The sequence below is a fragment of the Mycolicibacterium setense genome (assembly GCF_000805385.1).
Taxonomy (GTDB): domain Bacteria; phylum Actinomycetota; class Actinomycetes; order Mycobacteriales; family Mycobacteriaceae; genus Mycobacterium; species Mycobacterium setense.
Genome location: NZ_JTJW01000005.1, coordinates 1 through 461,373, shown reverse-complemented (window position 1 = coordinate 461,373; position 461,373 = coordinate 1). Strand labels below are relative to the sequence as shown.

Sequence of the window (461,373 nt, the reverse complement as noted above, 5' to 3'; positions counted from 1 at the left end):
ATGCGCGCCACGGATGCGGCGTTGAGCACCGCGGAGCGGGTCACCTTGGCCGGGTCCACGATGCCCTCGGCGACCAGGTCACCGTAGGACAGGGTGGCGGCGTTGAAGCCCTGGCCGTTGGCCAGCTCGCTGACCTTGTTCACCACGACCGAGCCGTCCAGGCCGGCGTTGGTGGCGATCCAGTACAGCGGGGCCGACAGCGCCGAGGAGAACACCTCGACACCGAGGGCCTCGTCACCGTTGACCTCGCCGCGCAGCTTGTCGAGGGCAGAGCGAGCCTGCACGAGTGCGGAGCCACCACCGGTGACGATGCCCTCCTCGACGGCAGCCTTGGCCGCCGCGACGGCGTCCTCGACGGCTTCCTTGCGCTTCTTCAGGTCGGTCTCGGTGGCCGCGCCGACCTTGATCACCGCGACGCCGCCGGACAGCTTGGCCAGCCGCTCCTGCAGCTTCTCCCGATCCCAGTCCGAATCGGTGGTCTCGATCTCGGCCTTGAGCTGCTTGACCCGATCGGCGACCGCGTCGGCAGAACCGCCGCCGTCGACGAGCACGGTGCTGTCCTTGGTGACCACCACGCGCCGGGCGGAGCCCAGGATGTCCAGGCCGGCCTCACGCAGCACCAGGCCCACGTCGGGGTTGACGACCTGGCCACCGGTGACGATCGCCAGATCGTCGAGGAACGCCTTGCGGCGATCGCCGAAGAACGGCGCCTTGACGGCGACGGCCTTGAGCGTCTTACGGATGGCGTTGACCACCAGCGTGGACAGGGCCTCGCCTTCGACGTCCTCGGCGATGATCAGCAGCGGCTTGCCTGCCTCGGCGACCTTCTCCAGCAGCGGCAGCAGGTCGGGCAGGGAGCTGACCTTGTCGCGGTGCAGCAGCACCAGCGCGTCTTCGAGGACCGCTTCCTGAGAATCGAAGTCGGTGACGAAGTAGGCCGAGATGAAGCCCTTGTCGAAGCCGACGCCCTCGGTGACCTCGAGCTCGGTGTTCAGCGTCGAGGACTCCTCGATGGTGACCACACCGTCGTGACCGACCTTGGTCATGGCCTCGCCGACCAGCTCGCCGATCTGCTCGTCGCGCGAGGACACGGTGGCGACCTGGGCGATGGCCTTTTTGTCGTTGACCGGGATGGCCGCGGCCAGCAGGGCCTCGGACACCGCGTCGGCGGCCTTGCCGATACCCAGACCCAGCGCGATCGGGTTGGCACCGGCGGCGACGTTGCGCAGGCCGGCCTTGACCAGCGCCTGTGCCAGCACGGTGGCGGTGGTGGTGCCGTCGCCTGCGACGTCGTTGGTCTTGGTGGCCACCGACTTCACCAGCTGGGCGCCGAGGTTCTCGAACGGGTCTTCCAAGTCGATCTCGCGCGCGATGGTCACACCGTCATTGGTGACCTGCGGTCCACCGAAAGCCTTGGCGAGCACCACGTTCCGACCGCGCGGACCCAGAGTCACCTTGACCGCGTCGGCGAGCTTGTCGACACCGGATTCCATCGCCCGGCGCGCAGTCTCGTTGAACTCAATCTGCTTGCTCATAGATGTCTTTCTGCTTGAGAACGCATACCGCCCCGGATATCGCCCGCAATGAACACGGGGATCTCCGGGGCGGTTACACGAGGTCCTTTACGGAACTACTTGGCGACGACAGCCAGCACGTCGCGCGCGGAGAGGATCAGGTACTCCTCGCCGTTGTACTTGATCTCGGTGCCGCCGTACTTGCTGTAGATGACGGTGTCGCCCTCGGCAACGTCCAGGGGGATCCGCTTCTCGCCATCCTCATCCCAGCGGCCGGGGCCAACTGCGACGACGGTGCCTTCTTGCGGCTTTTCCTTGGCGGTGTCGGGGATGACCAGACCGGAAGCGGTCGTGGTCTCGGCCGCATTGGCCTGAACGAGGATCTTGTCCTCGAGTGGCTTGATGTTGACTGCCACGATGGAAGCCCTCCACTTGTTCGGGTATCGAGTCCCGGTGTGCTCCGGGGCCCTCGGGGTTAACCAGGTGTTCGGCATGCGTCCGTGCCCTCGCTCCGTCGTCGCGGGTGCCGGCGCTGGGGTAGGCCGCGTGCCACCTAGCACTCTATACATGCGAGTGCTAGCACTCAAGGGTGGGTTGTGCGCCGCCCGCGAACTCATCCGTGGGCTGAAACCCTGTCAAAAAGATGGAGTCAGTGAACGGTGCTATACTCGAACACATGTTCGAAGTTAGTTGGAACATCGACCCCGACGCCACGGAGGCGGCGTTGATCGACCAGCTAGCTGCGATGACCCGCGCGACCGCCGGCATTGCCGCGGCACAGGCCAGAGTGACGACGATGCTGGAAGCCAAGCGCCTCGCCCGTAAGGCCGCTGAGGGTGTGCCTGCCGCCAGACGCGCTCAAGGGCTGGCATCCGAGGTGGGGCTGGCCCGCAAGTCCTCCCCTTGGCACGGGGCCAAGTATCTGAAGATGTCCAGGATCCTGGTCGACGACATGCCCTACACGCTCGCGGCTCTGCAGTCCGGCGTGCTTACCGAAGACCGGGCGATGATCATCGCGGACCAGGCCGCCTGCCTCTCACCAGCAGATCGACAGGCGATGGACGCCGAACTGTGCGCGGATCCTGCCGTGCTCGATGGTCTGGGGGACAAAAAGGTTGAGGCTGAGGCCGGGCGGGTGGCTTTTCGGCTCGACCACGACGCGGTGATGGCGCGCATCAGCCGCCATCAGTGCGATCGCGCTGTCACGCTGCGTCCGGCCCCGCACGGCATGGCGTACGTGACGGCGCTGCTGACCTCCGCAGAAGGCGTTACGGCCTATCAAGCGCTGCAGGCGGAGGCCGCCGCCGCCGGGGCCGCCTCGATCGCCGCCGGAGGTGGATGCCAGGGGCGAGGCCCGTTGATGGCCGATGCCTTCTACCGACGGGTCACCGGGCGTGAGGTCGAAGCCGCGGTCCCGGTCGCGCTCAACCTGGTGGTCTCCGACGAGAGCTTGTTGGCCCAGGGTTCCGAATCGGCGGTGCTGCAGGGATACGGCCCCATCCCGGCAGAGGTGGCCCGACAGATGGCCTTGGCGGCGCTGCTGGACCCCCAGGCCGAGGCCGCGGTGCGCAAGCTCTACGCCGATCCGGCCACCGGCAACCTGGTCGCCATGGAGTCCACCGCCCGGGCGTTCCCCAAGGGGCTGCGCTGGCTGATCGCCATGCGTGACCAAAAGTGCCGCACGCCGTATTGCGACGCCCCCATCCGGCACATCGACCACATCACCCGGCACGCCGACGGTGGCGCGACCACCTCCGTCAACGGGCAAGGGCTTTGCGAACGCTGCAATTACGCAAAGGAAAGCCCCGGGTGGCAGACCGCGACCACCTACGACGGTTACGGCCGGCACACCACAGAACTCACCACGCCGACCGGCCGGACCTATCGAAGTACCGCCCCGCCGCTACCCACCGGCGCCCGGGTGTTCGCCAGCGACATCCACGTCGTGCGCATTCACGCTGCCGCCTGACCGGTCGACCCGGTCCAGCTCTTCATCCCGCGGCCGACCGCCCGGCATCCGCGCCGCCATGGCCACCAGCCCGTAGGCCACCGCGAACCGGTGCCCCAGCTGACCTGCCACATTTCCGCGTCCCACACTCACGTGGTGGCCTAGCTGTTCGCTGACCGCACGGACCAGCTCGTCGTCACTGGCGCCGCCTCCGACGAGCAGCACCCCGGTCACTCCGGGTGCCGCCTGCTCGATGCCCCGCATCACGTTGCCGCCGATCACCTGCCGTTTGGCGGCCAGGCGCCAACTGCGCCACTCGGCCCCCGACAGCCGGGACGTGAAGGGCAGCCAACCACTGGGGGCCGCCGTCAGCAGCCATCCGCTGCACCGCCCACTGACCGGAGTGTCCAAGAACTGCCGCCGGCCGTGTTCGTCCTCGATGAGCTGAACGGTGACGGCCGTGACCGCCTCGGCGCGTTTGGCGTATTCGGCGGCGCTTCGGGAGATGTCCAGTGCGGTGGCCGTCGCCGCCGTCAGCAGCTGTCCTGCCCCCGGCAACACGATGCGGGACCCGTCGGACACGACGTCGACGGTGCCACCGCCGACGTCCACAACGACGACGTCAGGGGTGATCCCGGGAGTGGTGAGGGCGCCGACGCGGGCTGCCGCGGCCTCCGAGTCGACGCGCGTCACCGGTACGCCCAGCGCCCCGGCCAGCTCGTCGGCTCCCGCCGGCGGCTCCTGCGCCCCGGCCATGTTCGCCACCACCAGACTGTCCACGGCGACCGATCCTCGGCGTGAATTGGCCTGCGCCGCGATATCGGCAAGGCGGACCACGTGGGCACGCTCCCCCGCCGGCTGGGCCACCGGCGCGGAAACCGCAGGCTCGGCATCGCCGAGAGTGACCACCGCGCACGCACTGTCGAAGAGCTGATCGGCGATCACCCGCGCATCCACCCGCTCGGCATCGCTGAGGCCGAACACGTCGGCGAGCCAGAAGGGATCGGTGAGCCGTTGCAGAGGCGCGACGCCCTGGCGCACTTCGACCGCGACGCGGGCTGCCGAGAGCAGTGCCGTGACGTCGACATCATCGACGACAGGCAGTGCCGCGCTCAGCCGATTCGACACCAGCACGGCCTCATCGTTGGCCGTCAGCACCGCCGTGACGTTGCACCCTTGGGCCACCGCGTCATTCACCCGCAGCGCGACCTCGCGGTAACCCCACTGCGCCGCCGCGCAGGCGACGACCGGGCAACCGGGCTCGACGTCATCGAGGCACTCGACCGGAACCGGCTGCCCCACACCGACCGCATCGCCTGCGGTGGTGGCAGCCGACCGGGTGACGATCGTGAGCCTGCCTGTCCGCTGCGTCTCCAGTTGGACCTGTTCGACCGTCGACCGAACGGGCGGGGTCGGAGCGAACGCGGCCTGCTCGATCACCAGCCCGTGCGCCTCGGCCAGCCGCCTCACCAGTTGAGCAGCGCCCTGCACCGCCCGCGGCGAACCTTTGCCACCACGGGTCGGGGTGCGGGCACTGGCCAGCACCACGAGTTCGTCGACCATCCGGCAGAGCACCACTTCGGTGGTGGAGTTGCCGATGTCGACACCGGCCCAGACGGTCACCGCAGCAGGCCGCGCCGCTGATAGGCCGTGGCCGCCTCCCGGACGAGTGCCGCACACGTCGGCGCGTCGCGGTCCGCGAGGCGCTGCGCCAATTCCTCGAGCTCGGCGAAGCTCGACCGGTGAGGCCGCAACGCCTCGTAGGCGGACAGCATCTCCTCAGAGGTGAGTGCGGTCATCTCAGCGGCCCGCCGCAGGTTCATCGCCAATTGCGCAGAGCCCGAGCGCTGCGCGGTATCCGCTTGTGCCAGCAAGGTTTCCCGGCTCACCCGAATGTCGTCGAGCACCAGGTCGCCGTTGCGGGCAGCCTCGACCGTCACCTCGGCGAGGCTGCGGCCCGAGTGGGCGGTGATCGTCATCGCTTGAGCTCCAATTCCATGTTCACGCCGCGATCGTCGCGATCGCATTCGGATCGCTCGATGGCCACCATCGAGACCACCCTGGTGTGGTACCGGGCGGTGATCGCCTCGTCGGTGTACGCGTTGCGCATCGGGGCAGGTGTCGCGCCCTTGGCGTGCCTGCCGGCGTTGATACCGATCAGCCGGTACATCTCCGGCGTGATCAGCGGTGCGACACTGAGCAATTCGAGATTGGCCAGCGGCGGAAGATCGCGACGGTGGATCAGCGTGGTGCCCTTGGCCTGCAGCCCGACACCGATTCCGGATCCGGACAGCCGGGCCGCGGATTTGCCGATCACCCCGAGATCCACGGAATCGGCGATCCGGACCAGGCGCGGCACGCACTGCTCCTCCTCCAGCCCGGCCAGGATCTGCTCCAGCGCGTCGTAGACGACCATGCCCGACAGGGTGCGAAACAGCTTGACCCCGAACGCCGGAGACACCCCGATGACGACCTCACGGGGATCGTCGCCCACCCCCGCGGGGCCGCGCACGACCAGCCGATCAGGATCGGCGAAGGTCGCCTGCTCCTTGACAAGGTCGGTCACCGACCGCGCCTGCCGCACCGCGTCGATCTGGGCCTGGCGCTCCGCCGTCGGCCGGTATCCGGTGCCGGGGCCGCGGTAGTCGTTCGGATCCTGCAGGGCCGAGAGCACATTCATCTGCTCGTCGAAGATCGCCGCGGTCTGCAGATAGTCGCCGGTCACACGGGCCTTGGCCATCCCCAGGACCCGCTCGGCGATATCGGTGAACCCCGTCTCGGCGAGCGCGGCGACGATGTCGAGCACCGTCAGGCCCGACTGCTCGATCATCCGGGCGGCGCTGAGCACCTTCACCCCGTCGGTGTCGGGTAGATCCTTGGAACCTTCCGCCCCGACAACGGCTTCCACATGGTCATCGTCGAAATCGGCGAGCCCCAGATATTCGAACACCGCCCGGGTGGCCTCGGCGGCCTGACGGCGCATGGCTTCCAGGGTGGTCGGGTCCACCGACCGCAGCCCGCCGTCGACACCCCAGTCGCGCTGCATCACCAGATAGTCGTCGAGGTCGGCGGCATTGAAGTTGGACGGGCCGAACATGTTGTCGTAGGCCACCACCGAGCCGAATCCGGAGAAGATGAAATCCGACCCCGACAGCAGCACCGGCAAGGTCCGGCTGGTTCGGCGCATCGTCGACTCGGACACCAGCGAGTCGTTTCCGCTGCAGGATTCGAGCCCGCGCAGCATGACCATCAGGTTCTCGGCGATGAGTTCGCGGACACCGCCCGGCACCGACGCGGTGATCGAGGCGCCGTCGATGCCGCCGTTCTGAACGCCCTGTGCCCCAATGCCTTTGGCCAGTGCGACGCAGCGCGACTCCAGGTAGTTCATCGACTTGCGCTCGGCCTGCCCCATCAGCACCTCTGAGCCCGCCCCGCTGGACAGCCGCATCTTGATACCGCGAGAGGCGTAGGACGAGGTGAGAAACGCCTTCGACCACGGGGTGTCGTCACCGTCGGTGAACACCTGCTCGGTGCCGTACACCGACACCGTCTCGGCATAGGACACCAGCCCGCGCACCCCGAGTTCCAGCTCGCGGGCCTCCTCGACGGAGCACTGCGTCAGCGCCCCAGGAGCGGGCACCTGGGAACCGATCAGCAGACCCACCGCGACGGCCGGGGCGTCGTCGAGCACCGGGACCGTGGCTTCCAGTTCGCGGAACCCGTAGACGACGGCGGTGGCGGCGTCGGCCGCGATGAGCAGGGGGTCGTCGAGGCGGTTGGTGACATGCGCCTGGTTCGCGGGCGTGCGGCGGGCACGCATCTTCATCATCGCCATCTGGATCTCGACGGGCTGGAGGATGGCGACCACCCGGGCCATCTTGGCCGGGGTCAGTCCACCGCAGACGCGCAGCACCTCCTCGCGCGGCACAGCCGAGTCGACGATCATCCGGGCCAACTCGACCTCGCTCATCGCCATCGACCGCGGTGCCTCCGCCGGGTCGACGGCGTAGCGGACGATGAACTCGTCGATGGTGTCGAAGTCGGCGGCGGCCTTCGAATCCATCTCCAGCACGGTGCCGTCGTCGGCCACCTTCCAGGACGGTTCCGGGTCGTGGGGCGACAGGTGCGAGATCATGCCCAGCTCGGGGTCCGCCTGGGCGAATCCGTCCAAGTTGACGCGCTGCTCATCCAGCAGCCGGATGCGCCCCAGCCGGTGATCCTGCTCGGTGTCGCTGCTGTCCGGGTTCATGGCGGTCGTCGTACCTCTCTGTCGCGTGACCGGCCAAGCATCAACTGAATGCCGCGGCGGAAACAACGTCCGCTCGGCACCTTCCAACAATGTGTGTGACACCGGCGGGGCCGATGTGAACTGGCTTACAACAAGGTGTTGGAAAGTGATCGACTGCGCTGGCGGAGCGGCCCGTGGTTCTCGCAAACTTGCCCCGGACTTCACCCGGCCGCCACCTGCGACCGGCAGTTAGGAGGAATCAACCCATGACCGAGGTTGTCAACGCGGACCACCAGCCCGCACCTGATACGTCATCGGCCGGCCGTCCGGCCAAACTGCGTGGGCACCTCGGCGTGCCCGCCATCGTGTTGATGGTCGTGGCCGCGTCGGCGCCGCTGTCGACCATCGGCGGCAACGTGCCGATCGCGATGGCGTTGGGCAACACCACCGGCATCCCGGTCGCCTTCATCGTCGCGGGCGTCATCTTCGGACTGTTCGCGGCCAGCTTCGTCGCGATGTCGAAGTACGTCACCGACGCCGGCGCCTTCTACGCCTACATCCGTGAGTCGCTGGGCCGGGCGGCCGGTACCGGTGCGGCCGTCCTCGCGCTCCCCGCCTACATGGCGACCCTGATCGCCGTGTCCGCCTACGACGGCGTCATCCTCAACGAGCTGATCACGCGCTTCGGTGGCCCCGATGTCCCATGGTGGCTGCTGACCGGGCTGGTGCTGGCGGCCGTCGCCTGGCTCGGCTACCGCGACATCGATCTGAGCGCCAAGGTGCTCGGTGTCTTCCTGGTGTCCGAGGTCGCGATCCTCATGGTGGTGGATCTGGTCATCGTGGTGCGCGGCGGTGAGCACGGCCTCACCGGCGACTCGTTCACGCCGCAGGGCATCGCCGGCGGCTTCGGCATCGCGCTGCTGTACGCGCTGTGGGGGTTCGTCGGTGTCGAGGCGACCGCGGTCTTCCGGGACGAGGCAAGGGATCCCGATCGCACGGTGCCCCGGGCCACCTACTGGGCGGTGGGTATCGTCGCCGTCTTCTACGCCTTCACCAGCTGGGCCCTCGTCGAGGGCAACGGCGGGCACGACGCCATCAAGCTGGCCACCGACGACCCCGACAACTTCATGGTGAACACCGCGGGCAAGTACCTCGGCATGGTCGGACGCGATCTGAACACCATCCTGTGGTCGGTCAGCGTCTTCGCGTGTGCCCTGGCCTTCCACAACATCGCGTCGCGGTACGCGTTCGTGCTGGGGCAGAGCGGTGTCTTCCCGAAGAAGGTCGGCGAGGTGCACGAGCGTCACGGCTCCCCGTCGAACGCCTCGCTGGTCATCACCGTGGCCTCGTTTGTGGTGATGGGTGTCTGCGCCGCGCTGCAGCTGGACCCGGTGTTGCAGATCTTCGGGCCGGGCGGTGGCCTGGGCATCCTGGCGCTGGCACTGCTGTGGCTGCTGACCACGATCTCGGTGGTGATCTTCTTCGTCCGGCGCGGCAACTCGACCGGGAAGGTGGTGCTGGCCTCGTTCGCCACGCTGGCCCTGGCGGCGGCCCTGGTGCTGGTGGTGTCCAACCTGACCCTGGTGGTCGGTGGCACGCCCACCCTGGCGGCGATCTTCGGTGTGATGCCGCTGGTGTTCTTCGGAGTCGGCATGCTGCTGAGCCGACGGTCCACCGGGGAGTTGGCCTCGATATCGTCGGTCGGCTGAACAAACCCCGGCGTCGGTGGCCACCTGCCGAGCGGGTGGTCACCGGCGCGACTGGTCGCTGATACCGTCGGCTTCGACGCACCGCCGAGCAGTTGATCAGAAGGGAAGCGGCATGTCCGAGGACTCGTCGCTGAACGTGGCGGCGGTCTTGACGATTCCACCCCTGGATCAGGGTTCGGTGGTCGCCGGGCACCGCGGGCTGTCCCGCGAGGTCCACTGGGTGGACATCATCCACGCACCGGCCGAGGACTTCGTCCGTCCCGGTGACCTGGTGCTGACCACGGGCGCCGACATCCACCAGCCGGGTGTGCGCGACTTCCTCGTCTCCTTGGTGTCCTCCCCGGCCGCCGGCATCGTGCTCAGCCCTCCCCCGGACGTGGACGCGCACGATCTCCTCGAGCTGCTGATCCCCCTCGCCGACAAGCATGGCTGCCCATTTGTCCTGCTGCCCTGGGAGATTGCCTTCGCCGACGTCCAGAAGACCCTGCTGCCGCTGGTCAGTCCGTCCCCGCCGGACACCCGGGTGCAGATGGTCATCGGGCGCCGCGTGCGCGACAATTTCCTGTGGAGCGAGGCCGCCGACAGGTTCGCCAAAGCGCTGCACGAATTGGCGCTCGCCGCAGGCCTTACGGTCACGTCGTCGGTCACCGACGACCTCGTGATGAGCCATTTCTCTTCGGCCCCAACGGAATCCACGGTATCCGGATTGGTCGATTCCGCGCGGCGGCTCAGCCGGCTTCCCGACGATCTGGTGGCCTGGGCGCTGCTGGCACCCGCACATGGCCACGCGGTCGCCGTCGCCGCACCGGTATCGCAGGCACTGCCCGAGAGCCCGGCCGGTCCGATGCAATTCGCCGAGGTGCTGCGGCAGCACCCCCGCAGCATGGCGACCATCCTGCAAACGCTGCAGCCACTCGTCGATTACGACAAGACCCGGCGTGGCCAACTCGTGCACACCTTGGAGATCCTGCTCGACGAGGCCACGAACACCAGTGCGGCGGCGCGGGCGCTGTTCCTGAACCGGCACTCGCTGCTGTATCGGATCAAACTCATCGAGGAACTCACCGGGCTGTCACTCAAGAACCCCGCCGACCGTTTCCAGCTGGAGGTCAGCGTGCGGGTTCACCAGATCAACGAAGCGCGCTGACTAGCGCTCGTACTGTCGCGGGTCGACGGCCAGATGCGCCGAAACGTCCCCGACCATCTCCACGTCCACCTTGCGTTCGGTGAAGAACCAACCATCCTCGTCACGGGCGAACACGTCGGCGTAGCGCCCCACCACGATGGGCTGCAGCGGCACGGTGTCGGTCTGTTGGACGACGCAGAAGGTCGAGCGGGCCGTTGCCCGCTCGCCATCGATGTCGACGATCGGGTTGAGCACCAGATGGCGAGTCCGGGTGCGGTTGCCATGGTCGGGAAACCGCCGGGTGGTGTGCGCGAAGAGCTTCGCGATGGCCTGGTCTCCAGCCACGCTGCCCGATGCGGGGCCGCCGAACGTGGCCCGGCCCAGCAACTGGCCCACCCCGTCGAAGTCGCCGGCGTCGATCAGCTCGGCATAGCGGTACAGCAGTTCGGTGACCTCAAGCTTGTCGGCGACGGTTGATGCGCTCATGCCACCTGCCCCTTGACCACCGGCAGGCCCGGATCGCTGGCCGCATCGAGTGGAGAGGGCGCCGCACCGGCCGCGATCAGGTGCGCCGCGAACGAGGCGATCATGGCGCCGTTGTCGGTGCACAAGCGCGGTCGGGGCACCCGCAGGGTCAGACCCGCTGCCGCGCAGCGTTCTTCGGCGAGTTCACGCAGCCGGGAGTTGGCGGCCACCCCACCCGCGATCAGCAAGGTCGAGACCCCGAGGTCGGTGGCCGCGCGTACGGCCTTGGCGGTCAGCACATCGGCGACGGCCTCCTGGAACCCGGCGGCCACATCGGCCTGCGCTGCTTCCGGGTTCGCCTCCACATAGCGGGCCACCGCGGTCTTGAGCCCCGAGAAGCTGAACACGTACGGATCGTCGCGCGGCCCGGTCATTCCGCGCGGGAAGACGATTGCGTCGCGGTCTCCGGTGCGGGCCAGTTCGTCGAGCACCCGCCCGCCCGGATAGCCGAGCCCGAGCAGCCGGGCCACCTTGTCGTAGGCCTCACCGGCGGCGTCGTCGACGGTGCTGCCCAGCTCGATGATCGGCTCCCCCAGTGATCGGACATGCAGCAGGTGGGTGTGCCCGCCGGAGACCAGCAGACCCACGCTCTCGGGCAGTGGCCCGTGGTCGTACACGTCGGCGGCCAAATGCCCGCCCAGGTGGTTGACGCCGTAGAACGGGACGTTCCAGCCGGCCGCGTAGGCCTTGGCGGCGGCCACCCCGACCAGCAGCGCCCCCGCCAGGCCGGGCCCGATGGTCGCGGCGACGACATCGGGCCGCTCGATGCCAGCGGCGTCCAGTGCCCTGCGCATCGTCGGCCCCAGCGCCTCCAGGTGTGCGCGCGACGCGATCTCGGGGACGACGCCGCCGTAGCGGGCGTGCTCGTCGACGCTGGAGGCGACCTCATCGGCCAACAGAGAAACCGTCGGCCGTCCGCTGTCGTCGATCGCGAGGTCGGCGATACCGACTCCGGTTTCGTCACAAGAACTTTCGATTGCCAGGATGATCACGTCGGGTTCCCTTGGGGAAGGCGTTGCATGGTGTAGGCATCGGCCCCGCTGGCGCGGTAATACCGCTTGCGCAGGCCGATGTTGACGAATCCGACGCTCTCGTACAGCGCGATGGCTGGTTCGTTGTCGGTGCGGACCTCCAGGAAAACCGTTCCGCCGGAGGCGAAATCGAGCAGGTCGCTCAGCAGCCGGCGCCCGATCCCCTGCCCCTGGAATTCGGGGTCGACGCCGATGGTGTGGATTTCGTACTCGTAGGGGCGCATGCGGCCCAGCCGGGAGATACCGGCATAGCCGACCAGCACTCCGTCGCTGCGGGCCGCGATGTAGCGATTGTGCTTCGCGTCGAGCTCGGCCAGGAATGCCCGGGCCGGCCACGGATCGTCACCGACGAACAGCTTGGCCTCCAGCTCCGCGCACCGCGCGGCATCGGCCGGGGTCAGCGCATCGAAAACTGTCATTTCCGCACCGCCGCAGAGGGTTTCGCATCAGGGCGGCGCAGATACAACGGCACCAGGGGTTGCGGATCATCCCAATCGGTGACGGCGCGCACCAGGCCCGCAGGCGTCGGATACACGACGTCGAGCCTGGGAAGGTCGAACAGCGCGGCGTGCTCGGGCGAACCGGCCACCGCCGCAACCGACGTCTGCAGTACCGCTGCCACATCGGCGGGTGCGTTGACAGCGGGGCCGTCCACCCGGATCCCGCCGCGGTAGTGCGCCCAGTACACCTCGCGGCGCCGTGCATCCGTGACCACCAAGACGTCGCCGTCGGTGTGAACGCCGATGCCATCCAGGCTGCACACCCCGTGCACCGGAACGCCAAGGGCATGACCGAATGCCGCGGCACTGGCCATCCCGACCCGCAGTCCCGTGAACGGGCCCGGTCCGCAACCGACGACGACCGCGTCGATATCGGCAATAGAGATCCCGGCCTCGGACACGGCGCCCAGCACGTTCGGCGTGAGCTGTTCGGCGTGAGCCCGGGCGTCCACGGTCACCCGCTCGGCGAGATCCTGCACCGTGCCGTCCTCGGCACGGCGGACCACACCGGCACTGACCGCAGGCGTCGCGGTGTCGATGGTCAATACGTTCATGGGGCGCTCCACTGCCAGATCACCGTGCGCGTCTCGGTTTCGGTGTCCCGCTCGATGCGGATGTCCAGGTGATGATCGGACAGCCGTTCAGCCAGGCCCTCGCCCCACTCGACCACCACCACGGCGTCGTCCAGGTCGGTGTCCAGATCGAGCGCGTCGAGTTCGCCCAGCAGGTCGACGCCGGGGTGATCCAGCAGGCGGTACATGTCGACATGCACCATCGACGGACGGCCGGCCTGCCGCGCGCGATGGACCCGAGCCAGCACGAACGTCGGCGAAACCACCGGCCCGTCCACATCCATGGCCGCCGCGATGCCCTTGGCCATCACGGTCTTGCCCGCACCCAAGGGACCTGACAGCACAACCACGTCACCGGCCTTGAGCCCGGCGCCCAGCGAGGCGCCCAGGGCGATGGTGTCCTCGGCGGTGGCCAGCTGGGCCGTGCCTGCGCTGCGCTCAGCCACGGAACATGACCCGATCGCGGACCCGGCGGCCGAGGCTGACCAGTTTGGAGGGGGTGGCCCGCTCCACCAGACGGACCAGTGCGTCATCGATCACCACGGGCTCCTCAAGCTGGACCAGATGGCCCGCTCCCCCGACGATCACCAGCTCGGAGCGGGGTAGCTGTGCGGCCATGGCCTTTGAGTATTCCATTGGCGTGAGCAGATCCCGGTCACCGCAGGCGATCAGAGTCGGCACTTTGGCCAGCACCCGCAGGGCCGCGGCCTCGTCGTGGACCTCGAGCGCATGGAGAAACTCGACCAGCGTGGTGATCGAGGTGCCGTGCATCATGCGCTGGGAGAACTCGACCACGCTCGGGCTGACCGCCTCGTCGCCATAGGACGCCGCACGCAGGACCGGCCCGATCACCGACCGGGCCGCGCCGCGGGTGTGATGCGCGGCGCCCGGCGCATAACGGGCCACGAACCGCACCGCTTCCAGCGCCGGGTTGCGCAAGATCTCCCCCAACGGTGAACGGGCCACACCCTCGACAGCCGAGGAGATCACCGCCGCACCCACGATCTGCTTCGGATAGCGGTCAGGGAACTGCCGCGCATGGGACAGCACCGTCATGCCGCCCATCGAATGACCGACCAGCACCACGGGTCCACGCGGGACAGTCACGGCCAGAACGGATTCCAGATCACGTCCGAGCTGTTCCACGGTGTAGGTGTCCGGTGATGCGGCGCCGGACTGGCCGTGGCCACGCTGGTCGTAGAACACCATCCGCACCTGCGGACCCCACTGTTCTGCCAGCCGGGTGCGCTGAAAGTAGAAGGCGCCCATGCGCAGACAGAAACCGTGGGCGAACACCACCGTCAACGGCGCGTCGTTGGGGCCGACCTCCCGCACCGCCAGTGGTACCCCGTCGACAGTGGTCACCACCGAGCTGCGGTCGGCATCGAGGCGTTCGAAATCCTCACCCAGGTAAGGGTCCTCGCCGGCTCTGCGTCGGGTCAGCGCCCGCGCCACCGACCTGCCCGCCACCGTGCCGACAGCGGTCACCCCGGCCGCGCCGGCGAGCCACTGAGCATTGCGACTCAACGCCCGCGACCTGCCTGCAGATAAGTGCGGGTGATCCGGCCGCGCGGGCTGGTCACCACTTCGTAGTTGATGGTGTCGAGCAGTTCGGCCCAATCCTGGGCGGTCTGTTCACCGTGGGTGCCAGGGCCGAACAGGATGGCGTCATCGCCCGCGGTGACGTCGGTGGCGTCGGGTCCGAGATCGACGACGAACTGGTCCATGCAGATCCGCCCGACCGCCGGACGGCGCCTGCCGTTGATCAGCACCTCGATCTTGCCGCTCAACGACCGGAAGATGCCGTCGGCGTAGCCCACGGGCAGCAGCGCCAGCGTGGTGTCCCGGTCGGCGATCCAACGGTGACCGTAGGACACCCCGTCCCCGGCGTGCACCGAACGCACCAGCGCGACAGGGCATTTCAATGTCATGGCGGGTATCAGCCCCATGTCGCCGCGTTCCGGGATCGGGCTCAGGCCGTACACCGCGATCCCGGGCCGCACCATGTCGAACGCCAGATCCGGACGGGTCATGGCCGCAGGCGAATTGGACAGGTGCGCCAGCTCGAACACGACGCCCTGGGCCGCGGCCTGTTCCCGCATCGCGGTGAGACGCTTGCCCTGTAGATCGTTGAACGGATTCTCGGGCTCGTCACCGTGCACCAGGTGGCTCATGATGCCGCGCGGCTGGACCGCCCCGTCGGCCTGGGCGCGGCCCAGCGCCGCGATCACGTCGGGGAAATCAGCCGGGCTGACGCCGTTGCGACTCAGCCCGGTGTCGACCTTCACCGTGACCGTCGCGCTGCGGCCGGTCTGGTGCACGGCCGCCACCAGATCATCGAGCTGACGGACCGATGACACCGCAACCTGCACATCGGCTTCGAGTGCCGGGGCGAAATCGGTGCCCGGCGGGTGTAGCCAGCACAGCACCGGGGCGGTGATCCCACCCGCCCGCAGTGCCACCGCCTCGGCGATCGTCACGACGCCGAGTTCGGCCGCCCCGGCGGCCAGCGCGGCCCGGCCCACCTCAACGGCACCGTGCCCGTACCCGTCGGCCTTGACCACGACCATCACCCGGGCGCTGCCGGCATGTTCACGCAGCAGGCGGACGTTGTGATCGATCGCGCCGAGATCGACCACCGCCTGCGGCGAGGCGTGCGGGGTCAGCGAGGTCTCGAGTTCGGTCGTCTGCATGTCATATCACCGCCGACCATTGTCCCAGAGACGCGCATCCAGGCAGATCACAGCCGGATGTGACGCGCGGTGACTGCCAGCCGGCGCATTCGGGCCCGGATTTCGCCGTCGGTGTTCGGCGCCAATGTCAGCCCGGCGGTGGCGGCGATCCGGTCGGCCACCTGGGGTATTCCGACGGTGTCGGTCCAGATATGTTCGGCGAACTCCGGCCTCGACAGACTCTCGAGACCACGGTCGAGCCGTTCGACCGCGAATGTGTCGCCCCATTGCGGCAGCTCCTTCGGTCCGCCGTGGCGCAGCAGTCGCCCGAGGCCCAGCCCGCGGTCGGCCAACCGCTGCACGACCGTTTCCCGCTGCGCCAACAGGGTGAAGTGGAAGACGTCGTGGCCCGCGTCGCGCAGACGGCCGACCGTCTCGGCAAAATAGCTCGGCTCGAAGACGGTCATCGGTGCGATGACCGGCCCGTCGTACCGTCGCAAGGTGTGGTCCAGCACCTCGAAAACACCTTGCCGCCAGGCCGGAAAGTCCTGAAAGTCCCTGCGCAGCTCACGCGGCATGGTGCGGTGCAGGCCGTACCCGACGAATTCAGGGTCGCAGACCACGCTGCCGGTCAGGCGACGGTTGAGTTCGTATGCGGTCTGGGTCTTTCCGACCCCGAACGGTCCATTGATCCACAGCAGCATGCCGTCGACGCTAGTGCGCGAACGGCTGCAGGTCGTCGAACGCCCCGCGTGGTTTGAGCTTGTCGAGCCGGCCGAGCACGGTGATCGTGTCCTCCTTGAGCGCCCGGGCCAGATCCGCCGAGAAACCCTCACGCACGACGACCCGCAGCACCACGACGTCGGTGGCGCCCTCGGGCATCGTGTACGCCGGCACCTGCCAGCCGAAGGAACGCAACCCCTCGGAGACGTCGAACTCGGTGTACCCCGGTTTTCCCTTGAGCCGGAAGCTGACGACGGGGATGGCCGAACCGTCGGTGATCAGCTCGAAGTGCTCACTGTCGCGCAACTCGTCGCCCAACCAGCGCGCCGTCTGCGACAGGCACTGCATCACCTGGGTGTACCCGGCCCGGCCCAGCCGCAGGAAGTTGTAGTACTGGCCCACCACCTGGTTGCCGGGCCGGGAGAAGTTCAGCGTGAACGTCGGCATGTCACCGCCCAGGTAGTTGACCCGGAACACCAGATCCTCGGGCAGGTGCTCCTTGCTGCGCCAGACCACGAACCCGATGCCCGGGTAGGTCAGCCCGTACTTGTGACCGCTGACGTTGATCGACACCACGCGCGGCAGCCGGAAATCCCACTCCAGGTCGGGATGGATGAACGGGACGACGAATCCGCCGCTGGCGGCATCGACGTGCACGGGGATGTCGAGGCCCTTATCTTGGGCGAGCGTGTCGAGCGCCGCGCAGATCTCGGCGATCGGCTCCAGCTCGCCGGTGTAGGTGGTGCCCAGGATGGCCACCACGCCGATGGTGTCCTCGTCGACCGCGTCGAGCACCTGCTCGGGGGTGATGACGTAGCGGCCCTCTTCCATCGGCAGGTACCGCGGCTCGACGTCGAAGTACCGGCAGAACTTCTCCCACACCACCTGGACGTTGGCGCCCATCACCAGGTTGGGTGTGCGTCCCTTCCAGTCTTTCCCGACCCTTTCGCGCCACCGCCACTTGAGCGCGAGCCCGCCCAGCATCACCGCCTCACTGGACCCGATCGTGGAGACGCCCACAGCACTGGACGGATCGTCGTCACGCAGATCTTCGGCGTGGAACAGGTCGGCGACCATGCTCACGCAGCGCGCCTCGATCGCGGCGGTGGCCGGGTACTCGTCCTTGTCGATCATGTTCTTGTCGAACGTCTCGGCCATCAGCTTCTCGGCCTCGGGATCCATCCACGTGGTGACGAACGTCGCCAGGTTCAACCGGGAGCTGCCGTCGAGCATCAGCTCGTCGTGGATGAACCGGTAGGCCGCCTGCGGATCCATCGCCTCGTCGGGCAAGCGCAGCGATGGCACCGGCGCCATCGCCAACCGGCCGGTGTAGGCCGGTGAGATGTGCGGGGCGCGATGGTGCTTGTGCGACATGGCAAGTCCTTTTCGTTGCGGCGAATTGTTTACAGCGAGGCGATGGCGGCGCGGACGTGGGCGAGGATGCGCGACGCCGAAGTAGGCGCCGGGCTCGGGCCAGGGTCGGCCGCCGACAGGTTGGCGGCGCGGGCATGGACGAAGGCTGCCGCGGCGGCAGCTTCCCCGGCGGGCAGTCCGGCGGCCAGCAGTGCGCCGATGATCCCCGTCAGCACATCGCCCGATCCGGCTGTGGCAGCCCAGGACTGGCCGGCCGGGTTGAGGTAGGTCGTGGCAGTGCCTGATCCCCCGGTCGCTCCGCTCCTGCCCGCCGAACCGGGCTCGGCGATGACAGTGACGTTGCCCTTGAGCAGCACGGTGACTCCGAGTCGGTGCGCCAGGTCTCGGGTGGCCGCCACCCGGTCCGCGCCCGGCGGATTGCCGGCCAGCCGTTCGAATTCGCCGGCATGCGGGGTCAGCACGGTCGGCGCGCTGCGTCCGGTGAGCGGGCCGGGATCGGCGGCGAGCATCGTCAGCCCGTCGGCGTCCACGATCACCGGCAGGTCGGATTCGAGAGCGAAATGCAATGCAGACCTTGCGGTTTCATCGGTGCCGAGCCCCGGCCCCACTGCCCAGGCCTGCACCCGGCCCGCGTCCTGCGGACTGGGAGCGGCGACCACCTCGGGCCAGTGCGAAAGCACCTGCGGTGCAGCACTTCCCGCATATCGGACCATGCCCGACGTGGCGGCCACGGCAGCGCCGGTACTCAGCACCGCCGCCCCGGGATAGGTCGACGATCCGGACAGCACGCCCGTCACGCCCTGGGTGTACTTGTCGTCATGCGGGCCGGGGATCGGCCACCGCGCCCGCACGTCGGCGACCTCGAATCCGGCAAGGTCACTGGGCGCCAGGTCCAGTCCGATGTCGACGAGTTCGACGCGACCGCACTCCCCCAGTGCGTGAACAGGTTTGAGACCGCCGAACGTGACGGTCAGGGCGGCACGCACATGTGGGCCGTCGGCAGCGCCGGTCTGCACGTCGAGGCCACTGGGGATGTCGACCGCCACCACGGGCGCCGTGTTGGCCTCGAATACCGCCGCGGCGTTGGGGCGCAACGCACCGCGTCCGGAGATGCCGACGACGCCATCGATCACCAGATCGGTTCCGGCCGAAATGCCGGACACCACCCGGCCGCCGGCCCGCCGGAATGCGGCCAGGCCCTTGGCGTGCGCCCGGTCCGGATCGAGCAACACCGCATCCGCCGCCACACCGCGGCGGCGCAGGAACGTCGCCGCCCACAGGGCATCGCCGCCGTTGTCGCCGGACCCCACCACCGCGCAGATACGCCGGCCCGCGACACCGCCGGTGCGCAACTTCAGTTCGGTACCGATCGCCGTCGCCAGCCCATAGGCGGCACGGCCCATCAGCACGCCGTCGGGCAGCGATGCCAGCAGTGGGGCCTCTGCGGCACGGATCGCATCGGCCGAGTAGTAGTACTGCATCAGCTCCCGCTCCACTCGAGGTGTGTTCGACTTTGCCGCGCGCCAACAGGTTACGTGTGTTTGCTCGACACGGTCAGAGATTCGCTGCCGACACGGGTCTGTGGTCTCAGGTTTTGTCGAACGTGACGCCACGGCTGATGAGGAACCGCCGCAGCAACCATGACGTCACGTTCGCGCAGTCTGGTCAGCTTCGTCGTCCGGCGATGTGCGCGATCGTGGACGCGGCGTCGCGCAACCGGTCCGGTGGGTGAGATGCGTATCCGAGAACCAATCCGGGCGGTCCGGGCAGCCGCCGGTGCCAGGAGACCGGATGCACGAGAACACCCGCGTCACGCAGATCGTCGGCCAGTGCGACGTCGTCGACGTCCTCGGGCAAGGTGACGAGCAGGTGCAGGCCGGCGGCGACACCCGTCACCGTCGCGGCGGGCATCGCGGTGGCAAGCACGTCCAGCAGGGCGTCGCGCCGGGCCCGGTGGCGCGCCCGGACCAGCCGGACATGCCGGTCGTACTCGCCGGATTCCAGTAGCCGCGCGAGCACCAGCTGCGGCACGGTCGGGCTGCCGAGGTCGGTGGCGTGCTTGGCTGTCACCAGGTCCGGACGACGCTGCGGGGGCGCAGTCAACCAGCCCAGTCGCAGGGCCGGCGCAAGGCTCTTCGAGGTGCTGCCGGCATACGCGATGCGATCGGGTGCCGACGGGTGCAACGCCGGCACCGGCGCCCGGTCATAGCGATACTCGGCGTCGTAGTCGTCTTCGATGATCAGCTCGCCGTTCCATTCGAGCAGCTCGCGCCGCCGCTGCGGGCTGAGCACCACGCCCGTCGGAAACTGATGCGCCGGGGTCAGGAAGACGGTGGGTGCACCGGTGGCACTCAGCTCACTGACGACGATGCCGTCGCCGTCGACCGGAACCGGCACCGGGCGCAGGCCCCAGTACTCGAGTTCGTCGACGGCCCCGCGCGAACCTGGATCTTCGACGGCGATGGTGTCGAGTCCTTCGTCGCGCAGCTGCTGGGCCAGTAGCGCCACCGCCTGGGCGACACCTGCGACCACCAGGATCTCGTCGGCATCGATCCGCAGCCCACGGGTCCGGCCCAGCCACGGGGCCAGTGCCGCTCGCAACCGGGGATGACCGCGGGGATCGCCGTAGCCGAGGTCTTCGGGTGCGGCCTCGGCCAGCACCGCCCGTTCGGCGCGCAGCCACGTACTGCGCGGAAATGCCGACAGATCGGGCACTCCCGGCGACAGGTCGATCCCTTCACCGACCGGCAGGCGGGGGCGGGGCAGACGAGACACCGAAGGCGCCGGCGTGGGCTCGGGCTGTGGTGGCCGGACCGGCCGCGTGAGCACGTGGCTGCCGCCCCCGGCCCGCCCGCCGATCAGTCCCTCGTCGGCCAGCCGCCGGTAGGCCTCGACGACCACGCCACGGGACACCGCGAGTTCGCCGGCCAGTACCCGGGTCGCGGGACACCGGGTCCCGGGAGCCAGCCGCCCGTCGGCGATCGCACTACGCAGCGCGTCCGCGAGCCAGTCGGTCAAGCCGCGTGCCGGTGCGGTCGCCGGATCGAGTTGCAGAAAGTCCGCGCCCACCGCGTCCCGCGCCACTTGGTCCATTAGAAGTATCCAAACTTGGTTCTGTTTGTTGGACCATGTTGGCCGCAGGATGGGCGCATGTCCAGCTCCGCCCGCGCCGGCCTGTCCGGCGCCCTCGGTATGACGTTCGTCGGCGGCAGCGTCGCGGTCTCGGGTGTGCTTGCCCATGCGCCACTGCACACCGCGCAGGCGTTGCGTTACGCGGTCGCCTGCGTGCTGCTGCTCGTCTGGGTCCGGCTCACCGGCCGCCCGTTGCGCCGCCCCCGCGGCAACGAGTGGTTCTGGCTACTCGGCGTCACCGCGACCGGCCTGGTGTTGTTCAACGTGGCGCTGGTGTACGGATCGCGCCATGCCGAACCGGCGGTGCTGGCCGTCGCCGTGGCGTGCGTACCGTTGGCGCTGGCGACGGTGGGACCACTGCTGGAGGGCCACCGGCCGGGGAGCCGGGTGCTCGCCGCGGCTGCCGTGGTCAGCATCGGCGCGGTCATCGTCGAAGGGCTGGGCCGTGCCGACGCCATCGGATTGCTCTGGGCCATGGTCGTTTTCGGCTGCGAAGCCGGCTTCACGCTGCTGGCGGTGCCGGTTCTCGGCGCACACGGTGCTTCCGGAGTATCCGTGCACACCACCTGGATGGCGGCAGTGATGTTCGGTGCGCTGGCGCTGGCCACCGAAGGCCCCCGAGCGGCAAGCACTTTCGATGCCGGTGAGCTCCTGGCGATCGGCTATCTGGCCGTCTGCGTGACGGCGGTCGCCTTCATCCTCTGGTACACCTGTGTGCGCACGCTGGGCGCCGGCCGGGCCGGGTTGCTCACGGGGGTCGCGCCCATCGCGGCCGGCGTGATCGGCATACCGGTGGTCGGGGCGATGCCCAGCGCGGCGGCGTGGGCGGGCGTCGCGCTGATCTCCTGCGGGCTGGCATTGGGCTTGGGCGGCAACGGCGCAGCGGGGCAGGCTCAGCGTTCGCCGGAACACATGCCCGAGATGAGCAGGTTCAGCCCGAAGTCGAATCGCGCATCGAAGTCGAGCAACTGCTCGACGGGGCTGGACGCGAGGTGTGGGTAGTCCCCGGCGTGAACCACCCCTTCGAGTGTCTCGGTTTCGCCGCCGGCGGCGCCCTGCTGCTCCAGGGCTTCACCGAGGACGTAGCAGAACAATGAACTGGCGGCCCACAAGGCGCGTTCGTGGGCCAAGCCGCCGGCCTGGATGCTGCCGACGAGCGTGTCGACGAAGGTCAGGTTGGCGCGCTTGGCGGCGTAGTTGCCGCCCACGATGCGGGCTCCGTCGCGCTGCGCCAGCAGAGCCGAACGCAGCCCCGCGGCAAGACTTTTGACGCGATCGGTCCATCGTGGTTCGTCGGTGTCGGAGTTTTCGAGCGCCTTGGCCAGAATCGTCTCGGCCATCTCGTCGATGAGCGCGTCCTTGCCGTCGACGAGTCGGTAGATCGTGGGGAGGTGGGCCCGCAGCCGGTCGGCCAGCCGGCGCATCGTCAGCGATTCCAGTCCGCCCTCGTTGACCAGCGCCAAAGCTTCTCCGACCACGCGGTCCACCGGCAGGTTCGCCAGCGCCACCCGATCGCGGCCAGTCGGGGCGGTTGACACGTTAACAACGTTATCACTACGCTCTGACCTGCGATTAACATTGTTAATCCAAAAGGAGGTATGGCGTGACAAGCGAACTGGCAGCCGGTGGGATCGGCGTCTCCGTACGACAGCTGCGCTGGGAGGCCGATGGCGTGGTGTCCGTGCAATTGCAGCCGCGATCCGGCGAGCTACTGCCGACCTGGAAGCCGGGCGCACACATCGATCTGGTCCTGCCGACCGGCATCCAACGCCAGTACTCGTTGTGCGGGCCCGTCGGCGAGCGCTCGTACTACCGCATCGGGGTGCGGCGGGAACGCACCAGCCGCGGCGGGTCCGAGTACGTACACGCGTTCCTGCGGCCGGGACAGCACCTCACGGTCGCGGGCCTACGCAACACCTTCGGGCTGCACCGGGCCACCTCATACACGTTTGTGGCCGGCGGCATCGGGATCACCCCGATCCTCCCGATGATCCGTCAGGCCGAAACGTGGGGCGCGGACTGGAAACTGCTCTACGGCGGGCACACCGCGACCTCGATGCCGTTCTCGGACGAACTCCGCGGATACGGAGCGCGCGTGAGCTTCTATGCCTCTGACGCCGACGGCCGCATCCCGCTCAGCGAGCACTTCGCTCAAGTTCAGCCTGGAGCCGAGATCTATGCGTGCGGCCCCTCGGCGCTGTTGTCGGCGCTGCAGGACGCCACCGCACACTGGCCGGCGGGCAGCCTGCATCTCGAGCGCTTCAAGCCGCGCAAACGGGCGCCCGCTGCCGACGACAAGCCGATCGAGGTGGTGTGCGAGAGATCGGGCAGAACCGTCAAAGTCGAAGCGGGCCAGAGCATTCTCGCCGCCCTCGATGGCGCCGGGGTCAACGTGCCGTCGTCGTGCCGATCGGGTATCTGCGGTGCCTGCGAGACCAGCGTCGTCGACGGAGTGCCCGACCATCGCGACGACATTCTCTCCGAGTCTGAGCGCGCCGCCAACGACCGCATGTTCATCTGTGTTTCCCGGGCACAAACTCCCCGACTCATTCTCGACGTGTGATGGAGGCGATGGTGAAAACGACAGGCACAGCAGCGGATTCGTACTCCCCTATCTCAATGGGGCGCATCAGGGAGATCGTCGGGCATCCAGAGCGGTTCATCGCGGAGAAGAAGGAGCCGAAACTCGGTGAATTCTCGGCCCGGTTCATCGCGCACAGCCCGTTCTACTGCATGGCCACGGTGGGCGCCGACGGCCAGTTGGACACCAGCCCACGAGGCGATCCGCCGGGTTCGGTGCGAATCCTCGACCCGTGGACGCTCGCCATCCCGGACCGGCCGGGAAACAAACTGGCCGATACTCACGAGAACATCACCAAGCATCCGGCGGTGGGGCTGGTCTTCTTCGTGCCGGGCATCCGCGAGGTGATCCGGGTGAACGGGGACGCGTTCGTCACCGACGACCCCGAGCTGCTCGAGATGCTCAGCGCCGACGGCAAACCCGCGGTGTTGGCCACCATCGTGCGCATTCGCGAAGTGTTCGGGCAGTGCGGCAAGGCCGTGATCCGGGCCAAGCTCTGGGAAGGCGACAGCCGGGGGCTGGCCGAAGCCGTGACGTTGGGCGGGGACTTCTACACCCTCACGATCACCGAGAGCGCGGCGAAGATGGCTGAGAAACTCGGCGACCTGGCCGGCTCGCTTCACTCGGTGATCGACGATCACTACGAGAACGAGCTGTACTGAACTCAGACCGATGCGGTCGCAGCGGCAGGCTCGACCGTCACCTTGATGGCCTCACCGTTCTGCACGATCGAGAACGCGTCGAGCACGTCGTCGAGCGGGATGTGGCGGGTGATGAGGTCCTTCACCGGCACCTGGCCGGTCGAGATGTACTGCAGCGCACGCTTGTTGTGCTCCGGCGCGGAACCGTTGGCACCGTGGATGTGCAACTGGCGGTAGTGCACGATGTTCGAATCGCACGTGATGGTCGGGTTGGTCTTGGGCAATCCACCGAAGAACGAGATGCGCCCGTTTCGGGCGGCCATCGCGATGGCCTGCTCCTGGGTGACGTTGGCCGCGGTGGCGGTGATGACGACGTCGGCGCCGCGGCCGCCGGTCAGTTCCATCACCTTCTCGACCACGTCGACCTCCGCCGCGTTGATCACCTCGTCGGGATGCACGGCGTCGGCCGACATCTTGAGCCGGCTTTCGTTCACGTCGACGAGATAGACCGGGCCGCAATTGTGTACCCCGCGCGCGATGCGGATGTGCATACAGCCGATGGGTCCGGCGCCGAACACCACGACGGTGTCGCCCTCTTCGATGCCGAGCAGGTCCTGCGCGTTGATCGCGCACGCGAACGGTTCGGCCGCCGACGCTTCGTCGTAGCTGACGTTGTCCGGGATCCGGTTCAGCCCATCGACTTTGAGCACCTGACGCGGAACGATCATGTACTCGGCGAACCCGCCGTCGTACTGGTACCCCATCGACGTCTGGTTCTGGCAGACGGCCATCCAGCCCTTGCGGCACTCGTGACATTCTCCGCACGGGACCGCCGCGATCACCTGAACCCGGTCACCCTCGGCCCAATCGGTGCCGTAGGTGGAATTCACGTCGGCCCCCACCTCCACGATGTCACCGGCGATCTCATGGCCGATGGTGCGCGGTGGGGTCAGGTTCTGGTGCCCGTTGTGCAGGATCTTGACATCGGTGCCGCAGGTGGAGCAGTTGCGGACCCGGATCTTCACCTCGCCGGGGCCGCACTGTGGCTCCGGTACATCCTCCAGCCGGACGTCCTCGGGGGCGTAGTAACGCAGGGCTTTCATGACGGTCCTCTCGACTCGCAGGGTACGGCGCTAACCGGGTCGGTATGAGCACCCTAACGCCGATCCGGTCATAAAACCACAATTTTCTTCGCCCATTTGCGCCCGATTGCTTGCGCAGATGCCCACTTATGCGATCTACTGAGCATGCATGTGACCGGCGTCACCCAGCAGGCCGGCAAGATCGGAGGTCGTCAGATGTCCACTGTCGAAGCGCCACGCCCCGGGGTCCGGGTGCACGTGCAGAAGCTGGGCACTTCGCTGTCGAACATGGTGATGCCGAACATCGGCGCCTTCATCGCCTGGGGCCTGATCACCGCCCTTTTCATCGAGCAGGGTTGGCTACAGGCCATCTTCTCCGGGCTCAAAGACCCTGACGGGTGGGTGGCCAAGATCGGCGGCTGGGGCAGTTACGACGGCGCCGGGATCGTCGGCCCGATGATCACCTACCTGCTCCCCGTCCTGATCGGATACACCGGTGGCCGGATGATCCACGGCAACCGCGGCGCCGTCGTCGGCGCGATCGCGACCATGGGGGTGGTGGCCGGCGCCGATGTCCCGATGTTCATGGGCGCGATGATCATGGGGCCACTGGGCGGCTGGGCGATGAAGAAGGCCGACGCGCTCTGGGAAGGCAAGATCCGGCCCGGGTTCGAAATGCTGGTCGACAACTTCTCCGCGGGCATCATGGGCATGCTGCTGGCCATCCTCGGCTTCTTCGGCGTCGGACCGATCGTGTCATCGTTCACCCGGGCCGCCGGAAACGCGGTGGACTTCCTGGTCAACAACGACCTGCTGCCCGCGACCTCATTGCTCATCGAACCAGCGAAGGTGCTGTTCCTCAACAACGCCATCAACCACGGGGTGCTGACACCGCTGGGCACCACCCAGGCGCTGGAGACCGGCAAATCGATTCTGTTCCTGCTCGAGACCAACCCCGGGCCCGGCCTGGGAGTCCTGTTGGCGTTCATGGTGTTCGGCCGCGGCGTTGCCCGCGCCTCGGCTCCGGGCGCCGCGATCATCCAGTTCTTCGGCGGTATCCACGAGATCTATTTCCCGTACGTGCTGATGAAGCCGAAGCTGATCGCCGCCACGATCCTCGGCGGCATGACGGGCGTCTTCATCAACGTGCTGTTCGGTTCCGGGCTGCGCGCCCCGGCCGCGCCCGGTTCGATCATCGCGATCTACGCGCAGACCGCCGGCGGCAGCTTTCTCGGTGTGACGCTGTCGGTGCTCGGTGCCACCGCCGTCTCGTTCGCCGTCGCGTCACTGCTGCTCAAGACCGACCGTGCCGATGACGAACCCGATCTGGCCGCAGCCACCGCGGAGATGGAGGCGCTCAAAGGCAAGAAGTCCAGCGTTGCGTCCGCCCTGGTCGGTGCGCAACGGGGTCCGGTGACCAGCATCGTCTTCGCCTGCGACGCCGGCATGGGGTCCTCGGCGATGGGCGCCTCGGTGCTGCGCAAGAAGATCCGTTCCGCGGGGTTCGGTGATATCGCAGTCACCAACCAATCGATCGCGAACCTCACCGACACATACGACATGGTGGTAACCCACCGCGACCTCACCGATCGGGCCCGCCTGAAAACCGCATCGGCCGTTCATGTCTCGGTGGAGGACTTCATGAGTAGCCCCCGCTATGACGAGATCGTCGAGATGCTGGGGAACACGAACTCCTCCGCCAGTGGGGTTGCCGAGGAGCAGCCCGATGACATGGCGGATGAGCGCTTGCGCGAAGACCCGAAGGCTGGGGCCGACGTGCTGCCGCTCGATTCGATCGTGCTGGCCGGCACCGCCACCTCAGCAGACGCGGCCATCGACGAGGCCGGCGCCCTGTTGGTCGCAGCGGACGCCGTCGATCCGGCGTACGTGGATGCCATGCACGAGCGCGAGAAGTCGGTGTCGACCTACATGGGCAACGGTCTGGCCATCCCGCACGGCACCAACGAGGCCAAGACCGCGATCCGCCGTACCGGGATCTCGTTCGTCCGCTACCCCGAACCCATCGACTGGAACGGCAAACCTGCCGAGTTCGTGGTCGGCATCGCCGGACTGGGCAACGACCACATGGCGCTGCTGACCAAGATCGCCCACGTCTTCCTCGACAAGGACGAAGTGGCCCGGCTGCGGGCGGCGACCAGCGCAGACGACGTGCGCGCGGTGCTGTCCGACAGCAAATAACCGACACCGCACCGGGGCTGCCCCAGAATGGCAAGCGTGGATTCAGATACCCGCCAGAGCCGCATCGTCGAGTTCGCGCGCAGCCGCGGCCGCGTCGATGTCCTGACGTTGGCCGACGAACTCGACGTCGCTGCCGAGACCATCCGCCGCGACCTCAAGGCACTGGCCGGGAGACGATTGCTCAAACGTGTACACGGCGGCGCGATTCCACTGGAGACCGCCGCGTTCGAATCCACCGTCGAATACCGCAGTCAGGTGGACCTGGCCCAGAAGCACCGCATCGCGGCCGCGGCGGCGCATCTGCTGCACGGCGCCGAAACCGTATACCTCGACGAGGGTTTCACGCCGCGGCTGATCGCCGAACAGCTCGCCGATCAGGAACTGACCGTTGTGACATCGTCGCTGCTGGCCGCCGAAGCACTGGCCCACAGCGAGACCGTCACCGTCCTGATGCTCGGTGGGCGAATGCGAGGGCGCACCCTGGCTACCGTCGACCACTGGGCGGTCGAACGATTGAGCAGCCTGGTAATCGATATCGCCTTCCTGGGCACCAACGGAATCACCGCCGAGCACGGCCTCACCACACCGGATCCCGCCGTGGCAGCGGTGAAGCAGACAGCGGTGAAGGTCGCACAGCGGTGCGTACTGGTGGCCGCGCATTCCAAGTTCGGCGAGACAAGCTTCTGCCGGTTCGCGGACGTCTCCGATTTCGAGTCGATCGTCACCGGCACCGAGTTGCCCGTGGAGGAAGCTCAGCGTTTCGAAGCACTCGGGACATCGGTGATCCGCGCCTGAGCATCAATCGGGCTACACGTCGCCCCAGAAGCGGCCAGCCCGCTGCGCGATTTCTTCCGGGTATTCACCGTTGATGGCGTGAGAAGCGTCGGACCAGAGTTCAATCTGACCGTTTACCAGTAACTCTCGTGCCCGCGCGACGGCGCGCGGCGGGTCGAGCATGACGCTGCGCCCGGCGATCAATGCCAGCACCGGTACGTCGATGCTCCGCAGCTGCTCGTCGGTGAACAGTTTCGGCATCGGGGTATGCAGCGTGAAATCCGTTGAACCCGCGGAGATCAGCGCGGCTTCGGTCTCGGCGGCATCGATATCTGCTCCCCCGGCTATCCAGCTCTGTACCCTCCGGCGCCACCTCTCCGGCACGCCCGGAGCGAACAGTGCCACCGAGGCCAATATCGCCTTGACCGGAACACCGGTGAAGGTGAACACCGGATCCAACAAGGTGAGCGACGCAATCCGTCCCGGGCGGTGCACCGCAGCGTTGGCGGCGGTCCAGCCGCCCATCGACACGCCGAGTAGGTGCGCCTTCTCCAACCCGAGGCCGGCCAACGTCTCGTCGAGCCACTGCGCCTGATCGGGGGCATCGCGAACAGCCTTGTGCTGCACCGAAAGGCCCGCCTCGCCGAGCAGGTCGATGCCATAGACCGTGCGGTGCTTCAGCAGGGGTTCGAGATTTGTTCGGTACATCGGCGTCGACGCGTTGCGGCCGGGCAACAGGATCGCCGGTGCGCCGGTGTCCGGCCCGGTGAAGCGGTAGGCCCGCACTGTCCCGAATGTTGTTGGCACGTCGAACAACTCGCAGGGCGGCAGCGTCGCCATTCCGGCCTCGTAGGTGCCCAGAAAATGGGCGAACGCCGCCTCGGAGATGAACGCGCCGAGCCCGTCACGGGCCCACCGCCCGGCGATGTTGACCGTGGGAACCCGCAGATCCATCAGTTCAACCCCACCGAGGGCCAGGACTACTCGACGGTGACCGACTTGGCCAGGTTGCGCGGCTTGTCGACGTCGTAACCCCGAGCGCGGGCCACCCCGGCCGCGAACACCTGTAGTGGAATGGTCGACAGCAGCGGCTGGAAAAGTGTTGACACCGCCGGGATCTCGATCAGGTGATCGGCGTAGGGCTGCACCGTGTCGTCGCCTTCCTCGGCGATGACGATGGTGACCGCACCACGCGCCTGGATCTCACGGATGTTCGAGAGCAGCTTGGCATGCAACATCTGCGCGTTCTTGGGCGACGGCATCACCACGATGACCGGCAGGTCCTCGTCGATCAGCGCGATCGGACCGTGCTTGAGTTCGCCGGCCGCGAAGCCCTCGGCGTGCATGTACGCCAGCTCCTTGAGCTTGAGCGCGCCCTCCAGCGCCACCGGATAGCCGACGTGTCGCCCGAGGAACAGGATCGTGGGCGACTTCGCGAACCGCTGGGCCAAGTGGAACACCGGTTCGATGCCGGCCAGCACCCGGCTGACCTGATCCGGCATGGCTTCCAGCTCGTGGTACTCGCGCTCCACCTCGTCGGGATATTTGGTGCCGCGGGCCTGCGCCAGGGCCAGCCCCACCAGGTAGTTGGCGGCGATCTGAGCCAGGAACGTCTTGGTGGCGGCCACGCCGATCTCCGGCCCGGCCCGGGTGTAGAGCACCGCGTCGGCCTCGCGGGGAATCTGGCTGCCGTTGGTGTTGCAGATCGCCAACACTTTGGCCTTCTGCGTCTTGGCGTGCCGTACCGCTTCCAGAGTGTCGGCGGTCTCGCCGGACTGCGAAATCGCGATCACCAGCGTGCTGCGGTCCAGCACCGGGTCGCGGTACCGGAACTCGCTCGCCAGCTCGACCTCGACCGGCAGCCGGGTCCAGTGCTCGATGGCGTACTTGGCCAGCAGCCCGGAGTGGTACGCGGTACCGCAGGCGACGATGAAGACCTTGTCGATCTCGCGCAGTTCCTGGTCGGAGAGGCGTTGCTCGTCGAGCACGATCCGGCCGTCGACGAAATGCCCCAGCAGTGTGTCGGCGACCGCGGCGGGCTGCTCGGCGATCTCCTTGAGCATGAAGTAGTCGTAGCCACCCTTTTCGGCGGCATCGAGATCCCAGTCGATGTGGAATTCGCGGAAGTCGCGGCCGGCCTGCAGATCGTCCCTGCCGAAGAAGTCGGTGATCCGGTAACCGTCGGCGGTCAGCACCACAGCTTGGTCCTGGCCGAGTTCCACGGCGTTGCGGGTGTGCTCGATGAATGCCGCCACGTCCGAGCCGACGAACATCTCGCCGTCGCCGATCCCGACCACCAGCGGGGTGGACCGGCGAGCGGCCACGATGGTGCCCGGATCGTCGGCGTTGGCGAACACCAGGGTGAAGTGGCCTTCGAGGCGCTGCAGCACGGCGAGCACCGACGCCGGGAAATCACCGGCGGTCGCGCCGTCGCGGTACTGCCGGGCCACCAGGTGCACGGCCACCTCGGAGTCGGTGTCGCTGGCGAACTCCACCCCGTCGGCTTCCAACTCGGCGCGCAGGACGGCGAAGTTCTCGATGATGCCGTTGTGGACGACGGCGATCTTGCCCGCCGCGTCGCGGTGCGGGTGCGCGTTGCGGTCGGTGGGTCGGCCATGGGTGGCCCAGCGGGTGTGGCCCAGGCCGGTGCTACCGATCAGCACGCCATCGTCGGTCTCGGCCAGAGTGGTCTCGAGGTTGGCCAGCCGACCGGCGCGGCGACGCACCGTCAACCCGCCGTTGCCGTCGAGCAGGGCGATACCCGAAGAGTCGTAACCTCGGTATTCCATCCGGCGCAGCGCGTCGACGACGATGCCGCGGGCCGGGCGCGCCCCGACGTAGCCGACGATTCCACACATAGGGTCCCAGGGTAGTGCAGTCGGGCCGCTGACCCGATTCTGCGCGACGGCGGTTGACGCAAATCACCGTCGTTCGCGCTACCGTCAACGCGTGGCCAGCACAAAGAAGCTCTTCGCAGGGTTGTCCCGCCGGGGGCCGCATCGCGTTCTGCGCGGCGACCTGGCTTTCGCCGGCATGCCGGGCGTGGTGTACACCCCGGAGTCCGGCATGAACCTGCCCGGTGTGGTCTTCGGCCATGACTGGATGGCCCAGGCCGCCAACTACACGGGCACGCTCGAGCATCTCGCCTCGTGGGGAATCGTGGCCGCGGCCCCCGACACCGAGAAAGGGCTGGCGCCGTCGGTGCTCAATTTGGCCTTCGACCTGGGTGCGGCGCTGGAGATCATCACCGGGGTGCGGCTGGGGCCGGGCAAGATCAGCGTGCATCCGGGCAAGCGGGGCGTGGTGGGGCACGGCTTCGGCGGATCGGCCGCGGTCTTCGCCGCCGCCGGGATGGCCGGTGACCCGCACCGTCCGAAGGCAGTGGTCTCGCTGTTCCCGACAGTGACCAAGCCTCGGGCCGAGGAACCCGCGTCGGCGTTGCAGGTGCCCGGCCTGATCCTCACCGACCCCGGCGACCCGATGACACTGCGCTCCAACGCCGTGGAGTTGACCCGGGCGTGGAAGGGCGCCACGTTGCGGACGGTCAGCAAGGCCAAGGCCGGTGGCCTGGTCGAAGGCCGTCGGCTGGCTCGCTTCATCGGACTTCCCGGTGCCGACCGCGAGACGCAGAAGATGGTGCGAGCCCTGCTCAGCGGGTACCTGCTGGCCACGCTGGCCGGGGACAAGACCTACCGCGATTTCGCCGATCCCGACGTCGACCTGCCGCACACCGAAGCGGCCGATCCGAACGCCGACCCGGTGGCGCTGGAGGACAAGGTCGTCGCGCTGCTCAAGCCGTGACCGCGCGTCACACCAAGCCCGATCAGACCAGCGTCGTGCCGCCGTCGACGGTCAGCACCACCCCGGTACCGAACTCCTGTTCCATCAGATAGGCGTACGCCAGTGCGGTGTCGGCCGGCACGCCGATGCGCCCCGCGGGGACGTTGCTCGCGAACTGCTCGTACACGGCGTCGCGATCCGCTGCCCCGAGCGCTGACCACAGGGGCGTCTCGATGGGCCCCGGGGAGACGGTGTTGACGCGCAACGGTGCGAGTTCGATGGCCAATGCCCGGGTCATGGCGTTGATCGCACCGCTGACGGCGGTGGGCAGCACACCGAGGCCGGGCTTCTCGGCGGCCGTACCGCTGGTGAGCGTGATCGACCCGCCCGGCGTGATGCGAGGAGCGAACTCCCGCACCGCCTGCAATTGGCCGATGAAGCGGGTGCCGAGGAACTCTGTGATCGCCTCGGCAGTCAGATCAGCCAGGCCGAGCATCGTGAGTGGCTCGCCTGCGCTGAACACGAGGTGCTCGATCTCCCCCACCTCATCGACGAGCCGAGCCAGCGACGCGGGATCACCGAGATCGACGGTCAGCCCGCGGGCGTGCTCGCCGAGTCCGGTCAGGGCCCGATCGACGTTGGCCTGGTTGCGCGACACCACGATTGGTACGCCGCCTCGGTCGGCGACTGCTTGCGCCACCCCCAGACCGATGCCGGAGGTGCCGCCGATGATCAGTACGCGCGCGTTCTTGAGGTTCATGAGTCCACTGTGAATTCGCGTCGGCTTCGTCGTCCAAGACTCTTTTCGTCGTCCGGCGATACCCTCAGGGCATGAGCACGCCGGACCTCGATCTGCGCAAGCTGCGGTACTTCGTCGCAGTCGCCGAGGAGCTCAATTTCGGGCGTGCCGCGCAGCGCCTGCACATCGCACAGCCCGTGCTGTCGCGGCAGATCCGGGCGTTCGAAGACGAGCTCGGCGCGCAGTTGTTCATCCGCGGCAGCAGCGGGACTCAGTTGACCACCGCGGGTTCCCAGCTGCTGCAGGACGCGAAAGTCCTGCTCGACGACGCGCAGGCTCTGCGGCAGCGATTGGCCCAGGCCGCCGGGCGCACAGTGACCGTGACGGTCGGGGTGATGGCCGGATTGCGTGCCACGGCAGCGGCCGCGGCGTTCGAGGCAGGCGACCCGCGCCGCCGCGCGGTGATACGCCAAATCCCGTGGCCCCAGCAGGCCGAGTTGGTCCGGACGGGCGAAGTGGACGTGGTCTACGCGCGTGAACCCGTCGACCACCGCGGGTTGGGCAGCGTCCCACTCCTGGAAGAGCCCATGGATGCGGTCCTGCCTGCCGACGATCCACTGGCAACGCGTGCATCGTTGCGTCTGGCCGACCTCGCGACCCTGGTGTTGTTGCTGCCGGACCCGGCGATGGTCCCGGGTTGGCAGGCCGCGGCTGTGGCCGGTCAGCGTTGGGCACCGCCGCGCGAGGCGTTCCGTTCCGTCGAGGACAAACTCGAACATGTCGCCGCGCGTGAGGGTTTCGTCATTCTGCCGCGATCCACGACTGCGTACTACCGCCGACCGGACGTACGGGCGGTGCCGATCGAAGATCTGGGGCCCGCCAGGGTCACGTTGATCTGGAACGCGGCCACGGACAACCCGGTACGGGACGAGTTCGTGGCGGCGGCGCTGGCGTGCCGGGACCAGACGATCTGATGACCGATGAAATCAGGTGGGTGCCGCCCGCGGAGCCCATCGCGCCCCCGACCCTATTGATCCAGAAGACCTCCGGTGTCCCGGATTTCGAAGTCCACCAATTGATGACGATGAAGTGGGGAATGATCCCGAAGCGGGTGATGATCGAATGGACGCTGCGGGAATACGGGGTCTCGCTCGACGACGCGGAACGGATCCATCAGCAGGTCGCCGGGCTGCTTGAGGATGAATCCTCTCGCTTCGAGAACCTGAAACAGGTTGTCGGCGTTGCGAAGAACGATTCGACGTCATTGATTTTCAGCAGTGTGTTGTGGCCGGGGTTCGAGTTCACCGCGCGCCGCGGAACCGACGGAACGCTGGAGTCGGCGCGGTACCGCCGCGCCGGGGGGCATGTGCGGCCCGCCGATTCGCCCGGCGAACAGCCCCCGTGGAGCATGGACACCAGCGAGTTCGTCGAACATTTCGGACCTGCCACCTTGACCCAGAGCTACTCCTGCACCGACGACGTCCTCCCCGCGCACGAGGTGTACGACTTCGAGTGGAACGGCAGGCGGTACGGAGCCGGCTTCAGCTGGGGCCTGTTCCTGCTCGCGGGCCAGTACTGGGAATGACCGCCTACCGCCCGCCCGCGTACCCAACCAACCAGTTGATCGTGATATAACTCCTGCATGCGGACAGGCATCTTCCTCAGTTATGCCGGCGGCTTCAAAGAAGCCGCCGACCAAGTCGTCGAACTGGAGAAGGTGGGCGTCGACATCGCCCTGGTCGCAGAGGCGTACTCCTACGACGCGATCAGCCAGCTCGGCTATTTGGCCGCCAAGACCTCGACGATGGAACTCGGCACCGGAGTGGTCCCGATCTACACCCGGACACCGGCCCTGATGGCCATGAGCGCCGCCGGCGTCGACTACGTGTCCGACGGCCGCTTCCGCCTCGGTATCGGCACTTCCGGCCCGCAGGTGATGGAGGGCTTCCACGGCGTGCCGTTCGACGCGCCGCTCGGCCGCACTCGCGAGGTGGTCGAGATCTGCCGCAAGGTGTGGCGGCGCGAGAACCTCGATTACGACGGCAAGTACTACCAGCTGCCGCTGCCGGCCGACCGCGGCACGGGCCTCGGCAAATCGCTGCACCTGATCAATCATCCTGTCCGCGAGCGCATTCCGATCACCATCGCGGCGCTCGGCCCCAAGAACGTCGAGCTGACCGCCGAGATCGCCGAGGGCTGGCAACCGGTGTTCTACCTCCCGGAGAAGGCCGACGACGTGTGGGGCGATGCGCTGCGGGCCGGGGCGGCCAAGCGTGATCCCGCGCTCGGACCGCTGGACGTCATGGTCAGTGCCAGCCTGGCCATCGGCGATGACGTCGAGGAGCGGCTTGCCTGGGCGAAACCCCAACTGGCGCTGTACATCGGCGGCATGGGCGCACGCGGCAAGAACTTCTACCACAGCCTGGCCACCCGCTACGGCTACGGCGACGTCGCCGACCACATCCAGGACCTCTTCCTGGCAGGCAAGAAGGCCGAGGCCATCGCGGCCGTGCCCGATGACCTGGTCCGCAACATATCGCTGATCGGGCCGAAGGGATTCGTCAAGGAGCGGCTCGCCGCGTACGCCGAGGCTGGGGTGACCACGATGCTGGTGCACCCGATGGCCACGGACACCGCGGAGACAGTGAAGTTCTGCGAAGAACTGGTGTCGCTCACCCGATAGATCGTCTCGCCGGGCCAGTAGTTTTGGGTCTGTCAGGCTGGAGTCGTAGCAACTGGACGCTTGCCGAGTGCGGCGTTCAGCAGCAGCGATTCGAACAACCGGTTCACGCCGTCCATCTCGGCTGGTTCGGTGACAGCCGCGGCATGCGCGAAACCGTCGACAATAGCTCCGATCACCCGCGCCACCTGTACCGGGTCGTATTCCGCGGCAATGAGCCCACCCTGCTGGCCCGCTGTGACCGAACGGGCGAGAGCATCCGTCATCCGCGCACCCTGCCGCGCGTAACCCGCGCTCAACTCTTGGTGCCGGCGGGCGTCGATCGGCGCGGTTGCAACGAAACCGGCCAGCTCGGGATACTCGCGGTTGATCCGGATCGATTCGGACAGGGCCGCACGCAGCAGTTCGTGCATCGAGTGCGGGCCTGCCATGGCCGGTGCGGCACTGGCCAGGATCTTGCCGTAGACATCGTCGCAAACGGCTTCGAACAACCTGTTTTTCGTGCCGAAGTGGTAGTAGACCGAGCCCGCGGTCACGCCGGCCATCTCGGCGATCAGGCTGTTGGTCGCGGGCCCGTAGCCGAATTGGGCAAAGCATCGACAGGCCGCATCAATGACCCGTTGACGGGTATCGCCGCTGTCGATGCCCGGGGGCCGTCCCGGCCCGGTTTTGACGGTCTTGGTCGCGCTCATCGGACCATCTTTACGCAGCGTTGAGAGATCCGGGTGACCACGTCAGTTGTCAACGGCGCACCCGGCGAACCCCTACGACTCCCGCTCGATCCACTCCCGGGCACGCGCGATGGTGCCCACCCGATCGAACGTGTCGTCCTCCCACGTGGTCGACCGCACGTCGCCTCGGTCTCGGTAGCGTCGCATGATGTCGACGTGATGCGGAAGAATGATGAACTGCTGCAACGCTTCTTGACTCGTCCACACCGAAATCGACCCACTGAGGCCCGAAGCGGGCAGGCTCCAAAGCCACAGCCCGACCGCGCCCGGCATGGCGTACCAGCCTTCCCGCATCCGCATCCCGCTGTAGGCGACGCCCGGCAGATGCCGGAGCGAATGCGCGGCATATTCGGTCACGCTGACGACGACCGGCCCGTCGCCGGCGGAGGCGGGCCCAGACATCCACGAGGTGACCAACGGTCGGACGCGGGCTGAGGAGAGGTTGTTGATCGAAGACATACCATCACGATCGCCCCTAGTATTGGTATATGTCAGGGTCCAATTCTGTAGATACTACGCAGACCAATTCTGTCGATCCCGGCTTTCCCCCGGACCTCCTGCTGGACCTGGACCGGACATCCCGCGACGGGCTCGCGATGCAGTTGCAACAACAACTTCGCGTGGAGATACAGCAGGGCCGGCTCGCAGCAGGCTCACTTCTGCCGCCGTCCCGGGTGCTGGCGACACAGCTCGGCGTGGCCCGCAGCGTTGTCGTCACCGCCTACGAACATCTGGTGGCTGACGGCTACCTGACCGGACGCCAGGGTTCCGGCACCAGGGTCAAACCGGTTGTTCCACAAGCATCTCCGCCTATACGTCGGCTTCACAATCCATCCGTTCCGCTGGGCGGCGGCCTGCCGGACGCCGCACTGTTTCCGCGCACGGAGTGGCTGCGCCACTACCGCAACGCTCTCACCGAGGTGCCCAACTCCAATCTCGGCTACCCCGGCCCGCTCGGAACTCGCCCCCTGCGCGAGGCCCTCGCCGATTACCTGGCCCGGGTGCGCGGTGTCGCAACCACACCCGATCGCATGATCGTCACGTCGGGCCTCACCCAGGGCATCGTGCTGCTGGCCCGGGCGCTGCGGGCGCGCGGATGCCCCGCTCTCGCGGTCGAGGACCCCTGTTTCGGATTTCATCGCGACGCCATCGCACGCGCTGGGCTCCGCGTGGTGCCGGTGCCGGTCGACGACAACGGGGTCGACGTCGCCAGACTGGCCGAACTCGACGTCGGCGCTGTGTTGGTGACCCCCGCCCACGCCTATCCGACCGGGGTCGTCCTCGCCGCGGACCGACGGACAGCGCTCGTCAACTGGGCCCACGACCGCAACACACTCATCATCGAAGATGACTACGACGCCGAATTCCGTTACGACAGAAGCCCCGTCGGTGCCCTGCAGGGACTCGCCCCGGATCACGTGGCCTACGCAGGCTGCGTGAGCAAGACGCTGACTCCCGCCCTGCGACTCGGGTGGATCGCGCTGCCCTCCTGGCTGGTCGAGTCCGTCGCCGCCGAAAAACTGTACGACGACATGGGCAACTCGGCACTCGAGCAACTCGCCCTGGCCCGCTTCATCGCTACCGGCGCGCTTACCCGCCACCTGCGGCAGGTGCGCCCGGTGTACCGCAGGCGGCGCGACGCGATGCTCGCGGCGATCAGCACGTCGCTGCCTCACGCGCAGCCGACCGGTATCGACGCCGGCCTGCACGTCTGCCTTCGGCTGCCGCGCAACTCACACGAGGACACCGTCGTCGCGACCGCCCGAGAGCAGGGACTGCACCTGGATGGCTCCCGCTGGAACTGGGCCGACCCGGATTCCGCGCCACCTGCCCTGGTCATCGGTTACGGCGCGCTCGGCGAAACGGCGATCCGCGACAGCATCTCTCGGCTCGCCTCGATCCTCGCCTGATCGACTGGGCGTCACACCCTGCGGGCTGCGATGTTGTCCTCGATCTCCTGATTCCACGCCTGCTGCGCGCCCGTGGTGTCGACCTCGTACTCGAACCGGTCGACCATGTCGGCGGCCACATTGGCGGCATCGACGTAGAACTGCTCGTACCACCGGCTCAGCTGGTACACCGGTCCGTCTTCCTCGCACAGCAGCGGGTTGTCGATGCGCGCCTTGGTCTTCCAGATCGCCACATCTTGTTCGAAGCCGATCTTGACCCAGTCGCCCAGCGCCATGGCGCTCTGCAAGGCCAGCTCGTCGGACACCCCTTCGGGTTTCTTGACGATGACGCCGTATTGCAGGACAAACGAATTCGCGTCGATCGGATAGTGACAGTTGATCAGCACGCTGTGATGATCGGCCTCTGTGTAGTGGTACGTCAGATCATCGATCATGAACGCCGGTCCGTAGTACGACGCCACCGATGTGGTGCCGAGCATCGTCGGTCCGCCGACATCTTGGCGGTCGGCACGGGTGTCGGAGTTCATGTACTGGGTCGGTCTAACACCGAGATGGCTCACTCACGCGAGGAATCCCACTGGCAGGGATCGATCCCTACCACGTGACTGCGTCGCTGATTACCCGCCCACCTGCGGCAGCTCGTCGGCGGCGATCTCACACGGTGTCCCGCCGCCCGGTGCCTCCACTGGATCGGCCGGCAGAACGGGGGCGGCGGCCGGCGCGGCGGCGGGCTCCGGTTCGACGGCGGTGTCAGCGGTGTCGTCGGCGGCAGCCTCTGCGAGCAACGGTGCGTCGACCGAATCCTCGTCAGCCGTCGGGTCATCGACGGCCGCGTCGGTCACCTCACCATCCTCGGCCGCCGCATCGTCGTCAGGGTCGTCCGGGTCGTCCGCATCGTCGTCAGGGTCGTCCGGGTCCTCGGGGTCGGAGTCCTCCGGTTCGTCCGGGTCCTCCAGCTCATCGAACGCATCGGAGGCGTCCGGTGGGTCGAGTTGCCCTGGCAGCGCCGTGTCGGCCCTCGTTCCCGCAGAGCCGTCACCAGCTGATCCGATCAACCCGCCGAAAAGATCCGCAAGCTGCTGACCGAGGCCAGACACCCCCGACCCCATCCCCGACAACCCGGCCCCGGGCAATCCACCGCTCAGCGGTGAACCAAATCCGGCCGCCGGATCCGCTGCGACGGGATTGGTGGCCGCCGGCACAGAGGGCACAGCCGGGCCGGCCGGATCGACCGGTGACGCGAGAGTTGGTGCAGCAGAAGCTATCTGAGGTATAGGCGACATGAGGGACGAGCCCGCTGGTGCCGGGCCGGAAACGCCCGGCGCTGGGCCTGCGCCGACCGACGGTGTGAATCCGGCGGGAACCGTCGCGGCGCTGCTCGTCGGCGGGTCCGTGCGAACCGCCGCGCCGATGCGCGGAATCCACGTCGGCCCCAGGTCGCCAGGGATCTCGAACACCGGAGCCGGGCCGTCGGCGAGGGCGGCCAGCGCCGCGGCGTACGCATCGGCCACCGCGGCGCTCGCCGCGCGCATCGCCGGTACCCAGTCGGCGCCGATGTCGTTGTCGACGAACGGTTTCACCTGCGCGTCGATCAGTTCACTGGCTGCGGCGCGATCTCCGAGCCCCGTCCGCACGGTACGGGCCGCCGCCAGCCAGTCCGGGCGCTGCGTTGCACACCGCGCCTCGATCCGCTCAGTGGCGGCCACCTTGCTGTCGATGGCCCGCCACAGTTGGTCACGCAGCGGCGCCAGCGTGTCGGCCGCCCGGCGCACGGCCGCGACCGCCTGCCGGGCCGCGCCACCGTGGCGGTCCAGAAGTTCGCCTGCGGCCTGTGCGCCGTGCCCGTGCCACGCCTGCTCGAGTGCGCTCAGCTGATCGTTCTGCAGCCGTAGCGCCTGCTCGGCCGAGTCCGCCGTCGCTGCCAGCGCCGCACAGTCGGCGTCCAGCGCCCGCAGATCAAGGCCGTCCTCCGCGGCGTACCAGTCCTGCACCTGACCGATGTGCGCAGTGAGGTCCGGATGCTGGTAGCCCAGTTGGGCGCACGCCCACACGAACTCGGCGAAAGTCTCGACCGCAGGCTGGCCCTGATCCAAACGTCTTGCTACATCACCGGTTTGGTCCATGCCTCAGCCCACCCGAGCTGCCGCGCCGGCATCGGCGACCAGGTACCGGTCGGTGGTGCTCGTCAGGACCGCGGCCACTTCGCCGGCGGCCCGGGCCCATTGGCGTAGGGGCATGATGATCTCGTCGAGCGCGGTCCGCAGCGAGTCGCCACACGCCGTGTGCGCCCGGCCGGCCGTCGCGCCGTCAAACCGCAACCGCACCTGGGCACCGGACTCGATGATGCCGGCGGCGGCGCCGTACTGTCGTGCCACCTGCAGCAGAGCCTCGGCGTCGACACGGGCGGCAGTTACATCTCCCATGCCCGGTTTAGACGCAGCCGGGCACCGCTCGGTTCCGTCAGGCCGACTGGCCGCTGACCGACTCGGCCACCCGTACCGCGACCAGTCGGGCCGTGTTCTCGTCGGCGGCCTCGACCATCACCCGGACCACCTGCTCGGTACCCGAGGGCCGCAACAGGATTCGGCCGGTGTCGCCGAGCTCGGCCTCGGCTTGGGCCACCGCGGACTGCACGGACGGCGCCTTGGCCACCGCGGCCTTGTCGTCGACCCGAACGTTGATCAGAACCTGCGGCAGGGTGCGCATCGGCTCGGCAAGGTCAGCCAAGGTGGCGCGGGTCTGGGCCATCCGCGACATCAGCCGCAGGCCGGTGACGATGCCGTCGCCGGTAGTACCCAGGCCCGGCAACACGATGTGGCCGGACTGCTCACCACCGAGCGAGAACTCGCCGGCCCGCAGCTCCTCCAGCACGTAGCGATCCCCGACACCGGTGGTGCGGACCTCGATACCGGCCGCCCGCATGGCCAGGTGCAGGCCAAGGTTGCTCATCACCGTGGCCACCAGCGTGTCGGAGGCCAACTCCCCGGCCTGCTGCATGGCCAGCGCCAGCACGACCATGATGGCGTCGCCGTCGACGACCCGTCCCGCTGCGTCCACCGCCAGGCACCGGTCGGCATCGCCGTCGTGGGCCAGCCCCAGATCGGCGCCGTGCTCGACGACGGCGGCCTGCAGCACATCCATATGGGTGGATCCACAGCCGTCGTTGATGTTGAGGCCATTGGGCTCGGCGTTGATCGCGATCACGTTGGCGCCGGCGGCCCGGTAAGCGCGCGGGGCGGCCGACGACGCCGCACCGTGCGCGCAGTCGACAACCACGGTGAGGCCTTCCAGCCGGGTGGTGACGGCCTTGGAGGCGTGGCGCAGGTAGCGGTCCAGGGCATCCTCTGCGTCGAGCACCCGACCGATACCTGCTCCCGTCGGACGCAGACCCGGGCCGGAGCTGACCAAATCCTCGATGCGGTCCTCGGCGGCGTCGTCGAGCTTGTGCCCGCCCGGGCCGAAGATCTTGATGCCGTTGTCGGGCATCGGATTGTGCGACGCGGAGATCATCACCCCGAAATCGGCGTCATACGCACTGGTCAGATAGGCCACCGCAGGTGTCGGCAACACGCCGACCCGCAGGGCGTCGACACCCTCGCTGGTGATACCGGCGATCACGGCGGCTTCCAGCATTTCGCCGCTCGCCCGCGGATCACGACCCACCACGGCGACCCGACGGCCACGTCCCGCAGAGTTGCCGAGACGCCGTGCCGCCGCCGAACCGAGTGCAACCGCCAGTTCAGCGGTCAGATCGCGATTGGCGACTCCGCGCACCCCATCGGTGCCGAACAGTCGACCCATGCCGTCAAACTTCTCATAATTGGCTGCCCGAAACACAACCGACGAGGTCAACAACCATCCCGGGGCTGAATTGATGCGTCATCGTGATACTCGGGCTGGTGATCACCGCCCCGCCCGCGGGCCGATTCGCGGGCGGGGATCGGCGATCAATCCCTAGCTACCGTCGGTGTCAGGCGACGAGTGGGTTCCTCCCGGCACCGTCGTGGGTGCCGTCGTCGGCGCCAGGCTCTGCGGGCCGGCCCCCTGAGGCGCGTTACCAGGCCGCTCGGCGGTGCCGTTCTGGCTGAACGAGATGGTCCCGAGGTTGTTGGTGCAGACGACATGGTCGGTGCCGTTCGCGTCAACGCCCTGGACGGCGGTGGTCAGTGAGGCGGTGTCGGTGTTCTCGCACACGCCTGCGGCGATCTGGGCGGCAGCGGCGTCGTCCACATTCTGCAGAACCGAGACGTTGCCGAGGGTGAGATTCACCTTGCCGTCACCGGCGGTGTCCGGTGCCGCCTGGGCAATGCCCAAGCCGACGGTAAACAGCAGCGACCCACCGAGCATCGCGCCCGCGGTCGCGGTCTTCACGAGGTTCCCCACAATTACTCCTTCCGATGGGAAAGCGGCACCCGGTCCCCCGACGTCGACACGACGTCTACCGGTGGCAGGAACTTCCTGCGGGCCTGGCCCTGCTGACACAAAGCGACCCCCAGCTCTCCACCCCGTGGGCTTCCACTCGATGAACGACCTCAAACCACAATCCGCGAGAAAATTTGACGGCGCCTCATCTGCCGAGGTCAACGCCCCGAAATTCGTCGGCCGACAAAAACAAACCCGCCGGGCGTGTACGTGACACACCCGGCGGGTTCGTTCGGCCGTAAGGCGACAGATCAGCGCTTGCTGTACTGAGGCGCCTTGCGGGCCTTCTTGAGGCCGTACTTCTTGCGCTCGATGGCACGCGGGTCACGCGTCAGGAACCCGGCCTTCTTCAGTGCGGGCCGGTCCTCCGGCTGCACCAGAATCAGCGCACGGGCGATCGCCAGGCGCAGCGCGCCGGCCTGACCCGAGGGGCCGCCACCATCGAGGTGGGCGTAGATGTCGAAGTGCTCGAGGCGGTCGACAGTCACCAGCGGGGCCTTGATCAGCTGCTGGTGCACCTTGTTGGGGAAGTAGTTCTCCAGGCTGCGGCCGTCCAGATCGAACTTGCCGGTGCCGGGAACCAGGCGCACCCGCACCACGGCCTCCTTGCGGCGGCCGACGGTCTGGATCGGGCGGTCGATGATGACCGGCTCGCGGTGCTCCTGCTCCACCTCGACGCTCTCGGTCACGGTTTCGACGACGTCGGTGTTCTCACTGCCGTTCTCAATCGTTTCGGTCACTGGGCCACCTGCTTGATCTCGTACGGAATCGGCTGCTGCGCGGCATGCGGATGATCCGGGCCGGCGTAGACCTTGAGCTTCTTCTGGATCTGCCGACCAAGCTTGGTGTGGGGCAGCATGCCGAGGATCGCGTTCTCGACGACGCGGGTCGGGTGCTTCTCCAGCAGCTGACCGATGGTGCGCTTGCGCAGACCGCCCGGGTAACCCGAGTGGCTGTAAGCGAACTTCTTGGTGAGCTTGTCGCCGCTGACGGCGATCTTCTCGGCGTTGATGACGATGACGAAATCGCCACCATCGACATTCGGCGTGAATGTCGGCTTGTGCTTGCCGCGGAGCAACTTGGCTGCTTCGACGGCGAGCCGGCCGAGCACCACGTCCTGGGCGTCGATGACGTACCACTGGTGTGTGGTGTCACCCGCCTTCGGCGTGTACGTAGGCACAGCGCTTACCTCTTCTTCTCGGGTTTGGTCCCAGGATGACCCGGGTGCCGGTCTGGTGAGCGCTACGACGTCCCGGCGACCGACGTTGACCCGGAACCGCATGCCCAAAAGGGCAGCACACACCAACGGGGCAGCTTACCTGTGGGCGTCCATGCAGGTCAAAACGCGACTTCTGGGCCGAGCGTTGGCTTGTGTACGAGTTCTTCGAGAAATCTCGCACACAAGCCAACACTCGGCGTAATGGGAACCGCTAACCCATCCGTTGACGTCCTATTCGCATGCCATTCCTGGGCACTGAGGCGCTGACTACCGGCAGGCTCAACCGCTACCAACTGAGCACACGCTATGAGGCGGTGTTCCGCAATGTCTACGTACCGAGGGGCGCCGAGCTGACGCCCGTGGACAAAGCCGTCGCGGCGTGGCTGTGGTCAGGACGGCAAGCCACGGTGGTGGGGCTGTCCGCAGCAGCTCTGTACGGCACGTTGTGGATCGACGCCAAGCACCCGGCCGAGATCAACCAGCCGAGCCGCTCTCAGCCGACCGGCATTCTCATCCACAGCGACAGGCTTGCCGGTGACGAGACCTGCCTGGTTCGGGGCATCCGCACGACCACGCCCGCGCGAACCGCGTTCGATCTGGGCCGCCGACGCGGACTCACTAGGGCCGTCATCCGTGTCGATGCACTCATCCAGGCAACTCGCCTCAAGATCCCCGATGTGACGGCACTCGTCGATCGCCACCGCGGTGTTCGGGGGCTCGTGCAACTTCGACAGGTACTCGATCTCGCCGACGACGGCGCCGAGTCACCGCAGGAGACGCGCCTGCGACTGCTGTTCACCGACGCGGGCATGCGTCCGTCGCACACCCAGATCGAGGTGTTCGACCATGGCCGGCAGGTGGGTCGGATCGATATGGGATGGCCCGAGTGGAAGGTGGGCGTCCAATATGACGGCATTCAGCACTGGACCGATCCGAGGCAACGTACGCGGGATATCGACCAGACCGTCGAATACGAGGACCTCGGCTGGCGCATCGTCCGCGTGGGCGCCGACCTGCTCAGGTATCGCCAGGGCACGATCATCGGCCGCACTCGCGCGGCCTTGCGATCCGCGGGCGGTCCCTTCTGACGAGCGTGGGCTTGTGTGCGAGTTCTTCGAGAAATATCGCACACAAGCCAACGCTCGACCACTAGGAAACCCGGTCCTCCTGATCGGGCACGACGCTGCCGTCGGCCCGGTGCAGCGGCGCTTCCTTGCCGCTCGGCTCGATGTAGCCCTCGGTCGTGCATTCGTAGGGCTCGCCCTGCTTCTTCTTCGGCTCGATGAACATCGGATTCACCAGCCAGCGCCCGTCCGAGTTGTCGTAGGCCGAGCACATCAACTCGGTCTTGTTGCGGTTGAGCACCAGGCGCAGAGCGGTGGCATCGGTGAGGAACGTGACGTCGGTGTCGGAGTCCCCGGCGCCGAAGGCCGCGCGTTTGGGCTCCGCCTGCTGCTCGAACGCGGCGGGCCCCTTGACGCCGAAGACTTCGTCGTTCACCCGGCACCGCTTGCCCTCGATGTATGGAATGGCCGTCTCGCCCCCGCACGGCACCAGTTTGGAGGTGAGCACGTCACCGTCACGTTCGGTCCGCACGCCCATCACCTTGTCGGGGGTGAATCCGAGGTCGGCCGCCCACACCCGAACCACCGGCTCCGCCGAAGCGGAGATGACACGAACGTCGAAACCGTTGGCGCGCAAGGTTTCCACCAGATCCCGCATCTGCGGGTAGTAGCGCACCCAGCCGGTCTCCTCACCGCTGCCGACCTTCTGCTCGGTGCCCTCGGGTGCGTCGAGGTTCTCCTTGCGGGCGGCCTCGGCAAAACCGGTCAGCTCGGATTCGTGCCAGCCGGCCAGCATCTGTGCGGCCCAGGCGTACGACGGCTCGAACCGGCGGGCGTTGAACCCGGCGAATGCCGGCTCATCCGCGCGCGTCTCCCCGTCGGTGTAGACCGACAGCAGTTCGTCGGCGCAGCCGAGGTCGGTGTTGGTCGGCATCGGCTGGCCGGGAGTGGCAGCGGCGCACGCCTTGGACAGTGCCGCCGCGGCCTGCGGGGTGAGGTACGGGCTCGTGGACGACCAGTCACCGCCTGCGGGCGCCCGCAGCTTGCCGTTGCGCACCATCCAGAAGAACGTCGCATCACCGATGTCGTTCTTGACCACGGTGTTGTCCCAGTCGAACAGCGCCAGCGGTGCGCCGTCGCCCACCGATCCGTTGGCCCCGCAGGTTCCCAGCTCGGCGAGCATCGCGTCGATCCGGTCCCGGTTGTCGCCGTACCAACCGGGGTTCTCCGCCAGCGTGCGACAGTCGGCGGCGGGCTTCTCGGAGCTGCCCGACGACTGCGTCGACTCGGCGCTCGAGCCGCACCCGGCGATGGTCAGCACCGCGGTCACCGCGGCGACGAGTAGGGACAACGGTGCACGTGAGGTCATCAAGGTTCCTGTCTGGTGGGTTCAGGTCAGTTCGGCGAGGCCCGGGGTGCCGAGCGCCGAGGTCCGTGACGTGTCCTTCAGGTCGACGCCGGAGCGGCCCAGCGCCAGCGCACCGTCGACCAGTCCGGCCGCCACCCGGGCGGCTTCGGCATAGCCGAGGCCGTCGGGCGGGTGGATGTTGGAGATGCAGTTGCGGTCGGCGTCGGTGCGCCCGGGCATCGGCAGGTGGGTGAGGTAGATGCCGAGGCTGTCCGCGACGCTCAGGCCGGGCCGCTCCCCGATCACGACGAGCACCGTCCGCATGTGCGCCCGTGCTCCTATGTGATCACCGAGCGCGACGCGGGCCTGCGTCGCGATCACCGGCGGGGCCAAGGTGTAGCGGTCCTTCAGTTGTTCCACCAACGCCGCGAGCAGGGTCGCGCCGTGACGGTCCAGTGCGGTCGGCGACAACCCGTCGGCGAGTACGAAACCGATGTCGGCCGGGGTGTCGGGCACGGCCATGTCCTCGGCGGGCTCGCGGCCCAGATCGGGCCGGCGCAGATACTCGTCGCGTGAGGTAGCCCGGCTGGTCACCACGGTCGGTTCACCGATACCCACGTTGCGGACAGCCGTCACCAGTTGATCGGTGTCCAACGGCACGTGCACGGCATCGCGGGCTGCGGCATGCGCCGCCGCCAGCTCGAGCACCCGGCGGGTCGGCAGCGCGTTGCCGGCCCGGCCCAGCCCGATCCTGGCCTGGGTCGTCTTGCGCAACTCGTCCCAGAACTCTTGAACTGCAACCTCATTGGGGCTCATGACGGCTCCGCGGAAGTCAGCGACCGCAGCACCGAACGCTCGAGGTCGAACGGGGTCAGCTTGCCCGAGTCGTCCACCATGCCGACGCTGCGCAGCCACACCTCGAACTCGGCGGCGGGCCGCAGGCCCAGCGTGCGCCGCGTGGTCAGCACGTCGTGGAACGACAGGCTCTGGTAGCCGAGCATCACGTCGTCGGCGCCCGGCACGGTGATGACGAATGCCACTCCCGCCGCGGCCAACAACGTCAGCAAAGTGTCCATGTCGTTCTGGTCGGCCTCGGCGTGATTGGTGTAGCAGACATCGACGCCCATCGGCAGACCGAGCAACTTGCCGCAGAAGTGATCTTCGAGACCGGCCCGGATGATCTGCTTGCCGTCGTAGAGGTACTCGGGCCCGATGAACCCGACGACGGTGTTGACCAGCAGGGGCTCAAGATCGCGGGCCACCGCGTAGGCCCTGGTCTCCAGGGTCTGCTGATCCACGGGTTTGCCGCCGACACCCAGGTGCGTGCCGGAACTGAGCACCGAGCCCTGCCCGGTCTCCAGGTACATGACGTTGTTGCCGACGGTGCCGCGGCCCAGGCTGCGCGCCGCCTCGTTGCCCTCCCGCAGCAATTGCAGGTTCACCCCGAACGCGGAGTTGGCGCCCTCGGTGCCCGCCACGGACTGGAACATCAGGTCCACCGGCGCCCCGGCCTCCACCAGCCCGATCGTGGTGGTGACGTGGGACAACACGCAGGACTGGGCGGGGATGTCGTAGCGCGTGCGGATCGAATCGAGCAGATAGAGCAGGTCCGCGGTGGCCTGCGGCGAATCGGTGGCCGGATTGATCCCGATCACCGCGTCACCGCAGCCCAGCAGCAGCCCGTCGAGCACCGCCGCGGCGATGCCTCGCGGATCGTCGGTCGGGTGGTTGGGCTGCAGCCGGGTGGCCAAGGTGCCGCGGGCGCCCACGGTGGTTCGGAACGCCGCGGTCACCTCGGCGGCCGCCGACACCGCGATCAGATCTTGGTTGCGCATGATCTTGCTGACCGCCGCAACCATTTCCGGGGTCAGCCCCGGGGCGACGGCGGCCAGCCGCTCAGCACTGTGGTCATGGGCCGCGGTGTCCATCAGCCAGTCCCGCAGCCCGCCGACGGTCAAGTGCGAGATCTCCGAAAAGGCTTGGCGGTCATGGCTGTCCATGATCAGCCGGGTGACCTCGTCGGTGTCGTAGGGCACCAGTTCCTCGTTGAGGAAGGTGTCCAACGGCAGGTCCGCGAGCACCCAGGCGGCCGCGGCGCGTTCACCATCGTGCTCGGCCGCGCAGCCGGCGAGTTGATCGCCGGAGCGCAGCGGGGTGGCCTTGGCCATCACCTCGACCAGACCGTCGAAGCTGTAGGTCACCCCCGAAACCTGCTGGTGGTACTTCATTTCAGGGCATCCTCCGCTGCCGCGAGCACCGCGAACTCTTCATCGGGCGAGTTGGCGACCAGACGGTGACGGCTGTAGACCGCGAAGTAGAGCATGAACACGGCGAACACAGCCAGACACAGACCGGCGGCCACGGGGTTGACCAGGAAGGTCGCGATGACCGCGAAAACCGCTATCACGAGCGCGATTCCGGTGGTGATCGCGCCTCCAGGGGTCCGGTACGGCCGCGGCATCTCGGGCTCGCGGATGCGCAGCACGATGTGGCTCGTCATCATCAGCACGTAGCTCACCGCGGCACCGAAGACCGCCATGTTCAAGAGCAGATCGCCCTTGCCGGTGAGCGACAGCAGGAAGCCGATGATGCCGGGGATGATCAGCGCCAGCGTCGGCGCCTTGCGGGCGTTGGTCACCGACAGTGCCTTGGGCAGATATCCGGCCCTCGACAGGGCGAACAATTGGCGCGAGTACGCGTAGATGATCGAGAAGAAGCTCGCGATCAGGCCGGCCAGCCCGATGTAGTTGACCAGCTTGGCCGCGGTGCCCTGCCCGAGCGCCTCGACCAGCGGATTACCCGACGCCGACATCTCCTCGGCGCCCCCGGCGCCGGTGGTCAGGATCAGAACGGTCGCGCAGGTGACCAGCAGGACGCCCATCCCGGCGATGATGCCGCGGGGGACGTTGCGTTCCGGGTTGGCGGTTTCCTCAGCGGCCAACGGCACGCCCTCGATCGCGAGGAAGAACCAGATGGCGAACGGGATCGCGGCCCAGATCCCCAGGTAGCCGTGCGGCAGCAGAGCCGACGCACCGGCCGCGCCTCCGTCGACCGCGATGTTGGTCAGGTTGGACAGGTCGAAATGCCCGACGGCGGCGATCGCGAACACCAGCAGGCCCAGCAGTGCGATGGCGGTGATCACGAACATGACCTTGAGCGCCTCACCGACGCCGGACAGGTGGATGCCGATGAACAGTGCATAGGCGGCGAGATAGACCCACCAGCCGTTGGTGATCCCGAACAATCCCAGCGATTCCACGTAGGCCCCGATGAATGTGGCGATGGCCGCGGGAGCGATCGAGTATTCGATGAGAATCGCTGTGCCGGTGGCGAACCCACCCCACGGGCCGAGCGCGCGGCGGGCGAAGGTATACCCGCCACCGGCCGCCGGCAGCGCCGAGGACAGCTCGGCCATGCCCAGCACCAGGGCCAGGTACATGCCGGCGATGATCACCGCCGCGATCGCCAGGCCGCCGAAGCCACCTTGGGCCAGGCCGAAATTCCACCCGGAGTAGTCGCCGGACACCACATAGCTGACACCCAAACCGGCCAGGAGTAACCACCCGGCACTTCCGGATTTGAGCTGACGCTTCTGCAGATAGTCAGCGCTCTCCAGGTGCTCTTCCACACCCGCCATGTCAAACTCCTTTATCGGCAATGCATTTACATTCGGCAGTGGCACATCTGGCCGGCCACGGGTTGACCCGACATGCGGTGGCTATTTCAGCTAGCACACCTAAAGGTCTGTTTCCCAACCTTTGCAGAGAAGTATCTCCGGAGATGGCCGCCCTGTCTACCCCAAACGCGGTATTGGAGTACGCGGACTCCGTGATTCGACTCGTTTCAGCGGCAGTCCGACGACGATGCGCGCGGCGTTATGGCCCAACGCCCGTGCCGTTTCGCCCCCGGTGGCGCTTCCCGACGTCAGATCCGCCAAGGGTCCGGTGAGCCGGGCGTGGTGCACGCAGACATCCCCGGACACCCCCAGCCCAACACCGACCTGCAGCGTTGAACGCTGCGCGGCCTCGATCGCCAGATCGGTTGCACAGAGCGCGCTTTCGGTATCACCGCTGGGTGCGGCGTGCACCGCGTACGGTACGCCTTCCTCTTCGATGCCCGCGACCACCTCGCGCTCGAGCGGCCCACCGGCACTGAGCACCACGATCACCGGCGGTTCGGGTTGTCCACCGTCACGCCCCAACGGAAGCTCCCGCCGGCGGGGCGGCCGCATGAGACGCCACCAGACCGGTGGCCACCGCGTTACGGGGCCCGTCGGTGCCGCGTACGTTCCCTGTGCCGCAGACGATTCCGTACGGAGCCAGGGCGTCGGCGATCAGCTCGGGAATCTCGAAATCCAGGGCGCAGCCGCCGAGCAGCACCACGAAACCGATCTGACGCAGATCACCGCCGGGTGCGATCGCCCTCAGCGCCCGCAGGGCGTTGACGACGAAGACCCGCTCTTTCGCGGCCCGACGTACGATCCGGATCCGGTCCATCGAATGCCGGGTGGGGATGGGGTTCATGGCGCACTCCCCGAGCGTGACGACTCTGGCGAACGCCGTTGTCGGCAACGGCTTCTCGAAGAACTGCACGGTTCCGTTCTCGAGCCGTACGTGAAAGAAACTCTCGGCCTTGCCCAGCGGAAACCGTTTGATCTCCTCGGCCAGCTCCACATTGCCCAGCCCCAGCTCCGCGTCGATCAGCCTGGTGACCAGATCACCGGCACCGGCCAGGTGCACCGCCTCGATGGATCCGTCGGCCTCGATCGTGGCCGCATCGGTGGATCCGCCGCCGAGATCGAGTACCACCAGAGGCTTGTCGGTACCCGGCGTGGTGAGGGCCCCGAGCACAGCCATCTCGGCCTCGACTCCTCCGACGACCACGTCGACGTGGTCCGCCCCTGCAGCGCGCAGCCTGCTCCGCACCGCGTCGGCGACCGCCCGCATGCCGCTCTCCCTGGTGCGCACCATCGCCGCCAGGGCGACCGCGTTCTCCAGCGCCACCTCCCCGGCGACGCCGCCCCGAACCTCCTGGGGCACAAAGGTGTCGACGGCGAGCAGATCCTGGATCCGGACATCGGCCAGCGCGTGCCCGGACAGGTCGGCCATGCTCTGTCGTACGTTGGCGATCATCCCGCCGGTATTGGTGCCGGCCTCACCGGAGACGTCGGCCAACGGGCTGACCCTCTCGACGGCGGCCATGATCTCGACGGCACCGCGGGACACGTCGACCGCGACCCGTTTCCGGTCACCCGTCAGCGCAAGGGAACCGACAGGAATGGTGCGGTCGGCGACGTCCCCTGCCGGGGTACGCACGACGACCGCGGACCGGTTGCCGGTCAGCGCCCGGGCCACAGGCGAAACCACCTTGGTCGCGGCGGCGTCGAGATCGAAGATCGTCGCCAGACCGTAGGCATTGGACAGGGTACGGATCGACTGGCCGGGGCCGGCGACCTCGACGGCCGCGAGCATGCCCACCGGGACCGCGTCGATTCGCGACACCTCGTCGATGATCGGGATGACGGCGGCCAGCCGATTCACCACCAGCACGGCATCGTCGTTGCCCAGGATGGCGCCCGTCACCTTCAGCCCGCGCTCACAGGCGGCATTGATGGCATGCGCGGCCAACTCGAAATCCACGCCCTTCGGGACCACCACGATGACGTCTGCACCGGACGGGGTCCGGGGCAGCTCCTCGAATGCCACGGTCACCCCGACGCCGAGACCACGGCCTCCCGGGGTGCGCGGATCATGGCCGATCATGGTCGACTCGGTGATGATGGTTTCGGTGATCGTTTCCATCGCCAGGCCACTGATGACCGGCGTGGCCTCGTTGAGAAGCACGACATCCAACTGCGCGAGCCGCAGTCCGGCGGCATCGAACGCCCGGGCCACCGCCTCGGCGACGCCGTCGGCGTTGTCCGTGGTGCCCTTGATTCCGGTGGTCGAGGTCAGCGCCGCACCGAGGAACCGCACCGTTCCGTCCGGTTCGATCGTCGCGGCGCTGGCCTCGGTCGTCGAATTACCGATGTCGACACCGACAACGGTCTGTGCCATCAGGTTCCCAGTGCCCCGGGAACAGTGGCGATCTGTCCGAAGTCCGGTACCACCTCGATGGGACGGGCGTTCTTGCGGATCTGCTCGGTCTCCTTCAGATGCAGCAGCGCGGCCTTGGCCTGCCAGCGCGGCCGGGCCATCTGATCATTGAGCGTCGGAACCGGCTCGGGCGACTCGCCTTTCGCGTATTGCGCGGCATTGGAACCGATGCTGCGGTAGGTCTCCAACGTCATCAGCGGGCTCTGCGGGAACAGCTCCAGGCTGGACAGTCGGGGCAGATCGCGCTGGTGGATCATCGCGGTGCCTCGCGACAGGATCCCGATGCCGATCCCCGATCCGGAAAGTTTGGCGCCGGTGTGCGCCACCACCGCCAGGTCACTGCTGTGCCGAATCCGGATGCAGCGCGCCGCAACCTCCTGCTCCTCGATCCCGGCCAGGATCTCGCGGATCACGTCGGCATGCGACAGTCCGACGATGGTCTGGCTGAAGAAGTCGGCGAATGCCGGCGAGATCGCCAGCACCACCTCATCGGACCGCGTGCCCGGTTCTGCGGCCGAGTCGCCGGTGAAAGTCAATGTGCGCTGGGCCATGTCACTGGACCTCCAGTTCCGGGTTCTCGGCACTCGTGACGTGACGCAACCGTTTCATCTCCTCCCACCGGGCACCCGATGGCCGGTACCCGGTGCCCGGACCCGCGTAGTCGTTGCGGTCGTTGACCGCCGACAGCGGCTGCAGATCGCGGGTCATGATCGCCGACGTCTGCAGCAGATCACCCGAAACCCGCTGCCGCAGAACGGTCAGCAGATTCTCGGCGACATCGGTGAACCCCGTCGACTCGAGTGCCTTCACCAGGTCCAGACCGGTCACATTGCGGTCCATCACCTGCTGGGCGCCCTTGAGATCCTCCAGCACGTCGCGCGGGATGAGTTCGCGGCTACCGTGGGCATAGACGGCGGCCTCGATCTCGGCGTCCGAGATCGACGGCAGGTCCAGGTAACGGAAGACGGCCTGCAATGCCTTGCCCGCGCGGTGGCGCACTGCGAGGATCTCGGCCTCGTTGACATGGCGCAGACCACCGTCGACCTGCAGGTCACGCTGAATCGTGTTGAAGTCGTCGAAATCCTCCGCGTCCACGTTGGATCCGGCGAACATGTTGTCGTAGTTCGGCGTTGCCGAATAGCCCGACGTGATGAAGTCGGTGCCCGGCATCAGCTGCGGCAGCAGCCGGGCCGTGCGCCGCATCGGCGAGTGGGAGAACGACTGGTCGTTGCCCGACGCGCACTCGAGATCCACCGCCGAGGCGACGAGGTTCTCGGCGGCCACCGCACGGATGCCGGCCGGCACCGCTCCGGGCACGCCGATACACGAGATCGAGCCGTTCTGCAGTCCTTGCACGCCTGCGCCTTTGGCCACCAGGATGCAGCGAATCTCCAGGTACAGCATGGACCGGCCCTCGGCGTTGCCCATCTGCACCTCGGAACCGGTGCCGGAGGTGAACCGCATCTTGATGCCACGCGAGGCGTAGGCCGCCGCCAGGAACGCCTTGGACCACGGGGTGTCATCGCCGTCGACGAACACCGACTCGGTGCCGTAGACCGAAATCGTCTCGGCGTACGCGGTGATGCCACGCATACCCAACTCGAGCTCGGTGGCCTCCTCCAGCGCGCACTGGGTAAGCCGCCCGCCGGTACCGACCTGGCTGCCGATCTGCAGCGCCATCGCGACCAGCGGGGCGTACCGCACCACGCCCAAAGTCGTTTCCACTTCCGAGAATCCGCGCAGCGACGCCTCGGCGGCCTCACATGCGACCTGAAGCGGGTTGTCGCGTGCGCTGGTGCAATGAGCCTGGTTCGCCGGGGTGCGGCGGGCCCTCATCTTCTGCATGCCCATCATGATCTCGACGATGTTCATCGTCTTCATGACTTCCAGCAGCTTGGCCGGCGTCAGCCCGCCCGTCACCGCGATCACCTCGTCGCGGGTGACGCGGGGATCGACCAGCATGCCGGCGATCTCCGCCGCGGGGATCGCCATGGACTGCTCGGTGGTGGCGACGTCGATCGCGTGATCGGCGATGAACTGGTCGATGAAGTCGAAATCGGCGCGCTCCCGGCCGTCCATCTCGACGATCGTCCCGTCGACGACCCGCACGCTGGGTGCCGGGTCGAATTCGCTGTCCAGCGCCACCATTCCGACCTCGGGCCACTCCTGCACGAAGCCGTCGAGATTGACCGGGCGGTCCTCCAGTACCTTCGTCCGCTCGGACTGCCGTCCGCTGTGGGCGCCGAGGTTTCTGGCTGTCGTCACAGGTGTCTCCTAATCGCTGGTGGCCAGAATGTCGCGGCGCTCGTACACGTCGGCTGCCTCACGCACCAGCCCGGCCAGCAACGTCGCGCCGTACTGCGTGTCGAGTTCGTCGGCGATCGAGTCGAGCTCAGCCTTGGTCGAGGCGTTGGGCCGCAACGCGTTGTAGATCTGCAGCACCCGCTCGTCACTGATCGCGGTCATCTCCGCGGCCCGTCGTAGGTTGCCGCCGAGCTGCTTGCGCCCCACCTTCTCCGCGATCTGCGCCTGTAGCCGCAGAGTCTGCGGGGTGATGCGCAGATCCGAGGCCTCCACGTCACCGGCCATCACCGCCTCCATCGTGATGGCGTCGATCGGCCTGCCGTTGGGTGTGAAGAGCAGGTCCTTGCGATTGCTGCTCAGCGGATAGTCCACCGAGGGATCGAGGATCGGTTCTGTCATGCATTGCTCCCAACTGGTGTGACTCGGCCAGTGTGTCTGTTTGATTGTGCGCTGCATCACGTTGCATGAGGGTTGCGCCGCAGGTCAGTGGCTCGATCAGGGTCGTCGCCGTCGGCAGCGGCTACCCTGTGCCGACGATGGACGTTCCCGGATTCGGCTCTCTGGCACCGCTTGGCGAGTTCTTCGTCCTGCCGGCCGCCGACGGCGATACGTGGATGCCGATCACCTCACTGCTGAGCGACGCCGCGACGGTACGCGACTACGCGGACCTGACCCGGACGGCGATCGCAGCGTCGATGGGTGTGGGCACAGCGGACGTACCGATCAAGGCTGCGGCATCCTCGGCGCACCTGTCGATCACGGCTCGGCTGTTGTCCCCGGTGGTGGGCGCCGCGGTGTGCCTGCACACCGTCCCGCTATTGGGCCCGGATTCGATTCGTTGGCAACGGGATTCATCACACCGGCCGATCCTGGGTGTGACGCACCTCGACTGGGTGGCGGTGACCGGCTCAGAGCAGGCGGCCGCGGCCATCATCGATTCGATCGTCGAGGGCGTGCTGTGTCCGCTCAACGAGACCATGCGATCTGCGACGGCCCTTTCCCCGCAAGTGCTTTGGGGAAACATCGCGTCGGCGGCCAACGGTGCGGTGACGGTGCTGTCGATGTCCAGGCCGCAGGATGAACCACGTGGCCGCGCGTTGATCGCGGCACTGCTCGCGGCGCATCCGCTGTCCGGTGCGGCCGAGTTCGTGGGTGGCCGGTTCATGCGTCGGAATTGCTGTCTGTACTACCGGATTCCCGGTGGCGGCTACTGCGGCGACTGCATTTTCACAGACTCATAGCACCGCGCCACCGGCCCCGGTCAAATTGCCGCGACGCCGGCCCCGGTCAAATTGCCGCGACACCGGCCTCCGCCACCGACACGTCCTGCTCGACGCTGCCCGCGCTGACACCGATCGCACCGACCACGGCCCCGTCGACCTCCAGAAGCAGCCCGCCACCGAACACCACGAGTCCGCCCGAAGTCTGCTCCAGGCCATAGAGTTCCGCGCCCGGCTGCACCGCGGCGGTCAGGGCGCTGGTGGGCAGGTTCATCATCACCGAGGTACGCGCCTTGCGGATCGAGATGTCGATGCTTGCCTTGATGGCGCCGTCCATCCGCGCGAACGCGACCAGATGGCCGCCGTCGTCAACGACGGCGATGTTCATCGGCTGGCCGATCTCCACCGCTTTGGCGATGGCGGCATCGATCACCTTGTGCGCGGTATCCAGGGGTAGAGACGTCATCGAAAGTCCTTTCGGGCGGACGAAAGTGAGCTTGTGTGCGAGTTCTGCGGGATTTTTCGCACACAAGCTCACGTTCGAGGGTGGATTTAGAAGAAGCCCTGCGCCTTGTTGGCGTAACTCACCAGCAGGTTCTTGGTCTGCTGGTAGTGATCGAGCATCATCTTGTGGTTTTCCCGTCCGATACCGGACTGCTTGTAGCCACCGAACGCCGCATGCGCGGGGTATGCGTGGTAGCAGTTGGTCCACACCCGGCCGGCCTTGATGTCACGTCCGGCGCGGTAGGCGGTGTTGCCGTTGCGGCTCCACACTCCGGCGCCAAGGCCGTAGAGGGTGTCGTTGGCGATCGAGATGGCGTCGTCGTAATCGGTGAACGACGTGACCGCCACGACCGGCCCGAAGATCTCCTCCTGGAACAGCCGCATCTTGTTGTGCCCGGTGAAGATCGTCGGCGCCACGTAGAAGCCGCCGGCCAGGTCGCCACCGAGGTCGGCCCGCTCACCACCGGTGATCAGTTGGGCGCCTTCGGATTTGCCGATCTCGATGTAGGACAGGATCTTCTCCAGCTGGTCGTTGGAGGCCTGCGCACCGATCATCGTCTCGGTGTCCAGCGGGTCACCCTGGCGCACGGCCTTGGTGCGGATGGCGGCCAACTCCAGGAACTCGTCGTAGATGTCGGCCTGGATCAGCGACCGCGACGGGCAGGTGCACACCTCACCCTGGTTGAGGGCGAACATGGTGAACCCTTCCAGGGCCTTGTCCTGGAAATCGTCGGCGGCGGCCAGCACATCGGAGAAGAAGATGTTCGGGCTCTTGCCACCCAGCTCGAGCGTCACGGGGATCAGGTTCTGGCTGGCGTACTGCATGATCAGCCGGCCCGTAGTGGTCTCACCGGTGAACGCGATCTTGGCGATCCGGTTGCTCGAGGCCAAAGGCTTGCCGCACTCGACACCGAACCCGTTGACCACGTTGATCACACCGGCGGGCAGCAGGTCACCGATCAACGACATCAAATAGAGCACCGAAACCGGGGTCTGCTCAGCAGGTTTGAGCACCACCGCGTTGCCGGCGGCCAGTGCCGGCGCCAGCTTCCACACCGCCATCAGGATCGGGAAGTTCCAGGGGATGATCTGACCGACCACGCCGAGCGGCTCATGGAAGTGGTAGGCGACGGTGTCCTCGTCGATCTGCGACAGCGAGCCTTCCTGGGCGCGTAGCACACCGGCGAAGTACCGGAAGTGGTCGACCGCGAGCGGGATGTCGGCGTTCAGCGTCTCGCGGATCGGCTTGCCGTTGTCCCACGACTCGGCCAGCGCCACGGATTCGAGGTTCTCCTCGATGCGGTCGGCGATCTTGTTGAGGATGACGGCGCGCTCGGCCGGCGAGGTCTTGCCCCAGGCCGGTGCGGCGGCGTGGGCGGCGTCCAGCGCCTTCTCGACGTCGGCCTCGCTGGAGCGGGCCACCTCGCAGAACACCTGGCCGGTGACCGGTGTCGGGTTCTCGAAGTAGCGGCCCTCGGCCGGGGCGACCCACTCTCCACCGATGTAGTTGTCATAGCGGGCATCGAACGACATCAGGGCGCCTTCGGTACCCGGACGTGCATAAACAGTCATGGCAATCTCCTGCTTTCGGACACCAGGTGTGTCGGTCGTCACTAAAGGTACTCAGCAGCAGGTTGCAGCACAGTTGCACACGTTGGACCCACCGTTGCAATGCGTCGGCGAGCCGACAATCCAGCCCGTCGGCGAGCCGACGATCCAGCTCAGCGGCCGGCTGTCAGCCCAGTTCGGAATCGATCCCGGCCAGGTGACCGCGGGCCTGTGCGCGGGCGACGGGATCGGCCTCGGCATGGTCGTGCAGCACCCGCCAACCCTGGCGATCGTCACGGCCGTCGGGCAGCGACAACCACCGCCGCAGCAGGCGCAGGTCCCCCGCCGCCAGCACCGCTTCGCGCAGGCTGGCGCTCAGCTCGGTGCGCAGCCGCGCGATGGCCGGCGAGACCGATTGCGGCAACAACGCCCCCGAGTAGGCGTCGAGGGCAGCCGAGAGGTTCCCCGCCTGCAGCGCGTCGAAGACATCGCCCATATCGCTGGCCACCGGTGCCAACAGCCGATAGGGCCTGGACTCGATGTAGGTGCTGCCGATGACCCGGCGCAGCCGCGACACCTCGGCTCGCACGGTGACAACGTCGAGGTCCTTGTCGTCGAGCAGCATGGCCAGGTGATCGGCGCTCAGCCCCTCGGGGTGCCGGAGCAGCAGCACCAGGATGTCGGCGTGGCGGCCGGTCAGCCCGCTCGACTGGGACCGGCCCGCGCCATCGGTCGTCTGCCAGCGCGGGCGGTCGGCGCCCAGCACCGTCAACCGGGCCCCCTCAGGCGCCGCCGGCGTGGCGGGTCCGGTGAGGCGCAGCAGGGCCAGCTGGTTCTCGACAGCGACCGCGGTGGCTCTGACCAGCGCCAATGTCTGCGGCGTCGCGACGGCCGAGCCACCGGTCAGATCGATGGCACCCAGCAGCACCCCGGTGGCCGGGTCATGCACCGGAACCGCCGAACAACTCCACGAGTGCATGATGCGAGAGAAGTGCTCGGTCCCCTGGATCTGCAGCTCACGGTCGAGCGCCAGCGCGGTGCCGGGTGCGTTCGTCCCGGCCGATCGCTCGCTCCAGTCCGATCCGGGCACGAAGTTCATCGCCTCCGCCTTGCGGCGAACGCCGGCGTCGCCCTCGACCCACAGCAGCGTGCCGTCGGCCGCGGTGATCGCGACCACCACCCCGGCGTCGACGGCATCGTCGACCAGCAGGCGGCGGATCAACGGCAGGGTGGGTGCGAGCGGATGGGTGTTGCGCAATTCGGTCAACGCGGCCGCCGCAGCGGCGGCGCGAGCGCCCAGGTCGGGGTCCACCCCGGTGGCCAGGCTGCGCTGCCAGCTCTCGGCGATGACGCGGCGGACCGGGGTGGAATCCAGATAATCGGCGTCCACCTGGCCTTCGATGAACAGGTCGTGGACAGCGCGCACCTTCGCGGGCAGCGCTCGGGTAGACACCCGGCCTCCCGCGTTCCTCGATGCGGCCACGGCGATCATCTCTCCCGGCGTCGGGCCATTGACATGGCATTCACGCGTAACCGCCAGGATAGTTGACCAGCCCGGCCTGTGATGGATACCACCAGCAGGTCCACCACCAGGAAGCGGGGAATCCACCCCGGGACCCGTATAGTTGGACAACAGCGGCATGCCTGTTCTGCCTTTGCCGCCTTCTCGATCGTCACACCGAGCGCCGCGAGATGTCACTCGCGCCGGGCAGGACGACCGCCCTCTATTTTCGGAGCTTTCATTTTGTCTGTCCAAGAGACCCCTGGCACCGCTGTGCCCACTTTCGCCGAACTCGGCCTGCCCGCCGAGATCGTCGCCACCCTCGCCGCGAGCGGGGTCCAGTCCCCGTTCCCGATCCAGGCCGCGACCCTGCCTGATTCACTGAAGGGGCGCGACGTGCTGGGCCGCGGCCGCACGGGGTCAGGCAAGACCTACGCATTCCTGTTGCCCCTGGTGGCACGGTTGGCGACCAGCGGCACCCGTCGCGCAGCCAACCGGCCGCGTGCGCTGATCCTGGCGCCCACCCGCGAACTGGTCACCCAGATCGAGGCCTCGCTGGCCCCGCTGGCCAAGGCCACAGGCCTGCGGTCGGTCAACATCTTCGGTGGTGTGGGCGCCAACCCGCAGATCTCCGCGCTCCGCGGCGGCGTCGACATCGTGATCGCCTGCCCGGGCCGGCTCGAAGACCACATGCGGTCCGGCCACGCGGACCTGTCCGCGGTCGAGGTCACCGTGCTCGACGAGGCCGACCACATGGCCGACCTCGGCTTCCTGCCCGGCGTGAAGCGGCTGCTGGACCGCACGCCGAAAAACTGCCAGCGCCTGCTGTTCTCGGCCACTCTCGACGCCGGGGTCGATGTGCTGGTCAAGCGCTACCTGCACGACCCCGTGGTGCACAGCGTCGATTCGGCACAGTCACCGGTCAGCGCGATGGTGCACCACGTGCTGCACGTGGACAACGCCGCACGGATCAACGTCGTTGCCGATCTGGCCGCCGCACCGGGCCGCACCATCGTGTTCGCCCGCACCAAGCACGGCGCGAAAAACCTGACCCGTCAATTGAATTCACGCGGTGTCTCGGCCGTTGAACTGCACGGCAACCTGTCCCAGAATGCCCGCACCCGCAACCTGACCGCGTTCTCCGACGGATCGGCCGCAGTCCTGGTGGCCACCGACATCGCCGCCCGTGGCATCCACGTCGACGATGTCAGCCTCGTCGTGCATGCCGACCCGCCGGTCGAGCACAAGGCCTACCTGCACCGGTCCGGGCGGACCGCCCGCGCCGGGAACGAGGGCACCGTGGTGACCCTGATGCATGATGCGCAGGTTTCCGACGTCCGCACCCTGACCAAGAAGGCCGGGGTCAAGCCGACGATCACCCGGGTGAACGGCATCGATCATCCGGTGCTTCGCGAGATCGCCCCCGGGGACCGGGTTTTCGGTGACCCCATCCGTTCCGAGCCGGTCACGCAGCACGCGCAGGCGCCGCGCCGTCAGTCCGCGCAGCCGGGCAAGTCGGGTCAGCAGCAGCGCCGCAGTCGCCCGAATGGGTCCTCCCGCAACGGCGGTGCCCCGGTGGCGCGGTCCGGTGCCGGTGGCGGCGGACAACAGCGCGGTGGACACCGCCGTCCGCGCAGGGCAGGCGAAACCAACTCGAGCCGCTAGATCGGAAGTGTGCGGTCCCGCTCGGTCCTCTCCACCGAACGGGACCGCACCGGCTCCTCGAGGCCTACTGCCTCAAATTCCCCACGCATTGGCGGCGCTGCGATCGGTGGCGGCCACCTCGTCGGCACCGTCGCGCACCGCATTGCCGAGTGAGACCAGGATGTCGTTGAGTGCCGCCGCCGCGCGGTTCCACCGGGCCTGTTCGACGGCATAGGCCTGCGCCGCCTCACGGGTCCAGACCTGTTGCAGAGGCGCGATCTGCGAACGCAATTCATCCAGAGCCGCGTTGAATCGGCTCGAGGTGGTGTGGATCTCCTGGCGGACGGAGTACTCGATCTCGCCGAAGTCGTAGGACAGCACGTGATCCATGTTCGCAGCCGCTCAGATGCCGTCGCCGACGGTGCCGAGACGCTGTGCGTGGACCTCCGCCGCAGCGCGCAACGTGCGCTCGTTGGTCCGGATGGTCTCGGCGATACGGCTCAGCGTGGAGTACAGCGTCAGCGATTCACCGTTCCAGCGGTCGACCACATCGCGAAAGCGCGCGGCCGCCACGCCACCCCAAACCGACGGGGGCACGCTGCTCATCTTCCCGATGAACATCTGCAGCATGGCCCGGACGTCGTCGTTGAGGACGTCGATCCGGTTGGCCACGCTCGTCATTACCTCGAAGTCGGTGCCCAACGGCCCCGTCGATCCTGGTGACATGTCCTCTGACCCTCCGGTCTTGTCTTGCGGGATATAACAATTCGACGCAGCGCGGGCCGTTTCGGTTCCATCCGATCTCAGGAGGTCGCGTGTGCCGACCGGGTGGCCGCCTCGCACGCCGACCGCACCGCCGCCGCGTGCCCGGGTGCGCTCTGGCACCCGATCGCGATCCGGACCGCCCTGTCGACGAACACCGCCCACCGAATCTCCCGGCCGGGGCGGACCTCCCGGTAACTGACCACCGGGCGCGCCGCGATGACCGCGGCCGGATCGAAGTCGACGAACACCCCCGCGGACTGCTCCTCAAGCGCTCGTCGCAGGGTGTCGGCCACGGCGCCTTCGCCTACGCCGGACTGGGTCACGTGGATCCTCACCTGCGGATCGCTTGGTGAAACCACCTCGACCCGAGCGGATCCCGGCCCGTCGGTGACGCGCTGAACGGACCATCCGGCAGGAATCTGCATACCTACCCGGCCCTCGACGAGGACCGTCATCGCGCCGTCGTCGCCGGGCCCGCCGGTGGCGGTGAAAGCGACCGCACCCAGCACCGCGGCCAAAGTCGTTGCCGCACCGATCACCAGCCGGCCCGCCCGCCCTCGCCTGCCGGCGGGACCGGCGACGGCCGGGGTGCCCGGGCCCACGAGCGCCTCGCGCCACGTCTGGGCGTCGGCCAGGCGGACATTCACGCCGCGGCGGCGCAGTCCGGCCATCACCGCGCTGCCCAGGGCCGCCGCGCCGGCAACCTGTGCCGGGGCATCGACGGCAACCTCGGCCGATGCGCCGGCGATCGCGATCACGGCGCGTACCACTGCCTCCGGATCCGGATCACCCTCGGCGTGGCGGGCCAGTGTCACGCCTGCGGCAGCGGCGGCCGATACCACAACGACCTCGTCGGCGATCTCGACCACTACCCAGAGCTCACTCGTCAGCGTCGCGCTGACCGCCTGAACCCGCTGCATCACAACAACTTCAGCACCGCTGCTGGCCGCCGCGGCCCGCACCCGGTCACGCTGAACGGCGGTCCACCAGGTGGGGCACACCAAGGTGAGTCGACAAGCCCCGGCGGCCGCGGCGTCGAGCACCTGGACCCACAGGTCCGCCACCGCAACCGGCTCGTCGTCGACGAGGGTGATCTCGTCATCTATCCCGGCCACCGCAATGGCGGCGAGGTCTGAGTCCGGACCGGGGCCACGCACGGTCACCGGACCCACCTCGACGATGGTCGAGGTCATCACCCGTCCGGCCCGGCGGGCAGCGCGACCTGAACCAGTTGATCCGCCGCCGCACGGGTGATCAGGGTGCCGCGTCCAGGCGGAAGCCGAACCGGCCGTACCGATCCCAGCAGCACACCGTCGTCGGGGCCCGCGCTCATCATCAGGCCCATACAGCCGAGGTCTCTGACGGTGCCCAAGACCGGATCGAACATCGCCCGCGCCGCTCCGCCCGAACGGCGAGCCAGCATCAGGTGCAGCCCGAGGTCACGGGCATGCGGCAGGTAAGGCAACACCGCCGACAGCGGGTTCGCCGCGCCACCGGCCACCAGGTCGTAATCGTCGACCACGACATACAGTTCCGGCCCGCTCCACCACGAGCGGTCCCGGAGCTGCCGTTGGCTGACCTCAGGCGTCGGCATCCTATCCCTCAGTGTCTCAAGCACTCTCGGCAAGATGACATCCAGCGCACCCGCCGAGGGTGCATAACCGGCCAGATGCTCCGATTCGACCGTTCCCAGCAGGGCCCGCCGGAAGTCCACGATCACCAGCTGCACGCTCGCCGGGTCGTTGCCGGCCACCAGCTCGCAGCACAGGGTGCGCAGCGCCGTGGACTTGCCACAGCCGGCGTCGCCGAGGATCAACAAATTGGTCTGGGCTGCGAAGTCGACCGACACCGGTGCCAGCTCACGCTCACCGACGCCCAGTGGCACTTCGGTGGCGGGCCGGTTCCGCGGCACCGGGCTGAGCTCGCGGGCATACACGCGGGCAGGCAACAGCCGGATCGCCGGCGCCGCAGCGGCACCGTACTGCAGGCGCAGGGTGTCCCCTATCCGTGCCAGCGCGTCGCCGATCCCGGTGTCTCCCGGTGTGCCGTCCAACCGTGGCAGCGCGATCAGCAGTTCGCGGCCATCACAGGTGAGCCCGCGCCCCGGCGCGCTCTGGGGCAGTTGCCTGGCACGTTTGCGGTCCACCTCGGATTCGGCCGGATCGCCGAGCCGCAACTCGATGCGAGTTCCCAACTGATCCTTGAGCGCCGGACGGAACTCCGCCCACCGCGAGGCCGTCACGACCACGTGGACACCGAGCGAAAGCCCCTGTAGTGCAAGCGCAGTGATCGGCTGTTCGAGGGATTCGAATTGCCCGCGGAACGTCGACCAGCCGTCGACGATCAGGAACACATCTCCGTACGGATCATCGATCTCGCCGGTACGGCGTCGTGCCCGGTACTCGGCCATGGAGCCGATGCCGAGGGCGGTGAAACGGGCTTCGCGGATGCTGACCAGGGCATGGAACTCGGCTACGGTACGCCGGACCAGGTCGGCGTCGGCCCGGCCGGCCACCGCACCCACGTGCGGCAACGCGTGTAGCGCACTCAACGCTCCACCACCGAAGTCCAGACAGTAGATCGCCACATCGCGCGGATGATGCGTCGCCGCCAGTGCAACTGCCACAGTCTTGGCGGCCGTGGACTTTCCGGATTGCGGCCCGCCGACGATCGCCATGTTGCCCCGGGCGGTGCCCAGCGACAGCATCAGCCGATCCCGACGCTGGTCGAAGGGACAGTCGATGAGCCCGACCGCCACAGACAACGGCTCGGAATCGGACAACAACACGTCGCTGAGCGGGACGGCGGGCGGCAGCGGCGGCAGCCAGACCTGATGGGCCGGGGTGCCGTAAGTGGCGAGCCGGTCGACCACCTGTTGCAGGACGGTGGTGGTGGCCGGTGCCGCAGGGCGGCGCTGGTTCTGTGTCCAGGAGCCGGTGAATCTCCCCGGCCGCGCTACCGCCGGCGCTACGTGTGGCGGCGGCTCGGGCCCTGAACATGCTTCTGAGACGAACGCGGTCTGGAATCTGGTGATCTCGCCGGACGGCGACTTGAGGTAGGCCGCGCCCGGGCTGTTGGGCAGGTCGTAGGCATCGGCGACACCGAGCACCGACCGGGATTCGCTGGGCGAGAACGTCTTGAGGCATATGCGGTATGACAGGTGGCTTTCCAGTCCGCGCAGCCTGCCTTCGTCGAGGCGCTGACTGGCCAGCAGCAGGTGCATGCCCAGCGATCTCCCGAGCCGGCCGATCGCCACGAACAGTTCGGCGAAATCCGGGTGCTGCTGCAGCAGTTCAGAGAACTCGTCCACCACGATCAGCAGGGCCGGCAGCGCCGGGAGATCGGCCCGGCTTCGGTACTCGGCGATGTTGGCCAGGTTCCCGGCCGCACGGAGCAACTCCTGGCGGCGCGTCATCTCCCCGGCCAGCGCGTCGGCCATGCGCGCCACCAACGGCGCCTCCTGTGCCAGGTTGGTGATCAGCGCGCTGATGTGACGTGCCTTGTGCAGTCCGAGAAACGTTGCACCGCCCTTGAAATCGACAAGGATGAGGTTGAGCGCCTCGGGCGGGTGCGTGGCGATCAGGCCGAGCACCAACGTACGCAGAAACTCGGATTTCCCCGATCCGGTGGCCCCCACGCACAACCCGTGGGGCCCCATGCCGTCGTGTGCGGCTTCCTTGAGGTCGAGGTGTAGCGGCGTGCCGTCGGCACACCGGCCTACCGGAACTCGAAGGAACCGTCGCGGATCCGTTGGTGTCCAACCGTTGAGCGGATCGAACACGGCAGGGTCGCCGATACCGATCAGTGCCGGCCACCCGGAGTCAGCGGAAGCCGGCGTGCTGCGGTAGCGCGCCAGTCTCCGGGCACACGTGACGGCCTGCCCGTGTGTCATCTGGTCGGGCCGAATCACGGCACCACCGCATGGCATTTCATCCAGGCCGACATCCAGATTCAGATCAGCGCCGGTCGTCTCGGTGCCGCCGGGGCCCGCGATCACCAGCTGGGTGACACCGGCACCGGACGCGGGCGTCCCGGCCGAAGCCGAGTCCACGATGACGACGGTGTGCACTCCCGGCGCCGCGGGCGGCAGGGCATCGAGCGTGCGCGACCGTAACATCGCGATGTCCGTTCCAGCAGCGGAATACCGATGGTGAGCAAGCCATTTCAGCCACTCCCAGTGACACACTGTCGCCGCGTCGACAATGGCCGCGATGCGGAGGTGTCGCGGGCTGTGCGCAGTGGCCAGCTGACAGATCATCGCCCGCAGCAGAGCTCGGGCCCTCTGGTGCGGCCCGAACACACCGATACGGCCGAAACTGGCCAGGTCCACCGTCCATGGCGCATCGGTGACCGTTGACCGGCGCCGGATCAGCTGGGCCAGAGCCGATGCCGTCACGGGATCGGTATCGCTTCCCCGGTCCGTGCCACCGGCGACCAGACGCGTGGTCAGCGACCGCTCCCCCACCCCGATCCGCACCACGCAGAACTCGGCGTCACCAGGGCGACGTTTCCACATCTGGTCGCCCCCGGCGAGCGTCCACAGGCATGCGGGCGCGGGATGCTCGCCATGCAGGCCCAACCACTGCGAACGGCCGGTTTCAGCGGCCACGGCGTCGATGCCGTCGAGGTAACGCAGATACTCGCAGCGGTCACGGTGGAGTTGCCGCGCCCGACCGTCGCTCCTGAAACTGTAGGCGGCCGCGCCGATCGCCGACATCACCATCATGATGGGGAACATCGCAGACGCCGGGCCGCGACCGGCAGCCGCGCCCGAAGTGACGTACACCGCGATCATTCCGGCCATCGCGACCACGAGCATCAGCGGCAACAATCTGGTCAGCACACCACCCGGGGTGTGGCGAGGCAGCGCGGGCGGCGCGTCGATCACCAACTCCCCGCTCGGTGGTTCCGCCGCAGGAAGCCCGCCCGGGGACTGCGGTGTGCTGATGGTTTCCATCGACATTTGGACGCCCGCCGAGGCCATCTGGTTCCCGAGTTCGCGCCGGAATTTTGGTGCACAAGGGTGCATGCCGGGTCGGTTAGCGTGACGTGTATCGGCGTCTACCGGGGGTGATGCGATGCCGGATTCCTTGCGCCATGTATCGATTCACTGCGGAACACCGCTGGAGGCCACAGCCGACGCCGCCGTCGACGTGTCACTGCCCGCTGCCATGACCGTGGGCGAACTGCTGCCGTGGATCGTCGATGCGCTCGGCGCCGGGGACGGCACACCGCGCCGGTGGCAGCTGGCCTTCCTCTGCGGTCGCAGCCTCGATGAGTCAGCGACCTTGATGCAGAACGATATTCACGACGGCGACCTTCTGATCCTGACCGGACCAGCTGACCGTCCGGTGCCCGATCGGGCGCCGATGAGTGCGCTGACCGTCGACTCGGCCGACGACGGCCTGCCCACCGGACTGCGGGTCGCCGCCTGCTTATGGGCCTGCGCGCTCGGGCTGGGAGCCCTGGCGTGGGCCGGGCTCGGCAGCGTCGGATTCGATCGCATCGCCGCTGCGGCAGCGGTGGCCGTCAGCGTCACCGCCATCGCGGTGTCCGCACCGCGCCTTGGACTGAGTTCGACCGCGACGGCCACGCTCAACGTCGTTGCCGTGGCTGTCGTGGGGATCCTCGGATTCCTCGTGGTTCCGGCCGGTCCGGCGCCCGCGAACGTGTTCCTGGCCACGACGGCAGCGGGTTCGTTGGGCATTGCGCTGATCCGGGCATCGGCGTGCGGCAGGCAGATTCTGCTCGCGGTCGTGACGCTCACCGGGGTGCTGGCCGTGGCGACGGGTCTCGCAGCGCTGTGGCCCTTGCCCACACCGGCTTTGGGCGCGGTGGTGAGCGCACTCGGGGTGGGCGTGCTGCCACTGAGCCCGCGGCTGTCCATCGCGCTGGCCGGCCTGACACCACCGGTGCCCGGATATCCCGACGCCGCGGAAGACACACTGAGCGATGACACATTCGACGACGACGCACGTGCGCGCCGGGGGCATCAGAACCTGGTGAGTCTGGTCGCCGGATGCACTGCCGCGGCCGCACTGGGAACCGTGGTGCTCGCCCTCTCCGGTCTGCAACGGGTCACGGTCATCGAGGTCGCATTCGCCGCTGCTGTGGGAGTGGCACTCCTGCAGCGCTCACGCACCTACGCATCCGGGCACTGCCGCACCGTGTCAGGGGTCTGCGGATTTCTTTCACTCTCTGCGACTTTCGTTCTCGTGGTCGCCTGGTGTCCCACGTATGGCAGTTGGACCGGCATCCTCCCCGTGGCCGCCGGCGTCGTGGTGATCTGGCCGGTCAGTGTGCAGAGTCCCGTGGCGGCGAGGATCGCCGACGTCGTCGAGTACGGCACGCTGGCCGCGGTGGTGCCGCTGGCATGCTGGCTGGCCGGCGCCTTCGACCTCGTCGGGGACCTGGCACTGCGGTGAACAGGTCGAGCCTGGTGGCCGCGACACTGATCATCGGCCTGGCGCTGCCCGCGAGCGCTCCCGCGGCCGCCGTCGTGCCGCCCGCGGTAGATGCCGGCTTACTGCCTCGTCCCGCTCCGCCTGCGCCCGTCGAACCCACGGAACAGCGTCAGCCCTGCTACCAATCCCCAACCGGTGCAACGGGTACGGCGCACAACGCACTGAATCTGGATACGGTGTGGCCGCTCACCCGCGGTGATGGTCAGAAGATCGCGGTGATCGACACCGGGGTCGCCCGGCACCGCTTGCTGCCGCGCCTCATCGGCGGCGGCGACTATGTGTCCCACGGTGACGGCACCGCCGATTGCGATGGCCACGGCACCATCGTCGCCGGAATTGCCGCTGCCGCACCGAGTGGCGGTTTCAGCGGGGTTGCTCCCGATGCGGCTGTCCTGGCCATCCGGCAGTCGAGCAACAAGTTCGCCGCGGCCGGCGGTGTGAGCGGTGTCGGAAACGTCGACACCCTCGCCATGGCGGTGCGCACCGCGGCCGACCTCGGCGCGACCGTGATCAACATCTCGTCGGTGGCCTGCGTGCCTGCCGACGCCGCCCCCGATGACCGCACCCTGGGCGCGGCACTGAGCTACGCCGTCGACGTGCGCAACGTCGTGGTGGTCGTCGCGGCCGGCAATGTGGGCGCGGGCTGTACTCAGCAAGACCGTCCCGTCGGACCGCCAGGCGAACCCGACTGGAACGGGGTGCGCTCGGTGTCGAGCCCAGGCTGGTACGACGACCTCGTGTTGTGTGTCGGATCGGTCGGGTCTGACGGCGCCGCGTCGGATTTCAGCCTGGCCGGCCCCTGGGTGGATGTGGCCGCTCCCGGCGAGCACCTCGTATCCCTACATCCCGACGGCGGACAGTTGATCGACACGATCGGACGGGACGCTCCGATCTCGGGTACCAGCTACGCCGCGCCGGTGGTGGCCGGAGTCGCCGCGCTGGTGCGTTCCCGATTCCCGCAGCTGAGCGCGCGCGAGGTGATGCGCCGCATCGAGAACACCGCCCATACCCCGGCCGACGGCTGGAATCCGGACGTCGGCCACGGCGTGGTCGACGCCCTGGCCGCCGTCAGCGGCAGCACTCCGTCGCCCAGGTCCCCCTCGACCGCCCAGGTATCGGCGGGCCCGAGTGTCGCCAACTCGGCCGATCCGCTGCCCCGGCGCATCGCTTTCGGCGGCGCAGCCGTGTGCGTCGCGCTGACCATCGTGACCGCTGTGACGCTGGCGGCCAACCGGTTACGCCGGCGCGGCGCGGACGCCGGGGACCACGTCGCGCGCGACTGAGGCCGCATCGCCATTGAGTTCGGGGCCACGCGGCAGCATGGCCAGCATGGGCCACGGCGCGGGCACGGCGCTGGTCCCCAGACCGAGATGTTCGGCAGTCGCGCCGTCCCGGACTCCGAACAGCACACCGAGATCGTTCAACATATACAGCGGCCCACCGACGGCCGCTCCGCGGACGACACCGCAGGCCTGCAGCAACACGCTCCGGCTGACCGGGACCTGTACGCGATCGATGTTCGGTCCTTCGCCGTCGGCCTGAGCCAGTTGCACACTGCCGCCCGGCACGGAATCGGCGAGGGCGACAGTGGTATTCGTGTCGGGCCCAGGCTGTTTCGGGTCCCAGCGCGCGCACACCACCGCACGTCCACGCGGCAGCACCCGTTCCGGGAACCGGGCCACGGCCAGGCTGCCCGCGACCGGTACGTCGGCCACCACGTCAGCGGGAACAACGGGAGGCGCGTCGTGTGCCTGCGGCACGCTGAAACGGATGACGTCGGCCGCCACCTGACCGATGCGTTGTAGCCCGTCGGCAAGCACGACATAGAACTCGGCAGGGCCGGCGCGCGCCACTCGTATCACGGTGCCCACGGCCAACCTTTCCAGGCCCGGCGGTCCGGGTGTCCCCACGCCCGCGATCAAGGGCGCCTGCAGAGCAGGAGCCTCGGGCACCGAGTCGAGCAGCGCCTGGGAAACCTGTTGGGCTGTAATGCCTTCCAGATGTAGCGCCCGCACGACGGCGATGTCACGGAGATCGACCCGGGCCCGCCACCCGTCGGCGAGCAGATACGTCGGTGCTCCCAATGCGCGCGCGGACACCAACAGCGCCTGACCGCCGCGCAGGGGCGACAACTCGCGGTCAGCCCCACCCGCCAGCAGCACCGTCTCGGCGGGCTCGGCAACATCGCAAGCGGCCCAGCCGGACTCGTCGAGGCTCAGCGCCTTCCCGATGTGGGCGGGGGCACCCGGTATACCGACCAGCGGCCCGCGCCGAAACTTCGCGATCGCAGCATCATTGACCGTCACCGGGTTGGCCGGGCTCCCGACGATGAGCCGGGCCGAGGCGAGGTTGGCCACCGGGTGCACGGCGTCGTCGATGCGTACATACAAGGCGCCGGTGTCGCGCGCCATCAGGATGCGCGCATCGCCGGCCGTCGAGCCGGGCCGCACGAGCATGAGCACCCCGCACACCGCGATCACAACGGCCGCCAGCACACAGCCCGCCCCATAGGCCGTCACTTGGGCGCGCAATGGATCGTCGAGCATGCGGGCGTCACCGCGAACCAGTGCGTGTGCCATACGCCGCAACAGAAATCGATGCCCGCTGAGCTGTAACCGAGTGGCCGGTCGCCGTGCCATATCTCCCCCGTGGGCAACCCTAACCCGGCACGAGGGGACGCGATGACGCCGATTCTCCGCAGGGGTCAGTCGGCGCGCCGACGCTGCCGGTAGGCCGCGACGTGCTGGCGGTTACCGCAATTGCCGGTATCGCAGAAGATCCGGGAGCGGTTCCGGGACAGGTCGGTCAGCACCGCCTGACAATCCGGTGCCGCACAGATCTTGAGACGGCGCAGTTCGCCACCGCGGATCAAGTCAGCCAGCGCCATCGCCATCTCGGCGCCCATTCGCTGCGCCAGCGGATCATCGACCGAGGCCAGATGCAGGTGCCATTCCGGCATCTCTTTGTGCCGCGTCAGCCACGGCGCCGCCTTGGTGTCGCTCAGCAGGGCGTTGACCTGGCGGACCGTTTCCTCCTCGTCCTCGGCCACCGCCCAGATCTCCCCGAGACGTCCGCGGAGCCTGCGCACGGCCTCCAGTTCGGCGTCGTCCCGGTCGCGTCGTCCCGTCCAGCCGAAATCATCCAGATAAGCGTTCAGGTCCACCTGATCGGCCAGTTGTTCGCCCTCTACCCGATCGGTGTTCACCAACACCATGGCGGCGCGGAGCGTGAGCTCCGTGTCATAGGTAAAAAGCATTTGACTCATGACCCCCTGTCGCCGTAGCGTCTGCCCTACCGTCATTACCATAGTCGACTTTACTCATGACACGCCCCAGGGAGGTGTACCCGATGACTGCCGAAGCCCAGCTCGACCGCACGACCGCCGACAACCACTTCCGGATCGGCCTGCTGTTCGCCGTCAGCTCCGCGCTCGCGTTCGGCTCGTCGGGCCCCTTCGCCAAAGCCCTGATGGAAGCCGGCTGGAGTCCCACCGCGGCCGTCACGGCCCGGCTCGCCGGTGGCGCGCTCATGATGGCCGCCTTCGCCTCCGTCGTCCGCCCCGGCTGGATCCGTGAGGTGCGCGCCCACGCCCGGACCGTCGTCGCCTACGGGGTGTTCCCGATCGCAGGCGCGCAACTCTGCTACTACAACGCGGTCGCGCACCTTTCCGTCGGCGTGGCTCTGCTCCTGGAGTACACCGCGCCGATCCTCGTCGTCGGCTGGGTGTGGGCCACCACCCGGAACCGCCCCAGCGCCATGACATTCGGCGGCGTGGCCGTTGCCGTCGCCGGCATCGTCCTGGTGCTCGACGTGTTCAGCGGCGCCCACATCAACCTGACCGGCGTCAGCTGGGGACTGGCCGCCGCCGTGTGCGCCGCCTGCTACTTCATGATGTCCAACAAGGCCAGCACCGATGGCGACGGGCTCAGCCCCATCAGCCTGGCCGCCGGCGGCTTGATCGTCGGAACCGCGGCCGTGACGCTCCTCGGCGTCACCGGCGTCATGCCGCTGACGTTCACCACCAACTCCGTCAGCATCGCCGGGCACACCACCGCGTGGCTGGTGCCGGTGATCGCACTGGGCCTCATTCCCACCGCGCTGGCCTACACCTTGGGCATCGTCGGCATCGCCAGACTCAAACCGCGCTTCGCCTCTCTGGTCGGCCTGTCAGAAGTGCTGTTCGCGGTCCTGATCGCGTGGATCATGCTCGGCGAGGCCATGTCGGTGAGCCAGGCCGTCGGCGGCGCAGTGGTGCTGGCCGGTTTGGCCGTCGCCCGCCAGGGCGACCGTAGCGAGCAGCCCGATCCGGAGGCCGTCAGCCAAGTCGAGCTCGCGACCTGGCCCGATATGGCCCTGCAGGAGACATCCGAACGGGCAAACGATTAGCCGCGGCTAACCATTTTGTGTGACTATGTCCCCCGTGAGTCTCCTCCGGAAGTCGGCCCGGGTGGCCGCGATCGTCTCAACCCTGGTCAGTGCGGCTTTCCCGCTGGCGCTGGCCGCGCCCGCCGCGGCCGAACCGTGCTCCGACATCGAGGTCATCTTCGCCCGCGGCACCAATGACGCACCGGGCCTCGGCCGCCCCGGACAGGCCTTCGCCGACGGGCTGAGCTCACGGCTCGGCGGCCGCACCGTCAGCACCTATGCGGTGAACTACCCGGCCAGCTACGACTTCCTGGCCGCAGCCGACGGCGCCACCGACGCCGCCAACCGCATCGCCACACTCGCATCCACCTGCCCGTCCACCCGGGTTGTGCTCGGCGGCTACTCGCAGGGCGCCGCGGTGGTGGACATGCTGGCCGGCATCCCGCCGCTGGGCAACAGGGTCGGCGAAATCGGATCGGCGCCCCCGCTCGCAGGCGATCTCGTGCCCCAGATCGCCGCCGTGGCCGTGTTCGGCAACCCGTCGGCCAAGTTCGGCCTTCCGATCACCTCGTCGGTGTTCGGAGGCAAGGCGATCGACCTCTGCAAGGACGGGGACCCGATCTGCTCGCGCGGCCGGAACCCGTTCGCGCACAGCGATTATGTGACCTCCGGCATGGCGGATCAGGCCGCCAACTTCGTCGCGGGAATCGTCTGACAGCAAAAGACGTTAGGATTCGGTGTGGCCATTGATCTTGTTCGTCGCTGCACCGTGTTCGCGGCGGCGGCGCTGACCGCTGCCTTCGCCGTCACCGCACCCGTCGTGTTACCGACGTCCTCGTCGGTACTGCCGGTGGCCTCGGCCGCCTGCTCCGACATCGAGGTGGTCTTCGCGCGTGGCACCAACGACACGCCTGGCCTCGGCCGGATCGGCAATGCGTTCGTCAATTCGCTGCGCAACAAGGTCGGCGGTCGTTCCGTCAGCGCCTATGCCGTGAACTATCCCGCCAGCTACGACTTCCTCGCGGCTGCGGGTGGCGCCAACGACGCCTCCGGCCACATCCAGTGGATGGTGGACAACTGCCCCGATACCCGACTGGTGCTGGGCGGTTACTCCCAGGGCGCCGCGGTGATCGACGTGATTGCCGCCGTCCCGTTCCCGGCCATCGGATTCACCGCGCCGCTGCCGCCGAACGTCCCCGAGCACGTCGCCGCGGTCGCCGTCTTCGGCAACCCGTCGGCCAAGCTCGGCCTGCCGCTGACCTCCAGCCCGGTGTACGGAGGCCGTGCCATCGACCTGTGCAACCCCGGCGATCCGGTCTGCGGCGACGGCGACAGTGTCCCGGCACACCGGGCGTACGAAGGGCCGGCCAACGATGCCGCGAACTTCGTTGCCGGTCTGTTGTAGCCCGCGTCCGCTACGATCGCTTAGGTGGTCGAACTTCCCATCCAAAGCCACGTAACCGGACTGCTTCGGCGTTGGATCGGTGTGGCTGCCATCTTCGCGGCGGCTGCTGCCGTCCTACCGGTCACGTCTGCCCTCCTGCCCGGAACTGTGGCGGTCGCCAACGCCGCCCCGTGCCCATCAGTCGAGGTGGTGTTCGCCCGGGGTCGAACCGAACCCGCAGGCGTCGGCACCCTCGGAAACGCGTTCGTCAACGCGCTGCGCGCCAAGACCGACAAGAACATCGGCGTCTACGCCGTCCGGTACCCGGCTGACAACGAAGTCGACATCGGCGCCAACGACATGAGCCAGCACATCCAGTACATGATGAACAACTGCCCGGACACCCGGTTGGTGGTCGGCGGGTACTCGCTGGGTGCGGCGGTCGCCGATGTGGTGCTGGCCGTTCCGTTCACCGGCTTCGGTTTCAAGACCCCACTCGCCGCAGGCGCCGACGGCCACATCGCCGCGGTCGCCCTGTTCGGCAACGGCGCCGCATGGGTCGGTCCCATCACCCGCTTCAGCCCGGTCTATGCCGACCGGACCATCGAGTTGTGCCACGGCGCCGATCCGATCTGCAATCCGGCCGACCCCGATACCTGGAAGAACAACTGGCCCGATCACCTGGCGGGCGCCTACATCGACGGCGGGATGGTCAACCAGGCCGCAGATTTCGTCGCCACGCGGGTCTGATCCAGAAGTAGTTCGACGCCGGATCGTTGCCGGACCGGCACCCATTCTCTACGGGCTCGTCAATACCATCTAATGCGTGATTGGCCGTCGGATGTCGGCCGCACTGATCACTGCCCTCAGTGCCGTTGTGGTACCAATGGCGGTGGCGCCCAGCATGATCGGCGCCGCGAAGGCCGCCACGTGCCCGCCGGCGGAGGTGGTGTTCGCCCGCGGCCGCATGGAGCCCCCAGGTCCCGGGCAGGTCGGTGCTGCGTTCGTCAACGCACTGCGGGCCCTGCGCGGCCCGAACGTCGCCCTCTATTCGGTGAAGTACCCGGCCGACACCCAGGCCGACGTGGCCGCCAATGACATGAGCCGCCACGTGCAGTGGATGACGCGCAACTGCCCCCGAACCCGGCTCATACTCGGCGGCTATTCGCTCGGCGCTGTCGCAACCGATCTGATTCTGGCGATGCCCATCTCGGCGTTCACCTTCAACAGCCCGCTACCCAAGGGCACCGACCGGCACGTCGCGGCTGTCGCACTGTTCGGCAACGGGGCCAACTGGGCCGCACCGATCACGCTGCTGAACCCCGCATATCAGAACCGCACCATCGACTTGTGCCACTCCGATGATCCGATCTGCAATCCGAGCAGCCCGTACAACTGGCGGGCCGGGTGGCAGGATCACCTGGCGCCCGGCTATATCCGGTCTGGGATGGTGGCCCAGGCGGCCAGGTTCGTCTCCGCCCGGCTCTGAGGGCTGTGGGCAATCGCCCTCGGCCAACTTCACTATGGACGATGTTGCGCCCTGCGCCGAACTTGCAGCCTGTTGCGGCAGAACGGCGAAATCGGCACCGGAACCTACAGGTTCGCCACAGGGTCTCGGACGAACTATCGTTGGCCGAGCCCTAGAGCACCTGTGGATAACTTCCGGGTGAGATGCGCGGATTGTCGGTCGCCGCGTTGATGCTGGGGCCGTGAACGCACGATCGCTTGGCGCATTTCCCGGCATGCCGGCCAGTCCCTTCCTGGGAAGTGTGGCCACACATGCGGGGCTGGTCACGGCCCATGAACTGCGGACGAATTACCGCGCCATCTACCGCAATGTCTATCTGCCGAACGATATCGCCCTCACGCCGATCTTGCGTGCCCAGGCAGCGTGGTTGTTCGCGGGGCCCGAGGCCGTGTTGTGCGGGGTATCCGCAGCGGCGGTGCACGGCATCGAGTGGTTGGACGTCCAAGCCCCGGCCGAGATAGTTCGAACAAACTGCCACTCCCCGGACCGCCTCCGCGTGCGCTCGTATTGTCTTGCACCAGATGATGTTTGCCAGGTCGATGGGATGCGCGTCACCACAGTTGCGCGGACAATTCTTGACCTGGGCCGCTTGTTGCCCCGGGACGAAGCAGTTCCCATCTTGGATGCGTTGTTGAACAAGTCTGGAATCGACCCCGATGAGGTGTGGAAATTGGCCGAGGCGAATCGGGGGATTCGGGGTATTGACCGTCTTCGGGTGTCGCTCGCACAGGCCGATGGGGGTGCCGAATCACCGCTAGAGACCCGAACCCGACTGCAGCTGTGGAACATGGGCATACCAGGACTGCGAACTCAGATCCCGTTCCATGACCAGTGGGGCCAGGTGTGGACTCGAGCGGCGATGGGCTGGCCTCGATTGAAAGTGGCCGTCGAGTGCGACGAGGAGAAGGATTCTGTTGGCTACCGAACGTGGGTGCACTCGCACACGGCCGAACTCGAATCGTATGGCTGGACCGTGGTTTGGGTTACCGAATCGATGGTCTCAGGCCCGGGCAGCTTCGTCGAACGAGTGCGGCGAAAGCTGCTGACCGCGCAACGCACACTAGATGGATCCGCGACCCTGTGACGAATGTGGCGTCTCTTGCGCCAGATCCGCGAATCCAGCACAACAACATACACATTCGTCACAGTGTCTGGATCAGTCAGCCGTCCGCACGTCTCTGGTGATCAAGTTGCGGGCTTCGAGCTCGTCATCAGCCGGGTAGTCGACCTGCACCAGGGTGAGCCCGCGGGCAGGGGCAGCGGCGAAATCACTGGACCGGTTGGTCTCGTTCAACAGGCCGGCGGTCCACTCAGGTGACCGTCTGCCCTCCCCCACGGCCAGCATCGCGCCGACCAACGAGCGAACCATGTTCCAGCAGAAGGCATCCGCGGTGACATACGCCGTGACGTAGAAACCGTCCCGTATCCACTCCAGCCGCTGCAGCTCACGGATGGTCGTGGCACCGGGACGGTGACGGCAGAACGCCGCGAAATCGTTGAGCCCCAACAGTTCCCGCGACGCCGCAGCCATCGCGTCGAGGTCGAGCGGTTTGGTCCACGGTGTGACGAACCGCGCTTCGGCCGGCTCGACCCCGTAGGGCGCGAGACTGAGCCGGTAGGTGTAGTGCCGGCGCAGTGCCGAGAACCTGGCATCGAAGCCAGCCGGCGCCCGCACGATGTCGCGGATCCGGACGTCGGTCGGCAGCAGCCGCGCCAAACGCCGTACCAGCGGGGTGAATTCGGCATCGCCAGAGCGGGTGGTCCGTGGGTACGCGTGTGGAAGTGCGTCGGCTGGGACGTCGACGTGGGCGACCTGACCCGTGGCGTGCACCCCGGTGTCGGTCCGCCCCGCGGTGCGGGTCACCACCGGCGTCCGGAACACCGTCGAGAGCGCCTCGTCGATCACCCCGGCAACGGTGCGCTGACCGGCCTGCACTGCCCAGCCGGCGAAATCAGTGCCTTCATAGGCAATGTCGAGCCGCAGGCGGATAGATGCGACATGCCCGCCACCGGAATCGATGGCGGGCATGTCGTTCACTGCCTGGTCAGGACTTGGCTTCGTCAGCCTCATCCTTGGCCTCGACCTCTTCGGTCGCCTCGGCCTCAGGAGCCTCGGTCGCTTCGACCTCGGGGGTCTCCTCAGCCTCGTCAGCCTTGGGAGCCTCTTCAGCCTTGGGAGCCTCAGCGGCCTTGGCCTGCGCGGCGGCGGCGCGACGAGCGCGGTCCGCCTCGGAGGTCACGGTCTTCTCCCGCACCAGCTCGATCACGGCCATGGGGGCGTTGTCACCCTTGCGGTTCTCGACCTTGATGATGCGGGTATAGCCGCCCTCGCGATCGGCGAAGAAAGGACCGATCTCGGCGAACAGGACGTGCACGACGTCCTTGTCGCGGATCTTCTTCATCACCTCACGCCGGTTGTGCAGTTCACCCTTCTTGGCGTGGGTGATCAGCTTCTCGGCGTACGGACGCAAAGCCCGGGCCTTCGGCTCAGTCGTCTTGATGCGGCCATGCTCGAACAGCGCCGTGGCCAGGTTGGCCAGGAGCGCCTTCTGGTGCGAGGACGACCCGCCGAGGCGAGGACCCTTTGTGGGTTTGGGCATTGCGACTATCTCCTAATTGGGGCCGGTCCCCGTATCAGGTAGGACCGGGACGGAATTGTTTAGAGCTGTTCGGTTTCGGCGTAGTCCTGGGTGTCGTCCAGGTCGTAGCTGCCGGCGTCCGCAGTCCAGGTGCCGGTCGCGGCGTCGTAGCCGGCAACCTCGGACGGGTCGAACGTCGCCGGGCTGTCCTTGAGCGAGAGACCCAGCTGGTGCAGCTTGATCTTCACCTCGTCGATGGACTTCTGGCCGAAGTTACGGATGTCCAGCAGATCGGACTCCGTGCGGGCGACGAGCTCGCCCACCGTGTGCACACCCTCGCGCTTGAGGCAGTTGTACGAGCGGACGGTCAGATCCAGATCGTCGATGGGCAGCGCGAACGAGGCGATGTGATCTGCCTCGGCCGGCGACGGCCCGATCTCGATGCCCTCGGCCTCGACGTTGAGTTCCCGTGCCAGACCGAACAATTCGACCAGGGTCTTGCCGGCCGACGCCAGGGCGTCACGCGGGCTGATCGAGTTCTTGGTCTCGACGTCGAGAATCAGCTTGTCGAAGTCGGTGCGCTGCTCGACACGCGTGGCCTCAACCTTGTAGGTCACCTTCAGCACGGGCGAGTAGATGGAATCGACCGGGATACGGCCGATCTCGGCACCCGATGCCTTGTTCTGCACGGCGGGGACGTAGCCACGACCGCGCTCGACGACGAGCTCGACCTCCAGCTTGCCCTTGTCGTTCAGGGTGGCGATGTGCATGTCCGGGTTGTGCACCGTCACACCGGCAGGCGGAACGATGTCGCCGGCGGTGACCGCACCGGGACCCTGCTTGCGCAGGTACATGGTGACCGGCTCGTCCTCCTCGGAGGACACGACCAGGCCCTTGAGGTTCAGGATGATGTCGGTGACGTCTTCCTTGACCCCGGGGACAGTGGTGAACTCGTGCAGCACACCGTCGATGCGGATGCTCGTGACCGCCGCGCCCGGGATGGACGACAGCAGCGTGCGCCGCAGCGAGTTACCCAGCGTGTAACCGAAACCGGGCTCCAGCGGCTCGATGACGAACTTGGACCGGTTTTCGGCGAGGGATTCCTCGGCCAGTGTGGGTCGCTGAGAGATCAGCATTGTGTTCTTCTCCTTCTCGGCACCCGCTATTTGATGCCGTCTGGGTACCTACCGGCCTGGTGACCGATAAGTCATTTACTTCGAGTAGAACTCGACGATGAGCTGTTCGGTGAGCGGCACCTGGATCTGCGCGCGCTCGGGCAGCTGGTGCACCAGGATGCGCTGGCGTTCGCCGACGACCTGCAGCCACGACGGGATCGGACGCTCACCAGCGGTCTGCCGAGAAAGCTCGAACGGCAGGGTGTTGAGCGACTTTTCCTTGATGTCGATGATGTCGTACTGCGACACCCGGTAGCTCGGGATGTTCACCTTGACACCGTTGACGGTGAAGTGGCCGTGGCTGACCAGCTGGCGGGCCATCCGACGGGTGCGCGCCAGGCCGGCGCGGTACACCACGTTGTCCAGGCGGCTCTCCAGGATCTGGAGCAGGTTCTCGCCGGTCTTACCCGACTGGCGATTGGCCTCTTCGTAGTACTTGCGGAACTGCTTCTCCAGCACGCCGTAGGTGAAGCGAGCCTTCTGCTTCTCCTGCAGCTGAGTGCGGTACTCGCTCTCCTTGATCCGCGCGCGGCCGTGCTGGCCGGGCGGGTAGGGGCGCTTCTCGAACGACTGATCTCCGCCGATCAGGTCGACGCCGAGACGGCGCGACTTGCGGGTGGCGGGGCCGGTATAACGAGCCATGAGTCTGTTTTCTCCTTCTCGACCTAGACCCGGCGCCGCTTGGGCGGACGGCAACCGTTGTGCGGCTGCGGGGTGACGTCGGAAATCGCGCCCACCTCCAGGCCTGCGGCCTGCAGCGAACGGATGGCGGTCTCGCGGCCCGAACCCGGGCCCTTGACGAACACGTCGACCTTCTTCACGCCGTGCTCCTGTGCCTTGCGGGCGGCGTTCTCGGCAGCCAGCTGCGCGGCGAACGGGGTCGACTTACGCGAACCCTTGAAGCCGACATGGCCCGACGATGCCCAGGCGATGACGTTGCCCTGGGGGTCGGTGATCGAGACGATCGTGTTGTTGAACGTGCTCTTGATGTGTGCGGCGCCGTGCGGGACGTTCTTCTTTTCCCTGCGGCGGGTGGTCTTACCGCGCTTGGCGCCCGCGGCCTTCTTCGGTGGTGCCATCGGGGGTTACCTAGCCTTCTTCTTGCCGGCGATGGTGCGCTTCGGGCCCTTACGGGTACGCGCGTTGGTCTTGGTCCGCTGGCCGCGCACCGGCAGGCCACGGCGGTGCCGCAGGCCCTGGTAGCAGCCGATCTCGATCTTGCGGCGAATGTCGGCCTGCACCTCGCGGCGCAGGTCACCCTCAACCTTGAGGTTGCCTTCGATGTAATCGCGCAGAACAGTCACCTGATCGTCGGTCAGGTCCTTCGTACGCATGTTCTTGTCAATGCCCGTCGCCGAGAGAATCTCGTTCGAACGGGTACGGCCGATGCCGTAGATGTAGGTCAGCGCGATCTCCATGCGCTTGTCGCGCGGAAGATCAACGCCCACGAGCCGTGCCATGTGGCGGTTTCCTTTTTCTCTGCGGAGGTCTGGTCCCAGCCCGTTCCCATCAGCCCCTAAGGACTCTCCGGGGTCCGGCCTCCGTGCCGGACGTGGACGAAGGCACTTGGCCTTCATCGCGCATGAGCGGCCTATCCGCTCAGTGGTGCTGGGGGTTCATCATTCAGTTGTGTTGCGATCCGTCCGTGGACGGATGCTCAGCCCTGCCGCTGCTTGTGGCGGGGATCGCTGCAGATCACCATGACCCGCCCATGCCGGCGGATCACCCTGCACTTATCGCAGATGGGCTTGACGCTCGGGTTCACCTTCACGGCTTCTTCGATCCTTCTGGCTCTGTAGGTGGCGTGCGCACCGGCACGTCACCGTTCTCGTCGTTACTGGTCGGGCTTCTATCGGGTCACTTGTACCGGTACACGATGCGACCCCGGGACAGGTCGTAGGGAGAGAGCTCCACCACTACCCGGTCCTCGGGCAGGATGCGGATGTAGTGCTGCCGCATCTTCCCGCTGATGTGGGCCAGGACCTTGTGTCCGTTCTCCAGCTCAATGCGGAACATCGCATTGGGCAGAGGTTCGACCACGCGACCCTCGACCTCGATGGCACCGTCTTTCTTGGCCATACTTTTCGGCGATCCTTGCTTTCGTTTCGTAGCTTCATCAGTCGCAATGCAGCCCGTCGTGATGCTGCCGGCGACCAACTTCAGCACGTGAGCCGGATCGAGAGAATTTGCAGAAATTCAGCAGTTCCAAGACGGGGCACGCAAAAAGTCGGCACGATAGCCGCACCGTTGGTCCACAATACCCGCTCCACGGCCTGTACCAAAATCACGGCTGATCAGCTCGGGCTGCCCGAAATCCCCGCCGCAGATTGGTGCGCGGCGCAGCCTCTGCACAGGTGAGAATGGTACGGACTGATCCGCACCCGGGAACGGAGACCACGAGCACGTGATGGCTGTGTACCTGGCCGCGTTCGTTGTCGGCGCCATCGCCGTGCTGGCCGCCCTGCTGCTCGCCGATGTCGGGCACGGGGACGGGATGCCGTTCCTGAGCCTGACCGGACTTTCGGTCGGCCTGCTCGGGGCCGGGACCGGAGGCCTGATCGGCACCTGGCTGGGGTTGGGCACGGTATGGAGCGCGGCGCTGGCGGCGGCATGCGCCATCGTCCTGGTGTTCGCCCTCAACGGGCTGCTGCTGCCCTACATGCGTCGCCAGCAGGCCAACTCGCACCGGGGCCGGTCCTCCTACGTCGGCCTGCTCGGCACGGTCACCCTCGAGGTCCCGCCCGGCGGCTGGGGCGAGGTCTCCTTCGTCGACGCCGACGGCAACCGGGTCTTCTCGCGCGCCAAGAGCGACGAACCCGACGCGCTGCCCAAGGCCACCCGCGTCTACATCGCCGATATCGATCCCGACTTCGTCCACGTCGTCGCTGTTCCCGAGACCTGATCCTCCGAGAAAGGCACAACCGTGTCCCTGCTGCTCATCGTCATCCTCGCCGCCATCGCCGCGATCCTCATCCTGGTGGTGCTGCCGATGGTCTACGTCAAGAACTACATCAAGGTCCCACCCAACGAGGTGGCCGTGTTCACCGGCCGCGGCACACCCAAGGTGGTCCGCGGCGGGGCGCGATTCCGGATGCCCGGCATCGAACGCGTGGACATCATGAGCCTGGAGCCGTTCAACGTCAGCATCAACCTGCAGAACGCCCTGTCCAACAACGGTGTGCCCGTCAACGTCGAGGCGGTCGGCCTGGTCCGGATCGGCTCGGCCGATGAGGCCGTACAGACCGCGGTGCAACGCTTCCTGACCTCCGACCTCAACGAGTTGCAGCGGCAGATCAACGAGATCCTGTCGGGCAGCCTGCGCGGTATCACCGCGACCATGACCGTCGAGGATCTCAACTCCAACCGCGACACCCTGGCCCGCAGTGTGGTCGAGGAGGCCGGCGGCGACCTGGCGCGGATCGGCATGGAGGTCGACGTCCTCAAGATCGCCGGCATCTCGGATGCCAACGACTACCTGAAGTCGCTCGGCCAGCGCCGCATCGCAGAGGTCAAGCGTGACGCCACGGTCGGCACCGCCGAGGCCGAGCGCGACGCGCAGATCCAGTCGGCCAAGGCCCGCCAGGAGGGGTCGATCGCGCAGGCCGAGGCGGACACCGCGATCGCCACCGCCAACCAGAAGCGCGATGTCGAGCTGGCGCGGCTGCGTGCGCAGACCGAAGCCGAGAACGCCCAGGCCGATCAGGCCGGCCCGCTGGCCAACGCCCGCGCCCAGAAGGACGTCGGCATCGCCACCGAACAGGCAGAGGCGGCCCGGGTGCAGGCCCGCATCGAGGTGGAGCAGCGTCGCGCCGAGCAGGCCCAGGCCGCCCTGCAGGCCGATGTGATCGCGCCCGCCGAGGCGAAACGACAGGCCGACATCGCGCTCGCCGAAGGCCAGCGTCAGTCCACGATCCTGGCCGCCGAGGCTGCGGCCGAAGCCGAGCGGCGCAAGGGACAGGCCGACGCCGACGCCCGCAAGGCGGCCGCCGACGCGCTGCGGGTCGAGAAGCAGGCCGAGGCGGACAGCCTCCAGGCCAAGTTGGTCGCCGAGGCCGCCGGTAAGAAGGAACTGGCCGACGCGCTGCGCGTCGAGCAGCAGGCCGAAGCCGCCGGTATCGAGGCCAAACTGCTGGCCGAGGCCAACGGCAAGAAAGAGATCGCGGCCGCCCTCAACGGCTATACCGCTGAGGCTGCCCGCCTGCTGATGCTGCCCGACGTGCTGGCCTCGGTGGTCAAGGCGACCGAGGCGGCCGCCTCACCGCTGGCCGAGATCGAGCGGCTTTCGATCATCGGCGGGTCGCGGGACACCCAGGACGCCATCGGCGGTCTGCTCGGCGTCAGCCCGCTGGCCGTGGCCAACATCCTGGAGGCGCTCAAGGCCTCGGGCATCGATGTGGCGGCCATGCTGAATCGAGACGGGCAACCCGCCGACAACTGAACGGTCAAACGGCCTCGGCGCTGAGTTTGATCGCCGCGAGGGTTTCGGGGATCCCGGCCAGTGCCGCCTCGCTGCGCGTCGCGATTTCCTCATCGGCCCGCTCACCGAAGCGGTCGCGGAAGCCGGCAATGCCCTTCGGCAAGAAGGTCCATGCCTGGGTGACCCTGGTACCGCCCTCAGCGGGTTCGAGATGGAAGCCCCACCGGACCCAACCGTCGTTGACCTCCCAGGTGAACTGACGACCGGGATCGGCGACGACCACCTGACTGCGGGTGTCCCAGGTGCGCTCCGGCGTGACGTTGCGGCCGGTGAACCAGGCGCCGACGATCGCACCCGCGGCGGGGTCGTCCCACCAGCACGACTTACAGACCGGACTCCACTCCCCCATTCGGGACACGTCGGAGAGCAGCGCGTAGGTCGAATCCGGATCAAGTGCAACAACAACCGAATCGGAGAATTCGAGAACAGTCACGAACCGGATTCTAGGAGCCCGGTCGGGGCGCGCCACGCCGTCACAGCGTCGGCGATTGGTCTGGTTCACGCCCCGCGGATCGGTCAACGCCAGAAGGCCGGCCGCGCTCCCGACGACCACGGCTGGAGATTCGCCCCGTTGATCCGGTGAAGACGTGGCAGAGGGTAGCGACCTGACCCGATAACCGCTGGACTGGCGGCGCATACTTGTTAGCGATGACTGGCCCCGCCTCCCAGCCCCGTAAACCCGTAATCCTGACGGTGGACGACGATCCCGCGGTCTCGCGTGCCGTCGCCCGCGACCTACGCCGCCACTACGGCGAGCGCTACCGCATCGTGCGCGCCGAATCCGGCCCGGACGCCCTGGAAACCCTCAATGAGTTGAAGCTGCGCGGCGACACGGTCGCGGTGTTCGTCGCCGACTACCGGATGCCGCAGATGAGCGGCATCGAGTTCCTCGAATCTGCGATGGACCTCTACCCGATGGCGCGGCGGGTGCTGTTGACGGCCTACGCCGACACCACCGCGGCGATCGACGCCATCAACGTCGTCGACCTCGACCACTATCTGCTGAAACCGTGGGATCCACCCGAGGAGAAGCTGTACCCGGTGGTCGACGGCCTGTTGGAGGCCTGGCACGCCGTCGGCGATCGAGCCATCCCGCACACCAAGGTGATCGGGCACCAGTGGAGTTCGCGGTCCTGGGAGGTGCGTCAGTTCCTGGCCCGCAATCAGCACACGTTCCGCGCGTTCACCACCGACGAGCCCGTCGGCCGTCAGCTGCTGGAAGCCGCCGGACTGGACGGTCTGCAACTGCCGGTGGTGATCACCGAGGGCGGCGAGACCCTGGTCGAACCCAGTGACGGCGAGCTCGCCGACATGCTGGGCCTGTCGACCACCCCGTCGTTGACCATGTACGACCTCGCAGTGATCGGCGGCGGCCCGGCGGGTCTGGCGGCCGCGGTGTACGGGGCGTCCGAAGGTCTCAAGACCGTGCTGATCGAGGGCACCACCACCGGCGGGCAGGCCGGCCGCAGCTCGCGGATCGAGAACTATCTGGGCTTCCCGACCGGGGTGTCGGGGGCCGAGTTGGCCACTTCGGCCCGCAGGCAGGCCGAGCGGTTCGGCGCCGAGGTGATCACCACCCGTGAGGCCGTCGCCCTGGACATCGCGGGCGCGGCGCGCACCATCACCTTCGCCGACGGCGAGACCATCGGTGCCCGCGCGGTCATCCTGGCCACCGGTGTCGAGTACCGCCAGCTCCCGGTGCCGGGTTGTTTCGCCGATCCCGATAACCCGAACAACTATGTCGGCCGCGGCGTCTACTACGGCGCCTCGGTGTCGGACGCCTCCGAGTGCCGCGGTGAGGACGTCTACATCGTCGGCGGCGCGAACTCGGCCGGGCAGGCCGCGATGTTCATGTCGCGCGAGGCCAAGTCGGTGACACTGCTGGTGCGCGGCCCCTCCCTGGAAGCGTCGATGTCGTACTACCTCATTCAGCAGATCGAGCAGACGCCCAACATCTTCGTGCGTACCTGTACCGAGGTGGTCGGCGCCATGGGCGAGGACGATCACCTGGTGGGGTTGGAGCTGCTGAACCGGCAGTCCGGCGAGCATGAGGAGGTGCGGGCGACGCGCCTGTGCTGCTTCATCGGCGCCACGCCGCGCACCGAGTGGTTGGACGGTGTGGTGGCCCGCGACGACCACGGGTTCATCCTGGCCGGACCGGACCTGCGCGACGTGTGCGGCTGGTCCCTGGAGCGCCCGCCGCATCACTTGGAAACAAGTGTGCCCGGTGTCTTTGTTGCAGGAGACGTGCGCGCTGAATCCGCCAAGCGGGTGGCTGCCGCCGTCGGCGAAGGGTCGATGGCCGTGATGCTCGTGCACCGCTACCTGGCAGAAGCGTGACGGCCGCGAGGCCCGAGGAGTTGAGGACGGATATGGGCGAGACCTGCGTACGGGACGAGTTGCGGACGCTGTTCCTGTTCGAGGACCTGTCCGACGAACAGCTCGACACGTTGTGCCAGGCGGGCAGCATCGAGAAGTTCCCGGCCGGCCCGATCGTCACCGAGGGTGATCCGGCCACGTGCTTCTACGTGATGCTCGACGGCGAGCTGGTGATGTCGAAGCGCTCCGGCGGCGTCGACATCCAGACCAACCGCACCTCGATGCGCGGTGTGTACTTCGGCGCATGGTCGGCCTACATCCCCGGTGAGGAGCACATCTACGAGGCGTCGGTGCGTCTGACGAAACCGTCGCGGGTGTTCGTCCTGGACGCCAACGCGTTCGCCGGTTTCATGCAGTCGCAGTTCCCGATGGCGGTGCACCTGCTCGAGGGCCACAAGGTGGGCGGCCGGCGGCAGAGCCAGATCATCGGGCAGCGCGAGAAGCTGCTGGCGCTCGGCAACATCACGGCCGGGCTGACCCATCAGCTCAACAATCCGGCCGCGGCCACCGCCAGGGCCGTGGCCGATCTGCGCGAGGGTGTCGGCAAGATGCGGCACAAGCTGGCGATGCTGGCCGACGGCAAGTTCACCCCCCAGGCGCTGCGGATGCTGGTGACCATCCAGGACGAGGTCGCCGAGCAGGTCGCCAAGAACAAGGGCCTGGAGCTCACCGCGCTGGAGACCTCGGACCGCGAGGACGAGATGGGCGATTGGCTCGAGGACCACGACATCGTGGGGGCCTGGGACTACGCGCCGACGTTCGTCGAGGCGGGGCTCGACATCGACTGGCTGGAACGCATCTCGGCCTCGGTCGACGACGCGCTGCGCGACGGCGAGGCCTCGGCCACCTTGCAGGCGGCTCTGGGCTGGCTGAAGTACACCATCGACACCGAGCTGCGGATGAACGAGATCGCCGAGGCGAGCAAGCGGATCTCGGCGCTGCTGGCCGGCGCCAAGCAGTACTCGCAGATGGATCGCGGCTCCTATCAGAGCGCCGACGTCCACGAAGGGCTACGCAGCACGCTGATGATGTTCGGCGACAAGATCGGCAAGGACAAGCCGGTGAGCCTGTGCAAGGACCTGGACAAGTCGCTGCCCCAATTGCATTGCTACCCGGGCGATCTCAATCAGGTGTGGACCAACATCATCGACAATGCGATCCAGGCGATGGGCGGCCACGGCACATTGACGCTGCGCACCTCGCGGGAGACCGACGAGATGATCCGGGTGGAGATCTGCGACGACGGGCCGGGCATCCCCGCCGAAGACATCAGCCGGATCTTCACGCCGTTCTTCACCACCAAACCGTTCGGTGAGGGCACCGGCCTCGGCCTCGATCTGGCGTGGCGCATCGTGGTGGAAAAGCACCATGGGGATCTGCGGGTGCAGTCCAAGCCGGGCGACACCCGCTTCATCGTGCTGTTGCCGTTGCAGGCTCCCGCGCCCGAAGCGTCGGATCCGTCGGAGACGTCGGCATCGGAGTGACTCTTGTGGTCTCGGCCAGATCCAGAATCAGTGTGATCGGTTCGGAATACCCGCCCGCGAGCGCCGAGTTGAGAGGTTCATGACCCAGACCCCAGCTGGACCCAAGCCCGATTTCGGCACGTTCGGTGCATTCGGTCACTATTCGCAGTTCCAGCAGCTGTCGCCGCAGCAGTTGCGGGACATCGAAGGCCTCGGCTACGGCGCTATCTGGGCCGGTGGATCGCCGCCCGCCGAGCTGGAGTGGATCGATCCGATCCTGGCCGCCACCTCCACTTTGCAGCTGGCCACCGGCATCGTGAACATCTGGAGCGCGGCCGCGGGCCCGGTCGCCGAGTCGTTCCATCGCATCGAGGCGGCCTACCCGGGCCGATTCCTGCTGGGCATCGGTGTGGGCCACCGGGAGGCGATCGGCGAATACCGCAAGCCGCTCGACGCCCTCACCGACTACCTCGACAAGCTCGACGAGTACGGCGTGCCGCGACACCGCCGGGTCGTCGCCGGGCTCGGCCCGAAGGTATTGCAACTGTCGGCGGCACGTTCGGCCGGCGCGCACCCGTACCTGACCACACCGGAACACACCGCGCAGGCCCGCGAGCTGATCGGTCCCGACGCGTTCCTGGCCCCCGAACACAAGGCCGTACTCACCACCGACGCGGACAAGGCGCGGGCCGTTGGCCGCAAGGCTCTCGACATCTACCTCGGTCTGACCAACTACCTCAACAACTTCAAGCGGCTGGGTTTCACCGACGAGGACCTGGCCAAACCGGGCAGCGACCGGTTCATCGACGCCGTCGTCGCGCATGGCACGGTGGATGAGGTGGCCGCGCGGCTGCGCCAGCATGTGGACGCGGGCGCCGACCATGTTCCTGTACAAGTACTGACCTCACCGGACAAACTGGTACCCGCACTGGCCGAACTCGCCGGGCCGCTCGGCCTGGCCTAGAAGCGTCGACAGGCCGCGATAGAAAAGGACTCGCAGATGACCGAATCACTCTCGCTCAAGCCGGATCTGGGTCGCTACGGCGTGTGGACGTTCGGAGCCGTGGAGCCTGATCAGGCCGCTGAGATCGAGAATCTGGGTTACGGCGCCCTGTGGGTGGGTGGATCGCCTGCCGCCGATCTGTCGTTCGCCGAACCGATCCTGGAACGCACGCAGACGCTTCAACTGGCCACCGGCATCGTGAACATCTGGACGGCCGACGCCGCCGCGGTCGCGGAGTCTTTTCACCGCATCGAGGCGGCACACCCGGGCCGGTTCCTGCTCGGGGTCGGGGTCGGGCATCCCGAGCACACCGACGAATACCGCAAGCCCTATGACGCGTTGGTGGAGTACCTCGATGCGCTGGACGCGGCCAAGGTACCGACCAGCCGGCTGGTGATCGCCGCACTGGGCGACAAGGTGCTGAAACTGTCGGCAAGCCGCAGCGCCGGGGCGCACCCGTACCTCACCACACCCGAACACACCGCCCATGCCCGTGACGTGTTGGGCGAGACGGTGTTCCTGGCGCCCGAACACAAGGTGGTGCTGAGCACCGACGGCGCGGCGGCCCGCGCGATCGGGCGCGAGACGGTCGATTTCTACCTGAACCTGAGCAACTACCTGAACAACTGGCGGCGGCTCGGTTTCACCGAAGACGACATCGCCAAGCCGGGGAGCGACAAGCTGATCGACGCGGTCGTCGCACACGGCACCGCCGAGAACATCGCCGCCCGTCTGAAACAACACGTCGCCAACGGGGCCGACCATGTCGCGATCCAGGTGCTCGGCGGGCCGGACAAGCTGATCCCGACCCTGACGGAATTGGCGGGCCCGCTGGGTCTGAAGGGCTGACACGCCCCGCCGGTTAGGGTTGGCGCATGCGGCTACTGGTCACCGGCGGCGCCGGGTTCATCGGCGCGAACTTCGTGCGCCTGGCGGTGCGGGAGGCGCGGACGACGTCGGTGACGGTGCTCGACGCGATGACGTACGCGGGTAGTCACGAATCGCTGGCACCGGTGGCCGATCAGGTCCGTCTGGTCCAAGGTGACGTCGCCGACGCCGACCTGGTGAACCGACTGACCGGCGAGGCGGACGCCGTCGTGCACTTCGCCGCCGAGACGCACGTCGACAACGCCCTGGCGGATCCGGAACCGTTCCTGCACAGCAATGTGATCGGCACATTCACCGTGCTCGAAGCCGTACGCAGGCATGGCGTGCGGCTCCACCACATCTCCACCGACGAGGTGTACGGCGATCTCGATCTCGACGACCCGGCCCGGTTCACCGAAGGCACGCCGTACAACCCGTCGAGCCCGTACTCGTCGACCAAGGCCGCCGCCGATCTGCTGGTGCGCGCCTGGGTCCGGTCCTACGGCGTGCGCGCGACGATCTCGAACTGCTCCAACAACTACGGGCCGTATCAGCATGTGGAGAAGTTCATCCCGCGCCAGATCACCAACGTCCTCACCGGCAGGCGTCCCAAGCTCTACGGCACGGGCACCAATGTGCGCGACTGGATCCACGTCGACGACCACAACCGTGCGGTCTGGCAGATCCTCTCCGACGGCCAGATCGGGCAGACCTATCTGATCGGCGCGGAATGCGAACGCAGCAACCTCACCGTGATGCGCACCCTGCTGCGGTTGATGGACCGCGACCCCGACGACTTCGACCATGTCACCGATCGGGAGGGCCACGACCTGCGTTATGCCATCGACCCGTCGACCCTGCACGACGAGCTCGGCTGGGCTCCCAAACACACCGATTTCGACGAGGGGCTGGCGGCCACCATCGACTGGTACCGCGACAACGAATCCTGGTGGGGCCCTTTGAAGGACTCCGTGGAGTCCAACTATGGGAAGCGCGGCCAGTGACCGCGCGGGAGCTGGCCATCCCCGGCGCCTGGGAGATCACCCCACGGCTGCACGGTGACCCACGCGGGCTGTTTTTCGAGTGGTTCACCGACAGCGGGTTCGCCGAGATGACCGGGCACCAGTTCGACCTGCGGCAGGCCAACTGCTCGGTGTCGGCGGCCGGGGTGCTGCGCGGTGTGCATTTCGCTCAACTACCGCCCAGCCAGGCCAAGTACGTGACCTGCGTCCGCGGAGCCGTGCTCGATGTGGTGGTGGACATCCGGGTGGGTTCGCCCACGTTCGGGCAGTGGGACTCGGTGCTGCTCGACGAGCACAGTCGGCGCTCGATCTACCTGTCGGAGGGTCTTGGCCACGCATTCTTGTCGCTGGAGGACAACTCGACGGTGATGTACCTGTGTTCGGCGCCCTACAGTCCGGACCGCGAGCACACCATCCTGGCCACCAGCCTCGGGATCGACTGGCCGATCGACGGCGAGCCGGTGCTCTCGGAGCGCGACGCGGCCGCCCCGACGCTCGAGCAGGTGCGCGCGGCGGGACTGCTGCCGACGTGGGACGAGGCCCGCGCGTTCGTCGATGAGCTGCGCGGTCGGGTCCGGGGCTGAAGCTCTGGGGCTTTATCTCCGGGGCTGAATTGAGGTAGCCCGCTACTCCATACATGCCGGCCACGTCGGGCCACGATGGCGCTATCGCAGACCAGAGCCTGGTCCCCGACGAGATGAGGTCACCATGAACCGAGCTTCGCGGTTGGCGACAGCACTGCTTGTATCCGGCGGTATGGGTCTGGCCGGTCTGGCCCTCGGTGCGGGCCTGGCCGCCGCGGGCGGGCCCTACCAGTGGTGTCCGGGCGACGACCCGGGCGGTTACGGCGGCGGTTTCAACACTCCTGCGGATGGCAGGCCCAACTGGGACTGGAACATCTGCCACAGCTACCACTACGTCAATGCGGGACAGGGCAACGTCTCGTCCACAGTCTGGGAGGGCGACAATCCCCCGCCGCCGTACCCTTGGCAGCCGCCCAACATGTGCTGGTCGCTGTTTCTGCCCCGGCCGTGCGGACCGGCCGATCTGGGTCAGTGACCTTCGAGCACCAGCGCCGAGTGCAGCAGCTTGTGGTCGAGCGCATGGGCGGTCAACCCGCCGCGGCCCGTCATGGTCTCGGCCGCCACCAACGCGTTGACGATGGCTTCCTCAGTGGCCTCGATGACCAGGTCGAACAGCCGGGTCATCAGCTGGGGTGCCACCATGCGCACGGCGATCTCCGGGCGGTTGGCGTCGGGGTTCTCGTCCCATCCGTACGGCGGGATTCCGCGGTTGCCCGTGGAGAACGCCACCATCAGGTCACCGCTGTACTGCTCCCCCGTTCCGCCGACCCGGCCGACGGCCAGGGCGGAACGCTGCGCGAGCCGGGTGCATTGATGCGGCAACAACGGCGCGTCGGTGGCGATCACGACGATGATCGAGCCGGACCCCGCCGGATAGGGCATCGGAAGATCCGGCGTCGGTACCAGTTCGGGGCCGACCATCTCACCGACAGGCACTCCGTTGACCCGAAGTCGTTCCCGCCGACCATGATTCGCCTGTACGAGGACGCCGACGGTGTACGGCCCGGCCACCGTCTCGGTGACTCTCGACGCCGTTCCCACGCCACCTTTGAAGCCATGGCAGATCATGCCCGTGCCGCCACCGACGTTGCCTTCGGCAACCGGACCGCCCGTGGCATCGGCCAGCGCAGCCGCCACGTGTTCGGGATGAACGTGGTAGCCGTTGATGTCGTTGAGCAGCCCGTCGTAGGTCTCCCCCACAACCGGGAGGGACCAGTAGAGCCCGTCACCGCGGGCCCGGACCTGGGCTTGGACCAGTGTGTCGCGGACGACGCCGACGCTGTGGGTGTTGGTGAGGCCGATGGGCGTGGTGAGCTCGCCGGACTCGCGGATCCATTCGAGTCCCGTGAGTTCGCCACTGCCGTTGAGCCGGTGCGCGCCTGCGAACACCGGCTCGGTGAAGATCCCGGGGTGCGGCACCACTACGGTGACGCCGGTGTTCACCGGAGTGGGTCCCGGCCGCTGGATCGTGGCGTGCCCGACGCGCACGCCGGCGACGTCGGTGATGGCGTTGTTCGGGCCTGTCGGGTGTTCACCGATGACAACGCCGATGTCGCGGGCGCGCGGACGCCGCGAAGAGCAGTCCAGCATGCGTCCTCCGGAAAGTTGTGGCGAAATTCTTTTCAAGATTGGAAAATAATGGCGGCGGGTAACCACCGGCGTCAACCGAAGTGGCGAATTCGTGAAGGATGGGACCGGTGGGACGGCCGAATCGACAGGCTCAACGACGCGAGGAAATCCTCGACGCTGCGATCACACTGATCGAACGCAACGATCTGACCACGCTGCGGATCGCCGATGTGGCCGCTGAGCTCCAGTTGACTCCCAACGCGGTCCGCTACTACTTCCGGGAGATGGATCAGCTGCTCTCGGCGCTCGCGCAGCGCTCGGACAGCAGGTTCTATGACGATCGGCTCGCCGTGGTGGAACGCACCGCGGATGCTCGGGATCAGATCGCGTTCATGATCGCCGCGGGCCTGCCGTCGGGACCCGAGGACGCCGAGTGGCGAGCCATCTGGCGTGCCGTGCTGGCCGCCGGGTTCGTGCTCGACGAGCGGCGCGACATCCAGCACATCTTTCACCGGCAGGTGGGGCTGTACGTCGATATCCTCGAAACAGGTTCAGCAGCAGGCGCTTTCAAACTAGCGGCGCCCGCACGCGATATCGCCATGACACTGATGACCATGGAGGACTACCTCGGGTATCGCATCGTGGCGCGGGATCCGGACCTGGACCGCGCCACTGCGCTACGGCTGATGCGGAACTATGCCGAACTTGCGACAGGGGCCCCACTTCCGGTGACGGTGTGACGCCCACGCGCGCCCCGCTCGGGGCTGCGCTGCTGGTGGTGATCGCCGCAGTCAGCCAGGAGGTGGGCGCGGCGTTCGCCGTCGGACTGTTCGCGGCGGTCGGCACCATGGGGGCGCTGTTCGCCCGTTTCGCAGTGGCCGGCGTCATCCTGTGCGCGGCTGTGCGCCCATCGGTGCGGGGACTGACCCGTCAGGCCTGGGGCGCGGCGACCGCACTGGCCGCGACCCTCGGTGTGATGAACTTCTGCTTCTATCTGGCCATCGAGCGGATTCCGCTCGGCATCGCGGTGACGATCGAAGCCCTTGGCCCGCTGATCCTTTCGGTCGTCACGAGTACGCGCCGCGTCGCGTGGCTGTGGGCCTTGCTGGCCTTCGCCGGGGTCGCGCTACTGGGCCTGCCACACGGGGGCGGCGGACATTTCGAAGCCACGGGGTTCGCCTTCGCGGCCGCCGCGGGCGTGGCCTGGGCCGGGTACATCCTGGCGTCTGCGCGTACCGCTGCGGAGTTCCGCCGTGTCGACGGCCTGGCACTGGCCACCGCCATGGGTGCGCTCGTCGTCGCCCCGTTCGCGGTGAGGTCGGTAGATCTTGCGGCGCTGAACTGGCAGGTGCTCGGGGTGGGCGCTGCCGTCGGCGTGCTGTCGTCGGTCATCCCCTATTCGTTGGAGCTGATTTCCCTGCGCCGGCTGCCGCCTGCCACCTTCGCCGTGCTGACCTGTCTGTCCCCGGTCACCGCTGCACTGGCCGGGCTCGTGGTCCTCGACCAGCAGATCGGCCTGCTCGGCTACCTGGGCGTCGCCTTGGTCACCGGCGCCAGCATCGGTGCTGTTCGTTCCGCGCATGCGAGCCCGGCCGAACCGCTCGGCTAGCTGTGCTGACCTGAGAGTTTGAGTACGCGGTCAGCCGCCGAGTTCGGTCACCGCCGCGTCGATCAGATCCGCGATCGCGGTCGGCTGCGAAGCCAGCGATGCGTGACTGGCCTCCAGTTCGATGACCTTGCGGGGGTTCATCCGCTGCGCCATCCGGCGTTCGTTGTCCGGATGGATCATGTGGTCCTGGGTCGACACCTGATACCAGACAGGCTTGCTCTTCCACGCCGGGCTGGTCACACTGTCGCCGAAAGTCGAACCGAGGGGCGCCTTTTGGGTCACCGCCATCACCAGCGTCTCGTCCGCGGGCAAGTCCTGCGCGAAGCTCTCGGCGAACTTGTCCTGCTTGATCCACAGATAACCATCGGAGTCCGGTGCGATGTTGTCGAACGCCGCGGGTGGCATCTGCTCACTGATCTGACCGGGGCTCTCCCCCGCGTCGGGTGCGAACGCCGCCACGTAGACGAGCCCGACGACGTTGGGCAGATCCCCGGCCTCGGTGATGACCGCACCACCGTAGGAATGGCCGACCAGCAGCACCGGGCCGTCGATCTGCTTGACCATCTGCTGCGTACGGTGCGCGTCCTCCCGCAGTGACGTGAGCGGGTTCTCCACGGCGTACAACTCGCCGTAACCGCGCTTGCGCAGTTCCACGATCACCTTCGCCCAATGGGCCGCTCCGCCCCAAAACCCATGCACCAGAACGATTGCCGGCTTGTCGGTCATCTTCGGACCCTCCTCGGTCTCGGAGCCCGGGTGTTGACCACCCGTGGCAATTCCACGATATTTGGAGGATGAGGCAACAGCCATGACCGATTCCCCGGAAAAATTGGCCGATCCTCTGAACCCGACACCGACGGGCCCCGCCAGTACGGACGCCCTGTCCGAGATCCTGCGCACCGTGCGGCTACGCGGCGATGCCGTGACGCGGTGGTCACCCGCCCCGCCGTTCCACGTGACCGTCCCGGCCGCGATCAGGGTCCTGCACATCGCCGAGACCGCCGGACTCACGCTGCACATCGACGACCGGGCCCTGTCGATGAATCCCGGCGATATGGTGCTGCTGGCCCGCGGCGACGCGCACAGCATCTCTGACGGTCACCGCACCGGGCCCCGTGGCCTGGCCGGAAGCGACCGGAATCTTGGTGTCATGCAGGGTGTTCCGTCCTCACCCCGCTGGCTCAGTGGAACCTTCGCAGTCGACAGCACTGTCGCCGACCCGCTGTTGTCCGTGTTGCCGCCCGCCATAATCATCCGGGCCGGCGCACCGGGCCACGAGTGGCTGCCTCTGAGCCTGCAGCTGCTCCTGGCCGAGACCACCGAACCGCGCCCGGGCGCGAGAGTGATGATCTCGCGCATTCTCGATCTGCTGTTCATCCACGCTCTGCGTGAGTGGTCGAGGTCGGCAGACACCGCGCCGGGCTGGCTCACCGCGGCGATGGATCCCCAGCTGGGTCCCGTTCTCACGGCTGTACACAATGATCCGGCACATCCGTGGACCGTCACCGAACTCGCCGATCTCGCGCGACACTCGCGGTCGACGTTCGCCGAACGGTTCACCCGGCTGTTCGGACAACCACCGGTCGCTTACGTCACCGAGCGCCGGCTCGACCGTGCCGCGGACCTGCTCCTGTCGACCACCGTCTCGGTCAGCAAGATCGGGCAAGCCGTCGGCTACACGTCCGATTCGGCATTCAGCCGCGCATTCCAGCGTCGCTACGGCGCCCCACCGCTGCGGTGGCGCAACCGGCGGGCCCCTTGACCCTCAGCTGTTCTTCGCCAGGAACCGCCGGAACAACGGCCAGGCGATGGCCACGTTGTAGAGCACCCCGCCGACCAGATACGGCCACCACGTGCCGTGAGCGTCGGCGACCCAGAACGCCTTGGCCGCCCAATACGGCGGCAGCACCCCGAAGGCCAGATTCCACGGCGAGTCGATGAACCAAGGCAGGCACGGCAGGCCGGCGATGAGCATGCCCAGCGCGCGCAGCATCGCGATGCCCTGAATCTTGTTTCCCGCCATGGCCAGTATCAGCAACAGCGTCACCACGGCCGACAACCCGGCGACCAACCCGATCGGTATCAGCGCCGGAATCAGCCCAGGGCCGAGAATGCCGCTGAACGACAACGTGGCGATCACATAGACGGTGGTCACCACCATGACGGTTCCCGCGCGATACCCGAAGAACGTCGACATCGGCACCGGGGTCACCCGCAGCGCGGCCATGGTGCCGGCATCGACCTCGTCGAGCACCAGGAACGCGCCCAGACCACCGGCGATGATGATGCTCGTCAGCAGCAGGAACGCGGTGAGCACCAGCGGGTAATACGGGACGAGGTCGAATTCGTAACGGCGCGCGAGCATCTCGGTGACCATCGGTGTCAGGATCGCCACACCGCTGGTCCAGATCACCGGAGCGAGCACCAGCATGACCAGCAGCGGATCCCGGTACGTGCCACGAATGTCGTTGCGGCCAAAGGCGGTCAGCGCCCTCCGGGTGGCAGGCGTGAGGATGCCGTTCACAGCACACCCGACCTTTCGACGACGTAGCGGCCGAAGAGCGCATGGGCGGCCCGCCACAAGACGGCCAGACACACCACGGGATACAGCACTGAATACAGCAGTTGCCAGCCCGTCAAGCTCAATTGGTCGAATGCCGCACCCAACAGCAGCAGCGGCCCTTGCGTCGGAACGACGTAGAGCACAGCGTGTGGCCACAATCCCGAGTAATAGATCAGCGGCGGGACGAGCATGATCGCCAGCGGGATGGTGGCGGTGAGAAACCAGTCGGTGACCGACGCGAATGGTAGCGAGGTGATGAATCCGACCAGCAGCATCAGCAGTGTCCCGAGTACCACGCCACCGATCAGAGGCACCGGACGATAGGAGAACCCATCGGCGACGGTTGACACCACGATTGCCACGAACAGCGAGATGGCCACCAGTACGAGAAGTTTGGCGACGAGATACTCCCAGAACCGCAGTGGGGTGGAGATGATGGCGCCGAGCGTGCGTTCCTGCTTCTCGAAGAACACCGAGCCGCCGACGAAGAAGAAGCCGATGATCGCGATGTCGCCGGAGAGCACATACGGTTCGGCCACCGGGCGCAGCTCCTGCGGCATGGGCAACAGCACCGCCAGCCAGATCAGGCCGGAGAACACACCGGCGTGCAGAAACTTCTGCCTGGCCGCAATAGTCAGTTCCAACCGGATCGCGGTGAGCAACCGGCTCATGACAGCTGCCGTCCGGTGACTTCTACGAAGACGTCATCGAGGCTGGCTTCGCGACTGTGGATCGTCTCGACGTGGTGATTGCGCAGAATCGCATGGAAATCGGGATCATCGGCCAGGCCGTCCATCCCGAACGCGGCCGTGGCGAGCCCGCCCGGCGTGCGGTACTGCACCCGGACCTGGCGTTGGCTGCGAGCGATTTTCAGTTCGGCCGGGGTGTCGAGTGCGACGATGGTGCCATCGACGACGAATGCCACGCGGTCGCACAGTTCGTCCGCGGTGGACATGTCGTGGGTGGTGAGAAAGACCGTGCGCCCACGTGACTTCAGATCCAGAATGATGTCTTTGACCTTGCGCGCGGTCACGGGATCCAACCCCGACGTCGGCTCGTCGAGGAACAGCAGATCCGGGTTGTTGATCAGCGACCGCGCGAACGTCAGCCGCATCTGCATTCCCTTGGAGTACTTGGAAACCCGGGTCGTGGCAGCATCGGCCAGACCGACCGCGTCCAGCAGCTCCATCGGGTCGGCGGTCGGCCCGTCGTAGAGGGACCCGAAGAACCGGAGGTTCTCCAGGCCGGTGAGTTTGTGATAGTGGTTGGGCAGCTCGAAGGACACGCCGACCCGCTGGTAATAGTCCGGCCCCCAGTCCACCGGGTCGCGGCCCCACACCGTGGCGTGGCCGCCGTGCCCGCGCAGAAGGCCGATCAGCAGCTTCTGCGTGGTGGATTTCCCGGCGCCGCTGGGGCCCAGGAATCCGAAGATCTCCCCGTTCCCCACCGTGAAGTCCATTCCCCGGACTGCCGGCTGAGATGACCGGGGATAGGTGAATGTCAAGCCCCGAACGTCGATGACATCGGTTGCTGTACGCATCAGTGCCCTTCCGTGCAGACGGAAATTCCATCTCCGACCAGACTTCCCGGAACACCGCCCATGACTGTACTAAACTTTCAGAAATAATTGAAGAGTATTCGCGGTGAGGAGGATTCGCGGTGGTGAAGTCCGCAGATATGCAGCAGGAGGCCGAGCAATTCGCCCTGGTGCTCAGCAGCCACGGTATGCAGCGGATGACGGCCCGCGTGCTCGCCACGCTGCTGTTCACCGAACGGTCCCAGGTCACCATGGCCGAGCTGGCCGACACGCTGCAGGCGAGTGCCGGATCCATCTCGGGTTCCCTCAAGATGCTGACGTCGGTCGGCCTGGCCGAGCGCGTGCCGGTCCCGGCCAGCCGGCGCGATCACTTTCGCTTGCGTGACGACGCCTGGGCAATTCTGTTCACCAATCAGAACGAGACGCTCGCGGCCATGCAAGCCGCGGCCGAAACCGGCATCGCCGCCACCGACCCCGCCGGCCCCGCGCACCGGCGGCTGACTCAGATGCGGGACTTCTACGCCTTTCTGATGGCCGAGATCCCCGCGGTGCTGGAACGCTGGCAGCAGCAGAACCGCGACGGTGCGAACATGCAAGCATGACCACGATTCAGCGGCCGGCCCACACCGCCCGCTCGATCTCCGATACCGGTTCACTGCGACCAGTCGGCGCCAGATACCGCTCGCGATACTCGGCCGGCCCCATCTGCTCCAGTACCTGCCAACCATATTCGGCGAGAAGGCTGTTCACTTCCGTCGGGTTCACACCAAATTTCCACAGCCCTTCTCGGACCGCGAACTTCTGGTGAGCACGGTCGGCACCGTAGAGCACAGTGCCGTCGACGAAGTCTTTCCGAAAATGGGTGAATGCCAGGCCACTGCCCGCGGCCGAGCCGCCCATACTCCTCAGCGTCCGCCGCACAACAGCCTCCGGTAGATACATCGTCACCGATTCCCAGACGAAGAACGTGCGCATACCGACATCGAATCCGTTGTCGGTCAGTCGCTCTAACACGTCGTCGGTCGCGAGGTCGATCGGTACCAGCGTGACGTTGTCGGGGATCGCCCCGAAACACCGGCGCAGCGACTCGGACTTGATGACGATGTTCGCCGGAAGATCGGCCTCCCATATCCGTACACCGGCTATCTCCGACACGCGATACGCGCGGGTGTCATAGCCCGCCCCGAGAATCACCACGGCGTCAAGACCACGCGTCACCGCGTCCCTCAGCAGGTCATCGATATAACGCTTGCGGCACAGCAGGCTGGCCCAGCCTCCATGTACCGACTTCTCGGTCCCGGCGATCATGGATCGCCGCACGGCATTCAATCGGGCGAGAGTTGTCAACGCCCGCCATCGACGGGGAAGAATCTGAGTGGCCCACGGATCGGGGACCAGTGGCGGATGGTCGTACTGGTCTACCGCCACGATCAGTGTCGGCCCGAGTGCGGTCCGCTCAACTCCAACGCTCATGTGTGCACCTCACCGTCGCAGATCTACCGTCTGCCGACCAGGCTTCCCGGCGCACCACGGCTGACGTTAGCAGCAGAACCTTCACGGCAGAAGACCCACTTGTCGGTAGAGCTTCCGCAGATAGCGGCGCATCTCATCGGTATCGGGAGGGTGGGGTTGTAGCACGCGGTAGGTGATCGCACCGACCATCATGTCGATGGCCACGTCGAAATCGGCGTCGGCGGAGACGGTTCCATGCTCACGCGCGCGTTCCAGCAGACGTGCCGCGAGTTCGCGCCGCGGCATGATGTAGCGATCCCAATAGACCGCCATGAGTGCCGGATGGCTGACCGCGGATCCGAGAACCCGCGCCACCAGGGCGCGATAGTGCGGTGTGGTGGTGGTGACGGCCGCGCTCTCGATCGCGGCTTCGACCAATTCGTAGGGGGACTCGATGTCGATCGCCTCCGGCGAGGCCCAGCTGACCTCCTCGGCGATCAGTGTCTCCATCGCAACGGCGATGAGTTCTTCTTTTGTCGCCCACCGCCGGTAGATGCTCGGCTTGCCCACCCCGGCGCGCTTGGCGATCTGCTCGATGCTCGATCCTTCGACACCGCGCTCGATGAACAGGTCCAGCGCCGCCTGCAAGATCGCGCGATCGGTCGCCGCGTCCCGTGGCCGGCCACGGCCGGGCGTCGTCACCGCACCGCCCCTGAGCCCAAAGCGGCTGCCAGCCAACGGTCCAGGCTTCCCGCGTCGTCCGGTTTACCCCGCCACGCCAGATGCGCGTCCGGGCGGATCAGCATCATGTCCTTGCCGTGATGGTGCAGGGTTGTGACGAAGTCGCCGAGGCGCTGCCGCACAGATTGGATGCGGTCGGGCGCCCCGTCGGGCAGCAGGAGCGCCCACCGCCCGCCGAGTTCCTGATGCAATCGGGTGGCGGTGCCGTCCGGACGGGTGCAGGGCAGGTTCTCAATTCGGTCTCCGGGCCGGGGCTTCCGGCCGCGTCCACCGAGCGGACCTTTGCGGTAACTCACCCAGAGTTGCGATGCGGTGTACGTCGTCCACCGCTGGATGAACGCCAAGCCGAACAACCGCGTGGCCACATGGTCGCGCAGAAACCGGCCGATCGGGTTGCTCGCCACGTTGACCCGCGTTACCGCGCTGGTACCGCGCAGCACTTCGGTGGCCAAGGGCCTGCGTTCAGCCTCGTAGGTGTCGATGAGCTTGTCCGAAGCAAGATTCCGGATTACCAGGGCGAGTTTGAACGCCAGGTTCTCGGCGTCCCCGATGCCGGTCAACATGCCCTGACCCCCGAAGGGCGCATGAACGTGCGCGGCGTCGCCGGCAATGAGAATCCGACCCTGCCGGTACTTGTCGGCGAGCCGGCGGTGCACGGTGAACACCGACAGCCACTCGGCGTCACCGATGACAACCGCACGGCCGGTGCGCTGCGGCACAAGCTCTTTCACCCTCCCCAGAATCTCAGTATCGCTTGGCTTTTGACCGAGCGCCGGGTCGTAGATGAACAGACGCCACAGATCCCCACGCGCATCGGGCATGGGCATCGCGCCGACCACTCCGTCGGGGTGGATCCAGCCGCTGGTCCCGCCACGGTCGACATCCCAGTCCAGGTGAATATCGGCCAGCAGGAAACGTTCGGAGAGCTTCACCCCGGGAAACGCGATGCCGACTTGCTGGCGCGTCACACTGGCTGAGCCGTCGCAGCCCACCATCCATTGTGCGCGGATCTGGGCACCGTCCCCGAGTTCGGCCACGACGGCGCCATCCTCCCGTCGCACACCGGCAAGCGCCCGGCCCCACTCCGGCTGCACACCGAGTTGAGCCAGCCGGTCCCGCAGCGCCGCCTCGACCTTGGCTTGCGACACCACCATCGGCGGCGCGGCCGTGCCCTTGCCAGGATCGCCGAACTCCAAGGTCATCACCGGGCGGTCGCCCAGATAGTTCGTGATACGCATGGCACGCAACGACTGGTTCGGCAGGTCACCCAGAGCACCTATCCGGCCCAGCACCTCAGATCCGCGGGCGTGCAGGAAGTTGGCCCGCGACGTGGTGGCAGGCCGCGGCGCCCGGTCGATGACGCGCACCGAAAGTCCGTGCAGTCGCAGGGAACAGGCCAGCGTCAGGCCCGTCGGCCCGGCGCCCACCACGAGGACGTCTGTATCGGGACCAGTCATGCCGAATATATTAACGAAACGGTTCCGTAATGGAAAGGGCTGGATCGACGCTCTCCGCGAACCGATCGAGCCTGCAGTCGCCGCGGCATTCTCCGGGGAACGATCCATCGGCAACTACAGGCTCGACATGTGGGCAGCGGCCCAGCTGTTAGTCGGTGTCCCCCGACGCGCCGGCTGAACCGGCGCTGCCGCCATCAGACTCGGCCGCCGACGCCTTCTTTTCAGGCTTTGCGAACGCCTTCTTGACGTCCCGATCGATCTTGTCGACGGTGGCCGAGATCTTCTCGCTCACTTCGGAAACCAGCTTTGCGGTCGGTCCGCTCGCCCCGTTCTTCAGCCCGCCCTTGCCGGGAGTGGCCATGAGACTGTCGCGGACCAGGGGTTTATTCGTCCTGGGCGCAGTCGTCACCGACTCCGTTGTCGTCACCTCGGATTCCGACGCTCCCGCCACGGCCGGGGCCTCGCCGGCACTCTCCTGCGCAGGCGCGACCGGCAGTGACAGCGTCGTCGCACCCGCGACAGCCGCAGTGCCAACCGGCGCGTCAGTCGCGGGCGGAGGCGGGTTGAGAATGTCACGGATCCTGCCGCGGCTGCGGTCGAGGTGCACCCTTACCCCGCCGGCAATGTTGAGCACTGCGCTTGCCGTATTGGCGATGCCGTGCTGGACAGCGTTGACCGCCCGGCCGGGATCACCTGCCGGAATCGCGTCGGCGAGCTCGTCGAGGGCGCCCGCTACCGCGTTCACGACGGTGAACACTCTCAACGCCTGCCCCATCGTGATCGACCAAGATACCCCCATGACCTCGCTCACCAATTGCCCCACGACGACGAACTGTTGCCGCACATAGGCTGGGACGAGCGGCCACTGCCCGAGTATCTGGAACATCGGCCCCGTGAAGACGGGGGTGAACTCGCCGACCGCACCGGTGAAGTCACCCGTGGCAGCCCTTTGGGCCGCTTTGCCCATGGCGACCGGAAAATTGGCCGCCACGGTGAAGACCTGCTGGCCGACCACGGTCGCGATCGCACCCAGGTGTTGACCATCCGCCGAAACCTTCCCGATCAAACCGTTGACGACCGGGAAGGGGTTGTCGAGCTGCGACTGAATAGCCTGCTGGACAAGGGTGTCCACCTTTTCGACGACCGGGCCGAAGACATCAATGGGGTTGTCGATGGCGGTGGCGCTGAGTTGCACCGCCTGGGTGTGGATTTCGGGCGGAGGGGCAGTCACCGGGGTTACGGCGATGACGCCGGCGCCGACCAAGGCGATGCCAGCCGTCACATAGGGCCGCAGAGCGAGTCTCAACTCGTTCTCCTTCTGTTCTACGAGATGCCAGCGACCGCTGACCGCGTGAACGTATCTGAGAAGACGCTGAGGAACATTCGCATTCTGTAACGCGTTCCAATTCTTGACGTGGCGAACTCCTGACCTCCGCCGAACGGCCCGGCCCAGCCGTCTCCGTCGACCACAAAACCGACTCCCTCACACAGGTCGGCGTCCGGCGGCTAAGCGACTAGGCGTCGAGAAATTCGATCCCCCACCGGTCGCGAAGATGATCCATGAAGTGGAGTCAGGCACCGGCACCGACCGATATTCCGCGCGGTCTTGCCAAGCCCTGGAGCAATTACTAGGATATGCAAGTATCTCGGGTATGCCCCGAGCCACTATCTGCGCATCTTCTTGGGACGGAACGCCATGACCACTCAGATTCCCCACTTCATCAACGGCCGGCGCACCACCGCCGAATCGACCCGCACCGCCGATGTACTGAACCCCAGCACCGGTGAGGTGCAGGCACAGGTGGTCCTGGCCTCGGCCACCGACGTCGACACCGCCGTGGCCGGTGCCGTCGAGGCGCAGAAGGAATGGGCTGCCTACAACCCGCAGCGCCGCGCCCGGATCCTGATGAAGTTCATCGAACTGGTGAACCAGCACGCGAACGAGTTGGCCGAGTTGCTCAGTTTGGAGCACGGCAAGACCGTCGCCGACTCCCTGGGCGACATCCAGCGCGGCCTTGAGGTCATCGAGTTCTCGGTCGGCATTCCGCACCTGCTCAAGGGAGAGTTCACCGAGGGCGCAGGCACCGGCATCGACGTATATTCGATCCGCCAGCCCCTGGGCGTGGTCGCCGGCATCACCCCGTTCAACTTCCCGGCGATGATCCCGCTGTGGAAGGCCGGCCCCGCACTGGCATGTGGAAATGCGTTCGTGCTCAAGCCTTCCGAGCGCGATCCCTCGGTTCCGCTGCGGCTGGCCGAGCTGTTCATCGAGGCCGGTCTGCCCACCGGTGTGTTCCAGGTCGTGCAGGGCGACAAAGAAGCCGTCGACGCGATCCTCGAGCACCCCGAGATCAAGGCCGTGGGCTTCGTCGGCAGCTCCGACATCGCGCAGTACATCTACTCGGGCGCCGCGGCGCACGGTAAGCGCGCGCAGTGCTTCGGCGGGGCCAAGAACCACATGATCGTGATGCCCGACGCCGATCTGGACCAGGCCGTCGACGCGTTGATCGGCGCCGGATACGGCAGTGCGGGTGAGCGTTGCATGGCCATCAGCGTCGCGGTCCCGGTGGGTGAAGACACTGCAAACCGGCTGCGCGCCAGGCTCGTTGAGCGGGTCAACCAGCTGCGCGTCGGACACAGCCTCGATCCCAAGGCCGATTACGGGCCGCTGGTCACCGGCGCGGCCCTGGAGCGGGTACGCGACTACATCGGCCAGGGCGTCGAGGCCGGGGCCGAGCTGGTGGTCGACGGTCGCGAGCGCGCCACCGACGAGCTGACGTTCGACGAGGCCAGCCTGGAGAAGGGCTTCTTCATCGGGCCGACGCTGTTCGACCACGTCACCACCGACATGTCGATCTACACCGACGAGATCTTCGGCCCGGTGCTGTGCATCGTCCGGGCCCACGATTACGAAGAAGCGCTGAAGCTGCCTTCTGAGCACGAATACGGAAACGGCGTGGCGATCTTCACTCGCGATGGCGACGCGGCCCGCGACTTCGTCTCACGTGTTCAGGTCGGGATGGTCGGAGTCAACGTGCCGATCCCGGTTCCGGTGGCCTACCACACCTTCGGTGGCTGGAAGCGGTCCGGATTCGGCGACCTCAACCAGCACGGACCGCATTCGATCCTGTTCTACACCAAGACCAAGACCGTCACCGAGCGGTGGCCGTCGGGCATCAAGGATGGCGCCGAATTCGTCATCCCGACGATGAAGTAGCACGGCCGGTGAATCTGCACGACCTGGACGAGGACGAACGCGTTATCGCCGAGACAGCGGCCGCGTTCGCCGAAAAGCGCATCGCACCATACGCATTGGAATGGGACGAGACTCATCACTTCCCCACCGACGTGTTGCGCGAAGCGGCCGAACTCGGAATGGGCGCCATCTATTGCGGCGAGGATGCCGGTGGCAGCGGGCTGCGCCGCCTCGATGCCGTCCGCATCTTCGAGGTTCTCGCCGCAGCCGACCCCACCCTGGCGGCGTTCCTGTCCATTCACAACATGTGTGCGTGGATGGTGGACAGCTTCGGCACCGAGGAGCAGCGCAAAACCTGGGTACCCAGGCTGGCCTCGATGGAGGCCATCGCCAGCTACTGCCTGACCGAACCGGGTGCCGGTTCGGACGCGGCGGCGTTGCGCACCAGGGCCGTACGGGACGGCACCGATTACGTCCTCGACGGGGTCAAGCAGTTCATCTCAGGAGCCGGCAGCTCCGATGTGTATGTGGTGATGACACGTACCGGAGCCGATGGACCCAAGGGAATCTCCGCCTTCGTTGTCGAAAAGGACGCGCCCGGACTGAGTTTCGGGGCGCAGGAGCAGAAGATGGGCTGGAACGCCCAGCCCACCGCACAGGTGATCTTCGAAGGTGTGCGGGTGCCGGCAGAGGCCCTGCTCGGCGGCGCCGAGGGTACCGGGTTCGGGATCGCCATGAACGGTCTGAACGGTGGACGGATCAACATCGCCGCCTGCTCGCTCGGCGGCGCCCAGGCGGCCTACGACAAGACGTTGAGCTACCTCGCCGACCGCCAGGCGTTCGGCGGGGCCCTGCTCGACGAGCCGACCATCCGGTTCACCCTGGCCGACATGGCCACCGGCCTGGAGACGTCGCGAAACATGTTGTGGCGGGCTGCCTCGGCGTTGGACGGCAACCATCCCGACAAAGTGACACTGTGTGCGATGGCCAAACTGTATGTCACCGACACCTGCTACGAGGTCGCCGATCAGGCGCTGCAGTTGCACGGCGGCTACGGCTATCTACATGAATACGGTCTGGAGAAAATCGTCCGGGATCTGCGGGTGCACCGCATCCTTGAGGGAACCAACGAAATCATGCGCGTGGTCATCGGGCGCTCTTGCGCGGGCGGAGCCCGCAATTCAGCAGAAGCGTCCAGGGCTCGCACCACCGGATAGGGAGACTTGAGTGAGCACGATCGCGTTCCTCGGTTTGGGTCACATGGGCGGCCCGATGGCGGCCAACCTGGCCGCGGCAGGCCATACAGTGCACGGCTTCGATCCGGTGCCGGCATCGAAGGCGGCCGCTGAAGCCAACGGCGCCAAGGTCTTCGACACCGGCGCCGAGGCCGTGGCCGGAGCGGAAGTGGTGATCACGTCACTGCCCAACGGCAACATCGTCAAAGCGTGCTATGCCGAGGTGCTGCCGGTTGCGGCGGCAGGCACGTTGTTCATCGACACCTCCACCATCTCAGTCGACGATGCCCGCGAGATTCACGCGAAGGCAGGCGAACACGGCCACGCCCAGCTCGACGCCCCGGTGTCCGGTGGTGTGAAGGGCGCGACCGCGGGCACGCTGGCGTTCATGGTCGGCGGTACCGATGACGCGGTCGAGCGCGCCCGCCCGGTGCTGGATCCCATGGCGGGCAAGATCATCCACTGCGGCGGATCGGGCACTGGCCAGGCCGCCAAGCTGTGCAACAACATGGTGCTCGCGGTGCAGCAGATCGCCGTCGGCGAGGCGTTCGTCCTGGCCGAGAAGTTGGGCCTGTCCGCGCAGGCACTGTTCGATGTGATCACCGGCGCGACCGGAAACTGCTGGGCCGTCCACACGAATTGCCCGGTGCCAGGCCCCGTTCCGACGTCTCCGGCCAACAACGACTTCAAGCCGGGGTTCGCCACCGCGCTGATGAACAAGGACCTGGGTTTGGCGATGGCGGCGGTGATGTCGACCGGCTCGTCGGCTCCGCTGGGAACCCACGCGGCCCAGATCTATGCCGCCTTCGCCGACGAGCACGCCGACGAGGATTTCAGCGCGGTGATCGAGACGCTGCGCGGCTGAGCTACGCCGCGGTCGGGCTGCGCTGAGCCCACCACTGGCTGTGCAGGCGTCGGCACATCGCCAGTCGCAGCGGGTCGGCACCGGAGAAATCGGGCCGCACCGCAATCGCTGAGGCAGATGAGCCGGCGTCAGGGTCGATCAGCACACTGGCCATCCCTGCCCCGTTCGCGGCACGCAGACCCGCGGCCGAGCCGACCATGGCCAAGGCGTCGTGACCGCCCACTCCCAGTTCGATCAGCGCATGCCGGTACAGCTCCGTCCCGGTCGCGCTCACGTCATCGGTGGTGACGACGGTTTCCACCAGTCCGTCACCGACCAGCTGGCGCACCAGTGGTTCGGCCCAGCGCCGACGGCCCGCGGCGACCACGCCGACCGGCAGGCCGGCCAGGAACGCGTCGTTCATCAGATCCTCCAAACCGGCCCGCGGCGTCAGGCCGGCCTCGAGGATCATCTCGTCGAACATCATGTCCTTGGTCATGCAGATCTCGTCGGCGAGCACTTCGGTGAGCACATCGCATTCCGGGCCCACGCACCGCTTGCGCAATTCGGCGGTGACCCGCTGGCGTTCGTCATGCAGCGCGAGAAGCTGCTGGTAACGGGCTACCCCCCACTGGATGGGCAGACCGTGCGCGGCGAATGCGGCGTTGAAGACGACGCGATGGCCGTCGATGTCGAGGTCTGCCAACGCGTCGAGGTCCAGGATCACCGCACGCATCGGATGGGCGCTCGTTTCGGCCCGGGCACAGTCCCACCAGAACCGCCCGGCACGCCATGACTTCTCTTGTGGTGTGGACACCCCATGAGAGTGGCCCACGTCACATCGGTGCCGCGTCCCCCCTAAGGGGGATTCGGGGAGTTGAAGTTGAGCCGCTCCTGCCCTCGGAAGGCGGTCGCCACCTCTAGGGTGATGCCATGGCGCCCTCCAGTCCGGTGCGCCTTGTGCTGGTCGATGACCATGAAATGGTCATCGAGGGTCTCAAGGCCATGCTTGCTGCGTTCAACGACCGGGTCGAGGTGGTCGGCCAGGCCGTCGGCGCCGAGCGCGCAGTCAACGTGATCGAGACGCTCGATCCCGACATCGTGTTGTGTGACGTACGCATGGAGGGTTCCAGCGGGCTGGACCTGTGCCGGGTGCTGCGCGAGCGGGATCCGGACCGCAAGGTGGTCATGCTCTCGGTCTACGACGACGAGCAGTACCTGTTCCAGGCGCTGCGGGTGGGCGCGGCCGGATACCTGCTCAAGAGCATCAGCAGTGACGAGCTGGTGCGGCAGATCGAATTCGCCCACGGCGGGCAGACCGCGATCGATCCGGGTATGGCTGCCCGCGCGGCCGGCACCGCGGCCCGCCTGCAGCGCGACGAGTTCTGGCCGGGGGTTCGGCAGGGGCTCACCCAGCGGGAGAGCGAGATTCTGTCGTTCGTCGTCGCAGGCCTGTCCAATCGCGGGATCGCCAACAAGCTGGTGATCGGCGAGGAAACCGTGAAGACCCATCTGCGCTCCATCTACCGCAAGCTCGGGGTGAGCGACCGAGCCGGCGCGGTGGCCACGGCTTTGCGCGAGGGCATCTACCAATGACCGCGGAGAAGCCCGGACGCGAGCTCGGCCCGGTCGACCTCACCGCCGACCGTGAGCTGGCCCTGCTGCGCGAGCTCATCCGGGCCGCATCGAGCGGTCCGGGCGTGGAGCCGCTGGCCGCCGCGGCGGCCCGGATGATCACCGAGGCCACCGCCACCGACGTCTGTTTCGTGCACGTGCTCGACGATTCGGAACGAGCGCTGACGCTGGCGGGGGCCACGCCGCCGTTCGATGCCGAGATCGGCAAGATCCGGCTGCCGCTCGGGCAGGGCATTTCCGGCTGGGTGGCCAGCCACCGCCAACCGGTGGTGATCGGTCACGACAAGGAATCCGATCCCCGCTACATGCCCTTCGAGTCGCTGCGAGGCCGTGACTTCACGTCGATGGTGTCGGTCCCGATGGAGACCGGGCCCGGCGGTTTGGTGGGCGTGCTCAACGTGCACACCGTCGACCGCCGCGAGTTCACGCCGCGCGACGTGGAGTTGCTGCTGGTCATCGGCCGGCTCATCGCCGGGGCGTTGCACCAGGCCCGGCTGCACCGCCAGCTGGTGGCACGTGAGCGGGCGCACGAGAATTTCGTCGAGCAGGTGATCCAGGCGCAGGAGATCGAGCGGCGCCGGTTGGCCGGAGACATTCACGACGGCATCTCCCAGCGATTGGTGACGCTGTCCTACCGGCTCGACGCCGCGGCCCGCGCTGTCGAACCGCAGACGGTGGCCGAACAGTTGGCCGCCGCACGCGAACTGGTGACTCTGACATTGCAGGAGGCGCGGGCCGCGATCAGCGGGTTGCGCCCGCCGGTCCTCGACGACCTCGGTTTGTCCGGTGGGCTGGCCAGCTTGGCGCGCTCGATCCCGCGGATCCCCATCGACGTCGATCTCGCCGAGACCCGGGTGCCCGACCACATCGAGCTGGCGCTGTACCGGATCGCCCAGGAATGCCTGCAGAACGTGGTCAAACACGCCGAGGCCGAGCGGGCCCGGCTCACCTTCACCGTCGAAGACGGCGTTGCCAGGCTCGAAATCGTCGATGACGGAAAGGGTTTCGACACCTTCGAGCACCCGCTGGGCAGTGACGAGATGGGCGGCTACGGGTTGTTGTCCATGGCCGAGCGGGCCGAGATCGTCGGCGGCCGGCTCAACATCCGGTCCCGGCCGGGCGCAGGCACCACCGTGATCGCGACCATCCCGCTACCTCCGGCGATCGACTCGTGAGGCAGTCGTCACCGCTCCTGGAGGTGCGCGGCGCACGGCGGACATCGCGGTAAAGTCGCCGCCGATGACCTTGATTCGCACGCTCGCCGCCGCCATCACCGTCCTCGTCACCAGCGCCGCGGTCGCCGGATGCCAGTCCACGAACGACAGTCCCGCCTACGGCGCCGAATTGCAGGGTTTCGACTATCCGCACCCGGTCCACCAGTTCACGTTCGCGTCCCAACAGAAGACGCTCCAGATGAGCTACATGGATGTGCAGCCGGCGCAGCCCAATGGCCGCACGGCCGTGCTGATGCATGGCAAGAACTTCTGCGCGGCAACGTGGGAGCAGACGATCGACGAACTCACCGCCGCCGGCTATCGCGTGATCGCGCCGGATCAGATCGGGTTCTGCAAATCCAGCAAGCCCGCGTCCTACCAGTTCAGCTTCCACCAGCTCGCACACAACACGCACGCGCTGCTCGAGTCGCTCGGCATCGACCGTGCGACGGTGATCGGCCATTCGACCGGCGGCATGCTCGCGGTGCGTTACGGGTTGATGTACCCGCAGGAGACCCAGCAGCTGGTGCTGGTGAACCCGATCGGACTCGAGGATTGGAAGGCCAAAGGCGTGCCGGCGCTGTCCGTCGACGACTGGTACGCCCGGGAACTGAAGACGACGGCCGACGGCATTCGCCGCTACGAGCAGGCCACCTATTACGCGGGGCAGTGGAGCCCGTCATACGAACCGTGGGTGCAGATGCTGGCCGGCATGTACCGGGGTCCGGGCAAGGCCCAGGTGGCGTGGAACTCGGCACTGCTCTACGACATGATCTACACGCAGCCGGTGCTGTACGAATTCGACCAGCTTCAGGTACCGACACTGCTGCTCATCGGCCTCAAGGACACCACCGCGATCGGCAAGGACGCCGCGCCGCCGAAGGTGCAGGCCGAGATCGGCCACTACCCGGAATTGGCCAAGGCCACCGAGAAGGCCATCCCGCGGGCGACGCTCGTCGAATTTCCCGATCTCGGGCACGCGCCGCAGATGCAGGATCCGGCGGCGTTCCATGCGGCGCTCCTCAAGGGCCTCGCCGCGTCGAGCTAGCCGCCGAGCTTTCCTGCGAGTTCCGGGCATTCGTACTTGAGTGCCACGTTCACGATCGTCATGAGCGCATCGGGCGGGAGCTTGCTGCCCATCTGGATCAGCACGTCCACGACATCCTGCCTGGTCTTGTTGAAGCTGCCACCGGCCATGATGCAGGCCATCATCAGCTGATTCCCGATCGCACGGTCGGAACCTTCGATGCCGGCGGCGCGTACCTCGGCGAACGCTTCCGGCGGCAACTCCGTCGAACCACGCGGAGCTCCTGCCGTCGGCTTGGGACTTTTGGTGGCAGTCGTCCTGGGCGCCTTCGATGACGACGTGAACGGCGTGACGTCGTCGGGCGCGGTGGCGACCCCGGTGGTGGTGGTACTGCAGGCCGCCATCAACATGACAGCGGCGGAGCCCAGCGCCGCGGCTACCCGCTTGGCTTGCATGATCGCTCCCCTCAACTACGTTCGAGGGTAGTGGCGTTCGCGGCCGGAAAGGCGCCTCAGAAATCTCCGGAGTGTCGGCGCAGCGTCTCGATCGAGGCCACCAACGCCTGAGATTCCTCGTCCGACATCCCGACGTCGGCGAACACCTGGCGGTTCAGCGTCACCGTGGCGTCCTCGACCGTCGACCGGCCCAGCTTCGTGATCTGCACCAGCGTCGTGCGCCCGTCGGTGGGGTGCGGGATGCGCTCCACCAGACCGTTGGCTTCCAGGCGCCGGATGGCGTGGGTGACGCTGGTGACGTGCACCTGCAGGCGATCGGAGGCCTTGGTGATCGGCAGCGCACCGGCCCGGCTGAACGCCAGCAGGCGCAGCAGCTCGAACCGCGAGAAGCTCAGATCGTAGGGCCGCAGCGCGGACTCCACCCGGGCCAGCAGGATTTGGTGGGCCCGCATCACCGACGTCACCGCGACCATGCCGCCTGCCACGTCGCCCCACCCGGCGGCCTCCCAGTTCGCGCGGGCCTGCGCGATGGGGTCGCGTTTGTCCGGTGGTGAGGGCACGCCTCTTCTTACCGCATCGCCGGGCGGGCCCGCGCAGCGATGCGCGCATTCAGGTGCGTCAGGCAGCGGCCGCCGTCACCGCACCCAGCACCGCCCGGGTGGACTGCCGCGATCCGATGGTGATCCGCACTCCGCCGTCGGCGTAATGACGAAGCTGAAGTCCGGTGCCGTCGAACACCTCCGGCCACGGCAGGGAACCTCCGGGTAGATACAGGAAGTTCGCGTGCGCGTCCGTGCTGTACACGCCGAGGGCCCGCAACCGCCGCTGCATATAGTGCCGTTCCGCAGCGATCATCCGGATACGTTGACGCAGTTGACTTTCCGCATCGTACGACGCTGCGACCGCCACCTGGGCGCTCAGCCCGATCCCGAACGGCAGCTGCATCCGCCACAGTTCGCGGGCGAGATCGGGGGCGCAGAACCCGTAGCCGATCCGTAGCCCGGCCAGGCCGTAGGCCTTCGAAAAGGTGCGCACCACCACGACATTGCCGAAGCGGGCGACCAGGCTCGGGCCGTCGATGCGCTGTTCGGCCGCCAGGAACTCCACATACGCCTCGTCCAGCAGCACCACGGTGTCCGTCGAAATCCGCTTCAGGAAGCGCTCGATCTGGACGGCCGACTCGATGGTGCCCGTCGGGTTGTGCGGCCGGCAGACGACCACGACCCTCGCGTTGCGGCCGGCCTCGGCCATCGCATCCAGATCATGACGACCGTGCGCGTCGAGCGGAATAGTCACTGTCCGCAGCCGCGCCATCTGCGCGAAGATCGGATACCCGTCGAAGGTCGGGTCCGCCGTCACCATGGTGTCGCCGGGACTGGTCACCGCGTGCAGCACCTGCATGATGACGCCGGTGGCACCGCCGCCGACGATCACCTGCTCCTCGGCCACTCCGTCGTGATCGGCGATCAGCGAACGCAACCGCTGCGGCAGGAATTCCGGATACCGGTTGGCGGCCTCGTCGCATGCGCGCAGTGCCGTGCGCACCGCCGGCAGCGGCGGAAACGGGCATTCGTTGAGCGACAGCGCCAGCGGGTTGACCGCCTGCGGCAGCGCTCCGACCACGTCGGACAGTGCGGTACGGGGAGCCACCATCACTCGTTCCCCAGATCGGCGCCGTTGCCGGGCCGGCCACCCCACCGCACCGCGGCGGCGCCGGCGAAGTCACCGGCGTGGGCGAAGGCGGCCATCAGCACGGTATCGCCTGCCTTCACCCGCCCGCCGGTGACGGCCCGGTCCAGATTGACGGGAATGCCTGCGGCAAAGAGGTTTCCACATTCATCGAAGGTGTCGACGTGATGTTCGGGCGACAGTTCCAGCGCCTCCCGCCAGTTGCGCAGGAAAACCCGATTGGGCTGATTGGTCACGAACAGGTCGATGTCCTTGGGCTGTACACCGATCCGGTCGCAGACGGTGTAGGACACCTCGGGCACCTGCCGGTTGCCCCGGGCCAGCACCTTGGTGATCTTGCTCTCGGTGAAGCCGATGCACGCTTCGCCGGGGCCGGCCTGCCACCATTTGCGCGGCGGGTCCATCACGACGGTCATGTCTCCGGCGTACTCGCCGTAGGTACGGCATTCGATGTCGAGGATGGGTGACTCGTCGGACAGTGTCACCAGCCCCACCGCGGCGCCGTCACCGGGCACCGCCGCCTGGGCCTTGCGCCGGATGGTCTGCTGATCGAAGACCTGGCCGGCGGAGTTCTGGGCGATTGCGATCACAGCGGTCCGGCCCTCCCCCGCCCTCAACAAGGTGCGAGCCACCTTGAGCCCCAGGATGAATGCGGCGCATCCGCCGTTGTGCAGGTCGATCACCCAGTTGGGTTTCATGCCGAGCCGGTGCGCCATGCCGCCACCGCCGCCGTAGAACGGCATGTCGGGCAGCTGAGTGTGGGTGATCAGCACGTCGGCTCCGGTGATGACATCGGCACCATAACGCTCGATCAGCCCCGCGGCGGCCCGCTCGACCATGTCGATCGCGGTTTCCTCGGGAGCCACATGATGACGGAACCGCGGCGCCCGGAACATCACGTTCTCGGCCAGCTCGTCGGTTTCGGCGAACCCGGCGTAGTAGTCGGCGCTGATCGGGTCACCGGGCAGATAGGTGGACACGTCGATGAGGCTGACGGTGTTCTCGGCGGACACATGCTCGGTCATGGCGTGCCTCACTTCATCCAGGCCGGGGTGACCGAAAGGCCGTTGTGGTGCCGGTATTCGGCGATTGCCTTGAGGTTTCGCAACTCCAGCAGATGGCCGGGACCGAACATGTCCCAGAAATCCCCCACCCAGACCGGCCGCGCGGGGGGTGCGGTCTCCGGGTAGGGATTCTCGTCGTAGAACGGGTGATGGCAATTCGTCCACAGCACAACCGATCCCGGCTTGTCCAAGACCACCTGCGCATCCACGACGCGCATCAGATAGATCATCCACAGGTGCTTTCCCTGATCCCAGGCGCAGTGGTAGTCGACGGTCAGCGCGTCACGGTTGGCCACGGTGCGGGTGTAGATCGCGCTGCCCGGTCCCGACGGCCCGGCACCGAGGCGGTCGTGGGCCAGCCACAGGCCAGGTTCCTCGGTCGGCGTGAAACCACGCAGACTGTAGGTCCACTCCTCCAGGCAGCGGGTGTCGGACAGGTAGTCGAACAACTCGTCCGGTGGGCACTCGATGTAGTCGTTGACGGTGCAGTATTGGCCGAAGACCTGGTCGTGCGGATAGACCGACCGCATCATGTCCATGATGATCGGTGTGGCCTGCTCCTTCGGTGAGGTCTCGATCCGGATGAGCCCGTCCAGCGGGTCTCGGGAACCTCGATGGGTCGTGATGTCGTCAAGCGCGGGCAGTGACATGAGTCTTGTTCTCCTCTGAGCCGGAAGGGGTGCTGTCGGTGGCCAGAAATGCTGCGAACGGCGGGATTTCGTCGGCTGAACACTCGACGCTGAGCACCGATGGACCGTCTGTGTCCAGTGCCATACCCAGCGCTCGGGGCAGTTGGCCGATGTCGGCGACGTCGTATGCGGGCAGGCCGGGGAACATCGCGGCCAGCCCGGCGCCGAGCCGGCTCGGGCCGAACCTGTTGTAGGAGTAGCGATCGTCGTAGAACAACTGCTCGCGGGTAACACACATGGCGTGGGCGTGGTTGTCGAACAGCACGAAGGTGATCGGCAGCCGGTACTGCAGCGCCGTGTGAATCTCCATGCCGTGCATGAAGAATGAGCCGTCGCCCGCGATCACCACAGTGCGCCTTGGGTCGCCTGATGCGGTCACGGCGGCAGATGCCCGGTGAAACGTCATTCCGATGCCTGCACCGAAGCTGTAGCCCATCCCGCCCATGCCCAGCGCCACCATGAACCGGCCGTCGCGCCGGGCCGGCAGATAGTGGATGGCCGACGCCCCGATGTTGCCCGCGTCGATGACGAGGTCGGTGCCGTCGGGCAGGGTTTGGTCGAGCACGGCCATCGCGTCGCGGTAGCGGATGCCCGGGCCGTCATGGGCCGGCGGTCGCAGTTCGGTCCGCGGCGCGACGTCCGGCACCCGAACCTGGGTGGGCCGGCCGGGCCCCGACAGCGCCGCGGACAACTGCGTCAGCGATACCCGCAGGTCGTCCGAGTGGATGTGGGTGCACGGCACATGGGGCACGTGGGCGCCGATCGAGTAGGTCGGTACCGATTCGAGCGCGCCGTCGAGCCCGGCCCTGGCGGTGACCGTCATGCGGGTGCCGACCACCACGCACAGCGCGCTCTGCGCTGCGGCAACGGACACCCCGGGGTGGCCCATCACACCGGCTACGCCCAATGCGGAGGAGGATCCGAAACCCGGCGTGCCCGCCACATCCTTGGCCTCGGGCACCGTGGCCACCCGCGCACGCAGGGTGGCCCGAAGTCGTTCGAGTTCGCCACGGGCATCGTCGCGGGCCACCTGTTCACCGGCGATGATCGTGATGGGGCCGTCGGCGTGGCGCAGGGCCTGCTCGAGCGCGCCGAGATCGGAGTGGCGAGCCCCGGTCCCGGTGGCGACGGCACGACCGTTGCGCGTGCCTGGATCCCCGAGTTCGGCCTGTTGAATGTCCTTGGGCAGCAACAACACCGCGGGTCCACCGGTACGTGCGGTGGCCAGCGCCTCCGGCAGCGCGGTGAGGATGTCCGCCGGCGCCAGCACCCTGCGGCAGTACACCGAGACCGCCGAGAACAAGGCGTGCCCGTCCAGGCTTCCATTGGCCCCGCTGGTGTCCTGGAAGGCGCCGCGGCCGTCGAGCGTGGTCGGCGCCTGACCGATCAGGGCCAGCACGGGAACCCGGCTGGCCAGCGATTCCGCCAGCCCGGGCACGGTGTTGAGACAGCCTCCGCCGGAGGTCGCCGCCACCACACCGATCCCGGCGCCGCTGCGGCTGTAGCCGTCCGCCATTGTGGCAGCGGAAAATTCGTGTTTGGCCAGCACCGCGGTGATGTCATCCCGGAAGTACGCCGCGTCGTAGAGGTCCTCGATGTTGGCACCGTCCACGCCGAAGAGGTGCGAAACCCCGTTCGCGGCCAGATGGCCGACGATGTAATCCACCACCCTGTGCGAACTGACCATGTGTCACCTACTTCCGTGCTCTGCCAGTGACACGACGCGTGGGTGGCGTCGGTTCACCGTGAGGACGGATTGGTGCGAACTCCGAGCGAACTCGCCGGCTCGCCACGATCAAGATCAGCTGGATCTGGGCATAGTGGAGGACGTGGATCCAGTGATCGGAGGCATCAGATGACACAGCCGTACATGGATTGGGACGCAGCGTATCGGCAGGACACCCCGCCGCCGTGGAGCATCGGCGCGCCGCAGCCCGAGCTCGCCCGCGTCATCGACGAGGGCAACGTGCGAGGAGAGGTCCTCGACTCGGGGTGTGGCCACGCCGCTCTCTCGTTGGCGCTGGCCGAGCAGGGGTATACCGTGGTCGGGCTCGATGCCAGCGCCACGGCGGTGGCAGAGGCGGCCGCCACGGCAGCCGAACGCGGCCTGACCACAGCCACTTTCGCGCGGGCAGACATGACCGATTTCGGTGGTTACGACGGCCGGTTCGACACCGTGCTGGACAGCGGTCTGCTCCACGCCCTGCCGGTCGACGGGCGGCAAGCGTACGTCCGGGCCATCCACCGCGCGGCGGCGCCCGGTGCGCGCCTGTTCATCCTGGCCTTCGCGACGCGGCCGTTCGGTGGCAGCACCCCCGGGCCGAACGGCTTCACCGCCGACGAATTGCGCGAGACCGTGGCCACCTGCTGGACAGTCGACGAGGTACGCCCGGCCAAGCTGTATGGCAACGACACCCCGGCCGCCGGCGGGCCATCGTCACTGCCCGGTGTGGAGCGGGACGGAGCCGGGCACATCACCATGCCCGGCTTCCTGCTGAGCGCCCACAAAGACGGCTGAAACCGACGCCGCTCAGAGCTGCTTTTCCAGCAGCACCTTTCCTTCGGGGGACGTAACCAGTTGCACCGCAGCGATTTCCGGCATCGGCATCTGGGTGTTGGCGCTGGGCAACGCGGTCGCGCCGGACAGTCCCAGCCATGTCGCGATCTCCTCGCGACTGCCGTCGCGGCCGATCACCACCATGCCCAGGTTCTGCGGAGGAGCATCCTGCTTGCCCCAGCTCCCATAGCTGCAGGCCATGTCGATCCGGGTACCCCAGGAATAACTGGTCATCGCGATACTGGCGTTGATCGGGGTATCGGCCATCTTGGACATCGTGAGCATCTGCGCGCTCTGCTGCTCGGTGCCGCGCTGCATGCCGAAGATCTCGGGACGGAGTCCGACCACCACACCCACGGCCAGCAGGGCAGCGGCCACGCCGACGGCCGCCGTCGTCACCCATCGCGAACGGCGGCGCCCCCAGCTGACCTTGGCCAGCACGGACTGCAGCACCTCGGGCCGCAACGGCGGATCGGGCTGTTCGGATTCGAGTGCGGTCACGTCGTCGAGGTCGAGCATGGCCAGCAGCGCTGGGATGCCACTCAACTCGGCCACCGCGGAACGGCACTGCGCACAGCCCTGAAGATGGGTCTCGTACTCGCGTCGCTCGCTACTGTCCAGCGATCCCAGCACATAGGACGCATCCCAGGTCCGGTAGCGGTCGGATTCGACCGGATCAGGAAGGTGGGGTACACCGAACTGTGTCATCGTGTCACCCCCATCTCTTGCAAGTTCAGTCTCAAGGCACGTACCGCGTAGTGCAGCCGCGATTTCACGGTGCCCTCGGGTATCTGCAGGTCTTCGGCGATCTGGTTCGTTGTCCAGCCCTGGTAGTACGCCCGGCGGACAACGGCCCGGTGTTCATCGGAAAGTTGGCTCAGCGCCGTGCTCAGCAGGATGCGATCCAAGGCGTTGTCCACTTGGTCGGGGGTGCCAGCCGTCCTGGCATGGTCTGCCACCTGTTCTGGGTCGGGCACGCCGGTTTCGTTGCGAAATCGGGCACTCCGGCGTTCGTCGATGATCATATTGCGCGCCACGGTGAACAACCAGGCTCTTGCCGATCGTTCGTTGTCAGGAGCGGCGTCGGTCGGATGAACGCTTGCGTGAAGACCATCAGGCCTGTGGCGCCACGCACGCAGCAACGTTTCCTGCACCACGTCCTCGGCGCGGGCGCGGTCACCCGTGAGCCGCAAGGCGTAGCGCCACAGCGCTGCAGCATGCTCGTCGTAGAGCACCCGCATCATGGCGGCCTCCGGATCATCCATTCCATACCTCCGTCAGTGATACGACGTTGGTGGCGATCCGGTTCAATTAGTACCTTTGCGCGCGGGGTTGCACCAGCGCAGGCGCGCGATTCAGGTAATGATTGCTGACGTCAATTACAGGGTGAGGATTCTGGGACCGTCGTCGGTGACGGCAACGGTGTGCTCCCAGTGCGCCGCCCGGGTCCCGTCGGCGGTGACGACGGTCCATTCGTCGTCGAGGATGACGGTCTCGGTGGTGCCGAGGGTGAGCATGGGTTCGATCGCCAGTACCGAGCCCGGCTCCAGGTACGGCCCGCGTCCGGGTGCGCCCTCGTTGGGCAGGAACGGGTCCATGTGCATCTGCCTGCCGATGCCGTGGCCGCCGTAGCCGTCGACGATGCCGTACTTGCGGTCGTGGCGAGCCTCGGCGGCGTGGGTCTCGACCTCGATCGCGTGCGAGACATCTGTCAGCCGATTACCGGGCAGCATCGCGGCGATGCCGGCCTCCATAGCGGATTTCGTTGCGGCAGAAAGGGCTTCGTCGGCGGGGATGAGCGCGCCGATCCCGAACGTGACGGCCGAGTCGCCGTGCCAGCCGTCGACGATCGCACCGCAGTCGATCGACACCAGGTCACCGGCGGCCAGCAGCTCACCGGCTGACGGAATGCCATGCACCACACGGTCGTTCACCGAGGCGCAGATGCTGGCCGGGAATCCGTGGTAACCCAGGAACGACGGAGTGCCACCGCCGTCGCGGATGACGCCTTCGGCGATCTGGTCCAGCTCCAGCGTGGAAACTCCGGGTGCCGCCGCGGCCCGCACCGCCCGTAGTGCCGATGCGACCAGCGCCCCGGCCACGGCCATCGCGTCCAACTCTCCGGCGCTGCGCTGCGCAACGACTTTGCGCTTGCGCAACCCCGGCATTCTGATCACTTACCCAGTGCGTGCAATGCGCGGGCGAACACCTCGTCGAGGCCGCCCACCGCATCCACGGTCTTCAGTTCGTCGCGGTAGTACTCGAGCAGCGGCTCGGTCTCGTCGCGGTAGACCTTCATGCGGTTGCGGATGACCTCATCGGTGTCGTCGGCGCGACCACGACCCTTGAGACGGGTCAGCAGCTCGTCCTCGGACACCTGGAACTCCACGACCGCGTCGAGCTTGGTGTTGCGGGCGGCGAGCATGTCCTTGAGCGCGCCGGCCTGCTCGACCGAGCGCGGGTAGCCGTCGAGGATGAATCCGTCAGCCGCGTCGGGCTGGTCGATGCGGTCCTCGACCAGACGGTTCGTCAGCTCGGCGGGCACCAGGTCGCCGGCGTCCAGGTAGCGCTTGGCCTCCAGGCCGAGCGGGGTGCCGTCACCGATGTTCTTGCGGAACAGGTCGCCGGTGGAGATTTGCGGGATGCCGAGCTTCTCGGACAGCTTCTCTGCCTGCGTGCCTTTGCCCGCACCGGGCGGTCCGAGTAGGACGACTCTCACTTCAGGAACCCTTCGTAGTTACGTTGCATGAGCTGGCTCTCGATTTGTTTGACGGTATCCAAGCCGACACCGATCATGATGAGAACCGCGGTACCGCCGAACGGCAGGTTCTGTACCGAGCCGGTGTTTCCGATCTCCAGGAACAGGTTGGGCAGAACGGCGATCACACCCAGGTAGATCGAGCCAGGCAGGGTGATCCGGCTGAGCACGTACCGCAGGTAGTCCGCGGTCGGCTTGCCCGGCCGGATGCCCGGGATGAATCCGCCGAACTTCTTCATCTCGTCGGCACGCTCGTCGGGGTTGAAGGTGATCGACACGTAGAAGTACGTGAAGAACACGATCAGGCCGAAGTAGATGATGATGTAAACGGGGTCAGCCGGATTCGTCAGGTAATCGGCGACGAACTTGTCCCACCAGCTGCTGCCCGGGTTGGCGCTGCCGCTCTGGATCAGCTGGGTGATCAGGTGCGGAATGTAGATCAGCGACGACGCGAAGATCACCGGGATGACGCCCGCCTGGTTGACCTTCAGCGGCAGGTAGGTCGACGTGCCGCCGTACATCTTGCGGCCCACCATGCGCTTGGCGTACTGGACCGGGATGCGGCGCTGACCCTGCTCGACGAACACCACGCCGACGATGATCAGCAGCGTCGCGGCAACCACCGCGGTGAACACCAGGCCGCCGCGGCTCTCGAGGATGGTCTGGCCTTCGGACGGGATCCGGGCCGCGATGCCGGCGAAGATCAGCAGCGACATGCCGTTGCCGATGCCGCGTTCGGTGACGAGCTCGCCCATCCACATCACCAGCGCCGAACCCGCGGTCATCACCAGCACGATGACGATCAGGCCGAAGACGGAGCTGTCCTGGATGATGTCGAGACTGCAGCCCTGCAGCAGCCCACCGTTGGCGGCGAGCGCCACGATGCTGGTGGCCTGCAGGACGGCCAGCGCGATCGACAGATAACGCGTGTACTGCGTCATCTTTGCCTGACCGGCCTGGCCCTCCTTCTGCAGCTGTTCGAACCGCGGGATCACCACGACCAGCAGCTGCACGATGATGCTGGCGGTGATGTAGGGCATGACGCCCACGGCGAAGACGGTCAGCTGTAGCAGTGCGCCGCCTGAGAACAGGTTGATCAATGAATAGATCTGCGCCGAATCTCCGCCGCTGACCTGCTCGATGCACTTCTGGACGTTCGGGTAGTTAACCCCCGGAGACGGGATCGACGCGCCGGCTCGGTACAGAATCACCAAGCCCAACGTGAACAGGATCTTGCGTCTGAGGTCGGCCGTCCGCAGCGATGAGATGAAAGCCGAAAGCACTCTTCCTCCTGCGCAGCCGACCTCTCAGCGCGGCGTGCCAAACGGGGCTGGTGGAGCCAGCGTCAATGGTCAAATCGTGTACGGCCGCCCTGCAGGCGCGCAGCCTGCGAACTCAGCCGTCAAATCAGTCTACGAGAGTAACAGTTGCCCCGGCGCGGACCCTCCATGCACCCACGTCGATCGGCCTCGATCGGTCGATGTGCGCCCGAAGATCCGTCCCGAGAGCGAGCGGAGCTTCCCTTCAGAATCGGAGCGTACAGTCGGCGGCAGCTCATTACACCACCTAACTAACACGTTGATATTCACTGAACAAAAGGGGGAATTCATGGCCCGCACGGCTGACGACACCTGGGATCTCGCCTCCAGTGTTGGCGCCACGGCGACGATGGTCGCGGCGGCGCGCGCGATGGCCACAAACGCCGATGATCCGGTGATCGACGACCCGTTCGCCGCTCCCCTGGTTCGCGCCGTCGGCATGGACTTTTTCACCACGCTGGCAGACGAGAACTTCAGCACCGAAGGCCTCGACGAGGAGGCCGCCACCGGCCTGATCCGCTTCGCCAACGGCATGGCCGCCCGCACCCGCTTCTTCGACGACTTCTTCCTCGATGCCTGCCGCGCCGGCATCCGCCAGGCCGTGATCCTGGCGGCCGGCCTGGACTCACGGGCCTATCGGCTGCCGTGGCCGAATGGGACCGTCGTCTACGAGATCGACCAGCCACAGGTCATCGAGTTCAAGACCGAAACCCTGGCGAAGCTCGGGGCCGTCCCGACGACCGACCGGCGCACCGTCGCCATCGATCTACGGTTCGACTGGCCCACCGCGCTGGCCGAGGCCGGCTTCGACCCGTCGGCGCCGACGGCATGGATCGCCGAGGGATTGCTGGGTTACCTGCCGGGAGACGCCCAGGACCGTTTGCTCGACCAGGTCACTGAGCTGAGCGCACCCGGTAGCCGTTTCGGCGTGGAGGGCGTGCCCGCCACCGAGAGCAACGACGAGGAGACCATCCGCGCCCGGATGCAGGAATTCACCGATCGCTGGCGGGCCCACGGCCTCGACATGGACCTGAATGAACTGATCTTCCTCGGTGATCGTGCTGATGTGACGACATACCTGGAAGGTCATGCCTGGCAGACCGTCGGCATCTCATCGAACGATCTGCTGATCCGCACGGGCCTGCCACCGATCGAGGACGAGGCCCACGCGGCCTCGGTGCTCTACATCACTGCCGGGAAATAACAGCCGAGAAGTCAGGGGAACTCGATGGCACGGTCCGACACGGACAGTTGGGATCTGGCCTCCAGCGTGGGTGCGACGGCGACGATGGTCGCCGCGGCCCGCGCGATCGCCAGTGCTGAACCGGATCCGCTGATCAACGACCCCTACGCCGCGGACCTGGTCCGTGCGGTCGGCGTGGAGTTCTTCACCAAGCTCGTCGACGGCGACATTGCCCTCGACGGCGAGCTGGCCGAAGGCGCCGCGCTGATGACCGGCATCATGGCGGTACGGACGAAGTTCTTCGACGACTTCTTTACTTCCTCCGTAGACGCCGGAATCCGCCAGGCGGTGATCCTGGCTTCGGGGCTGGACTCACGTGCGTACCGGCTGCCGTGGCCGGACGGAACGGTGGTCTACGAGATCGACCAGCCCGAGGTGATCGGCGCCAAGACGGCCACCATGACACAGATCGGGGCCACCCCCACGGCCGAACGCCGGGCCGTGGCCGTCGATCTGCGTGACGACTGGCCGGCGGCGCTTCAGGCCGCCGGATTGGATCCGGCTGCCCCGAGCGCGTGGAGCGCCGAGGGGCTGCTGGCCTATCTGCCGCCCGAGGCGCAGGATCGGTTGTTCGACAACATCAGCGCGCTCAGCGCCCCCGGCAGCCGACTGGCCACCGAGTTCCACCCAGACATCGCGGCGAACCTGCGCGAGCGAGGCAACGCGATGAGCGAGCAGTGGCGGCAGCACGGCCTCGACCTCGACCTGGCCAATCTCTGGTACGACGGCGAGCGCAATTCGGTGGTCGACTACCTCACCGACAGCGGATGGAAGGTGACCGCGCGCCGACGACCTGAGCTGTTCGCCGAGTACGGCCGCGCGTTCCCCACCGGAGAAGCCGCTGCACCGCAACGTAACTCGCAGGCTGTCATCGCGATACGAGATTAGGAGCACCATGACACGCACAGATGGCGACAGTTGGGATCTGGCCACCAGCGTCGGGGCGACCGCGACGGGTGTCGCGGCCTCCCGCGCTTTGGCCACCAAGCAGCCCGAGCCGCTGATCAACGATCCGTACGCCGACGCCCTGGTCCATGCTGTGGGCCTCGAACACAGCATCCGGATCGCCGACGGTGAGGCATGCATCGAGGGCGATCTGATGCTTGACCGGCAGCGGATGTGTGAGCAGATCGCGGTTCGTACAAGGTTTTTCGATGACTTCTTCACCTCCGCGTCGGCGTCCGGTATCCGGCAGGCGGTGATCCTGGCCTCCGGTCTGGACACCCGCAGTTACCGGCTGGCCTGGCCGGCGGGCAGCGTGGTGTTCGAGGTGGACCAGCCCGCGGTCCTGGAGTTCAAGACGCGCACGCTGACCGATCTCGGGGCCGAGCCGGCCGCCGAGCTTCGCTCCGTGCCGGTCGACCTGCGTGACGACTGGCCGAAGGCCCTGCGTGACAACGGCTTCGATCCACAAGCCCCGACCGCATGGATTGCCGAGGGTCTGCTGATCTACCTGCCGCCCGAAGCCCAGGACCGGTTGTTCGACAACATCACCGCGCTCAGCGCACCCGGTAGCCGGCTGGCCACCGAGCACATGGACACCGTCGCCATGTCCAAGGACTGGTCGGCTCGGGTCAGCGAATGGTCCAAGAAGGTCGGGTCCGACGTGGACCTGCTGGACCTGTTCTATTCCGGCGACCGTGCCTCGGCCCGCGATTACCTCTCCGCACAAGGCTGGGACGCCACGGTGCTCTCCACCCGGGCCGCCTACGAATCGCACGGGTTCGCCTATCCCGAGGAACTTGGCGAAATCGCCGGCGATTCTGGTTATCTGTCGGCAACGCGCACGACTTCGAACTAGACGACCGGGAGACGCACCATGGCACGTACCGAGGGTGACAGCTGGGATCTGGCCTCCAGCGTCGGCGCCACTGCAACGATGGTGGCGGCCGGACGGGCGATCGCCAGCCTGGATTCGCACGGACTGATCGACGATCCGTTCGCCGCGCCGCTGGTCCGCGCGGTGGGCATCGACGTGTTCACCAAGATGGTCGACGGCGAGCTGAGCCTGGAGGCGCTGGGCCAGTTCGCGCCCGACGCCGCCGAGCGGGCCCGCGCCAACATCGACGAAATGGCTGTGCGCACGCGGTTTTTCGATGACTACTTCATCGCCTCGGGCAAGGCGGGTATCCGGCAGGCGGTGATCCTGGCCTCAGGGCTGGACTCGCGTGCGTACCGGCTGCCCTGGTCCGAGGGCACCGTGGTCTACGAGATCGACCAGCCGGAGGTGATCGAGTTCAAGAGCCGCACACTCGCGGATCTGGGAGCGACACCGACCGCCGAACGGCGCACCGTACCGATTGACCTGCGTGACGATTGGCCGGCCGCCCTGCAGGCAGCGGGATTCGATCCGGCCAAACCGACCGCGTGGTGTGCCGAGGGTCTGTTGATCTACCTGCCGCCCGAGGCCCAGGACCGGTTGTTCGACAACATCGCCGCGCTGAGCGCCCCCGGTAGCGCGGTTGCCACTGAGTTCGTGCCAGGGCTCAAGGACTTCGACCCGGAGAAGGCGCGGGCTGCTACCGCGGCGTTCAGCCAGATGGGTTTGAACATGGACATGCCGTCGCTGATCTACCACGGCGAAAGGCACTCGGCCGCTGACTATCTGAGCGCCAAGGGCTGGCAGATGACCGGGGTGGTCCGATCGGAGCTGTTCGTCCGCCACGGCCTGCCGGTGCCGGCCCTCGACGAGGACGATCCGATGGGCGAGATCGTGTACGTCAGCGGCACTTCGAGCTGACGTAGCGAGGCCGGCGACACCAGCGGGCCGGTCCGACGACCAACCTGAATCACGACAACCGGGCGAAGCGCAACGTCTCGCCTCTCGCTCCGCCCATCCACAGGTCCTGACAGGCCGCGGCCATGTCCTCCAGGCCCTCCACGATCTGGCCGAACACGTTGCCGGGCACCCAACCCTGGTCTCCGTTGATCAGCAGGTTGTTGCGGCCGTAGAACAGCGCCAGGTCGACGATCGCACCCGTGGTCCCGGTGCCCGCGCTGTTCTCGTAACCGTAGGCGGGGTTGCCCAGATCATCGGAGTCGAACGAGAACCAGCACAGGTCTCCGGGGATCGGGGTGACCGTGGTGTTCTCCTTGCCGGGGTCGGCACCGAATGCCGGGAGCAGCGTGTAGATCTCGTTGCGGGCGTACTTGCCGTGATACACCTGCGCGGCCAGCGGCAGGGCATCCCACACGGCGGCACATGTGCGGGGCGCCTGGCCGTCGAGCAGGCGGGCAACGCAACTGACGCCGCGCTTGTCCAGCGATACGGTGATCAACCTGCTCATCCATCCTCCTTCGTGAGCATCGCCGGCACGCGGCGCTGCCAGTCCGTGGCGCTTTCGTAGGCGTCCCCCACACGCAGCACCACGGCATCCGCATGTCGGGGCCCGACGATCTGCAACCCGATGGGCAGACCGGTCGAACTGAACCCACACGGCACCGAAAGTGCGGGCTGCTGAGTCAGATTGAACGGATAGGTGTAGGGCGTCCAGCTCGTCCAGTCGGGTGAGAGCGAACCGGCGGGGACGTCGCGGCCGGTGGCGAAGGCGGTCAGCGGCACGGTCGGGGTGACCAGGACGTCGTAGGTCTGGTGAAACCGGCCCATCAGTTCTCCGAGCTTCATCCGGACGGCAGTAGCGTCCAGATAGTCCGACGCGGTGAACGTCGCCCCGATTTCGGCCGTGCGTCGCAGGCCGGGATCGACCCGACCGGCATCGGGTCCGTTCAGCTTGCCCTCCAACACCTTTGCCTCACCGGAGAACCACAGCACGTGGAAGGCATGGACCGGATCGGCGAAGCCCGGATCCACCTCTTCGACGCATGCCCCGGCCGCGGCGAGCACCTCCACCGCTGCCCGCACCGCGGTGTCCACCTCGGGATCATTGGCCCCGAAACCGCAATTCGGCGAGTAGGCCACCCGCAATCCTCTGATCGGCTGGCCGATGGCTGCCCTGAATGACGAACTCGGAGAAGGCATTGCCGACCAGTCACGCGCGTCGAACCCGGTGATGACGTCCAGCAGCGCGGCGACGTCGGCGACCGTGCGGGCCATGGGTCCGGCATGCGAGAGCGTGCCGAACGGGCTCGGTGGATACAGCGGGATGACACCGTAGGTGGGTTTGAAGGCTACCGTGCCGGTGAAGGCGGCCGGGATACGCACCGAACCTCCGCCGTCGGTGCCCACCGACCACGTCCCCATGCCGAGTGCCACGGCCGCAGCGCTGCCCCCGCTGGACCCCCCTGCCGTCACCGCGGGGTTCCACGGGTTGCCGGTCGCTCCATAGCGCGGCGAGTCGGTCACGCCCTTCCACGAGTACTCCGGCGTGGTGGTCTTGCCCAGCAGCACCGCTCCCGATTCACGCAGCCGGGCCACGCTGGGCGCATCCTCCTGCCACGGCCCCGCCTCGTCGATGAGCCAGCTGCCACGCAGGGTCGGCCAGCCCCTGGTCCACAGCGCATCCTTGATCGACGTCGGGATACCGTCGGCGGGCCCGAGCGGACACCCGTCATACCAACGCTTTTCCGATTCACGCGCAGCGGCTATCGCGCCGTCGGAGTCGACGAGCACAAACGCGTTCACCGCATCGTTGTGGCGATCGATGGCGTGCAGCGCCGCCTCGGTCGCCTCCACCGGCGAGATCGTCTTGGCGCGATAAGCCGCGATCAGATCGACCGCCCGCGCAATCACGCAGTGCCCGTCGACACGTAACCGAGCTTCTTGTCCACCACGTTGAGTAGCGGCTGCCCCAGCAGCCAGCGTCGCGCATTGTCGGCGAACTGAGCGGCCAAAGTGTCGCGGAACCCGACGACGTCACCGGACATGTGCGCCGTGATGACGGCGCCCGGCGCGTCCCACAGGGGGTGCTCGGCGGGAAGCGGCTCGGTGTCGAACACGTCGAGGGTGGCCCCGCCGATACGGCGTTCGGTCAGCGCGATAAGCAGCGCATCCTCGTCGACGAGCGGTCCGCGCGCGATATTGACAAGGTGCGCATCGGGTTTCATCGCCTCCAGCACAGCCGCATCGACAAGTCCTCGCGTCGCCGGTGTGAGCGGAGCCGCCAGCACCAGGTGGTCACACCACCCGACGGCCGCGGCCAGCTCGGCGCTGGCCACCACCGAGCCGAAGTCCGGATCCTGCTCGGCAGCCGCGCGTCCGGCGCCGCGCACAACCAGCCCGGCCGCGCGCAGCAAGCGGGCGATCTCGCGGCCGATGCCGCCGGTGCCGACCACGAGTGCGTGCGCGCCGGTGAGGCTCCGAGTCTCACGGTGGCGCCATTCGTGACGACGCTGGAGATCGAAACTGGCCTGACTGTCCTTGGCATGCGCGATCACCGCGCCGAGCACGTATTCGGCTATGGGACGGTCGAATACGCCTCGGGCATTGGTGACCACGACGTCGGAATCGCGCAACCCGTCGAACAGCAGTGTGTCGACACCGGCTGCCGCGACGTGAACCCACTCCAGCGCCTGCGCATGCGTCCACACCTCACGCAGTGCGGTGGAGAAGTAATCCCACAGCAGCAGGGCGTGGGCACCCGCAACAGCCTGCGCCAGCCCGTCGGCGTCGCAGTAGCGGAACTCGGCGTTCACGCCGTCCAGGCCCGGTACCCGATCGGTCTCACGCTCGCACAACACCGCGATCACGGGGCGGGCTGCGTGGGGCGGCACCATTCGAGGCTAGGAACGCGTTCGTAGGATTGTCAACAATCTGTTGCCGGTTGGCCCCTTCGGCCTCACACTATGGACATGACACTCGAGGAAGTCGTTCCTCCCCCGCCATTGCAGCAGGTGGGGATAGGTGTCGTGACGCCTCACGACTTCGCCCTCGATCGCGAACTGTGGCGCTGGGTTCCCGATGACGTCAGCCTCTACGTCACCCGGTTGCGATATGCACCAATGCAGGTGACCATCGACATGGCGGTGCATGTCTCCGAACCCGAGCAGGTCGAGGCCGGCGCCGCGAATGTCCTCGCGGTGTCGCCACTGGTCACGGCCTATGCGTGTACGTCGGGAAGCTTCGTCAAGGGCATGGCCGGCGAGGCCGCGCTCGTCGCGGCCATGTGTGCGGCGGGCGCCCCGGCGGCAGTGACCACCAGTGGTTCGATGCTGGCCGCACTGCGGCATCTCGGGGTGAAGACCGTCGCCACCGTCACTCCCTACACCCCGGATCTGACCAGTGGGCTGACCAGTTATCTCATGGAGGCCGGCGTCGAGGTGGCCGCCACCGCGGGCCTGGGTATGACGTCGCGGATCTGGGCGGTGCCCTATGAGACGACGGCCGAGCTGGTGCGGTCCACCGACTGCCCGGACGCGGAGGCCATTGTCATCAGTTGCACGAATCTGCCTACCTACGATCTGATTTGCCGACTGGAACACGAACTCGGCAAGCCCGTGGTCACCGCCAATCAGGTGACCATGTGGGCGGCCCTTGCGGTCGCGGGCCGCAAGGCCGTCGGCGCCGGGCAGCGGCTGCTGGAACTCTGAGCGCATGCAAGTGACAAGGCGGCCATTGAAAGGAAGAAGCATGGCCACGGTGGGCATCCTCTATCCCGGCCACAGTGCTGAGGACGACTTCACCGCACTGGAAGCGCGCGTATCCACGGTCCGGCTGCCGGTCGCCATCACCTCTGTCGGCGAGGACGCGCATCGTGTCGATGCTCTCCTCGATCTCGGCCGGACCGACCGCCTCACCGAAGGTGCCGCGCGATTGGGCGCGGCGCGTCCCGACTCGATGATGTGGGCCTGCACCTCCGGCAGTTTCGTCTTCGGCCGTGACGGTGCGCTGCGGCAAGCCGCCGACGTGGCCGACGCGTCCGGTGTTCCGGCGTCATCGACGTCGATCGCCTTCGTCGATGCGTTGCAGTACTTGGGTATACACCGGGTTGCCGTGGCGGCGTCCTATCCCGGGGAGGTGGCGGCGCACTTCGTCTCGTTCCTGTCGGGCGGTGGCATGGACGTGGTGTCGATGGGGAGCCACGGCATCGTCACCGCGGCAGAGGTGGGCCGGCTCGAGCAGGCACAGGTCATCGAAATGGTGTGTGCGGCCGACCATCCCGATGCCGAGGCGGTGCTGGTGCCCGATACCGCCATGCACACACTGGGATTCATCGATCAGCTGGAATCCGCAGTGGGCAAACCTGTGCTCACCGCCAACCAGGTGACCGTATGGAAAGGGCTGCACCTGATCGGCCTGCTACCGCGCATACCCGGACTGGGCAGTCTGTTCGGAGCGGTGCGGTGACCGGCTTCATCGCACCCGTCGAGCAGGAGTCGACAGCGAGCATCCTGGCCGACAAGCTCCGGCAGGCCATCGCGTACGGCGAGCTCGTGCCCGGCACGCAACTCGGCGAGGCCGAGTTGGCCCGCAGGTTCGGGGTGAGCCGAGGCCCGGTCCGGGAAGGCATGCAGCGCCTCGCCCAGGAGGGGCTGCTCATCGCGATCCGCAACCGCGGAGTGTTCGTCAACACCATGGACGCCAACGAGATCCGCGACATGTACCTGGCCCGCGAGGCCATCGAACGGACCGCGAGCCGCCAGGTCCTGCAGGGCGACTACGCCGCCGCCGGCGATGCGTTGCTCGCCGTGGTCGATGAGATGGCCGTGGCGAGCGACCTTGACGACGTCAGCGAGGCCGACATGCGGTTCCACGAGCTACTCGTCGAACTCGCAGGCAGTCCACGGCTTTCCCGCCTGCAACAGACCTTCCTGGTGGAGACCAGGATGTGCGTTCACGCGCTGGCCGACACCTACGACGACCCGACTGACCGGGTGAACGAGCATCAGGCGCTTGCCAGTGCCATCCGATCCGGTGACGTCGCCCTCACGGACAAGCTGATGCTGGCACACATGGAGGACGCCGTCGAGCGGTTGATCGCTCGGCTACCGGCCGGCTGACGCGGTCGAGGTGCCGGTGTCGGTGTCGGTGCCGGGCTCAGGCTGGGCCTTGGTCTCGGCCTGGGTCTCGGGCTTGATCTCGGCCTGGGTCTCGGGCTCGGCCTCGGTGTCGTAATCGAGCTGCGCGGGAGCTTCTGGCGTTCCGGGTATCTCGGTGCCGCTGATCGGGCACCGCGCGGTTTCGGGCACCTTGATCAGCGCGATCATCCCGATCACGCAGGCGATCATCATGTAGTAGGCAGGCACCAGCTGGTCACCCGTCTGTGCCACCATCCAATCGTTGACCGCCGGAGCCGTACCGCCGAACAGCGACGTCGACACGTTGTACGCGATTGCGAAGCCGGCGTAACGCACCTGGGTGGGGAACATCGCCGGGAAAGTCGCGGAGATCGTCGACAGCTGGGGCACATAGAGCAGGCCCAGTACCGCGAACGCGATGACTGCACCGACCATGTTCGTCGACATCAGCAGGAACATCGGGATACCGGCGACGAAGAGGCCGATCAGCGAGAACCACCACATCGGTTTGCGGCCCACCCGGTCTGAGATGTGGCCGGCGAATGGCAGGAACACCATCATCGACAGCATGCCGATGATGGGTACCACCAAGGAGTGGCTGCTCGACAAACCGATCGTCTGTTCAAGATACGTCGGCATGTAGGTGAGCAGCGTGTAGTTGACCACGTTGAGCGCGACGACCAAACCGCCCAATCGCAGGATGGGGCCCCAGTACTCGACCACCAGATCCTTGAGCTCAGACGCGGGTCCGCCTTCCCGCTCCCCCTTCGCCTCGAGTTCGCGGAAGATCGGGGTGTCCTCCAGCTTCGAACGCAGGTAGACACCGACCAGGCCGAGCGGGGCGGCCACGAGGAATGGCAGCCGCCAACCCCATTGCCCCATCTGGTCCTCGGAGAGCACTGCCGAGAAGCCGAGCATCAACAGCGCACCCAACGAAAAGCCGGCGAGGGTACCGAATTCCAGAAAGCTGCCGAGGAAACCGCGCCGACGCGATGGCGCGTACTCGGCCATGAATGTCGCGGCTCCGCCGTACTCTCCTCCGGTCGAGAAGCCCTGGATCATTCGCAGCCCGACCATCAGCACCGGGGCCCACATCCCGATCGCGGCATAGGACGGAATCAGCCCGGCGCAGAACGTCGCGCCCGCCATCAGCACGATGGTGATCGCCAGCACGTGCTTGCGGCCCAGGCGGTCGCCGAGTGGCCCCCAGACGAATCCGCCGAGCGGGCGGACCAGGAACGACACCGCGAACGTCGCGAGGGCCAGCAGTGTCGCCTGTTGGGCGTCTCCGGGGAAGATGGCAGCGGATATGTAGCCCACGCCGTAGGCGTAAATGCCGTAGTCGAACCATTCGGTGGCGTTGCCGATCGCCGACGCGGCGATCGCCCGCTTCAGTACACCAGGGTCGGGGGGATTCTCGGCGGGTTCGCGATAGTCGATCTCGGGTTTGTCTCCAAAACCCCTGATCGGGTTCTTATGCGCGGGCACGAGTCCTCCATGTGTCTGACGACACCGTTCCCCGCCGCGCACTCTGTTACGGCTGCTCTGACTGGGTTCAACACCGCAGGGCCAGGCCGTCGTTTCGTCGACAATTCATCAGTTGCCAAGATCTGACGTTACATGTTGCCTGCGGGCTGTGTACCGCGGAGTTACCCTGTCGCAATTATCGTTTGCGTCAAAATCGGTATTCGCCCAGCCAGAGCGCATTCGCCCCGGTGATCGTTCGCCCGGCACTTTCGAGCGCTCCCGCGACCGATCGGCCCAGCAGGCTGCCGACCGCCTGCGGCAACGAGGCGGCCGCCGGCTGCGAGGAAGGCTTGGGCCGCAACATGTCCAGCCAGGATGAGCCCGGATAGCTCAACACCCGCACCTTGGTATCCGGATCCAGCCCGGCCAGGACCTTCGCGCGGGTGATCGCGGTACGCAACCCTCCGAGTTCGTCCACGAGGCCACGCTCCTTGGCGTCGGCACCGGTCCAGACCCGACCCCGGGCCACCGCGTCGACCTGCTCGACCGACAGCTTGCGCCCGTCTGCCACCCGCGCGATGAAATCGGTGTAGAGCAAGTCGGTCTCGGCTTCGATCTGGGTGTGCTGTTCATCGGTGAACGGCGCGTCCGAAGACCAGGCATCGGCATTGGGGTTGGTACGCAAGGAATCCGATCCGACCCCGAGCTTGTCCTTGAGTTCGCGCGATATCAGCTTGCCGGTGATCACGCCGATGGATCCGGTGATGGTGCCCGCGTTGGCCACGATCTCGTCGGCCGCCATCGACACGTAGTAACCGCCCGACGCCGCGACCGCACCCATTGAAGCGACGACCGGCTTGCCACGCTCACGGGCCCGAACCACCTCGCGCCAAATGGTTTCCGACCCGGAGACCGAACCGCCGGGGCTGTCCACGCGCAGCACGATCGCCGACACGTCGTCGTCGGCTGCCGCCTGCCGCAGGGCCGCGGCGATGGTGTCACCTCCGGCGTTCGAGCCACCGAAGGGCAGGATCTGCGGGCCGCCGCGGCCGCTCACGATGGGGCCGTGCAACGTCACCACGGCGACGGTGGGCTTGGCTTTACGGCCGGGTATCTGCGGTACCGGCACCTTCGGAGCGGTGCGCGCGTAACGCGAAAGGTAAAGCCGCGGAAGGGCATCGGGGTGACTGTCGGCATCCGCACCGGCCTCGACCGGGCCGCCGGACAGCTCACCGATCCGCGAATAGGCCTCGTCTCGGAAGCCGATTCGGTCAACCAGGCCGGCGGTGACCGCGTCGTCGCGCAGCACCGGCGCTCTGTCGGCCAGCGCGTTGATCGCGTCCACAGACAGTTGCCGCGATGCGGCGATGGCCTGCCACACCTGGGACTGCAGGCTCTCGATCATCCGGCCGTCGGCCTCGCGCTGCGCATCGGTATAGCGATCTTCGGTGAAAACGTTTGCCGCCGACTTGTATTCGCCGCGCGCGACGAACTGCGCCTCGATGCCCACCTTGTCGAGTGCATCGCGCAGGAACATCGCGTTGGTGGCGAAACCGACCAGACCGACCGAGCCCGACGGCTGCATCCACACCTCTCGGAACGCCGACGCCAGGTAGTAGGACAGCGTGCCCGGGTAGGTCTCCGCCCAGGCCACCGTGGGCTTGACGTCACTGAACGCCGCGATGGCATCGCGCAACTCCTGCACCGGGCCCGGCGCGGCGGCAGGCAGTTGTACGCGTGCGATCAGCCCAGCGACCCGATCATCCTCGGCGGCACGGTGGATCGCCGCGACGGCCTGCCGCAGTACCAGCGGCCTGCCCCCGCCCGCGATCACCGCCAACGGGTCGAAGCCGCTGGTCTCCGCCGGTATGGACTGAAGGTCCAACTCCAGTACGCACCCGTTGGGAACTCCGTTGTGCCTGGCCGTGTCAACGCGGCGGACCAACGTCTTGAGATCGTCCTGGCCGGGAATCTGTGGGAGAAAGGCGAACATGGACCGAGCCTACCGATCGGTGGATTCTGCGCGCGCCGACGAGAAGTCGGTCCCGCCCGGACGCACCGTCGTACCGTGATACGGGTGACGTTTTCCATCTCACTTCCGCAGTTCGACCACGACGGCTTCGATGACACGGGTTTCAAGGCGTATCTGGCTCGCGCCGAGGAACTCGGCTTCGAAGGCGGTTGGACGATCGAGCAGACCGTGGGCCCGGCACCGACGATCGCCCCGCTGGAGTTGCTGTCCTACGCCGCAGCGGTCACCACGACGCTGCGGTTGGGGGTGGCGGTCCTGGTCACGTCATTGCACGATCCGTTGCAGCTGGCTTCCGCGATCACTGCGGTGGACCGGCTCAGCCACGGCCGCCTCGAGGTCGGGGTGGCGCCCGGTGGGGGTTTTCGGCAGTTCCCCGCCTTCGGGGTGGATCCCTCGACATTCATCTCCAGCTTCACCGAGGGCCTCGAGTTGATGAAGGCCGCCTGGTCGGACGAGCCCCGGATCACCTTCCACGGCCGGTTCCGCGATGTCGACGACCTGGCCATCAGCCCCAAACCCGTTCAGCGCCCGCACCCGCCGATCTGGTTCGGGGCCAATGCCCCCGCCGCACTGGCCCGGGCCGTGCGGCATGGCGACGCATTTCTGGGCGCCGGCTCCTCCACCACCGCGGCCTTCGCCGAGGCTGTGCGCACGGTCCGCCGCGAGATCGACGAACAGGGCAAGGATCATGGTGCGTTCCGGATCGGCAAACGGGTGTACCTGATCGTCGACGACGACGGCGCCCGCGCCAGGGAGCGGGTGGCCGCGGGCCTGGCACGGATCTACGGCGACCGGCCGGGACTGGCAGATGTGGCCGTGGCAGGCACCGCGGACGATCTGGTGCGGGGCCTGCGCGACGTGCTCGACGCAGGTGCGCAGACCATCCTGCTCAATCCCACGGGCGCGACCATCACCGAGGACCGCGAGCAGATGGAGCGATTGGCCGCTGACGTGATCCCGCAGCTCACCTGAACTGGCGAGCAGACGCAAAAACCCCCGAAATCCGGTGATTTCGGGGGTTTTGACGTCTGCTCGCGCAGAGAAAATTAGAGCTCGGTGGCCGAACCGCCGGCAGCGGTGATGGCCTCACGGGCGCTACCGCTGAACTTGTTGGCGGTCACGTCGACCTTGACGGTCAGCTTGCCGTCGCCGAGAACCTTCACCAGGGAGTTCTTGCGAACCAGGCCCTTGGCCACCAGCTCGTCGACACCGATGGTGCCGCCCTGCGGGAAGGCCTTGGTGATGTCGCCGACGTTGACGACCTCGTACTCGGTACGGAAGCGGTTCTTGAAGCCCTTGAGCTTCGGCAACCGCATGTGGATCGGCATCTGGCCACCCTCGAACGTCGCGGGGACGTTCTTGCGGGCCTTGGTGCCCTTGGTACCACGACCGGCGGTCTTACCCTTGGAGCCCTCACCACGACCGACGCGGGTCTTGGCTTTCTTCTCCCCGGGGGCGGGCCTCAGGTCGTGAAGCTTGATAACAGACATCAGGACTTCACCTCCTCCACCTCGATGAGGTGATGAACGGCCTTGATCAGACCGCGGGTCTGCGCGTTGTCCTCACGAACCACGGACTGACGAATCTTCTTCAGCCCAAGGGTGCGCAGGCTTTCGCGCTGCTTCCAGCGTGCGCCGATGGTTCCGCGCACCTGGGTGATCTTGAGTTCTGCCATGGTTATGCCGATCCCTCACGCGCTGCTGCGGCAGCTAGCGCTTCGCTCTCACGCCGGGCCTTCAGCATGCCGGCCGGCGCAACGTCCTCGAGCGGCAGACCGCGACGGGCCGCCACCTCTTCCGGCCGCTGGATCATCTTCAGCGCGGCAACGGTGGCATGCACCACGTTGATCGCGTTGTCGCTGCCCAGCGACTTGGCCAGGATGTCGTGCACGCCGGCGCATTCCAGCACCGCGCGAGCCGCACCACCGGCGATCACACCGGTACCGGGGCTGGCCGGACGCAGCATCACCACGCCGGCAGCGGCTTCGCCCTGGACCGGATGGACAATGGTGCCGCCGATCAGCGGAACCCGGAAGAAGCTCTTGCGAGCCTCCTCGACGCCCTTGGCGATGGCGGCCGGAACTTCCTTGGCCTTGCCGTAGCCGACGCCGACCATGCCCTTGCCGTCACCGACGATGACCAGCGCGGTGAAGCTGAAGCGCCGACCACCCTTGACCACCTTGGAGACGCGGTTGATCGACACCACGCGCTCGATGTAGTTGCTCTTCTCACCGCTGTCGCGGCCACCACGGCCACCACGGTCGTCGCGGCGGCCGCGGCCACCACGGTTGTCGGAAGCGCCTGGGCCGCCGGCACCAGTTGCCTGCTCGGCCATCATGCAATCCTCTCGTTGACAGTCATCAGAATTTCAGCCCGCCCTCGCGCGCGGCATCCGCCAGCGCGGCGATCCGGCCGCCATAGGTGTAGCCACCACGGTCGAACACGACGGTGTCGACACCAGCGGCCTTGGCGCGCTCGGCGATCAGCTGACCGACCCGAACACTGTGCGCCTTCTTGTCGCCCTCGACGGCACGCACGTCGGCCTCGATCGACGAGGCAGCCGCCAGAGTGACGCCTTCCAGGTCGTCGACGAGCTGGACGTGGATGTGGCGTGCCGAGCGGTTCACCACCAGACGCGGGGTCTGGGCGGTGCCGGAGACCTTCTTGCGCAACCGGGCGTGCCGACGCAGCCGGGAGTTACGACGGGTCTCGGAGATGTTCTGCCCCACCGGCTTACGCTGCGCTGCCGTGGCTTCTGTTTTGCTAGCCATGGTTACTTACCTGTCTTTCCGACCTTGCGGCGGATCTGCTCACCCTCGTAACGCACGCCCTTGCCCTTGTACGGGTCGGGGCGGCGCAGGCGGCGGATGACCGCGGAGATCTGACCGACCTTCTGCTTGTCGATACCTGTGATCGAGAACTTGGTGGGCGTCTCGACGGCGAACGTGATGCCCTCGGGCGCCTCGATCACCACGGGGTGGCTGTAACCGAGTGCGAACTCCAGGTTGGAACCCTTGAGCTGAACGCGGTAGCCGACGCCGAAGATCTCCATCTTGCGGGTGTAGCCCTCGGTGACACCGGTGACCAGGTTGGCCACCAGGGTCCGGGACAGACCGTGCAGGGAGCGGCTGCGCCGCTCGTCATCGGGACGGCTGACCACGATGGCGCCGTCGTCGTTGCGCTCGACGGTGATCGGCTCGGCGATGTCCAGGACCAGGGTGCCCTTGGGGCCCTTGACCGAGACATTGCGGCCGTCGATCGTCACATCGACCCCGGCGGGAACCGGGACCGGCTGCTTTCCAATACGCGACATGTTGTTCTCCCCCTACCAGACGTAAGCGAGGACTTCGCCGCCCACGCCTTGTCGTGATGCCTGGCGGTCGGTGAGCAGGCCAGAGGACGTGGAGATGATCGCCACGCCCAGGCCGCCGAGCACCCGAGGCAGATTGGTGGATTTTGCGTAGACCCGCAGGCCGGGCTTGGACACCCGGCGCAGGCCGGCGATGCTGCGCTCACGGCTGGGGCCGTACTTGAGCGAGACCACCAGGGACTTGCCGACGCGAGCATCCTCGGTGCGGTAGTCGTTGATGTAGCCCTCTTTCTTGAGGATCTCGGCGATGTTCGCCTTGATCTTCGAGTGGGGCAGAGTCACCTCATCGTGATACGCCGAATTGGCGTTGCGCAGACGTGTCAAAAAGTCTGCGATCGGGTCAGTCATCGTCATGACAACCGGCTCACCTTCCTCGCGGCGGTTCCCTCTTCAGGGCCTTCCGCAACCTGTTTGGATTGGTCTGTGGTCTGCTGCGCTCGCGCGCTGGGTCTTCTGGAGCCCGGCGGGGGACCTACCAGCTGGACTTCTGCACGCCGGGCAGTTCACCCGCGTGCGCCATCTCGCGCAGGCAGATACGGCACAGCCCGAACTTGCGGTAAACCGAGTGCGGGCGACCGCACTTGTTGCACCGCGTGTAAGCGCGAACCGCGAACTTGGGCTTCTTGTTGGCCTTGTGGACCAGCGCCTTCTTTGCCATGTGCTCAGTTCTCCTTGAAGGGGAAGCCCAGCGCCTTCAGCAGCGCACGGCCTTCGTCGTCGTTGGTCGCCGAGGTGACCACAGTGATGTCCATGCCGCGGGGGCGGTCGATGGAGTCCACGTCGATCTCGTGGAACATCGACTGCTCGTTGAGGCCGAAGGTGTAGTTGCCGGTGCCGTCGAACTGCTTGGCGTTCAGGCCGCGGAAGTCGCGGATACGGGGCAGCGCGATGGAGATCAGCCGGTCGAGGAACTCCCACATCCGGTCGCCGCGCAGGGTCACGCGGGCACCGATGGGCATCCCCTCACGCAGCTTGAACTGTGCGATGGACTTGCGGGCCTTGCGGATCTCGGGCTTCTGACCGGTGATCAGCGCCAGGTCGGCAACCGCGCCGTTGATGAGCTTGGCGTCACGGGCCGCGTCGCCGACGCCCATGTTGACGACAACCTTGACCACGCCGGGGATCTGCATGACGTTGTCGAACTCGAACTGCTTCTGCAGCGACTCACGGATCTCTTCGCGGTAGCGCTGCTTCAGCCGGGGCTGAACCTTCTCTGGTGCAGTCATCAGATGTCCTTGCCATTGGTCTTGGCGATGCGGACCTTCTTGCCGGTCTCCTCATCGACGCGGTAACCCACGCGGGTCGGCTTGCCGTCGGAGTCGACGACCATCACGTTGGACACGTGGATCGCGGCCTCCTGGGTCACGATGCCGCCCGACGACGCGCCGCGCTCGTTCTGCGACTGCGCGGTGTGCTTCTTGATCCGGTTGACGCCCTCGACCAGGACCTTGTCGCGGGTCGGGTAGGCCTCGATGACCTTGCCCTTCGCACCCTTGTCCTTGCCTGACACCACCAGCACGGTGTCGCCCTTGTGGACCTTCATTTACAAAACCTCCGGGGCCAGCGAGACGATCTTCATGAACTTCTTCTCGCGCAGTTCGCGACCGACCGGCCCGAAGATGCGGGTCCCGCGGGGGTCGTTGTCGGCCTTGATGATGACGGCGGCGTTCTCGTCGAACTTGATGTAGCTGCCGTCGGCGCGGCGACGCTCCTTGACGGTGCGAACCACAACGGCCTTCACGACATCGCCGCGCTTGACGTTGCCGCCCGGGATGGCGTCCTTGACGGTCGCGACAATGATGTCGCCGATGCCGGCGTAGCGTCGCGATGAGCCGCCGAGCACGCGGATGCACAAGATCTCCTTGGCGCCCGTGTTGTCGGCGACCTTCAACCGCGATTCCTGCTGAATCACTCGATCTCCTGACCTGGTTTTGTATGCACGCCAGATACCGACCTGGACGTGCGCGGTCTTTGTTTCCGAAGGGCACGCGGGGTTGACTCAGAACAGCAGTCAACCGAGGTCTGCCCAAGGCAACCCCTACATACTAGGTGAGCACGGCGAATGCGCCAAATCGTCGCCCGTTTGTCCGCGAGCGTGCGATGAGATCGCGTCAGAGCCGTGGAATGCGGTCAGTGCGCACCCTCGGTGCGGCGGGTTCGGGGCCTCAGCCTAGAGCGCAGCGAAATCCGATGTGAGTGGTCGCGCTGTCCTGCGACTGTGGCGACCGTGCCGCCGGACGGTACCGGTGACAGTACTCGGGCGCACACAGGTGCGAACCACCCTTGAGCACCTGGTTCACGGTGGGGTCGGCGGCCGACTCCGATGTCGCCGGCCGCGCGGCCCCGGAAGGCGGGCAACATGCCGGCGCGTCGGCCTCCGGGCGGTGCTGCCCGCTGAACCGCGTGGTGGTCCACTCCCACACGTTGCCGATCATGTCCGACAGGCCGAACGCGTTCGCCGGGAAAGCTCCGACCGGAGACGTGCCGCGCCAGCCGAGCGCGCCGTCGTTGCGGTAGGGGAACCGGCCCTGCCAGGTGTTGGCCATGAGCGCTCCGCCCGGCGTGACCTCATCGCCCCAGGCGTAGATGCCCTCGACTCCCCCGGCGGCCGCGTACTCCCATTCGGCTTCGGTGGGCAACCGGCGACCAGCCCACGCCGCGTAGGCCGCGGCGTCGGGGTAGGCCACTTGTACGACGGGATGGTCGGCCGCGGCCGGATCCCGATCGGGTCCGAAGGGCCGACGCCAATTGGCGCCGGGCACCCAGTCCCACCACTGACGCCAGTCCCGCAGGTCCACAGGGCCGCTGGTGGGTGTGAACACCAGGGCACCGGGCACCAGATCAGCCTCGGCGACCCCGGGATACAGCGCCGGGTCCATCGGTCGCTCGGCAATCGTGACGTATCCGGTGTCCTCCACGAACGCGCCGAACTGGGCGGTGGTGACGGGGTGCTTCTCGATGCCGAACGCGGCGACGGTCGCGGTGTGCGCCGGCGCCTCTTCGGGATAGAACGCCGTCGAACCCATCCGGAAGGTCCCGCCGGGCAGCTCGATCAGTTCGGTGAACACGAAATCGAGACTAGTCGCGCGTCTGCGGTGTCGCTCCTGCCGCACTCCGGCACCATCACGTTCACCGAACGGCCCCCTTGCCAGTCAGTTCCTGGCGAACGCAACGGCAGCGTCCCGTTCGTCGAAACCTGTTCGCGAACCGCGCATTCCGTGCCGGCGACGCATCCACAGCTGCAACAGCAGGAGCGGGATGGTCCAGCCCAACCAGCCGCCGACGCCCGCGACCATCCAGACATACCGTTCCTCGTTCCCGCCGAAGACGCTGTCGCGCAACGGCTGCAAACTCAGGTACAGCACCGGGGTCCAGATTCTGTTGGTGATGATCGACAGCGCCAGCGTCGCACTGCGCAGCATCTGGCGCCGGTGTGCACCGAACCTGCGCTGTCGCGCCGCCAGGAAGCCATCGACCGTGAACCAGAGCCATAGCGCCCCGAGGACCAGGTTACTGACCCTCAGTATCGGGCCGAACGGGGTCGCCGCCCCGATCACCACGGCGCAGATGGCCGCCGGAATCGCCGTCGCGACGTAGCCGCGTCCGGTGCGCCGGTGCAGCACCGGATGTCGACGCCGCAGGCCTGGCCAGATCTGCACGACGGCGCACACCGTCGCCACGCTCGCGAAGAGCACATGCGCGACCAGCAGCGGATAGTGCGGCCCGAACGTGGAGGGCACCCGGGTACCGCCGGTCAGGTACGGCGGTAACGAATAGGCGAGAAACGCCGTCACGATGACCGCGAGCACCACGGCCAAGCGGTTGGAGCGCTTCGATGCGTATGCCATACGCAGAAGGGTATGGCATACGCTTTCGAATGTCACTGATTACCCTGAACACTGATGACCAGCCCCGATTCCCCGCTCCCCCGCGCGCTGCGCCTGCTCTGGCAACCGGATCCGGCGCCGGGCCGGTCGCGCGGGCTGACCAGGCAGGCGATCGTCGCGGCCGCCGTCGAGCTCGCCGACACCGACGGGCTCGCCGCCCTGTCGATGGCACGGTTGGCCGAGCGGCTCGGGTGCGGCACGATGTCGCTGTACCGGCACGTGGCCAACAAAGACGAGCTGGTGACGTTCATGCTCGCGACCGGACCGGGCTCACCTCCTCCACTGCCAGATGGCACGGATTGGCGTGGCGCACTGAAGAATTGGGCGCACGAGCTGTGGGGCGTCTACCACCGCCATCCGTGGATCCTGCAGGCCGCGTCAGCGGGCCTGCCCGCCGATCCCGGCCAGCTGGCCTGGCTCGACGCCGGCCTGGCCACCCTGTCCGCCACCGCCATGGCCGAGCGCGAGAAGCTCACCGCGGTCATCGCCGTGCTGATCTTCACGCGAGGCTCGGCGGCATTGGCCGTCGAGAACCGCGGCGCTGACGACAGTGAGTACCCGGCCCTGCTGCGCCGCTTGGTGACCCCGTCGCGGTTCCCCGCACTGGCGGCCGCGATCGACGCAGGCGCATTCGATCAACCCGAAGACGGCCCGGTGGCCGATTTCCATTCCGGCCTGGATCAACTGCTCGAGGGCATCGCGACCATCGCGACCAAGGCGGGCTGAACCTCAGGCCTCACATTGGAGCGCCGGCGCGGGCGCGTCATCGTTGATGTCGGCTGCCGGGTTCGGCGCGTCGGTCAGGCCCCGCAGCGGGCCGCCCACCCGGGCCGCGAGCGGACTGAATGCCGCGAGCGCCGCGAGCGCAGCCGATACGACAATGGCCCCGGAAGCGCCGTGCCCATCGGTGGCAACGCCGGCGAGGGCGGTACCAATCGCGCCTCCACCCAGGGCGGCACTGTTGAGCCAGCCGAACGCCTCGGTGGCCGAGTCATCAGCGATCTCCCTCGAGACCATGAGGTACAGGGCGGACATGGCGGGGGCGAAGCCCAGGCCCGACGCGAACAGTGCCGAGAACTGCAGTGCGAGGCTGTCGACGATCCCGAAGATGACCGTGCCGATCGCCACCATCGACAGCGAGCCCACGAGGCCGGCCAGGCCAAGGCGCCGATGTCCGAACGTCAGACCCCCGACGAGCGATCCGACACTCGCCACCGCGATTGCCACGCCGGCGGTTACACCGGTGCGGCCGAGCGCGGCGACGATCCCGACTTCGAGTGCCATGAACGAGGCGACCAGCGCGAGGCTGGCCACCATGGCCAGAATCACCGTGCGGTTCGCCACCACCCGACCGAACGCCGCTGGGCTCGCGGCCTGATGTGGCCGAAGATGCTTGGCGCTGAGGAGAAACCATCCGGTCCCGCAGACCGTGACGGCCGCCGATGCCAGCAGCGGGATGGCCGTCGACAGCGCTGCCGCCAGAAACGTGGTGGCGACCGGGCCGATCACCCAGATCAGTTCTTGCGCAGTGGTATCCAGTGCGAACAACACGCGGACCCCGTCGCGGGGCACCATCTGTGGGTACAGCGCCCGCACCACCGGCATCAGCGGCGGCACCGAGGCGCCGATCACGATGCCGAGCACCAAGAGCAGGACCGGAGAAGCGCCGGCGAAAGCAAGAGCGATCATGGCAGCCCCGTTCGCCAGGGCGGCGAGCACCAGTGTTGCGGACATCGCACGTCCGGCGAGCCTGGCGGTCACGGGCATCGCGAGGGCTTCACCGATGCTGACGCACGCCACCGCGGCGCCCGCAAGTGTGTAGGACCCGCTGTTGGACTGGACGTGCAGGAGGATCGCCAGGTTGAGCATCCCCAGTGGTAACCGGGCGAACAACTGGGAGGCAGTCACATTCAGCACGCCGGGAGTCCGGATCAGATCGCGATACGCCCGGATCATCGGCCCCCTCCTCCGCTTCAACGAGTGCCCGACAGCACTATACCGTCCAGACGGTACAGTAACTGGCCTGTGTCGTAAGCTCTGGTGATGGCATCGTCGCGGGACCGCATCCTCGACGCCTATGAGGCTCTGCTGGCAGTCGAAGGCGAGCGCTACGCCACCCTGGATGCCGTGGCGGCAAAGGCGGGAGTGTCGAAAGGCGGGCTCCTTTACCACTTTCCGTCAAAGGATCGCCTGGCCGACGCATTGTGCGAGCGCCTGCTGAACCTGGCGGCCGCAGATGTGGAGGCCATGCGCGCCGCACCTGAGGGGCCTGCCCGGTACTACATCCGGACATCGAACTACGCGGAGACCCCGCTCGATCGGGCCCTGGTGGCGGTTTCCCGGTTGCAGCAGGCGGGCGACACCCATGCGCGGACGGTCATCGAATCGGTATCAGCCGACTGGCTGACCGTTCTGCACGATGCACTCGGCGACCTCGACGTGGCCCGCGCTGTGAAGCTGATCGGGGACGGCCTCTACTACAGCGCTCTGCACCGCGCTCTGGGCGGTCACCTGGTGAAGACTGACGATGACGACGGGTTGTTGGCCGTGATCGATCGGATCACCGCCACCTCTGACGCATCGAGCGATTGAGCGCCTGGCCGTGTTGTCGTGCTGATTCAGCCACGCGACCCGGACGAACAGGCGTCCAGCCTCGCCGCCACGCCGTCGAGCAGGAGATCGAGCGCCGATTCACACGCACTTCGCCTCATCGACTCACCGAGTAGCCGACTGGTGGCGGCGATGTTCGGATGCGTGTCGGCGGGCAACCGGGCGTAGGTGTCGCGCCACGTGTCCTCGTCGCGCTTCTGATGTTCGGCAGGCAGGGCTTCGAAGGCTGCATCCAGCGCCGCGAACCCCAGCATCTGGTCGATGAATGCGTGATAGACCTCCACCGCCTCGCGCTCCGGAAAGCCGGCCGAATGAAGAAGTCCCAGAACCGTTTCGATGATGTGGATCTCGTTGGCACCACCGGTCACCCGGCTCGCGGCGAGCACGCCGGCCTGCGGGTGCGCGACGTAGACCCGATGCAGACGCAGCCCGAACTCGCGCATGTCGTCACGCCACCGGCCCGTTGGTTCCCAGCCCTCGACCACCCGCCGCAGCAGTTCGTCCGTCACGGCCAACACGACATCTTCGATGCCGTGGAAGTAGCGGTACAGGGCGGTCGGGTCAGCACCGAGCGCAGCGCCGAGGCGCCGCACGGTCAGGCCTGCCGCACCGTGGTACTGCAACACCCGCAGGGCCGTCTCCACGATGAGCTGCTCGGACAGGAGGACGCCCTGGTTCGTCTGCCGCCGGCGCCGCCGTGGCGACTGAGACTTCAAGGTTCGGCCCATCCGCACTGCCCTCGCTTACGTCAACACGTCGCCCCATTCTGCGGGTTGCCGCATCAGGGCGCACGACAATGCTCAGGCGATGAAGATTTTCCTCAGTGTGTCCCGCACGGTCCACGTGGTGCGTTGCCCGGCGGACAGCCGGACGAGGCTGCCCGGACGAAGTTCGATCGTCGGCGTACCGTCATCGAACGCCACGCTCGCATCCCCGCTGAGTACGACGAAAACCTCGTCGGTTTCAACGTCGCGGGATATGCCGGGCGTATGTTCCCAGACTCCGATCGTCAGATCTGACAATGAGGCCAGGTCCCGCTGGCCCGTCGTCGGAGCCCCGGCCGCCACCAACTCACCGGGAAGTGGTGCGTGGTCGAGTACCAGGCTCGCGGCGTCGACGCAGATGCTCATGAGTCGAACCCCAAGCCCACGGAGTCCAGCGTCTTCAACAGCAGATTGCGCCGGCCCCCACGATGATCGGCGCGGTCGAGTGACCACCGGGTCGCCTGAATCCCGGCCGAGGCCAACGGTTCTGGCGGGAACGGCGCCGGGATGGACTTGACCATGCCGAGTTCGGTGCGAACTGTCGGCGTACCGGCGAAACGGTCGAGCATGACCTCGGCCGCGAATCGCGTGGCAGCCACACCAAGGCCGGTGAACCCGGCGGCATATCCGACGCGATCGCCGTAGGCGGACCCGAAGAACGCGCAGAACCGCGTCGACGTGTCGATCACACCGGCCCAGCGGTGAGTGAACCTGACGTCCTCGAGCTGCGGGAACGTCGTGAAGAAGTGGCCGGCGAGCCGCCGGTAGGTGGCGTCGCGATCCTCGTACCGGGGCCGGATGCGGCCACCGAAGTGATAGATCGCGTCGTACCCGCCCCACAGGATCCGGTTGTCCTTCGACAACCGGTAGTAATGGAACTGGTTCGACATGTCGCTGATGCCTTGCCGGTTGGTCCACCCGATGTCGGCCAGCTGGGATTCGGTCAGCGGCTCGGTCATCAAGGCGTAGTCGTAGACCGGCACCGTGTGGTACCGGTAGCGCTTCAGCAGTGACGGAAAACCGTTGGTCGCCAGGATCACTCGGTCGGCCTGCACGGACACGCGCTCGGTGCGCACTGACAGCGGCCCACCCCGACGGTCCTGACCGACAGCGAGCACCTTGCTGTTCTCGTAGATCTCCACACCGAGTTCACCTGCGGCACGGGCCAGTTCACTCGCGAGTTTGGCGGGGTGGACCAGCGCCGCAGTGTCCTTCGACCACACCCCGGCCAGGAATGTGGGTGACCGTACCTCGGAGGCGATGGCGTGCTGGTCGAAGTAGACCTGATCCGGCCGCAGCGCGGCGCCGGCCAGCTCGGCAGCCTGGTAGGGCTCGACCGCCACCGCGATCGAGCCGGTTCGCTCGAAGTCACAATCGAGACCGAGCGATTCCACGGTCTTCTCGATGCCGTCGAGGTTCTCCAACCCCAGCCGGTCGAGGACCTCCATCTCATCGGGCCAACGGCTCAGACCGTTCTCGGCGCCGTGAGTGAGGGAAGCGTCGACGAACCCGCCGTTGCGTCCTGACGCCGCCCACCCGATCGTCTGCCCCTCGAGCAGGGCGACGCGGATACCCGGCTCCCGTTGCTTTGCCAGCAACGCAGACCACAGCCCGGCGTACCCGCCGCCGACCACGACGAGGTCGTAGTGCGCGAACGGCTGGGGCAGCGCCGGATAGGAGGATTGACCGGGAACGTCGTCGAGCCAGAAGGGCTGAAGCGCGGTGGCGGCCAACGCGTGGTCGATGAGGCTGGTTGCAGGGACGTTGCGTTCGAAAACGGTTTGCACGGTTATCTTCCTGGACGGTGATGTACCACCCAGTAAGAAGGATCGCCCGCACTACCTCAAGGGTGTTGACGTAAGCGCAGAAGCTGCGGAACCAGCACCCGGGTATCGGGCACGAACGGCCAGTCCGGGTCGGACAGGTGGGCAGCCAGTTCCTCGTCGGTCCACCACCAGCCGTCCACGATCTCTTCGGGTTGATGGCGGATCGGTCCGTCCCAGCGCACCTCGTACGCATACAAGTGGCAGCGCATGGGCTTTCCCGCCCACTGCCCGTCCCAGGCCACCGAGGCCAGCGCCGTCAACGGTGGGCCGCTGATGCCGAGTTCCTCGGCCAGTTCCCGGGTCGCGGCCTGCACCGGTGTCTCCCCCGGGTCGATCACCCCGCCGGCCAGGCAATCGTGCATGCCGGCGAACACCGCCTTGGTCATGGTGCGCCGGTGGACGTAGACGCGCGCCCCATCCACTGAACGCACCAGCACGCCCGCACTCGCATGCCACAGACCGTCCGCGTAAACACGTGAACGTGGCGCCGCGCCAACCACATTGCCGCCGGCGTCATACACCGCGACCAGCTCGTCGATCACCTCGTCACGCTACCGGCCCGCGTTCTTGATGGCCTCACGGCGGTTCGCCGCACCGACCTTCCGGTAGATCGACCGCTGGTGGGTCTTGAGCGTGTTCACCGAAATGGAGAGCTTGTCGGCGATCTCCTGCATTGTCTTCGCCGTCCGCAGGAAGGCCAGAATCTCGCGTTCCCGCCGCGTCAGGTCGGCGGCATGCGGAACGACTCGGCCGTGTTCGCCGGCCAACAACGCCTCCTCGACGAAGTCCGGGTACGACGTGCACGACAGATGCGCGGCCAACAACTCCCGGCAGACGGGATCGGGATTGTCGACGAACTGGTAGCGCACCCGCTCGGAGTGGGCGTGGGTCAACATCTCTTCCATCCGCTTGTGCGCCTGCTCAGGATGTCTGTGTTCCCACGCCAGCGCTGCCAGCGTGTACAGCGCATAGGCCGCGATGTACCCGGGCACCTGCGGCTCCAGCGCCTGGTTGGCCAGGCGGTCGGCCAACTCTGGCGCGCCCAGCCGGCGGCACATCCCAGCCAGGACCGCCGACACCATCGGAACATGCTGGGCCCCGACCACGCTCGCGGCCAGGTCCAGGGCGAGCTGACGATCCCCACGTGCCTCGGCCAGGCGGGCCCGACTCGCCGTCTTGTAGCTGACCCACGGCACTCCGTGGGTATCCGCGTCGGGCATACGGGATACGGTGGCTTCGGCGGTGGCGAGCACAGCATCGTCCCGCAGGGTTGCCGCACTGAAGGCCAGGAACATCCGTGCCGTATCAGGGTAGCCGACACCCACGGCAGCGCTCGCCGCAGTCAAATCGCCGACAGCCGAGGCAATCTCGCCATGCCAGAAGCGGATCCAGCCGGCCGTGAATCGCTCGATGCCGTCGCCGTCGTGGGAGAGCCACAGCTCGGGAGCGGATTCGTCGGACACCACCACGAGTTCCAGTGCCTGCTGCGCGCGGCCGATCTGACCCGCGTGAGCCAGCGCGAAAGCCAGGCTCTGCCTGGCCCGGTGAGCCACCTCGCCCAGCCCCAGGGCCGCGCACTCGTTCACCGCCGCCTCCAAGAACGCCGACCCTCGTGTCGAACTTCGGCGTAATCGCGAATCCGCCCAGCCGAGAATGAACAGCGCGCACGCGTAGACGCGCGGTGTCACCACGTCACGTTTGATCAGCGCGGCCTCGACGCGGTCGGCGGCGCGGTCCATCAACTCGCGGTCATCAGAGATCAGAAGTCGCGTGACATCGGCGATGAAGTCCAATCGCCCCGGCGCCGCCGCGGATGACGACATGGCCGCGGCCCGGTCGAAAAGCAGTGATGCCGTGACATCGTCGCCTGCCATGGCACGGCAACTGGACCGGATCATCAGGGTCTCCGGGTGCTCACCGAAGGCCTCGGTGAGCCGCAGGCACGCCAGATCGAGTGCGGCCGAACGTGATTGCAACAGCAACTCAAGCCAGCGGTCGGCGACGATGTCGTACCCGAAGCGGTCCTCTGCCCGGATCGAATGCTCGACGGCCTCCAGCGGGTACCGCTGCGCCAGTTCGACTCCAGCCAATCGGTTGAGCCGCTTCCACTCCTCGGGAGATCTGCGCCTCAGCAGAACTTGGCAGTTCTTCACGAACATCGAATGCCATTGGAAGACCGCGCTTTCCCCGGTACCGATACGTTCGAGGAACAGGCCAGCGGCAGCGCACTCGTTGAGTAGGTCACCACTGTCCGGACGGTTTGTGAGCAGGCGCGCCAATCGTTCGTCCAGTCGTGGACACACGGTGGCCTTGAGCGCGAATTCGGCCAGGTCGGGCCGCATCCGGGCCAATACCGCGGTGCCGATGTAATCGGTGAGGTCGACATCGGCGGAGAACGCCGGGACTCCGGCGCCGCCGACCAGCATCAGCCGAACCGCACCGGGCCACCCGCCGGTGGCCGTCATGATGCGGTCGATGTCCTCACCTTGAGGTGGGGTGCCGGTTGCGGCGACCAATGCCGTCACGTCGTCGCGGCTGAAGGCCAATTCGGCCGAACCGATGACGGCAACCTTGTCGTGAACCCGTAGCCGTGCCCAGGCAGGGCTCACGGGGTCGGTCGTGATCAGGACGAATCGCAACCACTGCGGTCCATTCTCGACCAACTCCACGACGTCGCCGTCGCCCCACACCGACCGGGCGAACTGAAAATCGTCGATCACGATGGTCAGGTTCCGCTGCCGATCGATGGCCATGAGCGCGGTCACTGCCGCGTCGTAGGACGCGGAGTCGAACGCCCCTGACAGTGCCCGGCCAAACCACCCGTCCGCAGCATCACCCGCGCTGTTGCGCAGTGCGGTCAACATGCCGCGCAGCACATCGCTGCGGTCGGTGACCCGTTCGGTCAGCGTCAGCCACGCCGTCGATCCGGGCTCGTCACGTTGGCGCTCGGCCACCCACTGCGCGACGGCGACGGTCTTACCGAAGCCCGAAGGAGCAGCGATGAGCACCGCGCGCCGCCCGGCGATGTGCCCATCGAGGCTGTGGCCGATGGCCCGGCGCGACAACATCCCGGGGCCCGACGCCGGCGTGGTGGCCAGAAACCACGGCACCGGCTGCATCGACGACGTTCGGGTGGGCTGCACGCTGGTTCCTGACGATCACTGTGCCGGGCATGATGTGCTGCCCGGTGGGTACCGGGCAGCACCTGATTGTCCCAGTTACGGCGTGACGATGTTGAACCAGAACGGGAAGTTGTCGAGCAGGCCCATGAACTCGTCGAACGACCCGCGGTTTCCGTCGATGGTCACCTTGTTCTGCGAGATCGCGTCCTGCAGCTTGACGTTGCCCAGCTGGATGTCGTCGAGCGTCGCCTTGTCCAGGGTGACGGTGACGTTGGCATTCGGCACCGGCGCCGGCGCATAGTTGAGCACCGCATTCTCGACGGTCAGCCCGTATTGCTTCTTCAGGTCGCCGAAGTTGACGTTCATGGTGATGTTCTTGCCGGCGGCCTTCGGACCGTTGAGCCGCACCGCCAGGTAGTCGAACAGCAGCTCCGGCGGCATCGCCTTGATGGTGTCCGGACTCGCCGAGTTGGTCGCCGCGACATCCGGAACGCCGTTGCGCAATTCGTAGGCACCCTGGAGGTAGACCGAGCGCCACGGTCCGGACTCAGCCTGATAGCCGAGTTGCTCGTAGCTGTCGGCGAGCAAGTTCTTGGCGTCGGTGTTGTCCGGGTTGGCGAACACCACCTGCTTGAGCACCATCGCGGTCCAGCGATAGTTACCGGCGTCGAAATCCTTCTTCGCCTTGTCCAGAACCGCGCCTTCGCCGCCCATGTACTCGACGTACTTCTTGGCCGCGTCTGCCGGCGGCAGATCGTCCAAGTCGGAAGGGTTGCCGTCGTACCAGCCCATGTAGCGCTGATAGACCGCACGCGAATTGTGTTTCAGCGTGCCGTAGTAGCCCCGATCGGGCCAGAAGTTGTTCAGTTCGGGCGGCAACGCGATCTCTTCCGCGATCTCCGAACCGACCAAGCCGGTGTTCATCATGCGCACGGACTGGTCATGGATGTACTTGTACATGTCACGCACGCGCTTGAAGTAGTCGATGACCTTCTCGTTGCCCCACATCGGCCAGTGGTGGCTCTGGAACTTGACCTCGGTATTCGGTCCGTACAGCCGGATCGTCTCGTCGAGGAACTGCGACCATTTCAGCGGATCACGGACCTGTGCACCTCGCAGGGTCAGCAGGTTGTGCATCGTGTTGACCGTGTTCTCAGCCATCCACAGGGCCTTGAACTGTGGGAAGAAGGTGTTCATCTCCGATGGCGCCTCGGTGCCCGGAGTCAACTGGAACTCCATATCCACGCCATCGACCGTCATCTTGGTGCCGGTGGTCCTGATCACGTCGGTCGGAATGATGAGGGTGGGCACGCCGTTCGAAATGGTCTGTCCCAGGCCGGCATTCACGCCACCTTGGGCGTTGCGCGGCAGTTGCGCACCGAACATGTAGACCGCACGGCGTGACATCGCGTTGCCGGCGATCACGTTCTCGCTCACCGCGTGGTCGACGAAACCCTCGGGGGTGATGACCTTGACCTTGCCGGAGTCGACATCCGCCTGGTTCACGATGCCGCGGATACCGCCGTAGTGGTCGGTGTGCGAATGGCTGATCACCACCGCGTGAATCGGCCGGGCGCCCAGTTTTCCGTTCGCCAGATCCAATGCGGCCTTGGCAGTTTGAGGCGAGACCATGGTGTCGACGATGATCCAGCCCGTGTCTCCCCTGACCAGGGTGAGGTTCGACAGGTCGTAGCCCCGCACCTGATAGATGCGGTCGGGCACCACCTCGAACAAGCCGTATTGCATGTTCAGCTGCGCATTGCGCCACAGGCTGGGATTGACGGTGTCCGGCGCGGCCTTGTCCTCGGCGATGTACTTCTTGTATTCCTCGAGGTCCCAGACGACGTTGCCGTTGTCATCCTTGATCGTCAGAGTCTCCGGACGCTCCAGAAGCCCACGTTTGGCATCCTCGAAGTCGGCCTTGTCATTGAACGGCAAGGTGTCGAGCAGCTTCTGGTTGGCGGCCTTGGTCGCCTCGGTGGCGCCCTTGACCGTGTTGTCCGTGCTGACATCTCCCCCGCCACCGGACGACGAACCACCGGTTTTGTCGTTGCACGCAGCGACAAGTGTCGTAGCGACGCCGGCTACCGCCAACCCGCCCAGCATCCTGCGCCGCGGCAGTTGGGCACGCAATTCGTGAGGCTTATCTGCTGGATACGACTTCGAATTGGAATCCATGCCATTGAATTATGCCGCCGCGTCAACGCATTCGCGGGCAAATCGCAGCTGGCGACCTGAATAGGCGCACAAACAGCATCGCTACCGGCCCGTTGCCGGGAAATCGAATCAACCAGCAAGCAAAGGGGTGTCACCTCCGCCACGGCCGCCGAGTATGCGAAAAGCTGGACAGCTCAATAGGAAATGGTGATCACGCCGTTTGCTTCACTGACCGGATAGACCGTGAGAGGGCGGATAGCGGGCCCGTTGAGCACAGCTCCGGTGGTGATGTCATAACGACATCCATGGCACTGGCACAGGATGGTGGTTCCGGTGAGTATTCCCGCTGACAACGGACACGCCTCATGAGTGCACAGATCGTCGAATGCGAAGAGCTTCCCACCGACACGCGCCACCGATACCCGCCACTTGCGGTCTTCCAGGTAATACGGGTTGACAGAACCGTCCGCCAACCGGTCCGCAGAGTCGAGGTGGTGCACCGTCGGCGTATCGGGTGTCGTCATAGCGGGCCTCACAGGTTCGCGGCGTTCAGTACGGGTAGTCGGGAATGACGTCCTGGTGCCGGGCGTCGAGGCGAAGTTCGCCGGGCGCACCCGCGGGAACCAGTGGGCGGTGCGGCAGGATCGCGGACATGCGTTCGTAGCCCGACCCCAGGGGTGGGCGCGAATCTTCGTCACCCTTGTTGGGCCAGAACGACATTGCTCGCTCTGCCATAGCGGTGATGGTCAGCGACGGGTTGACCCCCGGATTGGACGGCATCACGCTGCCGTCCAGGATGTGCAGGCCCGGCTGGCCGAACACACGCTGGTACGGATCGACAGCGCCGTGCTCAGGAGTACCGCCGATCGGCATGCCGCCGATGAAGTGCGCCGACGCTGTTCGATTCAGAGTTTCGAACATCAACGCGTACTGGTCACAGCCCATCTTCTCGGCGAGGCGATCGGCATATTCCTCGACCACTGGGATGTGTACAGGCGGTGACTTCACGCTGCCTTTGCGACTGCGCAACATACCGTTCTTCCAGTACAAGTCGATGGAGGTGTCGTCGGCCTGCATACAGAGCAGCACCGCCATCCGCTCAGACCAATGTCTCGGGTCGGCACCACCCAGGACGTTGCCGGGATTGGTGAAGAGTTCCTTCAGCGTGTTCAAAGTCGGATGTTTCTGATTTCCCCGTTGGTGATAGCCGAACAGCAATGCCATGAAGTTGCTACCGACGCCGTAGTACACCGGTTCGATGCTTGTCATCTCATCGGGCCAGACACCCGAGGTGATCGACACCGCGCCGGGGGTGATCTGCAATCTCTCTGGATCACGCTTCCAATCGCGGTATGGACGGTTGACGCTGAGAAGCTGCTCGGAGTTGGTGCGAGCACGCCGGCCGAGCTGATCCGACATGCCGGGCAGCTTGCCTTCGTGCTGCATGCGCAGCAGCAGCTTGGCCGTTCCGTACGCGTGCGCCGCCACGATCACCTGGTCTGCGGTGTACCTCCGATGGTCCATTCGAGCCGCCCGATGAGCCCACCCGGGATGGCGGGTGTGCACTTCGAAGCCGCCGCCAAAAAGCTTGTCGACCTCGTAGACCTCGTGCAGTTCGTGGACGACAGCACCGAGTTTCTCGGCCAGGTACAAGTAGTTGACCGTCAACTTGTTCTTCGCGTTGCGTCCGCAGCCGATCATGCAGTCGCCGCAGTTGACGCAGCCGCGGCGACGTGGCCCGACCCCGCCGAAGTAGGGGTCCTCGGCTTCCTCGTCGGGAGTACCGAAATACACTCCGACCGGCGCCCGGTTGAACGTGTGTCCGATTCCCATGTCGTCGGCCACCTGCCGCATGTGGCGGTCGACGTCGGTGGGCATGTACGGCACTCTGACCACGCCCAGCATGCGCCGGGCCTGGTCGATGTAGGGCGCCAGTTCGTCGGCCCAATCGGTGATCCCGGCCCACTCCGGGGAATCGAAGAATCGTCGTGGCGGCACATACAGCGTGTTGGCGTAGACGTGTGAGCCGCCGCCGACCCCCGCGCCGGACAGGATCAGCACGTCGTCGAGAAGCTCGATCCGTTGGACACCGAACATCTCGAACTCTGGCTGCCACAAGAACTTACGGACATTCCAGCTGGTCTTGGGAATCATGTCGTCGGGCCAGCGTTTGCCGGACTCCATCACCGCAACGCGGTAGCCCTTCTCGGCGGCGCGCATTGCGGCGACGCTGCCGCCGAATCCGGAGCCGATGACGATCACGTCGTAATGGGTGCCTGATTCGTTCATGTTCACCTTCGCCTGGCGGGCTGTGCTGGGAACCGTGCGCGAACGAATTCGACCGTAGTACGAAATTAACGCAGCAACCGGGAATTGAACACATCCATCGGGAGTGCCAATTGCGTTCACAACAGCAGTAATTCACCCAAAATGGGTGAGTCGCCCACCGCAATGCCGATGATCGTCAGCTGCTTTCTGTCGCGCGACTCGATGTGTTCTGCCGGGGGCTGAAAGCAAAAGTGCCCCAAACCCGAAGGTTTGGGGCACTTTGTCGTCTGCTCGCGCAGAGCGGAGAAGTGCAGCTTTCGCTACTTCGCCTTCTCCAGCACCTCGACCAGGCGCCAGCGCTTGGAGGCCGACAGCGGTCGGGTCTCCATCAGCGAGACGCGGTCGCCGATACCGGCATCACCGTTCTCGTCGTGCGCCTTGACCTTCTTGGTGGTCCGGATGATCTTGCCGTAGAGCGGGTGGCTCTTACGATCTTCCAGCTCGACCACGATGGTCTTCTGCATCTTGTCGCTGACCACGTAACCGATGGCGGTCTTGCGACGGCCGCGCTGCGTCTCGGTGGCCGGCGTGTGCCTGGGGCCCTTAGTTTCTGCCATTACGAATCCTCACCACCGGGCCCGGAAGCCAGACCCAACTCACGTTCACGCAGCACGGTGTACACCCGTGCAATCTCCTGGCGCACGACGCGCAGCCGACGGTTGTTGGCCAGCTGACCGGTCGCCATCTGGAAGCGCAGGTTGAACAGCTCTTCCTTCGACTCGCGGAGCTTGTCCTTCAACTCGGTGTCGGACAGTTCGCGCAGTTCACCAGGCGTAGTTCCCACTGCCATCAGAACTGCTCCTCTCGACTCACGATGCGTGCCTTGATCGGCAGCTTGTGGATTGCGCGAGTCAGCGCTTCCTTGGCGATCTTCTCGTCGGGGTAGCTGATCTCGAACAGAATGCGACCCGGCTTGACGTTGGCGACCCACCACTCCGGCGAACCCTTACCGGAACCCATGCGGGTCTCGGCGGGCTTCTTGGTCAGCGGGCGGTCCGGGAAGATGTTGATCCAGACCTTGCCGCCACGCTTGATGTGCCGGTTGATGGCGATACGAGCGGACTCGATCTGCCGGTTGGTGATGTAGGCGTGGCCGAGGGCCTGGATGCCGTAATCACCGAAGCTGACCTGCGTGCCACCACTGGCGATGCCGCGCTGCCGGGGGTGGTGCTGCTTGCGGTGCTTGACCTTGCGGGGAATCAGCATGATTAGCTCTCCGTGCTCTCAGCTGCGGGTGCGCTGGCAGCCGCGGCCTCGGTTGCGGACGAAGCATCGTCACCGGTCGCTGCGCGGCCGGCCTCGGTGCTCGTCGCCGTGGTGCCCGAAGCACCGCTACGACGCGGCCGGGTACCCGACGGACGCTCACGACGCGGCCGGTCACTGGCCGGCGCTGCGGCGGTGAGCTCACGCTTGCCACCGACGATGTCGCCCTTGTAGATCCACACCTTCACGCCGATCCGGCCGAAGGTGGTCTTGGCCTCGTAGAGGCCGTAGTCGATGTCCGCGCGCAGCGTGTGCAGCGGAACCCGACCTTCGCGGTAGAACTCCGAGCGGCTCATCTCAGCACCGCCGAGGCGACCCGAGCACTGCACCCGGATGCCCTTGACGTTGGGCTGACGCATGGCCGACTGGATCGCCTTGCGCATCGCGCGGCGGAACGCCACACGGTTGCTCAGCTGCTCGGCAACACCCTGGGCGACGAGCTGAGCCTGCGACTCAGGGTTCTTCACCTCGAGGATGTTGAGCTGAACCTGCTTGCCGGTCAGCTTCTCCAGGTCGGCGCGGATACGGTCGGCCTCGGTGCCGCGGCGGCCGATGACGATGCCGGGACGCGCGGTGTGGATGTCAACGCGAACCCGATCGCGGGTGCGCTCGATCTCCACGTCGGCGATACCGGCGCGCTCCAGACCAGTGGCCAGCAGACGCCGGATGGCGACGTCTTCCTTCACGTAGTCCTTGTACTGCTTGTCGGCGTACCACCGGGACTTCCACTCGGTGGTGATACCGAGCCGGAAGCCATGGGGATTGATCTTCTGGCCCACTACTCCGAGCCTCCCTTCGTCTCGGCAGACTTCTTCGTGGCGGCCTTACTGCCCTGAGCACGGCGCGACCGTGCCGATCCGGCGGACGCACCCTTCTGTTTGGGCGGCCGGCTCTCGACGATCACCGTGATGTGGCTGGTGCGCTTGCGAATCCGGAACGCACGCCCCTGGGCACGCGGACGGATGCGCTTGGCGGTCGGGCCTTCGTCGGCGTGGATCGTGGCCACCACGAGAGTGGTCGGGTCCAGGCCTTCGTTGTTCTGCGCATTGGCGGCAGCGCTGGCGATCACCTTGGCAACCGGCTCGCTTGCGCCCTGCGGCGCCCACCGCAAGATGTCGAGGGCTTCCTCGACGCTCTTGCCGCGGACCAGATCGATGACGCGGCGGGCCTTGCTGGCCGAGACGCGCACGAAGCGCGCCGACGCCGTCGCCGACGGGTATTCAGTGACTGTGGTACTCATCGCCGCTTGCTCTTCCGGTCGTCCTTGATGTGACCCTTGAAGGTGCGCGTCGGGGCGAATTCGCCGAGCTTGTGCCCGACCATCGCCTCGGTGACGAACACCGGGACGTGCTTGCGGCCGTCATGCACCGCAAACGTGTGCCCAATGAAGTCGGGGAGAATGGTGGACCGACGCGACCAGGTCTTGATGACCTGCTTGCTGTTCTTCTCGTTCTGAACGTCGACCTTCTTGAGAAGATGGTCGTCGACGAACGGACCCTTTTTGAGACTACGAGGCATCGCTGCTACTCCTTCCGCGGCCTAGCGCTTCTTGCCGGTGCGCCGGCGACGGACGATGAGCTTGTCGCTCGGCTTGTTGGGCTTGCGGGTGCGGCCCTCCGGCTTGCCCCACGGGCTGACCGGATGGCGACCACCGGAAGTCTTGCCTTCACCACCACCGTGCGGGTGGTCGACCGGGTTCATCACGACACCACGGACGGTCGGGCGCTTGCCCTTCCACCGCATACGGCCGGCTTTACCCCAGTTGATGTTGGCCTGCTCGGCGTTGCCCACCTCGCCGACGGTGGCGCGGCAGCGCACGTCGACGCGACGGATCTCACCGGACGGCATACGCAGGGAGGCGTAGGTGCCTTCCTTACCCAGCAGCTGGATGCTCACGCCGGCCGAGCGGGCCAGCTTGGCTCCACCACCGGGCCGCAGCTCCACAGCGTGGATCACGGTACCGGCGGGGATGTTGCGCAGCGGCAGGTTGTTGCCGGGCTTGATGTCGGCGTTCGGCCCCTGCTCGATGACGTCGCCCTGCTTCAGACCCTGGGGCGCGATGATGTAGCGCTTCTCGCCGTCCAGGAAATGCAGCAGCGCGATGTTCGCGGTGCGGTTGGGGTCGTACTCGATGTGCGCGACCTTGGCGTTCACGCCGTCCTTGTCATGGCGACGGAAGTCGATGACGCGGTAGGCACGCTTGTGGCCGCCACCCTTGTGCCGGGTGGTGATCCGGCCGTGGGCGTTACGACCACCCTTGCCGTGCAGCGGGCGAATCAGCGATTTCTCCGGAGTCGAACGAGTGATCTCGGCGAAATCGGAGACGCTGGCACCGCGACGACCCGGGGTCGTCGGCTTGTACTTGCGAATTCCCATATCAGTTAAATCCTCTTAGTTCCCGGCCGGTCAGGCCGGGGCTCCGAACAGTTCGATCGGCTTGCTGCCGGCGGCCAGGGTGACGATGGCGCGCTTGGTGTCCTTGCGCTTGCCGAAGCCCGCGCGAGTGCGCTTGCGCTTGCCCTGCCGGTTGGCGGTGTTCACCGAGCTCACCTTGACGTCGAAGATCTTCTCGATGGCGATCTTGATCTGCGTCTTGTTGGAGTCCGGGTGCACGATGAACGTGTACACGTTGTCCTCGATCAGCCCGTACGACTTCTCCGAGATGACCGGGGCCAGGATGATGTCGCGGGGGTCTGTAATCGTTGCCATCAGACCGACGCTCCTTCTTTTTGGTCCTTGGTGCTCGCGCTGATGTACGCGTTCAGGGCCTCAACCGAGAACACCAGATCGTCGGCGTTGAGCACGTCGTAGGTGTTGAGCTGGTCCGGGGAGACCACGTGCACACCGGGCAGGTTGCGGACGCTCTTGAGCCCGACCTCATCTGTGCGGCCGATGACGACGAGAACCTTTTTGTTCTCAGTCAGGCTCGCCAGGAACGCCTTGGCGCTCTTGGTCGACGGGGTCTGGCCCTCGACGAGTTCGGTGATCGCGTGGATCCGCTCGTTGCGGGCCCGGTCCGACAGCGCACCGCGCAGGGCGGCGGCGATCATCTTCTTCGGGGTCCGCTGGCTGTAGTCGCGCGGCTGCGGGCCGTGCACGACGCCACCGCCGGTGAACTGCGGTGCGCGGGTCGAGCCCTGACGCGCCCGGCCGGTGCCCTTCTGCCGGTACGGCTTCTTGCCGCCACCGGAGACCTCACCGCGGGTCTTCGTCGAGTGGGTGCCCTGGCGCTTGGCGGCCAACTGTGCGTTGACGACCTGGTGCATCAGAGCGATGTTGGGCTCGACGTCGAACAGCGCGGCAGGCAGCTCGACGGAACCGTCCGTCTTACCGGCCGGCGTCTTAACGTCAATTTTCAAAGTCATTACTTCTCGCCTCGCTTGATTGCGCTGCGGACAACCACCAGACCACCGTTGCGTCCGGGGATTGCTCCCTTGATCAACAGCACGCCGTTCTCGGCATCGACCTTGTGAACCTTGAGGTTCTGCGTGGTCACCCGGTCGTGGCCCATGCGGCCCGACATCCGGGTGCCCTTGAACACGCGGCCCGGGGTGGCACAGCCACCGATGGAGCCGGGACGACGGTGCACGGCCTGCGCACCGTGGGCGGCGCCCTGGCCCTTGAAGCCGTGACGCTTCATGGTGCCTGCGAAGCCCTTGCCCTTGCTGGTGCCGGTCACGTCGACGTAAGCACCGTCGGCGAAGATCTCGGCGGTCAGCTCCTGGCCGACCTCGTACTCGGCGGCCGCAGCCTCGTCGACCCGCAGCTCGGCCAGGTGGCGGCGCGGGTTGACACCCGCGGCGGCGTACTGCCCGGTGACGGGCTTGTTGACCTTGCGCGGGCTGATCTCGCCATAGGCGAGCTGCACGGCGCTGTAGCCGTCGCGCTCGGGGGTACGGATAAGGGTCACCACGTTGGGGCCGGCCTTCACGACCGTCACCGGGACGACTTTGTTGTTCTCATCGAACACCTGCGTCATGCCCAGCTTGGTGCCCAGGATGCCTTTTCTTGCCATCTGTTCTGGATCTCCTACTGGATGTTGACGTCGACACTGGCCGGCAGGTCGATACGCATGAGCGCGTCAACCGTCTTCGGCGTCGGGTCGAGGATGTCGATCAGTCGCTTGTGGGTGCGCATTTCGAAATGCTCCCGCGAGTCCTTGTACTTGTGCGGCGACCGAATGACGCAATACACGTTCTTCTCGGTCGGCAGCGGCACGGGGCCCACCACACTGGCACCGGTACGGGTGACCGTCTCGACGATCTTTCGCGCCGAGGCATCAATGGCCTCATGGTCGTAGGCCTTGAGCCTGATGCGGATCTTCTGTCCCGCCACGCTTCTCCTACCTCTACTTCGTACATCGGCCGGCCGTATCGGAGCCCCGATGGAAACCATCGAAACCCCGTCGGGCCTGGTGCCCCGGCGCGGATACGCCGAGAATTGCCGCCGCTGTTTACCTGTCTGTGGTTCACCGGCCCCCGCGGTCGGGTGTGTCGCCCTCACGCACACGTCCTCGCCGTGAAAAATCCGTCGAGATCGGTGTTGGGACCGGACGCGCCCGTGGGGGCGCCGGTCGTATGCCCGGCCAGAAAATACCCGGCTCAAGGCAACCCGAACAGTATGCCCTAGATCTGGGCGTCCTCCAAATCCACGATCGAGCAGGTCCGGGGGCGTGCACGCACGCCGCCTCAATCGTCGCCGAGATTGCACTCAGGGACAAATCCGAGCCCGGGTTTGCCCCTGGCTTCAATCTGGGTGCGCCAACGCTGCGCGGATGCGTATCTTACTTTCGAGTAAGGTAGGCCCGGTGACCGTCACCCCCACGTACCGCGCTTGGCAGCAGTTGTCCGGCAAGCCACTGGGCACCCGCCTGTTCTCGGCGGCGGCGATGGCCCGGGTGCCGTACTTCGCGTCGATACTCCCCCACGTGCGGCGCATGGAACCCGGACTGGCCGAGGTGACCGTGCCCAAGTGGTTCTACGTCTACAACCATCTGCACACGGTGCACGCCATCGCGTCGTGCAATGCCGCCGAGATGGCGATGGGGATGTTGATGGAGGCCACCGTGCCGACGACGCACCGCTGGATCCCCAAGGCCATGAATGTGCAGTACCTCGCGAAGGCCACCACGTCGCTGCGGGCCCGGGCCGAACTGACGCCGCCCGATTTCGGCACCATCACCGAGGGCACCGACATCGTGGTGCCGGTCAGCATCACCGACCGCCACGGTGTGGAAGTGGTGCACGCCGACATCACCACCTGGGTGACGCCGGCCTAGTAGTCACGAGCGTGCGCTGGGATCGCGATTTCGCTTGACACCGCGATCTGAGGGCACGCTCGGCACTAGTCCAGGTAGGTGCCGTGTCCTTCGCGCACGAGTGCACCGTCGAACAGCAGCACCTCGTTGACCAACCCGCCGAGCTGATTGCGATAGTGGATCACCAGAGCCGATTCGCCGCGGTAGGTCCCGACGACCTCGAAATGCAGATCGGGAAACCTTGCCAGCGCCGTCGTCCAGTAATGGCGCAAGGCGTCCTTGCCCCGCACCACACCCCCGGTCTCGGGCAGCACCCGCGCGGCGACAGGTGAACTGAACACCACGTCGTCGTGGAAATGAGCCAGCACCGCCTCCACGTCGTGCGCGTTCCACGCACTCACCCATTCCTCGGCGAACGACTGCGGGTCCGGTGTCGCCATCGAGTTCACTTCTCCTTCAGCGCAGCCCACAACGAACATTGATGTACGTGGGCGTAGTCATTGTCGACGCGACTGCCGTCGGCCTGCAACGACATTCTGGCGCCGTCGCCCGCCTGATCGAAGCTTGGCCACGCCGGTCCACCGTCGACCGTGGGCTCACCGGTGCGCACGAAGGCGCTCCAGTAGTCGATCATCTGATCCGAGAGCCGTTGCTGCGCCGGGTTCAGCGGTGGCGCCCCGCCGACATCGAACAGATAGCGGAGCTCCAGCGAGTGGCTGGCGCCGACCGGGAACGGCAGCGTGCGCAACACCTCCGGAGCCGGGGCGTTGCGGTCGTTGAACTCATAGGCGTAGACCGGCCCGGCGTGGGACAGGTCACCCGCGATCCGTTCCGAGACGCAGGCGAAGTCGCCGTCGGTGACGGCCGCCGAATATGCCTGTGCGACACCGCCGTATCGATCGATCGGATAGTGCGCAGCCACGGCCGCGGCATCGGCGCCGAAAGTCTCGGACAACAACCGCGGGTAGTCGCCCGGTGTGTAACGCTGCCCCGCCCGCAGATAGCGCAACGCTACGAAGAGAGTGAACTCGTCGCGAGTGGTACCGATCAGCAACGGCACCGGATCGCTCTCACCTGAGCCGAATGCCGCCAACGGCGCCTGGGGTATCAATGCCGAGCCCGTGATCGGACCTGTCAGCTCATCGCTGCCGATATTGAAGTACCACACCGGTTTTCGCAGTGCATCGACCGGCAGGGCGCGCAGGCAGGTGGCTGCGGTCGCGGGATCCGGACAGCCGGCAGCGGCCGCGTATTCGAGCGACCGGCCGGTGGCGGCGGTGAGGTCCGCCTGCGCCTGGCAGGGTGCGCTCATCAAGATCGCGGCACGGAACAAACCTGCAGATCCAGGCGAGACCAGGTGGTCGCACACCGACATGCCACCCGCGGATTCACCGGCGACAGTGACCTTTTGCGGATCGCCGCCGAAATCGGCGATGTTGTCTCGAACCCACCGCAGCGCCGCCTGCTGGTCCGCCAGGCCGTAGTTTCCGATATCGCCGCCAGCTCCCAGTGCCGGGTGGGCGAGGAAGCCCAGGGTCCCCAGCCGGTAGTTGATCGTCACCACAATGATGCCGCCGCGCGCGGCCAGCCGTCGCGCGTCGTAGATGCCACTGCTGCCACCCACGAACGCACCGCCGTGGATCCACACCATGACGGGCCGCTTCTCATCTGCGACCGGCGGCGTCCAGACGTTCAGCGACAGGCAGTCCTCTGCGGTGTTGGCTCCCTGTTCGGGATCGGCGCTCGGGTCCTGGATACAGCGCGGGCCGGCCCGCGTGGCGTCGCGCTCCCGCGGCCACCCCGCACCGGGGGTCGGCGCGGCGAACCGATTCGGGCCCACCGGCGCAGCGGCATACGGCACGCCGGCGAACAGTCGATGGTCGGATGCCACTGTGCCGCGCAGGATCCCGGACGCGGTCTGGACAAGCGCCGGGTCGGTGCCCTGGACATGCCCCTGGGGTGGCACCGGTGTCGGGGCCACGCCGCCACCACTCGCACAGCCCGCAACCAGCATCGCCATCACTGCCAGCAACGCCATGGCCCGCCGCCCCGACCGCATGGCTGCGAGCGTACGGGGCGGATCCACAAAATCGTCGTCCTTACGTGGCGCCGATCACATATGGTGGTAATTGACACCCGTCAAGTACCACGCCCAGGAGGAGTCTGTATGAGCGCGCCGACGATGGATGACGCCGCCAAGGTGCTCGCCGACCCGACTGCGTACGCCGACGACGTACGACTGCACACCGCACTGACCCATCTGCGCGCCAACAATCCGGTGGCCTGGGTGGACAACGCGCCCTACCGACCGTTCTGGGCCGTGACCAAGCACGCCGACATCATGTCGGTGGAGCGCGACAACGAGCTGTTCATCAGCGAGCCCAGACCCCTGCTGGCCACCGCGGCCGCCGACGACCTCGCCAAGCAACAGCTCGAGGCCGGCATGGGCCTGCGCACCCTGATCCACATGGACGACCCACATCACCGCAAGGTGCGGTCGATCGGTGCGGATTGGTTCCGCCCCAAGGCAATGCGGGACCTCAAGGTCCGGGTGGACGAGCTCGCCAAGCGTTACGTCGACAAGATGCGCGATATCGGGCCCGAGTGCGACTTCGTCACCGCGATCGCCGTCGACTTCCCGCTGTACGTGATCATGTCGCTGCTCGGGCTGCCCGAAGAGGACTTCGGCCGCATGCACATGCTGACTCAGGAGATGTTCGGCGGCGACGACGACGAGTACAAGCGCGACGGTGGCTCGCTGGAGGACCAGCTCGCGGTGCTGGTGGACTTCTTCACCTACTTCTCGGCACTGACCGCGTCCCGCCGCGCCAACCCGACCGAGGACCTGGCATCGGCCATCGCCAACGGCACCGTCGACGGGCAACCACTCTCCGACGTCGACACCGCCTCCTACTACGTCATCGTCGCCAGCGCGGGACACGACACCACCAAGGACGCGATCTCCGGCGGATTGCATGCACTCATCGAGAACCCGGACCAACTGTCCAGACTGCAGGCGAGCCCCGAGCTGATGGGCACCGCGGTCGAGGAGATGATCCGATGGTCCACCCCGGTCAAGGAATTCATGCGCACCGCCACGGCCGACACCGTCGTGCGCGGGACGCCGATCGCGAAGGGCGAATCCGTCTACCTGGCCTACGTTTCCGGTAATCGCGACGAGGAAGTGTTTCGCGATCCGCACCGCTTCGACGTCGGACGGGATCCCAACAAGCACCTGGCATTCGGCTACGGCGTGCACTTCTGCCTCGGTGCGGCCCTGGCCCGGATGGAGATGAACAGCCTGTTCACCGAGCTGTTGGGCCGGCTGGACTCCATCGAATTGGCCGGTACCCCAGAGCTTTCCGCGACGACTTTCGTCGGCGGGCTCAAGCATCTGCCGATTCGTTACTCGTTGCGCTGACGCTGCTCGGGCCGGCGGTGAGTGGCCAGGAAGCCGTCCACCGCAGCCCGCACGCACGTGGTGTAGTCGAACGCGGTCAGCGTGCTCAGCTTGCCCAACACGATCGGGCCGAGCAGCAGGGCGGCGGCCTGCGTGCGATCCACGTCGCCGAGTTCGGCGACGGCGTCCGGACTGTCGAAGATCGCATCGAACGGGGCCGCATAGTGCTCTGCCACCCGCTCGCGCAGGGTCCGCACCTCGGCACTGTCCCCCGTCCGCCAGGGCAACCGCTCCAGGTCGCCACCCAGCGCCAGCCACGACATCGCGGCGATGCTGATCGGCGCCTCGGCGATCGAGTCGGCCTGTGCCTGAACCAGCGTGATCAGCCGGTACCGCAGCGTGCCCTCCTCCGGCGGCATCGGCGCCGCCGGGATGAGAGCGCGAAATGCCGCTGCCAGCAGATCATTTCCACTCGGAAAGTGTCGGTACAACGTCGCCCTGGCCACGTTGGCCTCCCGCGTGACGGCATCGACGGTCACCGCGCTGGGCCCGCCAGAGCGCAACAGCGCCGTCGCCGCCTCCAGTAAACGGGCCCGGGACCGGGCCGGGCGCGGATCACCGCTTCCGGCAGTCATTCGCCGTCACACCTCCATGAAAGTCGCTCACCACGTCGTCCACCGGGTCAGGTGGCGACGAACTCCGCGGCCCGATGACCGATCATCGCAATCGTCGCGTGCGGGCCGCGACTGGTGATCGCGGGCATGATCGACCCGTCGACCACCCACAGGCCCTCGACCCCCAGCACCCGGCAGGTGGGATCCAGCACCGCGCCCGGCCCCGTCCCCATCGGCGCGGTGCCCGCCAGGTGCTGCGACGTCGACCACGACGCATCGCCGACTTCGGCTGTGTGACTGACCAGTTCGCGAGCCAGCTCCGAACCCCGGCGCAGTGCGTCGACATCCTCGGGCACGGTGTCGTAGCGGTGTTCGATGACCGGCGCGACCGCCGGATCGGCCGACGCCAACCGGACCCGGCCGCGCGAGTGCGGCCGCATCAGCGCCACACCCAGATGCGGAAGTTCGGCCGGATCGTGTCCGGGCCCGTGCACCATGGCCGCGAAGCCCGCCGTGTACGGACGCACCTCGATGCCGTCGACGGTGGTGAGCACTGCCTCCAACGGCGGCAGGTCGTGCGTGGGCACCCAGGAGACCGGAAGCACCCATTCCGGGTGGTCGACGGTGTGCATCCCGACGGGCAGTTCGGCCACCACCCGGATACCGAGCGCCTCCAGTTCCGGCGCCGGCCCGACGCCGGAAAGCAGCAACAGGTGCGCCGATCCAATTGCACCGGAGCACAGCACGATTCGACCTGCTTCGAGAACCGTGCCGTCGCCACAGGCCACCCCGACGGCTCGGTTCGAGCGGAACAGTACCTGATGCACCCGGGTATCGGTCCGCACCTCGAGATTCGGCCGCGCAAGCGCCGGTTTCAGGTAGGCACCGCCCGGCCCAACCCTGGTGCCGCCGTTGATGTTCAGCGGAACGGCTCCCACCCCGGCAGGCAACACCGCGCCGGTATCCGAGCTGTTCAGGTCATCGATCCAGCCGAACCCCGCGCCGGTGGCGGCGTCGACGAATGATGCTGTACAGCCATCGAATTCACGTACCCGACGAACGGTGATCGGGCCGCTGTCGCCATGGAGCGCAGTGTCGAAATCTAGGTCGGACTCGATCTCGCGGAAGTGCGGCAGCACATCCTCCCAGGCCCACCCGGGCACCGCCCAGGTGTCGAAGTCCGTCGGCAGGCCCCGGCAGAAGTAGCCGCCGTTGACGGCCCCGGAACCACCCACCACCGATCCCCGCATGATCTCGGTGTGCCGCGGCGGATTCTCGGTCAACACCGACGCGTAGTGGCGCACCACCGAGCTGGCCGCGCCGATCGGTAGCCGCAAGCCGTCGGTGATCTGCGCCTCTACCCGCGGGTCACTCGGCGCCGGACCTGCCTCGATGACCGTGACGTTACAGCCAGGATCGCTGGAAAGCCGTTCGGCCAGAATTGATCCGGCGCTTCCGGCGCCGACGATCAGGACATCTCTCAACTGGCTCTAGCTCCGCAGCTGCGGCTTGAGCGCGCCCAGCTGGCGTTCCCGTACCACCCCGGTCCACAAGCCGATTCCGTAGGCCATGTCGTCCAGACGCTTGAGCATGATGTGAGCCAGTAGGCCGACCGGTTTGGTGTCGTCGTCGGCGTTACCGCGACGACTGGCCCAGTCGACCACGCCGTCGAGCACCGCGGCCACCAGGACCGCGTGTCTGGCCCGCCGGAACAGCAGGGCGGCGATCAGCGCGACCGGCCAGTAGTGCCGACAGATCGCCGAACACAGCTGCAGCGCCGCCGACCACAACCCGCGCGCGGTCACCGCGGCGACCTCGGTGGGTTCGGTCTGCACCGTGCTGAGGGACCGTGCGATGCGCCGGCCCGTCAATATCGCGATCACCACGGAGCCCACGTACCCGACGTAGGAGCCCATGGCCAGGAACAGCCACACCATCAACGTCCACCCGGAGATCACCACGGGGGCGGTCTTGCCGGGGTGCCGGACGCTCAACGGTGCCGCCGACGTGCCGTAGAAAGCCTTGCGGTTGAACCACTCTCGCAGATCTGTCCGGTGGTCGTGGGCCACCAGCGCGATGGGCTCGTACCGCAGCCTGGCCCCCGACTCCACCAGGCGCCAGCACAGGTCGACGTCCTCACCGGACGGCATTGTCTCGTCGAACCCGCCGACGGCGGCCAGTGCCGACCGCCGGCAGATGATGGCCGCGCTGGGCACGTAGGACACCGGACCGTAGGGCACCACCGGCGCCTCGCGCACCCCGAGGTCGAGTGATGAACGCACCGCCTCGTACCGGGCGACCACATTGTCAGCGGTGTGCAACCCCACGATGCGAGGCGCGACCAGGGCCACCGCCGGGTCGCAGAAGTGTCCGAGCAACGCCTCCAGCCAGCCGCGCCGCGGCACCACGTCCGAGTCGAGGAACGCGACGAAATCGGTCTCGGATGCGGTCAGGCCGGTATTGCGGGCCGCCGCGGGGCCGTTGCTGCGGAGGTGCCGGAGCACCCGCACGTCGCAGTGCATGCCGGCGAACTCCGATTGCGCGACGGGAACCGCCGAACCGTCGTCGACCACGATCACTCGCAGGCCCCGCAGCGCGGCGATCAACCGGTGCAGGCCGGATACATTGTCGCGCACCGGAATAACAACCGTCACGTCGCGGTGCGACGGGCCACTGGGCGGACGGGGGTGGGCGACGGTGGCGTCGAGCAAAGTCCGCGCCAGTTGCGCGCTCTGCGCGTCGTGCACCTCCAGGCGGCCACCGTTGAGCATGGTCTGCGCCGTCGGCGCCAACCGCAGCAACCGAGTCGGCGACCCGCCGAGCAGGGCCGCGCCGGCCCCGAGCACCTTGACCCGGCGATCCACCTGCACGGCAAAACCGTCGGGCAGTCTCGGTCCGGTCATGTCAGCAATCCGTTCCGGTCCGGCTGCCACCGCTTGATCCTGCCGGCGCAGCCGTTGACCATTTCAGCAAAGATACGCTGCCCCTCGGCCGCCGTGGCGGTTGTCGGGTCACCGAGCACCCCGACTTCGCTGACGGCCGCGATTCCGCCGGTACGCATCGCCGGCATCAGCTCCGACAGCGGGGCGGTGTTCCCGGCACTCAGCTCATCGGTCCAGACGCTGCCGGGCGAAATATGTAGCAATACAGATGTTTCGGTATGGCCCGCGTGTGCATCGGCACCCTGGGCGAGGCACGGAACCCAGCCAACATCGCGGCTCTCCTGGCGCAGCAGGGCCGCCGCAGCGGCCAGTGCCTCCACATTCCCTCCGTGACCATTGACGAAGACGAGTCGCGATGCCCAGCTCGACGCCGAGCGTCCGTACTCCACCAGCAACGACCGCAAAGCGGCCGTGCCGATGGACACCGTGCCGGGGAACCCCTCGTGCTCGCCGCTGGCACCGTAGGAGACGGGCGGCGCCACCATCCACTCGCCTGTCAGCGCCTCGCCGAGGTGCTCGAGGACCTCGTGCGCAACGGCGGCGGCGATCCGGGTGTCGGTGTCCAGAGGCAGGTGCGGACCATGTTGCTCGGTAGAGCCCACGGGGATGATCAACATTGGCGACATGCTGCGTAGCTGTCTCGACGTTGAGTTCCCGAGCCCGCTGGGGAATGCCACGTGCCGATGGTAGGCCGAATTCACCTACTGTGCGCCAATTGTTGGAGCACGGGCAGCAATTGATTTGCCTTAGCTTTCCCGACACCGGCCGTGAGTACCACGTACGTCTCTCCTGCCACCCCTGTCACGCCACGCCGCGCGGCGCGCCGAAGCAGCCGTCAGGCGTCGGTACGTGGCACACCGAGGGTCCGGGTGAAGCCCTCGGGCACCAGGATGTCATCCGGCGTCAGATCGTGGATCGAGGACTTGCCCAGCCCGCGCAGCGCCGAGTCGATGCCACCGCTGAGGATGTCCAGTACGTTCTCGACGCCGGCCTGGCCGTTGGCGGCGAGGCCCCACAGGTAGGCCCGCCCGATCATCACGGCCCGGGCGCCGAGCGCAACGGCCTTGACGACGTCGCTGCCGCGGCGGATCCCGCCGTCCAGCAAAACCTCGACCTGATCCCCCACGGCATCGGCGATGGCAGGCAGGCAACGGATCGCCGCCGGGGTGCCGTCCAGGTTGTTGCCGCCGTGGTTGGACACCGTGATCGCCGAAACACCAGCGTCCACGGCACGTTTGGCGTCGTCCACCCGCACCATGCCCTTGAGCAGGAACGGCCCGCCCCACTGCTCACGCAGCCACGCGATGTCGTCCCACGTCGGGGGCGGAGTGCCCATCCACTGCCCGTAGGCCTCGAAGAACGTCGGTCCGGGCTCGCCACGCCGGCCCTGGTTGGGCACCCGCAGGTCCGGCGGACGCAGGTGCTTGCCGAAGCTCCACAGCCAGCGGGGCTTGGTCAGCACCTCCGGAGACATCCGCAGCATCGTGCGCAGGTCCATTCGCTCCGGGATCTTCGGGCTACCCCAATCCCGGCCGTGGCTGAAGCTCCAGTCGGTCGTGCAGATGAGGCCGACGGCTCCGGCGTCCTTGGCCCGCTGCACGCGCTCGGCGATCTCGTCGCGAGACCCGAGCCAGTAGATCTGGAAGAAGATCTTGTCGTTGACCGCGGTGACTTCCTCCATCGGTTTGCTCGCGAAGGACGACAGCCCCATGGCGGTTCCGCGGGCTGCGGCCGCGCGCGCCACGGCGACCTCACCGTCGGGGTCGACCGCCTGCACGCCGGTGGGCGAGATGATGACGGGCATCGAAATGTCTTGACCCATCACGGTTGTCGACATCTCCCGCTTCTCGGTGGCGCCCACCACGTGCGGCGCGAAACCGAGTTCGGCGAACGACTCCACGTTGTCGGAGACCGTCACGCCCTTCTCGCTGGCAGAGATCAGCGACGAGTAGGCGGACTTGGGCAGCCGCTTCTTCGCCCGCTGCTGGGCGATGGCGACGGTTTCGAACCAGGTATCACGGGCCATGGATTACACCGGACTTTCGTTACAGATGCGGGCGGGCGGCTTGGTCAGCAACTTCAGCGCCACCGGCCCTTGCTTTGAGCCGCGGGAGTGATCACCACTCGGCTTGGGTTTGATGCGGTCTTGGGCCAGCGCCGACTCGCCCCAGCCTTCGACGCATTCGGGATCCGGCCCGTCCATCGGCAGACCGGTGAAGAACTTGGCCGCCATGCAACCGCCACGGCAGGCGTCGTAATGACCGCAACCACTGCACGCGCCGGCCGACTGCGGCTCGCGCAGCTCGCGGAACAACGGGGAGTTCTGCCAGACGTTCTGGAACCCGGCCCCAAAGCCGGTGTCTTCCAGGATGTTTCCGGCCAGGAACTTGTCGTGGATGGCGAACGGGCAGGCGTAGACGTCGCCCACCGGGTCGATCAGGCACACCACCCGGCCGGCGCCGCACAGATTCAGCCCGGCCAGCGCACCGGGCTCACCCAGCCCCGACAGGTGGAAGAACGAGTCACCGGTCAGCACGCGCTCACCGCGGGCGACCAGCCAGTTGTACAGCTGGCGCTGCTGGTCCGGAGTCGGGTGCAGCTCGTCCCAGACGTCGGCGCCGCGGCCCGACGGACGCAGCCGCGTGATCCGCAGCGTGGCGCCGTACCGGTCGGCCAGCGCCTTGAACTCGTCGAGCTGGTCGACGTTGTGGCGGGTCACCACAACCGAAATCTTGGCATCCGAAAAGCCGGCGGCAGCAAGGTTTTCCAGCGCACGCACGGCCATGTCGAACGAGCCCTTGCCGCGCACGGCGTCGTTCACCTCGGCGTTGGCACCGTCAAGCGAGATCTGCACGTCGACGTAGTCGCTGGCGGCGAGTTTCGCGGCGACCTCCGGCGTGATGCGCACCCCGTTGGTGGAGAACTTGACGCCGACATGATGCTCGGTCGCATAGTCGACCAGTTCCCAAAAGTCTGGGCGCACAGTGGGTTCACCGCCACCGATGTTCACGTAGAACACCTGCATGCGTTCCAGCTCGTCGATGATGTCCTTGCACTGCTCGGTGGACAGCTCGCGCGGATCCCGCTTGCCCGACGAGGACAGGCAGTGCACGCACGCCAGGTTGCAGGCGTAGGTGAGCTCCCAGGTCAGGCAGATCGGGGCGTCGAGTCCGTGTTCGAACTGCTCGACGAGCCTTGGAACAGGCGTGCGTACTGGCGCAACAGAAGTCATTGTGAATTCCCGGGGATGAGCATCTTCGAGGACACCAGCACGCTCAGCGCGTGCAGGTATGGGCCTTGGTCGGAATCTGCGATGCCGGCCGCGCGGCACGCGGACCGGGCGTCGGGGTGATCAGCCAGGGAGTTGACCACCTCGACGACCGTCCGGTTCTTCAGAAACGACAGCTTGCGGGTTCCGAAGTGATACAGCAGGGCACCGAACGGCTCCGGCCGCACCGCCACCTGGTGGTGCAACCGCCAGCTGACATCGGGGTCGAATACGACGCCTGTGCGTCCAGCCATGTCGGCAACCTCTGTGGACACCGTCAGTAGACCCCGCACATACCGTCGATCGAGACCTCTTCTACGAGCGTCTCGGTGACGAGCTGGGTTTCGGTTTCAACCTGCGGGTTCTGATCCATGAATCGCACCTTTCCTGCAACTGTGGGTCTCGACAATTGTGACCTGAGTCGCAAGAATATGGCATCGAGTGCACAAATGGAAGGGCGGATTTCATGCGGCAGGCATCCGGGCCCCGTGTCGGTCGGCGCCCGTCCACCACGCAGGACCACATCGCCGACGTCGCGCTGACCCTGTTCGCCAGCCGGGGGTTCGACGAGGTCAGTGTCGACGACGTCGCCAAGGCCGCAGGCATCGCGCGACGCACCCTGTTCCGCTACTACGCCTCCAAGAACGCCATCCCGTGGGGCGACTTCGACGCATACCTGCAACACCTGCGCGACCTGCTCAGCTCACTGAGCGCAGGGATCCCTCTGGCCGAGGCCCTGCGCGAGGCCCTGCTGGCGTTCAATACCTTCGATGACCAGGAAATGCCCCAGCACCGCCTGCGCATGCGGGTGATCCTGGAAACCGCAGGCCTGCAGGCATATTCGATGACGATGTACGCCGGCTGGCGTGAGGTCATCGCCACCTACGTGGCGCAGCGGATCGGCGCGGCCCCCCATGACCTGATGCCACAGACCGCCGGCTGGCTGATGTTGGGCGTCGCGCTGTCGGCATATGAACACTGGCTCGCCGACGAGTCCGTCGCACTGGTCGACGCCATCTCCGAGGCGTTCGAGCTGGCGCGGCCCGGCCTGGAGGCCCTGGCCCCGCGGTAGGCGTGGGCCGGGAATGGGTGTGGCCCCTTCCGGGTAGCCAGGTGCCGGACCGGAGAGGAGACATCGTGCGGAAACCGGACAGGCAGCCGACCGCGATCGAACTGGCCGCATTCGCCGTGGCGCTGATCGTCGGGTTCGGCGTCGCCACCTACTTTGCCAACCTGATCGCCGGTATCGCGGTGGCTCTGGCCGTGGCGATCATCGGATCGGGCTTCTTCTACGCCAAGAACTGATCCGGCGCCGGCCCATCCCACACGCAGGCCAACGGTGCCGGCCCCTGCGGACCGAGCGCCTCGGCAAGCATGACCGGCCCCTGCGACATGAAACGTGGTGTGCGACCGCGATGTACGTCGGCGGCATGCGCCGTGAACGGATGGACCACATACATGTCACCGGGCCTGCCGGTGGCATGGGCGACCGGGCGCGTTTGGCTCACCTCGTCCACCAGAGAGCCGGCGTCGAGGAAGTCGATCGGATCCGGTCCCAGCACCCCGGCGACGTCATGATGGGAACCCACCCGGATCCGCGTCGGTGCATCGTCAGGGCCGACCTCCGACAGCAAGGTCAATACCAAGAGCGTGTGCGGGCGCCCACTGACCGCCCACCGATCTCCGGGCAGCGGAGTGTTGGCATCGATGTGCCAGCCCCGGTCCTCCGCGGGCGGATCGACCGGGAACCGCACCGGGATGTTGCCCAGCGAGCCCCGCGGCAGCCAGCCACCGGGTCCGCAGATCTGATCCAGGGCCTCGGCGAGCGATGCGCTGCGCACCAATTCCCGGAACGGCCCCGCCCCGCTCAGATCCGCCGCCCACACCACCGGCACGGTCCACGATGCCGGTTCATCCGCGGACAGCCCGATCTGCGACCAGAGCAGATCCCTGGCCGCATCGGCGATTTCGGCCGGCACGGCCTGCTCGATCTCGACGAAACCGTCCCGCTTGAATGCGTCGACGTTCACCACGCCGACCACCATGGCGCAACCGGCCGAGCGACGCCAATGATTATTCGGCGGAAAAATCTTCGCACTACCCCGTCGGAGTTCGGTGCCCGGCGGCGACGATAAGGGTGTGAGCGCCGAAACTGACGCTCCGCGGGTACTGCTGAGGTGCTACGACGAGGCTTTGCCAGTGGTGTACGGCTATTTCGTACGACGCTGCGGTGACCGCGGAACCGCCGAGGACCTGACGTCGGAGACGTTCCTGGCCGCGATGGATGCTGCCCGCAGGCCGTCCCCGCCGCCGATCTCGGTGCCCTGGTTGATCGGGGTGGCTCGGCACAAACTCGCCGACCACTACCGGCGGCGGCACGATCGGTTCACCGTGCCGGTGGCCGAGCTCCCCGAGCCGGTGAATCCGATAGACGACTGGGACGCCGAACTGGATCGCATTGTCGCCGAATCGGTTTTGGCCCGGCTACCCGAACACCACCGCGCAGTCCTCGTCTTGCGTTACCTCGACGACTGCTCGGTGGGTGAATGCGCCGAGCTGATCGGCCGTACGGTGCACGCCACCGAGGCCCTGCTGGTGCGGGCCCGCCGCGCCTTCAGAGCCCAGTACCCGACACCGGAGGGAGGGGCGTCGTGATCAACAGCCACGATCCGCTGACCGTGCTGAACGGCAACGACCACCCGGTCTCCCCCGACCCGTCGTTCGCGGCCCGGCTACGCGCCCGGCTGGAAGCGGCGCTCAACCTGCCCACCCACGCCCAAGGAGTTGTTGACATGAGCGGAACCGACACTGCCATCGCCGACCTGAATCAGCCCTCGTCCACGCCGGCTCCCCCGCGATCTGCTGTGGTGGCCTACCTGGCCGCGCCCGACGCCCGTGCCGCCATCGCCTGGTACCGCGACGCGCTCGGGGCCGTGCCGGTCGGCGAACCGATCGTGATGGACGACGGCCGCATCGGCCATGCCGAGCTCGAGCTCGCAGGCGGCATCTTCTACCTGGCCGACGAGTTCCCCGAGTTGGGCTTGAAAGCACCTGCACCACAGACCAATTCGGTGAGCCTGATGCTGAATGTGCCCGATACCGACGCCGCCCTGGACCGCGCCAGGACCCTGGGTGCGCAGGTACAGCGCGAACCCTACGAGAACTACGGCACCCGCAACGCCGTCATCATCGACCCCTCGGGTCACCGGTGGATGCTCACGGGGCCCGTTGCCGCCGCACGTCCAGCGCCCATCCAGCACGGCGACGTCGGCTACGTCTCCGTGTGGGCCCCGGACGCCGAGCGGGCCGCGACCTTCTACGGTCGGGTGCTGGGCTGGACCTATGACCGCGCTACCCGGCAGGTGACCAACACCAGGCAGCCTGTCGGCATCTTCGGCGTCCCCGGTCAGGCGACCCTGTTCTGCTGCTACGCGGTAACCGATCTGGACGCCGCCCGCCAGGCAATCGTGGCCGGTGGTGGCGAGCCCGGCCAAACCCAGGAGTTCGACTTCGGCACCGTGCTGGATGCCACCGATCCGGCCGGAACCCCGTTCGCGGTGTTCGTGCCCACGTCGGGCATCCCGCGGCCTGACCTGAATGGTGCTGGGCCCGGCGAACTTTCGTACATCACGTACGAGGTTCCCGATTCCGGGGCGTTCAAGGCGTTCTACAGCCGGTTGTTCTTCTGGACCTTCGAACCCGGCCGGGTCAACGACGGCTGGGGGGTGCAAGGCAGCCAGCCGATGTCAGGCATGGCCGGCGGCGCCGCGCGGGCCGTGACCGTGCCGATGTGGACGGTTGCCGATATCGACGCCGCGGTCACCCGCGTTGTCGAGGCCGGCGGCACCGTGCTGCAGCAGCCGTCACAACAGCCCTACGGACTGATGGCCGAGTGCACCGACGACCAGGGTGGCCGGTTCTACCTCGGCCAGTTCTAGTCCGATTTGTGTGCGTTCAGCGGCGCACACCGCCGCCAAACGCACACAAATCACAGAGAAAGTCAGCCCAGGACGTCAGCGATGGGGGCGCCTGCGGCGATCTTGCCGCGGGCCTTCATCACCTTGCCGGGCATGCCGCCGCCGACGACGCCGACCACGACACCGTCGCGCTCGTAGTAGGCCAGGAACTTGCGGCCGTCGTCCTCCACCACGTGCACGACATCGTCGGCCTCGGGCTCGCCAAGGCACTGGATCTTGACGTCGTACTGATCGCTCCAGAAGTACGGCACCGATACCACGGGTGAGGCGTCCTGGCCGAGCATCGCCGGCACCATGGCGCGCGCCTGATCGGCAACGTTGCTCCAATGCTCAACGCGCGCTTGGCCACCCACGTGATCGCGCCACGACGCGACATCGCCGATGGCCCACACGCCCGCAGCGCTGGAGCGGCCGACCTCGTCGCACACCACGCCGTTGTCGAGCTCGATGCCGCTGCCCTCGAGCCACTCGATCGCCGGGTGCGAGCCGATACCGACCACGACCAGATCGGCGTCGAGCTCGGTGCCGTCACCGAGCACCACCTGCTCGACCTTGTCGGCGCCGCGCACCTCGCTGACCCCGACACCGCAACGCACGTCGACACCTTCGGCCTGGTGCAGCCGGGTCACCAGGGCGCCGATCTTCTCCCCGAGAACCGAGGCCAGCGGGGTGGGCTGCGGCTCCACGAGTGTCACCTCGACGCCCAGCTTGCGCAGGCTCGCGGCCACCTCGCAGCCGATGAAGCCGGCACCGACGACCACGGCGCGCTGCGCCTGGCCGGCGTGCTCGCGCAGGGCCATGCTCTCGTCGTAGGACCGCAGCACGTGAATACCGGCCAGATCACCGAAAGACCGGATACGCCTCGGCACCAGCCCGGTGGCGATGACGAGCTCGTCGTAGGCCACCTCGCTGCCGTCGGCGAGCTTCAATGTCTTGGCGGAGGTGTCCACCGATCGCGCGGCAGAGCCGAGCCGCAGCGTGATGTCGTTCTCGGCGTAGAACTCGGCGGGCTTCAGCGTGACGTCGTCGGTCTCGGCGCGCAGCACTTCCTTGGACAGCGGCGGCCGGTCGTAGGGCAGATGATCCTCGTCGCTGACGATGGTGATGGGCCCGGCATACTCCGAACGGCGCAGCTGTTCGGCCGTCCGGGCTGCAGCCAAGCCGCCGCCGACGATGACGATTCCCGCCGCTGATCCCGTTGAAGTAGTCACGTGGGGTTTTTACACGATCGGGCTTGAGCGTTGTGCGCCACCCTACGTTTGCGCCAGGTCGATGATGCGCGTCACGACCGGCCCCGGTCGATGATGTTCGACAACACCACGATGCTCTCGCTGCGCTCGATACGAGCCGTTGAGCGGATGCGTTCCAGCGCTTCCTCAAGGTGGCGCATATCGCGGGCCAGCACGTGCAGGATGGCGTCGGCGGTGCCGGTGACCGTTGCCGCACTGACCACTTCGGGGATGTCGATCCAGGCCGCGCGCAACTGATCTGGCGCGATGGTGCCCTGACAGAACACCTGCACGTACGCCTCGGTGCTCCAGCCGAGCACATTGCGGTCGATCACCGTGGTGAATCCGCGGATCACTCCTTCGGCCACCATGCGGTCCACCCGGCGCTTGACCGCGGGTGCCGACAGATTCACCCGCTGCCCGATCTCGGCGAATGTCGCCCTGGCGTGCTCGGTGAGCTCGGCCAGAATCCGCTCGTCGGTCTCGTCCAGACGTTCCACATCAACCTCCGCGCAACAAACAATCGCCATCATACGATTGATGCAATATATCGCTGCATATCACGCAACAAGTAGCGATTGATTGCGCCACTGAACCTCAATATCGTCGATTCATGACGATTTCCGAGGAAGTCATGCCTGCCGCTGCGCCCGAAACCGCCGGATCACCCGCGCGGAGCGCGACCGCCCGCCGATACGCCATGACCGCCCCCGAGTACTTCACCGTCGAATACGCCATCAACCCGTGGATGGACACCTCGACCCGCGTGGACACCGCGCTCGCGCTGGACCAGTGGGACACGCTGCGCCGGGTGTACGCCGACCTCGGCCACACCGTCGAACTGGTGCCACCGCGCCACCGCCTGCCCGACATGGTCTACGCCGCCAACGGCGGCTTCCTGGTCGGGGACACCGCGGTGGTCGCCCGCTTCGCCTACCCGCAGCGCGCGGGCGAGGCCGACGCCTACGCCGAGTGGATGGCGGCAGCCGGCTACCGGCCGGTGCGCACAGAGCACGTCAACGAGGGGCAGGGCGATCTGCTGCTCGTCGGATCAATTGTGCTGGCGGGATACGGTTTTCGAACCGACCGACGCGCCCACGACGAGATCGCGGCGATCACCGGCCTCGACGTCACCAGCCTGGAACTCATCGACCCGCGCTTCTACCACCTCGACACCGCGCTGGCCGTGCTCGACGACGCGACGATCGCATACTATCCCCAGGCGTTCAGTGACGACGCCCGAAAACGCCTGACCGCACTGTTCAGCAGCGCCATCGAAGTCAGCTCGGCCGACGCCTACGTGCTCGGCCTCAACGTGGTCTCCGACGGCAGGAACGTCGTGATGCCCGCAGCCGCCACCGGATTCGCCTGCCAACTGCGCCGGGCCGGGTTCGAGCCGATCGGCGTCGACCTGTCCGAACTCCTCAAAGGCGGCGGATCCGTCAAATGCTGCACCCTGGAGCTGCATCCATGACCATGCTGGACAACGTGGACAGTCAGGCCACCTCGGATGCTGCGACCGCTTCGGCGATCGCACTCGACGATCGCCATGTCGCACACAACTACTCGCCGCTGCCTGTCGTCGCCGAAACCGCCGAGGGAGCCTGGATCACCGATGTGACCGGCCGTCGCTACCTCGACTGCCTGGCCGCCTATTCGGCAGTGAACTTCGGCCACCGCAATCCCGAGATCATCGCCGCCGCGCACGCCCAACTCGACCGGCTGACCCTGGTGAGCCGCGCCTTCCACTCCGACGCGCTCGGCCCGTTCGCCGAGGCATTGGCAGCATTGTGCGGCAAAGACATGGTGCTGCCGATGAACAGCGGCGCCGAGGCCGTCGAAAGCGGCATCAAGGTGGCCCGCAAATGGGCCACCGACGTCAAGGGCGTCCCTGCGGACAAGTCGAACATCATCGTGGCGCACAACAACTTCCACGGTCGCACCACCACCATCATCAGCTTTTCCGACGACGAAACCGCACGCCGCGGGTTCGGTCCCTACACGCCCGGATTCCGGGCGGTGCCCTTCGGCGACCATCGCGCGCTCGACGCAGCCATCGACGCGAACACGGCAGCGGTGCTGATCGAGCCCATCCAGGGTGAGGCCGGCATCATCGTCCCACCCGCTGACTACCTGCCCCGGGTCCGCGACATCTGCACCCGCTCCAACGTGCTGATGATCGCCGACGAGATCCAGTCCGGCCTGGCCCGCACCGGGCGCACCTTCGCGTGCGACCACTGGGATGTGGTTCCCGACATGTATCTGCTCGGCAAGGCCCTGGGTGGCGGCGTGGTACCGCTGTCCGCGGTGGTGGCAGACCGCGACGTGCTCGGTGTGCTGCACCCCGGCGAGCACGGCTCCACCTTCGGCGGTAACCCCCTGGCCGCAGCGATCGGCACCACCGTCGTCGGCATGCTGCGTCGTGGCGAATTCCAGCTCCGCTCAACTGAACTGGGAAACCATCTACACACGCGGCTGCGCGACTTGATCGGCCACGGGGTGACGGCCGTTCGGGGTATCGGCCTGTGGGCAGGTGTGGACATCGACCCTGCACTCGGCACCGGCAAGCAGTTCGGGCTGGCGCTGGCCGAACGCGGTGTGCTGGTGAAGGACACCCACGGCTCGACCCTGCGGTTCGCCCCGCCCCTGGTCGTAACCGCCGACGAGCTCGACTGGGCCGTCGACCAGTTCGCCGACGCCCTGCACGCAGCGCGCCGATAATCGGTTGACCGGCAGCCAAGGAGGCACGATGCCCGTCCCAGCCAACAACATGACCACCCAGATGTTGCGGCGAAGGCCGGTGCTCGGAGCCCCCGTGGCCCACGGCGCATCCGACCACCTCCGGCGAAGTATCGGCACATTCCAGCTGACCCTGTTCGGCGTCGGCGCCACGGTCGGCACCGGCATCTTCATCGTGTTGCAGCAGGCCGTCCCCAAGGCCGGCCCCGCAGTGCTGGTGTCGTTCGTGGTGGCGGGCATCGCCGCTGGGCTGTCGGCGATCTGCTACGCGGAAATGGCCGCAGCCGTGCCGGTTTCGGGCTCCACGTATTCCTACGCCTACACCACGATGGGCGAGTTCATCGCCATGGGCGTCGCGGCCTGCCTGCTCCTCGAATACGGCGTGTCCATGTCGGCGACCGCGGTCGGCTGGAGCGGGTACCTCAACCAACTGCTGGACAACCTGTTCGGCTGGCGCCTGCCACACGCGCTGTCCGCGGCGCCATGGGGTGCGGACCCCGGTCTGATCAACCTGCCCGCGACCGTGCTGATCGTCATGTGTGCGCTCCTGCTGATCCGCGGTGCCAGCGAGTCCGCGGCCGTCAACAGCGTGATGGTGATCCTCAAGCTGTGCGTGCTCGGCATGTTCGTGGCCATCGCGTTCACCGCATTCACCACCGATCACTTCGCCGGATTCTGGGACAAGGGATTCACCGGCATCACCGCGGCCGCCGGCACGATCTTCTTCACGTTCATCGGACTGGATGCGGTCTCCACCGCGGGCGACGAGGTGAAGAATCCGCAGAAGACCATGCCGCGGGCGATCCTCGGGGCACTCGTCGTCGTCACCAGCATCTACATCCTGGTCGCGTTCGCGGGTCTGGGCACCCAATCCGCCGACGAATTCGGTTCCGACGATCAGTCCGAGGCCGGACTGTCGGTGATGCTGACCAACATCCTGCACGGCCAGACATGGGCCAGCACCGTGCTCGCCGTGGGGGCGGTGATCTCGATCTTCTCCGTGACCCTGGTGGTGATGTACGGGCAGACCCGCATCCTGTTCGCGATGGGACGTGACGGCCTACTGCCATCGATGTTCGCAAAGGTCAACCCCCGCACCATGACCCCGGTGAAGAACACCATCGTCGTCGGAGCGGTCACCGGCACCCTGGCCGGGCTGGTTCCGCTGGACTACCTGTGGGATCTGGTGTCGATCGGCACCCTGGTGGCATTCATCGTGGTGTCCATCGGCGTCATCATCCTGCGGGTGCGGGAGCCGGACCTGCCGCGGGCCTTCAAGGTCCCCGGATATCCGGTGACACCGGTCCTTTCGGTGCTGGCCTGCCTGTTCGTGCTCTACGGTCTGCCGCCGATCACCTGGCTGTGGTTCAGCATCTGGGTCGCCCTCGCCCTGACGTTCTATCTGCTGTGGAGCCGGCATCACAGCGCACTCAACGACGGCGGCGACGGCTACATACCCGGTGCGGCAGCCGGTGAGGACGACGTGATGACCACCCACGGGACCGAGGAGACCCGATGACCGTCGTCGTCGGGTATCTGGCCGGCAAGGGCGGAGCATCGGCACTGCATCTCGCAGTCGGTGCGGCGCGCAGCCTGAACACTTCGCTGGCGGTGGCCACCGTCGTGCCGCGTCCGTGGCTGAACCCGTCCCCGGCCCGCGTCGACGCCGAATATGCCGAGTACGCCGCACAATTGGCGGCCTCCTCGGCCGAGCAGGCACGACAGCACATAGCCGCACTCGACGATCGTCTCGACGTCAGCTTCCACAAATTCGCGCACCGGTCGGTATCCGGCGGCCTGTTGGAAGCCGTCGTCGAACTCGACGCCGAGGTGCTCGTACTCGGCTCGGCCGCTGACGGCCAATTGGGCCAGGTGGTGGCCGGCTCGACCGCCGATCGGCTGCTGCACTCCTGTCCGGTCCCGCTGGCGATCAGCCCGCGCGGCTACCGTCGGCCCAAATCCGCCGGGCTGGCACGCATCACGTGCGCCTTCCCCGGATCCCCCGACACGGTTGCCGTAGTCCGGCAGGTGACCGACCTGAGCCGGCGACTGCACACACCCATGCGCGTGGTCACCTTTGCGGTTCGGGGACGCAACATGTATCCACCGACCGTCGGGTTGCACGCCGAGGACGCGATCCTGCAGGAGTGGGCGAAACAGGCTCAGCAGGCACTGATCCGGTTGAAAGACGACACCGTCGTCGGCGACGACGTGGACCTGCAGCTCGCCACCGGCAACGACTGGCGCGAGGCCCTCGATGGTATCGACTGGCTCGAGGGCGAGATCCTGGCGATCGGAACCACGCCCGGTGGCGCCGTCGCCCGGGTGTTCCTGGGCTCACACGGATCAAAGATCCTGCGGCACAGCCCGGTTCCGGTGCTCGTGCTCCCGGGCTAGTTCCGGGGAGAGATCAGTACTTGAGCACGCCGCGGTCGACGGCGATCTGGCTGCCCGACAGAGTCGCCGAACCGTCACCGGCCAGCCAGGCCACCACATCGGCAACTTCCTCGGGCGCCATGAACGCCGCGAGTCCCTCGTTTTTGCCGTCGGTCACCTTGTGATACGGCATCGGGGCGAAGCTGTGCAGGAAGCTCGGGAACTTGGAGAAGATCTCGGCCATCGCCTCCGGTTCGATCATCGGAGTGTCGATCGAGTACGGATGGATCGAGTTGACCCGTATGCCGTACTCGCCCACCTCAAGAGCCAGTGTGTTGGTCAGTGCCACCAGACCGTGTTTGGAGGCTGCGTAGTGACCGTTGCCGGGAGTGGCTTTCACACCGGCCGAGGAGCTGACGATGATGATCGACCCGCCGTTGCCCGCCTCGATCATCGCTGGCACCGCGGCCCGGATGGTCCGCCAGGTGCCGTTGAGGTTGACGTCGACGACGGTGTCGAACTGCTCGGGCGACAGCTCGAACAGGCGCCCCCAGCTGAGCACCCCGGCATTGGCCACCACGATGTCGAGGCGGCCGAACTGCTCGACGCCGTCGGCCACCACTTGCTGCTGGGCCGCCAGGTCACGGATGTCGACCTCGCGCGCGAGCACCTTGCGGCCCGCCGCCTCCACGGCGGCAACGGTCTCGGCGAGATCCTCCGCCGTCGCGGCCGGGTAGGTGATCGTGTCGCCGACCGGCCGGCACACATCGATCGCGATGATGTCGGCACCCTCGTTGGCCAACCGCACCGCGTGTGCGCGGCCCTGACCGCGTGCGGCGCCGGTGACGAATGCCACGCGGCCTTCCAGTGTTGCCTTACCTGCGGCCATGCCAGGGTCCTTTCAGTGAGCCTGGCCACAGGCTAACAGCAGAAGTAGAACGTGTTCCTGGACTCCTACCACTGAATGGGATCGCGGATGATCGGGCAGGTCATGCAGTGCCCGCCACCGCGTCCACGGCCCAGCTCGGCACCGACGATGGTGATCACCTCTACGCCGGCCTTGCGCAGCAGAGAGTTGGTGTGGGTGTTGCGGTCGTAGGCGAACACCACCCCCGGCTCGACCGCGACGAGATTGTTGCCGCTGTCCCACTGCTGGCGTTCCGAGTCGTAGGCAGTGCCGCCGGTCTCGACGACGCGAAGCTTGGGCAGACCCAACGCGGTCGCGACCACATCGATGAACGGTTCGGATTCCGGCACCACCTCGACCCCCGGCTCGGTATCGCTGGGCAGCAACGTGAACGCGACGATCCTGTTGACGATCTCCGGGTAGATGGTCACCACATCACGGTCGGCGAAGGTGAACACCGTGTCGAGGTGCATGGCCGACCGCAGCTTGGGCATGCCGGCGACGATCACCTTCTCCGCGGCACCGCCGGCGAACAATTCGGCGGCTGCCTGGGTGATGGCTTGGCGCGACGAGCGTTCGCTCATACCGATCAACACCACGCCGTTGCCGGGAATCAGCACATCGCCGCCCTCGAGAGTGGCTTGCCCCCAAGACTTTTCCGGGTCGCCCCACCACACCGTGGAACCCACGTAGTCCGGATGGAACTGATAGATCGCCTTCATCAGCAAGGTTTCGTCGTGCCGGGCCGGCCAGAACAACGGATTGAGCGTCAGCCCGCCGTAGATCCAGCAGGTGGTGTCGCGGGTGTAGAGCGTGTTGGGCAGCGGCGGCATCAGATACTCGTTGACGCCGGTGTCCTCGCGAGCCAGTGCCAGGTACCCGGAGCGGACCTCGGCAGGCAGATCCCGGGTGGACAGGCCGCCGATGAGAAATTCGGTGAGACGACGCTCCGGAAGAGAATCCAGGAATCCACGCGTGTCGTCGACCAGACCGATGCCCACCTCGTTGGCCACGATCTTGCGATCCAGCAGCCATGCCTTGGCTTCTGGGTTCTGGATCGTCTCGGTGAGCAGGTTGTGCAGTTCGACGACCTCGACCCCGCGGTCACGCATCTTGTCCATGAAGTCGAAGTGGTCGCGGCGCGCGTTCTGTACCCACAGCACATCGTCGAACAGCAGGTCGTCGCAGTTGGTCGGGGTGAGCCGCTCGTGAGCCAGCCCCGGTGAGCACACCAGAACCTTGCGCAGCGTTCCCACCTCGGAGTGCACGCCGTAGGTGCCGGACGGATTCGACATCAGCTTCCTTTCACCATGTGTGGCACTAGATCTGGATCTGACCGGTGACCAAACCGACGATTCCGGCCACCGCTCCGAGCAGGATGACCACGAACAACACCGCCTCCGGTGGCGAGAACACCCGCAGGCCGCGCTCGCGTCGGGCCATCACGTACAGCACGGCACCTGCGGCGTAGAGGATGCAGGACAGCAGGAGATGGTCGAATCCGGCTGCGTAGACCAGGAACAACGTGTAGAACGTGGCCAGCCCGGCCACGACACCGTCGCCGGTCAGCCGTTGGCCGTCGATGTACGTCTCCCGGGTCAGCACCAGCTTCAGTGCGTATCCGGCGGCCAGGAAGTAGGGAATCAGGGCCAGCGCCGCGGTGAGGTCCAGCATGAAATCCAGTGCCTCGGAGGTGAACAGCAGCAGGATGAGCAGCAGCTGCACCAGGCCACCGGCCATCACCAGAGCCGTCACCGGCGCGCCGTGGCTGTTGGTGCGGGCCAGAAAACGCGGCATGTCCTCGGATTTGGCCGGAATGTAGAGGATCTCGGCCGCCATCAGCGTCCAGGCCAGGTACGCCCCCAGTACCGAGAGCACCACACCGACCTTGATGAACACCGAACCCCATGGGCCGACGATCGATTCGAGCACCGCGGCCATCGACGGCTGGTTGACGTTGGCGAGTTCCGACTGCGGCAGCACACCGTAGGACACCAAGGTGACGAGAGCGAATACGGCGAGTACGGACAGGAATCCGATGACCGTCGCCCGGCCGACGTCTTCCCGCTTCTTCGCATAGCGCGAATACACGCTGGCGCCCTCGATGCCCATGAACACGAACACCGTGATGAGCATCGTGCCCTTGGCCTGTTCGAACACCGAGGCCGGCGCGCCGCCTTCGGCTTTCCAACCGCCCCAGAAGTTGTCGGCGAACACCCCGGCCTTGAATGCGACGAGCGCGATCACGATGAACGCCACGATGGGAACGACCTTGGCAACGGTGGCAATCCGATTGATCACCGCGGCTTCCTTGACGCCACGCAGGATCAAGAAGCAGAACAGCCACACCCCTACCGAGGAGATCAGCACCGCGAGCACGGTGCTGCCATCACCCAGTTGCGGGAACATCGCACTGGCCGTGGCCATGATGAGCACCCAGTACGACGTGTTGCCCGCACACGCCGATGCCCAGAAACCGAACGCCGAGTTGAATCCGACATAGTCACCGAATCCGGCCTTGGCGTAGGCGAAGATTCCGGCATCCAGGTCGGGTTTGCGAGTGGCCAAGCGCTGGAACACGAACGCCAGCATCAGCATTCCGGTTCCGGCGATGGTCCATGCGATGACCGCGCCCAGCACCCCGGACTCGGCGCCGAACCGACGCGGCAACAGGAAAACACCCGAGCCGATCATCGATCCGACCACCATCGCGGTCAGCGTCGGAAGGCTGACCTTCGCGCCTGCCGGTTCTGTCTTCGGTTCAGCCGTGGTCATATCACGTCTTTCGCGGTGCCGTTGACGGTGCAGTGACGATCGTGAATCCGCTGTAACCATAGATCACGCCGGTAGAAGGCTCATGAACTTGCACAAGGCAACTGGCAAACAATGCCAACCGGGTTGATCCGGAACGAGATCAGAGCTCGGCGATGATCTGCTGTCGTTTCGCCGTGTATTCGTCGTCGCTGATGGCGCCCGTCGCTCGCAGCGTTTCGAGTTCCTGAAGTCGTTGCGCGGTCGACGGCGCCGGAGGCGCTAGGAAGGACGCCGATGTAGCACCGGGCTCCGAAGTCACCGGTGACGGGGACGGCACCGCCTGCTGCGCGGCCGCACGCCGCACCACGGCCTGGACCTGTTCGCGGGCCGCGGGATTCGACCGCAGGTCGACCATGCTGTTGATGCCGATGCCGTGCGCCTTGAGGATCTGCAGGATCTCCATCAGCGGGCCGGATTGCCCTGTCAGGTCGTAGGTCTTGTTCTCCTCGGCGATGGTGAACGTCGCAGGCATCAGTCCGCTGACCAGACTGCTTCTCTCCCAATCGATCCGGTATTCGTTGGTGGCGGGGTCAACCACTGCGACCAACTTGCGGTTGGTGATCATCGGCAGCCGCGACACGGAGGCCAGCACGCGATCCTGACTGGCGAACGGCGCGATTCCAGGTCCCGAGATCTGCAGATCGAGCTTCACCAGCGGTTGCTCGTTGACGCGGGTGTTGGTCTCGTGAATACCGGTCACCTGGGCCAGGGCCAATACGCCGACCTGTTCCAGCTTCTCCTTGTGCGCCGCTGACTTCGCCCCGGCAGCGGTGAGCCCCAGCGCGATCATGACGTCGATGGCGGTGATCAACAGACCTACCCAGAACATCCACTTCATCATCGGATCGCCACCGCTGGCGAAGTAGATGACCAGGAAGATCGGACCGACGATGCCGCACAGCAGAACGAAGGCCTGTATGCGTACGTACCGCCAGAATGTGGACATCTCCGGGCTCCTGTCGTCGGTCGGGCGCCATCAGATTAGCGCCCGAGACCACCGGAGATCAGGAGTGAACGACGCCAACCGTGGAACCGTCCGTCGGCACCTGCTGCTGCATCGGCGACGGCCCCAGCATCCGGTACAGCGGCCAGGTCCACCGGTATCCACCGCTGCTCGACCGGGCGTAGCTGGTGTGCACGGCGATCGCGTTGGCGGTCACCTCTTCGGCGTCCTCGTCGTAGTCGCACACCGCGTCGCCGCGATCGCACACGCTGATCGTACGAGCGCCGACCGACACCGGCAGCACTGCCGGAGCGTGGGAGAGAATCGGCCAGTCCTGCGCGACGCCCTTGCCAGCTCCGGGCACGGCGGTCGCGGTGCCCAGATTGACGGTCGGGTCGGCGGGGAGCCGGTCTCCGTCGGCGACCAGCAGTGCGGCGGCCAGGTTCGGGCTGCCCGACAACGCGGCCAGGTTTCGGTGGACCACCATCGCGCCCTGCGAGTAGCCGGCCAGGACGACCTTGCTGGACGGGCACTGCTGGGTGAATGCCGCGTACTGGTTCCCGAGCGCGGCAACACCGGTGTCGACACTGCTCATGAAGCCGCCCCAGCCCAGCAGGTCACCGTCGGCGGGCACCGCCACGGCCGGATACGCAACGGCCTCGGCCGTCATCGTCCGGCCGTCCTGCTGCACCCACACGGACAGATCCCGCAGCGAGTTGTAGACCACCCGGCCCATGCCGGCGTCGACCGTCGGATCGTCCCGCTCACCCGAACCGGCGACGCCGATCCAGTGCAGGTCGGGGCACGCCGCGGCCTGTGCCGCGCCCGCCGCGAATCCGACCGCCGTGCCGGCCAAGACGGCTGCTGAAACCAGCGCCCATATCCGTCGTCTCATGTTCGTGCCCCCAACCCGTAACTGACCTATGCAAGAAAGATCGTCTCAGCTATCACAGGCGTTACACCCGACCTGCCACGACACGCCGACAAAACAAAAGCGGCGCTCACCCGAAGGTGAGCGCCGCTTCAGCAGTGCTAGATCAGACCAACAATTACTTGTTGATCACGTAGGCGAGCCTACTTGTTGATCTTGGTGACCCGGCCGGCGCCGACGGTACGGCCGCCCTCGCGGATCGCGAAGCGCAGGCCCTCGTCCATGGCGACGGGCTGGATCAGCTTGACGGAGATGTCGGTGTTGTCACCGGGCATCACCATCTCGGTGCCCTCGGGCAGGGTAACCACGCCGGTCACGTCCGTGGTACGGAAGTAGAACTGCGGGCGGTAGTTGTTGAAGAACGGCGTGTGGCGGCCGCCCTCGTCCTTGGACAGGATGTAGACGCTGCCCTCGAACTCGGTGTGCGGGGTGGTGGTGCCGGGCTTGACCACAACCTGGCCACGCTCGACGTCCTCGCGCTTGATGCCACGAACCAGCAGACCGACGTTGTCGCCGGCCTGGCCCTGGTCGAGCAGCTTGCGGAACATTTCCACACCGGTGACGGTGGTCTTGGTCGTGGTCGGGCGGATGCCGACGATCTCGACCTCTTCGTTGACGTTGATCACGCCACGCTCGACGCGACCGGTCACCACGGTGCCACGACCGGTGATGGTGAAGACGTCCTCGACGGGCATCAGGAACGGCTTGTCGGTCTCGCGAACCGGATCCGGGATCGACTCGTCGACCGCGTCCATCAGGTCCTCAACCGACTTGACCCACTTCGGGTCGCCCTCGAGCGCCTTCAGCGCGGAGACCCGGATAACCGGGGCGTCCTCGTCGAAGTCCTGAGCGGCCAGCAGTTCGCGGACCTCCATCTCGACGAGCTCGATGAGCTCCTCGTCGTCCACGGCGTCCGACTTGTTCAGCGCCACCAGGATGTAGGGCACACCCACCTGGCGGGCCAGCAGCACGTGCTCGCGGGTCTGCGGCATCGGGCCGTCGGTCGCGGCGACCACCAGGATCGCGCCGTCCATCTGGGCGGCACCGGTGATCATGTTCTTGATGTAGTCGGCGTGACCGGGGGCGTCCACGTGGGCGTAGTGGCGCTTCTCGGTCTGGTACTCCACATGGGAGATGTTGATCGTGATGCCGCGCTGACGCTCTTCAGGCGCATTGTCGATCTGGTCGAATGCGCGCGACTCGTTCAACTCGGGGTACTTGTCGTGCAGAACCTTGGTGATTGCTGCAGTAAGCGTGGTCTTGCCGTGGTCAACGTGACCGATGGTCCCGATGTTGACGTGCGGCTTCGTCCGCTCGAACTTCGCCTTCGCCACTGTGGTGTCCTCCTGGACTTGTTGGTGCTTTTCTTAAAGCAATTTCGATGTGTTCAGTTGTGTGCCGCGACAGTTGCCGCGACGAGCTTACTGACCCGTCGCCTTCGCGTGATCGATAGCTCGACTCCGGCTCAGCTCCGCGCCTCGGGCCTGGCGGCCCTCGATGCTCACTGACCCGTCGCCTTCGCGATGATCTCCTTCGCCACGTTCGCCGGTACTTCGGCGTACGAGTCGAACACCATGGAGTAGTTCGCCCGGCCCTGGGTCTTCGACCGAAGGTCGCCCACGTAGCCGAACATCTCCGACAGCGGCACCTGCGCCTTTACGACGCGCGCACCACTGCGCTCCTCCATGGCCTGGATCTGACCACGGCGGGAGTTCAAGTCGCCGATCACGTCACCCATGTAGTCCTCGGGAGTCGTGACCTCGACAGCCATGATGGGTTCGAGGATGACCGGCTGGGCCGCCTGGGCAGCCTTCTTCAGCACCTGCGAACCTGCCACCTTGAACGCCATTTCCGAGGAGTCGACCTCGTGGTAGGCGCCGTCGAGCAGCGTCACCTTCACGTTCACCAGCGGGTAGCCGGCGAGCACGCCGTACTGCATGGCATCCTGCGCACCGGCATCCACCGAAGGGATGTACTCGCGCGGGATGCGGCCACCGGTGACCTTGTTGTCGAACTCGTAGGTGGCACCGTCTTCGCCGACGAACGGCTCCAGATCGATGAGCACCTTCGCGAACTGGCCCGAGCCACCCGTCTGCTTCTTGTGGGTGAACTCGACCTTCTCCACCTTCCGGCGGATGGTCTCGCGGTAGGCCACCTGAGGCTTACCGACGTTGGCCTCGACCTTGAACTCGCGACGCATGCGGTCCACCAGGATGTCCAGGTGCAGCTCGCCCATACCGCCGATGACGGTCTGGCCGGTCTCCTGGTCCAGGTGCACCTTGAAGGTCGGGTCCTCTTCGGCGAGCTTCTGGATCGCGGTGCCCAGCTTCTCCTGGTCGCTCTTGGTCTTGGGCTCGATGGCCACCTCGATCACCGGATCGGGGAAGGTCATCGACTCAAGCACGACCTGGTTCTGCGGGTCGCACAGAGTATCGCCGGTGGTCGTATCCTTCAGACCGATCACGGCGTAGATGTGGCCGGCGGAAGCCGACTCGACCGGGTTCTCCTTGTTGGAGTGCATCTGGAACAGCTTGCCCAGCCGCTCCTTCTTGCCCTTGGTCGAGTTGATCACCTGCGCACCGGAGTCGACCTTGCCGGAGTACACCCGGACGTAGGTCAGCTTGCCGAAGAACGGGTGGGTGGCGACCTTGAAGGCCAGCCCGGCGAACGGCTCGTCGGCCGACGGCTTCCGGTAGACGATCTCGTCTTCCTTGCCCGGGACGTGGCCCTCTGCGGCCGCGACGTCCAGCGGGGTCGGCAGGTAATCGATGACGGCATCGAGCATGGGCTGAACGCCCTTGTTCTTGAACGCGGAACCGCACAACACCGGGTAGCCGGCGCTGGTCACGGTCAGCTTGCGCAGGCCGCCCTTGATCTCGTCGATCGTGAGCTCTTCGCCACCGAGGTACTTCTCCATGAGGTCGTCGTCGGTTTCGGCGATGGCCTCGATCATGGCGGTGCGGTATTCCTCGGCCTTCTCCTGAAGGTCGGCCGGGATGTCGACGATTTCGTACTTCTCGCCGAGCTTGGTCTCACCACGCCAGACCTTGGCCTTCATCTCGACCAGGTCGACGACGCCCTCGAAGTCACCTTCGGAGCCGATCGGCAACTGGATCGGAACGACGTTGGCGCCCAGACGGTCCTTCATGGTCTGCACCGAGAAGTAGAAGTCGGCGCCCAGCTTGTCCATCTTGTTGACGAAACAGATGCGCGGGACGTCGTACTTGTCGGCCTGCCGCCACACCTGCTCGGACTGCGGCTCGACACCCTCCTTGCCGTCGAAGACGGCAACAGCACCGTCGAGCACGCGCAGCGAGCGCTCGACCTCGACGGTGAAGTCGACGTGTCCCGGCGTGTCGATGATGTTGATCTGGTTGTCGTTCCAGAAGCAGGTGGTCGCAGCCGAGGTGATGGTGATACCCCGCTCCTGCTCCTGCTCCATCCAGTCCATCGTCGCGGCGCCGTCGTGCACCTCACCGATCTTGTACGAGATACCGGTGTAGAAAAGGATGCGCTCGGTAGTCGTCGTCTTACCGGCGTCGATGTGCGCCATGATGCCGATGTTGCGGACCTTGTTCAGGTCAGTCAGCACGTCCTGTGCCACGGAAGTCTTCCCAACTCTTTCGCTTGCTTGATTAGGTGTTCGATTGCGCGCCGGCCGGCACCCGTCGCTGGATGCCGGGGCGCAGGTATCACCAGCGGTAGTGCGCGAAAGCCCGGTTCGCTTCGGCCATCTTGTGAGTGTCCTCACGACGCTTCACAGCGGCACCCAGGCCGTTGCTGGCATCGAGGATCTCGTTGGCGAGGCGCTCGATCATGGTCTTCTCGCGACGAGCCTTGGAGAAGCTCACCAGCCAGCGCAGGGCCAGGGTGGTGGAGCGATCGGGGCGAACCTCGACCGGCACCTGGTAGGTGGCACCACCGACGCGGCGGCTGCGGACCTCGAGGGCGGGCTTGACGTTGTCGAGCGCGCGCTTGAGGGTGACGACCGGATCGGTGCCGGTCTTGTCGCGAGCCTGCTCCAGCGCACCGTAGACAATGCGCTCGGCCAGTGACTTCTTGCCGTCCAGCAGAACCTTGTTGACCAGCTGGGTAACCAGCTGCGACCCGTAGACCGGATCGTTGACCAACGGACGCTTCGGCGCGGGACCCTTGCGCGGCATCAGCTCTTCTCCTTCTTGGCGCCGTAGCGGCTACGGGCCTGCTTGCGGTTCTTGACACCCTGGGTGTCAAGCGACCCGCGGATGATCTTGTAACGAACGCCGGGGAGGTCCTTCACACGACCGCCGCGCACCAGCACCATCGAGTGCTCCTGCAGGTTGTGGCCCTCGCCGGGGATGTAGGCGGTGACCTCAACGCCGCTGGTCAGCTTCACGCGCGCGACCTTGCGAAGCGCCGAGTTCGGCTTCTTCGGAGTGGTGGTGTACACACGCGTGCACACACCGCGGCGCTGCGGGCTGCCCTTGAGAGCCGCCGTCTTCACCTTGGCGACCTTGTCGCGGCGACCCTTGCGGACCAGCTGGTTGATGGTTGGCATGTACCGGCTTTCTCTGTGTTGCTTTTGGTGCTCTTGCTGTTTCTAAGTCTCTGTACTGCAGTTATCCCCCGGACACTTACCCCGCGTCCGGGCGTGTCGCACGTGCTTACACCGATGAAATTTCGATGCGTGCTAGACATGCGAATTGGCCCGGCGTGCGGGCACGCTTGCGAATCACTCAGCAGCGTGCGCCTTCCGGCCAGGCACGATCTACCACGATACCAGGGCTGGCCGCGCCGAACCAAACCCGCTCACGACGACCTATTCCCAGGTCAGACGCTACGACTCCAGTTGCCCCATACCTGCGGCCAATCGTCGCAGCATATCGGTGAACACCGCATCGGTGTCGATGTCGTCCATCACACCCGTCATTTCGAGCAGGACGAAGCCGTGCAGAGCCGACCAGAACTGCAGTGCGGCGTAGAAGGCGTTCTCGCCTTCCAGCCCGTAGGAGGTGAGAACTTCGATGACGGGGCCGGCCGCCGCCTTGGTGGCCGCCGAGTACTCCGGATCGTCCCCGCCGAAGGGCATCCGGGTGAATGCCGAGTAGCGACCGGGATGGTGGTGGGCATAGCTGCGGTATGCGCTGGCCATGACCGCCACCGCGTCGTCACGGGTGCGCCCGGAACCCACCGTCTTGAGCATCTCGATGATGTCGTCGATCACGCGCATCCGCACCGTGCGCCGCAGATCGTCGAGGCTGTGTACGTGGTTGTAGAGGGACGGGCCCTTGGTGCCGAGCTGGCCGGCCAGCGCGTTGATGGTCAGGGCATCCCAGCCCTCGCGGTCCAGGAACGTCAGCGCTGCGTTCACGATGGCATCGCGGCTGAGCTTCGTGGTCCGCGCCGGCCGCGGCTGGGAACGTCTGGTTCCAGCCGCCTGTGCCTCCGGCCGAGCTGACATGTACGCACTGCCTTCGAGTCGATGTGATGACGCCGCCATCGGGGGTCGCCGTGAAACTGTAGCCCGTCAGACAGCGCAGATCAGTTCACCCGGCCTTGACTGAGCCTGGCGAGTTTCTCGGTGACCTGACACAGATCGGGCAGTGAGGCCGGGTTCATCGTCTGGATCGACCAGGTGATCACATCCTGGCCCTTGGCCACGTAGATACTGCAGACATTCGCGTCCGCTGCGCGGAAACCCTGATTGCCGTCGATGGACAGCTCGGTGAGGGTGCGTCCCGCCCGGGTCTCCAGCATCCTCTCGGTGTCCATGTCACTTCCCCGATACCACCACGTGGAGATGCCCATCCCGGCTCCGAAGGTCCCGAGGACGGTGTTCTCCTGCCAGAAGCAGCCGGTGTCGCTGACCACGGCCTTGGTGAACATCGACGATCCGACGGCATCCGCGATGTCAGCGTCGGTGATGCCGTTGCAGTCCGCGCCGTGAAAGCCGCCGCCCGGCCCGGCCGGCTCGGGGGCCGACGGTTCTTCCGCGGGCCCGCACGCCGTCAGCGCGACGCCGGCTGCGATGCCGGCCAGACACCTCATTGCGAGGTAGCGGTGCGCCACGGTCACAGTTCCGCTTGAAGCGTGGCCGACAGCAATTTCTTGGCGTCCTGGCACGGATCGCCCTTGCCGCCGGGCACGGCACTGCCCGCACCGCGCAGTTGCACCCACCAGCTGATCACGCCAGGGCCGGCGGCTGCGGTCGCCGAGCAGGCAGCGCCGGTCACGTCGCGGCGCGCGATGAATGCCTTGTGCCGCTCGACCACCACGTCGGTGATCTGTGCGCCCCTGCTGCCGGCCACCGCCCGCTCACGTTCCAACGAGCCCTTCTCGAACCAGGAGAAGATCACGTCGAGCATGGCGGGCGATCCGGCGGCGGGCTCCGGACCGGGCCGGGCGTTGCGCGACAGCACGTATTGGCAGACCGCGCCGCTGTACGGACGCACCACGTGGTCGGCCGCCATGATCTCCTGCACCGTGCTGTCGACGAGCAGTCCGCAACGGTCATCGACGTACCCGAAGCTGCGATCGGGGTCTGTGGTGTCGGCCGACGCACGTTCGGCAGCTCCGTCGATGGTGTGCGAACACCCCGCGACGGTCACCACTGCTGTGACTGCCACGGCAGCAGTCTGAACAACACACCGACGCATTGCTGAACACGGTACCCAGCAGTGACACCGCACGCGACCTGTCGGCGAACGCCCGTCAAACTGGTCAACACTTACCGCCGCGCGGAGAGCGCCACGTACTCTTCTCGCAGCAGATCGGAAGGGGAACTCACCGTGAATTGGACAGCTGTGGGCCGGAGGATGTTTGTCGGGCTCGCCGCCGGCACGCTCGCGTTGCCGCTGGCGCTCACCGTCGGTGCACCCGGCGCGGCAGCCAAGAACGGTGACACCCACATCACCGGGCAAGGCATCGAACAAACCTTGGATTGCAACAACTCCACCCTGATCGTCAACGGAACCGGAAACCGGGTCAACGCGTTGGGTACCTGCTGGGCCGTGACCGTGCAGGGGTCGTCCAACGTCATCATCGCCGACAACGTGATCAACGACGTCACCGTGTACGGCTACGACCAGACCGTGTTCTTCAAGAACGGCGAACCGGCACTCATCGACCGCGGCCGTGAACTGGGGATGACCAACCAGATCAGCCGCGTCCCCGCCTGATCAAGTCTGATCAAGCCCGAACCAGAAAGCAGAGACCCACCGTGCTCACGCGTTTCCCCCACATTCGACTGATCCTCGTCGCCGGTGCCGCCGCCGCTGCGCTGACCTTGGCGGCCTGCGGCTCCGAAAGCTCGGACACCAGTACGCCCAGCGCCACCGCGGGACAGTCCGGGGTCAACGTCGAGGTCGGCAACACCATCAATTACATGTCGGTCGGGACCACGACGGACATCGACTGCGCCGACGGCAAGTCCCTCACGGTCGGTGGCACCAACAACACGCTGACGGTCAAGGGCACCTGCGCCAATGTGAACATCGGCGGATCCGACAACAAGATCACGTTCGAGCGGATCGACAAGGGGCTCACCATCATCGGGCTGAACAACACCGTCACCTACGCCGCGGGCGACCCGAAGGTCACCAACACCGGCAGCAACAACAAGGTGAACAAGGGCTAGCTGGCGCTGGCTCCGTGCCTGCCCGCACCCGCCGCGAACCGTCCGGCACCGTGGGCGGCCTCGTGTTTGACCCGATCGATGCTGGCGAACTCGAATTCCATTGCGGCCTGCTCGGATTCGCCCCATTGGTGCAGCGCCGAAAGGCGGTCGGCCCGCATACATTCTTGAGGTAGCTTCGCCAGTTCGGCGGCGAGTTCCTCAGCATGCCGGCGCGCTTGGCCCTTGGGCACCACCCGGTTGGCCAGGCCGATCGCGTGCGCTTCGGTCGCCTCGACCGCACGTCCGGTCAGGATCAGGTCCATCGCCCGGCTCTGCCCGATCAGCCGGGGCAGTCGCACGGTGCCACCGTCGATCAGCGGCACTCCCCAGCGACGGCAGAACACGCCCATCACCGCGTCCTCCTCGACCACCCGCAGGTCACACCACAGCGCCAGTTCCAATCCGCCGGCCACCGCATGGCCACTGACCGCGGCGATCACCGGCTTGGACAACACCATTCGGCTCGGCCCCATCGGTCCGGGGCCCGCCGGATCCAGCCGGTTCATCTCCGGGGTGCCGAAGGCCTTCAGGTCGGCGCCCGCACAAAAGGTTCCGCCGTCGCCGGCCAGCACCGCGACCGCGGCGTCCTCATCGGCGTCGAATTGCTCGAACGCGGCATAGAGCGCCGCGGCAGTCGGGCCGTCGACGGCGTTGCGGGCGTGTGGCCGGTCGATGATGACCGTGGTCACCGGGCCGTTGCGCTCGACCCGTACAGCTTCGGTCATGTCGCCTCCATGAGTTGGGTATCGTCGCGCCGCACGACGAGTTCGGCGGCGAAATCGTTGTACGCCTTGCGCAATTCGTCACCCGGCCAGTTGTCCGGCAGCAGCTCGTCGGGCAGCACCGGGTCCGCCAGCAGATGACGCACGATACCGGCGGCCGCCACGAACCGTCCCGGGATGTCGTTCGCGGCGCCGATCTCTGCCAGAAGCTCCTCACCCGAGCGTCGCCAGCCGGGCAGGTCCCACAGCATGGCGGCCAGGCCGGCCGGGTCCTGGTCGCGGGAGCGCAGCACCCGCACCCGGTCGGTGATCTCCTGCGGCAACGCCTGATCGAGATTGTCCGGACGCATCCACACCCCCTCGCGCAGTTCACCGAACCGGTGCTGCTGCAATGTGTTCCGCAGCGAAGCCCGGGTGCGGGCATCGGTACCGACACTGGTGATGACGAGCGTCAACCACTGACCGTCGTACTCGCGCAGCCGCGGATCGATCGCATCGTCCTGCCGGCGCTGGCGGGTCAGCAGCCGGTCCGACAACCGGTACCCATCCTCGGAGCGGACCAGGTCACCGGCGCCAACCATGCGGGTCAAGGCCACCCGCAGAGTCGGCTCTTTGATGTCGAAATCGGCTGTCAGCCTGACCAGTTCGGCGGCACTCGCCCAGGCCGGATGGGCGCCGAGCAGCACGCTCAGCACCACCGACCTGGCCGTCATCCGCTTCAGCACGGGCATGTCACACCTCGGAAGACCTGCGCCCGTAGTCGCCCATCGGCTCGTCGCGGTGACGCACCGCCTCGCGGAAGCCGTGTTCAACCGCATCGGCCACGAAGGCGTGCCCTTCTGGAGTGTGCCGCGCGATGCCGTCGAACACGGTGCTCACCATCCGACTGGTCGCCACCCCCTGCTGCAGCAGCGCGGAGTTACAGGCCAGTTTGGCCATGATGAGTTGGTTGACGGGCATGGCGGCGATGCGCGCGACGAGTCGTTCGGTGCGCTCATCCAAATCCTGAGGCTCAGGAGCCTCGACGGCCAGCCCCCATTCGGCGGCCTGAGCGCCGGTGATGCAATCCCCGGTGAACAGAAGGCGTTTGGCGCGTTGGTCGCCCAGCCGGTGCGCCCACAGGCCGGCAGCCGGAACTCCCCACACCCGCATGGGCGGGTAACCGATCTTGGCGTCGGCAGCCGCGATCACCTGGTCGGCGTGCAGCGCGATGTCGGTGCCACCGGCCACACAGTAACCGTGGATCTTGACCACGGTCGGCTTGTCGGCATGCATGAGGCTGGAGAAGCCGCGCACGAACCGGCTCATCATCTGGTAGTCCACCATCGGATCCCACGGTTGGTCCGGGAGATGGTTCACCGCTTGGGTTTTCCCGGACAGCACCGTCCCGTCGTAGCGGCCTCCCCCGGCCTCGCCCGTGCCGTCGGCGTAGGCGGACAGGTCGAAACCCGCACAGAACCCCTGACCGCGGCCGGATACCAGGATCACGTGAACATTGGGATCCAGGTCCGCACGCTCGACCAGGGCCTGCAGCTCCAGCGGGGTGTCGGCGACGATCGAGTTGCCTTTTTCGGGACGATTGAAGGTGATTCGTGCGATCCGGTCGGTGACCTCATAGGTCATCGTCTTGAGCGTTTCAACGCTCATGCGCTCACCTCCCACCGCGAGCAGACACAAACTCGCACAAAATGACCCTGAAATGTGCGAGTTTGTGTCTGCTCGGCGAAAGAACTCATCCCTTGACCAGCGCCCGCTCGATGATCGGCGCCAGGTCCAGTCCGGTGGGCAGTGTTCCGAACGCCTGACCCCACTGGCCGCCGAGCCGACTGGCCAGGAAGGCCTCGGCCACCGCCGGGTGACCGTGACGCACCAGCAGCGCGCCCTGCAGGGCCAGCGAAATGTCCTCGGCGACCTTGCGACCGCGGTACTGGATGGTCTCCATGTCCTGCAGGTCGGTCTGCAGCCTGGCGACGTGGCGGTCCAATCGCGGGTCCTGTCCAGCGGTCTTGGAGAGTTCGTCGAAGAGCACCTCGACGCTTTCGGGCCGGGTTGCCATGGCGCGCAGGGTATCCAGCGCGCTGACATTGCCCGAGCCCTCCCAGATGCCCATCAGCGGAGCTTCCCGGTACAGGCGGGGCATGCCCGAATCCTCGACATAGCCGTTGCCGCCCAGGCATTCCATCGCCTCGGCGGCATGCGGCGTTGCCCGCTTGCACACCCAGTACTTGCCCGCAGCAAGGCCGATACGGCGCAGCAGCGCCTCACGCTCGTCACCGCGGACCGCCTTGTCGGTGGCACCGGCCATCCGCATCGCCAGCATGGTCGCCGCCTCGGCCTCCACGGCCAGGTCAGCAAGCACGTTGCGCATCAGCGGCTGATCGATCAGGTAGGCGCCGAACGCCTTCCGGTGCTGCGCGTGGTGCACGGCGCGGGCCAGGCCGCTGCGCATGCTCGTGGCGCTGCCCAGCGTGCAGTCGAGTCGAGTGAGGTTGACCATCTCGATGATGGTCGGCACGCCGCGCCCCTCCTCGCCCACCAGCCAGGCGGTGGCACCGTCGTACTCGACTTCGCTGGAGGCGTTGGCGTGGTTGCCGAGCTTGTCCTTGAGCCGCTGCAGGAACATCCGGTTGCGGCTGCCGTCGGGCAGGATGCGCGGCAGGAAGAAGCAGCTCAGACCACCGGGCGCCTGGGCGAGAACCAGGAAGATGTCACCCATCGGGGCCGAGGTGAACCACTTGTGGCCGCGCAGCGAGTAGGTGCCGTCGCCGTTGGGGGTGGCTTCGGTGGTGCCGGCCCGGACGTCGGAGCCGCCCTGCTTCTCGGTCATCGACATGCCCGCGGTGATACCGGCTTTCGTCGTCGCGAGCTTGAGTTCAGGGTCGTATACCCGGCTGGTCAGCAGCGGCTCGTAGATCGCGGCCAGCTCCGGGTTGAACCGCAGTGCGGGCACCACGGCGTACGTCATCGAGATCGGACAGACATGTCCGGGTTCGACGGTCCACACCGACATCTTGGCGGCGCGCACCACGTGCGAGCCCTCACGGTCGTCGGCCCACGGTGCGGCGTGCAGGCCGTGGGTGACGGCGACGTTCATCAGCTCGTGATAGGCCGGGTCGTATTCGACCTCGTCGATCCGGTAGCCGTAGCGATCGTGGGTATGCAGCACCGGCCGGTTGCGGTCGGCCAGCTCACCCCAGCGCTGGGCCCGCGCGCTCCCGTTGATGGCGCCGAGTTCGTGGACCTCGTCGACGCCCCACTGTCCGCCTTCGCGGATGAGGGCTTCGGCGAGTACCGGCGAGGTGGCGGGGTTGTAGTCCTGCAGCGTGGGGACCTGATTGGTGACGACGTGTGTATCGACCATGTCCACAGTGTTACAAATTTCCGACAACCGCACAATACTTGTAATGGGCGTCGGCACTCAGGCCGGATCGAGTTCGGCTACTGCGGCCGGCAGCGTGTCGCTGTCATCGGACCGCGCCGACGACCTGCGCGCTTCATAGCGATTGAGCGCAAACAGCACCACGGCCGCCAACATCCAGCCGAGCAGGATGTCCACCACATAGTGCTCGGCGGTGTAGACCAGCGTGAAGGCCATGATGAGTGGATAGGCCACCAACAACGGCCGCCACCCGCGGCTCACCCGGTGCCACAGGAACACCGCGACCGCCGCGGTGAGCCCCGCATGCAGCGACGGTATTGCCGCGACGAGGTTCACGCTGGCCTGCCCCTGATCGATCAACGCCGTCGCGGTATGCAGATTGAGATTGCCCCAGCCGCGGGTGACGATCCGTTCGATCCAGTCGTGGGCGCCGTCGCGACTGCCCTGCATGGCGCCGAGCAATCCTCCGTCGACCGCCTCGCGCGCCGACCGGAACATGCACCCGGGCCCGGACGGGCCACCGTCGACGTCATCGGCGGTGCACCGCGCCGCGGCCCACGGCGGAGCGGCAGGCAGCAGAGCGTAGATGACCAGGGCCGCGAACGAGAGTCCGACGAACAAGCGGACGAACCGCTTCCACTCCTCCCGGTCACGCAGCCACAGCACGCCTGCGACGACGTACGGAAGGATGAAGAACGACATGTACACCGTGCTGATCACGACTTCCCACCACGGCGGGTGCAGCTGCTTCAACCGCTCCTGCAACCACACCGTGGGCACCGTGCCGAAGAACATCCAGCGATCCGCGTCGACCTGCCAGTGCCACATCGTGGGCCGGCCGACCAGGGTTGCCGCGCCACGGCTGAGATCGTAGGCGGCAAGCACCACGGCGAACGGCAGCCAGTCGCGGATGACATAGAGCATCCGTCGGCCCTGACCGATGCTCGCGGCCAGCAGGCCGGTGGCGATGTAGAGCAGCAAAAGCTCACGGTTGAACGCGAAGCCGTCGGTCACGGTGCGGTAGATGACCACGGCGGCCCACACCAGGATCGCCGTATAGCGCAGCGTGCGCAGCCGTCGGGCGCGGCTGTCGCTACCCGACTGCGCTGGTGCTTCATCGGTTACCGAGTCGTCAACCGCGGTCACACAACCGACGTTAGTTCACCTACGCGTCACGGTGCCGTTGAAAACGGTTCAGGTTGCCGAACGTGTCAGCCGGCGTGTTCGCGCAGGAATGCGATGTCGTCCTTGCGGCCGGCCTCGGCGGTCTCGCAGATCACCGGAGCGTCGGCCGCCTTGACCACGGCCGCCAGCAACTGCGGATCGATCTGGCCGGCGCCGAAATTGGCGTGGCGGTCGGCGCCGGAGCCGGCCGCGTCGCGCGAGTCGTTGCAGTGCACCAGGTCGATGCGCCCGGTGATGGCCTTGATCCGGTCGACCGCGTCGATCAACGCCTCCCCCGCCGCCCAGGCATGGCAGGTATCGAGACAGAAGCCAATTCCCTTGTCCCCGATGCGATCCCACAACCTGGCGATGGTGTCGAAATGCCGAGCCATGGCGTGATCACCGCCCGCAGTGTTCTCCAGGTACACCGGTACATCGGTGTTGAGCGCATCCAGGGCCTTGACCCAACGCTCGAACCCGGCGTCCATGTCGTTGTCGTCGGCGTGGCCGCCGTGCACGATCACCGCGGTCGCGCCGATCTCGGCAGCAGCGTCGCACGTGTCCTGCAGGATCTTGCGGGACGGGATGCGCACCCGGTTGTTGGCCGAGGCCACGTTGATCAGGTACGGCGCATGCACGTACAGCGGCACAGTCGACGCCTTGAGCACCTCGGCGTCCTCGCGAGGCTTGGGCTTTTTCCAGCTCTGCGGGTTGCCGAGGAAGAACTGCACCACGTCGGCGCCGTCTGCGGCGGCTGCGGCCAATGGGTCGGTGTTGTCTACATGCGAACCGATGAGCACGCCGCCAAGTCTAGTGAGGCTCGGTGACAGCCCTCCGCCGAGCAGACGCGTACACCCCCTATTCGGACTGGAAATGGGGGTGTACGCGTCTGCTCAGCCGGCGAGTGGAGGCCGCTCCAGGTGGCCGAAGATCCGGCTGACCAACTCGCGTGGCTGCTTCCGCACGTCGTCGACAACAATCGGGATACTGGTCCAACCGCATTCCTGGAGCCGGGCGGTTTTGGTCCGGTCATGCTTGAGCGCCTCCGGACTCGCGTGCCAGTCCATGCTCTCGTATTCTGCGACGACCATTGCATCGAGCCAGGCGAAGTCGACCCGCCACAGCTTTCCCTGCCGATCAATGATCTCGTACTGCAGTTCAGGTAGCGGCAATCCACCGTCGATGAACACCAGCCGGGCTTCACTTTCCATCGGTGATTCGGCGCGCCCGTCGGCAACCTCGATCAATTCGCGGACCTTGACGATTCCGCGGCGCCCCTTCTGCTCGTCTACCGCTGCGGCAAGCTCGACAGGCGAACAGCACCCCGTACGAAGCGCAGCATCGAGTACCGCAAGAGCACGTGGGCGGCGGAGTGTCCTGGCGATCTCGACGGCTGTCCACGCCGGTGCTGTGACCAATCGACCGTCAATCTTCTTGAGCGGAGCGCCAATTCGCTGATGCACCATCAGGTCAACCGATGGCCGCACCCGCACCCCGGGATCAAGAATGTGCAGGCGTCCATCCGTCTCCGTGTCGAAGCCATACAGCTGGGCGGCGGTATGCATGCACGCCACGATGTGCTGTCCCAACGCGAGATCCAGCGCGGCAAGCCTCGCCGACACGTCGGGCGGATTCAACGCATACACACCGCGGCGAACGCGAATGAGTCTCCCGGCTCGAACGGCGACCTCTAATGCCTTGGGCGATAGAACTGCCAGCAGTTGTCGAGTCGTGGCCACACCGCCGTTTGCGATGAATAGGTCGTGTGCGGCGTCGAGTGCCATGCATTGCATGCTTACCGCTGAGCAGGCCCGGCGAAAGCCCCATGTCGCCAAGCTGTGGATAACCTTGGCGAAGAGACGCGAAAACCCCTAAAATCCGGAGATTTTGGGGGTTTTGGCGTCTGCTCGCGCAGAGAGACTGATTAGCGGTAGTCCGAGTATCCGTAATCGTCCAGCGGCACCGCAGCACCGGTGGCCGCACCGAAGTCCGGGCTGTAGTACTGATCCTCGTAGGACGGGATCGTGTACGCCGCAGCGCGGGCCTCTTCGGTCGGCTGCACCTGGATGTCGCGGTAACGGGCGATGCCGGTACCGGCCGGGATCAGCTTGCCGATGATCACGTTTTCCTTCAGACCCTGCAGCTTGTCGCTGCGGCAGTTGATCGCCGCATCGGTCAGCACGCGGGTGGTCTCCTGGAACGACGCCGCCGACAGCCACGAATCCGTGGCCAGCGATGCCTTGGTGATACCCATCAGCACCGGGCGTCCGGCCGCGGGCTCGCCACCCTCGGCCACGACGCGACGGTTCTCGGTCTCGAACTCGGCCCGCTCGGTGAGCGAACCGGGCAGGAACTCCGTCGCACCCGAATCGATGATCGTGACGCGACGCAGCATCTGCCGGACGATGACCTCGATGTGCTTGTCGTGGATCGACACGCCCTGGGCCCGGTAGACCTCCTGGACCTCCTTGACGAGGTGGATCTGCACCTCGCGGGGGCCCTGGACACGCAGAACCTCGTGTGGATCCGCGGAGCCTTCCATGAGCTGGTCGCCGACCTCGACGTGGTCACCGTCGGAGAGCACGCCTTCGGAGCCGTCCTCGTGGGTGATCACGCGCAGCCGCTGACGCTTGGAGAGCTTGTCGTAGACAACTTCCTCGCCGCCATCGTCGGGGACGATGGTGATCTTGAAGAACTTGTCGCTCTCCTCCAGCCGGACCCGGCCCGCGACGTCGGCGATGGGCGCCTTGTTGCGCGGGATACGAGCCTCGAACAGCTCCTGCACGCGAGGCAGACCACCGACGATGTCGGCGCCACCGGTAACACCACCCTGGTGGAAGGTACGCATGGTCAGCTGGGTACCAGGCTCACCGATGGACTGGGCGGCGACGATGCCGACGGCCTCGCCGATGTCGACCAGCTTGCCGGTGGCCATCGAGCGGCCGTAGCACTTGGCACACACACCGGACGCCGAGGCGCAGGTCAGCACGGAGCGGACCTTCACCTGGGAGATACCGGCAGCCAGCAGCGCGTCGATGGCCGGGTCACCCAGGTCATGGCCGCGCTCGATGACGACGTTGCCCTTGTCATCGACCGCATCGGTGGCCAGCGTCCGGGCGAACGCCGAGGTCTCGACGTGCGCATCGCGGATCAGCGAACCGTCCGCAGCGCGCTCGGCCAGCGTGACGATGATGCCGCGCTCGGTCTCGCAGTCGTTCTCGCGAACGATGACGTCCTGCGAGACGTCCACCAGACGACGGGTCAGGTAACCCGAGTCGGCGGTACGCAGAGCGGTGTCGGCCAGACCCTTACGAGCACCGTGGGTGTTGATGAAGTACTCCAACACCGTCAGGCCCTCACGGAACGAGGACTTGATCGGGCGCGGGATGAACTCACCCTTCGGGTTCGTCACCAGGCCCTTCATGCCTGCCAGGGTGCGGGTCTGGGTGAGGTTACCCGTGGCGCCCGACTTCACGATCGTGATGATCGGGTTGTCCGCGGGGTAGTACTCCTCCAGCGCCTTACCCACCTCTTCGGTGGCGTCCTGCCAGATCTTGACCAGGGACTCGTTGCGCTCGTTGTGGTTCAGCGCGCCGCGCTGGTACTTGCGCTCGATCGCCTCGGCCTCGGCCTCGTGCCGCTCCAGGATCTCCTGCTTCTGCGGCGGCACCAGAACGTCGGCCATCGAGACCGTGACACCCGAACGGGTGGCCCAGTGGAAGCCGGCGTCCTTGAGCTTGTCGACGGTCTGCGCCACCACGATCATCGGGAAGCGCTCGGCCAGATCGTTGATGATCCGGGCCTGGACCTTCTTGTGCATCTGCTCGTTGACGAACGGATAGCTCTTGGGCAGCAGCTCGTTGAAGAGCACCCGGCCCAGCGTGGTGTCCGCGGTCCAGGCATCGCCCGGCTTCCAGCCGTTCTCGAAAAGTGCAGCCTCGATGTCGGCCGGCGGACGCGCATCGGTCAGCCGCACCTTGATCTTGGCGCGCACTGACAGGGCACCACGGTCGAGCGCCATGATGGCCTCGGCCGGTGAGCTGTACACGCCCTGCTCCGGCTGGTCCTTGGCGGCCGGCACGTACTCGCCGGTGTCGCCGGGAACCTCGGTGGTCAGGAAGTACAGACCGGTCACCATGTCCAGACGCGGCATGGCCAACGGCTTGCCCGACGCCGGGGACAGGATGTTGTTCGAGGACAGCATCAGGATGCGAGCCTCGGCCTGCGCCTCCGCGGACAGCGGAAGGTGCACGGCCATCTGGTCACCGTCGAAGTCGGCGTTGAACGCCTCACACACCAGCGGGTGCAGCTGGATGGCCTTGCCTTCCACCAGCTGCGGCTCGAAGGCCTGGATACCCAGGCGGTGCAGCGTAGGTGCACGGTTCAGCAGCACCGGGTGCTCGGCGATGACCTCTTCGAGGACATCCCACACCTGGGGACGCTGACGCTCCACCATGCGCTTGGCGCTCTTGATGTTCTGCGCGTGGTTCAGGTCGACCAGACGCTTCATCACGAACGGCTTGAACAGTTCCAGAGCCATCAGCTTGGGCAGACCGCACTGGTGCAGCTTGAGCTGCGGACCGACCACGATGACCGAACGGCCCGAGTAGTCGACACGCTTACCCAACAGGTTCTGACGGAAGCGGCCCTGCTTGCCCTTGAGCAGATCGGACAGCGACTTGAGCGGACGGTTGCCCGGCCCGGTGACGGGCCGACCACGACGGCCGTTGTCGAACAGCGCGTCCACCGACTCCTGAAGCATGCGCTTCTCGTTGTTGACGATGATCTCGGGCGCACCCAGATCGATCAGTCGCTTGAGCCGGTTGTTGCGGTTGATCACGCGGCGGTACAGGTCGTTCAGGTCGGAGGTGGCGAAACGGCCACCGTCGAGCTGAACCATCGGACGCAGCTCCGGCGGGATCACCGGGACGGCGTCGAGCACCATGCCCAGCGGGGAGTTGCCCGACTGCTGGAAGGCCGCGACGACCTTGAGGCGCTTGAGGGCGCGCAGCTTCTTCTGGCCCTTGCCGCTGCGGATGGTCTCGCGCAGGTTCTCGGCCTCGGCCTCGATGTCGAAGTTCTCGATGAGCTTCTTGATCGACTCCGCGCCCATGGCGCCGGTGAAGTACTCGCCGTAGCGGTCCTGCAGCTCGCGGTAGAGCACCTCGTCGACGATCAGCTGCTTGGGAGCCAGCTTGGTGAAGGTGGTCCAGATCTCGTCGAGCCGGTCCAGCTCGCGCTGGGCCCGGTCGCGGAGCTGACGCATCTCACGCTCGCCGCCGTCGCGCACCTTGCGGCGCACGTCGGACTTGGCACCCTCGGCTTCGAGCTCCGCCAGATCGGCCTCGAGCTTCTGGGCCCGGGACTCCAGATCGGAGTCGCGCTGATCCTCGACGGCCTTCTTCTCGACGACCATCTCGGCTTCGAGCGTGGACAGCTCGTTGTGCCGCATCTCGGTGTCGACCGAGGTGATCACGTAGGCCGCGAAGTAGATGATCTTTTCCAGATCCTTCGGGGCCAGGTCGAGCAGGTAGCCCAACCGCGACGGAACACCCTTGAAGTACCAGATGTGCGTGACGGGTGCGGCCAGCTCGATGTGGCCCATGCGCTCACGACGCACCTTGGCGCGAGTCACCTCGACGCCGCAGCGCTCACAGATGATGCCCTTGAAGCGGACGCGCTTGTACTTGCCGCAGTAGCACTCCCAGTCGCGAGTCGGTCCGAAGATCTTCTCGCAGAACAGGCCGTCCTTCTCCGGCTTCAGCGTGCGGTAGTTGATGGTCTCCGGCTTCTTGACCTCGCCGAAGGACCAGTTGCGGATGTCGTCCGCGGTCGCGAGACCGATGCGGAGTTCATCGAAGAAGTTGACGTCTAGCACGTAACTCCCTTTCCCCTTGCGGGACTAGAAAAATTCGGACGAGATCTACGCAAGATCTTCCACAGAAGCGGACTCGTTGCGGGACAGGTTGATTCCGAGGTTGGCAGCAGCGCGCTCCAGGTCCTCGTCGTCGCCGTCACGCATTTCGATTGCCGCGCCGTCGCTGGAGAGCACCTCAACGTTGAGGCACAGCGACTGCAGCTCCTTGAGAAGCACCTTGAACGACTCCGGAATACCGGGTTCGGGGATGTTCTCGCCCTTCACGATCGCCTCGTACACCTTGACCCGGCCGACGGTGTCGTCGGACTTGATGGTCAGCAGTTCCTGCAGGGTGTAGGCGGCACCGTAGGCCTGCATGGCCCAACATTCCATCTCACCGAATCGCTGGCCACCGAACTGCGCCTTACCGCCCAGCGGCTGCTGGGTGATCATCGAGTACGGGCCGGTGGAACGAGCGTGGATCTTGTCGTCCACCAGGTGGTGCAGCTTCAGCATGTACATGTAGCCGACCGTCACCGGGTACGGGAACGGTTCGCCACTGCGGCCGTCGAACAGGGTCGCCTTGCCGTCCTCGTTGACCATGACGTCGCCGTCGCGGTTGGGCAACGTCGAGGCGAGCAGGCCGGCCAGCTCCTCTTCGCGGGCACCGTCGAAGACCGGGGTGCTCACGATGCTGTCGACCGGAGCCGAGTACAGCTGCTCGGGCAATTTGCTCGCCCACTCAGGCGTTCCCTCGGCCACGTTGATGTTCCAACCGGCCTTGGCCACCCACCCGAGGTGGGTTTCCAGGATCTGGCCGATGTTCATACGACGCGGCACACCGTGGGTGTTCAGGATGATGTCCACCGGGGTGCCATCGGGCAGGAACGGCATGTCCTCGATAGGCAGGATCTTGCCGATGACGCCCTTGTTGCCGTGGCGTCCGGCGAGCTTGTCGCCGTCGGAGATCTTGCGCTTCTGGGCCACGTACACGCGGACCAGCTCGTTGACGCCGGCCGGCAGCTCGTCGTCGTCCTCACGAGAGAACACGCGGATGCCGATGACCTTGCCGGACTCACCGTGGGGCACCTTGAGCGACGTGTCGCGAACCTCGCGGGCCTTCTCACCGAAGATGGCACGCAGCAGGCGCTCTTCCGGCGTCAGCTCGGTCTCGCCCTTCGGCGTGACCTTGCCGACCAGGATGTCGCCGTCGCGGACCTCGGCGCCGATGCGGACGATGCCGCGCTCGTCGAGATCGGCCAGCACCTCGTCGGAGACGTTCGGGATGTCCCGGGTGATCTCCTCGGCGCCCAGCTTGGTGTCGCGGGCATCGATCTCGTGCTCTTCGATGTGAATCGAGGTGAGCACGTCCTCCTCAACCAGGCGGTTGCTGAGGATGATCGCGTCCTCGTAGTTGTGGCCTTCCCACGGCATGATCGCCACGAGCAGGTTCTTGCCCAGGGCCATCTCACCGTTCTCGGTGCACGGACCGTCGGCGACGACCTGACCGGCCTCGACACGCTGCCCGGCATCCACGATCGGACGCTGGTTGGCACAGGTGCCGTGGTTGGAACGCGCGAACTTGCGCATCCGGTAGGTGTGCCGGGTGCCGTCGTCGGCCATCACGGTGATGTAGTCGGCCGAGACCTCCTCGACGACGCCCGCCTTGTCCGAGACCACGACATCGCCCGCGTCGATCGCGGCACGCAACTCCATGCCGGTACCGACCAGTGGTGCCTCGCTGCGTACCAGCGGAACCGCCTGGCGCTGCATGTTGGCACCCATCAGGGCGCGGTTGGCGTCGTCGTGCTCGAGGAACGGGATCATGGCGGTCGCGACCGACACCATCTGGCGCGGCGAGACGTCCATGTAATCCACGTCGGACGGAGCCACGTTCTCGACCTCGCCGCCCTTACGGCGGACCATCACGCGGTCTTCGGTGAAGCTGCCGTCGGCGGCGATCGGCGAGTTGGCCTGCGCCACGACGTGGCGGTCCTCCTCGTCGGCGGTCAGGTAGTCGACCTGATCGGTGACGACGCCATCGGTGACCTTGCGGTACGGCGTCTCGATGAAGCCGAACGGGTTGACCCGGGCGTACACCGACAGCGAGCCGATCAGACCGATGTTCGGACCCTCAGGGGTCTCGATCGGGCACATGCGGCCGTAGTGGCTGGAGTGCACGTCGCGGACCTCAAGGCCGGCACGCTCACGGGACAGACCACCGGGGCCCAGCGCCGACAGGCGACGCTTGTGGGTCAGACCCGACAGCGGGTTGTTCTGGTCCATGAACTGCGACAGCTGGCTGGTCCCGAAGAACTCCTTGATCGCCGCCACGACGGGACGGATGTTGATCAGGGTCTGCGGGGTGATCGCCTCGACGTCCTGGGTGGTCATGCGCTCACGCACGACCCGCTCCATGCGGGACAGGCCGACCCGGATCTGGTTCTGGATCAGCTCGCCCACGGTGCGCAGACGACGGTTGCCGAAGTGGTCGATGTCGTCGACCTCGACGGGAACCTCGACGCCGCCGGGAACCGTCATCGAGGTCTGGCCCTCGTGCAGACGCACCAGGTACTCGATGGTGGCGACGACGTCTTCCTCGGTCAGGGTCGAGGACGTGATCGGCTGGCCGGCGTTCAGGCCCAGCTTCTTGTTGACCTTGTAGCGGCCGACGCGGGCCAGGTCGTAGCGCTTCTCCTTGAAGAACAGGTTCTCCAGCAGGGTCTGCGCGGACTCCTTGGTCGGCGGCTCGCCCGGACGCAGCTTGCGGTAGATGTCCAGCAGCGCCTCGTCGGGACCAGCGGTGCTGTCCTTCTCGAGGGTGCCCATCATGATCTCGGAGAAGCCGAAGCGCTCCACGATCTGCTCGTTGGTCCAGCCCAGCGCCTTCAGCAGCACGGTGACCGGCTGGCGACGCTTGCGGTCGATACGGACGCCGACGGTGTCGCGCTTGTCGACGTCGAACTCCAGCCACGCACCGCGGCCGGGGATCACCTTGACGCTGTGCAGCGTCTTCTCGGTGGACTTGTCGATGCTCTCGTCGAAGTACACACCGGGTGAACGCACCAGCTGGCTCACCACGACACGCTCAGTGCCGTTGATGATGAAGGTGCCCTTCTCGGTCATCATCGGGAAATCACCCATGAAGACCGTCTGGCTCTTGATCTCGCCGGTGTTGTTGTTGATGAACTCGGCCGTGACGAACAGCGGGGCCGCGTACGTCATGTCCTTGTCTTTGCACTCGTCGACCGGCGCCTTGACCTCATCGAAGCGCGGGTCGGAGAAGCTCAGCGACATCGAGCCGGAGAAATCCTCGATCGGCGAGAGCTCTTCGAGCACCTCTTCGAGACCGCCCTTGGGGTCGGTTTCGCCGCGATCGACGGCCTTCTGGCGCCATCCGTCCGCTCCGACGAGCCAATCGAAGGAATCGGTCTGAACGTCGAGTAGCCCCGGAACCTCAAGTGGTTCACGGAGCTTGGCAAATGAAACTCGGTTCGGTGCTCCTGGGACGGAGTTATTGGTGTTAGCGTTCGCTGTGCTCTGGCTAGAGACTGCCAAGATGCATCCTTCCAGCACCTCATGCGACTTTTGAAAAGGCCAGCAAGAGCCGTCCTTCTTGGCCGCGATTCTGCGTCGGTTCGGCTGACTGTTTCCTACTTCAGCTCGTCCAGAACCCCATACGCACGGCACAAGGACTAGGTGCTGAGCAACGCTCAGGCTAGAACTACGATGTGCAGGTCAGGTGAGAATGGGCAGGATGCAGCCAGCGCAACGTCCAACGATAGCGCACGTCCGCCAGTTATTCAACGAGCAATCCTCGACCACCACATATCCGCTGCGTGAATTGAGTCACCTGGCGCTGGCTGGCGTCCCTGAACCCTTCACACATGCTGCCCAACAGATTGGCCTGTCCATGGCCTTCCGTCAAGAGGTGACGCGCGGTTTGGTGCGCCGAACCCTCCCCTGATCTGCAACTCCTGCAAACGCTCGGCCCAGCTATACCTGCGCTGAACCGAAACGAGCGAACAGCCCCGACGCGACCTGCGGCGGGACGAGCTGCTCCGGGATGATCAGCCCCGTTGCGGGACCCCGCGCCGAAATATGAAATACGTGGTCAGCGCACCAGATGCGGTCGACGGCGCCCCACTTCAAAATCTGCAAATGGCCGCCGAGGCGTACCCCGATCTGCTGAGGCCCGAACTCGGCAGCGATCGGGGCTCCGGGTGGAACCAACTGACGGAATTTCATCGGCGTCGCGACGCACGCCACGTACGCGACCGCACCAACAGCCGCGACAAGCACGCCAGCGGCGCTGAGCACCGAAGACGCGGTCAGTTCCCCGTCGTCCTCGACATAGGAATAGCAGATCATGACCAGCGGAATGAGAACCGCGAGCGCCAACGCAATCCGCGTCCCCGTGCTGCGCCGGACCGCTGCGCCCAGTTGGCCGGCCAAACCGGCGTCGGCAACGTCCGCGGTGCGGGTCACCCCATCCGGACCCGCGCTCTGCGTCGCACCGGGCGCCGCCCGCTGCGGAGACGACGGATTCACCCGGCGGCGCTGCTTGAAGGTGGACAGCAGGTCGGCCGCGATGTCAGGCGGTACCAACTCGGCAGGGATGAGTAACTCGATGCCACCGACCCCCTGAATCACAAGGACCGAGGCAACGCGCCGGACCCGAAGCACCTGGTCGAGGTAGAGCGCGGTGAAGTGCTCCAACCAGCCGATGCCGATGGCCTCCCGCCTGAACTCGGACCACATGGGAGTGCCGGCAGGCAGCTTGAGCGCCCAGCTCCGCGGCGCCGCGAGGTACATCAGGGCGAGGCCGAACAGCACCAAGCTCCCGACACCCATGACGACAACAAACGCCAGGCCGTAGAGGAAATACTGGAGATTCTCGCCAGGGAACGACTCACCTGCGGAGAGAACGACGACCACGGGAACGACCACGAGCACCAAGACCATCACCGCCCACATCCAGCGCTTGGAGAGGTATTCGGCGCGCGCCAACTGGCCGATCATGCGTGAATGCGCGATGCCGTGTGCCCGGATCACGCCACCGGGCAACTGCTCGAAGCGCACGGCCTGACCGGACTGCGGGTGCATGGCGACTCCTGCTGTCTGTGACCTGATCTACGACACAAATCAGGCCGGACCCGAAGGTCCGGCCTGATGTGGTGAAACTCAGCTCTGGTGAGGAACCTCGATGGCTCCGGTCGGGGCGTCGTCCTCGACCGGGCGCTGGTGGCGCGCGGTGGGCTCGTCGCCGAACTGGTGCACCGGCAGCTTGTGCGTGCCCTCGAGGTCGTCGAGGATCGCGGCCTGCGCGGCCGGCGGGAGCGTGTGCAGGATCTCGCGCACGCGGGCCTGACGCCGTCCGACAGCCTTGCGTTCCGGCATACCGGGAGTCGCCATCAGCTGCGGCGGCACGCCCTCGATCTCCTCGACACCGCCGTCGTGCTGGCCGGCCTCGATCATGGCCTGCTCGGCGGCCGCGGTCGCCTCGTCCTTCTCCTCGGACATACCGATGGGGCCGATGCGGCGACCGTTGAGGAACTGCTTGACAACGGGCTCTTCGCTGGTCAGCAGCACCTCGCGGGGGCCGAACATGACCAGCTGCTTGCGGAACAGCATGCCGATGTTGTCGGGCACGGTGCGGGCGATGTTGATGTTGTGCGTCACGATCAGCACCGTCGCGTCGATCTGCGCGTTGATGTCGATCAGCAGCTGGGACAGGTAGGCGGTACGCACCGGGTCCAGACCCGAGTCCGGCTCGTCGCACAGGATGATCTTCGGGTCGAGCACCAAAGCACGGGCCAGACCGGCACGCTTGCGCATACCGCCGGAGATCTCGCCGGGGAACTTGTGGCCGTCATTGGGCATACCGACCAGGTCGAGCTTCTCCATGACGATGTTGCGGATTTCGCTCTCGCTCTTCTTCGTGTGCTCGCGCAACGGGAAGGCGGTGTTGTCATAGATATTCATCGAGCCGAACAGCGCGCCGTCCTGGAACAGCACGCCGAACAGGGTGCGGATCTCGTAGAGCTCTTTGGCCGAGCACTCGAGGATGTTGGTGCCGTCGATGACGATCGAGCCGCGCTCGGGGCGCAGCAGGCCGATCAGGGACTTCAGGAACACCGATTTACCGGTACCCGACGGGCCCAGCAACACGCTGACCTCGCCCTCGGGAACCGTCAACGTGACGTCTTCCCAAATCTTTGACGATCCGAAAGATTTGCTCAGCCCCGTCACATCGATCTGGACGCCCATAAAGATCCTTCCGCCTACGGCTCACCCCGCCACCTGCTGCGGCCTGTGGCTTGAGTCACCATAGCGCACGCGGCACCGCCCACACATGCTTGTCTCCCAATAACTGGAAGTACCCGGGGCGTGGCCGAACCAATCCCGCTCATACAAGCAAAGAACCCCCGAATCCGTGGGGATTCGGGGGTTCTTGCGGTCCGGTTGGGACTACTTGACGGTGACGCTGGCGCCGGCGGCCTCGAGCTTGGCCTTGGCGTCCTCGGCGGCCTCCTTGGTGACCTTCTCCAGCAGCGGCTTGGGAGCGCCGTCGACCAGATCCTTGGCTTCCTTCAGGCCCAGGCCGGAGACGATCTCGCGGACGACCTTGATGACGCCGATCTTCTTGTCGCCGGCACCTTCGAGGATGACGTCGAATTCCGACTGCTCCTCGGCGGCCTCGGCGGCGGCCGGGGCGGCACCCGCGGCGGCAACGGCGACCGGAGCGGCAGCGGTGACCTCGAAGACCTCTTCGAACTGCTTCACGAACTCAGAGAGCTCCAGCAGGGTCATTTCCTTGAACGCGTCGAGCAGTTCGTCAGTGGACAGCTTGGCCATGTTTATGGTCCTTCCTGATTTTTCTTACAGATGTTGGGTGGTTTGTGCGATTGCGGTTGAGCAGCGGTTCAAGCGAAGCAGCTGCTACGCAGCTTCTTCTGCAGCCTTCTTCTCCTGCAGCGCCGCGGCGAGGCGGGCAACCTGAGAAGCGGGAGCGTTGAACAGACCGGCGGCCTTGGACAGGTTGCCCTTCATGGCACCTGCCAGCTTGGCGAGCAGAACCTCGCGCGACTCGAGGTCGGCGATCTTCTCGACGTCGGCGACGGACAGCGCTTTGCCGTCCATGTAGCCGCCCTTGATGACGAGCGCCTTGTTGTCCTTGGCGAACTTCTTGATCGCCTTGGCGGCGTCAACCGGCTCACCCTGGACGAACGCGATCGCCGTGGGACCGGCGAACAGCTCGTCGAGACCTTCAATGCCGGCTTCGGACGCAGCGCGCTTCACCAGAGTGTTCTTGGCGACGGTGTACGAGGCGGAGTCGCCGAGGGAACGACGCAGCTCAGCCAGGTTCGCCACAGTCAGCCCGCGGTACTCGGTGACGACGGTGGCCGTCGACGCCTTGAACTGCTCAGCAATGTCGGCAACCGCCGTGGCTTTGTCAGCCTTGGCCATGCATGCCTCCTTGTGGTGGGTATCGGGCGTCCCGCCTCGAACCGCCAATCGGACGAACAATCAGGTCCGGAAATGACGAACGCCCCGACGCAGACAGGTCGGGGCGCAGATATACCCAGCACGAAACTGGTCTAGCCTCGTCCTCCTGCGTGGGCCGCCCGGGTACTCCCGGGACCTTCAACCGATTGCCGAGCTACCTGCGCTTCGCGCAAGCGGCCCATCGGTGACCGACGGTCTTCGGTGGAACTCGACCAGAGTAGCCGAGCACCCACCGATCAGCCAAAACGTCTGCGTCCAGCTTTGCCCTTCTGCACCTTTTTCGCTGCGTCAGCGTGCGCCCGCAACGACCAGCAGCACGAATGCCGCCGCCAGTAATGCCACCCGCAGCCAGTGCAGCCGGTCCCAGCGTCGGGCCAGCTCATGGAACTGATCAGGGTTCTCATCACCGTCCTCAGCACGGTTCTCATCACCGCCGAATCCCGCCGCGACGCGGTTGTTGATCGGCACCAGCGTGGTGACGGACAGAAGCATGACCAGACCCATCAGCACCACCGCCGTGATGAGCAACGGCCCCGCACTCCACGCCGCGGCGCCGATCAACAGCGCGATCGCCCCCGCGTACCAGAACGGCATCACCGTGCCGAGGATCCCTGCGCCGGTGCCGCGGGCCTGCCGGTAGGCGGCGTCGGGCAGTCGCCTCAGGATCGGGTTGGTGAAAGCGGCGACGCCGAACTCGACGCCGAGAAGCGGTCCGGTGATGATCACGGCGAGAATTTGCACGATTTCGTTCACACCATCGACCCTGGTCAGTACGCTGCCAAAAAACAAGGTACTGACAAATTAGTCAGCATGCGGAAGGTCGGAACCATGGCGGTTTCCAAGAAAGAGGTCGGCGACTGCCCGATCGACGCGACCCTGTCGGTCATCGACGGGCGCTGGAAGGGCACCATCCTGTGGCGGTTGGCGGACGGGCCGATGCGCACCGCTGAACTCCGCCGCAGCATCCCCGACATCACCGAACGCATGCTCATCCGCCATCTGCATGATCTGGTCGACGCCGGGATCATCGACCGCCACGACGCGGGCACCGTGCCACCATGCGTGCATTACTCGATCTCCGAGTACGGCATGACGCTGGCGCCCGTGCTGGAGGCGCTGTGCGCATGGGGCCGCACCCACATGGCGATCCAGCAGCAGAAGCCGAGGCACCCGGCGCGGCGACAACCTCAGGCGCGCACCAGCGCCGCCGCGCCGACCAGACCGGCGTCCCCGCCGAGTTCGGCCGGCACCACCCGAAGCCCGCGCAGGAAGTCCAGCCCGGCGTAGTCGGCCAGCGCCGCGCGCAGCGGGTCGAACAGCAGTGCCCCGGACTTGGCGACTCCTCCGCCGATCACCACCAGGTCCAGGTCGCACACTGCGCCCACCGAGGCGATCATCGCGGCCACCGCGCGGGCGCCGCGATCAAATGTCTTGACGGCCAATTCATCTCCGTGATTCGCCGCATCGCCGAGCGCCTTGGCATCGGTTCCGTCCCATCCGTGCCGTCGGGCCCACCGAACCATGCTCGGGCCTGACGCGATGGTCTCGACACAGCCGTGTCCGCCGCAGGTACACAACTCACCGCCGTCGGGGTCGACGACCACATGGCCGACGTGGCCGGCGTTGCCGGTGCGGCCGTCATACGGTGCGCCGTCGAGCACCAGGCCGCCACCGACCCCGGTCGACACCACCATGCCGAGCAGGAACTGCGCATCCCGGCCGGCACCGCACCACTGCTCCCCCAGCGCCATACACAGCCCGTCGCCGCCGAGTCGCACCGGCAGACGGGTCGCGCCGGCGATCCGCTCGACAATCGGAAAGTCTTGCCACTCAACGATGTTGATGGGGCTCACGGTGCCGTTGGGCAGGTCGATCGGCCCGGCGGAAGCAACGCCGACGGCAGTCGCGCGCCCGTCCGCGATCCGCATGGCCTCAGCGAGCAACTTCTCGACGACGGCCCACACCGCCTCGCCGTCACCATCCGGGGTCGGCAGCTGGGCCCGATGGACCAGGCGTCCGGCATGATCGACCACGCCCGCGGCGATCTTGGTACCGCCGACGTCGACCGCGACTGTCAGGGTTTCCGGTGCCATGCGGGTCTCACCTCTAGTGCTTGTGCGTGTTGTCCGGCTGCCGGGGGTCGCCGGGATGTTCATAGCCGGGCGACAGTTCCACCAGGGCCGCGCAACGCTCGTCCAACCATTGCCGGAACGCTCGCCGTCGCGCCGCCGCTCGAAGGTGGCCGAGAATCCGGTCGTGAACCTCGTTGAGTGACGGCGCGACAGGAGGCGTGCGCCATCCGTGCGACCCGGCCGGGGACGCAGCGAAACGCAGTGGATTGCGCGCGTGGTAATCGGCCACATCGGCATCCGAAACATCAACGGCGGCAGTCACATCGGCGAACACCGCCCGGGCCGGGGACGAGCCCAGCGCGGCGGCGGCCACACTGCCGATCTCCAAACGCGCCGCGGTATCCGGCAGCACCTCAGCCAGCGTGGGAGCACCGACCCCGGACAGTCCGCGCGCCATCGCCTCGTCGTCGATCACCCGCTCGGCCACCACCAGTTGGGTGAGCCAGCGACGCAACTGACGGCCCTCGCTGGTTCCTGGCCGCGGTAGCGCGGAGGCCCGGTTACCCGCGCGCAGCGTGGCCTCACGCTCATCGATCTCCTTGATCGACACCGGTTTTCCGGCTACTCGCGCCGCGAAGTTCACCGGACCGTCACCTTCACCGCGGGTGAGTAGATCAGCCGTCCGGCACACCCCACCCGGATCAACGCCCACCATTCCCCCGGCTCAACCCACGACGGCGGTGCGACATCGAATTCGATCTCGGCGGTACCACCGGCGGGCACTTCGACACCCGCCGCGGCCGGCCCCATCCATTCCCAGGTTCCCCACGGGCTGATGAGGTGCGCCTCGGCGGCCAGGCTCGTCCGCGCGTCGGTGCCGATGATGATCGCCAGGCGCGCGGTCCCACCGGGCCTGACGTGGACCGCCTGCGGCTCGGACACCAGCTTGAGCACGTGGGATTCGGAGTCGGCACCGGCCCCACCGATCGTGACGATGCAGACGTCCTCGACCAGCTGCCGCCACGAGGGTGGCAGAGCCGAACCACCGCCGGTCACGGCGAGTTCGGCGCGCACCGGGTACAGCCCGGGCTCAGCACCGGCCGGAATGCTCAGCACCACATCGGTTTCCAGATGCTCCCCGGGCGGCAACACGTACGGCAGCTCCGCTGGCTGCACCTCCCACCCGGGTGGCCCGTACAACCTCACGCGCCCGTGCAGCGCGTCGTCGGTGCAATCACTGGCCGCGGTCAGGCGGACCACCACGTCTGCACCAGGTTGCCCGGTGATGCTCTCCGGATGCAGGTACGCGACGGCAGGAAGGCCACCCAGCGGCGCCGGGCCGCGATTGTGCAGCCAGTAGCGGGCGTACAGCGGCTGGGCCGCCTCGGCCTCCGGTGCCAGTTGCCGGTGTTCGGCGCGCAGCACCTTGGGCAGGTTGAGTCGGGTTGACACGGTGGCGATCTGGTAGCCGTGCAGCCTGAGATCTGACGGCTGCTCAGGCGTCGGTTCCTCCAGCAGGTTGACGTGGGCGGCGCCAGAGACCGCGCGCAGACCGGAACGGAGCGTGACTTCCGTGCTCGTACCCGTGATCTCAACCAGTCGCGCGGTGACACCGTCGGCCGGATCGGCACTACGCACACTGCCTGAGGCCAGCGGATTACCGGCGGCCTTGAGTGCGCCGAGTTGCACCGAGCCTGCCGGCTCGATTTCCAGCAGGGATCCCCACGGCGGTAATCCGCCGCCGCCGGCTGTCTCGGCGACAACCGGCTGCAGCGGCCGGTTGAATTCCGCGGCGCATGGCGCGATTCCGGCGGCCCGCCAGTCACCGGCGCCTGCGACCAGTGCGTAGTCGAATGTGTGCGTCCAGTGCTGCAATTGGAAGTTCGAGCCGTCGGGAGCGGTGCGCCTTGGCGGGTCGATCCAGGTGCCGGACGGCCATCCGGTGCAGGATCGCATGAGCGACGTGTGCAGGGTGCCGTCGGCATCGACGGCGAAACTCGGCACACCCCGGTTCAGCAGTGCGACGGTGCGGGCTTCGAACGGCTCGGTCCCCGCGGGAGCCTGCTGGCTGACGACGATCTCGGCGTTGCCCAGGTCATCGACGACTGCGTCGATGTCACCGGCCAGGATCAGCACCGGCAGGGTGCGCACTCCACGCAGATCTGCCCCGGGTACCCAGTGCTCGGTCAACGGCGCGGCGGCGGGCACCCATACCCGAGCTGATCCGGTCGCATCGATCTGACGTTTGAGCTCGTCGGCGTACGCGACGTCGGCTTCGGCCAGAACAGCTGCGGTGAAGGGGTTTTCGTCCGGACCGCCGAGTGCGAAGCGGGTGTCGGGCAGGTTGGAGTCCACGCTGAGATCGCCGTAGCGGGGCTTGTCCGCCGCACTGCACGTCGCGGTGACGCCCGCCCGCACCAGGGCCACCATCAGATCGCGCGGGTTCGCACCGTCGGGCGCGACCACCTCGGCCACCGATACGGCCCTTACCGCCGCGCCGATCCGCACCCGGACCGCCGAGGACAGGCCGAACCAACCGTAGGCCGGGTTGTCCAGTGTCCACGGGTGTTGCGCGGCGTCGACGGCGCGACCGGCACCGGGGGGGTGCATGAGCCCGAATCCGCGGCCGATCACGGCGTCGCCGACCTCACTCACCGGCAACGCCCCGGGCACCGGACAGGGCCACCGCAGCCGCACCAGGCGGTCGGCACCGACGAATTCATCGATGACCGTCCGGCAGTCGACACGTTCGACATCCGACCACAGTGTGATGACCTGCGTGTAGCGCAGCAGGTCTCCGATGCGGCCCCGCACGATCACGCGCTCTCCGAGCGCACTTCGGTAACACTGCACATCCTCGGCCGGGGCGGCCGAGGAACACACCACCGGCCCTGTGGGCAGCAGGTGCCACGGCCCTTCCCCGGCCTCCGGGTGGGCCGAATACTCCTCGTACACGGCCAGTTCATTGCCGACACCGCCGTCGGCGATGAGCTCGCGTCCGTCGTCCAGCAGCGAGCACACCCCGCCGCCGCGGGCCGCGTCGACGCGCAGCCGGTAGCGGCCGTTGCTGATCTCGGTGCCGGCCACCGGTTCCCAGCCGCGCGGTGTCCCGGATACGAACTGGTAAGACTGCCAGCCCAGCGACGGGACCTCGCGGGCCGGCCAGCTCACCGTGGCGCCGTCGTGCTCGACGAGCACGGGGACCTCATGGCCGTCGCTGTCGAGTACCGCCCCGGGGAACGGTGCGTCCAGGTGGACGGTGACAATGTCGGTTCGGCTGTGCGCCAAGGAGTTCCAGACGACGACGGTGCCCATCCCCCGGTCGCTCCGCTCCTGCCCGCCGGTGCCCATCCCCCGGTCGCTCCGCTCCTGCCCGCCGGTGCCCATCCCCCGGTCGCTCCGCTCCTGCCCGCCGGTGCCCATCCCCCGGTCGCTCCGCTCCTGCCCGCCCACCGCCTCCGACAACACCGCCAACGCGTTGTCGCGAGCGGTGACGCCCAACTCCCAGGCGTCGCGCCAGCCGGTCAACAGGTCGAGGTAGACCTGGTCGGATTCCGATCCGGTGATGGCGTCGTGATGCGCGCCGTAGGCCAGCTGCACCCACGCCTTGGTCATCGCGGCCTGCGGATAGTCCGCACCGCCGAGCAGTCCGGCGAACACCGAGAACCGCTCGGCGTCGAGCACCGCATCCTCGGCGGCCCGGTTGGCCTGTTTGGTGTCGATGTAGGACACGTCTTTGCCGGTGTAGATCGGATTCATGTCGCGGGTCTGCGGCGACGGCGTGATGCCACGCTCGTCGACTTCGGCGCGCACCGCGCTGAAGAACTCGGACGGCAACGCGCACACGAACTTCGGCCAGACGTAGCGTGAGTTCCAGTCGCGATGGATCTCGGTGACCCACTTGTTGGGCGGGGTGTAATCGGTGCCGACCGGCAGGAGCACGTTGCGGGTCAACGCAACTCGCTTGAGTTTGGTGAACAGCGTGTAGGTGGATTCCTCCGCCTCGGCCAGTGAAGCGGACGAGTCCATCCACCATCCGGCCGAATAGTGCGCTGGCATGTAATGGGTGAGAAGGCCTCGGCCCGACGGCGCGATCCACTCGAACTCGCTCGCGAACTGCATGCGCTCGGGGTCGCCGTCGTTTTGCATCGGACCCCATTGGTGATGAGGTCCGCGCGCCCACGAACTGGAGGTCAGACCGACGTCGGCCGCCATCCCGGGAAACTGGGGGTCGTGCCCGAACACGTCGAGCTGCCAGGCGGTGGCGGGCTCGGCGCCCAACACGTCACGCTGAAAACCCATGCCCGCCACGAAGTTCCGGATCGCGGTCTCCGGGCTGGTGAGGTTGGTGTTGGGCTCGTTGTAGGTGCCGCCCATGATCTCGACGCGCCCCTCGGCGATGAACCGGCGCAGATCGGCCCGGTCTTGCGGCCGGGCGTCCCAGTAGGGCTTGAGATAGTCCACCTCGGCCAGCACGAACTTGTATTCCGGTTCGCGCCGGGCCATTTCCAGGTGGGCGTGTACCAGGTCGAATCCGTTGGTCTGGCGGCATTGTCCGGGCGGGTCCTCGGTCCACACGCTGGTGTAGGCAGCCTGGGTGTTCCACCAGACGGGGTCGTAGTGGAAGTGGCTGATCATGTACATCGTCCAGCCCGGTTCGGCGACGGTGAACTCGAAATCGGTCGAGCCCACCCGGGCGCGCCGGATCTCGCCGGGCAGACCCCGCTCGACGTCCACCGGTATCTCGACGGTGCCGTCTCCTGCTGCGGCCATCGCCTCACCGGAGAGTCCATCCCCGCTGATCCGCACGGGCGTCGGCGAGGCGCAGGCCTCGTATCGCACCCGAACCAGCTGCCGAGGGGCATCCTGCGACCCGGCAAACAGCTCCGTCGTCTCCACTGACGTGACGTGCATCTGCAGAACCCTACGACCTCAAGGCGTCGAAATGTCGACGACCAGCGCCCGGTGATCCGAAATCGGTAGGTGCGGCGCGGTGCATGCGTCGGCGGACAACGTGGGGTCGTCGGTGAGGATGTGGTCGAGTTGGGTCGTCGGCGTGTCGGCGGGAAACGTCGGCGCGGCACCCAGTGGGCGCCAGTGCGCCGGTGCGCCCGAGTTCAGATCGCCCATGAGAATCCTCGGTCCCGGGAAACCGCCCAGATCGCGCACCAGATGCCGAAGTTGCACCCGATTCCACCCGGGCACGAAGGAAAGGTGGGTGTTGGCGACCGTGAGTGGGCCGAGCGGAGTGTCGATGCGGGCCACCATCGCGGCCCGGGGTTCTTCATGGACGATGCGGAAACGGCGGATCCCCGAGACGTACATCGGAAACCGGAACGGGATCCGCGGAACCCGCAGCACCTGCCAGTTCTCCACCGGATACCGGGTGAGAAGGGCGATGCCGTAGGCGGCGGTTCCGGGCTGCTCGCGGCCGGTCGCGGCCATCCAGGTGGCGCCGGGGGTCCCGGAGATCGCGGCGACGAAGCGGTGGTGCACGGCGTTCATCGCGCCGGCGGCGACGGCAGTCAGGTCGGCTTTGCCCGAGCGCGGCTGTTCCAGGTCCACCTCTTGCAGCGCGAGGATGTCGGCGTCGAGTTCGGCCACGGCTGCGGCCAGTCGGTCCAGGTCGACTTCGCCGTCGTGGACGCTGCGTCCGTGCAGGATGTTGAAAGTGGCCAACCGCATGGGTACTCAGTACCCACGACCGCGCCGGCTTCATCATCGACGCCTGACAGATCTGGATGGCACATGTTCGACCGCAACGACGACCTTCGTGACGCGCTCAAACGCGCCGCGTCGGCGTTCAAGGCGCACGGACCGCAGTTCGCGCTGGCCGGCAGTTACGCGCTGTGGGTCTACGGCGGTCCGGAACCCGTACACGACGTCGATTTTGTGGTCGCCGAGGCCGATGCCGAGGCGGCCGAGGTGGCATTGCGCAAAGCCGGGTTCCAGATCGTGCATGTCCCCGAGGACTGGTTGTTCAAGGCCTATACCGACGACGACGTTCTGGTCGACGTGCTCTACCAGCTCAACGGGGCGTCGGTGGACGCGTCCGTGCTCGGGTGCACCGAAGTGCTCGATGTGCTGGCGATCCGGATGCCGGTGTTGAAGCCGACGCTGGTGGTGGCGGAGAAGTTGCGCTCGCTCAACGAACACCACTGCGACTTCGCGGCGCTGCTGCCCGCGGCCCGCGCGGTGCGCGAGCAGGTCGACTGGGATGCCGTGCGGACTGCTACCGCCGACAACGATTTCGCCGCCGCCTTCCTGATGCTCGTCGACCGGCTCGGCATCACCTGACGTCTCCCGCGCGCCGGGATGCGGCCTGCAGACGGGCGGCGACAGCCCGGACCGCCGTCGCCACCTCCGGCGGTTCGAGCACCTCGAAGTCGTAGCCCACCGTGGCGAAATACAGCACCATGCGTTCGGGATCGTCAGCGCCGGCGGTGACGATGCAGGCATCGGGTCCGTCGGCCTCGACGGTGGCCGACGCCGGTGGAAACTTCTGCGCCACAACATTTTGCGGGGCGTGGTACCGAACGCGGGCGCTGTAGCGGTACGGCGAGGAGCTGATCGCGCGCCGCACGTAGTCGGCCGCGTCCGGGGCCTCACGCGGCGCGAAGGTGGAGCCGCGGGCAGCCACCACGGACATCCGGTCCAGCCGCAGGCTGCGCCAGTCTTCGCGGTCGCGGTCGTAGGCCATGAGGTACCAGCGCCGTCCGGTGGTCACCAGCTGATAAGGCTCCAACCGGCGCTGGGTGTGATTGCCCCGGATGTCGGTGTAGTCGGCGCTAACGTGTTCGTGGTCGCGGCAGGCTCGGGCCAGGGTCATCAGCACATCGGGCTCGACCGGTGCGTCCGACGAGTTGGGAGCCAGGGTGACCGTCGCGTCGTGCACCGCCGAGACCTGCGAACGCAACCGCGCGGGCATGACCTGGTCGAGTTTGGACAGCGCCCGAAGGGCGGATTCGCCGACGCCCGCGACGCTTCCACCGGCCGCCAGCCGCAGACAGACGGCCATCGCGACGGCCTCGTCCGGGTCGAGCAGCAGCGGCGGCAGTGCCGCGCCCGCTCCGAGCTGGTAGCCACCACCTTGTCCCTTGCTGGCGTGGACGGGGTACCCCAGTTCGCGCAGCCGCTCGACGTCACGGCGAACGCTGCGGGTGGTGACGTCGAGCCGTTCGGCCAGCTCCTCACCGGTCCAGACCCGGCGCGACTGCAACAGCCCGAGAAGTTGCAGCACCCGGCCGGTGGTTTCACTGCTCACGACCATGCAAGAAGTCTGCCGCACTTTTAGGACCGAATCTGTCCTATATGGATGAGAACGTATTTCCATGTGGACAAACTTCCTCGCCGAACAACTGGACTTCCACTGGACACATCAGCTGAGGCCGCGCCTCGACGGACTGACCGACGACGAATACTTCTGGCAGCCGGTACCGGACTGCTGGACGGTGCATCCCGACGGCGGCATCGACTTCAGTTATCCACCGCCCCAGCCAGAACCGTTCACCACCATCGCGTGGCGGCTGGCGCACGTGATCGTCGGCGTGTTCGGGATGCGCAACCACTCACACTTCGGCGGACCGCCGGCCGACTACGAGTCCTGGCCCTACGCCACCGATGCGGCCACCGCCCTGAAACAACTCGACGACGCGTACCGAAATTGGATCGACGGGGTTCGGGGCCTCGACGAGAATGATCTCGCGAAGCCGGTGGGTCCGGCCGAAGGCCCGTGGGCCGAGCACCCGATGGTCGAGCTGGTGCTGCACATCAACCGGGAGGCAATTCACCACGGCGCCGAAATCGCCTGCATCCGTGACCTTTACGCACATTCAACCCAAACCGAGGAGAACTGAACAATGCCAGGAATGCCCGCATCGGCCGGCGACGAACGCCAGACCCTCATCGGGTTCGTCGCGTTCCAACAGAACGCCTTCTTCGCCGTGGCCCACGGCCTGACCGATGAGCAGGCCCGCTCCACCCCGTCGGTGAGCGCGCTGTCGATCGGCGGGCTGATCAAACACGTCACCGGGATGCAGCAGGCATGGACCGCCCGCGCCGAGCACGCGCCGCAGTTTCCGCCACCGGATCCCCGGCCGATGGAGGAGCAGATGGCCGACTACGCCGACCAGTACGTGATGCACGACGACGAGTCGCTGGCCGACCTGCTCGAAGCGCTCAAGGCGCAGAACGCCGAGACGCTGCGGGTGCTCGCCGAACGGGACCTCGACACCCCGGTCCCGGTGCCCCACGAAGTGCCGTGGTTTCCCGACGACGTCGACGCCTGGTCGGTGCGCTGGGTGGCCATGCACCTGATCGAGGAGCTCAGCCGGCACGCCGGGCATGCCGACATCATTCGCGAATCCATCGACCGCGCAACGATGTACGAGTTGATGGCTGCCGAGGAGGAATGGCCCGAGACCGATTGGATCAAGCGCTGGCGGCCCGCTGAAGTCTGATCGGGGGCACTGGTGATTCAGCGCCCGAGCACCAGGCGCAGCGCATAATCCACCACCACCCCAAGGTCGTCGCCCAGGTTCCCGCCCAGCCACTGCTGGGCGAGCTCGGCCATCGCACCCGTGTACATGGCCGCGCCCACCTGGGCGGCGACCGGGTCCGAGCCAGGATTGAGCCGGCCGCCCTCGGACAGCACGGCCTCGCGCAGCAGGTCCTGGGTCGCCGCGCGCCGGGCGGCGAGCACCGGGTTGGCCCTGGCGTCGGTGAACAGCACGCGCCCCCGCCGCGGATCGGCCGAACTGAAACCCAGGACGGCGGCGATCCCGGCGCGGGTGCGGGCCCGCAGGGAGTCGTCGGCGCCGGCCATCGCGGCGTCGACGTCGACGGCCAGGGCCGCGCTCACCTGGTCGTACACCGCACCGAGCAGGTCGTCGGTGTCGGCGAAGCTCTCATAGAAGTAGCGGGTGTTGAGGCCGCATTCTCGGCAGACCGAGCGCACCGACAGCGCGGCTTCACCACCGTCGCCGAACAGTCGAAATGCCGCATCGACCAGGAGTGCGCGACGTTCGGCGCGGCGGTCGGTCAGCGGCACGCCGGCCCATCGTGTCGGACTGGACGCTTCGGGCATTCCTCCAGATTAGATCTGGTCACACCCGTACCCAAAATGTATTCTGGCTACAGACGTAACCAGAAGGGGGTTCACGGTGGACATGCCGCACCAGGTGCTTCAGCAGATGCTGCAGCGGAAGTTCGACAAGGACATTCGTCAGCACTACTTCCGCGGCATGGAGTTCGCCGGCCCCGCCGGCGATCCGGGATGGTTCGGCCCGGGCAGCGCCGTATGGCATGTGCACTCCCACACCGAGGCGTTGATCTTCGGCCTGCAGTGCGCTGCCTACATGGAGCGCCTCGATCCGTCGATCTACTGGATGGGCATGCACCATTCCCGCCTGGTCAAGCGGGACGAAAACGGTGATGCGGCCGGGGTTCCTCAGATCGATCCGGAGGGCGCGGCGGTGCGGCTGGGCCACTCGATCGCCTTCTTCATCGGCACCGCCTACGGCAACACCGAAACCGCCGAGCGGGTGGCCAAGACCGTCCGCGCGATGCATCACACCATCAAGGGCACCCGCCCCGACGGCGCGGTCTATGACGCCGACGATCCGGACTGGCTGCGCTGGAATTATGCGACCGTGGTGTGGGGGCTGGCCACCGCGCACGAGCTCTACCACCCAAACCCGTTGCGCGGCAAGAAACTTGACCGCTACTACGGAGAGTTCATCCGGGTCGGGCACGCGCTGGGCGGCACCGACCTGCCCACCACCAAGGCCGAAACCCTGGACTGCCTGCAGTCCTACCTGCCAAAGCTGGCGCTCACCCACGGCGCCGCGATGGCTACCGGCCCCAACCTGCCGATGCCGCAGAGCGCGGTGGACTGGGCCATCCGCGACACCATGCCCAAGTGGGCCAAACAGCTGATCGGGCACACCGACCCGAACCCGATCGAGCGGGCCGGCCGGCGGGCCCTGGTGTGGTCGATCATCAACGGATTGCACACCGCGGCGGGCACCACGCCCGAATTCCGGGAAGCACAGCACAGAGTGGCCGACGGCATCGATCCGTCATTGGCGCCGCACACCGAGCCCACCTACGTCCCCGGAAGTGACCCGGTTGTGAGCCGCGAAGAGCTCGAGGAGAGTTTCGCATCGGTGTGACGCACCGCACACATGTTTTTGGCCGGACCGTGGCCTTTGAGACACTGCAGCTATGAGCACTACGCCGCCGAAAACCAAGCACCGTGAGGTCGCCAGGTTGAGCCGGGTGCCCTTGCCCGTGGAAGCCGCCCGTATCGGCGCCACGGGATGGCAGATCACCCGCACCGGGGTCCGTGTCGCCGCCAACATGTTCGGCCGCGGATCCCTGCAGCAGAAGATCATCAAGCAGGTGCCTCAGACGTTCTCCGACCTGGGTCCCACCTACGTCAAATTCGGGCAGATCATCGCGTCGAGCCCGGGGGCCTTCGGCGAGCCGCTGAGCCGCGAGTTCCGCAGCCTGCTCGACCGGGTGCCACCGGCGAATGCCGAAGCCGTGCACCAGCTTTTCAAAGAAGAGCTCGGCGATGAGCCCACCAACTTGTTCAAGAGCTTCGACGACAAGCCGTTCGCCTCGGCCTCGATCGCCCAGGTGCACTACGCCACCCTGCACAGCGGCGAGGAGGTGGTGGTCAAGATCCAGCGCCCGGGCATCCGCCGCCGTGTCGCCGCGGACCTGCAGATCCTCAAGCGCGGCGCGCAGCTGGTCGAGCTAGCCAAGCTGGGCCGGCGGCTGTCGGCCCAGGACGTGGTCGCCGACTTCGCCGACAATCTCGCCGAGGAGCTCGACTTCCGACTGGAAGCCCAGTCGATGGACGCCTGGGTGTCGCACATGCACTCCTCGCCGCTTGGCGAGAACATCCGGGTGCCACAGGTGTACTGGGACCTGACCAGCCCGCGGGTGCTGACGATGGAGCGGGTCACCGGGGTGCGGATCGACGACGTGGCCGCGATCCGCAAGAAGGGCTTCGACGGCACCGAACTGGTCAAGGCCCTGCTGTTCAGCGTGTTCGAGGGCGGCCTCCGGCACGGCCTGTTCCACGGCGATCTGCACGCGGGCAACCTCTACGTCGATGACGACGGCAAGATCGTCTTCTTCGACTTCGGCATCATGGGTCGCATCGACCCGCGCACCCGGTGGTTGTTGCGCGAGCTGGTGTACGCCCTGCTGGTCAAGAAGGACCATGCGGCGGCAGGCAAGATCGTCGTGCTGATGGGAGCCGTGGGCACGGTGAAACCCGAAGCGCAGGCAGCCAAGGACCTGGAGAAGTTTGCCACCCCCCTCACCATGAAGTCGCTCGGCGATATGTCCTACGCCGAAATCGGCAAGCAGCTCTCAGCCCTGGCCGATGCCTATGACGTCAAGTTGCCCCGCGAACTGGTGCTGATCGGCAAGCAGTTCCTCTACGTCGAGCGCTACATGAAGTTGCTGGCACCCACGTGGCAGATGATGAACGATCCCCAGCTCACCGGGTACTTCGCCAACTTCATGGTGGACATCAGCCGTGAGCACAAAGAGACCGACGAGCGCTTGCGCGAGGAGAATCCAGCGGGAGCGGCCGAGTCCGATTCTGACGGAATCGAGTCCTGAGTGGCCGGCATGAAGGTCCGCAGCGGGTTCGCCAAGTCGTCCGCCCAGCCCGGCGACGTCGACATCTATTACGAAGACATGGGCGACCCGAACGATCCGGCCGTGCTCCTGATCATGGGCCTGGGCGCACAGATGCTGTTGTGGCCCATCGGGTTCTGCGAAAAGCTGGTGAATCAGGGCCTGCGCGTCATCCGCTACGACAACCGGGACGTCGGCCTGTCGACCAAGCTGTCCGGTAAGCGGGTGGACTCGCCTCTGACGCTGCGGATGGCTCGATCGTTCCTTGGCTTGCGCAGCCCGTCGGTCTACACGCTGGAAGACATCGCCGACGACGCTGCGGCCCTGCTCGATCACCTGGACATCGACACCGCGCACATCGTCGGCGGCTCGATGGGTGGGATGGTCGCGCAGGTGTTCGCGTCCCGGTACGGGCAGCACACCAGATCGCTGGCAGTGATCTTCTCCAGCAACAACCAGCCGCTGCTACCGCCGCCCGGTATCAAGCAGCTGCTGTCGGTGATCACCGGCCCGCCCGCCAATTCGTCGCGAGAAGCCATCATCGACAACGCGGTTCGGATCAGCAGGATCAACGGCAGCCCCGGGTATCCCACGCCCGAGGAGCAGATCAGGGCACAGGCCGCCGAACTGTACGACCGTGCCTATTACCCGGCCGGGATCGCCCGGCACTTCGATGCCATTCTCGGCAGCGGCAGCCTGCGCCACCACGACAAGCGGATCAGTGCCCCCACCGTGGTGATCCACGGCCGCTCCGATCGCCCGATGCGCCCCTCCGGGGGGCGCGCGGTGGCCCGGGCGATCGACGGCGCCCGCCTGGTGCTCATCGACGGCATGGGCCACGAGCTACCGGAACCCGTCTGGGACGAGATCGTCGGCGAGCTCAAGACGAACTTCGCCACGGCACGCTAGTTTCTGCATACGCAACGTTAATTGTGCGGACGAGCGTTTGCCGTCACCTGAATGCTCGGTAGCTGGCCGAATAGCCTCTACAGTCTGTGACAGCAGTCTGGGGGGGCGGCTAGGTCAAGACGCGGCATAGCCCAGCTCTACCCGGGTCAGTCTCTGCCAAAGAGGTGCCCCACGTGGCCAAGACTTCCGGAAAACTCAAACCTCATTTCGACGACGTACAAGCCCATTACGACTTGTCCGACGACTTCTTCGCGGTCTTCCTTGATCCGAGCCGGACCTACAGTTGCGCGTACTTCGAGCGCGACGACATGTCGCTGCAGGAAGCCCAGATGGCGAAGATCGACCTGGCGCTGGGCAAGCTCGGCCTCCAACCCGGAATGACGCTCCTCGATGTCGGATGCGGTTGGGGCGCAACGGTTATGCGCGCAATCGAGCATTACGACGTCCACGTCGTCGGCCTCACGCTCAGCCGCAACCAGGCCGCATACGTGCAAGGGTTGTTCGACGCATCCGACAGCCCACGCTCCAAGCGGGTGCTGCTGGCCGGCTGGGAGGAGTTCGACGAGCCGGTGGACCGGATCGTGTCCATCGGGGCGTTCGAACATTTCGGTCCCGACCGCTACGACGACTTCTTCCGATTCGCCCATCGCGTCCTACCGGACGACGGCGTGATGCTGCTGCACACCATCACCGGGATTCACCCCAGGTACGCGCACGAACGGGGTATCCCGCTCACGTTCGAGCTGGCCAAGTTCATCAAGTTCATCCTCACCGAGATCTTCCCCGGCGGACGCCTGCCCACGGTCGAGATGGTCGAGGAGCATGCGCAGCGCGCCGCGTTCACCCTGACGCGGCGACAATCGTTGCAGCCGCACTACGCACGCACCCTCGATCAGTGGGCGGCCAACCTGGAGGCCAACCACGATGACGCCGTGCGGGTCCAGTCGCAGGAGGTCTACGACCGCTACATGCGGTACCTGACCGGCTGCGCGAACCTCTTCCGGGTCGGCTACACCGACGTCAACCAGTTCACCCTGCATGTCGCCGGGTGATTTCCTTCGCCAATGATCCACTGCCGATGCATTTTCGCAGGCAACGGCCGACAAATGGCCATCCGACGAATTGATCTTGTTTGCCCACCAAATACGTTGACGCGAGCGGTAACACGACCACGGCAGGACCCTGCGGTACTCTGAGATTCGCGAAGAGAACACTACAGCCTGGAGCATGTCGGTTATGTCCAAATTGACACCGAAATACGAAGAACTGCAGTCGATCTACGACATTTCAAATGAGTTCTACGAACTGTTTCTCGGCCCGACAATGGGCTACACCTGCGGCTACTTCGAGCGCGCAGACATGACCGGCGACGAGGCCCAGATCGCCAAGTTCGATCTGGCACTGGGCAAATTGGGCCTCGAACCGGGCATGACGCTGCTGGACATCGGATGCGGCTGGGGCGCGTGCATGGCGCGGGCCATCGAGAAGTACGACGTCAATGTCATCGGCCTGACATTGAGCGGCGAACAGCGCGAATACGCCATCGAAAAGCTCTCCAAGATACCCACCCAACGCAATGTCGAGGTTCGGTTGCAGGGCTGGGAAGAATTCAACGACAAGGTCGACCGCATCGTGTCGATCGGCGCCTTCGAGCATTTCGGATTCGAGCGCTATCCGGCCTTTTTCGAGACGGCCTACAACGCGCTGCCCGACGACGGCACCATGCTGCTGCACAACATCACCGGGTTCGACCTTCGGCAAGGCCAGAAGCTCGGCCTGCACATGACCTTCGAAGACGCCCGGTTCGCCCGGTTCATCATGACCGAGATCTTCCCCGGTGGCCGGCTGCCCTCGGTGGAGATGGAACAGGAAAAGGCCACCGAAGCCGGATTCAAGGTCACGCAACTGCAGGAGATCGGCCCGCACTACGTCCGGACGCTCAAGATCTGGGCCGAAGCCCTCGAGGCGCACAAGGACGAGGCCATCGCGCTCCAGGGCCAAGAGGTTTACGACCGTTATGACAAGTACCTCAACGGGTGCCAGAAGTACTTCGCCTCGGGCCACATCAGCGTGCACCAGTTCACGTTGCAGAAGTAATCTCGCGCGGTCTGTCGGATCCCGGCACCGTCGTTCGTCGGACAGGTAGAGAGTGGAACAGACGGTTCTCACTCGCTGACACACCGGGAGGCGACGATGCATTACTTCGCACTACTGATCAGCCAGGACGTGGAACTCGCACCTGAGCAGCGGGCCGAGGGCATGGCAGCCTTCCAGGCGTTTCATGCCCAAGCGGCGGGAGCGATACGCGCCGGTGACGCACTGGACAGGGCCGCAGCCGCCACTCGCATAACCGGCGGCCCGGAGAATCCCGTGATCACCGACGGACCCTACGCCGAGGGCGCCGAGGTGGCCTGCGGCTACTACGTGTTCGAGGCCGACAACCTGGACGAGGCGCTGGCCCTTGCCCAGGGCATCCCGGTCGCCCAGTTCGGCGCGGTCGAGGTGTGGCCCATGGTCCATTGGCAGGCGCCTGAGCGGCCGCTGGGCACCGATTGGCTGGCGCTGCTGCTGGAGCCGCCGGAGGCGGTCAACACGCCGGGAACCGACGAATGGAATCGGCAGGCCGGCCGGCATGTCGAACTCGCCAAGACCATCGGCGACCAGACCCTTGCCGGTGCGCCGCTGCATCCGCCGTCCACCGCGACCACCGTGCGGGTGCGCGACGGCAAGGTGACGCTCACCGACGGCCCGTACGCCGAGGGCGCCGAGGTGGCCAACGGCTTCTACGTGCTGCAGGCCTCGGATCGCGATGAGGCGGTCAAGCTGGCGTCGATGATCCCGGCCTCGGCCATCGAGGTGCGCCAATTGTCGGGCGTCTCGGGCCTGTAGTCGCTCGGTGAGCCTGCTGGACGGCGTCTTTCGACGTGAGTGGGGCCCGGCCGTTGCGGCACTGGCGCGATGGTCGGGAGATCTCACGGTGGCCGAGGACGCCGTCCAGGAGGCCTGCGCGCAGGCGCTGCGGACATGGCCGGCCGAAGGTGTGCCCGCCAACCCCGGTGCGTGGCTGATCACCGTGGCACGCAATCGGGCCCTGGACCGCCTGCGTCGCGAATCCGCCCGGCCCGGAAAGGAACTCGCGGCCGTGTACGACGAGGTGAGCGCGCGCAGCGACAAAGCGCACGAGCTGCACCCGGTACGCGATGACGAGCTGCGGATGATGTTCACCTGCGCTCATCCCGCGCTGGACCGCGGCTCGCAGCTGGCGCTGACGCTGCGGCTGATCTCGGGCCTCACCGTCGCCGAGATCGCCCGCGCCCTACTCCAGTCCGAGGCTGCGGTCGCACAGCGAATCACCAGGGCCAAGAACAAGATTCGTAACGCCAACATCCCGTTACGGGTGCCGCCGCCCGAGCTTCTGGAAGAGCGAACCCCACACGTGCTCGCCTGCATCTATTCGGTGTTCACCGAGGGCTACTGGTCCACCGGCGGGCCGTCGGCGATCCGCGACGAGCTGTGTGACGAGGGAGTCCGGCTCGCGGGCGAACTCTGCTCGTTGATGCCCGGTAACCGTGACGCGCACGCTCTGTCCGCGCTTGTGCTGCTGCATGATTCGCGCCGCCGCACCCGGGTGGACGAGGGTGGCGCGCTGATCCCCCTGGACGAGCAGGACCGTAGTCACTGGGACCGCGGGCGCATCGCACGTGGCCTGGAACAGTTGCGCCTCGCCGAAGGCGCACCCGGCTCGTATCTACCTCAAGCCGTCATCGCGGCACTGCATGTGACGGCGCCTACCTGGCAGCACACCGACTGGGCCACCATCTGCCTGGCTTACGACCGGCTGGCCGCGATGACGGACTCTCCCGTGGTACGGGCCAATCGTGCACTCGCCGTTGGCTTTCGCGATGGCTTCGCGGCCGGGCTGGCCGCGCTCGACGAGGTGGCCGACGATCCGCGGCTGGCCCGGACGAACACGGTGGCGCCGATCCGGGCCGATCTGCTGCGCCGCGCCGGCCGACGCGATGAGGCCGTGCGCTGGTACCGCGTCGCACTCGAGGGTGACAGCGGGTCCGCACCGGCCGCGGCATTTCTGCGGCGTCGCCTCGCCGAGCTCACCCCAGAAACGCCGAATGGCCAGTTATGACACGCGATTCAGGGAATCTTGTGCCGTAACTGGCCACTGGACGAAACGGACTACGCCTCGGTGCCGATGGTCGGCTCCGCTGCGCTACGCCTCCGTGCCGATGGTCGGCTCCGCTGCGCTACGCCTCCGTGAAGTTCCGGGTGACCGACGGGTCAACCGGGATACCCGGGCCCGTGGTGGTCGACACGGTGACCTTCTTGAGGTAGCGCCCCTTCGAGGACGACGGCTTGGCACGCAGCACCTCATCGAGGGCGGCGCCGTAGTTCTCGGCCAGCTTGGACTCGTCGAAGGACGCCTTGCCGATCACGAAGTGCAGGTTGGCCTGCTTGTCGACGCGGAAGTTGATCTTGCCGCCCTTGATGTCGGCCACAGCCTTGGTGACATCGGGGGTGACGGTGCCGGTCTTGGGGTTCGGCATCAGACCGCGCGGGCCCAGCACGCGGGCGATCCGACCGACCTTGGCCATCTGGTCCGGGGTGGCGATCGCGGCGTCGAAGTCCAGGAAACCGCCCTGGATCTTCTCGATCAGGTCGTCGCTGCCGACGACGTCGGCGCCGGCGGCCAGCGCCTGCTCTGCCTTCTCACCGACGGCGAACACCGCGACGCGGGCGGTCTTGCCGGTGCCGTGCGGCAGGTTGACGGTGCCGCGCACCATCTGGTCAGCCTTGCGGGGGTCAACGCCGAGGCGGATGGCGACCTCGACAGTGGCGTCCTGCTTCTTGGAGGAGGTTTCCTTGGCCAGCTTCGCCGCCTCAAGGGGCGTGTAGAGCTTGTCCCGGTCGATCTTCTCCGCGGCTTCGCGGTATGCCTTGCTGTTCTTGCTCATTGAAAATCCAATCGTGTTCTTGGAGTCGTGGTGCGGGCCGATGCCAGCCCTGCCACAGGTGGTGACTCGATCGCTGCGCGCGACCTATTCGACCGTGATACCCATCGAGCGGGCGGTACCGGCGATGATCTTCGACGCGGCGTCGATGTCGTTCGCGTTGAGATCGGCCTTCTTGGTCTCGGCGATTTCTCGCACCTGGTCCCAGGTCACCTTGGCGACCTTGGTCTTGTGCGGCTCGCCCGAACCCTTCTGCACACCGGCTGCCTTGAGCAGCAGCTTGGCGGCGGGCGGGGTCTTCAGTGCGAATGTGAAGCTGCGGTCCTCGTAGACGGTGATCTCCACGGGGATGACGTTTCCGCGCTGCGACTCGGTCGCGGCGTTGTACGCCTTGCAGAACTCCATGATGTTGACGCCGTGCTGGCCAAGCGCAGGACCGACCGGCGGGGCGGGGTTGGCCTGCCCGGCCTGGATCTGCAGCTTGATGAGCCCGGCGACCTTTTTCTTCGGGGCCATGCTTCTGGTGTTCCTTTACTTGCTCATCCAAGGGCGCGAACGCCCGTTGTTTCTAGCCGCTGTGGCGACTAAATCTTGGAGACCTGGTTGAAGGTCAGTTCGACCGGTGTCTCGCGGCCGAAGATGGAGACCAGCACCTTGAGCTTCTGCTGCTCGGCGTTGACCTCGCTGATGGAGGCGGGCAGCGTCGCGAAGGGGCCGTCCATGACGGTGACCGACTCGCCGACCTCAAAATCGACGAGGATCTCGGGCCGTTCCAGAGTGGCCTCGGAGCTGGCACCGGCCGCAGCGGCGGCACTGGTCTTGGCGGGCTTCTTGGCGGCGCCCTGCGGCAGCAGGAACTTCACCACGTCGTTCAGCGACAGCGGCGACGGACGCGAGGTGGCGCCGACGAAACCGGTGACACCCGGGGTGTTGCGCACCGCGCCCCACGACTCGTCGTTGAGCTCCATGCGCACCAGGATGTAGCCCGGCAGCACCTTGCGGTTGACCTGCTTGCGCTGGCCGTTCTTGATCTCGGTGACCTCTTCGGTGGGCACCTCGACCTGGAAGATGTAGTCGCCGACGTCCAGGTTCTGCACGCGGGTCTCGAGGTTGGCTTTCACCTTGTTCTCGTAGCCGGCGTAGGAGTGGATGACGTACCAGTCGCCGGGCTTGAGCCGCAGCTCCTTCTTGAGGGCGACCGCCGGGTCTTCCTCTTCATCGGCAGCAGCGTCTTCGGCAGCAGGCGCCTCTTCGGCGGCCTCTTGGCCTTCGGCGGTTTCGGCTTCAGCGGCCTCGGTCTCGGCGGCCTCCTGGCCGTCAGCCGGATCGTCGGTCTGCGACTCAACTGCGTCGACGGCTCGTTGGTCCTCAACGGTCTCGTCGGCAACGCTCTCGTCGCCGTCGAACGTGGTCACGTTGTCAGTCCTCTCTCAAATTCCAGATCACGTGCCGAACACCAGCGACACCAGCTTCGCCAGTCCAAGGTCGGCGCCGGAGATCAGCGCGACCATGAACACCAGGAAGACCAGCACCACCGAGGTGTAGCTGACCATCTGCTTGCGGTTCGGCCAGATCACCTTGCGGAGCTCGGCAACGACCTGCCGCAGATAGTTGACGACGAACATGATCGGGTTGCGCGAAGGTCCGGTCTTCGTGGCCTTCGCGTTCTTCTTGGCCTTTTTCGACTTACCGGAGTCGGCCTCGGCGTCGTCGCTCGACGCGTCACCCTCAGCGGCTTCGTCACTGTCGGCCTCGGCAGCCGCTCCACGACGGGTCCGCTTGCCGGTCGGGCGCAGCGGACGGGTCACCACCGCGGTCTGACCGGTGTCGGTGCCTGCGTCGGTCCCAGTGTCGTCTGCGGAGCCGGCACCTTCGCGCTCGTCGCTCACCGCATGCTCCGTTCATATCTAGCGGACTTGTTTTGTTGCGGTCACCTTCCAGTGTCCACACGTTGTCGAGTATTCAGTTTGAGCAGGGGCGACAGGACTTGAACCTGCAACCTGCGGTTTTGGAGACCGCTGCTCTGCCAGTTGAGCTACGCCCCTCTGTTGGTGACGTGCTGGCGCTCTCGTCACCGTACTGCGCCGAGGCTTACACAATTCGCGCGCTCTCCGATCGCTCGATGGTCAAGCCGACGGATAGCGCGCTGAAATGGGAAAAACCCCGGGTTCCGAGTGTACCCGGCGGGGGCGCCAGAAACTAATCGCGCCCACCGAGGACCACTACTCTCCGGCGGCCCTCCGCACGACCTTGCCGGTTTCCGGATCCCACTTCACCTGGATGGAATCGTCTGCGTCGTGGCCCATCATGGTGGTGATGGCTTCGAGGACCACCTCGCCGTCGTCGTCGGTGCAGACGTTGTGCGTGACAACGATGTCGGCGCCGAAGCGCTCCTCGACCGAGGTGACCTCCATGACGGCGTGCAGCTGATCGCCGGCCTTGAGCGGCTTGCGGTAGAGGAACTTCTGGTCGACCTGGACGATCTGCTTGGTTTCCATGCCGACGTCGACGTTCTGGAAGAAGTGCTCTTGGACGAGCAGCGCCAGCGTGGAGGCGAAGGTGAGCGGCGCGACCAGGGTGTCATGACCGAGTTCCGCGGCGGCAGCCTCGTCGTGGCTCGCCGGATCCATGGCCTTGACGGCCTTGGCGTACTGGCGGATCTGCTCGCGGCCGATCAGGAAGGGATGCGGATACTTCCAGACCATTCCGCGGATGTCAGCCTTGAGTGCCATGGCCCAGATCTCCTTACGCGAGTTTTGCGGTCGCAGTGGCGCGCCCGAAGATCTTCTTTCCGCCCGCGGTCGCCGAGATGGCGACGGTGACCAGTTTCTGCTCGGGGTCGACGGACTTGACGCGTCCGTTGAAGACGATTTCGGCGCCAACACCGTCGTTGGGGACCGGCACCACCGCGGTGAAGCGGACGTTGTATTCGGTGACAGCTGCCGGGTCGCCGACCCAGCCGGTGACGTAGCCGCCGCCGAGGCCCATGGTCAGCATGCCGTGGGCGATTGCGGTGTCGAGACCGACCTGCTTGGCGATCTCGTCATCCCAGTGGATCGGGTTGAGGTCGCCGGACACGCCGGCGTAGTTGACCAGATCTCCGCGGGTCAGCGGAATCACACGCTCGGGGAGCGTGTCACCGACCTTGACCGAACTGAATTCGCGCAGCGCCATCAGTTAAAACCCTCTTCTCCGTCGCCCGCACGCCCGGCCAGGGTCGTGTAGCTCTCCTGGACCACATCACCCTTGTCGTCGGTGATGATGTTCTTGGTCACGATGATGTCGGTTCCGTGTGCCTTACGAACAGAATGCACGTAGACGTCGCAGTAAAGCTTGTCGCCGGCCTTGATCGGCTTGAGGAACTTGAGTTCCTGGTCGACCTGGACGATCTGCGCGTCCTGGATGCCGATGTTCGCCCACTCGAAGAAGGCCCACTGCGCCTGGTAACCGAAAATGCTGATAAAGGTCAGCGGCGCTGGCAGTGAGTCGTGACCCAGCTCAGCTGCGGCTGCCTCATCGTGGTAGAACGCGTCGTCGTTCTTGACCGCGATCGCATGTTCGCGGATCTTCTCGCGTCCGACCTCGTAGTGCTCAGGATGCCGGTAGTGCATCCCGACGATGTTCGTCGAAAGCCCCACAGCGAATGGCTACCGCGACTCTTTGTGCGGCTGGTGAGTGCCACAGTTCGGGCAGAACTTCTTGATCTCGAGCCGGTCGGGATCGTTGCGGCGGTTCTTCTTGGTGATGTAGTTGCGGTGCTTGCACACCTCGCACGCCAAAGTGATCTTCGGCCGTACGTCGGTACTCGACGCCACGTCAGTTCTCCCTGCTCAAAATCACGCTCTGCTTTTGATGTTCCTGTAGCGGTGGGGGGACTCGATCCCCCGACCTCACGATTATGAGTCGTGCGCTCTAACCAGCTGAGCTACACCGCCCCGATGATGCGAGTCGGCGCACGGCCTGCTCGTCCACCGAGCCCCCTAACGGAATCGAACCGTTGACCTTTTCCTTACCATGGAAACGCTCTGCCGACTGAGCTAAGGGGGCTTGTGCGCGTCCGTAGCCGCGCAGCCTTAAAGAGGGTACAGCTTCCCCGGCAGCCGCACCAAACCGCTGGTCAATGCGGCCGCCGGGGCACTGTTTCGCCTGGTCGGCTAGTCCAGGAGCCAATCGTTGGGTGCGAACAGCTCGCAGTGCACCCGCTCGCCGGCGACGCCGTGCGCGCTCAGTTGGGTGCGGACCGCCTCGACGAATCCGGCGCCGCCGCACAGGTAGTACGACGCGTCGGCGGGCAGCTCGATGCCGTCGAGCTTGAGCAGGCCGGCGTGGACGCCGGCGGCGCCGGCGGTGACGCCGTCCTCGTACCAGAGGTCGAGGCTCGCGTTGGGCAGCGCCTCGATCAGTTCGTGCTGGCGTTCCCGGAGCGGGTGGCCGCTGTCGCTGCGGTCGGCATGCAGGACGCGTACGTGGGCGTCGGGCGCCTCGGCGGCCAGGAATTCCAGGATGCCGACCATCGGGGTGATGCCGATCCCAGCCGACACCAGCACCAGGGGGCCGTCGGGCCGGCCTCCGTTGTACAGATCGCCGAACGGAAGCGTCACGTCGAGCAGATCGCCGACGCAGAGGTTGGCCCGGATCCAGGACGACACCTCACCCGCTGGCTGGCCGGTGACGGCGTCGACGGGTTTGACCGCAAACGTCAGGTCGGTGGATCCGGGTGCGCCGACGAGGCTGTACTGGCGTAGCTGGCGGGCGCCGTCGGGCAGCGTCACACCGACCGAGACATATTGTCCGGCAGCGAAATTCACGGGCTCGGCGGCGCGGACGGTGACCAGGACCGTACCGGACGGGTCGTCGACGCGGGAGATGACGCGCAGTCGCCGGAAAACGTCGCCGGGCTCGACACCGGCAGCCGCATACAGATCCCGCTCCAGGGCGATCAGCGTGTCGGCCATGATCCAGTAGACCCGGTCCCATGCCTCGGCCACCTCGGCGGTCACCGTCTCGGCGCCCAGCACGTCGACGATCGCGGCGAAGAGGTTGTCGTGCACGATCGGGTACTGCTCGGCGGTGATGCCCAGCGAGGCGTGCTTGTGGCCGATCCGGGCCAGCAGGGCCGACGGGTGCGGCAGGTCGGGGTTCACCAGATGGGTGGCGAACGTGGCGATCGAGGCGGCGAGCGCGCGCTGCTGGGCGCCCTGGGCCTGGTTGCCGCGGTTGAACAGGTTGCGCAGCAACTCGGGGTGGTTGGCAAACAGCCGCCGGTAGAACTCCGAGGTGATCTCGTCGATGTGCGCGCCGATGAGAGGCAGTGTCGCCGAGACGATTTCGGCGTGGCGCGGCTCGAGTTCGTCGCGTACCGCTGACGGCTCGGGGCTGGTGACGGTCATCGGAGATTCCCTTCGGTTGTGAGTTGTAAAACAATCGGCAGGCGGTTGTCTGCCGTCAGGTCTGTGACGGTGTAGCGGTCGAGTTCGCGATAGAACGCCTCCTTCGCGTCGGCCAGCACACGCCGCAGCCGGCACGCCGCGATGAGGGGACACGGCGAGTCCCCGCCGCATTCGATGACCTCGCGGTCGCCTTCGAGTTCGCGCACCAGCCAGCCGATCGAGGCGTTGCGCCCCGCCTCGGTGAGCACCAGTCCCCCGACCCGGCCCCGGCGGGCGTTCACCATGCCGAGCTCGGACAGCTTGGACACCGCCTTGGCGACGTGATGCTCGGACGCGTTGGCCCCCGAGGCGATGGTGCGGGTCGTGATGCGCCGGTCCTCGGATTCACCGGTGGACAGCAGCATCAGCGTGCGCAGTCCCAGGTCGGTGAATCGGGTGAGGTGCATACCGATGACGGTAGTAATTCGGCATTTTTGATGCGAGTTTTACCGGTGTGTGGTCAAACACGTCATGACGTGCGGTTTTTGGACCTGCGGGGATGCGCGCAGACGACGCCGCGGGGCCGCAATAGTCTGGACGTATGTCCGAGCCCAAGGCCCAAGACCGCTTGTACTTCCGGCAGTTGTTGTCCGGTCGCGACTACGCGGCCGGCGATGTGATCGCCCAGCAGATGCGCAACTTCTCCTATCTGATCGGCGACCGCGAGACGGGCGACGCCGTGGTGGTCGACCCGGCGTACGCGGCCAACGATCTCGTCGACGCACTCGAGAACGACGGCATGCACCTGTCGGGCGTGCTGGTCACCCATCACCATCCCGACCACGTCGGCGGCACCATGGCGGGCTTCTCCCTCAAGGGCCTCGCCGAGCTGCTGGAACGCCAGAGCGTGCCGGTCCACGTCAACACCCACGAGGCCAACTGGGTCTCCCAGGTTACCGGCATCGCGGAGAGCGAGCTGACCGAGCACGTGCACGGCGACAAGGTCTCGGTCGGTGCGGTGGACATCGAGCTGCTGCACACTCCCGGCCATACGCCGGGGAGCCAGTGCTTTCTGCTGGACGGGCGGCTGGTCGCCGGGGACACGTTGTTCCTCGACGGTTGCGGGCGCACCGACTTTCCCGGCGGCAACGTCGATGACATGTTCCGCAGCCTGCAGGCGCTGGCCCAGCTGCCCGGAGATCCGACCGTCTTCCCCGGGCACTGGTACTCGGAGGAACCGAGCGCGCCGCTCGATGAGGTCAGGCGCAGCAACTACGTGTATCGGGCGTCGAACCTCGAGCAGTGGCACATGCTGATGGGCGGTTGGTGAATCGTTTCAGTCAGCACAAATGCGGAATCCGCTGAATTGACGCCGCCGAAGCAGAGCAATTCCGCTTCAGGATGAGCCATCTGCCACGGATTTCGTTGGCCAAACCGTTGCAATAGGAACTACGGGCCCTTTTGCGCGATTCGAGTAGTGCAATACTCAGGACATCAGCATCCCGACCCGGCAAAGTAATGGTCAGCATCAGTTGGCAGTAGTTGACAGTCCCGCCGGGGGTCACCGTGAAGAACATCGTGCTGTGCTTCGACCACACAGAAGAACATCCCGGATTCCGTGACGCATCGAATACCGAGATGCTGTTTCGGTTGCTGGACGGCACCGATCAGTTGACCTGGTATCACAGCGGCGCCGCTATCCGACATGGCCGGCGAATCGCGCCGGGCCGCCGCGGCGACTCGGCGAGCGAGGCCCGGGCGGCCATCGTCGAGGCCTATCGATTCCTCGGCGAGGCCTGGGATCCCGGGGACCGCATCTTCGTGTTCGGTGGCGGCGAGGGCGGACACCGCGCCGGTGAGCTGGCCACCCTGCTCGGCACGGTCGGCTTGTTGCCGGCCCACTCCGACGTCGTACTCGACTACGCGCTGGCCACCTATGTGCTGCCCCGCACGCCCCGGACTCCACAGGATTGGCGGCAGATCCGGGTGCTGGCGGCGCAACTGGTCGGCGATCGCGACCCGGCCGTACCCGTGCGGTTCGTCGGACTCTGGAATGCGACGGCCACTCCGGGCACCAAGCAGCGGATGGGTCCGCTGCCGACCGTGGAATCGGGCCGCCATGCGGTGGCGGTGGACGGCGGGCGCCGGACGATGCGGTACTGCGAGCACCTCGACGAGGTCTGGTTCCGGGGTACCCGCCGCGATGTCGCCGGCGGCACCGGCGCGTGCTGGCCACTGGCCGATATCGCATTCGACTGGATGCTGGACGGTGCCATTGCCGCAGGGCTCGACGTTGTGGACAAGAGCACCTGCCCCACCGATCTCGACGCGCTGTCCGGGACGGCGCCCGCCATCGGTCGGTGCCGGCTGCCGCTGGGCGCCCAGGTGCATTCCAGCGTGGAGCTGTATCTGCGTTCGCATCCGCACTATTGGCGGCGGTTGCCCGCGCGTATCGAATGGGCCGATACCGAGTGGCTGGCCCGAGGCGAGCGGCTGGTGCACACGCCCGTCAACGTCACCGCGCAGCGTGACATCCTCACCGCCGTCGCGTCGTGAGATGGCAGGTTTTGCCTGAAGTTTGCTGAGCCGGACTGCTGCCCCCGTCGAAAGTCCGTGATATACCCACCTGGTGGGGATCATCGATTCAGTCACGGAGCGGGGGCGTGAGTTGGCTAGTTTCGACCCGGGTGCATGGACTGCGCTCGCGGCATGGGTGGCGATCGTCGTCGTCGTCATCGCGCTCATCTATGCGTGGCGGCAGTATCTGAAGGCCAAGGAACGCCAGGCCGAGCTCACCCAGCCCAATGTGTCGATGTTCATGGAACCCAGCAGCGCCGATTGGCACCTGATCGAACTGGTGGTCCGCAACTACGGGCAGCGGCCGGCGTACGGGTTGCGGTTCGAGTTCGCGAACCCGCCGACGGTCGGCAAGTACGAAAGCTCCTATGACGACAACTTCGTCGACATCGTGCCGTTGAACCTGCCCGCCGAGATTCCGTATCTGGCGCCGTCACAGGAGTGGCGCATCGTGTGGGATTCGGCGCTGGACCGCAAGCAGCTCGGCGAGGCCATCGCGTCGCGATTCGACGGAGCGATCACCTATTACGACGAGCCGGGCACGCCCGGCAAACCCAGTGGCCGCAAGTTGCGCAACACCGCGGTGCTGGATTGGGCGACGCTGCCGCCGGTGGACCGGATGGAGCTGCTGACCACCCATGACCAGGCCCGCCGGGAGAAGCAGAAGCTGGAGTTGTTGCGCGGGGTGCTGACCTATTTCCAGTACGCGGCCAAGGAGACCGACGAGCAGACGCTGCGCACGGAGATCAACCGCATCAACGCCCTGGGCGCTGAGGTGCGGGCCCGCTGGCGCGACCGCTACGAGGCCAGTCATGACGATGACGACGACGATTACGACGATGACGATCCCGAGACCGATCTGATCAAGCCGGCGGCAACCTCCGGCAGGCGTCATCGGGCCTGACGCCACTCGCTACCATCGTGCGATGAGCAGCCTGGTGAGCTACGAGCTCAACGATGCCGTGGCCACGATCACGATGGACGACGGCAAAGTCAACGCACTGTCGCCTGCGATGCAGGCCGAGATCGGCGCGGCGCTGGACCAGGCGGCCGCAGGCGCAGCTGCCGGCGAGGTGAAAGCCTTGGTGCTGGCGGGCAATTCGAAGGTGTTCAGCGGCGGGTTCGACCTCAGCGTGTTCTCGGCCGGCGATGTGGCCGCAACCCTGGCCATGCTCGCCGGCGGTTTCGAACTGTCGGTGCGGTGCCTGACTTTCCCGGTGCCGGTGATCATGGCCGCGACCGGGCACGCCATCGCGATGGGCTCGTTCCTGCTGCTGTCCGGAGACCATCGGGTCGGCTCGGTGACATCACGGTGCCAGGCCAACGAGGTGAAGATCGGCATGACCCTGCCCAACGCCGCCATCGAGATCATGCGAATGCGCTTGACCCGGGCCGCTTTTCAGCGCGGGATCGCCATGGCGGCGACGTTCACCGGTGACGCGGCCATTGCGGGCGGCTGGCTGGATGAGGTCGTCGAGCCCGACGCGGTGCTCGGGCGTGCGCAGCAGGTGGCCGCCGAGGCCGCCGCGACGTTGAACACCGGTGCGCATGTGGCCAGCAAGCTCAAGGCCCGGGCTGAGGCGTTGACTGCGATTCGTGCCGGAATCGACGGGCTGGCAAAGGAATTCGCGGGCTAGTTCTCTTGGCGGCCACCAACCGCCCTGCGCCTTCGCCAGTAACGCTGTGGCGGAATATTCGCGGTTTTTCCACCACCGCGTTACTGGCGTGATGCCCACGCCTTGGCGATGCGGCCGAGCACGTTGGCCTCGCCGTCACGGCAGGTAACTCGCACGACGATCCAGCGGTTTTCGATCATCTGGTCAACCCGCGCGATGTCCTTGCGGAGTATGTCGGGATCGGTGTGGTGCCGCCCTTCGTATTCGAGCGCGATCTTCAGATCCGGCCAGGCGAGATCGACCTCGCCGATCACCGCACCGTATTCGTTGCAGACGGGATACTGCGTTTCGGGACGCGGATAGCCGGCGCGAATGACCAAGAGCCGCAACCAGGTTTCCTGCGGCGACTCCGCGCCCGGATCCACCAACGCGATCGTGGCGCGGGCCTGCTTGATGCCTTTGCGGCCCGAGTGGCGTTCGGCCGCCGCCTCGATGTCAGAAACCTTCAGCCGGGCCGCCCTCGCCAGGGCGTCGATGGCCGCCACTGCGGTGTCTTCGGGGAACTTGCACGCCAAATCCACCGCGGTGCGGGCCGGATTGGTCAGTCGCATGTCGCCGATCTGACAGATTTCGTCCTCATCGATGGCGTCGCCCCACGCGATGATCCCGCGGGCGGGACGATGATTACAGTCGATGATGTAGGCGGGCAGCCTTGGGTCGATCCAGCGGGCGCCGTGCAATGCGGCGGCCGAGTACCCCGCCAGCACCCCGCGCCGACGCGACCGCAGCCAACAAGCCTTGGCCCGCAACACCGCAGTGGGCTTGGTGCCTCGTGCGACGTAGACATCGCGGTGCACCGCGGTGAATCGGCTACGCAGTTCGTGACGCGTCAGTGTGCCAGCTGCTATCGCCTCGCTGCCGATGAACGGTTCCCCCATACGCGGAGTGTGCCAACTGCCACAGACATCCCTCGCCAGTAACGCTGTGGCGAAATATTCGCGGTGTTTCCGCCACTGCGTTACTGGCGTGGGTTCGGCCACCCGCGTTCGACCGAAAAACATGTATGCGCTATGCATATATAGTGCCTCGCTACAACCAACTCGACGAGCTCCTGGTGCGCATCCACACCGTCCGGCAACGCCCGGGCTGGCGGCGGCGGCTGATCGACACCTCGGGCAGCGTCCCGACCCTGTCGACGCTGCGGGTGTTGCGGGCCGTTGAGCAGCGGGAGAAGGCCGGACAGGGCGCGTCGATCGGCGAGGTGGCCGAGTACATGGCCGTCGAGCACTCCACGGCCAGCCGCACCGTCGCCAATGTCGTCACCGCGGGGCTGCTGACCAAAACTCAGGACGCCGGGGATCAGCGCCGGTGCGTGCTCGCCCTCACCGACACGGGGCGCCAGGCGCTGGCCGATGTCACCGATCGGCGCCGCGAGATGGTCGCCGAGACCGTCGCACACTGGCGCGAGTCCGACGTCGACACACTCGTCGACCTGTTGGAGCAGCTGGTCACCGATTTCGAGCGGGGCGTCTGTTCGTGAACACCCAGACGACGGCCCGCCCGCAACCGCGCGGCGCCCTGAAGCTCATGTTCGACCCGGTCTTCGGCGCGCTGTTCTGGGGCAAGATGTTCTCCGTCGTCGCGGTGTGGACGCACGGCATCGTGGCGGCCATCGTCATCTTCGACGCCACCGGCTCGGCCGTGATGGTGGGGATGGTCGGCGTCGCGCAGTTCCTGCCCCAACTCATCCTGAGCCCGACCAGCGGCAAGTGGGCCGACGTCGGCAACCCGGCCCGCCAGATCCTGTGGGGCCGGGTGCTGTGCATCATCGGCTCCGGCTCGACCGCACTCTGGCTGACCCTGTCCCCCGACCTGCAGGGCACCGCCGCGGCGGTGCCGGTACTCGTCGGCTCCACCCTCGTGGGTTTCGGGTTCGTCATCGGCGGCCCGGCCATGCAGTCGGTCGTGCCCAGCCTGATCCGCGACGGCGAGCTGGCAACGGCCATGGCGCTCAACAGCATTCCGATGACCATCGGCCGCATCCTCGGCCCGGCCATCGGCGCCTATCTGGCGGCTCACCTCGGTGCGGCGCCGGGCTTCGCCATCAGCGCGGGCCTGCACATGGTCTTCGCGGTCTTCCTGCTCCTGGTCACGTTCCCGACCCGGCCCGAGCGCAGCCCCGACGGCGACTACCGGGTGCGGGCGGCGCTGACCTACGTCTGGCGGGACCGCCCGCTGCTGCTGGCCCTGCTCGCCGTGACGACGGTCGGGTTCGCCTCCGACCCGTCGATCACCCTCACCCCGTCGATGGCCGAGGATCTCGGTGGCGGCGCCCACCTGGTGGGTGCGCTGTCCGCGGCGTTCGGGATCGGGGCGGCGGTCGGCATGGTGGCGCTGGCGACGATGCGTGGCCGGCTGGCGTCCGCCATGGTCTCGAGTATCGGGCTGTGGTTGTTGGTGGCCGGCTGCGGGCTGTTGGCGCTGGGCACCGTGACGGCCTTGGCGCTGGCGGGTTTCGCGGTTGCGGGGCTGGGCTTCGGTTGGGCGATGACGGGTCTGAGCACCGTCGTGCAGGAGCGGGCACCGGAGCAATTGCGGGGCCGCATCATGGCGTTGTGGCTCGTCGGCTTCCTCGGGTCGCGACCGTTTGCCGCTGCACTACTGGGCGGAGCGGCCGACCTGTTCAACGTGCGGGTGGCGTTCGTCATCGCCGGTGCGGTCACTCTGCTCGTGGCTCTGGCCACCCGGCCCGCCACGCTGTCGGCGCCAAACCCCGCGACCGTCTGACCCTGTCTCTATCGTTGTCTCTCGATGGCACTGCACTTGCACCGGGCCGAGCGCACCGATCTGCTCGCCGACGGGCTGGCCGGTCTGCTGTCGCAGCCGCCGTCCGATCCGTTCGCCCAGGAGCTGGTACTGGTGCCCGCCAAGGGCGTGGAGCGTTGGCTGAGTCAGCGGCTGGCGAACCGGCTCGGGGTGTGCGCGGCGGTCGAGTTCCGTAACCCGCGATCGCTGATCGCCGAGCTGACCGGGACGGCCGAGCAGGATCCGTGGTCGGCCGACGCCATGGCGTGGCCGCTGCTGGCGGTGATCGACGACAACCTGGACCAGCCGTGGTGTGCGCCGGTGGCCACCCACCTCGGGCACTTCGAAACCGGTGACGAGTATGAGCTGCGTCAGGGCAGGCGCTATGCGGTGGCCAGGCGGTTGGCCGGACTGTTCGCCTCCTATGCGCGGCAGCGTCCGCAGCTGCTGGTCGATTGGGACGGCCTGCCCGAGGATCTGTCCTGGCAGGCCCCGCTGTGGCAGGCGCTGACCGAGCGGATCGATGCCGAGCCGCCGCACATCCGGCACGCGAAAACCCTTGCCCGGCTGACCAAATCACCGAGCGACCTGCCGGAGCGGCTGTCGTTGTTCGGGCACACCCGCCTGCCGGTCACCGAGCTCGAACTGCTCAGGGCCCTGGCCACCCATCACGATCTACATCTGTGGCTGCCGCACCCCAGTGACGATCTGTGGCGCTCCCTGGCCGCGCACACCGGCCCCCTCCCCCGCCGCGAGGACAGCAGCCACCGCGAGGTCGGCCACCCCTTGCTGGCCACGTTGGGCCGGGATCTGCGGGAACTTCAGCGGGCCCTTCCGGTTCCGGACACCGACGAATACCTCAGCAGCACAGGTTATCCCGACACCGTGCTGGGTTGGCTCCAGTCCGACATCGCCGCCAACGCGGTGCGCCCGGCGGGGCGGGTGCCGCGGCGTGAGGACCGCTCGGTGCAGGTGCACAGCTGCCACGGGCCGGCGCGGCAGATCGAGGTGCTGCGCGAGGTGTTGCTGGGTCTGCTCGCCGACGATCCGAGTTTGGAACCACGCGACATCCTGGTGATGTGCCCCGATATCGAGACCTACACGCCGCTGATCACGGCGGGGTTCGGGTTGGGCGATGCGGCGCCGCGCACGCCGGGCGCTCACATCACCATCGGCGCGCACCCGGCGCACAAGCTGCGGGTGCGGCTGGCCGATCGTGCTCTGGTACAGACGAATCCGCTGCTGTCAGTGGCGGCGTCGGTGCTGACCTTGGCCGGTGGCCGGGCCACCGCGAGCGAGGTGCTCAATCTTGCCGAGTCGGCACCCGTGCGGGCCCGGTTCGGGTTCACCGACGACGATCTGGAGGCGATCACCGCCTGGGTGCGCGAGGCCAACATCCGGTGGGGTTTCGACCAGGAGCACCGCAGGCCCTACGGCATCGAATTCCTGCACAACAGCTGGCGTTTCGGCATCGACCGGATACTGGCCGGGGTGGCGATGTCCGACGACTCGCACGCTTGGCTCGGCACCACACTTCCGCTCGACGATGTGAGCAGCAACCGGGTCGAGTTGGCGGGCCGCTTCGCCGATTTCGTCGAGAAGCTCCGGCAGGCCGTGGATCAGCTCAGCGGCGTCCGCCCACTCGGCGAGTGGTTGTCGGCCCTGGCCGCCGGGATCGAGGCGCTGGCCAGTTCCGATGAGGAGTGGCCCGCCGCCCAGGTGCAGCGCGAGTTCGCCGAGATCACCGAGGCCGCGGGTGCGGCGGCAACACCCATGCGGCTCAGTGATATTCGTGCGCTGCTGGATCGGCACCTGGCCGGGAGACCGACTCGGGCCAACTTCCGCACCGGAACCCTGACGGTGTGCACCATGGTGCCGATGCGGTCGGTTCCGCACCGGGTGGTGTGCCTGGTCGGATTGGACGACGGGGTGTTCCCCCGGCTGGGTGCGGTGGACGGCGACGACGTGCTGGCCCGCGACCCGCGCACCGGCGAGCGCGACATCCGCTCGGAGGACCGCCAGTTGTTGCTCGATGCGATCGGCGCGGCCACCCAGACCCTCGTCGTCACCTATACCGGCGCCAACGAGTACTCCGGCCAGGCCCGACCGCCGGCGGTGCCGTTGGCCGAGCTTCTGGACACGCTCAAGATCACCGCCGAGCACCCCGTGGACGTGCTCACCACACACCCGTTGCAGCCCTTCGATATTCGCAACGTCACCCCGGGCGCACTGTTGCCCGAAGGCCCGTTCACGTTCGATCCCACCGCACTCACGGCCGCGAAGGCCAGTGCAGGGCAGCGGGCCGAACGGCCGGCGTTCTTCGATCATCCGCTGCCGGCACCGGCCACCGGCGACGTCGCGCTGGAGGATCTCGCCGCATTCTTCAAAGATCCGGTGAAAGGCTTCTTCCGGGCGCTGGAGTACACGCTGCCCTGGGATGTCGAGGGCGTCTCGGACGCGATGCCCGTCGACATCGACGCGCTGGAAGAGTGGACCGTCGGTGATCGCATGCTCAGCGACATCCTGCGCGGCATGACCCCTGGCGACGCACAGCAGGCCGAGTGGCGTCGCGGCACCCTGCCGCCGGGCCAGTTGGGCTGGCGTCGGGCGACTGCCCTGCGCGATCGGTGCGCGCTGCTGGCCACCGAGGCGCTGCGCCACCGGAGCACCGACCCGCAGGCGTATGACGTCGACATCGAGCTGGGCGACGGGCGGCGGCTCACCGGCACGGTCTCCCCGGTGTTCGGCGACCGGCTGGTATCGGTGACGTACTCGAAGCTCGACGGCAAGCATCTGTTGCAATCGTGGATTCCGTTGTTGGCGCTGACCGCCGGGTATCCGGAGCGGGACTGGGCGGCGATGTGCATCGGGCGTCCCCGGCGTGGTGACACCCCGCGGGTCGCGGGGTTGGACCGCCCGCAAGATGCGGTCGCCCTGCTGGCCGATCTGGTGGCGATCTACGACGCGGGCCGCCGGGAGCCGTTGCCGCTGCCCATCAAGACGTCCTATGCCTGGGCGGCAGCGCGCCATGCCGGTGACGATCCCGAACGCGAAGCCGACTACCGTTGGCGCAGCGGCAGATTCCCGGGCGAGAACGAGGCGCCGGCACATGTGCGGGCGTGGGGCCGCGGCGTGCCGTTGAGTCGGCTGGCCGGGCTCGGCGCGTATGCGGAACGGTTGTGGCTACCCATGCTCCAGGCCGAGAGGTCCGTGTCGTGAAGGTCTTCGATCTGGTCGGCCCCTTGCCGCACGTCAACAGCACCACGGTGCTGGAGGCCAGCGCGGGCACGGGCAAGACGTTCGCGCTGGCCGGCCTGGTGACCAGGCTGGTGGCCGAGGGTGCGGCCACGCTCGATCAGATGCTGCTCATCACGTTCGGCCGGGCCGCCAGCCAGGAGTTGCGTGAGCGGGTGCGCGCCCAGATCGTCTCCGCCCTGGTGGCGTTGGAGGATCCGTCACGAGCCGACAATGATCTGCTGCAGTATCTGGTCTCCGAGGACCGGCAGGCCCGCGGTCAGCGACTGAGGGATGCGCTGGCCGGTTTCGATGCGGCGACCATCGCGACCACGCACCAGTTCTGCCAGATCGTCCTGAAATCGCTCGGTGTGGCCGGGGACAGCGATTCCGGTGTCACGCTGGTCGAGAGCCTTGACGAGCTGGTGTGCGAGATCGTGGACGATCTGTATCTCGCTCACTTCGGTGCGCAGCGGGATGTCCCGGAGCTGGGCTATGCCGAGGCGCTCAAGCTGGCCCATGTCGTGGTGGCCAACCCAGGGACCGAGCTGCGGCCGGTGGATCCCGAGCCGGAGTCACCGGCAGCGATACGGCTGGGTTTTGCGCGGGCGGTTCTGGCGGAGTTGGAGATTCGCAAGCGCCGCCGGGGTGTGCTGGGCTACGACGATCTGCTGACCCGGCTGGCCGCAGCCTTGGAGGCCGAAGGCTCGACGGCCCGCGTACGCATGGCGCAGCGGTGGCCGATAGTGATGGTCGACGAGTTCCAGGACACCGACCCGGTGCAGTGGCAGGTGATCGAGCGGGCCTTCTCCGGGCGCTCCACGCTGATCCTGATCGGCGACCCCAAGCAGGCGATCTACGCGTTCCGCGGTGGCGACATCGACACCTACCTGCGTGCCGCGGCCACCGCAGGCGACAAGCAGACCCTGGGTACCAACTGGCGCAGCGACAGCGTGCTGGTGGACCGCTTGCAGGCGGTACTGCGTGGTGCCGAACTGGGCGGCCCCGACATCGTGGTGCACGACGTGCAGGCCAACCACCAGGGCCACCGCTTGGCCGGGGCACCCCGCAACGAGCCGTTCCGGCTGCGCGTGGTGACGCGAAACCGCAGCGGCACCAGGGTGATTCCGATCGCCGATCTGCGGGATCACATCGGCAAGGATCTGGCCGCCGACATCGGTGCGTTGTTGAACAGCGGCGCCACGTTCGACGGTGACGCGCTGCAGGCCCGCGACATCGCGGTCATCGTCGAGACCCACAAGGATGCGAGGGCCTGTCACACCGCGCTGCTCGAGGCAGGCATTCCCGCGGTCTACACCGGCGATTCTGATGTGTTCAATTCCGAGGCGGCCGAGGACTGGCTGTATCTGCTGGAGGCGTTCGACCAGCCGCACCGACCTGGGTTGGTGCGGGCCGCCGCGGCGACCATGTTCTTAGGCGAGACCGCGGAAACCCTTGCCGCGGGCGGGGATGCGTTGACCGACCGGGTCGCCGACACGCTGCGCACCTGGGCCGGGCATGCCCGGGAGCGGGGCGTGGCAGCGATCTTCGAGGCCGCGCAACTGGCCGGGATGGGCAAGCGGGTGTTGTCCTGGCAGGGCGGTGAGCGGTTGATGACCGACATGGCCCACGTGACGCAACTGCTCGGCGACACCGCGCACCGCGAGGGTTTCGGACTGGCGGCGCTGCGGGACTGGCTGCGCACGCAACGCTCCGAAGGTGGCGGCACGTCGGAGCGCAACCGCCGCCTGGACAGCGACGCCGCAGCGGTGCAGATCATGACGGTGTGGGTGAGCAAGGGTCTGCAGTTTCCGATCGTCTATCTGCCGTTCGCGTTCAATCGGTATGTGCCGGAACCGGATCTGGTGTTGTTTCACGATGAAGGGCTGCGCTGTCTGCAGGTCGGAGGTCCGGACCCGGCGGTGACGCGGGCCGGCCGGGCCGAGGCCGCCGCCGATGACAGCCGGCTGACCTATGTGGCGATGACGCGGGCCCAATCGCAGGTGGTGGCGTGGTGGGCACCGTCGAACGACGAGCCGAACGGCGGCCTGTCGCGTCTGCTGCGCGGCCGCGTCCCCGGGCAGGCCGCCGTGCCCGACCGGTGCGTCCCGCCGAAGGTCTCCGACGAGGATGCGCTGGCCCGGTTGCGGGCCTGGGAAGCCGCGGGCGGTCCGGTGCTGGAGGAGTCGGTGATCGGGGCGGCCACGCCGGTCCCCCCGCGGGCGATACCAGATGATCTGGCGGCACGGCATTTTCACCGTTCCATCGACACCGCGTGGCGGCGCACGTCGTACTCGGGGCTGCTCCGTGCGGCGGAGGACGACGGAAGCTCCGGGGTGTCCAGTGAGCCCGAGGTGGTCGAGCTCGACGACGAGTCGACCGACATCGCCGTCATCGCCCCGGCCCAGGGTGCCGACGTGCCGTCCCCGATGGCATCGCTGCCCACCGGGGCGGCGTTCGGCTCGCTCGTGCACGCGGTGCTGGAGACCGCGAATCCGCAGGCCGCGGATCTCACCGCGGAGCTGGAGGTCGAGGTGTGCCGGCATGCGGCCCGCTGGCCGGTCGAGGTGTCCGCCGACGAGCTGGCCGCGGCGCTGGTGCCCATGCACGACACCCCGTTGGGGCCGTTGGCTCCCGGCGTGACGCTGCGCCAGGTCGGGATGCGAGACCGGCTGTGCGAACTGGACTTCGAATTCCCCATGGCCGGAGGCGATCTGCGCGGTGGCGAGTTCGCCCGGCTGGCCGATGTCGGGGCGCTGCTCGATGAGCACCTGCCTGCCGACGATCCGATGGCCGTGTACGTCGAGCGGTTGTCGACGGGGCTGCTGAGCCGTCAACCGCTGCGCGGCTATCTGTCCGGTTCGGTCGATGTCGTGCTGCGGATCGGGCAGCGTTTCGTCGTCGTCGACTACAAGACCAACTGGCTGGGCACCGGCGACGAGCCGCTGACCGCGGCCGATTACGGGCGGGACCGGATGGTCGAGGCGATGTTGCACTCCGACTATCCGCTGCAGGCGTTGTTGTACAGCGTTGTGCTGCACCGGTTCCTGAGTTGGCGGCTGGCGGCTTACGATCCGGCCACCCATCTTGGCGGGGTGATGTACCTGTTCGTCCGCGGGATGTGCGGGGCGCAGACACCCGTCGTCGACGGACACCCGGCCGGGGTGTTCAGCTGGGAGCCGCCTGCACCGCTGGTGATCGCGATGTCCGAGCTGCTGGATCAGGGAGCCACGTGATGCTGGATGCGTTCGCCGAGATCCTCGAACCCGCCGATGTGCATGTGGCCCAACGCTTGAGCGCGCTCGCCTACGCCGAGGCCGAGGCCGAGGCCGAGGCCGATCCGTCCGTCGAACTTGCCCTGGCTCTGGCGGTGCGGGCCCTGCGTGGCGGCTCGGTGTGCGTGGACCTGCGTTCGGTGGCCGAGCAGACGCACTTGCCGGAGTTGCCGTGGCCACCGGTCGACGAGTGGTTGGCGGCGGTGGCGGCCAGTCCGCTGCTGGGCACTCCCCCGGTGCTGCGGTTGTTCGGGGATCTGCTGTACCTCGACCGGTACTGGCTGGAGGAACAGCAGGTGTGTGACGACGTGCTGGCCTTGGTGAGCGCGCGGCCGGGTGACTCCGCGCCGGATGTCGCGCGACTGTTCCCGCCGGGTTTCGAGGAGCAGCGGGCCGCGGCGAAAGTGGCGTTGTCTCAGGGGCTGACCGTGCTGACCGGTGGCCCGGGCACCGGCAAGACCACCACGGTGGCCCGACTGCTGGCGCTGCTGGCCGAGCAGGCCGCGCTGTCCGCTCGCCCGTCGCTGCGGATCGCGCTGGCCGCGCCGACCGGTAAGGCCGCCGCGCGGCTGCAGGAGGCCGTGCAGCTCGAGGTGAACCGGCTCGATGCCGTGGACCGTGAGCGGATCTCGGGCTTGCAGGCCACCACCTTGCACCGGCTGCTGGGGCCGCGCCCGGACACGTCGTCGCGGTTCCGCCATCACCGGGGGAATCGGTTGCCGCACGATGTGATCGTCGTCGACGAGACCTCGATGGTGTCGCTGACCATGATGGCGCGGCTGTTGGAGGCGGTCCGTCCGCAAACCCGGCTACTGCTGGTCGGTGACCCCGATCAGCTGGCCTCGGTGGAAGCCGGCGCCGTGTTGGCCGATCTGGTCGACGGGCTGGGCTCGCGCGGGGTGGCAGCCCTGCAAACCTCGCATCGGTTCGGTGAGTCGATCGGCACGTTGGCATCAGCAATCCGCGCCGGGGACGCCTCGGCCGCGTTGGCGGTGTTGGCGGCGGGCGGCGAGCACGTCGAGTGGGTGCGGTCGGACCCTGCCGAGCGGTTGCGGGAAGTGCTTGTGCCGCATGCCCTGGCGCTGCGGCAGGCGGCGATGCTCGGGGATGCGCGCGCGGCGCTGGCCATCCTCGATGAGCACCGGCTGCTGTGCGCGCACCGGCACGGTCCGTTCGGTGTGGCGCGGTGGAACCGTCAAGTGCAGCGGTGGCTGGCCGAGGCGACCGGGGAACCCATGTGGGCGTCGTGGTACGTCGGGCGACCAATCCTGGTGACGGCCAACGATTACGGACTCAAGCTCTACAACGGCGATACCGGCGTCACCATCGCCACCCCGGACGGGCTGCGCGCCATCGTGGGTGGGACCGTGGGCGGGTCAGGGACGTTCGCGACCGGCCGGCTCACCGAGGTGGAGACCATGCACGCCATGACGATCCACAAGTCCCAGGGCAGCCAGGCCGACGAGGTAACCGTGCTGCTGCCGCCGGAAGACTCCCGGCTGTTGACGAGGGAGCTCTTCTATACCGCGGTCACCCGCGCCAAGACGCGGGTTCGCGTGGTGGGGTCAGAAGCGGAGATCCGCGCGGCTATCACCCGGCAGGCAGTCCGAGCGACGGGCCTGCGACAGCGGCTGCAGCTCTAAACAGCGCGCCCGGCGAAAAAGGCGCCGGAGACCAGGCCGATCACGATGGCCAGGGTGGGCAAGCCCATCATGACAGCCGTGACGACGCCGGCGACCGCGCCGATGCCGAGCACCAGCAGAAGTACACCGAAAAATGCACCGAGCATTGGACGCCCTTTCCTATGACAGCGATCACAATGTACATCGTCCGTGGGCTGAATCACATACGGATCGCGCACCAATTCGGTTAACAATTTCGCCGCAAAATGTATAGCTGAGCTTGGTATATGCCTTGTTCAGCGCATCCCAGCGAACTCGAGCTCCGCGCTAGGCCGCACCCGAGATGTTCAGCGCCCAGAACACCAGCGCGTTGATGGCTACGAGGCTCAGCAACGAGATCGCGAAGGCGCGTCCCCACCAGTGTCTGGGTGCGGCGAACGGCAAGATCACGGCACAGAAGAGGCTCAATGGCACGGAGATGAGAATGCCGAAGACGATCCCGTAGCCGTGCGGATCGGTGGCCGGGTTCGTGTCGAAGGCCGAGCTCAACATCGCGTAGACGATCAGCGCCCAGAACACCACTGCGCCGCCGCCGATGACTGCTACGAAGCACCGGATGGCCAGCATGGTTTGGTAGTGCCGCTTGGCTGCGGATGACTGCTGAACGTAGGCCGCTGGTGGTGCATACGTGTGGGGCCCGTAGTGGTCCACCCACTCGTGCGGGTATTCCTCTGGCGCTCGGTCCTCCACGGCAACCCCCCGGTTCGGTGTCTCACCAGGATATGAGCGGAACCGTGGGCCGATGAGCACCTATTTTCGATCCTCAGACAGCCACCAGGACAGCTTGCCCGGCCAACGGTTCGTACACCGCGTACTGGAACAGGGCGTCGAGGAGTGGCCCCACCAGGCCGTCCCACGGAGTCGCCTGCACCGGGTCGCCGGAGGCGAACGGCAGCACCACCGCGGTGGCCCTACCCGACGGGGTCGGGATCTCGATGCTCTGGTGCGGTTCACCGCCGACGCCGTTGTCGGTGCCGTGGTACATGTCGTTGATCCAGCCGGCTGCAATCGATTTCGCCGCTTCGGTGTTCTGCGGTTGCGAGAAGCCGGCGATGACATACTCGGCGAACTGCAAGATGACGTTGCCGCCCTGCATTCCGTCGATGTGCCGTCCGCCGACCAGCATGACGCCGTTGAACTCCCCGGGGCGGGCCGCCTGCAGTTCGTCGCCGACGGTGCCGTCGTTGTTCCACACGTAGCGTTCCGACGAAATGAGCAGTACCGGACGGTAATTGGTGCCGCTCAGGGCTTCCAGCACTTCGGGCATGTCGGCGTGGGTATCCACCGCATCGAGCAGGACCACTCCGGCAAGGTCATCGACCGCGCCGTTTTCGGCCATGCGTCCAGCGGCACCGGTCACCAGCATTCCGCCCAGGGAGTGGCCGACGAGGACGAACTTCGACGGCAGCGCGACGGGGTGGCCTGCCGCCGCACTGGCGCTCGCGGTCAGTTCGGCCCGGTCGCCGGCGAACAGGTCGGCGACCGACTGCTGCATCGGCTCTCCGCCGATCCATTCGCCGCCTGGGTCGAACAGGTTCGACGACAACGTCGGGACGACGACGATGCTGTTGGTCTCCTCGGCCAGGTACGCCGCGGTGTAGCTGTACATCGGGCCGGTGGCCATGAACCCGTGCTGCAGGTAGATGACGCCGGTGGCGGACTCCGCGTCTTCCGGGAAATACCAGTCGGCCCGCACGGTCTGGCTGGTTCCGGGCATGGTCAACGTCGAGGTCCGGACCGTGACGGTACTGCCGGGCGGGAGCGCCGGCGGGCCCGAGAACACCTGCAGCGCAGCGCCGACCACGTTGAACACCAATGAGCCGACGATGTTGACCAGCGGTACCGAACTCTGCTCGGTCGCGGGTGTCCTGACCGCTGCGGCCAAGTGTGCGATCGGTCGCGGGGCTTGGGCAACCGACACCCGGTCAGCGATATCGGCGAGCACGGTGTGACTCTGCGCGGCGATCCGGTCGGTGACCGTGTTCAGTTGCGCCAGCGGCGCCTTCGCCGCCACCGGCTGGGTGATGGCGTGGATCGCGTCGGCGACGACCGGTGCCGCCCCCTCGGTCGCGGTGGTGTCGGCGAGTGTGGGAACCTCGGGAGCGTCCCGTTTCGTCGCGGACTTGGGACGCGGAAGTGCTTGTGCAGCCCTGAGATTCGGCGTGCGATCGATGACGTCGGCGACCGCGGTGCGCGCCTTGTCGGCGATGCCCTCGACCAGGTCTCGGACACCGGCGGGCGTCGGCAATGACTCGAATCGGGACTCGGGCGAGGGCTCGGTTGACGGCTTGGGCGAGGACAGCCGCGGACGTGCACGCATCGGTGCGTCGTCAACCCGGCGCGGCTTCTCACTACGCGGGCCGACGCGGGCAGGCTTGTCGCGTCGCGCCGACGAACTGTCAGAGTCGTTGGCGGACTGCGTAGTTGCGTTCCCACTGCCGGGGTCGGCGTGCGCCGTCGTCGTCGTGATGGCGATCAACCCCATCCACAGCGCGACCACCAGCGCGCCCCACCCCGTCATCAGTACCGCATTGATCGCACGCCCCCGTTTGGTCACGCAGGCACGCTAACCGGCGCGGTCAGCGGAGCGCAGGGAAATAGAACAAATCTCCGGAAACGTTTCTTTAATGTCCAGGTCGCTGCGCCCGTCGGGCATACTGAAGCCCCATTACGCAGCCGAGCAGGACAGTCGATTGTCAGCACCAGAACGCCGACCCCGTGGGCGCCCGGTCGGCGGCGGCAACAGCGCCGAGCAGGCTCGCGAGGTGTTGATGGATGCCGCCGAGCACCTGTTCATCACCCGCGGGCACCGGGCCTCGACGATGGAGGTCATCGCCCACGAGGCGGGCTATTCGCGTACCGCGATCTACCGGCAGTTCGCCAACCGCAACGAGTTGATCGCGGCCATGGTGCAGCGCACCACCCAGCGGCACATGTCCTCGATCCTGACGCGCATGCCCGAGGGCGCCGGCGCGATCGACCTCCTGGTCGAGAGCATGGTCATCGTCGCCACCGAGCTGGTCGCCGATCCGCTGCTCAACACCATCGCCGACCAAACGCCCGACGGCACCATCGCCTCGTTGATCGCCAAGGACTCTGATCTGACGGCACTGGTGACCGCCACGGTCGAGGGCATCATCGCCGACGGCGCCACCCAGTTCCGGCCCGGTGTGCACCCGAACGATTTGGCGCAGTTCATCATTGCGACCGCGCTGAGCTTCCTGGTGACGGCCGTGCCGGTGGGCAACGACCCCGCGGTGGCGCGGGGCTACATCGAGACGTTCGTCCTGCCGGCCATCGTGGAGAAGCCGCCACCGCCGCGTCGGGTGTTCTGAGAAGACGCTCAGTCGAAGTAGTGCCCGCGGTCGAGGTCCTCGAGCAGACCGACTTCAGATGGCTGCCAACCGAATCGCCTGCGCGTCAGCGCACTGGACGTCGGGACGTCGAGCCCGAACATGCCGCCGATCCAGCCGAAGTGTTCGAAGGCCTGTTCAGCCGGGACCGAGGTCACCGGCAGTCCGAGATGGCGGCCGATCGACGTCGCGATGTCGCGGCCCGCGATGCCCTCTTCGGCCACCGCATGCAGGACCGTCCCCGTCGGCGCCTGCTCGGCTGCCAGCCGGAACAGCGGGGCGGCGTCGAGGCGATGCACGGCCGGCCACCGGTTGGTGCCGTCACCGATGTAGGCCGAGACCCCTTTCTCCCGGGCGACCTGAATCAGCCGGGGCACGAACCCGTGATCGCCCTCGCCGTGCGTCGTCGGCGAGAGTCGCACGATCGAGGCTCGCACCCCCTTGTCGGCGAAGGCCAACACCGCGGGCTCAGAGTGCCGCGGCAGGCCGGGTCGAAACGCATCGTCCTCGGTAAGTACGCGGCCGGCGCTGTGCCCGGCGACTCCGGAGGTGACCACCAGCGGGCGATCCGAGCCCGCGAGGGTCGTGCCGAGCACCTCGATGGCGCGGCGGTCCAGTTCCCCGGCGTCGGCGAAGTTGTCGAAGTCGTGATGGAAGGCCAGGTGGATGACGCCATCGCTGGCGTCGGCCGCGGCCCGCAGGCTGTCGTGGTCGTTCAGATCGCCGCGATGGACGCGGGCTCCGGCCGCGCTGAGCGCGTCCGCCGAGGCGTCGGAGCGCGCCAGGCCGACGACCTCGTGTCCGTGGACAATGAGATCCCGAACCACGGCAGAGCCGACAAATCCCGATGCACCGGTGACGAAAACCTTCATGAATCCTCCTGATGTCAGTAACTGTCATCACTCGGAACGCGATGACAGTCGCTGACATTCCCTAGGATCAGATCTCATGAGCCGCTGGCAGCCCAACGCGAGCGACCGCCTGCAGGAGTCGGCCCTGCAGCTTTACTCCGAGCAGGGGTTCGACCAGACCACGGTCGCCGAAATCGCCGAGCGGGCCGGGCTGACCGAACGCACCTACTTCCGGTACTTCGCCGACAAGCGCGAGGCCCTGTTCGGCGGGCAGGCCATGCTCACCGAGCTCCTGGTCACCGCCATCGCCGACGCCCCGGCCGACGCGTCACCACTTGATGTCGTCGGTGCCGCACTGAGGGCTCTCGGCCCGATGTTCGACGGCCGGCGCGACCACGCCCTGCGGCGGCAGTCGGTCATCGACGCCAATCCCGCGCTTCAGGAGCGCGAACTGATCAAGCTCGCCACGCTGTCCACCGAGATGGCCGAGGCGCTGCGCGGCCGCGGCATCGGTGAGGGGCCCGCACAGTTGGCGGCCGAAACTGGCATGGCGGTGTTCAAGGTCGCGTTCGGTCGATGGGTGCACGACAGCACCGACGCCGGGCTGGCCGTCATCGTCACGTCGACACTGGACGAAATGAAAGCCCTCACCGCCTAGCAGGCCACTCAGTGCAGTGCGCTGCCCTTGACCCATTCGGTCCAGGGCACGGACCAGTCGCCGTTGTTGGTCGGCTTGAGCGGGTCGCCGCCGGTGTTGCGGATTTCGACGATGTCGCCGGGCACCGAGAAGTTGTAGAACCATTCGGCGTTCTCGCCGCTGAGGTTCAGGCAGCCGTGGCTGACGTTCTCCTTGCCTTGCGCCCAGATCGTCGAATTCAACTGGTGAAGGTAGATGCCGTCGATGCTGATGCGGGTGGCCCACGGGATGGTCGTCTTGTAGCCGAGCCGCGAATTGACCGGCAGGCCGTAGGTCGAGGAGTCCATGATCACCGGGTTGGCCTTGTCCATCACGGTGTAGATGCCGCGCGGCGTCCAGAAGCTCATCGTGGTGCCGCCGACGGTTTCGGTGCCGCCCATGCCCATCGAGGTCGGCATGGTGCGCACGAGCTTGCCGTTGTCGTAGACCCTGACCTGCTTGTCGGTGTCGTCGGCGATGGTGACGTGCGAGGCGCCGATGGTGAACGAGACCTTCTCGTCCTGGGCGCCATATAGATCGTCGCCGAGTTTGGCGCCGTAGATGCCGGCGTCGACGGTGACCTTCGTGCCCGGGGCGTAGTACTTCGCGGGGCGCCAGTGCGCGGTCTGGTCGTCGATCCACCTCCAGGCCCCGACGGCCTTGGGCTCGGTGGTGACCTTCATCCGCTTCTCCGCGGTGGCCTTGTCGGTGATCGGCTCGTCGAAGCGCGCGACGATCACCATGCCGACGCCGTAGGTGGCACCGTCCTGCAGTGGGGAGTAGTTGGTGCCGTTGAGGTAGACGCGGGCCTGGTAGCCGGGGGTGACGGTGGAGAACGTGGTGGTCTTGCGGGTCGGCATGCCGCCGGGGCCGCGCGCGTCGACCTTCAGCGTGTAGGTGCGGCCGTAGCCGAGCGTGCTCGTCGGCTTCCAGGTCTTGGCGTCGGGAGTGAGGACGCCCGGAATCTCCTTACCCGCATCGTTGACCATCGTCACGCGCGCCACGGTGCCGGTGTCGGCGGTGACCATGACCCGGGCCAGCGGGTCGACCTCGGCGTCGGGCTTGGGCGTGATGGTCAGCTTGGCCGGCTCGGTGGGCGACGGCTGCGGGACACCTTGTGGCGGCGCGGCCAACGTCTGGCAGTGCTCGGCGCAGTTCGGCAGGGCCGAAACAACGACGCCACCTGACACGGCCAGCACAGCAAGTGCGACCGCCAGGTAGGCACGGCGAACAGACGTCAATTTCACTCCAATGTGGTTCGGCGAAGGCCAGTTTGATCGGGGTCTCGATCGGTGGCTCAATGGTAGCCGGGGCGCCTATCCTTCGGCGCAACGCCTCTCGGATGTGGGCGAGTCGTGATGGCCGCGTTGCCTCAGACGGCGAAGCTTTGCAGGTACGTCATCGCCGCATCAGGTTCCTCCGTGACGTACACCAGATCGTCCAACGGCATGGGCAGGAAACCGTCCTGCTCCATGCGCCGCAGCTGGATCACCAGGCCGTCGTAGAAGCCCGCGGTATTCAGCAGCACCACGGGCTTGTCATGGCGTCGGTGCTTGCGCAGTTCCAGGATGTCGGTGGCTTCGTCGAGGGTGCCCAGTCCGCCGGCCATCACCACCAGCGCGTCCGAGCGCGCCAGCAGTGTGGCCTTGCGCTCGGCGAGGTCCGCAGTGATCACCATCTCGTCGGCGCCCGGTCTGGCGTGCGAGCGCAGAAACTCCACCGAGATCCCCACCAGCCGGCCGCCACTGTTCTGCACTCCATCGGCGACGACTTTCATCAGCCCTTTGTCGGAGCCGCCCCAGACCAGGGTGTGGCCGCCCTTGCCGAGGAGTTCGGCGAAGGTGCGTGCCGGTTCGGTGTAGCGCTCGTCGAGGTCGGCGGCGGAGAGGAAGACGCAGATGTTCATCAGGAACGATCATGCCCCGCTGCCCCGGAGTTTCGGGCGGTGACCACATGGGCCACATCAGCACCTCGGGGCGGAGGCATAGGTGACGTGGAAATGCAGTACCACCGGTAGTACCACTGCCGCATCCGCCCGCTCGATTACGGATTTGCCCCCAGACGCCCATACCATCGCTAGTCGAGATGACCGACAAAGCCCTCGACGAGGCCCTCGACGCCCCCGCCACCAACACCGCCCAAGCCGCCAAGATCTCGGCCGAGGCGGCCCGTCGCCGCACCTTCGCCGTCATCAGCCACCCTGACGCCGGTAAGTCGACGCTGACGGAGGCGCTCGCGCTGCACGCCCGGGTGATCACCGAGGCCGGCGCGATCCACGGCAAGGCGGGCCGGCGCTCCACGGTGTCGGACTGGATGGAGATGGAGAAGGCCCGCGGCATCTCGATCACCTCGACGGCGCTGCAGTTCCCGTACCGCGACTGCGTCATCAACCTGCTCGACACCCCCGGGCACGCCGACTTCTCCGAGGACACCTACCGCGTGCTGACCGCGGTGGACTGCGCGGTCATGCTGATCGACGCCGCGAAAGGCCTTGAGCCGCAGACCCTCAAGCTGTTCCAGGTGTGTAAGCACCGCGGGATCCCGATCATCACCGTGATCAACAAGTGGGACCGTCCCGGCCGGCACGCCCTGGAGCTGATGGACGAGATCCACGAGCGGATCGGGCTGCGGACCACTCCCCTGACCTGGCCGGTGGGTATCGCCGGGGATTTCAAGGGCGTGATGGATCGCCGGGCCGAGAAGTTCATCCGGTTCACCCGCACCGCGGGCGGGGCCACCGCCGCACCCGAGGAACACATCGCCGCCGCCGACGCGCATGCGGCCGCCGGGGACGACTGGGACACCGCGGTCGAAGAGTCCGAACTGTTGTCGATGGACGGATCCGACTACGACCGTGAGACCTTCCTATCCGGCGAGTCCTCCCCGGTGCTGTTCACCTCGGCCGCGTTGAACTTCGGGGTGAACCAGCTGCTCGACGTCCTGGTCGAGTTGGCGCCGGCACCCAGCGGGTCGGTCGACGTCGACGGGAACCGCCGCGCGGTGCAGTCCCCGTTCAGCGCGTTCGTGTTCAAGGTGCAGGCCGGTATGGACTCGTCGCACCGCGATCGCATCGCCTACGCACGCGTGGTCTCTGGCACGTTCGAGCGCGGCGACGTGCTCACCCATGCCGCCACCGGCAAGCCGTTCGTCACCAAGTACGCGCAGTCGGTGTTCGGACAGCAGCGCTCGACGCTCGACGACGCGTGGCCCGGCGATGTGATCGGGCTGGCCAACGCCGCGGCGCTGCGCCCCGGTGACACGCTGTACCGCGACATCCCGGTGGTGTACCCGCCGATTCCGAGCTTCTCCCCCGAGCATTTCGCGGTGGCCCGTGGTACCGATCCCAGCAAGCACAAGCAGTTCCGCAAGGGGATCGAGCAGCTCGAGCAGGAGGGCGTCGTTCAGGTGCTGCGCTCGGACAAGCGCGGTGAGCAGGCGCCGGTGTTCGCCGCCGTCGGGCCGATGCAGTTCGAGGTGGCCGCCCACCGGATGGCCACCGAACTCAGCGCGCCGATCTCGCTGGAGAACCTGCCGTATCAGGTCGCGCGGGTGGTCCGCCCTGAGGACGCCGACTTCGTGAATCGTCAGGTGTCGGCCGAGGTGCTGACGCGCAGCGACGGCGTCATGCTCGTGCTGTTCTCGACGCCGTGGCGGCTGGAGGGATTCCAGCGTGACAACCCCGACATCAAGCTCGGGTCGCTGGTGGCCGCGGAAGGGTAAGCGCGGTCCCGTTGCGGTGAGCCTCCGTTGGAGCAGTGCGATCTAGATTGCCGTCCCCCGGTTTGTCGGCGGCGGCGGGATGAACAATAAATCGTCGTGCTCCTGCCGCCGACACTGATCGGCGAATGAGATCGCCGACCTCGGATCGTCGCTGAACGACCGGTAATACGCCTCGGAGATCTTGTAATACTCCGTGTAGTCGGCGATCCGCACGCTGACGGGGATCGAGAGAAAATGACATCCGGTGGTCGATTCGATGCCGAGCGAGAACCAATGCTCACGAAAGACATGTGTCGTCTCGAATTTCATCGCCGAAACCAACTCTCGCAGTCCGGATCAAACGTCGCGAATCGTCAGCACCGGGGCCCACATACGTAAACCCCTGGAGCACAACGGATTACATCACGGCGCGCCGCGTTCAGGCGGGAGCACCTGGAACCCATCCAGCAGAGTTTTGGCGTCGTGCTGATACGTCGGACTGTCCGGGTCGGTTGTCTGCACGGTCGCGGTGACCAAGTACTGGTGGCCGCGGACGATGGTGGGCACCGACAACACGGTCACCGCACGAGTGTGCGCCCCGGGGCCAGTCGGACCAGCCGTGAACGTGATGGTCTCGGCGGGCAGTCCGCAGACCGTCGCCGGCTCGGCTGCGAGGTCCTTCGCACCCGCCAACTTCACCAGGTTGGCGTGTTGTTGCGTGAAAATGGTCTGAACGTCGGCCTTGGGGGCATCCTCCAGCGTGACCACGATATTGGGCGCGAACTGATTAGCCGCGAGATCGGTGTTTACCAGGACGAACCGGATAACTTCGCTGTCGAGTTTGGTGCTGCGGTTCCATCCCGCCGCTTGCGGGACCCGCAGTTGCGGCTCCGCAGCGCTTCGTGCCGGTATGTCGAGCAACGGCCCGTCGAAGTGCGCGCAGGCGTTCGGATCTCCGATGGCATCACCCACGGGAGCGGTCGGTATCCCCGCGGCCGGCACCTTGTCTTTGAAGATGTCCTCGATCGACACGGGTTCCTCGCTGCTGCACGCCGACAGCGACACGACGGTAACGAGCAACGCTGCGGCGCGGCGCATCTCCATGACCAATTTCCCGTCTCCCTGCCGCCATCTGCCAGCACCCCTGGCTATGAGTCCACGGGCGGGATCAACCGTCTCGGTCGCAGTTTGGCGATCTCCCTGGAACTCTAACGGCCGGCCACCCATCGCCATGACGGGAAATTCCCTGACAGCCGCTCGACCTGTTCGATCTGCCCAGATTTGTGCAGGTTGCCCGGTGGCACGGCCAGTATCGTGAGTCGATGGCAGACCCAGCACCACCCGCCGGTGCCCGCAACAGCGGCAAGCAGTGGGCGTGGTTCGCCGGGTTGCTCAGCGTCATGGTCGTTCTGGGGTTCGTGGTGGCCGTCGTGATGATGTTGCCGCTGGCCATGGCAACCGACCCCTGTCACGAAGGCGTCACCGACAAGGTGTGCCAACTGTCCGCGGCAGGCCAGAACGTGCTCGTGTGGATTCCGTGGATGTGTCTGGTGGCCGGCACCGTCCTGGCCGTCGCGGGTGCCGCGGTGGCCGAACGGCGTAAGTGGACACCGCTGATCGGCATCCCCGTCGGAGTCCTCGGGTATGTCGCGATGATCCCGATCGGCTACTGGTTGGCGTTCGCCGTCTAGAACTGTCTAGCCCCACCAGAACGAGGCGGCGATGATGCAGTACAGCGCGATCAGCGACGCCCCCTCCAACCACGTCGATTCGCCGTCGAAGGCGATGATCGCCGCCAGGACAACCGCGACCAGCAGGGCGACGATCAACATCGGCCCGAACACCAGGGTCAGCGATGCCAACCCGAAGATCTGGCTCACCAATACGAGCACCGGGGCCAGCACCAGGGCGATCTGGATCGGGCTGTTCAGGATGATCGAAAAGGCGTACTCGGACTGGTTTTTGGCGGCCAGTTGCACACCGACGACGTTCTCCACCGCATTGCCCGCGATGGCCACGATCACCAGACCGGCGAAGGCCTGTGAAATTCCCAGCGAGTCCATCGCGGGTTCCAGTGCGTCGACAAACCAGTCCGATACGAACGCCGCCGCTGCGCCGGCGATGGCCAGCATGCCGATCGCCAAGCCCACGGGCCACCGAGGTGCCTCTTTATCCGGTTGCGGCACAGGCTCAGTGGTCTTGTCTTTGTCGCGGCTCAGCGAGTACGGCAGCGACAGGGCGAACAGCACCAGCAGCACGACCGACACGATCATCGAGAAGGTCACTTCGTGTTCGGAGGCGGGGGCGTGCACCTCGTGGGCGATCGATGGGATCGCCATCGCGGTGACCGACAAGACCATCAGTACCAGGATCGTCCGGACCTGCGCGGAGCCCAGCTTCTGCGGGCCATGCCGCAGCCCGCCGACCAGGAACGCCAGACCCAACACCAGCAGCAGATTCGCCAGGATGGAACCGATCAGCGCCGCTCGCACCACATCGACCAAGCCGGCCTTCAGCGCGAAGATGCAGATGAACAGTTCGGGCAGATTGCCGAGCGCGGACTGCAGCACCCCGGTGGCGCCGGGACCGAACCGGTCACCGAGCTGGTCGACGGCCAACCCGACAACCGAGGCCAACACGGTGACTGCCAGCGCACTGACGACGAAGCCGACGAGATGTGGCCAGCCGCCGTAATGAGATAGCCCCGCCACCACGCAGATGGCCAGGCCACCGAAGATCAACAGCTTGTCGGATCGGATGAGCGCCGTCCTCATGCGGGCCATCATGACACGTCAACGGCTACATGTTGACGTTGAAACCCAGATCGACGTCGGATTCGCTCCCGGGGGCAATGTCGCGTTAGAGACCCTGTGGCGAATGTGTAGCTTTTCCAGCCATTTTCGGCGATTTTTCACGAAAGGCTACACATTCGTCACAGTGCCCAGAAACGGACACGCCCCGGTCTAACCCCTCAGCGCTTCGGTAACCGGGCCGAGGTCGAGGAACACGGTTTCGCCGTTGGCGTCGTCGAGCCCGTCGTTGTCGGTAACCACGTACAGGCGCTGGTTGCCGGCGATCGCGACGCCCTCGACCTTCTCCTGCACGTAACCGTTGGTGGCCTGCAGATCTGGCACCAGGTTGCGGGCCGATGTCTTCGGCAGGATGCGCGGCTTGTCGGACGCCGCCGTCACCCCGCCGCGATCGGGGACCGCCACCCGGTACAGCGCCTTCACGCGCGCGTCAGGCCCGTTCAGCTTGTCGCGTTCGAGGACCAGCAATTCACCTTTGTGGACCGAGATTTCGGAGATGCCGATCCAGTCGTCCTTGGTGCCGGTCGAGTCTAACTGGTAGCCGAACCATTCCCACTTGTCTCCGTCCGGGGTGTAGCGCCCGATCCGGACGACGCCCTTCGGGTCGGATTTGAGTTCGCGCTGCAGCGCCACCCAGACCGAGTTGCCATCGACGGCAACGCCTTCGAAGCCTTGGCTGCCAAGTTGGGCCGCAACGTCGTTGGGTAGCGGGACGCGCTTTTCGATCTTGTCGGTTCTGTCGACGTAGACCAGCTCGTTGCCGGGCCCCTCTTCGCCTTCCACGGCCAGGACGAAGCCGCCCTCGGGGCGGGCAGAAATGCCCTCGATGTCGAGGGTGACAGGCTTGCCGTCTTCGGTGATCGGCAGCGCGGTGTCGATCAGCGCCGGTTTCTGTGCCACGTCTACGCCGAGGATGCGCGCCGGACCGTAGGCGCTGTCGGTGGCGGTGTAGAGCCGGTTGGGGTCCTTCGGGTCGGCAGAGAGCGCGCCGAGCGCGCCCCATCCGATCGGTGCACCGTCGATGTCGGCCGAGACGATGGACGGAAAGTCCGGTTTGCCTGAGCCGGCGAATGATTCGCCATAGCCGTAGAGATTGACCGAGGCCCGCACGCGGGCCTCGGCGTCGTCAGACTCGGACGAGACGGCCAGCAGATTGCGCGACGGGATGGGCAGGACGCCTTCCGGCCCGGGGGTGGTCGGCAGGATCTGCCGGAACGCGGGCGCCTTGGGGTCGCTGACGTCGTAGACGGCGACGAAATTGCTGCGCTCCGAGGCGATCAGCGCGGTGGGACGGCCGCCAATGTTGGTGATGGCCAGGCCTTCCGGCTCCGGCCCCTTGGATTCCGCGCGGTCCTCGATGTGCAGGCCGGTGCGTACCGCGAGTTGTTCGACGGAGTTGCCGGCGTCCCAGGTGACCTCGCCCGTGCCCGCGTCGAAGATCGTCCAGCCGCGGGTGCCGCCCTTCCAGTCGCCTTCGTTGGCGGTGGCGAAGTGATCATCACCGATCCAGCCGATGGCATCGGGTTCGCGCGGGGTATCCGTGATCGAGCCGGTCTGGTCGATCGCATCGTCCTCTTTGGTGTCGATGCCTTGCACGGATTGGCTTCCGGCGCTGAAGATTCTCTGCACCGTGCCCGTGCGGCCGTCGATGACGGCGATGCCGTTGTTCTCTTGCAGTGTCACCGCGACCTGGCCGCGGGAGTTGATGCTGACGTACTCGGGTTCGAGGTCCTCAGGGGTGTCGAGGCCGGCTTTTCGTGCCGCTTCTACGTCGAAGTCCACCTTGCGGGGCTTCCAGGTATTCGGTGCGCCGTTCAGATCGATGAGTTGCACGAACCCGGTCGGCGGCTGAGGGAGGTAACCTTCCTCCTTGCCGGGCGGCGTGAACTCCTCGTTGCGCTGGTTCTCCATGGCGATCGCGGCGAAGGTGCCGTCGGGGCTGATGGCGATCGAGTCGGGCTGGCCGCCCAGGTCGATGCTGTGCACACGGGTGCGATCGTTGACTCGGACGATGTCGACGCGCCCGGTGGGATGCGCGAAGTCACCACCGGTGGTGTCGACGACAACGAGGACGTGGTCTTTCACTGCGGCCACCGACGTGGGCTGGTCGTCTTTGTGGCCTAGTTCAGCCAGCGAAAGCGTGCCTGTGCCAATCGGTTTGGCGGGGTCCTTGATGTCGACGAAGCCGATGCGTTTGGCGGCGGCGTCTGTGTAGATCAAGGTGTTGCCGTCGGGGGTGACGGTGGAGATCTCGGCGACGGTCTCCTTGTCCACCGGGTCCTCGGCAGGTTTGTTGAGATACACCGGGTAGGTGGCCGTGCGGTGGTAGCGGTCCGCGTCGGGCAGGTTCCAGTCGATCGGCGAGTTTGCCTTCGGGGTCTCCCCTGGCTTCTTGTCCGCGGTGGAGCAGCCCGCCAGGATCAGCGTTGCCGCCGTGGTCACAGCCGCAGCCGCTCTCGCCCGTTTCATTCGCCACCCTCTTCAGTTGTGTCGGTGCGTCGAACGAGCTTGGCCTGCACAGGTGACGTGAAGGGATTTCACAGGTGAACGGACGGCGCCGCGACGGTTACAGCGGCGCTGAGAGCGGGCCCAGCGCCTGGCACTGCGGGGCGATCTCCGCGATGCCCATCCAGCCGCCGCATCCCCGGCCGGTGGCCACATAGGTCGCGCCGGGCCGGTAGGGCGTCAGCACCTGCGCCGGTTGGGTTCCCCTGCCCTGATTGCACTGCACCGCCGAGGCGTTGTCCTGACGTTGCACGCACGCCACGCTGAATCGGGGGTTTGCCGGTGCTCCGCATGCGTCCGGGGAGACGGTCACGCTGACCATATCGCCGCCGTCGACGTGAACGACGGCCGGCGACGACAGCGCGAAAGTACACGGCGGCGCCGGCTCGGCATGGGCGGGTGTCGCGATGACGCCCGCGATTACGATCCCTGAGAACAGCACCACAATGGCCCTGGTCATGTGGGAATGATAGTTCAGGGGCGGTGCTGTCGGGGCCCAAATGCACATGTCAGGGGCCAAATCAACCAGCAGCTACTCCGCGCTTTGACCCCCGACGACGGCGTGAATGCGGCCCTGCGGGTAGGGCAGGTTGATTCCATTTTCGTCGTAGGCCCGCAGGATTTCCCGGCGGAGCTTGCGCTGCACCGACCACTGCGCGTTCGGCCGGGTCTTCAGCGTCATCCGCAACGTGAGCTGGTCCGCCGCCAGCGACTGCACACCGAGCATCTCCGGTTCTCCGATGACCTTGCCGGCCATCTTCGGATCGGCGATGACTTCATGGGCCGCTTCGACGGCGACCTCCTCGGCGCGGTCCACATCCGCGGTCAACGCGACCGGGACCTCGACCCGGGCCACCGCGTAATCCTGGCTCATGTTCCCGACGCGGGCGATCTCGCCGTTGCGCACGTACCAGAGGGTGCCGTCGATGTCGCGAACGGTGGTGATCCGCAGTCCGACGCTCTGCACTTCGCCGGACACCTCCCCCAGGTCGACGTTGTCGCCGACGCCGTATTGGTCCTCCAGCAACATGAATACGCCGGTGACGAAATCGCGCACGAGGTTCTGCGCGCCGAAGCCGATGGCGAGGCCGACGACACCGGCGGAGGCGATGAACGGCGCGATGTTCACCCCGAGCACGCTGAGGATCGCCAGCACAACCCACACCAGCAGCACGATGGATGTGGTGGACTTCAGTACCGACCCGATGGTCTGGGCCCGCTGCTGGCGACGTTCGGCCGCCCGGATGCCGTTCGTCGCTGCCGAGGCCCGGTCTCGCAGATGGCGAAGTAACGGAGGTTTTTTCGCTTGCCCCTCAAGTTCTCCGCTAACGGATTTTTTACGCCTGCCAGTGGTCGCGCGGTCGATCATGCGGTGCAGCAAAAACCGAATGATTAGCGCCACAACGATGTACGCGACGACCCGAACGGGAACCTCGATCAGCCAGTGCCGATTGGTATCTGTCCATTCGAAAGCCAGGTTGTACACAGCCATATTTTCGACCGTACGGCAGAACTGACGTGGGCGTCGAATGAATGCAGGCTGCTCACGGTTGCCGGTGAGCAATTCGACTATGCAGAAGGAGAATTCACGCGCAGGGCATATTGCGATTCACATCACGCTCGGCGAAACAGCTCGGCGGGCCGCCCACGACCACCGGTGGCGAACTCGCCCGTCGGCTCGAGGTGCCGCTCCATCGCACGTCGGAAATTGTCGCGCTGCAACTCGCGCCCGGCGACCGCCTCATGGACCAGCCGTAGGTCCCGCAACGTGAATTCATCCCCCAGCAAACGGTCAGGGTCGGGGCTGGCACGGTAGTGCGCGCGCACGTCGGCGACGGCCAGCTCGATGATCTTGTCGTGGTCGTACACCAAGCGACCAGGCGGCTCCACCGACACCAGCCGGGTGGTTTCAGCGGACCGGGTGGCCACCCGGTCGGGCGGGACGACGGCGACGTGCGCGACGGACAACACCCACCCCCGGTCGTCACGATCGGGGGCATCGAACACATGGAGTTGCCGCGGGTCCAGACCGTGGACGTTGGCCTTGTCCGCCAGGGACCGCCTGACGGCGTCGGCGAGGATCTCGCCCTTCTGCAGGAACGTGCCGGGCAGCGCCCAATTGCGGCTACGGGGACGTCGGACCTGCAACACCGCCAGTCCGAGATCAGGATCGACCGTCAGCACCGCCGTATCGACCGCGACCGAGGGGCGCGGGTAGTCCTCCAGCCTCTTTTGGCTGGTGTCTCGATACGCGTTCTTGTCCATGTCAGAGCCTGAGCGTACAGTCAGTCATCAATTAGCGCGATATCGCGCAAAAGATCGGAGGGGCTCGATGGCATCACTAAATGACCGGGTTGAGGGCGTTCTGCTGGGCACCGCGGCCGGGGACGCGCTGGGTGCGCCGTACGAGTTTCAGCCGCCTCGCGGGCGCGAGTTGCCGGTGGAGATGGTCGGCGGCGGGGGTTGGGAGCCCGGCGAATGGACCGACGACACCGCCATGGCGATCGCGATCGCCGAAGTCGCGGCCACCGGTGCCGATGTGCGCGACGCTGCCGCACAGGACGCGATCGTCGCCCGCTGGTACGAATGGTCTTTGGGTGCCAAGGATGTGGGCATCCAGACCCGGCAGGTGCTGAATATGGCGGCGGACGGCGGCATTTCGGCGAGCCGCGCTCGTACAGCGGCCGAGGCCGTACATCGGCAGACCGGACGCAGCGGCGGAAATGGCTCGCTGATGCGGACGGCTCCGGTCGCGCTGGCCTACCTCGACGACGAGGAGGCCATGGTGGAGGCTGCGCGGGCGATCAGCGGGCTCACTCATTACGATCCCGACGCCGCCGATGCGGCCGTGCTGTGGTGCTGCGCGATCCGGCACGCGGTGCTGACGACCAAGCTCGATGTGCGAATCGGATTGGACCACATCGGTTCTGACCGTCGGAAGTTGTGGTCTGAGCGGATCGAGCACGCCGAGGCCAGCCGACCGGCGGATATCCCGAACAACGGCTGGGTGGTGGCGGCGTTCCAGGCGGCCTGGTCCGCCATCAGCAGCACCGCAGCGGATGGCTTTGGGCCCGAACATCTTCACCGCGGGCTCGATGCCGCGGTGCGGGCGGGCTTTGATACCGACACCGTGGCCGCGATCGCCGGCGGGCTGCTCGGTGCGGCATACGGTGCGTCTGCCGTGCCGTTGGACTGGCGCCACCTGCTGCACGGCTGGCCGGGCATCACTGCCCGAGATCTCGTGGGTCTGGCGACGGCGATCGAGCGCAAGGAGCCGGTTTCTGACCCTGACTATTCTTGGTCCCAGGCCAACGTCTTCACCCATCACCCACATGACCGGCAGGTTCTGCTCGGCAGCGTGAGCGCGTTGCGTCGGTTGCCTGCCGAGTTCGACGCCGTCGTCTCGCTGTGCCGTATCCCGGAACACCTTGTGCCCGAGGGTATGCCGCATGTGGAGGTGCGGCTGATCGACAAGGTCGATCCCGACGAGAACCCGCATCTGGATTTCGTGCTGTTAGAGGCGGCCCGTGCGGTCGAGCAGCTGCGCGCGCAGGGGCGCACGGTGTTGCTGCATTGCGTCGAGTCCTACAGCCGCACGCCGACGGTGGCAGCGCTCTATGGTGCGCACGTCGCAGGTATCGGCACTGAGCAGGCGTTAGACGAGGTGCTCAACGCGTTGCCGGAGGCGAACCCGAACCCGGTGTTTCGGGAGGCGTTGGCACGGTTGGCAAGTGGGCTTCCCTGATATCCGTCACGCCCATTCGTGATCACAGATCGTGCACCGCCACTTGTCGTCATCGGGGCAGCAACCGCCGATATGCAGCCACGGTCCCCACGACTCAGGAGCGGCCGGCATGCCGTACCGAATGGCCTGGGTACGCTGACCGCCGCAGTGCGGGCAGTCCGGGTTCTGGGCGAACTTGAAGTCGATGAAGGAGCGGAAGTTGTCGTCGCTCATCCGGTCTCGGCAGCGTCGGCAGATGACGGCCGGCCAGTCCTTGGCGGCGCTCCGCACCGCCGCGCCGAGGGGGCCGCGCACGCGTGGGCTGTCCGGAGTTCGGATCGGTGAGTGCGGGTGCCAGCGCGGCAGCTGGTCGACGGTATAGATGTGCACCAGGTCGCGGGCGTCGGCTTCCCTCAGGTCGATCGGCGCACCACACCCCTGACAGTCCCCGTCGAAGTTCAGGAGGTTGCGTGCCGCGGCAACTGAGGAATGCCCCCAGCGGTTCTCCGGTCCCCCGTACACCGGGCTCGCATGGATCGCCAGAATCACCCGCTCGGCGTCGTCATCATCGAGGCGCCAACTGACGAACGCATCACTGAGGTTGAGCACCATCGCCAGCGTGGCCAGGTCCACCAGATCAACGCCCCGCGGATCCAGCATCGCACCGCCGAGGCCGCCCTCGTGGTCGATGCGCGCCAACTGCGTCACCACCGAGACCGGATCGGTGCCCAACACGACGATCGCATAGTCGCCCGGTCGGGTCTCGCCGAACGCATAACGCCACGGCCGATACGACGAGCGCGGCTCCAACAGGGTGATGATGCCGTCCTTCCAATCTGCGGCTTCGACGATGTGGAGACGGTGGTGGATCGTTTGCGACATGTGTCAATTATCCCAGTTGGGTCTGACAATTCGCCCGTCACATAGTTAGCTGACATGTGCCGGTCAGACATGGTCTCGTCGTCAGGTCGCGCCGCTGTATCGATCGCCCCGCGCCACCACGACCCAGCGCCTACCGTTAGTCAGCAACTGCAAGCGAGAGGAAGCCCAGTTGGCCAGCGACACCGCAGAAACACCCACCAGACCGACGCTGCGCGAACTGACCATCCGCGGGATCCTGCTCGGCGGGGCAATCACGCTGGTGTTCACCGCCGCCAACGTCTACCTCGGCCTCAAGGTCGGCCTGACCTTCGCCACGGCGATCCCGGCCGCGGTGATCTCGATGGCGCTGCTGCGCAACTTCGCCAATCACTCCATCGTGGAGAACAACATCGTGCAGACCATCGCCTCGGCGGCGGGCACGCTCTCGGCGATCATCTTCGTGCTGCCCGGTCTGATCATGATCGGCTGGTGGACCGGGTTCCCGTACTGGATCACGGTGGCGGTGTGCGCCGTCGGCGGCATCCTCGGCGTGATGTACTCCATCCCGCTGCGCCGGGCCCTGGTGACCGGTTCGGATCTCCCCTACCCCGAAGGCGTGGCTGCCGCCGAGGTGCTCAAGGTCGGCGACAGCAGCGGCGGTGCCGCCGAGAACCGTGTCGGTATCCGGGTCATCGCGTTCGGCTCGCTGGTGTCGGCCGGGTTCGCGCTGCTGGCCAACCTCAAGGTGCTCGCCAATTACGTGGCGGCGTACTTCAAGGTCGGTGCCGGCGGCTCGATGTTCGGTGCCAGTCTGTCGTTGGCGTTGGTCGGCGTGGGGCATCTGATCGGGATGACGGTCGGGATCGCGATGCTCGTCGGACTCATCATCTCGTTCGGGGTGCTGCTGCCGATCCGCACCATCGGCGCGTTCGGGACAGACGAGTCGGTGGCCGACGTCATCGACGGGGTATTCGTGCATGAGGTGCGGTTCATCGGAGCCGGGGCAATCGCGGTGGCCGCGATCTGGACGCTGCTGAAGATCCTGCGCCCAATCGTCAAGGGCATCACCGAAGCGCTGGCCTCGGCCCGTGACCGCCGGCAGGGCCAGCTGGTCGACATCACCCAGCGCGACATCCCGTTCCCGATCGTGGTGGGCATCGTGGTGGCGATGCTGGTCCCAATTGCTGTGCTGCTGTGGGATTTCAGTCACGGCACGGTGCTGCACGGCAGCTCGAACGGGATCATCGTGGCGAGCGTGGTGTTCATCTTCGTCATCGGCCTGGTGATCGCCGCGGTGTGCGGCTACATGGCCGGGCTGATCGGCTCGTCGAACAGCCCCATCTCCGGCGTTGGCATCCTGACAGTGATCATCGCCGCGCTGCTGATCAAGCTGGTGTACGGCCCCACCTCCGACGACGGATCTCTCGCGCTGGTGGCTTTCACACTGTTCGTCGCGGCCATCACCTTCGGGGTGGCCACCATCTCCAACGACAACCTGCAGGACCTCAAGACGGGCCAGCTGGTCGGCGCGACGCCGTGGAAACAGCAGGTGGCGTTGGTGATTGGCGTGTTGTTCGGCTCCGCGATCATCCCGCCGGTGCTCGACCTGATGCAACGCGCGTTCGGGTTCCTTGGCGCACCAGGCGCCACCGACCACGCGCTCGCTGCCCCGCAGGCCGCGCTGATCTCTTCCCTGGCCAAGGGCGTGTTCGGCGGGTCATTGGACTGGTCACTGATCGGGCTGGGCGCGGCGATCGGCGTGGTGATCGTCATCATCGACGAGATCCTGTGTCGCACTTCCCGGTTCAGCCTGCCCCCGCTGGCCGTCGGGATGGGCATGTACCTGCCGATGAGCCTGACCTTGATCATCCCGCTCGGCTCACTGCTGGGCTGGTTCTACAACAAGTGGGCCGACCGCACCGGTGACAACGTCGAGCGCAAGAAGCGCCTCGGCGTCCTGCTGGCCACCGGCTTGATCGTCGGCGAAAGCCTTTACGGCGTGGTGTTCGCCGGGTTCGTTGCCGGCACGGGCAGTGACGAGCCGTTGGCGATCTTCACCGGCAATGACGGGACATTGGCTGAAGTTCTCGGGGTCATCGGGTTCGCGGCGGTGCTCACGTGGTTGTACAAGCGGACGCAGAAGATTTCTGGGCGTGAGCTGCCCACTGCGGATCTGAAAACCTGATACCGCCGGCGATACTGCTTTTCGCGCCTGAGCCAACGCCCGCGGCTTCCATGCCGGCGGCTTCTACGTCTCGGATTTCAGTCACTATCAAGCAGTAATCCGAGATTTAGTGCACTCCAGCGCTCATCGGGTACGACGGTGATGGTGCATCGAGGTCCGTTGGCGCCTGACCATCATTCAGCAGTGCCGATACCGCCGCCGACGCGTCGAGGACGATCACCAGCGTTCGGATTGCACCTGCTCGACGATCGCTTCTGTTGGAATGTCGACGTCGCGGAGGCTAATCAGAAGCTCCCACATGTCGGCCGGTCGTTCGGAGTCCCTTCGCGTCCAAGTCTGACGAGGTTTGTCGGTGCTCGTCTGCATACTGTCCGGCTCGCTGGAGATTCCACGCCGAGCGAGAGGACACTCCGATGACGCTGCGAATCGCCACGCTGAACATCCGCCACGGCGGCAACAAGTCTGCTGATGCCCTTGCCGCACGACTGTTGGGTTACGACGCCGACCTCCTGGTGGTGACCGAGTTCCGGGCCAACGACACCGGCGCTCGCCTGATCACCCAACTCGAACGCGCCGGGTATGAGACGACGCACCCTGGGGCCGATCCGAAGCAGAACACCGTGCTCATCGCGTCGCGCACCCCGATCGACCGCGCATCGCGCTTCACCAGGGATCTGCCCGCCCATAACCTGTGGTGCGCCGAGTTCGACGGGACCATCGTCTGCGGCGTGTACCTGCCACAAGCCCACGCAAAACTTCCGTACTGGGAGGCCTTGATCGACCGGGCCCGACGCAGCGAAGTCGACCTGCTCATCGGCGACTTCAACACGGGCAACAACAATCTCGACAAAGATCCCAAGGGCACCAAGTTCATCGGACCTGAGATGCCTGGTCGCCTGATCGCATCCGGATACGTCGACGTGTGGCGGTCTTTGCACCCGATGGGCCGCGAGTATTCGTGGTTCAGCCGCCCCGGCGACAACGGCTTCCGCCTCGACTACATCTTCGCCACACCTGAGTTCGCGCAACGCGTCCGCATCTGCGAGTTCGACCACGCACCGCGCCTTGCCGGCGAGACGGACCACTCGGCGCTTCTCGCGGCGTTTGACTGAAGCTCAGGAAGGAGACCATGAACAACCAGAGGTTTGGCACCGTGTACCCGGTGGCCGACGAGCATCCTCCGCAGATCGAAAATGCTTGAACCGCATCGAGTTCGCGTGACGGTGACGTTCTACATGCGCTCCGACATGGGGACGGTTGACCTCGCCGTGCACGGGTGCGAGCTCGGTGCGACAGCGCACGAAGCGGTCGACCGCACCAAGGAGTACGTCCTTGTGCAGCTGGATCGGGTGATTAGGCAGCGGGGTGGAACGTTTGAGCGGTGGTGGGCCGAAGACGAGTACGGCAATGTCCTCGCATCACACGACGACTACCAACGGCCGCGTCGGCCGGAGATGTGGCGTTAGGGTCAATCTCGAACCGACCACACCCCGAATGCCCGCTCGCCGTGGTAACAAGGGCGTGTGCCCGACGCCACCGATCCCCTGCTGCTCGGTCAGCGCGTGGTGGCGATCCTAGAGACGGGCGCCCGGGTGGCGACGTACAAACTGGCCACCCTGATGGCGCTCATTGATTGCTGCATCGAGAACCTGCCGCAGCATCCGTCGGATCCGTTGACGGTGCCCATCCCCGATCTCGCACACCGGGTGCTGGAGCTGTACTGGCGCCAGGTGCGCCCGTTCGAGGGCCACGACCTTCGGCAGTCCACCGGCGAACGCGAACGAATTCCTCGCGCCGTCAGGGAGTTACGTTCCGCTGCGGCCGGCTCGTCGCTGAGTGTCGCGATGATGACGGCACCGGAGGTCTATCAAGCGTCCATCGACGACATCGGCCTCTGCCTGGCGCAACAGCCGTTGTACCGGCTGCAGCGCCTGCCGGGCGCCGACACCAATGACCCGTTTCTCTATGACGACAGCTTTCTGCATCCCAACGTCTCCCGCCGGACGCTGCGCGCCCACGGTGACGCGATCGAGCTGATGCCCGGGGTGGCGACCGGCCTGGCCCGGCTCGCCGGACTGCTCAAACCCGCGCTGGAGATCATGTGGGTCGACGATGTGCGACGAATGAACAAGTTCCTCACCGCCGAGGTGCCGGATATCGCCGGCCATTTGTTCGGCCGGGACCGCACCGCGCTGGCTGCCGTGCGGGAGCCGTTCAAGGATGCGTTCACCCCGCACTGCTTCTACTGCAAGGCGCACCTGCCGGCTGACAACCCGATCGATCATGTGCTGCCGTGGTCGCTCGTCGGCATCGACGGCCTGGCCAACCTGGTGCTGGCCTGCGCGCGGTGCAACACAGACAAGCGGCACGCGCTGCCGGCGGTCGGGATCATCACCGAAGTGCTGGAGCGTGATCAGGCCATGTTGGAGCAGATCGCCAACGAAATCCGTTGGCCCACTGAATACAACCGGGTAGTGGCTGCGGCTCGCGGGGTCTATGCCAGCCAGCCGCCGGGGATTGCGACGTGGTCGGGGTACAAGTCGATTGCGCGGCTCGATATCGCGTTCGTACCGGAGTGGATCCGGGGAACGACGGCCCTGTGACTGTTACGTGTCCTCGACGTGCCGCAGCTACGCGGCGCCGCCGTCACGGGCTTGTTGAATCTGACTCTTGATCTCCCGGTAGGCCTGCACGCGTGCCATAACCGCATCCACCGCCGAATCCTGCTGCGTGGCTTCTGGGGTGGCCTCGATGCCGTAGAGCATGGCGCTCAGCTTCGCGTGCAGCTCGGCGCGCTGCTCGGCAACCCGCGCGTCCTCACGTTCGGTGCGTAGTGACTTGTCGATGAGCTGCGCCTCCTTGGCGCATTTGCCGATCAGCTCCACCCGTTCGATCGCAACGACTTCCAGCTTGGCAGCAGTGGTCTTGGCTTCCGCGAGAATTTTGCGATCGTCCGCGGTGGGCCTGTCCAGCGCCGACAACTTACCGATCACGCCACGCAGCGCGTGCGCCTTCTCGAAGTTGTCGGTGATCGCCTTGATGTCGGCGCTGAAGTCGACGTTGCCCAACCATCCGGCGCGAGCGGCTTCGGACGCAGCCACCTGCTTCACCGCCGTCAGCGCGGACTCGACCAGCGCGGCATTCTGCTTGCCGAGCGTGTCGATGCGCCGTTGCTTTTCCTTACGGATCTGTTCTTCGCGTTGGCGTTTGGCGTCCGCCGCTTGCTTCGCCTTCTCGATACGTGCCCGTTCCTGAGCCTCATAGCTGCGTTGTTCCAGAGCGACGACGACCTTGTAGCCGGCCCAACCCACAACGACTAGCGCGGTAATGACACCGACGGCGATCCAGACCGGCTTCGGAACAAGCGCGATGAGCACGAAGACGAAGAAGATCACGCCGCCCGAGCCGGATGAGCTCTTATTGCTCATGAAACACCTCCTGGGATGGGTCCATGGATGCCAATACGTCGTTGATTCCGTTGGGCCAGAACGACCCCCGCGGACGGCCAGCCAGTGCTCGCGGGAGCCGCTCAGTATCACCCTGGCCACCGACAAGTGTTGGGATCGTCGGCAGCCGGTATCGCGTGATGGTCGGTGAGGCTGCAGCCATCGCGACTACAGCCCTGCGGCCGTGGCCCCGTAGACCGCCTGCGCCGGGGTGAATCCCTCGTACTCGAGCTGCTCGATGAGTCCGCCACGGGAGAACGCTGAATAGTCCAGGTAGGCCTTCGCAGCTTTCGCGGCTTGCTCATTCCAGTCAACGGTGATGCTGTCGACGGCGAAAGTCGCGTCTGTGGTTGAGAAGTCCTCGTATTCCAATTGCTCGATGAGGCCCTGTCGGGAGAAGGCGCTGTAATCGAGGTAATCCTTGGCGGCCCGCACCGCGTTGCGCTGACTTACTGTCGGGGCGGGTTCCAACGGGACCATAGGCCCCGAGAGAGCTCGCACGTGCGGTTCACGGTGCTCCTCGATGCTGGTGACGGCGCCGGCCAACTGCACTGCCGGCGCGGCCACGTCGAGTCCCCCACTGGTGGCCTGGGCTGACCACAAGGTGGTGCCACCGAATGGCAACAGCGTGCCCACGGCGAGGGCGCCGAGAAGGCTCTTTCTCGTCATCGTGCGACTCGTCATGTGATGCAGGGTCGCGGCCGTCTTGACCTGGTAGGTAGTCATCGTATGTGCTCCATCCGTTGTTCATGGTTGCTCGCACATGCGAGCCGAACAGAATGGCAGAGCCCACCGACAAACTTGCGAATCCGCAGCGCAGGAGGGAAGTTGGCGGAGCCAGCCCGCTGCCGGACCGCGAGTCACTTCTGCCGCATCCGCACCAGATCCGAAGTGCCGCAAGAGTTCGACGATACCTAGCGAGGCCCGCGCACAGGGTGCTGAGCGGGTGTGCGCGCGGCCGCGCAGACGCTATCCGTCAGGGTTCGAGCGAAAACCGTCCAGACCACACCAGTCCGCACGATTGAAATCAGACGGACGCTCAGCGACGTGACAAGCGCGCCGACCCCACGTTGCGATCCACCCATCCGGTGCTACCCGAGCAGTCTCGGCGGCTCGCAAGAGGCGTGGGTCGGTGCGATCCGAATGGCCGAACATGCAATACAAACTGTCAAGAAGGTACTTCCGGGCCGGGCACGATTGATCGCCGATCAGCTCCAGGAGCAGTTCCACAGTGTCGACGTCGGCGATGATGAGGTCCCAGTCCTGCATCGGCTCGAAAGCTCCGCTGTATGCCCAGGCGCGGATCTCCTCCGGCGTCGGGTTGACCACATCGACGAAGCTCGGCTCGTCCGACATCGCACTATCGTCGCAAGTGAACTGGACTGGTGGAGAACGTATTTGGCCCAGAAGGATGTGGTTGTAGCCGCAAGTCCCGGATCTTCATGAGCTGCTTGGCATCACGGCGTCGATTCGACAGCATCGATCTCGCCGGACAACGACCATTTGGTATCGGGCACTGGGCGACATTCAACCTGCGCGGCCGCCACCAAGTGGTCCGCCGGATTCCATTGCACCCCTGCTCCCCTCAGATAAACGAGCCGATCGGCGGCGCCCAGGACGGCATGCCTGCCGTCGAGCAGCAGTTGCTTGATCAGATCTGCCGGCCTGCCCGTGGTGCGGGCCAGTCGCGCGCCGATCTCGTCGACCGATGTCCTGTCAAGGTGGCACTGGAACGCGGCGACGGTGCCGTCGATGAGCGCTTTGACAAGTTCGGGGCTGGCCCCTGTTGTTCGCGAGCACGGGTAACTGACGGTAAGGCGGATCGCGATCCGGTCCGACGCGGCGATGGGCGTCTCGGCGACATCCAGGTCGTTGGTGTGGTGAATGGCGAGCCAGACCTGTTCCAATCGCTTGGCGGAGGGGAACTCTCCAAGATCGGCTTCAGTGAAGCGAGCCAGTGGCCGTATGGGCCCCCAATGGGTGAATCGGCTGTCCGGGCTCGTCAGTCCATATTCGTATGAGCACGCATGTGATAGGCCAGACGGCGCATTGCCATGCAGAGCATGCGCCGTTTCGATGCGGACTCCGTGCCGGGTGCCTGGCTGGAAGCACCCTCCCGCGGTGCCGTCGATGTTGTAGAGCACCACGTTCTCGACGTCCATCCCATCGGGTGTCACGCCGGCAAAACTTGCGTGCAGGATTTCGCCGGGCTCCGCTGTTAGGGATCGCACCCTTGCCCGGAGCGCCGCGCGAGCGGCCCGCTGATCATCGGTGAGCCGTTCATACGGAATGTAGCGGTCGATCCACAACCGGACCCACGGCTTACCGGGCCCGGGTCCGTCGATTTCCCATTCATCCGCTGCCGTCGCGTTCGGCTCATCCTCTGTGGCCTTCGGTGCTGACGAAACCTGTTGGGATGACACCGAATCCGGGCTTGAAGCGATGTACGCGGGTGGCTGGCACGTCCCGCACGGCGACAGGTCGATGCTTGGGTAGCCCACAACCCATTCGTCGAAGTCACGGAGCGTAGTCGAGCAGATCTTGATGTAAGACTCAGTAAATGGTGGCCTGTCGATGATCGTGCGGCATGCGGAGTGGTGCAGCTTGGCGACACCACGCAGACTTCGTTCGACGTTGATCACGTAACCGGCGCTGTGCCCGTGCACCCACCTCAGGTAGTCATCGTCGCGATCCTGAAACACCTCGACGCTCACGATGCCGTTCACCGACGCCTTGTCTGGAACGACATCGCGGACCGACTGCTCGGATTGGTCGCCGACAACTTCTCCGGAATTCCCGGTTTCCGCCATACCCAGATCTAACTATGTGGGTGTGACATGACAAACCGCATTCGCAATAGCTGCGGGTCAGTCCCGACGCAAGAGCCGAGCAATCCGAGTGCCGAGGATCTTGTCGGCCGGATACCGGTCAAGTTGATCGAGAGTGAGGCAGCGCTCCGGACGCAGAATCCGGGCCAACTCCTCTGGAGGCACCCGCGGTACCTCCAGAGCGATCGCCCGGGCCTCATCGATGTCGATGTTCTCGTGGATCCAGGTGCCCGGTTCATGCTGCCGGTGATGATCCTCAGTAACAACCCAATTCGCGAGAAATATCTGCCGGTCCGGGATCAACGTCCACACCTTGGATCGGTCGATGACCGCCCGCGCCTCCGGTCGGCTGATCGCCAGCCACTGGAGACTGTCATCGTCGACGCTGTTGAGCCGCCAATGCTCCCAGCCGTAGTTCACTGCCCGACTCGTGTACTTCACGGGTTAGCGATCCTTTCCAGGACAGCCGGGCGATCTTGCACCACCACGACATCAGGGAACTGTGCGAGTAATGCGCAGACGAACGCCGACCGCATGACCTTGAGGTCGTTGAGAAGCTCGATGTGGCTGAGAGTTCCGTTCTTACGCAACTGTTCCCAGGCCACGACGATCATCCACGCCGGCACCCGCTGAGGTCCGGATGCACGTGCCCTGGACCGCTCCGTTTCCACCCACACGCCTGTGCGGTCGAACGACGTTATCCAGTTGGTGCGCTTGTTACTCAGCGTCTCGACGACATCGCTGCCGGCGATCACCTCCGTGATGCGCTCCAACAGGTCGTCGTCGAATTCGACCGCCTTGGTGCGGCGGCCTCCGGTATCACGAGTCATGTCTCCTGCCTCCCATCGTTCAATCCGCCCACCGTGACGGAGCAGGCGCGTGCTCAGGCGAGCCGGACAGAATGACAGAGGCCACCGACAACCTTGCGAAACCGCCCGCAGGGCGGTGATTTGATGTGCGCGTGGAGCGCTATTCGCCCGAGTTCGCGCCAAAACCGTGCCGGCCACACCAGTCCGCCCGATTGAAATCGGACGGATGCTCAGGGACCAGACAAACGTGCCGACCCCACGTCGCGATCCACGCATCCGTGGCTTTCCGCGCCGTCTCGGCGGCTCTCAACAGCCGCGGGTCGGTGTGGTCCGAATGGCGACCAGGCAATACAAACTGTCAAGAAGGTATTTGCGAGCATGGCACGCTTGATCGCCGACGAGCTCCAGGAGCAATTCCAAGTTGTCCACGTCAGCGACGATGAGGTCCCAGTCCTGCATCTGCTCGCACGCTCCGCTGTATGCCCAGGCGCGGATCTCCCCTGGCTTCGGGTTGACCACATCGACAAAGCTCGGCTCGCCGGACACCGCCCTGTCTTTGCAGGAGTGCTCCGGCGTCTGCCCGATCGCGCTGGCCAGATCGGCTATTGTGACATCCGTCGATGCAGCAAACCAGTAGGAGCTCAACGACATGGATCAAACCGGGCCCGAGCGTGCAGAATCCCGCCACGTGAGCCTGCTGAATGAACACCGCGAGGACGGCAGCTGGCTCAATCTTGATGCCTATCTCGACTCCAACGGAACGCTTCGGATCGTCGGGCAAGATCTTGGCGCGGTCACCGAATTCATCAGCCCGGACGGTGAATACGAGTGCTACTACACGATCGCCGCCGAGGATGTGCCCGCCCTGACGAACGCGCTTGGTGGGCAACCCGAAGCTGACATCCTCGATGTGCTCGCCCGCAACTCGTCGGGCGACGCGTCGTACGGACTCGATCGGACAATCGAGTCCAGCGGCGTCAAGTACCAGTTCGCAAACTACTTCTGACTACTCCACTCGCGCCATTGTCCGGTCCGCTGCGCCTGCAGCTCAGGCCGCAGCCGCACCTACGTGTGCACAGTAGGACCGGCTAGCCCCGCAATCTGCTCGACGGTGTACCTGAGCTCATCCACCAGCCAACTGTCAGTCCGCTCCTCGAACACCTCCAGCAGGCTGCGGTAGTACCACAGATGCTGTTGCGGATCCTTGACGTTGAAGCGCTGCCAGAGGTGGTCACCGTGCAACCGCAGGTCGCGCAGAATCGCCCGGGCGTTGTCAACCTTGTCGGCCAACGAGACCAGGACAGCATCATCGGAGGCTCCCCGCAAATGCGCGATATAGCGTTCCTTGCGATCACGCCACGGCGGTTTGGGTACCTCGTCCGTATCGCTGCACTCGGACACGATCTTGGCGACGGCCGAACCGAACCGGGATTCGATCTCGTCCAAAGTCGGCTTTCCGCCCTGGTCTTCGACGGCGTCGTGGAGAAGGCCCGCGATCGCCTGCGTCTGGCTGCCACCGGCTTCGATCACCAGTGCCGACACCGACATCAGATGTCCGAAGTACGGGATGTCCCCGCCCTTCCGGGTCTGTGTCGCATGTAGTTTTGCCGCGTAACACATAGCCTCTGCGAACTCGTCGCCAAGCTTCGGTGTGGTTGTCGACTCCATCTGTGCTCTTTCCCGATCGTCGACTTCAGTGTCCCAGACGGGTATGACATGCGATGACGAACTGGAACCGTCCCTGATTGGTCCGGTCCAACCAGAGCGGTCTACTCAACCTTCAGGCCGGGTCCTCGAATCAAGTCCTTTTCGGCTCGTGCCCGCGCGCTCTTCCACGTGTCTCGCTCGAGCCTCACTTTGGTCCGCGCGAGCCAATTTCCGGATTGGGCGCTGCCGTTGAACGGTTCCATAGTTCGCAGCACTTCTGCTCGAGGTTGCTCGACCCCGCTGTGCATCTCCAAGGCGAGGGCGATGATGCGACAGTCCCGCCGCAGGCGAGCCATGATTCGGCATGCCTCGGATATGCGCCCCGCGACGAGTGCGGCCTGAACTTTCAGCAACTCGTTGCGCAATTTTCCCAAATCGACAAGCACCGCCTGCCCATTGCGGGATCTGCCCAGGACAGGCGCCCAGTCTCGCAAAGCAGCGATCACACGCCGAACGCATTGGTCGAGTAGGTCCGTGCGCCACGACTCCGCTCCATCGGCAATTTGGCTGGGAGGCTCGTGGCGACGCGGATCGGTTGGCGAGGGACCACCTGCCTCGGCGCGATTGAGCAATTCGCGCCGTTTTCGTAGCCACCTCAAGGGGCGGCGGTTGGCCGACCAGTCGCCCCACCGCACGTGATCTGGCGGTTTCGGCGCTGACGCCAAAGCAAGTGTGACCTCGATGTCAACGACGTGATCGACGATGCCACCCATCCCGGCGGCGGTGACATTGTCGTCGAGCTCGGACTGCACACGAGTGTCATGCACCTCGAACGCGAGAAACCCGACGCCTACAAGAAGCAACGAGCTCAACACTGCGCTCAAGACCGAGTGATCTGCCCAAAACTTGGACAGCACGTCCAAGGGCCAATCGGTAAGCAACATGGCCAACAGCCCGCACCCACAAGCAAACGCGAGGATGACGAGCCAGCGCCTGTTCACCCGACCGAAACGGATAGCCGCTACCAGCAAGAAGACAGCACACGCAGCGGTGAGCACGGCGACCAACGCGATCATGTTCACGGCCGAGCATCCAACCGCACATCAGCAACACACATCAGTTACCCCTTGCCCGATAGTTTGGACGGTAACAGGGGTCTGCCCCGGAAGCATTGCCCCTTGTGGCAGCAGACCAGACGACTGAAGGGAACGCTATGGGTCTGCGGGTAAGGGCTATCGGGCGGTGTGGGGTCGAAAGTGACCGAGCCGCGACGGATAAGAGTGTCCACGGGATTACCGCTCCGGGATTGTGCTGGGCCGTGGACGCCAAGGTCGAGATGAGCCACAGTCATCACCTGCGTGAGGGCTCCATAGTCAGATACTGGCGGTCAGCATCCGAGGCCGAGGCAGATGCCGCACTGATCGACCAGGGCAGCCAGTTCTACAAAGGCACCAACCGACGCTACTTCGATCCCGTTGTTACGCAGGCGGAAGCCTACTGGCGATGACTCCCACAGAACGATTCAGTCGCACTCATCGCACACACCCGTCACAGGTAGCGCGATTGAGTGCACAGGGCAGAGTTTCGGAGGCTCTGCCAACTTGGTCTGCGTGCGTCTCCATTCTCGCGCCGCCTTCGCTTTCGGCGTGAGGACCGGCTCGCCCCCTCCCGGTGGCACCTCTGCCCCGAAGTATCGGTAGCACTCAAGTCGCGTCCTGGCCGCGTGGTCATCGAGTTGCTCAAGGCTCATCGACTCGACGTCTCCGAGAAGGAGCGGAACGTTACTGTATCCACTTCCGACTGTGCCGTCCGCCGTGACGCACAGCGCGCTGAGATGCGGGATCTCGTTGTCGCGACAGTGGTAGATGACGCGTTGCAGCAGTCCGCCAATCCAGTTCGTCAACAACCCCTTATGTCCGATCCCCGAACGGGTTTGGACTGCATTGGACAGCTCGGTGTACGTGACGAAGCCGTTGTACTTCTTCGCCGTTTCCACCAGGACTGCAATTGCGATCGGCTCCCACGCGTCGAGCGCGTTCTGCATGGACACAAATCCGCCGGCTCTGTCGTAGGGCATATTTCCTCCTCGGTGACACTCACTGTCCCACATCTGGATTAGGTGTCGAGCCGGACGGCACTGCAGCGCCCGGCCGCGGTGGGCCCGGTTAGTCGTCGGACAACTCGGAGCGTTGAACCTGAGTGAACTCGGGCATTGCGGCGTCCGCGTCCAGGAGCTTCGCGCCACGGTACCGGCGGACGTTGCCGGATGCCGCAGGTAGACCCCGAACGAAAAGGAATCCACGTACGCATCGCGCCGCGATTGTCTAGCCTGCTGCGAATGAGCGGACACCTCTTCATCATCAACGGCGACCTCACCAAGGTTGCGTGCGATGCAGTCCTCTTGCCAACGGACGGTGGATCCAAAATCGAGCCCGCATGGCAGTCCCTCGTCAAAGACCGGCAAAACGAAATCCCGAAGTCATGGGGTGATGAGCGCGTTCGTCAGTTGACCGCGCGGGACGGCGAGCCGCAGGTTTGGCTGGGGAACGTTGGCCACGCCGGCGACACATCAGACTTCTCGACATTTGAACCGACGGTGCGGGAGTTCGTGCTACGCGCATCCGAGGCACTCCAATCTGACAACAAGACCAAACGCATATACGAGTGGCCCAAGAAGCGACTGGCCGTCAATGTGGTGGGATCGGGTCGCGGCGGTGGGTCGCGAAAGAAGGGCCACCTCATCGTCGGTCTTGTCGGGACATTGTCAACGCTCGCAAAGCAACAGAATGTCGACATCATCCTGGTCACCTTCGGCACGCGGCCATACGCGGCCGCGCAACGGGCCCGGCGCGAGCTGATAGGCGGAAAGGACCTCGCCAAGACATGGCGATTCGCCAAGAAGGCAAACCCCGATCTCATTCAGAAGGCGCGTGACCTCGCAAATGAAGCCATCGAACACCAGCTCGTGCTGTTCATCGGCGCAGGAGTCAGCGCCGGCGCGGGTCTGCCTGACTGGAAAGGGCTCCTTGCCGTGATCGCAAAGGAGGCCGGTATCGATCACGATGTTCGAGAGCGGTTGACTGCCAGGGATCTACGCGATCAGGCGACGCTGCTCGATCGTGCACTGGAGAGGACGGACGCTCGCCTCAAAGACCGAGTCGCAAGGAATCTGAAAGAGTTCGAACGCTATTCACTCGCACATGGGCTGCTGGCGTCGCTGCCCAGCAAGGAGGCCGTGACCACCAACTTTGACAACCTCTTCGAACTTGCATCCAGATTGAGGGATCGGGACATCGCAGTCCTGCCGGACAATCCCCGCAGCACCGGCGGCCGTTGGCTGTTGAAGCTCCACGGCGGCGTCGACGCTCCTGCGAAGATGATCCTTACGCGGGCCGACTACTTGAGCATGCCCCGCCAGTACGGCGCACTCATGGGACTCGTTCAGGGGCTGTTATTGATGCGTCGGATGGTCTTCATTGGATATTCCCTGGGGGACGAAGACTTTCACGAACTTATTGATGAGGTACGGGCGGCACGTGGCGACAGTGCTGGAATCGGTAAAGGGATTGCACTGACACTCCGGGACGACAAGCTGGACCGACAACTTTGGGAGAACGATCTCGACATCGTACCGATGACGACGGATTCGAGCATCGCCATCCCGAAGGCGGCTCGACAGCTCGAGTTGTTCCTCGACCTTGTCGGCTATCTTTCCACCACATCAGCGGCGTTCTTTCTCGACGAGGACTACAGCGATCTTTCTGTCACCGAAGTGGCGTTGCGAGACACGTTGAGAGAACTGGCGACTCTCACCGCCGGCAGCGGTCTCGACAGCGTGGGCCACCTCGTCGAGGAGTTCCTCGACGGTCTCGGCGCGTAGAAGCAACTTGCCTCGGCATCGAGTTACGAGGAGCCCAAAGCTGGGAGGGCTACACCCGGCAGTGGCGCGATGCAGGGTGTCGACGCCTGCCCATTTCGGGATCCTGCCCGACGACACGATTTCCTCGACGAGTGGACGCAGCACCGTGTTCAGTTCGGTCGGGCCGGCACCGAGCCGCCTGTAGCCGTTGTAATTGCGCCCAATCGAGCAGGGTTACCGGGTCAAAGATCCGTCCCGCAACGCTTCGCTGAAGCTACTGGTATCCAACGGGGTGTATCCGTTTTGGTCGGCCCACGATGCCTCCTCTTGTCTAATGCTTGACCGTTGCTGCGGCTGGTGGTCGGGCTCAGGCCTGACGGCCGAGTGCACAGGCCGCGCGCGCTCCGAGGAGCTTGTCCGCGGGATGTCGATCCAGTTATCCAGCGTGAGACAACGTCCCGGCCGCAGAATCCGGGCCAGGTCCTCAGCCGATACGGACGGCACCTCGAGTGCGACGTCGCGCGCCTCGTCGATATCGATGTTCTCGTGGACCCAGACCCCGGGATCACCTTCCTGACGGTGATGGTCCTCGGTGACGATCCAGTTGACCAGATATATCCGGCGGTCCGGGATCAACGTCCAGACTTTCTTTCTGTCGATCGGTACCCTCGCCCCAGGGCCGGTTATCGCGAGCCATTGCAGGCTGTCATCGTCAATCCGGTTGAGCCGCCAGTGCCCCCAGCCCCGGTTCAACGTCCTGGCCGTCTACTTCATGAGTGCGCAATCCGTTCGAGCACAGTCGGACGGTTCTGCAAAACCACCACATCAGGAAACTTGGCGAGCAGCGCGCAGACAATGGCCGAACGCTTAACGTTCAAGTCGTTCAGCAATTCGATCTGGCTCAGACTTCCGTTCTTGCACAGTTGATCCCACGCCACGACCAACATCCACGCCGGCACCCGTTGCGGACCTGATCGGCGCGCCCTCGACCGTTCCGTCTCCACCCACACGCCGGTACGGTCGAACGACGAAATCCAGTTGGGACGCTTGATACTGAGCGTCTCGATCACGTCAATGCCCACGACCACGAGGGCAATGCGCTCCAACAGCTTGTTGTCGAGCTCGGACGCATAGGTGCGCCCGTCCCGAGATTCATGGGTCATTCTTTCCTTACCTTCCACCCTCGTTCCACCGCCTGGGCTCAGGCAGCCGATCAAAATGACAGAGGCCACCGACAATCTTCCGATTCGGCGGTGCGCGGGTCGGGGCGGTCGCGCAATGGCGCGCGGCGCACACTGCGGTTCAAAGGCAACGCACGCCGTCCACTTGGGGAACCTCCGAGCACATGTCAGGAGCAAATGGCATCATCCGACTATCCGCTCCGTTGACGGATGCCTCGCACGCACTTCGATCACATCTGCGACCTGGCGAGCTTGCGTTTGCGGTTTAGTGTTTACTAAAGTGAAGAAGAGGTACATGGACAGGCGGGCAATCGTGAGGGGACAGATGCAGCAGGTCGACTGCGCAGTCCGCTCGGACGGACGTTCACCTGCCGGGCAGTTCTTGGACGCCCTACAGAAAGGAGCCTGGGACCGTCCCGAGACGTCCGAGCCCGCGGACGAGCAGATCGACGATTACCACTGGTTTCTCAATGCGATTAGGCACTGGGCGAATACGGGTGAGCCGGTCTATCGCCACGCGGCCAAAGCGCTCCAGGACGGCGTGTGGGAGTTCCGCCACAGCGACAAGCGCCTCACGTTTTTCGACACCGACGGCAGCGGCGGTTACACCCCGAAGCTACCGATCCAGCACCACGCCGACGCCGAGGCACCCGACAGCGACTTCTGGCAGATCCCCTACTTCGACCGCTTGATCCGATTGGGACACGCATTCACGAAGGTCAGCCAGAAGACCCCACCGCACGACCTTGCGGAAGCCCAGAAAGTCAGAGAGGAGGACCTCAACCATGACCGATCAACCCGATCCGACGTTGATCGATGAGGAACAGGCCACGGACGCCGGAGCTCAGGGGTTGGCCGCTGCTGATCTGGCGGGCCAAACCATGCGACTTCTACAGCAGGCCCTCGATGCCTCCGCACTGGACCAGAAGGCACTCGCCGAGAAGCTTGGCGTCACGCAAGGCCGCGTGTCGCAGGTTCTCAATGGTGACGGCAACATGAAGATCGCGGCGGTCGCTCGCTACCTCTGCGCGCTCGGCTACGAAGTGCGACTCTCGGCGAAACCATTGACCCCTGGCCTACCCGCTCTGCCCCGCGAGTCAAGCCGCCGCCCGGCGCGCCCGCCGCAACCGGCGGCCACCGAGAAGCGTTACGTTGCCCGCCTGCAGAAGCGTTCGCGAGTAAGGGCCAGCAATGGCTGACGAAATCGAAACGACAGCACAACTTGTCGAGTTCGCGGAACTTCGGCAGGTCGTCATTCATGAACTCACCGGCAACCGCGATACATCGGCCGGCATTCCCGCCCCGGGCCTGCCGCCAGAAGAGCTACACGCGCCCGACTCCACCGACGACGATGCTGCTGTGAGTTTCTGCACACGCCTGGAGGGCGACGAACTTGGTGTGCGATGCCGAATCGAAACATGCAATGTCTATGGGCATTTCGTGGTCGATGGTGAGGCCATCTTCTTCCTGCCGGCGCCGGTTTCGCGCGTCAAGCCGGAGATCGTCCTGGAGTTCACCGAGCAAGTCGGTGCACTGGCTGTGTTTCCGTACGTCAGATCCGCGGTAGCGTCGCTCGCAGCCCAGATGTCGGTACCGGCCTCGCCGCTGCCGTTGCTTCACGCCGGCGACGTGACGCTCACACAGGACGCCGAACTCGTCACCGAGCAGGAACCCCCAGAGCTCTTCATGCACGGCACCGTGACGAGGACCACCGACGATGGACAGGAGGAGCTCGCTGAGTTCTTCGTCGACGGCGAAACGGGTGCGATCACGCGATTCGGCGCAGAGGGACAAACGCCCGACCTCGATGAATTTCTCAACGCCATTGCCGAACTTCCGCCGCCCGAGGAAATCACAGCGGCATGGATGGTGCGCCAGCACGGAGAGGCGGCGATCCGCCAATCCATAGAGGCCTTGCGGGCAGCAGACGGGGACGCCGCCACCGACGCCGCCCTGGCCGAAATCGACGAAGCAGTAGCACATATCGCGGCGGAAGATGCCTTCACGGCGCTGAACGAGGCGGTCGACATTCTCAGTGTTTCGATCGAAACGTCACGAAAGACGGTGGACGACAGTGATGACACCGGGCGCGACGGCAGCGAGGCTCCGATAACACTGCTGGAGGCCGCCGATTACGTACGCGACAGCTGGGAGCGCGTGCGGGTCGCAACAACGTCTGTGGAGAACTAGGGAACCCATGAACACATCAGATCAGTCGTCAGCCTCTCTCATCGCGGCATTGTCGGAGGCACGGATACCGGCAGAGAATCACGCGTTCATCCGCGCGATCACCACTGCCGCCCGCATCACCGGGTATCGCGTCGTTCACCACGTTGGCAAGTCGTATGTCGTGGCCACAAGATGCGACGGCGGTCGCGATCTACACATCGAGTACGGGGCTACGAACGGATTCAGTTCCGAAGACGAGGCCATCCGAATCGCACCCGATGCGGTGGGCCAGGGACCCAGTTCTACTCGGAAGGGAACGTGGTACGTCTTGCATCCGGTCAACCAGGCTCGTGTAGGCGGTGAGCGTTCCCGGGACGTCCGACGTAAGGCAGCCTTGTGCGACTGCGGGATGGAGCTTTCGCTGACCGGAGTATGCGGCAGTTGCGATTAGCGCGACCTAATCAGCCGAAGAGAGTTGCACGTCTATGATCGCCATGTCGGTCGGTCGTGCCGTAAAACACGGCCAAACCTCTTCACGCAGTCATGGGCATAGTTCCTTCATACGCGACAGCGGGTGACATGTCGTCAGAGCGCGTCGCCAGAACCACCGCATAATTTGAGGTCCGAGGCACGCCGGTGACGGGACTGCCGAAATCAATCCAGACGGCGGCAGCAAATCTTATAGTCGCGACATGGAACCACCGTTCTATTTTGTCCGAGACGGTACGTCTCGTGTCGCGCACCACTGGGACTACCTGCGTAATCGAAGTGCGACGGCACTGTGTGGCCATGATTACGGCGGCAGAATCCAGTGGGAAGGCGATGCCCGGCCGGCGAAAGTCTGTCGCAGCTGCCAAGATGTCCTGCCTCAGTTCGAGGCGAAGTGGTGGCGGAATGCAGCACGGCGCATGGAGATTGACCGAGACAGGCTGCAGGAACGCAGCGCGCAAATAGAAAGCGAGCTCGTACAGCTCAGGCGCCAGATCAATCAGCTCACTTATCAACTGGAACTTTCCAAAGAAACCATCGACTTGCACAAGCAGAAGATCGAGAACCAGCGAAAGACGTTGCACCACCTCCAGACGGCACGAGCAGCGCAGAGGACCAACACACATAGCTCCGCACCGAACAAGCCTCAAAAGCCCAAGTAGCTCGCCAATCCGCAGCTGATTGCGCCAACAGCGAAGGAGACTATGAACGAAATCATGTACCCGGGCGACGTGGGTCGCAGTGATCAGATCCGCATGATCAGATTCTTGGAGCGCACACTGACCCCCGCCCAAACTCGAGCTGCAATCGCGCGATTCTCCAGCGACAGCCGAGGACGGTCCATCGAATGGATCGTTGCCGCAGCCGAGCAGGAGTCCGCTCCGCGAAAGACCCTCAAGTTGCCGGACGCCAGCCTGGCCAAGCTGCTGGTCGAACTCGCCGGTTCCGACTTACTTGCCGATCGCGAGCTACGTCGAATCATCGCAAGCCGCTGCGACGCGCGCACATTGACAAGGCTGCATGACTACCAATCGAGTACTCGCGGCCGTGGCGGCGATCGATCAAAGGCCAATGCCATCGCACAACGCAAGTGGCACCCTGGGAAATCGTGGGCAACGCACTTCGTACGCACAATTCGAATGCCGTTGCCATTTGCGGGCTGGAAAGGTGAGGCATCGCTGCCCGATACGCTCGACGTAGAGCCGTGTGTCAAGTTGCCGCCATTGGCTGATTTTCAGCACGAGCTCTTCGAACAGCTCCAGATGGTGCTGGACGGCCGAGAGGACGAAAACCGAGCGATACTGACACTCCCCACAGGTGCCGGTAAAACACGTACTGCGGTAGAAGCTCTGCTGACGTGGAGACAATCACGACCAGACCGACCCATTATCCTCTGGATCGCGCAGAGCGAAGAGCTCTGCGAGCAGGCGGTACAGGCCATCCGAGAGGTCTGGTTCGATCTGGGGCACGGCAAGCCGTCATTTCGCGAAACGCTGACGGTCGGCCGCCTGTGGGGAGCAAGGAACGCAGTGCCGTGGGAGTGTGGCGCCGTTGTTGCAAGTATCCAGAAGTTGCAGGCCGCGGCGCGCGGCGATGGAAGTGATCTGACGTCAGAGGGCCTCCAAGTCCTTGGCGAGAAGGCGGGCGTGGTGGTGATCGATGAGGCTCACCGCGCGCTCGCGCCGAGCTACACAGCTGTGCTCACGGCGCTCGGCTTCAATTTCCGCGAAAAGAGCGCTGCCACCGCGTTGGTCGGGCTGACCGCGACCCCACGCCGAACCAGCGAAGAGGAAACACGCCGGCTTCGCCGCCGCTTCCATAACCGCATCCTCAACGCAGCAAGTTTGGGCGAGGATCCCATACAAAGTTTGAGGAGCCAAAGCGTGTTGGCGAGGATCAAGGTCGAAAGCCTCGACTACGATGCAGATCGAATTGAACTGGGCTCCAACAGAACTCATGCCCAATTCTACGAGGATTTCGAGGACATCCATCCCGACGTTCTTCGCCGGCTAGGCGAAGAACACATCAGAAACAGGCGGCTCATCGAGCGATTACTCGCCCTCGATCCGAAATGGCCCGTGCTGGTGTTTGCCTGCTCGGTGCAGCATGCCCAGGCAATGACCAGTCTTCTGCAAAGATCCGGCCGGTCAGCGGCATGTGTGCTCGGTACCACCAGACCTGCAACACGACGCGCGACGATCGAACGATTCCGCGACGGTTCCCTCTCCGTTCTCTGCAACTACGGAGTCCTGACCACAGGATTTGATGCGCCCAGCGTGCGATGCGTCATCGTGGCGCGTCCCACCGCGAGCCCGATCCTGTACGAGCAGATGATCGGCCGGGGAATGCGAGGACCGGCCTTCGGCGGAACGAAGGAATGTCTCATCATCGATGTCGACGACAACATCCAATGGCGGAATCAACCCGCCACCATCCAGTACGAGGCACTCGAACTCGAGATGCGCCACGCTCATTGACAGCCCGCTGACAACTCGACGCACCCAGTTGGATCCGAAGGAGCGCATGTGCCGCTTGTGCTAACCCAGAATGAGAAGAGCGCCGCTGCAATCACATATGACGACAGACTGGGCACGAGCTACGAATTCCCGAGGCGGTATCAGAAGTTCGTCCAGCCCGGCGAGTCCTTCGTCTATTACCGAGGCAAACGGTCTGCGACTGGCAGTATTCAGGTCCCTCACTACTTCGGAACAGGAGTGGTCGGCGCAGTGACACCGACGGACGACGGTAGGCTGCGATGCGCGATCACCAACTACCGGCCATTTGCTGCCACAGTGCCTCTCAAGCAAGACGACCGCTACATGGAGCCGGGCGCCGACGGACGATTGCCGAAGGAAGTCGGACTCCATTTTCGGACGGGTGTACGCACGATCGACCAGAAGGCATTCGACGCCATCGTCGCAGTCGGACTTGGCCGAAAAGCGACCAAGAAGGCGGCGTCCAAGCGAATGGTGAAGAAGACGGTCTCCCAGTCGGCAAAGACCGCCAAAGACGAGGTCCACGACTTGGCGGTCAAGCTCGCAACATCAGAGGCCAAGGCGCAGTGGCCCTCGGCGAAGATCTTCCTTGCGCCCACCGGCCAGTACTTCTCACTTATCGTCCGGCATCCGAATGGTGAAACCCATCATGTTGCAGTCAAATCCACTGTGGACGACGAGCCTCGCATACGCCTGTCAGACGGAGAAATCGCATACGCCGAGGCCCGCGCGGCCGCATATTCTCTTTGGGTCTTCTACGGAGTCGACTTGGAGGCCCGCACGAGCAAGTTGATCAAGCGAAAGGGTCGGATCACAGACGACGACATCGATCTCCGTGCAGCCGTCCAAGGCGGCAGACTGAAGAATGTAAAGTCCGCCAAGACGGTTGGTCCTATTCCCGGTTGAGTAGCGGGGACAACTCCCCCGTCCAGAACAGCGCCAGCCTCTCCCGCGCCCGTGTACCGGCGACGTACAACACCCGAAGCAGCTTCTTCTTCTCCTGCTCGCGTTCATCGCCTTGCTTCTGCTGAACGTAATAGGGCGGGAACGATTTCGAGCCAAGGCTTGCAATCGCGACCGCGCGGTACTCAAGACCTTTCGCTCGGTGCATCGTCATGACACGAACGACGTCACCGAGCTTCTCCTCCTTGGTGCTCTCGTTCACGACCTCCGCTCCGACGCCGGCGGCTTCGAGCGACTCGCTGATCTCGCGGACCTCGTTCCTTTCGTAGACGAAGACTGCGATGTCCGACTTCGCATAGCCGTCTGCCACCCACTGCTCGATCTTTGCAACCAGACCCTTGTCCTCTTCGGGCTTACTCATGAAGCCGAGCGACTCGGGCTCTGGACCGGTGAACACCGACCGCGCACCGGCGAGGGTGTCCGAAGACGTGTCGAGATCGTCGGCGTCAGCGTCGGCCATCTGCAAGGACCATCGGAGGATTTCGCGGCTGGTCCGATAGTTGACTGTCAGCCGGCGCGCGCGCCCGCGTGTCTCGATACCGAATCTCGACAATGGTGCCGGCTTACCGTAGATCCTCTGGTGTGCGTCGCCGACGATGAAGAGGTCGTCAGTCCCAGCTGGGACCAACGCACGCAACAACTTCCAGTGCGCCGGATGCAGGTCTTGGGCTTCATCGATCACGGCATGGCGGTAGCCGAACTGGTCTCGCAGTGAGGAATCTGCCTCCAATGACGTCGCTGCACGCGAGGCCAGCTCTTTGAAAGTTGTCAATCCTTGTGCACGCATGAGCAGCTGGAACTGTTGGATTGCGAGCCACACGTCACCGCGTTGCGGACGGGTCAACCGTTGCGATCGACCGCTGCGTGCGACACGGAGATACTCGGCCTCGTCGACGATCCCGTTACCGAGAATCACTTCCGACCATTCGTCATTGAGGAAGCCCGGATCCCAGTTGCCTTTCGACGACTGTGCCGCTGTGCGCCAGAGCTGTTCCAGCTGATACTCGGGAGTGACCTTTGACGAGTTCACGAACTTCCGCCCGTTGTCGGTCGCCGCGACGACCGTACGAGCCAATGCATCCAGATTGACGACGTGAACTCGGTCGGTGATCGACGGACCGGCCAATTGGATCAGCTGGCTTTCTATCGTCTGGGCGAGATTGCGAGTGAAGGTGGTGAACAGCACCTTCATCTTCGGATCGGCTCCGCTCGAATCCAACTGCCTGGCGAGGAAGCGTGCCCGGTGGATCGCCGTGACAGTCTTGCCGGTGCCCGCGCCGCCCGTCACCCGGAACGGGCCATTCCATCCACTGTGGGTTGCGAGCTTGCGCTGCAGCGGATGCAACCATACCCGCCACTTCGCGAAGTCTCCTTCCAGGACAGCCCGCAACTCCTCCTCGTTGTCACCGTCGACGGCAGTAAAGCTCAAGCGGGACAGCGGCCTCTTGAGCGCGGTCTCGATATCATTCGGATCGATCGGACCAGGTTCGTCGATGACGAGGTCGTTCCAAACATCTTGTGGGTCCTTTCCGAACGCCAGGTCGAGCACGGCGTTGCCCTGCGAAGCCGGAAGCGCTTCGATGACCTTCTGCAGCGCATCCTCGGTCGAGACCTGCTTGAGCTCTACGGCTACCTCAGGCGCCACACCGAACCGTTCGAGATCAGCCTGGCTGACAGTGGACGGCATGACGGGCTCGGAACCAGCACTTGCCGGCGGTTCGGCACGTGCGTGGTCCAGCGCTTCGCCGAGTGCGATCGGGTCGAAAAGCTCAGCAGCACCGGTCTTCTGGTTGACTTGGAGCGTCAACGTCTCGGCGAACTTGTACGCGGCGTCGTGCTTCTTCACCGCGACCAGCCAAAGTGTGCTGTTGTCGTCGTCGGCGCCCGCGTTGACCAGGACGGCGCGGTAATGGTCGTTCACCCGCGCCGTTCGCACATGCTTGCTGGCGGCGCCCTTCGGGTGCTTGAAGTCCAGGCCGGTCCCATTCGGGTCCTGCTGCAACTTCACCATGAACGACAGGACGCGACCCTTCACGCTCCCATCGAGGTCGTTGTACGAGTTCTCGAACAGATCGTGCATGAGGACGGTGGTCTTCATCAGTTACCTCCAACGTGCTCGGACAACAGGTCCGCCAACGATCCGGGTTCGCCCGCAAGGCCCGCATTGACCACTTTCCAATTCGCGGCAGCCAACCACGCTTCACGATCGGGATGGTCGTCGACCACGACTGCGACTTTCGCGGCAGGCCATGCCAATTCCACCTGCCACACCGACTCGTCGGGGCCGACCTCGGCGCCCGGCTCCGGAACCACCACGTCACGTTGCGCCAATTCGGCCACGAGGTCCGCGAGGCTCGCATCTGTGTACTGGAGAACTTCCTGCCACTCACCCGTCGGAGCGAAACCTACGTCGATACTGCCGGCGCCCACGACACTGAGCGGAACGTGAACGCCGGCGAAGGCGTCGGCGGACTTCCGAGTCCAGACCTCGGCCATCCGGAGCGGCATCGACTCGCCGTGTCGTGGGACGGTCAGGAATTGCAAGAGGTTCGACCATCGAAGCCAATCGTGCCATCGGGCGGAGTGCTTCGGGCTGCCAACTTCGGCGTCGCTGTCGTCCAGGACGGCCAGGACGCCCGTAGTCGGTTCGAAGTTCGCGGGGTCAGCGCAGATGTACAGCGGTAGACCCTCTCGCCCGGTTCTCGGGACGACAAGGATCGTGCCCTTCGGATCCGACGCAGGCAGTGCGCCGGCCAGACAAGTTCGCAGTGCATCGGCGAGGCCTGCTGCGTGTGTCTGGACCGCCGGCTCGGCGCCGTGCTTACCCGGCGGATTGACCAGACCCATGACAGTCGCGAACGCTCCTCGCGGCCACACGTCTGCCTGCGGGTCGGACAGGTACTCGATCAGCATGTCGATCGGGTTCTGCCACAGCGTTTTCAATCGGACGTCCTGAACGGCAGCGCTCGCAGTGTTCTGAACCTGCTGGTGAACCAAGTCAGGGACCGCGGCTTTCATCTTGTTGGATTCGAAGGCCTGAACGTCGTCCCAGGTGATGGACCACACCCGCTTACCGTCCCTTCGCAGCGCATCGCGCTTCACCGCATCGTCCGCGGTGCGATTGTTCTCTGGACTGGCGTGGAACTTGCGCCCATCCAGGTAGATGGCAACGTCGAGGTCCTGTGCATCACTGCGGGTCAGCAAGAAGTCGGGTTCGGTCCATACCGACGCCTTCACCTGCACCAGCGGTCTCATCCGCCAACGCCGAACGTCGCCCTCGGACCCCACCAGCCGCAGATCCAGCTCTTCACCCGTGGACCCATTCGCTGTCTCGACGGAGCATCCCGGCCTGCTGGCGACGTGGGTCTTCAGCACCTCTCGAAACTGCATCTCGAGTTCACTGAGTTGAACCGGGGCGATGTCGATGCCGGTGACCGTCGCGATCTCCTCGACGTCCCACTCATCCAGGAAGTCGTCGAGCAGCTTCAACGCCGATTCGCGAGACGCATGCGGCATCTCCCGTGCGGACAAGACACCATAGAGGCAGCGGTGACACGCGGCGGTTTCCTCAGTGCGGCAAGGGCATTCGCGCAATGCAGTACGGGCCAGCTCGAGGATCGCCTTCATGCGGCCTGGTTCTCCGAACCGGTCGAGATAACCGGTGCCTCCGGGCACCGTGTCGTGTAGCACCAGGAATCGTCGAACGGATGAGCCGTCACCCATGCTCGACGCGAGAACATTGAGATGTTGCGGGTCTCCACCGAAGTCCCGCCGCAGCCCCAACAGCAAAGCGCCTTTAAACGACGCCTGCGTCGTCTCGTAATGGAGCATCGATACCGGCAACAACAGTCGAACGGCTTGCGTGCGGAGTTCGTGGGACAGCAGGAGGTTCTCCCACTGCTCGGGTGTACCTCGTCGGGTGGAACAAAAGCCGCGGTGTCGGACCTCTTCGGTCTCGGTGACCCGCCGCGCGACGACGCCACAGTGTGCACAGGTATTGAACCCGGCGGCCCCGAGGGTCTCCCCTGCGATGTCGACCTGGTTGCCGAGCGCGTCACCGAGGCCGAGGTTGAGTGTTCGGATGTTGGCAGATCGGGCGTACTCGGCGCCGAAGACCCGATCCTTGAGCCGCCAAGCTTTGGTGATATCGCTCGGAGCGATGTCGACTCCGCTGACGGTGCCGAAGAAGGTGCGGGTGCGGTCTTCAGCCTCGTCGTCGATCAACGCGTCATCCAGGCGGTGGACTGCAGACACCTTTTGTAGCGCAAGCACTTTGTGGATTGCGCCGGAATCGGCGACCGCCGGGTTGTGGCATCTGGGGCAGGAAGGCAGGTTCGCCTCCACGTCGGTGCTACCCCAGCCGCATGACGGGCACAACCTGGTCCGCCGCCACAGCGGTTGCGTGGCAGGCCCGACGTCGACCGCGTCGATCTCGACGCGCTTCCCGCCCGCATAGAAGAAGGCGCCGGGCGCGAGTTCGGTGAGCGCGATGCTGCTGCTGCGTTGGTAGGACAGATCGAGTGCCTGCGGTTCCGATGACTTGCCTTCGTTGGCGATCCACCAGAGGTGGACGTCGAGAGTGGTCGAGTCGTCGAGCAGGTTGTAGTTGGGCAACAACCCGACACCGCTGAGCCCCGTCAGCGTCTCTTGCTTTCCGCGTTCATACAGCTGGTCGGCCAGGGCCTTGGATTCGCCGGCACACCGTTTGCGATCCTCGACCTGCTTGTCATCCAGGTGGCCGTGCCTGTCCAGGTCGGCGATGACCTTTGCGAGTTGACCGAGCCGGCTGCGTATTTCGTCGCCTTCGGTCTGCCATTTGAGCGCAGCACGCGCGGCATCGTCGCGCAGGCCCGCGCGGGCGTAGGTGCGCAAGTTCTCCCGCGCATCCGTGCCGAGTTGTATGCCGAACAGGTCGAGGAATTTCGCTGCCAAGTTGTCAGCATCCCCGGTCACCGCATCGACGAACGAACGCAACCAATTGCCGCCATCCATTCCGCGGTCGAGCGCCGCGTCAAGCTTGGCGGGCATCGGCTGCGCGATAGCGATCTCTCCGGCGGCCAGCCGGTCAAGGCAGAACGCAAAGTATTGGCGGTGCAGCAGTTCGGTCGCGTTCAAGTAGGCGCCCGGAGGCAAGACTTCGCCTGCGATCAAATGTGTTGGTTGCGCGAAGTAGTAGAGGTCTCGTGGGCTGCTCGACACCGCGGCGAGGATGAACGCGTTGCCCGTGCTTCGGCCCGCGCGGCCGATCCGTTGCAGGTAGTTGGCGGTGGAGCGAGGGAGCGACGCGAGCGCCACCGTGCTCAGATCGCCAATGTCGATGCCCAACTCCAGCGTGGGCGTACAAGCAAGAATGTTCGGATCGACGGGTGAGCGACTCGACTTGAAGCGGGCCTCCAACTCTTCACGCTCTTCCCGGTCGAGCAGCCCAGTGTGCTCCTGGCTCACGATGCGACGGATGCGGTGGCTTTGGTACATCGTCCGGTAAAAGTTGACGGGTTCGATGTCGACGCGTTCGAGGTGCCCGGTGCAACGCATCCTCGGACAGACCCCGCCCTGCCACAGCTGCGCACGGGAGGCGGCGGCTGGCTGGAGGTGATGGCATGTCGGACACTGCAGTCGGACGATGCTCACCGGGTCGAGGATGATCTTGTCGGCGGTCAAACCGTAGATCTTGGAGCCCTTTTCGCCGGTCCGTTGCTCAAGGGGGCCATCTTCGCCGGCCAATAGATTGACGACGTCGGACAGCAATGCTCTCGCCTCGGCGTTGTCCACCTTGAGGCATCGCTTGGTCCAGTCGGTCAGCCATGATTCGCCGCGCGGATTCAACGATTGGAAGTCCGACTTGCCTGCGGCTCCCGTCGTGTAGAACGACGGCGCCGGGCGTCCCCAGGGAAACTTGGGCATGCCTTCAGCGCTGCCACCCCAGATCGACCAGCGTTTGCCTTCTGCGTGGACGTAGCTCGTCAACCACGGATGATGAACTCCGCCGTTGACGCGGAGATGATCCACGAGGCCGTAAATCCATGTGGGATAGGCGATCACGTCGAGTGCCGAGTCCAGGCTCAGCTGCGGCATGATTTGGTGGGCTTCACGAGTTCTCTGCGCGACGACGTCCAGGTTGACATCGACGTCGACGGCCAAAGCGCCGGTCAGTTCGAGTGTGCGGCCGATTCGAGAGTTCAGGCCGACTTCGAGTTGGGCTTGAAACGCGATACGACTGTTGAGAACATCCTGCAAGTGACCGTCGTAGTCATGGGCCAGCCACTCGCCGTCGAGGCCCAGCCGTCGGATGAAGTCGGGTGGCGTGATCGGGTAGATGTCGTCGATGGGCGTGTCTGCGAGCAGCCGTCGTGCGGTATCCGATAACGACGTGCGTTCTGCCCCAGTGGCACCGAGCAGCTTGGAGCGGAAGTTGAACTGAAACGCCCTTCCTTCGATGAAGGAAGCTCGGTGGGCGGCGTCCTGGACGGAATCGGTGAAGACAAGAGTCTTCTTCTCGGAGTCGGCCAGGAGCGTCGACCCGAATTCGCTTGTCAGACCGACGCTTACCAACGTGGCGAGGCTAGAACCCATGAAGCGGATCGCATTTCGGGCACCGCACGATGGACAGACCTGGTCGGCCGCCTGCTCGTCATCGGGCGTGACGTGGACGGGAAGAGCGGCATCGTCGCCGGCCGGAACCAACTCGAGAGTCTCGGTGTTCAAGTACTTGACGTTCGCCTCGTCAGAGCTGGCAAGCAGGAGCACTCTGGACTTCGACCGTGCCGCAGACCGGGCACTGTTGCGCCACACGGCGACTGCTTCGCCGGCCAGTGACTCCCCAAGCTCGGTCGTATTCGCCACCCAGCCAGAACGTCCACACACTCTGCAATGCGCGGCAGGTAGGTAACTACTGAGGTCAGCGGGGCCGTCGTGCCACCACGCGAACTCCGGGGCCGACCCAACCTTTCGGATCATGCGTGTCAGTTCTCGCACCCACAACTGAACCTGGACGCTGATCAGCGGACGCAAATTACCTTGGCCGTCATCAACTCTCGCGACGGAGAGGAGCGCAAGGAACTTCAGAAGCGCCAACTGAACTTCTTCTGGCCGAGTCGAATTGTGCACACCCCACGGAAGAACTCCGTCTTGAGCGATCCGGACGACGGCCTCTGTCGGCGTGAGCGGTCGATCCTTCAGGGCGTCGATGACCACGCGGGTGAGGAAGTGTGTTCGAAGGATCTCGCCGATCGCTACCGGGTCTCGATAGTCGATGACGACGTCCGAGTCGGAGTCTGCGTGCGGTTCGAGGACAGCTCGCGCCAGTGGCTCCCATGACCCCGCCACGGAGGCGTCGGGGATTGCCGAAGCGAGAATGCTGTCGACCGAGGGAATCTCCAGTTCGTAGTCAACCTCGGGCACGACCTCACTGGCCGACAGCGCCGTCTCCACAACCAACGAGTGACGATCGAACACGCACCCAAAAATCGTCTCGGCGAACTGGCGAAGCTCTTCGGACCGAGTCCCTCCGCCGAGCGTTGCCGAAGTCGCGACTGGAGTGATGCGGCCGAGCGGGCGGCCGGCTTCGGCTACCCGCAGGCGAGCACCAAGCCGGCGGATGAGCATTGCGACATCGGTGCCCTGCGCACCGTCATAGGTGTGGAACTCGTCGAGCACGAGATACTGCATCGTGGCAGTCGCGTTGTCCCACAATGGGTTATCGCCTTGTCGAAGAAGCAGGAGGTCGAGCATTTTGTAGTTCGTGAGCAAGATGTCTGGCGGGTTCTGGCGCAGCGTCTCCCTATGATCTACCAGCTGGTGTCTGTTGGCGATCTTGCGCCTGCCCTCGCCGCCGATGTACACACCCGCGGTGACACCGCTCAGCGTGGGGTCGTCGTGCAGGTACGCGGCGAGCCGGCGCGCCTGGTCCGTCACGAGCGCGTTCATCGGATAGAGAATGATCGCCTTGATGCCGCGCTCGCCGCGTGTCGATGCTCGCCGGGCGTGGTCAAGGAGCGGGACGAGGAAGGACTCCGTCTTACCGGACCCGGTCCCGGTTGTGACAATCGTCGGTTGTGCGGCCTTTCCGAATGTCGACAGCCTGCCAAATGCTTCCGCTTGATGCTGAAATGGCCTGAATCCGTGGGGCATCCACTCCAAAGACGAATTCCAGTTCGCGTCAACAGGCTTGTAAGGTGTCCGCACCATCAAGTACGGCCCGCGAAACACTCCGGATTCGGGGTCACGAAGAAACTCCCCGAGTGCACCGCGTGCCACTTCGTCCGCCAGCGCGAAGGTCGTCGATAGGTACTCAACGATCGAGTCACGAGTCTCCCCTTCGAGTAGAGACGGGAAAGTTGGATCGCTCACTTCACCGCAAGCCTCTGCTCGAACTCGGCGTAGGCAGCACGCATCTCTGATTCTCGGTCCGGTTTGTAAAACCAAGGCTCATCGTGAAATTCGTCGGCAGGGAAGGGCGTATATCGGTCGAGTAGGTCTGCGCAAGCTGCGCCACTAAAATACGCTTGTAGCAGCTTGAAATCGTCCTTCTCCTGACGAACTCCGTATACCTGATGATCTTTGGCGATCCTCCGGCCTTTCGAATCAAAGTACATTTCGTACTCGTACTTTCGAAGAACGGGAAACTGTCCGCCAAATATCAAAGCTAAGTGGTCAGCTTTGAGCCCAAGCATGATCGCCGCCAATGCGTCCATTTCCACCAAAGCAGCCCGCCGCTCAAAGTCGGTTCTAAGGGGAGTAAATTTGTTCCATTCTTTCGTAGTTACGCCCAGGGGACCGGCCAGGGAAGCAAACGACGAAGTCCATCCATCCGACTCGAAATCGACATCAAAAAAACATTCCCACAGCGCACTGTAATCGCGCGTAAGACAATTCAATCGTAGCGTACGAAGCATTAGATACCGTCGGGCAGGATGGTCGACGGGCGAGGGAAAACGCCCGATCAACTCAGATGAGAGATTTGCCTTCCCACTGACTTTTACCAAGTAGTCAAATGGGAGGGAACTCCATAAACCAGCACTGATGATGGTGGCCTGCAGACCGTCGGACGCATCGCCCATTACGATCTGCTGGCGTTGATCACGGTCCGAACGAACGGCCGCCGAAAGAACACCGTGGATGTGAGCTGCGCCCGGCGGCACAAGGGCCGCATGAAGCGAACGCTCCAAGCCAGGCTGAGTCATGCCGCGCCACGCAACCCGCCAATAATCTGTAGCGCGGTTATCGCCCCAGAGTGGAATGGCAGCTTCGTAGGTTTCGAGATCACACGCGCGTTGATAGTTAGTCCGCGGTGTCACAAACTCGGGCAGCTGTTCGAGATCCCAAGTCGTATAGTCGAACTTGCTCTTGCATCCCTCATTCGGTTGCCGTGCGTACGGTGTCGCAACGGTGAAGTGGGGACCCTGCAATATTACGTCATCCCATGAAGCAGGCAGGCTGGTCGACCATTCTATATATCCGTCCTGCCTAGCACCCTTTTCATGCCAAAGCGACGACCAGTCGAACCCCAGATCGTCAAGGCGAACCGTTTGACCAGAGAGCAGCGACAGCCCATCAATCTGCTCGCTTGTGAGCGGCCGGAGCAGACGGGCACTCAGCGCGGGAGTGCCCGGTGGGTCAAATAGCGTGCACCAACCAGCTAAAACGTTCGCGTCGATAACGGTAATACGAGACTTATGGGGCCGAATATCGCGACCACCCCAAGGGTACTGAATTCCAGGAGTTTCACCGGTCCCATTGTGATCGAACGATCCATCAATAGTAGCGGGGTCACAAAGTGAAACCATTTGTAGAAATTGAGGAGTACGGGCGCTTGCATAGATGTGTATTCCGAATGTTGCCATTCCGCCAACACCTTCGAACAAACCTAGTTCATTGAAGAACTGGAAATGCCGCCGAAGGCGTGAATAAGTCTCCGCGCGGAGAGCGCCCGCACTGGGGTCGGAGAAATGGCTCTCGGGGTGAAGCAAGCCGATCACGCCACCACTTCGAGAACTGACCCAGACGCGCTCCATGAAATTTGTGTACAGGTTCGTTTGAATTCCGGCTAGAATTGCGTGCTCTTCTGCGGAACCCAGATGCGCAGCTGTACCAGCCCATGCGACGAGGTCACCTAGGTAACGTTCCCGTCGAATACCCTCAGCTAGCACCGCACGCCGCCGCAGATTGAAGGTCTTCTCGGAGATCTTGTCCTCGAGCAAGAAGTACGGATCATATTCGGCGAGAGCGATGTCATCCTTCCAGGTAGGTCTCACCCAGGGGGGATTGCCCACCTGCAAATCGAACCCACCCCGCGCAAAAACGTGCGCAAAGTCCAGATCCCAGTGAAAGAAGCCCTGGCTGTCTGCGATCGTCCTCGCAGCACCAAGCCACGGATGCTCGGAGACCAATCGCCACACGGCTCGCATTCCTGAGAACTGGCGTTCGAGGTCGTCCAACTTTGACAGCTGATCGAAGCTCTCGATGGTTTCGTGAAACATCGCCTGATCCCCCGTGGCTCTTTTGACCCCGGCAGCTCCAAGAAGGTGCTCCAGCGTCGAGATCCATTCATCGAGCCCTGGAGGCGCGGGGAAACTATCGCCGTTCGTTCTCGGACCGTCCAGCGGCCAAAACCAAAACGCGCACCATGCATCCATCGCGAGCCGTAGTCTCATGTACGGCCCCTCCGGGTCGAGTAGCTCAGACTCAACAGCCTCGCGCGTGACTGCCGCAGTATCGCGAGGGACATCCGCGTCGCCCCAAATGGCGATCTGTCGAGAAACTTCTCGTTCGCTGATATCCAACCGACGAAGAGTGAGTTCCCACAGTCTCTCAACCCGACTCGAGAGTGCCCTCAGCCGTTCGAGTTGCTTCATACTGGGCTTCCTGAGAATCTCCGACCGCCACTTTTTCAAGGCTGCGGCCTGTTCGGGGGCCAAATCCTTCGCCTGTTTCGCATTAACAACGGCGCCCCAACCCTCCGCTGGTAGCAGGAAGTGGTGGATTTCCCCGTCGCGGATGGCGCCCCCAGATAGGTGCCGCGCGGTCGGGGGAGTTTTTAGCCAGCTCTTCTTCGCGCGGCCCAGCGACGTGAAGTCGTACGTCGCCCGCCGCGCCCCGATGAGAGAATTCCCTCGCCGAAGGTGCAGACCGAACCACGGCGCTTGCAGGCCGCGGTGCATCACATTGAGCCAGAGGCTGACCTCTGCAAGCTCGACGGCGGTTGAGTTGAGATCAACCCCATACGCACGATGCAAAGCGATGTAAGCCTTGACCTTCTGCAGTTCAGTCGCGTACGCCTCGGGGTCGATCCGTTGACCCACCTCGTCCTGTCGGCGATTGAGGTATTCCACCGCGAGTTGGTTGATCGCTTCGTTGAGGAACGCTCCACTGCCGAGTGCCGGCTCACAGATGCGATATTCGAGAATATCCTTGGCCTTGGTGTCATCGGTGATCAGTTCTGCCAACGCGTGTTTCACTACAGTCTTGGTGAGAACTTCAGGCGTGTAGTAAGACGCGCTGCGTTGACGATCTCTCCCGCTGAGCCGGAAGACGAAGCTGCCCTTGGCATGCCGGACAATATCCTTGCGTCCGGTCAGTCGATCCTCGCGCCACACAAGGTCTTTCTCGTCGTAGTCACCGGACTTGATGGACGGCACCAACCAGGATCCCTTGTCGGCGTTGCCGTCCTTTGCGACTTCGACCATGTCATCCTCGGCGATGAGACCCGAGTACGACATCAATCCTTCGTAGACGGCGCCGAGTTGGTTGATGCCGAGCTGTGCGTACGAAATATAGCCGCGTTGCTTGTTCTTGTTCTTCGACGGCTTCGACAGCAGCAGGAGTGTCAGGACCTCTTGCAGCACCCTGTTACTCAGCCGCGCCTCATCAATCAGCGGTGTGCGCTTCTTGTCGAACAGGTCGGATCGCATAGCTTCGAACACGAGCCCATCGCCATCCGCGGAATCGGCGTTGTGCCCGTCGTTCACAAGCCTGAAGAGCAGGTTCAGTGAATCGTGCAGGTGGTATCCGTCCGCGGACGAGCCGGTGAGTGGAACTTGGATGATCTCGCGAAGCCGATCGAGGCCGTAGCCCGAGCCGTACTCCGGTGCTCCAACCGGAAGGATGCCGAGTTCAGGTCTGGCTTCGGCGAAGAGCAAGAAGAGGATTCGGTAGAGGAACCGCAACGATTGTGTGGTCAAGTCGCGAGGTAGTTCTGGGATGCCTTCTACGGGCAGGCCGCTCAATCGTCGCTGAGCGAGGACCTCGTTCGCAATTTTCTCGATGGAGATGCGCAGGCCCTCGCGGAGATCCTCACTGACGCCGACCGCGTGTTTCTCGGAGTCCTCGGTGAAGGTGTCGAGCGTCGTCTTGCCATCATCGTTGGGCAGCAGGACGTCCGCGGACCAAAGGCCGGCATGGAACGCCAGCTCTCCGGTGGCCTTTTCGTCTCTCCGGTCAAGTGCGGTTGCGACGTCGAAGGCGAGGTACCGCCCTTCTGACCATCGTGCAGCGTCGGTGACCAGGACGGCCGCGCCTGCAACGACAAGCAGGTATCGCGGCGGGTCGTCGCTGACGAACAGCTGAGTGATCGCCTTGGGCACGGACGCCAATGTCTCCGTCTTCTCGCTCGTGATGGCGAGGGTGACCGGCGTCAGTAGTTTCGCATCGTCACCGAGCATTGCATCGACGGAATCGACTGGCACTGCCTGTAGAACGTGAAGCGCGTCCGTGGACGTCGGGCTGGAAAATCGTCCCAATAACGGGACGTTGATCGGCGTCTCGGCCTGGCTGGTTTCGAGGACGGTTGGTTGCGTATCGAAACCGACTGCGCGCAGCAGTGTCTGGTGTGCTTGAGTGACGAAAGCGTGGAAGTCCTGGTGTGTCGACTCGGGCAGCGACGCGAGCTCTGTCAGGTACGCACCGTTGAGCGCCGCCAGTCCGCGAACCGGCGTCTTTTTGCCCTTCGCCGCAAGGTCCTTCCACGTCGCCGCCAGTTCCTTCAGCTTCGACGGGAATACCTCAGCCAGCCAATGCTCGGAGAGATAGTCGTTGACGTTTGCGATCGAATCGAACATGCTCACGCACCCACTCTTGGAACGATGACGGCCACAACGCGTACAAAGGGGTCGCCTGCTGCGGCCTGGGAGTCGATCAGCGCCAGCGACTGGTCTGATGTCTCCGCGATGATCAGCTTCGATCCCGATCGTCGCTTGGGATCCTCGACGATGCTCAGTGCTGCTTGCTCCCATGTCTTGAGGCTCTGGCGGTAACTGTCGATTCGCCGTAGCAGGTCAGCCTCGATGTCATCGCGCTTGTCGCGAAGGTGCTCCGTGGCGGAATCGACAGCTTCGGCAACGTGGTACTGCGCGTCGGCAAAGTCGCCAGGGTTCAGGCCCGGGTTCGTGGCGCCCTCGGTGATTCCTGCCGCGTCGAGCGCCTCGTCGAAGTCACCGACCTCAGGGTTGTCCGGTAGTCCGCGGATCGCGCCCCAGTGGGCGATCGCCGGCCTTCCCAGTTCATTCGCCCAGACGGCCTGGGTCAGATACACGGGCGAGTCGACATCGCCGCTGAGGACTGGAATCGCGTTGCGCCCGAAGCGTGCCACGGCTCGTTCGGCAGCCCAGTCGAGTACGGGGTGGATGGGTGCCAGGTAGTGAACGTCAGGCCAGGCGGTGTCGTCGAGCGCCTGTGCCCGCTCGAGTCGGGACTGTGCGTACTTCGTGCTACCCGTCAGCCTCAGGCGCTTGTCGATGCCTTGCTCCGCGATGTAATCGGATGGGAGGTCTCTGAAGCGTGTGATCAGGTCGACCGGCGGCGCGAAGGCGATCAGGTCCGTGTCGGCGTCGCGATGAACGTCGAGTTTCTGCTCACCGATCTCGTTCGCGACGTCCGCCAGTTCGTCGATGAGGAAGTTGTCATCGTCGTCGAACAGCGAGTGTTCGTCGACGGTTTCCGGCGTGCTGTCCGTTTCGTGCTGACCGCCCACCGCCATCAGCGCGGCGAACGGGTTGATGGCCTCTGGACTCGGGGCGGGCACGACATCATCCAGGTCCCGGCCTTCGCGGATGGCCTTCATCACCTCGCGCTCTTCGATCTCCGCGTCATGAAGGTCGAGCAGGACGCCTGCGTCGCCGAGGGCACGATTGGCCTCGTATTCCTTCTTGAGCAGTTTCGTGACGACCTTCAGGTCACTGGTGACGTCATCACCACCCGCAAGTGCGAGCGCGCTGATCTCCGGTGCGTGCAGTTGTCCGTACCGGTCGATGCGGCCATTGCGTTGCTGAATCCGGATGAACGACCACGGGAGGTCGTAATGGACGAGTTGATGGCACTCGTGATGAAGGTTGAGACCCTCGGAGGCCATGTCGGATGCAAGGAGGACTCGGATGTCCGAGGACGCTTGGCCGAAGCCATTGACGACGTCTTGGACAGTGTCGTCTGGCAGCGTCGCGTAGAGCGTGCGAACAGCGGCTGCCGGCAAGTTCAACCTTTTGGGGAGCTCTTGCTGGAGCCACGTCAGGGTGTCGATGCGCTCGGAGAAGACCACCACTCGCGTCTTCGATCTCTTGGCGATGCCGATGTCCTTGAGATGCTCGACCAGGCGAGTGAGCTTCGATGGTGTGCTGGTGTCCGCTTTCTCAGCGAGTTCGTCGAGCCGTTGGAGAGCCTTGACCTCGGGTGCCGATGACTCACCGACCGTGTTGATTCGCCGCTCAATACTGGAACGCAGCGCTTTTGGTGATGAGAGAAACGCCTTGAACAGCGTCCACGGGAATAGCTGCCTGCCCTGCCCTGTCACCACCGACGCACCTTCCGGATGCAACCAGGTGGTCTCGAGCTCACGGAGGACATCAGCCTCTGCCGGCGTCGGGACGACTTCGATGACCCGCGGTTGAAGGCGCTCCTTCCACTTGTGGGCGACGTCGATCTTCACGTCCGGTGAGTTGCGGTGACGACGGACATAGAGGTGCTCGATGTCTTTCGCCGAATAGTCCTTTCGGTCGACGATGGCCGTCGGGTCGAGGAGGTGCACCAATTCTGCGAAAGACTCGGGCTCGCCGTTGTGCGGTGTGGCGCTGGCGAGGATGAGTGCGTCCGTCTGTGCGGCAAGGAGTTTGGCGAGTTCGTTGTTCTGGGTGCCGCGGTTGATCAGGTTGTGACACTCATCGATGACGACGGCGTCCCACTTCTGACTCTTCAGATGGTGCTTGTACCGAGCAGGGTTCTTCAAGGTGTCGATCGACACGATGACCCGTTTGTAGTAGCTGAACGGATTTCGTGAACTCGGCAGCGTCTGGCGGACCTTCTGGATACCGCTGGAGTCCAGGCGGATCAGCGGGATTGCGAACCGTGTCCACAGTTCGCGCTGAAACTGCTCTAGTACGGCGCGGGGCGTGACGACGAGGATGCGCTCACCGCGGCCGCGGCGGATCAGCTCAGATAGAAGGATCCCGATCTCGAGCGTCTTGCCGAGGCCGACCGCATCGCCGATCAGGATACGCGGCCTGAGATTCCGCAGAGCCTGGGCTGCCGGCCGCAACTGGTAGTCCATGCGGTCGAGCAAGCCACGGTGACCGACGGTGATCCGTGTTTCGCACGCGGATATCGGGCTGCCGCGCCGGACCGATTCCAGCCAAAGGCGCGAACTGCGGAATCCTGCCGAGTCGTCGGCGACGAGCTTGCCCTCTCGTGGGTCCAGCCGGTCGATCTTGTCGAGCGAGCCGAAGAACACAGCATCCTGGTCACGGACGAGAGAGCTGACGCCTGTCACCTCGACGCGTACGCCGTCAAGCTCCGTGTTGCGGACCGTGCGGACGAGCCACTCCTCATCGCGGACGACGATGCGCTCGCCTGCGGCTACTTCAGACATTCTTCAACGCTCCCGATCGCACGACTCATGTGCCAACAGCATTGGCGACGAACTTGCTGAAAATACCTTCAGATTCGTTACCACCCTCGCGCGTGCCGAATAGAAGGGCCCGATCGAGGAACGAGTTGTTCTTCTCGCATGAAGTTTCTGGAACGAGCACGCATGCGTGGCACGCGGCTAGGTTCATCGCGTCGCTCCCTGCCCCTCTCGATTCGATGCAAACCGGGTCAGACGAACACCACGAAAGGCGCACCAGACCCTCGGATAGAGCCCTTCCAAGCTGATCCGTCTCGGCTAACGCCGCGACGCCGCCCAGACTGCCGGCGGAGTCCGAGCTGGCGGTATAGATCAACAAGCCAGCCATGTCGTCGTCGATATACAACCGCTCTCGTAACGCTGATGCCGGATAGCCGGCGTCCAGTGACAACTGGTCGATGATGACGTGTGCAAGGGTGTGTAGAGCCACCTCGACAATGTTGACGTGAGTCGGCGCGTGACCGTACTCCTCTGCGTTCCGGTCAGCGGCGATCTTCAGCATGCGCGCCCGCTCCTTGGTAAAAGGCTGGTCGGCCCACTCCGCCAGTACATCTCGGTTGAACGCGATGAAGATGCCTTCACCGATCACCTGGATAGCGGGAAGCCAGTTCATTCGCGTAGGCGCGAGCTGGCACAGGTTCTCCGAACTTCCGCCTCCTCCATCAAGCCTGGAAAATCCATACAGCGCACGCACTTCACGCAGCCTTGTCACCTTGCGAACATCGGAGATCAGATCCTCGAACTTGTCTGGAACGTCCCGGTGCAAGGCAACGAAATCAGCGTTCGGGTCATCCTCATCGCGCCCCTCGATGAGGGCGCCGTACTCGCCTGAACGCAGCCTCGCTTCGGAGAGGTCCTCGTCTCCTTGTTCTTCCCCTCGGCGCCGTTCGGTTTCCGCCACGATCTGATCGACGGTGTACTTGCCATTCGACAGGTCTGCAATCTTGCCCAGCAGCGCCGGAGTTACGACGTCCGGATCCGCGAGAAGTGGCCAATACTTGTCGACATGCTTCGAAAGTGCTTCTGAATACGGCGGAATCGAGATGGATGACCGAACGGCCGGGTACCAGACGTTGGACGCACCGCGCTGGAGTACGCGTGGGACTTCATCACAAGGCTCCATCTCGCTTCCGAGCCACGGACGTGCGCCCCTGCACGATCCGAAGTCATTGAGCGGACCGATCGCACCATCGAGATTCCGGTTCTCAACCCCGCATGTACAGGTCAGCACCAAGTCCGCAAGCGACGATGTCCTGCCTCGCGCTTCGAGTTTCATCAGGTGGTCGGAACCGGACTTCCCTTGCCCTCGGTGAAGCCATTGGAAGTAGGGGAATTCATCGATGTGCCCCCGCCGACAGGCGACTATCAACCGGAAGGGGTTGAGTGGTTGCTTGTCCTTGCTGCATTCGGCAACGTTCCAGTCTTTCGAAAGCTCGTGGAGCCGACCGATGCGACGGCATGTCGGGCACACCTGAGTGTAGGGAAACCGTATGACGGGGACGTCTCTTCGTCCCCCCGCCGGCGGCTGCTTCAGCGCACTGACCTTCAGCGAACGCGCCAACCTGGGTTCGCTCACCGGCTCGGCACGGTCTTCCTTCCACTCGTGCAGACCGGCGATCATGAAGCTGGTCGTCGATGCCGGGAACAGCCCTCCGATCCCGTAAGTGCTGATCAATTGGCTCCGGCGTGCCTTGGGATTGTTCACTTTGACTTCCTCAAGAAAGCAATCGGGTAGAGGCTGCTCTCTGCGTCCACATCTCTCATGCTTCGCAAGGTGGGCCACGGCGCGGCTTCCTGGGAGTACTCCTCCACTAGGGCAGCGCCAGCTTCCACCAATAGCGCAGCTTCTACGTTCCGCGGATTGTTGTAACGCATGTTGGGCTTTGCAGCAGCTTCGCTACTCCATACATCGATCAGCGCGTCGATCTGATCGAGTGTCGCGTCGGCCTCTTCTGGCGCTGTACTTCGCACACGTCTGTCGATGATCTTCACGAGTTCGGTGAGTGAGTCGTAGTTTGCATCTGCCAGATGGGCTGCGGTGTCAGGAGCCAGCTCATCGACGAGTAGTCGCGCCAGGGCGACCAGGATGCCCTGCAGACCTCGATCCCGAGCCCGAGCGGCGAAAGGCGTTGCGCTCGTTGCCTCCACGGCGCGATAGAGCGCCTGATGGAAGGGAAGGAAGCTTTCGTAGTGAGAACGGTCGCGCGACCGGGCTGAGTTGAAGATCGTGACGACGAGTCCTGGGTGTTTACGCCCGACCCGGCTGGTCGCTTGAATGTACTCGGCACTCGACTGTGGCTGTCCCATGACGGCCATGAGGCCCAATCTGTCGATGTCCAACCCCACCGAGATCATGTTGGTCGCGAGAACGACATCGTCAACTTCGTCATCCGGCAGAGCGGTTTCCAAACCCTTCAGGGCTTCCGGGATCTCGGAGGACGGAACGCGGCTGGTCAGCTCGGTCACCCGGGAGATCTTTCGAGGCGTCGTCTCGTTTCGTCCGGCCACCACCTTTAATCGGTCACGGACGTCCGCATCCACTTGAAGCGTCGCACTACCCAAGACGCGGAGACTGTTGAAGTACCCCATCAGAGTCCAGTACGGATCTCGACTGTCTTCGTCCCCCTTCAGGTCCTGGGCGGCTTGCAGCAGCGCGCCGTACGTGCGAACCAAAAGTGTTGCGTGACTGGCTCCGGCGGTCATCACGCCGACATAGGCACGTGTGCCGAGTGCGTCGCGTGGCGCGGGTTCGGCGAAGAACGAGACATCGGGATCTATGCCAGGCGGCGGGAACTGACGCGCATCTCTGTCGAACACCGCCTTGATCTGCCGATCTGCACGACGGATTGTCGCCGTGGACGCGATGACCTTCGGGCGGGTCGTGGCGGGCCCGGCATCGCTCAATCGAACGCCGCAAGCTGCATCGACCGCTATTTCGTAGAGTCCGACGATCGACCCGAGTGGCCCTGAGATCAGATGCAATTCGTCCTGGATGATCAAGTCCGGCGCTTCGCCCAGCCCGTCGCGGGAGAACAAGTCACGGACCCTTTCGTTCCAGGCCATCATCGCGAACTTGTCGACCGTGCCCAGTACGAGTTCAGGCCGTTCACGGTAAATGTCCTCGTCCACCACATGGACGGGCAGACCGTCCCGGAAGTCGCAAGACGGAGTTCTGCAGGCGATCACGAGATGCCGTTCGGGCAGCTTTTCCACCACATAGTTCGAATAGTCCAAATCCTCACCGCACCAGGGACATTGCGTGAGTTGAACCGGATTATTCTCGGCAAGTTCCTGGCCTGCACGCAGGTTGTTCAAAGCTCGCCGGGCGTCGTCGAGATTGTTCGGTGTTGCTTTGGATCCAACCCACAATCCGATCGAGAAGGACTTGGTACCGAGGTCCTGGCGGTCGAGGCGGAGTCTCTCCAATGCACACATTAAAGTTGTCGCACGTTCGAACTGCTGAATGGTCAACAGCCTCAACGTATAGCGCATGATCACAGCGACACCCGTAGCCGCGCTGTTCCGCAGCCGGCGAAGAATGATGGTGAACGCGATCAGACCGAGGTACGCCTCGGTCTTGCCACCGCCGGTAGGAAACCACAACAAGTCCGCGATGTCACGGTCTTGGTGCTTACGATCAGCCAGGCCGCGAAGATTCAACAGGATGTACGCGATCTGGAAGGGATACCAGGACTGATCCGTCCCTGGATCCACGGCACCTTGATGGCCCTTGCGAACCCAATCTTGCCGTGCTCGCTGGATTTGCATCGCGCGGTTGGCTAGACGGAATGCCTTGAACACCTGCGGGTCACCGGATAGAAGTTCAATGCCGGCCTCAATTCTCATAGCCGCCGATCGAGCGTCCTCCATGTGGCCGGCTGCAACTCCCCGCAGTCTCGGCGGCACGTCGGTGTCGCCGTCGACGACCGACTGATCGAGTCCATCGATCCACTCTCGGTACGCGGCCACCATCGCTCTCAGGTTCTCCAGCACCACGGCGTCCGCACCGTCTGCGAGTGTCGACATCCTGATGTCGATATCGGACAGCTGCGCCGGTCGTGCACGATGCACTTCCACCTGCGGAAGGAATGTGCTCTCGACGGCGGACACGTATGGATCTGTCGTCGGCTCCCACGTCGCAGCGCATCCGTGGCCGATGGCAAACACCCTGGCATTGCGGTACAACAGCGCCGCCGAACTCAAATCTGGATCGGTACTGGATAGTTGGGGCTGCGTTCGGTCCATGATTGCCGGCTTGTCGGTCGAAACCGCTATTCCGACTTGAAACCAGGCAAAAGCATCCCGCAACTCGCCTTTCCGATTCGCTACCTTGGTGTTCCTGAGCGCGAGAGACACTGTGACAGCGCCATCTTTGGGTTGCCGCACGTAGACGTAGAGCTGGAGGTCTGGCGCCACGGAGAGATACTCAGTCCGGCTCCTGCCAACATCCAGAGCTACGGGATCGATGACCGTCGGCACCCGAAGCCACTCAGCGGGGCGCGACTTTTGCCGTCGTTTGGCCGACCGACCGGACTCTTCCGGCTCAGCGTCTGCATCCGACGGAATATATTGCGCCACATGCAAGTCGACCTTGACCTCGGTGGTCCGACTCAGGTCGATCGTGAAGGTGATACCCATCGAGCTCGGATATCGCATCAAAGCCTGCGAAACGGGCGTGTCCTCAAATCCCTCAGAGTCTCCCGAATCATCGCTGTCGGGGTCCGGCGCTTCTTGCACATCGTCATTCGAAGGCCACAGCACACCGACCACGTAACGGTCGAGCGGCAATTCCTTGATCACTTCGTACGCGTCGTCACCGTCGTTGCTCGGGCCGATCAGGTCACGACCGAGCTCACGAATCATCCCGTCCCGGAAGTCGTATTTGAGACTCAGCGGATCACTTTCGGTGATCATTCAACTTCCTCCATCGTCTTCCAATCGGGCTCCACAAGTCCCGTTATTCGAGGCGCAAGCCACAATCCGGACCGCCCGACGTCCAGACGCTCGGTCTTTCGAGGCTCCCCTGCGACCGTCTCGACAGACACGAGCGTCAGTCCGAACAAACGTCCCGGAAAGGCACCCCCTCCCCGGCGGCCGAACGCGGTGTTGAACGCCGTATTGAAGGTCTCACTGGTGCGGCCCAGCAGATAGCCCTCTTCCGTTGTCAGCAGGTAGGACGGCAGGTCCGCGCTGCTCATTTCGACGTCGAGCATGGCCTCGACATTTGCGCCTATGAGGTCATTGTCTCGAAGGTTTTCCTGGGCATCGGCGGCGTCGAGTCCACCACCGGAAGTGGGTTCACTGACGTCCACGTCGTCGTACAGAAACTCGAAAGCCTTTACGCGCTTTTTTCCGGTCTTCCAGTTATAGACCCTTTCGACTCGCCGTCCAGGCAGCCATCGCATCTTCTCGAATGACGATCGCGCCTGCGGCAACCAGCAGATAAAGATGTCGTCCCTCGCACGACTCAACGCGACGTACTCACGCCGAATGGTCGCCCACTCGTCCTCGTCCTCGTGTTCGTAGTTAGGAGCGACCAGAAACACACGGTCAAACTCGAGGCCCTTGGCGCGATGGACCGTCGACACTATGACGTTCGAGGAGTCCGGCTCGGTCAACGTGAGCGGCAGCATGTTGGTCCGAATCGAGTTGCGAAGCCGCCCCAAATTCAGGGCATCCCGACCGCGCTTATCCGCGGCTACAGACTTGAGCAAGTACCACGCCTGCTCGATTTGAGCCTGATCGAGCGACCGAGCCAGCGCCTCCTCGACCTCTGACCGATCGACTGTCTGACCCGACACCGATGTCAGTGTCCTGCCGATCCAGTTGGCTGCGCCGAAATCTTGAGCCTGCCGGCGCACGGCATGCCGTATGTCCTTGCCACTGAGATGTCGTGAGACCCGCAATACATCAGAGTTGGTGGCACACAGCACGGCCGTCCGCACATCGTCTTCCGAGACCAGGCCGTCCCATTCATCGATCTCACCGAGGTCCAACAGAGTGGATTGCAGATCAGTGATCAAGCTGTCGGCGTCTTCGGGATCATCAGTGGCTCTGAGTCGCTCCCCCAGCTTGACGACTTTCTTCGGACCGTTGCCCCTCGCGCGGTAGTTCTGACCGAGCTCCACCTCCGTGCAACCAAACTCTTGTTTAAGGGCCTCAATCACAGCGGTTGATGCCGTCTTGCTGCGCGACTCAGCCAGTTGGAAGTTGAAGATGCCCTGCAACGGATCTCCAAGCGCTGTGATCCCGACATCGTCACCTGCTGCGCGCAGGATCTCGATCACGAAGTCCGCTCGGTCACCCACCAAATCCTGGACCTCATCAATCACGATGTGGCGAAGATCAGCGATCAGATCAGGGGTATCTGCAGCGTCGCGTATCAGTTGCGTGGCCTGGCGGATACGAGCTTCGAAACTCCCAGTCGGCTCTTTATCGGCTTCGAGAATGATCTGGCCGGCGAACGAATCGAAGGTCCGCACATTCGCTGCCGGCACCTCTCGCGCGCCGAGGCGCGTCTTGACCGCCGTGACCGCCGCACGAGAGAAGCTCAATACGAGAACCTGGGCTGACGCCGAAAGATCTTCTTCCTTCACCAGGTGGTCGATACGCAGCGCAACAACCTCGGTCTTGCCCTGTCCAGCACCCGCAATCACCAGCAATCGTTCGTCTATCGGTGCCTCGGCTACATCCCGCTGGGCGTCATTGAGCACAATCTCGGAGGCGGTCACGCTACCGTCTCCCCGTCGGAAGGCCGTCGATACGAGCGAGTACAAGTTGCGCCTTGCCCCCGCCAATACAGTCTCGGACATCTACGAACGACACCTCCCTGTAGCGGCTGCCGTTAAGCCCCGGCACCCCGCAGTCGATCGACTGATGCTTGCGATCCGGACCGGCAGTGAGCGCGGAGCTGTTGACGAAGTAGCCCGTCCGCGCACCGACATCGATCCCTGCCCCGGACAAGGTCCAGCCCGGCGAACCTCTGCGACTATCGCGCCGCTGTCCATCGAGTAACAGCATGGACGACCTCTCTCCCCTGGTCGATTAACCCGAACCGACTAACCACTTGAAGTGCCGGAACCCAGTGCACAAACTGACGCGCACGTCACCAGCAAAGTAGGATCTCAGATAGCCCCGACAAAATGCCCAATGTTGGCAAGATGTCGGTCAGTCTCGCTGCACCTGGCATGCAACCCTCCATTGGTCGGCCCGGGGCATTGGTCGTCAACCCCGCTCCATTTGCCATATGACCAGGACACCGACCAAGGCGCAACCACTTCTGAACTTTCAAGCTCGACACAAGCCAATCGAGACACAGAAATGACGACTCTCGGGGGTGAAGCAACGCCGCACGCTGATGAACCCGAAACGGCCGCCGTCATTCCTGGCGACACATCGTCTGCGAGAAGTCGACATGGCTATCGGACGGCAGTTCCGTTCGGACGGTCACATTCCGGTCTGCCTCTGACTCCACAATGTCTTTGACACCCTGGTACACGATGCTGTCACCGAACTCGACGATGTTGTCAAGCATGTTGACGATCAGAACCTCGTCGGTACCACCGTTTTTCGGACCACGAAGGCCACGCCCGACCATCTGTTGATAACGGACCTCACTGCTGGTCGGACGGGTGATGTACACGGCGTCGGTTTTGGGCGCATCGAAGCCCTGCGACAACACCGCGTAGTTCGTCAGCACCTTCAACTCGCCTGATTTGAACCGTTCGATCGCCATCCGTCGGTCTTCGGGGCTGGTGTCCTGGTCGATGGAAGCCGCAGGGCGTCCGTGGAGCGTAAGCAGCGTGGCCAGCGTCTGAGCGTTCTCGACCGAGGCAGCAAAAACCACGATCTGCCAATTCTCCGGTTTGCTCATGATCGAATCTACGATCGTGCGCGTGCGGTCCTCATCTCGACCCAACCGGATCTCGGCACTCTTGGACAGCCAGCCCATCGATCTGAACTCATCGAGCTCCTTCATCGACAGATCGATGGACACACCATCGAGAATCTCCAGGCGGGCTCGGGCAAGGACTCTGTCCCGCTGCAGCCTGACCTGTGGATGCTCGTCCCCGAAGACACCCTCGTCCACCCGGTTGTCGTCGAACCGCGCCAGCAAGCGTTCCGTTTCCGCACTGTCGCGGCGCCCGCGAAAGGGGGTAGCAGTCAACCCGATCAGGGGTTTGTCCCGTTGCCGCGTGCCACGCCCCAACCACTCAAGGATCGCGGTGTAGGACGGGGTATATGCGCCGTGGGCTTCGTCGATGATGACGACCGGAGCCTCCGCCAACCAGGCGTAGGACTCGTTGCCGACCGCCCGAAGGAGAATCTTCTGCCACGTCGCCACCACGACCTGAACGCCGGCTGATTCCTCCTCCATTTCGTAGTTCGACCAGAACCGGCTGAGGATCAGCTGGGTGTCCTGCCGGCCGAGGGCACGCCACAGATATGACCATGCATCGATCGCCTGCTCACAGAGTTCTTCTCCATCGGCCAACCACAGGACGGGCCCAGAGAACGAAGTTCCGTGCGCCAGCCCGTCTAGGCTGCCGTCGCGGATCGACTGGATGACGGTCTGTACGGCGACTCTGGTCTTACCTGCGCCGGTGGGCAACGAGACGATTCCTCGCCTCGGGCCGACGCCACGCAGCAGGTTGGCGAGGCGTTGCGAAACCACCTGCTGGTAGTCGTGGAGCTCATCGAGCTGGGTGGGACCGTCGATGTACTCCGTCGGCTTATTTCGTCGCCGCGCCTTCTGACCCGCCCATTCGTCACCGAACCCGAGCCGCTTCACCCAGTCTCGCGTGTTGAACGACCCCGACCACGTCGACGGAGGGGGAACAGGCAGTCCGAGCGGATCGACCTTGCATGCGCGTTCCAGTGCGCGGACACCCAGCATGGTCACGCACAGATTGGCGAGATCAAGCCCATGGGGTTCGACCAAGCCGTCGTTGACCAGATAGTTGAGCGCATCCTTCGGGATCAACGTCCTGAGACGCTCCTCACCGGCGAACATGAGGAGGCGTTCGGCATCGCTTGATGCCTTCCTGATCACCCGGATACGTTCCGAATTACGGCGCCGCTCCATGTTCTTGAGAAGCAGGTCGACGTGTCGATCCGAGCTGTCGTAGAGCAAACATTCGAGCGCTTGCTTCAGAATCTCCCGGTTGGTCGTGCCCGTCACCAGGATTCTGTCCGATTCACGGCCCGCCTCGCAGACCACCTGCACTGCGGGCTGGCCGGGCACCGCGGCCACCTTGCTGATCGACAGACACTTCTGGATGACGAGACCATCGAGCTCGTCAGCGCCGGGGAGCGCGTCCAGCACCGGGAACACGTCGGTGAGAAGTTCTGGCTCCGCGCTCGTCTCGTACGAATACGTGACCGGGAGGTCGCGGCCCTCCAAGCAACCCCACAGTTCACTCAAGGTATGGACGTCCTCGACGCTGTCGACGAGCACGCAGGGAATACCGAACTCGCCGAGTTCGGTGTATGCCCCTTTGCGGTGGACCACCGCTACGGCCTTCCGATCCTCCTCTGCCCATTGATCACCCCGACATACCCACAGGCGATCGGGTGGCTCGGCCTCCTTGTGCGTCCAACACCACCAGGCGTAGGCCTGACCCACTCGCAGCATGTCATCGCGTTTGACATGAGTCTGCACAAGCGAATTGAATCCGGACGGGTCGAGGTCTGCCATCTCGCGCTTGAGTCCCAACACAAATTCGGCATCGGAACTGAGCACCATTTGACTCACACATGGGATCAGCCCCTCTGGGACACCCGGTACTTCTGCGACGAACGCTTCGGCCACGGGCACTGCTCCCAACGTGGTTTGCAGCAGTCCATGCTGCCTAACCCACCAAAGTTCGGGCGCTGTGTAGCGGCCCGTCCTTGGCGCATTGGGATGACTCACCCGGACACGCGACACATCGACGTCGTTGATGACTGCAGCACTGAGGGCCACCTTGTTCGTGACGCTCAGGTCTGGCAAGCACTCCAGAGGGCCGAGGACCGAATCGATGCCGTCGACCTCGATTCCCTGTCGCGCCTGGAGGCCCAACCCCAGTTCGTCACCGAGGCGATCGCGCACCACGTTCAGATACCGCGCCACCCATTTCTCATTCGAGCCCACGGCCGATCGCGATGGTCGAGACCTGACACCCAGTAGGTACAGGATCTGGTGGTCGGCTACGTGATAATCGCCATCGACCAGGTATGCACCATCTTCCTTCAACGGCTTGAGGCACTCACCCGCAAAGTACAGACCCTCCGGCAACACCCACCGGCCGTGGCCGTCTCGTACCCGCACCACCTTCGTCGCGCGGCCGTCGAGCACGCCGTCGAATGCCTCGTGCACCAGCTGCACACCCGAGCCGCGCATCGCGATCCACAGCGCGTCCCAATCGACCTTCCCGGTATGCCTGAGTTGAGTGAGCAGTTGCAGCATCTCACCACCGTCTTCGAACACGGTGATGCCCAGGTACTTCAGTGCATCCGTAGTCGACAGACTGCCGGCCACGACTTGATCGACAAAGGAAGTCCCGTTCTGTTCCGGGTTGGAGCGCAGAAAGCACCGACCGCGCACCGGCTGTGCGAGGGATCCGTTCTCCAACAACACGATTCGGGCGTCGCGCACGTCCAATTCTGTGTTGCCACCTTTGCGCACCAGCTCCGCGGCCAGCTCGATCGCGGCCGCGGACTGCACGGGCCGCGGATCTGCCACAACCGACTGCAGCCAGTGCAAGACTCGGCCCGGCGGTTTGATCCGATCATCGTCCTGCAACAAACGATCGACCTTGGACCGGCGCTCAGTGGTGGTGGTGCAGTCGGGATGCACCCACGCACCCCGGTTCCCCGTCACCGTCGACCACCTGCCCGCGAGTTCGGCCACGTCGTCCGGAATGCGTTGAAGTGCACTGGGTGCTCGGAGCTCACCATCGAGGTCCGGCAGGCATCGAGAATCTCGGAGTGCCTGGAACACTGGCTCGTTCACGACCTTGTCGGCCCAGCTGCGGGACTCTTTGCCGCGGGCAGGAAGGACATCGATGTACCGGCCGAACGCACGGCCTGCGATGAGGTCCTTGCGTGCGGCAACCACCAGATGTGGCACCACCTGAGTCAGGATCTCGTAGTTGAACTCGCACTCGATCACGTTGATGCGATCATCGGACAGTTTCCACGGAGCATTGACCCGGCCGCTCAAGGTCAGATCAGACTTGACCGGGAAGAATGCCGACAGTTGCCCCACTTCGACCCGGCCCGTCAACGGCAGTGCCCAGCTCACCGTCACCGATTCGCGTCGAGCTGCATGGCCGGCCGATTCCAATGCCTTGAGCGACGGCTTGTGCTCGGTCGAAACGACCAACCATTCTCGATCACCGTCCTCGGTCGTGAGGGTGACGCGGTTCGCCTTCTTTGCAGCCTTGAAGTGCCGCTCGCGGCCGGCGAAAACGTCAACGAGGTCGAGGATTCGCACGTGCGGGGCAAAAAGATTGAACGACTCGTCGAACTCGGCGATCTCCGCCGACAGCTGCTCTGCCGCTCCGTGTTTCAACGGCACCTTCACGATGGTCGTAGCCCAGTCGGCGAGGTCCGCAAGGACAGCATCGGCGCGGAACTCTGAGGTGGCGTTGAGCGACCATGCCAGACGCAATGCCGGGACATCGGCGGTCCCGTACTGGTACCCGAGTTCGTCGGACAGCTTCTCCGCCGACTGCTCCCGGCTGAACTCGAACGACACCGAGCGGCTGAAGATCTGAGGGCTGTCGGAGATGCCGCTGATCGACTTGAAGCCGAGCCCGAAGCGGCCGATCTCGGTGCCCGTCTTGTTGGACAGGTGGGTGTAGAGCAACGCCCGAACACCCGAATCCTCGAAGGGTCTGCCTTCGTTCGCCACGTACAACGCGCTATCAGTCAGACTGACCTGGATACGGCCGGGCGTTCCTTGCATTGCGTCGGCGGCGTTCTGTACCAGCTCCTGGATCTGCTTCCGGCCATAGCCACCCTCGGCAATTCCACGCTCTTTGCCCGCATCTTCCTCGACCCGGTTCGGATCCTCCTTGTAAACCCGGATGCACTTGTCGCGGAACTCGTCGACCAACCCTTCCAACGCGCGGTCCGGGTCCGTCCACCCCCTATGCGCCACTGCCGACCTCCATGACTATTTCCGCAGGCGAACCCAAACGTTTGCGGAGAAACCATTGCTCGAACGAAGTTGTACCATCCACCACCGTCAATATCTGGCGGATCATTACACAAGATGGTTCCATCGTCACGCGGTAGCCGTTCCGTACTTGCGAGATGCTCGCCCGACGGCGGGTACGCCGGCTACGATCATCGGCATGCCGCCGGAACCAGCTCCGAATGAAGTACCCGGACGGATAATCGACCTTTTTGCGGGACCCGGCGGTCTCGATGTGGGCGCGACATGGCTCGGCATGCCTGTCAAAGGGATCGAGTTGGATGAGGGTGCGTGCGCGACACGGGCAGCGGCAGGACTTGAAACAGATCAGGGCGACGTTCGCTTGCATGGGCCGGCAGAGTTTCCGGACGCCACTGTCCTCACAGGAGGACCGCCATGCCAGACGTTCACCGTGGCCGGCACCGGCACCGGCCGACAGGCCCTGGAAAAAGTTGTGGCGTGTATCCCGGGCATGATCGAGCACCCCGAAGCCGATCCGATTCGCGGCTGGTCCGCTGACGAACGCACCGAACTGATTCTCGAGCCGTTGCGTTGGGCGCTATTGGCGATCAGAACCGGCGCCCCGTTCAAGGCGATCGTGCTGGAACAAGTCCCCGCAGTCTTACCCGTGTGGGGAGAATTCGCAAAGGTACTCGAAGGCCAAGGTTACAAATGTGCGGTCGGGATTCTCCGCTCTGAGGAATTCGGCGTACCCCAGACCCGTCGTCGAGCGATCTTGATCGCACGATTGGGGCACACGCCCGTGACGCTTCCGACGCCGACGCACGAGCCTTTCAGAAAGGGCACGTCAAACCAGGGAGCACTGGGACGTGAACCGTGGGTGTCGATGGGCCAGGCACTCGCGCGCGAAACAGGCTTCACCGTCATCTCCAACTACGGGAGCGGCGGCGACCCTCGAAACCGCGGACGACGAACCTCCGACGAACCGGCAGCCACCGTCACCGGAAAGATAATGCGCAACCGGTTGCAGTTGGCCAGCGGTGACGTCGGCCGATTTTCGCATCAAGAAGCCGGCGTCCTACAAACATTCCCGCACGATTTCCCTTGGTCTGGTAGCGACATCGGGCAACAGATCGGGAACGCGATTCCACCACGCCTGGCCGTACACGTACTGGCGCAAGCTCTGGACATTCAGGTTGACGGCGCCGAGCTCGATCGTGTGGTCAAGGCGCCATGGAAAGAATCCTCGAAGAATCCCATCAAGCAGCGCATCAGGACTCCCGATTACGAATTGGCAACTGCCACAGACTGATCCAGCTCATGTCCGCGCGTTGCGCAGGTCGTCCAGCGCCGAGCAGATCGCGTCGGCGACCGATCGGGGCTCCTCGTGTTCCCAGAACCGCAGCACTGTCCACCCACGTGCAGCCAATTCCGAGTCCATCCGCCTATCACGCTGCACATTGCCGTCGAGCTTTTGCGCCCACCAATCCGCGTTTGCTTGCGGCCTGGTCGCATGAACAGGACACCCGTGCCAAAAACACCCGTCGATGAACACCACCAAACGCCACGTTTTCCAGATGATGTCAGCCTTACACCTGAGGTCAGGTTCCGGCCTGGAGTCCACTCGGTATCGGACGCCTCGTGCGTGAAGTATCTGCCTGACCAGCAGCTCAGGTTCCGTATCACGACGACGTTGTTTGACCATCCGCGCACGTACGGAAGCCGAAGATGCGGGGGGCCTCCTTCCAGGCGGCGGCCCCCCTCCGGCTGATCGTGCGGTCATGGGTTCAGGTTGGCACACCGGGGGCCATCTGAGCAGACCGGAGGCCATCCCAGGCACGACATCGAAGTCCATGTGCGCAAACACGCCCTCGTGGCACTGGTTGCGGGAACGCAGATAGCGCGGATTCCACAGTCCCGGAACGGGGAGCCGGCGGACCTCGGCACGCTGGTCTAGATGCTGACGTAGTTCTCCACGCGCAATTCCTGTTCACCTGACCACTGATACGCAGTCAGCCGACCTCCAGGGCGCACCGCACTGAAGTCCACACAGGCCGTGCGTGCCGTCCAATCAATCCCGTGTCTCGGCGGGCCCTTCCGCCAGTAGTGGCCGTAGAACACCGGCGCATCTCCCGCATACACGTACGACCGTTCATCGGCGGGCACCACGATCTCGGGTAACTCTGGATACCGCTGCCCGTCGACTCCAGGCGTTCCCTCACCGATCTCGGCGAGATCACGCAACGTGGTGGCGCTCATTCCACCAACGCAACGGGCACTGCTCCGGTTGTGGCCATCTTGTCCAGATAGGAGGGTTGACGGTGCTTGCTCAAACTGATCTCCGGAGCCTTCAACAGCACCTCGATCGCCTCGTACAGCCGAGCGCCTTTACGTGAGGCCTCCACAAACTGATCGATCGAGTTGAATCGATTCGAAACCAGTTCACGCTCAACGGCTTTCATCGAACCCTCGTGCCAGCAGGCGTGTACGACGCGGATGCCGCCGAGGTCGAGCCACAACGGGAAGGTCTTGAACCAATCGAGGTATTGCGTTCGCTGTTTCACCGGTGACCTGCTCGAGGAAGGCCTGATGCTGGTCGCGGTTCTTCTCGCTGTGGGGGCGTAGGAACTCTGCATCGTCGCGCGGATCGGGCGTAGCGATGCAGATTGCGTTGAACTCGTGATTACCCATCACAATCTGTGCACTGCCGTTGTCCACCATGGGCTTAACAATTCGCAGAACTTCCAGCTGCTGCCGCCCGCGGTCGATCAAGTCACCGACGAATACGGCCTGCCGTGAGGACTGCCAGCATAGACCATCCCCACATTTATATCCGAGCTTGGTCAGCAGACCCTTCAGCTTGTCGGCGCATCCGTGTACGCCGCCGAAGATGTCGAAGCCGTCCATAACCCCATAGTTACATCCGGCTCCGACGCCCCACCGTCAGTTTGATCCTTACGGACAGTCCTCTGAAACCCGCACCACCCCAAAATCGATCTTGGTGCTTACGCTGAACTTCATGCCAGGCGGCGGCGTCGAACTGCACACCTGCCAGTTGCGGTCGCTGATCTGGGCCCGGCTCTTGCCGGTGAGATCAGTCGAGCTGCTGAACCACACCTCGCCATCGGTCAACGATTGGATCGCATCCTGCGCACCCTGCAGGTCCAACCCGATCAAGTTCGGCATAGTCCATGACGGTTCAGCCGACACCACCGGGCTCAGCACTAGGGCTATACCAACCGTTGCCGCGGCCACCAATACACGCTTCATATCAACCTCCTGGTTTTGAAGTGAACCGCGCATCGTCGCACGAGGCGCCGACAAACCAACTAGCCGCAGCCCGGTGGACACAAAGGCGGACGGGCATCGTCAAGAGTTTTGACGATCTTCTAACGCAGTTGCTGCCCGGACAGACCCAGTCCCGCCAGCGCCGCCACCTCGACCCCGAACCGACACGGGCACAGGCATGTGCAGTGCCAGTTGGCCTTCCGTGACGACATCGAGCTGGATGGTCTTGATCGGTTTGAGCGCCCGCAAGTCGTCCGCCATCCGTCCCTGCCCGATCTCCAGATCTGCACCTCGCGGGAACCGTGCCGTCCCAGCCGACAACACATTCGTCTGACTCAGCGTGGAATGCCACGCACCGTCGAGCGACGTGTACGACGTGAGCGTCGAAACCCGGTCCCCCGTCACATACTTCGACTGCGCAGGGGTCACAGCCGACAACGTCAGATCTACCCCGCCGGAGTCATTCCCGACGCGCGCGACAGTCCGACCCGAGTCGATCGAGACATCCAACTCCGTCACCCACTTCGGGAAGCCATACCCGTCATGCCCGCGCACCTGGGCGATCTGGGTGCTTACCGGCAGCGACAGCACATACGAGTGCAGGTGATCGTTGGCCAACCCACTCATCAAATCGGCGAAGCCCAGCTTGCCGTGCCGCGCCGGCCGGACGGCGACGCCGACGGCGGCCTCGGTGTAGAAGTCGATGTCGCACACGTCGTACCGGAAGAACATCACCGACACCAGCCCGAGGCCCGGCGCAACCTCCAGGGGCGCGAGCGCTTTGGGCAGCCGAGTACGGATGTCGCGGGACCGGGCCAGTATGACCAGCCGTGCCGTGGAAATGCGGTAGTAGAAGTTCGGCGTCAGCGTCGGGCCGATCGCCGAGTTCACCTCGGTCTTGGGCAACCGCCAGAAGAAGTCGACGCTGGACACCCGGGGATCACGCGCGACGTCATCGAGATCGGTGTGCATCCGAAACCGGTCATACAGACCGCCTTTGGGCACGGTGACCAGGTGCCCACCGAGATCGACCTCGACCACATCTTGAACAGACATCAGTCCCTCCCGACGTCGGCTACCAGGCGCTCGGCCAACTTCTCCGAGGACTGCGGGTTCTGCCCGGTGTAGAGATTGCCGTCGACCACCACATGGGGACGCAGCGGCAGCAGCGCTTTCGAATAGTCGACGCCGGCCTCTTTCAGCTTGTCCTCCAACAGCCATGGCGCCTTGCGTCCGAAGCTATTCAACAATTCCTCGCGGTTGGACAGGCCTGTCATGCGCCGCCCGGCGAACGGGGAGACTCCGTCCGGCCCAGAAGCAGCCAGGATCGCCGCCGGTGCGTGGCACAGCAGCGCGAGTGGCCGACCGGACGCCAACCGCTCAGCCAGCAGTGCGCCGGAGACCGGGTCGTAGGCGAGGTCCTCCATCGGGCCGTGCCCGCCGGGGTAGAACACCACGTCGTAGTCGTCGGCATTGACAGTGTCGAGCGCGACCGGATGGGCCAGCACGTTCGCGATGCTGTCGAGATAGGTCTTGACCTCCCGACGCTTCCACGGCATGCCCCCGGAGATGCCGAGGCTGAGCTGGTCGAGCGTCGGTGCCTTACCGCCCGGCGTCGCCACCGTGATCTCCCACCCGGCCTCGGTGAAAATCTGGTGCGGCCGAGCCACCTCTTCGGCCCAATAGCCCGACGGATGCACTGTCCCGTCGTTGAGTGTCCAGCGGTCGGCCGCCGAGATCACCATCAGAACTTTCGTCATGGTCCGCCTCCTCTTAAACGTGTTGCGTACCAACAACGCGGGCCGGCCGTGGCCGGGACTTCAACCAACGTGAGTACCCACGGAGGGCACGTCGCGACACCAGTTGATCTGCGACCAGCGCGAAAGCCGGTCCGACACCCAGCACGGGTTTCTTCCCCGCCCCGAGCCGGCGCATCTGGTAGCGGACCATCGCCATGCTGGCGCTGGAGGCCAGCGGCTTGTCCGACCAGGTCACGGGCTTCAGGTGTCCGGTCGCCTCCGTGCCCCGGCGCCAGCGCGCGGGCAGGTCGGGGGTTTCGGCCAGCGCGGTGGCCATGCCGACCACGGAGACGCCACTGGCCAGCACCCGCTCGGCAGTCGTGCGCCGGGTGATCCCACCGGTCAGCATCAGCGGAATGGGGCTGCTCACGGCGAGCTCGGCCGCCAATTCCAGGAAGTACGCCTCACGAGAAGCGGTGCGATCATCGGCCGGGCGGCCGGTCATGGCGGGGCTTTCGTAGCTGCCACCGGACAGTTCGACCAAGTCGACGCCCAGCGGGGCGAGCATGTCGATCACCTTGCGAGCGTCGTCGGCGTCGAAGCCGCCGCGCTGGAAGTCGGCTGAATTCAGTTTCACCGCAACGGAAAAGCTCGGCGCTACCCCGGCGCGGACGGCTCGCACGATCTCCAGGAGCAGTCGCGCCCGGTTCTCCAGCGAGCCACCCCACTCGTCGGTGCGGGTGTTGACGAGCGGAGACAGGAACTGCGACAACAGGTATCCGTGCGCGGCATGGACCTCGACGCCGTCGAATCCGGCCATTTCGGCGCGGCGCGCGGTGGTCGCGAAGCGGGTGATGGTGTCGGCGATGTGCTCAGCCGTCATCGCGTCGGGCTGGCCGAATCGCTTCGAGTGCCGGCCTAGCTCGACCGCGACGTCTGACGGTCCCCAGACCACGCCCGGCATGTTGGCCTGAACCTGACGACCGGGATGGCTGATCTGCATCCACATACCCGCACCGTCGCCCTTGCCTGCCCGCGCCCACGCCGCGAACGGTTCCAGCGGGGAGTCGGCGTCGAGCACTACGCCACCCGGACCGGTCATCGCCTCGGCATGGACCATGACGTTGCCGGTGATGAGCAGGCCGGCTTCGCCGGCGCCCCACCGCCGGTACAGCGCGATCAGGCGCCCGTCCGGCAGCTGCGCCCGCCCGGCCATGCCCTCTTCCATGGCCGCCTTGGCGATCCGGTTGCGCAGGACCTGGCCGGACCTCAGCTGCAGGGGCGCGAACAATTCCTCCGACGTGCTCGACATGCGAACTCCCTAACGATGTTGACAGTGCTTACTTCTACTGGGTGCTAACATACGACCAAGATGTAAGCGGTGTCAACACTTGTGAGGTAGGTCCCGAATGCCCACGTCAACGAGGTCGTATCACCACGGCGACCTGCCCAGCGCGCTCGTGCAGGCCGCCCTGGAGCTGCTCGAGGAGGGCGGCGCGACCGAGCTCTCGTTGCGCGCGGCGGCCCGGCGCGCGGGCGTGTCCACCGCCGCGCCCTATCGGCATTTCGCCGACCGTGACGCGTTGTTGTCCGCGGTCGCCGCGGTGGGCTATCGGGATCTGGCCGGCCAATTGGCAGCGGCGAGCCCCGCTCCGAAAACGCCGAACGATCTCGCCGACATCGCCATCGCCTACGTGAACTTTGCGCTGAAACGCCCTGGCCTGTTCCGGGCCATGTTCGCCGAACCCTGCGACCCCACCAGCCCCGAACGGGTCGCCGCCGTGGAGGCCATCAGCGAGTACCTCAGATCGATTGTGCAGCAGGCGATTCCCACATCAGATCCGGATGCGATGGCGAATGCCGTGTGGGCGCTCGTGCACGGCCTCGCCTTCCTGCACCTCGACGGCAAGTTCGACGCGTCGTCCCCGGAAGCCGTTTCCACCACGGTCCGCGCCGCGGTCGCAGCGGCGCTCGGCCAGCTCGCCTGAGGTCGCTAACCTCTGCAACATGGAGTGGCCGCACGACGATGTCCTTCACGCGTGGTGGGTCCAGCCGAACCGGCTGCTCGCCGGCGAATACCCGGGTGCCACCACACCCGAGAACGCACAAGCCAAGATCCGCGCCCTACTCGACGCCGGAATCGACACCGTCATCGACCTCACCACAGACGGTGACCGTCTGACGCCCTACCGAGAACTTCTCCGAGCGGCAGCCGAGAACTCCGGGCGCACAGCGCGGTACTTCGCGCATCCGATTCCCGACTACGGCGTCATCGATGATGCAGGCTACGACGCAATCCTTGCGCGTATCCACTCCGAGTTGGATGCCGGCCGAAACGTATACGTGCACTGCTGGGGTGGGAAGGGCAGGACAGGCACAGTGATCGGGTCCCTGCTCGCCGAATCCGGATTGTGCTACGACGACGTGATCGCCCGCATCGCTGAATTACGCGCTGGCACAAGGAAAGCCGCAGATGCCTGCCCAGAGTCCGCTGCGCAGCACGACGTTCTGCGAGCGCGCTGCACCCGATAGATGCCGAAGCCGGGCGCGAAGTCTCTACCAACTCGCCGGCGAGTAATCCTTCAAGAAACACCCATACAGGTCCTCGCCCAACTCCCCGCGCACAATCGGGTCATACACGCGCGCAGCGCCATCCACCAGATCCAGCGGGGCATGGAAGCCTTCCTCGGCCAGCCGCAGCTTGGTCGGGTGGGGACGCTCGTCGGTGATCCAGCCGGTGTCGACGGCGGTCATCAAGATGCCGTCCTGCTCGAGCATCTCCCCCGCGCTCGTGCGGGTCAGCATGTTCAGCGCGGCCTTGGCCATGTTGGTGTGCGGATGCCCGGGCCCCTTGTAGCCCCGGCCGAACTGGCCTTCCATCGCCGACACGTTCACCACGTACTTGCGCCGGGCCGAGGAGGCGGCCAACGACGGGCGCAGCCGGCTCACCAAAATGAACGGCGCGGTCTGATTGCACAGCTGCACCTCGAGGAGCTCCATCGCGTCGACCTCGTGCACGCGCTGGGTCCAGCTGTTGACCGATGCGGTATCGGGCAGCAGCCCACCGGCGTCGATGGCAGTCCCGGCGGCGATCCGCTCCGGTGACGCACTGCGGGCTTCCAGTGCAAGCGACGTCACAGCATGCGCCGAGGGGTGCTCGCCGAGGCTGCCGGCCAGGGCATGCGGGTGCGCGTCACTGACGTGATCGAAGGTGATCACGTCCACCAGCGCCGGCGGCGGGGTGCGCTCAGCCTCGACCAGTGCGGCATACGAGCCGGCCGGGCGGCGCACCGTCTGTGCGGCGTTGTTGATCAGGATGTCCAGCGGCCCCTGCGCGGCAACCTCGTCGGCCAGGGCGACCACCTGCGCCGGGTCGCGCAGGTCGATTCCGACCACCCGCAGGCGGTGCAACCAGTCGGCACTGTCCTCCATCGCGGCGAAGCGGCGTACCGCATCGTTGGGAAAGCGGGTGGTGATCGTGGTGTGCGCGCCGTCGCGCAGCAGCCGCAGCGCGATGTACATGCCGATCTTGGCGCGCCCGCCGGTGAGCAGGGCCCGGCGCCCCGTCAGGTCGGTGCGGGCATCGCGCTTGGCCCGGTTGACCGCGGCGCATTCCGGACAAAGCTGGTGGTAGAACGCGTCGACCACGGTGTGGTGGGTCTTGCAGATGTAGCAGGCCCGCGAGCGCAGCAGCGTGCCCGCACTGGCCCCGACCGCGGTGGACACCAACGGCAGACCCTGAGTTTCGTCGTCGATGCGTCCGGGCGCACCGGTGGCGGTCGCGGCGATGACGGCCCGGTCAGCGGCCGCGACCGCTTCCCGTCTGGCGTCCCGACGGGCCTTCTTGACCGCCTTGAACATCTTCGCGGTGGCCCGGCGCACAGCAACGGCGTCGGGGTGCTCGGGCGGCAGTTCATGCACCTCGGAAAGCACCCGCAGGCACGTGCTGAGCTGGTCGGGATCGATCGCGGTCACCATGGAAGGGTACGGGGGCTGGGGCCAAATCCCCGTATCGAGCGAACGGACCGACGCGCACAATGCCGCCACCGACGGTGTCGTTCAGGTTTTCAGTCCAGACCTTGAGCACGATGCAGATCACCGCTCATCCCGACACCAGCGGGCCGTGAGGTCGCCGAACGAGCGGCCCATCTTGTCGCGGCGGCGTCCGGCCGCCGGAGAGAACTTGTCGGCACCGGGTTGTACGTTCGCCTGTTCGCCTGGCACTGGTGCTCAGGCGCCAGACAGAAGGAACACGCTCATGAGCCACCCGTATCCGCAACCCGGTGATCCGAATCAGCCTGCCGCGCAGGGGTTTCCCAACCAGTACGCGCCGCTGCCGGCCCGCGCCAAGAAGCGCAAATGGCCCGCACTGGTCATCGGCGCCGTCGCGTTCATGGCCCTGGCATCCGTCTTCTCCGACAACGACAAGAAGGAGGACGCCGATCGCACGGCCGGCGCCGCGCTTGCCGCACAGGCACCTACCGAGGAGGAGACCCCGGCCGCGAAGCTCAACACGCCCGTGCGCGACGGCAAGTTCCAGTTCGTCGTCAAGACGGTGCGGCCCGGGCTGGCCGAGGTCGGCGACAATCCGTACCTGCGGGAACAGGCGCAGGGCCAGTTCGTGATCGTGACGGTCAGCGTGGAGAACATCGGTGACCGCGCGCAGGGATTCAGCCCGTCGAACCAGAAGTTGTTCGACACCCAGGGCCGCAGTTTCGAAAGCGATTCATCAGCTCAGATCGCGTTGGGCGATTCAGACATCCCGGTGTGGGATGACATCAACCCCGGCAATGCCGTCGACGTGTCTCTGGTCTACGACATGCCGGCGGCCGCGGTGCCGGCACGCATCGAACTGCACGACTCGATGTTCTCCGGAGGCGTCACCGTGGAGCTGACGCCGTAGCCGGTGCGGTCCGGGGCCGCCCTGCGTGGGCGGCCCCGGACCACTTGCCACGGCGGATCAGTCGTAGATGACGTCGAGCCCTTGCCGGCGAAGATCAGCCAAGGTGTCCCGCATACCTTGCAGCTGCTCGGGCGAATGCCCTACCCAGTCGGTGATCTCACCGACGATCTTCACCGGCTCACGGGTCCGGTAGGAGTGGGTCGGGTTGCCGGGCAGCTTCTTGTCGGTCACGTTCGGGTCGTCCTCCAGCGCACCCTCGGGTTCGACGATGTAGATGCGGCCCCGCCCCTCACCGACCGCCATCTCGGCTCCCCACACCGCGGCATCCAATGTTCGGGTGACGTACACGTGGTTCATGATTCGCCCGGCTTGGTAATTCGATTCGCGTCCGGGCACCAGGCGATCACCGACCGCCAGATCGGCCTTGGTGCCGTGCAGCAGCGGACCCGACTCGTGCACTTCAAACGGTTTCGGCGTACTCGTCACAAACTCCCCCATCTCGTCACGGATCGACAGATTGTGCAGCACGTCAGGGGCCTTGCCACAAGCCCCACCCCCACCCGTATATTGAGAACGGGAGCGACGCCGGCCGATCAGAGTTGGTCGAGGACTCCATCGACGAGACTGGTCAATCTTTCGAAATGCGCTCCGGGCCAATAGATTTGCCCGCAGTTCGTGCAGCGACCGAATTCGTCGTAATAGCGGCGGGTCAGTGGCTCAAGGCGATCGATCACCTGCTCCTTCGTCACCGGGACCAATGTGCCGTTGCACCGCACGCACCGGGTGAACGGCGCAACCCGCCGTCGCAGATCCAGCCGCCGCAGCACCTCCAGCGTCTGCTCCTCCGGCTGCTGGGAATGGACGAACAAGCCGTGCGTGATCGCGCGACGCTTCAACAGGCCACGGTCGCGCGTCAGCAGGATCCGCTGCTGCTCCAGGCTGATGTCGGCCAGCGTTTGATCGTCGGCGTCGTTGGACCACCACACGTCGAAACCGAGCACCCGCAGCAGCCGCGCCAGGCGACCGAGGTTGACGTCGATCACGAACCGCGGATCACGTAGCGGCTCCGGGCGCAGCCGGGCCGTCGACCCGATGTCGAGCGCCTCGAACATCGGATACACCGCGATGCGATCCCCGGCTGCCGGCCGGTGCTCGAAGCCCACCGGAGCCCCGTTCACCAGGATCAGGTCGATCTCGGTGTGCGGAATGCCCATCGCCTCAAGAACATCCTTGACGGTCTGATGGCTCTGGCAGGGACGGCGCACGGCCCGGCCCCGCGACTCGGGGCCGAGAAAGTCGTTGAGCTCGGCGTAGGCCCGGATTTCTACGAAGCCGGCCATACCGCCATGGTGGCGCGCAGCGCCGCCGGCCGCAATCGACTAGGAATCGACGTCCATCTCGACCAGCACCCGGCGCAGCAGCTTACCGGTGGCATTGCGCGGCAGCTCCTCGATGAACACCACATCGCGGGGCACCTTGTGCCGAGCCAGATTGTCCTTCACGTACTGCTTGATCTCGGCCCCGTCGGGACTGGCGCCAGGTTCCGGAACAACGAAGGCCCGCAACCGTTTTCCGAACTCGACATCATCCACACCGACCACCGCCACCTCGGCGATGTCGTCGCGTTCCTCGAGCAGGTTCTCCACCTCCTGCGGGAAGACGTTCTCGCCGCCGGAGACGATCATGTCGTCGTCGCGACCGTCGACGAACAACAGTCCGTCGGCGTCGAAATGACCCATGTCGCCGCTGGACATGTAGCCGTCGATGATCTGCTTGGTGCGGCCATCGGTATAGCCCTGAAACGGCGCGCCATTGCGGATGAAGATCCGGCCGCGACGGTTGGCCCCCTCGACGCGCTGATCGTTCTCGTCGTAGAGCACCACCTCGCAGGTCACCGGGGCACGCCCCGCGGTTCCCGGCGCGGCCCGCAATTCGGCCGGAGTCGCGATGGTGGCGATGGCGCACTCGGTGGAGCCGTACATGTTGTACAAGACATCGCCGAAGACGTCCTGCACCCGGGTGGACAGGTCCGGGCTCAGCGCCGACCCGGCGATCAGGATCACCTTCAGCGCCGACGTGTCGTACTTGGCGATCACCTCGGGGCCCAGTTCGACCATCCGGTGCAGCATCGTCGGCACTGCCACCAACATGTCGGCCTTGTGCTCGGCCATCAGCTTCAGCGTGCCCTCGGCGTTGAACCGCCGCGCGGTCACCACCTTGTTACCCAGCGCCGCCCCGACCAGGTAGGTGGCCCAGCCGGTGCTGTGGAAGATCGGCGAGACGATCACCATGGTTCCCTTGCGGGGGAACGGAACTCGGTCGACGATCTGCGCGGTCGCAAACGGGGACACGGTGTCCCGCGGAGCGCCCTTGGGCAGACCGGTGGTGCCGCTGGTGAGGATGACCGACCCGCCGGGCTTGCTCGGCGGGGGCAGCGGTTCGGCAGGATTCGCCGCCACGATGTCCTCGATGGTCTGCGCGCCCTCGGGTAATTGGGCACCGTCGTCGACCCAGGTCAGGATCCGCGGAAGCTCAGCGGGCAGCGCGTCGAGCAGGCCGAGGAACTCGCTGTCGTGCATCACCACGCTGACACCCTCGCGGGCGCAGACCTCCGCGAACTGCGGCTTGGCGAAGCCGGTGTTCATCAGCACCAGTCGCACACCGAGTTTGCCGCAGCCGGCCATCGCGATGATCAGGCCGCGATGATCCCGGCACAGCAGCCCGACAACGGAGCCCTCCTTGAGCCCCAGGCGCTGCAGGCCGTGCGCCAACGCCCACGACTGGTCGTCGACCTGCTTATAGGTCAACGCGCCGCGTTCGTCGACGATCGCCGGCAGGTCCGCATACCGGCGCCCGCCCTGGATCGCCATGGTGGCCTGCGGCCCGAACTGGCGGGCAAGTTTGGCGCTGCGCACAACGGCGCCGATATCCAGGGGCTCGATGATGCCCCGGTCGACGAGGCGTACGACCGCATGCCCCGACTCGAAGATCTGACCCATCATCTGCCGAATTCCGGCTATTGCGTTCATGACCCTGCCCCTCGCCGATTGCGCTGGACAGTAGCAGGGTCGGGGCCCATCACGGGCGGGGTCGCCGCGGGCAATCTGAATCCTGGGCAACGCCCGGCAATCGGCCTAGCGTGAGGGCATGACAGAGCTGCCACCCGCGATCACCCTGGCACATCCGCCGGCGGTCATGATGCGTGTCGTCAACCCGACTTTGCGGTTCCTGCTGCGCACACCGCTCGCCGGGCCCACACGCAAGCAGTTCATGGTGGTGACGGTCCGCGGCCGAAAGACCGGACGGCGGTATGCGATTCCGTTGAGCGCGCACCTCATCGACAACACGCTCTACGCCATCACCGACGCGCCGTGGAAACACAACTTCCGCGACGGCGCCCCTGCCGAAGTCCTATACGACGGCCAGACCACGACCATGCGGGGCGAACTCATCACGGACCCTGCGACCGTCGCAGCCTTGTGCCGGCGCAGCGCCGAGTTCTACGGCGTAAAACGCGCGCAGCGGATGATGGGGTTGACGTTCCGCGATCACCGCATCCCTACGCTGCAGGAGTTCACCGAGGCAGTCGATCGTGAGCACCTGGCCGCCATCCGGTTGACGCCAGCCGGCGCCCCGTGACCGGACGTGGGATCCACTGCTATTTGAGGCAGGTGTCGAACTCGTCGCGGATGCGCTGTTGCAGCGCCAATGCGTCGGGGAGGAGCGGTTCGGACTTGGTGCGGTCGCCGTTGACGTAGTCGCACTTGCCGATCATGGCGCTGCCTGCCCAGCGCGGCTCGTTGAAGCGGGACGGATCGTCGGCCCAGTGCCAGAGGAGGCTGACCGGATGTGCCGGGCCCGCCTCGATCCCGTGAATGGTCCGCACCACGTCCTCATAAGCGGTCGCCGGGGCCGGCACGCTGAAGGTCAGGCGTTCGATCCTCCCGTCCCGGACCCCGATCCAGCCTGGATCAGCAGGCGCCGCCGCGGCCAATTGCCCGTCGATGCGCTGCTTATCGGCGAGACTCAACCGGTTGACGATCATCCAGTGCGGGTCGGCGACCCGGTCAGCCGCGGAGACTTCGATGTCACTGGGCGTCCGGTCGGCGAAGATGCGCAGGACGGCGTCGACCGCGGCACCCGGTTTCTCGGCCTCCATGATCCGTATCTTCGATGTGCCCGACGCGGCGCCACCGGACCATCTGATTTCACCAGCCGGAGCGTCTGAACGAAGGCGACGCAGCAGTCCGGTCAGCTGGTCGATACCGTCGGGCAGACCGCCGCTTCCCGAGACCGAGGTCCCTTCGGCCACACCGATTTCCATCCGCTGGCTGAACTTTGCGAAGTCATCGCCGCGTAGCTCGTCGAGTTGCGCGGCGACCGCGCCGACCTGCTCATCACTGGCCCGCGCCATGTCGACCTTGAGTTCGAACCGTGTGCCCTCGAGGATGCCGTTGTCATAGATCAGGTCGACATCTTCCACTCCCGGCATCGCCGCGATGCGGTCTCGAATGCCGAGCGCTTCCTCTTCACGGTCGGGCGCACCGGTGCAGCCACCACTCACGCCAACCGACAGCGCGACGAACAGCGCGGCGGCAACGGCGATGAGTCGCATGCGCTGAGCCTACGGCGATTGCTGGGGTTGGCTGCGCGCCAATTGTCACTGGGCATCGGCACGATCTCGGGCAGCTGCCTCCGCCGAATGGCCCTCACCCGTGGGCCCGTCACGACGACACCGAACCGCGTTGTGATCACTCAGTACCCCAGTGGCTTGTTCAAAAACTCGTCGAGCGCTCCGCCGAACGATGTGACTTCGAAATCGGGTTCGAAGTATGTAACCGCAGTCCCGGCCGGCAAATCCGGTGAAATGAACAAGTACGGGTGACCTCCGTACTCGGAGATGAGTAGTAGGCGCTGAGTGCCGGGAAACGGATAGGTCGACGCATCCCAGCACTCGGCAACATCACCGTCGCCGGGGTGGCTCCAGCTGTCGGCAAGCGTCTGCATGTCGGAAGGAGGCATCAGCCCACACGACTTGCCGTTGAGAGTGGTAAATCCAGCGTGAACCTGCCGTAGGAATGTGCGAGCCGGACCAGGTAGCGAGTCAAACATCGGCGGCTCTGAAGGTCCGAATGTCCGCGCGTCCTCGCCCATCCATACCTTGGGCCGGCCGTCCCTGGCTCGAACCACGTAGTCCAAGGTGGGCGTACCTCGCCATGAATGCTGAGCGACACGAACGTCGAGAAGCGCGGAGCGTAACGCCTCGTCGAATCGTGGTACCAGGTCCAGGAATTCGCTGTTCCACAGCGCCAACGCAACGCCTTTGCGTTCCTCGGGATCTAGCGATTCAGCGACCGGCCACCATGTCTGGGGAACCACGGCGCGTGTCTGTAGTGAGGGAGCGAGAATTTCGACCGTCGCATCCCCCCATTCCGCCACTGCAGCCGCCAGCGCTGCTTGATCAATACCAGCCATCAGACACCGCCCTTCCTCGTTCTGCGCAGAACTCAAGTCTCGGCTGGGCGTCCGTCGATGTCATCACGCATGAGCTTTCGCCAGGAATCGGTACCGCAGCCGCGCACGAGGGCTAATGTCCAGAATTGTCGACGGATGCGCGGGACGGGTGGGCCGGAATGCGTCGACCTGGCTTGTCGGCACCCCGCGCTACGTTCGCCTGTTCGCCAGTCGAGGAGGCACAGGATGATCAAGAACAACACGCGTGTGGGCAGCAGGTTCGGTAGGTACGAGCTGACCGCCCTCCTCGGCAGCGGCGGCATGGGCGAGGTCTACGAGGCTCATGATCTCGACAAGGACCGGACCGTCGCTCTGAAGATCCTCCGTGAGCAGTACGCGCAGGACCAACGCTTCCGGGTCCGGTTCCTGCGCGAGTGCCACGCAGTGGCGAACGTGCAGGATCCCCACGTCGTGCCGATTCACGACTGGGGCGAGATCGACGGGAACCTCTACATCGACATGCGGCTGGTCCGTGGTCAGACGCTGCACGACCGCATCCGTACCGGACCGTTGGCTCCGCAACGCGTGGTGTCGATTATCGAGCAGATCGCCGCCGCGCTTGATGCCGCTCACGCCCAAGGTGTGGTCCATCGCGACGTCAAGCCCCAGAACATCATCATCACGCCCTCCGACTTCGCGTACCTCTTGGACTTTGGTATCGCACAGGCTCGAGGCGATTCGGGGCTGACGCAGACGGGCATGCACATCGGCTCGTTCGGTTACATGGCCCCAGAACGGTTCGGTGACGCGCCGTGTTCGCCGGCCGCAGACGTCTACTCCCTCGCATGCGTGCTGCATGAGACGCTGACCGGCAATGCACCGTTTCCGACCAACAGCTACGAGCAGCTGATCGCCGCTCATCTCTCTGCCCCGCCGCCGCGGCCCAGTGCAGTCTGCCCGGACATCCCTACGTCTGTGGATGCGGTCGTCGCACGGGGCATGGCCAAGGAACCCGACGACCGATACGGAAGCGCCGGCGCTTTGGCGCGTGCCGCGCAGCGCGCGCTGCAGTGCACTCCGGAACAAGCGAGGGCCGCCAGCGCCGAAACGATGGCGGCATCGCACTTTTCACCGCCGTTGCCCATCGCAGCCCTGGCACCTCACGCTGCCGGGCCCGGGTCTCGCCAAACGTGGGCACCCCTCGCCGTCATCGGAGTGGTCGGCGCGCTTCTGCTCGGTGCGGTCGGCCTCGTCATCGGCCTACTCATTCCGAAAAGCACTGCGCCGGACGTCAACTCCGCGTCGACTCCGACAATCGTGCCACCCCTGCCGAGCGTGACGGTCACGGCCGAGACGGTCTACAAGACGGTGCCGGCAGCGCCCCCTCCACCTCCGCCGACACCGTCGTATATCCCCACCGCGGCCCGTGACCCCGAGTCCACGAGCTTCCAGCAGCTCCGCCAGATTGCCGAGGAAGACCACGCCGTGGTGAGTACCGAAGGTGCCGATCGCTGGGTGCCGCAACTGAGCTCGAAGCGACCGGGGGTTGTCGATGAGGGAGTCACCTGGGACAACGTCCTGACCTTGCAAGAGCATCTGCAGCTGCGCGAGCGCTACGGAGCCAAACTGCTGTGGTCGGGCGACTGGTCGACATTCGACGCCCCCAATTTCTGGGTCACCATCGCACCGATCAGCTTCCCCAACTCAGCGGGGGCACTGTACTGGTGCAGTTCCAACGGCTTCGACGCCGACCACTGCTACGCCAAGCTCATCAGCAAAACGCACGCCGTCCCCGGCAGCACCGCGTTCAACTGACCGAGCGCTGGGCCGGCGTGGGTCGCCTCGGGCGTGTCGCAGGCGGGAAGCATGTGTCGAGTTGCCCGCCTGTCAGCGACTTTTCAGCGACAATCGCCTCAGGAGGCTCGCAAGTATCTGTGGCCACAGAGCCGATCTGTACTTGCGTCACTCTGGGTATCTTGAGCCTCGTGCGCACCAGAATTTGAGGTGCCGGCTGTCAGCGACAGTGTCGCTGACAGGCGGGCATTGGACAGATGAGGCCGATGGGGCCAGCGGTGCTGGACAGACGAAAGTGCTCAGCGACAAAGGGACTGGCGTGACTCAGTTGCCTGTGTGGCGATTGTCGCTGAAAAGTCGCTCACAGCCGGGCACTCGGCCCTCCCCAAGAAATCCGTGACAGATGTGGCTGCCGTGATCAACAGACCCGCAAGGCCGTCGCCGAACAAACATCGGACACATTCACACCCCGAGCCGCCCCGACAACCGGTTCAGCCGGTCCAGGCTCGCCCCGTCAAGCCCGATGAACGAGACAGTCTTCCCGCGCGACGAGTACTTGAGCCTGATCGCATCGAGACTCGCGACCGACGACGCGTCCCAGACCGAGACGCCCGACATGTCGATGATGACGTTGGACGGGTCGCCCACGTAGTCGAACTGGTGCACAAGATCATTGCTGGACACGAAGAACAGGTCGCCGCGCACCCGGTAGGTCCGCGTGCCGTCCAACCCCGTCACCGCCGACACCGAGGTGAAGTGTGCGACGCGACGCGCGAACGCCACCGTCGCCGTGAGCACCCCGAGCGAGACCCCGATGGCCAGGTTCCCGGTGGCGACCGTCGCGATGACGGTGACCACCATGATCAGAGTTTCGCTGCGCGGCAACACCTTCAGGGTCCGGGGCGCCACACTGTGCCAGTCGAACGTCGCGAACGACACCACGATCATCACCGCGACGAGCGCGGCCATCGGGATGCGCCCGACAAGATCACCGAGCGAGACCACCAGGATCAGCACGAACACTCCGGTCAGCAGCGTCGACAGCCTGGTCCGCGCCCCGGCGACCTTGACATTCATCATCGTCTGCCCGATCACCGCGCAGCCACCCATGCCGCCGAACAACGCGGTGACCACATTGGCCACGCCCTGCCCGCACGCTTCGCGGGTCTTGTTCGACGGGGTATCGGTGATGTCGTCGACCAGCTTGGCGGTCATCAACGACTCCAACAACCCGACCAGCGCCGCACCCAGCGCGTAGGGCGCGATCACCTGCAACGTATGCAGTGTCAGTGGTACATGCGGTAGCCCGGGAATCGGCAGCGAATCCGGCAGTGCCCCTTGATCACCCACATCGGGCACATCCCAGCCGCACACCACGACCGCAAGGGTCAACGCCAGCACCACCACCAGCGGCGCGGGCACCGCGGTGGTCACCTTGGGCAGCAGCACCATGAGCACGACGCCAATGATGGTCAGCGGATACACCAGCCACGGCACGTCGATCAGATGCGGCAGTTGCGACACGAGCACCAGAATCGCCAGCGCGTTGACGAAGCCCACCATCACGCTGCGCGGGATGAACCGCATCAACTTGGCCACCCCGAAGAACGCGAGCAGCATCTGGAACACCCCGGCCAGCAGAATCGTGGCGACCAGGTAGCCCACCCCGAATTCCCGCGCCACCGGGGCGACGACGAGCGCCACCGCCGCGGTGGCGGCCGTGATCATCGCCGGCCGCCCGCCGGTGAAGGCGATGGTGATCGCCATGGTCACCGTCGAGAACAGGCCCACCCGCGGATCGACCCCCGCGATCACCGAGAACGCGATCGCCTCGGGAATCAGGGCCAGCGCCACGACCAGGCCAGCCAGCACCTCGGTGCGCAGCACAGCCGGCGAACGCAACGACGGGCGCTCGACGCTGACTGAAGGCGCGCGGAATCCAGGGATGGTGATGCTCATCGAATCTCCTTGGTGGAAAGCCAGTTACGCTGCCGGACGATGCCCGAGGAAGTCCAGGATGGCGCGCCGGCGCCGCTGGTAGGACTCCTCGAACTGCGCCTCGGACGTGCGGGGCTTCTCGATCGTGATGACGTCGGCGACGGTGGCGGGCCGGTGGCTCAGCAGGACGATCCGATCGGCCAGCAGCAGCGCCTCGTCGACGTCGTGGGTGACGAACAGCAGCGTCATCTTCTGCGTCTCCCACACCGACATCAGCAGCTGCTGCATCTCCAGCCGCGTCTGCGCATCCAGCGCGCCGAACGGCTCGTCCATCAGCATCACCCGCGGCTCACACGCCAGGGTCCGGGCGAGCTGCACCCGCTGCCGCATGCCGCCGGACAGCTGGCTGGGCAGGTGATCCAAGTAGGCGCCGAGGCCGACCTGCTCCAGCCGGGCGGTGGCGGTCTCCTTGAGTTCCTTACCGCGCATGCCTCGGAGCTTGAGCGGGAACTGGACGTTCTTGAGCGCGGAGCGCCACGGGAACAGCGCGTCCTCCTGGAACACCATGGCGCACTGGGCGACGTTGCCGGTGACGGGTGCACCGTCGACGGTCGCGGTGCCGCCCATCGGTTTGAGCAGCCCGGCCAGGGCCCGCAGGATGGTCGACTTGCCGCATCCGGACGGGCCGAGGAACACGACGACTTCGCCAGGTTCGATGGCCAGAGTGACGTTGGCGGCGACGACTCCGTTGAAGCCGAGTTGCAGCTGCTGGAGGTTGACGGCGCCGGCGCTCATCGGGAGGCCCTCGGCAGCCAGCGGTTGACGCGGCGTCCGACCCGCTCGACCAGCCAGGCAGTCCCCAGCCCGAGCGCTCCGATCGAGATCATGCCGACGACGACGCCGGCGTAGTCGAGCAATCCGTAGGCCTGCCAGGTGTAGTAGCCGATGCCGAACTGGCCCGAGATCATCTCCGCGCTCACCACACAGATCCACGCGACACCCATCGCCACCGACAGGCCGGCGAAGATGCCGGGCAGCGCGCCCGGAATGATGACGTGAAACAGCAAGGACATTCGGCCGGCTCCCATGGTCTGCGCGGCCTCCTCCCAGACCCTCGGCATGGAATCCATGGCGTGGATGGTGCTGACCACCACCGGGAAGAACGCGGCGAAGAACGTGATGAACACGATTCCCTGCTCGCTGGACGGGAACAGCAGGATGGTCAGCGGCACCAGCGCGATCGCCGGGATGGGCCGGATCAGTTCGATGAACGGCCGCAACGCCATTCGGGCGATCTCGGAACGCCCGACCAGCACGCCCAAACCGATGCCGACGATTGCCGCCAAACCGAAGCCCAGCAGGATCCGCTGCAGGCTGGCCAGCAGATCGTCGTAGTAACTGCCCGAGCTGACCCGCGACAGCAAGGTCTGCATCACCGCTTCCGGTGTCGGCATCCGGTTGAACCGCAGCCAGGCGACCACGTTGTTGGCCGTCAGCAGATGCCAGGCCACCAGGAACACCGCGATCGGGATCAGCGGCAGCACCAGGGCCGGCACCCGCCGGGTGACGGATGCGGGCAGCAGGTCAGCGAGGCTGCGCCGCAGGGACTTTCCGGTCTGGCTGGCCGGTGACCACAACCGCGGGGGAACGATCGTGGGCCGTGTCATGAGCTCGGTCATGCAGTTTCCTCTCTTTTTGGCCTAGCTGGGGTGTTGCACTAGCCGGCGGTGCGGGACTGCCCGACCGCGGCGGCGTAGCCGACGGTCTGAGCCTGCGGATGGTTGGTCCGGTAGGTGTCGGCACCTGCGGAGGTGGCGAACGGCTTGTAGCGCTGGGTGGATGGTGCGTTCGGATCTTCCAGCCAGACAGCGTGATCGGCGAAGATCCGCAACCCGGTCAAGGTGTCGGGCACGTAGGCCGCCCGCACCTCGGGCGTCGCGGCCACCCGGCGCAGCAGGCATGTCGGGGTCGCGGCGACATCGGTGGTCTCCGATCCGGACGCCCACAGTTCGGAGGCCTGCGCCGCGTCGTTCACCGGCAGATCGCATACGTCGTCGTAGCCGGTGAGCGTCATCGGATTGGCCACGCCGGCGCGGCGCTGCGCATACTCGTCACCGAACAGCTCCCGCAGGTACCCGTCGTTGACGAATCCGGCAACATCGAAATCCTTTGTCACCGAGCCACGTCCGACCAGATAGTCCTTGACCGTCGCGAATGCGGTGAGGAATTGCTCCTTGAGCGTCATGTCGAAGCTGACCAACCCGTTGGGCCCGTTGTAGAGGTAGATCACCTCGGGTTCGATGCCGGTCAGTTCCCCGACTCGCTTCGCGGCTTGCAGGGGATCAGCGACGATGCTGTCGGTGGTGGCCTTCATGGCCCGCAGGAATGCCGCCATCACCTCGGGTCGGCCGGCGGCGAACTGCTTGCGCACCACCACCCCGTGAAACGTGGGCACGTTGTTGTCGCCGCCGTCATACAGCAGCCGCCCCTGATTGCGATAGATCACCAGCTGCGGCCACGGCACGAACTGCGCCAGGCCGTCGACCTGTCCCCCGTCGATGGCCGACGCGCCCACCGACGGATCCTGATTGACGATGTGCACGGCGGTCTTGTCGATCCCGGCGTTGCGTACCGCCGAGGAGAACATTCCGTCGCCGGCCGACCCGAGGCTGGTCGACACCTTCTTGCCCGTCAGGTCGGCAAGGGATTGCGCCGGCGAATCCGACGGCACCACCACCTGATTCAACGAGCCGCGCAGGTTGTAGCCGGTGGTCGCGATCAGTTCGGTTGCCGCGTCGTCATACTTGCGGGTCTTGGATCCGTTGGTGAGCAACGGGTAGTCGCCCATCGAGCCGATGTCGACGTGGGTGGCGATCATCTGCGCCGTCAGCGGGGCACCGGAGGCGAAGTCCTGCCACACCACCCGGTACTTGGTGCCGGTGGTCGCGCCCAGTTCCTTCAGCGCGTTCTCGAAGTCGCCGCGGTCGCGCAGCAGGGTGCCGGCGTTGACGGTGTTGATGGTCTTGGATTGGTAACCGACGTTGACGACGACGGTCGGCTCGGTGAGCAGACCGCACCCGGTGAGCAGCTGCGCGCCGCCGACCGTGAATGCGGCCAGCAGAGCAGCCGACCGGGCCCGCCACCGGCTCCGAGGGAGATGTTGCACGTCGTCCATACCGACAAGGGTCGACGCCTTCTGTTACCTCGCTGTCATGTGAGGTTGCGCAGCAGTTACGCCATCCGCACACAAAGAACGCCGAGGTTACGCCACCGGCACTGTCCTGGCAACCTTTGCGTGTTTCGGAAAAGCTTGCAGCCGTGGATATTCCGGACTCGACCATGGTGGACACCCCGATCGAACCCGACTATCGGTTCACCCTGGCCAATGAGCGGACGTTTCTGGCCTGGCAGCGCACCTCACTCGGGCTGCTGGCGGCCGCCGTTGCCGTGGTGCAGTTCATGCCCGAGCTGACAGTTCCGGGTCTCCGGCACATACTGGGGGTGGCGGTCGGCATCATGGCGATCCTCACCGCGGTCGCGGGACTGCACAGGTGGGCCCAGGTGGATCGCGCGATGCGCCGTGACGAGCGCCTGCCCCGCGCGACCATGCCCGCATATCTGACCGGCGGCCTGGCGGTGATGGGCTTGGTCACCGTGGGTTTGGCGATCGTGGCGACCGTTCGATGACGCGCCAGGCGCTGGAGCAAGACCGCGGACTGCAGGCCGAGCGGACTGCCCTGGCGTGGACCCGCACCGCGCTGGCGATCGCCGCGTCCGGGGCGTTGGTGTTGGTCCGCGACGGCCATCTGATCGGCAGCCCGGCGCGCATCGCGGTCGTCGCTGGGGCAACGGTACTCGCCGCCGCCGTCTACGTGCTGGGTGCTCACCGCCGTCGGCAACTGCTGGCGCACCCGCGGCACTGCGCAGCGGCCGGCCGCCGGTATCTGCCGGTGATCGGGACCGCCGTCATCATCGAGGGTGCGCTGGTGGTGACCTACCTGGCGCTGCCCGCCGGGCACTGACGGTTGGCAGGCCCTGTGACGAAAGTGCAGGATCTCGAGGCGATCTCGCGTTTCTGGCGCAAAAGGCTACACATTCGTCACAGTGTCCCGAAGGGCACATCAGGCCCGGACCCCGTCAAACGTCCAGGAAGCGAATGTCCTTGGCGTTACGGGTGATGAAGCTGCGCCGGGCTTCGACGTCTTCGCCCATGAGGATGGAGAAGAGCTCGTCGGCCGCAGCCGCGTCATCAAGCGTCACCTGACGCAGCACCCGCACCGTCGGGTCCATCGTGGTCTCCCACAGTTCCTTGGCGTCCATCTCGCCGAGACCCTTGTAGCGCTGGATGCCGTCGTCCTTGTTGATCTTCCGGCCGGCTTCGAGCCCCGCCGCCAACAAAGTGTCGCGCTCCCGATCGGAGTACGCGAACTCCGGCTGACCGCGTTGCCACTTGAGCTTGTACAGCGGCGGCTGCGCCAGGAACACATGACCGTGCTCGACGAGCGGTTTCATGAAGCGGAACAGCAGGGTCAGCAGCAGGGTCGAGATGTGCTGGCCGTCCACATCGGCGTCGGCCATCAGCACGATCTTGTGATACCGCAGCTTGCTGAGGTCGAACTCGTCGTGAATACCGGTGCCCAGCGCGGTGATGATGGCCTGGACTTCGGTGTTCTTCAAAACCCGGTCGATGCGGGCCTTTTCGACGTTGATGATCTTGCCGCGCAGCGGCAGGATGGCCTGGAACATCGAGTCCCGGCCGCTCTTGGCTGAGCCGCCGGCCGAATCGCCCTCCACCACATACAGTTCGGACCTGCGCGGGTCGGTGGCGCGGCAGTCGGCCAGCTTGCCCGGCAGCCCACCGATCTCGGTGGCACTCTTGCGCCGCACCAACTCGCGGGCCCGCCGTGCCGCGACCCGGGCCTGCGCCGAGGATGCCACCTTGGTGATGATGACCTTGGCCTCGGCGGGGTTCGCCTCGAACCAGTGGATCAGCTGCTCGTGACAGACCTTCTGCACGAACGACCGGATCGCCGCGTTGCCGAGTTTGGTCTTGGTCTGCCCTTCGAACTGCGGCTCGGCCACCTTCACCGAGATCACCGCAGCCAGGCCCTCGCGGATGTCGTCGCCGGTCAGGTTCGGATCTTTCTCCTTTAGCAGCTTCTTGTCTTTCGCGTACTTGTTCACCACGCTCGTCAACGCCGCACGGAAACCCTCCTCGTGCGTGCCGCCCTCATGGGTGTTGATCGTGTTGGCGAAGGTGTGCACCGACTCGGAGTAGCCGGCATTCCACTGCATCGCCACCTCGACCTCATGCCCGGGGCCCTTGCCGTCGAACGCGATGATGCTCTGCTGGATCGGGTCTTTCACGCGGTTGATGTGGGTGACGTAGTCGATCAAGCCGCCGGGGTGATGGTAGGTGCGGGTCTCATCGTCGGGGTTGCGCAGGTCGGTGAGGGTGAGGAGCAGGCCCCTGTTGAGAAACGCCATCTCCTGCAGACGGCGGGCGATGGTCTCGGCGTTGTACTCGGTGGTCTCGAAAATGTCTGGGTCCGACCAGAATCGGACGGTGGTGCCGGTGCGGAGCGATGGGGCGCCGCGGGTCAGGGTGGCGGGCATCGAATGGTCGTATTGCTGGGACCATTCGTACCCGTCGCGGTGGATGACCACCTCGAGGCGAGTCGAGAGCGCGTTGACGACGGATACGCCGACGCCGTGTAGCCCGCCCGAGACCTGGTAGGACTCCCCGTCGAACTTGCCGCCGGCGTGCAGTTGGGTCATCACCACGTCGACGGTGGGAATCCCCGTCGCGTGCATGGCGACCGGGATACCGCGGCCGTCGTCGCTCACCTCGACACCACCATCGGGAAGCAGCGTGATATCCACGCGGGTGGCGTGCCCGGCCATGGCCTCGTCGACGCCGTTGTCGACGACTTCCCAGACCATATGGTGCAATCCGCGCTCGCTCGTCGACCCGATGTACATGCCGGGGCGTTTACGGACGACGTCGAGTCCTTCGAGGATCGTGATCGATTCGGCACCATAGGTGGTGGACATGGCCGGGCTCCTCCGAGAGTGTTACTGACTGCGAGCGGGGACGAAATCGATTGGTGCGCCGGCCGGGATGAGCGCCTCGGTCTCGACGCTGGCGTCGAACTCCTGAATGAAGCGGTAGGCGTGCTGCATCACCCACCACCGCACCCAGGTCTGGTTGACCGCCTCGCGTTCCTTCGGGTCTTCCAACAGGTTGGTGATGCGGGCGAAGCCCAGTGGGATCTCCGGATCGTGGAAGTGCTGCTGCCGCTTGAAGTTGATCTTGAACTGCGACCACTTCACCGCATGCAGCTCCTCGTTGAGCCACACCATGCAGCCCTCACGATTGGATTCCTCTGCCCCACCGAAGAATTCCCGCTGATCGATGCCGTCGATGATCCGATCGTCGGGAATCTCGCAGCCGGCCCACCGCAGCAGCGTCGGGAACATGTCGGTGACGTGAACCATCTCGTTGCTCTCGCGCGGAGCGACCTGGCCCGGCCAGCGGATCAGGCACGGGGTACGGATGCCGCCCTCAGCGGAGCTGAAGTAGGACCCGTCGAAGAATCCCGCGGTGCCGCGACCGGCCAGGTGGTCCTCGGCGCCGTTGTCCCCGGCCATGATGACGATGGTGTTGTCGTCGACGCCCAGTTCGGTCAGATAGTCCAGGATGCTCCCGAAGTCGTGGTCCAGCATCAGCAGCGAGTCACCCCATGCCCCATTGGTGCTCTTGCCCTTGAACTCCTCGCGGACCTCCATCGGGAAATGCATGAGCGAATGGTTGTGGTACAGATAGAAGGGCTTGTCCTCTTCGACGCTGCGCTTCATGAACGACTTTGCACGGCGGTCGTATTCACCGTCGACCTCGCCCTTGAGCTTGACCGTCAGCTGCTGATCGGTGGTCCGGACGCCGTCGGCCTTGGTGCCCTCGTACATGTAGGAGTAGCCGTCACGTTCGGCCTTGTACCAGGGATCGTCGGGCCACAGGCATTCGTCGTAGGTGCGGGCCGGGCCGTACCACTCGTCGAATCCGTGATCGGTCGGCCACCGGCCGTCCTCGGCACCGATGTGCCACTTGCCGAAACACGCTGTGGCGTAGCCGGCTTCGGACAGAATGTCACCCATGGTCCGCTCCCAGGCCACGATGCCGCCGCCGTTTCCGCCCAGCGCGATGGTGTGGTTACCGGACCGGATCGGGTATCGCCCGGTCATCAGGGCCGAGCGGGTGGGGGTGCACTGCGGTTCGACGACGAAGTGCGACAGCTTGAGCGACTCGGCGGCGAACGCGTCCATCCGGGCAGTATCGGCGCCGCGCAGGATGCCGCCGCCGTAACAGCCGAGCTCGCCCATCCCCAGGTTGTCGACGTGGAAATACACGATGTTGGGTTTTTTGGGCATGGTTGAACTACCTCTCTGTTGATACAGGTGAAAACAGGTGAAGCGAAAGGGAAAGTGCCGGCTACTGTGGCGGCTCAGGTGACCGGTCGGGTTCGCGTGCGGCGGTGGTGATCAGCGAGCACCGGTCACCGCGGTAGCGCACCGTTTCGAAGTCGAACGGGGTGCCGTCTTCGAGGTAGGTCAACCGGTGCAGCAGCAACAGTGGTGCACCGGAACGTATCTGAAGGAGTTCGGCGGTATTGGCGTCAGCGGAAACAGATTCCACGGTCAACTCCGCCCAGCCCAGCCGCATCCCGAGTTCCCGCTCGATCAGCGCGAACACGTCCTGCCGGTCGAGATTGGCGTCGACGGGAATCGCCCCGATCCGCAGCGACGTGGTGTCGAGCGAGAGCGGCACCCCACTGACCGAGCGCAACCGCTCGATGAACAGGATCGGCGCATTCTCGGGCAGCTGAAGCTTGGCCGCCACGAATGGCGAAGCCACCGATTCCCGCACCGACAACACCGAATTCTCCACCGGCAGTTGATGACCGGCCAAAGACTCGGCCAGACCTTCCAGGCGGTCGATGCGCTGACTGAGCTTGGCGCCGGTGACGAACGTGCCCGCCCCCTGCACCCTGCTGATCAATCCTTCGCCGCGCAGCAGCTCCAACGCCTCACGGATGGCGTTGCGACTGACCCCGAACTCGGCGGCGAGCTCGTTCTCCGGTGGCAGCATCGGCCGCGCCGCCGCCAGCCCGCCGTACACGCCGTCGAGGATTTGGCCGCGCAGAACATCGCGTGCCCACCGTGCCGCGTCCGCCCGGGTGCCGGCGTACTCCCTGGGCGCAGGACGTGGAAAGTCCTTCGGCGGGATGTGCGGGCGGCGGGTCATGACCACACTGTGCCACCGATGTCAGGTGGTGGCGATACAGCGCGTGTTACGCCACCTGTTACATCTCAAAGCCCTAGGCCAGGGCCTATAGCGCGGCGTTTGGAGGCGGCTTCCGCCACCTCAGCCGATCGAGACCAACTGGTCGACCGAATCCCGCGGCAGGTCGCCATCCACGACGGCGGTCACCATCATGGAGTTCAGAACGATGGATCCGTTGTGGTTGTCGAGAAATGCGGTGTCAGCGGCGTCGCGGCCGGTGGCGATCCGGACCAGGCTCTGCCGTGGCGCCAACAACGTGCCGTCGACCACCCGCCAATGCCCGTCGACGAATGCCTCGGCGACCGCATGAAAATCCATCGGCTGCAGACCGGGCGCATACACCGACACCATGCGCGCGGGTACATTCACCGCCCGCAGCAGCGCCACCACCAGGTGCGCATAGTCGCGACACACCCCGGCACCGGCCAGCAGGGTATCGACCGCTCCGTCGATCGGATCGCTGGAGCCCGGGACATAGTTCAGCCGGTTGGCCACCCACAGCGACACCTTCTCCAGCAACGTCGCTGAATCCGCGTAGCTTCCGAATTCCGTTGCGGCAAAACCGAAAAACTTGTCCGCTTCCGCATAGCGGCTCGGCCGTAGGTACACCGAGAGGTCGTAGTCGGTCACCGGCGCGGGGTCATTCCGGCCGACGATCGAGGCGACGTAATCGACCCTGAGATTGCCCACCGCCGCATCGAACTTGTGGATGCGACTGCCGTGCGCGCCCTGGATCTCCTTGGCCTGCAATGGCTTTCCATCCAGCACGAACGACAGCGACTCGTGCACCTGAGCCTTCGGATGCGGGGCCACTGCGATCTGGAACTCCAATGTTGTCGGCGCGACGATCTCTATGTCGAGCTGAGCGCCCATATCCCGCTTCACTCGCTGCCCACCTATCCGCCCGTCAGATCAGGCTGTTGATGGACGACTTTAGTGAACGCCGCAGATCAGTGCCTGCCAATGCTGTAGGCGCACATCATTGCAGGTCAGAGGATCGGCGCGTACGGTCGAGGAACCGGGACCAACACAGGCCCCCTCTACCCAAGGGGCCGTCCATGGCCGACAAGTCGCCGCGACAGCACATGGCCAAGAAATCCGGGAAGTCACTGAAGGAGAAACGCGCGGTCAAGCGCGCCAAAGAAACTCCGGCACATACCACCGACTCTGTACTGCACCCCGTAAAGCGCTGAGCGTTCCGGGGCGGGGGCTGGGTCGCCAGCCGAGACGTGAACCGAGCCGTGTAGTCCCGGCTATCGCTCTCTGGCCGGCCTGCGCGCTGGAAGGCCTCGGCGAGCCGGTGTCGGCGTGTCGCGGGTCGGAAGCAAGTGCTGACGTGCCCGGCTGCGAGCGACTTTTCAGCGACAAACGCCTCAGAAGTACCGTGCGCATCGTTGGCCACTCCGACCATCAATACATGCGTCACGTCGACATCATCAGTCTCGTATGCATCAGATTTCGAGCTGTCCGGCTATGAGCGACAGTGTCGCTGACAGCCGGGCACTGGACTGGTGAGACTGATGAGGCCAGCGGTGCTGGACGGGCAAAAATTCCGCCGAGCCATGGGGCTGGCACGATAGGTGTTGTGGGTGTGGCGATTGTCGCTGAAAAGTCGCTCTCAGGCGGGCACGTCGGACATCCCTCAGAAATCCGTGACGGATAGGGCCTGGGTGAAGGATGAGGGCCATTGCCTAGACACCAAATGCCCCAATAAGCGCCAACTGCCACACCCATCTCGGTAACGTCGAAAGTGATGGGCGGGGCACCGACGTGTTGATCGCGGCGTTACGCGATCTGCAGTGGCGCGGGCGGCGATTCATGATCGCCGCCGTCGGCACCGCGTTGGTTTTTGCCATGACGCTGGTGCTGACAGGCCTGGCGAATGGCTTCCGGGTCGAGGCCGAACGCAGTGTCGACGCCCTGGGCCTCGACGCATTCATGATCAAAGAGGGCGCGGCCGGGCCGTTCCTCGGGTCGGCGCCGTTGCCGATCACCGACGTACAACGAGCGGCCCGCCTTCCCGGCGTCACCACCGCCGTTCCACTCGTGTACGGCTCGTCAACCATCCCAGCCGGCGGCACTCCGCGGAACGTCAATGTTTTCGGAGTGCCGGAGCAGGGGCCGGGCACCCCGGCGGTGAAGGAGGGCCGCGCGCCCCACACCCCCGATGAGGTAGCGGTGTCCACGACGATGGGCCGCCCGGTCGGCGCCGACATCGACGTCGGCGCCTCCAAGCTGCGTGTCGTCGGCCTGGTCGACGACCTCACCGCGCTGGCCGCCCAGGACAACATCTACCTGACGGTCCCCGGCGCGCAACAACTGCTGTTCTCCGGACAGAAGCTGATCTCGTCGGTCGGCATCGTCGGCAAGCCCGGGCCGCCGCCACCAGAATTCCGCATCGTCGACCGGGCCGGCGCCATCGACGACATGGTGCGCCCGCTGCGTGGCGCCAACCAGGCGATGAGCCTGATGGCAGGCCTGCTGTGGGCGGTCGCCGCGCTGATCGTCGGATCGGTGATCTACCTGTCCGCCCTGGAACGCACCCGTGACTTCGCGGTTTTCAAAGCAGTCGGCGTGGCTACCCGGTCCATCATGGGCGGGTTGGCGATGCAGGCAGTCGCCGTCGCATTGCTGGCGGCTCTATTGGGCGCAGGACTCTCACTCGTGCTCGGCCCGCCGTTCCCCATGCGCTGCGACGTCCCCACCCTGGCGTTCGTCGCGCTACCGATCGTCGCCGTCGTGATCGGCCTGTTGGCCAGCGTCGCCGGGTTGCGCCGCGCCGTCACCATCGACCCCGCCCTGGCATTCCGAGGACCGTGACATGGCCGACCTTCTCGTCAAAGACCTCGTCGTCGAGTACTCCAGCGGTGGATACGCGGTGCGTCCGATCGACGGCCTCGACCTCGAAGTCTCCGCCGGATCGCTCGCAATCCTGCTGGGGCCCAGCGGTTGTGGGAAGACCACGCTGCTCTCGTGCCTGGGCGGGATCCTCAAACCGACCGCGGGCCGCATCGAGTTCGGCGACGTCGACGTGACCACCCTGAACAAGAAGGCGCTGTCGGACTACCGGCGCGACACCGTCGGGATCGTGTTCCAGGCGTTCAACCTGGTGCCCAGCCTGACCGCCATGGAAAACGTGATGGTGCCGCTGCGCGCTGCAGGCATGAGCCGCTACGGCGCCCGCGAGCGCGCCATGGAACTGCTCACCCGCGTCGGGCTGGAGCACCGATTGCACCACCGCCCAGGCAATCTCAGCGGCGGACAACAACAACGCGTCGCGGTGGCCCGCGCGATCGCGCTCGACCCGCCCCTGATCCTGGCCGACGAACCCACCGCACACCTGGACTTCATCCAGGTCGAGGAGGTGCTCAGGCTCATCCGCGAGCTCGCCAGCGACGAGCGCGTGGTCGTCGTCGCCACGCACGACACCCGCATCCTGCCGCTCGCCGATCAGGTGGTGGAGCTCGTGCCGCACGTCGCCGTCGAGCATCAAGGCCCCGAAACCGTGACCATCGAAGCCGGCGAGGTGCTGTTCGCCCAGGGCGAGATGGGTGACCTGATCTACATCATCACCGACGGTGAGATCGAGCTCGCCCGCGAATTGGCCAGCGGTGGTGAGGAAGTCATCAAGACAGCCGGACCGGGCGACTACTTCGGGGAGATGGGGCCGCTGTTCAGCCTGCCTCGCTCGGCGACCGCGCGCGCGAAATCCGATGCGACCGTGGTCGGCTACACCGTGCAGGCGTTCCGGGAACTGCTCGGCCCCACCGGCGCCCGCAACCTCATCGGGCGATCCGACGCCGAGGATTGATCAGCCTTTTGAAAAGGTAAGCACCGTCCGGATTTTGATACTGCCGAAATCTGCTTTCGCAAGGGGTACCCGAGCGCAACGTAGAGGAGTAACGTCCGAATACGGCGCATGAAGAAAGCGGTGCGCCGCGTCATTTGCCGAATCCGATAGCTGTGCGGGGCGGATAGTGACAGATACCAAGCAGCAGGAAAAAGCCACAAAAACGTTTATCGGCGCGCCGCCCGGCGAGCGCCACGGATCGACGGCAGACGAAGTCCGATCCCATTACGACCTGTCCAATGAGTTCTTCCGGCTCTGGCAGGACCCCACCCAGACCTACAGCTGCGCCTACTTCGAGCGCGACGACATGACGCTGGAGCAGGCCCAGATGGCGAAAGTCGATCTGGCACTGGGCAAACTCGGCCTGCAACCGGGCATGACGCTGCTCGACATCGGCTGCGGCTGGGGGTCGACCATCATGCGCGCGGTCGACAAGTACGACGTCAACGTCATCGGTCTGACCCTGTCGCACAATCAACTGGCCCACATCGAACAACGCTTCGCCGAGTCCGACAGCCCGCGCAGCAAAGAAGTGCGGCTGCAGCCCTGGGAGGATTTCGACGAGCCGGTGGACCGGATCGTGTCGATCGGCGCCTTCGAGCATTTCGGCTTCGAGAAGTACGCCGACTACTTCAAGAAGACCTATGAGCTGATGCCCGACGACGGCGTGATGCTGCTGCACACGATCGTCTCGACCAGCAAAGAAGAAGTGGCCGAGATGGGTCTGCCCACCACGATGTCGCTGATGCGCTTCTTCCGGTTCATCGTCACCGAGATCTACCCGGGCGGCCGCATCCCGTTGATCGCGATGGTCGAGGACCGCGCGACCGAGGCCGGCTTCCACGTCACCCGCAAACAACGCCTGCGGCCCCACTACGCCCGCACCCTGGACACCTGGGCGGCAAACCTGCAGGCCAAGAAGGACGAGGCGATCGCCATCACGTCCGAAGAGGTCTACGAGCGCTACCTGAAGTACTTGACCGGCTGCGCGGATCTGTTCCTCGTCGGCTACACCGACGTGTGCCAATTCACCTGCGAAAAGATGTAACTACCGGGGAGGTTACTGCGCATGGCCGACGGGATGGCGGGGACGGCGCAGATGCGCCCGTACTTCGAAGACGTTCAAGCCCACTACGACCTGTCCGACGACTTCTTCGGGCTCTTCCAGGACCCATCCCGCACCTACAGTTGCGCGTTCTACGCGCGCGACGACATGACGCTGGAAGAAGCCCAGATGGCCAAGATCGACCTGGCTCTGGACAAACTGGGCCTGCAACCGGGAATGACGCTGCTGGACATCGGGTGCGGTTGGGGCGCACTGATGAAACGCGGGCTGGAGAAGTACGACGTCAACGTCGTCGGTCTGACGCTGAGCCGAAACCAGTACGCCTACTGCCAAAGCCTTTTGGACCAGGCCGACACCCGCCGCTCGCACCAGGTGTGCCTGCAGGGCTGGGAGCAGTTCGACCAGCCGGTGGACCGCATCGTCAGCATCGAGGCGTTCGAAGCCTTCGGAAAGTCACGCTACGCCGCCTTTTTCGACACCGTGCACCGCGTACTGCCACCCGACGGTCGCATGGTGATCGAGACGATCTTCACCCACCCGATCAAGTACTGGCGTGAGCACAACATCCCGATCACCTTGTCCGACATGAAGTTCACCCGGTTCATCGGCAAGGAGATCTTTCCCGGCGGTCAGCTGCCCTCGGATCAGGACATGCTCGAATTCTCCTCCGACGCCGGCTTTTCCACCGACGACCTGCAGCTGATGAACACCCACTACGTGCGGACGCTGGACACCTGGGCGGCCAACCTGGTCGCCCACCGCGACGAGGCGATCGCCACCACGTCCGAAGAGGTCTACGACCGCTACATGCACTACATCACCGGCTGCGCCGACTTCTTCCGCCGCGGCATCTCCGAAGTCGCGCAGTTCACCTTCACCAAACAGCCCTAGTACGCACCGAACGTCAACGCGACGTTGTGCCCGCCGAACCCGAACGAGTCGCTGATCGCGTAGTGGTAATTGCCCAGGCGGGGCTGATCGACCACCACGTCGAGGTCGATCTCGGGATCGGGGTTCTTCAGGTTGAGCGTGGCCGGGATGATCCCGTCGCGCAGGGCCTGCACGGTCAACACCGCATCCACCGCGCCCGCCGAACCCAGAGAGTGCCCCAGCGCCGCCTTCGGCGCGTACACCGCGGGGACCGCGCGGCCCAGCGCCCTGTGGAGAGCCCTGGCCTCGGCCGCATCCCCGCAGCTGGTTCCGGTGGCATGGGCGTTGACGTGGTCGATATCCGCCGCGGTGAGACCGGCCAGCTCGATGGCCCGGGTGATGGCATCCCCGGCGCGCTCCCCCGTCGGATCGGGCCGGACCGCGTCGTAGCAGTCGCTGGTCATGCCGCAGCCCATCAGCCGGGCCAGGATGGGGGCGCCGCGCGCCTTGGCGTGCTGCTCCGTTTCGATCAGCATCAGGGCACCGGCCTCGCCGAACACCATGCCGTCGCGATGCTTGTCGAACGGTCGGCACGCGGCCGCCGGATCGTCGTTGTCCGTCGCCATCATGCCGCCCTGGGCGAATGCGGCGATGGGCACGGCCTCGATGCAGGTCTCGACACCGCCGCAGATCGCGACATCGGCATCACCGAGGATGATTTGCCGCCAGGCCTGCGCGATGGCCGCCGCACCCGACGCGTCGGCCATCACCGGAGACATCACCCCGGCCTTCGCCTGCCGCTGCAGCCCGACCGCCACGGCAGGCGCATTCGGCATGTACTTCTGAATCGACGTCGGCGCCACGGCGCGCAGCCCTTTTTCCTTCCAGGTGTCGTACTGCAGGATCATTTCCTCGGTGGTGCCCAAGGCCAGCCCGATCGACACCAGCAGGCGCCGGGTGTCGATCTCGGGGGAACCGGCGCTCTCCCAGAGCCGCCGCCCCAGCACCGTGGACATCTGGCCCATATACGAAAGCCTGCGCCGCTCAACACGAGTCAGGATGTCATCGAAGTTCTCGGTGAGCTGCCCGGCGATCCGGACCGGAAAGTTGAACTCCTCGACAAACGGCTTGTCCAAGGGCCGGATACCGCTGCGGCCCTCCAACAACAGCGCCCACGTCTCCTCGGCATCGGACGCAAGGGAAGTGGTCGATGCGATCGCGGTGACGACGACATCGGCGAATCGACCTGCGGCCTTCGCGAGCATGCGCTGAGTTTCCCGATTCTCCTTTGCGAGCCGAATATTTGCTACAAAGTAGTTCCCACTTTAGAACTGCATATACCCACATACGCCCGAATTGTCAGACTGGAAAAATGACCGAACCCGACACCCGCGTCGCGGTCTACCTGGACTTCGACAACATCGTCATCTCCCGCTACGACCAGGTCAACGGCCGCAACTCGTTTCAGAAGGACAAAGCCAAGGGCCTGGAACCCGACAAGCTCACCAAAGCCACCGTCGACGTCGCCGCCATTCTCGACTTCGCCTCATCGTTCGGCACGTTGGTGCTCACCCGCGCCTACGCGGACTGGTCGGCCGACGTCAACGCCGGCTACCGCGAGCAACTCGTCGGCCGCGCCGTCGATCTGGTGCAGCTTTTCCCCGCCGCCGCGTACGGCAAGAACGGCGCCGATATCCGGCTGGCCGTCGACACGGTCGAGGACATGTTCCGGCTCCCCGACCTCACCCATGTGGTGATCGTGGCGGGCGACTCCGACTACATCCCGCTGGCCCAACGCTGCAAACGGCTGGGCCGTTACGTCGTCGGCATCGGGGTGGCCGGCTCGTCGAGTCGGGTACTGGCTGCCGCATGCGACGAGTTCGTCGTCTACGACTCACTGCCCGGCATCCCGACGCTGAGTCCCGAGCCGGAACGGCAGCCGCAGAAGCGCACCCGCAAGAACGAGGAACCTGACCCGCAGGCGCAGGCCACCGCGCTGCTCAACCGCGCGCTGCAGATCGGCCTGGAGAAAGACGACGTCGAATGGCTGCACAACTCCGCGGTCAAGGCGCAGATGAAGCGGATGGACCCGTCGTTCAGCGAAAAGTCGTTGGGATTCAAGTCGTTCAGCGATTTCCTGCGGTCGCGATCCGATGTCGTCGAGTTGGATGAGAGTTCGACGACGCGGATGGTCAAGCTCCGGTAGCCGGCCCCGCTCCAGCGCCTGCGTGCGTCCTGGTAATCGTCGGCTCCGGGCACCCGGCCGCACTCACCGCCCGGGCTACCGCCTCACCGACCGCCGTCACCCGCTCATCCGGCACCAGTGCGATGACGCAGCCACCGAACCCGCCGCCGGTCATCCGCGCCCCGAAAGCACCGGCCTTCTCCGCAGTTTCGGCGATCAGATCGAGGTGGCCTGTGGTGATCTCGAAGTCATCGCGCATCGAGGCATGCGATGCCGTCCACAGCGCACCGACGGTCGTGAAATCCGCGGATTCCAGTGCCGCAACGCAATCGAGGACGCGCCGATTTTCGGTCAGCACATGGCGCGCCCGTCGGGCATCGACCGGATCTCTGACCGCCTGCAGCGCCGACACGTCAGGAGCCTCGCGAAGCGAGGGCACCCCGAGATCGGCGGCCGCCCGCTCACACGATGCCCGCCGGGCCGCGTACTGGCCACCGGCGTGCGCGTGCCGGGCCCGTGAGTCGATCAACAACAGCGCCGCGCCGGCGGCCTCCGGATCGAAGGGCACCGGCTGCACGGTGACATCGCGGAAGTCGATCAGCAGCGCCTGCCCCGGAGCACCGAACAACGACGCCAGCTGATCGAGTAGTCCCGTTGGCGCACCGACATACTCGTTCTCGGCCTGACGGGCGATGTACGCCTGTTCGACGGGATCGAGATCGTCACCGACCGCGGTGAGCAGCGCGCCGAGCACCGCGCATTCCAGCGCCGCCGACGATGACAGCCCCGACCCGATCTCGACCTCACTGGTGATCGTCATCCGCCCGCCCGGTACCGCAATCCCGGCATTCGACAGCGCCCACACCACCCCGGCGACGTACGCCGCCCAGCCCGTCACCTCTCCCGGCACGGTATCCACACCGATGCGCGCGGGCCCGTCGCCCAACGAACTCGACACCGAAAGCACACCCGACGAGTCCGGATCGAAGCTCACAACGGTCTTCTGCGGCAACGCGATCGGCAGGGCGAACCCCGCGTTGTAGTCGGTGTGCTCGCCGATCAGATTGACCCGGCCCGGGGCGTGGTAACGGATCGTCAACGTCCACCCACCCGATGCGCCTGGCGGAAGCGCTCCAGATAGGCCGGCCAGTCCCAGGTCGACAGGAACTCCGTCGCCCCCGCATATCCCTTCTCGTACAGCGCCTGGGCCTCGTTGCGCGAGATGTCGAAGTCCAGCACCCCGACGTCGGTCGAATCCACCTGGATCGCGCGGACCTTCACCCACGGCTGGCTGAGGTGGGCCTGGTCGTGACCGACCAGCATCGTGGAGATCAAGCTCTCCAGGAACGTCGGACGGCCGAAGCTCAGCATCCCCAAACCGGGAATGAGCTGCTGCGCCGACGGTGCGGGCAGATACGGCACCACCGTCACCCCGAAGGTCGGCCACCGCGGCTCCGCGCCATCGGGGCGGTCGAAGGAGTCGATCGGAAAGTTCGACAACACCCCGCCGTCCACCAACGTGCACGGTTTCCCGTCGGCGGTCTTCAACGTCACCGGGTGGAACAGGTACGGAATCGCCATCGAGGCCCGCACGGCATCGGCGACGAGCTGCTCATCGGGGTCCAACCCGTAGACGCGCCGGTAATCCCATGGCAGACGTACCAATTGACCGGTCGTCAGGTCGGTCACCGTGACCGTCAGCCGATAGCGCCGCTCGGGCAGCAGATTGTCGTCGTCGACGGCCAGATCACCAAAGGTCTTGACGCCCAGGTTCTTCAGCTCCCCGCGAATCCAGTCATAAGCGAAGTCACCGCGATAGATGCCGGTCTCACGCAGCAGACCCCACGCCGTGCCCAGCACGGGGATGCTCTCGATCGGCCCGCTGTCGCGGAACTTGCGGTACGGCACGCTCAGCGCCAATTCCCGCAACTGGTCGCTCGTCACGTCTCCGCGTTGCACCGCGGCGGCCACCACCGCACCGACGAGTGAGCCGGCCGAGGTGCCCGAGATCCGTTCGATCGCGTACCCCGCGTCCTGAAGCGCGGCGACGGCACCGACCAGGCCGATGCCCTTGACTCCGCCCCCGGAAAGCACGAGGTCCGCACGGTGCGGAGATTTCGCAGCCATGGCCCCAGCTTGGCATGGCTGCCTGACAATCGGCCGTGTTCTCGTCGTTGACCGCTGTCTCAGGGGTGTCCGCGGCGCAGACCGTCAAGATTCTTGACGATGTTCCTCCGCACCGTGGCCGCCAGTTGTCGATCGACCGGGACCGGGGTCACCGACTCCGCGGTGCCGCGGTTACTGAAGTGACCGCCAGGTCGTGCGTGTCCCGCACCGCTCGCACACAGATCCGTGCCCCGCGGTGCGGCACCAGCGTCACATGCTTGACGCGTTGGCCCTCGTCGGCAGCCGTCGTGGCGAAAAGGTCTACCCGGCGCAGGATCTCGCGCAGCACCACCCGTAACTCGACCATCGCGAACGTTGCACCCAGGCAGCGGCGGTTGCCGCCGCCGAACGGAAACCAGGTGGTGGGGCCGAGAGTCACGCCGAGCATCCGGTCGGGATCGAACCGGTCGGCGTCGGGATACACATCGTCGCGGTCGTGCACCAGCCCGATGCCCGGCGCGACCATCACGCCGGCCGGTAGCCGGTAGCCGGCCAAATCGATCGGCTGCTTGAGCACCCGGCCCACGTCGAACACCACCGGCCGGATCCGCAACGTCTCCTTGGCGACCGCGTCCAGGTATTCGTCGTCGCCTTCGCGCGCGGCCTTGACCGCCTTGTCCAGCACCGCGGGATGACGGGTCAACCGTTCCAGCGCCCACGACAGGGCGGTCGCGGTCGTCTCATGCCCGGCCACGATCAAGGTCATCAACTGGTCGCGCAGTACGCGATCGGTCATGGTGTGCTCGCCCGCATCCGCGGACCGCACCAGCATCGCCAGCACATCGGTGCGGCCCGCCAAGTCGGGGTCGGCACGTCGATCCGCGATCTCGGCGAACAGCAGCCGGTCCGCCTCGGCGATATCGCGCTGCAGGCGCCGCCACGGGCGCCGCCGCTGCAGGCCGGGGCTGGCCAGCGCCAGCGTCTCCCACGGACCCACACTGAGCAGCCTCGGCATCACCGACCGCAGCGCGGACAGCCGGGCGGGATCTGACGCCCCGATCACCGTCCGCAGGATCACCTCAAGGGTTATCTCCGCCATCTTCGGTGCCACCGGGAAGGTGGTACCCACGGGCCAGCCGGAGATGTTCGCGGCGGCGATCTCGGTCATGATCTCGGTCTGGCGGGCCACGGCGTCGCGGTGAAACGGCGGCAGCATCTGGCGCCGGCGTTCGTGGTGTTCGTCCTCGTCGATCACCAGCACGGAGCTGTCGCCGAGCAGCGAACTCAGCACCGAATTCGCTTCTCCGGCATGGAAGATGGTCGGATCCCCGGCGAACACCACCTTGATGTCAGCGGGATCTGCCAGGTACACCATGGTGCCCATCGCCGCGACCCGCAGCGTGAACACGTCGCCGTAGCGGCGTCGACAGGCCGAGACGAATCGCGGCCAGTAACGCAGCATCAAGAAGCCCTGCACCGACGGGGGCAACGGAGGCCCCGGAGGTAACCCCACCATTCCCCCACCCTACGAGCCGTGGTCACGCTGCGGAACCGAACACAGCCAGAGGCCCGGACACCGGCTGCGTCCGGGCCCTGGCCTCCCCCCGGCCTACTTGGCGTGGTTGCGCTGGTGGTGGTGATGGGTCGCCGACCCGGGCTGCGGCATGTTGTGCTGGTTCGGGAAGGCCTGGTGCGAGCTGACCGACGGGCCGTTGTTGGCGACGGAAGCGTCGGCGTGGGCGGTGGCGGCACCCAGGGCGATCAACGCGGGGGCAGCGGCGAGGGTGAAACCGGCTGCGATGCGGCGGGCGATGGTGGTCATGTCGACTCCTTTGTCGGATAAGGCTTTTGGTGTTGGTTCCGGTGTGTTCCGGTGTTGAGATAAGAATGCGCCGCCGCGGGCCCCGGCTGTATCGACCGAACGGCCCATCGACCGGACGAAAGTCGTGTCCCCCGATCGGGGGAACGCGCCGAGTTCTCAGCGGAGACGGCGGCGCTTCATCGGAGCGCCCTGCTCCGATCACCAAATTGCCGTCAGCCGCGGCCCGCGATCGTGCTTAGGATCAGCAAACAGAAACTGAGGGGGATCCCATGGGCATCCATCCGAGAGCCGCCGGCATGGCAGTGTGCGCTGCCCTGCTGACCGCCTGCGCCCCCGCGATCCCCGACTCCGACGGCCCGCAGGTCGACGTCCTGGGCAGCATGATGGCCAGCGAATCCGAGATCAACATCGTGATGAACGCCGAGGTCAGGCCCAAGACCGCGCTCCGCGCCCCGATGACCAACGCCAACTACCAGCCGCTGTCCCGCCCGGAGTGCATCGTGGTCATCGGCAACGGGATGGAATGGGTCTACGGCAGCAGCGGCTACCGGGCGTTCCGTGAAACCCAGCTCGCCGATGACGCCGACGACGTCGAGGTCGACCAGGCCATCGCCCGGTTCGACAACCCCAAGGCCGCCGAAGCCATGGTGGCCCGCACCGTCGACATCTGGCGTCGCTGCGGCAACGACACCCTGACCTTCAGTTACGACGGCGGCAAGACCACCGATGCCCGCCGGATGGCGGCCCCCACCGTGCTCGACGGCGTCGACATCACCCACGACGAGCCACTGGATGTCACCGACCGCATCACCCACCGCGCGATCCTGGCCGTCGACGCCTTCGTCGTCGACCTGCGGATCAGCGGCTACGACATCACCGACCGTCAGACTGTTCAGCTGGCCAAGATCATCGCGGGCCGCAACGCGCTCTAATATGCTGTGCTACAACGTATTACAACTGGTTCGCGCGCAACGTTGACACGACCACCGCATCGGCGTGTACTGAAGGTTCAGGGCGCGCCACCCGCTGATCGACAGCTTCTCCCTGTTCGACTGAGCATGGCACAGGGACTGCAGAAGTTACGTTCCTTTTCGGGATCCCGGTCAGGTGGGTGGCGCCGCTCGGAACACAGCTCGCCATCCCGCATCCGGCAGTGCGAGTTTGAATATCGTCCGCAGAGTCTGCAGGTATTGACGGGCGAGAGAGCCGCTGGTGTAGGGCAGATTGTATTTCTCGCACACGCCCCGCACCTGCACGCTGATCTCTGCCATGCGATTGCTGGGCAGATCCGGGAACAGGTGGTGCTCGATCTGGTAGCACAGGTTTCCGCTCGAAAACGCCAACACCGGACCGGCTTTGAAATTCGCCGCACCCAGCATCTGCCGCAGATACCACTCGCCGCGACTCTCGTCTTGCAGGGTTTCCGGGCCGAACCTTTCCGCCCCGTCGGGGAAATGCCCGCAGAAGATGACCATGTGCGCCCACAGGTTGCGCAGCACATTGGCACCAAGATTCGCCACCAGGGTTCGCTTCCAGCGCCGCCCGCTCAATGCCGGCACAACGATGAAGTCCTTGGCGATCTGGCGGCCGATCTTGGCGCGCAACGCCTGTCCCGCCGCGTTGCGCCCGGCCTCGGTGTCTGCCCGATCGCGGGCAGAGTAGAAGTCGTGTAGAGCGATACCCCACTCGAAGATCATGGCCAACAGCACATTCCGCAGCGGCTGCACCAGATGTTGACGTTCCCATTGCTGGTCACGGCTCATCCGCAGGATGCCGAAGCCGAGATCGTCGTCCACGCCCAGAACGTTGCTGAACACGTGGTGGTGGTAGTTGTGCGAATAGCGCCACTGCGACGACGGGCCCACCTGGTCCCACTCCCAGGTGGTGGAGTGGATCTCAGGATCGTTCATCCAGTCCCACTGACCGTGGCCCACATTGTGCGCGATTTCCATGTTCTCAACGGATTTCGCATAGGCCAGCGCGACCGTTCCGGCCAGCACGCCGGCCTTCGACGGTGCGCCTGCGATCAGCAGCCGGGCCGCGACGTCGAGGGCGCGCTGAAACACGATGGTGCGCCGGATGTAGGCAGCATCCCGTGCGCCGAGCGATTCTTCGACATCGCGGCGGATGGTGTCGAGTTCGGTTCCGATCGCGTCGATGTCTGCGCGACTCAACTTCGCGTAGGCGGCGATATCTCTGATTGTCAGCTTTCCCGGTCCGTCTGTGTACGGCGGCATGGTCCGGGCCACCTGGGTGAATGCCCTCAGCCTAGGCGTCGCCGCGAATCCCTGCCACAACCCGACGTCGGGGCGGGCTGAGAACCCCGACGGCGAGTCGCGACCTGGCAGCGTTTCTTCCCGTAGGGTCGGGGAACCGGGACCGATACAGGCCCCCACATCAAAGGGGCCGACATGGCCGACAAATCACCGCGACAGAGCCTGGCGAAGAAGTCAGGCAAATCCCTCAAAGAGAAACGCGCGGTCAAACGCGCCAAAGCCGGTGATGCGTCATCCACGGATGACGTGCTGAACATCAAGAAGCGCTAACCCTTCCGGATCCGTTTCGGCACCGCGTTCCCCGGCCATCACGGTGCTGCTGTGACCGGTGTGGCCGCAGATGCTCACAGCATGCTCGAACACTGCGCGCGACCCCTCTGACCGTTTACGATCAGCAAACACGGTCAAGGGGGTCTCATGTACGTGCGACGTGCGGTCATCCCAGCCATCGCGGCTATCGCATTGGCGGGTGTTGTCCTCAGCGGGTGCAGCCCTGGGCAAACCGAGATCGATGCGGGCCCACAGGTCGACGTCCTCGGCAGCATGCTCGCCAGCGAATCCGAACTCAACACCATCCTGGCCACCACGGGGCTGCGCTCCAAGACCGCGCTGCGTCAGCCGGCCAGGCTCGACGCCGACGAGCACGCGTCGCGCCCGGTGTGTCTGGCCGTCATCGGCAACGCCATGGACGAGATCTACCGCGACAGCGGATTCCGCCAGTTCCGCGAGTCCCTGTTCGCCGACGATGGCGACGACCTCGAGGTCGACCAGGCCGTCACGGCGTACGACACCCCCACGGCCGCACGCGAGGTGGTCACCCGCACGGTCGACACCTGGCGACAATGCGCGGGTGAGAGCCTGGTGATCAGCTACGACAGCAACCGTCAGCCCAGTACCTTCGCGCTCGGCAACCCGAGTGTCGTCGACGACATCGATGTCACCAATGAGCAGTCCCCGACCAGCCCCCAGCAGGGCAGCCGCCGCGCGATCCTGGCGGTGGACACCTTTGTCATCGATGTGCGGATCACCGGAACCAACCTGACCGATGACCAGGTGGTGCGACTGGCCAAGGCCATCGCAGGCCGCAACTCGGTGTGAGACGCGAAAACCCTCAGCGGGTGGCGCCGTTGATCACCGGCTCGGTGATCATGCCCTTCTCCACACCCCACATCGTCGCGATCGTGCGGTACTCCCCGGTGTCGATCACATGCTGCAGCGCCAACCGCAACGACTCCGCCAAACCCGACCCTTTGGCCACGGGCCAGCCGTAAGGCGCGGAGTCGAACACCTCACCCGCCGGCTCCAACGCACCGCCGCTGAGCTTGATCGCGAACCCCGCGACGGGTGAGTCGGCGGTCATCGCGTCGACCTCCCCGGCGATCAGCGCCGCGGTCACCTCGTCCTGATGGGTGCGCACCACTTTCTCGATGGGCGGCAGCCCGGCTGCGACGCACGCATCCGATTTGGCCGGGACCTCCTGGGTCTCCTGAATCGTGCTGTACTTCACGCCGACTCGTAGCCCACAGGCCGATCCCGGGTCGGCCATCGACCCGGCCCGCCGCGCCCACAGCGTGCCCGCCTCGAAGTAGGTGACGAAATCGGCCTGCTGCTCGCGCTCGGCAGTGTCGGTGATCGAGGACATGCCGACGTTGAAGTTTCCGTCGGCCACCGAAGGCAGGATCCCTTCGAAACCGGTCTCGCGGAAGTCGGGCACCAATCCCATGGTGCGCGCCACCGCCTTCATCAGATCGACGTCGAACCCGACGATCTCGCCGCTGGAATTCTTGAACTCGTTGGGCGCGTAGGGCACGTTCACCCCGATCACCAAACGGCCGGAATCGCGGATCTCCGCCGGCACCGTCTTGGCGATCTTGTCCACCGCACCGGACGGCGCCTCCACCGGACCCGTGGTCGAGGCCGAATCCGCCAAGCTCGGGTTGCGCCCCGGGCCGCCGTCGCGCAGCTGCCACACCCCCACCGCGCACAGCGCCGCCACCACCACCGTCGCGCCGGCGATCGCGGCCGCCTTCTTGGACACCCGAACGCGCGTCGGAACGCGTTGCGCCGAATGCCGCCCCGACCGTCCGGTGGTGCGCACCGGAACCATGAGCGCGGCCCGCGCCGCGGCCGCCAGGTCACCCGCACTTTGATAGCGCTTGGACGGCTTCTTGGCCATGCCCTTGGCGATGACGTCGTCGAAGGCCGCCAGCCGCGGGTCCTTCTCGGAGGCCCGCGGGGGCGCGGACACCATGTGCCCGGCGATCTGCTGTTCGAGGCTGTCGGACGGATACGGCCGTTCCCCGGTCAGGCATTCGTAGAGCACGCAGGCCAGCGCGTAGACGTCCGACCGCGGATCGATCTTGCCTGCGTCGAACCGCTCCGGCGCCATATAGGCCAGCGTGCCCAGGGTGCTGCCGGCGGTCGTCATGCCCGAATCCCCCGCGGTGCGGGCCAGGCCGAAATCGATCAGGTACACGAAATCGTTGTGGGCGATCAGGATGTTCGACGGCTTGACGTCGCGATGGGTCAACCCGGCCTGATGCGCGCTGTCGAGCGCCTCGGCGACCTGCTCGATGATGCCCACCACGAAAGCCGGGTCCAACGGCTTGCCGGTCTTGGTGAGCATCACGCCGAGGTTGCGTCCCTCGATCAGCCGCATGTCCAGATAGAGCCGGCCATCGATCTCGCCGTAGCCGTGGATCGGCACCACGTGCGGATTGCTCACCCCCGCCGCGGCGTGCGACTCCCTGCGGAACCGTTCCTGGAAGGTGGCGTCCTGCGCCAGGTGCGGCGGCAGGACCTTGAGCGCGACGATGCGGTCGGTGTCGGAATCGTAGGCCTGGTAAACCTCGCCCATCCCGCCCCGACCGATCAGCTTCTGCAGCTGATAGTGCCCGAATGGGGTTGCGTCCACCGGCATGCCGCGAAGTTACATCACGTTGATCGCCCGTGTTGGTCCAGATCACACCGCACCGGCGAAAATTGTCGCGCGCGGTGACCAATGGGACCGATGTGAAATCGATACGGTCCAGATCACCACCAAATGCCGATATCGATATGCGATCCGGCTACCTTGGTCGCGGGCCGACGACAAGCAGCGAAGGGGGAACATGCGCGTTGACGGACGGGACATCACCGTCACCGGCAGCCTCCTGCAACCGCCGACCCGACGCACCAACGACATCCTGCGTCTGACGCTGGCCGCGATCTTCCTGGCCATCGTCATCACGAGTTCGCTCATCACGCGCTACGAGTGGGAGACGCTGGAGCGGTCCATCTCCGAGATCGTCGGCGTGCTGACCCCCACGCAGTCCAACCTGGTCTACCTGCTCTACGGCATCGCGATCGTGGCGCTGCCGTTCGTGATCCTGGTCAGCCTGATCCTGTCCCGGCAGTGGAAACTGCTGGGCGCCTACGCGGCCGCGGCACTGATCACCATGCTGTCGCTGTCGATCACCGCCAACGGCATCGCCGCGCCTCGATGGCATTTTGACCTCGGCGACCGTCTCGACACCACGCTGTCGCAGTTCCTCGACGATCCGCGTTGGATCGGCATGCTGGCCGCGGTGCTGACCGTGTCCGGGCCCTGGCTGTCGCGTCGGCTGCGGCGCTGGTGGTGGACGCTGCTGCTGGCGTTCGTGCCGATCCACCTCGTGGTCAGCGCCGTGGTGCCGGCCCGGTCCCTGCTCGGCCTGTCGGTGGGCTGGTTCGTCGGCGCCCTGATCGTGTGGGTCGTCGGCACCCCTGCACTGGAGGTCCCGCTCGACGGTGCGGTGCGATCGCTGGGCCGGCGCGGATTCGTGGTCTCGGCTTTCACCGTGGTGCGACCGGCAGGCGCCGGGCCACTGATGCTCGATGCGGCGTCGCAGGATCCCGACGCGACCGCGGTGGTCGAACTGTACGGGCCGAACCAGCGCAGCGGCGGCGCGGTCCGCCAGCTGTGGCGCAAGTTCCGGCTGCGCGCCAACGAGACCGCGCCCCTGCAGACGTCGATGCGCCGCGCCGTCGAGCATCGCGCCCTGATGGCCATCGCAATCGGCGACCTCGGCCTGGCCAGCACGTCGACCATGTCGGTGGCCGCGCTGGACCGCGGCTGGACGCTGTACGCGCACAACCGCAAACGCGGTTTGACCCTGGACCAGTGCACCGACGAGATCACCGTCGGGCGGGTGTGGAATGCGTTGCGCACGCTGCACGACCACCAGATCTCCCACGGCGACCTGCGCAGCAAAGAGATCACCGTCGATGACGGTGCGGTGCTCTTCGGTGGATTCGGCAGCGCCGAATACGGGGCCACCGACGCGCAGTTGCAGTCCGACATCGCCCAACTGCTGGTCACCACGACTGAGCTGTACGACCCCGAGTCGGCGGTGAGTGCGGCGATCGAGGCGTTCGGCCGGGACACGGTGCTCACCGCGTCACGCCGGCTGACCAAGTCCGCGGTACCGGCCCGGGTGCGGGCCGACGTTCCCGACGCCAAGGCGGTCATGACGGCCGCGCGCGACGAGGTCAAACGGCAGACCGGTGCCGACCAGATCCAGGCCGAAACCATCACCCGCTTCACCCGGACCCAGGTGATCCAACTGGTGCTGCTGGTGGCTCTGGTCTATGTCGCCTACCCGTTCATCAGCACGGTGCCGACGTTCTTCTCCGAGTTGCGCACGGTGGACTGGTCGTGGGCGCTGCTCGGGCTGACCGTCTCGGCGCTGCGGTATGTCGGCGCGGCGGGCGCGCTGTGGGCCTGTGCCGACAGGCTGGTGAGTTTCCGCAACCTCTCGATCATGCAGGTGGCCAACACCTTTGCCGCCACCACCACGCCCGCCGGGGTCGGCGGCCTGGCCCTGAGCACCCGGTTCCTGCAGAAGGGCGGGCTTTCCACGACCCGCGCAACGGCGGCGGTGGCACTGCAGCAGTCGGTCCAGGTGATCGTGCACGTGATCCTGCTGATCCTGTTCAGCACCGTGGCCGGGGCCTCGGCCGATCTGTCGCACTTCGTGCCGAGCGCAACGATCCTGTACCTGATCGCGGGCGTGGCGCTCGGCCTCATCGGCGCGTTCCTGGCCGTGCCCAAATTGCGGCGCTGGCTGGCCTCCTCGTTGCGGCCCAAGCTCAAAGAGGTCACCGACGACCTGGTCAAACTGGCCCGCGAACCGCAACGCCTGGCCCTGATCGTGTTGGGCGCGGCGGGCACCACCCTCGGTGCGGCCCTGGCACTGTGGGCCAGCGTCGAGGCGTTCGGCGGAACCACCTCATTCGTCACCGTCACGGTGGTGACCATGATCGGCGGCACCCTGGCGTCGGCGGCTCCCACCCCCGGCGGTGTTGGCGCCGTCGAGGCGGCTCTGATCGGTGGCTTGGCCGCGTTCGGCGTGCCCGCCGCGATCGCGGTGCCCGCGGTGCTGCTCTACCGCGTGCTGACCTGCTGGCTACCGGTGTTCATCGGCTGGCCGGTGATGCGCTGGCTCACCGAGCACGACATGATCTAGACCCACGTTCGCGGACTGGTTTGGCGTCGCGGCAGAGTTCGGCGTGTCGCGGCCGGTGGGCGGCTGTCGAGTTGCCCGGCTGTCAGCGACAATTCAGCGACAATCGCCACCTGGGCACCTCGAGCATCACGTGTCACGCGAACGATCTGAACTCGCGTCACTCGAGTGCGCGTCAGCCTCGTGCGTCACAGAAATCGGGCTGCCCGCCTGCGAGCGACAGTGTCGCTGAGAGCCGGACACTGGACGGGTGAGGCTGATGGGGCCGATGGCGCTGGATTGGTGAAAGCGCTCAGCGACAATGGGTTTGGCGAGGTCCGTGTTACCGGTGTGGCGATTGTCGCTGAGAAGTCGCTGACAGGCGGGCACATCGACAACGCCGGAGAAATTCGCCGGAGAAATTCCCGAATACGCCCGCGCCGAGGACCAAATTGACGTGGACGGCAATGGCAATCCCGGATGATCCGTGCAGTCGGCGACCCCGGTCAGGTGCCATGATGATGTGTCATGGACAGCGCAGATCCCACCGAGCTGATCCGCCATGCCGATGCCGCACTCGCAGGTGTCGGCAAACTTCGTGCCGAGGTCGCCGACCAGATTCGCGCCGGCACCGACGAGGTGGTGACGCAAACGCTGCAATCGGCGTCGCTGCAACACCTGCGCCCCTATCTGGCGCGCGGCGCCCGCCTGGGCGGGCTGGCCAACTCCGACTACCGCACCGTGCACGACATCCACACCGTGCCGGCGCGGCTGTTGACGCAGGTACCCGGTGTGGACATCGAGGCCGCACAGGCGGTGCAGGCAGCGGCCCAGGCGATGGCCGACCACATCCGCACCACCACGCGGCCCCGGCTGCGCGCCGGGCAGGACACGGAGCTGCTGACCTCACTGCTGACGCTGGTTCAGGCCGATGTGCCGGTCAAGCAACTGCGCCGGCTGATGCCGCGGCTACGCAGCCACACGGCGTCGGATCAGCTGCGCGAATCGGTGCGCGTGCTACTGGACCGCATCGACGACGCCCGCCACTTCGAGGGCGACGTGTGGGCGCACTATCGCACCGACCCCCGTCCCATCGACCAGCTGCTGAGCGAATTCGCGTCCGGGACAACCGATGTGGATGCCGCCCAGGGATTCGTCGGAGCGGAGGTGGCCGCACTCGTCGAGCAGACCGTACTGAACCGCTCCCTGCTGCGCACCGAACTGCGCGGATACCAGGAGTTCGGCGCCCGGTACGCACTGGCACGTGAGCGGGTGCTGCTCTGCGACGACCTGGGGCTGGGCAAAACCCTGCAGGCGCTGGCCGTCGCCGCGCACCTTTCCGCGGCCGCACAGCTTCGCCACGCCCTGGTGGTGTGCCAGCCCAACACCGGAATCCATTGGGCCGCAGAGACAGCCAAGCACACCGCGCTGCGGGCGATCGAGATCCGCGGCAGCGAACGCGATGCGCGCCTTGAGAGTTGGAAGACCGCAGGCGGTGTCGCCATCGTCTCCTACGACACCCTGCAACGCATCAAACTGCCCGAACGCCCAGGGCTGGTCATCGTCGACGAGGCGCACCTGCTGCGCGACCCGAAATCCGACCGGGCTCGCGCCGTCCGCAACGTGCTGACCTCCGACAACCGCGTGTTGTTTCTGTCCGGCGTCTCGATGCACCAGCGGATCGGCGGATTTCGCCACCTGGCCGATTTCCTGCAGCCCGATGTGGCGGGCAAGGTGGCGCCCAACGCGGGCGAACGCGGATCGATCGCCTTCCGCCGCGCGGTAGACCGGGTGTACCTGCGACGCGACTACCGCGATGTGGTCGACGAACTGCCGGCGCGGATCGCCACCGAAGAATGGGTGCGGCCCAGCCGCGCCGACCGCGAGCGGTACCGGCAGGCCGTCTCCAGCGGCAACTTCAGCGCGATCCGGCAAGCAGCCTGGCCGTCCGGCTCACCGGCACCTGCGGCCAAGCTGGACCGGCTCATCGAACTCACCAACGAGGCCCACATCGACGGGGCCAAGGTGGTGGTGTTCTCACATTTTCCGGCGGTGCTGGATGTGATTCGAAAAGCATTGCCCGCCAATATCTTCGGACCGGTCGACGCCTCGGTACCCGACCAGCAGGCCGTCGTCGACGCATTCGGGACCGAACGCGGCCCCGCCACGTTGCTGGCCCACATCGGTGCCGGCGCACTGGATCTGCGCCAGCTGAACGCCCCGGCGGTGTTCGTCATCGCCGAACCACAGTGGCAGCCCCGCACCGAACGGAAGATCGTCGGACGCACCCAACGGCTCAGCGAACTGCACACCGTGCGGGTCTACCGGCTGCTGGCCAGGGGCACCGTCGACGAGCCGATCCGCCGCCTGGCGCATCATCCCGACCAGGCCCCACCGCATCAAGACGAGGTGGTGCGGGCCGAACAGGCCCGGCTGGCCCGGGCCGGGCTGACCGCCAAGTTCAGTGGAACCGGTTGATGATCGGGATGCGCTCGATGATCCGGTCCCGCAGCCGCGGCTGCGGATAGGTCACCGGCGGCGGAACATACGGTGGCGGCGCGTAGACCGGCGCCGGTGGTGGTGCGGGCGCGGGCGGGACGTACACCGGCTCGGGCGCGGGGGCAGCAGGGGCCGGCGGGGCCTGGGCGGGACGCTGGTGGGCCGGCGGGTCGGCGGCCTCGACCGCCTGCGCGGGCGGCGGGGCAGCCGGAGTGTGCGGCGGAGCAGCGGGTGCCGGTTTGCCTGCGGGCTTTACGGCCGGCTTCTGCACCGGCTTCGGGGCCGGGCCCGCCTCGGGAGCAGATTCCTCGATGCTCGCGGTGTGCGCGGTTTCGGATACCGCGCCGGGATGCAGGTGCAGCCCGATGGCGGCCGACGTCGCGACGACGAGCGCCACCAGGGCACCGCCGACGATCGACGACAATGCGCCGACCTTGGTCAGGTGCACCGTCTTGACCGGTTCCGCAGCGGTGTTCACGGCGAGTGCCGCGGCCAGTCCGGCGCCTCGCGCGAACGCCAGATCGGATTCGGCCGAGGTGATCACGGTCGTCGGCAGGGCCTGGGCCAGCTCGGCCACGATCGGATCCTGGGCATCGGAGCCCAGGATGAACATCGCGGTGACGGGCCTCCCGGTGAGCGCCAAGAGTCCGGTGATGTCGGCGACAAACGAGTCGGACCGCTCGATGCGGTCGGCGCTGACGTCGTCGGGCGTCACGATCGCCACCACGGCGGCGTCAGGCTCGACGATGCACACCGCGATGTCGTCGTGCTCGGTGATCTCGGCGATTCCACTGGCCAGCATGCCGGCCGCCTCGATCTCCGAGACCGCGAAGACATTTCCGTAGCCGCGGTTGTCCAACGACTGCATGATGTGACCGGCGAGCGGCGCCGCGTCATTGGTCCACGTCACGCCGATGGCATGGATGCGATGTCCGCCTTCGAGCTCGGTGTCGTCCACCAAGCCGCGCAGGAGGCCGTCGGGGTCATAGCCGGCGACGTCCTCGAGCGAGATCGCGCCGCGATCGAGCGGATGCCCCTCGCCCGTCGTGCCCTCGACGAGCACCCACCGAACGGCTCTCGAAGTCATCGCGAGGCCGAGCACGAGATCCATACCGATCCCCCGATCTGCCTAGTCCTTCGTTGATCAGGCTACCGGTGTGACGGCGCTTACACGTGGGTGCGCCGATCTACGCGCAAACCCTTGCCTGTGGCATCGGCCTCCATTCATGCGGCGCCACACCATAAGCTCGCTGCATATGAGGTACGTCGCCGCCGTCTTGGCCACCACGTCATTGCTCGCCGGCTGCGCTGTCACGGGCAAGCCCACCATGGGCCCGGTGACCGATGAATGGCGGCAGGCCGTCGTCAAGGCGGTCGCAGGCCTCGGCACGCAGATGGGTCCGATCGCCAACGCGATGGTGACCGCGGACCACCGGACCGACTACGGCGCACTGCACAATGCCTGCAACGACATGCGCCACTACGTCGATTCGGTCCAGAACAAGGTGCTGCCCGGCCCCGACCTCAAAGTCAACGCCGCCCTGCGAGAAGGCCTCGACGGCTACCGCAGCATGGCCGACCAATGCGTGGCGATGACGCCGGCAAACAGTCCCGGTCGGCTGGCCAAGCTCGGCGCCACCATGGACGAGGCCCACCTCCACATCATCGACGCACTCAAGCTTCTCGGCGTCAGCGTCCCGAAGCGCTGAGACCAAGAGCACTGAGCCCGTATACGCGGAGCCGGATCCGGCTGCCACGCGGCCACCGTTCCGGGTCTACACCGCAAGGGCTCCGACGTGATGGAGACCTCAGCCAGTTAATTAGGTTTCCGTAGCGATTGTGTTCCACAATTATTCACCGTGTCGTTACAGTTCCTCCTGTTGTGCATTGTCGTTTTCACCGCCTTGATGTTCGACTTCACCAACGGATTTCACGACACCGGCAACGCGATGGCGACCTCGATCGCCAGCGGAGCACTCAAACCACGTACCGCGGTGGCACTGTCGGCGCTGCTGAATCTCGTCGGCGCGTTTCTGTCCACCGCCGTGGCCGCGACGATCGCCAAAGGCCTCGTCGACGCCGATCTGGTGACCCTGGAGCTGGTGTTCGCCGGGCTCGTCGGCAGCATCCTGTGGAACCTGCTCACCTGGCTGATGGGCATCCCGTCCAGCTCGTCGCACGCACTCATCGGCGGCATCGTCGGAGCGATGATCGCCGCCGTCGGAGGCCACGGCGTCATCTGGCACGGCGTCGTCTCGACCGTCATCGTGCCGGCGGTGTTGTCACCGCTGATCGCCGGCGTGGTGGCCTGTATCGCCAGCTGGCTGGTCTACCGGCTGATCCGCGGCCTGCCCAAGGACCGCACGATCGCGGCCTTCCGGTACGGACAGATCGGCTCGGCCTCCCTGATCTCGCTGGCGCACGGCACCAATGACGCGCAGAAGACGATGGGCATCATCTTCCTCGCCCTGATCTCCTACGGCGCGGTCGACGATTCGGCGACCATGCCGCCGTTCTGGGTGATCGCTGCCTGTGCCGTGGCCATTGCCCTCGGCACGCTCTCCGGTGGCTGGCGGGTGATCCGCACGCTGGGCAAGGGACTCGTCGATACCGAGGCTCCCCAGGGCATGGCCGCCGAAGTGTCGTCCGCGGCAACCATCCTGCTGTCCAGCCACTTCGGCTACTCACTGTCCACCACGCACGTCGCGACCGGATCGATCCTCGGCAGCGGACTGGGCCGTCGCACCGAGGTGCGCTGGGGCGTCGCGCGCAACATGGCCACCGCGTGGCTGATCACCCTGCCCGCTGCGGGCCTCGTCGGCGCACTGACCTACGTCCTGGTGCACGGCATCGGCGGCTTTGCCGGACCGCTGATCGGGTTCCTGGCGCTGATCGCCTCGACGGTGCCGATCTGGCTCAAGTCACGGAAGCCGCCGATCGACCACAAGAACGTCAACGACGCGTGGCAGGGCAGCCTCACCGCGGTCGAGGGCAAGTAGGGACGAGGACTTCACATGCACAACTGGATCAATCTCGTGGCGGTCGGCAAGATCCTGCTCTTCGGCCTCGCGGTCGGCGCATCGGTGCCGACCCTGTTCGCGATCGGCGTGCGCCTGCACATCGCAGGTGACGTTGCGGACGGTCCCTCAAACCCCCGAAACCGCTTGCTGGTGGGGCTGAGTTGGGTGATGTTCGCGCTGGTGCTGATCGTGGTGGTCGCCGGCGTGCTGTTCATCGCCAATGACTTCATCGGCCATCACACCGGTGTCTACGTGTGGGGCAACAAAGCTCACCGGTAGGCCCGGCGCTGCCGGCTCAGGCCAGCGGTGCGACAGGCGCCGGTACGGCCGGGGCCGGTGGCGCGGACCCGGGTGCGGGTGTGCTGGGTGCGGCCGGAGCTGCGGGACTCTGCGCCGGGGCCGGGCCGGGGAGGTTCTGCGGCGCCGGGCCCATGTGCTGCGCGGGCTGAGCTGCCTGCGCGGGCTGGGCAGGCTGCACACGCGACGGCTGCGACGGGCCGTGGCCCGCCAGGATCGCCGGCGGGGCGGGCTGGGGCGGCGCCTGCTGCGCCCAGGCGTCCTGCAGCTTGGCGGCCGCGAACGCGGCGCCCTGGTTCACGAGGCCGGCCTCCGCGTACTGCGTGTGGATGCCGAAACTTCTGCCCTGCGGGTCGCACACCAGGTCGTTGTCGACACACAGGTCGATTGCCTTGGCGGTGTAATTGGGCCCGACGACGACGGAAGGATTGTTGAGCACCTTCATGAATCGCGGCGACGGCTTTCCGAACAACGCGACGGCCGACACATGCTCAGCTATGTCCGGCGGCATGGGCGCAGGCACGTTGTCCGGTGAAATCCCATCGGGCACAACGCTGGCAGTTACGAAGCCGATGACCGCCGCGCCCTGCGAGAACCCGCCGAGCACCATCTTGGTGTCAGGGCAATTGGCGGCGGTGGCCAGAATGTGCGCTCGCGCATCGGCGATGCCCTGGACGGCGGTCGGGAAGTCGGTCGTGGCGGGATAGTCCACGGGATACACCTCAACGGACTTCGCACCGACGTTGGCGCGCAACGAGTTAACGAACGCCTCTCCGGTATCCCCCACGCCGGGCGCTTCCATGGTGCCGCGGGCGAATATCACCTCGGCATCCGGACACGGTGCCGCATTGGCGGACGGCATCGCCATGTTGCTCATCACGGAAGCCGCCCCCGCCATGACGGCAACCAAACCGGCACTTCCGAATTTCCCCACTAATTCACTGTGACATAGCGGAGCATAAAGCGCGCCCCGAGCAAGTGGAGGCATAGAGGTCCCTCAAGAACCAAAGAGAACTCTCAGGAAAGGGATATTCATGAATAGTCGGGGGAATTCGTCGTGCCGTGCGCACCGGCAGCGCAGATCTCGGCGCTGGTGTTCGATGCTGCTGGCGGGCGGCGTCGTCGTTGCGGTGTCAGCGGGGGTCACCGTCAGTACCCCGACGGCGACCTACAGTGCCGCAATCCGACTGGCCGGCACGACGATCGGAGTGGGGCCATCCTATGACGCGTTCGGGCTGACCATTCCGATGATGTTCTACGGCAGCATCGTCCCCGAGGGCGACTCGTTCCACACCGTCCCCTATCCCGCGCAGATCAGCATCAGCATCCCGATCATCTCGGATCTGCCTGGGCTGTCCGATCTTCCGTACTGGACGCAGTCTCTGAAACGGTCCGAAGCGATCGGCGCCGGCTACCTGCTGCAAGACATCGCCGCGACATCGGCCGGTGACAAGGTGAAGATCATCGGTGTATCGCAGGGCACGCAAGTTGCCGAGATCGCACGCAACGAGATGGCCAAGATTCCGGAATACGTTGCCAACGCGGACAATTACGAGTTCATCTTCGTCGGTAACCCGTATCAGCCCAACGGCGGCATCCTGACCCGGTTGGCCGCTTTGAGCGATCTGCCGGTACTGGGCGACATCTTCCCGCTCGGCCGTCCCGGACCCTCCGACAGCCCTTTCGAAACCACGTACTACCAAAATCAATACGACGGCCTCGCCGACTTCCCGGCATATTTCAACGTGCTGGCCCTGGTGAATTCCCTTGCCGGACAAGCATTCGGGCACGCCTTTCCCGGCTACGTACTGGAGTACCCGGACGCACCCAACGCCGTGACCACCAAGGTCGGCAACACCACCTATGTGATGCTGCCCCAATATCTTCCGCTGCTGGCGCCCCTGCGCATACCGGCATCGTTGATCGGCGCCGAGCGATTCGTCGATGCCCTGGACCCGGTGCTGCGCGTCTTCGTCGAGATGGGCTACGACCGCACCGCGGATCCGAGCAGAGTCAAGGAGTTCAGCTGGTTCGCCCCTGACGACAAGGTGGCCGAAGCACTCAACGAATTGCCGGCTGCGTTCAGGAAATCGGTGGATATCCTGCGCGGCGAGCGCTACATCCCCACCCTGCCTCAGCCGGTCGTCACCGACACGGAACCGGAGACACCACTGCCCGAGCATCCGGCTGAACCGGTGGGAACCTCGCCATTCGAGCAGGGACTGCGCCAGATTACGGAGGACATCGGTGCGGCGTTGTCGAACGCCACCCGGCCGCTGGCCGCGGTGTTCCAGGCCATCGGTGAGGCGACAGCGCCGCACAGGACCGTCGGCCCAGTCAGCCCGGTGGGCCCAGTGAACCCGGTCAGTCCCATTGCGGCGGATGTCAAGGCTGACAGCAAGGTCACCGCCGAGATCGACGCCAAGGTTGGCGCCGAGGCGGAGGCGGACGCCAAGGCCCAGGACGAGGCCGAGACCGAGGCCGAGGCCGGCAAGAAGCTGAAGTCCACACCGTTCGGCCGTCGCGCACTGACACGGCCCGACTCTCCCCGCACTGATTCGGCGCCCCGGTTGAGAGTTGTTCGGGACGCGGACGATTCGCAGGCGCGGGACAGCAAGACTCCGACCGCCGGGGAGTCAACGCGTGAGTCTGCACCGACTGCGGCCTCGGGCAGTGAGCAGCGCGACCGGAAGTCAGTTCGCGCCGCGACACCTTCGCCGAAACACGCCGCGAAGTCCGCGGACACTCAGCGCCACGGGGCTGCCAAGCGGCAGAGCGCGCAGGCCGGTTAGCGGTGACGTCCACGGGTGGGTCGGCCGGGCGACCTGGCCGGCTAGCTGTACTGACCACGGACGTTAGGTACGGCGTGGCGTGGTGACATAACGAAGACCTCCGAGTGAAGTGCGAGCTGTCTAGGAACGCACCAACTCACTTCGGAGGTCTTCGTGTCCCACCGTAATGCCCCTTTGTCAGAAACCGGGCGTCTGCGCCTGGCCCAGTGCATCGTTGATGACGGCTGGTCGCTACGGCGAGCCGCTGAACGATTCCAGGTCGCCGTGACCACGGCGGCCCGCTGGGCCGGTCGCAGCGGCATCAAGGGCACGTTGCTCGGCCTCCGCGCGCTTCCCCGATTCCCACAGCAAGACAATCTGCTCGCGCGGGGACAAAGTTCGCCCCTCGGACAAGGCACGGACCAGCAATTCAGTGCCACCGGCCGGGTCAGCGACTATCGCGTTGACGAGTTCGTCCAGGCGATGAGCGGGCAATGCGGGAAAGCCGGCTTCGGCACGAAACCTCTCGATGTAGGCCCTGACTCCGGCTGATCATCTTCGGGCACACCCGATGCTATCCAACCGATCCGGACCCCACGACTTTCCGCCGACGGCAGCACTTCCCGGTTGGATCGGCGTCAGCCCTCCGACGGCGGGCGCTGCGGACGACGCTGAATCCGCAGCGCCTGCGTCGGCACCTGAAGGTCGGTGGTCGGCGGGGCCGCCAGCACCGTCGTCGAATCCTCTTTGAGCCGAACAATTTTCGGGACAGCCGCCGCTCGCGGTTGCCGCACGATGGTCGGCGGCGCGAAGTCTTCGACGGCCGGCTTCGACGGCACGATCTCCGTGGGCGGTTCAGCCACCGGCTTGGCAGCACGGGTTTCGCGTCGCACCAGGTAACCGGCGAACGGCCCGGTGAACACCATGACCGCCAGTACGAGCAGGCTCAGCACACACACCGTGACGTCGAAGGTGCTGGTGATCTGCTGGGCCAGGTTGTTGCCGTAGATCGCTGCGGGCGTCGGCCCGGCGTACCGGGGCGCCAGGGCCACCCCGATGGCCACATTCGCGACGGTGAAGACAAACAACACCGCGCTGAAGGCCGCAGGCACGGTGGTCGACGTCAGGCCCTGTTCGAGCTGGCGGTGCAGCCACCGGGCGACCAGTGCGGTGACCAGATTGAACACCGTCATCGCGACGGTGTCGTATAACGCGCGCGGAAGGTCGAGGGACAGCGCGATCAGGAAATCGACCACCCGTAGCGCGGCGGCCGCGAACGCCCAGAACGCGATCAGCGTCAGGCACTTCTGTGCGGCGCCGCGGTAGGCACCGATGGTCGGCGGCTTGATCAGGAAGACGGCGTACAGCGTCGTCGGCGCCACGATGGCAGCGGCGGCCGCCCAGGCCAGATAGCCCTCGTAGCCGACGGCCGCCGTCGAGGTGTTCTGGGCGATGCCGTGGAACGCGTCGATATCGCGGCCGATGCCTGCCAGCCACACCAGCGTGGCGGCGATCGCGCCCGAGACACCGATGGCCGTGGTCGCCAGCCGCGCGGCCCCGGTGCGCTCGGTCAGCCAACGTGAGGCGAGGACCAGCGCGATCATCGCCTCCGCGCCGTAGAGCAACGTGGTGACGATGACGGCGATGTCATGCCCGCCGAACTCGACCTGGGTGACGAACAGATACCGCAACCGCCAGTAGAGGTTGAACGCGACCGACAACGTCGCCAGCGCAATCGACAGGAACCCGATCACCCGCGCTATGGCATACCAGCGGCGAAACTTGTTGTCCTCGACCGTGGTCGACGTGATGGGCGGCTGCCCCGCCAGCACCGCGCCTGCGACGCCCAGCAACATGCCCGGACCCACCCCCGGCGGCACCACGCCCGTGCCGCCGCCACTCACGGTCTGAACCAGGTGATAGCCGACGAAGCAGAGGACCACGACGACGTACCCGGCGCTCAGCGCGAGCCGCACGCGACTGGTGCGACGGACGTCGGGCTCGGGAGCGGCGAGGCGGAACGGCCCCACGTGGGGTGCCAACGCGGCGCCGATGGCCAGCACCGTCACGATGGCCAGCACCACGAATGTCGACCCGGCACTGCCCGGAACACCGAGGCCGAACTCCAGGTTCCAGGGCAGCAGCATCGCGAAGACGAGCAGCGCCACCGCGAGGCCGTCACGCACCCGGTTGGCCCGGGTCGGGACGTAGCCGACCCGCGCCGGACGCTCGGCGGCCGGCGCGGCCACCGTCGCCACCTGGACTGTGGCGGACGCGTCGTAACGCTCGTCGCTCACGTACCGATTCCTCTCTAGGAGTGACAACGCAACGGGACTCAACCAGCGTGCTCACTTTTGCTCCGGCGCACAAGCAGCGCTGGCAGCCGCACCGTTTGACCACCGAAGTCCGTTGCAGCTGTCCGGTAGCTTGGAAATGTCGGTCGGGGCTCGACGTACATCTGTGAAGGCAAGGAGTGCAGCCGTGGACGTAGTCCTCGGGGTGGCGGTCACCGGGCGTGTGGCGCGCTTGGCGATGATCGGTTCGCCCGCGAGTGGCGGCCAAGTTCTGGATCAGTACGCGCTCGACCTGCCCGACGACCTGGTGGCCGAGATGTCAGAGCTCGCCGAGACCATCATCGGTACCTACCGCGCGGTGACCGAATCGGGTAACCAGGTTGCCGCGACCCGACTGTGCGTGCCCGACGATTCGGCCGCCGACACGTTGCGCCAGACCGTGCTCGACGCCGGAGTACCGAACGTCGAGGTGGTGACCGAAGCCGAGGCCGCCGCGGCCCTGGCGCGCAGCGTCGGTGCCGACGCCGCACTGCTGCTCGCCGACGACGACACCGTGTCGCTGACGACGGTCGGAGACCACACCGCGGCACCCGCGCCGACATTGACGACGTTGGCCACCATGCCGATCGGCAACGCCGGGCCCGCCGCCGCGTGCGCGGCGGTGTTACAGCGAGTGCCCGCCGAGCAGGCCCCCGGACGTGTGCTGTTGGTCGGACAACGCCTCGACCTTGATTCCGTTGCGGCAGAGCTTCGTTCGACCGCACCGGTCGAGGTGGCGCCGGACGCCGGCTACGCGATCGCCCGCGGTGCGGCGCAACTGATCGGTGATCTCGCGCCGGCCAGTGCCTCCACTCAGATGGCCCCCGTCGTCGGTGTGCCACAGGATCCAACCCAGATGGCACCCGCATCGGCGGAGGCCACTCAAATGGCGCCCGCCGCAGCCGATGCCACGCAGCTGGCGCCGGCCGCCGCTGAGGCCACACAGATGGCACCCGCCCGCGCGGACGGCGCGGTGGGCCCGGATCTGGCGTATTCGCAGGAGCCCGGGGATGAGCCATGGGCCGACGAGATGCCGATGGACGCGGTCAACGAGTTCGTCCCCGAACAGGACGACGACCCCGACTACACGACCGTGATCGCCCCGCCACCGCCCCGGATGCTGCTGATGGGCAGCGCCCTGGCCTTCGTGGTGGTGAGCTTCGCCACGCTGGCCACCGCGGTCGCGATCAATGTCCGGCCCGCCGCCGACGTGCGTGCACAGCCTGCGCCCACGCAGCAGGCCCAAACCATCCCGGGCAACTACCTTCCGCCGGTCCCCCACGAACCGGATCCGGTGGCGCTGCCCGTCGCGGTGCTGACCCCGCCGCCCGCCGCTCCCGCCGCGCCCAAGGTGCGCTCTGGCACCGGCAACCAACAGGTCAACCAGGCCCCTCAGGTGGTGCCCCCGGCGGCACCGCCGGCCGTGCCGGCGTCCCCACCCGTCCAGGTCCCACCGGCGCCGGTCCCGGTGCCCGTCCCGATCCCGTTGCCCGTTCCGATCCCGCTGCCGCCGGTCGTGTGGCCGACGGTGCCGACATGGGTGCCGACAACCCCGCCGACCACCACGGTGCCGCCGACCACCACGAAACCGCCCACGACAACGACAGCCCCACCGACCACGACAACGGCACCACCCACCACAACCACCGCACCACCGACCACGACAACGGCACCACCCACCACAACCACCGCACCGCCGACCACGACCGCACCACCCACGACCACCGCACCGCCCACCACAACGGCGCCACCCACGACCGCACCACCCACCACCACGGCGCCGCCGACCACCACCGTGGCACCGACATACACGTCCACCGAAGCGTCCGCGCCGACCATCGAGGCACCGGCCCACACCGCGCCGGCCTACACGCCGCCGGTCGAACAGCCCGCGACGCAGGCTCCGGTGACAACGCAGTACCCGTCGGGCGGTGGTTCTCCGTTCGGTGGCGGATCGTCGTCGAGTGAGGGTGGATCGTCCAGCGGCGGACTCTTCGGTCGCGGTGGCGGTTCGAGCAGCGACAGCGGCGGAAGCTATGGCGGCTCACCGGTGACCACGGTGCCCGGCAGCCCGTAGCCGGTTGGCCCGCCGCCGCTCAGTAGTCGTGATTCGGGCAGGTGACGTCGACGTAGACCGTGACGAACGTCGTCGGGCCGGGCTCCTGATCGGCGGGATTGTTGATGCCGGTGACCCAGCATTCCGACAGCGGCTTGGTGTCGAACCCGGTGGTCCAGTTGATGTGAACGGTGTAGCCCTGCGATTCCAGGTCCCTGATCACGTCGTCGGCACCGGCGGACGCCACGGGTGCTGCCACGACCGACACGACGACCTCCACCAGCAGTGCGCCGCACAGAATCGAAGTCCGAGTCATGTGTCCATCATCCGCTCGCGAGCGGGAAAGCCTGGTGCACTTGAACGACAACTACCGTGGAACGTGAACTCCGATGACCCGAAAGGAACGCCGTAGTGGCCAAGAAACGCTGGAACGACCTGTCCCCCAAGTCCAAGACGGTCGTGATCGCGGCGGCTGCGGTGGACGCCGGGCTGCGTGCCTGGGCTCTGCGTGATCTCGCCGGCCGCGAACCAGGCCGGATCAACGGGCCGAAATGGTTGTGGGGTGGCGCACTTGGGCTGCTGACCACCTCGGGCGTGCTGCCCGTGGTGTATCTGGTGGCCGGGCGCAGGTCCTGAATCGGCCCGTTGCCTGCCATATCCGGGCCAGGCAACGGCCGATCCGCGTCCCTGGGGACTACCTGGTGCCCACCACGGTCTGGCCGAGCTGAGCCGCGGGACCGGTGGCTCCGCCCTCATCGAGCAGATTATCGAGGTTGCGCTTCGACGTTTCCGGCGCGAAGTAGGCGGCGATCAGCGTCAGCACCGACGACGCCGAGATGTAGATCGCGACCGAGGTCACCGAACCGGTGGTGTCGAGCAGCGAGGACGCGATCAGCGGTGCGAAACCGCCACCGACGACGCCGATGAGCATGTACCCCAGCGAGACGCCGGTGTAGCGGTAGCTGGTGTCGAACAGCTCAGCGATGAAAGCCGCGAGAACGCCGTACATCGCGCCTTGAAACACCATCGCGACCGACACCGACAGCACCATGAGCCCGAAGTTGCCGGTACCCATCAGCGGGTACACCGCGAAGGCCCACACCGCCATCCCGATGGCTCCGATGAAGAACGGAATGCGGCGTCCGATCCGGTCGCTGAGGCGGCCGAAGTACAGGATGGACAAGAGTTGCACGACGGCGCCGACCGCGACGGCGTTGAGGACGGTTGCCTTCGAGATGTCGGTGTGCTGTGTCACGTAGGACAACGAGAACACGTTGATGACGAAGTAGGCGACCTGCTGGCCGAGCCCGAGCAGCACGACGAGCAGGATCATCTTCGGTGCGTGGCGCAGAACCTGCAGGATCGGAGCCTTGACCTCTTCGTCCTTGATTTGCTGCTGATTTCGGAGGAACACCGTCGATTCGATGATCTTCACCCGAATCAGCAGGCCCACCAACACCAGTGGCGCACTGAGCAAGAACGGAATGCGCCAGCCCCACGTCATGAACTGTTCTTCGGTCATCAGCGCGCTCACGGCTGCCAGAGTGGCCGTGGCCAGGAGGAAGCCCATCGGTGAGGCGGACTGCATCCAGCTGCCGGCTCTGCCGCGGCTGTCCACGGATTCGTCCTGCTCCACCACCATCAGCACGGCACCGCCCCATTCTCCACCGAGGCCGATGCCTTGAATCAGGCGACACAGCACCAGCAGGATGGGCGCCCAGATACCGATCGAGTCGTAGGTGGGCAGCAACCCGATGGCCACTGTTGCCACACCCATCATCATGATGGTCGCGATCAGGGCCGCCTTGCGTCCGACCCGATCGCCGATGTGCCCGAACAAGATTCCACCGACGGGGCGGGCCGCGAACCCGACGCCGAAAGTGGCGAGCGCCAACAGGGTGCCTGCAGCGGGATCCACGTCGGGGAAGAAGATCTTGCCGAAGGCCAGGGCGGCGACGGCTCCGTAGATGTTGAAGTCGTACCACTCGATCGTGGTGCCGACCATACTCGCGACGATCGTGCGCCGACGACGCGATTTCGCGGCAGTGTCAGTGGCTGCAGCAGGAACTGAAGGATTCATATGGACCTCTGGTAGGTGCTGGTGATAGCGAAAATGCTAGGGCGGCAATATGGCTGCACCCATAGTCGCGGTGCAACGTGATCCAGCTCATGCAATGTGCGTCTGCACAATTGCGGATTCGAGCGCCGAATCATGACCGCAGCAGGCACAACTGCACCATGGCTTGCGCCCGAGGCGTCCGAAGGCTGATCCCGGTGACTTCCTCGAACCGTCGGATTCGGTTGAGGACGGTGTTGCGGTGACAGTAGAGCGTGGCCGCCGTGGTGGAGACCGACCCGCTCTCGGCGAACACCAGCACCGTTTCCACGAGGAGATCGCGATCGTTCATGGCGGCCAACGGCACTTCCACATAGCTGCGAAGATCCTCGATCACGGCACACAATTGCGAGAGGGACAACTGCGCCCAGGAACGACGCAGAGTCGTGGCTTCCAAGCCCAACCGCGTGAGCATCCGCACCGTCGTCGCCGCACGAAAGGCGTTCGGCAACTGAATGGTTCGCGGCGCCACCGCTCCTGTCACTCCAGCCAGCAGATCGGCCGCCAGCGCCTCGTCATCGGGCCAACGACTGTGCGCGGAGAGCAGGATCAGCGTGACGCCCTTGCTGGCGTGGTCCAACGCGACAACGTCGAGACCCGCCAGTCGCCGGGTCACCGTCGAGGTCGCCGCTTCGGCGTTGAGGCCAACGACCCAGTAGCACGCGGTCTCGTCGAGACCGAGTACCTCGGCGGCACGGTGCACCAGGCCGGGACTCGGTTCATCGGAGAGCAGGTCGGAAAGACTCTGCTGTTGTTCGATGATGTCGGCGCGCGCCATCTGCAACCGCTGATCCAGGTAGCCCCGCTGGATCGCGCCGGCGAAATCGTCGACCACGGTCCAGAGTTGACCGACATGCATTGCCAGCACCTCCATGTCGGTGTCATCGGCCAGACGCAACAACGCCGACCACGCCACGAGGAAATCGTTTCGGACCGCCGCGCTCAGATTTTCCAGCGCGATACCCTGCCGGGCCCGCAACGCCCCGACTTGCGCCGGGAATGCCATCAGCTCGGCGGACAGCGGCCTGGCCAACAGACACCCGAGAAGGTAGCGAAACGCGTTGCGGGCACTGTCTTTCAGATCGCGCTCGTCGGGAACCCCGTCGTAATACCGCGCGCCTCCGTCGATACGTTCCAGATACTCGGCCGCGAGCTGGTCATCGATACCGGCAAGCTTCTCGAGCAGGATCTGCCACCGCCCGTCAGCTTCACGGTTCGGCAAGGGAGCCACTGGTCAACCCGAGAGCTCCGGCCAGGTCGGGTCCCCACCGTGGGTCCACCGGCTCTGCTCCCACCATCGCCAGGCACGCAGCGAGCGTGACCGCCACCGAATCCAGTACCGGCACACCGAGTTCCGCCGCGACAGCCTCGACGACATCGGCGCCTTGCAGATTGGTGCACACGTAGGCGATCGCATCCGGCGCACTGCGCGCCACCTGCCGGCTGGGACCCAGCAACTCCTCGGGCCGGATCCGGGCGATGTCGGTGGTCTCGGACAGCCCGAAGCCGTAGGAAGCGGTCACCGTGATGCCCTCCTCCCGGTAGCACTCGCCGATCCTGGCGTTCATGTCGTCGGGGTACGGGGTGACCAGACCGACGTTGCGAGCGCCCAACGCACCCAACGCCGTCAGGCACGCCTGGGTGCTCGTGAGTGCCCGCACGCCCGTCATGGTGGTGATGGCTTCGGTGATCGCGTGGTCGTGGGCGGCGCCCAGCCACGAACCCGCGGTCCCGTTCCAGGCGATCACGTCGACGTTCGCGGTGGCCAGCAAGACAGCCGCCGCTTCCATTCCGGCCGTGTCGAACTGGGCGTCAGAAGTGCCGTCGAGCCCGACCCGGGAGACCGGGATACGGGTGAAGTGCACACTGACATCGGCCCGCTCACCCAGCATCCGGTACGTGGTGGGCTCCAGGCAGGTGTTGGACGACGGCACGATCATCCCGATGCGTGCGAACCGTGTCGCCGGGGCGCGCGAATGATCAGACGGCACGGGTGATTCCACCGTCATTCGTGATGGTGGTCCCGTTCAGATACGCCGCCCGCGGCGAGGCCAGGAACACGATCGAATAGGCGATATCGCGGGCACTGGGGATGTAGGACAGCGGCAGGTTCTCCAGGTAGCGCTCCTCGGCCTCTTCGGGTGTGCAGCCCCAGTCCTTGGCGTTGGCTGCGAACTGCTTGACCAGCCGCGCAGTCCGGACCGGGCCCGGACACACCGTGTTGATCATCACGCCTTGCGCGCCGACCTGCAGCGACAACGACTTGCTGAAGTTCAGGATCGCTGCGTTGGCGGCCGCTCCGGGCATGTGGTACTCCAGCGCCTGCTTGCCGGAATTACCCGCGACATTGACGATGCGCCCGTTGCCGTTCTTGAGCAGGTGCGGCAATGCAGCCCGGGTCATGCGGATGAATCCGAACAACTTCAGGTTGATGTCGGCGACCCACTGTTCGTCGGTGAGATCGCCGAAACCACCGAAAGACGATGCGCCGGCATTGTTGATCAAGATGTCCAGGCCGCCGAGTTCATCGACGGCGTTGGCGACCACCGAATCGAACACCGTCTTGTCGCTCAGATCGGCCGCCACGGACACGGCTTTGACGCCGGTGTTTGCCGAGATCGAGGTGCAGGCTTCGTTGAGCGCGTCGGCGCGACGGGCCACCAGCGCCACGTCGGCACCTTCCTCGGCCAGCAACTCCGCCGTGGCCAGTCCGATGCCGTCGCTGGCACCGGAGATCAATGCCCGCATGCCTTGCAGTCCCAGGTCCATGTTGGTCTCCTATTCGTGGTTGCGGTTCCGGGTCACCGGACACCGTTGGCGGTGGCTGAGTCCAAAGCGCCGTCGAGCATGCGCGCCAGCGTCTCGGTGAGGAGATCCACGCCGGTGCAAAGATCTTCGTCCGAGGTGAATTCGGCCTCGGCGTGCGAGATGCCTTCCACACTCGGGACGAACAACATCACCGACGGGACGATCTCCTTCATGTTGGTCGAGTCGTGGCCGGCGCGAGTCTGCACCAGCATGCTCGACATTCCGAGGTCGTCGGCGACCGTGCGGGCCAGCTCCACCCCTTCCGGCTGGTAGTGGTGGCCGGGCCAGACGTGAGCCTTGCGGTGCTCGACCTTCACCTTGGCTCGGATCTCGGCCTCGGCGATGCGCTTTCGCAGCGCGGCGTCGGCGGCGGCGAGCAACTCGTCGTTGTCAGAACGCAGATCCAAATGCATGTGGACCTCGCGCGGTACGACCACCGGAGAGTTGGGCAGCACGGTCAACTGTCCACAGCTGGTGTGCAGTTCCTCGCCGAACTCATCGGCGATGTCACGTAGCGCCACCACGATCAGCGCCGCACCCAGCAACGCATCCTGGCGGTCGTCGATGGCGGTCGCGCCGGTGTGCCCCTGGGCGCCAATGACATTCAACTCATACTTGTTGGCGGCCCAGGTACGGTCCACCAACCCGATGGAGACGTTGTGCTTCTCCAGTTCGCGGCCCTGCTCGATATGGATCTCGGCGTAGGCGGCCAGGCGCCGGGTGACATCCCCGTCGGGGAACACATCAGTCTTGCCGATGCTGTTGATGGCGGTCAGGGCATCCCGGACGGTGACGCCGTCCTGGTCGGTGATGTTGAGCGTGTCCTCCAGACCTGCGGCGCCGGTGAACACCGCACTGCCCATCAGGGACGGCTTGAACCGCGAGCCTTCCTCGTTGAACCAGTCCACGACGGCGACGTTGTACATCGGCGTCACACCGGACTCAGCGGCCTGACGGCGGATCCGGTCGGCGGCGGTCGCACCGGCGAACACGCCGTAGGCGCCGTCGAACTTGCCTCCGCGAGGCTGGCTGTCCAGATGCGATCCGACCAGGACATAGGGTGCGCCCGGCTGAAACTCCAGCAGCCCGAACAGGTTTCCGACGCGGTCCACTTCCACGGTGAAGCCACGTTGCGTCAGCCACCGCGAGAACCACTCCCGCATCTGCCCGTCCTCGGCGGTGGCCGCCTGACGTTCCACACCGCCGGCCGGAGTCGCGCCGATGGCTGCCAGTTCGGCCCAGGAGTCCAGGAATTCGCGGTCGCGGCCGGCGTCGAGACGGATGCGCAGGCCGGTGTTGCTCTGTTGTGCGGTCAAGATTGTCCTCCAGGCACGTTGAGTGAACGTCGCGACTGCGGCGACGCTTGAGCTGATGTCGGGGTCGATCGGGTCAGATCAGGTATTGGGACAGACCGCGTTTGAGATAGCTGCCGTGCCCTTTTCGCCCCAGGTACCGTCCACGGTCGACGACGACCGTTCCGCGGGACATCACGGTCTGCACACCGCCGTCGATCTCGAAGCCCTCCCAGGTGGAGTGGTCGAGATTCGAGTGGTGGGTCTTGTCGAAGCCGATCGAGGTGTGCGCCATGGGGTCATAGATCACGACGTCGGCGTCGGCGCCCGGGGAGATGATGCCCTTGCGCGGGTACAGCCCGAACATCCGCGCCGGGGTGGTCGCACACACGTCGACCCAGCGCTCCAGGCTGAGGTTGCCGTTGACCACACCCTGGTACATCAGGTCGATGCGATGTTCGACCCCGGCCATCCCGTTGGGAATCTTGGAGAAGTCGTCGACGCCCATCTCCTTCTGTCCCTTGAAACAGAACGGGCAGTGGTCGGTGGACACCGTGGCCACGTCACCGGTGCGGATGTAGCGCCACAGTTCGTCCTGATGACGCTCCTCGCGGGACCGCAACGGCGTCGAACACACCCACTTCGCGCCCTCGAAACCGGCGGCGCCCAGCTGCTCCTCCAACGACAGGTAGAGGTACTGCGGGCAGGTCTCGGCGAAGACATTGGCACCGCGGCCGCGAGCGGTGGCGATCTGCTCCATGGCCTGCTTGGCCGAAACGTGGACCACATACAGCGGCGCGCCGGTGACCTTCGCCAGCATGATCGCGCGGTGGGTGGCCTCCTCTTCCAGCTCCCATGGCCTCGACACCCCGTGGTAGTAGGGCGAGGTTTCGCCGCGTTCGATGTGCTGGGCCACCAGCTGGTCGATCGCGATGCCGTTCTCGGCGTGCATCATCGTCAACGCGCCGTTGCTCGCGCACTGCTGCATGGCCCGCAAGATCTGCCCGTCGTCGGAGTAGTACACCCCCGGGTAGGCCATGAACAGCTTGAAGCTCGTCACGCCCTCGGCGACCAGCTCGTCCATCGCCTTGAGGGCATCGGAGTCCACACCGCCGAGGATCTGGTGGAAGCCGTAGTCGATCGCGCAGTTGCCCGCGGCCTTCGTGTGCCAGGCCGCCAGGGTGTCCTGGACCCTCTCACCCTGCCGCTGGATCGCGAAGTCGATGATCGTGGTGGTGCCGCCGTGGGCGGCCGCGCGGGTGCCGGTCTCGAAAGTGTCGGAGGCGACGGTGCCGCCGAACGGCATCTCCATGTGCGTGTGGGCGTCCACGCCGCCCGGGATCACGTACTTACCCGACGCATCCAGCACGCGGTCGAAAGCCTGGTCCGGATCGCCGAAGGGCGCCAGCTCCGGATCGACCAGCGCAGCGATGCGCTCGCCGTCGATGAGCACGTCGAGCGCCTGACGACCGGTGGGGGATACGACGGTGCCGCCGCGGATGTACGTCGTGGTCATGGCAAGAGATCGTATGGCCGCCAACGTGATCCAGCCCATAGCCGCCGTGCAACGCATTGGCCCGCGCAAATTGTGCACACGCACATTCACGGGCGGTATCAACCCGGGCTTCCTGCCTCGAATTGGGCACAGCGTCTGAAGTCCTGCCGGAAACAGATCAGATCGCTCACCCTACAAACCGCCCTGGACTGCAGTAGCCTGCCCGATCATGCGCAATCTGTCCGGCCGCCGCGAAGACACCCGGCTGCGCTGGCGCTGGCTGCTTCAGCAGCTCGACAACCTGGATGACGACCTCGCCGCCGAATACCTGACGCAGATCGACCGGGGTGCGCGGTTCTACGACAGCGTCCCCGAAGAAGACGACCTGCTCGGCGCTGCGCGCCTCGCGTTTCGCTACCTGCTGTCGGCTCTGCTGGAACGACCGATGAGTGCCGAGCTGGCCGAGTTTCCCGCAGCGGTCGGGGCCTTGCGAGCCACCCAGGGCATCGCGCTGGAGAACCTCACCGCGGCGGTACGCACCGACTTCCTCGTCGCGTGGTCGGCGTTGCTGAAACTGGCCGGTGACGACGACATGGACGTACTGGCGCTGCACGTCGACGTGCTCTGGCAGGCCGTCGACGACTTCGCGATCAGAGTGCAGCGCGGCTATCTGGACCAGCGGCTGTCGATGGCGAGGACCAGCACCCTTGAGCAACAACACAGCTTGTCCGAACTGTTCTCCGGAGAGCCCGCCCCGACCACCGTCCGGCGCGCCGCCCAGATCCTGGGCCTCGACGATTCAGCCACCTACTGGGTGATCGGGACCCCCGGCGAGGAGGCCGGACGTGCGGTCACCCGGCGACTTCTCGCTCGACACCTGCCGTCGCAGGACTACGTCGACCACGGGGTGGCCCTGATCCTGGTGGCAGCCGATGGCCGCTGGACCGACGACGAGTCGGTGGTCGCCGACCTGCTGCCCGGCCTCGAAGGAGCCGTCGCACCCAGGTCGGTACCACTGTCAGACGTACACCGGGCCGCCACGATCGTCCGGATGCTGGTCGATCTGGACCTCAAGGCCACCACCCTGCGCCGGTCCTGGGCCCAGCTGTCGATAACCCAGCTGTCACAGGTGATCGAGGACCTGCGTGGATACGTTCTCGGCCCGCTCCACGACGTTCACGACTGCGAGCTGATCGTCGAGACGATCCAGGTGTTCGCCGGGAGCGGTTCCGTTTCCGACACCGCCTCGACGCTCTACTGCCACCGCAACACCGTGATGAACCGGATCCGCCGGTTCGAGGAGGCCACCGGCATCAGCTTGCGCAGCCCACGCTCATTGGCGATGGTCCAGTTGTGCCTGCTGCCGGCCTAGCTACGTCCCCTTGACGTTGAGCACCTGACGCAACTCGTGCTCGATGTCGACGAGGTCGGCCGCGTCAGCCATCACGACATCGATGTCCTTGTAGGCATCGGGGATCTCGTCGATCCACTCTTCGCCGTGGCGGTACTCGATGCCCTGCATCCGCTGCGCGAGATCATCGGCGGTGAAACGACGACGGGCCTCGTTACGCGAGAACCTCCGCCCGGCTCCGTGCGGAGCTGAGCACAGGCCGGCCGGGTTGCCCTTGCCACGCACCACATAGGAACGGGTTCCCATGCTGCCGGGGATCAATCCCATGACCCCTGTGTGAGCGTCGATCGCGCCCTTACGGGTCAGCCACACGTCACGGCCGCCGTGGCGTTCCTTGCGGGTGTAGTTGTGGTGGCAGTTCAGCCGCTCGACCTCGAAATCGCCCGCGGTCTTCGGCTGGTCCAACCGGCCGTAGCCCATCCACGCGGCGAACACCCACATGTAGCGGTCCATCATCTCGGCGCGGTTCTCGAAAGCGAACCGCTGCGCCCAGTTGAGTTCCCGCAGATAGTCGGTGAACTCCGGGGTGCTCTGAGGCAGGTAGGCCAGGTCCGGGTTGGGCAGCTCGATCCACCACCGCTTCATGAGCTTCTGGGCGACCTTGATGTGCTTCTGCGCGATCTTGTTTCCCACACCGCGGGAACCGGAATGCAGGAACAGCCACACCCGATCGGCCTGGTCCAGGCACAGTTCGATGAAGTGGTTGCCGCCGCCGAGGGAACCGAGCTGCTCACGCCACTTGGGTGAGTGCGCAAGGTCGACCCCGCCGTCGCGGGCCAAATGTTCGAGGTCGGCGATGCGGCCCGCCGTGAACGGGAACCGGGCGAGTGTGTCGTTGTAATTGCCCGGCGACAGCGGAATCGCCGTCTCGATCGCGGTACGCAGGGCGGCCAGGTCGCGTCCCCGAAGATCGGTGGCGGTGAATTCCGTGCGGGCGGCGATCATCCCGCACCCGATGTCGACGCCGACGGCGGCCGGAATCACGGCGTCGATGGTCGGGATCACCGTGCCGACGGCTGACCCCTTGCCGCTGTGGGCGTCCGGCATCAGTGCGATATGGGGATGCACAAACGGCATCGAGGCGGTCTGCTTCGCCTGCTCGATGGTGTTGTCGTCGATGTGGCTGGCGAAGTTCACCAGCCTGAGGTCGGCGACGCGCTGCGCGGTCATGCCATCGATTCTCCCGGCGCTGTCGAGAGGTTTGTTTACGCCGCCGAGCCGCCGGGCATTCACCTGGCCGGTGGGTTGGCAGATTCGCCCTGCGTAGAGACGGATTCACCGGCTTGCCGGGGAGTGCTGCGTGACGCAACACGTGCGCCAGATTTGACGGAAAGCGGTACTGCCGCGCCAGAATAGAGAGCGAATCGCGTAGGCATAGTCGGCACCGGGGGTCCGATGAAACTTGGGTGGTATGTGTTCATGCACCGCCCCGACGGTGGTGTGATGCCGATAGCCGGGTTTTGGCGCAAACGCACTGCGCTGCGGTGGGCCGAGGCGCATGCGAAACCCGACGAGCACCTTGAGGTCCATCGTTTCAGCTGGTGGTCACCCGAGGCGGCGGGCCGGCGAACGTCAGTCGACCCGGCCGGCGAATCCCACGGCCGCGACGACGGTCGATAAGCGCCAACCTCGGCGGTGAGCCCACAAAACCAAACAGGCCCCCTCGAAAGGGGGCCTGACTTGGGTGGCAGATGCAGGATTCGAACCTGCGTAGGCGTAAGCCGACGGATTTACAGTCCGCTCCCATTGGCCGCTCGGGCAATCTGCCTTGGTGGTGCGCCGCCCCGTTTCCGGTTTGGTGCGACTAGCAGGGTACAACGAGGATGTACCCAAGTTACAAACCGGCAGCATTTACCGAGGGAAGAGGAGGGGCGTCCAATGGCGGATTCCAGCTTCGACGTCGTCAGCAAGGTCGACCGCCAGGAGGTCGATAACGCGCTCAACCAGGCCGCCAAGGAACTGTCCACTCGGTTCGACTTCCGTGGCACCGACACGAGCATCGCCTGGAAGGGCGAAGAGGTGATCGAACTCACCTCCAGCACCGAGGAGCGCGTCAAGGCCGCGATCGACGTGTTCAAGGAGAAATTGGTCCGCCGCGACATCTCGATGAAGGCCTTCGACGTCGGCGAACCTCAGGCCAGCGGCAAGACCTACAAGGTGTCCGGCGACATCAAGCAGGGCATCAGCAGCGAGCAGGCCAAGAAGATCACCAAGCTCATCCGCGACGAAGGACCCAAGGGCGTCAAGGCGCAGATCCAGGGTGACGAGATCCGGGTCAGCTCGAAGAAGCGCGACGACCTGCAGGCCGTCCAGGCACTGCTGCGGGGCGCCGACCTGGACGTGGCGCTGCAGTTCGTCAACTACCGCTGACGCAGCCTTGAGTCTGCGATGAGGGCGGTGTCTTCTCGACATTTCGCGCCCTCACCGCAGACTCGATTCGGTGCTAGTCGACCGCTCAGCTAGCGGCTGCCGCTGCGGTGAACCGGCTGGGCCGGTGCGCCAGCCCGTAGTGCCCTCGCAGCGTCGTCGCGGTGTAGTCGGTGCGGAACAGCCCGCGCCGCTGCAACAGCGGCACCACCTGCTCGACGAAGTCCTCGAGACCGCCCGGCAGATACGGCGGCATGATGTTGAAACCGTCGGCCGCACCCTCGGTGAACCACAGCTCCAAGTTGTCAGCCACCTGCTCGGCCGTGCCGGCGAAGGTCCGGTGCCCGCGCCCGCCACCGAGTTTGGCGATCAGCTGCCGCACGGTCAGCGATTCGCTGCCGGCCAGATCCTTGACCAGTTGATAGCGACTCTTGTTGCCGTTGATCTGCTCGATGGGCGGCAGGGTGGGCAACGGCGCGTCGAGCGGGTGGGCGGTCAGATCCACGCCGAGCATCTGCGACAGTTGCCGCAGCGAGTACTCCGGTGAGATCAGGTCGGTGAACTGCTGCTCCAGTTCGTGCGCGGCTTCCTCGGTGGGGCCGATGAACGGCACGATGCCGGGCAGGATCTTCACCTCGTCGGCGCTGCGGCCGAACTTCACCGCGCGTGCTTTCACGTCGCGATAGAACGCCTTGCCGTCGGACACCGAACGCTGCGCGGTGAAGATCGCCTCGGCATACCGCGCGGCGAAATCCCTACCGGACTCCGAGGACCCGGCCTGCACCAGCAGCGGACGCCCCTGCACCGAACGCGGTGTGTTCAACGGGCCGCGCACCGTGAAGTGCTCGCCGTGGTGGTCGATGCGGTGCACCCGGTCCGGATCGGCGAAGATGCCGGTGGGCTCGTCGAGGACGAGCGCATCGTCTTCCCAGCTGTCCCACAATGCCGTTGCCACATCGACGAATTCAGCGGCCCGCCGATAGCGGCCGGCATGGTCGGGGATGCCCTCGACGCCGAAGTTGGCCGCCTCGTCCTCACCGGCCGAGGTGACGATGTTCCACCCGGCGCGGCCGCCGCTGATGTGATCCAGCGAGGCGAAGCTGCGCGCCATCGTGTAGGGCTCGATGTAACCGGTGGTCGCGGTGGCGATCAGGCCGACATGCTCGGTGACCAACGCCATCGCGGTCAGCAGCGTGATCGGCTCGAAGATCGCCTGCGTGTTGTGTTTCACCCGCGGCCCCACCGCCAGCCCGTCGGCGAAGAACACCGAATCGAGCTTGCCGCGCTCGGCCAACTGGGCCAGACGCTGGAAGTGCTTGACGTCGGTGAGGTTTCGCACGTCGGTGCGCCCGTGCCGCCACGCTGCCTCGTGGTGGCCGACCCCCATCAGAAATGCGTTCAGATGCAGTTGGCGTGGCAATGGTTCCCTTTCCTAAGTGGTGGCGCGCCAGCTCGACAACCGACCCTCGATCGCCACCACGACACCGTTGAAGATGACGCCCACCAGGGCGATGGTGGCGATGCCGGCGTACATGTTGGGGATCTGGAAGTTGAGCTGGGAGGCGGTGATCAGGTATCCCAAACCGGCCTTGGCGCCGACCATCTCGGCGGCGATGAGGACCAGGATCGACGACGCGGCCGCCATGCGCAATCCGGTGAAAATCGTGGGCACCGCCGCGGGCAGGATCACCTTCTGAAACAGCCGCAGCGGCGAAAGACCGAGGGAGCGCGCAGATTTGATCAGCAGCGGGTCCACCGTGCGCACCCCGGAGATGGTGTTGAGCAGGATGGGGAACGACGCGGCGTAGATCACGAGGGCGACCTTGGAGGTCTCCCCGATGCCCAGGATCAGGATGAACACCGGCAGCAGGGCGAGAGCGGCGGTGTTGCGGAACAGCTCCAGGATCGGGTTGAGGAATTCCGCGACCGGCCGGTACCAGGCGATCGCCACCCCCAGCGGAATGCTGACGGCGATGGCGATGGCCAAACCGGCCAGGGCACGTGACAGGCTTGCCGAAACATGCTCCCACAGTTGCCCGTTGCCCAGCAGGGTGAACCACGCGCTGACCACCTCGGAGAACGGCGGCAGAAAGACCTTGTCCACCAGCCCGATCCGCGGGGCCACCTCCCACAGCGACAGGAACGCGGCGATGATCACCGTCGGGCGCAGCAGACGCCACGCGAGGGCCCGCGCACGTCTACCGCGATGCTCGAGCTCCACGGTCGGCGCCTCGGCCGGAATGTCGAGGCGCGTCTCGACCGGCGCCACCGCCACAGCGCTAGACATGCTGAACCTCCTCGGACCGGGCGCGTTCCACCTCGTGGTGCAGAAGCGACCAAATGCGGTGCCGCTGGGCACGGAACCCCTCGCTGGAGCGAATGTCCTCACCGCTGCGGTCGATGTCCACATCGACGATCTTCTTGACCCGGCCGGGCCGTGACGTCAGCACCGCGACGCGCTGACCGAGATACAGCGCCTCGTCGATGCCGTGGGTGATGAACAGGATGGTCTTGCCCGTCGCCTGCCAGATCCTGAGCAGTTCATCCTGCAGGGATTCACGGGTCTGGGCATCCAGAGCGGCGAACGGCTCGTCCATCAGCAGCACTTCGGGGTCGAACGCCAGGCTGCGGGCGATCGCGACGCGTTGCTTCATACCGCCCGACAGTTCGTGGGGGTAGCGGTCGGCGAAGCTCTGCAGGCCGACCAGCTCCAGGTACTCCTCAGCGCGCCGGCGCCGCTCGGCCGTCGGCAACCCCTTTGCCTCCAGGCCGAATTCGATGTTCTTGCGGGCCGTGCGCCACGGCAACAACGCGTACTGCTGGAAGACGATGCCACGATCCAGGCCCGGAACGGTGATCGGTGCGCCGTCGAGCAGGATCTCCCCCGACGTCGGCTGGGTCAGCCCGCCGAGCAGATCCAGCAAGGTCGACTTGCCGCAACCGCTCGGCCCGACCAGCACCAGGAATTCCCCCGCCGCCACATCGATGCTGATGTCCTGGATCGCCGTGAAACTGGTCTTCTCGCCGCGGATCGGGAACTGCTTGGTCACACTGCGCAGGCGCAGCTTGGGTTCGGCGTTCTCGGCTTGGGTGCTCACTTGTTCGCCAGCGCCTTCCCGTCAGGCCCACTGCCGTCGGGATAGGTCCCGTTGGCATACGGGTTGAGGTCGTTGGTGTAGAGGTCCTTCGCCTTCAGCTGCCCTTCCTTGAGCTCGCCGTTGCGCACCAGCCAGTCGATCCAGGTCTGCAGTTCTCGTTCGGCGATCACCGCGCCTGCCACCGGAATGCCTGAGCTGCGCCAGTATTCGATGGACTGGGTGTCCTCGTTGCGTTTGCGCTTGTTGATGATCTCGCGGAACTTGGCCACCACCTCGTCGCGCGGGGTCACCTGAGTCCAGCGGATGGCCCGCGCGGTTCCCTGGACGAAATCGGCCACCGCATCCCGGTTCTTGGCCAGGAAATCATCACGTACCACAAAGGTGCCGTAGCTGAACGCACCGAACAGCGATTTGTCGGTGAACAGCGGACGGATCCCGCCGCGTTGCTCCGCGGTCTCCCGCCAGATCCCGTTGAGTGCCGCGACGTCGATCTGGTGCTCGCGCAACGCCTGCTCGGTGTTGACCGGCGGCACCACGGTCAGCGTCACCGTCTTGATCTCGTCGTTGGTCAGTCCCTCCTTGGCCAGCCATTCCCGGGTCAGGAATTCGTGGTGGGCGCCAAGGGTGTTCATCCCGACCTTCTTGCCGATCAGGTCGCGAGCCGAGTGGACGGGGCTGTTGTCCAGCACGAAGTAGCCGGTGTACTCGCCCTCATCGGCACCGTAGGAACTGAGCACGGACGTGATCGGCGCACCGGCGGCGTTGAGCTTGACCACGGCGCCGTTGAACGCCTCGCCCACCTCGATATCGCCGGTGGCCACCGACTGGATGTCCTGCGGCCCGCTGGTGGTGTTGCCCACCCAGTCCAGCTTGATCTTCTGGTAGTAGCCGAGGTCCTCGGCCAGTTCCTGGAATCGGACCTCGCCGGCCCAGCCCTGGTAGCGCACCACGGTCTTGCCGTCTTCCGTATGCGCCGCGTTCTCCGAAGAACCACACGCGGTCAGTACCAGCACGAGTGCACTGAGCATCGCGAGCACTGAACTGAATAGGCGCATGGCCGTTGTCCCCCATGAAGTCGCACTGATCGGTGCGGCTCATGGTGGCAACAAACGGCAGCCCGGTAACCCTTTAGCCTCGTGAAGAATCGAAAGGATCGCTGCCGGGCTCAGGCACCGCCGAACTGCGGCTGCAGCACAGGGGCCAGCGCCGAGAGCGGAATGCGCGCCTGCACAGTGCCGCCGTCCATCGCCCACTGCATTCTGGCCGGGGTGAAATCGATCGGGCTGTCGCGACCTACCGGGTAGTCCGGCATGTAGAGGATCAGCTCATCCGGAGTCAGCGCCCAGGCCTTGTACCCGCCCGAGTACACGTTGTCCGGGGTCCAGCGGTCCGGGGTGAACGGATAGGTGCCAGGCTGGTGTGGCGGCGGCGCGGCATCGAGCGCGGCGACGATGAACGGCTCACCCAGACGCGGGATCTCGGTCCGGTGATCGACACCCGGTTTGAACAGGTCGGCCAGCTGCAACTGCCGCCCACCGGCGAACGTGAAGGTGCGGTAGGCGTCGCTGACGATAGGCGCGTTCGGGTGTGACAGGGCGTCGGTACCGACCGTCCCTGAGTACATCTCATGGAAGACGGCCGTCATCGCGTCGCCATGCTGAAAAATCTCGAACTGCTCCTCCCCGAAGCTGTCGGCGGCCATCTTCTGCGCGGCGTTGCGCCAGTTGTTCATCAGATTGGTCAGGTACTGCCGGATGACGGGGTTTTCCACCAGATCGCCGGGCAGCGCCATCTTGATGTCACGAACCGCCTTTCGGTCCGAGGTCACCGACGTATGGCAGGAGTGTCCATCCCATTGGGCGCCCAGTTCGTCACAGAACGATGCCGCCGACGCCGCGGCGGGCGAAGCAGTCGTGATGGCCGCCGCCACAGAACCAGCCGCCAGGGCGGCCGCGCCGATCAGCTTGCCGATGCGCGTCATGGCCGGGCTCAGGCCAGTTCCACTTTGCTTGCGCGCCATTGCCCGTCGACCTTCTCCATCGTCATCTTGATGCGGCTGCGGTCGATCCGCGGATCGGGAACGGTGGTGTTGGACACCGACTGGTCGACGAACAACAACACCACGACCTTGTCCTTGCTCGCCGACTGCACGGCGGACTCCACCACCACGCCGTGCGCCGAGGCCTTGTTGTCGATGAGCAGCTGGCGCAGCTGCATGCTGGACTGCGAGTACATGTCCTTGAACTCGCCGGTGGCACCGGCCAGCACCTGATTGAAGTTCTCGTCGACCTTGGCGGAATCGATGCTCGTCAAGATCTGGGCGTAGGCCACGGCGGTGTCCTGGGCCTGCTTTCCGGCCTGCGCCACCTGCTTCGCCTGCCACGTCTGCCACCCAAGGAAGCCCGAAGCGCCCAGAGCGGCAAGGAATACCGCGATCACGGCGCCGACGAGCACGCGGCGCCGCCAGCCCGGCTTCTCGGTCTCCGCTTCGGGATCAGCGGCCGGCTCTTTGACGTCGGACTCGGATTCGGCCTCGGCGTCGTTCGCCTCATCGTTGGCGTCGGGCGCTTCGGACTTTGACGCGACTGCGTCGTCGGCGTCGGGCTCGGCGACCTCGTCGGCCGTCTCTTCGATACCGATCGCGTCATCGACGGTCGCGGTCACGTCGTCGGTCTTCTTCTCGGTCGTCACAGTCACCGTCATCTCCTTCGGGTGAGGTTGGGTGGGTCAGCGGGGCGGTTCGATCGGCAGGGTCGGACCGCCGTAGGGCGTGGGAATCGTGTAGCGCCCCCGGGGTGTCGGGTCGGTGGTGCGCCCGAGATCGGCCCCGGGCGGCGGGCCCGCGGTATCGTCACCTGCCGGCCGCGGCGCGTTCTTGGCGCCACGGACCAGGACGCCCGGGTGGTCGTCCCGACAATAGGTGTACATGTAGGGCTCGGGATAGTCGGCGGCTGCCGGTGGCCGGCGCGGTGTCCCGTAGTCGCAGGTGTAGCGCGGGTAGATGTCCGCGGTTGCCCACAACCCGTTGTCGTGCATGACACTGCCCAGCGCGTCGAGCACCGAGGTGCGGTAGTTCGGGAACAGCGCATTCAGTGCCGGCACCCGCAGATAGAGCAATTGCGAAGTGCTGGCCAGACTTCCGAGCAGCTGCACCATGGTGTCAGAGTTGTCGGCGAACAGGTTGTCGACCGAGTTCAGCGCTCCCGGCGTCTGATTCGTGAGGCGACGGAACCCCTCACGCATCTGGTTCACGCCGTCGAAGGTCGAGCTCAGATTGTCCGACGCCACGGCGACACCGGCGTTCTTCTCCGACAGCAGGTTGAACACCACGCGGCTGTTGCGCAGCACGCTCACCGTCTCGGGCAGCACCGAATCCAGTGTCGACAGCAGGAATGTACCGCCGTCGATGACGTCGGCCAGCTTGCGCGGACCCGCCTGCGACATGCTCAGTTCCCTGCGGATCACCTCGAGCTTGTCGACGTCGACCTGGGCCAGCGCACCGTCGGCATCGGCGAGCAATTGGGCCAGGCTGACCGGCACCGTCGCCTTGCCCAGGCCGATCACGCTGCCGTCGGTGAGAAACGGCCCCTCGGCCGAGTTCGCGGCGAAATCGATGTACTGCTCGCCTGCCGGGGACAGCCCAGACACCCGCACATCGCTCGACTTCGGGATGGAGACCGCCGAATTCACGTTGACGACAGCGCGGACGCCGGTGGATGTGATGTCGAGCCGCTCCACTCGACCCACCCGCACGCCGCGCAACGTGACGTCCTGATTCGGCAGCAGGCCTGCCGATTCCGGCAGTTCGATGGTGATCCGGTAGCTGGAATCGAACGGCGTGACCCGCAGTGCCCCAATCATCAAGTAGGCGCCGGCCACCACCAGGGTCATCACCAGCGCGCCGGCCGAAAGCCAGGCCCGGCGCCGGTAACCGGCCCGGATCACGCCGACGACGAAGTCTGCGAGTGCGTTGATCATCGCGGCACCTCCGCCGGTGCTGCCGGTGGCGGCACCTCGGCGGCACCGGCCGGTGGCGGTACCTCGGCGGGACCGGCCGGCGGGGGCTCCGGAGGAGCCTCGGGAGCCGGAATGATCTCACCGGGCTCGGTCGGACTGGGGATCACCGGCATCTGCGGCACCGACGGGCCGCGGCCGACAACCCGCTCCTGCAACCGCAACAACGTGTATTGCAACGAGCCGACCAGTTGGTGCCAGTTGTAGCGCTTGGGGCCATGCAAGCCCGGGTCACCGGCGAACCCGATATCGGGGATCGATCCGAGAATCAGCCGGTCGATGCTGGCGCGCACCGAAAGACCGCTGCCGGAAGTCGCTTTCACCAATGGCGGCATCAGCCGGTTGAGCGCGTAGAGCGAGGCATCCGGAGCCAGCGCCACGTCGTTCCAGGCTCCCGCCACCCTGTTGGCATCGGCGATCACGCTACGTCCGCTGGAGTCGGTGCCCGCGACCGACGGGAACTTGCGCAACTGTGCGGAGGTGTCGCCGATCTGGGTGATCAGATCCGCGATCTGGGTGGTGTGCTCGGCCAGGGTGTCGGTGGCCGGCCCGGCCGCGTCCATCAACTCGCTGACGGTCTGGTTCTTGTCTTCGATCTGCTGCAACAGCCGCGATGTCTCGGTCATCGCCGTCGAAAGCTGGTCGGAGCGCGCGTTCAGGGTGCCCAGCGTGTGGTTGGTCTTGGCGATCAGATTGCCGAAAGCCTGACCCTGGTCACCGGTGGCCTTGCCCAAACCGTTGATGATGTTGGTGAAGTTGCGCACCGCGCCACCGTTCACGAGGATCGCCGCTGAGCCCAGAAGCGATTCCACGGTCGCGGCGGCGCGCGTCGAATCCAGCCCGATGGTGTCGCCGTCCTTGAGCAGCGGGGCATTCGGGTCGACCGGGCTCGGCGGCCTGACCGAGACGAACACATCGCCGAGCGGTGTGGCCGAACGCAATTCGGCGGTGGTGCCGCGAGGCAACCGGACACCGTCCATGATGCGCAGGGTGGTCACGGCGGTGTAGTTACTGGCCACCATCGAATCCAGTTCACCCACGTCAGCGCCCGCCAACTTCACCTTGGCGTTGGCAGGCAGGTTCAACGCGTTGGAGAACACCGCGGTCAGTTTGTAGCCTCCCGAGCCGACCCCGGGAGCCGGCAACGGCAGGCTGGCCAGGCCTTCGGAGGCACACCCAGAAATGGTCAGGCATGCCGTCATCACCAGGGGCAGCACGCATTTCCGCAGTTGCTTGTTCATCGGCGACCCGGTCATCGCTGTCCCATCTGCGCCATGCCGTCGAGCATGTAGGAGAGCCCGAAGTCGGGACCGAAGTCCTGCACCGTGCCGGTGCTGCACCCCAACTGCCGAAGCCCCATCATGTTGCACACCTCTTTGACGGTCTGGGAATCGAACAGCACCTTGTCCACCAGGACATGGGCCCGCGCCGCGCCGTTCTTCTGGTCGATGATGTTGTAGATGTTGTCCAGCGTCATCGGGGCCAGATCGAGAAACTCGGCCAGCTCCCGCCGTTGGTCCACCGTCGTGGTCAGCGCCGTATTGCCGTTGAGGACAATCTGTTTCACCTCTTCGCGATGCGTCTGCAACACCTCGCCGACTTGGGTGATCACCTGGTTGATCTTCTTGCCGGTGGTTCCGCTGCCGAAGTTCTCGTCGGCCAGGATCTGGCTGAGCTGACGCACTGCCGAACCGAACTCCCGCAGCGTGGCGTCGTTGCGCGACGCGGCCTCGAACAGTGAGCTCAGGTTGCGCACGATCGTGGTCAGCTGATCGCGGGTGAGGGCTCCGCGATCGGAACTGAGCCGCAACGCGTCCGACAATTCGCCGAGGGCGTCCTTCATCTGCTGACCGTTGCCGTCGGCGATCGCCGCACTGGCGTTCACCACGTCGGCGAGCGGTCCGTTGCCCTTGCCGTCGCCCTTCAACGAAGAGGACAACTTGTCCAAAACGTCGAGCACCCGGGCGAACTCGACCGGGGTCTTGGTGCGGTTCAGCCCGATGGTGTCGTGATTCTGCAGCGTCGGACCACCGCGATACGCCGGCGTGAGCTCGATCTGGCGGTCGGTGAGGATCGAGTTGGAGATGGTGACCGCCTGCGCGTCGGCGGGCACCGAGACATCCTTGTCCACCGTGAACTCAACCTCGACGTAGTTGCCCCTTGGCGTGATCTTGGTGACGCTGCCCACCTGCATACCCAGGACGGCGACCGTGTTGCCCTCGTAAAGCCCTGCCGCATTGTCGAATTGGGCTGTCACCGTGATGGAGTTGGTCCGGTCCTTCAGAAACCACCAGCCGGCCCCGGCCACCGCGGCGACCAGTACCGCACCGGCGACGCACAGGGCCAGCAGCTTGCTACGGATGATGCTCATTGGCAGTCCTTGTAGTACTGGATCATGCTGAACTGCTTGGCTCGGCCGCTGATCGCACACATCCACGAATCGATCAGCAGCCCATTGCCGACGTGCATCTCCCCTGCGTTGCCGTTGCCGGTGGCGTTGGCGAGCCCCCGCAGGGCCACCGGACCCGACTGCAGCGTGCTGCGGAGCAGATCGTCATGCTGGCCCAGCATGTTGGACAGGTCGCGGAGGTTGACGAGCAGCTGTTCGAGCTGAGGCCGGTCGTCGACCACGATGCCGGTGAGGGTCTGGACCAGATTGGTCAGAGCCGCCAGCATGGCCTGAAATGACGCCCGGCGCATGATGAATTCACCGACCAGGTCGTTGCCCTGGTTGACCAGGTTGCCGATCGTGGCCTGCTGGCGACGCAGCGTGTTGCCGACCACATCGGTGGTTTCGAGCAGGGTGCCCAGCTGGTCGCGCCGGTCGGCGATGATGGTCGCCAATGTGTGGGTGTTCTGCAGGGCCCTCGGTACCACTGCAGGCAGGCCCTCCAACTGCTTGCCGAGGATGCTCAGCGTCTGGGCGAACTTGTCGGAGTCGACCTGCTCGAACGTGGTGGTGACGTCACCGAGCGCCTCCTGCAGGTCGTAGGGCACCTCGGTGTTGGTGAGTGCAAAGGTGTTGTCCGGCAAGGAACCCGAGCCCGCGGGCTGCAGGGCCAGGTAGCGCGATCCCAAGATCGTGGTGATCTTGATGATGGCCCGGGAGTCCTTTCCGAGCGGAACATCGTTGCGTACCTTGAGTTTGGCCTCGACATGGTCACCGGCCAGCTTCATGCTCTTGACCTCGCCGACGGGCATACCGGCAACCGTGATCGGGTTACCCGCCTTGAGCGCGGCGGCCTGCTGGAACAGCGCCGTGTACTGCCGGTAGCCGACATCGGCCACCCTGACGATCAGCATCGCCCCGATGAGCACGCTCACCACGGCGATCGCCATGATCCCGAGCCAGGTCCGGTTGTAGCTCTCCAGCGGACGCCGACGCCTCTTCGGCTTCTTCGGCGCCATCGGTGCGCCGGATTCCTTCGCTTGCTCAACCATTGGCCATATTCCTGCACTTGGGGGTGTACTGCGCCTTGTTCCCCGGGGTGGCCGCGTCGACGATGATCGGCGCGACGTCGTTGAGGCCGGGGAAGAACCCCGTCGCATTCAGGTCGCACGCATACGTGGTGGCGTAGGCGCCCTCGTTGGTCATCCGCGCGAAGCCCTTGAGCAGCAAAGGCAGGTTGGCGCCGGTGAACGCCAGCTGCGGTTCGATGCCCACCATGTGCGAGACGAAGCCGGGCTCGCGCGTCACGAGCTCGTTCAGCGGCGGGTACACCTCATCGCTGATGGTCGACAGCTGTTGAACCACCTTGGAGATCGAGCCCAGTGAGTCCACCATCTCGGGCCGCCGGGCATCGAATGTGGAGACCATGCCCCGGGTTTGGGTGATCACCTGGTCGAGACTGTCATTGTGCTGGGCCAGATTCTTGGCCACCGCGTTCAGATTGTTGATCACCTCACCGAGTTCCTGATCCCGGCCTGCGAAGGAATCGGTCAGCTGCGCGGTCTGGTCGACGAGCGCGACGATCGAGGCGTCGTCGCCCTGCAGCGAGGCGATCACACCTTTGGTGAGGTTGTCGGCATCACGGGGATTGAGCACGCTGAACAGTGGTTCGTAGCCGTTGAGCAGGGTGCCGACATCGAACGACGGATCGGTCTGCTCGACCGGGATGACGCTGCCGGCCGGAAGTCGGCCCGGGTCACCGATCTTGCCCAGCGACAGCCCGAGATACCGCTGCCCGACGATGTTCTGGTAGGTCACCGAGGCGGAAGTCCGGCCGTACATGGGCTGGTTGTCCTGCACCACGAACGACACCTTGGCCAGCGCACCCTGCAGCTCGATCTTCTCGACGCGCCCGACCCGGACCCCGGCCATCCGGACATCGTCGCCCTCACGCAAGCCGAACACGTCGGAGAACAAGGCGGCGTACGGCACGGTCTTGCCGGCCACGTCACGGCGCAGCGTGACGTAGACCAGCCAGGTCAGCCCCAGCGCGACCACCATGAACAGCGAAAGGCCGATCATTGCACCGCGGTACTTCATCGGCCTCCCTCTCCTGGAACAGGTTGCGCGGCAGCGGGTGCGGCTTCGGCGGGCAGCAGCGGGCCATCCGGTGCCGGGGCGGCGCCCGGCGCGGGAGCCGACCCGGGGACCGACGCCGCCGGAGGGGCGCCGGCAGGCCGCGGCGCCACCGGAGCGACCGGTGAGAGCGGCACGGGCGGAGGCGGCGTCGGCATCAGCGCGGGATTCGCCGTTCCCGGCACCGGGCCGGACGGTGGCATCCACGGCGGAAGTGGGGGATTCGGGTCAGCCAGGTTCGGGTTCGGATTGACCAGCGGCGGCCCGTCGGCGATCAGGTTGCCGTTGGCTCCCAGCGTCGTTCCCGGTGGCGGCGCCAGATCTGCCGGCGGCTGATAGTTCTGTGGCAGCAGCACATCCGGCAGTGAGGGTCGGGTCGGAACCAGCGGGGCGGTGAAACAGCTCGGTCCCTTGAGGCCGGAGTACTGCGGGCAGTCGGCGCGGGTGTAGGCGTAGCTCGGCGTCAACGACAGGTTCACCCGCATGTTGCCGAAGTCGTGCTCAGGTATCCAGACGTGCTCGAAGAACTTGCCCGACAACTGATTGAGCTTCACGAAGGCCGGCACCCAGTTGTCGGAGGTGTCGGCCAGCACACCCAACACCGGCGTCAGGTTGGCAGTGGTCTTGACCAGTTGATCGGTGTGGTTGTCGAGCGCCGTGTGCGTGGTACCCACGGTGTTGATGCCGCCGTTGATCATGGTGTTGAGCTGTGAGCGTTGCTCGACGAGGGTCTGCATCGGCTGCACCGCCTTGTGCAGAGCGTCGAGCAGATCGGGCGCGGTCTGCTGCAGCCCCGCAGTGGCCTCGATCAGGGCCGAGACCGTGGTCTGGTCCGGTTCGGTGGCCACCACCGCATCGAGCTGATCGATCAGTCGATTCAATTGCGCACCGCTGGTGAGCAATTCGTTGCGCCGATTCTCGGTCGCGGCGTTCACCGCGGCCAGGATGCCCACCGTCTTGTCCTCACGACCGCGACCGGTTGCGGCCAGTACGTCGCGCAGCTTGCTGATCGTGGTCTGGAACAGCACGGTGGGAAGTTCGGTGTCCTCTGGGATCTGGGCGCCGGCGGCGATGGGTGCGCCCGGCCCGCCGGAGTCGACGAGTTGCACCGACGACACCGCGAAGACGTTGCTGGGCACCACGCGTGCGGTCACTGTGTTGGGGATGGACGCCGCGTATTCGGGTTTGAGGTCGATGTGCACGAAGTTGGGGTCGCCGTTGGCGGCCGGGACGACTTCGTCGACCATCCCGACGAGCACGCCGTGATACTTCACGTCGGACCGCTGGGGAAGTCCGTCGCCGACGTTCACCAGCGCGGCCACCACCGGGACGCGCGCGTCGAGCCGCCCGGTCGCCTTCACCAGCAAGAGTGTCGAAATCAACGCTCCCACAACGAGTACCGCGGCACCACAGCCGAGCAATTGACGGTCGGTCGGGCCACGCCCGTCCATCTCCAGCGAGTTACCCATCTAGCCGCCGAACCTCGCTCCTGAATCGACCGTCCACAGCGCCATGGTGAGCAGCATGTTGACGATGACCACCACGGTGATGCTGGCCCGCATGGCATGGCCTGCCGCCACACCCACGCCCACCGGCCCGCCCGATGCGTAGAAGCCGTAATAGCACTGCACGGTCGATGCGATCCAGACGAAGATGACCGCCTTGAGCACCGAGTAGAGGATGTCCTGCCCGGACAGCATGAGGCTGAAGTAATGCAGGTAGGAGCCGGTCGAGCCGCCGCTGATCACGAAGACCACCACCTGGGTGGTCAGATAACTCACCGCCAGGCACAGCGCGTAGAGCGGGATCACCGCGATCACCGCGGCCATCAGCCGCGTGGTGACCAGATACGGAATCGGACGGATCGCGATGGAATCGAGTGCGTCGATCTCCTCGGCGATCCGCATCGACCCCAGCTGCGCGGTGAACCGGCAGCCGGCCTGCGTTGCGAAGGCCAACGAAGCGGCGATCGGCGCCAGCTCACGGGTGTTCACCAACGACGAGATGATGCCGGTGGCCGGACCGAGCCCGAGCAGGTCCAGAAAGTTGTAGCCCTCGATGCCGACGAGGGCTCCCATGGTGATGCCCAGCACCACCGCGACCCCGATGGTGCCGCCGCCGACCACGAGTGAGCCGTTGCCCCAGGCGATGTCGGAGAGCAGCCGAACGAACTCGCTGCGGTAATGGCGCAGCACGATCGGTACCGCTGTCAGGGCCCTGACGAAGAACACCATCATGTGTCCCAGTCGCATCACGGGCACAGAAGCCCGCTTGTACAGCCGCACGAACGGTCGGAGCGGCGATGGGACGAAAGTCGAGGCCGTCATGTCACAGCCCGACCCGGGGGAACAACATGATGTAGAGCTGGCTGATCGCGACGTTGACGACCATCAGCAACAGGATCGATTCCACCACCGCCGCGTTCACGGAGTTCGCCACCCCGGTCGGACCGCCCTTCGTGGACAACCCCTTCTGGCACGACACCACGGCCACGATGGCGCCGAAGATCACCGCCTTCAACAGAGCCACCACCATGTCGCCGGTGGTAGCGAACGAGGCGAAGGTTGCCACGAAGCTGCCGGGGGCGCCGTTCTGGAAGTAGACGTTGAACAGGAAGCTGGCCAGGAAGCCGACGAAGCACACCACCCCGGTGAGCGCGACGCCGATCATGATCGCGGCGACGAAGCGCGGTACGACCAGCCGCTGAATCACCGAGACGCCCATGACCTCCATGGCATCGGTTTCCTCGCGCATGGTCCGCGATCCCAGGTCTGCGGTGATCGCGGACCCGACCGCTGCGGCCATGAGAACGGCCGCGACCAACGACGCGGCCTGCCGGATTACGGCCAGCCCACTCGCCGCACCGGCCAGTGACGTCGCGCCGACCTGTCCGGCCAGCAGGGCGAACTGAATCGAGAGGGTGACGCCGATCGGCAGCGCCACCAATACGGTGGGAAGCACGGCCGTACCAGCCATGAAGGCACCCTGGCGGACGAACTCCTGCCATTGGAAGCGGCCCGTGACAAGGTCGAGGAAGAGGATCTGGACGGTCCGGACTCCGAGCACGAACTGGTCCCCCACCGTGGTGAGCGACGCCAGCGGATGACGCCTGGCATAGCCGGTGGCCCAGTTCTCGATGGCGTCGATTCCCCGCTCCGGCTCGACCCCATCTGACACGCTCTCAGGCGGCGCCGTCATCCTCTCTCATTAAGCAGCAGACCAAACAAGATCAATCCCTCCCGAAGCCGAGGTACGGCCACCTTCGGCCGGATAACTCGCAGTGGTTGGCACGGTAGCGTCGGAGCTGATCCCCCGTCAATGTTTTGCCGAATAATCATTCACTTAGCGAGGTTGGCTCATCAATTTCCGGCAAATCCGTCGTCGCCCCAGGCGCACCGCCGGGGCCACTCCCACCGCGCCGGTGAAGACGTTGCACTTCTCGTAACACGTGTAAATGCAGGGCATTCAGGCCGCGGCGAGGATCCCTCGCATTGACGCTGACGTAAGGGCAGCGCGCCGGCGGGTCAGGGATTCGCGCCACACGGATGAACTCACGACGGAATCAGTGCCCGGCATGGGCATTAACTTTGCCGATCGTGTCGATATAGGTGAAATGGTGGCCGAATTTTTGCCGGCAGGCCCTTCGCGCGCCGTTGCGCCGAAGTCTACTGACTACAGGCGATGTCAGTCGGGGTTTCGGAGCATCTCATATGCGCACAGGCCGACCCAGTTCGGCAACTTCGGCTCAGCAACGGCATCGCGGCAATACTCTGATCGCCATGGCACCAGCGCAACGCGAACCCAACGTCGTCGTCCTCGGCGGAGGATCCTGGGGCACCACCGTCGCCTCCATCTGCGCTCGGCGCGGCCCCACCCTGCAGTGGGTGCGCTCGGAGGAGACCGCCAAGGACATCAACGCCAACCACCGCAACTCGCGCTACCTGGGAAACGAAGTCGCACTTCCCGAAAGTCTCAAGGCCACAAACGATTTCAGTGAAGCGGCCAATTGCGCCGATGTGATCGTGATGGGCGTGCCTTCGCACGGCTTCCGCGGGGTGTTGACCGAACTGGCCCGCGAGCTGCGGCCGTGGGTCCCGGTGGTCTCACTGGTCAAGGGCCTCGAGCAGGGCACCAACCGGCGGATGAGCGAGATCGTCGACGAGGTCCTGCCCGGGCATCCGGCAGGCATCCTGGCCGGGCCGAACATCGCCCGCGAGGTCGCCGAAGGCTATGCCGCCGCCGCCGTGCTGGCCATGCCCGATCAGCATCTGGCCGCCAACCTGGCACAGTTGTTCCGCACCAAGCGCTTTCGCACCTACACCACCGACGACGTGATCGGTGTCGAGATGGCCGGGGCGCTCAAGAACGTCTACGCAATCGCCGTCGGCATGGGTTATTCACTGGGTATCGGCGAGAACACCCGCGCGATGGTGATGGCCCGGGCGGTGCGGGAGATGTCCAAACTCGGCGAGGCGATGGGCGGGCACCGCGACACCTTCGCCGGCCTGGCCGGCATGGGAGACCTCATCGTCACCTGCACCAGCCAGCGCAGCCGCAACCGCCATGTCGGCGAGCAACTGGGCTTGGGCAAGACGGTCGACGAGATCATCACGTCGATGAATCAGGTGGCCGAGGGCGTCAAGGCCGCCAGCGTCATCATGGAATTCGCCGACAAGTACGGGCTGAACATGCCCATCGCCCGCGAGGTGGACAGCGTGATCAACCACGGCGCGAAGGTGGAGGACGCCTACTACGGTCTGATGGTCGAAAAGCCCGGCCACGAGGTGCACGGCTCGGGGTTCTGACGCCCAGCCTGTGCGCCGAAAGTGACGCCATGGTCGTCACGCAGCGGTGACAACGACCATTACGTCACTTTCGCGGATCCAGGCTCCAGGTCACCGCGCACCGCGGCGCGGAAGTCCTCGGCCCCGACCGGCGGCGCGATGGTCCAGAGCACCTCGGCCTCCCCGTCGGTCGGGTTGTGCCAGTCATGCAGCTGGGTCGCGCCGAAGGTCATGCTGTCGCCGGTGTCCAGCGATGTGGTCTGCCCCTCGACGGTGATGCTGAGCTCGCCCTTGAGCACGTAGACGAAAACTGTTGCGGCGTCGAGCCGGTAGGCCCCGCCGGAACCACCGCCGGGCCGCATCACGGTGTGCATCACCTGCACATGGTGTTCGGACTTCGGGGTCAACAACTCTTCTCGGACCCCGTGCCCGCCCATCTCCAGCGGCGCCCCGGCCCCGCTGCGCACCACCGGAGCCGAGGGGTACTCGAACAGGTCGCCGATGCCGATCTCCAGGGCCTCGCAGATCCGCATCAGCACCGGGACCGACACATTGGTCATCCCTCGCTCGGCCAGGCTCAGGAAACCCTTGGTCACCTCGGCGCGGGCGGCCACCTCGGTCAGGCTCAATCCGCGCTGACCGCGAAACTCGCGCAGCCGCGCCCCGGCTCGCCCCATGCCGGTTTCCGTGCCGGTCTGCTGGCCGTCCGCCACTGAAGCTTCCCCCTCCTGTTGACGCCCGTTCGTTTAGTGGTGTAAAACACGTTCAGCGTTTTATGGCATTGAACCCTACACGTGGCGGTGCCTCCCCAAAGCACAGAAAGGCACACGGTGTCTGCACCTGCAACCGCACCCGGCGGCGAATCGACGCGGATTCAGGCCGCCGTCCTCGACGGCAACGGAACCATCAGCATCGAGCACGTCGAGCTCGCCGCCCCGGGCCCCGGCGAGGTACAGGTGGAGATCGCCGCCGCCGGCGTGTGCCACTCCGACCTGCACGTCACCACCGGGGCCTGGGATGTCCCGGTGCCGGTGGTGCTGGGACACGAAGGATCCGGCGTGGTCACCGCGGTCGGCCCCGGCGTCGACGACCTCGAGCCCGGCGATCATGTGGTGCTCAGCTGGGTGCCCGGCTGCGGCGAATGCCGCGCCTGTCAGGCCGGCCGGCCCGCCCAGTGCGCACTGGTGGCATCGGTCGTGGCCACCGGCGGCACCCTGTACGACGGAACCACCCGGCTGTCCAACGAACGCGGCCGGATCCACCACTACCTCGGGGTGTCCTCCTACGCCGATCAGGTCGTGGTTCCCCGCAGCGGCGCGGTCAAGGTCCGCAAGGACGCCCCGCTGCAAGACATCGCCATCGTCGGCTGCGCCATCGCGACGGGCGTCGGCGCCGTCCGCAACACCGCCCGGGTGCAGCCCGGTTCGACCGTCGCGGTGATCGGATGCGGCGGCGTCGGTCTGGCCTGTGTGCAGGGCGCCCGGCTGGCCGGTGCCGCACGCATCGTGGCCATCGACGTGGTGGCCGAAAAACTCGACCTGGCCCGCACCCTCGGGGCCACCGACACCGTCGACGCCTCGGCGGTCGAGGACGTCGTGGCCGCCCTGCGTGAGGTGCTGCCCGACGGATACGACTACGTCTTCGACGCCATCGGCAAGATCGCCACCACCGAGCAGGCCATCGCCGCGCTGGGCCTCGGCGGTGCCGCCGTCATCGTCGGCCTGCCGCCGGCCGGCGAACGCGCCACCTTCGACCCGCTCGCGCTGGCCGAAGCCGATCAACGGATCCTCGGCTCCAATTACGGCTCGGCGGTGCCGGAGCGAGACATCCCCCAGCTGGTCGACGAGGTGATGGCAGGCAATCTCGACCTCGGCTCGATGATCTCCGCGCGGCGGCCACTGGCCGAGGCCGCGGCAGCCCTCGACGACCTGGCCGCCGGCCACGCACTGCGCCAACTGCTCGTCCCGAACGCCTGAGAAGAATCGAGATCCCAAGTGACTGAAGATCTTCAGACCCGGGCCGGGGCACCGAGCGGAGATGCCGGGCTGCGCCGCGGGGTGATGGGCGGCGGCGAACTCGCCGCGCAGGCGATCGCCAACATCGCGCCCAGCGCCGTCATCGCGTTCACCGCGGCCGCCATCTACACGACTGCCAGTAACGGCACCTGGCTCTCGTTCGCGCTGGCCACCGTCGTCATCCTCTCGGTCGGTTACTGCATCTCGCAGTTCGCCAAGCGCCGCTCGAGCGCGGGTTCGCTGTACAGCTACGCCGCGACCGCACTCGGACCTTTCGGCGCCTACTTGACCGGCGTCAGCCTGATCATCGGATGCTTCGGTATCGCCGCGGGCTCACTGAGCGGCTCGGTGGCCTACACCGCCACCCTGCTCAACCAACTCGGCATCCCGGTCCACGGGGTGGCCGCACAGATCGTGCTGGCCGCCGCCCTCGGCGCACTGGCCACCTTGTTCACCATCCGCGGAATCCGACTGTCGGCACGGGTTTCCCTTGTGCTGGAACTTATTTCGGTGTCCATCATCATCCTGTTGCTGATCTTCACCCTCGTGCACCTCGGGGCAGACGCGTTCGACGCCGACCAATTCGACCTGAGCGGCGCCAAGCCGTCCGGAATCGCGGTGGGCATGGTGCTGGCGATCCTTGGCTTCGTCGGATTCTCCAGCGCCGACGCCCTGGCCCGGGAAGCCAAAGACCCCTACCGAGCGGTGCCACGCGCCATCATGTGGAGCGCCGCCGGCGTGGGTGTGCTCTACGTCTTCGCCGCCTACACCCAGGTGGCCGCGTTGGGATCCGGCCTCGGCGAATCCGCCCAGCCGCTCAACGATCTCGCGTCACTGGTGGGCATGCCGGGCTGGTTCAACCCGATCCTCAACTTCGGTATCGCCGCATCGTTTTTCGCCGTGGTGGTCGCCCCGATGAACGTCATCGGCCGCATCCTGTATGTGATGGGCAAAGAGGGTGTGGTCCCGTCGGCGATCGGCCGGACGCACCCCACACACCTGACCCCGCACCGCGCGCTGATCTCGGTCAGCCCGATGGTGATCGCGGTGCCCGTGGTGCTCTACCTGCTCGGCGTCGACGCGATGGACGTCGTGACCTGGGTCGACACCTACGGAACATACGGTTACATGGTGGCCTACGCCGCCGCCGCGATCGCGGCCGTCGTTTTCCTGCGCAGTATCGAGGTCCGCGTGCCGCTGGTCTGGCCCGCCGCCGCGCTGGCCATCGGATCGATGGCATACGTGTTCTACGCCAACGTATATCCCGTGCCGGCCTACCCGCTCAACGTGATCCCGTGGCTGTTCCTGGCCACTGTTGCCGCCGCGCTGGCCTGGTACTGGATTCTGCGCCGCCGGTCACCGGAGGTGATCGCGAAGATCGGTACCAGCGACATGGAGACGCTCGAGGGGATCGGCTGAGGCCCCCCGAGTGTGGATCAGCCGATCTGGAAGGTCGGCTTGAAGTCCGACTCCTGCTCGCCGATGACGAAGCTGCCGGCCGGGCTGATCACGAAGCCCGACTGGTTGCGCCCGTCGATGCACGACGTCGACACACCGTCGGTGCCGCAGCTGATCGTCTGATAGCTGATCCGCGAATTCGGCGGCAGCGGTTTGGGGTTCTCGACGACGCCGAACACGGGTGCCGGCGAGCTGGCGAACCCGGGCACCCCGGGCCCGCCGCTGACCAGGTTGGCGCCGTTGGGCGCTGCCGGGATCGGCCCGCTGCAGCCGTAACTACCGCTGCGCTGCAGGACGCAGGTGATGCCCTCGGGGATGCTGAAGGCGTACCAGTTGTTGTCCATCACCGCGTACTCGGAGGTCTTCACCGGTGGGTACGCGTTGACGTTGGGGAGGACGGGCGCCGGCTCCGGCTCCGCGACCGCCACCGGCGGCACGCTCATCACTGCCGCCCCCGCGACGCTCACCAGGCCAATCACCACTCTGCTCAGCACGCCGTCACCCTAACCCGGGGCGATAGTGCGGTCCACCGCACCGGGATCGCGTCAGCCGCAGTGCAGGTCCACGTAGACCGTGGTGTAGCGGACCCGCTCCTCGGTGTTGCCGCGCGGTGCGGCCTTGAGCTCGGTGATATCGCGCCCCGGCCGCACCGCACTGACCCGGCAGTCCTCGATCGAGCCGGTACCGACCCTGCTCTGGATGACGCGGTAGCCCTCGTCCTGGAGCTGCTTGATCGTCTGCTGGGCCGACCCCGCCCCACTGGGTGCCGCGGCGGCCGGAGCGGCCAGCGCGAGCGCACCGACGGCCAGGCCGGTCGCGGCGGTGGCGGCAATGACATTTTTGACGGTGTTCCTCATTGAACTACCTGCCTTCCTTGCTGAATTGATTTCAGCCTATGCAGGTAATTCGGCCAGGTCCATCAACTCATATTGAACACATACGAATGCGTGCATGCGATTGACGGCGCGGCAAAAGGCGAGCAAAAAGCCAAAGAAAAGACAGAGAATATTCAGGCCGAATTCACATTGTTCGCATGGCTGCGCACATTGTCAGCAGGCTCGTCGGCGAGTGGTATCCGCACGGTAAACACTGTTTCACCAGGCTTTGAAGCGACCGCCACGGTGCCCTGATGCGCCTCGACGATCGATGCCACGATGGCCAGCCCCAAGCCGGTGCTGTCCAATTCCCGCGACCGCGATTTGTCGGCCCTGACAAATCGTCCGAAAAGATTCGGCAACAATTCGGCATCTATCCCCGGCCCGTCGTCGGTCACCGTCAATTCCGCGAATTCAGCGGACTCGGTCAATGCGATTGTGACGGTCACCCCGGGCGGGGTGTGCACCCTGGCATTGTTCAACAGATTGCTCAGCACCTGATGCAGCCGAGCCAGATCGCCGCGCACCCACAACGGATCATCGGGCAGCTCGGCCACCCAGTGATGTTCGGGCGCGGCGACCGCTACGTCGTTGACCGCGTCGACCACCAGATCGCTCAAGTCGATGTCGTCGGTCTCCAGGTCCTGGCCCTCGCTCAACCGCGACAGCAACAGCAGGTCGCTGACCAGCCCCGTCATCCGCCGGGCCTCGGCCTCGATGCGGGCCAGCGCGTATTCGGTGGTCGGCGGCAGGGTCGCGCTGTCCTGTCGTGTGAGTTCGGCATATCCCTGGATCGCGGCCAGCGGCGTGCGCAGCTCGTGACTGGCGTCGGTGAGGAACTGCCGGGTGCGCCGGTCGGAGGCGGCCAGCTCGGCCAGCGCGCTGTCGACATTGGCCAGCAACCGATTGAGCGTCTCCCCCACGATGCCGACTTCGTTGTCCGGATCGGTGTCCTTGTCGCGCACCCTGGCCGTGATGCGGTGATCGTCACCGTCCAACCTCAACGTCGCGACCTTGGCCGCGGTGGCCGCGACGCGGCGCAGTGGACGCAGGGCGATCCTGACCACCGCGACAGTGCTCAATGCGGTGGCGATGAGCGCGATGACGATCATCACCGCGACCGTCACCGTCTTGCGGGCGATCACCAGGTTCGCGCTGTCCAGCGACACCCCGGATACCAGCACATCGCCGTTGCCCACCGGCTGACTGGCCAGCCGGTAGGCGCCGAGCACCGGGAGCTTGACCGAGCGCGGATGCCCGTCGGTCCAGTTGTACTGGTCGAGCGCACGTGTCACCGCGACCGGCGCGGTACGCGGCTCACCGTCGGAGAACACCGCCGACTGGACCACCTCGCCGTCGTGCAGGACCGCGATCAGATTGCCGGGAGCCTGACCGACGAACGCGGTGAGCCCGTCGGCATCGCCGGTGAGCTCGTGGTCGGCCTGGGCTTCGCGCCATTTGTCGAAGGAGTGGCTGAAGGCGGCCAACGACCGCGACACCTCGTTGTCGCTCATCGTCGACACATAGGTGTGCAAGCTGTACACCGACAGCGCACCGACCGCGGCCAGCGCCACGGTGACGATCGCGCTGACGCCGAGCACCAATTGCCTGCGCAGCGACCGTGGCCACCACCACTTGGATCTCGGTGGCATCAGCGCGTCACGGCGCAGGCCGCAGCATGTACCCCACGCCCCGAACGGTATGAATCATCGGCTCGCGATCGGCGTCGACCTTTTTGCGCAGATAGGAGATGTAGAGGTCGACAATGCTGGACTTGCCACCGAATCCGTAGTTCCACACACGATCGAGTATCTCTGCCCGGCTCAGGGCACGGCGCGGATTGCGCATCAGGTAGCGCAACAGCTCGAACTCGGTCACGGTGAGGTTGATCGGCTCGCCCCCGCGGGTGACCTCACGGCTGGCCCCGTCGAGCACCATGTCCCCGACCTTGAGGATCTCGTCCGAGGGCGGCGTGGTGTGACTCGACCGGCGCAGCAACCCGCGCAGCCGGGCCACCAGCTCCTCGAGGCTGAACGGTTTGGTCATGTAGTCATCGGCGCCGGCGGTCAGCCCGGACACGCGGTCCAGCACGGAATCCCTGGCCGTCAGGAACAGCGTGGGCGTGTAGCCGTCGGCCTCACGCACCCGCTGAAGAATCTGCAGGCCATCGATATCGGGCAGCATGATGTCGAGCACGACGACATCGGGCTCGATCTCGTCGAACTTGGCGACCGCGTCGTGGCCGTTGTGCGCCACGTCGACCTCCCAGCCCTCGTAGTGCAGGGCCATCTTCACCAAGTTGGTCAGCGCCGGCTCGTCATCGACCAGCAACACGCGAATCGCAGACCCATCGGCCCGATGGATCTTCGGCAACTGTCCGAGGATGGCCTGACGCGGCTGTTGAGCACGGGGAGAAACCGACATCGTCGTCATATTTCCATTGTGCGGAGTACACAGATCGTTGTCACGGAGTTCATATGGAGTTCTAAGGGAATGCCTTCATATGAACTGGCTATGACGCCCGTCACCTTCATGAACGAAGGTGATCCAGGCCAGAATTGTTGCAATACATACCGTTTCAAACGAGCCGGTGAACAGTTGGTGACACCAGAACCGGCCCGACAGCGATTTACCCTGTCCACCAGGCACATTCGCCTCATGACATCTATATGAAACATTTGGGTTCTCTATGTGTGCTGCAAACCTCCTTGCGCCTGCTCACAGCGATAAATACTCTCGCCCACAGTAATTGGGTGTAACCGAGCCACAAATGAGCCATAAGTCGACTTGTGTCGCACTGAGCTCCAACACCTTTCGAAGTTGTCCACCGGCAACGGCGTCAATAACTCTGTGCGGACCTGCAACGAGGCGGGTCCGCACGTCACCAACTCCAGACGGAGGCGCACGATGCAGCAAACCACTGATTTCGCAGAACGGGCCCGCGCCGTTCTGCGCTACGACCTACCCGCCTCCCTGGTGGTGTTTCTGGTCGCCCTGCCGTTGTCACTCGGTATCGCGGTGGCATCCGGTGCCCCGGTGCTGGCCGGCATCATCGCCGCCATCGCCGGAGGCATCATCGTCGGCGCCATGGGCGGATCGCCGCTCCAGGTCAGCGGGCCCGCGGCCGGATTGACCGTGGTGGTCGCCACCCTGATCTCACAATTCGGCTGGGCGGTCACCTGCGCGATCACGGTATGCGCGGGCCTGCTGCAGGTGCTGTTCGGGCTCAGCCGGGTGGCGCGCGCCGCACTGGCCATCTCCCCTGTCGTCGTACACGCCATGCTGGCCGGTATCGGCATCACCATCGCGCTTCAGCAGATCCACGTGCTGCTCGGCGGCAGCTCCAACAGCTCCGCCTGGGCCAACGTCACCGAACTGCCCGGTCAGCTGATCAATGCACACGGCCACGGGGTCGTCCTCGGCGCGCTCGTGATCGCCATCCTGGTGTCGTGGCGCTGGGTGCCCGCTGCTGTCAAGAAGGTGCCGGGGCCCCTGGTGGCCATCGTCGGCGTCACCGCACTGTCGCTGCTGGCGCCGTTCAGCGACGTCACCCGTATCCAGATCAACGGTTCCCTGCTCGACGCCCTGTCGCTGCCCAGCCTGCCCCAGGGCAACTGGGGTGCGTTCGCGGCCGGAGTGCTGACCGTCGCCCTGATCGCCAGCGTCGAGAGCCTGCTCTCGGCGGTGTCGGTGGACCGCATGCACAACGGCCCCCGTACCAACTTCGACCGCGAGATGATCGGTCAGGGCACAGCCAACATGGTCTCCGGCGCCATCGGCGGCCTGCCCGTCACCGGCGTCATCGTGCGCAGCTCCACCAACGTCGCCGCCGGCGCCCGCACCCGGGCATCGGCCATCATGCACGGTGTCTGGATCCTGGCGTTCGCCGTGCCGTTCGCCGGCCTGGCCCAGATGATCCCGACCGCCGCCCTGGCCGGCCTGCTGATCGTCATCGGCTGCCAGCTGGTCAAGCGTGCTCACATCGAAACTGCCAGGCGCACCGGCGATCTCGCGGTCTATGCGGTGACGGTTACCGGCGTGGTCTTCCTCAACCTGCTCGAAGGCGTGCTGATCGGACTGGCCTTGGCCGTGGCCCTGACGGTCTGGCGGGTGGTGCGTACCAACATCGTCTCCGAACCGACCGGTGAGGACACCTGGCGCGTCGCCATCGAGGGCTCGTGCACCTTCCTGTCCCTGCCGACGCTGACCAGCGCCCTGGCAAAGGTGCCCGCGGGATCCACGGCGACCGTCGAGCTGTCGGTCGACTTCATCGACCACGCCGCTCACGAGACCATCGAAGAGTGGCAGCGCCAGCACGTGGCCACCGGCGGCACCGTCGACATCCACGATGTCGGTGCGGTCGAGATGGGCAGCGCCGTCACCGGTCCGCCGATGCGCGGCTTCACCCCGTTCGACAAGCGCTCCGGCGTGGTGCCGTGGAGCTCGTGGCAACGTGAGGAGTCGGCTTCCGTGCTGCACGGCCTGGCCGCCTACCACCGTCGCACCGCCCCGGTGCTGCGCCCGCACATGCAGGAGCTGGTGCATGCGCAACGACCCGAGACGCTGTTCCTCACCTGCGCGGACTCGCGGGTGGTGCCCAACGTCATCACCAGCAGCGGCCCGGGCGATCTGTTCACCGTGCGCAACGTCGGCAACATGGTCCCCGCGGAGCAGGCCGACTCCTCGATCGAAGCGGCCATCGCGTTCGCGGTCGACAAGCTCGACGTCTCCTCGATCGTGGTGTGCGGGCATTCCAGCTGCGGCGCGATGACCGCGATGCTGGGCAAGACCGATGTCGGCGACAAGCACCTGGAATCCTGGCTGGCCCATGGTAATCCGTCGGTCGAGGCGTTCGACGAGGGCCGCCACCCGGTCGCCCTGTCCGCCGCCGAGGCTGGCTTCGGCGTGGTCGATCAGCTCTCGATGGTCAACATCGCCGTGCAGGTGCAGACCCTTCAGGCGCATCCATTGGCGCGGCGGGTCAACGTGATCGGCCTGTTCTACGACATCGCCAGCGCGGCCGTGCTGCGGGTGACGCCAACACATGTCGAGACCCTGGCCGACGCCGCCTGAGCGTCACGGATTACATCGCGAGCGTGCGTGTCGGCTGCCCGACACGCACGCTCGCGGTGTTGCTCGACGCACCGTGGTACTCGTGGGAGAAATCGAAGCCCACGGCCTCGTCCTTCGCGACCACCGGCCACCCAGATAGAGCTCCGGCCGGCCTCTGTACGGGGTGTTCTGAACGTTGTGGCGAGCGTGCAGCCTTTCACGCCGATGCCACGCGCATCTGACCGAAAGGCTGCACGTTCGTCACAGCGTCCGAATCAGGGGCTACACCAGACGAGGCCACCGGACATCCGAAAGGCCAGCTATGACACGCAAATCACGAAGAAGGGTGCAATAACTGGCCAGTCGCCCTTGCTGGAGATCAGTAGTGACCAGGGCCGTGGCCGGCCATGTCCTCCAGCCGGCGGATCCGCTCATCGATCGGCGGGTGCGTCGAGAACAGCTTGCCGATGCGCTCGCCGGCCCGGAACGGGCTGGCGATCATCAAATGCGCTTGATCGGCCAGCTGAGGTTGCGGGGGCAGCGGCGCCGCCTCGACACCGCCGGAGATCTTGCGCAGCGCAGAGGCCAATGCCAGTGGGTCACCGGTCAATTCGGCGCCGGACTGATCGGCCTGGTATTCACGCGAGCGCGACACCGCCATCCGCACCACAGTCGCAGCGATCGGGCCGAGCAGCGAAACAAGGAGCATGGCAAGCGGATTCGAGCCCTCACGGTTGCCACCGAACATTCCCGCGAACATGGCCATGTTGGCCAGGGCGGTGATCACCGACGCCATCGCGCCTGCCACACATGAGATCAGGATGTCGCGGTTGTAGACGTGTGAGAGCTCATGGCCCAGAACCGCACGCAGTTCACGCTCGTTGAGGAGTTGCAGAATGCCGGTGGTACAGCACACCGCGGCATTGCGAGGATTACGTCCCGTGGCGAATGCGTTCGGGTTGGCGGTGTCGGAGATGTACAGACGCGGCATCGGCTGATGCGCCGTGGTGGCCAACTCCCGCACAATCCGGTAGATCTCGGGCGCTTGTACCTCGGTGATGGGCTGGGCGTGCATCGCGCGCAGCGCCATCTTGTCGCTGTTGAAGTACACGTAGGCATTCATGCCGACGGCGAACAGCACCGCCAGGTACATCACGTTGCGGCCGAACAATGAACCGACGAACACGATCAACGCCGACATTCCGACCAGCAATAAGAATGTCTTGATCCGGTTCGCGTGCGGGTTCCACGTCATCGCAGTTTCCTCCTAGGCAACTACTCGGCAACCATCGCTGATTAAACGCTCAGTTACCGTCCGTGGTTCCGGAATCAGCCGTGACGGTTCACCGTGTAGTCGACGAGGGTGGCCAGTGCGTCGCGCCCGGGGCCGGCGGGAAGGCCCGCCAACTCGTCGCGGGCCTGCGCCGCGTACTGGGCCACCGTTTCCTTGGCGCGGGCCATACCGGCCGAGCGCCGTAGCAGTGTGAGCGCCTCGGCGACGTCCTCATCACGCTCGACCGGGCCCGCCAGCAACACGCGCAACCGATCGGAATCCGGGCCGGTCTCACGCAGCGCGTAGAGCACCGGCAGGGTGTGCACGCCCTCACGCAGGTCAGTGCCCGGAACCTTGCCCGATTCGTCGGGATCGCTGTCGATGTCGATGATGTCGTCCGAGATCTGAAACGCGGTGCCGACGATGCCCCCGAGCCGATGAAGCCGGTCGATCTGCTCGGCATCGGCACCCGAGAACGTCGCGCCGAATCGCCCCGAGGCGGCGATCAGGCACGCGGTCTTCTCGTAGACCACCTTGAGGTAATGATCGACGGAGTCGACATGTTCGGCCGCACCGCGCGTCTCGCGCATCTGGCCGGTGACGAGTTGGGCGAACGTGTCGGCAATCACACGCACCGCGTCCGGTCCGAGCAGCGAAACCAGCCGCGAGGCCGTGGCGAACAGGTAGTCACCGGCCAGGATCGCGATGTTGTTGCCCCAGCGGGCATTGGCGCTGGGCGCCCCGCGGCGCATCTGCGCCTCGTCCATCACGTCGTCGTGATACAGCGTGGCCAGGTGCACCAGCTCGATGACCGCACCGGCGATGTGCACCTCAGGATCGTCGGGCCGGGGGCCCAGCGACGCCGAGAGCACGGTGAACAGCGGGCGGAACCGTTTGCCGCCCGCCTGGAACAGATGCTGGACGGCCTCGGCCATGAGCTCGTCGGCTTTGCCCAGCTCGTCAGACATCAGTTGTTCGATCCTGGCGACGTTGTCCCGGACGTCGGCGGCGAACGCCGCGTCCCCGAAATCAACGCCTGCCACCACAGTCGCTGGTGTCCTCATTCGTCCAACATACTGGGAGCAATGGATATCAAGGCAGACGTGGTCGTCGTGGGCGCCGGACCGGCAGGGTCGGCGGCCGCCGCCTGGGCTGCCCGGGCCGGTCGCGACGTGCTGGTGATCGACGCGGCACAGTTTCCCCGGGACAAGTCCTGCGGCGACGGACTGACGCCGCGGGCGGTTGCCGAGCTGGAACGCCTCGGCATGGGCCCATGGCTCGACACCCGGATCCGGCACCATGGCCTGCGGATGTCAGGCTTCGGCGCCGACGTCGAAGTGCCGTGGCCCGGACCGTCGTTCCCGTCCACCGGAAGCGCGGTCCCGCGCACCGAACTCGACGACCGGATCCGCTCGGTCGCCGCCGACGACGGAGCCAAGATGCGCCTTGGCGTCAAAGCCGTTGGGGTCAACTATGATTCGCGTGGCCGGGTCGAATCGGTGATGCTCGACGATGGCGCGACGGTGGGCTGCAACCACCTGATCGTGGCCGACGGGGCCCGTTCGACGCTGGGCCGTGTGCTGGGCCGCACGTGGCACAAGGAAACGGTCTACGGCACCGCGATCCGGGGCTACATCGCCACACCGCGCTCCGACGAGCCGTGGATCACCTCGCATCTTGAGCTGCGCTCCCCCGAGGGCCAGGTGCTGCCCGGTTACGGCTGGATCTTCCCGCTGGGCAACGGTGAGGTGAACATCGGTGTGGGCGCCCTGGCGACCGCCAAACGCCCCGCCCACGCCGCGCTGCGACCGCTGCTGTCGTACTACACCCAGCTGCGCCGCGAGGAATGGGGATTCTCCGGGGAGCCGAGGGGCGCGCTCTCGGCGCTGCTGCCGATGGGTGGCGCGGTATCCGGGGTCGCCGGGCCGAACTGGATGCTGGTCGGGGATGCGGCGGCGTGCATCAACCCGCTCAACGGTGAGGGCATCGACTACGGGCTGGAAACGGGCCGGCTGGCGGCCGAGCTGGTGGGGTCCGGCGACTATTCGCTGGCCTGGCCGGAGCTGTTGCAAGACCACTACGCGCAGGGCTTCTCGATCGCCCGCCGGCTGGCGCTGCTGCTCACCGTGCCCCGGTTCCTGCCCGCATCCGGGCCGGTGGCGATCCGCTCGTCGTTCCTGATGAACATCGCCGTGCGGGTGATGGGCAATCTGGTCACCGACGAAGACGACGACTGGATCGCACGGGTGTGGCGGGGTGCGGGCCTGGCCTCGCGCCGGCTGGATCAGCGCAAGCCGTTCAGCTGATCGCGCTCACGTCCGGTTGAGCATCCAGATGCGGGTCGACAGCACCGTGGCGAACGCACACCACAGCGGATAGGGCGCCAGCACCGCACCCGGGGCACCCTGAGCCTGTACCGAGCGACGGGTCAGGTCGGCACTGCTGGCGGTCAGCGCGGCGGCGGTGATGGCCGCGGCTCCGAGCTGACGCTGGGAGAAGAACACCCATGACCACGCGGCGTTGACCGCCAGGTTGCCGGCCAGCGCCACGGTGTAGCTGCGGGCGCGGTCGTCCTGGCCCTCGGCGCGCAGCCGGTCGATGGTGCGGGCCGATACCACCGCGATGCCGGCGTAGAGGATCGGCCAGACGATCGGAAAAGCTTGTCGCGGAGGCTGAAACGACGGCTTACGCAACAACTCGTACCACGTCGATTGCGCGGGCCGGCTGGCCAGTCCGCCGAGCAGAGCAGTGCCCAGTGCCGCGGTGGCCGTCTTGGCCAGGGTGATCGGTCGCATGCGTGACTACATACCCGGATTGCCCGGCCGTCAAAAATATTGACGAAGTTCTGTCGGACATGTCGTGCGGAGACAGGGCCGACCGGGCCGGAGTTTCCGGCCGTATGGTGTGCCGACGGATCGTCAAGATTTTTGACGACGCTCCCGGGCAGACATGTCCCCGGCTCTCGGCATACTCCGGCCATGGGGAGCGACAAGAGTGAGCCGTGGTGGGCTACAGACCCTGAACTGAAGGAGTTCCTCAAGCGTTTTCAGGAACAATTGGAACGCGAGATCGCGGCCAACGAGCCGATTACTTCCGAGGACCCGACGGAAATCATCGCGGACCTCTCGGTCGGGGCACGAGTACACGCGCTGGGGCTTGCCCGCGACGATCTCGCCCGAGCTCAGGCCCGTTATGAGCGGGCCATCCTCGCCGGCCGCCAGGCCGGCTTGTCGTGGGCTCAGATCGGCAGAGTCCTGGGCGTGTCAAAGCAGAGGCTGCACAGCAGGTTCCGCGGACGCGCGGTCTGACCTCAGCGGTACTCGCACAGGTAGGCCGTCTCGGTCTCAGTGCGCACCTGGAACTTGCTGTCCGCGGGCACGGTGAATTGCGTTCCGGCCGAGAAGGTTTCCCACTCCTGACGGTCCGGCAGCTTGACGGTCAGCGCACCGGAGACCACCCGCATGATCTCGAGCTGGGTGGTGCCGAACTCGTACTCGCCGACAGCCATGACACCCACGGTCGCAGGCCCCTCCGGCGTCGTGAAGCCGATCGATGCGACGTCGCCATCGAAGTACTCGTTGACCTTGAACAATGCGGCTCCTCGAACTTGGGTGAGCGGTCAGGATACCGGGGCGAAAAGCCGTCGCGGGCGGCTACACCACGTACTTGAGCACCCCGAGCATCGCATTCTCGTCGGCCGGTTCGGTGGTGCACCGCTGGAGTGCGGCCTCTACCGCCGAGGGGTCCATCCCGGTGCCGATCAGCACCAGCTCGGTGGGGCCCGACCGCCGCCTCTCGAAGCGCAGCGAACCACCGACCAGCTGGAGCAGGAAGCGCTCGGCGCCGAAGTCGACGAATCCCTTGGCGCGGTAGAGCCCGACGGGGCGGTCCCGCAGAAACTCCATGAACAGGCGCGGGTTCACCGCGGCGTCGGTACGGAACACGACGCTCTGATATTCGGGGTGGGCGTGGTCATGCTGCTCGTAGAGCAGCTCGTCGAAGGACAGTTGGGCTTGGGGCGCCCGCTCCGGCGGGTCGATCAGCAGCTGCGGGTCGATGCGGGCAAAGTCGGTGGGCAGCACCGGAACCCGGGGATTGAACTCGCGGATCCGTGCCAGTAGGCCCTCGACGTCGGTGCACGAGGACGCCTTGTTGAGCACCACCAGATCGGCGATCGGCAGCCCGTGGCTCAGGTCGGGCTGCAAGCCGTCGAGCACCAGCACGAGGCCGGCGTAGTGAAAACGCGGATCGTCGGCCACGACGAGCGTGCGGGCCAGCGAAGCTGGTTCGGCCACACCACTGGCCTCCACCACGATCAGATCCAGCCGGGGTTTGACGGCCGCGAGCTTGCCCAACATCTCGCCGACTTCGTCGTTGTCGACCGCACAGCAGATACATCCGTTGGACAGCGACGCCATCGCATCGACCTGACCGGCCACCAGCATGGCGTCGATGTTGACCGCGCCGAAATCGTTGACCAGTGCGCCTATACGGACACCGCGACCGTTGCGCAGCAGGTGATTGAGCAGCGTGGTCTTGCCGGCGCCGAGATGTCCGGCGACCGCCAGCACGGGTACCGATCCGGTCGTCACCCGGCCATCGTAGGGTTATTGGTAACGGTTTTCATCTGAGCAGGTCAGGTCGGCCAGCGGGTATCGGCGATGTCGAGCGCATGCGGCAGCCTGGCCCGGTACCTCGCCTTGTCGGCGGCCTTGAACGGACCCCACCACGGCGCCTGGAACAGCTCGACGATCTTGACCTTCGGGCCCCCATAACCCGACGCCATCAACACCCCGTTGGCGGCGTAGCGGCCACCCTCGTTGGCGCCCTCCATGGTGGTGACGTTCTGGTCGGTCTTGATCCACTCACCGGCCAAGAACAGGTTGTCGATCCCGGTCGTCGCCTCCGGCCTGCGTGCCCACGAGCCCGGGTCCTGGATGAACAGCGGCTCGTCGTTGCGCACATTGGGCGTGCCCGAGTCGATGATCGACGGATCGAGAAACCACGAGTGCAGCATCGCGTCGGTGACCACGACGCCCGTGTCATTGAGGTGCGCCTTGATCTGACTCCAGGCCTCGGCCGCGATCTGCGGCGGGGTGCACTGCCTGGCGCTGAGGCCGTTGAAATTTCCCGGAGTGCTCCAGTCGGAGATGATCGCCGACAGGCAGTCCCTGACGGTTCCGTCGCCGTAGGAGGTCAACGGCCGCTTCCAGAACTGCGCCTCGCTGATCGACGTGAGCCCCCAGCCCGAGTCGACGTAATTGACGTGGCCCTTGGTGACGTCGACGCGCTCACGCAGGAAGAACATCAGACCGTTCATCCACTCGGTGCGCAGCGCGGCCACCGAGGCCAGCTTGGGATCGGCGGCGATCACGTCAGGGGTGAGCACCGCCGCCAACTTCTCACACGGCACCGCCGAGATGTACCAGTCGGCGACCACCGGTTGGGCCACCCCGTTGCCGTCCACGACTGTGGCGGAGGCGATGTGGCGTCCGTTGGGCGTGAGCCGCGACAGCGCCTGCCCGACCCGGAACGTCACGCCCAGCGATTGCAGGTGCGCCACCCAGGGATCGAGCCATTGCAGACTGGTGGGGCCGTTGAGCACCCGGTCGAATCCCTTGTTGTCGATGTCGTTGCCCAACAGCAGGATCGACCACACCGACGCCTCTCCGACCAGCCCGATCGAATGTGCGCTGGCGTCTCGAGATTTCGAGGCGGCCAGGTTACGGATGATGCCGTCGGCCAGGTACCGGTTGTACTCCTTGCTCTTGCGATCGGCCCCGATGTATCGCTCCCAGGTCATGTTGTCCCACTGGCCGAGCTTGCGCTCGTCGCAACTGGTGACGTAGACCGCGAGCTTCTGCGCGGCGTACACCGCCTCCAGTGGAGGCAGCCGCAACAGCGTCTGGAACACCGCGGCCACCGACTCGATGAAGGCCTTCGGGGTGATCGGATTGGGCAGTGTGGGGATCGGAAACGGCAGCGGGATGGTCAGATCCGCCCGCCCCAACCCCGAATGCAGATACGACGTGGCCCGGGTCAGGTTCTGCCAGACTCCGAAGGTGTTGCCGGCGAACGGTATACGGCGCATGGTGTCGGTGACGTTGCGATAGAAGCCCGGGAAGAACCGGAAGCCGTGCTCGGCCGGCAGTGGACTTCCCGATGCCGACGGAGCCGGGATCGATCGGGCCTTGCCGCCCAGGGCTTTTCGCTCGAACACCGTGACGCGGTAGCCGCGCTCGGCCAGTTCGTGCGCGGCGGTCAGGCCGGCCACCCCGGCACCGAATATCGCGACCGTCGACCCCGGAGCCGCCCGCCCGGTTGCCGGCCTGCCCAGCGCCACGGTGGCCATCCCCGCCGTGCCCGCCAGAAACGACCGACGTGAAATGTGACGTTCCCCGACCCCACCCGACATACCGACACCCCTCAGCTCGGCAACCCCTGGGTCAATAAGTTAATCGCGATTCTTTCCGGGGCCGGGCCGACACGCCGAGCGCAATAGAGTTGACAGCTGTCGAGTGAGTGGTCACAAACTCCCCACCAGAAGTGCTCCGGACCTCTGCATACACGTTTGAGTTACTCGAGAATAACCATTCACTTAATTCTTGCGGAGAGGTCACGGAATGTGACATGCTCCACACACGGCCGGGGGGTCGAAACGGTGCTCGGCACATCCGGTGTCTCGGGCGGCCCCGCGCATGCCACGAGAGCGCGGAAGGAACTCGATGACCTACGAGCTACCAGCATCCAAGGGCCCGGTACGGGACGTCCTGGTCCAGGGCGGCTACGTGCTGGGGTTCTCGGTGCAGGCGCTCGTCAGCGTCGTCACGGCGTTGGTGCGCCGGCGTCTGGTGCTCGACGAGGTCGTCGCACAGACCCTGTTCATCGGCCGGGTGTGCACCGGGCCTGCCCTGCTGCTGATGATGCCGATCGGGGTGTTCATCGCGGTGTCGGTCGGCGAGTTGGCGGGGCGCATCGGCGCCGGCGGCTACTCGGGCGCGGTCGTGGCGTTCATCATCGTCGGTCAGGCCGCGGCCCTGGTGTGCGCCTTGATGATGGCGGGCGTCGCCGGCTCGGCGATCTGCACCGACCTGGGGTCGCGCACCATCCGCGAGGAGATCGACGCCATGGAGGTCATGGGACTCGACGTGATCGAGCGGCTCGTCGCGCCACGGGTGGTCGCCGCCGTCATCGTGGCCCTGGCCCTGTGCTCGATCGTCACCTTCGGCGGCGTGATGGCCTGCTACCTGTACCACATCAGCGTGCAGCATCTGCCCGCGGGAACATTTCTGGCCACCTTCAGCCAGTACGGCCAGGTGTCGGATTTCGTTATGGCACTGATCAAGTCGGCGGTATTCGGGCTCACCGCCACCCTGGTCGCCACGTTCAAGGGCCTGCACGCCAAGGGCGGTGCGGGCGGCGTGGCCAACGCGGTCAACGAGGCCGTGGTCCTGGCCTTCGCGCTGGTCTTCATCCTCAACACCACCATGTCGGCGCTCTACACCGTGGTGGTTCCGGCCGTGGGCAGTTACCGGTGACCGCGATTTCGAGCAGCGCTGCCCTGCACCGGGTTTCGCGCCCCGCCGTCGCAGGATTCGACGCACTCGCGGTTGCCGGCCAGCACGTCACCTTCTACGCCAAGGTCCTCGGATCGCTGCCGTACGCCCTGGTCCGTTACCGCAAGCACACCTTGAGCCAGATCGGCGAGGTCACCTTCGGCACCAGTTCGCTGCTGTCCGGCGGCGGAACCATCGGCATCGTGTTCGCCATGTCATTGGCCGCGGCCATGATGCTGGGCGTCGAGACTCAGCGCGGCCTGGACCTGGTGGGGATGAACACCCTCTCGGGCATGCTCGCCGCGATCGCCAACACGCGGGAACTCGCGCCTGTCGTCGTGGCGATCGCGTTGGCCGCCAAGGTCGGAACGGGCTTCACCGCCCAGATCGGTGCCATGCGGATCTCCGACGAGATCGACGCCATCGACGCCATGGCGCTGCGCTCCATCCCCTACCTGGTCGGTACCCGGGTGGTGGCCTCCGTCGTCTGCGTCATCCCGATCTACATGATCGGACTACTGGCAAGCTACCTGTCCACCCGCACCGTGGTGGTGATCTTCAACGGTGCCTCGCCCGGCACCTACGACTACTTCTTCCATCTGGCCCTTGGCCCGAGCGACCTGCTCTATTCGGGGATCAAGGCGATTGTCTTCGCGATCGTGGTGGCGCTGGTGCACTGCACCTACGGCTACTTCGCCTCGGGCGGGCCCGCGGGAGTGGGGCAGGCCGCCGGCCGGGCGCTGCGCACCGCGATCCTCGCGGTCGGCATCCTCGACGTGCTGCTGACCTTCGCGCTGTGGGGCCTGGTCCCCGAGATCCCCGGGATGGGAATGTGAAGCGGCTCAGGAGATCACACAGACGCGCCGAACCCGGTCGGACCCGGCTGGCAGTGCGCGGGCTGGCGGCGGCGACCGTGGCCGTGGCGGTGGGCGCCGCCCTGGTGGCCCGCGCCTCCGGACATCTGGAACGCAGCGCCGATGTGTTCGTGGGGGTTCCGGTGTCGGCCGGGCTGATCACCGGCGGATCGCCGGTCCGCTACCACGGTGTCAACGTCGGGCGCATCGCCGACATCGAATCGGGCACCCACACGTCGCGGGTCCGGCTGGCAATCGAACCCGACAGCCTGGGCATCATCCCGTCCTCGGCCGTCGCACGGATCGTGCCCCGCACCTTCTTCGGCGACATCTACCTGCAACTCGTCGACCCGCAAGGCGACCGGTCGGCAACGGGGCTGAAGCCGGGCGACACCGTGGCGATCGACGACAGCCCCGACGCGATGGCCCTCTACGACGTATTCACCAAAATCGTCGAACTGTTCTCACAGATCAAACCCGAGCGCATGCAGACCGCGCTCACCGCGATCAGCCAGTCGCTGCGCAACCGGGGCACCCAACTGGGCACCACGATCGACGACCTGAGCGCCAGCGCCCAGGTGCTCACCCCGTCGCTGGTCCGATTCCTGGACACCACACCGCAATTCCGGGACGTGATGGCCTCGCTGAACACCGCCACCCCCGACATCCTGTCCACGCTGTCGGCCGCCACATCCGTGTCCGACCGGATGGTCGACGACCAGCAGAAGTTCGCCTCAGCTCTGGACGGTTTCGCCCGCTTCTCGTCGGTTCTCACCTCGTTTATGTCCGATCACCGCGAGCAGTTGATCACCGTGGTCGACTCGGCCGGCAAGATCATGGCCACCACCGCCGCCCAGCCCCTGGGCCTGGTCGACACCCTGGCCGGCGCGCAGTCGTTCGGTGAGGCCGGTGCCAAGGTGTTCGCGACGGGCAAGTTCAACATCACCGCGGTGGCGACGTTTTCCGGTCCGATGCCGTACTCGCTGCAGGACTGTCCGGCGTACGGCAGCACCCCGGGTGCCCGCTGCGCCGAGTCCGCACCGTCCGGCGAGGTGCCGGCACAACCGCAGGACATATTGGCCCGGCCGGCCGCCGATCTGCCGGTCACGCCGTTCACCGCGCCGGCACCGCACATGCCGACGCACTCGTTCCTCCCGCCCGGGCCCGGGCTGCCGCAATCGGCGCCGCTGCCCACGGAAGCTGTTCCGGCCGAATCGATCCCGGCGCCGGATGTTGCGGGCCCAGAGGCGGCGCCCGCATCGGCGGTCGTCGACGCCGACGGCCAGGCCCACGCCCTGGCCGTCCTGCAGGATGAGCTGGTGCCGCCGGCCGACGGCCCGTCCGCCCAGCCGAACATCGCCACGGTGCTCATGCTCGGCCCGCTGGTGCGCGGCACGGAAGTGCAGGTCTCATGAACCGCAACGGTCGGTGGCAGTCGTGGGCCAAGCTGGGCGCCTTCGGCACCGCCGGATTGCTCAGCGCGGTGTTGGTGATGAACACGCTGTCGGTGCCGGTGCGCGGCAGCACCGTCACCTACCAGGCACAGTTCACCAGCGTCGAAGGCCTCAACGCCGGAAACCCGGTGACCATGAACGGCATTCGGATCGGCCGCGTGGATTCGATCCGGTTCGCAGCCAACGCCGACGGCACCAGCCGGGCCGACGTCGACATCGAGGTCAACTCCGATTTCACCCTGACGAGCAATGTCACCGCGGCAGTGCGCTACGGCGACATGCTCGGCGCCCGCTATGTGGCCCTGTCCGATCCGGGTGGCGCCATCATGGATGTCTCCACCGATGAGCCGCCGACCAGACTGGCCGCCGGCGGCGTCATCCCGCTGGCCCAGACCTCGCCCGCGGTGGATTTGACCGCGCTGCTCAACGGGTTCAAGCCACTGTTCGACGCGCTGGCCCCCGAGCAGATCAACACCCTCACCCGGGGATTCGTCGAGACGTTCAGCGGCCAGGCGCAAACCTTGACCACGCTGCTCACCCAGATCGCCGCCATGACATCGAGTTTGAGCAACAATGCGGGGATATTCACCCAGCTCATCGATAACATGTCGGCGCTCATGCAGACGATGAACACCCGTCAGCCGCAACTGGAGCAGATGCTGCATGGGCTCAATCGGCTCAGTGCCGCGGTGACCTCCGGCGACCGGCAGTTCGAGACGCTGATAGACCAGGGCAATGCCGTGCTGGCCACCCTGGCCAACACGGTCGACAACTCCAGTGCCGCCTACGCACACACCATCACCGATCTCAACGCCATGCTGCAGACCTGGCAGCCCAACACCGAGCAGTTCACCACCCTGCTGGCCCGGCTGCCGGAGTTCGGCGATGCGATCAACCGGACATCGAGCTACGGCGGGTTCGTCAGCCTGTACCTGTGCAACTTCACCCTCAAGATCCGTAGCCACGAAGCGAACATCTTCGGTAGCAGACATTCCGAGGTGTGTTTGTAGATGATGTTCCTCGTCAAACTGATCGACCTCTTCGTCGGCGCGGTGATCTTCCTCTTCGTCAAAGATCAGCGCAAGCACAACCCGTCAATCCCCTTGGCGCTCGGTATGATCGGCACCGTCACCCTGGTGGCCATCATGGCCGTCTCGATCGGGATTCCCCGTGCGGTGTATCACGTGCGGACCAACGCGTATGTCGCCGAACTCGCCAACGCCAGCGGACTGTCCGGCGGCGACCCGGTATACGTCGCCGGGGTTCCGGCCGGTCGCGTGGAAGACGTGGCGCTGGCCGGTGACCGCGTACGGGTCGGCTTCCGGCTGGACAAGGCCCAGGCGCTGGGCAACCGCACCACGGTCACGGTGCGGCTGCGGACCGTGCTGGGCAAGCGATTCCTCGACGTCATGCCGGCCGGGACCATCAACGGGCTGGACTCCAACGTGATCCCGTTGTCGCGCACCACCGTTCCCTACAGCCTCGACGAGGTGGGACGCAAGGCCGCCGACACCGCCGAGCACGTCGACCAGCAGCCGTTGACCGCGATGATGAACACCCTGGCCGAGACCATGCCGGGCAACAGCACCGAACTCGGCCAGGCACTGGCCGGGATCAGCGCCGCCAGCTCGGCGTTCGCCGACAACGGCGACAAGATCGACGAGATCCTGCGGATCAGCCGGTCGATGGCGGAAATGCTGACCCACCAGACCGATTCACTGGCCGACACCGCGGCCAACGCACAGTACATCGTGTCCTCGCTGGCCGCGCGCCGCCAGGCCCTGACCGACATCGTCACGAATCTGACCGCGATCATGCGGCATCTGGCCGCGATCTATACCGAGAAGCAGTCCGATTTCGGCAGCTTGATCGCCGGCCTCACCGCAGTCACCGGAACCCTGAAAGCCAACGTGGACAAGATCGAGCAGAGCTTGCAGAAGATGCCGCCGGCAATCCGCGCGGTCACCAACGCCACCGGCAACGGCAATTGGGCCGACGTCAATTCGCCGTCCGTGGTGATGCCCGACAACCTGTTGTGCTTCCTCAACGTTCAGCGGGAGTGCCGATGACACGACAGATCGCCATGGCGCTCATGGTCGTCCTCTGTGTGGCCGCCGGCGGCTGGTACGTGTTCGGCCGCACCGACCGGGCCCGCACTGTGCACGCCGATTTCGGCTACATCAACGGCATCTATCCGGGCAGCAAGGTCACCGTGCTCGGCGTGCCGGTGGGGCGAGTCACCGCGGTGACACCGCAGGGCACCACGGTGCGGGTCACCATGACCCTGCCCGACGACATCGCACTGCCTGCCGAACCCGATGCCTACGTGGTGAGCCCGGCGCTGATCAGTGACCGCAGTGTCGAACTCGGCCCCGCCTACACCGGGTCGGGGCCGACGCTGGCCGACGGGCACGTCATCGGAGCCGATCACAGCCACTCCCCGATCACCTTCGACAGCATGCTCGGCAGCCTGAGCACACTGACCTCGGCGATCGGCCCGCAGCAGGGCGACATCGGCGCGGTGCTGACCCGCGGCGCCGACCAATGGCGCGACCAGGGCAGGCTTTTCAACTCGGCAATGCGTGATCTCAGTGCGGCCAGCGGCGTGCTCGGAGCCCGGTCCGAGGACATCGGTGCGGTGGTCGACAACCTCAGCACCCTGATGGCGGCGTTCAACCAGCGGCAGGTATCGCTGGACCAGATGGTCGACGAACTCGGCCAGGTCGGTGGCAGCTGGGCCGACGCCAACGTCGACATCGCCCAGCCCATGGCCGATCTCAAGGTGGTGCTCGACCAGGTCGACACCTTCGTCGCCCAGCACGGCGACGATCTCGGCACCATCGCGGCCAACCTCAACGCCGTCGGCGATGTCCTGACCGCCAAGCAACCCCAGCTCGCCGAGTTCATGGACCTGGTACCGCTGATGATGCAGAACCTGTCCAACACCATCGGTCCCGACCGGCGAGGCCGGATCCGGCTGAACGTGTCCACGGTGCTGACGCAGTTCGCCGCCGCGCAGAACTTCTGCGACCGCAACATGCTTCCGATGTGTGTGGGCGCCGGGATCACCAACCCGATCTCGTACCCGATCAGCCGCTCGGACCCCCTGGGCATCGTGTCCGCTGTCACCGGCAACACCCCGCCGTCCAACCCGAAGTACCCGAGGTGACCGGCCATGCGTAGATCCCTTCCTCGCCGCACGTTCACCGGCTGCGTGGTGGTTGTCGCCGCTGTGAGCGGATGGGCGTTGAGCGACACCCTCTTTGATGTGGGCATCCAGGATCTCCCGCTGGGCCGCAGCTCCCCCACCGACACCATGGCCGTCACCGTGGTGCTGCCGACCGCCGACGGCATCACCATCGGCGCCGACGTCCGCAACGGGCAGAAGGTGGTGGGCCGGGTCAGCGGGATGAGCCTGGCCGCCTCGGGAGCCTCGGTCCAGCTGAGCCTGGCCGACGCCGACGGTCTGGACTCCGCAACCGTGGCCAGTGTGGAATTGCCGTCAGCCCTGGGCAACCCATTCGTCCGGCTCAGCAGCCCGCGGCCGGCTCCTCAGCAGGCGCTGCGCGACGGCGACGTGATCCCGCCCAGCCACACCGAGCTCGGGCCGCAGATCGAGAGTGCGCTGGCCACATTCGGGGCGTTGTTGTCCCGCAGCGGCGTCGACCAGCTGGCCACCATCGTCACCGAACTGGACAAGGCATTCGCCGGACGGGGCGACAAGGTACGCGGGCTGATCGACTCGATGTCGCTGCTGGCCGCCAAGGCTTCCGAACACCAGGGCGAATTCGATCAGGCGATGAGCCTGGCCGCCAACATCTCCGGACAGTTCAGCCGGCAGCAGACGACCGTGGCCGGTTACCTGGATGCGGTGCCCAAGGTGGTGGCGATGCTCGATGTGCAGCGCGCGAAGCTGCAGACGCTGTTCTCCTCGACCACCGCGCTGGCGGCCACCGCCAACAGCGTGCTGTCCTCGACCGATCTGGGCGCCATGGTGACCGATGCCGGCACCGTCGTCGGGATGATGGGCACGTTCAACGACCGGCTCGGCGGGATGCTCACCGCGATGAACACCTTCCTGGAGAAGTTCGGCGACTCGGTCCACGGCGATTACCTGATGTTCGATGGCGCCCTGGACATTCCGGGCACCATCGACAAACTCCTCACCGGAGGGTTGATCGTCAACGGCACCCCGATCACCGGGGACGTGGCCCTGGAGGGGTTCTTGTCGGGAGGTCTGAATTGAGCCGCCTGGTAGTGGTTCAGCTGGCGATCTTCGCGGTGATCGCCGCGATCGTCATCCCGTTCGGGATTCGTTATGTGGCCGGGCCGCAAGGGTTCCGGGCACCGATGACCGTGACCGCGACGATGGCCGACGCCTTCGGGCTGACCGCCGGAACCAGCGTCACCGTGCGCGGAGTACAGGTCGGCACCGTCGACGACGTGTGGCTGGCTCCCGACGGTACCGCCATGGTGCGGCTGGCGATCGATCCCGACACGCGCATCCCGCGCGACGCGATCCTGACGGTCGGGATGGGCACGGCCGCGGGAATCCAGAGCGTCGACATCATGCCGCAGTCCGACGCCGGACCCTACCTGGCATCAGGGGATACCATCGCCGCACCGGCCGACCGCCAGCCGATCCAGATGGACCGGATCATGGGCGACACCGCGCAACTGGTGAAAGGCATTGACACCAAGGCGGTTCAGGATGTCGGCACCGAATTGTCGAACGCCTTCGAGGGGCTGGGCCCTGACCTGGCCATGCTGATCGACAACGCGTCGGACATGTCAACCCGCATCCGCAACCAGGCCGGCCAGCTGCAGCCGCTGATCGAGGGCACCGCGGCGCTGGTCACCGCCATGGCCGGACAGGGCGACGCGTTCGTGCGCGGCATGGGCGCCGGCGCGCGGCTGGCCAACCAGCTCGACGGAAGCGGCCCGGCGTTCCTGTACCTGACCGACCGCTCGCCCGCGGCGCTGAAATCCCTTCAGCGTGTCCTCGACACCTATCAAGGCACGTTCGGCGCCACGCTGGCCAACCTGGCCACCGTCACCCCGATCATCGGGGACCGCACCGAGTCACTGCAGACCGGTTTGTCGACGATCCCCACGGGGCTGCAGGATTTGACGTCGATCGTGAAAGTCGACGCCACCGGCCAGACCCGGGCTGATTTCTCGTTGATCGCCACCCAGGGACCGGTGTGCAACTACGACGTGGACCGGCGGGCCATCGGCGATGTCAGCCCGGTCGAACCCAACCTGGTGATGTACTGCCCGCCGGCACCGGACATGCTCATGCGGGGCGCGGTCAACGCACCGCGCCCCAATGATCTCGGCCTGCAGAACTCACAGACGCCGGGGTATCCGATCGGGCCCGAGGTGGTCACCGATCCGTTCAAGATCCCCACCCTGGCCCAGTTGGCCTACAAATGGCGCAGCATCCTGAAAGGCGGCCCGCAGTGAGCAAATCCGACGATGACGGACAGTCAGGCGAAACCGTACTGACGTTGGAGAATCCCGCTGACGATGAAGCCGACGAACTCGAGGTCGAGGTAGACGCCGAGCCCGAGGCCACACGGGCGGGTCACCTCAAACGTCGACTGGTGGCGGGCCTGCTCGCCCTGATGGCCGTCGCTGCCACCGCGGTGCTGGTGCTGTTGTCGATCAGCGAGTACCACCACCGCCAGAACGAGGCACGGCGCACCGAAGCCGTGCAGATGGCACGCGATTACCTGGTGGCGATGGCCGCGTTCGACTACCAGAAGATGGACGCCAACCGTGAGCACATCGTCGCCAACTCCACCCCCGGGTTCGCGGCCAAGTACGACGAGATGGTCAAGGCGCTGCGCGACATCGTGGTGACCAGCAAGGGCGTCGCGACCGCCACGGCAGAGCATGTGGTCGTCGATGCCCTCGACGACGACACCGCCACCGTCGTCTCGTTCGTCGACCAACATGTCACCAATGTGACTGCACCCCAAGGTAGTAACCAGAAGTACCGGATGGTGGTCAAGCTCGTGCGCAGCGACGACCGCTGGATCGTCGACGACGTACAGACCGTGTAAGCCCACTTTTCGCGCCCAAAGGAGGAGTGCCATGCCCGCCACATACCTGGATCTGACCGCCGAGGCGAAGCTGACCACCGCTGAGACCCGCATCACCGTGACTCAGCAGGTGCCGCGGTGGATCAGGAAGAAGGACGTCGACCTCTCCGATGCGCTGGACTTCTGGTCGGCGGCCGGGGCGGCGGCCAACGTCATCATGCAGATGAGCTGGCCAGAGGTCGGCTACGGCGTAGCCGAAAGCCGCGTCGAATCAGGAAGTTTGGTGCACCATCCGTGGAAGCGGCTACGCACCACCGCTCAGTATCTGACTGTTGCGATCCTCGGCACCGACGAGGAGCGGGCCGCCTACCGCGAGGCCGTCAACGTGGCTCACCGTCAGGTCCGGTCGACCGAGGACAGCCCCGTCAAGTACAACGCGTTCAACCGTGAGCTGCAGTTGTGGGTGGCGGCCTGTCTGTTCATCTTCTACGAGGACACGCACCAATTGCTGTACGGCAAGATGACCGAGGAGCAGGCCGAGGGTTTCTATCAGAGCGCCATGACGATCGGCACCACGTTGCAAGTACTCGAGGAGATGTGGCCGGCCACCCGGGCCGACTTCGACGCCTACTGGAACACCGCGTGCGAACGCGTCGAGATGACCCCGTTCGTACGGGATTACCTCATGGTTCTGGTGGAGCTGCGGATGATCAACTGGCCGATGCGGATGGTCCTGGCGCCGCTGCTGCGGTTCTTGACCATCGGCTTCCTGGCACCGGTGTTCCGCGACGCCATGGAACTGGAGTGGACCGACACGGATCGGCGGCGCTTCGAACATCTCTTCCTGTTCGTCGCGTTCGTCAACCGCTTCCTGCCCAAGTCCCTGCGCACCGGGAACTACGCCGTACTGATGAAGGATGTGCGACGGCGGATCCGCCGCAAGAAGGCGCTGATCTGAGCAACCACCATCGTGGACAAGCTGGTCGCCAACGCTCGCCGCTGAGCGGGGTGTTCGCGGCAGAGTGCCGCCCGGGAATCCCGTCAAATGATTTGACGACCGTGCCCAGATGCCGGCGGCCGGCCTATCGACCCACGGCCACCAAGTGATACGCGAGTTTGATGATCGAATAGTCTGCGCCACCGCACATTCGGACATCGACCTTGAGGCGGATGCGTTCCATGTTGCTCTGATCGCCGGTCAGCCCGACCGTGTCCCAGGTGCAGCTGCGGATTTCGGTTCCGGACGCATCCGCAGAATCATTGTCCCGGAACGAGAACCCCGCCACGGCGACGATCGGCGAAACGTCCCGCACGCTGCGCCAGGTGGGCCCCACCTCCATGTGCACCTCGTACGCTCTCCAGGTCTTGTCGTCGTCCTCTGGATAGAAGTCGCCGCTGAGCGGGAGTGGTTGCAGTACATCGTCTCCGGGCAGCGGTTCGAGCCCGATCGGTGCCCCATAGGTATTGGTGATGTCCTTGTCCATGAAGTTCGCGTAGCCTGAGACCACCCGGCACAAGGTGCCGGTGCCGGCCACCGGAATGTTCATCATCTCTTCGGTCTCAAGCGATTCCGGCGTAACGATTCCAGTCATTTTTCCTCCCCATCGCAGACGCGCTGTGCGCCGTGCTGGAACGCTAAAGCGCGGGGATTCGGGTGGCTGGGGTAATCCGGTACCCCAATTACCGGGATGTGGGGTCGGCGACGATGAGGTACGTGACCGGCCCTGCACGAGCGACCGCGGCGGTGCGGGATGTGCGGCGTGTCGGTGTACAGACACGGTCGGTCGCGGTGTTCAGGCGCTCAGACCCGCCATTGGTTTCCGTGGCCAGGTGGTTGCGGATACCGACGAAAATACCTGCGGCGCATGACGATTGCCACACTTACCAGAACTATCATGAGTATCGCGTAACCGACCAGGAAAATCGTCGGGCCGGTGGACGAGTCAGGCTTGCCGAGCACGAGGTCGAGCCTGCTATCGATGGCCCCGCCCTTTGTGCATGTCACCGTCAATGGGCCTCGGTCGGTGGGAAGTTCGGCCACCGATTTATAACTTTTCGCCGGGCGGGCACCACGGCTGGTGCTCAACACCTCGCTTGGCACCGACAGAGACAGTTTCTCACCGCTATCGGTAGTGGCGGAGCAGCGCACCGAACTCGCCGGTTTTCCATCGAGGTGCTGCTTCTTGACAAACACGATGTGGGCATCGGCGGTAGGGGTGACCGTGTCTCCGTTGCTGAAGTACCCGCCGGTGTCACCCATGAGCAGGAAGAAGCAACCCATCGCCAGCAGCGCAGCAAGGAATCCGCCGATGGCGACCGGCAGGTACTTGGCGGAGCTGTTGGCGCGGGGCGGCTGCGGCTGCGGCCCGGCACCCGGATGCTGCCACGGCGGTGTCGGCAGCGGCGGCGGGAAGGCCGGAGGGTACGACTGAGGTTGGGGCGGGTAAGGGCCCTGCGCGGGGCCGGGTTGGTACGGCGGCTGGTTGCGCTGCGGCCCCGGGTAGGGGAAGCCGGCGGGTGGGTACACGCAGAGCCCTTTCATCATCACCTGATCACAGCGATCCTAAAGCCGAGTCGCGGCCGGCCGGCGCAGCAGAATCGTCCGGCACCGGATCGGTGTTCGGCCGGGGCAACGTGCGCAAATAACATGTGTCGTAGCGAACCGAGCTTTACCGGGAGGATAACGACCATCGAACCAATTGCCGTTCAGCCGGCCCCGTCCGCCCCACATGCCCGCTCCGCGGCCGGCTTTCCGCTGGGCGAACCGCTGCTGTATCTGCGCGCCGTCCCCGACCGCACCGATCGCAACGTGTTCTGCTCGATCGACAATGTCTACGACCAGCAGGTCGCCGTCATCCGGCCGACAACCGAGATGCCGAGTTGGACGCTGACCCGCCTGAGCGCCGATGTGCAGTTTGTCGTATTGCGTCCCGATGGTGCGGTGTTGCTGCACCTCACCCGGTTCGGCGGCACAAGCAGCAGCGACTGGCAAGGTCAGATGATCCAGGTCCACGATGGCGCCGGTCGTGACATCGGCAGGCTCAGGACGACCGCTCCGGTGGCACAGTTCACCCGATCCAGCGGTTACACCTTGGGTTTGGAGAGCAACGGCCGCTGGCTGGGCGCGACCGAAGTTCATCAGGGCTTTTCCTGGCGCGAGCACCCGGTGCCGATCTTCGACGGCAATGGCACCTCGATCGGACGCATCGAACGCCAGACATTGAAATCGGGCGAAATCAGGCAGCGGGTCTGGTTCTCGGATTTCCTTCTCGACTGCCCGAGCCCACTGCCGCAACCCATGCCCGAGCTGTTACTGGCAGCGCTTTTCGCCCAGTACCTATATGAGCGGCTGGCCCAGGGCCCGGTCAACACCATGTTCGGATTGTTCAGATGATGTCGCGTCCGGGAGGCAAGCACCGCTCCTATCCGACAGCGGATGCCCTTGTCGCGCTGCGTAACTCCCGACTGTGGGAGACACAGGCACAACGGTCCACCGGGGCCGAACGCGACCACGCGCTGTGGGCCGCGTCGCAATGGTCGGGTACCTATCAGATGATCATGACGACCGCGACCGGCACGCGGCGGGTACCGCTGCGACGCGGTGCGGTGGAGAAGACCTCGGTCGCGAGTTACGTATATCTGGTGGTGGTCGGCGGCATGATGCTGTTCTTCTTGGGCTCGTCCGTTTGGCGCCTGTTGACCTGACCAGGCTAATCCTGCGGCTTGGTCGCCGCGTGCAGCGCCACGATGCCGCCAGTCAGGTTGCGCCACTTGACCTGTGACCAGCCGGCCGCACCGATGCGCCTGGCCAGCTCATCCTGATCCGGCCAGGCCCGGATCGACTCCGCCAGGTACACATAGGCATCCGGGTTGCTCGACACCGCAGTCGCCATCCGCGGCAGCGCCTGCATCAGGTACTCCTTGTACAACGTGGCGAACGCACGGTTGGTCGGCGTGGAGAACTCGCACACCACCAACCGGCCGCCGGGCCGCGTCACCCGGGCCATCTCCCGCAGGCCCGCCACATGGTCGACCACGTTCCGCAACCCGAAGCTGATCGTCACCGCGTCGAACACCCCGTCGGCGAACGGCAGCCGCGTGGCGTCGGCGCCCACCTTGGGCACCGGCCGGGACGCCCCGGCGGCGAGCATGCCGACCGAGAAGTCGGCGGCCACACACCAGGCACCGGACGCGGCCAACTCGACCGTCGACACCGCAGTGCCCGCGGCCAGGTCCAGCACCTTGTCCCCGGGGCCGATACCCAGTGCGGCACGGGTCTGCCGACGCCAGAAGCGGTCCTGACCGAGCGACAGCACCGTGTTGGTCAGGTCGTAGCGCCGCGCCACGGCATCGAACATGGATGCCACTTCGTGGGGATTCTTCTCCAGGCTCGCTCGGCTCACGCCGCCGACGCTACCCGTAGTGATCCCTGTGAACTTTCCGCGACCGGGAATTGGCGCTCGCCACCATGACTTGTTCCAGATCATGAGCGAAAAAGTGTGGTTCATCACCGGTGCATCGCGAGGCTTCGGCCGGGAGTGGGCGCTCGCCGCCTTGGAGCGGGGCGACAAGGTGGCCGCCACCGCGCGTGACACCGCGACCTTGGCCGATCTGGCCGACAAGTACGGCGACGCGCTGCTACCGATCAAGCTGGATGTCACCGACCGCGAAGCGGACTTCGCCGCCGTCAGGCAAGCCCACGATCGTTTCGGCCGGCTGGACGTCGTCGTCAACAATGCGGGCTACGGCCAGTTCGGGTTCATCGAGGAGTTGTCGGAGGCCGACGCGCGCGATCAGATCGAGACGAATGTCTTCGGCGCGCTGTGGGTCACCCAGGCCGCCCTGCCCTACCTGCGGACCCAGCGCAGCGGACACATCATCCAGGTGTCCTCCATCGGCGGCATCACCGCGTTCCCGTTGGTCGGCATGTACCACGCGTCCAAGTGGGCGCTGGAAGGGTTCTCGCAGTCACTGGCTCAGGAGGTGGCACCCTTCGGGGTGCATGTGACGTTGATCGAGCCGGGCGGGTTCTCCACCGACTGGGCCGGGTCCTCGGCCAGACACGCTGCCCCGCTTGCGGATTACGACGAGGCCCGAGCGGCCGCACAGCGCGCCCGGGCACAGCGCAGCGCCGCACCCGGTGACCCCAAGGCCTCGGCGCAGGCGGTGCTCAGGATCGTCGACGCCGAAAATCCGCCGCTGCGAGTGTTTTTCGGCGAGCTGCCGTTGCAGTTGGCCAAGGCCGACTACGAAAGCCGGCTGGCGACGTGGGAACAGTGGCAGCCCGTATCGGTCCTGGCACAGGGCTGAGTCCTTCCGCCGGATCCGGGTTTGCCCGGAGACCGATCCGCGTACCGTTGGACTCATGCCTACGATCACGACCTCCGACAACGTCGAGATCTTCTTCAAGGACTGGGGCGCCGGCCAGCCGATCGTGTTCAGTCACGGCTGGCCGCTGTCCGCCGACGACTGGGACACCCAGATGCTGTATTTCCTGCAGCACGGCTACCGGGTCATCGCCCATGACAGACGCGGCCACGGCCGTTCGGAACAGGTGGCCGACGGCCACGACATGGACCACTACGCCGACGACCTCGCCGCGGTGATCGACCATCTCGATCTGCACGACGTCATCCACATCGGGCACTCGACCGGCGGCGGTGAGCTGACCCGCTACCTGGCACGGCACGGCCTGGACCGGGCCGCCAAAGCCGTCCTGATCAGCTCGGTCCCTCCGTTGATGGTCCAGACCCAGGCCAACCCGGGCGGTCTGCCGAAATCTGTGTTCGACGATCTGCAGGCCCAGTTGGCGGCCAACCGCTCGGTGTTCTATCGCGCCCTGCCGTCCGGCCCGTTCTACGGCTTCAACCGGGACAAGGACGACACTCCGCAGCCCTACCGCGAGGCGATCATCGCCAACTGGTGGCGCCAGGGCATGATGGGCGGCGCCAAGGCCCATTACGACGGCATCGTGGCGTTCTCGCAGACCGACTTCACCGAAGACCTCAAGAAGATCACCGTGCCGTCGCTGGTGATGCACGGTGACGACGATCAGATCGTGCCGTACGAGGACGCGGGCGTGCTGTCGGCCAAGCTGCTGCCGAACTCGTCGCTCAAGATCTACCCGGGCTTCCCGCACGGTATGCCGACCACCCAGTCGCACATCATCAACCCGGACCTGCTGGAGTTCATCCGCTCCTGAAACCTCTTGAGGTTCAAGGATCTCAGGCGGCCCGCAATTGCCGCAGCCCTTGCACGGCCTCGTAGTGCCCGATCAGCTCGTCGCAGATGGCCGGCCAGGTACGGCCCAGCACGCTGCGGCGCGCGGCCAGCGAGTAGCGCGGCCGCTCGGCGATCAGATGCTCGACGGATGCGGGCAGCGCCGACTCGAATTCGTCGACCGGAAGCAACAACCCACTGCGGTACGGCGCCACCAGATCCCTTGGCCCGCCCGCGTCGGGAGCGATCACCGGCAGGCCGGAAGCCATCGCCTCTTGCACGGCCTGACAGAACGTCTCATGTTCACCAGGGTGGACGAACACGTCCATGCTGGCATAGGCCGCAGCCAGCGCCTCACCGTGCAGTTCACCGGTGAAAACGGCTGTGGGCAAAATGTTTTCGAGCTTGTCGCGGTCCACTCCGTCGCCCACCACCACCAGCTGCACGTCGTCGCGGCCGGCAAGTGCCCCCAGCCGCTCCACGTGCTTCTCCGGCGCCAGCCGCCCCACGAATCCGACGATCGGCTTACCGTCGGGCGACCAGGAGGCCCGCAGCTGTTCATCACGGGCCGACGGTGCGAACCCGGTGATGTCGACGCCGCGCCCCCATTTGAAGACGCGGGGAATCCGATGTGCTTCAAGGTTTTCCATCGCCGACGTGGAGGGAGCCAAGGTGCGGTCGGCCTTGCTGTGCAGGCGCCGCGTCCAGGCCCACGAGGCTCGCGACAGCACGCCCACCCCGTAGCTCTCGGCAAAACCGGCGACATCGGTCTGGAACACCGCCACCGTCGGTACACCCAGGTGACGGGCGGCGTGCACGCCACCCCAGCCGAGCAGGGCCGGCGACGCGAGGTGCACGACATCGGGGTCGAAACCACGCAGCACGTTCACCATCCGGGGCCGCGGTACGCCGAGCGGCAACGAGGTGACTTTGGGAAACATCCGCGAGGGCACCCGGTGCACACGCACACCGTCGTGCACCCGATCGGCCGGCGGCTGGCCCCGCGGGGTATCGGGGGCGATGACGAGTACCTCGTGACCGGTGCGGCGGAGATGCTCGATCACCCGAAGCACCGAGTTGGTGACGCCGTTGACATTCGGGAGGAAGGACTCTGCAACGATCGCAACGCGCACACGTGAATGGTCTCAGCGGGACCTGTCGCCGAGGTAGCGTCCGGGGATACGACACGCTAAAAGCTGATGCGCGGGGATAGGGTTGCCGCATGCGATTGTCCCGCGTTGCTGCAGCGATGCTGGCCGTGCTGGCCCTGTCCGTTGCCGGTTCCACCGCGGGCTGCACCCGACTGGTCGACGGCGCCGCCCAGGCCAACGGCAACAAGCCCGGCAGCGAGATCACCGAGGACGGCTGGGGTGTCCAGATCGGTTACCCGGATGCGCCAGCGCAGATCGAGTTGTTCACCGAGCCGCAGTGCCCTGCGTGTGCGCGCCTGCAACACGACTCCGGCGCGGAAATCGCCGCCGCCGTCGGCCAGGGCCGCCTCGCGGTGACCTACCGGCCGCTGACCTTCCTGGACATGTCCGTCACCGAATATTCGGCAAACGTGGCCAATGCCCTGTTCCTGGCGGCGGGCGCGGGTACCACCGGGATGGCGTTCCAGGCCTTCGTCGAGGAGCTGTGGAGCCATCAGCAACCCGAGGGCTCGCCGGGTCCGACCGACGAGGAAATCGCCGCCATGGCCGCCGACAGCGGCGTCGGCGCCGAGCAGACCGACAAGATCGCGGCAGGCGAATCGATCATCGACTCCGAGCAGCTCAACGAGGCCAACGCCGAACTGCTCAGCGAAACCCAGTACGAGGTCTCCACCCCGGCGGTCTACGACCTCGTCGGCGAGCAGGTGGTCGACACCAGCGACCCTGACTGGCTCGCCAAACTGCTGGCTACGCCGCTGGGCTGACCAACCGGGCGCTGATCCGGCTCAGCCGGCGCTGCAGGAACGCCAGCAGGGCCAGCGCCGCGGCTGCGACCAGCCAGCCCACCACGGCGATCGACCCGGCCGGGATGATCGCCAGCGACGCATCGCGGTCGCGCACTCGCACCAGATCCGGGTTGTTCTTGTCGTACTCGACGTAGATCCGCATCCCGGTGTCCAGTTCGGACGGATACAGCACACCCAGCTCCGGCCGGTAGGTCACGCGATCGGGCGTGACGAATTCGATCGTCGAACGCCGGGGGCCGGCACTGAGCACCTCAGCGGCCGCCACGCCCATGTTGCGTTCGATCTGCTGGTCGTTGCGCCAGGCACCCACCACCAGCAACACCGACTGCAGTGTGACCAGGCAGGCGGCGATCACCACACCGATCCGCACCCGGCGGATGATCCGCTGGGACCGCGTCTCACCCGGTTCGCCGTACAGGTGCGGAATCAGCGGCTGCACCAGCGCCCGCGCCCGCACCGCGATCTGAGCGAACCTCACAGGGCCGCCTTGATCGACGCGTGCAGGGCACGCAGCGACGACCGGTCGGCCTTCACCTCCAGCACCCGCATGCCCTCGAAGGGTTCGGCGAGCGCCGCGGCAAGCTCGGCGACTTCCAGCTGCCTGCTGTCCACGTGGTAGGCCCGGCACAACGCCGCGACATCGACATCGTGCGGGGTGCCGAAGATCCGCGACGAGACGTCGGAGAATCTCGGATCGCCCTGCTCGAGGAGTTCGAAGATGCCGCCACCGTTGTCGTTGGAGACCACGATCGTCAGGTTCCGCGGCGTCGGCTCGGTGGGCCCGATCAACAGCCCCGAGCTGTCGTGCACGAAGGTCAGATCCCCGATCAACGCGATGGTCCGACGCGGCCCGTCCCCGTCGCCCGCCCGGTCATGCGCCAGCGCAGCGCCGATCGCCGTCGAGACCGTGCCGTCGATGCCGGCCACACCGCGGTTGGACCGCACCTTGATGCCCTCGGCACGCAGACCCACCAGGGCCGCGTCGCGCACCGGGTTGGAGGCCCCGAGCACCAGCTGATCCCCTGCGCGAAGCGCATCGTTGACCACCGCGGCCACGTGCAGACCGGTGGTCATCGGGTGCGAGGCGAGTTGATCGCGAACTGCCGTCACCGCGTGCTCGTTGAGGCCGGCGCAGCGGCGCAGCCACGCCGGATCCGGGGTCCCGGTCGTCACCGCGCGGGTGCCGGTGGCCATCGAGTTGCCCGAGACGTCGGGCCAGCGCGGACCGGTGGTCAGGGCGTATACCGGCACTGCCGGATCGGCCAGCAGCGCCGAGACCGGCCGGTGCAGGGTGGGCCTGCCCAGCATGATCACCTGCTTGGGATGCACGAGGCGCAACGCCAGCGGGTGCAGCGGGTTCTGCGGAAGCGGCGCGGTGGGCTCGGCCACCGTCGGCAACGCCGCCAGATTGGGATGAACGCCGGCGCCGTGCCCGGCGATCACCACGGTGTCCGGCGTGAGATCGATCTCCAGCGGCTGGTCGAAACTCACCGGCGGGGTGTAGGTCCAGGGCTTGCCGTCGGGGCGGCCTTCCGACGCGCGCTCACGCGAGGAGCCGGGGAACGACGAATCCCCGTGCGCGCTGTCAGGCACCAGCGGCTCGCGCAGCGGGATGTCGAACTGCACCGGGCCGGCATTCGCCGTGCGTGATCCGGTGGCCGCCGCCAGCACCCGGCAGGTCGCCGAGCGCCACTGCGCGTTGACGGTGTCGAGTTCACCCGGATGGCTCCCTGTCAGATCCGGGGCAAGGCCCAGACTGATGTTGGCCCGCACCTGGGTGCCGAAATACCCCAACTGCTCGAAGGTCTGGTTGGCGCCGGTGCCCAACATCTCATAGGGCCGGTTGGCGCTCAGCACGATCAGCGGCACCCGAGCGTAGTTGGCCTCGACGACCGCGGGGCCGAGGTTGGCCACCGCTGTGCCCGAGGTCATCGCGATACACACGGGAGACCGCTCGTCGGTGCTTCCTCCGACGGCCAGCCCGATGGCCAGATAACCGGCCGTGCGCTCGTCGATACGGACATGCAGACGAATCCGGCCGGCCCGGTCGGCGTCGGACAACGCGAACGCCAGCGGGGCGTTGCGCGAGCCCGGGCACAGCACGACATCGCGGACACCGCCGCGGATCAGTTCGTCGACGACTACGCGCGCCTGTGCCGTCGAGGGATTCACCACTCCACCTTATTCGTCTTGTTCGTCAGGTCTGAGCCGCCAAGAACTCGAGCAGCGCGGCGTTGACTTCCTCGGGCTTCTCGATGAAGCCCAGGTGGCCGGTGTCGGGGATTTCCAGATAGCGCGCCTTGGGGATCGCGTCGGCCACCTCACGCCCCAGGTGGGCGGGCAGCACCACGTCGTCGGCGAAGCCGATCACCAACACCGGCGCGGTGATGGACTGGTAGGCCGGCAACCGGTTGCCGGCCGGGCCCGCGTCGAGCTGGCACAGCAGACCCGGCGTCTGCTTGGTGGGCCACATGGTGAACATCTCGCTCCAGTCACGCACCAGACGGTCATCGTTGAGCGTCTTGGGCGAGAAACTCTCCAACATTCGCAGCTTGGCGTCGAACTTCGGCGGCAACTGGACACCCGAGACCGCGAAGTCGCGCTCGGCGTCGCGGAAGAAGTCGCGGGCCCGGTCGTGACGGCCGCGAGTGGCCATCAACACCGCCGACCGCACCAGATCGGGGCGGGCCAGCATCAGTTCCTGGGCGATGTACGAACCCATCGACACACCAACGAGGTGTGCCGGCGCAGCGCCGAGCTTCTCGATCAACTCCGCGGTGTCGGCCACCATCTGATCGATGCCGAACCCACTGGCGTTCTCGGTCGCGCCGACCCCCCGGTTGTCGAAGGTGATGACGCGGTAACCCGCCCGCTGCACCGCAGGCACCTGATGCAGGTGCCAGGTGCGGCCTGCACCGCCGCGCCCGGCGATGAACACCACCGGGGCACCCTTGCCTCGCTCTTCGTATGCCAGATTCACGTGGCCGACGCTACTTGATCGGCGTCAGTGCAATAGATCACGCGGTACGGCGCCCACGCACCTTCCGAATCGCCTGATCCCACGCCAGCAACACCCCGGCCTTGAGCGGTTCGGGCTTGATCATGTCCTTGCCCAGCAGCGCGGTGGCACTGGCCTTGGTGGCAGCGCTCGCCTTCGACATGTGACCCGAATCGAAGGGTGGCTGCGGGTCGTACTCGATCATCAGCTGAATGGCCTTGGCCTTCGCCTCGCCGCCGATCTGCCCGGCCAACCACATCGCCAGGTCGATCCCCGCCGAGACACCCGCAGCCGTGATCACCTTGCCGTCAGGGTCGGCGCGCACGATGCGCTGATCCCCCACCGGTGTCGCGCCCATCAGCTTCAACGCACTCAACACCGACCAATGCGAGGTGGCGGGCTTCCCGTCGAGCAGGCCCGCCGCGGCCAACACCACCGAACCGGAGCACACCGATGCCGTCCAGGTGGTCCCCGGATACACCTGACGCAGCCACTCCAGCACCTTTTCGTCGCGGGCCACCATGGTGGTGCCCGGGCCGCCGGGCACCAGCACCACATCAGGCGAAGGGGTTTCGTCGAAACTGTGAGTGGCTCCGACCAGCAGCACGCCGGAGTCGGCGGTGACGGGGCCCGGCTCGTGCCAGACGAACCGCACGTCCGTGTCGGGCAGGTTGCGCAGCACCTCGTAGGGCCCGATGAAGTCGAGCGCGGTGAAGCTGGGGTACAAAACGATTGCGATCTGCATGGTTGTTCCTCTCAGGCGGATAAATCTCTGTTGCTCGCGCGCGCTGGTATGTCTCTGCTCCTCGCGTGCGCTGGTTTGTCTCTGCTCCTCGCGTGCGCTGGTATGTCTCTGCTCCTCGCGTGCGCGGTCGTCTTGCGGTACTGATCCGGTGAAATACCCAGGCGCCGCATGAAATTGCGCCGCATGGTCTCGGCGGTGCCGAACCCGCAGCGGGCCGCGATCGCGGTGACGGTGTCATCGGATTCCTCGAGCTGGCGTCGCGCGGCGTCGGTGCGGATGCGTTCGACGTAGGCGCCCGGCGCCTCGCCGACCTCTTCGGTGAACACCCGGGTGAAATGCCGCGGGCTCATCGCCGCGCGTCCCGCCAGATCTGGAATCGTGTGTGCCCCACCCGGTTCGGCCTCGATGGACTCCTGCACCGCACGGATCGGGGCGCGTTTGGCCCGTGGCATCCAGACCGGCGCGGCGAACTGGGTCTGCCCGCCGGGACGGCGCAGGTAGAGCACCAGGTACCGGGCGACGGTCTGGGCAATATCCGTGCCGTAGTCATCTTCGACCAGTGACAACGCCAGATCGATGCCCGCGGTCACCCCGGCCGCCGTCCACACCCGCTCGGAACTTCTGACGAAGATCGGATCGGGATCGACTGCGACCGAAGGGAATTCATCAGCCATCCGGCGGGCCGAGGACCAATGGGTGGTGGCCGGGCAACCGTCGAGCAGTCCGGCCTGGGCAGCGAGGAACGCCCCCGTGCAGACGCTGACGACGCGGCGAGCCCCACGTGACGCGGTGCTGATCCAATCGATCACTGCCGGGTCGGCCCGGGCGGCGTCGGTACCGATCCCGCCGGGGATGACGATCGTGTCGATCGGAGCATCGGGGTCGGGCAAGGGCGCGGCGACGAATTCCAGCCCGGTGAGCGTGGTGACGGGCCGGCCGTCCACGGATGTCACGGTGACGGCGTAGCCGTCGTCGGGCCGACCCAGACCGGCCAGGGCCAGCGTTGCGGTGGAGAACACGTCGAAGGGCCCCACCAAGTCCAGGCCCTGCACCCCGGCGTAGCCGAGGATCACCACCGATCGCGTCACGTCTACAGTGTTCGCGACCTCGCCGATGGCGTCTATGCCATGCACCCCACAGTTCAGGACATGGGCTGGCACAGCCGGTCTCGAAACCTGGTACTACGGGCGGTACTACATTTCCAGACCGCATACGCCCGCGACTTCCTGGTGCCGGTGTGACAGTTGTGGCACCGCGGCAGCTCGCAGCCGAGACCGCCCTACTCCGATACCAGCGGATAGCACTCCCGCACCCGATCGATCCACCATTGCCGCCGCTGCGGGGCCGCCGCCAGCGCGGAAAGCCGGGCGGAATCGGGCACGACCGCCCCGACCGGCAGGTACCCGTCCACCGGCGCGGGCACCTCGGCGACGTCGTCGACGAAGAATCCGCCAGTGCCCAGACCGCACGCATGCTCCAACTCGGGCAGTGCCGCGGCGGCCAGCAGTCCGCGCGCGATGCCGACCGCGGAATCCAGCGCACTGGACACCACGATGGGGATGTCGATCTGGGCGGCAATATCGAGCATCCGTGCCACCCCGCCCAGCGGCGCCACCTTGAGCACCGCGACGTCAGCCGCACGGGCCCGCACCACCCGCAGAGGATCGTCGGCCTTGCGAATCGACTCGTCCGCGGCGATCGGCACTGCCACCTTCCGCCGCAACGCGGCCAACTCCTCGACCGTCGCGCATGGCTGCTCCAGATACTCCAGCGGCCCGTCAGCGGTCAGCGCGGCCGCGGCGTCGACCGCCTGTTGCAGCGTCCAGCCGCCATTGGCATCGACGCGCACCACCGGAACCTGCGCACGCACCGCGTTGACCCGTGCCACGTCGTCGGCCAAGGTCTGCCCCGGCTCGGCGACCTTGACCTTGGCCGTCCGCGCACCGGGGAAACGCGACAGCACCTCGGGCACCTGAGCGGCAGGCACCGCGGGCACGGTGGCATTGATCGGGACACGGTCGCGGTACACCGGCGGCGGCGGCCGATAGGCCGCCTCGATCCCGGCGGCCAACCAAGCCGCGGCCTCCGGCGGTTCGTATTCGAGGAACGCGCCGAACTCGCCCCAGCCGGCCGGGCCGTCGATCAGCGCCACCTCACGAACCGTGATGCCGCGGAAGCGGACCCGCATCGGCAGGGCGACGACATGCAGGCGGTCCAGGATGTCGTCGAGGGCGGGCACAAGCTCAATGATGCCTAACCGGCACCGAGCACCCTTTGCATGTCGGGTTTCATCTGGTTCAGCTGCGCACCCCAATAGCCCCAGGTGTGGGTGCCACTCGGCGGGAAGTTGAACACCGCGTTGTTCCCGCCGGCCGCGACGTACTGGTCACGGAAGTTCAGGTTGCTCTGCAGCGCGGTGTTTTCGAGGAAGGTGGAGGCGACGTCGTTGCCGCCCAACTCCCCCGGGGTACCCGAGCCGCAGTACACCCAGATGCGGGTGTTGTTCGACACCAACCGCCCGACCTGCAGCGTCGGGTCGTTGCGGGCCCAGGCCGGATCACCCGGCGGGCCCCACATGGCGTTGGGCGAGAAACCACCGGCATCGCCCATCGCCAGCCCGATCAGCCCGGGCCACGGGCCGGCCGACGGGTTGAGGAACGCCGACAACGAGCCCGCGTAGATGAACTGCCCAGGATGGTAGGCAGCAAGGATGAGCGCCGAGTTGCCCGACATGGACAGTCCGACCACGGCGTTACCCGATGTGGACACGTCCTTGTTGGCGGCCAGCCATTGCGGTAACTCGCTGGTCAGGAATGTCTCCCACTTGTAGGTCTGCACCGTGCCGTTGCCTGCCGCCGGCTGGTACCAGTCGGCGTAGAAACTCGACATGCCACCGACCGGCATGACCACCGACAACCCGGATTGATAGAACCACTCGAACGCCGGGGTCTCGATGTCCCAGCCGCTGAAGTCCTCCCGGGCACGCAGTCCGTCCAGCAGATAGACCGCATGGGATCCCCCGCCTTGGAACTGCACCTTGATATCGCGGCCCATGGACGCTGACGGCACCGACAGCATTTCGACCGGTAGACCGGCCCGTGACCATGCACTTGCTGTCGGCGGCGGTCCGAGCAGACCGACCGTCAGGGCTACCGCCAGTACTGCCGCGACGGCAGTCACGCGACGGTATGCACTTGTTTTCGGCGTAGAACGTTTGTGCACCATGTCGGCACCCCACATCTCGCGCACACGTATGGAGCCGAAAATACTCCGCTCTGAACGGGAAATACAGAGATGCCGGGCGCCAATTCCTACACCGTGGCGCGGTCGCGGCCCTCCCAGTACGGCTTGCGCAGATCCTTTTTGAGGATCTTGCCGGTGGGGTTGCGGGGTAACTCGTCGACGATGTCGATCGACTTGGGACACTTGTAGGCCGCCAGGCGCTCCCGGGCGAACGTGATCAGCTCGCGTTCGGAAGCGTCCCCATCCAGTGTCACAACGGCTTTCACCGATTCGCCCCATTTTTCGTCGGGCACGCCGATCACCGCGACGTCGGTGATCGAAGGGTGTTCGGCCAGCACCCGCTCGACCTCGATCGAGTAGATGTTCTCGCCGCCGGAGATGATCATGTCCTTGAGCCGGTCCTCGACGAAGATGTACCCGCCGTCGTCGACGCGTCCGATGTCGCCGGTGCGGAACCAGCCCTCTGGCGTGATCGACTCCGCCGTGGCTTCCGGCCGGTTGTGATAGCCCTTCATCAATTGCGGTGTGCGGAACCACAATTCGCCCTGCTCGCCGACCGGGACGTCGGCACCGGTGTCGGGGTCGACCACCCTGACCTCGCCGCCGGAAACAACGGTGCCCGCACTCCTGAGCCGTGCTTCACTCGCCGCTCGGTGATCGTCGGGCCCCAGTCGACTGATCGCGCCGGCCACCTCCGTCAACCCGTAGACCTGGATGAATTCCGTTTCCGGCCAAGCCTCAAGCGCAGAACGCAACAGCGGCAACGGCATTGGCGACGCGCCATAGGCGAAGGTCTTGAGCGCACCGAACAACTTCACGGCATCCTCGCCGGTCTCGAACACCTTGGCCAGCACGGCCGGCACCAGGAAGGTTCGGTTGGCCCCGGCCAGAATTCCGCCGGCCAAAGCCATGCCGTCGACATCACGCGTCATGTAGGTCGGCGCCCCGTGGTGCAGCCCCCACTGCATGTAGGACGACCCGCCGACATGGAACAGCGGCATCGCGACCAGGCTCTTGTCCCCTTCGCTGAGGGTCCAGCCGTCGAACGCGTTGAGGGTGTGGGCGATGACGTTGGCGTGGGTGAGCGCAATGCCTTTCGGCCGCCCGGTGGTGCCCGAGGAGTACATGATGATGCACGTGTCGTCAGGCTGCACCTCCGGCGAACGGCCGACCGCCGACGCATCGGCGAGGAGCGCTTCATATTCGTCCCCGTCGACGCCCTCCGGGGTCACCGTGACGATGTGCTCGACGGAGCCGAGCCGGTCGGCGATGGCGTCGATGCCCGGCCGGAGCTCCTCGCCGACCACCAACACCTTGGCCCCGCTGTCGTTGAGCACGTAATCCAATTCGTCGGCGGCAAGCCGGAAGTTGATGATGGCGGTGGCGGCACCGAGCGAGGCGGCCGCCAGCGTCATCTCGACACACGCCGGGTGGTTCTTGTCGAGGAATGCGACCACATCACCGCGTCCGACGCCCCAGGCGCTCAACGCCCCGGCCAACCGCTGGATCCGGTCGTAGAACTGCGACCAGGTCCACGTGCGGCTCAGATACGTGACCGCTTCGGCGTCAGGTTCGGTCGCCGCCCAGTGGGCGACGCGTTCGTCGAGAAACTTCGGAGCCGGCAAATCTGACATGCCCCAGAGCGTGCCACGGGACGCGAGCCGTCAACCGGCTTTCGGATAAACCTGCCTGCCCGCTAGGAACGTGGCCTGTACCTCCAGGTCGGCGATGCCTTCCGGGGCGGTCTCGCGCGGGTCCGCCGACAGGATGACCAGGTCGGCGTACTTGCCGATCTCGAGCGAACCGATCACGTTGTCGGCGAACAACTGCCATGCCGCATCGATGGTCTGCGCCCGGATCCCCTGCTCAACGGTCAGCCGCTCCTCGGGCGCCAGGACACGCCCGCTCGGCGCGGTCCTCGTGACAGCCACGCTGATGTTGCGCAGCGGCTCCTCCGGCGTGACCGGCGGATCGTTGTGCAGCGAGATCCGCATACCGGTGGCAACGGCCGATCCGGCCGGCATCCACCGTTCGCCGTGCTCGGGGCCGAACAACCCGTCGACGAGCACGTCACCCCAGTAATGCAGATGATCGACGAACAGACTGCACGTGACGCCGAGGGCGTGCGCACGCCGCAACTGCTCGGGTGTGATGGCGCCGACGTGTTCGAGGCGCAGGCGGTGATCATCGCGGGGATGCGCGCGCAGGGCGTCTTCGTACACGTCGAGGATGGTGTCGACCCCGGCGTCGCCGTGCACGTGGCAGGCCAGCTGCCAGCCCTGCGGAAAGAACGTGCCGACGATCTCGGCCAGCTGATCTTTCGTGTAATTGGCGTGCCCGCAGGAGCCGGGCACCACGCCGATGGTCCGGGTGGCGTCGGTATCCAGGTACGGGAACGTCAGGTCGATGTTGCCGATCCAGGGTGACCCGTCGACCCAGATCTTGATGCCGACCTGACGCACGATGTCGTCGCCCTCGAAGGGGCCGGCATCGGTGTGCAGGGCTGCGGTGGACATCTCGTAGGTGCGCAACCGCACCGTCAACTGATCGTGCAACTGCGCCAGCAGCGGCCGGAACATCGGGTCGAACGCCATCTCAGAGCACGTGGTCAGCCCGGCGCGGTTCAGCCGTGCACATTCGGCGGCCAGCATGGCCGGATAGTCGCTCACCGAGATGGCATCGCCCAGCAGCCGGAACACCGCTCCGGTCTCCTCGGCCGTGCCGTCGAGATTGCCTTCCGCGTCGCGGCCGTACTTGGCGCCCTTGGGATCCGGAGTGTCCTTCGTCAGTCCGGAGCGGCGGGCCGCCGCGGAGTTGAAGTACGCCTTGTGGCCGGAGTTGTGCACGATCACCAGCGGGGTATCCGGCGCGACGGTGTCCAGCCAGGCCAAGGTGGGCTGGGGCAACCCGTGCTGCAGCAGCGGATCCCAGCCGTTCAAGAAGGCACCGTCGGCCCCGCGTTCGGCCACCTCGCCCCGAATCGCATCGAGCACCGCCTCCGCGTCGGGCAGGGTGACCGGACGGATGTCGACGATGCGCCCGGACAACGCCACCGCCTCCATCAACGGATGACCATGCGCCTCAACGAATCCCGGCATGACGCAGCCGCCTACCGCGCGGACGTCGGTGTCCGGGCCGACCCACGGTGCCACATCCGACCTGGACCCGACCGCGACGATGCGGCCGCGGGACACCGCGAGCGCCTCCGCGGTGGGCTGCGCGGCGTCGACGGTGAGGATGGTTCCGTAGAGGACGAGATCAGCTGACTCGATCGGGCTCGTCATGCTCGGATGCTAAGGCGTGGCGACGTGCGCCCGGGTGCGTCCCCAGAAATCCGTGACGCCGATCTGAGTCATCGTGGTCCGACCGTCCGGGTGCACGACGATCAGGCGGTCGTTGTCCAGACCATGGCCGTCGCCGGCGCCGATCACCAGGATCGGCCCGACCGGGGTCGCGGTGGCACGCACGTAGCCGTCGAGGTTGTCGACCACCGCGAGGGTGTCACCGGTCTCGATGTCGAACAGCCGCAACTCCTCGATGCCGGGACGGTCGACCGGTTCCCCTTTCACCAGCACGACACCGTGGGCGATGCCGAGCGGGACCGCCGACGAATGATGGTGGTCGAACATGCCGATGCCCTCCTTGAGTTGCTCGGGCGTGGCCAACGCGGCCGGGGTGCGCACCACCTCGTAAACGAGTTCCCGATTCGTGAGGCCGTCGAGCCGGGCCAGCTCCCGGCCCCCGCGCATCAACGCCGGATCCGGTGACAGATAGGGCTTGGGCACCGACAGGAGCTCGCCGTCGGGCAGCACCATGCCGCCCGGCATCGCGGCCGGATCGACGTGGATGATGCCGAACTCCGCGTCGCGCGTCGGCGCGGAATCCCCGATCAGAGTGGTGCGCCACGCGTCGGCGACGTCGTCGGTCACCGCGGCGACGTCCGTGGTACCCAACGGCACTGCCTCGACCTCACCGGAATCGGTCAGCGCGACAACGGCGTTGATCCGGGGGTCGACGTTGTAGCCGTTGAAAGCCTCGACGTAGTCGTCACCCAGGTCGCCCAGGACCACGCTGCCGTCCTCAGCCCTGACGACCGAAAGCCCCTCATCGCTTGCGACGTACGCCAACCCGCCGGACACGGCGAGCACGCCCCGCTCCCATCCCTCTTTGGCGTGCAACTGGATGTCCCACAGCAGTTCGCCGGTGTCCAACGAGACCGCGGCCACCCGTTGCTGCCAGTGGTCGCCGGACCCGAACGGCGGGCCGACTGTCCCACCGGACCGTCCGTAAGCCACCACGACGGCGTCCTGGTCCTGCACCGTCGCGTACCCGACCACCGGCCCCACGCTGACCATGGGGCGGTCCGTCCAGCGGGTCATCGCGAACATCGCGCCCGTCGACACGAACACCACCACCAGCGCACCGGTCACCTGCCACAGCGGAGCCTTCCTGTTGATCATGGATCCACATCTATCGGCGGTGTTTAAGAACCAGTTGGCCAGCGGATTCGAAAAATTTCAAAAAGTTTGTCGGCCCGTGTCGATTTCGTGGGGGTGCCGTTCGACGTAGTAACGAGGGCACGATAAGCGGGCCCCTTCCCGACACCAGAAGGAGACACACAATGTCGCGCTACATGCTGATCATGCGTTCCACCCCCGAGGCCGAGGTCGCGATGGCCGAGCAGAACATCGACTTCGACGAGATCATCGCGTCCATGGGCCGGTACAACGAGGAGCTCATCAAGGCCGGCGTGCTGCTGGCCGGCGAGGGCCTGACCGACCCCGGCGAAGGCTTCGTCGTCGATTTCAATGCTGATCCCCCGGTGGTCACCGACGGCCCGTACACCGAGGCCAAGGAGCTGTTCAACGGGTTCTGGATTCTCGACGTGTCCTCCAAGGAGGAGGCCAAGCAGTGGGCGCAGAAATGCCCACTGGGTAGCGGCGTGAAGCTGGAGGTGCGCCGGGTCAGCGAAACCGATGAGTTTCCGCAGGACAACGAGTGGGTTCAGAAAGAGATCCAGTGGAAGGCCGAGCTGGCCGAGAAGCTCGCCAAGCAGGCGCGTGAGGCCGCCAACCGCTGATCGGGGCACAGGCCCCGGCGGTCCCTAACCCACCGGGGTCTGGCTCCCACCCCCCACATCAGTGACATTAAGCAGCGCCGAGCAGTCCGGCGCGAGTAGCGAACTACCTGTATTTCGGTCCGCGGTGACCTGGTGTTACACCGACATCGGGGGATCGGCTCAACAATTTCTGGAACACGTTCTAATCTGGACCCCATGAGTGATGATCTTCTGCACCATCCGCTCCATTCCGGCCACCTCACCGTCGGCGCACTCAAGCGCAACAAAGACAAGCCCGTGCTGTTCCTCGGCGACACCACACTGACCGGTGGCGAGCTCGCGGAACGCATCAGCCAGTACATTCAGGCCTTCGAAGCGCTCGGAGCGGGGAGCGGAGAAGGCGTCGGCCTACTGTCGCTGAACCGGCCCGAGGTGCTGATGATCATCGGCGCCGGTCAGACCCAGGGGTACCGCCGCACCGCACTACACCCTCTCGGGTCATTGGACGATCACGCTTACGTGCTGTCCGACGCCGAGGTGACGACCCTGATCATCGATCCCACGCCGGCATTCGTCGAGCGCGCCGTCGGGCTGCTGGAGAAGGTGCCGTCGCTGCGACAGATCCTGACCATCGGCCCGGTTCCGCCCGCTCTGGACGGTGCGGCGACCGATCTGGTCGCCGAGGCCGCCAAATTCTCCCCTGCTCCGCTGGTCGCCGCCGAGCTGCCGCCGGACCACATCGGTGGGCTCACCTACACCGGCGGCACCACCGGTAAGCCCAAGGGCGTGATGGGCACCGTGCGGTCGATCACCACGATGACCACCGTCCAACTCGCCGAGTGGGAGTGGCCGGAGAACCCGCGCTTCCTGATGTGCACGCCGCTCTCGCACGCGGGTGCCGCGTTCTTCGTCCCGACGATCGTCAAGGGCGGCGAGATGATCGTGCTGCCCAAGTTCGACCCGGCCGAGGTGCTGCGGGTGATCGAAGAGCGGCGTATCACCGCGACCATGCTGGTGCCGTCGATGATCTACGCACTGATGGACCACCCGGATTCGCACACCCGCGATCTGTCGTCGCTGGAGACGGTGTACTACGGCGCATCCGCGATGAATCCGGTGCGGCTGGCCGAGGCACTCAAGCGGTTCGGGCCGATCTTCGCGCAGTACTACGGCCAGTCCGAGGCCCCGATGGTGATCTCGTACCTGGGCAAGAAGGACCACGACGAGAAGCGGCTGACGTCGTGCGGCCGGCCGACCCTGTTCGCGCGGACCGCACTGCTCGACGCCGAGGGCAACCCGGTGCCCCGTGGCGAGGTCGGCGAGATCTGCGTGTCCGGACCGCTGCTCGCCGGGGGCTACTGGAAACTGCCCGAGGCCACCGCCGAGACCTTCAAGGACGGTTGGCTGCACACCGGTGACATGGCCCGCGAGGACGAGGACGGCTACTGGTTCATCGTCGACCGGGTCAAGGACATGATCGTCACCGGCGGGTTCAACGTGTTCCCGCGTGAGGTGGAAGACGTTGTGGCCGAACATCCCTCGGTGGCCCAGGTATGCGTGATCGGCACCCCCGACGAGAAGTGGGGTGAGGCCGTGACTGCGGTGATCGTGCTGCGCCCCGATGTTCCCGCCGACGAGGATGCGGTCGCCAAGGTGACCTCCGAGATCCAGGCCGCCGTCAAGGAGCGCAAGGGCTCGGTGCAATCACCCAAACAGGTGGTCGTCGTCGACTCGGTGCCGGTGACCGCACTCGGCAAGCCCGACAAGAAGGCCGTCCGCGCCCAGTTCTGGGAGGGCGCTGCCCGCGCTATCGGCTGAGTTTTCTCTCGCGAGCAGTCCCCCGCAAGCGGGAGGGGCCCCCAGCAGAATTGCACGTTCGCCGGCGTGTCGGTGCGACTCTGCGTCTGCTCGGCACAATGGCGGGGTGGCCACGGACCTCCGGCAGACACTCGACGCGGTGTGGCGGATGGAGGCGGCCAAGATCCTGGCCACACTGACGCGCACCGTCGGCGATGTCGCCCTGGCCGAGGATCTGGCCTCCGAAGGCTTGCTCGACGCGCTCACGCAATGGCCGCAGACCGGCGTCCCGCGCAATCCCGGCGCCTGGCTGACCACGGTGGCCAAACGCAAGGCCATCGATCACTGGCGGCGCGCGGAGAACCTCGACGCCAAGTACGCCGTGCTGGCCCGCGATCTGGCCGAACACGTCGAGGAAGCCTGGGATCCCGACCGGATCGACGACGACGTGCTGCGGCTGATCTTCATCGCCGCCCACCCGGTGCTGTCCCGCGAGGCTCAGATCGCGCTGACGCTACGCATGGTCGGCGGGTTGAGCACCGACGAGATTGCCCGGGCCTTCCTGATCTCGACCGCCACCGCAGCCGCCCGCATCACCCGCGCCAAAAAGGCTCTGGCCCAGGCCAATCCGCCATTCGAGGTGCCGCCCCGCGACGAATACCCACAGCGACTGTCGGCGGTGCTGTCGGTCGTCTATCTGATCTACAACGAGGGCTACTCGGCATCCTTCGGGCAGCGCTGGATCCGCGACGAATTGTGCACCGAAGCACTGCGATTGGGCCGCGTGCTGGCCGCCCTGGTGCCCGATGAACCCGAGGTCCACGGCCTGGTGGCGCTCATGGAGTTCCAGTCCTCGCGCTTTGCGGCCCGCACCGACACCGAGGGCCGGCCCATCCTGTTGGAAGACCAGAACCGGGCCCGCTGGGACCGTGCGCAGATCCAACGCGGCGTCGCCGCACTTGAGCGCTCCAATGCCGCACGGCAGCAACGGGGTTGGGGCCCCTATGCGCTACAGGCCGCACTCGCCGAATGCCACGCGGTGGCCCCGACGGCAGCCGACACCGACTGGGCTCGCATCGTCGCCCTCTATGACGCTCTGCTGCAGATCACACCCTCCCCCGTGGTGCAGCTCAACCGCGCCGTGGCCGTCGCGATGCGATCGGGACCCCAGGAGGCACTGACCATCGTCGACGGCATCGAGGGCCTGGACGACTCATATCTGCTGCCCAGTGTCCGCGGCGAGCTGTTGTCCCGACTGGGCCGACACCGCGAGGCTGCCGAACAGTTCGACCGGGCCGCGGCCCTGGCCGACAACGAACGGGAACGACAGGTGCTGGTGGGCAAGGCAACCCGCGAACGCGGCTGATACCCGTCCGGCATCATGGCACTATGGCGGACATGGTGTCGGCCGTGTTGTTCGACTTCTCCGGGACCCTGTTCCGCCTCGAGGAACAGGACAGCTGGTTCGCCGGGATGGCCGTCGACGAGCGAGAGGTCGACGGCCACGTGCAGACAGAGTTGATGCGCCGGCTCACCGCGCCGACCGGGCGGTCCGTGGCGATGACCGACGAGCAGTACCGGGCCTGGGTCAACCGCGACCTGGCACCCCATCTGCACCGTGAGGCCTATCTGCACGTGCTGCGGGAGTCCGGGCTACCCGAACACCACGCCGAATCGCTCTACAACCGGGTGATCGACCCAGCCAGCTGGACGGCCTACCCGGACACCGCGCAGGTGTTCAAAAGCCTGAGCGCACAAGGAATCCGGACGGCCGTCGTCTCCAACATCGCCTTCGACGTGCGGCCGGCCTTCGCTGCGATCGGCGCGGCCGCGCACGTCGACGAGTTCGTGCTGTCCTTCGAAGTCGGTGCGGTCAAACCCGACCCGGCCATTTTCACCGCGGCACTGGACCGTCTGGCTGTGGCGGCCGCCGACACGCTGATGGTCGGCGACAGCGAGGAAGCCGACGGCGGCGCCCGCGCGCTGGGTTGCCAATTCGCGCTCGTCGACCCACTGCCCACCGCCGAGCGGCCCGACGGGCTTGTCGCGGCCCTGCGCGGTGTCGGTATCCGCACCTAGGGTGGGAGCCATGGCTGACGAGCGCATCCGGCCACCGTGGTGGCTGAAGTACGTCAACAAGGTGATGATCGGGCTGAACAAGCTCGGCATCGGTGGCGACAAGGGTCCGGTGGTGCTGACCGTGCGGGGCCGCAAGAGCGGGAAACCCCGCTCGACTCCGGTCACCCCGATGACCGTCGACGGCCACCGCTACATCGTGGGCGGGCTGCCCGGAGGCGACTGGGCGGCCAACGCCCGCGCCGCCGGCGAGGCCACCGTGCACCAGGGCCGCAAAGACCAGCAGGTGCGCGTCGTCGAGATCCCGGCCGAGCAGGCCCGGCCGCTGTTGCGTCAGTTCCCGGTCCTGGTTCCGACCGGCGTCGGTTTCATGCGCAACGCCGGCCTGGTGACCGGGCCCAACCCGGACGAGTTCGAAGCGCTGGCCGGGCGCTGCCCCGTGTTCCGGTTGGACCCGATCTAACTGTACTGACCACGGACGTTAGGTACGGCGTGGCGTGGTGACATAACGAAGACCTCCGAGTGAAGTGCGAGCTGTCTAGGAACGCACCAACTCACTTCGGAGGTCTTCGTGTCCCACCGTAATGCCCCTTTGTCAGAAACCGCA

Annotated in this window: 438 protein-coding genes, 4 tRNA genes and 3 pseudogenes (1 of these 445 only partly in view); 158 read left to right on the top strand and 287 right to left on the bottom strand. The window is 66.0% G+C overall.

Annotated features, from left to right (window positions below; all coding sequences use genetic code 11):
• Together groL and groES are read right to left on the bottom strand one after the other, a co-directional pair.
• On the bottom strand, window positions 1-1,535 hold the 5' portion of the coding sequence (groL, locus tag QQ25_RS08505; protein ID WP_039378224.1) for a chaperonin GroEL. The gene continues 85 nt to the left of window position 1, outside the view; 1,535 of the gene's 1,620 nt are visible here — the first part of the coding sequence; it begins with the start codon at window positions 1,533-1,535; its stop codon lies beyond the left edge, outside the window.
• A 95-nt stretch (window positions 1,536-1,630) separates the two neighbouring features.
• Window positions 1,631-1,933, bottom strand: coding sequence for a co-chaperone GroES (gene groES / locus QQ25_RS08500; protein WP_036390082.1), 303 nt, complete (start codon window positions 1,931-1,933; stop codon window positions 1,631-1,633).
• A 257-nt stretch (window positions 1,934-2,190) separates the two neighbouring features.
• On the opposite strand from groES, the gene QQ25_RS08495 reads away from it, so the two are divergent.
• Complete coding sequence (locus QQ25_RS08495; protein WP_082017458.1) at window positions 2,191-3,483, top strand: HNH endonuclease signature motif containing protein; 1,293 nt, start codon at window positions 2,191-2,193, stop codon at window positions 3,481-3,483.
• On the opposite strand, the gene QQ25_RS08490 is transcribed toward QQ25_RS08495, so the two are convergent.
• From QQ25_RS08490 to QQ25_RS08480, 3 genes are read right to left on the bottom strand one after another with little or no spacing between them, the layout of a single operon-like run.
• Complete coding sequence (locus QQ25_RS08490; protein WP_082017457.1) at window positions 3,418-5,085, bottom strand: diol dehydratase reactivase ATPase-like domain-containing protein; 1,668 nt, start codon at window positions 5,083-5,085, stop codon at window positions 3,418-3,420. The two genes, QQ25_RS08495 and QQ25_RS08490, sit on opposite strands and share 66 nt — an antisense overlap.
• Window positions 5,082-5,441, bottom strand: coding sequence for a diol dehydratase small subunit (locus QQ25_RS08485; protein WP_039317108.1), 360 nt, complete (start codon window positions 5,439-5,441; stop codon window positions 5,082-5,084). The genes QQ25_RS08490 and QQ25_RS08485 overlap by 4 nt, the downstream gene beginning before the upstream one ends.
• Window positions 5,438-7,711 (bottom strand): propanediol/glycerol family dehydratase large subunit, encoded by a 2,274-nt coding sequence (locus QQ25_RS08480; protein ID WP_052235711.1) that lies wholly within the window; start codon window positions 7,709-7,711, stop codon window positions 5,438-5,440. The genes QQ25_RS08485 and QQ25_RS08480 overlap by 4 nt, the downstream gene beginning before the upstream one ends.
• Before the next feature lie 245 nt (window positions 7,712-7,956).
• On the opposite strand from QQ25_RS08480, the gene QQ25_RS08475 reads away from it, so the two are divergent.
• Window positions 7,957-9,399, top strand: a complete 1,443-nt coding sequence (locus tag QQ25_RS08475) for an APC family permease (protein ID WP_039378222.1) — start codon at window positions 7,957-7,959, stop codon at window positions 9,397-9,399.
• A 112-nt stretch (window positions 9,400-9,511) separates the two neighbouring features.
• Entirely contained in the window at window positions 9,512-10,546 is a 1,035-nt protein-coding gene (locus QQ25_RS08470) for a PucR family transcriptional regulator (RefSeq protein WP_039378221.1), read from the top strand.
• Here QQ25_RS08470 and QQ25_RS08465 read toward each other — a convergent pair whose 3' ends face one another.
• The 11 genes from QQ25_RS08465 to pdxR (QQ25_RS08415) form a co-directional block, all read right to left on the bottom strand.
• Window positions 10,547-11,011: a nuclear transport factor 2 family protein gene (locus QQ25_RS08465; RefSeq protein ID WP_039317105.1), complete on the bottom strand. Its 465-nt coding sequence runs from the start codon at window positions 11,009-11,011 to the stop codon at window positions 10,547-10,549.
• A complete protein-coding gene (gene tsaD, locus QQ25_RS08460) occupies window positions 11,008-12,042 on the bottom strand; it encodes a tRNA (adenosine(37)-N6)-threonylcarbamoyltransferase complex transferase subunit TsaD (protein ID WP_039378218.1) in 1,035 nt (344 codons plus the stop codon). Before tsaD ends, QQ25_RS08465 begins: the two co-directional genes overlap by 4 nt.
• Entirely contained in the window at window positions 12,039-12,500 is a 462-nt protein-coding gene (gene rimI, locus QQ25_RS08455; RefSeq protein WP_039317103.1) for a ribosomal protein S18-alanine N-acetyltransferase, read from the bottom strand. Before rimI ends, tsaD begins: the two co-directional genes overlap by 4 nt.
• Window positions 12,497-13,135: a tRNA (adenosine(37)-N6)-threonylcarbamoyltransferase complex dimerization subunit type 1 TsaB gene (gene tsaB / locus QQ25_RS08450; RefSeq protein WP_039378639.1), complete on the bottom strand. Its 639-nt coding sequence runs from the start codon at window positions 13,133-13,135 to the stop codon at window positions 12,497-12,499. Before tsaB ends, rimI begins: the two co-directional genes overlap by 4 nt.
• Complete coding sequence (tsaE, locus tag QQ25_RS08445) at window positions 13,132-13,599, bottom strand: tRNA (adenosine(37)-N6)-threonylcarbamoyltransferase complex ATPase subunit type 1 TsaE (RefSeq protein ID WP_039378217.1); 468 nt, start codon at window positions 13,597-13,599, stop codon at window positions 13,132-13,134. Before tsaE ends, tsaB begins: the two co-directional genes overlap by 4 nt.
• Complete coding sequence (locus tag QQ25_RS08440; RefSeq protein ID WP_039378214.1) at window positions 13,592-14,680, bottom strand: alpha/beta fold hydrolase; 1,089 nt, start codon at window positions 14,678-14,680, stop codon at window positions 13,592-13,594. Before QQ25_RS08440 ends, tsaE begins: the two co-directional genes overlap by 8 nt.
• On the bottom strand, window positions 14,677-15,846 hold the full coding sequence (alr, locus tag QQ25_RS08435; RefSeq protein ID WP_039378213.1) for an alanine racemase: 1,170 nt from the start codon (window positions 15,844-15,846) through the stop codon (window positions 14,677-14,679). Before alr ends, QQ25_RS08440 begins: the two co-directional genes overlap by 4 nt.
• 47 nt (window positions 15,847-15,893) lie before the next feature.
• The gene (locus tag QQ25_RS08430) at window positions 15,894-16,529 is read right to left on the bottom strand and encodes an AAA family ATPase (RefSeq protein ID WP_039378211.1); all 636 of its coding nucleotides are present in this window, start codon (window positions 16,527-16,529) and stop codon (window positions 15,894-15,896) included.
• A gap of 10 nt (window positions 16,530-16,539) precedes the next feature.
• Window positions 16,540-17,922: a glutamate decarboxylase gene (locus QQ25_RS08425; protein ID WP_039378210.1), complete on the bottom strand. Its 1,383-nt coding sequence runs from the start codon at window positions 17,920-17,922 to the stop codon at window positions 16,540-16,542.
• Between the two features lie 29 nt (window positions 17,923-17,951).
• Complete coding sequence (locus tag QQ25_RS08420) at window positions 17,952-19,403, bottom strand: NAD(P)H-hydrate dehydratase (protein WP_039378637.1); 1,452 nt, start codon at window positions 19,401-19,403, stop codon at window positions 17,952-17,954.
• 184 nt (window positions 19,404-19,587) lie between these two features.
• Window positions 19,588-21,015, bottom strand: coding sequence for a MocR-like pyridoxine biosynthesis transcription factor PdxR (pdxR, locus tag QQ25_RS08415; RefSeq protein WP_039378208.1), 1,428 nt, complete (start codon window positions 21,013-21,015; stop codon window positions 19,588-19,590).
• 57 nt (window positions 21,016-21,072) lie between these two features.
• Here pdxR (QQ25_RS08415) and QQ25_RS08410 point away from each other — a divergent pair, with 57 nt between their 5' ends.
• Window positions 21,073-22,056, top strand: coding sequence for a DMT family transporter (locus QQ25_RS08410; protein ID WP_039378207.1), 984 nt, complete (start codon window positions 21,073-21,075; stop codon window positions 22,054-22,056).
• Here the strand turns inward: QQ25_RS08410 and QQ25_RS08405 are convergent.
• The gene (locus QQ25_RS08405) at window positions 21,948-22,592 is read right to left on the bottom strand and encodes a TetR/AcrR family transcriptional regulator C-terminal domain-containing protein (protein WP_234711877.1); all 645 of its coding nucleotides are present in this window, start codon (window positions 22,590-22,592) and stop codon (window positions 21,948-21,950) included. The genes QQ25_RS08410 and QQ25_RS08405 overlap by 109 nt on opposite strands.
• Before the next feature lie 65 nt (window positions 22,593-22,657).
• On the opposite strand from QQ25_RS08405, the gene QQ25_RS08400 reads away from it, so the two are divergent.
• Together QQ25_RS08400 and QQ25_RS08395 are read left to right on the top strand one after the other, a co-directional pair.
• On the top strand, window positions 22,658-23,617 hold the full coding sequence (locus QQ25_RS08400) for a PDR/VanB family oxidoreductase (RefSeq protein WP_101906227.1): 960 nt from the start codon (window positions 22,658-22,660) through the stop codon (window positions 23,615-23,617).
• 56 nt (window positions 23,618-23,673) lie between these two features.
• A complete protein-coding gene (locus tag QQ25_RS08395; RefSeq protein ID WP_234711876.1) occupies window positions 23,674-24,297 on the top strand; it encodes an MSMEG_1061 family FMN-dependent PPOX-type flavoprotein in 624 nt (207 codons plus the stop codon).
• A 2-nt stretch (window positions 24,298-24,299) separates the two neighbouring features.
• On the opposite strand, the gene QQ25_RS08390 is transcribed toward QQ25_RS08395, so the two are convergent.
• On the bottom strand, window positions 24,300-25,379 hold the full coding sequence (locus tag QQ25_RS08390; RefSeq protein WP_039378205.1) for a zinc-dependent dehydrogenase: 1,080 nt from the start codon (window positions 25,377-25,379) through the stop codon (window positions 24,300-24,302).
• Window positions 25,380-25,574: 195 nt separating this feature from the next.
• On the opposite strand from QQ25_RS08390, the gene QQ25_RS08385 reads away from it, so the two are divergent.
• A complete protein-coding gene (locus tag QQ25_RS08385; RefSeq protein ID WP_039378633.1) occupies window positions 25,575-27,557 on the top strand; it encodes a PTS mannitol transporter subunit IICBA in 1,983 nt (660 codons plus the stop codon).
• A 36-nt stretch (window positions 27,558-27,593) separates the two neighbouring features.
• The gene (locus QQ25_RS08380; protein WP_039378204.1) at window positions 27,594-28,352 is read left to right on the top strand and encodes a DeoR/GlpR family DNA-binding transcription regulator; all 759 of its coding nucleotides are present in this window, start codon (window positions 27,594-27,596) and stop codon (window positions 28,350-28,352) included.
• A gap of 12 nt (window positions 28,353-28,364) precedes the next feature.
• Here QQ25_RS08380 and QQ25_RS08375 read toward each other — a convergent pair whose 3' ends face one another.
• Window positions 28,365-29,285, bottom strand: a complete 921-nt coding sequence (locus QQ25_RS08375) for an alpha/beta fold hydrolase (RefSeq protein ID WP_039378202.1) — start codon at window positions 29,283-29,285, stop codon at window positions 28,365-28,367.
• A gap of 26 nt (window positions 29,286-29,311) precedes the next feature.
• Window positions 29,312-31,189: a glutamine--fructose-6-phosphate transaminase (isomerizing) gene (glmS, locus tag QQ25_RS08370; RefSeq protein WP_039317087.1), complete on the bottom strand. Its 1,878-nt coding sequence runs from the start codon at window positions 31,187-31,189 to the stop codon at window positions 29,312-29,314.
• A gap of 91 nt (window positions 31,190-31,280) precedes the next feature.
• Between glmS and QQ25_RS08365 the strand changes: the two genes are divergently transcribed.
• Entirely contained in the window at window positions 31,281-32,132 is an 852-nt protein-coding gene (locus QQ25_RS08365) for a dienelactone hydrolase family protein (RefSeq protein ID WP_039378200.1), read from the top strand.
• Between the two features lie 22 nt (window positions 32,133-32,154).
• Here QQ25_RS08365 and QQ25_RS08360 read toward each other — a convergent pair whose 3' ends face one another.
• Entirely contained in the window at window positions 32,155-32,871 is a 717-nt protein-coding gene (locus QQ25_RS08360; RefSeq protein WP_039378197.1) for an SDR family oxidoreductase, read from the bottom strand.
• A 71-nt stretch (window positions 32,872-32,942) separates the two neighbouring features.
• Between QQ25_RS08360 and QQ25_RS08355 the strand changes: the two genes are divergently transcribed.
• The 3 genes from QQ25_RS08355 to QQ25_RS08345 are packed head-to-tail and all read left to right on the top strand — an operon-like array spanning window position 32,943 to window position 35,533.
• Window positions 32,943-33,824, top strand: a complete 882-nt coding sequence (locus QQ25_RS08355) for a LysR family transcriptional regulator (RefSeq protein ID WP_039378196.1) — start codon at window positions 32,943-32,945, stop codon at window positions 33,822-33,824.
• Complete coding sequence (locus QQ25_RS08350; protein WP_234711875.1) at window positions 33,824-34,435, top strand: hypothetical protein; 612 nt, start codon at window positions 33,824-33,826, stop codon at window positions 34,433-34,435. Before QQ25_RS08355 ends, QQ25_RS08350 begins: the two co-directional genes overlap by 1 nt.
• A 57-nt stretch (window positions 34,436-34,492) precedes the next feature.
• Window positions 34,493-35,533, top strand: a complete 1,041-nt coding sequence (locus QQ25_RS08345; RefSeq protein WP_039317082.1) for an LLM class F420-dependent oxidoreductase — start codon at window positions 34,493-34,495, stop codon at window positions 35,531-35,533.
• 32 nt (window positions 35,534-35,565) lie between these two features.
• Here QQ25_RS08345 and QQ25_RS08340 read toward each other — a convergent pair whose 3' ends face one another.
• Window positions 35,566-36,222, bottom strand: coding sequence for a TetR/AcrR family transcriptional regulator (locus tag QQ25_RS08340; protein WP_039378194.1), 657 nt, complete (start codon window positions 36,220-36,222; stop codon window positions 35,566-35,568).
• 72 nt (window positions 36,223-36,294) lie between these two features.
• Window positions 36,295-36,720 carry a hypothetical protein gene (locus QQ25_RS08335; protein ID WP_052235708.1) on the bottom strand — a complete coding sequence of 142 codons (426 nt, stop codon included), beginning with the start codon at window positions 36,718-36,720 and terminating at the stop codon, window positions 36,295-36,297.
• A gap of 29 nt (window positions 36,721-36,749) precedes the next feature.
• Between QQ25_RS08335 and pdxR (QQ25_RS08330) the strand changes: the two genes are divergently transcribed.
• Window positions 36,750-38,171, top strand: coding sequence for a MocR-like pyridoxine biosynthesis transcription factor PdxR (gene pdxR / locus QQ25_RS08330; RefSeq protein ID WP_039378192.1), 1,422 nt, complete (start codon window positions 36,750-36,752; stop codon window positions 38,169-38,171).
• Between the two features lie 11 nt (window positions 38,172-38,182).
• On the opposite strand, the pseudogene QQ25_RS08325 reads toward pdxR (QQ25_RS08330), so the two are convergent.
• The 7 genes and pseudogenes from QQ25_RS08325 to rplM form a co-directional block, all read right to left on the bottom strand.
• Window positions 38,183-38,707: pseudogene (locus QQ25_RS08325) on the bottom strand (3-ketosteroid-9-alpha-hydroxylase); the annotation flags it as partial.
• 81 nt (window positions 38,708-38,788) lie between these two features.
• On the bottom strand, window positions 38,789-40,294 hold the full coding sequence (locus tag QQ25_RS30955; RefSeq protein WP_039378191.1) for a hypothetical protein: 1,506 nt from the start codon (window positions 40,292-40,294) through the stop codon (window positions 38,789-38,791).
• A 3-nt stretch (window positions 40,295-40,297) separates the two neighbouring features.
• A complete protein-coding gene (locus QQ25_RS08315; protein WP_039378190.1) occupies window positions 40,298-40,594 on the bottom strand; it encodes a type VII secretion target in 297 nt (98 codons plus the stop codon).
• Window positions 40,595-40,631: 37 nt separating this feature from the next.
• Window positions 40,632-41,972: a phosphoglucosamine mutase gene (gene glmM / locus QQ25_RS08310; protein WP_039378189.1), complete on the bottom strand. Its 1,341-nt coding sequence runs from the start codon at window positions 41,970-41,972 to the stop codon at window positions 40,632-40,634.
• 153 nt (window positions 41,973-42,125) lie between these two features.
• Window positions 42,126-42,554 (bottom strand): hypothetical protein, encoded by a 429-nt coding sequence (locus QQ25_RS08305; RefSeq protein ID WP_064876072.1) that lies wholly within the window; start codon window positions 42,552-42,554, stop codon window positions 42,126-42,128.
• 290 nt (window positions 42,555-42,844) lie between these two features.
• A complete protein-coding gene (gene rpsI, locus QQ25_RS08300) occupies window positions 42,845-43,321 on the bottom strand; it encodes a 30S ribosomal protein S9 (protein WP_407661794.1) in 477 nt (158 codons plus the stop codon).
• An 8-nt stretch (window positions 43,322-43,329) separates the two neighbouring features.
• Entirely contained in the window at window positions 43,330-43,773 is a 444-nt protein-coding gene (gene rplM, locus QQ25_RS08295) for a 50S ribosomal protein L13 (RefSeq protein WP_029106976.1), read from the bottom strand.
• A gap of 278 nt (window positions 43,774-44,051) precedes the next feature.
• Between rplM and QQ25_RS08290 the strand changes: the two genes are divergently transcribed.
• Window positions 44,052-44,900 carry a type IV toxin-antitoxin system AbiEi family antitoxin gene (locus tag QQ25_RS08290; RefSeq protein WP_039378187.1) on the top strand — a complete coding sequence of 283 codons (849 nt, stop codon included), beginning with the start codon at window positions 44,052-44,054 and terminating at the stop codon, window positions 44,898-44,900.
• 61 nt (window positions 44,901-44,961) lie between these two features.
• On the opposite strand, the gene QQ25_RS08285 is transcribed toward QQ25_RS08290, so the two are convergent.
• The 9 genes from QQ25_RS08285 to QQ25_RS08245 form a co-directional block, all read right to left on the bottom strand.
• Window positions 44,962-46,245 (bottom strand): HAD family hydrolase, encoded by a 1,284-nt coding sequence (locus QQ25_RS08285; RefSeq protein ID WP_039378186.1) that lies wholly within the window; start codon window positions 46,243-46,245, stop codon window positions 44,962-44,964.
• A 21-nt stretch (window positions 46,246-46,266) separates the two neighbouring features.
• Complete coding sequence (gene eutC, locus QQ25_RS08280; protein WP_039317069.1) at window positions 46,267-47,040, bottom strand: ethanolamine ammonia-lyase subunit EutC; 774 nt, start codon at window positions 47,038-47,040, stop codon at window positions 46,267-46,269.
• On the bottom strand, window positions 47,037-48,452 hold the full coding sequence (locus QQ25_RS08275; protein ID WP_039317068.1) for an ethanolamine ammonia-lyase subunit EutB: 1,416 nt from the start codon (window positions 48,450-48,452) through the stop codon (window positions 47,037-47,039). Before QQ25_RS08275 ends, eutC begins: the two co-directional genes overlap by 4 nt.
• Entirely contained in the window at window positions 48,449-49,861 is a 1,413-nt protein-coding gene (gene eat, locus QQ25_RS08270; RefSeq protein WP_039317066.1) for an ethanolamine permease, read from the bottom strand. Before eat ends, QQ25_RS08275 begins: the two co-directional genes overlap by 4 nt.
• A gap of 156 nt (window positions 49,862-50,017) precedes the next feature.
• Complete coding sequence (locus QQ25_RS08265; protein WP_234706050.1) at window positions 50,018-50,425, bottom strand: glycerol dehydratase reactivase beta/small subunit family protein; 408 nt, start codon at window positions 50,423-50,425, stop codon at window positions 50,018-50,020.
• The gene (locus tag QQ25_RS08260) at window positions 50,415-52,280 is read right to left on the bottom strand and encodes a diol dehydratase reactivase subunit alpha (protein WP_039378185.1); all 1,866 of its coding nucleotides are present in this window, start codon (window positions 52,278-52,280) and stop codon (window positions 50,415-50,417) included. The genes QQ25_RS08265 and QQ25_RS08260 overlap by 11 nt, the downstream gene beginning before the upstream one ends.
• Complete coding sequence (locus QQ25_RS08255) at window positions 52,280-52,870, bottom strand: propanediol/glycerol family dehydratase medium subunit (protein WP_039317063.1); 591 nt, start codon at window positions 52,868-52,870, stop codon at window positions 52,280-52,282. Before QQ25_RS08255 ends, QQ25_RS08260 begins: the two co-directional genes overlap by 1 nt.
• Before the next feature lies 1 nt (window position 52,871).
• Window positions 52,872-54,584, bottom strand: coding sequence for a propanediol/glycerol family dehydratase large subunit (locus tag QQ25_RS08250; protein WP_039317062.1), 1,713 nt, complete (start codon window positions 54,582-54,584; stop codon window positions 52,872-52,874).
• A 9-nt stretch (window positions 54,585-54,593) separates the two neighbouring features.
• Window positions 54,594-55,022 (bottom strand): diol dehydratase small subunit, encoded by a 429-nt coding sequence (locus QQ25_RS08245; RefSeq protein ID WP_039317061.1) that lies wholly within the window; start codon window positions 55,020-55,022, stop codon window positions 54,594-54,596.
• A 65-nt stretch (window positions 55,023-55,087) separates the two neighbouring features.
• On the opposite strand from QQ25_RS08245, the gene QQ25_RS08240 reads away from it, so the two are divergent.
• On the top strand, window positions 55,088-55,864 hold the full coding sequence (locus tag QQ25_RS08240; protein ID WP_234711874.1) for a (2Fe-2S)-binding protein: 777 nt from the start codon (window positions 55,088-55,090) through the stop codon (window positions 55,862-55,864).
• Between the two features lie 46 nt (window positions 55,865-55,910).
• On the opposite strand, the gene QQ25_RS08235 is transcribed toward QQ25_RS08240, so the two are convergent.
• The 3 genes from QQ25_RS08235 to QQ25_RS08225 all read right to left on the bottom strand — a co-directional run bounded on the left by QQ25_RS08235 (window position 55,911) and on the right by QQ25_RS08225 (window position 59,387).
• A complete protein-coding gene (locus QQ25_RS08235; RefSeq protein WP_039378184.1) occupies window positions 55,911-56,309 on the bottom strand; it encodes a GlcG/HbpS family heme-binding protein in 399 nt (132 codons plus the stop codon).
• Window positions 56,310-56,395: 86 nt separating this feature from the next.
• Window positions 56,396-57,919, bottom strand: a complete 1,524-nt coding sequence (gene adh, locus QQ25_RS08230; RefSeq protein WP_039317059.1) for an aldehyde dehydrogenase — start codon at window positions 57,917-57,919, stop codon at window positions 56,396-56,398.
• A 163-nt stretch (window positions 57,920-58,082) separates the two neighbouring features.
• Window positions 58,083-59,387, bottom strand: a complete 1,305-nt coding sequence (locus QQ25_RS08225; RefSeq protein ID WP_110803639.1) for a helix-turn-helix domain-containing protein — start codon at window positions 59,385-59,387, stop codon at window positions 58,083-58,085.
• 282 nt (window positions 59,388-59,669) lie between these two features.
• Between QQ25_RS08225 and QQ25_RS08220 the strand changes: the two genes are divergently transcribed.
• Complete coding sequence (locus QQ25_RS08220) at window positions 59,670-61,061, top strand: DEAD/DEAH box helicase (protein ID WP_039378183.1); 1,392 nt, start codon at window positions 59,670-59,672, stop codon at window positions 61,059-61,061.
• Between the two features lie 72 nt (window positions 61,062-61,133).
• Here QQ25_RS08220 and QQ25_RS08215 read toward each other — a convergent pair whose 3' ends face one another.
• The 4 genes from QQ25_RS08215 to eccCa all read right to left on the bottom strand — a co-directional run bounded on the left by QQ25_RS08215 (window position 61,134) and on the right by eccCa (window position 66,768).
• Window positions 61,134-61,430 carry a WXG100 family type VII secretion target gene (locus QQ25_RS08215; protein WP_039317055.1) on the bottom strand — a complete coding sequence of 99 codons (297 nt, stop codon included), beginning with the start codon at window positions 61,428-61,430 and terminating at the stop codon, window positions 61,134-61,136.
• Between the two features lie 12 nt (window positions 61,431-61,442).
• Window positions 61,443-61,766 (bottom strand): WXG100 family type VII secretion target, encoded by a 324-nt coding sequence (locus tag QQ25_RS08210; RefSeq protein ID WP_039378182.1) that lies wholly within the window; start codon window positions 61,764-61,766, stop codon window positions 61,443-61,445.
• A 77-nt stretch (window positions 61,767-61,843) separates the two neighbouring features.
• On the bottom strand, window positions 61,844-62,998 hold the full coding sequence (locus tag QQ25_RS08205) for a type VII secretion-associated protein (RefSeq protein ID WP_039378619.1): 1,155 nt from the start codon (window positions 62,996-62,998) through the stop codon (window positions 61,844-61,846).
• Window positions 62,998-66,768, bottom strand: a complete 3,771-nt coding sequence (gene eccCa, locus QQ25_RS08200; protein WP_409371006.1) for a type VII secretion protein EccCa — start codon at window positions 66,766-66,768, stop codon at window positions 62,998-63,000. The genes QQ25_RS08205 and eccCa overlap by 1 nt, the downstream gene beginning before the upstream one ends.
• A gap of 115 nt (window positions 66,769-66,883) precedes the next feature.
• On the opposite strand from eccCa, the gene eccD reads away from it, so the two are divergent.
• Window positions 66,884-68,230, top strand: coding sequence for a type VII secretion integral membrane protein EccD (eccD, locus tag QQ25_RS08195; RefSeq protein WP_039378181.1), 1,347 nt, complete (start codon window positions 66,884-66,886; stop codon window positions 68,228-68,230).
• A 14-nt stretch (window positions 68,231-68,244) separates the two neighbouring features.
• Window positions 68,245-69,552, top strand: a complete 1,308-nt coding sequence (gene mycP, locus QQ25_RS08190) for a type VII secretion-associated serine protease mycosin (RefSeq protein WP_234711873.1) — start codon at window positions 68,245-68,247, stop codon at window positions 69,550-69,552.
• Here the strand turns inward: mycP and eccB are convergent.
• Together eccB and QQ25_RS08180 are read right to left on the bottom strand one after the other, a co-directional pair.
• Window positions 69,505-70,908: a type VII secretion protein EccB gene (eccB, locus tag QQ25_RS08185; protein WP_039378178.1), complete on the bottom strand. Its 1,404-nt coding sequence runs from the start codon at window positions 70,906-70,908 to the stop codon at window positions 69,505-69,507. The genes mycP and eccB overlap by 48 nt on opposite strands.
• A gap of 65 nt (window positions 70,909-70,973) precedes the next feature.
• A complete protein-coding gene (locus tag QQ25_RS08180; RefSeq protein WP_039378175.1) occupies window positions 70,974-71,525 on the bottom strand; it encodes a CGNR zinc finger domain-containing protein in 552 nt (183 codons plus the stop codon).
• A 92-nt stretch (window positions 71,526-71,617) separates the two neighbouring features.
• On the opposite strand from QQ25_RS08180, the gene QQ25_RS08175 reads away from it, so the two are divergent.
• From QQ25_RS08175 to QQ25_RS08150, 6 genes are all read left to right on the top strand, one after another.
• Complete coding sequence (locus QQ25_RS08175; RefSeq protein WP_039317035.1) at window positions 71,618-72,655, top strand: EamA family transporter; 1,038 nt, start codon at window positions 71,618-71,620, stop codon at window positions 72,653-72,655.
• Window positions 72,656-72,680: 25 nt separating this feature from the next.
• On the top strand, window positions 72,681-73,349 hold the full coding sequence (locus QQ25_RS08170) for a cutinase family protein (RefSeq protein ID WP_082017454.1): 669 nt from the start codon (window positions 72,681-72,683) through the stop codon (window positions 73,347-73,349).
• Window positions 73,350-73,373: 24 nt separating this feature from the next.
• A complete protein-coding gene (locus QQ25_RS08165) occupies window positions 73,374-74,039 on the top strand; it encodes a cutinase family protein (RefSeq protein ID WP_039378174.1) in 666 nt (221 codons plus the stop codon).
• A gap of 75 nt (window positions 74,040-74,114) precedes the next feature.
• Window positions 74,115-74,768, top strand: a complete 654-nt coding sequence (locus QQ25_RS08160) for a cutinase family protein (protein WP_201774219.1) — start codon at window positions 74,115-74,117, stop codon at window positions 74,766-74,768.
• 91 nt (window positions 74,769-74,859) lie between these two features.
• Entirely contained in the window at window positions 74,860-75,507 is a 648-nt protein-coding gene (locus tag QQ25_RS08155) for a cutinase family protein (protein ID WP_039317027.1), read from the top strand.
• A gap of 220 nt (window positions 75,508-75,727) precedes the next feature.
• A complete protein-coding gene (locus QQ25_RS08150) occupies window positions 75,728-76,630 on the top strand; it encodes a type IV toxin-antitoxin system AbiEi family antitoxin domain-containing protein (protein ID WP_234711871.1) in 903 nt (300 codons plus the stop codon).
• Between the two features lie 72 nt (window positions 76,631-76,702).
• Here QQ25_RS08150 and truA read toward each other — a convergent pair whose 3' ends face one another.
• From truA to infA, 8 genes are all read right to left on the bottom strand, one after another.
• The gene (gene truA, locus QQ25_RS08145) at window positions 76,703-77,575 is read right to left on the bottom strand and encodes a tRNA pseudouridine(38-40) synthase TruA (protein WP_039378615.1); all 873 of its coding nucleotides are present in this window, start codon (window positions 77,573-77,575) and stop codon (window positions 76,703-76,705) included.
• A gap of 16 nt (window positions 77,576-77,591) precedes the next feature.
• Window positions 77,592-78,146: a 50S ribosomal protein L17 gene (rplQ, locus tag QQ25_RS08140; protein WP_039378172.1), complete on the bottom strand. Its 555-nt coding sequence runs from the start codon at window positions 78,144-78,146 to the stop codon at window positions 77,592-77,594.
• A 59-nt stretch (window positions 78,147-78,205) separates the two neighbouring features.
• On the bottom strand, window positions 78,206-79,261 hold the full coding sequence (locus tag QQ25_RS08135; protein WP_039317022.1) for a DNA-directed RNA polymerase subunit alpha: 1,056 nt from the start codon (window positions 79,259-79,261) through the stop codon (window positions 78,206-78,208).
• A gap of 75 nt (window positions 79,262-79,336) precedes the next feature.
• Window positions 79,337-79,942 carry a 30S ribosomal protein S4 gene (gene rpsD / locus QQ25_RS08130; RefSeq protein WP_039317019.1) on the bottom strand — a complete coding sequence of 202 codons (606 nt, stop codon included), beginning with the start codon at window positions 79,940-79,942 and terminating at the stop codon, window positions 79,337-79,339.
• A 23-nt stretch (window positions 79,943-79,965) separates the two neighbouring features.
• The gene (gene rpsK / locus QQ25_RS08125; protein WP_004571524.1) at window positions 79,966-80,379 is read right to left on the bottom strand and encodes a 30S ribosomal protein S11; all 414 of its coding nucleotides are present in this window, start codon (window positions 80,377-80,379) and stop codon (window positions 79,966-79,968) included.
• Between the two features lie 6 nt (window positions 80,380-80,385).
• On the bottom strand, window positions 80,386-80,760 hold the full coding sequence (gene rpsM / locus QQ25_RS08120) for a 30S ribosomal protein S13 (protein WP_039317014.1): 375 nt from the start codon (window positions 80,758-80,760) through the stop codon (window positions 80,386-80,388).
• Window positions 80,761-80,957: 197 nt separating this feature from the next.
• Entirely contained in the window at window positions 80,958-81,071 is a 114-nt protein-coding gene (gene rpmJ, locus QQ25_RS30090; protein ID WP_003879483.1) for a 50S ribosomal protein L36, read from the bottom strand.
• 86 nt (window positions 81,072-81,157) lie between these two features.
• Window positions 81,158-81,379, bottom strand: a complete 222-nt coding sequence (gene infA / locus QQ25_RS08115) for a translation initiation factor IF-1 (protein WP_003418601.1) — start codon at window positions 81,377-81,379, stop codon at window positions 81,158-81,160.
• Window positions 81,380-81,707: 328 nt separating this feature from the next.
• Here infA and QQ25_RS08110 point away from each other — a divergent pair, with 328 nt between their 5' ends.
• The gene (locus QQ25_RS08110) at window positions 81,708-82,202 is read left to right on the top strand and encodes an NfeD family membrane protein (RefSeq protein ID WP_198530770.1); all 495 of its coding nucleotides are present in this window, start codon (window positions 81,708-81,710) and stop codon (window positions 82,200-82,202) included.
• 21 nt (window positions 82,203-82,223) lie between these two features.
• Complete coding sequence (locus tag QQ25_RS08105) at window positions 82,224-83,738, top strand: flotillin family protein (protein ID WP_039378170.1); 1,515 nt, start codon at window positions 82,224-82,226, stop codon at window positions 83,736-83,738.
• 4 nt (window positions 83,739-83,742) lie between these two features.
• Here the strand turns inward: QQ25_RS08105 and QQ25_RS08100 are convergent, their stop codons facing one another.
• Entirely contained in the window at window positions 83,743-84,210 is a 468-nt protein-coding gene (locus tag QQ25_RS08100) for an SRPBCC family protein (protein WP_039378612.1), read from the bottom strand.
• Between the two features lie 215 nt (window positions 84,211-84,425).
• Here QQ25_RS08100 and QQ25_RS08095 point away from each other — a divergent pair, with 215 nt between their 5' ends.
• From QQ25_RS08095 to QQ25_RS08065, 7 genes are all read left to right on the top strand, one after another.
• Window positions 84,426-86,117, top strand: a complete 1,692-nt coding sequence (locus QQ25_RS08095) for an NAD(P)/FAD-dependent oxidoreductase (protein WP_039315730.1) — start codon at window positions 84,426-84,428, stop codon at window positions 86,115-86,117.
• A gap of 32 nt (window positions 86,118-86,149) precedes the next feature.
• Window positions 86,150-87,640, top strand: coding sequence for an ATP-binding protein (locus QQ25_RS08090; RefSeq protein ID WP_039315727.1), 1,491 nt, complete (start codon window positions 86,150-86,152; stop codon window positions 87,638-87,640).
• A gap of 79 nt (window positions 87,641-87,719) precedes the next feature.
• Window positions 87,720-88,583, top strand: a complete 864-nt coding sequence (locus QQ25_RS08085) for an LLM class F420-dependent oxidoreductase (protein ID WP_039378169.1) — start codon at window positions 87,720-87,722, stop codon at window positions 88,581-88,583.
• A gap of 36 nt (window positions 88,584-88,619) precedes the next feature.
• Entirely contained in the window at window positions 88,620-89,471 is an 852-nt protein-coding gene (locus QQ25_RS08080; RefSeq protein WP_039378168.1) for an LLM class F420-dependent oxidoreductase, read from the top strand.
• A gap of 26 nt (window positions 89,472-89,497) precedes the next feature.
• Window positions 89,498-90,493, top strand: a complete 996-nt coding sequence (rfbB, locus tag QQ25_RS08075; protein WP_039315719.1) for a dTDP-glucose 4,6-dehydratase — start codon at window positions 89,498-89,500, stop codon at window positions 90,491-90,493.
• On the top strand, window positions 90,490-91,095 hold the full coding sequence (gene rfbC / locus QQ25_RS08070; RefSeq protein ID WP_039378167.1) for a dTDP-4-dehydrorhamnose 3,5-epimerase: 606 nt from the start codon (window positions 90,490-90,492) through the stop codon (window positions 91,093-91,095). Before rfbB ends, rfbC begins: the two co-directional genes overlap by 4 nt.
• A gap of 124 nt (window positions 91,096-91,219) precedes the next feature.
• Window positions 91,220-91,570, top strand: coding sequence for a hypothetical protein (locus QQ25_RS08065; protein ID WP_039315714.1), 351 nt, complete (start codon window positions 91,220-91,222; stop codon window positions 91,568-91,570).
• Here the strand turns inward: QQ25_RS08065 and QQ25_RS08060 are convergent.
• Window positions 91,564-92,685, bottom strand: a complete 1,122-nt coding sequence (locus tag QQ25_RS08060) for a DmpA family aminopeptidase (RefSeq protein ID WP_039315711.1) — start codon at window positions 92,683-92,685, stop codon at window positions 91,564-91,566. The genes QQ25_RS08065 and QQ25_RS08060 overlap by 7 nt on opposite strands.
• Window positions 92,686-92,783: 98 nt before the next feature.
• Here QQ25_RS08060 and QQ25_RS08055 point away from each other — a divergent pair, with 98 nt between their 5' ends.
• Together QQ25_RS08055 and QQ25_RS08050 are read left to right on the top strand one after the other, a co-directional pair.
• The gene (locus QQ25_RS08055; RefSeq protein ID WP_101906232.1) at window positions 92,784-93,404 is read left to right on the top strand and encodes a TetR/AcrR family transcriptional regulator; all 621 of its coding nucleotides are present in this window, start codon (window positions 92,784-92,786) and stop codon (window positions 93,402-93,404) included.
• Window positions 93,401-94,273, top strand: a complete 873-nt coding sequence (locus tag QQ25_RS08050; RefSeq protein WP_039378165.1) for an EamA family transporter — start codon at window positions 93,401-93,403, stop codon at window positions 94,271-94,273. The genes QQ25_RS08055 and QQ25_RS08050 overlap by 4 nt, the downstream gene beginning before the upstream one ends.
• A gap of 30 nt (window positions 94,274-94,303) precedes the next feature.
• Here the strand turns inward: QQ25_RS08050 and QQ25_RS08045 are convergent, their stop codons facing one another.
• Complete coding sequence (locus QQ25_RS08045) at window positions 94,304-94,999, bottom strand: alpha/beta hydrolase (protein WP_039318333.1); 696 nt, start codon at window positions 94,997-94,999, stop codon at window positions 94,304-94,306.
• 82 nt (window positions 95,000-95,081) lie between these two features.
• Between QQ25_RS08045 and QQ25_RS08040 the strand changes: the two genes are divergently transcribed.
• Window positions 95,082-96,035, top strand: coding sequence for a cupin domain-containing protein (locus tag QQ25_RS08040; protein WP_039378164.1), 954 nt, complete (start codon window positions 95,082-95,084; stop codon window positions 96,033-96,035).
• Window positions 96,036-96,038: 3 nt separating this feature from the next.
• Here the strand turns inward: QQ25_RS08040 and QQ25_RS08035 are convergent, their stop codons facing one another.
• The 3 genes from QQ25_RS08035 to QQ25_RS08025 are packed head-to-tail and all read right to left on the bottom strand — an operon-like array spanning window position 96,039 to window position 98,376.
• Window positions 96,039-96,797 (bottom strand): Rv2686c family ABC transporter permease subunit, encoded by a 759-nt coding sequence (locus QQ25_RS08035; RefSeq protein ID WP_101906233.1) that lies wholly within the window; start codon window positions 96,795-96,797, stop codon window positions 96,039-96,041.
• Window positions 96,794-97,507, bottom strand: coding sequence for a fluoroquinolone export ABC transporter permease subunit (locus QQ25_RS08030; RefSeq protein WP_039315703.1), 714 nt, complete (start codon window positions 97,505-97,507; stop codon window positions 96,794-96,796). Before QQ25_RS08030 ends, QQ25_RS08035 begins: the two co-directional genes overlap by 4 nt.
• Window positions 97,504-98,376: an ABC transporter ATP-binding protein gene (locus QQ25_RS08025; protein ID WP_039315702.1), complete on the bottom strand. Its 873-nt coding sequence runs from the start codon at window positions 98,374-98,376 to the stop codon at window positions 97,504-97,506. The genes QQ25_RS08030 and QQ25_RS08025 overlap by 4 nt, the downstream gene beginning before the upstream one ends.
• A gap of 137 nt (window positions 98,377-98,513) precedes the next feature.
• On the opposite strand from QQ25_RS08025, the gene QQ25_RS08020 reads away from it, so the two are divergent.
• Window positions 98,514-98,975, top strand: coding sequence for a GbsR/MarR family transcriptional regulator (locus tag QQ25_RS08020; RefSeq protein ID WP_039318324.1), 462 nt, complete (start codon window positions 98,514-98,516; stop codon window positions 98,973-98,975).
• Between the two features lie 7 nt (window positions 98,976-98,982).
• On the opposite strand, the gene QQ25_RS08015 is transcribed toward QQ25_RS08020, so the two are convergent.
• The 4 genes from QQ25_RS08015 to QQ25_RS08000 form a co-directional block, all read right to left on the bottom strand.
• Window positions 98,983-99,846 (bottom strand): SAM-dependent methyltransferase, encoded by an 864-nt coding sequence (locus QQ25_RS08015; protein ID WP_039378163.1) that lies wholly within the window; start codon window positions 99,844-99,846, stop codon window positions 98,983-98,985.
• An 81-nt stretch (window positions 99,847-99,927) separates the two neighbouring features.
• The gene (locus tag QQ25_RS08010; RefSeq protein WP_039378161.1) at window positions 99,928-100,527 is read right to left on the bottom strand and encodes a TetR/AcrR family transcriptional regulator; all 600 of its coding nucleotides are present in this window, start codon (window positions 100,525-100,527) and stop codon (window positions 99,928-99,930) included.
• A complete protein-coding gene (locus QQ25_RS08005) occupies window positions 100,524-102,023 on the bottom strand; it encodes an FAD-dependent oxidoreductase (RefSeq protein WP_039378160.1) in 1,500 nt (499 codons plus the stop codon). The genes QQ25_RS08010 and QQ25_RS08005 overlap by 4 nt, the downstream gene beginning before the upstream one ends.
• 148 nt (window positions 102,024-102,171) lie before the next feature.
• Window positions 102,172-103,329 carry a hypothetical protein gene (locus tag QQ25_RS08000; protein ID WP_131546128.1) on the bottom strand — a complete coding sequence of 386 codons (1,158 nt, stop codon included), beginning with the start codon at window positions 103,327-103,329 and terminating at the stop codon, window positions 102,172-102,174.
• 390 nt (window positions 103,330-103,719) lie between these two features.
• On the opposite strand from QQ25_RS08000, the gene QQ25_RS07990 reads away from it, so the two are divergent.
• From QQ25_RS07990 to mmsB, 3 genes are read left to right on the top strand one after another with little or no spacing between them, the layout of a single operon-like run.
• Window positions 103,720-105,240 carry a CoA-acylating methylmalonate-semialdehyde dehydrogenase gene (locus QQ25_RS07990; protein ID WP_039378155.1) on the top strand — a complete coding sequence of 507 codons (1,521 nt, stop codon included), beginning with the start codon at window positions 103,720-103,722 and terminating at the stop codon, window positions 105,238-105,240.
• A gap of 8 nt (window positions 105,241-105,248) precedes the next feature.
• Window positions 105,249-106,436 (top strand): acyl-CoA dehydrogenase family protein, encoded by a 1,188-nt coding sequence (locus QQ25_RS07985; protein WP_039378154.1) that lies wholly within the window; start codon window positions 105,249-105,251, stop codon window positions 106,434-106,436.
• Between the two features lie 10 nt (window positions 106,437-106,446).
• Entirely contained in the window at window positions 106,447-107,319 is an 873-nt protein-coding gene (gene mmsB / locus QQ25_RS07980) for a 3-hydroxyisobutyrate dehydrogenase (protein WP_039378153.1), read from the top strand.
• Between the two features lies 1 nt (window position 107,320).
• On the opposite strand, the gene QQ25_RS07975 is transcribed toward mmsB, so the two are convergent.
• Window positions 107,321-108,115: an HAD family hydrolase gene (locus QQ25_RS07975; RefSeq protein WP_039378151.1), complete on the bottom strand. Its 795-nt coding sequence runs from the start codon at window positions 108,113-108,115 to the stop codon at window positions 107,321-107,323.
• 116 nt (window positions 108,116-108,231) lie between these two features.
• Here QQ25_RS07975 and QQ25_RS07970 point away from each other — a divergent pair, with 116 nt between their 5' ends.
• The 3 genes from QQ25_RS07970 to QQ25_RS07960 all read left to right on the top strand — a co-directional run bounded on the left by QQ25_RS07970 (window position 108,232) and on the right by QQ25_RS07960 (window position 111,195).
• The gene (locus QQ25_RS07970) at window positions 108,232-108,894 is read left to right on the top strand and encodes a response regulator (RefSeq protein ID WP_039315675.1); all 663 of its coding nucleotides are present in this window, start codon (window positions 108,232-108,234) and stop codon (window positions 108,892-108,894) included.
• The gene (locus QQ25_RS07965; protein ID WP_039378150.1) at window positions 108,891-110,108 is read left to right on the top strand and encodes a GAF domain-containing sensor histidine kinase; all 1,218 of its coding nucleotides are present in this window, start codon (window positions 108,891-108,893) and stop codon (window positions 110,106-110,108) included. Before QQ25_RS07970 ends, QQ25_RS07965 begins: the two co-directional genes overlap by 4 nt.
• A 64-nt stretch (window positions 110,109-110,172) precedes the next feature.
• Window positions 110,173-111,195, top strand: a complete 1,023-nt coding sequence (locus QQ25_RS07960; RefSeq protein WP_039378148.1) for an alpha/beta fold hydrolase — start codon at window positions 110,173-110,175, stop codon at window positions 111,193-111,195.
• On the opposite strand, the gene QQ25_RS07955 is transcribed toward QQ25_RS07960, so the two are convergent.
• The 6 genes from QQ25_RS07955 to QQ25_RS07930 are packed head-to-tail and all read right to left on the bottom strand — an operon-like array spanning window position 111,192 to window position 116,758.
• The gene (locus QQ25_RS07955; protein ID WP_039378147.1) at window positions 111,192-111,629 is read right to left on the bottom strand and encodes a hypothetical protein; all 438 of its coding nucleotides are present in this window, start codon (window positions 111,627-111,629) and stop codon (window positions 111,192-111,194) included. The two genes, QQ25_RS07960 and QQ25_RS07955, sit on opposite strands and share 4 nt — an antisense overlap.
• Before the next feature lie 56 nt (window positions 111,630-111,685).
• Window positions 111,686-112,189 (bottom strand): MarR family transcriptional regulator, encoded by a 504-nt coding sequence (locus QQ25_RS07950; RefSeq protein ID WP_039315669.1) that lies wholly within the window; start codon window positions 112,187-112,189, stop codon window positions 111,686-111,688.
• A 58-nt stretch (window positions 112,190-112,247) separates the two neighbouring features.
• Complete coding sequence (locus QQ25_RS07945) at window positions 112,248-113,282, bottom strand: pyridoxal phosphate-dependent aminotransferase (RefSeq protein WP_039315666.1); 1,035 nt, start codon at window positions 113,280-113,282, stop codon at window positions 112,248-112,250.
• Window positions 113,282-114,343, bottom strand: coding sequence for a 3-oxoacyl-ACP synthase III family protein (locus QQ25_RS07940; protein WP_039378146.1), 1,062 nt, complete (start codon window positions 114,341-114,343; stop codon window positions 113,282-113,284). Before QQ25_RS07940 ends, QQ25_RS07945 begins: the two co-directional genes overlap by 1 nt.
• 8 nt (window positions 114,344-114,351) lie before the next feature.
• The gene (locus QQ25_RS07935; protein ID WP_039315661.1) at window positions 114,352-115,032 is read right to left on the bottom strand and encodes a hypothetical protein; all 681 of its coding nucleotides are present in this window, start codon (window positions 115,030-115,032) and stop codon (window positions 114,352-114,354) included.
• Window positions 115,013-116,758 (bottom strand): thiamine pyrophosphate-binding protein, encoded by a 1,746-nt coding sequence (locus QQ25_RS07930; RefSeq protein WP_039378145.1) that lies wholly within the window; start codon window positions 116,756-116,758, stop codon window positions 115,013-115,015. Before QQ25_RS07930 ends, QQ25_RS07935 begins: the two co-directional genes overlap by 20 nt.
• Before the next feature lie 168 nt (window positions 116,759-116,926).
• On the opposite strand from QQ25_RS07930, the gene QQ25_RS07925 reads away from it, so the two are divergent.
• Window positions 116,927-117,589, top strand: a complete 663-nt coding sequence (locus QQ25_RS07925; protein WP_039378144.1) for a class I SAM-dependent methyltransferase — start codon at window positions 116,927-116,929, stop codon at window positions 117,587-117,589.
• Window positions 117,590-117,601: 12 nt separating this feature from the next.
• Here the strand turns inward: QQ25_RS07925 and QQ25_RS07920 are convergent, their stop codons facing one another.
• From QQ25_RS07920 to secY, 5 genes are all read right to left on the bottom strand, one after another.
• Window positions 117,602-118,336 (bottom strand): anti-sigma factor family protein, encoded by a 735-nt coding sequence (locus QQ25_RS07920; RefSeq protein ID WP_039315652.1) that lies wholly within the window; start codon window positions 118,334-118,336, stop codon window positions 117,602-117,604.
• Window positions 118,333-118,893 carry a sigma-70 family RNA polymerase sigma factor gene (locus QQ25_RS07915; protein WP_039315649.1) on the bottom strand — a complete coding sequence of 187 codons (561 nt, stop codon included), beginning with the start codon at window positions 118,891-118,893 and terminating at the stop codon, window positions 118,333-118,335. The genes QQ25_RS07920 and QQ25_RS07915 overlap by 4 nt, the downstream gene beginning before the upstream one ends.
• 114 nt (window positions 118,894-119,007) lie before the next feature.
• The gene (gene map / locus QQ25_RS07910; protein WP_039378143.1) at window positions 119,008-119,805 is read right to left on the bottom strand and encodes a type I methionyl aminopeptidase; all 798 of its coding nucleotides are present in this window, start codon (window positions 119,803-119,805) and stop codon (window positions 119,008-119,010) included.
• A complete protein-coding gene (locus tag QQ25_RS07905) occupies window positions 119,802-120,347 on the bottom strand; it encodes an adenylate kinase (protein ID WP_039315643.1) in 546 nt (181 codons plus the stop codon). Before QQ25_RS07905 ends, map begins: the two co-directional genes overlap by 4 nt.
• Entirely contained in the window at window positions 120,344-121,669 is a 1,326-nt protein-coding gene (gene secY, locus QQ25_RS07900; protein ID WP_039315640.1) for a preprotein translocase subunit SecY, read from the bottom strand. Before secY ends, QQ25_RS07905 begins: the two co-directional genes overlap by 4 nt.
• Before the next feature lie 325 nt (window positions 121,670-121,994).
• Between secY and QQ25_RS07895 the strand changes: the two genes are divergently transcribed.
• Genes QQ25_RS07895 through QQ25_RS07880 form a run of 4 tightly spaced genes read left to right on the top strand, consistent with a single transcriptional unit; the run spans window position 121,995 to window position 125,688 of the window.
• The gene (locus tag QQ25_RS07895) at window positions 121,995-122,909 is read left to right on the top strand and encodes a class I SAM-dependent methyltransferase (RefSeq protein ID WP_039315637.1); all 915 of its coding nucleotides are present in this window, start codon (window positions 121,995-121,997) and stop codon (window positions 122,907-122,909) included.
• A gap of 24 nt (window positions 122,910-122,933) precedes the next feature.
• Window positions 122,934-123,836: a class I SAM-dependent methyltransferase gene (locus tag QQ25_RS07890; RefSeq protein WP_039378142.1), complete on the top strand. Its 903-nt coding sequence runs from the start codon at window positions 122,934-122,936 to the stop codon at window positions 123,834-123,836.
• Between the two features lie 7 nt (window positions 123,837-123,843).
• On the top strand, window positions 123,844-124,749 hold the full coding sequence (locus tag QQ25_RS07885; protein ID WP_039315632.1) for a class I SAM-dependent methyltransferase: 906 nt from the start codon (window positions 123,844-123,846) through the stop codon (window positions 124,747-124,749).
• Between the two features lie 18 nt (window positions 124,750-124,767).
• Complete coding sequence (locus QQ25_RS07880; RefSeq protein WP_039378141.1) at window positions 124,768-125,688, top strand: class I SAM-dependent methyltransferase; 921 nt, start codon at window positions 124,768-124,770, stop codon at window positions 125,686-125,688.
• Window positions 125,689-125,737: 49 nt separating this feature from the next.
• On the opposite strand, the gene QQ25_RS07875 is transcribed toward QQ25_RS07880, so the two are convergent.
• From QQ25_RS07875 to QQ25_RS07865, 3 genes are read right to left on the bottom strand one after another with little or no spacing between them, the layout of a single operon-like run.
• Window positions 125,738-126,235, bottom strand: a complete 498-nt coding sequence (locus QQ25_RS07875; protein WP_039315625.1) for a DUF3830 family protein — start codon at window positions 126,233-126,235, stop codon at window positions 125,738-125,740.
• Window positions 126,232-127,638 (bottom strand): amidase, encoded by a 1,407-nt coding sequence (locus tag QQ25_RS07870; RefSeq protein WP_039378140.1) that lies wholly within the window; start codon window positions 127,636-127,638, stop codon window positions 126,232-126,234. Before QQ25_RS07870 ends, QQ25_RS07875 begins: the two co-directional genes overlap by 4 nt.
• Entirely contained in the window at window positions 127,635-128,618 is a 984-nt protein-coding gene (locus tag QQ25_RS07865) for a D-2-hydroxyacid dehydrogenase (RefSeq protein ID WP_234711870.1), read from the bottom strand. The genes QQ25_RS07870 and QQ25_RS07865 overlap by 4 nt, the downstream gene beginning before the upstream one ends.
• A gap of 78 nt (window positions 128,619-128,696) precedes the next feature.
• Between QQ25_RS07865 and QQ25_RS07860 the strand changes: the two genes are divergently transcribed.
• The 3 genes from QQ25_RS07860 to QQ25_RS07850 are packed head-to-tail and all read left to right on the top strand — an operon-like array spanning window position 128,697 to window position 130,844.
• The gene (locus QQ25_RS07860) at window positions 128,697-129,434 is read left to right on the top strand and encodes a maleate cis-trans isomerase family protein (RefSeq protein ID WP_409371007.1); all 738 of its coding nucleotides are present in this window, start codon (window positions 128,697-128,699) and stop codon (window positions 129,432-129,434) included.
• Between the two features lie 40 nt (window positions 129,435-129,474).
• Window positions 129,475-130,191 carry a maleate cis-trans isomerase family protein gene (locus tag QQ25_RS07855; RefSeq protein WP_039378139.1) on the top strand — a complete coding sequence of 239 codons (717 nt, stop codon included), beginning with the start codon at window positions 129,475-129,477 and terminating at the stop codon, window positions 130,189-130,191.
• Window positions 130,188-130,844: a GntR family transcriptional regulator gene (locus tag QQ25_RS07850; protein ID WP_039378138.1), complete on the top strand. Its 657-nt coding sequence runs from the start codon at window positions 130,188-130,190 to the stop codon at window positions 130,842-130,844. Before QQ25_RS07855 ends, QQ25_RS07850 begins: the two co-directional genes overlap by 4 nt.
• On the opposite strand, the gene QQ25_RS07845 is transcribed toward QQ25_RS07850, so the two are convergent.
• The gene (locus tag QQ25_RS07845; protein WP_162627835.1) at window positions 130,830-132,302 is read right to left on the bottom strand and encodes an MFS transporter; all 1,473 of its coding nucleotides are present in this window, start codon (window positions 132,300-132,302) and stop codon (window positions 130,830-130,832) included. The genes QQ25_RS07850 and QQ25_RS07845 overlap by 15 nt on opposite strands.
• Before the next feature lie 235 nt (window positions 132,303-132,537).
• Window positions 132,538-134,322 (bottom strand): signal peptide peptidase SppA, encoded by a 1,785-nt coding sequence (gene sppA / locus QQ25_RS07840; RefSeq protein ID WP_039378137.1) that lies wholly within the window; start codon window positions 134,320-134,322, stop codon window positions 132,538-132,540.
• Between the two features lie 84 nt (window positions 134,323-134,406).
• On the opposite strand from sppA, the gene QQ25_RS07835 reads away from it, so the two are divergent.
• Window positions 134,407-135,333, top strand: coding sequence for an LLM class flavin-dependent oxidoreductase (locus tag QQ25_RS07835; RefSeq protein ID WP_039378136.1), 927 nt, complete (start codon window positions 134,407-134,409; stop codon window positions 135,331-135,333).
• Window positions 135,334-135,407: 74 nt separating this feature from the next.
• Here QQ25_RS07835 and rplO read toward each other — a convergent pair whose 3' ends face one another.
• The 12 genes from rplO to QQ25_RS07775 form a co-directional block, all read right to left on the bottom strand.
• Window positions 135,408-135,851 (bottom strand): 50S ribosomal protein L15, encoded by a 444-nt coding sequence (gene rplO, locus QQ25_RS07830; protein WP_039315608.1) that lies wholly within the window; start codon window positions 135,849-135,851, stop codon window positions 135,408-135,410.
• A complete protein-coding gene (gene rpmD, locus QQ25_RS07825) occupies window positions 135,851-136,036 on the bottom strand; it encodes a 50S ribosomal protein L30 (RefSeq protein ID WP_029106891.1) in 186 nt (61 codons plus the stop codon). The genes rplO and rpmD overlap by 1 nt, the downstream gene beginning before the upstream one ends.
• A gap of 2 nt (window positions 136,037-136,038) precedes the next feature.
• A complete protein-coding gene (gene rpsE / locus QQ25_RS07820) occupies window positions 136,039-136,695 on the bottom strand; it encodes a 30S ribosomal protein S5 (protein WP_081681647.1) in 657 nt (218 codons plus the stop codon).
• Window positions 136,696-136,720: 25 nt separating this feature from the next.
• Complete coding sequence (gene rplR / locus QQ25_RS07815) at window positions 136,721-137,131, bottom strand: 50S ribosomal protein L18 (protein WP_039315604.1); 411 nt, start codon at window positions 137,129-137,131, stop codon at window positions 136,721-136,723.
• Between the two features lie 2 nt (window positions 137,132-137,133).
• Window positions 137,134-137,673, bottom strand: a complete 540-nt coding sequence (rplF, locus tag QQ25_RS07810) for a 50S ribosomal protein L6 (protein WP_039315601.1) — start codon at window positions 137,671-137,673, stop codon at window positions 137,134-137,136.
• A gap of 12 nt (window positions 137,674-137,685) precedes the next feature.
• Window positions 137,686-138,084 carry a 30S ribosomal protein S8 gene (gene rpsH, locus QQ25_RS07805; protein WP_039315598.1) on the bottom strand — a complete coding sequence of 133 codons (399 nt, stop codon included), beginning with the start codon at window positions 138,082-138,084 and terminating at the stop codon, window positions 137,686-137,688.
• 118 nt (window positions 138,085-138,202) lie between these two features.
• The gene (locus tag QQ25_RS07800) at window positions 138,203-138,388 is read right to left on the bottom strand and encodes a type Z 30S ribosomal protein S14 (protein WP_003892855.1); all 186 of its coding nucleotides are present in this window, start codon (window positions 138,386-138,388) and stop codon (window positions 138,203-138,205) included.
• A gap of 4 nt (window positions 138,389-138,392) precedes the next feature.
• A complete protein-coding gene (rplE, locus tag QQ25_RS07795; protein WP_029106886.1) occupies window positions 138,393-138,956 on the bottom strand; it encodes a 50S ribosomal protein L5 in 564 nt (187 codons plus the stop codon).
• Window positions 138,956-139,273: a 50S ribosomal protein L24 gene (gene rplX / locus QQ25_RS07790; protein WP_003883431.1), complete on the bottom strand. Its 318-nt coding sequence runs from the start codon at window positions 139,271-139,273 to the stop codon at window positions 138,956-138,958. The genes rplE and rplX overlap by 1 nt, the downstream gene beginning before the upstream one ends.
• Complete coding sequence (rplN, locus tag QQ25_RS07785) at window positions 139,274-139,642, bottom strand: 50S ribosomal protein L14 (RefSeq protein ID WP_029106885.1); 369 nt, start codon at window positions 139,640-139,642, stop codon at window positions 139,274-139,276.
• Between the two features lie 253 nt (window positions 139,643-139,895).
• Window positions 139,896-140,798, bottom strand: coding sequence for a formylglycine-generating enzyme family protein (locus QQ25_RS07780; RefSeq protein WP_039378135.1), 903 nt, complete (start codon window positions 140,796-140,798; stop codon window positions 139,896-139,898).
• An 84-nt stretch (window positions 140,799-140,882) separates the two neighbouring features.
• Entirely contained in the window at window positions 140,883-141,578 is a 696-nt protein-coding gene (locus tag QQ25_RS07775; RefSeq protein ID WP_052235703.1) for a DUF2306 domain-containing protein, read from the bottom strand.
• A gap of 54 nt (window positions 141,579-141,632) precedes the next feature.
• Here QQ25_RS07775 and QQ25_RS07770 point away from each other — a divergent pair, with 54 nt between their 5' ends.
• The gene (locus QQ25_RS07770) at window positions 141,633-142,343 is read left to right on the top strand and encodes a TetR/AcrR family transcriptional regulator (RefSeq protein WP_039378134.1); all 711 of its coding nucleotides are present in this window, start codon (window positions 141,633-141,635) and stop codon (window positions 142,341-142,343) included.
• Window positions 142,344-142,346: 3 nt separating this feature from the next.
• Here the strand turns inward: QQ25_RS07770 and QQ25_RS07765 are convergent, their stop codons facing one another.
• Window positions 142,347-143,573, bottom strand: coding sequence for an MFS transporter (locus QQ25_RS07765; protein ID WP_110812342.1), 1,227 nt, complete (start codon window positions 143,571-143,573; stop codon window positions 142,347-142,349).
• A gap of 87 nt (window positions 143,574-143,660) precedes the next feature.
• On the opposite strand from QQ25_RS07765, the gene QQ25_RS07760 reads away from it, so the two are divergent.
• Window positions 143,661-144,209 (top strand): TetR/AcrR family transcriptional regulator, encoded by a 549-nt coding sequence (locus QQ25_RS07760; RefSeq protein WP_039315578.1) that lies wholly within the window; start codon window positions 143,661-143,663, stop codon window positions 144,207-144,209.
• Between the two features lie 26 nt (window positions 144,210-144,235).
• Here the strand turns inward: QQ25_RS07760 and QQ25_RS07755 are convergent, their stop codons facing one another.
• The 19 genes from QQ25_RS07755 to rpsJ all read right to left on the bottom strand — a co-directional run bounded on the left by QQ25_RS07755 (window position 144,236) and on the right by rpsJ (window position 160,022).
• Complete coding sequence (locus QQ25_RS07755; protein WP_234711869.1) at window positions 144,236-144,871, bottom strand: TetR/AcrR family transcriptional regulator; 636 nt, start codon at window positions 144,869-144,871, stop codon at window positions 144,236-144,238.
• A gap of 156 nt (window positions 144,872-145,027) precedes the next feature.
• Entirely contained in the window at window positions 145,028-145,357 is a 330-nt protein-coding gene (locus tag QQ25_RS07750) for a cupin domain-containing protein (RefSeq protein WP_039378132.1), read from the bottom strand.
• Window positions 145,354-146,778 carry an NAD(P)/FAD-dependent oxidoreductase gene (locus QQ25_RS07745; RefSeq protein WP_039378131.1) on the bottom strand — a complete coding sequence of 475 codons (1,425 nt, stop codon included), beginning with the start codon at window positions 146,776-146,778 and terminating at the stop codon, window positions 145,354-145,356. Before QQ25_RS07745 ends, QQ25_RS07750 begins: the two co-directional genes overlap by 4 nt.
• A 56-nt stretch (window positions 146,779-146,834) precedes the next feature.
• Window positions 146,835-147,359, bottom strand: a complete 525-nt coding sequence (locus tag QQ25_RS07740) for an NUDIX hydrolase (RefSeq protein ID WP_101906236.1) — start codon at window positions 147,357-147,359, stop codon at window positions 146,835-146,837.
• 9 nt (window positions 147,360-147,368) lie between these two features.
• Window positions 147,369-149,960 (bottom strand): helix-turn-helix transcriptional regulator, encoded by a 2,592-nt coding sequence (locus QQ25_RS07735; RefSeq protein ID WP_131546126.1) that lies wholly within the window; start codon window positions 149,958-149,960, stop codon window positions 147,369-147,371.
• A 75-nt stretch (window positions 149,961-150,035) separates the two neighbouring features.
• A complete protein-coding gene (locus tag QQ25_RS07730) occupies window positions 150,036-152,117 on the bottom strand; it encodes an alkyl/aryl-sulfatase (protein WP_234711868.1) in 2,082 nt (693 codons plus the stop codon).
• 173 nt (window positions 152,118-152,290) lie between these two features.
• Window positions 152,291-152,620: a Rieske (2Fe-2S) protein gene (locus tag QQ25_RS07725; protein ID WP_052235702.1), complete on the bottom strand. Its 330-nt coding sequence runs from the start codon at window positions 152,618-152,620 to the stop codon at window positions 152,291-152,293.
• Between the two features lie 25 nt (window positions 152,621-152,645).
• Entirely contained in the window at window positions 152,646-154,385 is a 1,740-nt protein-coding gene (locus QQ25_RS07720; RefSeq protein ID WP_052235747.1) for a GMC oxidoreductase, read from the bottom strand.
• 299 nt (window positions 154,386-154,684) lie between these two features.
• Window positions 154,685-154,981: a 30S ribosomal protein S17 gene (rpsQ, locus tag QQ25_RS07715; protein ID WP_039315566.1), complete on the bottom strand. Its 297-nt coding sequence runs from the start codon at window positions 154,979-154,981 to the stop codon at window positions 154,685-154,687.
• The gene (gene rpmC / locus QQ25_RS07710) at window positions 154,981-155,214 is read right to left on the bottom strand and encodes a 50S ribosomal protein L29 (protein WP_029106861.1); all 234 of its coding nucleotides are present in this window, start codon (window positions 155,212-155,214) and stop codon (window positions 154,981-154,983) included. Before rpmC ends, rpsQ begins: the two co-directional genes overlap by 1 nt.
• Window positions 155,214-155,630 carry a 50S ribosomal protein L16 gene (gene rplP, locus QQ25_RS07705; RefSeq protein ID WP_029106860.1) on the bottom strand — a complete coding sequence of 139 codons (417 nt, stop codon included), beginning with the start codon at window positions 155,628-155,630 and terminating at the stop codon, window positions 155,214-155,216. Before rplP ends, rpmC begins: the two co-directional genes overlap by 1 nt.
• A 2-nt stretch (window positions 155,631-155,632) precedes the next feature.
• Window positions 155,633-156,466 (bottom strand): 30S ribosomal protein S3, encoded by an 834-nt coding sequence (gene rpsC / locus QQ25_RS07700; RefSeq protein ID WP_039315563.1) that lies wholly within the window; start codon window positions 156,464-156,466, stop codon window positions 155,633-155,635.
• Complete coding sequence (gene rplV, locus QQ25_RS07695; RefSeq protein ID WP_039378129.1) at window positions 156,466-156,927, bottom strand: 50S ribosomal protein L22; 462 nt, start codon at window positions 156,925-156,927, stop codon at window positions 156,466-156,468. The genes rpsC and rplV overlap by 1 nt, the downstream gene beginning before the upstream one ends.
• Window positions 156,924-157,205 carry a 30S ribosomal protein S19 gene (rpsS, locus tag QQ25_RS07690; protein WP_029106857.1) on the bottom strand — a complete coding sequence of 94 codons (282 nt, stop codon included), beginning with the start codon at window positions 157,203-157,205 and terminating at the stop codon, window positions 156,924-156,926. Before rpsS ends, rplV begins: the two co-directional genes overlap by 4 nt.
• Before the next feature lie 21 nt (window positions 157,206-157,226).
• Entirely contained in the window at window positions 157,227-158,063 is an 837-nt protein-coding gene (gene rplB, locus QQ25_RS07685; RefSeq protein WP_029106856.1) for a 50S ribosomal protein L2, read from the bottom strand.
• Window positions 158,064-158,093: 30 nt separating this feature from the next.
• Window positions 158,094-158,396, bottom strand: a complete 303-nt coding sequence (rplW, locus tag QQ25_RS07680; protein ID WP_029106855.1) for a 50S ribosomal protein L23 — start codon at window positions 158,394-158,396, stop codon at window positions 158,094-158,096.
• Complete coding sequence (rplD, locus tag QQ25_RS07675) at window positions 158,396-159,052, bottom strand: 50S ribosomal protein L4 (protein WP_039315556.1); 657 nt, start codon at window positions 159,050-159,052, stop codon at window positions 158,396-158,398. The genes rplW and rplD overlap by 1 nt, the downstream gene beginning before the upstream one ends.
• Complete coding sequence (gene rplC / locus QQ25_RS07670; protein WP_029106853.1) at window positions 159,052-159,702, bottom strand: 50S ribosomal protein L3; 651 nt, start codon at window positions 159,700-159,702, stop codon at window positions 159,052-159,054. The genes rplD and rplC overlap by 1 nt, the downstream gene beginning before the upstream one ends.
• A gap of 14 nt (window positions 159,703-159,716) precedes the next feature.
• The gene (gene rpsJ / locus QQ25_RS07665) at window positions 159,717-160,022 is read right to left on the bottom strand and encodes a 30S ribosomal protein S10 (RefSeq protein WP_003883485.1); all 306 of its coding nucleotides are present in this window, start codon (window positions 160,020-160,022) and stop codon (window positions 159,717-159,719) included.
• 472 nt (window positions 160,023-160,494) lie between these two features.
• On the opposite strand from rpsJ, the gene QQ25_RS07660 reads away from it, so the two are divergent.
• On the top strand, window positions 160,495-160,965 hold the full coding sequence (locus tag QQ25_RS07660; protein ID WP_039378128.1) for a hotdog fold domain-containing protein: 471 nt from the start codon (window positions 160,495-160,497) through the stop codon (window positions 160,963-160,965).
• A gap of 65 nt (window positions 160,966-161,030) precedes the next feature.
• Here QQ25_RS07660 and QQ25_RS07655 read toward each other — a convergent pair whose 3' ends face one another.
• On the bottom strand, window positions 161,031-161,384 hold the full coding sequence (locus tag QQ25_RS07655; RefSeq protein ID WP_039318286.1) for a nuclear transport factor 2 family protein: 354 nt from the start codon (window positions 161,382-161,384) through the stop codon (window positions 161,031-161,033).
• A 5-nt stretch (window positions 161,385-161,389) separates the two neighbouring features.
• On the bottom strand, window positions 161,390-163,003 hold the full coding sequence (locus QQ25_RS07650; RefSeq protein ID WP_039378595.1) for a carboxylesterase/lipase family protein: 1,614 nt from the start codon (window positions 163,001-163,003) through the stop codon (window positions 161,390-161,392).
• 108 nt (window positions 163,004-163,111) lie between these two features.
• On the opposite strand from QQ25_RS07650, the gene QQ25_RS07645 reads away from it, so the two are divergent.
• Entirely contained in the window at window positions 163,112-164,365 is a 1,254-nt protein-coding gene (locus QQ25_RS07645) for a cytochrome P450 (RefSeq protein WP_039378127.1), read from the top strand.
• On the opposite strand, the gene QQ25_RS07640 is transcribed toward QQ25_RS07645, so the two are convergent.
• The 8 genes from QQ25_RS07640 to mftA form a co-directional block, all read right to left on the bottom strand.
• Window positions 164,350-164,979 carry a TetR/AcrR family transcriptional regulator gene (locus QQ25_RS07640; RefSeq protein WP_039378126.1) on the bottom strand — a complete coding sequence of 210 codons (630 nt, stop codon included), beginning with the start codon at window positions 164,977-164,979 and terminating at the stop codon, window positions 164,350-164,352. The two genes, QQ25_RS07645 and QQ25_RS07640, sit on opposite strands and share 16 nt — an antisense overlap.
• Before the next feature lie 47 nt (window positions 164,980-165,026).
• Window positions 165,027-166,442, bottom strand: a complete 1,416-nt coding sequence (gene mftG / locus QQ25_RS07635; RefSeq protein WP_039378125.1) for a mycofactocin dehydrogenase MftG — start codon at window positions 166,440-166,442, stop codon at window positions 165,027-165,029.
• A gap of 6 nt (window positions 166,443-166,448) precedes the next feature.
• Complete coding sequence (mftF, locus tag QQ25_RS07630; protein WP_039378124.1) at window positions 166,449-167,861, bottom strand: mycofactocin biosynthesis glycosyltransferase MftF; 1,413 nt, start codon at window positions 167,859-167,861, stop codon at window positions 166,449-166,451.
• The gene (mftE, locus tag QQ25_RS07625) at window positions 167,858-168,601 is read right to left on the bottom strand and encodes a mycofactocin biosynthesis peptidyl-dipeptidase MftE (RefSeq protein ID WP_082017452.1); all 744 of its coding nucleotides are present in this window, start codon (window positions 168,599-168,601) and stop codon (window positions 167,858-167,860) included. Before mftE ends, mftF begins: the two co-directional genes overlap by 4 nt.
• A 134-nt stretch (window positions 168,602-168,735) precedes the next feature.
• Window positions 168,736-169,926, bottom strand: a complete 1,191-nt coding sequence (gene mftD / locus QQ25_RS07620) for a pre-mycofactocin synthase MftD (RefSeq protein ID WP_039315468.1) — start codon at window positions 169,924-169,926, stop codon at window positions 168,736-168,738.
• A 3-nt stretch (window positions 169,927-169,929) separates the two neighbouring features.
• Complete coding sequence (gene mftC, locus QQ25_RS07615; RefSeq protein ID WP_039315465.1) at window positions 169,930-171,132, bottom strand: mycofactocin radical SAM maturase; 1,203 nt, start codon at window positions 171,130-171,132, stop codon at window positions 169,930-169,932.
• A complete protein-coding gene (gene mftB / locus QQ25_RS07610) occupies window positions 171,129-171,422 on the bottom strand; it encodes a mycofactocin biosynthesis chaperone MftB (RefSeq protein WP_019344465.1) in 294 nt (97 codons plus the stop codon). Before mftB ends, mftC begins: the two co-directional genes overlap by 4 nt.
• 23 nt (window positions 171,423-171,445) lie before the next feature.
• The gene (mftA, locus tag QQ25_RS30085; protein ID WP_019344466.1) at window positions 171,446-171,541 is read right to left on the bottom strand and encodes a mycofactocin precursor MftA; all 96 of its coding nucleotides are present in this window, start codon (window positions 171,539-171,541) and stop codon (window positions 171,446-171,448) included.
• A 93-nt stretch (window positions 171,542-171,634) separates the two neighbouring features.
• Here mftA and mftR point away from each other — a divergent pair, with 93 nt between their 5' ends.
• Both mftR and QQ25_RS30950 read left to right on the top strand, forming a co-directional pair.
• Window positions 171,635-172,240 (top strand): mycofactocin system transcriptional regulator MftR, encoded by a 606-nt coding sequence (gene mftR, locus QQ25_RS07605; RefSeq protein ID WP_039378123.1) that lies wholly within the window; start codon window positions 171,635-171,637, stop codon window positions 172,238-172,240.
• Window positions 172,241-172,305: 65 nt separating this feature from the next.
• Window positions 172,306-172,473 (top strand): hypothetical protein, encoded by a 168-nt coding sequence (locus QQ25_RS30950; protein WP_157847812.1) that lies wholly within the window; start codon window positions 172,306-172,308, stop codon window positions 172,471-172,473.
• Here the strand turns inward: QQ25_RS30950 and QQ25_RS07600 are convergent.
• Entirely contained in the window at window positions 172,458-173,201 is a 744-nt protein-coding gene (locus QQ25_RS07600) for a phytanoyl-CoA dioxygenase family protein (RefSeq protein ID WP_234711867.1), read from the bottom strand. The genes QQ25_RS30950 and QQ25_RS07600 overlap by 16 nt on opposite strands.
• A 106-nt stretch (window positions 173,202-173,307) precedes the next feature.
• Here QQ25_RS07600 and QQ25_RS07595 point away from each other — a divergent pair, with 106 nt between their 5' ends.
• Together QQ25_RS07595 and QQ25_RS07590 are read left to right on the top strand one after the other, a co-directional pair.
• Complete coding sequence (locus QQ25_RS07595; protein WP_039378594.1) at window positions 173,308-173,823, top strand: RNA polymerase sigma factor; 516 nt, start codon at window positions 173,308-173,310, stop codon at window positions 173,821-173,823.
• Entirely contained in the window at window positions 173,820-175,106 is a 1,287-nt protein-coding gene (locus QQ25_RS07590) for a VOC family protein (RefSeq protein WP_101906238.1), read from the top strand. The genes QQ25_RS07595 and QQ25_RS07590 overlap by 4 nt, the downstream gene beginning before the upstream one ends.
• Window positions 175,107-175,168: 62 nt before the next feature.
• Here the strand turns inward: QQ25_RS07590 and QQ25_RS07585 are convergent, their stop codons facing one another.
• Both QQ25_RS07585 and QQ25_RS07580 read right to left on the bottom strand, forming a co-directional pair.
• A complete protein-coding gene (locus QQ25_RS07585; protein WP_039378121.1) occupies window positions 175,169-176,356 on the bottom strand; it encodes an FAD-dependent oxidoreductase in 1,188 nt (395 codons plus the stop codon).
• 71 nt (window positions 176,357-176,427) lie between these two features.
• Window positions 176,428-176,874: an Rv2324 family transcriptional regulator gene (locus QQ25_RS07580; protein WP_039315453.1), complete on the bottom strand. Its 447-nt coding sequence runs from the start codon at window positions 176,872-176,874 to the stop codon at window positions 176,428-176,430.
• Window positions 176,875-176,987: 113 nt separating this feature from the next.
• On the opposite strand from QQ25_RS07580, the gene ddaH reads away from it, so the two are divergent.
• From ddaH to QQ25_RS07560, 4 genes are read left to right on the top strand one after another with little or no spacing between them, the layout of a single operon-like run.
• Window positions 176,988-177,848, top strand: a complete 861-nt coding sequence (ddaH, locus tag QQ25_RS07575) for a dimethylargininase (protein WP_039378120.1) — start codon at window positions 176,988-176,990, stop codon at window positions 177,846-177,848.
• On the top strand, window positions 177,845-179,095 hold the full coding sequence (rocD, locus tag QQ25_RS07570) for an ornithine--oxo-acid transaminase (RefSeq protein ID WP_039378119.1): 1,251 nt from the start codon (window positions 177,845-177,847) through the stop codon (window positions 179,093-179,095). Before ddaH ends, rocD begins: the two co-directional genes overlap by 4 nt.
• Before the next feature lie 28 nt (window positions 179,096-179,123).
• The gene (locus tag QQ25_RS07565) at window positions 179,124-180,632 is read left to right on the top strand and encodes an amino acid permease (RefSeq protein ID WP_039378118.1); all 1,509 of its coding nucleotides are present in this window, start codon (window positions 179,124-179,126) and stop codon (window positions 180,630-180,632) included.
• Window positions 180,629-181,510, top strand: coding sequence for a universal stress protein (locus tag QQ25_RS07560; RefSeq protein ID WP_039378117.1), 882 nt, complete (start codon window positions 180,629-180,631; stop codon window positions 181,508-181,510). Before QQ25_RS07565 ends, QQ25_RS07560 begins: the two co-directional genes overlap by 4 nt.
• A 13-nt stretch (window positions 181,511-181,523) precedes the next feature.
• Here QQ25_RS07560 and QQ25_RS07555 read toward each other — a convergent pair whose 3' ends face one another.
• From QQ25_RS07555 to QQ25_RS07500, 12 genes are all read right to left on the bottom strand, one after another.
• Complete coding sequence (locus QQ25_RS07555) at window positions 181,524-182,378, bottom strand: mycofactocin-coupled SDR family oxidoreductase (RefSeq protein ID WP_039315437.1); 855 nt, start codon at window positions 182,376-182,378, stop codon at window positions 181,524-181,526.
• Between the two features lie 65 nt (window positions 182,379-182,443).
• Complete coding sequence (locus QQ25_RS07550; protein ID WP_039315435.1) at window positions 182,444-183,691, bottom strand: arginine deiminase; 1,248 nt, start codon at window positions 183,689-183,691, stop codon at window positions 182,444-182,446.
• 25 nt (window positions 183,692-183,716) lie between these two features.
• Window positions 183,717-185,171, bottom strand: a complete 1,455-nt coding sequence (locus QQ25_RS07545) for a basic amino acid/polyamine antiporter (protein WP_039378116.1) — start codon at window positions 185,169-185,171, stop codon at window positions 183,717-183,719.
• Window positions 185,172-185,310: 139 nt separating this feature from the next.
• Window positions 185,311-186,156, bottom strand: coding sequence for an SHOCT domain-containing protein (locus tag QQ25_RS07540; protein ID WP_039315429.1), 846 nt, complete (start codon window positions 186,154-186,156; stop codon window positions 185,311-185,313).
• A gap of 58 nt (window positions 186,157-186,214) precedes the next feature.
• A complete protein-coding gene (locus QQ25_RS07535; protein ID WP_052235700.1) occupies window positions 186,215-187,048 on the bottom strand; it encodes a cutinase family protein in 834 nt (277 codons plus the stop codon).
• Between the two features lie 179 nt (window positions 187,049-187,227).
• Window positions 187,228-188,418: an elongation factor Tu gene (gene tuf, locus QQ25_RS07530; protein ID WP_029106828.1), complete on the bottom strand. Its 1,191-nt coding sequence runs from the start codon at window positions 188,416-188,418 to the stop codon at window positions 187,228-187,230.
• Window positions 188,419-188,585: 167 nt separating this feature from the next.
• Window positions 188,586-190,688 carry an elongation factor G gene (gene fusA, locus QQ25_RS07525; protein WP_039315426.1) on the bottom strand — a complete coding sequence of 701 codons (2,103 nt, stop codon included), beginning with the start codon at window positions 190,686-190,688 and terminating at the stop codon, window positions 188,586-188,588.
• Between the two features lie 88 nt (window positions 190,689-190,776).
• A complete protein-coding gene (gene rpsG / locus QQ25_RS07520; protein ID WP_003881868.1) occupies window positions 190,777-191,247 on the bottom strand; it encodes a 30S ribosomal protein S7 in 471 nt (156 codons plus the stop codon).
• Window positions 191,247-191,621 (bottom strand): 30S ribosomal protein S12, encoded by a 375-nt coding sequence (rpsL, locus tag QQ25_RS07515; protein ID WP_003881867.1) that lies wholly within the window; start codon window positions 191,619-191,621, stop codon window positions 191,247-191,249. The genes rpsG and rpsL overlap by 1 nt, the downstream gene beginning before the upstream one ends.
• Window positions 191,622-191,900: 279 nt before the next feature.
• Window positions 191,901-192,524, bottom strand: a complete 624-nt coding sequence (locus QQ25_RS07510; protein WP_039378115.1) for a TetR/AcrR family transcriptional regulator — start codon at window positions 192,522-192,524, stop codon at window positions 191,901-191,903.
• 80 nt (window positions 192,525-192,604) lie between these two features.
• Window positions 192,605-193,111, bottom strand: a complete 507-nt coding sequence (locus QQ25_RS07505; RefSeq protein WP_039378590.1) for a DUF3558 domain-containing protein — start codon at window positions 193,109-193,111, stop codon at window positions 192,605-192,607.
• A gap of 23 nt (window positions 193,112-193,134) precedes the next feature.
• Window positions 193,135-193,719, bottom strand: a complete 585-nt coding sequence (locus tag QQ25_RS07500) for a DUF3558 domain-containing protein (RefSeq protein ID WP_039378114.1) — start codon at window positions 193,717-193,719, stop codon at window positions 193,135-193,137.
• A 132-nt stretch (window positions 193,720-193,851) separates the two neighbouring features.
• Between QQ25_RS07500 and QQ25_RS07495 the strand changes: the two genes are divergently transcribed.
• Window positions 193,852-194,241 carry a DUF3060 domain-containing protein gene (locus QQ25_RS07495; protein ID WP_407661790.1) on the top strand — a complete coding sequence of 130 codons (390 nt, stop codon included), beginning with the start codon at window positions 193,852-193,854 and terminating at the stop codon, window positions 194,239-194,241.
• 41 nt (window positions 194,242-194,282) lie between these two features.
• Entirely contained in the window at window positions 194,283-194,699 is a 417-nt protein-coding gene (locus QQ25_RS07490; protein WP_234706043.1) for a DUF3060 domain-containing protein, read from the top strand.
• On the opposite strand, the gene QQ25_RS07485 is transcribed toward QQ25_RS07490, so the two are convergent.
• The 14 genes from QQ25_RS07485 to QQ25_RS07420 form a co-directional block, all read right to left on the bottom strand.
• A complete protein-coding gene (locus QQ25_RS07485; RefSeq protein ID WP_039378112.1) occupies window positions 194,696-195,463 on the bottom strand; it encodes a crotonase/enoyl-CoA hydratase family protein in 768 nt (255 codons plus the stop codon). The two genes, QQ25_RS07490 and QQ25_RS07485, sit on opposite strands and share 4 nt — an antisense overlap.
• Complete coding sequence (locus QQ25_RS07480; protein WP_039378111.1) at window positions 195,460-196,191, bottom strand: PaaX family transcriptional regulator C-terminal domain-containing protein; 732 nt, start codon at window positions 196,189-196,191, stop codon at window positions 195,460-195,462. Before QQ25_RS07480 ends, QQ25_RS07485 begins: the two co-directional genes overlap by 4 nt.
• 1 nt (window position 196,192) lies before the next feature.
• Complete coding sequence (locus QQ25_RS07475; protein ID WP_039315405.1) at window positions 196,193-197,107, bottom strand: crotonase/enoyl-CoA hydratase family protein; 915 nt, start codon at window positions 197,105-197,107, stop codon at window positions 196,193-196,195.
• 85 nt (window positions 197,108-197,192) lie between these two features.
• Window positions 197,193-198,821 (bottom strand): acyl-CoA dehydrogenase family protein, encoded by a 1,629-nt coding sequence (locus tag QQ25_RS07470; protein WP_039378109.1) that lies wholly within the window; start codon window positions 198,819-198,821, stop codon window positions 197,193-197,195.
• Between the two features lie 57 nt (window positions 198,822-198,878).
• Window positions 198,879-199,985, bottom strand: a complete 1,107-nt coding sequence (locus QQ25_RS07465) for a phosphatase PAP2 family protein (RefSeq protein ID WP_039378108.1) — start codon at window positions 199,983-199,985, stop codon at window positions 198,879-198,881.
• 65 nt (window positions 199,986-200,050) lie between these two features.
• On the bottom strand, window positions 200,051-200,803 hold the full coding sequence (locus tag QQ25_RS07460) for a deoxyribonuclease IV (RefSeq protein ID WP_039315396.1): 753 nt from the start codon (window positions 200,801-200,803) through the stop codon (window positions 200,051-200,053).
• 93 nt (window positions 200,804-200,896) lie between these two features.
• Entirely contained in the window at window positions 200,897-201,787 is an 891-nt protein-coding gene (locus tag QQ25_RS07455; protein ID WP_110797595.1) for a type IV toxin-antitoxin system AbiEi family antitoxin domain-containing protein, read from the bottom strand.
• 140 nt (window positions 201,788-201,927) lie between these two features.
• Window positions 201,928-205,881, bottom strand: a complete 3,954-nt coding sequence (locus tag QQ25_RS07450) for a DNA-directed RNA polymerase subunit beta' (RefSeq protein WP_039315393.1) — start codon at window positions 205,879-205,881, stop codon at window positions 201,928-201,930.
• A gap of 45 nt (window positions 205,882-205,926) precedes the next feature.
• Window positions 205,927-209,436, bottom strand: a complete 3,510-nt coding sequence (rpoB, locus tag QQ25_RS07445) for a DNA-directed RNA polymerase subunit beta (RefSeq protein ID WP_039315390.1) — start codon at window positions 209,434-209,436, stop codon at window positions 205,927-205,929.
• A 420-nt stretch (window positions 209,437-209,856) separates the two neighbouring features.
• Window positions 209,857-210,966: a hypothetical protein gene (locus tag QQ25_RS07440; RefSeq protein WP_039378106.1), complete on the bottom strand. Its 1,110-nt coding sequence runs from the start codon at window positions 210,964-210,966 to the stop codon at window positions 209,857-209,859.
• 78 nt (window positions 210,967-211,044) lie between these two features.
• The gene (locus QQ25_RS07435) at window positions 211,045-212,130 is read right to left on the bottom strand and encodes an ABC transporter ATP-binding protein (protein WP_039378105.1); all 1,086 of its coding nucleotides are present in this window, start codon (window positions 212,128-212,130) and stop codon (window positions 211,045-211,047) included.
• Window positions 212,131-212,331: 201 nt separating this feature from the next.
• Window positions 212,332-212,718, bottom strand: a complete 387-nt coding sequence (rplL, locus tag QQ25_RS07430; RefSeq protein ID WP_039315382.1) for a 50S ribosomal protein L7/L12 — start codon at window positions 212,716-212,718, stop codon at window positions 212,332-212,334.
• Between the two features lie 84 nt (window positions 212,719-212,802).
• Window positions 212,803-213,330: a 50S ribosomal protein L10 gene (gene rplJ, locus QQ25_RS07425; RefSeq protein ID WP_029106809.1), complete on the bottom strand. Its 528-nt coding sequence runs from the start codon at window positions 213,328-213,330 to the stop codon at window positions 212,803-212,805.
• A gap of 327 nt (window positions 213,331-213,657) precedes the next feature.
• Window positions 213,658-214,122 carry an anthrone oxygenase family protein gene (locus QQ25_RS07420; RefSeq protein WP_039378103.1) on the bottom strand — a complete coding sequence of 155 codons (465 nt, stop codon included), beginning with the start codon at window positions 214,120-214,122 and terminating at the stop codon, window positions 213,658-213,660.
• A gap of 75 nt (window positions 214,123-214,197) precedes the next feature.
• Here QQ25_RS07420 and QQ25_RS30080 point away from each other — a divergent pair, with 75 nt between their 5' ends.
• Window positions 214,198-214,656 carry a winged helix-turn-helix transcriptional regulator gene (locus QQ25_RS30080; protein ID WP_101906330.1) on the top strand — a complete coding sequence of 153 codons (459 nt, stop codon included), beginning with the start codon at window positions 214,198-214,200 and terminating at the stop codon, window positions 214,654-214,656.
• Here the strand turns inward: QQ25_RS30080 and QQ25_RS07410 are convergent.
• From QQ25_RS07410 to QQ25_RS07395, 4 genes are read right to left on the bottom strand one after another with little or no spacing between them, the layout of a single operon-like run.
• Window positions 214,557-215,462, bottom strand: a complete 906-nt coding sequence (locus QQ25_RS07410) for an ROK family protein (RefSeq protein WP_039378102.1) — start codon at window positions 215,460-215,462, stop codon at window positions 214,557-214,559. The two genes, QQ25_RS30080 and QQ25_RS07410, sit on opposite strands and share 100 nt — an antisense overlap.
• A gap of 13 nt (window positions 215,463-215,475) precedes the next feature.
• Window positions 215,476-216,084, bottom strand: coding sequence for a DUF7158 domain-containing protein (locus QQ25_RS07405; RefSeq protein ID WP_039378101.1), 609 nt, complete (start codon window positions 216,082-216,084; stop codon window positions 215,476-215,478).
• The gene (locus QQ25_RS31310) at window positions 216,081-220,355 is read right to left on the bottom strand and encodes a glycoside hydrolase family 38 N-terminal domain-containing protein (protein WP_039378100.1); all 4,275 of its coding nucleotides are present in this window, start codon (window positions 220,353-220,355) and stop codon (window positions 216,081-216,083) included. The genes QQ25_RS07405 and QQ25_RS31310 overlap by 4 nt, the downstream gene beginning before the upstream one ends.
• 18 nt (window positions 220,356-220,373) lie before the next feature.
• Window positions 220,374-221,126 carry an endonuclease/exonuclease/phosphatase family protein gene (locus QQ25_RS07395; protein WP_039315363.1) on the bottom strand — a complete coding sequence of 251 codons (753 nt, stop codon included), beginning with the start codon at window positions 221,124-221,126 and terminating at the stop codon, window positions 220,374-220,376.
• Window positions 221,127-221,189: 63 nt separating this feature from the next.
• Here QQ25_RS07395 and QQ25_RS07390 point away from each other — a divergent pair, with 63 nt between their 5' ends.
• Window positions 221,190-221,738, top strand: coding sequence for a hypothetical protein (locus tag QQ25_RS07390; RefSeq protein WP_039315360.1), 549 nt, complete (start codon window positions 221,190-221,192; stop codon window positions 221,736-221,738).
• Here the strand turns inward: QQ25_RS07390 and QQ25_RS07385 are convergent.
• A complete protein-coding gene (locus QQ25_RS07385) occupies window positions 221,731-222,711 on the bottom strand; it encodes a helix-turn-helix transcriptional regulator (protein WP_039378099.1) in 981 nt (326 codons plus the stop codon). The genes QQ25_RS07390 and QQ25_RS07385 overlap by 8 nt on opposite strands.
• 61 nt (window positions 222,712-222,772) lie before the next feature.
• Here QQ25_RS07385 and QQ25_RS07380 point away from each other — a divergent pair, with 61 nt between their 5' ends.
• Window positions 222,773-223,297, top strand: coding sequence for a DinB family protein (locus QQ25_RS07380; RefSeq protein ID WP_039315355.1), 525 nt, complete (start codon window positions 222,773-222,775; stop codon window positions 223,295-223,297).
• 3 nt (window positions 223,298-223,300) lie between these two features.
• Complete coding sequence (locus tag QQ25_RS07375; RefSeq protein WP_039378098.1) at window positions 223,301-223,900, top strand: DinB family protein; 600 nt, start codon at window positions 223,301-223,303, stop codon at window positions 223,898-223,900.
• A 17-nt stretch (window positions 223,901-223,917) separates the two neighbouring features.
• On the opposite strand, the gene QQ25_RS07370 is transcribed toward QQ25_RS07375, so the two are convergent.
• Complete coding sequence (locus QQ25_RS07370) at window positions 223,918-224,526, bottom strand: TetR/AcrR family transcriptional regulator (RefSeq protein WP_039315348.1); 609 nt, start codon at window positions 224,524-224,526, stop codon at window positions 223,918-223,920.
• 76 nt (window positions 224,527-224,602) lie between these two features.
• Here QQ25_RS07370 and QQ25_RS07365 point away from each other — a divergent pair, with 76 nt between their 5' ends.
• The 7 genes from QQ25_RS07365 (at window position 224,603) to QQ25_RS07335 (ending at window position 232,149) form a co-directional block, all read left to right on the top strand.
• Window positions 224,603-225,613, top strand: coding sequence for an oxygenase MpaB family protein (locus QQ25_RS07365; protein ID WP_039378097.1), 1,011 nt, complete (start codon window positions 224,603-224,605; stop codon window positions 225,611-225,613).
• A gap of 52 nt (window positions 225,614-225,665) precedes the next feature.
• Window positions 225,666-227,081, top strand: a complete 1,416-nt coding sequence (locus QQ25_RS07360; RefSeq protein WP_039315342.1) for an ABC1 kinase family protein — start codon at window positions 225,666-225,668, stop codon at window positions 227,079-227,081.
• A 9-nt stretch (window positions 227,082-227,090) separates the two neighbouring features.
• Window positions 227,091-228,008, top strand: a complete 918-nt coding sequence (locus QQ25_RS07355; protein ID WP_039378588.1) for an alpha/beta fold hydrolase — start codon at window positions 227,091-227,093, stop codon at window positions 228,006-228,008.
• A gap of 173 nt (window positions 228,009-228,181) precedes the next feature.
• Complete coding sequence (locus tag QQ25_RS07350; RefSeq protein ID WP_039378095.1) at window positions 228,182-229,060, top strand: cyclopropane mycolic acid synthase family methyltransferase; 879 nt, start codon at window positions 228,182-228,184, stop codon at window positions 229,058-229,060.
• Window positions 229,061-229,244: 184 nt separating this feature from the next.
• Window positions 229,245-230,105 carry a cyclopropane mycolic acid synthase family methyltransferase gene (locus tag QQ25_RS07345; protein ID WP_039315335.1) on the top strand — a complete coding sequence of 287 codons (861 nt, stop codon included), beginning with the start codon at window positions 229,245-229,247 and terminating at the stop codon, window positions 230,103-230,105.
• 96 nt (window positions 230,106-230,201) lie between these two features.
• A complete protein-coding gene (locus QQ25_RS07340) occupies window positions 230,202-230,897 on the top strand; it encodes a YciI family protein (RefSeq protein WP_039378094.1) in 696 nt (231 codons plus the stop codon).
• 7 nt (window positions 230,898-230,904) lie between these two features.
• Window positions 230,905-232,149: an RNA polymerase sigma factor gene (locus QQ25_RS07335; protein ID WP_039378093.1), complete on the top strand. Its 1,245-nt coding sequence runs from the start codon at window positions 230,905-230,907 to the stop codon at window positions 232,147-232,149.
• A 118-nt stretch (window positions 232,150-232,267) separates the two neighbouring features.
• Here the strand turns inward: QQ25_RS07335 and rplA are convergent, their stop codons facing one another.
• The 13 genes from rplA to QQ25_RS07270 all read right to left on the bottom strand — a co-directional run bounded on the left by rplA (window position 232,268) and on the right by QQ25_RS07270 (window position 238,808).
• Entirely contained in the window at window positions 232,268-232,975 is a 708-nt protein-coding gene (gene rplA, locus QQ25_RS07330) for a 50S ribosomal protein L1 (protein WP_039315326.1), read from the bottom strand.
• An 84-nt stretch (window positions 232,976-233,059) separates the two neighbouring features.
• Window positions 233,060-233,488, bottom strand: a complete 429-nt coding sequence (rplK, locus tag QQ25_RS07325) for a 50S ribosomal protein L11 (RefSeq protein ID WP_003881829.1) — start codon at window positions 233,486-233,488, stop codon at window positions 233,060-233,062.
• Window positions 233,489-233,556: 68 nt separating this feature from the next.
• Entirely contained in the window at window positions 233,557-234,387 is an 831-nt protein-coding gene (gene nusG, locus QQ25_RS07320; RefSeq protein ID WP_039378092.1) for a transcription termination/antitermination protein NusG, read from the bottom strand.
• 27 nt (window positions 234,388-234,414) lie between these two features.
• A complete protein-coding gene (gene secE / locus QQ25_RS07315) occupies window positions 234,415-234,861 on the bottom strand; it encodes a preprotein translocase subunit SecE (RefSeq protein WP_039315316.1) in 447 nt (148 codons plus the stop codon).
• Window positions 234,862-234,944: 83 nt separating this feature from the next.
• Window positions 234,945-235,017 (bottom strand) — tRNA-Trp (locus QQ25_RS07310).
• Between the two features lie 177 nt (window positions 235,018-235,194).
• On the bottom strand, window positions 235,195-235,704 hold the full coding sequence (hadC, locus tag QQ25_RS07305; protein WP_039315313.1) for a (3R)-hydroxyacyl-ACP dehydratase subunit HadC: 510 nt from the start codon (window positions 235,702-235,704) through the stop codon (window positions 235,195-235,197).
• Window positions 235,705-235,717: 13 nt separating this feature from the next.
• A complete protein-coding gene (gene hadB, locus QQ25_RS07300; protein ID WP_039315310.1) occupies window positions 235,718-236,146 on the bottom strand; it encodes a (3R)-hydroxyacyl-ACP dehydratase subunit HadB in 429 nt (142 codons plus the stop codon).
• Entirely contained in the window at window positions 236,146-236,583 is a 438-nt protein-coding gene (gene hadA, locus QQ25_RS07295) for a (3R)-hydroxyacyl-ACP dehydratase subunit HadA (protein ID WP_407661793.1), read from the bottom strand. Before hadA ends, hadB begins: the two co-directional genes overlap by 1 nt.
• Window positions 236,584-236,619: 36 nt before the next feature.
• A complete protein-coding gene (rpmG, locus tag QQ25_RS07290) occupies window positions 236,620-236,787 on the bottom strand; it encodes a 50S ribosomal protein L33 (protein WP_003881823.1) in 168 nt (55 codons plus the stop codon).
• A gap of 46 nt (window positions 236,788-236,833) precedes the next feature.
• Window positions 236,834-236,907 (bottom strand) — tRNA-Met (locus QQ25_RS07285).
• Window positions 236,908-236,946: 39 nt separating this feature from the next.
• A tRNA-Thr gene (locus tag QQ25_RS07280) sits at window positions 236,947-237,019 on the bottom strand.
• A 107-nt stretch (window positions 237,020-237,126) separates the two neighbouring features.
• Window positions 237,127-238,362 carry a globin domain-containing protein gene (locus QQ25_RS07275; protein ID WP_039378090.1) on the bottom strand — a complete coding sequence of 412 codons (1,236 nt, stop codon included), beginning with the start codon at window positions 238,360-238,362 and terminating at the stop codon, window positions 237,127-237,129.
• Entirely contained in the window at window positions 238,359-238,808 is a 450-nt protein-coding gene (locus QQ25_RS07270) for an RrF2 family transcriptional regulator (protein ID WP_039315283.1), read from the bottom strand. Before QQ25_RS07270 ends, QQ25_RS07275 begins: the two co-directional genes overlap by 4 nt.
• A 134-nt stretch (window positions 238,809-238,942) precedes the next feature.
• Between QQ25_RS07270 and QQ25_RS07265 the strand changes: the two genes are divergently transcribed.
• The 4 genes from QQ25_RS07265 (at window position 238,943) to QQ25_RS07250 (ending at window position 242,555) form a co-directional block, all read left to right on the top strand.
• On the top strand, window positions 238,943-239,671 hold the full coding sequence (locus QQ25_RS07265) for an MBL fold metallo-hydrolase (protein WP_039378089.1): 729 nt from the start codon (window positions 238,943-238,945) through the stop codon (window positions 239,669-239,671).
• Between the two features lie 236 nt (window positions 239,672-239,907).
• On the top strand, window positions 239,908-240,897 hold the full coding sequence (locus QQ25_RS07260; RefSeq protein ID WP_039315277.1) for a phospholipase effector Tle1 domain-containing protein: 990 nt from the start codon (window positions 239,908-239,910) through the stop codon (window positions 240,895-240,897).
• A 73-nt stretch (window positions 240,898-240,970) separates the two neighbouring features.
• Window positions 240,971-241,822: a DUF8453 domain-containing protein gene (locus QQ25_RS07255; protein ID WP_039315274.1), complete on the top strand. Its 852-nt coding sequence runs from the start codon at window positions 240,971-240,973 to the stop codon at window positions 241,820-241,822.
• A gap of 22 nt (window positions 241,823-241,844) precedes the next feature.
• Window positions 241,845-242,555: a crotonase/enoyl-CoA hydratase family protein gene (locus QQ25_RS07250; protein ID WP_039315271.1), complete on the top strand. Its 711-nt coding sequence runs from the start codon at window positions 241,845-241,847 to the stop codon at window positions 242,553-242,555.
• Between the two features lie 80 nt (window positions 242,556-242,635).
• Here the strand turns inward: QQ25_RS07250 and QQ25_RS07245 are convergent, their stop codons facing one another.
• Entirely contained in the window at window positions 242,636-243,472 is an 837-nt protein-coding gene (locus QQ25_RS07245; protein WP_039378087.1) for a hypothetical protein, read from the bottom strand.
• A gap of 125 nt (window positions 243,473-243,597) precedes the next feature.
• On the opposite strand from QQ25_RS07245, the gene QQ25_RS07240 reads away from it, so the two are divergent.
• From QQ25_RS07240 to recD, 5 genes are read left to right on the top strand one after another with little or no spacing between them, the layout of a single operon-like run.
• Window positions 243,598-244,074 (top strand): MarR family winged helix-turn-helix transcriptional regulator, encoded by a 477-nt coding sequence (locus tag QQ25_RS07240; protein ID WP_039378086.1) that lies wholly within the window; start codon window positions 243,598-243,600, stop codon window positions 244,072-244,074.
• Window positions 244,075-244,121: 47 nt separating this feature from the next.
• Window positions 244,122-245,321, top strand: a complete 1,200-nt coding sequence (locus QQ25_RS07235; protein WP_052235746.1) for an MFS transporter — start codon at window positions 244,122-244,124, stop codon at window positions 245,319-245,321.
• A 24-nt stretch (window positions 245,322-245,345) separates the two neighbouring features.
• Entirely contained in the window at window positions 245,346-248,558 is a 3,213-nt protein-coding gene (gene recC, locus QQ25_RS07230; protein WP_039378085.1) for an exodeoxyribonuclease V subunit gamma, read from the top strand.
• The gene (recB, locus tag QQ25_RS07225; RefSeq protein WP_039378084.1) at window positions 248,555-251,809 is read left to right on the top strand and encodes an exodeoxyribonuclease V subunit beta; all 3,255 of its coding nucleotides are present in this window, start codon (window positions 248,555-248,557) and stop codon (window positions 251,807-251,809) included. The genes recC and recB overlap by 4 nt, the downstream gene beginning before the upstream one ends.
• On the top strand, window positions 251,809-253,491 hold the full coding sequence (gene recD, locus QQ25_RS07220; RefSeq protein WP_039378082.1) for an exodeoxyribonuclease V subunit alpha: 1,683 nt from the start codon (window positions 251,809-251,811) through the stop codon (window positions 253,489-253,491). The genes recB and recD overlap by 1 nt, the downstream gene beginning before the upstream one ends.
• On the opposite strand, the gene QQ25_RS30550 is transcribed toward recD, so the two are convergent.
• From QQ25_RS30550 to QQ25_RS29720, 3 genes are all read right to left on the bottom strand, one after another.
• A complete protein-coding gene (locus QQ25_RS30550; protein ID WP_101906239.1) occupies window positions 253,488-253,637 on the bottom strand; it encodes a hypothetical protein in 150 nt (49 codons plus the stop codon). The two genes, recD and QQ25_RS30550, sit on opposite strands and share 4 nt — an antisense overlap.
• A 160-nt stretch (window positions 253,638-253,797) precedes the next feature.
• Window positions 253,798-254,220 carry a hypothetical protein gene (locus QQ25_RS29725; protein WP_052235698.1) on the bottom strand — a complete coding sequence of 141 codons (423 nt, stop codon included), beginning with the start codon at window positions 254,218-254,220 and terminating at the stop codon, window positions 253,798-253,800.
• 73 nt (window positions 254,221-254,293) lie between these two features.
• Window positions 254,294-256,087, bottom strand: coding sequence for an alpha/beta hydrolase (locus tag QQ25_RS29720; RefSeq protein WP_052235697.1), 1,794 nt, complete (start codon window positions 256,085-256,087; stop codon window positions 254,294-254,296).
• Window positions 256,088-256,223: 136 nt separating this feature from the next.
• Here QQ25_RS29720 and QQ25_RS07205 point away from each other — a divergent pair, with 136 nt between their 5' ends.
• On the top strand, window positions 256,224-256,865 hold the full coding sequence (locus QQ25_RS07205; RefSeq protein ID WP_234711866.1) for a TetR/AcrR family transcriptional regulator: 642 nt from the start codon (window positions 256,224-256,226) through the stop codon (window positions 256,863-256,865).
• Window positions 256,866-256,873: 8 nt separating this feature from the next.
• Here the strand turns inward: QQ25_RS07205 and QQ25_RS07200 are convergent, their stop codons facing one another.
• Window positions 256,874-257,755, bottom strand: coding sequence for an SDR family oxidoreductase (locus tag QQ25_RS07200; protein WP_039378081.1), 882 nt, complete (start codon window positions 257,753-257,755; stop codon window positions 256,874-256,876).
• A 76-nt stretch (window positions 257,756-257,831) separates the two neighbouring features.
• Here QQ25_RS07200 and QQ25_RS07195 point away from each other — a divergent pair, with 76 nt between their 5' ends.
• Complete coding sequence (locus tag QQ25_RS07195) at window positions 257,832-258,392, top strand: TetR family transcriptional regulator (RefSeq protein ID WP_039378079.1); 561 nt, start codon at window positions 257,832-257,834, stop codon at window positions 258,390-258,392.
• A gap of 8 nt (window positions 258,393-258,400) precedes the next feature.
• On the opposite strand, the gene QQ25_RS07190 is transcribed toward QQ25_RS07195, so the two are convergent.
• Window positions 258,401-259,657: a L,D-transpeptidase gene (locus QQ25_RS07190; protein WP_039378078.1), complete on the bottom strand. Its 1,257-nt coding sequence runs from the start codon at window positions 259,655-259,657 to the stop codon at window positions 258,401-258,403.
• Between the two features lie 125 nt (window positions 259,658-259,782).
• Window positions 259,783-260,316: an LOG family protein gene (locus tag QQ25_RS07185; protein ID WP_039378077.1), complete on the bottom strand. Its 534-nt coding sequence runs from the start codon at window positions 260,314-260,316 to the stop codon at window positions 259,783-259,785.
• Window positions 260,317-260,495: 179 nt separating this feature from the next.
• On the opposite strand from QQ25_RS07185, the gene QQ25_RS07180 reads away from it, so the two are divergent.
• The gene (locus QQ25_RS07180; protein WP_039315243.1) at window positions 260,496-262,130 is read left to right on the top strand and encodes a peptide chain release factor 3; all 1,635 of its coding nucleotides are present in this window, start codon (window positions 260,496-260,498) and stop codon (window positions 262,128-262,130) included.
• A gap of 42 nt (window positions 262,131-262,172) precedes the next feature.
• Here QQ25_RS07180 and QQ25_RS07175 read toward each other — a convergent pair whose 3' ends face one another.
• Both QQ25_RS07175 and QQ25_RS07170 read right to left on the bottom strand, forming a co-directional pair.
• On the bottom strand, window positions 262,173-262,439 hold the full coding sequence (locus tag QQ25_RS07175; RefSeq protein WP_039315240.1) for a hypothetical protein: 267 nt from the start codon (window positions 262,437-262,439) through the stop codon (window positions 262,173-262,175).
• 93 nt (window positions 262,440-262,532) lie between these two features.
• A complete protein-coding gene (locus QQ25_RS07170; protein ID WP_052235696.1) occupies window positions 262,533-263,213 on the bottom strand; it encodes an LpqN/LpqT family lipoprotein in 681 nt (226 codons plus the stop codon).
• A gap of 218 nt (window positions 263,214-263,431) precedes the next feature.
• Here QQ25_RS07170 and QQ25_RS07165 point away from each other — a divergent pair, with 218 nt between their 5' ends.
• A complete protein-coding gene (locus QQ25_RS07165) occupies window positions 263,432-263,800 on the top strand; it encodes a hypothetical protein (protein ID WP_131546122.1) in 369 nt (122 codons plus the stop codon).
• A gap of 6 nt (window positions 263,801-263,806) precedes the next feature.
• On the opposite strand, the gene cax is transcribed toward QQ25_RS07165, so the two are convergent.
• From cax to QQ25_RS07140, 5 genes are all read right to left on the bottom strand, one after another.
• A complete protein-coding gene (cax, locus tag QQ25_RS07160) occupies window positions 263,807-264,883 on the bottom strand; it encodes a calcium/proton exchanger (protein ID WP_039378583.1) in 1,077 nt (358 codons plus the stop codon).
• A 189-nt stretch (window positions 264,884-265,072) separates the two neighbouring features.
• Window positions 265,073-267,388 (bottom strand): esterase-like activity of phytase family protein, encoded by a 2,316-nt coding sequence (locus tag QQ25_RS07155; RefSeq protein ID WP_039378075.1) that lies wholly within the window; start codon window positions 267,386-267,388, stop codon window positions 265,073-265,075.
• 97 nt (window positions 267,389-267,485) lie between these two features.
• Entirely contained in the window at window positions 267,486-267,884 is a 399-nt protein-coding gene (locus QQ25_RS07150) for a hypothetical protein (RefSeq protein WP_039378074.1), read from the bottom strand.
• 72 nt (window positions 267,885-267,956) lie between these two features.
• The gene (locus QQ25_RS07145) at window positions 267,957-268,916 is read right to left on the bottom strand and encodes a mechanosensitive ion channel family protein (protein WP_039378072.1); all 960 of its coding nucleotides are present in this window, start codon (window positions 268,914-268,916) and stop codon (window positions 267,957-267,959) included.
• Window positions 268,917-269,038: 122 nt separating this feature from the next.
• The gene (locus QQ25_RS07140; RefSeq protein ID WP_039378071.1) at window positions 269,039-269,689 is read right to left on the bottom strand and encodes an NUDIX hydrolase; all 651 of its coding nucleotides are present in this window, start codon (window positions 269,687-269,689) and stop codon (window positions 269,039-269,041) included.
• Between the two features lie 67 nt (window positions 269,690-269,756).
• Between QQ25_RS07140 and QQ25_RS07135 the strand changes: the two genes are divergently transcribed.
• Window positions 269,757-271,169 (top strand): ADP-ribosylglycohydrolase family protein, encoded by a 1,413-nt coding sequence (locus tag QQ25_RS07135; RefSeq protein WP_039378069.1) that lies wholly within the window; start codon window positions 269,757-269,759, stop codon window positions 271,167-271,169.
• A gap of 6 nt (window positions 271,170-271,175) precedes the next feature.
• On the opposite strand, the gene QQ25_RS31305 is transcribed toward QQ25_RS07135, so the two are convergent.
• Window positions 271,176-272,030 carry a hypothetical protein gene (locus QQ25_RS31305; protein ID WP_039378068.1) on the bottom strand — a complete coding sequence of 285 codons (855 nt, stop codon included), beginning with the start codon at window positions 272,028-272,030 and terminating at the stop codon, window positions 271,176-271,178.
• A 169-nt stretch (window positions 272,031-272,199) separates the two neighbouring features.
• Between QQ25_RS31305 and QQ25_RS07125 the strand changes: the two genes are divergently transcribed.
• The 4 genes from QQ25_RS07125 to QQ25_RS07110 all read left to right on the top strand — a co-directional run bounded on the left by QQ25_RS07125 (window position 272,200) and on the right by QQ25_RS07110 (window position 276,797).
• On the top strand, window positions 272,200-274,194 hold the full coding sequence (locus tag QQ25_RS07125) for an OPT family oligopeptide transporter (protein WP_039378066.1): 1,995 nt from the start codon (window positions 272,200-272,202) through the stop codon (window positions 274,192-274,194).
• Between the two features lie 413 nt (window positions 274,195-274,607).
• A complete protein-coding gene (locus QQ25_RS07120) occupies window positions 274,608-275,306 on the top strand; it encodes an endonuclease/exonuclease/phosphatase family protein (protein ID WP_039378065.1) in 699 nt (232 codons plus the stop codon).
• Window positions 275,307-275,411: 105 nt separating this feature from the next.
• Entirely contained in the window at window positions 275,412-275,660 is a 249-nt protein-coding gene (locus tag QQ25_RS07115) for a hypothetical protein (RefSeq protein ID WP_039378063.1), read from the top strand.
• Window positions 275,661-275,717: 57 nt separating this feature from the next.
• A complete protein-coding gene (locus tag QQ25_RS07110; protein WP_039378062.1) occupies window positions 275,718-276,797 on the top strand; it encodes an HNH endonuclease in 1,080 nt (359 codons plus the stop codon).
• Between the two features lie 27 nt (window positions 276,798-276,824).
• On the opposite strand, the gene QQ25_RS07105 is transcribed toward QQ25_RS07110, so the two are convergent.
• The 7 genes from QQ25_RS07105 to QQ25_RS29705 form a co-directional block, all read right to left on the bottom strand.
• Window positions 276,825-277,622, bottom strand: coding sequence for a hypothetical protein (locus QQ25_RS07105; RefSeq protein ID WP_039378060.1), 798 nt, complete (start codon window positions 277,620-277,622; stop codon window positions 276,825-276,827).
• A gap of 186 nt (window positions 277,623-277,808) precedes the next feature.
• Window positions 277,809-278,366, bottom strand: coding sequence for an Ltp family lipoprotein (locus tag QQ25_RS07100; RefSeq protein WP_169748635.1), 558 nt, complete (start codon window positions 278,364-278,366; stop codon window positions 277,809-277,811).
• Between the two features lie 243 nt (window positions 278,367-278,609).
• Window positions 278,610-278,996, bottom strand: a complete 387-nt coding sequence (locus QQ25_RS29710; RefSeq protein WP_052235695.1) for a hypothetical protein — start codon at window positions 278,994-278,996, stop codon at window positions 278,610-278,612.
• A 101-nt stretch (window positions 278,997-279,097) separates the two neighbouring features.
• Window positions 279,098-280,450: a hypothetical protein gene (locus QQ25_RS07090; protein WP_039378059.1), complete on the bottom strand. Its 1,353-nt coding sequence runs from the start codon at window positions 280,448-280,450 to the stop codon at window positions 279,098-279,100.
• 57 nt (window positions 280,451-280,507) lie between these two features.
• Window positions 280,508-280,909: a hypothetical protein gene (locus tag QQ25_RS07085; RefSeq protein WP_234711865.1), complete on the bottom strand. Its 402-nt coding sequence runs from the start codon at window positions 280,907-280,909 to the stop codon at window positions 280,508-280,510.
• Window positions 280,906-281,298: a hypothetical protein gene (locus tag QQ25_RS07080; protein ID WP_039378057.1), complete on the bottom strand. Its 393-nt coding sequence runs from the start codon at window positions 281,296-281,298 to the stop codon at window positions 280,906-280,908. The genes QQ25_RS07085 and QQ25_RS07080 overlap by 4 nt, the downstream gene beginning before the upstream one ends.
• A 285-nt stretch (window positions 281,299-281,583) precedes the next feature.
• Window positions 281,584-281,928, bottom strand: a complete 345-nt coding sequence (locus QQ25_RS29705; protein WP_052235694.1) for a hypothetical protein — start codon at window positions 281,926-281,928, stop codon at window positions 281,584-281,586.
• 37 nt (window positions 281,929-281,965) lie between these two features.
• Here QQ25_RS29705 and QQ25_RS07070 point away from each other — a divergent pair, with 37 nt between their 5' ends.
• On the top strand, window positions 281,966-282,283 hold the full coding sequence (locus QQ25_RS07070) for a hypothetical protein (protein ID WP_131546120.1): 318 nt from the start codon (window positions 281,966-281,968) through the stop codon (window positions 282,281-282,283).
• Between the two features lie 59 nt (window positions 282,284-282,342).
• On the opposite strand, the gene QQ25_RS07065 is transcribed toward QQ25_RS07070, so the two are convergent.
• Together QQ25_RS07065 and QQ25_RS07060 are read right to left on the bottom strand one after the other, a co-directional pair.
• A complete protein-coding gene (locus QQ25_RS07065) occupies window positions 282,343-282,945 on the bottom strand; it encodes an HD domain-containing protein (protein ID WP_039378055.1) in 603 nt (200 codons plus the stop codon).
• A gap of 101 nt (window positions 282,946-283,046) precedes the next feature.
• Entirely contained in the window at window positions 283,047-284,006 is a 960-nt protein-coding gene (locus QQ25_RS07060) for a hypothetical protein (RefSeq protein WP_039378052.1), read from the bottom strand.
• A 236-nt stretch (window positions 284,007-284,242) separates the two neighbouring features.
• Here QQ25_RS07060 and QQ25_RS07055 point away from each other — a divergent pair, with 236 nt between their 5' ends.
• Entirely contained in the window at window positions 284,243-284,431 is a 189-nt protein-coding gene (locus tag QQ25_RS07055; protein ID WP_039378049.1) for a hypothetical protein, read from the top strand.
• A gap of 15 nt (window positions 284,432-284,446) precedes the next feature.
• On the opposite strand, the gene QQ25_RS07050 is transcribed toward QQ25_RS07055, so the two are convergent.
• Entirely contained in the window at window positions 284,447-284,968 is a 522-nt protein-coding gene (locus QQ25_RS07050) for a hypothetical protein (RefSeq protein ID WP_039378577.1), read from the bottom strand.
• A gap of 294 nt (window positions 284,969-285,262) precedes the next feature.
• On the opposite strand from QQ25_RS07050, the gene QQ25_RS07045 reads away from it, so the two are divergent.
• Complete coding sequence (locus QQ25_RS07045; RefSeq protein WP_039378046.1) at window positions 285,263-286,804, top strand: SIR2 family NAD-dependent protein deacylase; 1,542 nt, start codon at window positions 285,263-285,265, stop codon at window positions 286,802-286,804.
• Window positions 286,805-287,017: 213 nt separating this feature from the next.
• Here the strand turns inward: QQ25_RS07045 and QQ25_RS07040 are convergent, their stop codons facing one another.
• Together QQ25_RS07040 and QQ25_RS07035 are read right to left on the bottom strand one after the other, a co-directional pair.
• Window positions 287,018-287,419: a hypothetical protein gene (locus QQ25_RS07040; RefSeq protein WP_052235692.1), complete on the bottom strand. Its 402-nt coding sequence runs from the start codon at window positions 287,417-287,419 to the stop codon at window positions 287,018-287,020.
• Between the two features lie 134 nt (window positions 287,420-287,553).
• The gene (locus QQ25_RS07035; RefSeq protein ID WP_039378576.1) at window positions 287,554-287,946 is read right to left on the bottom strand and encodes a hypothetical protein; all 393 of its coding nucleotides are present in this window, start codon (window positions 287,944-287,946) and stop codon (window positions 287,554-287,556) included.
• Between the two features lie 313 nt (window positions 287,947-288,259).
• Between QQ25_RS07035 and QQ25_RS07030 the strand changes: the two genes are divergently transcribed.
• From QQ25_RS07030 to QQ25_RS07005, 6 genes are all read left to right on the top strand, one after another.
• Window positions 288,260-288,784: a hypothetical protein gene (locus tag QQ25_RS07030; RefSeq protein WP_131546118.1), complete on the top strand. Its 525-nt coding sequence runs from the start codon at window positions 288,260-288,262 to the stop codon at window positions 288,782-288,784.
• Window positions 288,750-289,163 carry a type II toxin-antitoxin system RelB family anti-toxin gene (locus QQ25_RS07025; protein ID WP_082017449.1) on the top strand — a complete coding sequence of 138 codons (414 nt, stop codon included), beginning with the start codon at window positions 288,750-288,752 and terminating at the stop codon, window positions 289,161-289,163. The genes QQ25_RS07030 and QQ25_RS07025 overlap by 35 nt, the downstream gene beginning before the upstream one ends.
• Window positions 289,156-290,154: a hypothetical protein gene (locus tag QQ25_RS07020; protein ID WP_039378042.1), complete on the top strand. Its 999-nt coding sequence runs from the start codon at window positions 289,156-289,158 to the stop codon at window positions 290,152-290,154. The genes QQ25_RS07025 and QQ25_RS07020 overlap by 8 nt, the downstream gene beginning before the upstream one ends.
• 671 nt (window positions 290,155-290,825) lie before the next feature.
• Window positions 290,826-291,284, top strand: coding sequence for a hypothetical protein (locus QQ25_RS30815; RefSeq protein WP_131546116.1), 459 nt, complete (start codon window positions 290,826-290,828; stop codon window positions 291,282-291,284).
• 42 nt (window positions 291,285-291,326) lie between these two features.
• Window positions 291,327-293,099 carry a DEAD/DEAH box helicase gene (locus QQ25_RS07010; protein ID WP_039378040.1) on the top strand — a complete coding sequence of 591 codons (1,773 nt, stop codon included), beginning with the start codon at window positions 291,327-291,329 and terminating at the stop codon, window positions 293,097-293,099.
• Between the two features lie 48 nt (window positions 293,100-293,147).
• Window positions 293,148-294,023 carry a hypothetical protein gene (locus QQ25_RS07005; protein ID WP_039378038.1) on the top strand — a complete coding sequence of 292 codons (876 nt, stop codon included), beginning with the start codon at window positions 293,148-293,150 and terminating at the stop codon, window positions 294,021-294,023.
• Here the strand turns inward: QQ25_RS07005 and QQ25_RS07000 are convergent.
• The 8 genes from QQ25_RS07000 to QQ25_RS06960 all read right to left on the bottom strand — a co-directional run bounded on the left by QQ25_RS07000 (window position 294,010) and on the right by QQ25_RS06960 (window position 322,111).
• Window positions 294,010-296,178 carry a UvrD-helicase domain-containing protein gene (locus QQ25_RS07000; RefSeq protein WP_039378037.1) on the bottom strand — a complete coding sequence of 723 codons (2,169 nt, stop codon included), beginning with the start codon at window positions 296,176-296,178 and terminating at the stop codon, window positions 294,010-294,012. The genes QQ25_RS07005 and QQ25_RS07000 overlap by 14 nt on opposite strands.
• Window positions 296,178-302,429: a DEAD/DEAH box helicase gene (locus QQ25_RS06995; protein ID WP_052235691.1), complete on the bottom strand. Its 6,252-nt coding sequence runs from the start codon at window positions 302,427-302,429 to the stop codon at window positions 296,178-296,180. Before QQ25_RS06995 ends, QQ25_RS07000 begins: the two co-directional genes overlap by 1 nt.
• The gene (locus tag QQ25_RS06990) at window positions 302,426-307,135 is read right to left on the bottom strand and encodes an Eco57I restriction-modification methylase domain-containing protein (RefSeq protein ID WP_039378036.1); all 4,710 of its coding nucleotides are present in this window, start codon (window positions 307,133-307,135) and stop codon (window positions 302,426-302,428) included. Before QQ25_RS06990 ends, QQ25_RS06995 begins: the two co-directional genes overlap by 4 nt.
• Window positions 307,136-307,137: 2 nt before the next feature.
• A complete protein-coding gene (locus tag QQ25_RS06985) occupies window positions 307,138-309,930 on the bottom strand; it encodes a DEAD/DEAH box helicase (protein ID WP_039378035.1) in 2,793 nt (930 codons plus the stop codon).
• A 25-nt stretch (window positions 309,931-309,955) separates the two neighbouring features.
• Complete coding sequence (gene drmB / locus QQ25_RS06980; protein ID WP_039378034.1) at window positions 309,956-311,671, bottom strand: MrfA Zn-binding domain-containing protein; 1,716 nt, start codon at window positions 311,669-311,671, stop codon at window positions 309,956-309,958.
• Window positions 311,668-314,880 (bottom strand): helicase-related protein, encoded by a 3,213-nt coding sequence (locus QQ25_RS06975; RefSeq protein WP_039378032.1) that lies wholly within the window; start codon window positions 314,878-314,880, stop codon window positions 311,668-311,670. Before QQ25_RS06975 ends, drmB begins: the two co-directional genes overlap by 4 nt.
• Window positions 314,877-316,697: a UvrD-helicase domain-containing protein gene (locus tag QQ25_RS06970; protein ID WP_039378030.1), complete on the bottom strand. Its 1,821-nt coding sequence runs from the start codon at window positions 316,695-316,697 to the stop codon at window positions 314,877-314,879. Before QQ25_RS06970 ends, QQ25_RS06975 begins: the two co-directional genes overlap by 4 nt.
• Before the next feature lie 647 nt (window positions 316,698-317,344).
• Window positions 317,345-322,111 (bottom strand): DEAD/DEAH box helicase, encoded by a 4,767-nt coding sequence (locus QQ25_RS06960; protein ID WP_234711864.1) that lies wholly within the window; start codon window positions 322,109-322,111, stop codon window positions 317,345-317,347.
• Between the two features lie 196 nt (window positions 322,112-322,307).
• On the opposite strand from QQ25_RS06960, the gene QQ25_RS06955 reads away from it, so the two are divergent.
• Window positions 322,308-323,420: a DNA cytosine methyltransferase gene (locus QQ25_RS06955; protein WP_052235690.1), complete on the top strand. Its 1,113-nt coding sequence runs from the start codon at window positions 322,308-322,310 to the stop codon at window positions 323,418-323,420.
• Between the two features lie 132 nt (window positions 323,421-323,552).
• Here QQ25_RS06955 and QQ25_RS06950 read toward each other — a convergent pair.
• From QQ25_RS06950 to QQ25_RS06925, 8 genes and pseudogenes are all read right to left on the bottom strand, one after another.
• Window positions 323,553-323,813, bottom strand: a pseudogene (locus QQ25_RS06950) (very short patch repair endonuclease); the annotation flags it as partial.
• Between the two features lie 248 nt (window positions 323,814-324,061).
• Entirely contained in the window at window positions 324,062-324,367 is a 306-nt protein-coding gene (locus QQ25_RS31565) for a hypothetical protein (protein WP_308205479.1), read from the bottom strand.
• Window positions 324,364-324,570 (bottom strand): hypothetical protein, encoded by a 207-nt coding sequence (locus QQ25_RS31560; protein ID WP_308205480.1) that lies wholly within the window; start codon window positions 324,568-324,570, stop codon window positions 324,364-324,366. Before QQ25_RS31560 ends, QQ25_RS31565 begins: the two co-directional genes overlap by 4 nt.
• Complete coding sequence (locus QQ25_RS31555; RefSeq protein WP_308205481.1) at window positions 324,557-325,015, bottom strand: metallophosphoesterase; 459 nt, start codon at window positions 325,013-325,015, stop codon at window positions 324,557-324,559. Before QQ25_RS31555 ends, QQ25_RS31560 begins: the two co-directional genes overlap by 14 nt.
• Window positions 325,016-325,063: 48 nt before the next feature.
• A complete protein-coding gene (locus tag QQ25_RS06940; protein WP_234711863.1) occupies window positions 325,064-325,411 on the bottom strand; it encodes a hypothetical protein in 348 nt (115 codons plus the stop codon).
• Between the two features lie 66 nt (window positions 325,412-325,477).
• Window positions 325,478-326,452 carry an acetoacetate decarboxylase family protein gene (locus tag QQ25_RS06935; RefSeq protein WP_201774209.1) on the bottom strand — a complete coding sequence of 325 codons (975 nt, stop codon included), beginning with the start codon at window positions 326,450-326,452 and terminating at the stop codon, window positions 325,478-325,480.
• Window positions 326,452-327,156, bottom strand: a complete 705-nt coding sequence (locus QQ25_RS06930) for a type 1 glutamine amidotransferase domain-containing protein (protein WP_039378024.1) — start codon at window positions 327,154-327,156, stop codon at window positions 326,452-326,454. Before QQ25_RS06930 ends, QQ25_RS06935 begins: the two co-directional genes overlap by 1 nt.
• A gap of 13 nt (window positions 327,157-327,169) precedes the next feature.
• Window positions 327,170-328,447 (bottom strand): NADH:flavin oxidoreductase/NADH oxidase family protein, encoded by a 1,278-nt coding sequence (locus QQ25_RS06925; protein ID WP_039378023.1) that lies wholly within the window; start codon window positions 328,445-328,447, stop codon window positions 327,170-327,172.
• A 97-nt stretch (window positions 328,448-328,544) separates the two neighbouring features.
• Between QQ25_RS06925 and QQ25_RS06920 the strand changes: the two genes are divergently transcribed.
• On the top strand, window positions 328,545-329,123 hold the full coding sequence (locus tag QQ25_RS06920) for a TetR/AcrR family transcriptional regulator (RefSeq protein WP_039378022.1): 579 nt from the start codon (window positions 328,545-328,547) through the stop codon (window positions 329,121-329,123).
• A gap of 19 nt (window positions 329,124-329,142) precedes the next feature.
• A complete protein-coding gene (locus QQ25_RS06915; protein WP_110812341.1) occupies window positions 329,143-329,667 on the top strand; it encodes a protein-tyrosine phosphatase family protein in 525 nt (174 codons plus the stop codon).
• Between the two features lie 24 nt (window positions 329,668-329,691).
• Here QQ25_RS06915 and QQ25_RS06910 read toward each other — a convergent pair whose 3' ends face one another.
• A complete protein-coding gene (locus tag QQ25_RS06910; protein ID WP_039378565.1) occupies window positions 329,692-331,110 on the bottom strand; it encodes an SDR family NAD(P)-dependent oxidoreductase in 1,419 nt (472 codons plus the stop codon).
• Window positions 331,111-331,393: 283 nt separating this feature from the next.
• On the opposite strand from QQ25_RS06910, the gene QQ25_RS06905 reads away from it, so the two are divergent.
• Entirely contained in the window at window positions 331,394-332,038 is a 645-nt protein-coding gene (locus QQ25_RS06905) for a DUF4352 domain-containing protein (RefSeq protein ID WP_039378021.1), read from the top strand.
• A gap of 57 nt (window positions 332,039-332,095) precedes the next feature.
• On the opposite strand, the gene arr is transcribed toward QQ25_RS06905, so the two are convergent.
• The 3 genes from arr to QQ25_RS06890 all read right to left on the bottom strand — a co-directional run bounded on the left by arr (window position 332,096) and on the right by QQ25_RS06890 (window position 335,067).
• A complete protein-coding gene (arr, locus tag QQ25_RS06900) occupies window positions 332,096-332,536 on the bottom strand; it encodes an NAD(+)--rifampin ADP-ribosyltransferase (protein ID WP_201774218.1) in 441 nt (146 codons plus the stop codon).
• Window positions 332,537-332,631: 95 nt separating this feature from the next.
• Entirely contained in the window at window positions 332,632-333,378 is a 747-nt protein-coding gene (locus tag QQ25_RS06895) for a Mut7-C RNAse domain-containing protein (RefSeq protein ID WP_039378020.1), read from the bottom strand.
• Between the two features lie 39 nt (window positions 333,379-333,417).
• Window positions 333,418-335,067 (bottom strand): acyl-CoA synthetase, encoded by a 1,650-nt coding sequence (locus QQ25_RS06890; RefSeq protein ID WP_039378019.1) that lies wholly within the window; start codon window positions 335,065-335,067, stop codon window positions 333,418-333,420.
• Between the two features lie 118 nt (window positions 335,068-335,185).
• Here QQ25_RS06890 and QQ25_RS06885 point away from each other — a divergent pair, with 118 nt between their 5' ends.
• Window positions 335,186-335,677 (top strand): hypothetical protein, encoded by a 492-nt coding sequence (locus QQ25_RS06885; RefSeq protein ID WP_039378017.1) that lies wholly within the window; start codon window positions 335,186-335,188, stop codon window positions 335,675-335,677.
• Window positions 335,678-335,696: 19 nt separating this feature from the next.
• Here the strand turns inward: QQ25_RS06885 and QQ25_RS06880 are convergent, their stop codons facing one another.
• Both QQ25_RS06880 and QQ25_RS30810 read right to left on the bottom strand, forming a co-directional pair.
• Window positions 335,697-336,653, bottom strand: a complete 957-nt coding sequence (locus QQ25_RS06880) for a hypothetical protein (protein ID WP_039378015.1) — start codon at window positions 336,651-336,653, stop codon at window positions 335,697-335,699.
• A gap of 140 nt (window positions 336,654-336,793) precedes the next feature.
• Window positions 336,794-337,513, bottom strand: a complete 720-nt coding sequence (locus QQ25_RS30810) for a hypothetical protein (RefSeq protein WP_131546114.1) — start codon at window positions 337,511-337,513, stop codon at window positions 336,794-336,796.
• 225 nt (window positions 337,514-337,738) lie between these two features.
• On the opposite strand from QQ25_RS30810, the gene QQ25_RS06870 reads away from it, so the two are divergent.
• Window positions 337,739-339,307: a serine/threonine-protein kinase gene (locus tag QQ25_RS06870; protein WP_039378011.1), complete on the top strand. Its 1,569-nt coding sequence runs from the start codon at window positions 337,739-337,741 to the stop codon at window positions 339,305-339,307.
• Window positions 339,308-339,748: 441 nt separating this feature from the next.
• Here QQ25_RS06870 and QQ25_RS06865 read toward each other — a convergent pair whose 3' ends face one another.
• From QQ25_RS06865 to QQ25_RS06850, 4 genes are read right to left on the bottom strand one after another with little or no spacing between them, the layout of a single operon-like run.
• The gene (locus QQ25_RS06865; protein ID WP_039378009.1) at window positions 339,749-341,245 is read right to left on the bottom strand and encodes a SulP family inorganic anion transporter; all 1,497 of its coding nucleotides are present in this window, start codon (window positions 341,243-341,245) and stop codon (window positions 339,749-339,751) included.
• A gap of 24 nt (window positions 341,246-341,269) precedes the next feature.
• Entirely contained in the window at window positions 341,270-342,019 is a 750-nt protein-coding gene (locus tag QQ25_RS06860; RefSeq protein WP_039378008.1) for an ABC transporter ATP-binding protein, read from the bottom strand.
• A complete protein-coding gene (locus QQ25_RS06855) occupies window positions 342,016-342,903 on the bottom strand; it encodes an ABC transporter permease (protein ID WP_039378006.1) in 888 nt (295 codons plus the stop codon). The genes QQ25_RS06860 and QQ25_RS06855 overlap by 4 nt, the downstream gene beginning before the upstream one ends.
• 38 nt (window positions 342,904-342,941) lie before the next feature.
• On the bottom strand, window positions 342,942-344,399 hold the full coding sequence (locus QQ25_RS06850; protein WP_039378005.1) for an ABC transporter substrate-binding protein: 1,458 nt from the start codon (window positions 344,397-344,399) through the stop codon (window positions 342,942-342,944).
• Between the two features lie 164 nt (window positions 344,400-344,563).
• On the opposite strand from QQ25_RS06850, the gene QQ25_RS06845 reads away from it, so the two are divergent.
• Both QQ25_RS06845 and QQ25_RS06840 read left to right on the top strand, forming a co-directional pair.
• Window positions 344,564-344,911, top strand: coding sequence for a YidH family protein (locus QQ25_RS06845; protein ID WP_039378561.1), 348 nt, complete (start codon window positions 344,564-344,566; stop codon window positions 344,909-344,911).
• Window positions 344,908-345,246 carry a DUF202 domain-containing protein gene (locus tag QQ25_RS06840; RefSeq protein WP_039378004.1) on the top strand — a complete coding sequence of 113 codons (339 nt, stop codon included), beginning with the start codon at window positions 344,908-344,910 and terminating at the stop codon, window positions 345,244-345,246. The genes QQ25_RS06845 and QQ25_RS06840 overlap by 4 nt, the downstream gene beginning before the upstream one ends.
• Before the next feature lie 115 nt (window positions 345,247-345,361).
• On the opposite strand, the gene gyrB is transcribed toward QQ25_RS06840, so the two are convergent.
• The 4 genes from gyrB to QQ25_RS06820 form a co-directional block, all read right to left on the bottom strand.
• Complete coding sequence (gene gyrB / locus QQ25_RS06835; RefSeq protein ID WP_039378002.1) at window positions 345,362-347,278, bottom strand: DNA topoisomerase (ATP-hydrolyzing) subunit B; 1,917 nt, start codon at window positions 347,276-347,278, stop codon at window positions 345,362-345,364.
• A 21-nt stretch (window positions 347,279-347,299) separates the two neighbouring features.
• Window positions 347,300-348,652 (bottom strand): arylsulfatase, encoded by a 1,353-nt coding sequence (locus tag QQ25_RS06830; RefSeq protein WP_039377984.1) that lies wholly within the window; start codon window positions 348,650-348,652, stop codon window positions 347,300-347,302.
• Window positions 348,653-348,713: 61 nt separating this feature from the next.
• Window positions 348,714-349,526 (bottom strand): GntR family transcriptional regulator, encoded by an 813-nt coding sequence (locus QQ25_RS06825; protein WP_052235689.1) that lies wholly within the window; start codon window positions 349,524-349,526, stop codon window positions 348,714-348,716.
• 120 nt (window positions 349,527-349,646) lie between these two features.
• Entirely contained in the window at window positions 349,647-350,438 is a 792-nt protein-coding gene (locus QQ25_RS06820) for a transglutaminase-like domain-containing protein (protein ID WP_039377982.1), read from the bottom strand.
• A gap of 185 nt (window positions 350,439-350,623) precedes the next feature.
• On the opposite strand from QQ25_RS06820, the gene QQ25_RS31525 reads away from it, so the two are divergent.
• The 5 genes from QQ25_RS31525 to QQ25_RS06800 all read left to right on the top strand — a co-directional run bounded on the left by QQ25_RS31525 (window position 350,624) and on the right by QQ25_RS06800 (window position 355,372).
• A complete protein-coding gene (locus QQ25_RS31525; protein ID WP_264020644.1) occupies window positions 350,624-350,758 on the top strand; it encodes a hypothetical protein in 135 nt (44 codons plus the stop codon).
• Window positions 350,759-351,335: 577 nt separating this feature from the next.
• Window positions 351,336-352,385 carry an ABC transporter permease gene (locus QQ25_RS06815; protein WP_039377981.1) on the top strand — a complete coding sequence of 350 codons (1,050 nt, stop codon included), beginning with the start codon at window positions 351,336-351,338 and terminating at the stop codon, window positions 352,383-352,385.
• 1 nt (window position 352,386) lies between these two features.
• Window positions 352,387-353,376 (top strand): ABC transporter ATP-binding protein, encoded by a 990-nt coding sequence (locus QQ25_RS06810; protein WP_039315012.1) that lies wholly within the window; start codon window positions 352,387-352,389, stop codon window positions 353,374-353,376.
• Window positions 353,377-353,584: 208 nt separating this feature from the next.
• Entirely contained in the window at window positions 353,585-354,463 is an 879-nt protein-coding gene (locus tag QQ25_RS06805) for a cyclopropane mycolic acid synthase family methyltransferase (RefSeq protein WP_101906334.1), read from the top strand.
• Between the two features lie 21 nt (window positions 354,464-354,484).
• The gene (locus QQ25_RS06800; protein WP_082017445.1) at window positions 354,485-355,372 is read left to right on the top strand and encodes a cyclopropane mycolic acid synthase family methyltransferase; all 888 of its coding nucleotides are present in this window, start codon (window positions 354,485-354,487) and stop codon (window positions 355,370-355,372) included.
• Here the strand turns inward: QQ25_RS06800 and QQ25_RS06795 are convergent.
• Window positions 355,369-356,616: a KasA/KasB family beta-ketoacyl-ACP synthase gene (locus QQ25_RS06795; RefSeq protein ID WP_039377975.1), complete on the bottom strand. Its 1,248-nt coding sequence runs from the start codon at window positions 356,614-356,616 to the stop codon at window positions 355,369-355,371. The genes QQ25_RS06800 and QQ25_RS06795 overlap by 4 nt on opposite strands.
• Window positions 356,617-356,723: 107 nt before the next feature.
• Between QQ25_RS06795 and QQ25_RS06790 the strand changes: the two genes are divergently transcribed.
• Window positions 356,724-357,557 carry an NYN domain-containing protein gene (locus tag QQ25_RS06790; protein WP_039315002.1) on the top strand — a complete coding sequence of 278 codons (834 nt, stop codon included), beginning with the start codon at window positions 356,724-356,726 and terminating at the stop codon, window positions 357,555-357,557.
• Here QQ25_RS06790 and QQ25_RS06785 read toward each other — a convergent pair.
• The 4 genes from QQ25_RS06785 to QQ25_RS06770 all read right to left on the bottom strand — a co-directional run bounded on the left by QQ25_RS06785 (window position 357,544) and on the right by QQ25_RS06770 (window position 361,464).
• Entirely contained in the window at window positions 357,544-358,635 is a 1,092-nt protein-coding gene (locus tag QQ25_RS06785) for a galactokinase (protein WP_039377974.1), read from the bottom strand. The genes QQ25_RS06790 and QQ25_RS06785 overlap by 14 nt on opposite strands.
• On the bottom strand, window positions 358,632-359,663 hold the full coding sequence (locus tag QQ25_RS06780) for a patatin-like phospholipase family protein (RefSeq protein ID WP_039377972.1): 1,032 nt from the start codon (window positions 359,661-359,663) through the stop codon (window positions 358,632-358,634). Before QQ25_RS06780 ends, QQ25_RS06785 begins: the two co-directional genes overlap by 4 nt.
• 148 nt (window positions 359,664-359,811) lie before the next feature.
• Window positions 359,812-361,158, bottom strand: a complete 1,347-nt coding sequence (locus tag QQ25_RS06775) for a cytochrome P450 (RefSeq protein WP_052235688.1) — start codon at window positions 361,156-361,158, stop codon at window positions 359,812-359,814.
• Between the two features lie 93 nt (window positions 361,159-361,251).
• A complete protein-coding gene (locus tag QQ25_RS06770) occupies window positions 361,252-361,464 on the bottom strand; it encodes a hypothetical protein (protein ID WP_039314992.1) in 213 nt (70 codons plus the stop codon).
• Between the two features lie 269 nt (window positions 361,465-361,733).
• Here QQ25_RS06770 and QQ25_RS06765 point away from each other — a divergent pair, with 269 nt between their 5' ends.
• Window positions 361,734-362,396, top strand: a complete 663-nt coding sequence (locus tag QQ25_RS06765; protein ID WP_039377970.1) for a sensor domain-containing protein — start codon at window positions 361,734-361,736, stop codon at window positions 362,394-362,396.
• A 171-nt stretch (window positions 362,397-362,567) separates the two neighbouring features.
• Here QQ25_RS06765 and QQ25_RS06760 read toward each other — a convergent pair whose 3' ends face one another.
• Window positions 362,568-363,671 carry a fatty acid desaturase family protein gene (locus tag QQ25_RS06760; protein WP_039378555.1) on the bottom strand — a complete coding sequence of 368 codons (1,104 nt, stop codon included), beginning with the start codon at window positions 363,669-363,671 and terminating at the stop codon, window positions 362,568-362,570.
• Between the two features lie 204 nt (window positions 363,672-363,875).
• On the opposite strand from QQ25_RS06760, the gene QQ25_RS31520 reads away from it, so the two are divergent.
• Both QQ25_RS31520 and QQ25_RS06755 read left to right on the top strand, forming a co-directional pair.
• The gene (locus QQ25_RS31520) at window positions 363,876-364,010 is read left to right on the top strand and encodes a hypothetical protein (RefSeq protein WP_264020645.1); all 135 of its coding nucleotides are present in this window, start codon (window positions 363,876-363,878) and stop codon (window positions 364,008-364,010) included.
• Between the two features lie 147 nt (window positions 364,011-364,157).
• On the top strand, window positions 364,158-364,838 hold the full coding sequence (locus tag QQ25_RS06755) for a sensor domain-containing protein (RefSeq protein ID WP_039377967.1): 681 nt from the start codon (window positions 364,158-364,160) through the stop codon (window positions 364,836-364,838).
• Between the two features lie 13 nt (window positions 364,839-364,851).
• Here QQ25_RS06755 and stpK7 read toward each other — a convergent pair whose 3' ends face one another.
• The gene (gene stpK7, locus QQ25_RS06750; protein WP_039378554.1) at window positions 364,852-366,654 is read right to left on the bottom strand and encodes a serine/threonine protein kinase StpK7; all 1,803 of its coding nucleotides are present in this window, start codon (window positions 366,652-366,654) and stop codon (window positions 364,852-364,854) included.
• A gap of 196 nt (window positions 366,655-366,850) precedes the next feature.
• On the opposite strand from stpK7, the gene QQ25_RS06745 reads away from it, so the two are divergent.
• The gene (locus QQ25_RS06745; protein WP_039377965.1) at window positions 366,851-369,226 is read left to right on the top strand and encodes a lysylphosphatidylglycerol synthase transmembrane domain-containing protein; all 2,376 of its coding nucleotides are present in this window, start codon (window positions 366,851-366,853) and stop codon (window positions 369,224-369,226) included.
• Window positions 369,227-369,730: 504 nt separating this feature from the next.
• Complete coding sequence (locus tag QQ25_RS06740) at window positions 369,731-371,680, top strand: SNF2-related protein (RefSeq protein ID WP_039377963.1); 1,950 nt, start codon at window positions 369,731-369,733, stop codon at window positions 371,678-371,680.
• Here the strand turns inward: QQ25_RS06740 and QQ25_RS30945 are convergent.
• The gene (locus QQ25_RS30945) at window positions 371,664-372,812 is read right to left on the bottom strand and encodes a DUF7159 family protein (RefSeq protein WP_039377962.1); all 1,149 of its coding nucleotides are present in this window, start codon (window positions 372,810-372,812) and stop codon (window positions 371,664-371,666) included. The two genes, QQ25_RS06740 and QQ25_RS30945, sit on opposite strands and share 17 nt — an antisense overlap.
• A 145-nt stretch (window positions 372,813-372,957) precedes the next feature.
• On the opposite strand from QQ25_RS30945, the gene QQ25_RS06730 reads away from it, so the two are divergent.
• From QQ25_RS06730 to QQ25_RS06720, 3 genes are all read left to right on the top strand, one after another.
• Complete coding sequence (locus QQ25_RS06730; RefSeq protein ID WP_039314978.1) at window positions 372,958-373,410, top strand: hypothetical protein; 453 nt, start codon at window positions 372,958-372,960, stop codon at window positions 373,408-373,410.
• A gap of 150 nt (window positions 373,411-373,560) precedes the next feature.
• A complete protein-coding gene (locus tag QQ25_RS06725) occupies window positions 373,561-374,700 on the top strand; it encodes an inorganic phosphate transporter (RefSeq protein ID WP_039314975.1) in 1,140 nt (379 codons plus the stop codon).
• A 15-nt stretch (window positions 374,701-374,715) separates the two neighbouring features.
• Window positions 374,716-375,000 (top strand): hypothetical protein, encoded by a 285-nt coding sequence (locus QQ25_RS06720; protein ID WP_039314971.1) that lies wholly within the window; start codon window positions 374,716-374,718, stop codon window positions 374,998-375,000.
• 16 nt (window positions 375,001-375,016) lie between these two features.
• Here the strand turns inward: QQ25_RS06720 and QQ25_RS06715 are convergent, their stop codons facing one another.
• Window positions 375,017-375,916, bottom strand: a complete 900-nt coding sequence (locus QQ25_RS06715; RefSeq protein WP_039377960.1) for a cutinase family protein — start codon at window positions 375,914-375,916, stop codon at window positions 375,017-375,019.
• 202 nt (window positions 375,917-376,118) lie between these two features.
• Between QQ25_RS06715 and QQ25_RS06710 the strand changes: the two genes are divergently transcribed.
• Window positions 376,119-377,810, top strand: coding sequence for a PE-PPE domain-containing protein (locus QQ25_RS06710; RefSeq protein WP_039377958.1), 1,692 nt, complete (start codon window positions 376,119-376,121; stop codon window positions 377,808-377,810).
• 153 nt (window positions 377,811-377,963) lie between these two features.
• Window positions 377,964-378,104: pseudogene (locus tag QQ25_RS30070) on the top strand (IS481 family transposase); the annotation flags it as partial.
• Window positions 378,105-378,427: 323 nt separating this feature from the next.
• Here QQ25_RS30070 and QQ25_RS06700 read toward each other — a convergent pair.
• Window positions 378,428-380,086 carry a DUF7937 domain-containing protein gene (locus QQ25_RS06700; RefSeq protein WP_039377956.1) on the bottom strand — a complete coding sequence of 553 codons (1,659 nt, stop codon included), beginning with the start codon at window positions 380,084-380,086 and terminating at the stop codon, window positions 378,428-378,430.
• Window positions 380,087-380,270: 184 nt separating this feature from the next.
• Between QQ25_RS06700 and QQ25_RS30940 the strand changes: the two genes are divergently transcribed.
• Entirely contained in the window at window positions 380,271-382,199 is a 1,929-nt protein-coding gene (locus QQ25_RS30940) for a DUF7159 family protein (RefSeq protein WP_039377955.1), read from the top strand.
• 19 nt (window positions 382,200-382,218) lie between these two features.
• Here the strand turns inward: QQ25_RS30940 and QQ25_RS06690 are convergent, their stop codons facing one another.
• Window positions 382,219-382,494, bottom strand: coding sequence for a hypothetical protein (locus QQ25_RS06690; protein WP_131546112.1), 276 nt, complete (start codon window positions 382,492-382,494; stop codon window positions 382,219-382,221).
• A 95-nt stretch (window positions 382,495-382,589) separates the two neighbouring features.
• On the opposite strand from QQ25_RS06690, the gene QQ25_RS06685 reads away from it, so the two are divergent.
• Window positions 382,590-382,814: a hypothetical protein gene (locus QQ25_RS06685; RefSeq protein ID WP_039377954.1), complete on the top strand. Its 225-nt coding sequence runs from the start codon at window positions 382,590-382,592 to the stop codon at window positions 382,812-382,814.
• A 58-nt stretch (window positions 382,815-382,872) separates the two neighbouring features.
• Here QQ25_RS06685 and QQ25_RS06680 read toward each other — a convergent pair whose 3' ends face one another.
• The 6 genes from QQ25_RS06680 to hydA all read right to left on the bottom strand — a co-directional run bounded on the left by QQ25_RS06680 (window position 382,873) and on the right by hydA (window position 389,910).
• Complete coding sequence (locus QQ25_RS06680) at window positions 382,873-384,258, bottom strand: MFS transporter (protein WP_082017443.1); 1,386 nt, start codon at window positions 384,256-384,258, stop codon at window positions 382,873-382,875.
• A gap of 130 nt (window positions 384,259-384,388) precedes the next feature.
• Window positions 384,389-385,525 (bottom strand): PucR family transcriptional regulator, encoded by a 1,137-nt coding sequence (locus tag QQ25_RS06675; RefSeq protein ID WP_234711862.1) that lies wholly within the window; start codon window positions 385,523-385,525, stop codon window positions 384,389-384,391.
• Window positions 385,503-386,285 (bottom strand): maleate cis-trans isomerase family protein, encoded by a 783-nt coding sequence (locus tag QQ25_RS06670; protein WP_234711861.1) that lies wholly within the window; start codon window positions 386,283-386,285, stop codon window positions 385,503-385,505. Before QQ25_RS06670 ends, QQ25_RS06675 begins: the two co-directional genes overlap by 23 nt.
• Window positions 386,275-387,063, bottom strand: a complete 789-nt coding sequence (locus tag QQ25_RS06665; protein WP_039377953.1) for an SDR family NAD(P)-dependent oxidoreductase — start codon at window positions 387,061-387,063, stop codon at window positions 386,275-386,277. The genes QQ25_RS06670 and QQ25_RS06665 overlap by 11 nt, the downstream gene beginning before the upstream one ends.
• Window positions 387,064-387,095: 32 nt before the next feature.
• The gene (locus QQ25_RS06660; protein ID WP_039314942.1) at window positions 387,096-388,418 is read right to left on the bottom strand and encodes a M20 family metallo-hydrolase; all 1,323 of its coding nucleotides are present in this window, start codon (window positions 388,416-388,418) and stop codon (window positions 387,096-387,098) included.
• Window positions 388,419-388,491: 73 nt separating this feature from the next.
• The gene (gene hydA / locus QQ25_RS06655; protein ID WP_039377952.1) at window positions 388,492-389,910 is read right to left on the bottom strand and encodes a dihydropyrimidinase; all 1,419 of its coding nucleotides are present in this window, start codon (window positions 389,908-389,910) and stop codon (window positions 388,492-388,494) included.
• 208 nt (window positions 389,911-390,118) lie between these two features.
• Here hydA and QQ25_RS06650 point away from each other — a divergent pair, with 208 nt between their 5' ends.
• Window positions 390,119-391,261, top strand: a complete 1,143-nt coding sequence (locus tag QQ25_RS06650; RefSeq protein WP_234711860.1) for an RsbRD N-terminal domain-containing protein — start codon at window positions 390,119-390,121, stop codon at window positions 391,259-391,261.
• Here the strand turns inward: QQ25_RS06650 and QQ25_RS06645 are convergent, their stop codons facing one another.
• Both QQ25_RS06645 and QQ25_RS06635 read right to left on the bottom strand, forming a co-directional pair.
• Window positions 391,262-392,470 (bottom strand): RtcB family protein, encoded by a 1,209-nt coding sequence (locus tag QQ25_RS06645; protein WP_039377951.1) that lies wholly within the window; start codon window positions 392,468-392,470, stop codon window positions 391,262-391,264. It lies immediately after the preceding gene.
• 515 nt (window positions 392,471-392,985) lie between these two features.
• Window positions 392,986-393,068, bottom strand: a tRNA-Tyr gene (locus QQ25_RS06635).
• 110 nt (window positions 393,069-393,178) lie between these two features.
• Between QQ25_RS06635 and QQ25_RS06630 the strand changes: the two genes are divergently transcribed.
• Entirely contained in the window at window positions 393,179-393,670 is a 492-nt protein-coding gene (locus QQ25_RS06630) for a YajQ family cyclic di-GMP-binding protein (RefSeq protein WP_029110587.1), read from the top strand.
• Window positions 393,671-393,755: 85 nt separating this feature from the next.
• On the opposite strand, the gene QQ25_RS06625 is transcribed toward QQ25_RS06630, so the two are convergent.
• From QQ25_RS06625 to QQ25_RS06560, 14 genes are all read right to left on the bottom strand, one after another.
• Complete coding sequence (locus QQ25_RS06625; RefSeq protein ID WP_039377949.1) at window positions 393,756-395,087, bottom strand: LLM class flavin-dependent oxidoreductase; 1,332 nt, start codon at window positions 395,085-395,087, stop codon at window positions 393,756-393,758.
• Between the two features lie 12 nt (window positions 395,088-395,099).
• Window positions 395,100-395,954, bottom strand: coding sequence for an ABC transporter permease (locus QQ25_RS06620; RefSeq protein WP_039377947.1), 855 nt, complete (start codon window positions 395,952-395,954; stop codon window positions 395,100-395,102).
• The gene (locus QQ25_RS06615; protein WP_039377946.1) at window positions 395,947-396,765 is read right to left on the bottom strand and encodes an ABC transporter ATP-binding protein; all 819 of its coding nucleotides are present in this window, start codon (window positions 396,763-396,765) and stop codon (window positions 395,947-395,949) included. Before QQ25_RS06615 ends, QQ25_RS06620 begins: the two co-directional genes overlap by 8 nt.
• Window positions 396,762-397,793, bottom strand: a complete 1,032-nt coding sequence (locus QQ25_RS06610; protein ID WP_234706033.1) for an ABC transporter substrate-binding protein — start codon at window positions 397,791-397,793, stop codon at window positions 396,762-396,764. The genes QQ25_RS06615 and QQ25_RS06610 overlap by 4 nt, the downstream gene beginning before the upstream one ends.
• Window positions 397,794-397,930: 137 nt before the next feature.
• Entirely contained in the window at window positions 397,931-398,746 is an 816-nt protein-coding gene (locus tag QQ25_RS06605) for a DUF3298 domain-containing protein (protein WP_039377945.1), read from the bottom strand.
• Between the two features lie 8 nt (window positions 398,747-398,754).
• Entirely contained in the window at window positions 398,755-399,468 is a 714-nt protein-coding gene (locus QQ25_RS06600) for an Rv1363c family protein (RefSeq protein ID WP_039377944.1), read from the bottom strand.
• 24 nt (window positions 399,469-399,492) lie between these two features.
• Window positions 399,493-400,743 carry an MlaD family protein gene (locus tag QQ25_RS06595; RefSeq protein WP_039314913.1) on the bottom strand — a complete coding sequence of 417 codons (1,251 nt, stop codon included), beginning with the start codon at window positions 400,741-400,743 and terminating at the stop codon, window positions 399,493-399,495.
• A complete protein-coding gene (locus QQ25_RS06590; RefSeq protein WP_039377942.1) occupies window positions 400,740-402,035 on the bottom strand; it encodes an MlaD family protein in 1,296 nt (431 codons plus the stop codon). The genes QQ25_RS06595 and QQ25_RS06590 overlap by 4 nt, the downstream gene beginning before the upstream one ends.
• Window positions 402,032-403,150, bottom strand: a complete 1,119-nt coding sequence (locus tag QQ25_RS06585; protein WP_039377941.1) for an MCE family protein — start codon at window positions 403,148-403,150, stop codon at window positions 402,032-402,034. The genes QQ25_RS06590 and QQ25_RS06585 overlap by 4 nt, the downstream gene beginning before the upstream one ends.
• Window positions 403,147-404,187 (bottom strand): MCE family protein, encoded by a 1,041-nt coding sequence (locus QQ25_RS06580; protein WP_039377939.1) that lies wholly within the window; start codon window positions 404,185-404,187, stop codon window positions 403,147-403,149. The genes QQ25_RS06585 and QQ25_RS06580 overlap by 4 nt, the downstream gene beginning before the upstream one ends.
• 25 nt (window positions 404,188-404,212) lie before the next feature.
• Complete coding sequence (locus QQ25_RS06575; protein ID WP_039314900.1) at window positions 404,213-405,268, bottom strand: MCE family protein; 1,056 nt, start codon at window positions 405,266-405,268, stop codon at window positions 404,213-404,215.
• Window positions 405,265-406,773, bottom strand: a complete 1,509-nt coding sequence (locus QQ25_RS06570) for an MlaD family protein (protein WP_039314897.1) — start codon at window positions 406,771-406,773, stop codon at window positions 405,265-405,267. The genes QQ25_RS06575 and QQ25_RS06570 overlap by 4 nt, the downstream gene beginning before the upstream one ends.
• Entirely contained in the window at window positions 406,774-407,631 is an 858-nt protein-coding gene (locus QQ25_RS06565; protein WP_039314894.1) for an ABC transporter permease, read from the bottom strand.
• Between the two features lies 1 nt (window position 407,632).
• Window positions 407,633-408,502, bottom strand: coding sequence for an MlaE family ABC transporter permease (locus QQ25_RS06560; protein ID WP_039314892.1), 870 nt, complete (start codon window positions 408,500-408,502; stop codon window positions 407,633-407,635).
• Window positions 408,503-409,083: 581 nt separating this feature from the next.
• Here QQ25_RS06560 and QQ25_RS06555 point away from each other — a divergent pair.
• Complete coding sequence (locus tag QQ25_RS06555; RefSeq protein WP_039314890.1) at window positions 409,084-410,109, top strand: NAD(P)H-dependent glycerol-3-phosphate dehydrogenase; 1,026 nt, start codon at window positions 409,084-409,086, stop codon at window positions 410,107-410,109.
• Window positions 410,110-410,168: 59 nt separating this feature from the next.
• Here QQ25_RS06555 and QQ25_RS06550 read toward each other — a convergent pair whose 3' ends face one another.
• Window positions 410,169-410,801: a helix-turn-helix domain-containing protein gene (locus QQ25_RS06550; protein ID WP_234706032.1), complete on the bottom strand. Its 633-nt coding sequence runs from the start codon at window positions 410,799-410,801 to the stop codon at window positions 410,169-410,171.
• A 117-nt stretch (window positions 410,802-410,918) separates the two neighbouring features.
• Between QQ25_RS06550 and QQ25_RS06545 the strand changes: the two genes are divergently transcribed.
• Complete coding sequence (locus QQ25_RS06545; protein ID WP_101906245.1) at window positions 410,919-412,064, top strand: zinc-binding dehydrogenase; 1,146 nt, start codon at window positions 410,919-410,921, stop codon at window positions 412,062-412,064.
• An 18-nt stretch (window positions 412,065-412,082) separates the two neighbouring features.
• A complete protein-coding gene (locus QQ25_RS06540) occupies window positions 412,083-413,522 on the top strand; it encodes an APC family permease (protein ID WP_039377938.1) in 1,440 nt (479 codons plus the stop codon).
• Window positions 413,523-413,539: 17 nt separating this feature from the next.
• Here the strand turns inward: QQ25_RS06540 and QQ25_RS06535 are convergent, their stop codons facing one another.
• The 4 genes from QQ25_RS06535 to QQ25_RS06520 form a co-directional block, all read right to left on the bottom strand.
• Window positions 413,540-414,055 (bottom strand): hypothetical protein, encoded by a 516-nt coding sequence (locus QQ25_RS06535; protein ID WP_039314884.1) that lies wholly within the window; start codon window positions 414,053-414,055, stop codon window positions 413,540-413,542.
• Between the two features lie 51 nt (window positions 414,056-414,106).
• Complete coding sequence (locus tag QQ25_RS06530) at window positions 414,107-414,418, bottom strand: hypothetical protein (protein WP_039314881.1); 312 nt, start codon at window positions 414,416-414,418, stop codon at window positions 414,107-414,109.
• A gap of 152 nt (window positions 414,419-414,570) precedes the next feature.
• Window positions 414,571-416,088, bottom strand: coding sequence for a sensor histidine kinase (locus QQ25_RS06525; RefSeq protein ID WP_052235683.1), 1,518 nt, complete (start codon window positions 416,086-416,088; stop codon window positions 414,571-414,573).
• Window positions 416,089-416,095: 7 nt separating this feature from the next.
• Window positions 416,096-416,869: a response regulator transcription factor gene (locus tag QQ25_RS06520; RefSeq protein ID WP_039314879.1), complete on the bottom strand. Its 774-nt coding sequence runs from the start codon at window positions 416,867-416,869 to the stop codon at window positions 416,096-416,098.
• Between the two features lie 474 nt (window positions 416,870-417,343).
• On the opposite strand from QQ25_RS06520, the gene QQ25_RS06515 reads away from it, so the two are divergent.
• Window positions 417,344-419,509, top strand: coding sequence for a SulP family inorganic anion transporter (locus QQ25_RS06515; RefSeq protein WP_039377936.1), 2,166 nt, complete (start codon window positions 417,344-417,346; stop codon window positions 419,507-419,509).
• Window positions 419,510-419,867: 358 nt separating this feature from the next.
• On the opposite strand, the gene htpX is transcribed toward QQ25_RS06515, so the two are convergent.
• Complete coding sequence (gene htpX / locus QQ25_RS06510; protein WP_039314876.1) at window positions 419,868-420,743, bottom strand: zinc metalloprotease HtpX; 876 nt, start codon at window positions 420,741-420,743, stop codon at window positions 419,868-419,870.
• A 74-nt stretch (window positions 420,744-420,817) separates the two neighbouring features.
• The gene (gene grcC1 / locus QQ25_RS06505; protein ID WP_165612225.1) at window positions 420,818-421,825 is read right to left on the bottom strand and encodes a nonaprenyl/(2E,6E)-farnesyl/geranylgeranyl diphosphat synthase; all 1,008 of its coding nucleotides are present in this window, start codon (window positions 421,823-421,825) and stop codon (window positions 420,818-420,820) included.
• 21 nt (window positions 421,826-421,846) lie between these two features.
• Between grcC1 and menJ the strand changes: the two genes are divergently transcribed.
• A complete protein-coding gene (gene menJ, locus QQ25_RS06500) occupies window positions 421,847-423,067 on the top strand; it encodes a menaquinone reductase MenJ (protein ID WP_039377935.1) in 1,221 nt (406 codons plus the stop codon).
• 6 nt (window positions 423,068-423,073) lie between these two features.
• On the opposite strand, the gene QQ25_RS06495 is transcribed toward menJ, so the two are convergent.
• Window positions 423,074-423,556, bottom strand: coding sequence for a TspO/MBR family protein (locus QQ25_RS06495; RefSeq protein ID WP_039377933.1), 483 nt, complete (start codon window positions 423,554-423,556; stop codon window positions 423,074-423,076).
• Between the two features lie 183 nt (window positions 423,557-423,739).
• On the opposite strand from QQ25_RS06495, the gene QQ25_RS06490 reads away from it, so the two are divergent.
• Complete coding sequence (locus QQ25_RS06490; protein WP_101906246.1) at window positions 423,740-424,069, top strand: hypothetical protein; 330 nt, start codon at window positions 423,740-423,742, stop codon at window positions 424,067-424,069.
• Between the two features lie 2 nt (window positions 424,070-424,071).
• Here the strand turns inward: QQ25_RS06490 and ppnP are convergent, their stop codons facing one another.
• The 3 genes from ppnP to QQ25_RS06475 all read right to left on the bottom strand — a co-directional run bounded on the left by ppnP (window position 424,072) and on the right by QQ25_RS06475 (window position 427,176).
• Window positions 424,072-424,353, bottom strand: coding sequence for a pyrimidine/purine nucleoside phosphorylase (ppnP, locus tag QQ25_RS06485; protein WP_039377932.1), 282 nt, complete (start codon window positions 424,351-424,353; stop codon window positions 424,072-424,074).
• 61 nt (window positions 424,354-424,414) lie between these two features.
• Window positions 424,415-425,353: a CobW family GTP-binding protein gene (locus tag QQ25_RS06480; RefSeq protein WP_039377930.1), complete on the bottom strand. Its 939-nt coding sequence runs from the start codon at window positions 425,351-425,353 to the stop codon at window positions 424,415-424,417.
• Between the two features lie 44 nt (window positions 425,354-425,397).
• Complete coding sequence (locus QQ25_RS06475; RefSeq protein WP_039377929.1) at window positions 425,398-427,176, bottom strand: hydroxysqualene dehydroxylase; 1,779 nt, start codon at window positions 427,174-427,176, stop codon at window positions 425,398-425,400.
• Between the two features lie 310 nt (window positions 427,177-427,486).
• Between QQ25_RS06475 and QQ25_RS06470 the strand changes: the two genes are divergently transcribed.
• From QQ25_RS06470 to QQ25_RS06425, 10 genes are read left to right on the top strand one after another with little or no spacing between them, the layout of a single operon-like run.
• Window positions 427,487-428,299 (top strand): MlaE family ABC transporter permease, encoded by an 813-nt coding sequence (locus QQ25_RS06470; protein WP_039314645.1) that lies wholly within the window; start codon window positions 427,487-427,489, stop codon window positions 428,297-428,299.
• Between the two features lie 23 nt (window positions 428,300-428,322).
• Complete coding sequence (locus tag QQ25_RS06465; protein WP_052235741.1) at window positions 428,323-429,153, top strand: MlaE family ABC transporter permease; 831 nt, start codon at window positions 428,323-428,325, stop codon at window positions 429,151-429,153.
• A 53-nt stretch (window positions 429,154-429,206) separates the two neighbouring features.
• Window positions 429,207-430,586 (top strand): MCE family protein, encoded by a 1,380-nt coding sequence (locus QQ25_RS06460; RefSeq protein ID WP_052235682.1) that lies wholly within the window; start codon window positions 429,207-429,209, stop codon window positions 430,584-430,586.
• Entirely contained in the window at window positions 430,583-431,635 is a 1,053-nt protein-coding gene (locus tag QQ25_RS06455; protein ID WP_052235681.1) for an MCE family protein, read from the top strand. The genes QQ25_RS06460 and QQ25_RS06455 overlap by 4 nt, the downstream gene beginning before the upstream one ends.
• Window positions 431,636-432,694 (top strand): MCE family protein, encoded by a 1,059-nt coding sequence (locus QQ25_RS06450; protein ID WP_308205482.1) that lies wholly within the window; start codon window positions 431,636-431,638, stop codon window positions 432,692-432,694. It begins immediately after the preceding gene.
• Window positions 432,691-433,794: an MCE family protein gene (locus QQ25_RS06445; protein ID WP_039378546.1), complete on the top strand. Its 1,104-nt coding sequence runs from the start codon at window positions 432,691-432,693 to the stop codon at window positions 433,792-433,794. The genes QQ25_RS06450 and QQ25_RS06445 overlap by 4 nt, the downstream gene beginning before the upstream one ends.
• Before the next feature lie 6 nt (window positions 433,795-433,800).
• A complete protein-coding gene (locus QQ25_RS06440) occupies window positions 433,801-434,871 on the top strand; it encodes an MCE family protein (RefSeq protein ID WP_039377927.1) in 1,071 nt (356 codons plus the stop codon).
• A complete protein-coding gene (locus QQ25_RS06435; protein ID WP_039377926.1) occupies window positions 434,868-436,091 on the top strand; it encodes an MlaD family protein in 1,224 nt (407 codons plus the stop codon). Before QQ25_RS06440 ends, QQ25_RS06435 begins: the two co-directional genes overlap by 4 nt.
• The gene (locus QQ25_RS06430; protein ID WP_052235679.1) at window positions 436,088-436,693 is read left to right on the top strand and encodes an Rv1363c family protein; all 606 of its coding nucleotides are present in this window, start codon (window positions 436,088-436,090) and stop codon (window positions 436,691-436,693) included. Before QQ25_RS06435 ends, QQ25_RS06430 begins: the two co-directional genes overlap by 4 nt.
• Window positions 436,694-436,724: 31 nt before the next feature.
• Window positions 436,725-437,630, top strand: a complete 906-nt coding sequence (locus QQ25_RS06425; RefSeq protein WP_039377924.1) for an oxygenase MpaB family protein — start codon at window positions 436,725-436,727, stop codon at window positions 437,628-437,630.
• 124 nt (window positions 437,631-437,754) lie between these two features.
• Here the strand turns inward: QQ25_RS06425 and QQ25_RS06420 are convergent, their stop codons facing one another.
• Complete coding sequence (locus QQ25_RS06420) at window positions 437,755-438,264, bottom strand: hypothetical protein (RefSeq protein ID WP_131546110.1); 510 nt, start codon at window positions 438,262-438,264, stop codon at window positions 437,755-437,757.
• A gap of 581 nt (window positions 438,265-438,845) precedes the next feature.
• On the opposite strand from QQ25_RS06420, the gene QQ25_RS06410 reads away from it, so the two are divergent.
• Window positions 438,846-440,066: a hypothetical protein gene (locus QQ25_RS06410; protein ID WP_169748634.1), complete on the top strand. Its 1,221-nt coding sequence runs from the start codon at window positions 438,846-438,848 to the stop codon at window positions 440,064-440,066.
• Window positions 440,066-440,377, top strand: coding sequence for a hypothetical protein (locus QQ25_RS06405; protein ID WP_131546106.1), 312 nt, complete (start codon window positions 440,066-440,068; stop codon window positions 440,375-440,377). Before QQ25_RS06410 ends, QQ25_RS06405 begins: the two co-directional genes overlap by 1 nt.
• 5 nt (window positions 440,378-440,382) lie before the next feature.
• Here the strand turns inward: QQ25_RS06405 and QQ25_RS06400 are convergent, their stop codons facing one another.
• Window positions 440,383-441,075, bottom strand: a complete 693-nt coding sequence (locus tag QQ25_RS06400; RefSeq protein WP_039314627.1) for a demethylmenaquinone methyltransferase — start codon at window positions 441,073-441,075, stop codon at window positions 440,383-440,385.
• Between the two features lie 82 nt (window positions 441,076-441,157).
• Between QQ25_RS06400 and QQ25_RS06395 the strand changes: the two genes are divergently transcribed.
• Window positions 441,158-441,982 (top strand): SDR family oxidoreductase, encoded by an 825-nt coding sequence (locus QQ25_RS06395; protein ID WP_039314811.1) that lies wholly within the window; start codon window positions 441,158-441,160, stop codon window positions 441,980-441,982.
• Window positions 441,983-442,037: 55 nt separating this feature from the next.
• Window positions 442,038-442,874, top strand: a complete 837-nt coding sequence (locus QQ25_RS06390; RefSeq protein WP_039377918.1) for an alpha/beta fold hydrolase — start codon at window positions 442,038-442,040, stop codon at window positions 442,872-442,874.
• A 22-nt stretch (window positions 442,875-442,896) separates the two neighbouring features.
• On the opposite strand, the gene QQ25_RS06385 is transcribed toward QQ25_RS06390, so the two are convergent.
• The gene (locus tag QQ25_RS06385) at window positions 442,897-444,024 is read right to left on the bottom strand and encodes a glycosyltransferase family 4 protein (protein ID WP_039377917.1); all 1,128 of its coding nucleotides are present in this window, start codon (window positions 444,022-444,024) and stop codon (window positions 442,897-442,899) included.
• 89 nt (window positions 444,025-444,113) lie between these two features.
• Between QQ25_RS06385 and QQ25_RS06380 the strand changes: the two genes are divergently transcribed.
• On the top strand, window positions 444,114-444,806 hold the full coding sequence (locus QQ25_RS06380) for a DsbA family protein (RefSeq protein WP_234711859.1): 693 nt from the start codon (window positions 444,114-444,116) through the stop codon (window positions 444,804-444,806).
• On the opposite strand, the gene QQ25_RS06375 is transcribed toward QQ25_RS06380, so the two are convergent.
• From QQ25_RS06375 to QQ25_RS06330, 10 genes are all read right to left on the bottom strand, one after another.
• On the bottom strand, window positions 444,790-445,326 hold the full coding sequence (locus QQ25_RS06375; RefSeq protein WP_039377915.1) for a DUF3592 domain-containing protein: 537 nt from the start codon (window positions 445,324-445,326) through the stop codon (window positions 444,790-444,792). The genes QQ25_RS06380 and QQ25_RS06375 overlap by 17 nt on opposite strands.
• On the bottom strand, window positions 445,323-447,020 hold the full coding sequence (menD, locus tag QQ25_RS06370) for a 2-succinyl-5-enolpyruvyl-6-hydroxy-3-cyclohexene-1-carboxylic-acid synthase (protein WP_039378544.1): 1,698 nt from the start codon (window positions 447,018-447,020) through the stop codon (window positions 445,323-445,325). Before menD ends, QQ25_RS06375 begins: the two co-directional genes overlap by 4 nt.
• Before the next feature lie 25 nt (window positions 447,021-447,045).
• Entirely contained in the window at window positions 447,046-447,828 is a 783-nt protein-coding gene (locus QQ25_RS06365) for an alpha/beta fold hydrolase (RefSeq protein WP_039314619.1), read from the bottom strand.
• A 37-nt stretch (window positions 447,829-447,865) separates the two neighbouring features.
• Entirely contained in the window at window positions 447,866-448,591 is a 726-nt protein-coding gene (locus QQ25_RS06360; protein ID WP_039377914.1) for a DJ-1/PfpI family protein, read from the bottom strand.
• 11 nt (window positions 448,592-448,602) lie between these two features.
• A complete protein-coding gene (locus QQ25_RS06355; protein WP_082017440.1) occupies window positions 448,603-449,679 on the bottom strand; it encodes a GlxA family transcriptional regulator in 1,077 nt (358 codons plus the stop codon).
• Between the two features lie 191 nt (window positions 449,680-449,870).
• Window positions 449,871-450,839, bottom strand: a complete 969-nt coding sequence (locus QQ25_RS06350; protein WP_039378542.1) for an o-succinylbenzoate synthase — start codon at window positions 450,837-450,839, stop codon at window positions 449,871-449,873.
• Window positions 450,840-450,844: 5 nt separating this feature from the next.
• Window positions 450,845-451,816 (bottom strand): esterase family protein, encoded by a 972-nt coding sequence (locus QQ25_RS06345; RefSeq protein WP_039314797.1) that lies wholly within the window; start codon window positions 451,814-451,816, stop codon window positions 450,845-450,847.
• Between the two features lie 86 nt (window positions 451,817-451,902).
• On the bottom strand, window positions 451,903-453,468 hold the full coding sequence (locus QQ25_RS06340) for a long-chain-fatty-acid--CoA ligase (protein WP_039377912.1): 1,566 nt from the start codon (window positions 453,466-453,468) through the stop codon (window positions 451,903-451,905).
• Between the two features lie 30 nt (window positions 453,469-453,498).
• Entirely contained in the window at window positions 453,499-455,118 is a 1,620-nt protein-coding gene (locus QQ25_RS06335; protein ID WP_039377911.1) for an amidohydrolase, read from the bottom strand.
• 9 nt (window positions 455,119-455,127) lie between these two features.
• On the bottom strand, window positions 455,128-456,294 hold the full coding sequence (locus tag QQ25_RS06330; protein ID WP_052235677.1) for a PA2928 family protein: 1,167 nt from the start codon (window positions 456,292-456,294) through the stop codon (window positions 455,128-455,130).
• Between the two features lie 161 nt (window positions 456,295-456,455).
• On the opposite strand from QQ25_RS06330, the gene QQ25_RS06325 reads away from it, so the two are divergent.
• The 5 genes from QQ25_RS06325 to QQ25_RS06305 all read left to right on the top strand — a co-directional run bounded on the left by QQ25_RS06325 (window position 456,456) and on the right by QQ25_RS06305 (window position 461,229).
• Entirely contained in the window at window positions 456,456-456,914 is a 459-nt protein-coding gene (locus QQ25_RS06325) for a YciI family protein (RefSeq protein WP_039377909.1), read from the top strand.
• A 195-nt stretch (window positions 456,915-457,109) separates the two neighbouring features.
• The gene (gene fadD8, locus QQ25_RS06320; protein ID WP_039314605.1) at window positions 457,110-458,711 is read left to right on the top strand and encodes a fatty-acid--CoA ligase FadD8; all 1,602 of its coding nucleotides are present in this window, start codon (window positions 457,110-457,112) and stop codon (window positions 458,709-458,711) included.
• A 106-nt stretch (window positions 458,712-458,817) separates the two neighbouring features.
• Window positions 458,818-460,056, top strand: a complete 1,239-nt coding sequence (locus QQ25_RS06315) for an RNA polymerase sigma factor (protein WP_039377908.1) — start codon at window positions 458,818-458,820, stop codon at window positions 460,054-460,056.
• Window positions 460,057-460,079: 23 nt separating this feature from the next.
• Window positions 460,080-460,769 carry an HAD family hydrolase gene (locus tag QQ25_RS06310; RefSeq protein WP_039377907.1) on the top strand — a complete coding sequence of 230 codons (690 nt, stop codon included), beginning with the start codon at window positions 460,080-460,082 and terminating at the stop codon, window positions 460,767-460,769.
• 10 nt (window positions 460,770-460,779) lie between these two features.
• A complete protein-coding gene (locus QQ25_RS06305) occupies window positions 460,780-461,229 on the top strand; it encodes a nitroreductase family deazaflavin-dependent oxidoreductase (RefSeq protein WP_039314794.1) in 450 nt (149 codons plus the stop codon).
• The last annotated feature ends 144 nt before the right edge of the window (window positions 461,230-461,373 follow it).

Bases quoted from the DNA above. Each gene is read 5' to 3' on its own strand.
- QQ25_RS08495 (WP_082017458.1), top strand. From the start codon at position 2,191: ATGTTCGAAGTTAGTTGGAACATCGACCCCGACGCCACGGAGGCGGCG.
- QQ25_RS08485 (WP_039317108.1), bottom strand. From the start codon at position 5,441: ATGACGATCACCGCCCACTCGGGCCGCAGCCTCGCCGAGGTGACGGTC.
- QQ25_RS08480 (WP_052235711.1), bottom strand. From the start codon at position 7,711: ATGAACCCGGACAGCAGCGACACCGAGCAGGATCACCGGCTGGGGCGC.
- QQ25_RS08475 (WP_039378222.1), top strand. From the start codon at position 7,957: ATGACCGAGGTTGTCAACGCGGACCACCAGCCCGCACCTGATACGTCA.
- QQ25_RS08470 (WP_039378221.1), top strand. From the start codon at position 9,512: ATGTCCGAGGACTCGTCGCTGAACGTGGCGGCGGTCTTGACGATTCCA.
- QQ25_RS08465 (WP_039317105.1), bottom strand. From the start codon at position 11,011: ATGAGCGCATCAACCGTCGCCGACAAGCTTGAGGTCACCGAACTGCTG.
- rimI (WP_039317103.1), bottom strand. From the start codon at position 12,500: ATGACAGTTTTCGATGCGCTGACCCCGGCCGATGCCGCGCGGTGCGCG.
- tsaB (WP_039378639.1), bottom strand. From the start codon at position 13,135: ATGAACGTATTGACCATCGACACCGCGACGCCTGCGGTCAGTGCCGGT.
- alr (WP_039378213.1), bottom strand. From the start codon at position 15,846: ATGCAGACGACCGAACTCGAGACCTCGCTGACCCCGCACGCCTCGCCG.
- QQ25_RS08430 (WP_039378211.1), bottom strand. From the start codon at position 16,529: ATGCTGCTGTGGATCAATGGACCGTTCGGGGTCGGAAAGACCCAGACC.
- QQ25_RS08425 (WP_039378210.1), bottom strand. From the start codon at position 17,922: ATGTCGCACAAGCACCATCGCGCCCCGCACATCTCACCGGCCTACACC.
- QQ25_RS08420 (WP_039378637.1), bottom strand. From the start codon at position 19,403: ATGCAGTACTACTACTCGGCCGATGCGATCCGTGCCGCAGAGGCCCCA.
- pdxR (WP_039378208.1), bottom strand. From the start codon at position 21,015: ATGGACCAAGTGGCGCGGGACGCGGTGGGCGCGGACTTTCTGCAACTC.
- QQ25_RS08410 (WP_039378207.1), top strand. From the start codon at position 21,073: ATGTCCAGCTCCGCCCGCGCCGGCCTGTCCGGCGCCCTCGGTATGACG.
- QQ25_RS08395 (WP_234711876.1), top strand. From the start codon at position 23,674: ATGGGGCGCATCAGGGAGATCGTCGGGCATCCAGAGCGGTTCATCGCG.
- QQ25_RS08390 (WP_039378205.1), bottom strand. From the start codon at position 25,379: ATGAAAGCCCTGCGTTACTACGCCCCCGAGGACGTCCGGCTGGAGGAT.
- QQ25_RS08385 (WP_039378633.1), top strand. From the start codon at position 25,575: ATGTCCACTGTCGAAGCGCCACGCCCCGGGGTCCGGGTGCACGTGCAG.
- QQ25_RS08375 (WP_039378202.1), bottom strand. From the start codon at position 29,285: ATGGATCTGCGGGTTCCCACGGTCAACATCGCCGGGCGGTGGGCCCGT.
- glmS (WP_039317087.1), bottom strand. From the start codon at position 31,189: ATGTGTGGAATCGTCGGCTACGTCGGGGCGCGCCCGGCCCGCGGCATC.
- QQ25_RS08360 (WP_039378197.1), bottom strand. From the start codon at position 32,871: ATGAACCTCAAGAACGCGCGCGTACTGATCATCGGCGGCACCTCCGGC.
- QQ25_RS08355 (WP_039378196.1), top strand. From the start codon at position 32,943: ATGAGCACGCCGGACCTCGATCTGCGCAAGCTGCGGTACTTCGTCGCA.
- QQ25_RS08350 (WP_234711875.1), top strand. From the start codon at position 33,824: ATGACCGATGAAATCAGGTGGGTGCCGCCCGCGGAGCCCATCGCGCCC.
- QQ25_RS08345 (WP_039317082.1), top strand. From the start codon at position 34,493: ATGCGGACAGGCATCTTCCTCAGTTATGCCGGCGGCTTCAAAGAAGCC.
- QQ25_RS08340 (WP_039378194.1), bottom strand. From the start codon at position 36,222: ATGAGCGCGACCAAGACCGTCAAAACCGGGCCGGGACGGCCCCCGGGC.
- QQ25_RS08335 (WP_052235708.1), bottom strand. From the start codon at position 36,720: ATGTCTTCGATCAACAACCTCTCCTCAGCCCGCGTCCGACCGTTGGTC.
- pdxR (WP_039378192.1), top strand. From the start codon at position 36,750: ATGTCAGGGTCCAATTCTGTAGATACTACGCAGACCAATTCTGTCGAT.
- QQ25_RS30955 (WP_039378191.1), bottom strand. From the start codon at position 40,294: ATGGACCAAACCGGTGATGTAGCAAGACGTTTGGATCAGGGCCAGCCT.
- QQ25_RS08315 (WP_039378190.1), bottom strand. From the start codon at position 40,594: ATGGGAGATGTAACTGCCGCCCGTGTCGACGCCGAGGCTCTGCTGCAG.
- glmM (WP_039378189.1), bottom strand. From the start codon at position 41,972: ATGGGTCGACTGTTCGGCACCGATGGGGTGCGCGGAGTCGCCAATCGC.
- QQ25_RS08290 (WP_039378187.1), top strand. From the start codon at position 44,052: ATGCCATTCCTGGGCACTGAGGCGCTGACTACCGGCAGGCTCAACCGC.
- QQ25_RS08285 (WP_039378186.1), bottom strand. From the start codon at position 46,245: ATGACCTCACGTGCACCGTTGTCCCTACTCGTCGCCGCGGTGACCGCG.
- eutC (WP_039317069.1), bottom strand. From the start codon at position 47,040: ATGAGCCCCAATGAGGTTGCAGTTCAAGAGTTCTGGGACGAGTTGCGC.
- QQ25_RS08275 (WP_039317068.1), bottom strand. From the start codon at position 48,452: ATGAAGTACCACCAGCAGGTTTCGGGGGTGACCTACAGCTTCGACGGT.
- eat (WP_039317066.1), bottom strand. From the start codon at position 49,861: ATGGCGGGTGTGGAAGAGCACCTGGAGAGCGCTGACTATCTGCAGAAG.
- QQ25_RS08260 (WP_039378185.1), bottom strand. From the start codon at position 52,280: ATGGCACAGACCGTTGTCGGTGTCGACATCGGTAATTCGACGACCGAG.
- QQ25_RS08255 (WP_039317063.1), bottom strand. From the start codon at position 52,870: ATGGCCCAGCGCACATTGACTTTCACCGGCGACTCGGCCGCAGAACCG.
- QQ25_RS08245 (WP_039317061.1), bottom strand. From the start codon at position 55,022: ATGACAGAACCGATCCTCGATCCCTCGGTGGACTATCCGCTGAGCAGC.
- QQ25_RS08240 (WP_234711874.1), top strand. From the start codon at position 55,088: ATGAGGGTTGCGCCGCAGGTCAGTGGCTCGATCAGGGTCGTCGCCGTC.
- QQ25_RS08235 (WP_039378184.1), bottom strand. From the start codon at position 56,309: ATGACGTCTCTACCCCTGGATACCGCGCACAAGGTGATCGATGCCGCC.
- adh (WP_039317059.1), bottom strand. From the start codon at position 57,919: ATGACTGTTTATGCACGTCCGGGTACCGAAGGCGCCCTGATGTCGTTC.
- QQ25_RS08225 (WP_110803639.1), bottom strand. From the start codon at position 59,387: ATGATCGCCGTGGCCGCATCGAGGAACGCGGGAGGCCGGGTGTCTACC.
- QQ25_RS08215 (WP_039317055.1), bottom strand. From the start codon at position 61,430: ATGGATCACGTGCTGTCCTACGACTTCGGCGAGATCGAGTACTCCGTC.
- QQ25_RS08210 (WP_039378182.1), bottom strand. From the start codon at position 61,766: ATGTCACCAGGATCGACGGGGCCGTTGGGCACCGACTTCGAGGTAATG.
- QQ25_RS08205 (WP_039378619.1), bottom strand. From the start codon at position 62,998: ATGACCTCGACCATCGTCGAGGTGGGTCCGGTGACCGTGCGTGGCCCC.
- eccCa (WP_409371006.1), bottom strand. From the start codon at position 66,768: ATGTCGATGGAAACCATCAGCACACCGCAGTCCCCGGGCGGGCTTCCT.
- eccD (WP_039378181.1), top strand. From the start codon at position 66,884: ATGCCGGATTCCTTGCGCCATGTATCGATTCACTGCGGAACACCGCTG.
- eccB (WP_039378178.1), bottom strand. From the start codon at position 70,908: ATGGCACGGCGACCGGCCACTCGGTTACAGCTCAGCGGGCATCGATTT.
- QQ25_RS08180 (WP_039378175.1), bottom strand. From the start codon at position 71,525: ATGCTTTTTACCTATGACACGGAGCTCACGCTCCGCGCCGCCATGGTG.
- QQ25_RS08175 (WP_039317035.1), top strand. From the start codon at position 71,618: ATGACTGCCGAAGCCCAGCTCGACCGCACGACCGCCGACAACCACTTC.
- QQ25_RS08170 (WP_082017454.1), top strand. From the start codon at position 72,681: ATGTCCCCCGTGAGTCTCCTCCGGAAGTCGGCCCGGGTGGCCGCGATC.
- QQ25_RS08155 (WP_039317027.1), top strand. From the start codon at position 74,860: ATGTCGGCCGCACTGATCACTGCCCTCAGTGCCGTTGTGGTACCAATG.
- truA (WP_039378615.1), bottom strand. From the start codon at position 77,575: ATGCCCGCCATCGATTCCGGTGGCGGGCATGTCGCATCTATCCGCCTG.
- rplQ (WP_039378172.1), bottom strand. From the start codon at position 78,146: ATGCCCAAACCCACAAAGGGTCCTCGCCTCGGCGGGTCGTCCTCGCAC.
- QQ25_RS08135 (WP_039317022.1), bottom strand. From the start codon at position 79,261: ATGCTGATCTCTCAGCGACCCACACTGGCCGAGGAATCCCTCGCCGAA.
- rpsD (WP_039317019.1), bottom strand. From the start codon at position 79,942: ATGGCTCGTTATACCGGCCCCGCCACCCGCAAGTCGCGCCGTCTCGGC.
- rpsK (WP_004571524.1), bottom strand. From the start codon at position 80,379: ATGGCACCACCGAAGAAGGCCGCGGGCGCCAAGCGCGGTAAGACCACC.
- rpsM (WP_039317014.1), bottom strand. From the start codon at position 80,760: ATGGCACGGCTCGTGGGCGTTGATCTTCCGCGCGACAAGCGCATGGAG.
- infA (WP_003418601.1), bottom strand. From the start codon at position 81,379: ATGGCCAAGAAAGACGGTGCCATCGAGGTCGAGGGTCGCGTGGTCGAA.
- QQ25_RS08110 (WP_198530770.1), top strand. From the start codon at position 81,708: ATGGCTGTGTACCTGGCCGCGTTCGTTGTCGGCGCCATCGCCGTGCTG.
- QQ25_RS08095 (WP_039315730.1), top strand. From the start codon at position 84,426: ATGACTGGCCCCGCCTCCCAGCCCCGTAAACCCGTAATCCTGACGGTG.
- QQ25_RS08090 (WP_039315727.1), top strand. From the start codon at position 86,150: ATGGGCGAGACCTGCGTACGGGACGAGTTGCGGACGCTGTTCCTGTTC.
- QQ25_RS08085 (WP_039378169.1), top strand. From the start codon at position 87,720: ATGACCCAGACCCCAGCTGGACCCAAGCCCGATTTCGGCACGTTCGGT.
- QQ25_RS08080 (WP_039378168.1), top strand. From the start codon at position 88,620: ATGACCGAATCACTCTCGCTCAAGCCGGATCTGGGTCGCTACGGCGTG.
- rfbB (WP_039315719.1), top strand. From the start codon at position 89,498: ATGCGGCTACTGGTCACCGGCGGCGCCGGGTTCATCGGCGCGAACTTC.
- QQ25_RS08065 (WP_039315714.1), top strand. From the start codon at position 91,220: ATGAACCGAGCTTCGCGGTTGGCGACAGCACTGCTTGTATCCGGCGGT.
- QQ25_RS08060 (WP_039315711.1), bottom strand. From the start codon at position 92,685: ATGCTGGACTGCTCTTCGCGGCGTCCGCGCGCCCGCGACATCGGCGTT.
- QQ25_RS08055 (WP_101906232.1), top strand. From the start codon at position 92,784: ATGGGACCGGTGGGACGGCCGAATCGACAGGCTCAACGACGCGAGGAA.
- QQ25_RS08045 (WP_039318333.1), bottom strand. From the start codon at position 94,999: ATGACCGACAAGCCGGCAATCGTTCTGGTGCATGGGTTTTGGGGCGGA.
- QQ25_RS08040 (WP_039378164.1), top strand. From the start codon at position 95,082: ATGACCGATTCCCCGGAAAAATTGGCCGATCCTCTGAACCCGACACCG.
- QQ25_RS08030 (WP_039315703.1), bottom strand. From the start codon at position 97,507: ATGAGCCGGTTGCTCACCGCGATCCGGTTGGAACTGACTATTGCGGCC.
- QQ25_RS08025 (WP_039315702.1), bottom strand. From the start codon at position 98,376: ATGCGTACAGCAACCGATGTCATCGACGTTCGGGGCTTGACATTCACC.
- QQ25_RS08020 (WP_039318324.1), top strand. From the start codon at position 98,514: ATGCAGCAGGAGGCCGAGCAATTCGCCCTGGTGCTCAGCAGCCACGGT.
- QQ25_RS08015 (WP_039378163.1), bottom strand. From the start codon at position 99,846: ATGAGCGTTGGAGTTGAGCGGACCGCACTCGGGCCGACACTGATCGTG.
- QQ25_RS08005 (WP_039378160.1), bottom strand. From the start codon at position 102,023: ATGACTGGTCCCGATACAGACGTCCTCGTGGTGGGCGCCGGGCCGACG.
- QQ25_RS07990 (WP_039378155.1), top strand. From the start codon at position 103,720: ATGACCACTCAGATTCCCCACTTCATCAACGGCCGGCGCACCACCGCC.
- QQ25_RS07970 (WP_039315675.1), top strand. From the start codon at position 108,232: ATGGCGCCCTCCAGTCCGGTGCGCCTTGTGCTGGTCGATGACCATGAA.
- QQ25_RS07965 (WP_039378150.1), top strand. From the start codon at position 108,891: ATGACCGCGGAGAAGCCCGGACGCGAGCTCGGCCCGGTCGACCTCACC.
- QQ25_RS07960 (WP_039378148.1), top strand. From the start codon at position 110,173: ATGACCTTGATTCGCACGCTCGCCGCCGCCATCACCGTCCTCGTCACC.
- QQ25_RS07955 (WP_039378147.1), bottom strand. From the start codon at position 111,629: ATGCAAGCCAAGCGGGTAGCCGCGGCGCTGGGCTCCGCCGCTGTCATG.
- QQ25_RS07945 (WP_039315666.1), bottom strand. From the start codon at position 113,282: ATGGTGGCTCCCCGTACCGCACTGTCCGACGTGGTCGGAGCGCTGCCG.
- QQ25_RS07940 (WP_039378146.1), bottom strand. From the start codon at position 114,343: ATGACCGAGCATGTGTCCGCCGAGAACACCGTCAGCCTCATCGACGTG.
- QQ25_RS07935 (WP_039315661.1), bottom strand. From the start codon at position 115,032: ATGTCACTGCCCGCGCTTGACGACATCACGACCCATCGAGGTTCCCGA.
- QQ25_RS07930 (WP_039378145.1), bottom strand. From the start codon at position 116,758: ATGGTCAGTTCGCACAGGGTGGTGGATTACATCGTCGGCCATCTGGCC.
- QQ25_RS07925 (WP_039378144.1), top strand. From the start codon at position 116,927: ATGACACAGCCGTACATGGATTGGGACGCAGCGTATCGGCAGGACACC.
- QQ25_RS07920 (WP_039315652.1), bottom strand. From the start codon at position 118,336: ATGACACAGTTCGGTGTACCCCACCTTCCTGATCCGGTCGAATCCGAC.
- QQ25_RS07915 (WP_039315649.1), bottom strand. From the start codon at position 118,893: ATGGATGATCCGGAGGCCGCCATGATGCGGGTGCTCTACGACGAGCAT.
- QQ25_RS07895 (WP_039315637.1), top strand. From the start codon at position 121,995: ATGGCCCGCACGGCTGACGACACCTGGGATCTCGCCTCCAGTGTTGGC.
- QQ25_RS07890 (WP_039378142.1), top strand. From the start codon at position 122,934: ATGGCACGGTCCGACACGGACAGTTGGGATCTGGCCTCCAGCGTGGGT.
- QQ25_RS07885 (WP_039315632.1), top strand. From the start codon at position 123,844: ATGACACGCACAGATGGCGACAGTTGGGATCTGGCCACCAGCGTCGGG.
- QQ25_RS07880 (WP_039378141.1), top strand. From the start codon at position 124,768: ATGGCACGTACCGAGGGTGACAGCTGGGATCTGGCCTCCAGCGTCGGC.
- QQ25_RS07875 (WP_039315625.1), bottom strand. From the start codon at position 126,235: ATGAGCAGGTTGATCACCGTATCGCTGGACAAGCGCGGCGTCAGTTGC.
- QQ25_RS07860 (WP_409371007.1), top strand. From the start codon at position 128,697: ATGACACTCGAGGAAGTCGTTCCTCCCCCGCCATTGCAGCAGGTGGGG.
- QQ25_RS07855 (WP_039378139.1), top strand. From the start codon at position 129,475: ATGGCCACGGTGGGCATCCTCTATCCCGGCCACAGTGCTGAGGACGAC.
- sppA (WP_039378137.1), bottom strand. From the start codon at position 134,322: ATGTTCGCCTTTCTCCCACAGATTCCCGGCCAGGACGATCTCAAGACG.
- rplO (WP_039315608.1), bottom strand. From the start codon at position 135,851: ATGTCTGTTATCAAGCTTCACGACCTGAGGCCCGCCCCCGGGGAGAAG.
- rpmD (WP_029106891.1), bottom strand. From the start codon at position 136,036: ATGGCAGAACTCAAGATCACCCAGGTGCGCGGAACCATCGGCGCACGC.
- rpsE (WP_081681647.1), bottom strand. From the start codon at position 136,695: ATGGCCGAGCAGGCAACTGGTGCCGGCGGCCCAGGCGCTTCCGACAAC.
- rplR (WP_039315604.1), bottom strand. From the start codon at position 137,131: ATGGCTAGCAAAACAGAAGCCACGGCAGCGCAGCGTAAGCCGGTGGGG.
- rplF (WP_039315601.1), bottom strand. From the start codon at position 137,673: ATGTCGCGTATTGGAAAGCAGCCGGTCCCGGTTCCCGCCGGGGTCGAT.
- rpsH (WP_039315598.1), bottom strand. From the start codon at position 138,084: ATGACGATGACTGACCCGATCGCAGACTTTTTGACACGTCTGCGCAAC.
- QQ25_RS07800 (WP_003892855.1), bottom strand. From the start codon at position 138,388: ATGGCAAAGAAGGCGCTGGTCCACAAGGCCAACAAGAAGCCCAAGTTC.
- rplE (WP_029106886.1), bottom strand. From the start codon at position 138,956: ATGACTGCACCAGAGAAGGTTCAGCCCCGGCTGAAGCAGCGCTACCGC.
- rplX (WP_003883431.1), bottom strand. From the start codon at position 139,273: ATGAAGGTCCACAAGGGCGACACCGTGCTGGTGGTGTCAGGCAAGGAC.
- QQ25_RS07775 (WP_052235703.1), bottom strand. From the start codon at position 141,578: ATGGCATACGCATCGAAGCGCTCCAACCGCTTGGCCGTGGTGCTCGCG.
- QQ25_RS07770 (WP_039378134.1), top strand. From the start codon at position 141,633: ATGACCAGCCCCGATTCCCCGCTCCCCCGCGCGCTGCGCCTGCTCTGG.
- QQ25_RS07765 (WP_110812342.1), bottom strand. From the start codon at position 143,573: ATGATCCGGGCGTATCGCGATCTGATCCGGACTCCCGGCGTGCTGAAT.
- QQ25_RS07760 (WP_039315578.1), top strand. From the start codon at position 143,661: ATGGCATCGTCGCGGGACCGCATCCTCGACGCCTATGAGGCTCTGCTG.
- QQ25_RS07750 (WP_039378132.1), bottom strand. From the start codon at position 145,357: ATGAGCATCTGCGTCGACGCCGCGAGCCTGGTACTCGACCACGCACCA.
- QQ25_RS07730 (WP_234711868.1), bottom strand. From the start codon at position 152,117: ATGGATTCCAATTCGAAGTCGTATCCAGCAGATAAGCCTCACGAATTG.
- QQ25_RS07725 (WP_052235702.1), bottom strand. From the start codon at position 152,620: ATGACGACACCCGATACGCCGACGGTGCACCACCTCGACTCTGCGGAC.
- QQ25_RS07720 (WP_052235747.1), bottom strand. From the start codon at position 154,385: ATGAACGAATCAGGCACCCATTACGACGTGATCGTCATCGGCTCCGGA.
- rpsQ (WP_039315566.1), bottom strand. From the start codon at position 154,981: ATGGCAGAAACTAAGGGCCCCAGGCACACGCCGGCCACCGAGACGCAG.
- rpmC (WP_029106861.1), bottom strand. From the start codon at position 155,214: ATGGCAGTGGGAACTACGCCTGGTGAACTGCGCGAACTGTCCGACACC.
- rplP (WP_029106860.1), bottom strand. From the start codon at position 155,630: ATGCTGATTCCCCGCAAGGTCAAGCACCGCAAGCAGCACCACCCCCGG.
- rplV (WP_039378129.1), bottom strand. From the start codon at position 156,927: ATGAGTACCACAGTCACTGAATACCCGTCGGCGACGGCGTCGGCGCGC.
- rpsS (WP_029106857.1), bottom strand. From the start codon at position 157,205: ATGCCTCGTAGTCTCAAAAAGGGTCCGTTCGTCGACGACCATCTTCTC.
- rplB (WP_029106856.1), bottom strand. From the start codon at position 158,063: ATGGGAATTCGCAAGTACAAGCCGACGACCCCGGGTCGTCGCGGTGCC.
- rplW (WP_029106855.1), bottom strand. From the start codon at position 158,396: ATGGCAACGATTACAGACCCCCGCGACATCATCCTGGCCCCGGTCATC.
- rplD (WP_039315556.1), bottom strand. From the start codon at position 159,052: ATGACTTTGAAAATTGACGTTAAGACGCCGGCCGGTAAGACGGACGGT.
- rplC (WP_029106853.1), bottom strand. From the start codon at position 159,702: ATGGCAAGAAAAGGCATCCTGGGCACCAAGCTGGGCATGACGCAGGTG.
- QQ25_RS07655 (WP_039318286.1), bottom strand. From the start codon at position 161,384: ATGGCGACACCGGACCCGCAGTCGTTCGCCGAGGAATGGGTGAGTGCG.
- QQ25_RS07650 (WP_039378595.1), bottom strand. From the start codon at position 163,003: ATGCGGTCGGGGCGGCGGGCCATGGCGTTGCTGGCAGTGATGGCGATG.
- QQ25_RS07645 (WP_039378127.1), top strand. From the start codon at position 163,112: ATGAGCGCGCCGACGATGGATGACGCCGCCAAGGTGCTCGCCGACCCG.
- QQ25_RS07640 (WP_039378126.1), bottom strand. From the start codon at position 164,979: ATGACTGCCGGAAGCGGTGATCCGCGCCCGGCCCGGTCCCGGGCCCGT.
- mftF (WP_039378124.1), bottom strand. From the start codon at position 167,861: ATGACCGGACCGAGACTGCCCGACGGTTTTGCCGTGCAGGTGGATCGC.
- mftD (WP_039315468.1), bottom strand. From the start codon at position 169,926: ATGGCCCGTGATACCTGGTTCGAAACCGTCGCCATCGCCCAGCAGCGG.
- mftC (WP_039315465.1), bottom strand. From the start codon at position 171,132: ATGACTTCTGTTGCGCCAGTACGCACGCCTGTTCCAAGGCTCGTCGAG.
- mftB (WP_019344465.1), bottom strand. From the start codon at position 171,422: ATGGCTGGACGCACAGGCGTCGTATTCGACCCCGATGTCAGCTGGCGG.
- mftA (WP_019344466.1), bottom strand. From the start codon at position 171,541: ATGGATCAGAACCCGCAGGTTGAAACCGAAACCCAGCTCGTCACCGAG.
- mftR (WP_039378123.1), top strand. From the start codon at position 171,635: ATGCGGCAGGCATCCGGGCCCCGTGTCGGTCGGCGCCCGTCCACCACG.
- ddaH (WP_039378120.1), top strand. From the start codon at position 176,988: ATGACGATTTCCGAGGAAGTCATGCCTGCCGCTGCGCCCGAAACCGCC.
- rocD (WP_039378119.1), top strand. From the start codon at position 177,845: ATGACCATGCTGGACAACGTGGACAGTCAGGCCACCTCGGATGCTGCG.
- QQ25_RS07565 (WP_039378118.1), top strand. From the start codon at position 179,124: ATGCCCGTCCCAGCCAACAACATGACCACCCAGATGTTGCGGCGAAGG.
- QQ25_RS07560 (WP_039378117.1), top strand. From the start codon at position 180,629: ATGACCGTCGTCGTCGGGTATCTGGCCGGCAAGGGCGGAGCATCGGCA.
- QQ25_RS07555 (WP_039315437.1), bottom strand. From the start codon at position 182,378: ATGGCCGCAGGTAAGGCAACACTGGAAGGCCGCGTGGCATTCGTCACC.
- QQ25_RS07550 (WP_039315435.1), bottom strand. From the start codon at position 183,691: ATGTCGAATCCGTCCGGCACCTACGGCGTGCACTCCGAGGTGGGAACG.
- QQ25_RS07545 (WP_039378116.1), bottom strand. From the start codon at position 185,171: ATGACCACGGCTGAACCGAAGACAGAACCGGCAGGCGCGAAGGTCAGC.
- QQ25_RS07540 (WP_039315429.1), bottom strand. From the start codon at position 186,156: ATGTCCACATTCTGGCGGTACGTACGCATACAGGCCTTCGTTCTGCTG.
- QQ25_RS07535 (WP_052235700.1), bottom strand. From the start codon at position 187,048: ATGAGACGACGGATATGGGCGCTGGTTTCAGCAGCCGTCTTGGCCGGC.
- rpsG (WP_003881868.1), bottom strand. From the start codon at position 191,247: ATGCCGCGCAAGGGTCCCGCGCCGAAGCGTCCGTTGGTCAACGATCCG.
- rpsL (WP_003881867.1), bottom strand. From the start codon at position 191,621: ATGCCAACCATCAACCAGCTGGTCCGCAAGGGTCGCCGCGACAAGGTC.
- QQ25_RS07510 (WP_039378115.1), bottom strand. From the start codon at position 192,524: ATGTCAGCTCGGCCGGAGGCACAGGCGGCTGGAACCAGACGTTCCCAG.
- QQ25_RS07505 (WP_039378590.1), bottom strand. From the start codon at position 193,111: ATGAGGTGTCTGGCCGGCATCGCAGCCGGCGTCGCGCTGACGGCGTGC.
- QQ25_RS07500 (WP_039378114.1), bottom strand. From the start codon at position 193,719: ATGCGTCGGTGTGTTGTTCAGACTGCTGCCGTGGCAGTCACAGCAGTG.
- QQ25_RS07485 (WP_039378112.1), bottom strand. From the start codon at position 195,463: ATGACCGAAGCTGTACGGGTCGAGCGCAACGGCCCGGTGACCACGGTC.
- QQ25_RS07480 (WP_039378111.1), bottom strand. From the start codon at position 196,191: ATGCCCGTGCTGAAGCGGATGACGGCCAGGTCGGTGGTGCTGAGCGTG.
- QQ25_RS07475 (WP_039315405.1), bottom strand. From the start codon at position 197,107: ATGAGCGTTGAAACGCTCAAGACGATGACCTATGAGGTCACCGACCGG.
- QQ25_RS07470 (WP_039378109.1), bottom strand. From the start codon at position 198,821: ATGGTCGATACACACGTCGTCACCAATCAGGTCCCCACGCTGCAGGAC.
- QQ25_RS07455 (WP_110797595.1), bottom strand. From the start codon at position 201,787: ATGGCACTCGACGCCGCACACGACCTATTCATCGCAAACGGCGGTGTG.
- QQ25_RS07440 (WP_039378106.1), bottom strand. From the start codon at position 210,966: ATGCACCCGCAGTCCGGTCAGGCCGTGCGCTTCGAGCAGTTGCCCGGT.
- QQ25_RS07435 (WP_039378105.1), bottom strand. From the start codon at position 212,130: ATGGGCGTCCAGATCGATGTGACGGGGCTGAGCAAATCTTTCGGATCG.
- rplL (WP_039315382.1), bottom strand. From the start codon at position 212,718: ATGGCCAAGCTGTCCACTGACGAACTGCTCGACGCGTTCAAGGAAATG.
- rplJ (WP_029106809.1), bottom strand. From the start codon at position 213,330: ATGGCCAAGGCTGACAAAGCCACGGCGGTTGCCGACATTGCTGAGCAG.
- QQ25_RS30080 (WP_101906330.1), top strand. From the start codon at position 214,198: ATGGCGGTTTCCAAGAAAGAGGTCGGCGACTGCCCGATCGACGCGACC.
- QQ25_RS07410 (WP_039378102.1), bottom strand. From the start codon at position 215,462: ATGGCACCGGAAACCCTGACAGTCGCGGTCGACGTCGGCGGTACCAAG.
- QQ25_RS31310 (WP_039378100.1), bottom strand. From the start codon at position 220,355: ATGCACGTCACGTCAGTGGAGACGACGGAGCTGTTTGCCGGGTCGCAG.
- QQ25_RS07395 (WP_039315363.1), bottom strand. From the start codon at position 221,126: ATGCGGTTGGCCACTTTCAACATCCTGCACGGACGCAGCGTCCACGAC.
- QQ25_RS07390 (WP_039315360.1), top strand. From the start codon at position 221,190: ATGTTCGACCGCAACGACGACCTTCGTGACGCGCTCAAACGCGCCGCG.
- QQ25_RS07385 (WP_039378099.1), bottom strand. From the start codon at position 222,711: ATGGTCGTGAGCAGTGAAACCACCGGCCGGGTGCTGCAACTTCTCGGG.
- QQ25_RS07380 (WP_039315355.1), top strand. From the start codon at position 222,773: ATGTGGACAAACTTCCTCGCCGAACAACTGGACTTCCACTGGACACAT.
- QQ25_RS07375 (WP_039378098.1), top strand. From the start codon at position 223,301: ATGCCAGGAATGCCCGCATCGGCCGGCGACGAACGCCAGACCCTCATC.
- QQ25_RS07370 (WP_039315348.1), bottom strand. From the start codon at position 224,526: ATGCCCGAAGCGTCCAGTCCGACACGATGGGCCGGCGTGCCGCTGACC.
- QQ25_RS07360 (WP_039315342.1), top strand. From the start codon at position 225,666: ATGAGCACTACGCCGCCGAAAACCAAGCACCGTGAGGTCGCCAGGTTG.
- QQ25_RS07355 (WP_039378588.1), top strand. From the start codon at position 227,091: ATGAAGGTCCGCAGCGGGTTCGCCAAGTCGTCCGCCCAGCCCGGCGAC.
- QQ25_RS07345 (WP_039315335.1), top strand. From the start codon at position 229,245: ATGTCCAAATTGACACCGAAATACGAAGAACTGCAGTCGATCTACGAC.
- QQ25_RS07340 (WP_039378094.1), top strand. From the start codon at position 230,202: ATGCATTACTTCGCACTACTGATCAGCCAGGACGTGGAACTCGCACCT.
- rplA (WP_039315326.1), bottom strand. From the start codon at position 232,975: ATGAGCAAGAACAGCAAGGCATACCGCGAAGCCGCGGAGAAGATCGAC.
- rplK (WP_003881829.1), bottom strand. From the start codon at position 233,488: ATGGCCCCGAAGAAAAAGGTCGCCGGGCTCATCAAGCTGCAGATCCAG.
- hadC (WP_039315313.1), bottom strand. From the start codon at position 235,704: ATGGCACTCAAGGCTGACATCCGCGGAATGGTCTGGAAGTATCCGCAT.
- hadB (WP_039315310.1), bottom strand. From the start codon at position 236,146: ATGGCGCTGCGCGAATTCAGTTCGGTCAAGGTCGGTGACACGCTCCCC.
- hadA (WP_407661793.1), bottom strand. From the start codon at position 236,583: ATGCACTACCGGCATCCTGAGCACTACGAGGTCGGACGCGAGAAGATC.
- QQ25_RS07275 (WP_039378090.1), bottom strand. From the start codon at position 238,362: ATGACCGTCACCAGCCCCGAGCCGTCAGCGGTACGCGACGAACTCGAG.
- QQ25_RS07270 (WP_039315283.1), bottom strand. From the start codon at position 238,808: ATGCACCTCACCCGATTCACCGACCTGGGACTGCGCACGCTGATGCTG.
- QQ25_RS07265 (WP_039378089.1), top strand. From the start codon at position 238,943: ATGTCCGAGCCCAAGGCCCAAGACCGCTTGTACTTCCGGCAGTTGTTG.
- QQ25_RS07250 (WP_039315271.1), top strand. From the start codon at position 241,845: ATGAGCAGCCTGGTGAGCTACGAGCTCAACGATGCCGTGGCCACGATC.
- QQ25_RS07245 (WP_039378087.1), bottom strand. From the start codon at position 243,472: ATGGGGGAACCGTTCATCGGCAGCGAGGCGATAGCAGCTGGCACACTG.
- QQ25_RS07240 (WP_039378086.1), top strand. From the start codon at position 243,598: ATGCGCTATGCATATATAGTGCCTCGCTACAACCAACTCGACGAGCTC.
- QQ25_RS07235 (WP_052235746.1), top strand. From the start codon at position 244,122: ATGTTCGACCCGGTCTTCGGCGCGCTGTTCTGGGGCAAGATGTTCTCC.
- recC (WP_039378085.1), top strand. From the start codon at position 245,346: ATGGCACTGCACTTGCACCGGGCCGAGCGCACCGATCTGCTCGCCGAC.
- recD (WP_039378082.1), top strand. From the start codon at position 251,809: ATGCTGGATGCGTTCGCCGAGATCCTCGAACCCGCCGATGTGCATGTG.
- QQ25_RS30550 (WP_101906239.1), bottom strand. From the start codon at position 253,637: ATGCTCGGTGCATTTTTCGGTGTACTTCTGCTGGTGCTCGGCATCGGC.
- QQ25_RS07200 (WP_039378081.1), bottom strand. From the start codon at position 257,755: ATGAAGGTTTTCGTCACCGGTGCATCGGGATTTGTCGGCTCTGCCGTG.
- QQ25_RS07195 (WP_039378079.1), top strand. From the start codon at position 257,832: ATGAGCCGCTGGCAGCCCAACGCGAGCGACCGCCTGCAGGAGTCGGCC.
- QQ25_RS07185 (WP_039378077.1), bottom strand. From the start codon at position 260,316: ATGAACATCTGCGTCTTCCTCTCCGCCGCCGACCTCGACGAGCGCTAC.
- QQ25_RS07180 (WP_039315243.1), top strand. From the start codon at position 260,496: ATGACCGACAAAGCCCTCGACGAGGCCCTCGACGCCCCCGCCACCAAC.
- QQ25_RS07175 (WP_039315240.1), bottom strand. From the start codon at position 262,439: ATGAAATTCGAGACGACACATGTCTTTCGTGAGCATTGGTTCTCGCTC.
- QQ25_RS07170 (WP_052235696.1), bottom strand. From the start codon at position 263,213: ATGGAGATGCGCCGCGCCGCAGCGTTGCTCGTTACCGTCGTGTCGCTG.
- QQ25_RS07165 (WP_131546122.1), top strand. From the start codon at position 263,432: ATGGCAGACCCAGCACCACCCGCCGGTGCCCGCAACAGCGGCAAGCAG.
- cax (WP_039378583.1), bottom strand. From the start codon at position 264,883: ATGAGGACGGCGCTCATCCGATCCGACAAGCTGTTGATCTTCGGTGGC.
- QQ25_RS07155 (WP_039378075.1), bottom strand. From the start codon at position 267,388: ATGAAACGGGCGAGAGCGGCTGCGGCTGTGACCACGGCGGCAACGCTG.
- QQ25_RS07150 (WP_039378074.1), bottom strand. From the start codon at position 267,884: ATGACCAGGGCCATTGTGGTGCTGTTCTCAGGGATCGTAATCGCGGGC.
- QQ25_RS07145 (WP_039378072.1), bottom strand. From the start codon at position 268,916: ATGGCTGTGTACAACCTGGCTTTCGAATGGACAGATACCAATCGGCAC.
- QQ25_RS07140 (WP_039378071.1), bottom strand. From the start codon at position 269,689: ATGGACAAGAACGCGTATCGAGACACCAGCCAAAAGAGGCTGGAGGAC.
- QQ25_RS07135 (WP_039378069.1), top strand. From the start codon at position 269,757: ATGGCATCACTAAATGACCGGGTTGAGGGCGTTCTGCTGGGCACCGCG.
- QQ25_RS31305 (WP_039378068.1), bottom strand. From the start codon at position 272,030: ATGTCGCAAACGATCCACCACCGTCTCCACATCGTCGAAGCCGCAGAT.
- QQ25_RS07120 (WP_039378065.1), top strand. From the start codon at position 274,608: ATGACGCTGCGAATCGCCACGCTGAACATCCGCCACGGCGGCAACAAG.
- QQ25_RS07105 (WP_039378060.1), bottom strand. From the start codon at position 277,622: ATGAGCAATAAGAGCTCATCCGGCTCGGGCGGCGTGATCTTCTTCGTC.
- QQ25_RS07100 (WP_169748635.1), bottom strand. From the start codon at position 278,366: ATGACTACCTACCAGGTCAAGACGGCCGCGACCCTGCATCACATGACG.
- QQ25_RS29710 (WP_052235695.1), bottom strand. From the start codon at position 278,996: ATGTCGGACGAGCCGAGCTTCGTCGATGTGGTCAACCCGACGCCGGAG.
- QQ25_RS07090 (WP_039378059.1), bottom strand. From the start codon at position 280,450: ATGGCGGAAACCGGGAATTCCGGAGAAGTTGTCGGCGACCAATCCGAG.
- QQ25_RS07080 (WP_039378057.1), bottom strand. From the start codon at position 281,298: ATGACTCGTGATACCGGAGGCCGCCGCACCAAGGCGGTCGAATTCGAC.
- QQ25_RS29705 (WP_052235694.1), bottom strand. From the start codon at position 281,928: ATGTCGTTGAGCTCCTACTGGTTTGCTGCATCGACGGATGTCACAATA.
- QQ25_RS07065 (WP_039378055.1), bottom strand. From the start codon at position 282,945: ATGGAGTCGACAACCACACCGAAGCTTGGCGACGAGTTCGCAGAGGCT.
- QQ25_RS07050 (WP_039378577.1), bottom strand. From the start codon at position 284,968: ATGCAGAACGCGCTCGACGCGTGGGAGCCGATCGCAATTGCAGTCCTG.
- QQ25_RS07045 (WP_039378046.1), top strand. From the start codon at position 285,263: ATGAGCGGACACCTCTTCATCATCAACGGCGACCTCACCAAGGTTGCG.
- QQ25_RS07035 (WP_039378576.1), bottom strand. From the start codon at position 287,946: ATGACCCATGAATCTCGGGACGGGCGCACCTATGCGTCCGAGCTCGAC.
- QQ25_RS07030 (WP_131546118.1), top strand. From the start codon at position 288,260: ATGGACAGGCGGGCAATCGTGAGGGGACAGATGCAGCAGGTCGACTGC.
- QQ25_RS07025 (WP_082017449.1), top strand. From the start codon at position 288,750: ATGACCGATCAACCCGATCCGACGTTGATCGATGAGGAACAGGCCACG.
- QQ25_RS07020 (WP_039378042.1), top strand. From the start codon at position 289,156: ATGGCTGACGAAATCGAAACGACAGCACAACTTGTCGAGTTCGCGGAA.
- QQ25_RS30815 (WP_131546116.1), top strand. From the start codon at position 290,826: ATGGAACCACCGTTCTATTTTGTCCGAGACGGTACGTCTCGTGTCGCG.
- QQ25_RS07010 (WP_039378040.1), top strand. From the start codon at position 291,327: ATGAACGAAATCATGTACCCGGGCGACGTGGGTCGCAGTGATCAGATC.
- QQ25_RS07000 (WP_039378037.1), bottom strand. From the start codon at position 296,178: ATGAAGACCACCGTCCTCATGCACGATCTGTTCGAGAACTCGTACAAC.
- QQ25_RS06990 (WP_039378036.1), bottom strand. From the start codon at position 307,135: ATGTTCGATTCGATCGCAAACGTCAACGACTATCTCTCCGAGCATTGG.
- QQ25_RS06985 (WP_039378035.1), bottom strand. From the start codon at position 309,930: ATGTCTGAAGTAGCCGCAGGCGAGCGCATCGTCGTCCGCGATGAGGAG.
- QQ25_RS06975 (WP_039378032.1), bottom strand. From the start codon at position 314,880: ATGATCACCGAAAGTGATCCGCTGAGTCTCAAATACGACTTCCGGGAC.
- QQ25_RS06955 (WP_052235690.1), top strand. From the start codon at position 322,308: ATGCCGCCGGAACCAGCTCCGAATGAAGTACCCGGACGGATAATCGAC.
- QQ25_RS31565 (WP_308205479.1), bottom strand. From the start codon at position 324,367: ATGAGCGCCACCACGTTGCGTGATCTCGCCGAGATCGGTGAGGGAACG.
- QQ25_RS31560 (WP_308205480.1), bottom strand. From the start codon at position 324,570: ATGAAAGCCGTTGAGCGTGAACTGGTTTCGAATCGATTCAACTCGATC.
- QQ25_RS31555 (WP_308205481.1), bottom strand. From the start codon at position 325,015: ATGGACGGCTTCGACATCTTCGGCGGCGTACACGGATGCGCCGACAAG.
- QQ25_RS06940 (WP_234711863.1), bottom strand. From the start codon at position 325,411: ATGCGCGGTTCACTTCAAAACCAGGAGGTTGATATGAAGCGTGTATTG.
- QQ25_RS06935 (WP_201774209.1), bottom strand. From the start codon at position 326,452: ATGTCTGTTCAAGATGTGGTCGAGGTCGATCTCGGTGGGCACCTGGTC.
- QQ25_RS06930 (WP_039378024.1), bottom strand. From the start codon at position 327,156: ATGACGAAAGTTCTGATGGTGATCTCGGCGGCCGACCGCTGGACACTC.
- QQ25_RS06925 (WP_039378023.1), bottom strand. From the start codon at position 328,447: ATGTCGAGCACGTCGGAGGAATTGTTCGCGCCCCTGCAGCTGAGGTCC.
- QQ25_RS06920 (WP_039378022.1), top strand. From the start codon at position 328,545: ATGCCCACGTCAACGAGGTCGTATCACCACGGCGACCTGCCCAGCGCG.
- QQ25_RS06915 (WP_110812341.1), top strand. From the start codon at position 329,143: ATGGAGTGGCCGCACGACGATGTCCTTCACGCGTGGTGGGTCCAGCCG.
- QQ25_RS06905 (WP_039378021.1), top strand. From the start codon at position 331,394: ATGAGCCACCCGTATCCGCAACCCGGTGATCCGAATCAGCCTGCCGCG.
- arr (WP_201774218.1), bottom strand. From the start codon at position 332,536: ATGGGGGAGTTTGTGACGAGTACGCCGAAACCGTTTGAAGTGCACGAG.
- QQ25_RS06895 (WP_039378020.1), bottom strand. From the start codon at position 333,378: ATGGCCGGCTTCGTAGAAATCCGGGCCTACGCCGAGCTCAACGACTTT.
- QQ25_RS06890 (WP_039378019.1), bottom strand. From the start codon at position 335,067: ATGAACGCAATAGCCGGAATTCGGCAGATGATGGGTCAGATCTTCGAG.
- QQ25_RS06885 (WP_039378017.1), top strand. From the start codon at position 335,186: ATGACAGAGCTGCCACCCGCGATCACCCTGGCACATCCGCCGGCGGTC.
- QQ25_RS06880 (WP_039378015.1), bottom strand. From the start codon at position 336,653: ATGCGACTCATCGCCGTTGCCGCCGCGCTGTTCGTCGCGCTGTCGGTT.
- QQ25_RS30810 (WP_131546114.1), bottom strand. From the start codon at position 337,513: ATGGCTGGTATTGATCAAGCAGCGCTGGCGGCTGCAGTGGCGGAATGG.
- QQ25_RS06870 (WP_039378011.1), top strand. From the start codon at position 337,739: ATGATCAAGAACAACACGCGTGTGGGCAGCAGGTTCGGTAGGTACGAG.
- QQ25_RS06865 (WP_039378009.1), bottom strand. From the start codon at position 341,245: ATGAGCATCACCATCCCTGGATTCCGCGCGCCTTCAGTCAGCGTCGAG.
- QQ25_RS06860 (WP_039378008.1), bottom strand. From the start codon at position 342,019: ATGAGCGCCGGCGCCGTCAACCTCCAGCAGCTGCAACTCGGCTTCAAC.
- QQ25_RS06855 (WP_039378006.1), bottom strand. From the start codon at position 342,903: ATGACCGAGCTCATGACACGGCCCACGATCGTTCCCCCGCGGTTGTGG.
- QQ25_RS06850 (WP_039378005.1), bottom strand. From the start codon at position 344,399: ATGGACGACGTGCAACATCTCCCTCGGAGCCGGTGGCGGGCCCGGTCG.
- QQ25_RS06845 (WP_039378561.1), top strand. From the start codon at position 344,564: ATGGTGGACACCCCGATCGAACCCGACTATCGGTTCACCCTGGCCAAT.
- QQ25_RS06840 (WP_039378004.1), top strand. From the start codon at position 344,908: ATGACGCGCCAGGCGCTGGAGCAAGACCGCGGACTGCAGGCCGAGCGG.
- gyrB (WP_039378002.1), bottom strand. From the start codon at position 347,278: ATGTCCACCACCTATGGTGCCGAATCGATCACGATCCTCGAAGGACTC.
- QQ25_RS06830 (WP_039377984.1), bottom strand. From the start codon at position 348,652: ATGCCCAAAAAACCCAACATCGTGTATTTCCACGTCGACAACCTGGGG.
- QQ25_RS06825 (WP_052235689.1), bottom strand. From the start codon at position 349,526: ATGACCCGCCGCCCGCACATCCCGCCGAAGGACTTTCCACGTCCTGCG.
- QQ25_RS06820 (WP_039377982.1), bottom strand. From the start codon at position 350,438: ATGGGCGCTCAGCTCGACATAGAGATCGTCGCGCCGACAACATTGGAG.
- QQ25_RS31525 (WP_264020644.1), top strand. From the start codon at position 350,624: ATGGCCGACAAGTCGCCGCGACAGCACATGGCCAAGAAATCCGGGAAG.
- QQ25_RS06810 (WP_039315012.1), top strand. From the start codon at position 352,387: ATGGCCGACCTTCTCGTCAAAGACCTCGTCGTCGAGTACTCCAGCGGT.
- QQ25_RS06800 (WP_082017445.1), top strand. From the start codon at position 354,485: ATGGCCGACGGGATGGCGGGGACGGCGCAGATGCGCCCGTACTTCGAA.
- QQ25_RS06795 (WP_039377975.1), bottom strand. From the start codon at position 356,616: ATGCTCGCGAAGGCCGCAGGTCGATTCGCCGATGTCGTCGTCACCGCG.
- QQ25_RS06790 (WP_039315002.1), top strand. From the start codon at position 356,724: ATGACCGAACCCGACACCCGCGTCGCGGTCTACCTGGACTTCGACAAC.
- QQ25_RS06780 (WP_039377972.1), bottom strand. From the start codon at position 359,663: ATGGCTGCGAAATCTCCGCACCGTGCGGACCTCGTGCTTTCCGGGGGC.
- QQ25_RS06775 (WP_052235688.1), bottom strand. From the start codon at position 361,158: ATGGTGGGGTTACCTCCGGGGCCTCCGTTGCCCCCGTCGGTGCAGGGC.
- QQ25_RS06770 (WP_039314992.1), bottom strand. From the start codon at position 361,464: ATGACCACCATCGCCCGCCGCATCGCAGCCGGTTTCACCCTCGCCGCT.
- QQ25_RS06765 (WP_039377970.1), top strand. From the start codon at position 361,734: ATGGGCATCCATCCGAGAGCCGCCGGCATGGCAGTGTGCGCTGCCCTG.
- QQ25_RS31520 (WP_264020645.1), top strand. From the start codon at position 363,876: ATGGCCGACAAATCACCGCGACAGAGCCTGGCGAAGAAGTCAGGCAAA.
- QQ25_RS06755 (WP_039377967.1), top strand. From the start codon at position 364,158: ATGTACGTGCGACGTGCGGTCATCCCAGCCATCGCGGCTATCGCATTG.
- QQ25_RS06745 (WP_039377965.1), top strand. From the start codon at position 366,851: ATGCGCGTTGACGGACGGGACATCACCGTCACCGGCAGCCTCCTGCAA.
- QQ25_RS06740 (WP_039377963.1), top strand. From the start codon at position 369,731: ATGGACAGCGCAGATCCCACCGAGCTGATCCGCCATGCCGATGCCGCA.
- QQ25_RS30945 (WP_039377962.1), bottom strand. From the start codon at position 372,812: ATGGATCTCGTGCTCGGCCTCGCGATGACTTCGAGAGCCGTTCGGTGG.
- QQ25_RS06730 (WP_039314978.1), top strand. From the start codon at position 372,958: ATGAGGTACGTCGCCGCCGTCTTGGCCACCACGTCATTGCTCGCCGGC.
- QQ25_RS06720 (WP_039314971.1), top strand. From the start codon at position 374,716: ATGCACAACTGGATCAATCTCGTGGCGGTCGGCAAGATCCTGCTCTTC.
- QQ25_RS06715 (WP_039377960.1), bottom strand. From the start codon at position 375,916: ATGGCGGGGGCGGCTTCCGTGATGAGCAACATGGCGATGCCGTCCGCC.
- QQ25_RS06710 (WP_039377958.1), top strand. From the start codon at position 376,119: ATGCTGCTGGCGGGCGGCGTCGTCGTTGCGGTGTCAGCGGGGGTCACC.
- QQ25_RS06690 (WP_131546112.1), bottom strand. From the start codon at position 382,494: ATGACTCGGACTTCGATTCTGTGCGGCGCACTGCTGGTGGAGGTCGTC.
- QQ25_RS06680 (WP_082017443.1), bottom strand. From the start codon at position 384,258: ATGAATCCTTCAGTTCCTGCTGCAGCCACTGACACTGCCGCGAAATCG.
- QQ25_RS06665 (WP_039377953.1), bottom strand. From the start codon at position 387,063: ATGGACCTGGGACTGCAAGGCATGCGGGCATTGATCTCCGGTGCCAGC.
- hydA (WP_039377952.1), bottom strand. From the start codon at position 389,910: ATGACCACGACGTACATCCGCGGCGGCACCGTCGTATCCCCCACCGGT.
- QQ25_RS06650 (WP_234711860.1), top strand. From the start codon at position 390,119: ATGCGCAATCTGTCCGGCCGCCGCGAAGACACCCGGCTGCGCTGGCGC.
- QQ25_RS06645 (WP_039377951.1), bottom strand. From the start codon at position 392,470: ATGACCGCGCAGCGCGTCGCCGACCTCAGGCTGGTGAACTTCGCCAGC.
- QQ25_RS06630 (WP_029110587.1), top strand. From the start codon at position 393,179: ATGGCGGATTCCAGCTTCGACGTCGTCAGCAAGGTCGACCGCCAGGAG.
- QQ25_RS06620 (WP_039377947.1), bottom strand. From the start codon at position 395,954: ATGTCTAGCGCTGTGGCGGTGGCGCCGGTCGAGACGCGCCTCGACATT.
- QQ25_RS06610 (WP_234706033.1), bottom strand. From the start codon at position 397,793: ATGCTCAGTGCACTCGTGCTGGTACTGACCGCGTGTGGTTCTTCGGAG.
- QQ25_RS06605 (WP_039377945.1), bottom strand. From the start codon at position 398,746: ATGACGCGCATCGGCAAGCTGATCGGCGCGGCCGCCCTGGCGGCTGGT.
- QQ25_RS06600 (WP_039377944.1), bottom strand. From the start codon at position 399,468: ATGACGGTGACTGTGACGACCGAGAAGAAGACCGACGACGTGACCGCG.
- QQ25_RS06595 (WP_039314913.1), bottom strand. From the start codon at position 400,743: ATGATCAACGCACTCGCAGACTTCGTCGTCGGCGTGATCCGGGCCGGT.
- QQ25_RS06590 (WP_039377942.1), bottom strand. From the start codon at position 402,035: ATGACCGGGTCGCCGATGAACAAGCAACTGCGGAAATGCGTGCTGCCC.
- QQ25_RS06585 (WP_039377941.1), bottom strand. From the start codon at position 403,150: ATGAGCATCATCCGTAGCAAGCTGCTGGCCCTGTGCGTCGCCGGTGCG.
- QQ25_RS06580 (WP_039377939.1), bottom strand. From the start codon at position 404,187: ATGGCGCCGAAGAAGCCGAAGAGGCGTCGGCGTCCGCTGGAGAGCTAC.
- QQ25_RS06575 (WP_039314900.1), bottom strand. From the start codon at position 405,268: ATGAAGTACCGCGGTGCAATGATCGGCCTTTCGCTGTTCATGGTGGTC.
- QQ25_RS06570 (WP_039314897.1), bottom strand. From the start codon at position 406,773: ATGGGTAACTCGCTGGAGATGGACGGGCGTGGCCCGACCGACCGTCAA.
- QQ25_RS06565 (WP_039314894.1), bottom strand. From the start codon at position 407,631: ATGACGGCCTCGACTTTCGTCCCATCGCCGCTCCGACCGTTCGTGCGG.
- QQ25_RS06560 (WP_039314892.1), bottom strand. From the start codon at position 408,502: ATGACGGCGCCGCCTGAGAGCGTGTCAGATGGGGTCGAGCCGGAGCGG.
- QQ25_RS06555 (WP_039314890.1), top strand. From the start codon at position 409,084: ATGGCACCAGCGCAACGCGAACCCAACGTCGTCGTCCTCGGCGGAGGA.
- QQ25_RS06530 (WP_039314881.1), bottom strand. From the start codon at position 414,418: ATGAGGAACACCGTCAAAAATGTCATTGCCGCCACCGCCGCGACCGGC.
- QQ25_RS06525 (WP_052235683.1), bottom strand. From the start codon at position 416,088: ATGCCACCGAGATCCAAGTGGTGGTGGCCACGGTCGCTGCGCAGGCAA.
- QQ25_RS06520 (WP_039314879.1), bottom strand. From the start codon at position 416,869: ATGACGACGATGTCGGTTTCTCCCCGTGCTCAACAGCCGCGTCAGGCC.
- QQ25_RS06515 (WP_039377936.1), top strand. From the start codon at position 417,344: ATGCAGCAAACCACTGATTTCGCAGAACGGGCCCGCGCCGTTCTGCGC.
- htpX (WP_039314876.1), bottom strand. From the start codon at position 420,743: ATGACGTGGAACCCGCACGCGAACCGGATCAAGACATTCTTATTGCTG.
- grcC1 (WP_165612225.1), bottom strand. From the start codon at position 421,825: ATGAGGACACCAGCGACTGTGGTGGCAGGCGTTGATTTCGGGGACGCG.
- menJ (WP_039377935.1), top strand. From the start codon at position 421,847: ATGGATATCAAGGCAGACGTGGTCGTCGTGGGCGCCGGACCGGCAGGG.
- QQ25_RS06495 (WP_039377933.1), bottom strand. From the start codon at position 423,556: ATGCGACCGATCACCCTGGCCAAGACGGCCACCGCGGCACTGGGCACT.
- QQ25_RS06490 (WP_101906246.1), top strand. From the start codon at position 423,740: ATGGGGAGCGACAAGAGTGAGCCGTGGTGGGCTACAGACCCTGAACTG.
- QQ25_RS06475 (WP_039377929.1), bottom strand. From the start codon at position 427,176: ATGTCGGGTGGGGTCGGGGAACGTCACATTTCACGTCGGTCGTTTCTG.
- QQ25_RS06470 (WP_039314645.1), top strand. From the start codon at position 427,487: ATGACCTACGAGCTACCAGCATCCAAGGGCCCGGTACGGGACGTCCTG.
- QQ25_RS06455 (WP_052235681.1), top strand. From the start codon at position 430,583: ATGAACCGCAACGGTCGGTGGCAGTCGTGGGCCAAGCTGGGCGCCTTC.
- QQ25_RS06450 (WP_308205482.1), top strand. From the start codon at position 431,636: ATGATGTTCCTCGTCAAACTGATCGACCTCTTCGTCGGCGCGGTGATC.
- QQ25_RS06445 (WP_039378546.1), top strand. From the start codon at position 432,691: ATGACACGACAGATCGCCATGGCGCTCATGGTCGTCCTCTGTGTGGCC.
- QQ25_RS06440 (WP_039377927.1), top strand. From the start codon at position 433,801: ATGCGTAGATCCCTTCCTCGCCGCACGTTCACCGGCTGCGTGGTGGTT.
- QQ25_RS06425 (WP_039377924.1), top strand. From the start codon at position 436,725: ATGCCCGCCACATACCTGGATCTGACCGCCGAGGCGAAGCTGACCACC.
- QQ25_RS06420 (WP_131546110.1), bottom strand. From the start codon at position 438,264: ATGACTGGAATCGTTACGCCGGAATCGCTTGAGACCGAAGAGATGATG.
- QQ25_RS06405 (WP_131546106.1), top strand. From the start codon at position 440,066: ATGTCGCGTCCGGGAGGCAAGCACCGCTCCTATCCGACAGCGGATGCC.
- QQ25_RS06395 (WP_039314811.1), top strand. From the start codon at position 441,158: ATGAGCGAAAAAGTGTGGTTCATCACCGGTGCATCGCGAGGCTTCGGC.
- QQ25_RS06390 (WP_039377918.1), top strand. From the start codon at position 442,038: ATGCCTACGATCACGACCTCCGACAACGTCGAGATCTTCTTCAAGGAC.
- QQ25_RS06380 (WP_234711859.1), top strand. From the start codon at position 444,114: ATGCGATTGTCCCGCGTTGCTGCAGCGATGCTGGCCGTGCTGGCCCTG.
- QQ25_RS06360 (WP_039377914.1), bottom strand. From the start codon at position 448,591: ATGCAGATCGCAATCGTTTTGTACCCCAGCTTCACCGCGCTCGACTTC.
- QQ25_RS06345 (WP_039314797.1), bottom strand. From the start codon at position 451,816: ATGGTGCACAAACGTTCTACGCCGAAAACAAGTGCATACCGTCGCGTG.
- QQ25_RS06340 (WP_039377912.1), bottom strand. From the start codon at position 453,468: ATGTCAGATTTGCCGGCTCCGAAGTTTCTCGACGAACGCGTCGCCCAC.
- QQ25_RS06335 (WP_039377911.1), bottom strand. From the start codon at position 455,118: ATGACGAGCCCGATCGAGTCAGCTGATCTCGTCCTCTACGGAACCATC.
- QQ25_RS06330 (WP_052235677.1), bottom strand. From the start codon at position 456,294: ATGATCAACAGGAAGGCTCCGCTGTGGCAGGTGACCGGTGCGCTGGTG.
- QQ25_RS06325 (WP_039377909.1), top strand. From the start codon at position 456,456: ATGTCGCGCTACATGCTGATCATGCGTTCCACCCCCGAGGCCGAGGTC.
- fadD8 (WP_039314605.1), top strand. From the start codon at position 457,110: ATGAGTGATGATCTTCTGCACCATCCGCTCCATTCCGGCCACCTCACC.
- QQ25_RS06310 (WP_039377907.1), top strand. From the start codon at position 460,080: ATGGCGGACATGGTGTCGGCCGTGTTGTTCGACTTCTCCGGGACCCTG.
- QQ25_RS06305 (WP_039314794.1), top strand. From the start codon at position 460,780: ATGGCTGACGAGCGCATCCGGCCACCGTGGTGGCTGAAGTACGTCAAC.